The 442580-nt window shown below is 68.9% G+C and carries 439 protein-coding genes, 6 tRNA genes, 1 pseudogene and 1 riboswitch; of the genes and pseudogenes, 145 read left to right on the top strand and 301 right to left on the bottom strand.

Translation table 11 applies throughout. From position 1 onward, the window contains the following. Positions 1-176 precede the first annotated feature (176 nt). Together GGR88_RS02215 and GGR88_RS02210 are read left to right on the top strand one after the other, a co-directional pair. Positions 177-2204 carry a 3-hydroxyacyl-CoA dehydrogenase NAD-binding domain-containing protein gene (locus GGR88_RS02215; protein WP_167952548.1) on the top strand — a complete coding sequence of 676 codons (2028 nt, stop codon included), beginning with the start codon at positions 177-179 and terminating at the stop codon, positions 2202-2204. Between the two features lie 59 nt (positions 2205-2263). Further along, positions 2264-2506 (top strand): hypothetical protein, encoded by a 243-nt coding sequence (locus tag GGR88_RS02210; protein ID WP_167952546.1) that lies wholly within the window; start codon positions 2264-2266, stop codon positions 2504-2506. 13 nt (positions 2507-2519) lie between these two features. On the opposite strand, the gene GGR88_RS02205 is transcribed toward GGR88_RS02210, so the two are convergent. From GGR88_RS02205 to typA, 4 genes are all read right to left on the bottom strand, one after another. Then, positions 2520-3311 (bottom strand): S1 family peptidase, encoded by a 792-nt coding sequence (locus tag GGR88_RS02205; protein ID WP_167952544.1) that lies wholly within the window; start codon positions 3309-3311, stop codon positions 2520-2522. Between the two features lie 10 nt (positions 3312-3321). Then, the gene (locus GGR88_RS02200; protein ID WP_209023177.1) at positions 3322-3750 is read right to left on the bottom strand and encodes a DUF350 domain-containing protein; all 429 of its coding nucleotides are present in this window, start codon (positions 3748-3750) and stop codon (positions 3322-3324) included. Between the two features lie 101 nt (positions 3751-3851). Then, the gene (locus GGR88_RS02195; RefSeq protein ID WP_167952542.1) at positions 3852-4433 is read right to left on the bottom strand and encodes a hypothetical protein; all 582 of its coding nucleotides are present in this window, start codon (positions 4431-4433) and stop codon (positions 3852-3854) included. 11 nt (positions 4434-4444) lie between these two features. Continuing rightward, positions 4445-6262, bottom strand: a complete 1818-nt coding sequence (gene typA / locus GGR88_RS02190) for a translational GTPase TypA (protein WP_167952540.1) — start codon at positions 6260-6262, stop codon at positions 4445-4447. Positions 6263-6387: 125 nt separating this feature from the next. On the opposite strand from typA, the gene GGR88_RS02185 reads away from it, so the two are divergent. From GGR88_RS02185 to GGR88_RS02175, 3 genes are read left to right on the top strand one after another with little or no spacing between them, the layout of a single operon-like run. Then, positions 6388-7386, top strand: a complete 999-nt coding sequence (locus tag GGR88_RS02185; RefSeq protein WP_167952538.1) for a bile acid:sodium symporter — start codon at positions 6388-6390, stop codon at positions 7384-7386. A gap of 58 nt (positions 7387-7444) precedes the next feature. Continuing rightward, positions 7445-8659 (top strand): toxic anion resistance protein, encoded by a 1215-nt coding sequence (locus GGR88_RS02180; protein WP_167952536.1) that lies wholly within the window; start codon positions 7445-7447, stop codon positions 8657-8659. Then, a complete protein-coding gene (locus GGR88_RS02175) occupies positions 8656-9363 on the top strand; it encodes a hypothetical protein (RefSeq protein ID WP_167952534.1) in 708 nt (235 codons plus the stop codon). Before GGR88_RS02180 ends, GGR88_RS02175 begins: the two co-directional genes overlap by 4 nt. Positions 9364-9380: 17 nt before the next feature. On the opposite strand, the gene GGR88_RS02170 is transcribed toward GGR88_RS02175, so the two are convergent. Both GGR88_RS02170 and GGR88_RS02165 read right to left on the bottom strand, forming a co-directional pair. Then, positions 9381-10271, bottom strand: coding sequence for a DUF4394 domain-containing protein (locus GGR88_RS02170; RefSeq protein ID WP_167952532.1), 891 nt, complete (start codon positions 10269-10271; stop codon positions 9381-9383). A gap of 179 nt (positions 10272-10450) precedes the next feature. After that, a tRNA-Gln gene (locus GGR88_RS02165) sits at positions 10451-10524 on the bottom strand. Positions 10525-10697: 173 nt separating this feature from the next. On the opposite strand from GGR88_RS02165, the gene GGR88_RS02160 reads away from it, so the two are divergent. Beyond that, the gene (locus GGR88_RS02160) at positions 10698-11714 is read left to right on the top strand and encodes a Ppx/GppA phosphatase family protein (protein ID WP_245196509.1); all 1017 of its coding nucleotides are present in this window, start codon (positions 10698-10700) and stop codon (positions 11712-11714) included. Next, complete coding sequence (locus tag GGR88_RS02155) at positions 11711-12394, top strand: RlmE family RNA methyltransferase (protein ID WP_167952528.1); 684 nt, start codon at positions 11711-11713, stop codon at positions 12392-12394. The genes GGR88_RS02160 and GGR88_RS02155 overlap by 4 nt, the downstream gene beginning before the upstream one ends. A 41-nt stretch (positions 12395-12435) precedes the next feature. Here GGR88_RS02155 and GGR88_RS02150 read toward each other — a convergent pair whose 3' ends face one another. The 3 genes from GGR88_RS02150 to GGR88_RS02140 are packed head-to-tail and all read right to left on the bottom strand — an operon-like array spanning position 12436 to position 16258. Then, positions 12436-14775, bottom strand: a complete 2340-nt coding sequence (locus tag GGR88_RS02150) for a xanthine dehydrogenase family protein molybdopterin-binding subunit (RefSeq protein ID WP_167952526.1) — start codon at positions 14773-14775, stop codon at positions 12436-12438. Then, a complete protein-coding gene (locus tag GGR88_RS02145; protein ID WP_167952524.1) occupies positions 14772-15755 on the bottom strand; it encodes an FAD binding domain-containing protein in 984 nt (327 codons plus the stop codon). Before GGR88_RS02145 ends, GGR88_RS02150 begins: the two co-directional genes overlap by 4 nt. Next, positions 15752-16258: a 2Fe-2S iron-sulfur cluster-binding protein gene (locus GGR88_RS02140; protein WP_167952522.1), complete on the bottom strand. Its 507-nt coding sequence runs from the start codon at positions 16256-16258 to the stop codon at positions 15752-15754. Before GGR88_RS02140 ends, GGR88_RS02145 begins: the two co-directional genes overlap by 4 nt. 138 nt (positions 16259-16396) lie before the next feature. Here GGR88_RS02140 and GGR88_RS02135 point away from each other — a divergent pair, with 138 nt between their 5' ends. Both GGR88_RS02135 and GGR88_RS02130 read left to right on the top strand, forming a co-directional pair. Further along, positions 16397-17140, top strand: a complete 744-nt coding sequence (locus GGR88_RS02135; RefSeq protein WP_167952520.1) for a hypothetical protein — start codon at positions 16397-16399, stop codon at positions 17138-17140. A 14-nt stretch (positions 17141-17154) separates the two neighbouring features. Continuing rightward, positions 17155-17859: a metallophosphoesterase family protein gene (locus GGR88_RS02130; RefSeq protein ID WP_167952518.1), complete on the top strand. Its 705-nt coding sequence runs from the start codon at positions 17155-17157 to the stop codon at positions 17857-17859. Positions 17860-17940: 81 nt separating this feature from the next. Here GGR88_RS02130 and GGR88_RS02125 read toward each other — a convergent pair whose 3' ends face one another. The 12 genes from GGR88_RS02125 to GGR88_RS02070 form a co-directional block, all read right to left on the bottom strand. Further along, entirely contained in the window at positions 17941-18492 is a 552-nt protein-coding gene (locus tag GGR88_RS02125) for a DUF4142 domain-containing protein (RefSeq protein ID WP_167952516.1), read from the bottom strand. A gap of 139 nt (positions 18493-18631) precedes the next feature. Next, positions 18632-19264, bottom strand: coding sequence for a carbonic anhydrase (locus tag GGR88_RS02120; protein ID WP_167952514.1), 633 nt, complete (start codon positions 19262-19264; stop codon positions 18632-18634). Beyond that, positions 19261-20841: a SulP family inorganic anion transporter gene (locus tag GGR88_RS02115; RefSeq protein WP_167952512.1), complete on the bottom strand. Its 1581-nt coding sequence runs from the start codon at positions 20839-20841 to the stop codon at positions 19261-19263. The genes GGR88_RS02120 and GGR88_RS02115 overlap by 4 nt, the downstream gene beginning before the upstream one ends. Continuing rightward, positions 20838-20984 carry a hypothetical protein gene (locus tag GGR88_RS02110; RefSeq protein WP_167952510.1) on the bottom strand — a complete coding sequence of 49 codons (147 nt, stop codon included), beginning with the start codon at positions 20982-20984 and terminating at the stop codon, positions 20838-20840. The genes GGR88_RS02115 and GGR88_RS02110 overlap by 4 nt, the downstream gene beginning before the upstream one ends. Positions 20985-21126: 142 nt before the next feature. Next, complete coding sequence (locus GGR88_RS02105) at positions 21127-22449, bottom strand: ATP-binding protein (RefSeq protein WP_342449698.1); 1323 nt, start codon at positions 22447-22449, stop codon at positions 21127-21129. Next, the gene (locus GGR88_RS02100) at positions 22446-23144 is read right to left on the bottom strand and encodes a response regulator (RefSeq protein WP_167952508.1); all 699 of its coding nucleotides are present in this window, start codon (positions 23142-23144) and stop codon (positions 22446-22448) included. Before GGR88_RS02100 ends, GGR88_RS02105 begins: the two co-directional genes overlap by 4 nt. Positions 23145-23193: 49 nt before the next feature. Continuing rightward, on the bottom strand, positions 23194-24600 hold the full coding sequence (locus tag GGR88_RS02095; RefSeq protein WP_167952506.1) for a glycoside hydrolase family 30 protein: 1407 nt from the start codon (positions 24598-24600) through the stop codon (positions 23194-23196). After that, the gene (locus GGR88_RS02090) at positions 24597-26906 is read right to left on the bottom strand and encodes a beta-glucosidase family protein (RefSeq protein ID WP_167954296.1); all 2310 of its coding nucleotides are present in this window, start codon (positions 26904-26906) and stop codon (positions 24597-24599) included. The genes GGR88_RS02095 and GGR88_RS02090 overlap by 4 nt, the downstream gene beginning before the upstream one ends. Positions 26907-27002: 96 nt before the next feature. Beyond that, positions 27003-28133 (bottom strand): LacI family DNA-binding transcriptional regulator, encoded by a 1131-nt coding sequence (locus GGR88_RS02085; RefSeq protein ID WP_209023176.1) that lies wholly within the window; start codon positions 28131-28133, stop codon positions 27003-27005. Between the two features lie 11 nt (positions 28134-28144). Next, positions 28145-28816, bottom strand: a complete 672-nt coding sequence (locus GGR88_RS02080) for a DUF6445 family protein (RefSeq protein WP_167952504.1) — start codon at positions 28814-28816, stop codon at positions 28145-28147. Beyond that, positions 28813-30312, bottom strand: coding sequence for a tryptophan halogenase family protein (locus GGR88_RS02075; RefSeq protein WP_167952502.1), 1500 nt, complete (start codon positions 30310-30312; stop codon positions 28813-28815). The genes GGR88_RS02080 and GGR88_RS02075 overlap by 4 nt, the downstream gene beginning before the upstream one ends. A gap of 65 nt (positions 30313-30377) precedes the next feature. Then, positions 30378-33329, bottom strand: coding sequence for a TonB-dependent receptor (locus GGR88_RS02070; protein WP_167952500.1), 2952 nt, complete (start codon positions 33327-33329; stop codon positions 30378-30380). Here GGR88_RS02070 and GGR88_RS02065 point away from each other — a divergent pair. Next, entirely contained in the window at positions 33328-33495 is a 168-nt protein-coding gene (locus GGR88_RS02065) for a hypothetical protein (protein ID WP_167952498.1), read from the top strand. The two genes, GGR88_RS02070 and GGR88_RS02065, sit on opposite strands and share 2 nt — an antisense overlap. An 82-nt stretch (positions 33496-33577) precedes the next feature. Here the strand turns inward: GGR88_RS02065 and GGR88_RS02060 are convergent, their stop codons facing one another. The 14 genes and pseudogenes from GGR88_RS02060 to GGR88_RS02000 all read right to left on the bottom strand — a co-directional run bounded on the left by GGR88_RS02060 (position 33578) and on the right by GGR88_RS02000 (position 50037). Next, positions 33578-35620, bottom strand: coding sequence for a M13 family metallopeptidase (locus GGR88_RS02060; protein ID WP_245196415.1), 2043 nt, complete (start codon positions 35618-35620; stop codon positions 33578-33580). A gap of 136 nt (positions 35621-35756) precedes the next feature. Next, on the bottom strand, positions 35757-37805 hold the full coding sequence (locus GGR88_RS02055) for an AsmA family protein (RefSeq protein ID WP_167954294.1): 2049 nt from the start codon (positions 37803-37805) through the stop codon (positions 35757-35759). 92 nt (positions 37806-37897) lie between these two features. Beyond that, a complete protein-coding gene (locus GGR88_RS02050) occupies positions 37898-40582 on the bottom strand; it encodes a PAS domain-containing protein (protein ID WP_245196414.1) in 2685 nt (894 codons plus the stop codon). Then, a pseudogene (locus GGR88_RS15695) lies at positions 40583-40774 on the bottom strand (PAS domain-containing protein); the annotation flags it as partial. A gap of 162 nt (positions 40775-40936) precedes the next feature. Then, positions 40937-41719 (bottom strand): SDR family NAD(P)-dependent oxidoreductase, encoded by a 783-nt coding sequence (locus GGR88_RS02045; RefSeq protein ID WP_167952492.1) that lies wholly within the window; start codon positions 41717-41719, stop codon positions 40937-40939. Positions 41720-41732: 13 nt separating this feature from the next. Beyond that, complete coding sequence (locus GGR88_RS02040) at positions 41733-42917, bottom strand: zinc-dependent alcohol dehydrogenase (RefSeq protein WP_167952490.1); 1185 nt, start codon at positions 42915-42917, stop codon at positions 41733-41735. Continuing rightward, entirely contained in the window at positions 42917-43507 is a 591-nt protein-coding gene (locus GGR88_RS02035) for an SRPBCC family protein (RefSeq protein WP_167952488.1), read from the bottom strand. Before GGR88_RS02035 ends, GGR88_RS02040 begins: the two co-directional genes overlap by 1 nt. 77 nt (positions 43508-43584) lie before the next feature. Next, on the bottom strand, positions 43585-43992 hold the full coding sequence (locus GGR88_RS02030; protein WP_167952486.1) for a COG3650 family protein: 408 nt from the start codon (positions 43990-43992) through the stop codon (positions 43585-43587). Then, complete coding sequence (locus GGR88_RS15155; RefSeq protein WP_167952484.1) at positions 43992-45320, bottom strand: transporter; 1329 nt, start codon at positions 45318-45320, stop codon at positions 43992-43994. Before GGR88_RS15155 ends, GGR88_RS02030 begins: the two co-directional genes overlap by 1 nt. Further along, positions 45320-46075 carry a hypothetical protein gene (locus GGR88_RS02020; protein WP_167952482.1) on the bottom strand — a complete coding sequence of 252 codons (756 nt, stop codon included), beginning with the start codon at positions 46073-46075 and terminating at the stop codon, positions 45320-45322. The genes GGR88_RS15155 and GGR88_RS02020 overlap by 1 nt, the downstream gene beginning before the upstream one ends. A gap of 2 nt (positions 46076-46077) precedes the next feature. After that, positions 46078-46752, bottom strand: a complete 675-nt coding sequence (locus tag GGR88_RS02015; protein WP_167952480.1) for a C39 family peptidase — start codon at positions 46750-46752, stop codon at positions 46078-46080. Positions 46753-46778: 26 nt separating this feature from the next. Beyond that, positions 46779-47111 carry a hypothetical protein gene (locus tag GGR88_RS02010; protein WP_167952478.1) on the bottom strand — a complete coding sequence of 111 codons (333 nt, stop codon included), beginning with the start codon at positions 47109-47111 and terminating at the stop codon, positions 46779-46781. Positions 47112-47193: 82 nt separating this feature from the next. Continuing rightward, positions 47194-48783 (bottom strand): beta strand repeat-containing protein, encoded by a 1590-nt coding sequence (locus GGR88_RS02005; protein WP_167952476.1) that lies wholly within the window; start codon positions 48781-48783, stop codon positions 47194-47196. Between the two features lie 222 nt (positions 48784-49005). Then, positions 49006-50037 (bottom strand): helix-turn-helix transcriptional regulator, encoded by a 1032-nt coding sequence (locus GGR88_RS02000; RefSeq protein ID WP_167952474.1) that lies wholly within the window; start codon positions 50035-50037, stop codon positions 49006-49008. Between the two features lie 212 nt (positions 50038-50249). Between GGR88_RS02000 and GGR88_RS01995 the strand changes: the two genes are divergently transcribed. From GGR88_RS01995 to GGR88_RS01975, 5 genes are all read left to right on the top strand, one after another. Beyond that, positions 50250-51302 carry a glucokinase gene (locus tag GGR88_RS01995; RefSeq protein ID WP_342449697.1) on the top strand — a complete coding sequence of 351 codons (1053 nt, stop codon included), beginning with the start codon at positions 50250-50252 and terminating at the stop codon, positions 51300-51302. Positions 51303-51414: 112 nt separating this feature from the next. Next, the gene (locus GGR88_RS01990; protein WP_167952472.1) at positions 51415-52863 is read left to right on the top strand and encodes a cytochrome ubiquinol oxidase subunit I; all 1449 of its coding nucleotides are present in this window, start codon (positions 51415-51417) and stop codon (positions 52861-52863) included. Beyond that, positions 52854-53849, top strand: a complete 996-nt coding sequence (gene cydB, locus GGR88_RS01985) for a cytochrome d ubiquinol oxidase subunit II (RefSeq protein ID WP_167952470.1) — start codon at positions 52854-52856, stop codon at positions 53847-53849. The genes GGR88_RS01990 and cydB overlap by 10 nt, the downstream gene beginning before the upstream one ends. Then, on the top strand, positions 53849-53971 hold the full coding sequence (locus GGR88_RS01980; protein WP_209023174.1) for a DUF2474 domain-containing protein: 123 nt from the start codon (positions 53849-53851) through the stop codon (positions 53969-53971). Before cydB ends, GGR88_RS01980 begins: the two co-directional genes overlap by 1 nt. After that, on the top strand, positions 53959-54429 hold the full coding sequence (locus GGR88_RS01975) for a GNAT family N-acetyltransferase (RefSeq protein ID WP_342449696.1): 471 nt from the start codon (positions 53959-53961) through the stop codon (positions 54427-54429). Before GGR88_RS01980 ends, GGR88_RS01975 begins: the two co-directional genes overlap by 13 nt. A gap of 10 nt (positions 54430-54439) precedes the next feature. Here the strand turns inward: GGR88_RS01975 and bioB are convergent, their stop codons facing one another. The 4 genes from bioB to GGR88_RS01955 all read right to left on the bottom strand — a co-directional run bounded on the left by bioB (position 54440) and on the right by GGR88_RS01955 (position 57539). Further along, complete coding sequence (bioB, locus tag GGR88_RS01970; RefSeq protein WP_167952468.1) at positions 54440-55438, bottom strand: biotin synthase BioB; 999 nt, start codon at positions 55436-55438, stop codon at positions 54440-54442. Positions 55439-55502: 64 nt separating this feature from the next. After that, positions 55503-55868, bottom strand: a complete 366-nt coding sequence (locus GGR88_RS01965; RefSeq protein WP_167952466.1) for a hypothetical protein — start codon at positions 55866-55868, stop codon at positions 55503-55505. A gap of 31 nt (positions 55869-55899) precedes the next feature. Continuing rightward, a complete protein-coding gene (locus tag GGR88_RS01960) occupies positions 55900-56682 on the bottom strand; it encodes an enoyl-CoA hydratase-related protein (RefSeq protein ID WP_167952464.1) in 783 nt (260 codons plus the stop codon). 32 nt (positions 56683-56714) lie between these two features. Continuing rightward, positions 56715-57539 carry a hypothetical protein gene (locus GGR88_RS01955; RefSeq protein WP_167951672.1) on the bottom strand — a complete coding sequence of 275 codons (825 nt, stop codon included), beginning with the start codon at positions 57537-57539 and terminating at the stop codon, positions 56715-56717. A 208-nt stretch (positions 57540-57747) separates the two neighbouring features. Between GGR88_RS01955 and acs the strand changes: the two genes are divergently transcribed. Next, positions 57748-59703: an acetate--CoA ligase gene (gene acs, locus GGR88_RS01950; protein ID WP_209023173.1), complete on the top strand. Its 1956-nt coding sequence runs from the start codon at positions 57748-57750 to the stop codon at positions 59701-59703. Between the two features lie 53 nt (positions 59704-59756). On the opposite strand, the gene GGR88_RS01945 is transcribed toward acs, so the two are convergent. Together GGR88_RS01945 and GGR88_RS01940 are read right to left on the bottom strand one after the other, a co-directional pair. Next, positions 59757-61115: an aromatic ring-hydroxylating oxygenase subunit alpha gene (locus GGR88_RS01945; protein ID WP_167952462.1), complete on the bottom strand. Its 1359-nt coding sequence runs from the start codon at positions 61113-61115 to the stop codon at positions 59757-59759. Further along, positions 61112-62470 (bottom strand): aromatic ring-hydroxylating oxygenase subunit alpha, encoded by a 1359-nt coding sequence (locus tag GGR88_RS01940; RefSeq protein WP_167952459.1) that lies wholly within the window; start codon positions 62468-62470, stop codon positions 61112-61114. Before GGR88_RS01940 ends, GGR88_RS01945 begins: the two co-directional genes overlap by 4 nt. A gap of 127 nt (positions 62471-62597) precedes the next feature. On the opposite strand from GGR88_RS01940, the gene GGR88_RS01935 reads away from it, so the two are divergent. Next, positions 62598-63131 carry a VOC family protein gene (locus GGR88_RS01935; protein ID WP_167952457.1) on the top strand — a complete coding sequence of 178 codons (534 nt, stop codon included), beginning with the start codon at positions 62598-62600 and terminating at the stop codon, positions 63129-63131. A gap of 15 nt (positions 63132-63146) precedes the next feature. On the opposite strand, the gene GGR88_RS01930 is transcribed toward GGR88_RS01935, so the two are convergent. Further along, positions 63147-65264: a PQQ-dependent dehydrogenase, methanol/ethanol family gene (locus tag GGR88_RS01930; protein ID WP_342449695.1), complete on the bottom strand. Its 2118-nt coding sequence runs from the start codon at positions 65262-65264 to the stop codon at positions 63147-63149. A gap of 37 nt (positions 65265-65301) precedes the next feature. After that, positions 65302-67857, bottom strand: a complete 2556-nt coding sequence (locus tag GGR88_RS01925) for a TonB-dependent receptor (RefSeq protein WP_342449694.1) — start codon at positions 67855-67857, stop codon at positions 65302-65304. Between the two features lie 231 nt (positions 67858-68088). Between GGR88_RS01925 and GGR88_RS01920 the strand changes: the two genes are divergently transcribed. Then, a complete protein-coding gene (locus tag GGR88_RS01920) occupies positions 68089-68385 on the top strand; it encodes a putative quinol monooxygenase (RefSeq protein ID WP_167952453.1) in 297 nt (98 codons plus the stop codon). Beyond that, the gene (locus tag GGR88_RS01915; protein WP_167952451.1) at positions 68382-68678 is read left to right on the top strand and encodes a putative quinol monooxygenase; all 297 of its coding nucleotides are present in this window, start codon (positions 68382-68384) and stop codon (positions 68676-68678) included. The genes GGR88_RS01920 and GGR88_RS01915 overlap by 4 nt, the downstream gene beginning before the upstream one ends. A gap of 42 nt (positions 68679-68720) precedes the next feature. Here GGR88_RS01915 and GGR88_RS01910 read toward each other — a convergent pair whose 3' ends face one another. Beyond that, positions 68721-70355, bottom strand: a complete 1635-nt coding sequence (locus GGR88_RS01910) for an AMP-binding protein (protein ID WP_167952449.1) — start codon at positions 70353-70355, stop codon at positions 68721-68723. A gap of 152 nt (positions 70356-70507) precedes the next feature. Next, positions 70508-70825: a Rieske (2Fe-2S) protein gene (locus GGR88_RS01905; RefSeq protein WP_167952446.1), complete on the bottom strand. Its 318-nt coding sequence runs from the start codon at positions 70823-70825 to the stop codon at positions 70508-70510. Positions 70826-70896: 71 nt separating this feature from the next. Here GGR88_RS01905 and GGR88_RS01900 point away from each other — a divergent pair, with 71 nt between their 5' ends. Beyond that, a complete protein-coding gene (locus GGR88_RS01900; protein ID WP_167954288.1) occupies positions 70897-71655 on the top strand; it encodes an SDR family oxidoreductase in 759 nt (252 codons plus the stop codon). 44 nt (positions 71656-71699) lie between these two features. Here the strand turns inward: GGR88_RS01900 and GGR88_RS01895 are convergent, their stop codons facing one another. From GGR88_RS01895 to GGR88_RS01870, 6 genes are read right to left on the bottom strand one after another with little or no spacing between them, the layout of a single operon-like run. Continuing rightward, entirely contained in the window at positions 71700-73130 is a 1431-nt protein-coding gene (locus tag GGR88_RS01895) for a 2-oxo acid dehydrogenase subunit E2 (protein WP_167952436.1), read from the bottom strand. A 13-nt stretch (positions 73131-73143) separates the two neighbouring features. Continuing rightward, a complete protein-coding gene (locus GGR88_RS01890; protein WP_167952434.1) occupies positions 73144-74154 on the bottom strand; it encodes a transketolase C-terminal domain-containing protein in 1011 nt (336 codons plus the stop codon). A gap of 3 nt (positions 74155-74157) precedes the next feature. Beyond that, complete coding sequence (locus GGR88_RS01885) at positions 74158-75129, bottom strand: thiamine pyrophosphate-dependent dehydrogenase E1 component subunit alpha (RefSeq protein WP_167952431.1); 972 nt, start codon at positions 75127-75129, stop codon at positions 74158-74160. A gap of 44 nt (positions 75130-75173) precedes the next feature. Then, positions 75174-76502, bottom strand: coding sequence for an aromatic ring-hydroxylating oxygenase subunit alpha (locus GGR88_RS01880; RefSeq protein WP_167952429.1), 1329 nt, complete (start codon positions 76500-76502; stop codon positions 75174-75176). 32 nt (positions 76503-76534) lie between these two features. Beyond that, a complete protein-coding gene (locus GGR88_RS01875; RefSeq protein ID WP_167952427.1) occupies positions 76535-77296 on the bottom strand; it encodes an SDR family oxidoreductase in 762 nt (253 codons plus the stop codon). Positions 77297-77310: 14 nt separating this feature from the next. Then, on the bottom strand, positions 77311-78063 hold the full coding sequence (locus tag GGR88_RS01870; protein WP_167952425.1) for an SDR family NAD(P)-dependent oxidoreductase: 753 nt from the start codon (positions 78061-78063) through the stop codon (positions 77311-77313). A gap of 158 nt (positions 78064-78221) precedes the next feature. Here GGR88_RS01870 and GGR88_RS01865 point away from each other — a divergent pair, with 158 nt between their 5' ends. After that, complete coding sequence (locus GGR88_RS01865; protein ID WP_167952423.1) at positions 78222-78890, top strand: TetR/AcrR family transcriptional regulator; 669 nt, start codon at positions 78222-78224, stop codon at positions 78888-78890. Here the strand turns inward: GGR88_RS01865 and GGR88_RS01860 are convergent. Further along, the gene (locus tag GGR88_RS01860) at positions 78872-79609 is read right to left on the bottom strand and encodes a ThuA domain-containing protein (protein WP_167954287.1); all 738 of its coding nucleotides are present in this window, start codon (positions 79607-79609) and stop codon (positions 78872-78874) included. The genes GGR88_RS01865 and GGR88_RS01860 overlap by 19 nt on opposite strands. Positions 79610-79680: 71 nt before the next feature. On the opposite strand from GGR88_RS01860, the gene GGR88_RS01855 reads away from it, so the two are divergent. From GGR88_RS01855 to GGR88_RS01845, 3 genes are read left to right on the top strand one after another with little or no spacing between them, the layout of a single operon-like run. After that, positions 79681-80889, top strand: coding sequence for a CaiB/BaiF CoA transferase family protein (locus GGR88_RS01855; protein WP_167952419.1), 1209 nt, complete (start codon positions 79681-79683; stop codon positions 80887-80889). After that, positions 80886-81245 carry a Zn-ribbon domain-containing OB-fold protein gene (locus tag GGR88_RS01850; protein WP_167952417.1) on the top strand — a complete coding sequence of 120 codons (360 nt, stop codon included), beginning with the start codon at positions 80886-80888 and terminating at the stop codon, positions 81243-81245. Before GGR88_RS01855 ends, GGR88_RS01850 begins: the two co-directional genes overlap by 4 nt. Further along, on the top strand, positions 81242-82393 hold the full coding sequence (locus GGR88_RS01845; RefSeq protein ID WP_167952415.1) for an acetyl-CoA acetyltransferase: 1152 nt from the start codon (positions 81242-81244) through the stop codon (positions 82391-82393). The genes GGR88_RS01850 and GGR88_RS01845 overlap by 4 nt, the downstream gene beginning before the upstream one ends. A 15-nt stretch (positions 82394-82408) precedes the next feature. Here GGR88_RS01845 and GGR88_RS01840 read toward each other — a convergent pair whose 3' ends face one another. From GGR88_RS01840 to GGR88_RS01825, 4 genes are all read right to left on the bottom strand, one after another. Further along, positions 82409-82594, bottom strand: a complete 186-nt coding sequence (locus GGR88_RS01840; RefSeq protein WP_167952413.1) for a hypothetical protein — start codon at positions 82592-82594, stop codon at positions 82409-82411. 128 nt (positions 82595-82722) lie between these two features. Then, positions 82723-84222 carry a class I adenylate-forming enzyme family protein gene (locus GGR88_RS01835; protein ID WP_167952411.1) on the bottom strand — a complete coding sequence of 500 codons (1500 nt, stop codon included), beginning with the start codon at positions 84220-84222 and terminating at the stop codon, positions 82723-82725. Further along, positions 84219-84596 carry a hypothetical protein gene (locus GGR88_RS01830; protein WP_167952409.1) on the bottom strand — a complete coding sequence of 126 codons (378 nt, stop codon included), beginning with the start codon at positions 84594-84596 and terminating at the stop codon, positions 84219-84221. The genes GGR88_RS01835 and GGR88_RS01830 overlap by 4 nt, the downstream gene beginning before the upstream one ends. Next, entirely contained in the window at positions 84593-85057 is a 465-nt protein-coding gene (locus tag GGR88_RS01825) for a hypothetical protein (protein WP_167952407.1), read from the bottom strand. Before GGR88_RS01825 ends, GGR88_RS01830 begins: the two co-directional genes overlap by 4 nt. A gap of 100 nt (positions 85058-85157) precedes the next feature. Between GGR88_RS01825 and GGR88_RS01820 the strand changes: the two genes are divergently transcribed. After that, complete coding sequence (locus GGR88_RS01820) at positions 85158-85853, top strand: TetR/AcrR family transcriptional regulator (RefSeq protein ID WP_167952405.1); 696 nt, start codon at positions 85158-85160, stop codon at positions 85851-85853. 7 nt (positions 85854-85860) lie between these two features. On the opposite strand, the gene GGR88_RS01815 is transcribed toward GGR88_RS01820, so the two are convergent. From GGR88_RS01815 to GGR88_RS01775, 9 genes are all read right to left on the bottom strand, one after another. Next, entirely contained in the window at positions 85861-86643 is a 783-nt protein-coding gene (locus GGR88_RS01815) for an enoyl-CoA hydratase/isomerase family protein (protein ID WP_342449693.1), read from the bottom strand. Continuing rightward, positions 86636-87181 (bottom strand): nuclear transport factor 2 family protein, encoded by a 546-nt coding sequence (locus GGR88_RS01810; RefSeq protein ID WP_245196413.1) that lies wholly within the window; start codon positions 87179-87181, stop codon positions 86636-86638. The genes GGR88_RS01815 and GGR88_RS01810 overlap by 8 nt, the downstream gene beginning before the upstream one ends. A 55-nt stretch (positions 87182-87236) precedes the next feature. Next, a complete protein-coding gene (locus tag GGR88_RS01805; protein WP_167952400.1) occupies positions 87237-88574 on the bottom strand; it encodes an MFS transporter in 1338 nt (445 codons plus the stop codon). Next, on the bottom strand, positions 88571-89371 hold the full coding sequence (locus GGR88_RS01800) for an SDR family NAD(P)-dependent oxidoreductase (RefSeq protein ID WP_167952398.1): 801 nt from the start codon (positions 89369-89371) through the stop codon (positions 88571-88573). Before GGR88_RS01800 ends, GGR88_RS01805 begins: the two co-directional genes overlap by 4 nt. Beyond that, on the bottom strand, positions 89368-90777 hold the full coding sequence (locus tag GGR88_RS01795) for an FAD-dependent oxidoreductase (RefSeq protein ID WP_167952396.1): 1410 nt from the start codon (positions 90775-90777) through the stop codon (positions 89368-89370). Before GGR88_RS01795 ends, GGR88_RS01800 begins: the two co-directional genes overlap by 4 nt. A gap of 7 nt (positions 90778-90784) precedes the next feature. Further along, positions 90785-93271 carry a TonB-dependent receptor gene (locus GGR88_RS01790; protein ID WP_167952393.1) on the bottom strand — a complete coding sequence of 829 codons (2487 nt, stop codon included), beginning with the start codon at positions 93269-93271 and terminating at the stop codon, positions 90785-90787. Between the two features lie 211 nt (positions 93272-93482). Beyond that, on the bottom strand, positions 93483-94373 hold the full coding sequence (locus GGR88_RS01785; protein WP_167952391.1) for an SDR family oxidoreductase: 891 nt from the start codon (positions 94371-94373) through the stop codon (positions 93483-93485). Between the two features lie 15 nt (positions 94374-94388). Beyond that, a complete protein-coding gene (locus GGR88_RS01780) occupies positions 94389-95366 on the bottom strand; it encodes an acyl-CoA dehydrogenase family protein (protein WP_167952389.1) in 978 nt (325 codons plus the stop codon). Then, the gene (locus GGR88_RS01775) at positions 95363-96511 is read right to left on the bottom strand and encodes an acyl-CoA dehydrogenase family protein (RefSeq protein WP_167952387.1); all 1149 of its coding nucleotides are present in this window, start codon (positions 96509-96511) and stop codon (positions 95363-95365) included. The genes GGR88_RS01780 and GGR88_RS01775 overlap by 4 nt, the downstream gene beginning before the upstream one ends. Before the next feature lie 176 nt (positions 96512-96687). On the opposite strand from GGR88_RS01775, the gene GGR88_RS01770 reads away from it, so the two are divergent. After that, positions 96688-97155 carry a MaoC family dehydratase gene (locus GGR88_RS01770; RefSeq protein ID WP_167952385.1) on the top strand — a complete coding sequence of 156 codons (468 nt, stop codon included), beginning with the start codon at positions 96688-96690 and terminating at the stop codon, positions 97153-97155. A 12-nt stretch (positions 97156-97167) separates the two neighbouring features. Further along, the gene (gene bktB, locus GGR88_RS01765; RefSeq protein WP_167952382.1) at positions 97168-98358 is read left to right on the top strand and encodes a beta-ketothiolase BktB; all 1191 of its coding nucleotides are present in this window, start codon (positions 97168-97170) and stop codon (positions 98356-98358) included. Between the two features lie 41 nt (positions 98359-98399). On the opposite strand, the gene GGR88_RS15150 is transcribed toward bktB, so the two are convergent. The 5 genes from GGR88_RS15150 to GGR88_RS01750 all read right to left on the bottom strand — a co-directional run bounded on the left by GGR88_RS15150 (position 98400) and on the right by GGR88_RS01750 (position 102350). Then, positions 98400-99041 (bottom strand): SLC13 family permease, encoded by a 642-nt coding sequence (locus tag GGR88_RS15150; RefSeq protein ID WP_342449692.1) that lies wholly within the window; start codon positions 99039-99041, stop codon positions 98400-98402. A gap of 29 nt (positions 99042-99070) precedes the next feature. Then, positions 99071-99463 carry a TrkA C-terminal domain-containing protein gene (locus GGR88_RS15145; RefSeq protein ID WP_245196503.1) on the bottom strand — a complete coding sequence of 131 codons (393 nt, stop codon included), beginning with the start codon at positions 99461-99463 and terminating at the stop codon, positions 99071-99073. Continuing rightward, positions 99369-100229 carry an SLC13 family permease gene (locus GGR88_RS15140; RefSeq protein WP_245196412.1) on the bottom strand — a complete coding sequence of 287 codons (861 nt, stop codon included), beginning with the start codon at positions 100227-100229 and terminating at the stop codon, positions 99369-99371. Before GGR88_RS15140 ends, GGR88_RS15145 begins: the two co-directional genes overlap by 95 nt. Positions 100230-100374: 145 nt before the next feature. Next, positions 100375-100812 (bottom strand): hypothetical protein, encoded by a 438-nt coding sequence (locus GGR88_RS01755; RefSeq protein WP_167952380.1) that lies wholly within the window; start codon positions 100810-100812, stop codon positions 100375-100377. Positions 100813-100817: 5 nt separating this feature from the next. Continuing rightward, on the bottom strand, positions 100818-102350 hold the full coding sequence (locus tag GGR88_RS01750; RefSeq protein ID WP_167952378.1) for a CoA-acylating methylmalonate-semialdehyde dehydrogenase: 1533 nt from the start codon (positions 102348-102350) through the stop codon (positions 100818-100820). Between the two features lie 106 nt (positions 102351-102456). Here GGR88_RS01750 and GGR88_RS01745 point away from each other — a divergent pair, with 106 nt between their 5' ends. Further along, entirely contained in the window at positions 102457-103383 is a 927-nt protein-coding gene (locus GGR88_RS01745) for a DMT family transporter (protein ID WP_167952376.1), read from the top strand. Positions 103384-103422: 39 nt separating this feature from the next. On the opposite strand, the gene GGR88_RS01740 is transcribed toward GGR88_RS01745, so the two are convergent. The 6 genes from GGR88_RS01740 to GGR88_RS01715 all read right to left on the bottom strand — a co-directional run bounded on the left by GGR88_RS01740 (position 103423) and on the right by GGR88_RS01715 (position 110108). After that, the gene (locus GGR88_RS01740) at positions 103423-104430 is read right to left on the bottom strand and encodes an SDR family oxidoreductase (RefSeq protein ID WP_167952374.1); all 1008 of its coding nucleotides are present in this window, start codon (positions 104428-104430) and stop codon (positions 103423-103425) included. Positions 104431-104587: 157 nt separating this feature from the next. After that, positions 104588-106204 (bottom strand): aminomethyl-transferring glycine dehydrogenase subunit GcvPB, encoded by a 1617-nt coding sequence (gene gcvPB, locus GGR88_RS01735; protein WP_167952371.1) that lies wholly within the window; start codon positions 106202-106204, stop codon positions 104588-104590. Beyond that, positions 106201-107559, bottom strand: coding sequence for an aminomethyl-transferring glycine dehydrogenase subunit GcvPA (gene gcvPA / locus GGR88_RS01730; protein ID WP_167952369.1), 1359 nt, complete (start codon positions 107557-107559; stop codon positions 106201-106203). Before gcvPA ends, gcvPB begins: the two co-directional genes overlap by 4 nt. Positions 107560-107591: 32 nt before the next feature. After that, positions 107592-107963 carry a glycine cleavage system protein GcvH gene (gene gcvH, locus GGR88_RS01725; protein ID WP_167952367.1) on the bottom strand — a complete coding sequence of 124 codons (372 nt, stop codon included), beginning with the start codon at positions 107961-107963 and terminating at the stop codon, positions 107592-107594. Beyond that, positions 107960-109099, bottom strand: coding sequence for a glycine cleavage system aminomethyltransferase GcvT (gene gcvT / locus GGR88_RS01720; protein WP_167954285.1), 1140 nt, complete (start codon positions 109097-109099; stop codon positions 107960-107962). Before gcvT ends, gcvH begins: the two co-directional genes overlap by 4 nt. 199 nt (positions 109100-109298) lie before the next feature. After that, positions 109299-109395: riboswitch (glycine riboswitch) on the bottom strand. A gap of 71 nt (positions 109396-109466) precedes the next feature. Then, the gene (locus tag GGR88_RS01715) at positions 109467-110108 is read right to left on the bottom strand and encodes a hypothetical protein (protein WP_167952365.1); all 642 of its coding nucleotides are present in this window, start codon (positions 110106-110108) and stop codon (positions 109467-109469) included. Between the two features lie 99 nt (positions 110109-110207). Here GGR88_RS01715 and ispH point away from each other — a divergent pair, with 99 nt between their 5' ends. From ispH to rnhA, 3 genes are read left to right on the top strand one after another with little or no spacing between them, the layout of a single operon-like run. After that, positions 110208-111167, top strand: a complete 960-nt coding sequence (gene ispH, locus GGR88_RS01710; protein WP_167952363.1) for a 4-hydroxy-3-methylbut-2-enyl diphosphate reductase — start codon at positions 110208-110210, stop codon at positions 111165-111167. 1 nt (position 111168) lies between these two features. Beyond that, positions 111169-112119, top strand: a complete 951-nt coding sequence (thrB, locus tag GGR88_RS01705; RefSeq protein WP_167952361.1) for a homoserine kinase — start codon at positions 111169-111171, stop codon at positions 112117-112119. A 5-nt stretch (positions 112120-112124) separates the two neighbouring features. Next, positions 112125-112568: a ribonuclease HI gene (gene rnhA, locus GGR88_RS01700; protein WP_209023260.1), complete on the top strand. Its 444-nt coding sequence runs from the start codon at positions 112125-112127 to the stop codon at positions 112566-112568. A gap of 247 nt (positions 112569-112815) precedes the next feature. Here rnhA and GGR88_RS01695 read toward each other — a convergent pair whose 3' ends face one another. After that, positions 112816-114033, bottom strand: coding sequence for an alpha/beta fold hydrolase (locus tag GGR88_RS01695; RefSeq protein WP_209023172.1), 1218 nt, complete (start codon positions 114031-114033; stop codon positions 112816-112818). A gap of 65 nt (positions 114034-114098) precedes the next feature. Next, on the bottom strand, positions 114099-114644 hold the full coding sequence (locus GGR88_RS01690) for a TetR/AcrR family transcriptional regulator (protein ID WP_245196411.1): 546 nt from the start codon (positions 114642-114644) through the stop codon (positions 114099-114101). A gap of 163 nt (positions 114645-114807) precedes the next feature. Between GGR88_RS01690 and GGR88_RS01685 the strand changes: the two genes are divergently transcribed. Next, a complete protein-coding gene (locus GGR88_RS01685) occupies positions 114808-115884 on the top strand; it encodes an aldo/keto reductase (RefSeq protein ID WP_167952355.1) in 1077 nt (358 codons plus the stop codon). Between the two features lie 238 nt (positions 115885-116122). On the opposite strand, the gene GGR88_RS15570 is transcribed toward GGR88_RS01685, so the two are convergent. Both GGR88_RS15570 and GGR88_RS01675 read right to left on the bottom strand, forming a co-directional pair. Continuing rightward, complete coding sequence (locus GGR88_RS15570) at positions 116123-116752, bottom strand: glutathione S-transferase N-terminal domain-containing protein (RefSeq protein ID WP_167952353.1); 630 nt, start codon at positions 116750-116752, stop codon at positions 116123-116125. Then, positions 116749-117849: an NAD(P)/FAD-dependent oxidoreductase gene (locus tag GGR88_RS01675; protein WP_167952351.1), complete on the bottom strand. Its 1101-nt coding sequence runs from the start codon at positions 117847-117849 to the stop codon at positions 116749-116751. Before GGR88_RS01675 ends, GGR88_RS15570 begins: the two co-directional genes overlap by 4 nt. Before the next feature lie 51 nt (positions 117850-117900). Here GGR88_RS01675 and GGR88_RS01670 point away from each other — a divergent pair, with 51 nt between their 5' ends. The 8 genes from GGR88_RS01670 to GGR88_RS01635 all read left to right on the top strand — a co-directional run bounded on the left by GGR88_RS01670 (position 117901) and on the right by GGR88_RS01635 (position 125491). Next, positions 117901-118377, top strand: coding sequence for an A24 family peptidase (locus GGR88_RS01670; RefSeq protein ID WP_167952349.1), 477 nt, complete (start codon positions 117901-117903; stop codon positions 118375-118377). A 45-nt stretch (positions 118378-118422) separates the two neighbouring features. After that, on the top strand, positions 118423-119439 hold the full coding sequence (cpaB, locus tag GGR88_RS01665) for a Flp pilus assembly protein CpaB (protein ID WP_167952347.1): 1017 nt from the start codon (positions 118423-118425) through the stop codon (positions 119437-119439). A gap of 1 nt (position 119440) precedes the next feature. Then, complete coding sequence (locus tag GGR88_RS01660) at positions 119441-120940, top strand: type II and III secretion system protein family protein (RefSeq protein WP_209023171.1); 1500 nt, start codon at positions 119441-119443, stop codon at positions 120938-120940. 13 nt (positions 120941-120953) lie between these two features. Continuing rightward, entirely contained in the window at positions 120954-121598 is a 645-nt protein-coding gene (locus GGR88_RS01655) for a CpaD family pilus assembly protein (RefSeq protein ID WP_167952343.1), read from the top strand. 1 nt (position 121599) lies between these two features. Further along, entirely contained in the window at positions 121600-122883 is a 1284-nt protein-coding gene (locus GGR88_RS01650; protein ID WP_167952341.1) for a pilus assembly protein CpaE, read from the top strand. A gap of 49 nt (positions 122884-122932) precedes the next feature. After that, positions 122933-123883: a type II secretion system F family protein gene (locus GGR88_RS01645; RefSeq protein WP_167954283.1), complete on the top strand. Its 951-nt coding sequence runs from the start codon at positions 122933-122935 to the stop codon at positions 123881-123883. Positions 123884-123910: 27 nt separating this feature from the next. Further along, positions 123911-124897, top strand: coding sequence for a type II secretion system F family protein (locus GGR88_RS01640; protein ID WP_167952339.1), 987 nt, complete (start codon positions 123911-123913; stop codon positions 124895-124897). Positions 124898-124960: 63 nt separating this feature from the next. After that, on the top strand, positions 124961-125491 hold the full coding sequence (locus GGR88_RS01635; RefSeq protein WP_167952337.1) for a hypothetical protein: 531 nt from the start codon (positions 124961-124963) through the stop codon (positions 125489-125491). A 91-nt stretch (positions 125492-125582) separates the two neighbouring features. Here the strand turns inward: GGR88_RS01635 and ppdK are convergent, their stop codons facing one another. The 3 genes from ppdK to GGR88_RS01620 all read right to left on the bottom strand — a co-directional run bounded on the left by ppdK (position 125583) and on the right by GGR88_RS01620 (position 131376). After that, on the bottom strand, positions 125583-128267 hold the full coding sequence (gene ppdK / locus GGR88_RS01630; RefSeq protein ID WP_167952335.1) for a pyruvate, phosphate dikinase: 2685 nt from the start codon (positions 128265-128267) through the stop codon (positions 125583-125585). 65 nt (positions 128268-128332) lie between these two features. Beyond that, entirely contained in the window at positions 128333-130540 is a 2208-nt protein-coding gene (gene glyS, locus GGR88_RS01625) for a glycine--tRNA ligase subunit beta (protein WP_167952333.1), read from the bottom strand. After that, positions 130537-131376, bottom strand: a complete 840-nt coding sequence (locus GGR88_RS01620) for a glycine--tRNA ligase subunit alpha (RefSeq protein ID WP_167954282.1) — start codon at positions 131374-131376, stop codon at positions 130537-130539. The genes glyS and GGR88_RS01620 overlap by 4 nt, the downstream gene beginning before the upstream one ends. Before the next feature lie 207 nt (positions 131377-131583). Here GGR88_RS01620 and GGR88_RS01615 point away from each other — a divergent pair, with 207 nt between their 5' ends. The 9 genes from GGR88_RS01615 (at position 131584) to GGR88_RS01570 (ending at position 138866) form a co-directional block, all read left to right on the top strand. Continuing rightward, complete coding sequence (locus GGR88_RS01615) at positions 131584-132450, top strand: TraB/GumN family protein (protein ID WP_167952331.1); 867 nt, start codon at positions 131584-131586, stop codon at positions 132448-132450. A gap of 44 nt (positions 132451-132494) precedes the next feature. Next, on the top strand, positions 132495-133382 hold the full coding sequence (locus GGR88_RS01610; protein ID WP_167952329.1) for a TraB/GumN family protein: 888 nt from the start codon (positions 132495-132497) through the stop codon (positions 133380-133382). A gap of 112 nt (positions 133383-133494) precedes the next feature. Next, on the top strand, positions 133495-133851 hold the full coding sequence (locus tag GGR88_RS01605; protein WP_167952326.1) for a response regulator: 357 nt from the start codon (positions 133495-133497) through the stop codon (positions 133849-133851). A 66-nt stretch (positions 133852-133917) separates the two neighbouring features. After that, entirely contained in the window at positions 133918-135408 is a 1491-nt protein-coding gene (locus GGR88_RS15020) for a PAS domain-containing protein (RefSeq protein ID WP_209023170.1), read from the top strand. A gap of 14 nt (positions 135409-135422) precedes the next feature. Further along, positions 135423-135812 (top strand): response regulator, encoded by a 390-nt coding sequence (locus GGR88_RS01590; RefSeq protein WP_167952324.1) that lies wholly within the window; start codon positions 135423-135425, stop codon positions 135810-135812. Between the two features lie 137 nt (positions 135813-135949). Continuing rightward, a complete protein-coding gene (locus GGR88_RS01585; RefSeq protein ID WP_167952322.1) occupies positions 135950-136600 on the top strand; it encodes a 50S ribosomal protein L25/general stress protein Ctc in 651 nt (216 codons plus the stop codon). Between the two features lie 119 nt (positions 136601-136719). Beyond that, the gene (pth, locus tag GGR88_RS01580; protein WP_167952320.1) at positions 136720-137289 is read left to right on the top strand and encodes an aminoacyl-tRNA hydrolase; all 570 of its coding nucleotides are present in this window, start codon (positions 136720-136722) and stop codon (positions 137287-137289) included. A gap of 63 nt (positions 137290-137352) precedes the next feature. Further along, positions 137353-138231, top strand: a complete 879-nt coding sequence (locus GGR88_RS01575) for a dienelactone hydrolase family protein (RefSeq protein WP_167952318.1) — start codon at positions 137353-137355, stop codon at positions 138229-138231. Between the two features lie 11 nt (positions 138232-138242). Beyond that, positions 138243-138866 (top strand): glutathione S-transferase family protein, encoded by a 624-nt coding sequence (locus GGR88_RS01570; RefSeq protein WP_167952316.1) that lies wholly within the window; start codon positions 138243-138245, stop codon positions 138864-138866. Between the two features lie 73 nt (positions 138867-138939). Here GGR88_RS01570 and GGR88_RS01565 read toward each other — a convergent pair whose 3' ends face one another. Continuing rightward, the gene (locus GGR88_RS01565; protein ID WP_167952314.1) at positions 138940-139668 is read right to left on the bottom strand and encodes a Bax inhibitor-1/YccA family protein; all 729 of its coding nucleotides are present in this window, start codon (positions 139666-139668) and stop codon (positions 138940-138942) included. Positions 139669-139780: 112 nt separating this feature from the next. On the opposite strand from GGR88_RS01565, the gene thpR reads away from it, so the two are divergent. After that, positions 139781-140323: an RNA 2',3'-cyclic phosphodiesterase gene (gene thpR / locus GGR88_RS01560; protein WP_167952312.1), complete on the top strand. Its 543-nt coding sequence runs from the start codon at positions 139781-139783 to the stop codon at positions 140321-140323. A gap of 18 nt (positions 140324-140341) precedes the next feature. Here thpR and GGR88_RS01555 read toward each other — a convergent pair whose 3' ends face one another. The 24 genes from GGR88_RS01555 to GGR88_RS01440 all read right to left on the bottom strand — a co-directional run bounded on the left by GGR88_RS01555 (position 140342) and on the right by GGR88_RS01440 (position 160612). Further along, positions 140342-140950 carry a superoxide dismutase family protein gene (locus tag GGR88_RS01555; protein WP_245196409.1) on the bottom strand — a complete coding sequence of 203 codons (609 nt, stop codon included), beginning with the start codon at positions 140948-140950 and terminating at the stop codon, positions 140342-140344. A 77-nt stretch (positions 140951-141027) separates the two neighbouring features. After that, on the bottom strand, positions 141028-142347 hold the full coding sequence (locus tag GGR88_RS01550) for a UDP-glucose dehydrogenase family protein (protein ID WP_167952310.1): 1320 nt from the start codon (positions 142345-142347) through the stop codon (positions 141028-141030). A gap of 323 nt (positions 142348-142670) precedes the next feature. Next, a complete protein-coding gene (locus GGR88_RS01545; RefSeq protein WP_209023169.1) occupies positions 142671-143780 on the bottom strand; it encodes an OmpA family protein in 1110 nt (369 codons plus the stop codon). 138 nt (positions 143781-143918) lie between these two features. After that, entirely contained in the window at positions 143919-144362 is a 444-nt protein-coding gene (locus GGR88_RS01540; protein ID WP_167952305.1) for a DUF2793 domain-containing protein, read from the bottom strand. Further along, complete coding sequence (locus GGR88_RS01535; RefSeq protein ID WP_167952303.1) at positions 144359-146521, bottom strand: phage tail protein; 2163 nt, start codon at positions 146519-146521, stop codon at positions 144359-144361. The genes GGR88_RS01540 and GGR88_RS01535 overlap by 4 nt, the downstream gene beginning before the upstream one ends. Next, complete coding sequence (locus GGR88_RS01530) at positions 146521-146904, bottom strand: C40 family peptidase (RefSeq protein ID WP_209023168.1); 384 nt, start codon at positions 146902-146904, stop codon at positions 146521-146523. Before GGR88_RS01530 ends, GGR88_RS01535 begins: the two co-directional genes overlap by 1 nt. Further along, positions 146901-147713, bottom strand: a complete 813-nt coding sequence (locus GGR88_RS01525; RefSeq protein ID WP_167952301.1) for a DUF2163 domain-containing protein — start codon at positions 147711-147713, stop codon at positions 146901-146903. The genes GGR88_RS01530 and GGR88_RS01525 overlap by 4 nt, the downstream gene beginning before the upstream one ends. After that, positions 147710-150013, bottom strand: coding sequence for a DUF2460 domain-containing protein (locus GGR88_RS01520; protein WP_342449691.1), 2304 nt, complete (start codon positions 150011-150013; stop codon positions 147710-147712). Before GGR88_RS01520 ends, GGR88_RS01525 begins: the two co-directional genes overlap by 4 nt. 3 nt (positions 150014-150016) lie before the next feature. Further along, complete coding sequence (locus GGR88_RS01515) at positions 150017-150592, bottom strand: tail tape measure protein (protein ID WP_167952299.1); 576 nt, start codon at positions 150590-150592, stop codon at positions 150017-150019. Next, the gene (locus tag GGR88_RS01510) at positions 150585-150767 is read right to left on the bottom strand and encodes a phage tail assembly chaperone (RefSeq protein WP_167952297.1); all 183 of its coding nucleotides are present in this window, start codon (positions 150765-150767) and stop codon (positions 150585-150587) included. Before GGR88_RS01510 ends, GGR88_RS01515 begins: the two co-directional genes overlap by 8 nt. After that, entirely contained in the window at positions 150764-151060 is a 297-nt protein-coding gene (locus GGR88_RS01505; RefSeq protein ID WP_167952295.1) for a GTA-gp10 family protein, read from the bottom strand. Before GGR88_RS01505 ends, GGR88_RS01510 begins: the two co-directional genes overlap by 4 nt. Beyond that, entirely contained in the window at positions 151057-151464 is a 408-nt protein-coding gene (locus GGR88_RS01500; protein WP_167952293.1) for a phage tail tube protein, read from the bottom strand. The genes GGR88_RS01505 and GGR88_RS01500 overlap by 4 nt, the downstream gene beginning before the upstream one ends. Positions 151465-151481: 17 nt before the next feature. Next, positions 151482-151868, bottom strand: coding sequence for a DUF3168 domain-containing protein (locus GGR88_RS01495; RefSeq protein WP_245196408.1), 387 nt, complete (start codon positions 151866-151868; stop codon positions 151482-151484). Continuing rightward, positions 151865-152059, bottom strand: coding sequence for a hypothetical protein (locus tag GGR88_RS01490; RefSeq protein WP_167952291.1), 195 nt, complete (start codon positions 152057-152059; stop codon positions 151865-151867). The genes GGR88_RS01495 and GGR88_RS01490 overlap by 4 nt, the downstream gene beginning before the upstream one ends. After that, positions 152056-152379 carry a head-tail adaptor protein gene (locus tag GGR88_RS01485; protein ID WP_167952289.1) on the bottom strand — a complete coding sequence of 108 codons (324 nt, stop codon included), beginning with the start codon at positions 152377-152379 and terminating at the stop codon, positions 152056-152058. Before GGR88_RS01485 ends, GGR88_RS01490 begins: the two co-directional genes overlap by 4 nt. After that, on the bottom strand, positions 152376-152900 hold the full coding sequence (locus tag GGR88_RS01480; RefSeq protein ID WP_245196407.1) for a head-tail connector protein: 525 nt from the start codon (positions 152898-152900) through the stop codon (positions 152376-152378). The genes GGR88_RS01485 and GGR88_RS01480 overlap by 4 nt, the downstream gene beginning before the upstream one ends. Positions 152901-152965: 65 nt before the next feature. Then, positions 152966-155086 carry a hypothetical protein gene (locus GGR88_RS01475; protein WP_167951670.1) on the bottom strand — a complete coding sequence of 707 codons (2121 nt, stop codon included), beginning with the start codon at positions 155084-155086 and terminating at the stop codon, positions 152966-152968. Then, positions 155086-155349 carry a spike base protein, RCAP_Rcc01079 family gene (locus tag GGR88_RS01470; RefSeq protein WP_167952287.1) on the bottom strand — a complete coding sequence of 88 codons (264 nt, stop codon included), beginning with the start codon at positions 155347-155349 and terminating at the stop codon, positions 155086-155088. The genes GGR88_RS01475 and GGR88_RS01470 overlap by 1 nt, the downstream gene beginning before the upstream one ends. 81 nt (positions 155350-155430) lie before the next feature. Next, positions 155431-156816, bottom strand: a complete 1386-nt coding sequence (locus GGR88_RS01465) for a phage major capsid protein (RefSeq protein ID WP_167952285.1) — start codon at positions 156814-156816, stop codon at positions 155431-155433. Continuing rightward, positions 156813-157112 carry a DUF6127 family protein gene (locus GGR88_RS01460; RefSeq protein WP_167952280.1) on the bottom strand — a complete coding sequence of 100 codons (300 nt, stop codon included), beginning with the start codon at positions 157110-157112 and terminating at the stop codon, positions 156813-156815. The genes GGR88_RS01465 and GGR88_RS01460 overlap by 4 nt, the downstream gene beginning before the upstream one ends. A gap of 42 nt (positions 157113-157154) precedes the next feature. After that, positions 157155-158234, bottom strand: a complete 1080-nt coding sequence (locus tag GGR88_RS01455; protein WP_167952278.1) for a phage portal protein — start codon at positions 158232-158234, stop codon at positions 157155-157157. 47 nt (positions 158235-158281) lie between these two features. Further along, positions 158282-158671 (bottom strand): DUF1622 domain-containing protein, encoded by a 390-nt coding sequence (locus tag GGR88_RS01450; RefSeq protein WP_167952275.1) that lies wholly within the window; start codon positions 158669-158671, stop codon positions 158282-158284. A gap of 43 nt (positions 158672-158714) precedes the next feature. Continuing rightward, positions 158715-159992: a DNA-packaging protein gene (locus GGR88_RS01445; protein WP_167954276.1), complete on the bottom strand. Its 1278-nt coding sequence runs from the start codon at positions 159990-159992 to the stop codon at positions 158715-158717. 41 nt (positions 159993-160033) lie between these two features. After that, a complete protein-coding gene (locus tag GGR88_RS01440) occupies positions 160034-160612 on the bottom strand; it encodes a hypothetical protein (protein ID WP_167952273.1) in 579 nt (192 codons plus the stop codon). A gap of 211 nt (positions 160613-160823) precedes the next feature. Here GGR88_RS01440 and mntR point away from each other — a divergent pair, with 211 nt between their 5' ends. The 6 genes from mntR to GGR88_RS01410 all read left to right on the top strand — a co-directional run bounded on the left by mntR (position 160824) and on the right by GGR88_RS01410 (position 168531). Continuing rightward, a complete protein-coding gene (gene mntR / locus GGR88_RS01435; protein ID WP_167952271.1) occupies positions 160824-161243 on the top strand; it encodes a manganese-binding transcriptional regulator MntR in 420 nt (139 codons plus the stop codon). A gap of 77 nt (positions 161244-161320) precedes the next feature. Then, complete coding sequence (locus GGR88_RS01430) at positions 161321-163102, top strand: DUF4231 domain-containing protein (protein ID WP_167952269.1); 1782 nt, start codon at positions 161321-161323, stop codon at positions 163100-163102. A gap of 79 nt (positions 163103-163181) precedes the next feature. Beyond that, the gene (locus tag GGR88_RS01425; protein WP_167952268.1) at positions 163182-164012 is read left to right on the top strand and encodes an aldo/keto reductase; all 831 of its coding nucleotides are present in this window, start codon (positions 163182-163184) and stop codon (positions 164010-164012) included. Positions 164013-164167: 155 nt separating this feature from the next. Then, positions 164168-166525: a glycoside hydrolase family 95 protein gene (locus tag GGR88_RS01420; protein WP_342449689.1), complete on the top strand. Its 2358-nt coding sequence runs from the start codon at positions 164168-164170 to the stop codon at positions 166523-166525. A 92-nt stretch (positions 166526-166617) separates the two neighbouring features. After that, positions 166618-167208: an NAD(P)H-dependent oxidoreductase gene (locus GGR88_RS01415; protein WP_167952264.1), complete on the top strand. Its 591-nt coding sequence runs from the start codon at positions 166618-166620 to the stop codon at positions 167206-167208. A gap of 120 nt (positions 167209-167328) precedes the next feature. Beyond that, positions 167329-168531, top strand: coding sequence for an FAD-dependent oxidoreductase (locus tag GGR88_RS01410; RefSeq protein WP_167952262.1), 1203 nt, complete (start codon positions 167329-167331; stop codon positions 168529-168531). Positions 168532-168633: 102 nt separating this feature from the next. Here GGR88_RS01410 and GGR88_RS01405 read toward each other — a convergent pair whose 3' ends face one another. Continuing rightward, positions 168634-169359: an SDR family oxidoreductase gene (locus GGR88_RS01405; RefSeq protein ID WP_167952260.1), complete on the bottom strand. Its 726-nt coding sequence runs from the start codon at positions 169357-169359 to the stop codon at positions 168634-168636. A 150-nt stretch (positions 169360-169509) separates the two neighbouring features. On the opposite strand from GGR88_RS01405, the gene GGR88_RS01400 reads away from it, so the two are divergent. Continuing rightward, positions 169510-170406, top strand: a complete 897-nt coding sequence (locus GGR88_RS01400) for an AraC family transcriptional regulator (RefSeq protein ID WP_167952258.1) — start codon at positions 169510-169512, stop codon at positions 170404-170406. A gap of 60 nt (positions 170407-170466) precedes the next feature. Here GGR88_RS01400 and GGR88_RS01395 read toward each other — a convergent pair. Together GGR88_RS01395 and GGR88_RS01390 are read right to left on the bottom strand one after the other, a co-directional pair. After that, positions 170467-170541 (bottom strand) — tRNA-Gln (locus tag GGR88_RS01395). Between the two features lie 42 nt (positions 170542-170583). Further along, a complete protein-coding gene (locus GGR88_RS01390) occupies positions 170584-171699 on the bottom strand; it encodes a branched-chain amino acid aminotransferase (RefSeq protein WP_342449688.1) in 1116 nt (371 codons plus the stop codon). 53 nt (positions 171700-171752) lie between these two features. Here GGR88_RS01390 and GGR88_RS01385 point away from each other — a divergent pair, with 53 nt between their 5' ends. Continuing rightward, on the top strand, positions 171753-172235 hold the full coding sequence (locus tag GGR88_RS01385; protein WP_167952256.1) for a MarR family winged helix-turn-helix transcriptional regulator: 483 nt from the start codon (positions 171753-171755) through the stop codon (positions 172233-172235). 6 nt (positions 172236-172241) lie between these two features. Here the strand turns inward: GGR88_RS01385 and GGR88_RS01380 are convergent, their stop codons facing one another. Next, a complete protein-coding gene (locus GGR88_RS01380; protein ID WP_167952254.1) occupies positions 172242-173051 on the bottom strand; it encodes a pyrroline-5-carboxylate reductase family protein in 810 nt (269 codons plus the stop codon). Positions 173052-173153: 102 nt separating this feature from the next. Here GGR88_RS01380 and GGR88_RS01375 point away from each other — a divergent pair, with 102 nt between their 5' ends. Then, positions 173154-174404, top strand: a complete 1251-nt coding sequence (locus tag GGR88_RS01375; RefSeq protein ID WP_167952252.1) for a GGDEF domain-containing protein — start codon at positions 173154-173156, stop codon at positions 174402-174404. A gap of 18 nt (positions 174405-174422) precedes the next feature. On the opposite strand, the gene GGR88_RS01370 is transcribed toward GGR88_RS01375, so the two are convergent. The 4 genes from GGR88_RS01370 to GGR88_RS01355 form a co-directional block, all read right to left on the bottom strand. Then, positions 174423-174932: a type III secretion system chaperone family protein gene (locus GGR88_RS01370; RefSeq protein ID WP_167952250.1), complete on the bottom strand. Its 510-nt coding sequence runs from the start codon at positions 174930-174932 to the stop codon at positions 174423-174425. Positions 174933-175025: 93 nt separating this feature from the next. Beyond that, complete coding sequence (locus GGR88_RS01365; protein ID WP_167952248.1) at positions 175026-175346, bottom strand: accessory factor UbiK family protein; 321 nt, start codon at positions 175344-175346, stop codon at positions 175026-175028. Between the two features lie 25 nt (positions 175347-175371). Further along, complete coding sequence (locus tag GGR88_RS01360; RefSeq protein ID WP_167952246.1) at positions 175372-175926, bottom strand: TspO/MBR family protein; 555 nt, start codon at positions 175924-175926, stop codon at positions 175372-175374. 157 nt (positions 175927-176083) lie between these two features. Next, positions 176084-176821, bottom strand: a complete 738-nt coding sequence (locus GGR88_RS01355; RefSeq protein ID WP_167952244.1) for a TlyA family RNA methyltransferase — start codon at positions 176819-176821, stop codon at positions 176084-176086. A gap of 144 nt (positions 176822-176965) precedes the next feature. On the opposite strand from GGR88_RS01355, the gene GGR88_RS01350 reads away from it, so the two are divergent. The 5 genes from GGR88_RS01350 to GGR88_RS01330 all read left to right on the top strand — a co-directional run bounded on the left by GGR88_RS01350 (position 176966) and on the right by GGR88_RS01330 (position 183861). Continuing rightward, positions 176966-178924 (top strand): DUF4394 domain-containing protein, encoded by a 1959-nt coding sequence (locus GGR88_RS01350; protein WP_167952242.1) that lies wholly within the window; start codon positions 176966-176968, stop codon positions 178922-178924. A 91-nt stretch (positions 178925-179015) separates the two neighbouring features. Beyond that, positions 179016-179957, top strand: a complete 942-nt coding sequence (locus GGR88_RS01345; protein WP_167954274.1) for a bifunctional riboflavin kinase/FAD synthetase — start codon at positions 179016-179018, stop codon at positions 179955-179957. Positions 179958-179970: 13 nt separating this feature from the next. Then, the gene (locus GGR88_RS01340; RefSeq protein ID WP_167952240.1) at positions 179971-182955 is read left to right on the top strand and encodes an isoleucine--tRNA ligase; all 2985 of its coding nucleotides are present in this window, start codon (positions 179971-179973) and stop codon (positions 182953-182955) included. Then, the gene (gene lspA, locus GGR88_RS01335) at positions 182952-183461 is read left to right on the top strand and encodes a signal peptidase II (protein ID WP_342449687.1); all 510 of its coding nucleotides are present in this window, start codon (positions 182952-182954) and stop codon (positions 183459-183461) included. The genes GGR88_RS01340 and lspA overlap by 4 nt, the downstream gene beginning before the upstream one ends. Then, on the top strand, positions 183454-183861 hold the full coding sequence (locus tag GGR88_RS01330) for a DUF3035 domain-containing protein (protein ID WP_167952235.1): 408 nt from the start codon (positions 183454-183456) through the stop codon (positions 183859-183861). The genes lspA and GGR88_RS01330 overlap by 8 nt, the downstream gene beginning before the upstream one ends. A gap of 37 nt (positions 183862-183898) precedes the next feature. On the opposite strand, the gene GGR88_RS01325 is transcribed toward GGR88_RS01330, so the two are convergent. The 4 genes from GGR88_RS01325 to GGR88_RS01310 all read right to left on the bottom strand — a co-directional run bounded on the left by GGR88_RS01325 (position 183899) and on the right by GGR88_RS01310 (position 188467). Beyond that, positions 183899-184723, bottom strand: a complete 825-nt coding sequence (locus GGR88_RS01325; protein ID WP_167952233.1) for a TorF family putative porin — start codon at positions 184721-184723, stop codon at positions 183899-183901. 133 nt (positions 184724-184856) lie between these two features. Further along, the gene (gene metC / locus GGR88_RS01320; protein WP_167952231.1) at positions 184857-186056 is read right to left on the bottom strand and encodes a cystathionine beta-lyase; all 1200 of its coding nucleotides are present in this window, start codon (positions 186054-186056) and stop codon (positions 184857-184859) included. Beyond that, positions 186056-186886, bottom strand: coding sequence for a sulfurtransferase (locus GGR88_RS01315; RefSeq protein WP_342449686.1), 831 nt, complete (start codon positions 186884-186886; stop codon positions 186056-186058). The genes metC and GGR88_RS01315 overlap by 1 nt, the downstream gene beginning before the upstream one ends. Before the next feature lie 39 nt (positions 186887-186925). Beyond that, positions 186926-188467, bottom strand: a complete 1542-nt coding sequence (locus GGR88_RS01310; RefSeq protein WP_342449685.1) for a cryptochrome/photolyase family protein — start codon at positions 188465-188467, stop codon at positions 186926-186928. Between the two features lie 102 nt (positions 188468-188569). Between GGR88_RS01310 and GGR88_RS01305 the strand changes: the two genes are divergently transcribed. Further along, positions 188570-188959, top strand: coding sequence for an MAPEG family protein (locus GGR88_RS01305; protein ID WP_167952229.1), 390 nt, complete (start codon positions 188570-188572; stop codon positions 188957-188959). Between the two features lie 7 nt (positions 188960-188966). On the opposite strand, the gene GGR88_RS01300 is transcribed toward GGR88_RS01305, so the two are convergent. After that, on the bottom strand, positions 188967-189530 hold the full coding sequence (locus GGR88_RS01300; protein WP_167952227.1) for a hypothetical protein: 564 nt from the start codon (positions 189528-189530) through the stop codon (positions 188967-188969). 77 nt (positions 189531-189607) lie between these two features. On the opposite strand from GGR88_RS01300, the gene queF reads away from it, so the two are divergent. The 3 genes from queF to GGR88_RS01285 all read left to right on the top strand — a co-directional run bounded on the left by queF (position 189608) and on the right by GGR88_RS01285 (position 190933). Continuing rightward, positions 189608-190054: a preQ(1) synthase gene (queF, locus tag GGR88_RS01295; RefSeq protein WP_167952225.1), complete on the top strand. Its 447-nt coding sequence runs from the start codon at positions 189608-189610 to the stop codon at positions 190052-190054. Positions 190055-190106: 52 nt separating this feature from the next. Continuing rightward, a complete protein-coding gene (locus tag GGR88_RS01290) occupies positions 190107-190508 on the top strand; it encodes an acyl-CoA thioesterase (protein WP_167952223.1) in 402 nt (133 codons plus the stop codon). Positions 190509-190579: 71 nt separating this feature from the next. Continuing rightward, on the top strand, positions 190580-190933 hold the full coding sequence (locus tag GGR88_RS01285) for a hypothetical protein (RefSeq protein ID WP_167952221.1): 354 nt from the start codon (positions 190580-190582) through the stop codon (positions 190931-190933). Here the strand turns inward: GGR88_RS01285 and GGR88_RS01280 are convergent. From GGR88_RS01280 to hflK, 4 genes are all read right to left on the bottom strand, one after another. Beyond that, positions 190930-192414: a helicase HerA-like domain-containing protein gene (locus GGR88_RS01280; protein ID WP_167952219.1), complete on the bottom strand. Its 1485-nt coding sequence runs from the start codon at positions 192412-192414 to the stop codon at positions 190930-190932. The two genes, GGR88_RS01285 and GGR88_RS01280, sit on opposite strands and share 4 nt — an antisense overlap. A 146-nt stretch (positions 192415-192560) precedes the next feature. Next, complete coding sequence (locus GGR88_RS01275; RefSeq protein WP_167952217.1) at positions 192561-194072, bottom strand: Do family serine endopeptidase; 1512 nt, start codon at positions 194070-194072, stop codon at positions 192561-192563. Between the two features lie 203 nt (positions 194073-194275). Then, positions 194276-195136, bottom strand: coding sequence for a protease modulator HflC (hflC, locus tag GGR88_RS01270; protein ID WP_167952215.1), 861 nt, complete (start codon positions 195134-195136; stop codon positions 194276-194278). Further along, positions 195133-196278 (bottom strand): protease modulator HflK, encoded by a 1146-nt coding sequence (hflK, locus tag GGR88_RS01265; protein ID WP_167952213.1) that lies wholly within the window; start codon positions 196276-196278, stop codon positions 195133-195135. Before hflK ends, hflC begins: the two co-directional genes overlap by 4 nt. A 59-nt stretch (positions 196279-196337) precedes the next feature. Between hflK and GGR88_RS01260 the strand changes: the two genes are divergently transcribed. Both GGR88_RS01260 and GGR88_RS01255 read left to right on the top strand, forming a co-directional pair. Further along, positions 196338-197330, top strand: coding sequence for an Mrp/NBP35 family ATP-binding protein (locus GGR88_RS01260; RefSeq protein ID WP_245196406.1), 993 nt, complete (start codon positions 196338-196340; stop codon positions 197328-197330). Positions 197331-197357: 27 nt separating this feature from the next. Continuing rightward, positions 197358-197792, top strand: a complete 435-nt coding sequence (locus GGR88_RS01255; RefSeq protein WP_167952211.1) for a CoA-binding protein — start codon at positions 197358-197360, stop codon at positions 197790-197792. Between the two features lie 21 nt (positions 197793-197813). On the opposite strand, the gene GGR88_RS01250 is transcribed toward GGR88_RS01255, so the two are convergent. The 4 genes from GGR88_RS01250 to GGR88_RS01235 all read right to left on the bottom strand — a co-directional run bounded on the left by GGR88_RS01250 (position 197814) and on the right by GGR88_RS01235 (position 202136). After that, a complete protein-coding gene (locus GGR88_RS01250) occupies positions 197814-198599 on the bottom strand; it encodes an inositol monophosphatase family protein (RefSeq protein ID WP_167952208.1) in 786 nt (261 codons plus the stop codon). After that, the gene (locus tag GGR88_RS01245; RefSeq protein WP_167952206.1) at positions 198592-199938 is read right to left on the bottom strand and encodes a TldD/PmbA family protein; all 1347 of its coding nucleotides are present in this window, start codon (positions 199936-199938) and stop codon (positions 198592-198594) included. Before GGR88_RS01245 ends, GGR88_RS01250 begins: the two co-directional genes overlap by 8 nt. 52 nt (positions 199939-199990) lie before the next feature. After that, positions 199991-200905, bottom strand: a complete 915-nt coding sequence (gene ubiA / locus GGR88_RS01240; protein WP_167952204.1) for a 4-hydroxybenzoate octaprenyltransferase — start codon at positions 200903-200905, stop codon at positions 199991-199993. A 61-nt stretch (positions 200906-200966) separates the two neighbouring features. Continuing rightward, positions 200967-202136, bottom strand: coding sequence for an alpha/beta fold hydrolase (locus GGR88_RS01235; protein WP_245196405.1), 1170 nt, complete (start codon positions 202134-202136; stop codon positions 200967-200969). Positions 202137-202282: 146 nt separating this feature from the next. On the opposite strand from GGR88_RS01235, the gene GGR88_RS01230 reads away from it, so the two are divergent. Further along, on the top strand, positions 202283-203032 hold the full coding sequence (locus GGR88_RS01230; protein ID WP_167952202.1) for a 16S rRNA (uracil(1498)-N(3))-methyltransferase: 750 nt from the start codon (positions 202283-202285) through the stop codon (positions 203030-203032). A 44-nt stretch (positions 203033-203076) separates the two neighbouring features. Then, positions 203077-204450, top strand: a complete 1374-nt coding sequence (locus GGR88_RS01225; protein WP_167952200.1) for a glutamate--cysteine ligase — start codon at positions 203077-203079, stop codon at positions 204448-204450. Here the strand turns inward: GGR88_RS01225 and GGR88_RS01220 are convergent. The 3 genes from GGR88_RS01220 to GGR88_RS01210 form a co-directional block, all read right to left on the bottom strand. Continuing rightward, on the bottom strand, positions 204447-205796 hold the full coding sequence (locus GGR88_RS01220) for a sensor histidine kinase (protein WP_245196404.1): 1350 nt from the start codon (positions 205794-205796) through the stop codon (positions 204447-204449). The genes GGR88_RS01225 and GGR88_RS01220 overlap by 4 nt on opposite strands. 56 nt (positions 205797-205852) lie before the next feature. After that, a complete protein-coding gene (locus GGR88_RS01215; RefSeq protein ID WP_167952196.1) occupies positions 205853-206572 on the bottom strand; it encodes a response regulator in 720 nt (239 codons plus the stop codon). A gap of 384 nt (positions 206573-206956) precedes the next feature. Further along, positions 206957-207030 (bottom strand) — tRNA-Gly (locus GGR88_RS01210). Positions 207031-207129: 99 nt separating this feature from the next. Between GGR88_RS01210 and GGR88_RS01205 the strand changes: the two genes are divergently transcribed. Together GGR88_RS01205 and ilvD are read left to right on the top strand one after the other, a co-directional pair. Next, entirely contained in the window at positions 207130-207420 is a 291-nt protein-coding gene (locus GGR88_RS01205; protein ID WP_167952194.1) for a hypothetical protein, read from the top strand. 128 nt (positions 207421-207548) lie between these two features. After that, a complete protein-coding gene (ilvD, locus tag GGR88_RS01200; protein WP_167952192.1) occupies positions 207549-209402 on the top strand; it encodes a dihydroxy-acid dehydratase in 1854 nt (617 codons plus the stop codon). Positions 209403-209418: 16 nt separating this feature from the next. Here ilvD and GGR88_RS01195 read toward each other — a convergent pair whose 3' ends face one another. Continuing rightward, on the bottom strand, positions 209419-210129 hold the full coding sequence (locus tag GGR88_RS01195; protein WP_167952190.1) for a response regulator transcription factor: 711 nt from the start codon (positions 210127-210129) through the stop codon (positions 209419-209421). Positions 210130-210610: 481 nt separating this feature from the next. On the opposite strand from GGR88_RS01195, the gene GGR88_RS01190 reads away from it, so the two are divergent. Beyond that, a complete protein-coding gene (locus tag GGR88_RS01190; protein ID WP_167952188.1) occupies positions 210611-211366 on the top strand; it encodes a LuxR C-terminal-related transcriptional regulator in 756 nt (251 codons plus the stop codon). A 9-nt stretch (positions 211367-211375) separates the two neighbouring features. Here GGR88_RS01190 and GGR88_RS01185 read toward each other — a convergent pair whose 3' ends face one another. The 8 genes from GGR88_RS01185 to GGR88_RS01150 all read right to left on the bottom strand — a co-directional run bounded on the left by GGR88_RS01185 (position 211376) and on the right by GGR88_RS01150 (position 223059). Beyond that, positions 211376-212689 carry a TolC family outer membrane protein gene (locus GGR88_RS01185; protein ID WP_167952186.1) on the bottom strand — a complete coding sequence of 438 codons (1314 nt, stop codon included), beginning with the start codon at positions 212687-212689 and terminating at the stop codon, positions 211376-211378. 34 nt (positions 212690-212723) lie between these two features. Beyond that, positions 212724-213848 carry a helix-turn-helix transcriptional regulator gene (locus GGR88_RS01180; RefSeq protein WP_167952182.1) on the bottom strand — a complete coding sequence of 375 codons (1125 nt, stop codon included), beginning with the start codon at positions 213846-213848 and terminating at the stop codon, positions 212724-212726. Then, positions 213845-215182: an HlyD family type I secretion periplasmic adaptor subunit gene (locus GGR88_RS01175; protein WP_167952180.1), complete on the bottom strand. Its 1338-nt coding sequence runs from the start codon at positions 215180-215182 to the stop codon at positions 213845-213847. Before GGR88_RS01175 ends, GGR88_RS01180 begins: the two co-directional genes overlap by 4 nt. Continuing rightward, a complete protein-coding gene (locus tag GGR88_RS01170; protein ID WP_167952178.1) occupies positions 215179-216927 on the bottom strand; it encodes a type I secretion system permease/ATPase in 1749 nt (582 codons plus the stop codon). The genes GGR88_RS01175 and GGR88_RS01170 overlap by 4 nt, the downstream gene beginning before the upstream one ends. A gap of 129 nt (positions 216928-217056) precedes the next feature. Then, a complete protein-coding gene (locus GGR88_RS01165; protein ID WP_167952176.1) occupies positions 217057-218049 on the bottom strand; it encodes a M23 family metallopeptidase in 993 nt (330 codons plus the stop codon). Next, a complete protein-coding gene (locus GGR88_RS15135) occupies positions 218027-219358 on the bottom strand; it encodes a calcium-binding protein (RefSeq protein WP_342449684.1) in 1332 nt (443 codons plus the stop codon). The genes GGR88_RS01165 and GGR88_RS15135 overlap by 23 nt, the downstream gene beginning before the upstream one ends. A 1146-nt stretch (positions 219359-220504) precedes the next feature. Continuing rightward, complete coding sequence (locus GGR88_RS01155; protein ID WP_167952172.1) at positions 220505-222631, bottom strand: calcium-binding protein; 2127 nt, start codon at positions 222629-222631, stop codon at positions 220505-220507. A gap of 351 nt (positions 222632-222982) precedes the next feature. Then, positions 222983-223059: transfer RNA gene (locus GGR88_RS01150), tRNA-Arg, on the bottom strand. Between the two features lie 83 nt (positions 223060-223142). Between GGR88_RS01150 and GGR88_RS01145 the strand changes: the two genes are divergently transcribed. After that, on the top strand, positions 223143-223640 hold the full coding sequence (locus tag GGR88_RS01145; RefSeq protein ID WP_167952170.1) for a hypothetical protein: 498 nt from the start codon (positions 223143-223145) through the stop codon (positions 223638-223640). Position 223641: 1 nt separating this feature from the next. Here GGR88_RS01145 and GGR88_RS01140 read toward each other — a convergent pair whose 3' ends face one another. Together GGR88_RS01140 and hemB are read right to left on the bottom strand one after the other, a co-directional pair. Next, positions 223642-225924: a fused MFS/spermidine synthase gene (locus tag GGR88_RS01140; protein ID WP_167952168.1), complete on the bottom strand. Its 2283-nt coding sequence runs from the start codon at positions 225922-225924 to the stop codon at positions 223642-223644. Next, complete coding sequence (gene hemB, locus GGR88_RS01135) at positions 225924-226922, bottom strand: porphobilinogen synthase (RefSeq protein WP_167952166.1); 999 nt, start codon at positions 226920-226922, stop codon at positions 225924-225926. The genes GGR88_RS01140 and hemB overlap by 1 nt, the downstream gene beginning before the upstream one ends. Positions 226923-227004: 82 nt before the next feature. Here hemB and GGR88_RS01130 point away from each other — a divergent pair, with 82 nt between their 5' ends. Beyond that, positions 227005-227898: a YegS/Rv2252/BmrU family lipid kinase gene (locus tag GGR88_RS01130; protein WP_167952164.1), complete on the top strand. Its 894-nt coding sequence runs from the start codon at positions 227005-227007 to the stop codon at positions 227896-227898. 140 nt (positions 227899-228038) lie between these two features. On the opposite strand, the gene GGR88_RS01125 is transcribed toward GGR88_RS01130, so the two are convergent. From GGR88_RS01125 to GGR88_RS01110, 4 genes are read right to left on the bottom strand one after another with little or no spacing between them, the layout of a single operon-like run. Then, a complete protein-coding gene (locus GGR88_RS01125; protein ID WP_167952152.1) occupies positions 228039-230765 on the bottom strand; it encodes a valine--tRNA ligase in 2727 nt (908 codons plus the stop codon). Between the two features lie 45 nt (positions 230766-230810). Further along, entirely contained in the window at positions 230811-231422 is a 612-nt protein-coding gene (locus GGR88_RS01120) for a DUF2497 domain-containing protein (RefSeq protein WP_209023167.1), read from the bottom strand. 8 nt (positions 231423-231430) lie between these two features. Further along, the gene (locus tag GGR88_RS01115) at positions 231431-232885 is read right to left on the bottom strand and encodes a TolC family outer membrane protein (RefSeq protein ID WP_167952141.1); all 1455 of its coding nucleotides are present in this window, start codon (positions 232883-232885) and stop codon (positions 231431-231433) included. Beyond that, entirely contained in the window at positions 232885-233538 is a 654-nt protein-coding gene (locus GGR88_RS01110) for a protein-L-isoaspartate O-methyltransferase family protein (protein ID WP_342449683.1), read from the bottom strand. Before GGR88_RS01110 ends, GGR88_RS01115 begins: the two co-directional genes overlap by 1 nt. Positions 233539-233775: 237 nt before the next feature. On the opposite strand from GGR88_RS01110, the gene GGR88_RS01105 reads away from it, so the two are divergent. Then, positions 233776-233849, top strand: a tRNA-Cys gene (locus GGR88_RS01105). Between the two features lie 38 nt (positions 233850-233887). Here GGR88_RS01105 and GGR88_RS01100 read toward each other — a convergent pair. Together GGR88_RS01100 and GGR88_RS01095 are read right to left on the bottom strand one after the other, a co-directional pair. Further along, entirely contained in the window at positions 233888-234253 is a 366-nt protein-coding gene (locus tag GGR88_RS01100; protein ID WP_167952139.1) for a response regulator, read from the bottom strand. Continuing rightward, entirely contained in the window at positions 234250-234477 is a 228-nt protein-coding gene (locus tag GGR88_RS01095) for a DUF6894 family protein (RefSeq protein ID WP_167952137.1), read from the bottom strand. The genes GGR88_RS01100 and GGR88_RS01095 overlap by 4 nt, the downstream gene beginning before the upstream one ends. A gap of 125 nt (positions 234478-234602) precedes the next feature. On the opposite strand from GGR88_RS01095, the gene GGR88_RS01090 reads away from it, so the two are divergent. From GGR88_RS01090 to GGR88_RS01055, 8 genes are all read left to right on the top strand, one after another. Then, positions 234603-236111: a cysteine--tRNA ligase gene (locus tag GGR88_RS01090; protein ID WP_167952135.1), complete on the top strand. Its 1509-nt coding sequence runs from the start codon at positions 234603-234605 to the stop codon at positions 236109-236111. Between the two features lie 65 nt (positions 236112-236176). Further along, the gene (locus GGR88_RS01085) at positions 236177-236623 is read left to right on the top strand and encodes a TM2 domain-containing protein (protein ID WP_167952133.1); all 447 of its coding nucleotides are present in this window, start codon (positions 236177-236179) and stop codon (positions 236621-236623) included. A 71-nt stretch (positions 236624-236694) separates the two neighbouring features. After that, a complete protein-coding gene (locus GGR88_RS01080; RefSeq protein WP_167952131.1) occupies positions 236695-238098 on the top strand; it encodes a class II 3-deoxy-7-phosphoheptulonate synthase in 1404 nt (467 codons plus the stop codon). A gap of 53 nt (positions 238099-238151) precedes the next feature. Next, a complete protein-coding gene (locus GGR88_RS01075; RefSeq protein WP_167954267.1) occupies positions 238152-238892 on the top strand; it encodes an SDR family oxidoreductase in 741 nt (246 codons plus the stop codon). 80 nt (positions 238893-238972) lie between these two features. Then, a complete protein-coding gene (locus tag GGR88_RS01070) occupies positions 238973-239167 on the top strand; it encodes a hypothetical protein (RefSeq protein ID WP_167952129.1) in 195 nt (64 codons plus the stop codon). Between the two features lie 114 nt (positions 239168-239281). Further along, positions 239282-239956 carry a hypothetical protein gene (locus GGR88_RS01065; protein ID WP_167952127.1) on the top strand — a complete coding sequence of 225 codons (675 nt, stop codon included), beginning with the start codon at positions 239282-239284 and terminating at the stop codon, positions 239954-239956. 53 nt (positions 239957-240009) lie between these two features. Further along, a complete protein-coding gene (locus tag GGR88_RS01060) occupies positions 240010-240558 on the top strand; it encodes a hypothetical protein (protein WP_167952125.1) in 549 nt (182 codons plus the stop codon). A 182-nt stretch (positions 240559-240740) separates the two neighbouring features. After that, the gene (locus tag GGR88_RS01055) at positions 240741-241142 is read left to right on the top strand and encodes a DUF1801 domain-containing protein (RefSeq protein ID WP_167952123.1); all 402 of its coding nucleotides are present in this window, start codon (positions 240741-240743) and stop codon (positions 241140-241142) included. A gap of 587 nt (positions 241143-241729) precedes the next feature. Here GGR88_RS01055 and GGR88_RS01050 read toward each other — a convergent pair. The 3 genes from GGR88_RS01050 to GGR88_RS01040 all read right to left on the bottom strand — a co-directional run bounded on the left by GGR88_RS01050 (position 241730) and on the right by GGR88_RS01040 (position 245482). Next, positions 241730-243415, bottom strand: coding sequence for a DEAD/DEAH box helicase (locus GGR88_RS01050; RefSeq protein ID WP_167954266.1), 1686 nt, complete (start codon positions 243413-243415; stop codon positions 241730-241732). Between the two features lie 48 nt (positions 243416-243463). Next, complete coding sequence (locus GGR88_RS01045) at positions 243464-244645, bottom strand: BaiN/RdsA family NAD(P)/FAD-dependent oxidoreductase (protein WP_167952121.1); 1182 nt, start codon at positions 244643-244645, stop codon at positions 243464-243466. Positions 244646-244726: 81 nt separating this feature from the next. Beyond that, positions 244727-245482: a 3'-5' exonuclease gene (locus tag GGR88_RS01040; protein WP_167952119.1), complete on the bottom strand. Its 756-nt coding sequence runs from the start codon at positions 245480-245482 to the stop codon at positions 244727-244729. Between the two features lie 123 nt (positions 245483-245605). On the opposite strand from GGR88_RS01040, the gene GGR88_RS01035 reads away from it, so the two are divergent. The 4 genes from GGR88_RS01035 to GGR88_RS01020 all read left to right on the top strand — a co-directional run bounded on the left by GGR88_RS01035 (position 245606) and on the right by GGR88_RS01020 (position 253742). Next, positions 245606-246355: an ImuA family protein gene (locus GGR88_RS01035; RefSeq protein WP_342449682.1), complete on the top strand. Its 750-nt coding sequence runs from the start codon at positions 245606-245608 to the stop codon at positions 246353-246355. Beyond that, positions 246270-248834, top strand: a complete 2565-nt coding sequence (locus GGR88_RS01030) for a DNA polymerase Y family protein (RefSeq protein WP_245196403.1) — start codon at positions 246270-246272, stop codon at positions 248832-248834. Before GGR88_RS01035 ends, GGR88_RS01030 begins: the two co-directional genes overlap by 86 nt. A gap of 5 nt (positions 248835-248839) precedes the next feature. After that, complete coding sequence (locus GGR88_RS01025) at positions 248840-252184, top strand: error-prone DNA polymerase (RefSeq protein WP_167952117.1); 3345 nt, start codon at positions 248840-248842, stop codon at positions 252182-252184. A 94-nt stretch (positions 252185-252278) separates the two neighbouring features. Continuing rightward, on the top strand, positions 252279-253742 hold the full coding sequence (locus GGR88_RS01020) for an ABC transporter substrate-binding protein (protein WP_167952115.1): 1464 nt from the start codon (positions 252279-252281) through the stop codon (positions 253740-253742). Here the strand turns inward: GGR88_RS01020 and GGR88_RS01015 are convergent, their stop codons facing one another. Beyond that, complete coding sequence (locus GGR88_RS01015; RefSeq protein WP_167952113.1) at positions 253743-254480, bottom strand: metallophosphoesterase family protein; 738 nt, start codon at positions 254478-254480, stop codon at positions 253743-253745. An 89-nt stretch (positions 254481-254569) separates the two neighbouring features. Between GGR88_RS01015 and GGR88_RS01010 the strand changes: the two genes are divergently transcribed. Continuing rightward, positions 254570-255565, top strand: coding sequence for an NADPH:quinone oxidoreductase family protein (locus GGR88_RS01010; RefSeq protein ID WP_209023166.1), 996 nt, complete (start codon positions 254570-254572; stop codon positions 255563-255565). Between the two features lie 15 nt (positions 255566-255580). Here the strand turns inward: GGR88_RS01010 and GGR88_RS01005 are convergent, their stop codons facing one another. From GGR88_RS01005 to GGR88_RS00995, 3 genes are all read right to left on the bottom strand, one after another. After that, complete coding sequence (locus tag GGR88_RS01005; RefSeq protein ID WP_167952111.1) at positions 255581-256264, bottom strand: energy transducer TonB; 684 nt, start codon at positions 256262-256264, stop codon at positions 255581-255583. A gap of 173 nt (positions 256265-256437) precedes the next feature. Next, on the bottom strand, positions 256438-257784 hold the full coding sequence (locus tag GGR88_RS01000) for an alkaline phosphatase PhoX (protein WP_245196402.1): 1347 nt from the start codon (positions 257782-257784) through the stop codon (positions 256438-256440). A gap of 194 nt (positions 257785-257978) precedes the next feature. Then, the gene (locus GGR88_RS00995; protein WP_209023165.1) at positions 257979-258392 is read right to left on the bottom strand and encodes a hypothetical protein; all 414 of its coding nucleotides are present in this window, start codon (positions 258390-258392) and stop codon (positions 257979-257981) included. Between the two features lie 184 nt (positions 258393-258576). Here GGR88_RS00995 and GGR88_RS00990 point away from each other — a divergent pair, with 184 nt between their 5' ends. After that, positions 258577-259734: a helix-turn-helix transcriptional regulator gene (locus tag GGR88_RS00990; RefSeq protein WP_167952109.1), complete on the top strand. Its 1158-nt coding sequence runs from the start codon at positions 258577-258579 to the stop codon at positions 259732-259734. Here the strand turns inward: GGR88_RS00990 and GGR88_RS00985 are convergent. Together GGR88_RS00985 and GGR88_RS00980 are read right to left on the bottom strand one after the other, a co-directional pair. After that, positions 259677-260297 (bottom strand): YbhB/YbcL family Raf kinase inhibitor-like protein, encoded by a 621-nt coding sequence (locus tag GGR88_RS00985; protein WP_167952107.1) that lies wholly within the window; start codon positions 260295-260297, stop codon positions 259677-259679. The two genes, GGR88_RS00990 and GGR88_RS00985, sit on opposite strands and share 58 nt — an antisense overlap. 52 nt (positions 260298-260349) lie before the next feature. After that, positions 260350-261708 carry a M24 family metallopeptidase gene (locus GGR88_RS00980; protein WP_167952105.1) on the bottom strand — a complete coding sequence of 453 codons (1359 nt, stop codon included), beginning with the start codon at positions 261706-261708 and terminating at the stop codon, positions 260350-260352. Positions 261709-261781: 73 nt separating this feature from the next. Here GGR88_RS00980 and GGR88_RS00975 point away from each other — a divergent pair, with 73 nt between their 5' ends. After that, positions 261782-264016 (top strand): penicillin acylase family protein, encoded by a 2235-nt coding sequence (locus GGR88_RS00975; protein WP_209023164.1) that lies wholly within the window; start codon positions 261782-261784, stop codon positions 264014-264016. Positions 264017-264052: 36 nt separating this feature from the next. Here the strand turns inward: GGR88_RS00975 and GGR88_RS00970 are convergent, their stop codons facing one another. After that, positions 264053-264829 carry a FadR/GntR family transcriptional regulator gene (locus tag GGR88_RS00970; protein ID WP_167952103.1) on the bottom strand — a complete coding sequence of 259 codons (777 nt, stop codon included), beginning with the start codon at positions 264827-264829 and terminating at the stop codon, positions 264053-264055. A 46-nt stretch (positions 264830-264875) separates the two neighbouring features. After that, positions 264876-265733, bottom strand: coding sequence for an SMP-30/gluconolactonase/LRE family protein (locus tag GGR88_RS00965; protein WP_167952101.1), 858 nt, complete (start codon positions 265731-265733; stop codon positions 264876-264878). A 57-nt stretch (positions 265734-265790) separates the two neighbouring features. On the opposite strand from GGR88_RS00965, the gene GGR88_RS00960 reads away from it, so the two are divergent. The 5 genes from GGR88_RS00960 to GGR88_RS00940 are packed head-to-tail and all read left to right on the top strand — an operon-like array spanning position 265791 to position 271188. Continuing rightward, complete coding sequence (locus tag GGR88_RS00960) at positions 265791-266828, top strand: type 1 periplasmic-binding domain-containing protein (protein WP_245196401.1); 1038 nt, start codon at positions 265791-265793, stop codon at positions 266826-266828. Next, positions 266828-268345, top strand: a complete 1518-nt coding sequence (gene araG, locus GGR88_RS00955) for an L-arabinose ABC transporter ATP-binding protein AraG (RefSeq protein WP_167952099.1) — start codon at positions 266828-266830, stop codon at positions 268343-268345. The genes GGR88_RS00960 and araG overlap by 1 nt, the downstream gene beginning before the upstream one ends. Further along, a complete protein-coding gene (araH, locus tag GGR88_RS00950; RefSeq protein WP_167952097.1) occupies positions 268342-269343 on the top strand; it encodes an L-arabinose ABC transporter permease AraH in 1002 nt (333 codons plus the stop codon). The genes araG and araH overlap by 4 nt, the downstream gene beginning before the upstream one ends. Then, positions 269336-270481 carry a galactonate dehydratase gene (gene dgoD / locus GGR88_RS00945; RefSeq protein WP_167952095.1) on the top strand — a complete coding sequence of 382 codons (1146 nt, stop codon included), beginning with the start codon at positions 269336-269338 and terminating at the stop codon, positions 270479-270481. The genes araH and dgoD overlap by 8 nt, the downstream gene beginning before the upstream one ends. Next, positions 270475-271188, top strand: coding sequence for an SDR family NAD(P)-dependent oxidoreductase (locus GGR88_RS00940; RefSeq protein ID WP_167952093.1), 714 nt, complete (start codon positions 270475-270477; stop codon positions 271186-271188). Before dgoD ends, GGR88_RS00940 begins: the two co-directional genes overlap by 7 nt. Positions 271189-271197: 9 nt before the next feature. Here GGR88_RS00940 and GGR88_RS00935 read toward each other — a convergent pair whose 3' ends face one another. Then, the gene (locus tag GGR88_RS00935; RefSeq protein ID WP_167952090.1) at positions 271198-272217 is read right to left on the bottom strand and encodes an aldose epimerase family protein; all 1020 of its coding nucleotides are present in this window, start codon (positions 272215-272217) and stop codon (positions 271198-271200) included. A gap of 67 nt (positions 272218-272284) precedes the next feature. Beyond that, complete coding sequence (locus GGR88_RS00930) at positions 272285-275098, bottom strand: TonB-dependent receptor (protein ID WP_245196400.1); 2814 nt, start codon at positions 275096-275098, stop codon at positions 272285-272287. Positions 275099-275273: 175 nt separating this feature from the next. Between GGR88_RS00930 and GGR88_RS00925 the strand changes: the two genes are divergently transcribed. The 3 genes from GGR88_RS00925 to GGR88_RS00915 are packed head-to-tail and all read left to right on the top strand — an operon-like array spanning position 275274 to position 279002. After that, on the top strand, positions 275274-277490 hold the full coding sequence (locus GGR88_RS00925) for an alpha-galactosidase (RefSeq protein WP_245196399.1): 2217 nt from the start codon (positions 275274-275276) through the stop codon (positions 277488-277490). Continuing rightward, positions 277450-278379: a 2-dehydro-3-deoxygalactonokinase gene (locus GGR88_RS00920; protein WP_342449761.1), complete on the top strand. Its 930-nt coding sequence runs from the start codon at positions 277450-277452 to the stop codon at positions 278377-278379. Before GGR88_RS00925 ends, GGR88_RS00920 begins: the two co-directional genes overlap by 41 nt. Next, positions 278376-279002, top strand: coding sequence for a 2-dehydro-3-deoxy-6-phosphogalactonate aldolase (locus GGR88_RS00915; RefSeq protein ID WP_167952088.1), 627 nt, complete (start codon positions 278376-278378; stop codon positions 279000-279002). The genes GGR88_RS00920 and GGR88_RS00915 overlap by 4 nt, the downstream gene beginning before the upstream one ends. Positions 279003-279009: 7 nt before the next feature. Here GGR88_RS00915 and GGR88_RS00910 read toward each other — a convergent pair whose 3' ends face one another. Beyond that, complete coding sequence (locus tag GGR88_RS00910; protein WP_167952086.1) at positions 279010-280071, bottom strand: AI-2E family transporter; 1062 nt, start codon at positions 280069-280071, stop codon at positions 279010-279012. Between the two features lie 176 nt (positions 280072-280247). Here GGR88_RS00910 and GGR88_RS00905 point away from each other — a divergent pair. The 3 genes from GGR88_RS00905 to GGR88_RS00895 all read left to right on the top strand — a co-directional run bounded on the left by GGR88_RS00905 (position 280248) and on the right by GGR88_RS00895 (position 280938). After that, positions 280248-280321 (top strand) — tRNA-Gly (locus GGR88_RS00905). Between the two features lie 62 nt (positions 280322-280383). Continuing rightward, positions 280384-280650, top strand: a complete 267-nt coding sequence (locus tag GGR88_RS00900) for a hypothetical protein (protein ID WP_167952084.1) — start codon at positions 280384-280386, stop codon at positions 280648-280650. A 3-nt stretch (positions 280651-280653) separates the two neighbouring features. Continuing rightward, the gene (locus GGR88_RS00895) at positions 280654-280938 is read left to right on the top strand and encodes a hypothetical protein (RefSeq protein ID WP_167952082.1); all 285 of its coding nucleotides are present in this window, start codon (positions 280654-280656) and stop codon (positions 280936-280938) included. Positions 280939-281016: 78 nt separating this feature from the next. Here the strand turns inward: GGR88_RS00895 and GGR88_RS00890 are convergent, their stop codons facing one another. Both GGR88_RS00890 and GGR88_RS00885 read right to left on the bottom strand, forming a co-directional pair. Beyond that, positions 281017-282306 (bottom strand): sigma-54-dependent transcriptional regulator, encoded by a 1290-nt coding sequence (locus GGR88_RS00890; protein ID WP_167952080.1) that lies wholly within the window; start codon positions 282304-282306, stop codon positions 281017-281019. Continuing rightward, positions 282303-283997, bottom strand: coding sequence for an ATP-binding protein (locus tag GGR88_RS00885; protein WP_167952078.1), 1695 nt, complete (start codon positions 283995-283997; stop codon positions 282303-282305). The genes GGR88_RS00890 and GGR88_RS00885 overlap by 4 nt, the downstream gene beginning before the upstream one ends. Before the next feature lie 242 nt (positions 283998-284239). Between GGR88_RS00885 and GGR88_RS00880 the strand changes: the two genes are divergently transcribed. From GGR88_RS00880 to GGR88_RS00845, 8 genes are all read left to right on the top strand, one after another. Beyond that, positions 284240-285583, top strand: coding sequence for a dicarboxylate/amino acid:cation symporter (locus GGR88_RS00880; protein WP_167952076.1), 1344 nt, complete (start codon positions 284240-284242; stop codon positions 285581-285583). 63 nt (positions 285584-285646) lie between these two features. Next, complete coding sequence (locus tag GGR88_RS00875) at positions 285647-287173, top strand: alginate export family protein (RefSeq protein ID WP_167952074.1); 1527 nt, start codon at positions 285647-285649, stop codon at positions 287171-287173. Between the two features lie 13 nt (positions 287174-287186). Next, positions 287187-288800 (top strand): NAD-dependent malic enzyme, encoded by a 1614-nt coding sequence (locus tag GGR88_RS00870; protein ID WP_245196398.1) that lies wholly within the window; start codon positions 287187-287189, stop codon positions 288798-288800. 115 nt (positions 288801-288915) lie between these two features. Further along, on the top strand, positions 288916-289197 hold the full coding sequence (locus GGR88_RS00865; RefSeq protein WP_167954255.1) for a DUF427 domain-containing protein: 282 nt from the start codon (positions 288916-288918) through the stop codon (positions 289195-289197). An 87-nt stretch (positions 289198-289284) separates the two neighbouring features. Next, the gene (locus tag GGR88_RS00860) at positions 289285-289746 is read left to right on the top strand and encodes a MarR family winged helix-turn-helix transcriptional regulator (protein ID WP_167952070.1); all 462 of its coding nucleotides are present in this window, start codon (positions 289285-289287) and stop codon (positions 289744-289746) included. Beyond that, complete coding sequence (locus tag GGR88_RS00855) at positions 289737-291128, top strand: efflux transporter outer membrane subunit (protein WP_167952068.1); 1392 nt, start codon at positions 289737-289739, stop codon at positions 291126-291128. Before GGR88_RS00860 ends, GGR88_RS00855 begins: the two co-directional genes overlap by 10 nt. After that, on the top strand, positions 291125-292285 hold the full coding sequence (locus GGR88_RS00850; protein ID WP_167952066.1) for an HlyD/EmrA/EmrK family protein: 1161 nt from the start codon (positions 291125-291127) through the stop codon (positions 292283-292285). The genes GGR88_RS00855 and GGR88_RS00850 overlap by 4 nt, the downstream gene beginning before the upstream one ends. Further along, entirely contained in the window at positions 292285-293832 is a 1548-nt protein-coding gene (locus GGR88_RS00845) for a DHA2 family efflux MFS transporter permease subunit (protein WP_167952064.1), read from the top strand. The genes GGR88_RS00850 and GGR88_RS00845 overlap by 1 nt, the downstream gene beginning before the upstream one ends. A gap of 3 nt (positions 293833-293835) precedes the next feature. On the opposite strand, the gene GGR88_RS00840 is transcribed toward GGR88_RS00845, so the two are convergent. The 7 genes from GGR88_RS00840 to GGR88_RS00810 all read right to left on the bottom strand — a co-directional run bounded on the left by GGR88_RS00840 (position 293836) and on the right by GGR88_RS00810 (position 300927). Beyond that, positions 293836-294630 (bottom strand): metal ABC transporter permease, encoded by a 795-nt coding sequence (locus GGR88_RS00840; protein WP_280742089.1) that lies wholly within the window; start codon positions 294628-294630, stop codon positions 293836-293838. A 32-nt stretch (positions 294631-294662) separates the two neighbouring features. Continuing rightward, positions 294663-295529, bottom strand: coding sequence for a metal ABC transporter permease (locus GGR88_RS00835; protein WP_342449681.1), 867 nt, complete (start codon positions 295527-295529; stop codon positions 294663-294665). Next, positions 295526-296377, bottom strand: coding sequence for a manganese/iron ABC transporter ATP-binding protein (locus GGR88_RS00830; protein ID WP_342449680.1), 852 nt, complete (start codon positions 296375-296377; stop codon positions 295526-295528). Before GGR88_RS00830 ends, GGR88_RS00835 begins: the two co-directional genes overlap by 4 nt. Continuing rightward, positions 296374-297327, bottom strand: a complete 954-nt coding sequence (locus GGR88_RS00825; RefSeq protein ID WP_167952060.1) for a metal ABC transporter substrate-binding protein — start codon at positions 297325-297327, stop codon at positions 296374-296376. The genes GGR88_RS00830 and GGR88_RS00825 overlap by 4 nt, the downstream gene beginning before the upstream one ends. 123 nt (positions 297328-297450) lie before the next feature. After that, positions 297451-298203 (bottom strand): TorF family putative porin, encoded by a 753-nt coding sequence (locus tag GGR88_RS00820; RefSeq protein ID WP_167952058.1) that lies wholly within the window; start codon positions 298201-298203, stop codon positions 297451-297453. Beyond that, on the bottom strand, positions 298200-300095 hold the full coding sequence (locus GGR88_RS00815; RefSeq protein ID WP_167952056.1) for a methyl-accepting chemotaxis protein: 1896 nt from the start codon (positions 300093-300095) through the stop codon (positions 298200-298202). The genes GGR88_RS00820 and GGR88_RS00815 overlap by 4 nt, the downstream gene beginning before the upstream one ends. Before the next feature lie 73 nt (positions 300096-300168). Beyond that, a complete protein-coding gene (locus GGR88_RS00810; protein WP_167952054.1) occupies positions 300169-300927 on the bottom strand; it encodes a competence/damage-inducible protein A in 759 nt (252 codons plus the stop codon). Between the two features lie 84 nt (positions 300928-301011). Here GGR88_RS00810 and map point away from each other — a divergent pair, with 84 nt between their 5' ends. The 3 genes from map (at position 301012) to glnA (ending at position 303835) form a co-directional block, all read left to right on the top strand. Beyond that, complete coding sequence (gene map, locus GGR88_RS00805) at positions 301012-301845, top strand: type I methionyl aminopeptidase (RefSeq protein WP_209023244.1); 834 nt, start codon at positions 301012-301014, stop codon at positions 301843-301845. A 144-nt stretch (positions 301846-301989) separates the two neighbouring features. Beyond that, positions 301990-302328, top strand: coding sequence for a P-II family nitrogen regulator (locus GGR88_RS00800; RefSeq protein WP_167952052.1), 339 nt, complete (start codon positions 301990-301992; stop codon positions 302326-302328). A gap of 94 nt (positions 302329-302422) precedes the next feature. Next, positions 302423-303835 (top strand): type I glutamate--ammonia ligase, encoded by a 1413-nt coding sequence (gene glnA, locus GGR88_RS00795; RefSeq protein ID WP_167952050.1) that lies wholly within the window; start codon positions 302423-302425, stop codon positions 303833-303835. A 156-nt stretch (positions 303836-303991) separates the two neighbouring features. On the opposite strand, the gene rpoZ is transcribed toward glnA, so the two are convergent. Continuing rightward, the gene (gene rpoZ / locus GGR88_RS00790) at positions 303992-304333 is read right to left on the bottom strand and encodes a DNA-directed RNA polymerase subunit omega (protein ID WP_167952048.1); all 342 of its coding nucleotides are present in this window, start codon (positions 304331-304333) and stop codon (positions 303992-303994) included. A 116-nt stretch (positions 304334-304449) separates the two neighbouring features. Between rpoZ and GGR88_RS00785 the strand changes: the two genes are divergently transcribed. Then, positions 304450-305625 (top strand): phospholipase D-like domain-containing protein, encoded by a 1176-nt coding sequence (locus GGR88_RS00785; protein WP_167952046.1) that lies wholly within the window; start codon positions 304450-304452, stop codon positions 305623-305625. A gap of 12 nt (positions 305626-305637) precedes the next feature. On the opposite strand, the gene GGR88_RS00780 is transcribed toward GGR88_RS00785, so the two are convergent. The 4 genes from GGR88_RS00780 to glnE all read right to left on the bottom strand — a co-directional run bounded on the left by GGR88_RS00780 (position 305638) and on the right by glnE (position 310713). Further along, on the bottom strand, positions 305638-306774 hold the full coding sequence (locus GGR88_RS00780; protein WP_167952044.1) for a M23 family metallopeptidase: 1137 nt from the start codon (positions 306772-306774) through the stop codon (positions 305638-305640). Between the two features lie 104 nt (positions 306775-306878). After that, positions 306879-307682, bottom strand: a complete 804-nt coding sequence (locus tag GGR88_RS00775) for a ferritin-like domain-containing protein (RefSeq protein WP_167952042.1) — start codon at positions 307680-307682, stop codon at positions 306879-306881. After that, the gene (locus GGR88_RS00770) at positions 307679-308146 is read right to left on the bottom strand and encodes a peroxiredoxin (RefSeq protein ID WP_167952040.1); all 468 of its coding nucleotides are present in this window, start codon (positions 308144-308146) and stop codon (positions 307679-307681) included. Before GGR88_RS00770 ends, GGR88_RS00775 begins: the two co-directional genes overlap by 4 nt. Continuing rightward, a complete protein-coding gene (gene glnE / locus GGR88_RS00765) occupies positions 308143-310713 on the bottom strand; it encodes a bifunctional [glutamate--ammonia ligase]-adenylyl-L-tyrosine phosphorylase/[glutamate--ammonia-ligase] adenylyltransferase (RefSeq protein WP_245196494.1) in 2571 nt (856 codons plus the stop codon). The genes GGR88_RS00770 and glnE overlap by 4 nt, the downstream gene beginning before the upstream one ends. A gap of 146 nt (positions 310714-310859) precedes the next feature. Between glnE and GGR88_RS00760 the strand changes: the two genes are divergently transcribed. Next, the gene (locus tag GGR88_RS00760; RefSeq protein ID WP_167952036.1) at positions 310860-311027 is read left to right on the top strand and encodes a hypothetical protein; all 168 of its coding nucleotides are present in this window, start codon (positions 310860-310862) and stop codon (positions 311025-311027) included. 25 nt (positions 311028-311052) lie between these two features. Here the strand turns inward: GGR88_RS00760 and GGR88_RS00755 are convergent, their stop codons facing one another. The 3 genes from GGR88_RS00755 to GGR88_RS00745 all read right to left on the bottom strand — a co-directional run bounded on the left by GGR88_RS00755 (position 311053) and on the right by GGR88_RS00745 (position 312782). Next, the gene (locus tag GGR88_RS00755) at positions 311053-311700 is read right to left on the bottom strand and encodes a sigma-70 family RNA polymerase sigma factor (RefSeq protein ID WP_167952034.1); all 648 of its coding nucleotides are present in this window, start codon (positions 311698-311700) and stop codon (positions 311053-311055) included. Positions 311701-311781: 81 nt separating this feature from the next. Continuing rightward, positions 311782-311931, bottom strand: a complete 150-nt coding sequence (locus GGR88_RS00750) for a hypothetical protein (RefSeq protein ID WP_167952032.1) — start codon at positions 311929-311931, stop codon at positions 311782-311784. Between the two features lie 53 nt (positions 311932-311984). Then, positions 311985-312782: a response regulator gene (locus GGR88_RS00745; RefSeq protein WP_167952030.1), complete on the bottom strand. Its 798-nt coding sequence runs from the start codon at positions 312780-312782 to the stop codon at positions 311985-311987. A gap of 251 nt (positions 312783-313033) precedes the next feature. Here GGR88_RS00745 and GGR88_RS00740 point away from each other — a divergent pair, with 251 nt between their 5' ends. From GGR88_RS00740 to GGR88_RS00730, 3 genes are all read left to right on the top strand, one after another. After that, positions 313034-313174: a NepR family anti-sigma factor gene (locus GGR88_RS00740; protein WP_167952028.1), complete on the top strand. Its 141-nt coding sequence runs from the start codon at positions 313034-313036 to the stop codon at positions 313172-313174. Positions 313175-313235: 61 nt separating this feature from the next. Next, positions 313236-314783 (top strand): histidine kinase dimerization/phosphoacceptor domain -containing protein, encoded by a 1548-nt coding sequence (locus GGR88_RS15565; RefSeq protein ID WP_167952026.1) that lies wholly within the window; start codon positions 313236-313238, stop codon positions 314781-314783. Positions 314784-315030: 247 nt separating this feature from the next. After that, positions 315031-315159 carry an entericidin EcnA/B family protein gene (locus GGR88_RS00730; RefSeq protein ID WP_167952024.1) on the top strand — a complete coding sequence of 43 codons (129 nt, stop codon included), beginning with the start codon at positions 315031-315033 and terminating at the stop codon, positions 315157-315159. Positions 315160-315203: 44 nt separating this feature from the next. On the opposite strand, the gene tatC is transcribed toward GGR88_RS00730, so the two are convergent. The 10 genes from tatC to GGR88_RS00680 form a co-directional block, all read right to left on the bottom strand. Beyond that, the gene (tatC, locus tag GGR88_RS00725; protein ID WP_167952022.1) at positions 315204-315971 is read right to left on the bottom strand and encodes a twin-arginine translocase subunit TatC; all 768 of its coding nucleotides are present in this window, start codon (positions 315969-315971) and stop codon (positions 315204-315206) included. Next, entirely contained in the window at positions 315968-316384 is a 417-nt protein-coding gene (gene tatB / locus GGR88_RS00720; protein ID WP_167952020.1) for a Sec-independent protein translocase protein TatB, read from the bottom strand. The genes tatC and tatB overlap by 4 nt, the downstream gene beginning before the upstream one ends. A 39-nt stretch (positions 316385-316423) precedes the next feature. Continuing rightward, entirely contained in the window at positions 316424-316675 is a 252-nt protein-coding gene (locus tag GGR88_RS00715) for a twin-arginine translocase TatA/TatE family subunit (protein WP_167952018.1), read from the bottom strand. A gap of 26 nt (positions 316676-316701) precedes the next feature. After that, on the bottom strand, positions 316702-317271 hold the full coding sequence (gene scpB / locus GGR88_RS00710) for an SMC-Scp complex subunit ScpB (protein ID WP_167952015.1): 570 nt from the start codon (positions 317269-317271) through the stop codon (positions 316702-316704). Then, positions 317268-318002 (bottom strand): segregation and condensation protein A, encoded by a 735-nt coding sequence (locus tag GGR88_RS00705; RefSeq protein ID WP_167952013.1) that lies wholly within the window; start codon positions 318000-318002, stop codon positions 317268-317270. The genes scpB and GGR88_RS00705 overlap by 4 nt, the downstream gene beginning before the upstream one ends. Next, complete coding sequence (gene nagZ, locus GGR88_RS00700) at positions 318002-319006, bottom strand: beta-N-acetylhexosaminidase (protein ID WP_167952011.1); 1005 nt, start codon at positions 319004-319006, stop codon at positions 318002-318004. Before nagZ ends, GGR88_RS00705 begins: the two co-directional genes overlap by 1 nt. Further along, on the bottom strand, positions 319003-319752 hold the full coding sequence (locus GGR88_RS00695; RefSeq protein WP_167952009.1) for an SPOR domain-containing protein: 750 nt from the start codon (positions 319750-319752) through the stop codon (positions 319003-319005). The genes nagZ and GGR88_RS00695 overlap by 4 nt, the downstream gene beginning before the upstream one ends. Then, a complete protein-coding gene (gene argS, locus GGR88_RS00690; protein ID WP_167952007.1) occupies positions 319752-321476 on the bottom strand; it encodes an arginine--tRNA ligase in 1725 nt (574 codons plus the stop codon). The genes GGR88_RS00695 and argS overlap by 1 nt, the downstream gene beginning before the upstream one ends. A 16-nt stretch (positions 321477-321492) precedes the next feature. Then, positions 321493-321762, bottom strand: a complete 270-nt coding sequence (locus GGR88_RS00685) for a hypothetical protein (protein WP_167952005.1) — start codon at positions 321760-321762, stop codon at positions 321493-321495. 76 nt (positions 321763-321838) lie between these two features. After that, positions 321839-322405: a hypothetical protein gene (locus GGR88_RS00680; RefSeq protein ID WP_209023161.1), complete on the bottom strand. Its 567-nt coding sequence runs from the start codon at positions 322403-322405 to the stop codon at positions 321839-321841. 87 nt (positions 322406-322492) lie between these two features. Between GGR88_RS00680 and GGR88_RS00675 the strand changes: the two genes are divergently transcribed. The 3 genes from GGR88_RS00675 to GGR88_RS00665 are packed head-to-tail and all read left to right on the top strand — an operon-like array spanning position 322493 to position 326037. Further along, complete coding sequence (locus GGR88_RS00675; RefSeq protein ID WP_167952003.1) at positions 322493-323572, top strand: winged helix-turn-helix domain-containing protein; 1080 nt, start codon at positions 322493-322495, stop codon at positions 323570-323572. A gap of 39 nt (positions 323573-323611) precedes the next feature. Beyond that, positions 323612-325438, top strand: coding sequence for a cation:proton antiporter domain-containing protein (locus GGR88_RS00670; RefSeq protein ID WP_167952001.1), 1827 nt, complete (start codon positions 323612-323614; stop codon positions 325436-325438). Beyond that, a complete protein-coding gene (locus GGR88_RS00665; RefSeq protein WP_167951999.1) occupies positions 325438-326037 on the top strand; it encodes an OmpA family protein in 600 nt (199 codons plus the stop codon). Before GGR88_RS00670 ends, GGR88_RS00665 begins: the two co-directional genes overlap by 1 nt. 1 nt (position 326038) lies before the next feature. Here GGR88_RS00665 and GGR88_RS00660 read toward each other — a convergent pair whose 3' ends face one another. The 22 genes from GGR88_RS00660 to GGR88_RS00555 form a co-directional block, all read right to left on the bottom strand. Beyond that, complete coding sequence (locus tag GGR88_RS00660) at positions 326039-327205, bottom strand: deoxyguanosinetriphosphate triphosphohydrolase (protein ID WP_167951997.1); 1167 nt, start codon at positions 327203-327205, stop codon at positions 326039-326041. Further along, positions 327202-328419 carry a tetratricopeptide repeat protein gene (locus GGR88_RS00655; protein WP_167951995.1) on the bottom strand — a complete coding sequence of 406 codons (1218 nt, stop codon included), beginning with the start codon at positions 328417-328419 and terminating at the stop codon, positions 327202-327204. Before GGR88_RS00655 ends, GGR88_RS00660 begins: the two co-directional genes overlap by 4 nt. 234 nt (positions 328420-328653) lie before the next feature. Then, a complete protein-coding gene (gene ftsZ / locus GGR88_RS00650; protein ID WP_167951993.1) occupies positions 328654-330120 on the bottom strand; it encodes a cell division protein FtsZ in 1467 nt (488 codons plus the stop codon). Positions 330121-330231: 111 nt separating this feature from the next. Continuing rightward, complete coding sequence (gene ftsA, locus GGR88_RS00645) at positions 330232-331515, bottom strand: cell division protein FtsA (protein WP_167951991.1); 1284 nt, start codon at positions 331513-331515, stop codon at positions 330232-330234. Positions 331516-331546: 31 nt separating this feature from the next. Further along, the gene (locus GGR88_RS00640; protein WP_167951989.1) at positions 331547-332485 is read right to left on the bottom strand and encodes a cell division protein FtsQ/DivIB; all 939 of its coding nucleotides are present in this window, start codon (positions 332483-332485) and stop codon (positions 331547-331549) included. Beyond that, complete coding sequence (locus tag GGR88_RS00635; protein WP_209023160.1) at positions 332482-333441, bottom strand: D-alanine--D-alanine ligase; 960 nt, start codon at positions 333439-333441, stop codon at positions 332482-332484. Before GGR88_RS00635 ends, GGR88_RS00640 begins: the two co-directional genes overlap by 4 nt. Then, positions 333438-334319 carry a UDP-N-acetylmuramate dehydrogenase gene (gene murB / locus GGR88_RS00630; protein WP_167954249.1) on the bottom strand — a complete coding sequence of 294 codons (882 nt, stop codon included), beginning with the start codon at positions 334317-334319 and terminating at the stop codon, positions 333438-333440. Before murB ends, GGR88_RS00635 begins: the two co-directional genes overlap by 4 nt. Positions 334320-334345: 26 nt before the next feature. Further along, on the bottom strand, positions 334346-334543 hold the full coding sequence (locus GGR88_RS00625; RefSeq protein WP_167951987.1) for a hypothetical protein: 198 nt from the start codon (positions 334541-334543) through the stop codon (positions 334346-334348). Continuing rightward, positions 334540-335958 (bottom strand): UDP-N-acetylmuramate--L-alanine ligase, encoded by a 1419-nt coding sequence (gene murC, locus GGR88_RS00620; protein ID WP_167951985.1) that lies wholly within the window; start codon positions 335956-335958, stop codon positions 334540-334542. The genes GGR88_RS00625 and murC overlap by 4 nt, the downstream gene beginning before the upstream one ends. Continuing rightward, entirely contained in the window at positions 335955-337040 is a 1086-nt protein-coding gene (gene murG / locus GGR88_RS00615; protein WP_280742078.1) for an undecaprenyldiphospho-muramoylpentapeptide beta-N-acetylglucosaminyltransferase, read from the bottom strand. Before murG ends, murC begins: the two co-directional genes overlap by 4 nt. Continuing rightward, the gene (locus GGR88_RS00610) at positions 337037-338233 is read right to left on the bottom strand and encodes an FtsW/RodA/SpoVE family cell cycle protein (RefSeq protein ID WP_167951983.1); all 1197 of its coding nucleotides are present in this window, start codon (positions 338231-338233) and stop codon (positions 337037-337039) included. Before GGR88_RS00610 ends, murG begins: the two co-directional genes overlap by 4 nt. Continuing rightward, positions 338230-339528, bottom strand: coding sequence for a UDP-N-acetylmuramoyl-L-alanine--D-glutamate ligase (gene murD / locus GGR88_RS00605; protein ID WP_167951981.1), 1299 nt, complete (start codon positions 339526-339528; stop codon positions 338230-338232). The genes GGR88_RS00610 and murD overlap by 4 nt, the downstream gene beginning before the upstream one ends. Further along, positions 339525-340595 carry a phospho-N-acetylmuramoyl-pentapeptide-transferase gene (gene mraY / locus GGR88_RS00600; RefSeq protein ID WP_167951979.1) on the bottom strand — a complete coding sequence of 357 codons (1071 nt, stop codon included), beginning with the start codon at positions 340593-340595 and terminating at the stop codon, positions 339525-339527. Before mraY ends, murD begins: the two co-directional genes overlap by 4 nt. A gap of 6 nt (positions 340596-340601) precedes the next feature. Then, positions 340602-341981 (bottom strand): UDP-N-acetylmuramoyl-tripeptide--D-alanyl-D-alanine ligase, encoded by a 1380-nt coding sequence (locus GGR88_RS00595; protein WP_167951977.1) that lies wholly within the window; start codon positions 341979-341981, stop codon positions 340602-340604. Continuing rightward, positions 341978-343405 carry a UDP-N-acetylmuramoyl-L-alanyl-D-glutamate--2,6-diaminopimelate ligase gene (locus GGR88_RS00590; protein WP_167951975.1) on the bottom strand — a complete coding sequence of 476 codons (1428 nt, stop codon included), beginning with the start codon at positions 343403-343405 and terminating at the stop codon, positions 341978-341980. The genes GGR88_RS00595 and GGR88_RS00590 overlap by 4 nt, the downstream gene beginning before the upstream one ends. After that, positions 343405-345108, bottom strand: coding sequence for a peptidoglycan D,D-transpeptidase FtsI family protein (locus GGR88_RS00585; protein ID WP_342449679.1), 1704 nt, complete (start codon positions 345106-345108; stop codon positions 343405-343407). Before GGR88_RS00585 ends, GGR88_RS00590 begins: the two co-directional genes overlap by 1 nt. After that, on the bottom strand, positions 345105-345656 hold the full coding sequence (locus GGR88_RS00580; protein ID WP_167951973.1) for a hypothetical protein: 552 nt from the start codon (positions 345654-345656) through the stop codon (positions 345105-345107). The genes GGR88_RS00585 and GGR88_RS00580 overlap by 4 nt, the downstream gene beginning before the upstream one ends. Further along, positions 345653-346600: a 16S rRNA (cytosine(1402)-N(4))-methyltransferase RsmH gene (gene rsmH, locus GGR88_RS00575; RefSeq protein ID WP_167951971.1), complete on the bottom strand. Its 948-nt coding sequence runs from the start codon at positions 346598-346600 to the stop codon at positions 345653-345655. The genes GGR88_RS00580 and rsmH overlap by 4 nt, the downstream gene beginning before the upstream one ends. Continuing rightward, positions 346597-347079 carry a division/cell wall cluster transcriptional repressor MraZ gene (locus tag GGR88_RS00570; RefSeq protein ID WP_167951969.1) on the bottom strand — a complete coding sequence of 161 codons (483 nt, stop codon included), beginning with the start codon at positions 347077-347079 and terminating at the stop codon, positions 346597-346599. Before GGR88_RS00570 ends, rsmH begins: the two co-directional genes overlap by 4 nt. A gap of 208 nt (positions 347080-347287) precedes the next feature. Continuing rightward, a complete protein-coding gene (locus GGR88_RS00565; RefSeq protein ID WP_167951967.1) occupies positions 347288-348013 on the bottom strand; it encodes a Gldg family protein in 726 nt (241 codons plus the stop codon). A gap of 8 nt (positions 348014-348021) precedes the next feature. Next, the gene (locus GGR88_RS00560; protein WP_209023158.1) at positions 348022-348318 is read right to left on the bottom strand and encodes a hypothetical protein; all 297 of its coding nucleotides are present in this window, start codon (positions 348316-348318) and stop codon (positions 348022-348024) included. A gap of 39 nt (positions 348319-348357) precedes the next feature. Next, positions 348358-349359, bottom strand: a complete 1002-nt coding sequence (locus tag GGR88_RS00555) for a cysteine synthase A (RefSeq protein ID WP_167951965.1) — start codon at positions 349357-349359, stop codon at positions 348358-348360. 159 nt (positions 349360-349518) lie between these two features. Between GGR88_RS00555 and GGR88_RS00550 the strand changes: the two genes are divergently transcribed. The 7 genes from GGR88_RS00550 to bfr all read left to right on the top strand — a co-directional run bounded on the left by GGR88_RS00550 (position 349519) and on the right by bfr (position 355541). Next, positions 349519-349902 carry a hypothetical protein gene (locus GGR88_RS00550; RefSeq protein ID WP_167951963.1) on the top strand — a complete coding sequence of 128 codons (384 nt, stop codon included), beginning with the start codon at positions 349519-349521 and terminating at the stop codon, positions 349900-349902. Between the two features lie 83 nt (positions 349903-349985). Next, on the top strand, positions 349986-352208 hold the full coding sequence (gene purL, locus GGR88_RS00545) for a phosphoribosylformylglycinamidine synthase subunit PurL (RefSeq protein ID WP_167951961.1): 2223 nt from the start codon (positions 349986-349988) through the stop codon (positions 352206-352208). Further along, on the top strand, positions 352205-353023 hold the full coding sequence (locus GGR88_RS00540) for a methyltransferase domain-containing protein (protein WP_167951959.1): 819 nt from the start codon (positions 352205-352207) through the stop codon (positions 353021-353023). The genes purL and GGR88_RS00540 overlap by 4 nt, the downstream gene beginning before the upstream one ends. A gap of 15 nt (positions 353024-353038) precedes the next feature. Then, positions 353039-353488, top strand: a complete 450-nt coding sequence (locus GGR88_RS00535; RefSeq protein WP_167951957.1) for a hypothetical protein — start codon at positions 353039-353041, stop codon at positions 353486-353488. Then, a complete protein-coding gene (locus GGR88_RS15560) occupies positions 353485-354711 on the top strand; it encodes a DUF418 domain-containing protein (protein ID WP_167951955.1) in 1227 nt (408 codons plus the stop codon). The genes GGR88_RS00535 and GGR88_RS15560 overlap by 4 nt, the downstream gene beginning before the upstream one ends. 54 nt (positions 354712-354765) lie before the next feature. Then, positions 354766-354936 (top strand): (2Fe-2S)-binding protein, encoded by a 171-nt coding sequence (locus tag GGR88_RS00525; protein WP_167951953.1) that lies wholly within the window; start codon positions 354766-354768, stop codon positions 354934-354936. 107 nt (positions 354937-355043) lie between these two features. After that, positions 355044-355541 (top strand): bacterioferritin, encoded by a 498-nt coding sequence (gene bfr / locus GGR88_RS00520; RefSeq protein ID WP_167951951.1) that lies wholly within the window; start codon positions 355044-355046, stop codon positions 355539-355541. 48 nt (positions 355542-355589) lie between these two features. Here the strand turns inward: bfr and GGR88_RS00515 are convergent, their stop codons facing one another. From GGR88_RS00515 to GGR88_RS00450, 15 genes are all read right to left on the bottom strand, one after another. Further along, the gene (locus GGR88_RS00515) at positions 355590-355982 is read right to left on the bottom strand and encodes an Hpt domain-containing protein (protein ID WP_209023240.1); all 393 of its coding nucleotides are present in this window, start codon (positions 355980-355982) and stop codon (positions 355590-355592) included. Positions 355983-356089: 107 nt separating this feature from the next. After that, the gene (locus tag GGR88_RS00510) at positions 356090-356302 is read right to left on the bottom strand and encodes a sulfurtransferase TusA family protein (RefSeq protein ID WP_167951938.1); all 213 of its coding nucleotides are present in this window, start codon (positions 356300-356302) and stop codon (positions 356090-356092) included. Then, positions 356299-357642 (bottom strand): ribosome biogenesis GTPase Der, encoded by a 1344-nt coding sequence (gene der / locus GGR88_RS00505; protein ID WP_425338457.1) that lies wholly within the window; start codon positions 357640-357642, stop codon positions 356299-356301. The genes GGR88_RS00510 and der overlap by 4 nt, the downstream gene beginning before the upstream one ends. Further along, positions 357642-358985: an outer membrane protein assembly factor BamB family protein gene (locus GGR88_RS00500; protein ID WP_167951936.1), complete on the bottom strand. Its 1344-nt coding sequence runs from the start codon at positions 358983-358985 to the stop codon at positions 357642-357644. The genes der and GGR88_RS00500 overlap by 1 nt, the downstream gene beginning before the upstream one ends. Next, positions 358982-359710, bottom strand: a complete 729-nt coding sequence (locus GGR88_RS00495; RefSeq protein ID WP_167951934.1) for a tetratricopeptide repeat protein — start codon at positions 359708-359710, stop codon at positions 358982-358984. Before GGR88_RS00495 ends, GGR88_RS00500 begins: the two co-directional genes overlap by 4 nt. An 80-nt stretch (positions 359711-359790) precedes the next feature. Further along, entirely contained in the window at positions 359791-360651 is an 861-nt protein-coding gene (gene panB / locus GGR88_RS00490; protein ID WP_167951932.1) for a 3-methyl-2-oxobutanoate hydroxymethyltransferase, read from the bottom strand. A 55-nt stretch (positions 360652-360706) separates the two neighbouring features. Beyond that, on the bottom strand, positions 360707-361096 hold the full coding sequence (locus GGR88_RS00485) for a DCC1-like thiol-disulfide oxidoreductase family protein (protein WP_167951930.1): 390 nt from the start codon (positions 361094-361096) through the stop codon (positions 360707-360709). Then, positions 361093-362721 (bottom strand): hypothetical protein, encoded by a 1629-nt coding sequence (locus GGR88_RS00480; RefSeq protein ID WP_167951928.1) that lies wholly within the window; start codon positions 362719-362721, stop codon positions 361093-361095. The genes GGR88_RS00485 and GGR88_RS00480 overlap by 4 nt, the downstream gene beginning before the upstream one ends. Continuing rightward, positions 362718-362843 (bottom strand): hypothetical protein, encoded by a 126-nt coding sequence (locus GGR88_RS15455; protein ID WP_280742072.1) that lies wholly within the window; start codon positions 362841-362843, stop codon positions 362718-362720. The genes GGR88_RS00480 and GGR88_RS15455 overlap by 4 nt, the downstream gene beginning before the upstream one ends. Continuing rightward, positions 362843-364012, bottom strand: coding sequence for a glycosyltransferase (locus tag GGR88_RS00475; RefSeq protein ID WP_167951926.1), 1170 nt, complete (start codon positions 364010-364012; stop codon positions 362843-362845). The genes GGR88_RS15455 and GGR88_RS00475 overlap by 1 nt, the downstream gene beginning before the upstream one ends. A gap of 10 nt (positions 364013-364022) precedes the next feature. Further along, positions 364023-364547, bottom strand: a complete 525-nt coding sequence (locus GGR88_RS00470; protein WP_167951924.1) for a DUF2141 domain-containing protein — start codon at positions 364545-364547, stop codon at positions 364023-364025. Then, the gene (locus GGR88_RS00465) at positions 364547-365467 is read right to left on the bottom strand and encodes a hypothetical protein (protein ID WP_167951922.1); all 921 of its coding nucleotides are present in this window, start codon (positions 365465-365467) and stop codon (positions 364547-364549) included. The genes GGR88_RS00470 and GGR88_RS00465 overlap by 1 nt, the downstream gene beginning before the upstream one ends. Beyond that, entirely contained in the window at positions 365464-366255 is a 792-nt protein-coding gene (locus GGR88_RS00460) for a glycosyltransferase family 2 protein (RefSeq protein WP_167951920.1), read from the bottom strand. The genes GGR88_RS00465 and GGR88_RS00460 overlap by 4 nt, the downstream gene beginning before the upstream one ends. A gap of 91 nt (positions 366256-366346) precedes the next feature. Next, positions 366347-366700: an arsenate reductase gene (locus GGR88_RS00455; RefSeq protein ID WP_167951918.1), complete on the bottom strand. Its 354-nt coding sequence runs from the start codon at positions 366698-366700 to the stop codon at positions 366347-366349. Continuing rightward, complete coding sequence (locus tag GGR88_RS00450) at positions 366697-367107, bottom strand: EVE domain-containing protein (RefSeq protein ID WP_167951916.1); 411 nt, start codon at positions 367105-367107, stop codon at positions 366697-366699. Before GGR88_RS00450 ends, GGR88_RS00455 begins: the two co-directional genes overlap by 4 nt. A 484-nt stretch (positions 367108-367591) precedes the next feature. Between GGR88_RS00450 and GGR88_RS00445 the strand changes: the two genes are divergently transcribed. Beyond that, on the top strand, positions 367592-367891 hold the full coding sequence (locus GGR88_RS00445) for a helix-turn-helix transcriptional regulator (RefSeq protein WP_167951907.1): 300 nt from the start codon (positions 367592-367594) through the stop codon (positions 367889-367891). Positions 367892-368044: 153 nt separating this feature from the next. Here GGR88_RS00445 and GGR88_RS00440 read toward each other — a convergent pair whose 3' ends face one another. The 9 genes from GGR88_RS00440 to GGR88_RS00400 all read right to left on the bottom strand — a co-directional run bounded on the left by GGR88_RS00440 (position 368045) and on the right by GGR88_RS00400 (position 375156). After that, positions 368045-368446: a DUF305 domain-containing protein gene (locus GGR88_RS00440; RefSeq protein WP_209023157.1), complete on the bottom strand. Its 402-nt coding sequence runs from the start codon at positions 368444-368446 to the stop codon at positions 368045-368047. A 72-nt stretch (positions 368447-368518) separates the two neighbouring features. Next, positions 368519-369433 (bottom strand): copper homeostasis membrane protein CopD, encoded by a 915-nt coding sequence (gene copD / locus GGR88_RS00435; protein ID WP_167951905.1) that lies wholly within the window; start codon positions 369431-369433, stop codon positions 368519-368521. Next, positions 369430-369792 carry a copper resistance CopC family protein gene (locus GGR88_RS00430; protein WP_167951903.1) on the bottom strand — a complete coding sequence of 121 codons (363 nt, stop codon included), beginning with the start codon at positions 369790-369792 and terminating at the stop codon, positions 369430-369432. The genes copD and GGR88_RS00430 overlap by 4 nt, the downstream gene beginning before the upstream one ends. Positions 369793-369810: 18 nt before the next feature. Next, positions 369811-370311 (bottom strand): YybH family protein, encoded by a 501-nt coding sequence (locus tag GGR88_RS00425; protein WP_167951901.1) that lies wholly within the window; start codon positions 370309-370311, stop codon positions 369811-369813. Between the two features lie 10 nt (positions 370312-370321). Continuing rightward, a complete protein-coding gene (locus GGR88_RS15120; protein ID WP_245196397.1) occupies positions 370322-371089 on the bottom strand; it encodes a copper resistance protein B in 768 nt (255 codons plus the stop codon). Between the two features lie 545 nt (positions 371090-371634). Beyond that, on the bottom strand, positions 371635-373527 hold the full coding sequence (locus GGR88_RS00415) for a copper resistance system multicopper oxidase (RefSeq protein ID WP_167951897.1): 1893 nt from the start codon (positions 373525-373527) through the stop codon (positions 371635-371637). Positions 373528-373605: 78 nt separating this feature from the next. Next, a complete protein-coding gene (locus GGR88_RS00410) occupies positions 373606-373938 on the bottom strand; it encodes a hypothetical protein (protein WP_167951895.1) in 333 nt (110 codons plus the stop codon). A gap of 49 nt (positions 373939-373987) precedes the next feature. Further along, entirely contained in the window at positions 373988-374341 is a 354-nt protein-coding gene (locus tag GGR88_RS00405; RefSeq protein ID WP_167951893.1) for a hypothetical protein, read from the bottom strand. A 47-nt stretch (positions 374342-374388) separates the two neighbouring features. Then, positions 374389-375156: a glutaredoxin family protein gene (locus GGR88_RS00400; protein ID WP_280742263.1), complete on the bottom strand. Its 768-nt coding sequence runs from the start codon at positions 375154-375156 to the stop codon at positions 374389-374391. Between the two features lie 71 nt (positions 375157-375227). Between GGR88_RS00400 and GGR88_RS00395 the strand changes: the two genes are divergently transcribed. Both GGR88_RS00395 and GGR88_RS00390 read left to right on the top strand, forming a co-directional pair. Then, positions 375228-375659 carry a MerR family transcriptional regulator gene (locus GGR88_RS00395; RefSeq protein WP_167951889.1) on the top strand — a complete coding sequence of 144 codons (432 nt, stop codon included), beginning with the start codon at positions 375228-375230 and terminating at the stop codon, positions 375657-375659. A gap of 48 nt (positions 375660-375707) precedes the next feature. Beyond that, the gene (locus GGR88_RS00390) at positions 375708-376328 is read left to right on the top strand and encodes a DUF305 domain-containing protein (protein WP_425338456.1); all 621 of its coding nucleotides are present in this window, start codon (positions 375708-375710) and stop codon (positions 376326-376328) included. An 87-nt stretch (positions 376329-376415) separates the two neighbouring features. On the opposite strand, the gene GGR88_RS00385 is transcribed toward GGR88_RS00390, so the two are convergent. From GGR88_RS00385 to GGR88_RS00360, 6 genes are all read right to left on the bottom strand, one after another. Next, the gene (locus tag GGR88_RS00385) at positions 376416-377054 is read right to left on the bottom strand and encodes a cation efflux transmembrane domain-containing protein (RefSeq protein WP_167951887.1); all 639 of its coding nucleotides are present in this window, start codon (positions 377052-377054) and stop codon (positions 376416-376418) included. After that, on the bottom strand, positions 377051-380260 hold the full coding sequence (locus GGR88_RS00380) for an efflux RND transporter permease subunit (protein ID WP_167951885.1): 3210 nt from the start codon (positions 380258-380260) through the stop codon (positions 377051-377053). Before GGR88_RS00380 ends, GGR88_RS00385 begins: the two co-directional genes overlap by 4 nt. 3 nt (positions 380261-380263) lie before the next feature. After that, positions 380264-381376 (bottom strand): efflux RND transporter periplasmic adaptor subunit, encoded by a 1113-nt coding sequence (locus GGR88_RS00375; protein WP_342449678.1) that lies wholly within the window; start codon positions 381374-381376, stop codon positions 380264-380266. Between the two features lie 47 nt (positions 381377-381423). Continuing rightward, positions 381424-382599 carry a TolC family protein gene (locus tag GGR88_RS00370; RefSeq protein ID WP_342449677.1) on the bottom strand — a complete coding sequence of 392 codons (1176 nt, stop codon included), beginning with the start codon at positions 382597-382599 and terminating at the stop codon, positions 381424-381426. A gap of 113 nt (positions 382600-382712) precedes the next feature. Next, entirely contained in the window at positions 382713-383015 is a 303-nt protein-coding gene (locus GGR88_RS00365) for a hypothetical protein (RefSeq protein WP_167951881.1), read from the bottom strand. A 53-nt stretch (positions 383016-383068) separates the two neighbouring features. After that, positions 383069-383722, bottom strand: a complete 654-nt coding sequence (locus GGR88_RS00360; RefSeq protein WP_167954242.1) for a cation efflux transmembrane domain-containing protein — start codon at positions 383720-383722, stop codon at positions 383069-383071. Between the two features lie 69 nt (positions 383723-383791). On the opposite strand from GGR88_RS00360, the gene GGR88_RS00355 reads away from it, so the two are divergent. Then, positions 383792-384199 carry a MerR family transcriptional regulator gene (locus GGR88_RS00355; RefSeq protein ID WP_167951879.1) on the top strand — a complete coding sequence of 136 codons (408 nt, stop codon included), beginning with the start codon at positions 383792-383794 and terminating at the stop codon, positions 384197-384199. A 214-nt stretch (positions 384200-384413) separates the two neighbouring features. On the opposite strand, the gene guaA is transcribed toward GGR88_RS00355, so the two are convergent. The 41 genes from guaA to GGR88_RS00150 all read right to left on the bottom strand — a co-directional run bounded on the left by guaA (position 384414) and on the right by GGR88_RS00150 (position 415151). Next, positions 384414-385973, bottom strand: coding sequence for a glutamine-hydrolyzing GMP synthase (gene guaA, locus GGR88_RS00350; protein WP_167951877.1), 1560 nt, complete (start codon positions 385971-385973; stop codon positions 384414-384416). 46 nt (positions 385974-386019) lie between these two features. Further along, a complete protein-coding gene (locus GGR88_RS00345; protein WP_167951873.1) occupies positions 386020-386574 on the bottom strand; it encodes a hypothetical protein in 555 nt (184 codons plus the stop codon). 100 nt (positions 386575-386674) lie between these two features. Beyond that, positions 386675-388867 carry a prolyl oligopeptidase family serine peptidase gene (locus GGR88_RS00340; protein WP_167951871.1) on the bottom strand — a complete coding sequence of 731 codons (2193 nt, stop codon included), beginning with the start codon at positions 388865-388867 and terminating at the stop codon, positions 386675-386677. Between the two features lie 92 nt (positions 388868-388959). Further along, positions 388960-389415: a hypothetical protein gene (locus tag GGR88_RS00335; protein WP_167951869.1), complete on the bottom strand. Its 456-nt coding sequence runs from the start codon at positions 389413-389415 to the stop codon at positions 388960-388962. Between the two features lie 132 nt (positions 389416-389547). After that, complete coding sequence (gene rplQ, locus GGR88_RS00330) at positions 389548-389973, bottom strand: 50S ribosomal protein L17 (protein ID WP_167951867.1); 426 nt, start codon at positions 389971-389973, stop codon at positions 389548-389550. Positions 389974-390183: 210 nt separating this feature from the next. Beyond that, positions 390184-391254 (bottom strand): DNA-directed RNA polymerase subunit alpha, encoded by a 1071-nt coding sequence (locus GGR88_RS00325; protein WP_167951865.1) that lies wholly within the window; start codon positions 391252-391254, stop codon positions 390184-390186. Positions 391255-391351: 97 nt separating this feature from the next. After that, complete coding sequence (gene rpsK, locus GGR88_RS00320; protein WP_167951863.1) at positions 391352-391741, bottom strand: 30S ribosomal protein S11; 390 nt, start codon at positions 391739-391741, stop codon at positions 391352-391354. A 120-nt stretch (positions 391742-391861) separates the two neighbouring features. Beyond that, on the bottom strand, positions 391862-392230 hold the full coding sequence (gene rpsM / locus GGR88_RS00315; protein ID WP_167954241.1) for a 30S ribosomal protein S13: 369 nt from the start codon (positions 392228-392230) through the stop codon (positions 391862-391864). Between the two features lie 189 nt (positions 392231-392419). Beyond that, positions 392420-393076: an adenylate kinase gene (locus tag GGR88_RS00310; protein ID WP_167951853.1), complete on the bottom strand. Its 657-nt coding sequence runs from the start codon at positions 393074-393076 to the stop codon at positions 392420-392422. A gap of 22 nt (positions 393077-393098) precedes the next feature. Continuing rightward, on the bottom strand, positions 393099-394466 hold the full coding sequence (gene secY, locus GGR88_RS00305; protein WP_167951851.1) for a preprotein translocase subunit SecY: 1368 nt from the start codon (positions 394464-394466) through the stop codon (positions 393099-393101). 113 nt (positions 394467-394579) lie between these two features. Next, positions 394580-395110: a 50S ribosomal protein L15 gene (gene rplO / locus GGR88_RS00300; RefSeq protein ID WP_167951849.1), complete on the bottom strand. Its 531-nt coding sequence runs from the start codon at positions 395108-395110 to the stop codon at positions 394580-394582. Between the two features lie 97 nt (positions 395111-395207). Then, positions 395208-395387 carry a 50S ribosomal protein L30 gene (gene rpmD / locus GGR88_RS00295; protein ID WP_167951847.1) on the bottom strand — a complete coding sequence of 60 codons (180 nt, stop codon included), beginning with the start codon at positions 395385-395387 and terminating at the stop codon, positions 395208-395210. Positions 395388-395392: 5 nt separating this feature from the next. Further along, entirely contained in the window at positions 395393-396145 is a 753-nt protein-coding gene (gene rpsE, locus GGR88_RS00290; RefSeq protein ID WP_167951845.1) for a 30S ribosomal protein S5, read from the bottom strand. A 2-nt stretch (positions 396146-396147) separates the two neighbouring features. Further along, a complete protein-coding gene (rplR, locus tag GGR88_RS00285; RefSeq protein ID WP_167951843.1) occupies positions 396148-396504 on the bottom strand; it encodes a 50S ribosomal protein L18 in 357 nt (118 codons plus the stop codon). Next, complete coding sequence (rplF, locus tag GGR88_RS00280) at positions 396504-397037, bottom strand: 50S ribosomal protein L6 (protein WP_167951841.1); 534 nt, start codon at positions 397035-397037, stop codon at positions 396504-396506. The genes rplR and rplF overlap by 1 nt, the downstream gene beginning before the upstream one ends. Next, positions 397037-397432: a 30S ribosomal protein S8 gene (gene rpsH, locus GGR88_RS00275; protein ID WP_167951839.1), complete on the bottom strand. Its 396-nt coding sequence runs from the start codon at positions 397430-397432 to the stop codon at positions 397037-397039. The genes rplF and rpsH overlap by 1 nt, the downstream gene beginning before the upstream one ends. A 10-nt stretch (positions 397433-397442) precedes the next feature. After that, a complete protein-coding gene (rpsN, locus tag GGR88_RS00270; protein ID WP_167951837.1) occupies positions 397443-397748 on the bottom strand; it encodes a 30S ribosomal protein S14 in 306 nt (101 codons plus the stop codon). A gap of 36 nt (positions 397749-397784) precedes the next feature. Continuing rightward, a complete protein-coding gene (gene rplE, locus GGR88_RS00265) occupies positions 397785-398369 on the bottom strand; it encodes a 50S ribosomal protein L5 (protein WP_167951828.1) in 585 nt (194 codons plus the stop codon). Beyond that, a complete protein-coding gene (gene rplX, locus GGR88_RS00260) occupies positions 398362-398670 on the bottom strand; it encodes a 50S ribosomal protein L24 (RefSeq protein ID WP_425338475.1) in 309 nt (102 codons plus the stop codon). The genes rplE and rplX overlap by 8 nt, the downstream gene beginning before the upstream one ends. Before the next feature lie 17 nt (positions 398671-398687). Beyond that, a complete protein-coding gene (rplN, locus tag GGR88_RS00255) occupies positions 398688-399056 on the bottom strand; it encodes a 50S ribosomal protein L14 (protein ID WP_167951824.1) in 369 nt (122 codons plus the stop codon). 68 nt (positions 399057-399124) lie between these two features. After that, positions 399125-399400: a 30S ribosomal protein S17 gene (gene rpsQ / locus GGR88_RS00250; protein ID WP_167951822.1), complete on the bottom strand. Its 276-nt coding sequence runs from the start codon at positions 399398-399400 to the stop codon at positions 399125-399127. 12 nt (positions 399401-399412) lie between these two features. Next, positions 399413-399616 (bottom strand): 50S ribosomal protein L29, encoded by a 204-nt coding sequence (gene rpmC / locus GGR88_RS00245; RefSeq protein WP_167951820.1) that lies wholly within the window; start codon positions 399614-399616, stop codon positions 399413-399415. Beyond that, the gene (rplP, locus tag GGR88_RS00240) at positions 399616-400050 is read right to left on the bottom strand and encodes a 50S ribosomal protein L16 (RefSeq protein WP_167951818.1); all 435 of its coding nucleotides are present in this window, start codon (positions 400048-400050) and stop codon (positions 399616-399618) included. The genes rpmC and rplP overlap by 1 nt, the downstream gene beginning before the upstream one ends. A 16-nt stretch (positions 400051-400066) precedes the next feature. Continuing rightward, a complete protein-coding gene (rpsC, locus tag GGR88_RS00235; protein WP_167951816.1) occupies positions 400067-400780 on the bottom strand; it encodes a 30S ribosomal protein S3 in 714 nt (237 codons plus the stop codon). Then, on the bottom strand, positions 400780-401157 hold the full coding sequence (gene rplV, locus GGR88_RS00230) for a 50S ribosomal protein L22 (RefSeq protein WP_167951814.1): 378 nt from the start codon (positions 401155-401157) through the stop codon (positions 400780-400782). The genes rpsC and rplV overlap by 1 nt, the downstream gene beginning before the upstream one ends. Then, positions 401157-401432 carry a 30S ribosomal protein S19 gene (gene rpsS, locus GGR88_RS00225; protein ID WP_167951805.1) on the bottom strand — a complete coding sequence of 92 codons (276 nt, stop codon included), beginning with the start codon at positions 401430-401432 and terminating at the stop codon, positions 401157-401159. The genes rplV and rpsS overlap by 1 nt, the downstream gene beginning before the upstream one ends. Further along, the gene (rplB, locus tag GGR88_RS00220; RefSeq protein ID WP_167951803.1) at positions 401432-402280 is read right to left on the bottom strand and encodes a 50S ribosomal protein L2; all 849 of its coding nucleotides are present in this window, start codon (positions 402278-402280) and stop codon (positions 401432-401434) included. The genes rpsS and rplB overlap by 1 nt, the downstream gene beginning before the upstream one ends. 4 nt (positions 402281-402284) lie before the next feature. Then, the gene (locus tag GGR88_RS00215) at positions 402285-402602 is read right to left on the bottom strand and encodes a 50S ribosomal protein L23 (protein ID WP_167951801.1); all 318 of its coding nucleotides are present in this window, start codon (positions 402600-402602) and stop codon (positions 402285-402287) included. Continuing rightward, complete coding sequence (gene rplD, locus GGR88_RS00210) at positions 402595-403221, bottom strand: 50S ribosomal protein L4 (RefSeq protein ID WP_167951799.1); 627 nt, start codon at positions 403219-403221, stop codon at positions 402595-402597. The genes GGR88_RS00215 and rplD overlap by 8 nt, the downstream gene beginning before the upstream one ends. A gap of 5 nt (positions 403222-403226) precedes the next feature. Then, entirely contained in the window at positions 403227-404114 is an 888-nt protein-coding gene (gene rplC / locus GGR88_RS00205; RefSeq protein WP_167951797.1) for a 50S ribosomal protein L3, read from the bottom strand. A gap of 250 nt (positions 404115-404364) precedes the next feature. Then, positions 404365-404676, bottom strand: coding sequence for a 30S ribosomal protein S10 (gene rpsJ, locus GGR88_RS00200; RefSeq protein ID WP_167951787.1), 312 nt, complete (start codon positions 404674-404676; stop codon positions 404365-404367). A 107-nt stretch (positions 404677-404783) separates the two neighbouring features. Beyond that, positions 404784-405977 carry an elongation factor Tu gene (gene tuf, locus GGR88_RS00195; protein WP_167951785.1) on the bottom strand — a complete coding sequence of 398 codons (1194 nt, stop codon included), beginning with the start codon at positions 405975-405977 and terminating at the stop codon, positions 404784-404786. Between the two features lie 71 nt (positions 405978-406048). Then, complete coding sequence (gene fusA, locus GGR88_RS00190) at positions 406049-408121, bottom strand: elongation factor G (protein ID WP_167951779.1); 2073 nt, start codon at positions 408119-408121, stop codon at positions 406049-406051. Between the two features lie 184 nt (positions 408122-408305). Next, positions 408306-408776 (bottom strand): 30S ribosomal protein S7, encoded by a 471-nt coding sequence (gene rpsG, locus GGR88_RS00185; protein ID WP_167951777.1) that lies wholly within the window; start codon positions 408774-408776, stop codon positions 408306-408308. Positions 408777-408824: 48 nt separating this feature from the next. Then, positions 408825-409196, bottom strand: a complete 372-nt coding sequence (rpsL, locus tag GGR88_RS00180) for a 30S ribosomal protein S12 (protein WP_167951767.1) — start codon at positions 409194-409196, stop codon at positions 408825-408827. Between the two features lie 349 nt (positions 409197-409545). Continuing rightward, on the bottom strand, positions 409546-409815 hold the full coding sequence (locus GGR88_RS00175) for a hypothetical protein (protein WP_167951765.1): 270 nt from the start codon (positions 409813-409815) through the stop codon (positions 409546-409548). 60 nt (positions 409816-409875) lie between these two features. Further along, on the bottom strand, positions 409876-411159 hold the full coding sequence (locus GGR88_RS00170) for a dicarboxylate/amino acid:cation symporter (RefSeq protein WP_425338455.1): 1284 nt from the start codon (positions 411157-411159) through the stop codon (positions 409876-409878). A gap of 118 nt (positions 411160-411277) precedes the next feature. Then, positions 411278-411625, bottom strand: coding sequence for a DUF3140 domain-containing protein (locus GGR88_RS00165; protein WP_167951761.1), 348 nt, complete (start codon positions 411623-411625; stop codon positions 411278-411280). Between the two features lie 37 nt (positions 411626-411662). Then, the gene (locus GGR88_RS00160; RefSeq protein WP_167951759.1) at positions 411663-412265 is read right to left on the bottom strand and encodes a phosphatase PAP2 family protein; all 603 of its coding nucleotides are present in this window, start codon (positions 412263-412265) and stop codon (positions 411663-411665) included. After that, positions 412265-413677 (bottom strand): dihydrolipoyl dehydrogenase, encoded by a 1413-nt coding sequence (gene lpdA, locus GGR88_RS00155; protein ID WP_167951756.1) that lies wholly within the window; start codon positions 413675-413677, stop codon positions 412265-412267. Before lpdA ends, GGR88_RS00160 begins: the two co-directional genes overlap by 1 nt. A 70-nt stretch (positions 413678-413747) precedes the next feature. Further along, complete coding sequence (locus tag GGR88_RS00150; RefSeq protein ID WP_167951754.1) at positions 413748-415151, bottom strand: pyruvate dehydrogenase complex dihydrolipoamide acetyltransferase; 1404 nt, start codon at positions 415149-415151, stop codon at positions 413748-413750. Positions 415152-415349: 198 nt separating this feature from the next. Here GGR88_RS00150 and GGR88_RS00145 point away from each other — a divergent pair, with 198 nt between their 5' ends. After that, positions 415350-415805 carry a universal stress protein gene (locus GGR88_RS00145; protein WP_167951752.1) on the top strand — a complete coding sequence of 152 codons (456 nt, stop codon included), beginning with the start codon at positions 415350-415352 and terminating at the stop codon, positions 415803-415805. 8 nt (positions 415806-415813) lie between these two features. Here GGR88_RS00145 and GGR88_RS00140 read toward each other — a convergent pair whose 3' ends face one another. The 6 genes from GGR88_RS00140 to GGR88_RS00115 form a co-directional block, all read right to left on the bottom strand. After that, positions 415814-416299 (bottom strand): GAF domain-containing protein, encoded by a 486-nt coding sequence (locus GGR88_RS00140; RefSeq protein ID WP_167951749.1) that lies wholly within the window; start codon positions 416297-416299, stop codon positions 415814-415816. Between the two features lie 273 nt (positions 416300-416572). After that, positions 416573-417463: an alpha/beta fold hydrolase gene (locus GGR88_RS00135; RefSeq protein WP_167951747.1), complete on the bottom strand. Its 891-nt coding sequence runs from the start codon at positions 417461-417463 to the stop codon at positions 416573-416575. A 125-nt stretch (positions 417464-417588) separates the two neighbouring features. Then, the gene (arfB, locus tag GGR88_RS00130; RefSeq protein WP_167951745.1) at positions 417589-418002 is read right to left on the bottom strand and encodes an alternative ribosome rescue aminoacyl-tRNA hydrolase ArfB; all 414 of its coding nucleotides are present in this window, start codon (positions 418000-418002) and stop codon (positions 417589-417591) included. Next, positions 417989-418657, bottom strand: a complete 669-nt coding sequence (locus GGR88_RS00125) for an RluA family pseudouridine synthase (protein WP_167951743.1) — start codon at positions 418655-418657, stop codon at positions 417989-417991. Before GGR88_RS00125 ends, arfB begins: the two co-directional genes overlap by 14 nt. A 114-nt stretch (positions 418658-418771) precedes the next feature. After that, the gene (gene wrbA, locus GGR88_RS00120) at positions 418772-419374 is read right to left on the bottom strand and encodes an NAD(P)H:quinone oxidoreductase (protein ID WP_167951740.1); all 603 of its coding nucleotides are present in this window, start codon (positions 419372-419374) and stop codon (positions 418772-418774) included. Between the two features lie 19 nt (positions 419375-419393). Next, positions 419394-420104: a pirin family protein gene (locus tag GGR88_RS00115; RefSeq protein WP_167951738.1), complete on the bottom strand. Its 711-nt coding sequence runs from the start codon at positions 420102-420104 to the stop codon at positions 419394-419396. A gap of 94 nt (positions 420105-420198) precedes the next feature. Between GGR88_RS00115 and GGR88_RS00110 the strand changes: the two genes are divergently transcribed. Together GGR88_RS00110 and ctrA are read left to right on the top strand one after the other, a co-directional pair. Beyond that, the gene (locus tag GGR88_RS00110; protein ID WP_245196395.1) at positions 420199-421095 is read left to right on the top strand and encodes a LysR family transcriptional regulator; all 897 of its coding nucleotides are present in this window, start codon (positions 420199-420201) and stop codon (positions 421093-421095) included. 129 nt (positions 421096-421224) lie between these two features. Beyond that, positions 421225-421926, top strand: a complete 702-nt coding sequence (ctrA, locus tag GGR88_RS00105; protein WP_167951734.1) for a response regulator transcription factor CtrA — start codon at positions 421225-421227, stop codon at positions 421924-421926. Positions 421927-422102: 176 nt separating this feature from the next. Here the strand turns inward: ctrA and GGR88_RS00100 are convergent, their stop codons facing one another. Together GGR88_RS00100 and GGR88_RS00095 are read right to left on the bottom strand one after the other, a co-directional pair. After that, positions 422103-422843 (bottom strand): arginyltransferase, encoded by a 741-nt coding sequence (locus tag GGR88_RS00100; protein WP_167951732.1) that lies wholly within the window; start codon positions 422841-422843, stop codon positions 422103-422105. Between the two features lie 81 nt (positions 422844-422924). Next, complete coding sequence (locus GGR88_RS00095) at positions 422925-424172, bottom strand: threonine ammonia-lyase (protein WP_167951730.1); 1248 nt, start codon at positions 424170-424172, stop codon at positions 422925-422927. A 54-nt stretch (positions 424173-424226) separates the two neighbouring features. Here GGR88_RS00095 and GGR88_RS00090 point away from each other — a divergent pair, with 54 nt between their 5' ends. Genes GGR88_RS00090 through GGR88_RS00080 form a run of 3 tightly spaced genes read left to right on the top strand, consistent with a single transcriptional unit; the run spans position 424227 to position 427280 of the window. Further along, a complete protein-coding gene (locus tag GGR88_RS00090; protein WP_167951728.1) occupies positions 424227-425879 on the top strand; it encodes an amidohydrolase in 1653 nt (550 codons plus the stop codon). After that, positions 425843-426700: a copper resistance protein NlpE N-terminal domain-containing protein gene (locus GGR88_RS00085; RefSeq protein ID WP_167951726.1), complete on the top strand. Its 858-nt coding sequence runs from the start codon at positions 425843-425845 to the stop codon at positions 426698-426700. The genes GGR88_RS00090 and GGR88_RS00085 overlap by 37 nt, the downstream gene beginning before the upstream one ends. Before the next feature lie 49 nt (positions 426701-426749). Continuing rightward, complete coding sequence (locus tag GGR88_RS00080) at positions 426750-427280, top strand: hypothetical protein (protein ID WP_167951724.1); 531 nt, start codon at positions 426750-426752, stop codon at positions 427278-427280. 8 nt (positions 427281-427288) lie between these two features. Here the strand turns inward: GGR88_RS00080 and GGR88_RS00075 are convergent, their stop codons facing one another. The 4 genes from GGR88_RS00075 to GGR88_RS00060 all read right to left on the bottom strand — a co-directional run bounded on the left by GGR88_RS00075 (position 427289) and on the right by GGR88_RS00060 (position 431955). Beyond that, complete coding sequence (locus GGR88_RS00075; protein ID WP_167951722.1) at positions 427289-427912, bottom strand: redoxin domain-containing protein; 624 nt, start codon at positions 427910-427912, stop codon at positions 427289-427291. Positions 427913-427928: 16 nt separating this feature from the next. After that, positions 427929-429989 carry a protein-disulfide reductase DsbD family protein gene (locus GGR88_RS00070; protein ID WP_167951720.1) on the bottom strand — a complete coding sequence of 687 codons (2061 nt, stop codon included), beginning with the start codon at positions 429987-429989 and terminating at the stop codon, positions 427929-427931. A gap of 86 nt (positions 429990-430075) precedes the next feature. Beyond that, on the bottom strand, positions 430076-431017 hold the full coding sequence (gene metF, locus GGR88_RS00065; RefSeq protein WP_167951718.1) for a methylenetetrahydrofolate reductase: 942 nt from the start codon (positions 431015-431017) through the stop codon (positions 430076-430078). Continuing rightward, a complete protein-coding gene (locus tag GGR88_RS00060) occupies positions 431014-431955 on the bottom strand; it encodes a metalloregulator ArsR/SmtB family transcription factor (RefSeq protein WP_167951709.1) in 942 nt (313 codons plus the stop codon). The genes metF and GGR88_RS00060 overlap by 4 nt, the downstream gene beginning before the upstream one ends. A 130-nt stretch (positions 431956-432085) precedes the next feature. On the opposite strand from GGR88_RS00060, the gene GGR88_RS00055 reads away from it, so the two are divergent. After that, positions 432086-432397, top strand: a complete 312-nt coding sequence (locus GGR88_RS00055; RefSeq protein WP_167951701.1) for a hypothetical protein — start codon at positions 432086-432088, stop codon at positions 432395-432397. A gap of 145 nt (positions 432398-432542) precedes the next feature. Here the strand turns inward: GGR88_RS00055 and groL are convergent, their stop codons facing one another. Beyond that, entirely contained in the window at positions 432543-434186 is a 1644-nt protein-coding gene (groL, locus tag GGR88_RS00050; RefSeq protein ID WP_167951699.1) for a chaperonin GroEL, read from the bottom strand. 55 nt (positions 434187-434241) lie between these two features. Further along, positions 434242-434529, bottom strand: coding sequence for a co-chaperone GroES (gene groES, locus GGR88_RS00045; RefSeq protein ID WP_167951697.1), 288 nt, complete (start codon positions 434527-434529; stop codon positions 434242-434244). A 211-nt stretch (positions 434530-434740) separates the two neighbouring features. Between groES and sppA the strand changes: the two genes are divergently transcribed. Next, the gene (gene sppA / locus GGR88_RS00040; protein WP_167951695.1) at positions 434741-436618 is read left to right on the top strand and encodes a signal peptide peptidase SppA; all 1878 of its coding nucleotides are present in this window, start codon (positions 434741-434743) and stop codon (positions 436616-436618) included. A 9-nt stretch (positions 436619-436627) separates the two neighbouring features. Here the strand turns inward: sppA and GGR88_RS00035 are convergent, their stop codons facing one another. The 4 genes from GGR88_RS00035 to GGR88_RS00020 form a co-directional block, all read right to left on the bottom strand. After that, positions 436628-437215 carry a trimeric intracellular cation channel family protein gene (locus GGR88_RS00035; protein ID WP_167951693.1) on the bottom strand — a complete coding sequence of 196 codons (588 nt, stop codon included), beginning with the start codon at positions 437213-437215 and terminating at the stop codon, positions 436628-436630. 83 nt (positions 437216-437298) lie between these two features. Continuing rightward, a complete protein-coding gene (locus GGR88_RS00030) occupies positions 437299-437778 on the bottom strand; it encodes a MarR family winged helix-turn-helix transcriptional regulator (RefSeq protein ID WP_167951691.1) in 480 nt (159 codons plus the stop codon). Next, positions 437778-438668 (bottom strand): ROK family protein, encoded by an 891-nt coding sequence (locus GGR88_RS00025; RefSeq protein ID WP_167951689.1) that lies wholly within the window; start codon positions 438666-438668, stop codon positions 437778-437780. Before GGR88_RS00025 ends, GGR88_RS00030 begins: the two co-directional genes overlap by 1 nt. 62 nt (positions 438669-438730) lie before the next feature. Further along, positions 438731-439003, bottom strand: coding sequence for a hypothetical protein (locus tag GGR88_RS00020; RefSeq protein ID WP_167951687.1), 273 nt, complete (start codon positions 439001-439003; stop codon positions 438731-438733). 185 nt (positions 439004-439188) lie between these two features. On the opposite strand from GGR88_RS00020, the gene GGR88_RS00015 reads away from it, so the two are divergent. The 3 genes from GGR88_RS00015 (at position 439189) to GGR88_RS00005 (ending at position 442173) form a co-directional block, all read left to right on the top strand. Further along, complete coding sequence (locus tag GGR88_RS00015) at positions 439189-439731, top strand: glycoside hydrolase family 108 protein (RefSeq protein ID WP_167951685.1); 543 nt, start codon at positions 439189-439191, stop codon at positions 439729-439731. Between the two features lie 12 nt (positions 439732-439743). Continuing rightward, the gene (locus tag GGR88_RS00010) at positions 439744-440157 is read left to right on the top strand and encodes a holin family protein (RefSeq protein WP_167951682.1); all 414 of its coding nucleotides are present in this window, start codon (positions 439744-439746) and stop codon (positions 440155-440157) included. Positions 440158-440688: 531 nt separating this feature from the next. After that, positions 440689-442173, top strand: coding sequence for a hypothetical protein (locus GGR88_RS00005; RefSeq protein ID WP_167951680.1), 1485 nt, complete (start codon positions 440689-440691; stop codon positions 442171-442173). The last annotated feature ends 407 nt before the right edge of the window (positions 442174-442580 follow it).

Raw genomic sequence — 442580 nt, 5'->3', positions numbered from 1 at the left:
GGAGATGCTTAGTTGAGGCAGGGCACCCGACCGAAATTAAGCTTTCGAAATCGGCCGGTCGGCAGTGCCGTAACGTCAAGGCCCAGGGCGTCTGCCGCACTGACGCCGGGGGGCTGGAAATGCGTCCGCGTCGCTGACAAGACAGCGACAAACCAAGCTGATCGAGGAGCGATGTCATGGCAGCTGTCACAACGGAAAAGCATGGATCTGTGCTGGTCGCGACGGCGAACAACCCGCCGGTCAACGCGCTGTCGGCCGACGTTCGCGTCGGGCTGGACGCGGCCATCAAGGAAGCCGCGGCCGACCCGGAGGTCACCGCCGTCGTGATCGCGTGCGCGGGTCGAACCTTCTTTGCGGGTGCGGACATCACCGAGTTCGGAAAGCCGCCGGTCGAGCCGTGGCTGCCGGAGCTGGTCGACCGCATCGAGCGATCGGAAAAGCCCGTGGTCGCGGCGATCCACGGCACCGCGCTTGGCGGCGGCCTGGAGGTCGCGCTTGGCTGCCATTACCGCATCGCCGTTCCGTCGGCGAAGCTCGGCACCCCCGAGGTGAAGCTCGGGCTCCTGCCCGGCGCCGGCGGCACCCAGCGCCTGCCGCGCCTGGCCAATGTCGAGCTTGCGCTGAAGCTTGTGACGTCGGGCAATCCGATCGGTGCCAAGGAAGGCCAGGCCGCCGGCCTGATCGACCGCCTTGCGAGCGAGGACGGCCTGCTCGACGAGGCGATCGCCTTTGCGCGCGAGGTCGCCGACAGCCGCCCGCTGCCGCGCGCCAGGGACAAGACCGCGTCGGCCGAGCCCGGCCAGTTCGATGCCTTCCGCCAGGCCAACGCGCGCGCCTTCCGCAACCAGCACGCGCCGGAGAACAACATCAAGGCCGTGGAAGCGGCCGTTTCGCTGCCGTTCGACGAAGGCATGGCCAAGGAACGCGAGCTGTTCATGCAGCTGATGTTCGGGACGCAGTCCGCCGCGCTGCGCCACATCTTCTTTGCCGAGCGCAAGGCCGCCAAGATCGACGGCATCGATGATGACATCACGCTGCGCCCGATCAACCGGGTGGGCATCATCGGCGCGGGCACGATGGGTGGCGGCATCGCGATGAACTTCCTGACCGCCGGCATCCCCGTCACGATCGTGGAGATGCAGGCCGAGGCGCTGGAGCGCGGCACCGGCACGATCCGGAAGAATTACGAGGCCACGGCCGCCAAGGGTCGCATGAGTGCCGAGCAGGTCGCAGGCGCGATGGGTGCGTTGTCGCCCACCCTGGACTTCGACAAGCTGGCCGAGTGCGACCTGATCATCGAGGCCGTGTACGAAAGCATGGAGGTGAAGAAGGAGGTCTTCACACGCCTCGACAAGATCGCGAAGCCGGGCGCGATCCTGGCATCGAACACCAGCTACCTCGACATCAACGAGATCGCGGCGGTGACCAGCCGGCCGCAGGACGTGCTCGGCATGCACTTCTTCTCGCCGGCCAACGTCATGAAGCTGCTGGAGATCGTGCGCGGCGACAAGACCGCCGACGACGTGCTGGCAACGGCGATGGCGCTGGCCAAGACGATCAAGAAGGTGGCCGTGGTGGCAGGTGTGGCATACGGCTTCATCGGCAACCGCATGCTGATGCCGCGCCAGGTCGAAGCGATGAAGCTTCTGATGGAAGGCGCCACGCCCGAACAGGTCGACCGGGTGCATACCGAGTTCGGCATGCCCATGGGGCCGTTCCAGATGTCCGATCTGGCCGGCGTCGACATCGGCTGGCACCGCGACCCCGCCCGCATCGAGAATGTGCGCGACGCACTCTGCTCGGCAGGCCGGTGGGGTCAGAAGACCGGCAAGGGCTTCTACGATTATGACGAGAAGCGCCGTCCGACGGCGTCGGCGGAGGTGCAGAGCATCATCGACGAGTTCTCCGCACGGTCCGGGTCGGTGAAGCGCGAGGTGACGGACGAGGAGATCCTGGAACGCACCGTCTACCCGATGATAAACGAGGGGGCGCTGATCCTGGCCGAAGGCAAGGCGCAGCGCGCGTCCGACATCGATGTGGTCTGGATCTACGGCTATGGCTTCCCGCCGTACAAGGGCGGCCCGATGTTCTGGGCCGATCAGGAGGGTCTGGGGAAGATCGCCGCCGGCCTTGAGAAGCACGGCTTCGAGGTCGCGCCGCTGCTGCGCGAGAAGGCGGACGCCAACGGGCGCTTCAACAAGTAGTCGGGGCTCATGGGATCACTCGGGCGGCGCCATCGTTCCGTCGCCCGAGGAGAGCTGACATGGACATCTCAAAGGGCGACGTTGTTGAGCGACTGGCACGGGTGCTGACCGCCCAGCGGCTCAGCATCAACGGCGAGGGCGACCTCGCTTCGGCCGGCGATCAGGTCGACGCGCAGTGGCCGGAGCACCGTGCCGATGCGATCGCCATCCTGAAGGCGCTGCGGGAGCCCGACCGGGCGATGGCGGCGGCGGGCGACCCGGCGGTCTGGTCCCGCATGATCGCAGCCGCGCTGGCGGAGTGACGGTTCCGCCGCGTCAGTTGACGTCGCAGATCGCCACGCGGATCGCGCCTGCCGCCACCAGCTGCTGAAAGCGGGTCACGGCCGCCGCCTCGCTGTCGATAGGGGCGGAATAGCCGCCCGCCGACATGCCCGCCAGCGCGGTCAACGCTTCCGGACGGGTGGTGAGAACGCGGCCACGCCGTTCGCTGCCTGCCGAATTGACGCCCACGACCTGCCCATCGAGGTCGAGCGTAGGGCCGCCGCTGATGCCCGACAACGGCAGGTCGAATTCGGGGATGCGTTCCACCTCCGCCCAAGCCAGCGTCGGTTCGCCACGATCCCCGCGGCGGACGGTCGCCTGCCCAATCAGTTCGCTCAGCACGACGGCGGGTTGCCCCTGCGGAAAGCCCATATGGACGCCCGGCTCGCCCGGCTGCGGTTCACGGCCGGAGATGGCCATCGTCACGTCGTTGTTGATGCCGCCCACGATGAGTGCGGCGTCGCTCGACCGGCTTTCCACCACACGGTCCACGGCGATCGCGCGGCGACCGGCGTCGATGATGCCGATGCGATCGCAATATTGCGTGACATGCTGCGCCGTCAGCCAGCGGGCATCGCCGGGAACAGCGAACACCGTTCCCTGACTGTCGCGTCCGGGCTCCATGTCCCCGACCACATATTCGTCGCGCGCGCCCCAGGCCGGGCGCCGCGGCGACGATCCGCCCTCGGCATAGCCACGCTCAAGCGCTGGCTGCCGCCCCCCGCCGCCGAACAGCGCGGCGAGGATGGCGAAGAGGATGAAGGGAAGAAGCGAACAGCCGCGCATGGACGGGCGATCAGCCCGCGACCGCCGCGGCGACCAGCAGCGCGACCGCGACCTTCAGCGCCGCCAGCAGCAGCGCCGCCGGCATTTCGTCCCGTTCGATGCGGCGCGGCAGGTCCTTCAGGACCAGGTCGGCAAGCTTGAACAGCAGCACCTGGATGGCGAGGATCACCACGCCCCAGATCACCACGTCCCAGCCGTTGATCGAGGCCGACAGGCTGGCGGCCATCGGAATGGCGAGCCCCAGCGCTGCCCCGCCAAGCGAGACGGCGGCGGACCGGTTGCCGTCGCGAATCAGGCGAAGTTCGTTGTGCGGCGTCAGCGCCATGTAGATCAGCAGCGCGGCGAACAGGATCAGGAGCGACAGGCCCAGGTGCAGAAGCAGGACCGGGAGGCCCGCCAGCAGGCTCTGCACCACCGGCTCCATTCCATCCGCACCCATTGTTGATCCCTTCGACCCAAATTGACGCCCGCCTTAGCGGATCGGCGGTGAGGTAACAGCGGCAGGAGGTCGATCGTTCCGCCTGCGTCTTGACCATCGTCCTACACTGCGGGTTCGGCGCCGGGCAGCACGCGGCGGTGAACGATGCGTCGTTCCGTCAGCGCCGTCACCATGACGATCAGGAGCCCGGCCAGTTCCGGCGCGGTGTAGAGCGAAAAGCCCAGCACCTGCGTGCGGAGCACGGCATCGACCCCGTGGAGCGAGGTGGCCCTGATCAGCAGGAAGGCGACGAGCATGGCCGTTGTCACGGCCGCGATCGCGACCGGCCGACCGGCACGCCCCACCGCCGCGCGGATGGCGTGGAGCGCCACGCCGCCCACCAGCGCGGTCGCCACGATGAAACTGGCCTGCAGCGGCCGGCGATCGGCATACCAGCCGCCGGTCTGCGACGCCGCGCGCAGGGCATCGACCGTGCCGGAAAGCAGGCCGTAGCGACGATCGATCGCCCCGAGCACCAGCACCGCCGTGATCGCCAGCCAAACGGGCCGCGCTTCACCGCGGCGCTTGCGCGCCGGAATGCGGCCGGTGGCATCGAGGACCCGCGACCCGGCGGAGAGCGTCGTCGCCGCCGCCGCCAGGTAGAGCACCACCACCGCCCAGGCGAACGGCCCCACGGCCGTCACGCCGATGGACCTCAGGCCGCCTTGGCGCGGCTCTGACGCTTGCGCTCGTGCGGATCCAGGAAGCGCTTGCGCAGCCGGATCGACTTGGGCGTGACTTCGACGAGCTCGTCATCGTCGATATAGGCGATCGCCTGTTCCAGCGTCAGCTTGCGCGGCGGGGTCAGCCGGATGGCGTCGTCCTTGCCGCCGCTGGCGCGGAAGTTGGTCAGCTGCTTGGACTTCATCGGATTGACCTCGAGGTCATCCGGCTTGGCGTTCTCGCCGATGATGATGCCTTCGTAGAGCGGGTCGCCCGGCGCCACCATCAGGATGCCGCGCTCCTCCAGGGCGTTCAGCGCGTAGGCGTTCGCCTCGCCCGACCCGTTGGAGATCAGCACGCCGTTGCGCCGCCCTTCGATGTTGCCCTTGTGCGGGCCGTACTTTTCGAAAAGCCGGTTCATGATCCCGGTGCCGCGCGTGTCGGACAGGAATTCGCCATGATAGCCGATCAGGCCGCGCGACGGGGCGGAGAAGGTGATGCGCGTCTTGCCGCCGCCCGACGGACGCATGTCGGTCAGCTCGGCCTTGCGGATGTTCATCTTCTCGACGACGGTTCCGGAGAACTCCTCGTCCACGTCGATGACCACCGTCTCGTACGGCTCCTCGCGGCCGTTTGGGCCGTCCTGGAACAGCACGCGCGGACGGCTGATGCCGAGCTCGAACCCTTCGCGACGCATGGTCTCGATCAGCACGCCCAGCTGAAGCTCGCCGCGGCCGGCGACCTCGAAGCTGTCCTTGTCGGCCGCTTCGGTGACCTTGATGGCGACGTTGGATTCGGCTTCGCGGAGCAGGCGGTCGCGGATCATGCGGCTGGTCACCTTGGTGCCCTCGCGGCCCGCCATCGGGCTGTCGTTGACGGCAAAGCGCATCGACAAGGTGGGCGGATCGATCGGCTGCGCGTGCAGCGGCTCGGTGACTTCCGGATCGGCGATGGTGTTGGCGACGGTCGCCGTGGTCAGGCCGGCGATCGAGATGATGTCGCCCGCCTGCGCCTCGTCGACCGGCACGCGCTCCAGCCCGCGGAAGGCCAGGATCTTCGACGCACGACCCGTTTCCACGACGTTGCCGTCGGGATCGAGCGCGTGGATCGGCATGTTGGTCTTGACCGTGCCGCTCTGCACCAGGCCGGTCAGGATGCGGCCGAGGAAGTTGTCGCGATCGAGCAGGGTGACGAGGAACTTGAACGGGCCGTCGGTGTCGGCCTTGGGCGCGGGCACATGCTCCACGATCTTCTCGAACATGGGGCGCAGCGTCCCCTCCCGCGCTTCCGGATCGGTGCCGGCATAGCCGTTGCGACCGGACGCGTAGAGCACGGGGAAATCGAGCTGCTCGTCCGTCGCCTCCAGCGACACGAACAGGTCGAACACCTCGTCCAGAACCTCCTGAACGCGCGCGTCCTGGCGATCGATCTTGTTGACGACCACGATCGGGCGCAGGCCCAGCGCCAGCGCCTTGCCGGTGACGAACTTGGTCTGCGGCATCGCGCCTTCGGACGAGTCGACCAGCAGGATCACGCCGTCGACCATCGACAGGATGCGCTCCACCTCGCCGCCGAAATCGGCGTGGCCGGGCGTGTCGACGATGTTGATGCGGGTGCCTTCCCATTCCACGCTGGTGCACTTGGCCAGAATGGTGATGCCGCGCTCCTTCTCCAGATCGTTGGAGTCCATCGCGCGCTCCTCCACCCGCTGATTCTCGCGGAAGGTGCCCGACTGGCGGAAGAGCTGGTCGACGAGGGTCGTCTTGCCGTGGTCGACGTGCGCGATGATGGCCACGTTGCGCAGCTGCATGAGTGTTCCTGATCTGAAAGGATGTTGCGGCGCGCCATAGCCGAGCAGGCGCGTTTGGGGAAGCCCGCGTCGGCATGAGGCTTTCGGCTGGCCCGAACCCCCGCGGACTGCCAAAGCGCGGGGGAATGTCACGCCTCCGCCGCCTGCTGCCCGATGCCTTCATCCTGATGCTGCTGGCGACGGTGGTGGTGGCGAGCGTGGTGCCGGTCGGCCCCGAGACGCTGGAGCGCGTCGGGATCGTGTCCACGGCAGCGATCATGCTGTTGTTCTTCGTGCATGGATTGAGGATCCGGCCGGCGGCGGTGCTCGCAGGGGTGCGCCACTGGCGGCTGCAGGGCGGCATCATGGCCTTTGGCTACATCCTGCTTCCGCTTGTCGGCGTCGGGATCGCGGCGGCAACGGCGCCGCTGCTGGGCGGCGGGGTGGCGGCGGGGTTCATCTTCCTCGCCGTGCTGCCCACCACCGTGCAATCGTCGATCGCCTACAGCTCGCTGGCAGGCGGCAACGTGGCCGCGGCCGTTGTCGCATCGGCGCTGTCCAACATCGCAGGCGTGCTGCTGGCGCCGCTCCTGTTCGCGTTGCTGGCGCATGCGGGGGGCGCCGGGTTCAACGCCGACGGCATCGCGCGCATCGCCGCCATCCTGCTGCTGCCGTTCATGGCAGGCCAGGTGTCGCAGCGCTGGCTGGGAGCCTTTGCGGAGCGGCACCGCGCCATCCTTGGCCGGCTCGACCGGCTCACCATCCTGCTGGCGGTCTTTACCGCCTTTGCCGAGGCGGTCGCCGACGGGCTGTGGTCGCGGGTGGATGGCGAGACGCTGGCGATCATCGCCGCGGTGACGGCCGGCGTGCTCGCCCTCGCCTTTGCGGGCGCCTGGTGGCTGGGGGCGATCCTGCGGCTGGAGCGGCCCGACCGGGCGACGCTGCTGTTCGCCGGCGCGCACAAAAGCCTGGCGACGGGGGCGCCGATGGCGCGCATCCTGTTTCCGGGCGGCGATGCGGGGGCCATCCTCCTCCCCCTCCTGCTGTATCACCAGCTGCAGCTGATGCTGTCGGCGGTGATCGCCGCGCGGCTGGCAAGAGGTCCGTCGACGGACACGCCTTCCCCATCGGCGAAACGCGCTTGAATGGCGGCCGGCAGGGTCTAGTTTCTGCTGACGACCGCGGGGAAGGACGAACGACAAGATGGCGACCACCGAAACCAAGCTTGCCGAGCCCGATCTGGTGCTGACCGCGCCCGATCCCGTGCCGGCCGTCGCGCCCGAAAAGGCGTCCGGGCTGGTTCCGCTGAAGCCGGAGGAGCGCACGGAGCTCGACAAGAAGGTCGATGCCTTTGTCGAGGATCTGGCGGCGCAGGACGTGAATTCGCCCGAGTTCGGCCGCCGCGTCGACAGCATCACGGCCTTGGGCCAGAAGGAGATCCGTGCGGCGGCGGGCGAGAGCAACCGCTTCCTCGATCGGCCGGTCCGCGCGATGGATCAGGAATCGGGCGTCGGCACCGACTTGGCCGAGCTTCGCCGCACCATCGAGGACCTGGATCCGGGCAAGCGCGGCAACCTGCTGGCGCCCAAGAAGCTGTTCGGGATCATCCCCTTCGGCTCGAAGATCCGTGATTATTTCGACGGCTACAAATCGGCGCAGAGCCACATCGCCACGATCCTGGCCCGCCTGCAGGGCGGCAAGGACGAGCTGTTGATGGACAATGCCGCGATTGGGACGGAGCGGCAGAAGCTGTGGGCGGCGATGGGCCGGCTGGAGCAGATGATCCACATGTCCAAGGCGCTCGACCAGAAGCTCGAGGACCGGGCGCACGAGCTGGACGCCACCGACCCGGCGAAGGCCAAGGCGATCCGCGAGACCGCGCTGTTCTACGTGCGGCAGCGCACGCAGGACCTGCTGACGCAGATGGCGGTGACGGTGCAGGGCTACCTGGCGCTCGACCTCGTCAAGAAGAACAATGTCGAGCTGATCAAGGGCGTCGACCGGGCATCGACCACCACCGTGTCCGCGCTGCGCACGGCCGTGACGGTGGCGCAGGCGCTGACCAACCAGAAGCTGGTGCTGGAGCAGATCACCGCGCTCAACACCACCACCGCCAACATCATCGATTCCACCGGCAAGATGCTGAAGGACCAGACCGCCCGCATCCACGAGCAGGCCGCGTCGGCGACCATCCCGCTGGAGACGCTCTCCCGCGCGTTCCAGAACATCTACGACACGATGGATTCGATCGACGCGTTCAAGCTGAAGGCGCTCGACAGCATGAAGACCACCGTCAACACGCTGTCGAACGAGGTCGAGAAATCGCGCGGCTACATCGCCCGGGCGGAAGGCGCCGAGGGCGGGGCGATCGGCAGCCGGAGCGAGCCGTCGCTGCTGGAGGCGCTGCCCACGCGATGATCGACAGCCAGCAATTGATGATCAAGGCGGAGGAGCTGCTCCACCGCATGTCGCCCGAGGGGCGCGAACGCGCGCGACGCGCGCGCGAACGCAAGGCCGCGCGCGCCAAGCGGCTGTTTAAGCGCATGTTCTGGGGCGCGCTAACGGTGGTCGCGGCGACCATGTTGTGGGCCGGGATCGTCGGGCCGATCGGCATGGGCGGCGTCCTGCTGGCGGCGATCGCGCTGGTGCTGGTGTTCGCCGGGGTGCTGATCTTCTCCAGCGAGGCGCCGGTTGCGCCCGAGCAGCTGCGCGACGTGGACCTGACCCGCCTGCCGCAGCAGACCGAGCGCTGGCTGGAAGGGCAGCGGCCCGCCCTGCCCGCCCCGGCGCAGCGGCTGACCGACCAGATCGGCGTCCGGCTGGAAGCGCTGATGCCGCAGCTGCAGGGCCTGGACCCGCAGGAACCGGCCGCGCAGGAGGTCCGCCGCCTTGTCGCAGACGAGCTGCCCGAACTGGTTCGCGGCTATCAGCGCGTTCCGCAATCGCTGCGGCGGCAGACATCGGGCGGGACGAGCCCTGACCGGCAGCTGGTGGATGGATTGACCCTGGTCGACGAGGAGCTGAAGCGGATGTGCGAGCAGCTGGCGTCGGGCGACCTCGACAAGCTGGCGACGCAGGGCCGTTACCTGCAGCTCAAGTACAAGGGCGATCCGCTCGGCTGACGGCGGACCCGGCGGGGTCAGGCGTGGAGGCGCCGCGGTGAGCGGCGGCGGATGGCGAAGCCGACCAGCGCGAAGCCGCCGATCATCATCGCCCAGCCCGCAGGCTCGGGCACGGCGGCGCCGCCGCCCGGGGCTGCCGTCAGGCCGGTCAGCCTGAGTTCCAGCGCGCCCTTGTCCACCGTGAGGCCGGTTGCGAGGTCGAGCTGGTAGAGCCGGTCGGCGACCCGCCCGTCGTTGAAGAAGGCGTCGCCGTTTGCCGCGATGTCGAAGCTGGCATTGGCGTTGATCTGCCGGTCAAGCGCGGCGACCGCGGTCAGCGTGCCGCCATCAAGGATCGACAGCAGCCCGACATTGCCGGGGCCGTTGCGGTCAAGCACGTAGAGATCGCCGTTCCAGGCCGCCGCCACGACATTGGGGTTGGCGGCCCCGGCACCGGGCGCATAGCCGATCGGCTGGCCGGCGGAAGCGAGCCCGGTGAGCGGGTCGACCGTGAAGACGCGGTCATCGATGGTGACGAGGCGGAACAGGTTGGCGGCGGCGTCATAATCGAGGCCGGCATTCTCCGTGCCGATGTTGAGGCCCAGGTTGACGCCGACGCGGCGCGCGACGCCGTCATAGCCGATGGTGTAAAGCGCGTAATCGCCGCCGCCGATCGATCCGAGCGCGTAGAGCGTGTTGTTGGAGCTGTTGAGGTCGAGCGCGAACAGGTCGACGCTGCGGTCGACGTCGCCGGTGATGGCGATGTTGGAGGTGAAGCTGCCCGCCGTTTCGCTGTTGAAGGAAACGAGGTTGCGGCCGGACTGCGCGCTGGTGAGGCCGTAGAGCGTGGCCGCGGCATGGGCGGCGCCCGTTGACGCGACGGCGGCGGCGGCAATGGCTGCCGCCCGGATGAAACGCTTGCCCGGCATGACCCTGTTCTCCCTGGCCGTCCGGTGTTCAGCGGCCACGTTAACCATTTAGGCCATTGATTTTCCTCGCGCTCCCCCGAGGCGGGACAATCACCGACCCCCTTTTGAGGGGAGCGGCACGGGGTCAGACGCGCGCAGGCGACACCCCTGTCGGCGCAAGCGACCAGCGATGTGGAGAGTGGATGCCCCGCGAGGATTCGAACCTCGATAGACGGAATCAGAATCCGTAGTCTTACCATTAGACGACGGGGCAACGAAGGCGCGCGAATAGGCGGGGAGGCCCGCCCTTGTCAACGCATGAGCGTTCGCTTGCCGGGTCGCGGGCGGCTCGCTAGGCTCCCCCCCAAGTTCGTCGTCCGGCCAGGTGCCGGCCCGGCGTGAAGGAAGGAAGTGGCTGCCGGCATGGTTCAAACCGCCCCGGCGCCGATGTCGCCCGCACCAAGACGGGCGGCGACGCGCCAGACGATCGATCCCCGGTCGCGTCGCACCTATGCGGCGCTGGACCTGGGCACCAACAATTGCCGCCTGCTGATCGCCCGCCCCGCCGGCGAGGGTTTCGTCATCGTGGATGCCTTTTCCCGGATCGTCCGGCTGGGCGAGGGCCTGGCGGCCAGCGGGCGCATCAGCGACGCGGCCGTCGACCGGGCGATCTCCGCGCTTGGCGTCTGCGCGGAAAAGCTGCGCCGCCGCCATGTCCATGTCGCCCGGTCGGTCGCGACCGAGGCCTGCCGCCGCGCGAGCAACGGCGGCGAGTTCATCGAGCGCGTCCGCCGGGAGACCGGCATCATGCTGGACGTCATCTCCGCCGAGGAGGAAGCGAGGCTCGCCGTGCTCGGCTGCCATGTGCTGCTGGAACCGGGGACCGGGCCGGCCGTGATCTTCGACATCGGCGGCGGATCAACGGAGGTCGTGCTGGTCGATACCGCGGGGCCGCATCCGCGGACCATTGACTGGTTTTCGGCACCATGGGGCGTCGTGTCGCTGACGGAGGTGGAGGAAGTCGCAGGCACCGACGAGGCGGCGCGGCTGGCCGCCTATGCGCGGATGCGGGCGCGGGTGACGGCGGCGTTCGCGCCGTTCGCCGCCCGGCTGGCGGACAGCGGCAAGCTGCCGACGCGGCTGCTCGGCACCAGCGGCACCGTGACGACGCTGGCGAGCGTCCACCTGAACCTGCCGAGCTACGACCGGCGCGCGGTCGACGGGCTGATCGTGCCCGCCACGGCGATGCGCGACATCAGCGCGCGGCTGGCGGCGCAGTCGATCCCCGAGCGCGCCGCGATCCCCTGCATCGGGCAGGAGCGCGCCGACCTGGTGGTGGCGGGCTGCGCGATCCTGGAGTGCATCATGGATATCGTTCCCGCCCCGCGGCTGGGGGTCGCCGACCGGGGCATCCGCGAGGGCATCCTGCGCACGCTGATGGCACATGGGGAGCCGGGCGCATGAGCCGCTTCGGATCGGGCGGCAAGCAGCGGGTCAAGACGGCGCGCAACCGCACTGCCGCGTCCACCCGCTGGCTGGAGCGCCAGCTGAACGACCCCTATGTCCAGCGCGCGAAGGCGGAAGGGTATCGCAGCCGGGCGGCGTACAAGCTGATCGAGCTTGATGAGCGGTTCGGCCTGCTGCGCGGCGTCGGCCGCGTCGTCGACCTGGGCGTGACGCCGGGCGGCTGGGCGCAGGTGGTGCGCCGCCGCCGCCCGCAGGCCACGGTGGTCGGCATCGACCTGTTGGAGACCGACCCGATCGAGGGCGTGACGCTGTTCCAGATGGACTTCCTGGCGGACGAGGCGCCGGCCCTGCTGACGGAAGCATTGGGCGGCCCCGCCGACCTGGTCCTGTCCGACATGGCCGCGAACACGGTGGGCCACCAGCAGACCGACCATCTGCGGACGATGGCGCTGGTGGAGGCGGCCGCCGATTTCGCGGTGCGCACGCTCAGGCCCGGCGGAAGCTTTGTGGCAAAGGTGCTGGCGGGCGGTGCCGACAGCGAGATCGTCGGCTTCCTGAAGCGGCACTTCGAGGTGGTGAAGCATGCCAAGCCGCCCGCGAGCCGCAAGGGATCGTCCGAATGGTATGTCATCGCCGAGCGGCTGAAGGCCACCGTCACCGCCGACGCGCCGGCCTGAGCGCGGCGGCCTGATGGCCGGCGGGGCGCCGGGCAGCCCCGCTACAGCAGCTTGTCGAGCGTGATCGGCAGGTCGCGGACGCGTTTTCCGGTGGCATTGAACACCGCGTTGGCGACCGCCGCGCCGACCCCGGTGATGCCGATCTCCCCCACCCCGCGCGCGCCCATCGGCGCGTGCGGATCGGGAATGTCGGTCCACATCACCTCGATATCCGGCACGTCCATGTGCACGGGCACATGATATTCGGCGAGGCTGGGGTTCATGATCCGGCCGCTGCGCTCGTCGAACTGCGTTTCCTCCATCAGCGCAAGGCCCAGCCCCATGACGATGCCGCCGCGGAATTGGCTGGCCGCCGTCTTTGGGTTGAGGATCCGGCCGCAGTCGAATGAACCCAGGAAGCGGCTGACCCGCACCTCCCCGGTGACGGCGTTCACCCGCACCTCGCAAAACATGGCGCCGTGCGAGTGCATGGACCAGTGCAGCATTTCGAGCGGCGGCGGCGGGCTGGCCTCCGCAACGACGGTGTCGCGGCGCGCGCGCGACAGGATGGAGGCATAGCTTTCGAAGCGGTCCGGATCGTCGAGCTTGGCAAGGCCGCCGTCACGCCCGCCGACATCCTCCACCTTCAAGCCGGCCAAGGGCGAGTCGTTGCCGGCCAGCTTCAGCAGTTCCTTCACCAGCACCCGCTGTGCAGCGATCACAGAGGCGCCGATCGCCGCCGTCTGCTGCGACCCGCCCGCGAGCACGACGCCCGGCAGGCTGCTGTCGCCGTAGCGGAAGGTCACCTGATCCATCGCCAGGCCCAGCCGGTCGGCCGCGACCTGCGTCTGCGCGGTGGACGTGCCCATGCCCATTTCGTGCGCGGCGATGTCGATGGTCGCCGCGCCGTCCTTCGACAGGGTGATGCGCGCCGCGCCGCCCGGCATCCGGTAATAGGGATAGGTCGCGGTCGCGACGCCGGTGCCGATCAGCCATTCGCCATCCTTCCGGCTGCCGGGGGCGCCGCGCGACGACCAGCCGAACCGCTCCGCGCCGGAGCGATAGGCCTCCTCCACATGGCGGGCCGAGAAGGGCGCGCCGGTCGACGGGTCTTTGTCGGGCTCGTTCCGCAGCCGGAGCTCGATCGGATCGATCCCCATCGCCACCGCAAGCTCGTCGATCGCGCTTTCGAGCGCGAAGGTGCCGACCGCCTCGCCGGGCGCGCGCATGAAGGTGTTGGCGATCATGTCGACATAGGCGACCTCGACATCCAACTTCATGGTCCTGGAGGCGTAGCCGCTGCGCGCCGGCAGGATGAAGGGCTCCGGCATCATGTTGTGCCGGGTCATCGCGATCGTGCCGGAGTGGATCAGCGACTGGAACCGCCCATCGGCATCCGCGCCGATCGCGACCCGCTGTTCGGTGACGGTGCGCCCGCCGACCATGCGGTGCACGCCTTCGCGCGAGAGCATGATGCGCACCGGCCGGCCGGCCAGCTTGGACGCCGCCGCGGCCAGCACCTGATGCTGCCACAAGGTCTTGCTGCCAAAGCCGCCGCCCACGAAGGGCGAGGTGACGTGGACCTGATCCTCGTCGATGCCGAACACCTGCGCCAGCGACCAGGCGGTGTGCGCGACGGCCTGCGACGCGTCGTGCACGCGGAGCCGATCGCCCTGCCACATCACGGTGGCGGCGTGCAGCTCGATCGGATTGTGGTTGTGGCGCGGCGTCCGGTAGACGGCATCGACCTTGTGGGCGGCCTCGGCGAGCGCCGCATCCGCATCGCCGTTCCGGCTCTGCAGCGGCTGGTTCATGAACAGGCCGGGGACGGTGCCGTTGTCCTTGGCGGCGGCAAAGGACGTGACCGCCTCCTCCGCCTGATAGGTCACGCGGATCAGCGACGTGGCATGATCGGCCTGTTCCTGCGTGTCCGCCAGCACCAGCGCGACCGGTTGCCCGTTCCAGTGAATGCGGTCGTCCTGCATGATCGGCAGGTCGTCGCCGCCCGCCGCCTTCGCGCCGGTCAGGAACAGGGGCATCGTCGCCATGCGCGGCGCGTTCCTGTGCGTCATGACGAGCGAGACGCCGGGCGCAAGCAGGGCATCTGACACGTCCATGGATGCGATCCGCCCCTTCGGGATCGTCGAGAAGAGGAGCGCGGCATAGGCCATCCCCTCGAGCGGGATCTCCGCCGCGAAGGGCGCGGCGCCGGACACCTTGAGCGGCCCGTCGATGCGCGACACCGGCTGCCCGACATGGCCATGCTTGTGGAAGATCAGCGGATCGGGCCGGCCGCCGGGCATCCAGCTGTCGGGGGCAAGCTGGATCGCCTTGGTCATCGCCGCCTGGGTCGCGGCCTGCATCGCCTGCTTTGCGGTGCGCGCATGGTCCCGGATGCTCATGCCCGTTCCTCCACCAGATCATCAAGGACGGCGGTGATGGCGCGGGCCGCCAGTTCCACCTTGAAGCCGTTGCCCGACAGCGGCGCGGCCGCCGCCAGTTCCGCCTCTGCCGCGTGGCGGAAGCTGTCGCTTCGGGCCGGCTGGCCGATCAGCGCGGCCTCCGCCGCATGGGCCCGCCACGGCTTGTGCGCGACGCCGCCCAGCGCGATGCGGACATCGCGCACGGTGCCGCCGTCCACCTCGATCGCCGCAGCGACGGAGACGAGCGCGAAGGCGTAGCTCGCCCGGTCGCGCACCTTGCGATAGGTGGAGCGCGCGGCGAGCGGCTGTGCCGCGATCTCCACCGCGGTGATCAGTTCGCCGGGGCGCAGCACCGTTTCAACATCGGGGCTGTCGCCGGGCAGCAGGTGGAAATCGCCGAACGGGACCGTCCGGCCCCCGTCAGGCCCGTCCAGGTGAACGGTGACGTCGAGCGCGGCCAGCGCCACGCACATGTCCGACGGGTGGGTGGCGACGCAGGCGGGCGACGCGCCCAGGATGGCATGGATGCGGTTGAAGCCGCCGACGGCATCGCAGCCGGCGCCGGGCGCGCGCTTGTTGCAGCGCGCCGCATCATCGTAGAAATAGGCGCAGCGCGTGCGTTGCAGCAGGTTGCCGCCGACCGTCGCCATGTTGCGGATCTGCCCGCTCGCGCCCGCCAGGATCGCGCGGGACAGCAGCGGGAAGCGGGACCGGACAGCGGGGTGTTCGGCAAGCGCGGTGTTGCGGACGCCCGCGCCGACCATCAGCCCGCCGTTATCGGTGTCCTCGATCGCCGTCGACAGGCCGGTGACGTCGACCAGATGGGCCGGCGCCTCGATCGTCTCGCGCATCAGATCGACGAGGTTGGTGCCGCCGCCAAGATATTTGCTTTGCGGGCGGGCGGCGACCGCGATCGCCTCCGCCACGCTGCCGGCGCGCTGATAGGCGAAGGGGATCATCGGACGTCCTCCGCAAAGGTTTCGGTGATGGCGGCGACGATGCCGTTGTAGGCGCCGCAGCGGCACAGGTTGCCGCTCATCCGCTCACGTACCTCCTCGCCCGACAGCGGCACCGGGTCGCCGTCCAGATCCGCCGTGACGAAGCTGGGGAGGCCGCGTCGCGCCTCCGCGGCCATGCCGATCGCCGAGCAGATCTGCCCCGGCGTGCAATAGCCGCACTGAAAGCCGTCATGGTCGATGAAGGCCTGCTGCAGCCGGTGGAGCGATCCGTCCTCCGCCAGCCCTTCCACCGTGGTGACGGAGCGGCCCTCATATTGAACCGCGAGGCCGAGGCAGGAAAGGATCCGCTCCCCATCGACAAGCACGGTGCAGGCGCCGCACGCGCCCTGGTTGCAGCCCTTCTTGGTGCCGGGAAGGTCGAGCCGTTCGCGCAGCAGATCAAGGAGCGAAACGCGCGGGTCGACATCCACGCTGACCGGTTTGCCGTTGATCACGAGATCCATTGGCCGCCCCCTGTGCCAGATTGCTCCACCATAACTCCCGAGGCGCCGTTTCGGTGCCGATCCGGCAGGCCCGATGCATCCCGCGGAGACAGTCTGCGTTCACCTGCCGACGCGTAGCGGCAGGGAAGGAGGTTTTGCATGACGGATCGTGACGGGCGGATGGATGCCGTGCGCGGCGACATGGACGCGCTGCTGGGCCGGTCGGCGCTGTGCCGCGCCCCGTTGCCGGGCGAGGACCTTCCCGACCCGCGCCCTGCCGCACCCGCCGCGGCGCGTGGCGGACGGGGGCGCGGCGTCGGGTTGGGCGTGCTGCTGCTGCTGGGTGTCGGCACCGGCATCGCGATGGGCGGATGGCCCGCGCAGCCGGTGGTCGCCGACGGCGTGCGCCAGTCGGTCGGCGGAAAGGCGCCGGCGCCCTCCCGCGCCCCGACCGTCGCCGCCGCGCAGCCGGTGGAGGTGCCGACGCTCGACCTGGCCGCGATCGAGGCCGCGCGCGCGCCCGACCCGGAGGTCGCCGATCCGGTGGAGCAGCAGGTGGCGGTGAGAGCGGAACCGGTCGCGCCGGCGCCCGCGCGCACCCGCGCCGCGCCGCGCCGGGAGGTGGCCGCGCGCCGCGACGATTGCGGACGCTATGAGGGGGCGGACGCCGCGGCCTGCCTGTACGACCGGCTGCTGGACGCGGACGGCCGGCTCGCCGCCGCCTATGAGCGGGCGGTGGATGCGGGCGTGCCGGTCGCCGATCTGCGCATGCTGCGCCGCGAATGGTCGCGCGCGCGCCGTTATGCCGAGGATGATCCGATCGGCGTGGCGGAGGCGTTCGACGCGATCGCCGCCGACCTGCGCGCCGCGTCGCGCGCCTATTCCCGCCGCGCGGTGCTGTGAGCGGCGCCAGCGGGATGGCAGGGCAGCTGATCTACGCAGTCGGCGACGTTCACGGCCGATACGACCTGCTGCGCCGGCTGCTGGCGGCGATCGCGGAGGATGCGGGCGCGCACGCCGGGCGCCCGACGCTGATCCTGCTGGGCGATTATGTGGATCGCGGTCCGGCGAGCGCGGAGGTGCTGACCGCGCTTTGCTGGCTGCGGCGGGAGAGCGGGGCGCGGTTGCACCTGCTGAAAGGGAACCACGAAGCGCTGATGCTGGATGCGCTGAACGATCCAGCGACGATGCCGCGGTGGCTGGCGGTCGGCGGCGATGCGACCCTGAAGGCGTACGGGATCGATGCGGACGACGGCGAGCCCGAGGCGCTGCGCGACCGATTGCTGGACGCGATGCCGGCATCGCACCTCCGCCTGCTGCAGTCGCTGGAGCTTTCGGTGGAGATCGGCGACTATTTCTTCGTGCACGCCGGCATCCGGCCGGGAACGCCGATCGCGCGGCAGAAGGCCGAAGACCTCATCTGGATCCGCGATCCATTCCTTACGGGGTCGGGCGCGCTGGAGAAGCGGATCGTCCATGGCCATAGCTGGACGTCGGACAAGCCGCACATCGATGAGCGCCGCATCGGCGTGGACACGGGTGCGTGGAAGACGGGCGTGCTGACCGCCGTCCGGTTGCACGAACGCAGCGAACGGATCCTGACGGCGCGCCAGGAACCCTGAAGGCGAGCAGCACCGGTCCCGCGCCAGCAGGCAGGCACCGCCGCCGGCAGCCTGACGCGGCTGCCGGCGAGAGGCGTGGGATCAGCGCTGGCGCGAGAGCGTGCGGACCTCGTCCAGATGCTGCTGCACGATCGGACGCGCGCCGGCGGCAGCGCGGCGCAATGCCGGCTGATCGCCGCGATCGGCGTAGGTGCTGTGGAGCGCCAGCGCCTGTTCGTGCGCGCGGACCTGCTGTGTCAGGTAGGTGCGGTCGAAGCCCGCGCCGCTGAGGCGACGAAGTGCCGCCACATTGGCGCGCTGTTCCGGGTTGAGCACGGGCGGCCGCGGGGTGAGGCCGGCTTCGCGCGCGGCCGCCGTCACCTGCTCCGTCGTCTGGCGGTGATGGGTGATCATCATCTGCGCGTAGCGACGCACGTCCTCATTGCGCGACTTTTCGAGCGCGAGCTGGGAGGACTGGATCTCGTACAGGTCGCTCGCGCCCGCCATCGGCACGAAGGCCGCCGCCGTGGTCGGGGTCTGGGGCGACGGGGCAGCGCGTGCGGTAGCCGGCGCGGCCGCCTGCACCGATGCGCTGGCAGGCAGGGTGGTCGCGAGCATCGTCAGCGCGGCGCCGGCAAGGATCATCGCCTTCATCGTCCATACTCCGTCAAGGTGAGGACGAAGAGCGCGCTATCCCCGGCCGGGTTCCGGCCGGATCGGGCAGAACTGATGCAGATCAGGCACTTGGCGCCGGAAACCCTTGCGGCAGGCAAGGATCCCCGGCGCCGCCATGTCAGGCGGGCACCGCCTCCGCCGACAGGACTGTGGGCTCAGGCGCGCCGCTGATCTCCGCCAGCGGATTGAGGGTGCCGTCGCGAAGATCGTAGATCCAGCCATGCAGCGTCAGCGGCTGGCCACGGCGGAAGGCGGCCTGCACGGCGGCCGTGCGGGACAGACGCTCCAGCTGCTCGCGCACGTTGAGCTCCACCAGCCGGTCGAGCCGCTCCGCATCGGGCAGCGAGCGGAGCTCATCGGCGTGGCGATCCGCCAGGTCGCCGACACAGCGGACCCAGTGACCGAGCGCGCCTTCCGCATCCTGCTTCAGCCCATGTTCGACACCGCCGCAGCCAAGATGGCCGCACAGGATGATGTGACGCACCTTTGTCTTTTCGAGCGCGACCTGCAGCACCGCCATCAGGTTCTCGTCCTCTTCATAGACGAGGTTCGCGACGTTGCGGTGGATCGACATCACGCCGGGAGGCGAGTTGGTGATCTGGTCGGGCGCGACCCGGCTGTCGGAACAGCCGATCCAGAGGAAGTTGGGCTTCTGCTCGGCCGCCTGCCGTTCGAAGAAGTCGGGCCGTTCGTCCTTCAGTTGAGCGGCCCAGGCGCGATTGGCCAGGAGCAGGAGTGTTTCGTCGTTCATGCGTGCACCAGTTCCCGCCTGTCGGCGTTGATGAGCGGAGCCGAACGCTCCGCAATGTCGCCGCGCACCATCACCCGGATGTTCCGGAAGGACGCGCCGCGAACGAAGGCATTGATGATGTCGATGTTGTCGAGGTCGACATAGGAGGTGGCCGACAGGTCGATCAGCACCGATGCGCCATCCTCGACACGGCCCAGTTCCCGCTGCAGCTCGTACTTGTGAATGAAGTAGAGGTTGCGGCGGGCGCGGATCATGTAGTTGCCCTTGCCGTCCTCCACCGTGACCACCGCCGAGCGGAAGTTGCGGGCGACCACGAACACGAAGCCGACGGCCAGGCCGATCACGATGCCGATCAGGAGATCGGTGAACATGATCGCGGTGATCGTGACCACGAAGGGCACGAACTGCGTCATTCCCTGCTTCCAGCGCTTCGTGAACAAGGACGGCTTGGTCAGCTTGTAGCCCGTCGCGATCAGCACCGCAGCCAGCGCGGCGAGCGGAATGAGGTTGAGGACGAACGGGATGAGGAGGACGCTGAGCAACAGCCAGCTGCCGTGAAGGATGGTCGACAGCTTGCTGCTGGCGCCGGAATCGACGTTGGCGGACGAGCGCACGATCACGGAGGTGACCGGCAGGCCGCCGATCATGCCCGAGACGAGGTTGCCGCCGCCCTGGGCGAACAGTTCCCGGTTCTTGTCCGTAGTGCGGCGTTGCGGATCGAGTTCGTCCACCGCCTTTACCGACAGGAGCGATTCAAGGCTGGCGACGATTGCCAGCGTCAGCGCCGTCGACCAGACCGCCATGTTGCCGACCTGACCGAAGTCGGGAAGCGTGAAGAGGCCGACGAAGCCGCTGATCCCGTCGGCGATCGGCACCTGCACCAGGTGGCTGGGCTGAAGGTAAAGGCCGGGCGCCGCGACCGCGAACAGCGCGTTCAACGCGATGGCACCGACCACGACGACCAGCGGTCCGGGCAGCAGCTTCAAGGGGCCGTCCTTCGGGCGCGCCGCATCCCACCAGAACAGAAAGGCGATCGACAGGCCGGAGATGATGACGGCGCCGGGCGTCAGATAGTTGGTGACGCTGTACCAGAGCGACGACAGCGTGTTCTGGCCATCGGGCTGCATGAAGGCGAAATCGCCCTCCGGATCGCCGTCATAGCCGACCGCGTGGGGGATCTGCTTCAGGATCAAGATGAGGCCGATGGCGGCGAGCATGCCGGTGATCACCGAGCTCGGCACGAATTCGGCCAGCACGCCGGACTTCGAAAAGGAAAACAGGATCTGGATGACGCCGGCAATGACGACGGCGAGAAGGAAGGCTTCGTAGCTCGGCAGGCGCTCGATCGCCGCGAAGACGATCACGGTGAGACCGGCCGCCGGGCCGCTGACCGACAGCGGCGACGACGACAGCGTGCCGACAACGATGCCGCCGACGATGCCGGCGATCAGACCGCTGAACAGCGGCGCGCCGGAGGCGAGGGCGACGCCGAGACACAGCGGCAGCGCGACCAGCGCCACCACGATGGATGACGGCAGGTCCTGCTTCCAGCCTGCCAGGCTCAGTCCCTTGATCATTCAATTCCTTTCAAACCGGATCCCGGCAGCATGGTCGCGACGATCATCGGCGCCGCGGCAAGGGCGGCCCGCGGCATCCCCGTCGGCATCGTCACCCGGTTCGGCCGTTCCAGCGGAGCGGTGGGAATGGCGAGGCCGGTCACGAAAGCCTTGTGCTCGAGGGGCAGGCGCCGCCGGATGGAGCCCTGTCGCTCCAGCCAGGTGAAGCCATCCCACGTCGGGGATGTGCCCTTCCTATCGAACGCTGTCTTTCCGGGCTCCGCTCGGACTGTAACGAATCGTTGCTCAGGCCGCCGGCAGGACGATGGTGGCGCGCAGCCCGCCTTCGGCCCGGTTGGCGAGCGTGAACTGTCCGCCGTCGTCGGAGACGGCCTTCACCACGATCGACAGGCCAAGGCCGAACCCGGCAGTGTCCCGCTGCCGCGCCCGATCGAGCCGCACGAACGGCTCCAGCACGGCCGCGAGCGACTCCTCCGGGATGCCGGGCCCTTCGTCGTCGATCTCGATCCGCGTCTCGCCGTCGGCATGGCGGAGGCGAAGCGTGACGGAGCCGCCATAATGGGTCGCGTTTTCGACCAGGTTGACGATCGCGCGGCGGAAGCTCGAGGGCCGCAGCATGCGCTCGACATGGGGCGGCCCCTGGTAGACGGCCGGAAAGCCATGGTCGCTCGCATCGTCGATGACGCTGGCGCAGAGCACCGCCACGTCGATCAGCCGGGGTGTCTCCGGATCACCCTCCCCGCCCAAATAGGCGAGCAGGGAGGTGACCATGGCCTCCATGCCGGCAAGATCGGCCTCCACCTCGCTCCGCAAGCCGTCGTCGCCGATGGCGTCGGCACGCAGCCGCAGCCGCGCCATGGGCGTGCGGAGATCGTGGCTGACGGCGGCGAGCGCGACCATGCGCTCGTCGATCAGCCGGCCGATCCGCGCCTGCATGGCGTTGAAGGCGGAGATGAGCCGGCGGACGTCGCCGGTGCCGGCTTCCTCGACATGCGGCAGGCTCTTGTCGAGCGACGGGCCGAAGCGTTCAACGGCGCGGGTGAGCGCGCGGACCGGCTGCAGCGTCTGCCGGATCAGGATGCCGCCCAGGACCATCAGGACCAGGGCGGGGAGCAGCGTCGCCAGCACCCGCTCATAGGCGAAGCCGACGCGGCGCACCGGATCGAGCGTGCGGAAATAAAGCCAGCTGCTGTCCTCCAGCCGCAGCGCGCCGGCGATCACGGAGGCGCCGCCGGGCGACAGCAGCGCGACACGAAGGCCGGTGCGGTCGAGGCTGGGTTCCCAGGCGAGGATCTGCGCGCGCATCCGGTCGGGCTCGGCCCCCGTCGCGGGGATGGTGGGCGCGGCGTCGCTCCAGCGGACGAGATAGCGGTCGGTGGTCAGTTCGCGCGACATCGCCTGGCGCTCGGCGGGGCTCGCCTCCGTCACGATGCGGCGGGAGATGACGAGATGTTCGGCCAGGCGCCGCGCCTCGTCGTCGCGGACGGAGAATTCGGTCGCGCGTTCGTAGAGATAGGTGCTGACGCCGAATTCGACGACCAGGGTGACGAGCAGGATGGCGACCAGCCGGCCGATCAGGCCGAAGCGTTGCAGGCCCGACCCGATCACTCGCGCGTCACGGGCACGTTCAGGATGTAGCCGACGCCGCGCACGGTGACGATCGGCGCGGGCTTGTCCACGGTGGAGAGCTTGCGCCGAAGCCGGCTGATGAGGACGTCGACGCTGCGGTCGGACGCATCGCCGGGACGGCTGCGCGCAAGCTCGATCAGGCGTTCGCGCGCGATGACGCGCTGCGCATGGTCGAGGAGGACCACCAGAAGATCGAACTCGGCGCCCGTCAGCTCGACCACGGCGCCGGTGGGCGAGCGCAGTTCCCGCCGGGGAACGTCGGCCACCCAGTCCTCGAACCGGTAGACCTTGAGGCTCGGCTCGCTGGCGATCGCGCCTGCCTCGAACCGGCGGCGGACGGCGCGGATGCGCGCCAGCAGCTCGCGCGTGCCGAACGGCTTGGGGAGATAATCGTCGGCGCCGAGCTCCAGCCCGATGACGCGGTCCACCTCGCTGCCCTTGGCGCTAATGAAGATGATCGGGACGGCGGAGGTCTGGCGGATGCGCCGGCACAGGTCGATACCGCTCGTCCCCGGCAGCATGATGTCGAGCAGCACAAGCTCCGCCGTGCCGTCGGCAAGCGCCTCCCACATCTCGGGCGCGCCCGCGCAGGGGCGCACCTCGTAGCCGTTTTCCCGAAGTGCGCGGGAGGTCAGCGTGCGCAGCGCGGGATCGTCTTCCACCAGCACGATCATTTGCCGGGACTATGACCGGCCTTGCGCGGGTGCAAGGCCGGTCGTGCGGTCACCAGGCGAAGGTGGCGGCCGATCCGGGTGCGAGCGTGAAGCCGAAGCTGCGTCCGGGCGCCTCGATGCGGAGCGGTCGCGGCTCCTCCGCACCGTTGAAGGCGAGAAGGACGAGCGACCCGTTGTCGGCATTGCGGAACGCCACGGTCTTCACCCCTGCCTCCCCGCTGGTCGAGCCGATGCGGTGGGCGCCGGGCCGGACGAAACGGCTGAGGTGGCCGAGCGCGTAATAGTCCACCTCCCGCTCCACAGCGCCGGTCGCGGGATCGATGCGGACCACGCCGCGGCAGGTGCGGCAGCCGCCAAGCTGCGGGCCGTTGCGCGGATCAAGCGCGAGGTTCCACAGGAGAACGCCCTTCGCCCAGCCGCGCGTGGTGTCGATCATCAGGCCGACCGCATCCGAGAGCCCGGTGGCCCAGCCCGGCCGCCATTCCCCGCCCGAACATTCGGTGAAGAAGGTCTCGCGGTCCGGAAAGGCCTCGTGCACGGGGGTCTGGGCCGACACGTTGCCGGCGTAGCAATGCCATGCCGTGCCGGCGACGTAGCGGGTCGCCGCCGGATCGCGCAGCACGGTCAGCGGCTGTTCCGGCTGATCCCAGTTATGGTCCCAGTCGAGGATGCGGGTGGCGAGACCTTCGCGCTCCAGGAGCGGACCGAGGTGCTGGCCGACGAAGCGGGCGCGGTCGACGGCCGGCCACTTCATGCCCGGATAGTCGGTTGGGGAGAAATCGGGCTCGTTCTGGATCGTAAGGTAGCGGATCGCGACCCCTTCCGCCCGATAGGCCTGGAGGTAGCGGGCGAAGTAGCGCGCATAGACGTCGTAGGCGTCCGGGCGAAGCGTTCCGCCGATCATCGAGTCGCTGGTCTTCATCCAGCCGGGCGGGCTCCAGGGGCTCGCCATGACGACAAGGTCGGGGTTCACCGCCAGGGCGGACTTCAGGACGGGCAGGACGTCCGCGCGATTGGGATTGATCGAGAAGCGGCGAAGATCGGAATCCCGCTCCCCTGCCGGCATGTCGTCGAAGCTGTAGTGGGTCGGCGAGAAGTCGGATGCGCCGATCGTCAGCCGGGTAAAATCGAGGCCGAGGCCGCCCTCCCCGCGCCCGAACAGTTCGCGAATGAGCGCGTCGCGGCGGTCCTGCGGGAGCGCGTCGATCAGGATCGCGGAGGCATCGGTGATCGAGGCGCCGAAGCCGACCATCGTCTGATGGCGGGTGTCAGGATCAACGGTGATGCGCAGCGCCGTCGTTTCGGGGGTCGCCGCAACGGGCTGGGGCGACAGCCGCTGGGCGCCGTCGGCGCTGGTGACGACGGCCGTCACCGGCTGGGCGGCGGACCGGAGGGCGGGCGTGGCGCAGCCGGCAAGCGACAGGGCCGCCAAGGCAGCGGCAATCGTGCGGATCATGGCCGCAGACGCCGGTCGGCGAGCCGCGCGGTGGCGGTGAGGCCGGCCGCGAGATCCGCCTGGGCCGCGCTTTCCGCCACGATCACCGGATAGTCGCCGGCGGCGATGTGCCAGCCGGGCTGCGCGGGGTCGTAGTCGGCAAGGATGCGCGGGTCGATGGTGACCGATACCTGCCGGCTTTCGCCCGGCGCGAGCTCGACGCGCTGGAAGCCGACGAGGCGGAGCGACGGTCCGTCGCGGCGACCGGCGCGGGCATAGACCTGCGGCACGTCTGCACCGGCAACGCGGCCGGTGTTGGTGACGGTGAAGGTGACGGCCAGGTTGTCGCCCGGAACGATCCGAAGGTCGCTGTAGGAAAAGCGCGTGTAGGAGAGGCCGTGGCCAAAGGCGAACAGCGGGGAAAGGCCCTGCTTGTCGAACCATCGGTACCCGACATCGGCGCCTTCGGTGTAGGTGACGGAGAAGTCGCGCACCCCGCCGCTCTGCCCGTAATTGGCGGTGTCGCCCGCCGACCGGCGCGCTTCGGCGGCGCGCAGCTCGTCAAGGCCGGGAACATCGGGGCGCGGCGTCTGCGACGCGTCCTTCAGGAAGGTCATCGGCATGTGGCCGGACGGATTGACGTCGCCGAACAGGATGCGGGCGATCGCCTCCCCGCCGCGCTGCCCGGGATACCAGGCCTGGAGCACGGCCGGCACGCGGTCGATCCACGGCATCAGCACGGGGCCGCCGGATTCCATGACCACCACCGTGCGGCGGTTGGCGGCGGCAACCGCATCGATCAGCGCGTCCTGATTGTCGGGGAGTGCGAGCGAATAGATGTCCTGCGCTTCGCTGCGCCACTGCGTCGCGAACAAGACGGCGAGATCGGCGTCGCGCGCCGCGGCGGCGGCGGCGGCGGGATCGCTGCCGTCGACATAGCTGACGTCCGCATCGGGCAGGAGCGCGCGGATCGCGTTCAGCGGCGAGGAGGCATGCCAGGTGACGCGCGCGAAGGACGCGGCCGCGCCCTCTGTCAGCGGGATTTCGACAGGCGCGCCGCCGACCGAGCGGACCTGCGACGAGCCGCCGCCCGACAGCACGCCGACATCCGCGCGCCCGCCGATCAGCACCACCTTGCGCGCGGTCTTGGCGAAGGGGAGCACGCCGCCGTCATTCTTCAGGAGAACGATGCCGGCCTCCGCCACGCGCTGCGCGACCTCCGCATTGGCGGCATAGTCGATCGGCTGCGCGGATGCGGGCGTGGGGCGATCCATCAGCCCCGAGGAGATGACGCCGAACAGGATGCGGCGCACCATGTCGTGCAGACGCGCCTCGGGAACGGTGCCGGCCTCCACCGCCTCCTCCAGCGGATCGCCGAAGAACATCGCGGTGTCGAGCTCTCGCCCCGACTGCTGGTCGAGACCGGCGTTGGCGGCCTTCACGGTCGAATGAACGCCGCCCCAGTCCGACATCACCCAGCCGCGGTAACCCCAGTCGCTCTTGAGGACGCGGTTCAGGAGAAAGTCGTTCTCGCAGCTCCAGTCGCCGTTCACCTTGTTGTAGGCGCACATGACGGAGCCGGGCTGGCCGCGCTCGATCGCGATCTGGAAGGCGAGCAAGTCGCTTTCGCGAAGCGCCGCCTCGCCGATGCGGGCGTCGACGATCGCTCGGCCGGTCTCCTGCGAGTTCAGCGCCATGTGCTTCACCGTCGACACAATGCCGTTCGATTGCACGCCGCGGATCGATTCCCCGCCGAGGATGCCGGAGACCAGCGGATCCTCCCCCAGATATTCGAAGGTCCGGCCGCCCCAGGGATCGCGGGTGAGGTTGATGCCGCCCGCCAGGAGAACGTTGAAGGTCTTGGCGCGCGCTTCCGACCCGATCATCGCGCCGCCCTGATAGGCGAGTTCCGGGCTGAAGCTGGCGGCGAGCGCGAGGCTGGACGGGAGCGCGGTGGCGACGTCTCCGCGGCGCTGTTCGACCTGGTTGGCGACGCCCAGGCTGGCGTCGCTTTCCCGCAGCGTCGGCACGTTGAGGCGGGGCGTGCCGGGGACATAGCCGGCGGACGGGATCATGTCGGCCGGCTTGTCCGCCGACATGGGCGGGAAATAGCCGAAGACGTAGCGCAGCTTTTCCTCGCGCGTCATGCGCCCGGCGATCTCGTCGGCGCGGGCCCAGGCCTCGTCGGAGGAGACGGCAGTGATCGACGGGGACGCGGGTGCAAGCTCCGGCGCCTGCGCCTGTGCGAGCGACCCGACACCGACCAAGGCGAGCAGCGAGGTGGCGGCAAGCAGCGGCCGGGAGTTGAAGCGCCCATGCGCGCCCATGGCCGCGGCGATCCGGCGCGCGGCCGTACCCAATCGATTCACGCTTGCTCTCCCCTTGCTACCCGTCGGGCTCGCTTCGCCCGTTCGGCGGGAAGCCTAGCGCCCGGTGGCGGCGATTGGAAGCGCTTCCAGTTCAGGCCTGCCGGTGGACCTGCGCGAGACCACCGTGTGGGCGATATATTCGTGCACCGGCGATTGCGCCTCGCCCGGGGTCTTCAGCGCCTCCGCCAGCATCTCCACGGCGCGAAAGCTCATCTCGCGGATCGGCTGATGGACGGTGGTGAGCGGCGGCCAGACGATCGCGGACACCGGCGTGTCGTCGAAGCCGACGATCGACAAGGCGCCCGGCACGTCGATGCCGAGCTGATGCGCGGCGAAGAGCGCGCCGGCCGCGGTGTCGTCATTGGCGCACACGACCGCGGTGGGCCGCGCCGCCGCGGACAGCAACGTCGGCAGCAGGTCCTTGCCCGACATGAAGGTGAAGTTGCCGCGCGCATCGGCGACGTCGGCGGGATCCAGCCGCGCCTCCGCCAGCGCGCGCATCACGCCATCGAAGCGGCTTTCGGCGGAGCGGTGCCCTTCGCGCCCGCGAATGAAGCCGAAGCGGCGGTGCCCGAGCGCGAGCAGATGGGCGGCGAGATCATAGCCGGCGCGTTCGTCGTCCATGCCGACGCCGGGCACGCGCGCGCCCGTGGCGTCGCCGGGCGAGACGCAGGCCACCGCGCATCCGCGCGCGACCAGCGCGTCGATCAAGCGCGTGTCGTCGGCAAAGGGCGGGGTGAGCACGACGCCGTCGCAGCGCCGCTCCTCCACCAGCGCCACCACCTCCTCCACCCCGCGCGGATCGTCCTGGACCGCGGCATGGGTGATGAGGTGGAGGCCAAGCTGCGTGCAGGCCCGGAGCGCCCCCACCTCCAACGCGGACTGGTAATAGCTGTTGGGTTCCAGATCGAGTTCAGCCGCGCAGATCAGCGCAACCGTGCGGCTGTTGCCGCCGGCGAGGAAGCGCGCCTGGATGTTGACCTGATAGCCGAGCGCGTCGACAGCCTCCTGCACGCGGGCGCGGAGCTTCGCGCTGACGTTGGGGCCGTTGTTGAGCACGCGGGAGACGGTGGTGCGACCGACACCCGAGCGCGCGGCGACATCATCGATCGTGGGCTTGCGGGAAATGGCGCGCTCCGGTGGTGGTTGCCCGGCAGGTGTGGCGCGGCGCGTGCCGGGTGGCAAGGGCTCCCCCGTCAGGCCGCGTCGAGGAAGCTGGCGATCGTCAGCCGGCCGGTCGCGGGATCGGCCGACACCGCGCCGTCCGGCACCCGGGCGCAGTGAAGCAGGCTGCCGCGATAGATCGCCGCGCGGTTGAAGGCTGGATCAACCGCGCCGATCCGTTCGAACACGGGCGTGTCGCCGTCGATATAGGCGGCGGCCGGTTCGCCGTGGCGGGCGAAATCATCCTTGAGCGCGGCCAGGAAGCGCGGCCGGCGGGCAGCGTCGATCACCTCGAACCCGGTTGCGCGGTGGCGAAAGAAGCCGGTGCCGCCAAGCGGGGCGCGCGACAGATAGTGGACGATGGCGATGGCGCCGGGATCAACCGCATCGACATGGGGGATGCGTTGTGCGAGCGACAGCGACGCGGGCGGCGTGGTGACCAGGGAGAACAGCGCGCGGCGCACCGTCAGCCGATCGCGAAAGCCAAAGCCATCGCGCAGCACGGCCGCCAGCACGGCGCCCACCGAGGGCAGATAGCCGGCCGGCGCAGGCACCCTGGGCCCGGGGTAGAATTCGCCCAGCGGCGCGAACTCGCTTTGCTGTGCGGCGGCGACGAGGGCGTCCGGATCGGGCGCGAAATCGTCGACGATCACGACGGGCTCCCGCTCCGCCCCGACATGCTGCAGGCGGATGCGCGGCGTCATGCCGGGGCGGCGCAGGTCTTTGCGACGTAATCGGCATGGGTGGGCATCAGCGCCACGCACTTGTCGATCACACCACGGATGTTTTCCAGATAGGCGGCGACATCGGCGGGCGAGCGCACGTCCACCAGCGGATCGTGCGCGCGCGGCAGGATGCCCTGCCCGATCAGCACCTGGATCCAGCTTTCCTCCGCGAACAGCTCCTCATCCTCCCGGAAGATGCGGCCATTGGCGGCGAACAGCGCGATCTTGCGCGCGAGCGTGTCGGGCACGTCCATGTCGCGGACATGGCGCCAGAAGGCGGTGTCGTCCCGCTCCGTCGCCTTGTAGTGGAGGATCACGAAGTCGCGGATGCGTTCATATTCGAACTGCGTCTGGCGGTTATATTCGTCGATGTTGGCGGGATCGAAGCCGGCGTCGGGCAGCAGCCGGACCAGCCGGATGACCGCCGACTGGATGAGGTGGAGGCCGGTGGATTCGAGCGGCTCGATGAAGCCTGCCGCCAATCCGACGGCCACGACGTTGCGGTTCCAGGCGAGCTTTCGCCGCCCGGTTGTGAAGCGCAGGCGGCGCGGGGCAACCAGCGGATCGCCGTCGAGATTGACGAGCAGAATGCGTTCGGCCGTGTCGTCGTCCATGTGGCGGCTGGAATAGACATGGCCGTTGCCGGTGCGGTGCTGCAGCGGGATGCGCCACTGCCAGCCGGCCGGGCGCGCGGTGGCGCGCGTGTAGGGCGGAAAGTCCGTCCGCGGCGACACCACGGCGACCGCCCGGTCGCAGGGCAGCCAGTGCGACCAGTCCTCGTAGCCGGTCGACAGCGCGCCTTCGATGAGGAGGCCGCGGAAGCCCGAGCAGTCGACGAACAGGTCGGCCTCGATCACCTCGCCATCGTCCATGGCGACCGCGCGGACGAAGCCCGTGGTGCCGTCCTGCTGCACGGAGGCGACGCGCCCTTCCCGCCGGCGGACGCCGCGCGCCTCCGCATAGTCGCGCAGGAAACGGGCGTAGAGGCCGGCGTCGATGTGGAAGGCATGGGCGATCTGCCCCATCGGCGAGGCCGGCATGTCGGTGCGCGCGCGCATGAACTTGTGCGCGGGCGGCGCCGCGGTGTTGATCGAATAGGCGTCGAGCGGGACGGTGCTGCCGGCCGCGCGCTGCTTCAGCCAGAACTGGTGGAGGCGGAGCCATTCCAGGTTCTTGCCGATGACGCCGAAGCCATGGACGTAGCGGCTGCCGGGGCGCAGCCAGTCGACGAATTCGATGCCGAGCTTGAAGCTGCCCTGCGTGCGGCGGAGGAACTCGTTCTCATCGAGGCCGAGCAGGTCGTTGTAGGTCTTGATCGCGGGGATCGTCGCCTCGCCGACGCCGATCGTGCCGATCTCCTCCGATTCGATCAGGCGGATGTCGTAAAGACCCTTGAACAGCCGGGCGAGGAGCGCGGCCGTCATCCATCCGGCCGATCCGCCGCCGACGATCAGGATGCGCCGAAGCTGCTGCATGGGGTCTGTCTAGCGCGATGGCCGGGCGGGCGCACGCCCAGGGGAAGGGAGTGCGCCCGGCGCCGTCAGAAGCGGTAGTTGAAGCCCAGGAGGAACTGCCGGCCGTAACGCTCATAGGTTTCGATAAGCGAACCGCCATCCTCCGTCCGCGTGCCGCCGCCGTCGAGGCCGAGACGGGTGCGATAGGGCGCGTCGGTGAGGTTGTTGACCTGGAGGAGCACGCCCAGCCCTTCGAGCGTGCCCGACTGGATGGTGTAGCCGATCTGCGCATCGACCTGACGGTCGGGCAGGATCTCCGTGAAGCCGCGCGTCGCGAACAGCTGCACCACCTCTCCCTTGAAGCCGGAGCGGTAACGCTGGCTGATGCGGGCCTGGAAGCCGTCACGCTCGAAATAGCCGGTGATGTTGTAGACCGTGCCGGACAGGCCGGGGATGCGGACCTCCTGCGTCTGGTCTGCGGACGGGTTGAGGTCCGATCCGGTCAGCGACAGGCTGCCCAGCACGCCGAGGCCGTCGAGCGCCGAGGTGATGGTGCCGAAGTTCAGGGCGCCGGAAAATTCCAGGCCACGCACCCAGCCGCCGTCGCCGTTCGCCGGAAGCGTGATCTGGCCGATCGGCGAGATGATCACGCCCGCCGGGATCGACGATGCGGTCACCGGCAGCGGGATGCCCGAGAAATCGAACGTGCCGGTCTGCTGGTAGATGTAGGTGTCCAGCCATTTGTAGAAGCCGGCGATCGAGACATAGGTCGTCTGGTCGATATACCATTCATAGGCGGCATCGACCGCCTTGGCGCGCCACGGCTTCAGGTTCGGGTTGCCGCCGCTGGCCGACCAGGGATTGACGACCGTGCCGGGCGCGCAGGTTTGGCCGGAGCAGACCAGCGAGTTGAAGCCGGGCGAGACGTTGGCGCGCATCTCGTCCATGCGCGGGCGGGCCATGGTCTTGGACGCGGAAAAGCGCAGCCGGTGTCCGCCGCCCAGATCGTAGATGAGGTTGAGGCTGGGCAGGATGTCGACATAGTCGTCGCCGTCGACGATGCGCTGCGGCACGATCGGCTGGCCGGGGGTCAGGCCGTTGATGACCACGCCTTCCGACCGCTGCGACTGCACCACCGCCTGCACGCCGACATTGCCGCGCAGGTTGCCCCAGTCGATGCTGGCCTTGCCGAAGAAGGTGACGACGTCTTCCTCGATGTCCCAGTTCTTGTCGTAGAAGTTGGCGTCGAGGATCGGCGTGATGTCGTAATAGGTGTCGAGCGCGTCGAGCGGATCGAACGAGAAGACCGGGCCGAAGCCGACGAAATCGAGATCGGTCGCGTCGACCTGGAAGCGCGGATCCACCGCGACCTGCTGACGCCCGTTCTTCAGGAACAGGTCGAAGTCGTTGACGCGCTTGCTCTTCGTGCGGTGCGTGTAGTTGACGCCCACGTCCACGCCGCTGAGGAAGCCGTCCATCTCGTGATTGACGCGCAGGTCGAGCGCGTAGACCTCCTCCTCCACGTCGGGGAAGCGGATCGCGCCGTCATGGCCCCAGCCGCCCCACGGCGCGCGGTCGCCCAGCGTGATCTGCGAGCCGTCGGCATAGTCGAGCCCGGGCGCGTAGGTGGGGAAGCCCTCGTCCGGTGCGTCGAAGCCGATATTGTCGAACACGCGGCCGACATCCGGCGTGGCGGGCGTGACGCCGCCGACCGCACCCGGCACCGCGCGACCGGCATAGGTTTCCAGGATCGTCTCGCGCCGCTTGTTGCGGGAGAAGGACAGGTCGGCCACGAAGTTGGTGCGATCGTCCATCACGAATTCGTTGTTGAGGCCGATCGACACCAGCTCGTCCTTGCGCTGGTTGTGGTCGTTGCGAAGGATCGGCACGACGCGGTTGGCGACGCCGGTGGCGGCGACCGGCGTTCCGCCGCGCTCCTCCACCGTCACGCCGGTGAAGGTCAGCTGGTCGGCGAAAGGGTTGGAGAACCACTGCGCACCGCGCGTAACCTCATCCTGGCTGAACTTGGAATAATAGCCGTCCAGGGTGATGTGGACGAAGTCGCTCGGCTGCCATTCGAGGATGCCGATGAAGGCGTCGCGCGTGTTGAAGCGCGAGGTGGCGAACGCCTCCTGACCGTTCAGGAACAGCGCACTGTCGGCGCTGTCGGGCTGCACGACGTTGCGGTCGTTGATGCCGTCGCCGTTCGTGTCCTGGTCGCCGAACGCTTCATAGCCATAGCCCTTGAAGCGCCGAGCCGACGACGGCGAGTCGATGCGGGCATAGCCGAGCGCGATGCCCAGCGTGCCGTCCGCGAACTGATCGATATAGCTGGCCGAGATGCGCGAGCCCCATTTGCGCACGTCGTCGTTGAGCTGGCGGCCCTCCGTCATCTCGCCGCGGATGTTGACGGCAAATGCCTGCTGACCGAATTCCAGCGGACGCACGGTGCGGAGGTCGGCCGTGCCCGACAGGCCCATGCCGGCGATCTGCGCGTCCGGCGTCTTGTAGACCACGACGCTGGACAGCAGCTCGGCCGGATACTGGTCGAACTCGACAGCGCGGTTGTCGCCGGAGCTCGCCTGCTGGCGGCCGTTCAAGAGCGTGGTGGTGAAATCGGGCGCGAGGCCGCGAATGGAGATCACCTGCGCGCGGCCGTTGACGCGCTGGGCGGCCAAGCCCGGAAGGCGCGCGATCGATTCCGCGATCGACACGTCGGGAAGCTTGCCGATGTCCTCGGCCGAGATCGCCTCCACGATGGAGGTTTCGTTGCGCTTGATGTCGATGGCGTCGCCGATGCCGCGGCGGATGCCGGTGACGACGATCTCCTCGCCGCCCTCGTCCACCGCTTCGGTCTGCTGCGGGGGCGTCGCCTGCTGGTCGGCGGCCTGCTCCTCGGCACCGGGCGCCGGGGCGGCGGCCTCCTGCGCGAAGACCGGGGTGGCGATGCCGAGCGTCAGGCCCAGCGCCGAGGCGGCCAGTGCCGAGCGATAAAGCGTGCCCCGCGCGGTGCGACGGTCGCGAAACTGCGTGATCATGTTCCTCACCCCCCAGAAATCATGCCGGATCATGTCCGGCACGTCGTTGGCGCACGCCGAAACGGCGTTGGAAGCGCTTCCAGTTTTCAAGCGCAGCGCGCCCGACATTGCAAGCGCAGAAAAGACGGGGCGTGCGATCGTGGGGCAGGTTGTTGCTGAATTGTAACAGCGGCGGCGATCGGCAGACAAGAAAGGGGCGCCGGCATCACCTGCCGGCGCCCCCGATCAAACCGCGATTCCGACCGTGCTTACCAGACGCGCACGCGCTGCTGCGGCGTCAGGTAGTGGCGGGTGCCGGGCTGGACGTTAAACGCCTCGTACCAGGCATCCAGGTTGCGCACGACATAGGGCCGGAAGTTGCCGGGCGTATGCGGGTCGGTCGCCAGCTGCTGCTGCAGCGCCGAGTCGCGCGCCTTGGAACGCCAGACCTGCCCGAAGCCCAGGAAGAAGCGCTGATCGCCGGTGTAGCCATCGATCACCGGCGCGCGGCCACCGTCCAGCGACAGACGGTAGGCATCATAGGCGACGGTGAGGCCGGCGAGATCGGCGATGTTCTCGCCAAGCGTCAGCTCTCCGTTCACATGCTGGCCGGGCAGCGGCTCATAGGCGCCGTACTGCTGCACGACCTGATCGGTGTACTGCTTGAAGCGGGCGACGTCCTGCGGCGTCCACCATTCGTTGAGGCGGCCGGTCGCGTCATATTTGCGGCCCTGATCATCGAAATGGTGGCTGATCTCGTGCCCGATGACGGCGCCGATCGCACCATAGTTGACGGCCGGATCGGCATTGGGATCGAAGAAGGGCGGCTGCAGGATCGCGGCCGGGAACACGATCTCGTTCCAGGTCGGGTTGGCGTAGGCGTTCACCGTCTGCGGCGTCATGCGCCATTCGCTGCGGTCGACGGGACGGCCGAGACGGGCGACGTCATAGTCATAGTCGAAGCGGATGAAGGACTGGAGGTTGCCGAAGGCGTCGCCCCGGTCGATCTGCAGGCCCGAATAATCGCGCCACTTGTCCGGATAGCCGATCTTCGGCGTGAAGCTGCCGAGCTTCTGCACCGCGATCGCCTTTGTCTCCGGCGCCATCCAGGCGAGGTTCTGGAGGCGCAGGTTCATCGCGGCGAGCACGTTGCGGACGAGCTCGTCCATCTTGGCCTTGGCCTCCGGCGGGAAGTAGCGCGCCACATAGGCCTCGCCGACCGCCTCGCCCATGCCGGCGTTGGTGAAGTCCACCGCGCGCTTCCAGCGATCCTTCAGCTGGGGCGTGTCGGTGAGCGCACGGGTGAACGCGAAATCCTCGTTCACGAAGGCCTGCGGCAGCACGGACGCGCGCGAGCGGATGGTGTGGAAGGCAAGATAGGCCTGCCAGGTGTCGATCGGCACCGTGCCGACCAGGCGCGAGATGCCCTCGATCGCGCTCGGCTGGCTGACGATCACGCGGTCCTGACCGTTCAGGCGCGCGGCGGTGAGCAGCCGGTTCCAGTCGACGCCGGAGAAGCGGGCCGGCAGTTCGGCCTCGGCGACCGGGTTGTAGCGACGCTCCGCCTGGCGGCTTTCGACGCGCGTCCAGTGTACGCGGGCGATGTCGGTTTCCAGCGCCATGATGGCGCGGGCCTTGGCCGCGCCGTCCGGGATGCCGGCAAGCGTCAGCATGCGCTCGACATGGCCGAGGTAGGCCGTGCGGGCCGCGGCATAGCGGGCGTTGTCGGTGTTGAGGTAGTAATCGCGGTCGGGAAGGCCGAGCCCGCCCTGCGACATGCCGACGACATAAGCGTCCGGGTTCTTGGCATCGATCGACACGCCGACGCGCACCGGCACGTTGATGCGGTCGCGGTTGGCGTTGCCGATGGCGGTGGCGAGATCGGCGCGGGTGCGGATCGCGGCGATCGCCTGCAGCGCGGGCTGCAGCGGGGCGGCGCCGCGCGCCTCGATCGCGGCTTCGTCCATGAAGGACGCATAAAGGTCACCGGCCTTGCGGAGCGAGGGCGATGCGGTGCCGTCAACCGTCTGCAGCATGTCGCGCGTCCGCTGATCCGACAGGTCGCGCAGCACGTCGAACCCGCCCCAGCGCGCACGATCCGCCGGGATCTCGGTGCGGGCATCCCAGCCGCCGTTCACGAAGGCGTTGAAGTCGTTGCCGGGCAGCACCGTGGTGTCCATGCCGGCCGTGTCGACGCCGAAGCTGCCGAGCTGCGGGCGGGCATCGGTGCGCGCGGACGCCGTTTCGGTGCCGGCGCCGGCTGCGCAGGCGCCGAGCGACACGAGCGCGGTGGACAAGGCAAGGGCAGCCAACAACGGGGATCGGATCATAATAGAACCTCGAGACGGGAAGTTTCGGCGTCAGGACAAGAGCATGACGCCGGTGGACGGCAACTATCTAACTATCGCCGTCCGGCCGGTCGAGGAAAAAGCGGCCATCATGGAGCCGTCAGAAGATGCCCAGGAACTTGCGGCGGGGGCGTTCTTCCGCCTTCGGCGCCTCCCGCCCGACATCGTCGCGGCGGTCACCTTCCGTCGTGCGCTGGCGCGATGCGGGCGCGCCGGACAGCACCGGGCCGCACGCCGCCGCCTTGGCATCGCCCGGATCGATAAAGGCGAGCAGCGCCGCCGGCGGTGCGGCGAGCGCGCCCAGCCCAAGACCGGCGCCGACGCGCCCCAGCAGCTCCCCGCTGATGGGATCGATGCGCGGGCTGGCGAAGCGGCCGGCAAGCGCCACGGGTGACTGGCCGGAGAACAGGCTGAACCGCTTCGAATCCGCCTCGAAGCCCAGGTCGATCACCTCCGTCGCGAAGGAGAAGCCGCCGCGGCCGGTGATGACGTTCTTGCGCGTGTCGATCAGGATCGGATCGGCGGTGGCGACACCGCGGCGCACGCTGAAGGCGATGAGCCCGCAGTTGATGTTGACCGGCTCCTCCAGCTTTCGTTCGAACATCTTCTGCACGAAGGTGCCGATGTCGAGTTCCGACAGCTCCACGTTGCGGGTCCAGAAGGTGCCGGCGGGCATCACAAAGGCGATCCGGCCGCTGGACGACGCCAGGCTGTCGTGCACGGTGTCGCCGGTGCCCGTCAGCTGGATGCGCCCGCGGATCACGCCGGACGTCCCCGCCTCCGCCACGCCGAAGCCGGCGAGCAGCCGCCCCATCGGCGTCGGCGCGAGGCGGATGTCGTAGCGTGTGACGGCGGGCCGCTGGCGCGCGTCGATGACGATGTCGGACGACACATCGCCGCGTGCCATCGAGAAGCTGAGCGGCGACAGGCTGAGCCGCCGGTCGTCGAGATCGAGCGTGAGATCGATGTCGGAGACGGGGACGTTGCGCGACCGCACGACGCCGACCCGCCAGCGCAGGTCCGCATCGAAGTTGCTGAGCGCGTCGACCCGCAGCCGCGCATCGGGAAGGATGCGCCGGGTGCCGCCGACGACGGTGACGGCGCCCTCGCTGCCGCGGGCGGCGACCGCATCGGGATCATAGCCGATGAAGGCGGCGACATCGGCAATGTCGAGGCGGCGGGTGCGCAGGTCCGCGCTCATGTGGAGCCGCGGCTCGACATTGCGGGCGGTGAAGCTGCCGGACAGGTCGCTGTCGCCGAAGCGGCCGACGACGCGGGTGAAGGCGTAAGCCGGGCCGTCCTTCACCATCGTGCCCTGAAGCCGGTACGCGCGGCTGTGCGGCACGGCCACGCCAATGATGCCCAGCAGCTCCGCAATGTCGCGCCCGCGCGCGCGCACCGCCAGCGGTACCCCCTCGATGTCGGCGAGGCCCGGCAGGTCGCCGGCGACGGTGATGCGGTTCTTGGCGGCGCGCACCAGCATCTGCAGGCGGTTGCGCCCGCGCCCGACCGTCTCGTTGGGCGACAGGAGCGCGCCGACGAGCGTGAAGGGCGTGTCGCGCACCTGCCCGCGCCCGGTGAAGCGAACGGCATCGCCGATCCGCGCATCCGCCGAGGTGATGGCGCGAAAGTCGAGATCGGCGAGCAGCCGCATCTGCGGGTCGCGGTAGCGCAGCTGCGTGTTGCGCAGCGTCGCCCGGTCGATGATCGGCAGCTGGAGCGGCTCGCCGCCCTTGTCCTCGCCGAAGGTCCAGCTGTTGCGGCGGTGCGCGGCATCCCATTCCAAGTCGATGGCGGCATCGCTGAGATCAAACGACCTGAGCCGGGTGCGCCCGAACACCAGCGACCAAGGCGCGGCCCGCGCCTCGATCCGGGCGGCGCGGAACAGGTCCGGGCGGGTGGTGAAGTCGGGGTTGGAGATGCGCATCGCCTCCGCCACGAACTTCACGCTGATCGGCGCGAAATAAAGCTGGAAGTCACCGCCGACCGAGACCTGCCGGTCGAGACTGGAGGAGACGATCCGCTCGAACGGCTGGCGCAGGAAGCGGCCCTTGGTGATGAACAGGATCGCCCAGACGGCGAACAGGATGGCGAGGACCCACAGCAGGATGCGGACGACAATCGCGCGGCGCCGCCGGGTCCGCGGCATTGTTTCTGCGACCTGCTCCTCACCCGTCACGCAACGCCCTCTCACCGTTTCCACGGTGGAACGATCAAAAGCGCAATCCGGATGCGCGGCGGTCAGCGGTTGGCGATCAGGTCCTTGATGCGGGCGGCGAGCGCATCCATCGCGAAGGGCTTGGTCATGACGTGCATGCCGGCCGCGAGATGGCCGTTCCCGACCACCGCGTTTTCGGCATAGCCGGTGATGAACAGGATCTGGAGGTCCGGACGGCTGATGCGTGCCTGGTCCGCCATCTGCCGGCCGTTCATGCCGCCCGGCAGGCCGACATCGGTGACGAGCAGGTCGATCCGCAAATCGGACTGCAGGATCGCGAGGCCGGAGGCGCCATCGGCCGCCTCGACCGCCTGATAGCCGAGCTCCTCCAGCGTTTCGGCGACGAGCATTCGGACCGTGGGCTCATCGTCGACGACCAGCACGGTTTCTCCCGCGCCGCGCGGCAGGTCGACCTCGCCGATGCCGTGGGACTGTTCCTCCGCTTGGCCGAAATGACGCGGCAGGTAGAGGGTGACGGTGGTGCCCTGCCCCACCTCGGAGTAGATACGCGTCTGCCCGCCCGACTGCCGCGTGAAGCCGTAGATCATGGACAGGCCGAGCCCCGTGCCCGCGCCGATCGGCTTGGTGGTGAAGAAGGGGTCGAACGCCTTTCCGATCACCTCCGGCGACATGCCGGTTCCGGTGTCCGTCACGCTGATGGCGACGAACTGGCCGGGCTCCAGCCCCCGCTCCCGCGCGATCGGCCCGTCGAGCCAGCGGTTGGCGGTCTCGATGGTCAATCGGCCGCCGTTCGGCATGGCATCGCGCGCGTTGATGCACAGGTTGAGGATCGCGTTTTCGAGCTGGTTGCCGTCAACCAGCGTGGTCCACAGCCCGGCCGCGGCAACCGACTCCACCTCGATCTCAGGGCCGACGGTGCGGGCGATCAGCTCGTCGAGGCCGGCGATCAGGCGGTTGATCTCCGTGGGCTTCGGATCGAGGGTCTGGCGACGCGAGAAGGCGAGCAGCCGGTGGGTGAGCGCCGCCGCCCGGCGAGCCGCGCCCTGCGCCGCCACCGAATAGCGCTCCACATCGGCGATGCGCCCCTGCTGGATCCGCATCGCCATCATTTCGAGGCTGCCGGTGATGCCGGTGAGCAGGTTGTTGAAGTCGTGCGCGATGCCGCCGGTCAGCTGGCCCACCGCTTCCATCTTCTGGCTTTGCCTGAGCGCCGCCTCCGCCTCCATCAGCTCGCGGGTGCGCGCCTGGACCTGCTCCTCCAGCGTTTCGTTGAGGCGGCGGAGCGCGTCGGCCTGACGAAGCTGGTCGTCGATGTCGGTGCTGGTGCCGACCCAGCGCAGGATCGCGCCGCCCTTGTCGCGGACCGGCTCCGCCCGGACCAGGAACCAGCGATAGCTGCCGTCCGCGCCGCGCATGCGGAACTGCACCTCGTAGGTGCGGCCGCTCTCCAGCGACCGGTGCCAGGCGGCAAGCGCCGCCTCCCGATCCTCGTCATGAACGATGGCCGCCCAGCCGTCGTCGGGCACGACGCCGATATGTTCGCGGCCGAGATAGGCGAAGACCTGGTCGTTGAACCAGTAGAGCCGGCCATCGACGTCGGCAGCCCAGATCTGGTTGGGCACGACCTGCGCGAAGGCGCGGAACTGTTCCTCGCTCTCCCGCCGCGCCCGCTCCGCGCGCGACCGCTCAGTCGCCGCGCGGACCCGGCCGGCGATGTTGCGCATCAGCGACAGATCATCGTCGTGCCATTGCCGGACCGTGGCGTTGTTGACGAAGAACAAAGCGACGAAATTGCCATGTTCGACCAGCGGCATGTTGATAAAGGCGCGAGCGGTGATCTGTTCGAGCATGTGCGCGGTGTCGCGGGTGCGATCGTCCTCCCGCGCATCGGCGATGGCCACCGTTTCGCCGCGCTTCAGCTGGTCGATGTAGCTGCCATAGTCGCGAAAGCTGAGTTCGCCCGCGATGCTCTGCACGCCCGGCGCGTTCCAGTCGCGATCGATGCGGATCGTCTCGCGTTCCTTGTCGATGATGCCGTAGCCCGCCCGGCTGACGCCGAGCGCGCGGGCGGCAGCCTCAGCGCCGGCGAAGGCAATCTCCGCAGGATCCTCGAGATCGCGGAACCGGCGTTCCACCTCGAGCATCGCCGCCTGCCGCGCCTCCGACACCCGTCGCTCTGTGATGTCGAAGCTGACGCCGCCGAAGCGCGTCGGTCTGCCTTCGGCATCATGCCGACATTGTCCCTGTGCCGCCGCCCAGCGGATCGACCCATCGGGCTGCAGAAGCCGGTATTCGGCCGAGAACGGCGCGCCCGAGCGCACCGCTTCAGCCACGGCCCGTTCCGCCTCTGCCCGATCGGCGGGATGCATGCCGGAGAAGAAATTAGCGATGGCTGTGCCCTGACTGGCCGCAACCGGATCGACGCCGTACAGCTTCGCAAAGCGCGCGTCCGCGTAGACGAGGTCATTCTGCACGTCCCAGTCCCACGTGCCGATCCCTCGGCCGGCTGACAAAGCCTGCTGAAGACGTTCCTGGCTGTCGCGAAGCGCGCGCTGGCCCTTTTCCTGGTCGGTGACGTCTGTGAAGATGATGGCGACGTGGTGATCAGCGGGATCGTCGACGCGCATCGCGTAAACGTCGAACCAGCGGCCAAGCTGCTGCGCATCGCTGCGTACACGCTGCGGTTCGCCAGTCAGAGCCACCGCGCCATAGGTGTCGAGCCAGAAACGCTCAAGACCCGGCACCATCTCAGACACTGAACGCCCAACCGGGTCCTGAAGCCCGGACAGCCGCTCAAAGGCATCATTTACTTCAAGAAATCTGTAATCGATCGCACGTGGTCCGTCGAAAATCATCTCGATCATACAGAAGCCGAACTCAGCCCCGCGCAACAACGTGCGATATCGATCAACAGCTTCGATTAAATGTCTGTGCGGCATTTGCGTCCGTGCTTACGAGGTCGGCATTCGCTTGGGGTCATCCCAGTAGCATGTTACTCGGCAACGGGGCGATGTTTCCGCACAGCCGCGGGTAATTCACCGCTTCATGAGGGAGCGAGGGCGTGTCCGGAACGTCCGGACGCGCCCTCGCCGCGCTTCGGGTTAGTCGTTGGCGGAACCCGGCTCCGCCATGCCGCGGTGCTGCTCTGCCAGGACGCTGTTGGGCGTGACGTTGGCGAGGGTCGACTGCACCTTGTTCTTCCAGCCGGACACGATGCTCGCCTTGCCGGCGAACAGCGCGTCGTAGCCGTCCTTGGCGACGTCCGCCGGGTCGCTCTTCTTCGGATCGGTGCCGACATCGGTGTCCATCATGTCGCCACGCTCAAAGAAGTCGGTCTCGACCGGGCCCGGCATCAGGTTGGTGAGCGTGACGCCGTCGGCATCCTTGATCTCGTTCTGGATGGCGGCGACGAAGCTGTCCACGAACGCCTTGGTGCCGTTGTAGACGGCCTGGAAGCTGCCGGGGATGTAGCCGGCGATCGACCCGGTCACGAGCACCTTGCCATCGTTGCGGCGAACCATGTCGCCCAGCACCTTCTGCAGCAGATAGACGGTGCCGGTGATGTTGGTGTTCACCACATGCTGCCAGTCGGCCGGATCCTGATCGAGGAAAGCACGGCCAAGGCCGTGGCCGGCATTGGCGAACAGGACATCGACCTTGCGCCCGCCGACGGCGGACAGGAGCTGGTCAACACCGTCCGTCGTGGACAGGTCGACCTCCAGCGTCTCGATGCCGGGCTGCCCGGCGAGAACGGCTCCTTCATCGGTGAAGGGCACGTCAGCGGCGACCAGCAGGTCGTAGCCGTCCGCCTGGGCGAGCTTCGCCAGTTCCAGTCCGATGCCGCGCGACGCGCCGGTGACGATCGCGAACTTGTCATTTGCCATGTCGGTGTCTCCTTCAGGCTTCGACCATGCCGGGCTTCAGCACGATCTTGGTGGCCTCGTTCTGTTGGTCGTGGAACATCTTGTAGCCGTCAGCCGCCCTCTCGAGCGGCATGCGGTGGCTGATCAGGAAGGTCGTATCGATCTTCTTTTCGGCGATCGCGTTGAGCAGGCCGGGCAGGTAGCGCTGCACATGGGTCTGGCCGGTCTTGAGCGTCAGGCCCTTTTCCATGAACGCGCCGAGCGGAAACTTGTCCACGAAGCCGCCATAGACCGCGGGCATCGACACGCGCCCGCCCTTGCGGCAGGCGAGGATCGCCTGGCGAATGGCATGGATGCGATCGGTGCCGAGGAAGGTCGACACCTTGATCTGATCAATGATGTTGTCGCCAAACAGGCCATGCGCCTCCAGCCCGACGCAATCGATGCAGGCATCGGGGCCGATGCCGCCGGTCATCGCCATCAACGCTTCGTAGGTCTTCGATTCCTCGAAGTTGATCGTCTCGGCGCCGAACTTTTTCGCGAGCTCCAGCCGGTGCGGGAAATGATCGATGGCGATCACGCGCTCCGCACCCATCAGGAACGCGGATTGCACCGCAAACAGCCCGACCGGGCCGCAGCCCCACACGGCCACCGTGTCGCCGGGTTCGATGTCCGCGTTCTCCGCGCCCATCCAGCCGGTCGGCAGGATGTCGGACAGGAACAGCACCTCATCATCGTCGAGGCCGTCGGGGATGACGATCGGCCCGACGTCGGAGAAGGGCACGCGCACATATTCGGCCTGGCCACCGGCATAGCCGCCGGTCATGTGGCTGTAGCCGAACAGGCCTGCGAACGGCTGACCGTAGAGCTCCTGTGCGATGTCCATGTTGTCGGCGGGGTTGGAATTGTCGCAGGCGGAGAACTGCTGCTTGCCGCAGTGGAAGCACTGGCCGCAGGCGATGGTGAAGGGCACCACCACGCGCTGCCCCTTCTGCAGGGTCGACTTCGGGCCCGTTTCCACGACCTCCCCCATGAATTCATGACCGAGGATGTCGCCCGCCTTCATGGTGGGGATGTAGCCGTCGTAGAGGTGGAGGTCCGACCCGCAGATCGCGGTCGACGTGATCTTGATGATCGCGTCGCGCGGGTTGACGATCTCGGGATCGGGGACGGTGTCCACGCGGACGTCGTGCTTGCCGTGCCAGGTGAGTGCACGCATCAGCCTTGCTCCTTCTCGCGCGCCTGCGCGGGGTTCATCGCGTTGGTGGCGATCTCGCCGGTTTCCATCAGCTGCTTGAAACGGCGCAGGTCGCGGCGCGCCTGGATGGCGGGTTCGCGCTGGAAGATCTTGGCGACCAGCTTGCCGACAACGCCGGCGGGCGGATCGTAGAGGATGGTGGCGCTGACCACCGTGCCGCGGCCGCCGCTCGCGTCGCGGAACTCGACCCGGCCGCTGTTGGGCACGTCCGCGCCGGCCTCCGAGGTCCACGCGATCAGCTCGCCGTCGCGGTCCTCCGTCACGCGCGCGTCCCACTCGACGGTGGCGCCGGCGGGCGCCTTCACCACCCAGTGCGACAGCTGCCGGTCCTTGACCTCGATCCGCTCCACATTGTCCATGAAGGCGGGAAGGTTCGAGAAGTCGCGGAAATAGCTGTAGAGTTCCTGACGCGGCTTGTTGATGGTCACCGTCTGGACGGTGGCGCTGTCGCCCGCCTGCTCGGGAAGTCCCGCGCCGACCTTGTCGGCGGCATCGCTCTTTGCGGTGCCGGCGGGTGCGTCATCGCTGCGCACCCCATCTGTGTCGTTCATGCTGACCTCCTTGGCTCGAAGGCAGATCGAACGGGGGATCGGGCTGTTCCGGTCGTTACGCGGGTAATTGATCGAGGTTATAGTCGCGCCGGCGTCAGTCGGCGGCGCGCGGCCGCGGATCGGGACAGGCGACGCGCGCAGCCGCGGTGGTCACGCCCCGCGATGCTGAGCGTGGCGGACAACGGAAACACCGCGCCGGACATATCGTCGGTGCAGGCCTGCGGACGGACGAGCAGCCGGACCGTGCCGGCGCCGTCCGCGGCGTCGATCAGGACGCCGCCGCCTTCCGCCGCGCGGCGGCTGATGCGGAGCGTGCGAGGCGACATGTCCACCCCGGTCAGGCTGGCGCGGTCGCCCGTTACCTCCATGCTGTAGAAGGGCTCGTTGGTGCCGGCGACGAGATCAGCGGTCGCAAGGCCGCCGGACGTCGTGGCGCAGCCACCCGCCGCGGCGACGATGGCGAGAACAGCGAGGCGGCGCCGCATCAACCGCCCGTCAGCAGCACCACCGGGATGCGGAGCACGGTGCGCAGGTCGGTGGCATCGTCGGTGGCGCCCAGTTCGACCGACCAGTTGAGGCTCGCCCGGTCCGACGCGCGGTAGGTGACGCCGAACAGCAGCCGGCCGACCTGCAGGTCGCGCGAGGTGGCACGGGTGCGGCCCATGTCGGGCGCATTTCCCGGATCGAGCAGCCGCGTCCAGGTTTCCGACCCGAACGCCCAGGTGTGCGCGTAGCCGAGGTTGAGCGTCGTGCGCTGGTTGAACGCGATGCCGATCCCGGCGCTGGCGGAAATCGCGTCGCCGGGATTGACCCGTTCGATGACCAGGTCGCCGATCGTCGTGTTGACGTCCTTGGCGAGGTTGAAGGTGTAGCCGAGCGTGCCGAACAGCACGACCGGGTCGCTCGGCAGGATCGCGGTGAGGCTTGGCGACAGGCCGTAGAAGCCGGCGCCGGTCGCCGCCTCCAGCTGCCGGCCGAGGCTGTCGCGCGGCACCTCGAACGGGTCGGTGCCGGTCGGGAACACGGCCTGCATGTTGGCGATCAGGAAGGGCCAGCCGCCGCGCGCGCTGCGCAACTGGTACCGGCCGCTGAGCTCCAGGTCGCCGATGCCGTTGCCGTTGGTGGTGTCGGGCGCGTCGTTGGGCGTGGGCGTGGTGCCGGAAATGGGCGCGAGCACGGAGGTGTCGCTGCGGTAGATATAGGGCACGCGCGCGCCGACCTCGAACCGGTCGGTGATGCCGTAGCGGAGCGTGGCGTTGGCCGTCAGCACGTCCTGCCGGCTTTCGTTGATGTCGAAGACGCCGACGAGCACCGACTCGATCAGCTCGATCCCGCGGAAGACCGCGCGGTTGCGGTCGGCGCGCGCATATTCAAAGCCGATCTCGCCGGTCAGCGCGCCGCGCCGGGTGACGACGCTGCCCTGGTCGCCGAGCACGGCAACCTCGGGCGCGCGGTCGTAATCCTCGGGCGCGGCGCCGACCGTCTCGATGGGGGCGGACTGGATGCTGGCGGGATCGCCGCCGGCGGTGGAGGCGCTGCCCTGCGCGGCGGCGACCGCGGGCGCGGCGGCCGGGTTCGCCGCCGTGGCCGCCGTTGCGGCGCCCGCGCCCGCGCCGCCGGCACCGGTCAGCCGGGCTTCCAGCGCGCGCAGCCGCTCCTCCTGCCGCCGCAGCGCTTCCCGCTGCGCCGCGATCTCGGCACGGGCGGCGTTGAGTTCGGCGCGCAGCGGGTCGGCGGCGGGCGCCGCCGTCTGGGCCAGGGCGGGCGCGGCGAGCATGGTCGCAGCCGCGGTTCCCAGAAGAAGGCAGCGCATCAGCGGATCATCCCGCGCACGGCATCGGTCGCCAGCCCGTCGATCCGCATGGCGGCCGACCCGAGATTGAAGGGCGTGGTTCCGGTCAGGTCCAGGGAGATCGTGGTCACGGTGTCGATGGTCCTGTCGTTGCCGCTGTTGGCGATGATCGTGCCGAAGCCCTGCCCGAACACATGGCCGACGTCGATCTCCATGCCGTCGAGCCGCGCCTGGATCTGCCCGCCGGCATCCACCAGCCGCACGGTGCCGCCGTTGGTATCGACGCTGCCGCCCGGCGCGATGTCGATGGGCGCAAGGCCATCCGGCGCCGCCGCGGCGGGGCTGGCACCGCTGCTGACGCTTACCGCCGGGCGCGTGGTGCCGCTGGGCACGAACACCACGCCCGACGAGCGGTCGAAGCTGACGGCGAGGCCGCCGGCGGACGCGCCGTTCGCCTCCACCGGTTGCGTGCGCACCGTCTGCCCCGGTGCCGGCGCGAACAGCGCCAGCTTCGGCGCGCCGTCGTCGATGCGATACACGCTTCGCAGCAGCAGCAGCCCGTCGACGCTGGTTTCCGACTGCACCGCCAGCGACACGTCGATCCCGCTGGGCAGGCGAAAGCCGCCGCGCATGGTGGCCAGCGCCTCGTCCGGCACCTTCTCCCCACGAAACGGGCGCGCGGTGACGACGATGTCCGTGCCCGGCTCCGCCGTCTCTGCGGCGACAGGGGTGGCCGGCGCGGCGACGGCCAGGCCGATCAGCGCGAAGATCATCATGGTCAGAAATCCCTGTAGAATGGGGCGGTGATCGACAGCGCCTGCAGACTGAGCGGATCATGGAAATCGGTGCCGACCGGCGCCCGCGCGACGGTTGCCCACTGCGTGCCGCGGTTGAAAGCCGCGCGCCCCTGATCCTGCCGATCGTTGATGACGAAATAGATGCCGTTCCACGCCGCCTGGAAGCGATCGCGCGGATAGACCTGCATGCCCGTGGACGGATCACCGACGAGCACGTCGGTGGGCGTAACGCCCTTCACCACCACGAAATGCTTGTAGTTGCGGATGCTGATCAGCGCGATGCCGGGGACACCCGCCTGCGCCACCTGATCCAGCGTGACCTGATAGCCGTCGGCCGCGAGCCGCCGCCCGGCAAGATAGCGCTTCATGTCGAGCAGCGAGAAGCCGACGCGGCGGATCTGCGCCTGATCGCCGTCCCGCCACATGCCGAGGAAGGTCTGCCGTTCGTCGATCCGGTCGGCATAATGGTGACGCAGCAGCGTCGCCAGCGCGGCGGACCCGCAGCTGAAATCGAAGCGCTGTCGCACCACCCCGTCGAACCGCCGGTCCTCCACACTGCGCAGGGCCAGGCCATAATCGCCCGTCGGCCCCGCAGTCGTCAGGAACCGCGCGCCTTCGGGCGAGATGCTGGCCGCGCAGCCCCCCACCGCCAACATCGCGGCTGCGCCTGCCAACCGCCCGATCACGGAGCGGGCGTGATCGCGATGTTGACGTTCATCGCGGCATTGATGGCGACGTTGTTGCCCGAGTTGACGCTCAGGATCGACAGCCCGGACAGGTTCTGGAACGCGTTGTCCGCGATGCCGATGGTCCCCGTCGTGCTGTTGTCGCCGACACTGTTGTTGGACACGTTGTTGGTGTTGTTGGCGACGGACAGCTGGTTCGTGTCCTCTCGCCCGGCAACCGCGCCCAGCGTTGCTTCATCCACCGTCGCCGCTGCCCCGAACACCTGCGCGGCGGCAGGAGAGGCAAGCAACATCAGCGGCACGGCGGCCAGTGGCAGGATCCCCTTCATGACTTGTCCTTCCACATTTCATTCCGGAAGCCGGAAAGGGCGGGCCGGCTGATGCCGACCCGCCCCCAACCCGATTGTTCGATCAGAGACCGACGTCACCCGCCGAGACGGCGACGCTGACGTTGGCGTTCTGAGCGGCACCCGCGCCCGAGTTGACGTTCAGCGCCTGCATGCCGGCGAAGTTCTGGAACGAGCTGCCGTCGATGGAGACACCGGCGTTGACCGTCGAGCCTTCGGCGGCCGAGAAGCCCGCCGGGGCGCCCGTCACCGAGTTGGACAGCGAGGCCGACGCGACGATCGCGCTGTCGCCGAACACGCCCGCCGTGCCGCCATTGGCCGTCACGTCGTTGGTGTTGCCCGTGTCGGAGACGCTGATGTCGCCGATCGTGGTGTCGGTGGAGCTGTCCGAGCTGTCCGAGTTGTCGGAATTGTCCGAATTGTCGTTGTAGCTGCCCGAGATCGAGTTGTCCGAGTTGTCGGAGTTATCCGAGTTGTCGTCGTTCGAGTCGGTCGTCGAGTAGTCGTTGCCCTGGTTCGAATTGTCCGAGGCATCGGTGGTGTTGCCGACATTGTCGAGCGAGTTGTCGGAATTATCCGAGTTGTCGTCGTTCGAGTCGGTGGTCGAGTAGTCGTTGCCCTGGTTCGAATTGTCCGAGGCATCGGTGGTGTTGCCGACATTGTCCAGCGAGTTGTCGGAGCTGTCCATGTCGTTGTCTTGGTTGTAGCTGCTGTCGTTCTGGTTCGCGCTGTCGGCCACGCTCACGTCGCCAACCGTGGTCGAGTTGTCGCTGTTGTCGTTGCCCTGGTTGGTGTTGTCCGACGCATCGGTGGTGTTGCCGACGTTGTCGAGCGAGTTGTCCGAGCTGTCGTTGCCCTGGTTCGAGCTGTCGGACGCGTCCGTCGTGTTGCCGACGTTGTCGAGCGAGTTGTCAGAATTGTCCGAATTGTCGTTGTAGCTGCCGTTGACCGAGCTGTCGTTGCCGCTGTCGGTCGTCGATGCATCGGTGTTTACCGAGTTATCGGAGCTGTCCGAGTTGTCGTCGTTGGAGTCGACCGACGAATAGTCGTTACCGACATTGTCGAGCGAGTTGTCGGAATTGTCCGAATTGTCGTCGTTCGAGTCGGTCGTCGAATAGTCGTTGCCCTGGTTGGTGGCATCGACCGAGTTGTCGTCGTTCGAATCCGTGGTCGAATAATCGTTGCCCTGGTTCGAATTGTCCGACGCGTCCGTGGTGTTGCCGACATTGTCGAGCGAGTTGTCGTCGTTCGAGTCTGTCGTGGAGTAATCGTTGCCCTGGTTGGTGGCGTCGACCGAGTTGTCGTCGTTCGAATCGGTCGTCGAGTAGTCGTTGCCCTGGTTGGTGGCATCGACCGAGTTGTCGTCGTTCGAGTCGGTTGCCGAGTAGTCGTTGCCGACGTTGTCGAGCGAGTTGTCGGAATTGTCCGAATTGTCGTCGTTCGAATCGGTCGCCGAATAGTCGTTGCCGACATTGTCGGTGGTCGAGCTGTCCGAGTTGTCGTTGAAGCTGTCGTTGTTGGTGGAGGCGTCGCCGTTGGCGGCGGTCTGGCCGGCGCCGGCGGTCGTGCCTTCCGGCGTCGTCTGCGCGGCGATCGGCGCGGCGAACAGCATGGCGGCGGCGAGGCCGGTCGTCGTGAGCAAGGTCTTCTTCATGGCTTCCTGCTTTCCTGACAAGATCGTGGTTCGAGCATCTTGCCATTCGGGGCGAGACGAGCAGCCGCGACCCCGGATGGTTCGTGCCGACGGGGGCCGGCACAGTCAGGATAATGAAGCGAGCGCGGCGCCACGTTCAGCCCCGGATCGCTGAACTCTGCACCCGCCGTTAGGTTAACGCTTCCCCCTCAATTTGGGGGAAAAAAAGGTTCCAGGCGGCGATCAAATAATGTCGAAATCGGCCTTCGGCGCCGCGCGGCTGATGCTGGTCAACATCACGCGGATGAGCTCGCCCTGGCGGCGGGTGCCCGTCTTGATGAACACCTGCTTCAGATAGCTGCGGGCCGTCTGCTCCTTGATGTGGAGCGCCTCGGCCGCTTCGGTGAGCGTCGCACCGCTGGCCAGCGTGGAGGCGAGCCGCGTTTCCACCGGCGACAGGCGGTAGAAGCGGCAGGCCGCGTGCATCAGCGGCATCAAATCCTGTTCGGGATCGCAGATGTAGAGGATCGCCGCCACGTCGCGTGCGCCGGCGGATGCGACCTTGGGCGCCAGCACCGACAGGATCAACGGGCGCTTGCCGATGCCGCGCTTCAGCGAGATGATCGGGGCCCGGGACGTGCGGTCGGCTTCCGCCGTGATGACATGGTCGATCGCGATCTGCAGCTTCACCGCATCCGACAGGTCGGTCGCGCCGATCGACTGGCGGCGCCGGCGGATGCCGTTGGACGAATCGAGAAGCGCGGTCGCCACGTCGTTGGCGAACAGGATGTCCGCTTCCCGATCGAGCAGGATCACGCCCATGTCGGAATGGTTGAGCGCCGACGCGTAGCCGGCCAGCCGACGCTCTGACGCGCGGTCACGCCCCCAGAGGCGGGCAAAGCCGGCGAACAGCGGCTGAAAGCGCTGCTCGGCCTCCGCCACCACCCGGGTGCTGCCCGACCGCGCGCGGCGGAACATTGCACCCAGCAGAAGGTAGGTCGCCCCGTCGCGCGAGACAGGAAAGCGGCGAAGGATCCAGTGCGGCCCGCCATCCTGCGATGCCAGCGCCGCCAGATCATCGTCGCTGGTCGGCATCTCGGGCGCGGCGGGGCCGGCGCAGTCGCCGCCGAGGCCAAGCACGCTCAACGTCCCATCGTCGCCGCCAGAGGTGCGGAGCATGAGAGCGGTCCCATCCGCGCCCACGGCTTGGCCGAACTGCTCCGTCAGGAGCGTCAGCGTTGCAACGCTGTCGTCCTCCTCGAGGCCGTGCGCCACGTTGATCGAGCCTGATCGGGCACCCGCGGGGCGGGGCACAAGAGAATGAACGGTCGCCACGGAAGATCCCCTCTCCGGACCTGCACCCTTGCCCGAGCGCTTATCACGTTTACACGTCCCACCTAATAACGCTCGTTAACCGATTTGGGCTGAAAAAGTAAGATTTATCCGGACAGCCCTTCGCGTGCCGTTACGGAAGGCGAGAAGTCAGCGTGGAGAACAAGGACGTGACAGGAATGGAGGCGGCCGCGGCCAAGGTGGGAAGCGATGCGCCGGGCGGCGCGGTGGAGATCGTCGCGGTGGACGTCGGCGGCACCAACGCCCGCTTCGCCCGCGCCTGGCTCCGCCCGGGCCGCGCGCCCGAGCTCGGCACCGTCCGACGCTACAAGGCGGAGCGACACGACAGCCTGGAGGCGGCCTGGAACCACTTCCGCGCGGACGATGGTGCCGCGCTGCCGCCGTTCGCCTCCGTCGCGGTCGCCGCACCGATCGGCGAGCCGGTGGTGCGCTTCACCAACAGCCCGTGGACGTTCCGGCCGGACACGCTGGCCGAGCGACTGGGCCTGCGCACCATGCATCTGTCGAACGACTTCGGCGCGATGGCGCATGCGGTCGCCACGCTGGACGAAGGGCAACTGGCGCCGATCTGCGGCCCCGACGGCGCCATCCCGGACGAGGGCGTGACCACCGTGATCGGCGTGGGCACCGGCCTGGGCGTCGCCATCCTGCTGAAGCGCGATGGGCACACGCACGTCATAGAGACCGAAGGCGGCCATATCGATTTCGCCGCGCTCGACCCGTTCGAGGCGCGGATGTCGGACGCGATGCGCAAGCAGTATCTGCGCGTGTCGGCGGAGCGCGTGGTCGCCGGGCCAGGGCTCGCCGCGATCCGCACCGCCATCGCCGCCACCGAGGGCGCTGCGATCGCCCAGCTGGACGACGCGACGCTGTGGGAGCGCGCGATCGACGGAAGCGACCCGTTTGCGGCGCGCGCGCTGGAGCGGTTCGCGATGAGCTATGGCTCGGTCGCGGGCGATCTGGCGCTGGCGCACGGGTCGAACAGCGTGGTGCTGGTGGGTGGCCTGTCCAACCGGATCATCGACCGGCTGCGCTCCACCGATTTTGTCGCGCGCTTCACCGCGAAGGGACGCTGGCAGCCGCGCATGTCGGCGATCCGGGTGCGGCTGGCGACGGTCGACGAGCTGGGCCTGGTCGGTGCGGCAGCGGGGTTCGCCGCCCACCATCCGGAGCTGCTCGCCGGCTGACGGGCGGCCGCAGCAGGCAGTTTCGAAACCTGCAACCGGCGCGAAAAACTTTGCAAGGAACAGGCGGGCGGCGGCGCTGGAAAGGCGCGGTCGCGGCTCCTATCTGGCGGGCATGCCCGACGGTGACCTTGCCCTGTTGCTCGCGCGGATCCAGTTCGCCTTCACCGTCAGTTTCCACTTCATCTTTCCTGCCTTTTCCATCGGCCTCGCCAGCTACCTGGCGGTTTTGGAAGGGTTGTGGCTGAAGACCGGCAAGTCGCTCTACATCGACCTCTACCGCTACTGGCTGAAGATCTTCGCCGTGGCGTTCGCGATGGGCGTCGTGTCCGGCATCGTCATGTCGTACCAGTTCGGCACCAACTGGTCGGTGTTCTCGGACAAGGCGGGCCCGGTGATCGGCCCGCTGATGGCCTATGAGGTGCTGACCGCCTTCTTCCTGGAGGCGGGCTTCCTGGGCGTGATGCTGTTCGGGATGAAGAAGGTGGGGCCGCGGCTTCACTTCGCGGCGACCTGCATGGTGGCGATCGGCACCTTCATCTCGGCCTTCTGGATCCTGTCGGTGAACAGCTGGATGCACACGCCGACCGGCTTTGCCACCAACGCAGAGGGGCAGCTGGTGCCGGCTGGAAGCTGGCTGAACATCATCTTCAACCCCAGCTTCCCCTATCGCCTGGTCCACACCGTGATCGCGGCCTACCTGACCACCGCGCTGGTGGTCGGCGCGGTCGGCGCGTGGCACCTGCTGAAGGACCGCGCGGACCCGCACGCCCGCAAGATGTTCTCCATGGCGATGTGGATGGCCGCGCTGGTGACGCCCATTCAGATCTACGCCGGGGACGAGCACGGCCTGAACACGCTGGAGCACCAGCCCGCCAAGGTGATGGCGATGGAAGGCCATTATGACAGCCATCCCAGCGGCGCACCGCTGATCCTGTTCGGCATCCCGAACCCGGAGGAGAAGCGGATCGACTATGCGATCGAGGTCCCCAAGCTGTCCTCGCTCATCCTGAAGCACGACCTGGACGCGCCGCTTGCCGGGCTGGACACCATTCCCGACAACCGCGAGCCGCCGGTGTCGGTCGTGTTCTGGTCGTTCCGGGTCATGGTGGGCTTGGGCTTCCTGATGCTGGCGCTGGGGCTGTTCAGCCTGTTCGCGCGCTTTCGCGGGCGGCTGTACGACTGGCCGCTGCTGCATCGCTTCGCCCTGGTGATGGGCCCGACGGGCTTTATCGCGGTGATCGCCGGGTGGATCACGACGGAGGTCGGCCGGCAGCCCTTTACCGTCTACAACGTGCTGATGACCCGCGACAGCGTGGCCCCACTGGACGCGCCGGCGGTGGCATCGTCGCTGACGGCCTTCGTGATCGTCTATTTCACCGTGTTCGGCTTTGGCACCTGGTACCTCCTGAAGCTGATGGCCAAGGGCGCGGAGCCCGGCGAGCCGGAGCCCGCCAACGCGCCGATCCGCACGGCCGGGCACACCGGCATCGCCGCGGTCGGCGGAAGCGGCAGGTCCGACCAGCGGCCCGACCGGACGGAGGGGGCGCACGGATGGACCTGACGGTCGCCTGGGCCGGGATCATCGCCTTTGCCGTCGCCTTCTACGTCGTGGCGGACGGGTTCGACCTGGGCATCGGCATCCTGTTTCCGGGCTTTCGCGTCGGGAGCGAGCGCGACGCGGCCATGAACGCGATCGCGCCGGTGTGGGACGGCAACGAAACCTGGCTGGTGCTGGGCGGCGGGGGATTGTTCGCCGCCTTCCCGCTTGCCTACGCGATCGTGCTGCCGGCCGTGTATGCGCCGCTGATCGCCATGCTGCTCGGCCTCGTCTTTCGCGGCGTCGCGTTCGAGTTCCGCTGGCGCGATCCGAAGCACAGGCGGGCCTGGGACCTGGGCTTCTGCCTCGGATCCTTCCTTGCGGCCTTTGCGCAAGGCGTGGTGCTGGGTGCGCTTCTCCAGGGCATCTCGATCGAGGGGCGCGCCTATGCCGGCGGGTGGTGGGAGTGGCTCAGCCCCTTTTCCATCCTGACCGGCGTCAGTGTCGTCCTCGCCTACGCGCTGCTGGGCGCCGGATGGCTGATCGCCAAGACCGAAGGCCGCACGCGCGACGATGCGCGCCGGCTGGGGAGCATCGTGCTCCCCCTGACGCTGGTGGCGATCGGGCTGGTCAGCCTGTCCACCCCCTTCCTGGAAGGGCAATATTACCAGCGCTGGTTCGTCTGGCCGGGCCTGGCCGTGACGCTGCCGATGCCGATCCTGGTGGCGGCCGTCGCCTGGTTCGGCTGGCGGAGCCTGCGGCGCGACAACGACGCGCACCCGTTCCTGTGGACGCTGGCGCTCTATGCGCTCTGCTTCGTGGGCCTCGGCATCTCGATCTGGCCCGACGTGATTCCGGGACGGCTGTCGATCTGGGACGCGGCCGCGCCTGAATCCTCCCAGCTGTTCATGCTGGCGGGGACGGCGGTGCTGGTGCCGATCATTCTGGCCTATACCGCGTGGTCCTACTGGGTGTTCCGTGGCAAGGTGGCGGAAGAAGGCTATCACTGATGACGGGTGAGCAGCCTCTGCAGCCCTTGTGGAAGCGGCTCGGCTGGATGGCCGCGATCTGGGCGATGAGCGTCGCCGTGCTGGGCGTGGTCGCCTGGTTCATCCGGCTGTGGATCGCCTGACGATCCGCATCCGCGAGGACGATCTCGGCAGTGCCGCCGCGCGCGACCTGCTGCGCCTGCACCTGGCCGGGATGCATGCGGATTCTCCGCCGGGACAGGTCTTCGCGCTCGACCTGTCGGGGCTGCGCGCGCCGGGCGTGACGCTGTGGAGCGCATGGATCGGAGACGCCGTGGCAGGGATCGGCGCGCTGCGGCGGATGGGCGACCGCGCGGGCGAGATCAAGTCGATGCGGACCCATCCCGACCATCTGCGCCGGGGCGTGGCCGCCGCGCTGCTGCGCCACATGATCGGCGTGGCCGAACAGGAGGGCCTCAGCAGGCTGAGCCTGGAGACGGGAAGCGGCCCGGCCTTCGACCCCGCGCTGGCGCTCTACCGCGCGCACGGCTTTCGCGATGGCGAGGCGTTCGGCGAGTATCGGCAGAGCGGCTTCAACCGCTTCCTCCACCGCCCGCTCTGATCCTTGCGCGCTATTCCGCCGGTTCGCAGACCCGGGCCGCGAGCATGGGCACGATGCCGAGGCGGGCGAGCATGGCCGCATCCTTGTCGTCGCCGGCATTGGCCGCGGTCAGCAGCTTGTCGCCCGTGAAGATCGAGTTGGCGCCGGCAAGGAAGCAGAGCGCCTGGCAGGCCTCCCCCATGCTCTCGCGCCCGGCGGACAGCCGCACCATGCTGTTCGGCATGGTGATGCGCGCCACAGCGACCGTGCGGACGAATTCGATATCGTCGATCTTGGCCATGGGCGTGTCGGCCAGCATGTCGCCCAGGACCGTGCCCTTGACCGGCACCAGCGCGTTCACCGGCACGCTTTCTGGATGCTGCTCCATCGTCGCCAGCGCGTGCACGAAGCCGACACGGTCCTCCCGGCTTTCCCCCATGCCGACGATGCCGCCGCAGCAGACGTTGATGCCGGCCGCGCGGACCGTTTCCAGCGTCTGCAGGCGATCGGCGAAGCTGCGGGTGGTGATCACCGCGTCGTAGCGTTCGGGCGCGGTGTCGATGTTGTGGTTGTAGTAATCGAGCCCGGCATCGGCCAGGCGCCGCGCCTGGTGCGGCTCCAGCATGCCGAGCGTCATGCAGGTTTCCAGCCCCATCGCCTTCACGCCCGCCACCATCGCTGCGACCTTGTCCATGTCGCGATCCTTCGGGTTGCGCCAGGCGGCACCCATGCAGAAGCGGGTGGAGCCGTGATCCTTGGCCTGGGCGGCGGCCTGCAGCACCGCCTGCACGTCCATCAGGCGGGTGGCCTTCACGCCGCTGTCGGCATGGACCGATTGCGAGCAATAGCCGCAATCCTCCGGGCAGCCGCCGGTCTTGATCGACAGCAGCGTGGAAAGCTGCACCTCGCCCGCGACATGGTGGGCGCGGTGCACCTCCGCCGCGCGGAACACGAGTTCGGTGAACGGCAGGTCGAACAGCGCGGCGATCTCGGCGCGGGTCCAGTCGGTGCGAACAGTGGCTTCGGTCATGGATCGTCCATGCCAAGGCACCCCCGCCCGGTCCAGCCCGCCGGCGGCGGGCGGGCGCGCCGCGCTACCCCTTCAGCAGCGCGGAAAGGAAGTTGAAGGTGAAGCCGCCCAGGCCACCGAACAGCGAAAAGCCGATCACCAGCTGCGCCATGCGGATGCGCCGGATCATGAGCGCGCGCGGCTCCGGCTTGATCTCCAGCGTGGCGAGCATCCCGGTCATGAGGATGCTGGTGATGCCGGCAATGGCGATGAAGCTGAGGATGATGACGAGCTGGGCGGGCGGAAAGCGCATGCCGCTGCCGTCGGCAAAGGCGAACACGCCGCCCAAGGACAGGAGGGAGATGCCGGCCGTGTGCTTGAAGCTGTCATAGGACCTGGGAAAGGCAAGGCCATCGGTGCTGCCGTCGTCGGCGTCGTCGGCGTCGATCATGCGTCTGCCCTCCCCCTGTCCGTTCCCGCCGTTATCCGTGCTGCCCCCCGAACGCCGGAGGCCGCTTCTGCAGGAAGGCGGTCACGCCTTCCATGAAGTCGGCCGAGCGGCCGGCCTCGCCCTGATGCTGCGCTTCCATCGCCAGCACGGCATCGAGGTCGAGGTTGAGCGCGGCATTCATCTGCCGCCGGATCAGGCGCACCGCCGGCGAGGGCCCGCGCGCCAGCCGGGCCGCGAGCGCCTGCGCCGTCGGCAGGCAATCGGCATCGTCCACCACGCGGGTGACCAGGCCCATCTCGGCCGCTGCCTCGGCAGACACGCGGTCGCCCAGCAGCGCCAGCTCCAGCGCCTTGGCCCGCCCCACCGCCTTTGCGACCAGCCAGGAGGAGCCGGCGTCCGGCACCAGGCCGATCCCGACAAAGGCGAGCAGCAGATAGGACGAGCGCGCCGCGATGCTGATGTCGCCGAGAAGCGCGATGCCGAGCCCCGCCCCGACCGCGGGGCCGTTGATGGCGGTGACCACGGGCACCGGCAGGTCGAAGATCAGCCGGGTGAAGGGATTATAGTAGCGCTCCAGCGTGTCGCCGACCTTGGACGGATCGGCGGCAGCGGTGAGGTCAGCGCCGGCGCAGAAGGCGCCGCCGGCTCCGGTCAGCACCACCGCACCCGCGCCGCCCGCCACCGCCTGTTCGATGGCGGCCGTGGCATCGTCGAACAGCTGCGGGGAGAGCGCGTTCATCCGGTCGGGGCGGTTGAGGGTGACGGTGGCCACCCGGTCGTCCGTCATCGCAAGCGTCACGGTGTCGTAGGTCATCCGGCTTTCCTCCCCCACTCGAAGCTGGCCCGTCATGCGCCGCCGCAATCCATGGCGGACGGGCTGCCGTCGCGCACGAAGCGGGCGCCGCGGCGCAGATAGCGCTCCGTCGTGCCCGCCGCCTTCACCGCAAAGCCGTCGGCGCCCACATCCACGATCTCTCCGGCGAGGTCGCGCGCGGGCTCGCCCGCCATCGTGCGGCCGCTGTCCGGATCGACGGCGCCCGCATTCGAGTAGCTGGTCGGCACCGGATCGGACTGGACGGGGCCGGCCGGGGTCAGCGCCGTGAGCGTCGTCACGCCGCAGGTGTAACCCTGGTTGCTGAACCCGGTCGTGGCGACCACCACCGGCACCGGCGCCATGTCGGTGCGGACCGACCATGACGTGGGCGGCTGACCAAAGCCGTTGCCGCCGATGGTGTCGAGCCACTTGCCGCGAACAACGAAGCCGCCGCCGCGCGGCTGCAGATAGGTGACCGCCACCGCGCCGGCGCAGGCATGGCAATCATCGGCGTTGGTGCCGGGGCTGAGCAGCACGGCCATGTCGCCCGTCCAGACGAGCTCACCGGGCGCGAAGCGGAGTTCCCCGCCCTTCTCTCCCGGTACGGCGGCGACACCGTCGGTCCCGAACGCCGCGCGGTGCGCCATCGCGACAAGGGCGGGCGCCGGCATGGCGCGGAGCGCCTGCGCGGGCGTGACCAGATCGGCGGGCGGTGCCGGCATGGCGGTGGTGGCGGCCTGACGCGCGCTGCGCAGATAATTGGCCGCGATGCCGGCGGCCACCAGCAGCAGCAGCACAACGAGGCCGATCCTGATGCGGCGGCGCCGCCGGCGCATGATGTCGGGTGGCGGCGTCACGGGCGGCCCGCGCCGGGATGGCACCCGCCCGATGCCGCGCGATTGCGGCCTTCCTGTTCAACAGCGTTCGTCGCCATCGCGATCGTCCCCGTCCCTCTCTCCCGCCCGTTCTTTGCGGTTCGAACCGGAACGCGCAAGCCTCCCTCCCCTTGCCCGGCATCGCCCCGTCCCGCACAAGCAAGGTCGCCATCGCCAAGGAGACGCAGATTTGAGCGATCAAGCCCGCTACCCCGCCCCCGCCGAATGGACCAAGCGCACCCGGCTGGACGCTGCCGCCGCAGACGCCCTGCGCGGCCGGGCGCTGGCCGATCCGGGAAGCTTCTGGCTGGAGCAGGCGCGGCGGCTCGACTGGATCAAGCGGCCCGAGATCGCCGGCGACTGGTCCTTCAATGCCGACGACTTCCACATCAGCTGGTTCCGCGACGGGCGGCTGAACCTGACGCTCAACTGCATCGACCGGCACCTTTCCACCCGCGGCGACCAGACCGCGATCCTGTGGGAGCCGGACGACCCCGCCGCCGCCCCCCGCGCGATCAGCTATCGCGAGCTGCACCGGGAGGTCTGCCGCTTCGCCAACGTGCTGAAGGGCGCCGGCGTCGGCAAGGGCGACCGCGTGACGCTCTACCTGCCGATGGTGCCGGAAGCGGCGTTCGCGATGCTGGCGTGCGCCAGGATCGGCGCGATCCATTCGGTGGTGTTCGCCGGCTTCTCGCCGGATGCGCTTGCCGGGCGGATCGAGGATTGCGGATCAACCGTCCTCGTCACCGCCGACGAAGGCCGGCGCGGCGGCAAGACCATCCCGCTGAAGGCGAGCGCCGACGAGGCGGCGGCAAGGGCCCCCAGCCTGAAGGCGATGATCGTGGTGCGGGTGACGGGCGCGGAGACCGCGATGACGGACGGCCGCGACCGCTGGTACCACGAAGCCGCCGCCGACGTCCCCGCCGACTGCCCGGCGGTACCGATGGAGGCGGAGGACCCGCTGTTCATCCTCTACACCTCCGGATCGACGGGCAAGCCGAAGGGCGTGATGCACACGACCGGCGGATATCTGCTGTGGGCAAGCTACACCCATGCGCTGTGCTTCGATCCCAAGCCGGGGGAGATCTGGTGGTGCGCCGCCGATGTCGGTTGGGTCACCGGGCACAGCTATGTCGTCTACGGGCCGCTCGCCAACGGCGCGACCACGCTGATGTTCGAAGGGGTGCCGAACTGGCCCGACGCGTCACGGCTGTGGCAGGTCGTCGACCGCCACAAGGTGACGACGCTCTATACCGCGCCGACCGCGCTTCGCGCGCTGATGAGGGAGGGCGACGCGCCGGTGAAGGCGACGAGCCGCGCGTCGCTGAAACTGCTCGGCACGGTTGGCGAGCCGATCAACCCGGCCGCGTGGCGGTGGTACCACCATGTCGTCGGCGAGGGGCGCTGCCCGGTGATCGACACCTGGTGGCAGACGGAGACGGGCGGCGCGATGATCGCGCCCCTGCCCGGCGCGACCGACCTGAAGCCGGGATCCGCCACCCTGCCGCTGCCGGGCGTCGACCCGCAGCTGGTGGACGCCGACGGCACGCTGCTGTCCGGGCCGGCCGAAGGCAATCTGGTGATCACCCGGTCCTGGCCCGGCCAGATGCGCGGCGTGTGGGGCGATCCGGAACGCTTCTTCCAGACCTATTTCACGACCTTTCCCGGCAGGTACACGACCGGCGACGGCGCGCGCCGCGACGCGGACGGATACTGGTGGATCACCGGCCGGGTGGATGACGTGATCAACGTGTCCGGCCACCGCATGGGCACGGCAGAGGTGGAATCCGCGCTGGTCGGCCACGAGGCGGTGAGCGAGGCGGCGGTGGTCGGCATGCCGCACGACGTGAAGGGCCAGGGGATCTACGCCTATGTGACGCTGGCGTCCGGGCATGATGGCGACGAGGCGCTGCGTCAGGAGCTGAGCCAGTGGGTGCGGCGCGAGATCGGCCCGATCGCGACGCCCGACGCCATCCAGTTCGCGCCCGGGCTGCCGAAGACGCGCAGCGGCAAGATCATGCGGCGCATCCTCCGCAAGATCGCGGAAGGCGAGACGTCGGCGCAGGCGCTGGGCGATACGTCGACGCTGGCGGAGCCGGCGGTCGTGGACGACCTGGTGGCGAACCGGGTGGAACAGCCAGGGTGATCTGAGCGCGCCGGGCGGGGGCATGCGGTCCCACCCGGCGCGTCATCGGGGTGTCAGCCTGCGGATGGGGGGGCCAGCCACCGGTCGAGCGTGACGTGGAAGTGCCGGAGCCGCGCTTCCTGCTCCCCCCAGAGCGGGCCGCGGAAGCCGCGCGACCGCGCCCCCGCCTGCACGATCGGCAGCAGGTCGGAATCCTGGTCGAGCACCTCGCCCATCCCCGGCGGCACGCCGAGCCCGGTGTGGACCACGTCCGGCCGTGTCTCTCCGGTGACGTCGATGTCCTCCGACAGGCCCATCCAGGCGGGCACGTTGTACCCGTCGACGTCCACATGCTTGTAGAGGATCGTGGTTTCGTAGGTGAACTGGCCCGGATCGTCGGCGTGCGGCTTGAACCGGTGCATGAACACCGCTTCCGGATGACAGCCGATCTGCGCGTTCGGGAAGATGCCGAAGATGGTGCTGTCGGTCAGCTGCGCATCGCTGAAGCGCTGATAGTCGAGGCCGAGGCGCGCAGCGCGATCCCGCTTCGCCGCGGCGATGGCGGCCCGGCTGTGCGTCGCGTCGCCCTCGAACGCATCGGGGTCCAGGCCCGCATCCTTCATCAGCATGGCGATGCCGGGGTTGATCCCCTCCTGATCGGCGAAGTGCGAGTTGGGCTGCGCGAAGGGCACGAACTGCCGGCTCATGCCGTTGGGATAAAGGTCGATGTGGGTGCGGTCGTCGATGATGCCCATCGTCTGCGGATGGATCGCGTGCAGGTGATAGCTTTCGTAGAAGGCGTCGATGCCGCCCTTCCAGTTCGCCGCCCAGTCCGACCGGCGATGCTGGATCACGTGCATGTCGTCGATGCGGTAGGTTTCGAGCATCGGCAGGATCGCGCCGAGATGCTCGGCAAGCGGGCCGACGTCCGGGTTCATCGAGATGAAGACGAGGCCCGCCGCCTCCTCGACCCGGACGGAGCTGAGATCGGTGCCGTGGCACAGCACCTCCGGACGGAAGGTCTCCGGATCGGTGACCTGGATGTTGTGTCCTTCGAGGTCGAACTCCCAGCTGTGGAAGGGACAGGTGAAGCTGTTCTGCGAGCCGAGGTCGTCCGTCACCAGCCGGCTGCCGCGGTGCGGGCAGACATTGTAGTGCGCGGCGAGCCCGCCGTTCGCCAGCCGCACGATGATGAAGCTTTCGACGCCGATGTCGAACTTCATCCAGTCGCCTTCGTCGCGCACGTCGCTGGACGGGCCGGCGAGCAGCCAGGTCTTCGCAAACACCTGCTCCCATTCGGCGGCGGCGACGGCGGGATCGGTGTAGCGCGACGGATCGGGGCGATGCGACCCGTTGTCGATCCGGGGCGCCGCCGTGTCGAATGCGTGCGAAGACCCGGCATGAACCTTCCAGCTGCGCGCATCATAGTTCATCGCGCGTCTCCGGCGGCCATGCGGCGGTCGAGCTCGGTATGAAAATGGCGGAGGCGCGCTTCCTGCTCGCTCCACAAGGGGCCCTTGAACCCGCGCGACTTGGCACCCGCCTGCACGATCGGCAGCAGCTCCGAATCCTGGTCGAGCACCTCGCCCAGGCAGGGCGGCTCGCCCAGCCGGGTGTGGACGACGTCCGGGCGCGTCTCGCCGGACAGGTCGACATCCTCGCCCAGGCCCATCCAGGCGGGTGCGCAGTAACCGGGCGCGTCGACATGGCGGTACATGATGCAGGTGTCGTAGGTGAACTGGTCGGGATCGCTCGGGTGCGGCAGGAAGCGGTGCAGGAACACCGCCTCCGGATGGCACCCGATCTGCACGTTCGGGAACAGGCTGTAGACGACCGAGTCGCTCAGCTGTGATTCGCTGAACCGCTCATAACCGAGGCCGAGCGCGTCGGATCGTTCGCGCTTGGCATTCTGGATCGCCCGGCGCGTCTCCGCCGCGGTGCCGGAGAAGCCGGCGGGATCGATGCCGGCGTCCTGCAGAAGCATGGCGATGCCGGGATTGACGCTTTCCTGATCGCCGAAGCGCGGGCTGGGCTGCGCGAAGGGCACGAACTGCCGGCTGAGGCCGCCGGGCCACAGGTCGATCTGCGTGCGATCATCCATCAGGCACTGCGTCTGCGGATGCACGGCGTGGAGATGGTAGATCTCGGCAAAGGCATCCACCCCGCCCTTCCAGTTCGCGCCCCAGTCCGACCGGCGGTGCTGGATCACGTACATGCTGTCGATCTGGTAGGCCTCCAGCTGCGGCAGCACGGGCGCCAGCCAGTCGGCGAGCGGCCCGATATCGGGATCCATCGAGATGAAGACGAGCCCGGCCGCCACCTCGCAGCGGACGGAGGTGAGGTCGTGGTCGTGGCACAGCACCTCCGGCCGGAAGGTTTCCGGATCCGTCACCTCCACATTGTGGCCGTCGAGATCGAACTTCCAGCTGTGGAAGGGGCAGGTGAACTGGCCGATGCTGCCCAGATCGTCACGCACCAGCTGGCTGCCGCGATGCGGGCAGACATTGTAGTGCGCCTTGATCGTGCCGTCGTCGGTGTGGACGACGATGAAGCTTTCGGGGCCGATGTCGAACTTGGCGAAGTCGCCGGGCTCGCGAACGTCCGACAGCGGGCAGGCGAGCAGCCAGCTCTTGGCGAACACCTGCTCCCACTCCCGCCTGGCGAACGCCCGATCATGATAGCGGTCCGGCGATGGCCGCGCGGTGCCGTTGTCGATCTCGGGCGCATGATCGTTGAATGCATGCTGCTGCCCGGTGTGGATCTTCCACAGGTTGGTGAGCAGGTTCATCGGCCTCTCCTCAGGCGCTGGCGTCCGCGTTTTCCGTCGGATCGACAGCAAGTTAAAAACATGCATGATTGTTTGGCAAGAAGATTCAGGATGCTGATCCGGCAGCCTGCAAAAGAATGGATCAAAGATGAGCAAGCTGTGGGGAGACGTGTTCCAGCTGGCCTTCGTGGTCGATGATCTGGAGGCGCAGCTGGCGCACTGGACCGGCACAATGGGGGTCGGCCCCTTCTACCGCTTCGGCCTGCCGCTGGCGCTCGAGTGGCTGGAGATGAAGGGGGAGCGCGTCGATCCGGCCGCCGACATCTTCGGCGGGGTGGCGGTCGCCTACAGCGGCGACATGATGATCGAGCTGATCCAGCCGGGCACGGCGCCGTCCATCTACCGCGACTTCCTGGATGCGGGGCGCAGCGGCCTTCATCATCTCGGCAGCTTCACCGACGACCTGGACCGGACGCTGGCGGCGGCGCAGGCGCGCGGCATCGGCGTGGCGATGGCAGGGCAGCTGCCGCTGTCGCGCTTCGCCTATTTCGACACGGACGCGCACGGCCAGGGCACGATGATGGAGGTCATCGAGCCGCAACAGTCGATGATCGACCTGTTCGACCGCATCCGCCTGGCGGCGCGGGACTGGGACGGCAGCGATCCCGTGCGCGAGATGTAGCGGGGCCCCCTTTCCTCAGCGAGCGGCTTGGCGCGCACCGGAGGTCCGCAGCGCCGCCGCGCGTTCCCGCAGGTAAGCGCGCACGCTTTCAAGCTGTTCGCGGTTGTGATCCTCGAACTGCGGCATCCCCGCCGACACCAGCGCGCCGTCGTGCACGATCGACCAGAAGGCATCCGGATCGGCGACCGCCGCGGAGGTGCGCAGATCGGGCGCGGTGCCGCCGGCAATGGCCGCGCCGCCGTGGCAGACCGCGCAGCGCCCGTTGAAGATCGCCTCCCCCGCGCGCGCCATCCGCTCATTCGGCGTGTAGCCGGGATCGGCGAACGCGGCCGCGCGGTACGGCGTCTTCGGCGGCAGCGTGGCGCGACCGCCGATCGCGAAGGTGAGCACGCGCCGTGCCTGCGTGCGATAGTCGATGCCGAACTTCTCCAGCATCGGCCCGAACAGCCCGCCGCTTGTCCCCATGCCGGCGATCACCGTCACATACTGGCGGCCGTTCACCATGTAGCTGATCGGCGGCGCGACGATGGCGGCGCGCGCATCGAACTCCCACAGCGACCGGCCGGTGGTCGCGTCATAGGCGTTGAAGGTGGAGTCGGGATGCCCCTGGAACACCAGCCCGCCACCGGTCGCCATCACGCCGCCGTTGAAGTGCCCCGCCATCGGGATGCGCCAGCGCTGTTCCTGCCGGATCGGATCCCAGGCGACGAGATAGCCCTGCGTGTCGTCGCCGGGACCGGGCTCGACCCGGTATCCGACGCCGCTGGTCAGCCCCATGTTGCCCGACCAGCTGAAATTCTCCCGCGTCATGCCGGTGGCATCGAACGTCACCTGGAGGTCGATGGCGGGAATGTAGACGAGGCCAGACTGCGGCGAGAAGGCCATCGGCGGCCAGCTGTGCGCGCCGACCGGCGTCGGGCGGAAGGTCGTCGGCCGTTCGGTGTAGCGGACGCCCGGTTCCTCGACGGGGCGGCCGGTCTCCCGGTCGATCCGCTTCGCCCAGGTCGTCTCCACGAACGGCTCGGCGGAGATCAGGCGCCCGTTGGTGCGGTCGATGACGTAGAAGAACCCGTTCTTCGGCGCGGTCATCACCACCTTGCGCCGCTGCCCGTCGATGGTGAGATCGGCCAGCTCCATGTCCATCGCGGCGTTGAAGTCCCAGGTCTCGCCGGGGTTGATCTGGTAATGCCAGCGATATGCGCCCGTCTTCGCGTCCAGCGCGACGATCGAGCACAGGAACAGGTTGTCGCCCTTGCCTTCGCTGCGGATCTGGTGGTTCCACGGCGCGCCGTTGCCGGTGCCGAGCAGGATCAGGTCCTGTTCGGCGTCATAGGTGATGGCGTTCCACACGGTGCCGCCGCCGCCGTTGGTCCACCAGTCGCCCGACCAGGTCTTTGCGGCCATTTCCATCGCCGGGCTTTCGAAGCCCTCCGCCGGGTTGCCGGGCACGGTGTGGAAGCGCCACAGCTGCCGGCCGCTTTCCGCATCATAGGCGGTGACATAGCCGCGGATCGGCGCGGCATCCGCGCCGCCATGGCCGATGATGACCTTGCCGTCGAACACGCGCGGAGGCCCGGAGATGAAGCGCTGCTCGTCGCGTCCGAAGGTCTGCGCGGACCAGACCTGTCGTCCGGTCCGCGCGTCCACCGCGATCAGCCGGCCGTCCTGCGTGCCGGTGTAGAGCTTGCCATTCCAATAGGCGATGCCGCGGCTGCCCCAGCCCTGGCGCAGCTTGTGGCCGGACGCCTCGGGCGCCTTGGGATCGAAGGTCCACAGCAGTCGCCCGGTGGCGGCGTCCACCGCGCGGATGACGCTGTAGCCGGCCGCGAAATAGATGACGCCGCCGACCGCGATCGGGCCGGTCGCGGGATTGCCGGCCGGCAGGTCCAGCGACCAGACGAGGCCGAGTTCCCCGACATTTCCCGCGTTGATCTGGTCGAGCGGGCTGAAATGCTGCTCGCCATAGGTGCGGCCGAACCCCGGCCAGTCACGCCCGTCGCTGCCGTCCGTCAGCTGCGCGCGCCAGCCTTGCGGCCCGAGGTCGGCGACCGCCGCCGTCGTCTCGGCGGGCTGCGAACGGTTGCAGCCGCCGAGGAGAAGCAGCGCGGCCAGACCGATCAGTTTCGATTGCACGGGCATCTCCCCTGATCCTGTCCGGCCGCCTTTTCGGTCACTGCCTGCCGAAGCGCACGCCGGCTTCGACGCCGAAGTAGCGCGGCGCACCGAAGTTGGAGTTCAGCCACAGTCCCGCGACGTTCTGCGACGCGACGCGGTAGCGCTCGTCCGTCAGGTTCCGGCCGACCAGGCGCACGAAGTAGTTGTCGTCCGTTTCGGCAAGCGTGATGGACGCATTCACAAGCGTGCGTGCATCCAGGAAGGTGTTGCCGAGCGGATCGTCGATCGCCTGCGTGGACAGGTTGCGGCTGGTGTAGGCGACTGATCCGTTGAAGGTGATCTTGTAGTCGTCGGCGATCGCCGTGCTGTAGGTGCCATCGACCGTCCACTGCCATTCGGGCGCGCGATCCAGCGGCGCGGTGGCGAGATCGTACCCGGCATTGGGCGCGTCATATTCGTTGTACGCCGCGTCCTGATAACCGAGCACGCCGCGCAGCACCAAGCCGTCGAACGGCGTCGCCGTCGCTTCCGCCTCGATGCCCTTCACGTCGGCACTGGCGGCGTTGACGAACAAGGTCACCTGGTTCGGCTGGCCGTTGACGATGATCGGCACGTTCAGCTGCTTCTGCAGATCGGTGTAGCGGACGTAGAAGCCGGTGAGATTGAAGCGCAGCCGGTTGTCGAGGAACTCGCTCTTCACGCCGACCTCGAAGCTGTCGGCGAGTTCCGGCTGGGTCGCCTGCGCGGCCTGGCGGAATGCATCGAGATCCGTGCCGAAGGCCGCGAAGCCGCCGATCTGGTCGTTGAAGGCGCCGCCCTTGAAGCCGTGCGAGTAGGTTCCGTAGAAGAACAGCTCGGGCGTCGCTTCCCAGCTGAGGCTGGCGCGGTAGGTGGGCTCGCGCGCCTGCGCATCCACCCGCACAACGCCGGCCGGGAAGTTGAACACGCTGGCGTCGAGCGGCTCGTTGATGCTGATGGTGGGGTCAAACCCGCCGTTCAACTGCGGGATGAAGACCTGCTGGCGGCCATACCAGGTCTTGTCTTCCCAGGTGTAGCGCCCGCCCGCGGTAAAGGAGAGCGTCGGCGTCAGTTCCACAGTACCCTCGGCGAACACGGCTTTCGACGTGCCGCGCTGCGCGCTGCACAGCAGATAGGGCGTGTCGTTCCAGTTGCCGAAGGGCAGCGGTCCGCTGGTAAGATCAAGGAATCCCAGGATCTGCGCGACGCAGAAGTCGATCCGTTCGCGCTGATAGAAGCCGCCGACCACGAAGTTGAAGGGGCCGTCCAGGTCGCTGGCGAAGCGCAGTTCCTGCTGCCAGGTCTTGCGATCGTCGTCGCGCGATGCGTCGAAGATCGACAGGGGCTGGCCATCGGCGGCGAACGGCGCCGCACCCGGATAGGTGTTCGGCAGGCGGGACCGCTGGAACCGGTAGCCGGACACGGACGACAGCGTGCCGATGTCGAAGTTGAAATTGATGTTGGCGTAGAAGCCGTCGACGTCGATCCGCTGCCCGCGGTTCATGCGGATCAGCGCGTCCGCCCGGTCGGTGACGGCGGCATTGTCCAGCGGGTCGGAGCTGTTCGGGTTCGGCCGGATCACGCCGAGCAGATCGGTCAGGAACACGCCGTCGCCGGTGTAGCGATCGTTTTCGTTGACCGACGGCAGCACGTCCGACTGATCACGGATCCACTCATACTGGAACAGCGCATCGATCCAGTCGGCCGGCTCGACCAGCAGCTTGGCACGCGCCTGCCAGACGTCGAGCCCGCCCAGCCGCCGGCCGTCGAGGCAGCCGGACGCGCCGTTGAACTTGTTGGGCACAAAGCCGGTCACCGGGCCGTAGCAGGCGCCGTTTCGGTAGAAGCCGTCGCTGCTTTCGTAGCCGCCGACCAGGCGGAACGCGACGGCGTCGCCGATGATCGGTACGTTGGTCGCGAACTGGATCTGGCGCGTGCCGAAATCGCCCACTTCGCCGCGGAACTCCACCGACAGTTCGTCGAGGATCGGGCGCTTGGTGCGCACAGTGACAACGCCGCCCGTCGTGTTCTTCCCGAACAGCGTGCCCTGCGGGCCGCGCAGCACCTCCACCTGATCGACGTCGAAGGTGTCGAGCAGCTGCGTCTGCACGCTGGGCACGACGAAGTCGTCGACGAGGACGGCAACCGGCGGCTCGAAATAGACGATGATGTTGGTCTGGCCCACGCCGCGCATCGCAAAGGATGCGGCGTTGAAGTTGGTGATCGTGCCGGCGGAGAAGTTCGGCACGAACGCCGCCAGATCGCCGATGTCGCGCGGGCTGACCTGCTGGATGAAATCGGCGCTGACCGCCGACACCGCGATCGGCGTGGTCTGCAGGTCGGAGTCGCGCCGCGTCGCCGTGATGACGATGTCCTCCAGCCCGCCCACCGGGCTGGTCGCCTCCGGATCGCCGCTTTGCGGAGTCTGCCCCGTGCCCGCGGGTGCGGTTTCGGTGCCGAGCGGGGGCTGCGCCGGTACGGCGTCTGCGGCCGGCGTGCCACCGACCTGCGCGAGCGCCGCGGGTGATGCAACCACCCCGCTCGCCATCAAGAGCGCAAGCGCGGTTCCAGCCTTCAAGCGGTCGATAGGCACAGGCCCCTCCTCCTCAACGGCCATCCTAATCAGATGGTCCTTATTTAATGAGGCTACCATATTCCCGCTGCTTTTCAATCAGGCATGATTGTCTTTTTACAAGCAGTTTTGCTGCGGTGCAGCAGCTGTACTTGGCCGAGGAAGAAAGTGCTTGAGGAGACAGCAGCAATCGTCGTCTAAGACAGACAAGGGCGTCTTGAGGATGGACGCTCATTAAGAGGAGTGGTGCCGATGGCCTTCAGCTTTCTCTCGCGGTTCCGGATCAAGCCGGATCGCACGGACGACTTCATCGCGCTGGCGCGGCAGATGGAAGGGCTGGTCGACCGCGAACCCGGCACGGTCGGCTACCGCTTCTTCCGGCTGGAAGAGCCCGGCATGTTCGCGGTGTACGAATCCTTCGTGGACGAAGATGCCGACCGGCAGCACATGAACTACGACCACAACAAGCCGCTGATCGCCCAGATGATGGAGTGCATGGACGGCCATTATCAGCGCGAAATGCTCTACGACCTGGAGGACGCGCGATGAGCGGGAAGAGCTTCATTGCAGAGTTGCGCTGCAAGCCGGAGTCGCGGCAGCGCCTCATCGACCTGCAGGTCGAGCTGAAGGCGCTGGTGGTCGAGCAGGAGCCGGACGCGCTCGTCTACGAGCTGTTGCAGTCGGACGACGATCCCGACCTGTTCATGGTGGTGGCGACCTTCACGGACGATGCCGCCTTCGACGCGCACATGTCGATCGACTTCCACGACCGGCTGGTGCCGCCGATCCTGGAATGCCTGGCCGAGGACATGAAGCTGAGCTTCTTCCGCTCGCTTCCCTGACTAGTGGGCAGGCGGGCGGCCTGAGCGTCGCCCGCCCCCCGATCAGTCGGCCAGCCCCAGCTCGGCGATCAGCTCGGTGCGCAGCCGGAACTTCTGGATCTTGGATGTCGACATCGGCCAGCTCTTCACGATGCGCACATGGCGTGGGATCTTGAAGCTGGCGAGCTTGCCCTTGCAGTGCGCGATCAGCTCGTCCTCCGTCGCGCCGGCATGGTCGACCAGCTCTACGAACGCCGCCGGCACTTCGGAATAGCGCGGGTCCGGCAGCGCCACGACCTGCGCCAGTTTCACCGCCGGATGCGACTGCAGCATGGCCTCGATCTCGGCCGCGCCGACATTCTCGCCGCCGACCTTCAGCATGTCCTTCGTGCGGCCATGGAACATGACGTTGCCGTCGGCATCGATCGATCCAATGTCGCCGGTGTAGAACCAGCCGTCGCGGATCGACTCCGCGGTCTTTTCCGGTGCGCGGTAATAACCCTGCAGCATGTGCGGCCCGCGCAGCGCGATCTCGCCGCGTTCGCCCGCTCCGCAATCGGCGCCCGTTTCCGGATCGACGATGCGGATCTCCCAATCGTCCAGCGGAACGCCGCAGCGGCCGGTCCTGACCTCGTAGCTGTCGGACAGGCGGCTGGTGGACACCGTGCCGGCTGCTTCCGTCAGACCGTAGGTGCCGACCTGGATCGTGTGCGGCATCGCGGCGCCGACCGCTTCCTTGATCCACGCCGGCTGCACCGCGAAGTTGGAATTCATGACGCGCAGCGCCGACAGGTCGGTGGTCGCAAAGCTGGGATGGGTGATCAGGTCCTGCATGATCGTGACGAAGCTGGGATAGGCGACGCTCGCCCGTTCCCGCCCCAGCATCTTGAGCGCGACGCCCGGATCGAAATGCGGGATCGTCATGTAGGCGCCGCCCAGATCCAGCACCATCGTCATCGGCAGGATGCCTGCGATGTGGAAGATGGGGAGCGGCGACCAGACGCGATCGTCGATCCCACATTCGTACCGCTTGCCGAGGTTGCGGCTGTTGCCGATCTGCCCCCGGTGGCTGATCATCGCGCCCTTGGGATCGGCGGTGGTGCCGGAGGTGTAGAGGATCATCGCGGTGCTTTCCGGATCCACCGCATCGATCCGCGCGTCGACCTCAGCGTCCGTCACCGCATCCCCGGACGCGAGCCCCTGATCCACCGGCAGCATGTAGGGCGCGCAGCCGGTGTCGAGACAGATTACGCTGCGCAGCATCGGCGCCTCGTCGATCGCGAGGCGGCGATTGTCGGTCGCGTTCGGCAGCGAGGGCAGCGCGGACACCAGCCGCTTACCGAAATCGAGATTGTCGGTGACCTGTCCGGTGGTGACGAGCACGACCAGTTCGGCGTTCTTGACCAAGTAGCTCAGCTCATGCGCCTGGTACCGCGCGTTGACGGGCACCGCGACGCCGCCGGCCATGGCGATGCCGTAGAACGCCTGGATAAACTCAAGCGAGGTCGGCAGCAGGATGCCGACATTCTGCCCCGGCTCCACACCCAGCGCGATGAACAGCTTTGCCCAGCGGCGCGCCGACCGGTTCAGCTCCTGGTAGGTGAGGCGGCGGTCGGGGAAGATCAGCGCGTCCCGGTCGGGCCAGCGTTCCGCACCCGATCGGATCATCTCACCCATGGTGAAAACTGGCTGGTCCACGTCGCTTCCTCTCCTGATCGGGCGGCGACGCTGCTCCATGGAGTCTTGTCGCGGTGGCCGCTTGCGCTTCGTCCTATGCGAGCCTAGTTCAAGTCAACAAACAATCATTCTTGTTTTTTTCTGTTTCGGGAAAGGTGGCTCCGATCGGCTCGTCACGACCCGTCAGGCAGGTCGACCATGATGGTGCCGCCGTCCACCTGAGCGGGGTAGACGGGGATCGGCTTCTTGGTCAGCGTGCCGCTGGGTTCGCCCGTGCGCATGTCGAACCGCACGCCGTGCAGCGGGCAGAAGAGATGGACGCCCTTCATCTTGCCGCCTTCGAGATGCGCCAGCGCATGGCTGCACATATTCTCCACCGCGAACACGCCCGATTTGGTGCGGCACACCAGCACCGATCGGCCGCCAACGTCGAAGGCGCGGTTGGTGCCTTCCGGCAGATCGTCGATCGCGACAACAGGGTGGCTTGTCATTCAGGGCTCCATGACAGTCGGGCCGCCGGCTGGCCGCGACATTTTAACAACAACAATGAAGGAGAGAGATGATGGGACGGGTGAACGGAAAGGTGGCGCTGGTGACCGGCGGCGGATCGGGCCTGGGGGCCGCCGATTGCGAGGCGCTGGCGGCGGAAGGCGCGACGGTGGTGGTAACCGACGTGCGGCAGGAAACCGCGCGGGCGACCGCCGACCGGATCGGCGAGGGCGCCGTCGCGCTGGCGCTCGACGTGGCGTCCGAAGACGACTGGCAGCGGGTGATGGGTGAGATCGAACAGCGCTTCGGCCGGCTCGACATCCTGGTCAACAATGCCGGCGTCGTGCTGAACGCCGATGTCGAGGGCACCACGCTGGAGCAGTATCGCTGGGTCAACAGCGTGATGAGCGACGGCGTGTTCCTGGGCTGCAAGCACGCGATCCCGCTGATGAACCGCAACGACGGCGGGTCGATCATCAACATGTCGTCGACCGGCGCGCTGCTCGGCTACCCGATCTTCTTCGCCTATTCCGCCGCCAAGGGCGCGGTGCGCGCGATGACCAAGTCGGTCGCGGTGATGTGCCAGGAAAAGGGCTACAAGATCCGCTGCAACTCCGTGCACCCGGGCGCGATCGAGACGCCGATGGTGCAGGCGGCGGAGGGGCGCGTCGGCCAGGTGAAGGACATTCCCGACGGCGTGCTGCCGCCCGGCACGCCCGGCCACCCGCGCGACGTCGCCGCGATGATCGTCTTCCTGGCCTCCGATGAATCGCGCTTCGTCAACGGGGCCGAGCTGGTGGTCGACAACGGCGTCACCATCCGCCCCTTCTGACCGGCGGCGATCGCCACCTCCGCGGGCATCCGCCGCAGCTGCGCTCACAGCAGTTCGGGATGCTCGAGGAGGTTGGCGAGCGCGGCCATGAAGCGGCCGCCGTCCGCGCCGTCGATCGCGCGGTGATCGCATGACAGGCTGAGGTGCAGCACCGGCACGATGCGGATCGCGCCGTCGTCGTCGATCGGCTCGGGCCGCGCGGTGCCGACGGCCAGGATCGCGCCCTGCGGCGGATTGATGATCGCGTCGAACTGCTCCACGCCGAAGCCGCCGAGATTGGAGAGCGAGAAGCTGCCGCCGGTGAACTCCTCCGCCTTCAACTGGCCTGCGCGCGCGCGCTGCGCCAGTGCGGCCATGACGACGGAGATGTCGGCAACGCTGCGCCCTTCGGCCCCGGTCACGATCGGGGTGACCAGCCCCTTCTCGGTCGCCACCGCCACCGCGATGTCGGCGCGGCCGAAGCGGTGGATCTCGTGCCCGTGCACCTGCACGTTCACCGCCGGCACCTCCATCAGCGCAAGGCCGCAGGCCTTTACCAGATAATCGTTCACGCTCGGCCGCTTGCCCTGCGCCGCCGATCGCAGCGCGAGCAGCCGGTCGGCACGCACCCGCCGCCGCACGTAGAAGTGCGGGATGATCTGCTTCGCTTCCGTCAGCCGCCGCGCGATGGTGCGCCGCATGGACGACATCGGCAGCACGTCGACGTCACCTGACGCGACCGGCGCCGGCACCGGCGCCGCGCTCGGCGCTGGCGCCGGTGACGCAGAGGGCACCGGCGTGCGCGCGTCCACCGCCGCCAGCACGTCGGCCTTGCGGATGCGGCCCTTGGGGCCCGTCCCGCTGAGGCCGTCGAGCGCGACGTCGTGCAGCACGGACAGCCGCCGCGCCATCGGCGACGCATAAGGGCCGTCGCTCGGGCTGCTCGGGAAGCTGCCCACCAGCTTTGGCGCCGTGTCCGGCCGTGCGGCCTGGTCGACATCCTGTGCCGTGATCCGGCCGCCGCGGCCGCTGCCGTGGATGGCGGAGACATCGACGCCCGCTGCCTGCGCCTGCGCGCGCGCGGCCGGGCTGATCGCAACACCGTCGGGGATCGGCGGCGCGGCGGGCACAGGTGGCGGCGGCGGCGTGGGGGCCGGTGCGGGCGCGGGCGTGGCATCGTCGCCGGTGAAGCTCGTGTCCGCCTGCACGAAGCCGGCGATCAGCGCGTCGATCTCCGCCTGGCTTGCCTCGCCGCCGTCCGACAGCACCGCCAGCAGCGCGCCGACCTGCACGGTGTCGCCCGGCTTGGCAATCAGCTTCACGAAGCGGCCGTCCGCCTCCGCCTCGACCTCGTTGGTGATCTTGTCCGTCTCGATCAGCGTCAGCACGGTGCCCTTGGTGAAGGGCGCGTTCTCCGCCACCATCCATTCGGCAACGGTGCCCTCGCTCATCTCGATGCCCCATTTGGGCATGGTGAAGGGCTTCAGCTTGGCCATCGTCCCCTCCCCCCTATCGGTATGCCAGCGCCTGGCGGACCGCGTTCTCGATCTTGCCCGGCGACGGCACCCAGGCCCGCTCCAGCTCGCGCGCGAAGGGGATCGGCGCGTGCGGCCCCGTCACCATCTGCGGCGGCGCCTTCAGGCTGGAAAAGGCCTTGGCCGCCACGATGGAGGCGATGTCGGACGCGAGCGAGCAGCGCGGCGGGCTTTCATCCACCACCACCAGCCGGCCGGTCTGTTCGACGGAATCGAGGATCGCTTCCTCGTCGAGCGGGCTGGTGGTGCGCAGGTCGATGAGGTCGACGCCGATGCCGTCGGCGTTCAGCTTGTCGCATGCCTTTTCGGAGAAGCTCACCATTCGGCCACAGGTGACGATCGTCACGTCGCCGCCCTCCCGCACCATGCGCGCCTCGCCGAAGCGCTGGCGGTGGTCGCCGTCGGGCACCTCGCCCTTCACGCCGTAAAGCGCCTTGTGTTCGAAGAACATGACCGGGTCGTCGCCGCGCAGCGCCTCGGTCAGCAGGCCCTTCGCATCGGCCGGCGTCGTCGGCAGCACGGTCTTCAGCCCCGGCATCGCCGTCATCATCGCATAGACTGACTGGCTGTGCTGCGCGGCCGCGTTCATGCCCGCGCCGTAGATCAGGCGGACAACGGCCGGGCACCTGGTCTTGCCGCCGAACATGTAGCGGAACTTGCCCATCTGGTTCCACAGCTGGTCCAGGCTGACGCCCACGAAGTCCGCGAACATCAGCTCGGCCACGGGTCGTTTGCCGGCGAGCGCCGCGCCCGCCGCCGCACCCACGATCGCGCTTTCGCTGATCGGCGTGTCGATGACGCGGTCCGGCCCGAACTTGGCGAACAGGCCGGGCGTGGTGCCCCAGATGCCGCCGATCGCCTCCTGCCCGCCCGCGGTGCCGGCGCCGCCGACCACGTCCTCACCCAGCACGATGATGCTTTCGTCTCGCTCCATCTCGGCGGCGAGCGTGCGCGTGATCGCCTCGCGGATGTTCATCACCGCCACGGATCAATACTCCACATAGACGTCTTCGGCGACATGCGCCGGATCGGGCGGCGGGGCGGCGCGCGCTTCGCTGGTCGCCTCGTCGATCAGCTGCGACACCTCCGCATCCACGCGGTCGAGCTCGGCCAGGTCGAGCAGGCCGCCTTCGCCCACCCGTGCGCGAAAGTTCTTGAGGCAATCCCGCTCCGCCCACAGCCGGTCGAGTTCGCCCGGCCCGCGATACCGCTGCGGATCGCCCTCGAAATGGCCGTAGAAACGCTCGGTATCGAGCTCGATCGCGGCGGGACCGCCGCCACCGCGGACATGGTCCAGCAGCTCGCGCATGGTGGAATAGGTGTCGAAATAATCGCAGCCGTTGGCGCGCCACGCCTTCATGCCGAACGCCTCCGCGCGGCTGGCGATGTCGCGGTTGGTGCCGACCGCATAGTCGACGCCGGTATGTTCGGAATAATGGTTGTTCTCAAACACGAAGATCGCCGGCACCTTCAGCACCACCGCCATGTTCATCGCCTCGAACGTGGTGCCCTGGTTGCACGCGCCGTCGCCCGAAAAGGCGATCGCGACCTTGCCCTTCCTGTCGAGCTTGGCGGAGAGCGCCGCGCCCACCGCCTGCGGGGCGCCCGCACCGACGATGCCGTTGGCGCCCAGCATCCCCTTTGACAGGTCCGCGATGTGCATGGACCCGCCGCGGCCCTTGCAGAGGCCGTCGCGCCGTCCGTAGATCTCCTTCATCATGCCCTTCACGTCGCAGCCCTTGGCGATGCAGTGGCCGTGTCCACGGTGCGTGGAGACGATGTAGTCGTCGTCGTCCAGATGATCGCACACGCCGACTGCCGCCGCTTCCTGCCCGCAATACAGGTGCGTGAAGCCGGCGATCTCGCCCGACTTGATCTCGTCGTGCAGCCGCATCTCGAACTGCCGGATCGTCGCCATGCGGCGATAGGCGCCGATCAGCTCGTCCCTGCTCATCTGCATCACTCTTCCCCTCCGCCGCGCGGCGTTGCCCCGCGCGTGCCCAATCAGATGTCGTTGGCGGCCTTGCCGTCCGGATAGACGTAATCGTCGATGACTTTATGGAAATGGCGGATGCGCAGCTCCTGGTCGCCCACCCACAGGCCCTTGAAGCCGGCCGACTGCATCCCCTTCTGCACGGTGGGCAGGTTGAACGCGTCCTGGTCCAGCACCTGGCCGATCGTGCGGTCGCCATGCTTGAACCGCTTGTGCTTCGGCCGCTCCGGCCATTCCTCGCCCTCGGGCACCAGCTCGATCATCCAGATGTCGTAGAACATCTTGTTCGGGTCGGTCGGGTGCGGGCGCTGCCGGAACATCATCACGTCGTCGGCGTGGACGTTCATCGAGACGTTCGGGAAGATCGAGTAGTGATAGTCGTCGGTCAGCTGATCGTCGTTCAGTTCCGAATAGTCCTTGCCTTGTTCGGCACCATGCGCGCGCTTGAACAGCTGCACGTCGCGGCGGATGTCGCTGACGCGGCCTTCATATTCCGCCGGGTCCATGCCCGCCTTGACCATGATCTCGTAGATCGCCGGCGGGATCGCGGACGGCAGCGCGACGCGGCCCGACACGGTCGCGAACGGCACGAGATAGCGGCTGTGCCGCTCGTACACGTCGATCTGCGCGTTTGTGTCGTCCAGATACCATTGCAGCTGCGGGTGGATGCCCTGCACATGGTAGACCTCGGAGAAGGCGTCGACGCTCGCCTTCCAGTTGCAGTCCCATTCCACCGTGATGTCGCGCACCCAGGCCATGCGCTCCAAGTGATAGGGATCGAGATGCTTCGGCATCGGATCCAGGAAGCGCTCCAGCGGCTCCACGTCCGGATTGAGCGAGAACCACACGAAGCTGCCCCATTCCGCGCACGGCAGCGACGGGATCTTCGCGCCCGGCGGGCAGCCCTGCGGAAAGGTGTCGAGATCGGGGATGCGCTGGATCTCGCCGTCCAGGCCATAGGTCCAGTGATGGTACATGCAGCGGAAATTCTCGGCATTGCCGAGGCCTTCGGGACGCAGCTTGTTCCCGCGGTGCAGGCAGACATTGTAGAAGGCGCGCACCGACATGTCGTGCTGCCGCACGATCAGCACGCTCTCCTTGCCGATCTCCGTGCAGATATAGTCGCCGGGTTCCTTGATGTCGTCGGATCGCCCGCCGAGCAGCCAGACCTTGGTCCAGATTCGCTCCCATTCCAGCTTGGCGAAGGCTTCGCTGGTGTAGCGGTCGGCGGGGATCAGATCATAGCCGAGATCCGGGTCCTCCTCCTTCCAGGTGGGAGTCCCGTTCGGCCAGTCCTGCGGATTGACCCGGATGATGTCGACCTTGCGCTTGACGTCCATGCGACTGCCCTTCGATCGGCTTTCGTCGTTCTTCAGAAATGGGTGCGGTTGGTGAAGCCGCCATCGACCACCAGGTGCGACCCGTTGACCCAGGAGGCCGCCGGGCTGGCCAGGAACACGATGGCGCGCGCGATCTCCTCCGGCGTGCCGAGCCGGCCGGTCGGCTGCTGGCGCAGCTGCGCGTTGTAGAACTTCTCCATCGTGCCCTTGATCATGTCCCAGTTGCCGCCCTCGAACTCGACGGGGCCCGGCGACACCACGTTGACCCGGACGCCGTTCTTGCCGTGGAACAGCGCAAGCTGCTTGCCCCAGGTGACGAGCGGCGCCTTCATCGCGTTATAGGCCTGCGGGCCGCCCATCGCCTCCACGACGGAGGTGGTGGCGATCAGCACGATCGATCCGCCGCCCTTCTCCTCCATGGTCGGGATCACCGCCTCCACCGCCCGGACCGGACCCATCACGTCCACCTCGAACGCGTTGTACCAGTATTTCTCGCTGCCCATGCCGCCGCCCGACGAGGTCAGCGGGATCAGGATGTCGACGCCGCCCAGCGCCTCGATCGCCCAGGCCAGCCATTCCTTGTACTCGTCGGCCTTCTTCACGTTGACGGCCTTGCCGACCACGTTGGTGCCGTAGCGCTTCAGGTCGGCGACCGCGTCCTTCACGCTGTCCTCGCCGCGCGCACAGATCGCCAGGTCGCAGCCTTCGCGCGCCAGCGTCTCGGCCACCGCCATGCCGATGCCGCGCGCCGCGCCGACGATGATCGCCTTCTTGCCGGAAAGTCCAAGGTCCACGTGCTAAACTCCTCTCAAGCCCTGATCTCGTCGGCGCGCGGCAGCCGGCACAGCTGCGCCCCGCCGCTGACATGGATGATCTCGCCGGTGGCGAAGCAATCCTCCGCCGCCAGCCATTCAACCGCGCTCGCCACCTGATCCGGCGTCACCAGCGCGCCCAGCGCGCTTTCACGCCGGTACATCGTGTCGAACCGCTCGTTCGACAGGAAGCTTTCCGTCATCGGCGTGCGCGAAAAGCCCGGCGCCACCGCGTTCACGCGGATGCCGAGCGGACCGAATTCCAGGGCCGCGACCCGGACCAGATGGTCGAGCCCGGCCTTGGCCGATGCGTAGGCGGCGAGGCCCGGGCCCGCCAGCCGGGCCGTCACCGACGAAAACAGCACGATCGCGCCGCCGCCCGCCGTCGTCATGGACGCACCGACATGCTTCAACAGCAGCAGGTTGGCGGTGACGTGCATGCCCCACTGCGCCTCGATCTGCTCGCGGCGGATCTTCAGGATCGACTGGCCGAGCGTGGTGCCGGCGGCGTTCACCGCGACGCGGATCGGCCCGGCTTCGGCGACCAGCGCCTCGATCGAGCCTTCGTCCTCCAGATCGCAGAACAGGGCACGCCCGCCGATCTCGTCGGCCAGCCGCTCCAGCGGGTCCATCCGGCGGCCGGCGACGATCACGGCATCGCCGGCCGCCGCCAGCCGCCGGGCCGTCGCCTCACCCAGTCCGCCGGCGCTGGACGCCCCGATCACCAGCGATGTTCGCCTGCCTGCCATCGCCCGATCTTGGACCAGCTGCCTGAAGCGGGCAAGGCGAAAACAAGCATGCATGTTTTTTTCAGGTGGCGGCGCTTTGGTCGGGCGGTTGGCCGCGGCAGCCTTGACTTCGCTTTCGAAAAACAATCATGACTGCTTGGACGAAAGGTGCGGCAGGCATGGCTTTGGCGACAACTCGATCCTCAACGCCGCGCGCCGTGCGCGACCCGGCCGACGGCAGCCCGACGCACCAGTCGCTGAAGAGCGCGCAGACCCGCGCCCGGCTGATCGACGCCGCCATCCGGTGCATCGTCCGCTTCGGCTATGCCAACACCACCACGCCGCGCGTGGCGAGCGAGGCCGGGCTGTCCCGCGGCGCCATGCTCCACCATTTCGAAAACGGGCAGGCGCTGATCAAGGCGGCGATCGTGGAGCTGCACGAAAAGCGGCTGCGCGCCTTTCGCCGCGCGGCGGATGTCGGCGACCATGATGTCGGCACGCTGGTGCACACATATTGGCGGCAGTTGCAAAAGCCGGGTTTCATCGCCTTTCACGAGCTTGCGCTTGCCGCGCGCACCCATCCGGAGCTCGGCCGTATCCTCCAGCCGCTGCAAGCCGAATTCAGCGCGCGCTTCAACGAGCAGGCCTATGCCCTCTTCCCCGAATGGCAGGGCCAGCGCGACCAGTTCGACCTTGCCATGACGCTGTCGCAGACGATGCTGGAAGGTCTTGCGGTCGGCCTGCTGACGGGATCGGTCAAGGAAGCGACGGTGGAGCCGATGCTGGCGCTGCTGGAACAGCAGATCCGCGCCCTGAACCCCGCGCTCGCTCAACAGGCCTCGGCATGAGGGCGGCCCCAGGCGATGCCGCGGCGAAGAAGTTCGTAGAACACGGGATAGTTCCAGCCGCAGCGCTGCGGATGCGGCCAGAAGCCGGCGAGCGGCATCAGGTCATAATGGCCCCGGCAGTGGCCGAGCGTCAGGTACAGCACGGCCCCGGCGCCGACCGCGCGCTCGTAGAGCACCGGCACCTCCGCCTCGTCCCAGCTGCGATCCTCGAACTCCGGGCAGTCGCCGGTGAACTGGGTGTGCAGCAGCACGTCGATCTCGCCCGTGCGCCGGGTCAGGTAGAGCTCGTCCTCGATCCGGAAGTCGCGCAGGCCCCGGGTCATCGGGTGGTCGCCCTTGGTGACGAACACCTTGAACGGGCCGATCGGCGGGTGCGCGGCAAAGCGCGTGCCGAGCATGGCCGTGACCGCGGGCGCAGCATTGGGTGTGCGCACGGTGCCGTCGGGCAGCGGCTCCAGAACGGAATTGGTGCCGTGAAGCGCGAACCAGCGGCCGCCCCGCGCCAGGAACGCCGCGAGCGCGTCGGCCTCCGCCGGCCGCGGCATCAGGTCGCAGGTGTAGGTGATCAGCAGGTCGGCCGCCGCAAGCGCGTCCAGATCGGCATAGTCGCTCGACACGCTGGTCCGGATGTCCGCCTGCTCGGCGAGCAGCTTCAAGAGCTCCAGCCGCGCAAAATCGATGTCATGGAACTTGCCGGCCGCCACCAGATGAACACGCATCACCATGCCTCGCCTCCCGCTACGCACGCGAGGCTATCCGCTGTCGCCCTCGCCGCAAGGGGGGTTTCGCGTTGAGCGGGCGGGGCCAGGGGCCGCTCGCCGGCGTTCGCGTGCTAGACTTGACCAGCGTGTTGATGGGGCCGTACGCGACGCAGATCTTCGCCGATCTGGGCGCCGACGTGATCAAGGTGGAAAGCCCGGACGGGGACACCACCCGCTACCTGCCGCCTGGCCCCGATCCGACGCGCGGCGGCATGTTCCTGAACGTCAATCGCGGCAAGCGCTCCATCGTGCTCGATCTGAAGCAGCCGGCCGCGCGCGACGCGCTGCTGAAGCTTGCCGAAAACGCCGACGTGTTCGTGCATTCGATGCGCGCGCAGGCGATCGGCCGGCTCGGGCTCGACTATGACGCGCTGAAGGCGGCGAACCCGAAGATCATCTACGCCAACCTCTACGGCTTCGCGCGGTCGGGCCCATACCGCGACTATCCCGCCTATGACGACATCGTGCAGGCCGCGTCGGGCCTGGTCGACCTCCAGGCGCGGCTGTCGGGCGGGGTGCCGAGCTACCTCGGCACCGTCGTGGCGGACAAGGTCGCCGGGCTCACCGGCGCTTATGCCATCATCGCCGCATTGTTCGCGCGGGAACGCACCGGCATCGGCCAGGAGGTCGAGGTGCCGATGTTCGAGACGCTCGTGTCGTTCACGATGGTGGAGCATCTGTGCGGATCGCTGTTCGATCCGCCGCAGGGCCCGCCCGAATATCCCCGCGTCACCTCCGCCGCGCGTCGCCCGTACAAGACGAAGGACGGCTATGTCGGCGTGATGATCTACAACGACAAGCATTGGCGCGGCTTCTTCGCGGCGCTGGGCGATCCCGACTGGTCGAAGGACCCGATGTTCGCGACCATGCGGACGCGCACGGAGAATATCGGCGCGGTGCTCGCCCGCCTCGCGCTCGTGATGGAGGAGCGCACGACGGAGGAGTGGATGGCGCTGTTCCGTGAGGCGCACATTCCGGCCATGGCGATCAACAGCACCGAAGATCTGCTGCACGATCCGCACCTGGTTGAAACCGGCTTCTGGCAGACCCGCGGCACCGACGCAGGCACGCTGCGCTTTCCCGGCATCCCGACCGGCTTTTCCGAAACGCCCGGCGCGATCGGCGAGGCGGGGCCGCGGCTGGGCCAGCACAGCCGCGCCCTGCTCGCCGAGGCGGGCCTGCGTGAGGACGAGATCGCCGCCCTGATCGACAGCGGCGCCGCGCGCGAGCCGGCATGACCGCGCCCGAGGCCGTCTGGCGCGAGGCACTTGGTGACGGTCGCCTGATGCTCCAGCGATCCCGCGCGTCCGGCGACCGCTTCTTTCCGCCGCGGCTGGCAGAGCCCGCCACCGGCGACGAGGATTGGGAGTGGGTCGATGCGATCGGCCTCGGCACCGTCTATGCGGTCACCGTCATTCACCCGAAGCCGCCCGAGCCGGCCTACAACGTCGTCCTCGTCGACCTGGACGAAGGACCGCGGCTGATGAGCAGGGTGGAGGGCATCGACCCTGCCGCCATCCGCATCGGCGACCGGGTCCGCGCGCGGATCGACGGGTCGGGCGCCGACGCGCTGCTGCTGTTCGAGCCGGCATGACCGCCCGTTTCCCGCGCGGCGCGACGTCGATCGCAGGCCTCGCCACCTTCGGCGTCGGCGAGGCGACGGGGCTCTCGGCGCTCGACATCGCCGGTGGGGCGGCGCTGGCCGCGGTTCGCGACGCCGGCATGGCGCTGCGAGACGTCGATGCGCTGTTCTGCTGCCTGCCGGACGACATGCTGGGCGGCCTGGCGCTGGCCGAATATCTCGGGCTGCAGCCGCGCTTCACCGACAGCAACCGCACCGGCGGCTCCGCCTTCATGAGCCACATGGCGACCGCCGCGGCGATGCTGACCTGCGGCATGATCGACGTCGCGCTGATCGCCTATGGCTCCAACCAGCGCACGGGCGGCGGCAAGCTGTCGACGCCGGCGAAGAGCAACCGGTGGGACGCACCCTATCGCCCGCTGTTTCCGCTGTCCTCCTACGCGCTCGCCGCCGCGCGCCACATGCACGAGTTCGGCACCACGCGGGAGCAGCTGGCGGCGGTCGCGGTTGCCGCGCGCGGCTGGGCGAACGGCAATCCCGAGGCCTTTGCGAAGGGCCCGCTGTCGATCGAGGATTGCCTGTCGTCGCGGATGATCTCCACGCCGATCACGGTGCGCGACTGCTGCCTTGTCACCGATGGCGGCGCGGCGATCGTGGTGACGCGGACCGACCGCGCGAAGGATGGGCCGAAGCCCCCAGTCCCCGTGCTGGCGTCCGCCGCCGCGACCTGGTGGCACTCCGTCGCGCAAACGACCGACCTCACCACGACCGCCGCGGCGGAAAGCGGCCCGCGCGCATATGAAATGGCAGGTGTGCGGCCGTCGAACGTGGGATGCGTGCAGCTCTACGACGCATTCACGATCAACACGGTCCTGTTCCTGGAAGACCTGGACTTCTGCGCCAAGGGAGACGGCGGCCCCTTTGTGGAGAGCGGGGCGATCGGTCCGGGCGGCACCCTGCCCGTCAACACCAATGGCGGCGGCCTGTCCTGCTGCCATCCCGGCATGTACGGGCTGTTCGCGATCGTGGAGGCCGCACGACAGCTTCGCGGCGAGGCGGCGAACCAGATCCCGGATATCCATGTCGCACTGGCGCATGGCAACGGTGGGACCCTGTCGAGCCAGGCGACCGTGATCCTCGGAACCGCGGACACGCTCTAACGGAACTTGTGCTCGCTAAAGGAGGATCCGGGGCTTCAGGCTCGCTTCCTGCCGCAGCGCTTCCTCGTACAGGCGGGCATAGCGTTTCGCCATGTCGGTATGGATCGCAGCGATTTCGGGCGCCGACGACCGCTCCGCCATGCGCTTCTCGTGCTGCTCGCGGCGGCGGTAATAGATGTGGCTGTTCAGTTGATCCATCATGACAAGACCTCTGAATTCGTCACCACCAAATGTATCGCGCTCGCTCCCATGCTCCTCAACATGGATCAGATCGCCTTCAACTCTTTCCATAACTTAGGCGAATCATCGCAGCGGCATTGTCACGCAGATCAGGCCGTCCTTGCGACCACCAGAGACTCCACTGCTTCACGCATGATCTTGCCGCTGACGTTGCGCGGCAGGTCGTCGTTCTCCACGAAGAGGACGATGCGCGGTCGCTTGTAGCCGGCGAGGCTGGCGCGGCACAGCCGCTCGACCTCCGCCTCGTCCAGGCTAGGGTCGCGGCGCGCGATCACGGCGGCGACCACTTCGCCCCAGCGCGGATCGGCGGCGCGAACCGCCACCGCATCGATCACCCGCGCGTCGTCCAGAAGCACGCGCTCGATCTCGGCCGGGTAGATGTTCTCGCCGCCCGACTTGATCAGGTACTTGCTGCGGCCGACGAAATGGTAGCCGTCCGGGCCCCGACGGAAGAGATCGCCCATCCGGTACCATCCGCCTTCGGCAAAGCTTGCCGCGGTCGCCTCCGGTGCGTTCCAATAGCCGCTGAACAGCGTCGGCCCGCGCGTCCAGGCCTCGCCGACCTCGCCATCGGGAACGTCGCGTCCGTCCGGGCCCACCAGGCGCAGCTCGGCCAGCGGGCTCAGCTGTTTGGGCAAGGCCGCGGGGGCCATGCCAACGGGAACGCGCCCGGCCGAAAGCGGGCCCATGCCCGTTTCCGTCGCGCCGAAGCTGTCGAGATAGGGCGTGTCCGTGGCGCGCGTGATCGCCGCCAGCTCCTGCCCCGGCACCAGGTCCGCCATGCAGCCGACCGCGCGCAGGCGCCGGGGGCGGATGCCGCGCGCCCGCAGCCGCTCCACCACGGGCGCGATCGTCGCCGGCACCAGCATCAGCCATCCGATCGGGTGCGCCGCGACGATGTCGCAGATCGCGTCCGCATCGAAGCCGTCGACGACGAAGCCATGCCCGCCCGACATCAGCACCGCCAGCAGATGCTCGGTCCCGCCCATGTGGAACATCGGCGCCCAGCTGATGTAGCCATCATCGGCGGTGATGCCGATGTCGAGCCGCGTCGCGCACATCCGCGCGACCTCCGCACGGTGGCTGATCGCGGCGGCCTTGGGGAGCCCGGTGGTGCCGCTGGTGTAGATGATCAGGAGCGGATCTTCCGGCTCCGCTGCCGCGGGGCTGTCACCATCGGCACCCATCGCGTCGATCGGCAGCACCTCCCCCGCCCAGCACCCCTCCGCCAGCGCGCGATACCGATCGGACGCGATCATCAGCGCTGGATCGACCAGCGCGATGCAGTGGCGCAGCTCGGGCGGCGACAGGCGCCAGTTCTGGCAGGCAACGATTGCCCCCAGCCGCGCGGCGGCAAGCTGCACCAGCGTGTAGGACACGCGGTTCTCCGACAGGACGGCGACGCGGTCGCCGCGCCGGATGCCGCGCCGGGCGAGGTCGGCCGCGACCGCGTCCACCCGCGCGATCAGCGCGCGATAGGTCAGGGTCATGCCCTCGCCGGTCAGCGCGGGCCGGTCCGGTCCGCTTTCGGCGCGCGCGCGCACCATGGCGTAGACGGTCGTGCCGGTGGCGGCACCGGCCGCGATCATGGCGCCGGGCGCCGAAGCTCGATCACGGCGGTGACAACCGGCTCCCCGTCGCGCGGGCGGTGGAGCGAGGCGGTCACCCGGTCGGGCGCGGCCAGCTCCCCCACCGCGACGGCGCGGTCGCCCTCCAGCAGATTGGCCAGGAAGCTCGCCTCCACCCGGGCGATCTCCGCATCGGGATCGTCGATCATCACCATGTTGAGGAGATAGGCGAGGTTGGCGGGCCCGGGATTTACCCGATACGGGCCGAAGCCCAGCCGCTCCGCCGCCGCGCGGTCGAGATGGATGGGATTGTCGTCGCGGAGCGCCTGGCACCAGTCCGCCATCTCCGGCCCCGGGACGCTGTCGACGGCGAAGGGCGGCAGCAGGCGCATCATGCCGCCTCCGGCCGCGGCATGATCCAGGACAGCGTCACGTCCGCAAAGCGCCGGCCGTCCGATTCCACGTGCAGGCGGATGTCGACATGATCCGCCTGGCCAAAGCGGCGGCTGGGCTTGCGCGTGATCGCCGACACCTCTCCGCCGACCACATAGTCGCGGTCCACCTCCATCGGCGGCCCGTGGTCGATGCTGGTGCGGGCCAGCACCGGGCCGTCGTCGATCGACGATCCGCACATCCGGCACAGCTCGGCCACGGGGACGCCCATCCCGCCGAGCGCGGCGAGGAAGGCGAAGATCGGATGGGCGCGCCTGTCGCCGGATACGCGTGCCGGCGCCCGGGCCGCGGCCCGGATGCCGTCGTCGAGCGCGCGGTCCAGCCGGTAGCGACCAACGGGGATCGTGATCGGGGTTGCGGCTGGGCCCTGAGGCCACGATGATGCGCCATCGACCGGTACCATCGCGACCCTCCTCTTCTTGCATCCCGACCACCAGCTATATAAGTCGGGCTCAACAAGCGGTCAAACAGCGTCGGCCGGCAGGGAGAGGATGCACGAGCGGATGGGTGATGCGCAGATCGGCGGGGTGGCATGGCGGCGACGCAAGGAAGCCCGCGCGCCAGAGATCATGGAGGCCGCACGGCGCCTGATCGAGGAACATGGCGCAGCCGCGACCTCCATGGCCCGCATCGCCCAGGCCGCCGGGGTTTCGGAAGCCACCGTCTACAAATATTTCGAAAGCAAGCAGGATCTGGTCAACCAGGTGCTGCACGAATGGGCGACGCCGTTCATCGACCGGCTGCGGAGCGAGCTGGAGCATGTCACGGGGCTTCAGCCGCGGCTGACGCTGATCGCCATCCGCTTCCTCCGCTCGCTGGGCGAGACGCCGAAGCTCCACCGCGTGTTCTTTCAGGAACTGCGCTGGACCAATTACCGTGGAACGCCCCTCCACAAGGCGAACCAGAGCTTTGCCGGCACGGTCATCACCGTGGTCGAGGACGCCATCCGCAGCGGCGAGGTGCGCGCCGACGTGGACCCGGTGATGGTGCGCGACATGCTGTTCGGCGGGCTGGAACATATCGGCATGCGGACCAGCTTCGTCGGCCGCGACATCGACTATGAAAGCACGGCCGCGCGCTATGTCGCGACCGTGCTGAACGGCATCGTCACGCGATCGGGCGGCACATCGATGCCGGACGAGCTGACCCGCCTGTCGGCCTTGATCGACCGGCTGGAGGGCGCGACCGGGCCGCGGTGAGGCCGGCTCAGCCCGCAGAATCGTTGAAGCGTGCGCCGCGTCCTTCGGCAAAGGCGGCGATCCCCTCGCGGCCGGCAGCGGATGCCAGGGTCTCCTCGCCATAGGCCCGGCCGAAGCGGAGCGCCTGGTCGATCGGCATGTCGGCCGCGCTGTCGAACAGCATCTTCGCACGGCGCACGGCCACGGCGTCGAAGCTCAGGATCTGTTCCGCCACCTCGCGGGCGCGCGGCATCAGCCGGTCTGCGGGCACGACTTCGCTGACGAGGCCGAGCGACAGCATGCGCGCGGCATCCACCGTTTCCCCGGTCAGGATCATCCACAGGCCCGTCGCGCGCGGCACGGCATGGGCGAGCCGCTGGATGCCGCCGGCGAAGGCGAACAGGCCGCGCTTCACCTCGCTCAATCCGAAGCGGGCATGATCGGCGGCAATCACGATGTCGGCGGCCAGGAGCATCTCCATGCCGCCGGCCACCGCGGTTCCGTTGATGGCCAGGATCAGCGGCTTGGTCCGTCGCCGTTCCGTCAACCCCGCGAAGCCGCGGCCCGGGATCAGGCCGTGGCCGGCGCCGATGGCGGCCGCTTCCTTCATGTCCATGCCCGAGCAGAAGGCGCGGTCGCCCTCCCCCGTCAGCAGGATCGCGCCGATGCCGGCGTCGCGCTCGGCCTCCTCCACGGCCTCGTCGATGGCGGCGGAGGTCGCGGCGTCGAGCGCGTTGGCGCGCGCCGGGCGGGCGATGGTGAGGATGAGGAGCCGGCCCTGCCGCTCGATCCTCAGCCCGGGCTCAGCCACTCGCCGCGGCCTGCGCGGCCCAGCCCGGCAGCCCTTCGGGGAAGTCGGCCGGCCGCGGGTCGCCATAGGCGAGGTTGCGGTCGCGCTTCCCCAGGATGCCGGCATATTCCGACAAGGGCACATAATAGAGGAAGCTGATCTCACGCGCGGCGAACAGCCAGCGGTCGGCGACCCGGCGGTAGCGATCCTTGTAGCGGATCGAGCAGACCATCATCTGGTCGCGCCGCCACAGTTCGGCATGGCCGGACACGCGGCCCGTCGCCTCGTCGCCATCGCCGATGTCGAGCACGACGTCGTGCATGAAGTGCGCGCCCGCGCCGAGCACGGTGAAGCGTCCGGCATATTGCGCCATAATCGCATCGATCCCGGTCGCGTTCATCACCCCGTCGGCGGACGTCACCGTCGCATCGTCGGTGAACAAGGCGGCGATGCCGTCATGATCGCGGTCGTCGATGGTGAAGCAATAGCGCGCGATCAGCTGACGGATCTGCGACTCCGCCTCCAGCCGGCGGATGCGTCGTTCCAGATCGTCCATCATCACTCTCCTTGGTCCCGTCGCGGCGCGGCAAGTCTGATCCGCCGCGCATCGTCTATCAAGCCGCGTCTCCGGCGATGATGCGCCGATAAGGGGCAAGCGCGCGCGCCACCACGATCGCCGTCAACATCGCCGATCCGGCGCACACGATCGCCAGCGATTCCCCCACCCGCGCCTCATCGGCGAAGACATAGTCGGTGAGAAGCGCGACCAGCGTCGGCGCCAGCAGCATGCCGGCGACCGTTGCCACGAAGACGTAGATGGCCGACGTCATGCCCCGCATCCGGTTCGGCGTGGCAAGCTGCAACGCGGAGGCGGCGACGGACGCGGGCGCGGAATAGCAGACGCCGGCGATCCCGGCGCAGAGCATTGCGACCTCGAAGCTTGTCGACATCCACATGCCAGCGCACGCGGCGACCAGCACGAGCGAGGTGATCACCGGCAGCCGCAGATAGGCGTCGGCATATCCGCGCGCCTGCAGCATCCGGGCGAGCCACGGGCCGGACAGCACGCCGATGGTGCCCGATAGCAGCGTGACCGCCCCGTACTGCACGCCCACCTCCGTGATGGTCATGTCGAAGCGGCGCATGGCGAATGCCGGAAACCAGGCGGGAAAGGCGTAGAGCGGGATGAAATTGCAGGCCATGCCCAGGTAGAAGAAGCCGTAGAAGCCACGCCGCCGGCGCATGGTGGCGACCACCTCGGCGATCGGCATGGCGCCGGCGGAGGCCGCGGCCGGATCCTCGCGCCGCGCCGGCTCCTGGACCGCCAGCAGGACCAGCGCGCAGACGAAGCCGGGTGCCGCGACCAGCAGGAACGTGACCTGCCACGGCGCAAGGCCGGCGAGGAGCGGCCAGCCCTCGTACCCGCTCCCGGCAACCCACTGGATCGTGAGGCCGCCGAAGAGAAGCGCCAGACCGCCACCCAGATAGGGCGCCATCAGGAAGATCGAAAAGGCGGTCGGCAGTTGCCGTGCGTCGAACATGTCGCTCAGCATCGACCACACGGCAGGCGTCATCCCGGCCTCCGCACCGCCGACGCCGCTGCGCGCGAAGAACAGGCTCCAGAAGCCACGCGCAAAGCCGCACAGCGCGGTGAAGCCGCTCCAGACGACCAGCGCACCCAGCAGGATGTTCCTGCGCGGCGCCGTGTCGCACCACCGGCCGAACAGCGGGCTGAACAGGATATAGGCGACGGAAAAGGCGGGTCCGATCAGCAGGCTGATCTGCGTGTCGGACAGGCCGAAGTCGGCCTTGATCGGCTGCACCAGCAGGTTGAGGATCTGCCGGTCGATGAAGCCGACGGTGTAGATCACCGTCAGGATGACCAGCACCGCCCAGGGATTGCGGATGCCGCGCCGCGCCGGGCGCTCAGGTGCGATCGCGTCCATCCTCATCCCGCCGTCTCCGCGCCGATGTAGCTCGCCGAGCGGTCGTGATAGCCGGGTGGCGTCATCGCGTTGCTCAGGCCGGCATCCACCACCAGCACCTGCCCCGTGATGGAGCGGCCATCGTCGCTCGCCAGATAGGCGAAGGCGGCGGCGATCTCGTCGGCCTCCACGCTGCGGCCGAGCGGATTGCGCGCGGCGCCCGCCTCGCGCACGGCATCGGCACCGCCGTAGACCTGCGCGGTCAGGAAGGTCGGCACGGTTCCCGGCGCAACGGCATTCACCCGCACGCCGTGGGGCGCCATTTCGGCCGCGACGGACCGGGTCAGCCCGACGACGCCGTGCTTGGCCGCGGTGTAGGCATGGGGGCCGAGCGGCGCGACCCCGGCGACGCTGGTGGTCGACAGGATGACGCCCGATCGCTGCGCCCGCATCACGCGCGCGGCATGCTTGGTGCCGAAGAACACGCTGTCGAGCAGCACGGCGCAGGTCTTGCGCCACCCGTCCTCCGACAGCTCCGTGATGCTGCCGACCGCGCCCGCCAGCCCGGCGTTGCTGATCATCACGTCCAGGCGGCCGTGTCGCGCAACCGCTTCGTCCACCAGCGCGGCCACATCCGCCTCGCGGGTGACGTCGGCGTGGCGGAAATGCGCGCCGATCTCCGCCGCGATCCGCTCGCCCGCGGCATCGTTGATGTCGGACAGGATCACGATCGCACCTTCTTTGGCAAAGCGGCGCGCGGTGGCCTCGCCAAGGCCGCTCGCGCCGCCGGTCACGATCGTCACCTTGCCACTCAACCGCGTCATGCCTGTCTCCTTGCCGTCGCGGCATTGTGCCCGGCGATGCGGCCGAACACGACCGCGTTGGCGATCGATGCGCCGCCGGACGCGTAGCATTCGCCGAACATGCCACCGGTCGTCTCGCCTGCCGCGAACAGCCCGGGGATCCGCCGGCCCGCCTCGTCCAGCGCGCGCGCGTCGGGATCGATGGCGATGCCGCAGCCGGTCCAGCAGATGATCGCGGCGCGGATGCGCGCGGCATAGAATGGCGGCGTGCGGACCGGCCGCAGCAGCGCGGGCGGCTTGAAGAAGTCGGCATCGGCGCCGCCCGCCGCGGCCTCAGTCATCCGATCGGCTTCCGCGATCAGCGCGGCGGCAGGCACGCCGATCTTCCCGGCGAGCTCGGCAAGGCTGCCTGCCTGCTGAAGCGTGCCGGCGTCCACCGCATCCAGCAGGCGGTCGGCCGTCCAGGAGGGTGCCGGCCGATGGTCAGCGAGCCGAGAGGATCGACGTGCATCCTCGTCGAACACGGCAAAGGCGCTGGCGCCCGGTTGCTCTTTCAGGATCGCGCTCAGCACCGAATATTCCAGCGCCTCGTTGACGAAGCGGCGGCCGTCCGCGCCGACCAGCATCAGCCAGCCGGGCAGGTAGCTTTCCAGATCCCGGCCGAAGCCCGGGGTGAGCAGCAGCAGCCCGCGGTTGCGTCCATCGATGCCTGCACCAACTGCCACGGCCGCGTCGATGCCGTCGCCCCGGCAATGGTCCGACCCGATGTACCAGTGAGCGTCGCCGTGGCGCGCGGCATCTGGGTAGAAATGTTGCAGCTTGTCGGGGGACGCGCCGAAGCCGCCGCTCGCCACGACGACGCCGTCGGCGCGGACATCGGTGCCGCCGGCGCGGATGCCGCGCACGGAGCCGTCCTCCACCAGCAATCGCTCCATGCGGGTGTCGACGGCGATGTCGACGCTGCGCCCCTGGAGCGAGGCTTCGAGCACGGACGCGATCTCGGCCCCGCCGCCCTCGGCACGGTGGCCGCGCGGCATCGGATCGGCACCCGCCGCATAGAGGCCTTGGGCCGGGAAGCGCACGCCGATGTCGCGCAGCCATTCGAATGCAGGTGTCGCACCCCGACAGATGCGAGCGGCAAGCGCCGGGCGAAGCTTCCACTGGTTGAGCGTCAGCCAATAGCGCAGCATGTCTTCGGCACCGGGATCGTCGATGTCGCGTTCGCGCTGAACGGAGGTGCCGGCGGCATAGAAGACGCCGCCCGACAGCGCGGTCGATCCGCCGGTGCGCGGCGCCGCCTCCACCACAAGCACGCGCGCGCCGGCATCGGACGCGGTTGCGGCCGCGCTCAACCCCGCGGCGCCCGACCCCACCACCACGACGTCATAGTCGGTGGGCGGATCGGAACGGCGCGCGGGATCGCTCACGACCGGATCAGTACCGCATGGTCAGTTGCAGCTGCACCGTGCGCGGCACGTTGGCAAAGCCGCGCTGGTCGGACGGGCGCGCATTGTTGGTGCCGGTCCCAAAGCCGGTCGACGACCCGTCGAGCGCGCCCGTGATCCAGAACTCGTTGGTCAGGTTCTTCCCGATCAGCGCCACCTGCCAGCGATCGTCGTCCGACCGCACCCGGAGCGACGCGTCGAGCGCCCAATAGTCGGGCTGGCGCGTCACCGGATTGCCGAAGGGCGAGCCGAGATAGTCGCTGCTGTAACGGGTATCGACGGACGCCGCGCCGACCAGCCCGGCTGCGACCGGCCGTTCATAGGCGACACCGAACGCGCCGGTCCATTCCGGCGCGACGGAGGTCGGCACGCCGCTCAGGTCCTGACCCAGCCCGCCGAACGCCGTGGTGTTGCAGCCCGCCGCGATGCTCTGCCCCGTGTAGCAGGGCGCGATGAAGTCCTTGTAGCGCGCGCGGTTGTAGTTGATCGATCCACGCATCGTCAGCCCGTCGATCGAGCGCGGCGCGAACTCGCCCTGCACCTCGATGCCCTTGGTGCGCGCGGAGCCCGCATTGGTGGTGATGAACGCGAACGTCTGCCCGTTGAAGAAGTCGATCTGCAGGTCTTCGTAGAGGAAGGTGTATGCGGTCACGTCGAAGCGCAGCTGGTTGTCGAGCACCGTTGCCTTGAAGCCGGCCTCAAACCCGCTGGCGCTTTCCGGCCCGAACGACAGATCCTGCGGGCGGCTCGTCACCAGATAGGCCGACGCGTTCGAGAAGCCTCCCGATTTGTAGGCGGTCCGGTAGGCGCCGTAGATCGTCAGATCCTCGGTCGGCTTCCACGTCACCGTCGCTTCGGGCGACCAGTCGGTAAAGGTCTGGTCCGCGATCACCGGCTGGCCGACGCGGTAGTTGGCCAACAGCGCCGTGTCGTGCACGAAGAAGCTGTCCTTGGTCTCGTGCGTGTAGCGCACGCCGCCGGTCAGCTCGATCTGCTCGATCGGCGTGACCGTCAGCTGCGCATAGGGTGACACCGTCCGCCCGTCGGTCGCGCTGACCTTTCCGAACGAGACATAGCGGTCGATCGGCGCCTTGCGCGTGTCCTCCAGATTTCCGGCAAACACATTCTGGTCGACCGACCGGCGCGTGTCCTGGAAGAGCAGGCCGACGAGGCCGTTGATCGGCCCGTCGAGATCGGTCACCGCGCGCCCTTCGAACGACACCGCCCGGAAGCGGCTGTCGTCGGTCACCCAGATCTGGTTGACCGCCTGCTGATAGTCGCTGTCGGCAAGGAAGTAGGTCTTCGACCGCTGATAGTTGCCGATCGCGGTGAAGTTGATCCAGTCGGCGTCGTAGTTGAGCGTGAGCGTCGCCCCGATCGAGCGATACTCACCCCGCAGCCGGCCATCACGCGCGATCGGGAAGGATGCGGCGATGTCGGCGGGCATGGCGCTGTGATAGGTGAACCAGTCGCGGCGGCAGCGCACGGTGGGCTGCAACTGGCTCGATCCGCCCGGGCAGCTGAAGAGGATGTTGTTCCAGGCCGGATTGTTCGTGGTCTGGATGGTGCCGCCCATCTTCAGGACCGCATTGAAGCGGTCGGTCGGCTCCCATTCCACCGTGACGCGGCCCACCAGCTCGCGCTCCTGCGGGCTGTTGCGCGGACCGGGCGGCGCGACGTGCGGTGTGAGCACGCCGTTCGCCAGGTTGCGGGTGTTGAAGGTCTGCGGCCCAGAGAGGCCGTCCGTATAGCCTTCCAGCATCTCCGACAGCCTGAGCGCGACGCGAGCGCGGAGCGTATCGGTGATCGGGCCGGAGACGATCTGTTCGCCGTAGATCTGCTGCGCGTTGAACTCGTACCCGACGCGAGTGATGTTCTCGAACTCATTGGTCGGGCTCGCGGTCGAGATCGAGATCACGCCTGCCGTCGCGTTCTTTCCGAAGAAGAGCGCCTGCGGCCCTTTCAGAAGCTCGAAGCGGTCGAGGTCGAAAAAGCCTTCGGAGATGACGCGGCCGTTGCCGTAGTAAACGCCGTCGACGATCACCGCGACGGACTGCTCGATGCCGATCGACGACGAGTTGGAGCCGATGCCGCGGAGCGTCAGCTGCGCGCCGGACCCGACTGCGGACCGACCGACCTGGAATTGCGGCGTCAGCGCGGCGACCTTCTCGATCGAGCTGAGGTCGTAGGCTGCGATCTGTTCGCCGCTCAACGCGGTGATCGCGACCGGGATGTCCTGCGCGCTTTCGTTGCGGCGGCGGGCCGTGACCACGATGTCGTCGAGGCCCCCGGCCCCGTCCTGCTCCACCCCGGTGTCGGGAAGCGTGGGCGCCGGGATGGGACCGGGCGTGGCGGGTCCGGTCTGATCGGCGGGCGGCGGCGCCGCCACCTGGGCATGCGCCACAGACGCGAGCGCGACGGTTGATGCTGTGGCGAGCACGAGCCCGCGCGCGGTGTCCCCGAAGAGCCTTTTCATACCACCTCCATTGGCTGCTCATTCGGCAGCCTTTCCGAGCGCCGCAGCGCGCCTCAGAAATGGAGGATACCTCATCTAGTGCTTTCGCACTACCCTTGTTGAGGAGGGTTCATAAAATAAAGCAGGCGGCAAGCTGCTGGGGTACGGGTTCTAGAGACAGCAGACCCGAGCCAGGCGCTTCCAAGAAAGCCTCACCCTTGTTGAGCTTGGCTTAGATGATCCACTGCTGCCGCGCAGCCCAGCGTTCGATCGGCTCGGGCGGGGCTGGCAGCAGCGTCAATATGGGCGTCATGTCGACGGTGAACGGCTGCTCTGCGCCATGATTGTACCAGTGATAGATCCGCTCCAGCGCGTCGATCAGCGTCGGCGTCGGCAGCGACTCCGCCCCGAAGCGCGCGGCCATGCGCGTGGCGAACGTGGCGACGGGCAATGTCTCGAACCGCAGGGAACGCCCGACGACCGGCGACAGGCGACGCGCCAGTTCGGGGCCGCAGATCGCGTCGGGGCCGCCCACGTTGAATGCTTGTCCTGCAAGCGCGGGACGATCCATCGCCGCGATCATCAGATCGGCCGTGCTTTCCTGGCTGATCCAGCTCACCGGCAGCGTCTCGTCATGCGGATAGCGGATGACACCTTCGTCGCGGATGCCGGCGACAACCCACGGGAAGCGCAGATTGCCTGCATAGATCACCGGCTGGATCGACACGGTGGGAACGCCGCTGTCGAACAGGTTCTGGCGGATCCGGAACCGCGCGTCCTGCGCGGCGAAGCCGAGCGGCGCATCGCCCAGATACATGCTCGTGTTGAACAGGATCATGCCGGTGCCCTCCGCCCGGGCGGCCTCGGCGACGGCGTTCGCGGCCGCCTCCACCATGCCGGCATCGTTGAAGGAGGTGGACGGCAGCGTCAGGAACACCCGGTCCGATCCGGCGACCGCGCGCCGGATGCTGTCGTGATCGCGGTAGTCGGCCTGCACCGCGTCGACGTCGGGCAGCCGGGAGGGATCGCGGACGGCGGCCACCGGCCGGTGCCCGGACGCCACCAGGCGGTCGATCTGAGCGCATCCCTGGTCGCCGGTGGCGCCGAAAACGGTGACGCGCATGGCCGATCCTCCCCGTCAGCGGCCGGCGAGTGCCGTTCTGACATGATCGAGCGTCAGCGGCTCCGGCGCCGACAGGCGGGCGCGGCCGATCCGCTCCGCCCAGTAAGTCTCGCTTCCTGCGGCCATGCGCGCGTCGATCAACCGTCGCGAGTGCAGCTGCAGGTCATATTCCTCGCTGATCCCGATCGCGCCGGTCACCGCATGGGCGATGGCAAGACCGCGCCGTGCGGCCGCATCCGTGCGCAGCTTGGCAACGCCGGCGCGACCGGCATCGATCCTGTCGCCCGCAAAGGCGATCCTGGCGGCCATTGTCGCGGCCGCGCTCTCCTCCGCCAGCACGGCGATCTGCTGCTGGATCGCCTGAAAGCTGCCGAGCGGCTTTCCGAACTGGCTGCGCTCACCGGCATAGCCGACGACCATCGCCAGCACGGCGGCCAGCGATCCTGCAGTCTCCGCCGCACGCAGCGCTGCTGCCGTGGCCAGAAGGTCGGCGGTGCCCGAAAACGTGCGGTGACCGCCGCTGTCCAAGTGGATGCGCGCGGCGGTGCCGACGCTCTCCTCGGCGGCAGCCGCAACCAGCGCAAAGCTGTCACCCTCGTCCACCAGCGCCAGTCGTGCATAGCGGGCGAGCGGCAACGGCAGCGTCGTGCCCTGCGTGATCGCGGCGGCCGGAACGATCACGATCGGCACTTCGTCGACAGTTGTACCGCCCGGCGCGACCAGCGCACGGGCGGCGATCGTGTCGGCGAGCGGAAGCGGGACGAGGTGCTTTCCAAACAGCATCGCCAGCTCGCCGAGGTCAGACAGCGTCAGCCCGACGCCGCCCGCCTCCTCCGGCACGAGCGCGTGCAAGACACCCAGCGCGACAAGCTCATCCCACAAGGCGTCCGGCGCGTCGCCGGCATTCCAGCGGCGGACCTGATCAGGCGTGCAGGCGTCCGCCAGCATCCGGTCCAGCGTCTCGATGATCATGGCGCCGACGTCGCTGGTCATTTCAGCCCGATCCCCTTGGCGATGATCCCGCGCAGGATCTCACGCGTGCCGCCGCGAAGCGAGAAGCTCGGCGACATCTGCGTGACGTAGCGGAGCGCCTGCCAGTAATCCTCGTCGCGCCGCTCCGGCGGGAGGGCGTCGCCGAGTTCGATCAGCAGCTGCGGCACCGTCTGTTCGAAGCCGGTGCCCAGATCCTTGATCAGCGATGCCTCGACAACGAGGCTCTGCCCGGCTTCCAGCAGACCGGTGACGGAGATCGACATGGCGCGAAGGACGGCAAGCTCGGCCACCAGCCGGCCCAGCGCCTGGATCGCGGCGCTGCCGAGCTCCACGCCGCGCAGGCGCTCCACCCACGCGTCGAGCAGCACCAGGCTCGAGTAGATGCGTTCGGGCCCGCTGCGTTCCAACGCAAGCTCTGCCGTCACCTGGCGCCACCCGTCACCTTCGGCGCCGACCAGCGCATCGGCGGGAAGGCGGACATCCTCGAAATGAACTTCGCAGAAATGTTCGTCGCCGGCGATGTCGGCGATCGGCCGAACCGAAACGCCCGGAGAGGACAGGTCGATGATCAGCTGCGACAGGCCCCGGTGGCGGTCGTCGACGCTGCCAGACGTGCGCACCAGCGCGATCATGTAATGTGCATGCTGGGCGTTGGTGGTCCACAGCTTGGCACCGTTCAGGATCCACCCACCGTCCGCCTGCGGCTCCGCGCGCGTGCGCACCGATGCCAGATCGCTGCCCGATCCAGGCTCGCTCATGCCGATGCAGAAGAAGCGTTCTCCGCGGCAGATGGCGGGAATATGCGCCTGGCGCTGATCCTCCGTCCCGAACTTCAGGAGGAGCGGCGCGCTCTGTCGGTCCGCGATCCAGTGCGCCGCGACCGGCGCGCCCGCGGACAGCAGCTCCTCCACCACCACGAAGCGGGCGAAGGCACCCATCCCCTGCCCGCCATAGGCCGGCGGTAACGTCAGCCCGATCAGCCCGGCCTTGCCGAGCGCCCTGCTGAAGTCCGCATCGAACCCCTGCCAGCTGCGCGCCCGCGATGCGAGCGACCGGCCGGCGACCGCATCTGCAATCAGCGCGCGGACCTTCGGGCGGATCGCCTCGGCCTCGGCAGGAATGTCCGTCAACGGCAGGTCGGTCACATCATCTCTCCGCCAGCAAGGCTATGCCATTCATCCATCCCGTTCCAATATCAATTATCCTGACCTTGATAGCCTGATGGTTTCACGCTCTGACACGTCTGGGGTATCAACCATGGTCGAGACGATACTGGCGCGCGCCTTCACGGCGGGTCCATAAAGGCGGCGAGGAGAGACAGATGACCGACCTTCCGCGCATCGCCCAGGGCCGCTATTTCGACGAGCTCACGGCGGGCGACCGGTTCCGCACGCATCGCCGGACGATCACGGAGGCCGACCTGGTGGCCTTCATCAACGCCGCGGGCATGCTGGAGCAGATCTTCATCGACGCCGAACATGGCGGCGCGATGGGAGGACGACCGGTCCCCGCGGCGCTGACCTACTGCTTCATCGAAGGATTGCAGATGCAAAGCTTCGTGCAGGGCACGGGGCTCGCCCTCCTGGAGGTCAGCACCAAGGTGAAAGCGCCGGTGCGGGTGGGCGACACGATCTGGGCGATCATCGCCGTCTCCGCGGTGCGTGCGACGTCAAAGGGCAATCGCGGCATCGTCTCGTTCGACGTCGACGTGCTCAACCAGGACGAGACCGTCGTCATGACCTACACCGTGACGCGCATGATGGCGGGCAACCCCGCCCGCACCGCCTGAAGGAGGATATTCATGGAACCGATCGCAATCCTGTCGGGCGTGCGCACCGCCATCGGCACCTTCGGCGGCAGCCTGAAGGACACGCCGCCGAGCGACCTTGGCGCCAAGGTGATCGCGGAGGCCGTGCGCCGGGCCGGCCTGGCACCGGAGGATATCGAGCATGTGGTGATGGGCCAGGTGATCCAGACCGAACCCAAGGACGCCTATCTGGCGCGGGTTGCGGCGCTGAAGGCAGGTGTCCCCGTCACATCGCCTGCGCTGACGCTCAATCGTCTGTGCGGGTCGGGCGTCCAGTCGATCGTTTCCGCCGCGCAGATGATCGCGCTCGGCGAGGTCAACGTCGCGGCGGCAGGCGGTGCGGAGGTGATGAGCCGGTCGCCGCACTATGTCGCGGCCGCGCGCTTCGGACAGAAGATGGGCGACGTCCGCATGGTCGACGCGATGATCGAGGTGCTGAGCGACCCGCTCGACGGGTACCACATGGGCATTACCGCCGAGAACGTCGCGCGTGATCACGGCATCACGCGCGAGGCGCAGGACCGCGCGGCTGCCGAAAGCCATGCGCGCGCGCACCGCGCCCAGCAGGACGGCCGCTTCGCCGACCAGATCCTGGGCATCGAGGTGAAGGCGAAAGGCGGCACGCGCGTGTTCGACCATGACGAGCATGTGAAGGGCGAGACGACGGTGGAGACGCTGGCGGGATTGCGGGCCGCGTTCCAGAAGGACGGCACCGTCACCGCCGGCAACGCATCGGGCATCAACGACGGTGCCGCCGCCGTGATCCTGTCATCGCTGGCAGAGGCGGAGCGCCGCGCGATCACGCCGATCGCCCGCATCCTCGGCTGGGGCCATACCGGCGTCGAACCGAGCCACATGGGCCTGGGACCGATCAAGGCCGTGCCGAAGGCGCTGGAGCGCGCCGGCCTCTCGCTCGATCAGATCGACGTCATCGAATCGAACGAGGCCTTCGCCGCACAGGCCTGTGCGGTTTCGAACGCGCTGGGCTTCGACCCCGATAAGGTCAATCCGAACGGATCGGGTATCTCGCTCGGCCATCCGGTGGGCGCCACCGGCACCATCCTTGTGGTGAAGGCGATCGCGGAGCTGGAGCGCACCGGCAGTCGCTATGCGCTGGTCACGATGTGCATCGGCGGCGGCCAGGGCATCGCCATGGTGCTGGAACGCGAGGGCGCCGGCAACTGACCGTGCCGCAGCGCGTCCGTGCGCCGGTTCAGAGCGCCGGTTCAGAACAAGACGCTGATTGCGAGGCAGGCCGTGATCCCGGCGACGATGTTCATCGGCAAGCCGATCTTCACGAAGTCGGTGAAGCGATAATTGGCAGCGCCGTAGACCAGCGTGTTCGTCTGGTAACCGATCGGCGTGGCGAAGCTTGCGCTGGCGCCGAACATCACTGCCACGATCAGCGCGCGCGGATCCATCGCGGTCACCGCGCCCAGTTCGATGACGATGGGCGTCATAATCACCGCGACGGCATTGTTGGTGATGGTTTCGGTCAGGATGCTCGTGACCCCATAGACGGCAACCAGCAGCAGCAGGGGCGACGCTGCGGAAAGCAGTGGCGACAGCATACCGACGATCAGCTCTACGGTGCCCGCGTTCTGTAGTCCGGTGCCGAACGCGAGCATGCCGAAGATCAGGACCAGCGTGTTGCCGTCGATCGCGCTCCATGCCTCTTCCGGTTCGATGCAACGGCTGAGCAGCACCACAGCGACGCCGGTCAACGCCAGCGCCTCGATGGGCAGCCCGAACAGCGCCGCGAGCAGCACGACCCCTGCCAGCGTCGCGACGGCAATGGGCGCACGCCGACGCTTGAAGCTGCGCGCGGGCGCCTCCGCGACCTGGGCAAGGCCGGTGTTCGCCTGCAATGCCTCCGCACCGTCGGCACCCGCCGCGATCAGCAGGCGATCGCCCGCGCGAAGGCGGGCGCTGGCAAGGTCCGGACCCGCAGATGTCGCGGCCGCGACAGGCCCAGCACCCTCGCCTTTAGCCGCGACAGCATGGGAATGTCGGCAAGCCTGCGACCGATCGCCGGATGAGACGGCGAGATCAGCGCCTCGATCAACTGGACGTCTGCAGGCTGACGAGGCGAGACCAGCGAGATTCCGGTGCCAAGTCCCTTCAGGCCCACGCCGAAATCATCCGCTTCGGCAAGGGACGCAAGCTCGGCGGGACTGGCGGCGATGATCAGCTGATCATCCTCCGCGAGCACATGGCGATCGATGTCCGCGCGCACGGTGTTCCGCCCCCGCCGAACCGCCAGCACGTCGACGCCCGGCCGCCGCCACAGCCCGGTATCCGCCAGACGGCGGCCGATGAGGGCGCTGCCGGCGCGGACAAGCAGATGCGACAGGTAGCTCTCGCTCTCCGCACGTCCCCCTCAAGTCCGCCTCCGCCCGATCGGGCAGCAGGAACGGTCCGGTGAGGGCAAGGAAGGCGGCGCCCACTGCCGCCGTCGCCAGGCCGACCAGGCTGATCTCGAAGATGCCGAACGGCGCCTGCCCCTGCTCCTGCGCCACGCCGTCCACCAGCAGGTTGGTAGAGGTCCCGATCAGCGTCAGCGTGCCGCCGAGGATGGACACATAGGACAAGGGGATCAGCAGCCGGGTCGCTGTGATGCCGAGCACCCTGGCGAGCCGCTTCACGATCGGGATCAGGACGATGATGACGGGCGTGTTGTTCATCACCGCCGATGCGCCGACGGTGCCGAGGCCGATTTCCGCCAGAGCCCGAACCGGGCCCTGCCTGGCGCGACCGATCACCCAGCCGGATACCGCCTCCAGCACACCTGTCCGCAACAGTGCGCCCGACAGCACGAACATGGCCGCGATGGTGATCGGCGCCGGGTTGCCGAAGACCTGAAGCAGCGCACCCGGCGCGATGAAGCCGAGCAGCATCATGGCGATGCCGCCGGTGACCGCCACCACGACGGGGGGCAATCGCTCGAGCGCGAAGGCGGCGAACAGCGCGAGGAGAAGGATCAGGCCGATCCAGTCACCATGCTCCGCCATCAAGGTGGCGAGCGCGGGCGGGAGGGAGGCGTGAAACGGCTGCATCGATGCTAGGGTCCTGCAGCGCACCCGACGCTGGCGCAAGACGGGAGGATGCTGGATCAGCGCTCCTACCCCGGCCGGATGGTCGCCGCGACTTTTCCCGAACGCCCGACGTGCGCCGCCTCAGCCGGCCACTGACGCCAGATGGTCAGCGGCTGTGCGCACAGGCCTCGTCACGCGCAGCCGCCAGCAGGACGCGGCCGACAAGTGCATCCTCCTCGACCTGTGTTGATGCCACCATCACCGTAGGCTCGCCCAGCCAATAGATCCGGCCGGGGCGATCACCGCCGGGAAAGACGCGGCGCATGATCGTACGTCCGGCACGCCCATCCGACAGGACGATCGGGCGCGCCTGCTCGGCGGGCGGCACATCCACCCGCACGAACAGCTGGCGGCCGCCCGCGATCAGGATCCACCAGTCGTCGCCATGCCGCTCCGCCTTCTCGCCGGCTTCCACACGCAAGGCATAGCGTGGCGTGCAGATGACCTCAGGGCCGCTGCGCACCTCGATCGGTGGCGCGGGCGGCGGGATCGCGGCGGCGCTGCCGCCCCATGCCAGCAAGAGCAAAGTCGCGAAGCGCCGCACCGTCCTCACCCCATCGTGGGAATGACGAAGGCGTCGTTAATGCGGCTCGGCCCGCCATCCTCGCTGCCGGTCGGCAGCACGGATCCATCCGGCCACCGCTGTGTGACGGTCTTGGTCTTGGTCCAGAAGCGGACGCCCTCCATGCCGTGCTGGTTGATGTCGCCGAACGCGGACCGCTTCCACCCGCCGAAGCTGTGATAGGCGACCGGCACCGGGATCGGCACGTTGATGCCGACCATCCCGACATTGACTCGCGCGGCGAACTCACGCGCGGCATGGCCGTTGCGCGTGAAGATCCCGACGCCGTTGCCATATTGGTGCTCGCTCGGCAGCCGCACGGCCGTTTCGAAATCGGGAGCGCGGACGATCTGCAGCACGGGGCCGAAGATCTCTTCCTTGTACGCCGACATGTCGGTGGTCACCCGGTCGAACAGCGTCGGGCCGACAAAGAAGCCGTTCTCATGCCCTTGAAGCGTAAAGCCGCGACCGTCGACCACCAGCTCGGCGCCTTCGTCGACGCCGGTCTGGATCCAGTCCTCGACCCGCTTCTTGTGCTGCGCGGTGACGACGGGGCCGTAATGCGCCTCGTCGTCGGTCGACACGCCGACGCGCAGGGCTTCGATCGCGGGAAGCAGCGCCTCACGCAACGCGTCGGCGGTCCTGTCGCCGACCGGGACGACGACGGGCAGCGCCATGCAGCGCTCTCCGGCCGAACCGAAGGCGGCGCCGGTCAGATCCTTGACGACCTGGTCCATGTCGGCGTCCGGCATGACGATGCCGTGGTTCTTCGCCCCGCCCATCGCCTGGACGCGCTTTCCAGCCTCGACACCGCGGCGATAGACATAATGCGCGATGTCCGACGATCCGACGAAGCTGACGGCGGAGATCGCCGGATGATCGAGGATCGCGTCCACCATCTCCTTGTCGCCGTGGACGACCTGCAGGATGCCCTCGGGCAGCCCCGCTTCCAGGAACAGCTCGGCCAGCCGCACCGGCACCGACGGGTCGCGCTCCGACGGCTTCATGATGAAGGCGTTGCCGGTGGCGATCGCCACCCCCGACATCCACAACGGGATCATGGCCGGAAAGTTGAAGGGCGTGATGCCCGCGCCGATGCCGAGCGGCACCCGCATCGAATAGACGTCGATGCCCGGCCCCGCGCCGTGCGTGTATTCGCCCTTGGTGACGTGCGGGATGCCGCAACAGAACTCGATCACCTCCAACCCGCGCTGGATGTCGCCCTTGGCGTCGGCGACCACCTTGCCATGTTCGGACGACAGCAACCGGGCGAGCGCATCCATGTTCTGCTCGACCAGTTCCTTGAAGCGGAACATGACGCGGGCGCGCCGCTGCGGATTGGTCGCTGCCCAGCCAGGCTGCGCGGCCTGCGCCGCCGCCACCGCGCGGTCCAGCAATGCGCGATCGCCCAGCGGCACGCGCGCCTGCACCTGGCCGCTGTTCGGGTCGAACACGTCGCCGTGCCGGGCCGCGCCGCCACCACCGGAGCCACCGACGATCAGATGATCGATGTCACGCATGCTGCTTAACTCCTCGCCTATTTGGGACGTCCATGACGCGCCAAACGAGCGGGGGCAAGCGCGCCGTCGCTGGACTGCACAGGCCGGAGGGGCAAAGGAGGACGCCATGCCCGCCCCCGTTCAGATCGCCGCCCGGCCGGACCGCCGTCTTGCCGGTATTGCCGTCCGGCTGCTGTCGGCCATCTGCCTGTCGGCCATGTTCGCGCTCGGGAAACTGGCGGCAGACAGGGGCGTGAGCGTTGTCGAGATCCTGTTCTACCGGCAGGCCTTCGCCATCCCGATGGTGGGCGCGTGGATCGCGCTCAGCGGCGGCGGGATGGCCGCGCTCCGCACCCATCGGCCGGGCGCCCATGTCTGGCGCACGGCCATCGGGCTTTCAGGCATGGCGCTTAATTTCACGACCTTCCTGCTGCTGCCGCTCGCGGAAGCCACCGTGATCGGCTTCAGCGTGCCGATCTTCGCAACCATCCTGTCGACGCTGCTGCTGGCGGAACCGACCGGCCGTCATCGCTGGTCGGCAGTGCTGGTCGGCTTTGCCGGCGTGGTGCTCGCGATCAGGCCGGGATCGGGGGCGCTGCCCGCAGCTGGCATCGCCGTGGGCGTGGCGGGCGCCATCGTCACGGCGGGCGTCAGCATCACCCTTCGCCAGATCGGCCGTACCGAGGGCGCGCCCACCACCGTCGCCTGGTTCACCGGGCTGTCGATGATCCCGCTCGGGCTGCTGATGCTTCGGTTCGGTCAGATGCATGACGCCCGGACATGGGCGGTGCTTGCCGCCCTTGGCGCCACCGGCGGCATCGCGCAGCTTGCTCTGACGGCGTCGCTTCGGATGGCGCCCGTTTCGGTGGTGCTGCCGATGGATTACTCCAGCCTCATCTGGGCAGTGCTGATCGGCTGGCTGGTCTTCGGCACCTTGCCGGCCGGGACGACCTGGCTCGGCGCGCCGCTGGTGATCCTGTCGGGGCTCTACATCATCTACCGCGAGCATCGGCTGCTGCGCGAACGCTCATCCCTCGCCGGGCCGGCAGATTAGGATCCCTCCCGCTCCGCCGGTGCCCGGCTCAGCGCCGACTCAGGGCTGTCCGTCGCCGCCATGGGCGCCGATCACGCTGCCGGTTGTGAAGCTCGACTCGCCCGACGCCATCGTGACGAACAGCGCGGCGAGCTCGGCGGGCTGGCCTGCCCGGCCGAGCGGCGTGTCCTGGCCGAACTGCCCCATCTGCCCCGGCAGCTGGCCGCCGGCGACCTGCAGCGGAGTCCAGACCGGTCCCGGTGCCACGGCGTTCACGCGGATGCCCCGCTTGGCGAGCTGCTTGGCAAGGCCACGTGTGAAGATCAGCAGCGCACCCTTTGTGGATGCGTAGTCGAGCAGTTCCTCGCCCGGGGTCCAGCTGTTCACCGAAATGGTGTTGATGATCGCCGATCCCGGCTGCATCGCGGGAATGGCGGCCTTGCTGATCCAGAAGGTCGCATAGACGTTGGTCTTGAAGGTCCGGTCGAACTGTTCGGCGCTGATCTCCATGATCGACGCTTTGCTCTGCTGGTAGGCGGCGTTGTTGACCAGGATGTCGAGCCCGCCGAGCTGCTCGATTGCGCGTTCCACCATGGCATTGCACGCACGCTCTGTGCGGATGTCGGCGGGCACCGCCACAGCGCGCCGGCCGGCCTGGCGGATCAGCGCCACCACCTCGTCGGCGTCCGGCTGCTCGTCCGGATGATAGTTGATGGCAACGTCGGCGCCTTCGCGCGCATAGGCGATCGCCGCCGCACGACCGATCCCGCTGTCTCCGCCGGTGATCAGCGCGCCCCGACCGGCCAGGCGGCCGGACCCGCGATAGCTTGTCTCGCCATGGTCGGGACGGGGGTTCATGTCGCGCGCCAGGCCCGGCCAGTCCTGCCGCTGCTCCGGAAAGGGCTGGCGCGTATATTTCGTCTGCGGGTCGACCGGCCGCGACGCCGGCGTTGGCGCCGCGGCTGCACCGCCGCTGCTGCGGTTCTGGCCCATGGCCGGGGTGGCCGCTGCGGCGAGACCGATGGCGGCACCGCCGATCAGGGTACGGCGGGTGGGGTCGTCGATCATGGGAGGCTCTCCGGCAGCGTCGGTCCATCCCCCAACGCCCGCACTCGCCCGCAGGTCCACCGCCGATCAGCAGAAAACCGCAGCACCGCCAATCGCTTGGACGACAGGTGCCACCCCCCGCCGGCGTGCTTCCGCGCCGGCGGGGGACGTGCCTGCCCTACTCGGCGGCTTCGGCGACCGGCGCCGGATCCTTCCACGCCAGGATCGGCTTTCGCGCCGCCAGCGTCTCATCGAGCCGGCGGCGGGGAGCGTGGACCGGCGCTGCCTTCAGGGCCGCATCGCCGGCGCGTGCCCGCTCCGCCACGGCGCGAAGCGAGCCGATAAAGGCATCCAGCGCCGCCTTGGACTCGGTCTCCGTCGGCTCCACCAGCATCGCGCCGTGCACCACCAGCGGGAAGTACATGGTCATCGGGTGATAGCCCTCGTCGATCAGGCCCTTGGCCACGTCGAGCGTGGAGAAGCCGTCGGCGAAGCCCTCGTCCGAGAACAGCGCCTCGTGCATGCACGGCCCCGAATGCGCGAAGGGGGCCTCGAGCACGCCTTCCAGCTGACGCAGGACGTAGTTGGCGTTCAGCACCGCGTCTTCCGCCACCTGCCGCAGCCCGTCGGCACCGTGGCTGAGGATGTAGGTCAAGGCGCGCGTGAACATGCCCATCTGGCCATGGAATGCGGTCATGCGGCCGAAGCTGTCGAGCTTTCCACCGAAATGCTCGTTCGAGAACTCCTCGGCGCGCTCCTCCTCGATCAGGTGGATGTGCCCGTCTGCGGTACGCGCGGTGTAGGGCAGCGGGCCAAACGGCGACAGCGCCTCCGACAGCACCACCGGGCCCGATCCGGGACCGCCACCGCCGTGTGGGGTGGAGAAGGTCTTGTGGAGGTTGATGTGCATGGCATCGATGCCGAGATCGCCCGGCCGCACCCGACCGACGATCGCGTTGAAGTTCGCGCCGTCGCAATAGACGTAACCGCCGGCGGCATGCACCGCGTCCGAGATCGCCTTCATGTCCGGCTCGAACAGGCCGCAGGTGTTGGGGTTGGTGATCATCACCGCCGCCACGTCCGGTCCCAGCCGCGCCTTCAGCGCTTCAAGGTCGACACGGCCGTTGGCGTTGGCGGGAATGCCCTCCACCTTGAACCCGGCGAACGCCGCCGTCGCCGGGTTGGTGCCGTGCGCGCTTTCGGGCACCAGCACGACCTTGCGATCACCTTCGCCCCGCTTCTCCAGCGCCGCCTTGATGCACAGGATGCCGCACAGCTCGCCATGCGCGCCGGCCTTGGGGCTCATCGCCACGCCGTGCATGCCGGTCAGGTCGATCAGCCAGAAGGCGAGCTCGTTGATGACGGCAAGCGCGCCCTGCACGGTGTCGACCGGCTGCAGCGGGTGGATGTCGGCAAAGCCGGGCAGCCGCGCCATGCGCTCGTTCAAGCGCGGATTGTGCTTCATCGTGCACGATCCGAGCGGAAACAGACCCAGGTCGATGGCGTAGTTCTGGCGGCTGAGCCGCGTGTAGTGCCGAACCGTCTCCGGTTCGCTGAGGCCCGGCAGGCCGATCGGCGCCGTGCGGGCAAGCCCGCCCAGCCGATTGCCGCGCCCGTCGTCCAGCATCGATGCATCGAGGTCGACGCCCGTCGTCTCCGCCGTGCCGATCTCAAAGATCAGCGCCTCGTCCAGCATCAGCGCGCGGTTGCCGCTGAAGGTGGCGGTCGCATCGCCTGCACCGGACCCGCCGTTCGCCGGACGCTCAGGACGCCATCCGCTTGCGTTCACGCTCATGCCAGCACCTCCTCAAGCGCTTCTGCAAGCGCATCGATGTCGTCCGCGGTGGTCGTCTCCGTCACCGCCACCAGCAGCCCGTTCGCCAGGCTCTCCTCACCGGGATAGAGCCGGCCCAGCGAGACGCCCGCCAGGATCCCCCGGTCGGCCAGCGTCCGCACCACCGGCCGCGCCTCCACGGGCAGCTCCACCACGAATTCGTTGAAGAAGCTGTCGTTCACCACACGCACGCCTGGAACCTTGCCCAGCCGCTCGGCCGCGCGCACCGCGCCGTCATGGTTGATGGACGCCAGCGTCCGCAGCCCCGCCTCGCCGAGCAGCGTGACGTGGATGCTGAACGCAAGCGCGCAGAGCCCGGAATTGGTGCAGATGTTGGACGTCGCCTTTTCACGCCGGATATGCTGCTCACGCGTGGACAGGGTCAGCACGAACCCGCGCTTTCCTTCGGCGTCGACGGTTTCGCCGCACAGCCGGCCCGGCATCTGCCGGACATATTTGTCCTTGCACGCGAACAGCCCGACATAGGGCCCGCCGAACTGCAGGCCGACGCCCAGCGACTGGCCTTCACCCACCACGATGTCCGCACCCATTTCGCCGGGGGACTTGATCGCGCCCAGCGCCACCGGCTCCGTCACCACCGCGATCAGAAGCGCGCCATGCTCGTGCGCGCGCGCCGCCACAGCGGACAGGTCAGCGATGCGGCCGAGGATGTCCGGATACTGCACCACCACGCACGACGTCTCGCCGTTGATCGCCGCCAGCAGCCGCTCGCCGTCGGTCATTGCATTCAGTTCGGGCGCTGCGGTGTCGAGCGTGTCGCCGGTGAACTTCGCCATCGTCCTGGCGACCGATACATAATGCGGATGCAGCCCGGACGAGAGCACCGCGCGCTTCCGCCGGGTGACACGGCCGGCCATGCTGATCGCTTCCCAGCAGGCGGTTGAGCCGTCGTACATGGACGCATTCGCGACGTCGCAGCCGAACAGGCGTGCGACCTGCGTCTGGAACTCGAACAGCATCTGCAGCGTGCCCTGCGCGATCTCCGGCTGATAGGGCGTGTAGGCCGTCAGATACTCGCCGCGCTGGATCAGGTGATCGACGCTCGCGGGGACGTGGTGGCGATAGGCGCCCGCGCCGAGGAAGAAGGGCACTTCCCCCGCCACCAGGTTGCGCCGGGCGAGCGCGGACATGTGCCGCTCCACCGCCATCTCGCTGGCGTGCATCGGCAGACCCTCGATGGGTCCGGAAAGCCTGGCCGCTTCCGGCACGTCGACGAACAGATCGTCGATGCTCTCGGCACCGACGGCGTGGAGCATCTGTCGGCGATCGTCGGTGGTCAGGGGAAGGTAACGCATGTCCTGGGCTCTCCGCGGGATCAGGCGCCGGCTTACAGCGCGGCGACGAAACTCTTGTAGGCGTCCTCGTCCATCAGCCCGTCGAGCTCAGACGGGTTGGTGAGGTCGATGCGGAAGAACCAGCCGTCGCCCTCGGCCGCCGAGTTGACCAGCGACGGATCGTCGGACAGCGCCTCGTTGCCCTCCGTGACGGTGCCGGACACCGGTGAATAGACGTCGGACGCCGCCTTCACCGACTCCACCACGGCCGCCTCGTCGCCCTTGGCGAGCGTGCGTCCGACAGCCGGCACCTCCGCGAAGACAATGTCGCCAAGCTGGTGCTGCGCATAGTCGGTGATGCCGACCGTGGCGCCGTTGCCGGTCACTTCGATCCATTCATGCTCGCGGGTGAAATAGCGGCTCATTTTTGGTCTCCCTTGCGGTGGTAGCGGTGGGGAACGAACGGAAGCGCCACAACGGCTGCCTCGTGGATCTTGCCACGCTGCGACAGCCTGACGGTGGAACCCGGCACGGCCTGCGACAGCGGCACATAGGCCATCGCGATGGCACGGCCGAGCGAGGGCGAGTGGCCGCCCGACGTGACGTGTCCGGTGGCGGCACCGGATTCATCGATCACCGTTGCGCCCTCCCGCACGGGCTGACGCCCCTCCACGGCGAGGCCCACACGCTTCAGCGCCGGACCGGCCTCGCGTTCCGCCAGGATGCGATCCGCACCCGGAAAGCCGCGCTCCTCCCGGCGCCGCTTCGACAGCGCGAAGCCGAGATCGGCGGCGATCGGAGTGGTCTCTGGATCGAGGTCGTGGCCGTAGAGCGGCAGACCGGCTTCGAGGCGAAGCGAGTCGCGCGCCCCGAGGCCGATCGGGCGCACTTCGGGGTCGGCGCTCAGCGCGTCCACGAAGGCCGCTGCTGCGTCTGCGGGCAGCGAGATCTCGACGCCGTCTTCGCCGGTGTAGCCCGACCGGCTGATCCAGAGCGGCGTCCCCGCCCAGTCGAACGCGCCTGCGTCCATGAAGGTCAGACCGTCGACGCCCGGCACCAGCCGCGCCACGGCCGCCACCGCGGTCGGGCCCTGCACAGCGACCAGCGCCTGATCCTCCAGATGGTTGATCGTGATGTCGTCCGGCAGATGCTCACGCAGATGGGCGATGTCGTCCCACTTGGTGGCGCCGTTGACCACCATGTAGATCGATCCGTCCGGCGCCCGGGTGAGCATCAGATCGTCGAGGATGCCGCCATCCTCCGACAAAAGCAGCGAGTAGCGCGCCTTTCCGATCGGATGCCCGGTAATGTCGGCGGGCAGCAGCGATTCCAGCGCGGTCTCCACGCCCTCTCCCGTCAGCCGCAGCTGCCCCATGTGGCTGACATCGAACAGTCCGGCATGCTCCCGCGTCCAGAGATGCTCCGGCAGGATGCCGTCATACTGGATGGGCATATGGTAGCCGGCGAACTCGACCATCCGGGCGCCGCGTCCGCGGTGCCAGGCGTCGAGCGGAAGCGAGCGGATCGAGGGACCGTCCTCGTCCTCGTCAGCCTGGGGCATGATCTGGTCGGCTCCGGCGTGGGTGCCGTCAACAATCTCGCTCATCCGTCACCTCATCGAGAACGACGTCGCCCGCGCCTGCCGCGGGTGATCCGTCGCCCCCTCTGTCACGGAACCTGAGAGCTTTCACGACGGGCGGACCGCCGCTTACCCCTTCGGTGGGACGCGCGAGGACGCGCGGCCTCTTTCCAGAGCGTCTTGAGCCCGCGCGGTCCTTGGGCCTGAGAGATTCCGGGGCGGTTGCTCCTTCGGCGGCACGGCACCTTTCGGGCCGGACGCTCTCCCGCGCGTACCCCCGCCGTTTCCGGCGGTGACGGTTGGAGCCTTGGTCGGCGGTCGCGCCGCTGTCAACGACCTTTGGCGCGCATCAGCGCGTGACGTTGTAGCGCAGCTGTTCCGGGGTCAGGGCGAAGCCCACCAGCAGTTCGAAACTGGCCCTGGCGACCGCCTGCCGCACCGTCGGATCCGCCAGCGGATCAACCGCGGCATCGGCGTCTCCGGGGCGGCGGCGTCGGGTGATCTGCGCTTCGATCTCGGCCGGGATCGTCGCGGCCGCGCGCGACACCACGCCGCTCGCCTCACCCTGCGCCGTCGCGCGGTACTGCCCGTCGGCAAAGCTCAGGGTGACGCGCGAGACGCGCTTGGCAACGACGCTGGTGCCGCCCTGCACCACCGATGCGTAATAGGGCAGGACCACCTGCCGCGCGCCGCGGTTGTCGCGGCGCTGCGCCTGGACGTCGAAGGTCGTGCGCGACACGATCTGGTCGCCCTGATCGCCGCACTGCGTGCGCAGGTTGGTGATGGACGCGGTGACGTCGATAGCGTCGGCCGTGCGGCTGTTTTCCGGGTTGAACAGCGTGATGTCGCCGGTGCCCGCCGGGATCCCAACCGCCGGGCAGGCGGAGCGCACGGTGGACACGCCGCCGCTCGAATCGATCTCCAGGTTGCGCTGGCATCCGCCAACAAGGACGAGCGCGAGAGCGGCGAGCGACGTGGTGGCGTGACGCATGAACTTCCCTAAGCACGAGCCGGACGCGCAGGCCCGCAAGACGAGGCGGACCATAGGAAGCTGCTTTTGCAACCGCAAGCAATGGCGTAGGGCAGCGGCATGGACATGCTCACCCGTCGCCGTCCCTTGCTCCAGCTGCTGATCGCCGCGCCGCGCGGCTTCTGCGCCGGTGTCGACCGCGCCATCCGCATCGTCGAACTCGCGATCGAGAAGCACGGTGCCCCCGTCTATGTGCGGCACGAGATCGTCCACAACCGCTATGTGGTGGACAATCTGCGCGCGCAGGGCGCGGTGTTCGTGGAGGAGCTGGACGAGGTGCCCGACGGCGCGCCCGTCGTCTTTTCCGCGCACGGCGTGCCGAAGGCGGTGCCGGCGGCGGCGGAAGCGCGCGGGCTCGACTATCTCGACGCCACCTGCCCGCTCGTGTCCAAGGTCCACCGGCAGGCCGAGCGGCTGGTTCAGGACGGGCGGCACATCCTGTTCATCGGGCACCGCGGTCACCCGGAGGTGATCGGGACGCTGGGCCAGGTGCCCATCGGCCGCATGACGCTGGTGGAGACGCTGGACGATGTCGCGGCGCTCCAGGTCGACGATCCCGCCAACCTTGCCTTCCTGACTCAGACCACCCTGTCGGTCGACGACACGGCGGAGATGGTCCGGGCGCTGCAGGAGCGGTTCCCGCTGATCCAGGCGCCGCGCGGGGAGGACATCTGCTACGCCACCTCCAACCGGCAGGCGGCGGTGAAGGCGATCGCATCGGCCTGCGACGCAATGCTGGTGATCGGCGCGCCGAACAGCTCGAACTCGGTCCGGCTGGTCGAGGTCGCCGAGCGGGAGGGCACATCGGCCCGGCTGATCCAGCGCGCGGCGGAGATCGACTTCGACTGGCTGGAGGGTGTCGGCACCTTGGGCATCACCGCCGGCGCGTCGGCGCCCGAGACGCTGGTGCGAGAGGTCGTCGCGAAGCTCGCCGAGCGTTTCGACATCGAGGAGCGCGAGGTCGAACAAACGGTGGAGCGGATGGCGTTCAAGCTGCCGCGCGCGCTCCAGCCCAGCTGACGTGGCGGTCTATACCGCGGTTCCGGCCGAAGCGCTGGGCGCTTTCCTGAAGCGCTACGACCAGGGCGAGCTGGTGTCGGCGAAGGGGATCGCCGAGGGTGTCGAGAATTCGAACTACCTGGTCGAGACGACGCGGGGGCGGTTCATCCTCACCCTGTATGAGAAGCGGGTGTCGGCGGCGGACCTGCCGTTCTTCCTTGCGCTTGTGGACCAAGTTGACGCCGCGGGCGTGCCGGCGCCGCGCGCGCTGTTGGATAGTGCAGGAAACGCAATCGGCACGCTGGAGGGCCGGCCCGCCTGCCTGATCCAGTTCCTGCCGGGCGTGTCGCCATCGCGCCCGACCGCGGCGCAGGCGGCGGCGGCGGGCGAGGCGCTCGGCCGGCTGCACGCGGCGGTGGCCGATTTCACGCCAACCCGGCCGAACGACCTGGGGATCGCCGGATGGCGCCCGCTGCTGGAGCGGTGCGGGCGGGGCATCGACACGATCGCGCCCGGGCTGTTCGACCGGATCGACGCGGCCCTTGCCCGGGTGGAGCGCGCCTGGCCGCACGCGCTGCCGGTCGCGACCATTCATGCCGACCTGTTCCCGGACAATGTGCTGATGCTGGGCGACGCGGTGACCGGGCTGATCGACTTCTATTTCGCCTGCACCGACATCCGCGCCTATGACGTGGCGGTGATGCATTCGGCCTGGGCGTTCGACACGGAAGGTCACCCGATCGACGGGGTCGGCCCGGCGCTGGTGTCGGGATATGCGGCCCGGTTCGGCCTGCTGGCGGAGGAGCGCGCGGCGCTGCCCGTGCTGGCGGAGGGCGCCTGCATCCGGTTTATGCTGACGCGCGCCTGGGATTGGCTGAACACGCCCGCCGACGCGCTGGTGACACGCAAGGACCCGCTCGCCTATCTGCGCCGGCTGGAATGGTATCAGGCGAACGGGGACGCTTTCCGGTGAACGAAATGTCGAGCGTGGAGATCGCGACGGACGGCGCGTGCAAGGGCAATCCGGGGCCGGGCGGCTGGGGCGCGCTGCTGCGGTTCGGCACCGTCGAGAAGGAGCTGTCGGGCGGCGAGCCGGAGACCACCAACAACCGCATGGAGCTGACCGCCGCGATCGAGGGGCTCAGGGCGCTGAGCCGCCCGTGCGCGGTCACCCTGTCCACCGACAGCCGTTATGTGATGGACGGCCTCACCAAGTGGGTGAAGGGCTGGCAGAAGAACGGCTGGAAGACCGCCGACCGCAAGCCGGTGAAGAATGCCGAGCTGTGGCAGGCGCTGATCGAGGCGGCCAAGCCTCACCGCATCCAGTGGACCTGGGTGAAGGGCCATGCCGGCCACCCCGACAACGAGCGCGCCGACCGGCTTGCGTCCGCCGCCGCGGAAGCCGCGCGGCTGAAGCGGTAAGGCGCCTGTCGGCAAGGGGCGAACGGAGAAAGGCGCGGTCAGGCCGTCTTTTCGAGTGCGCTATCAGCGGACTGGTGTGGCGCTGAGGCCAGCCAGGTCGTGGCCCTGTAGCTCACCGCCTCCGGTTCAAACGATCACGTCCGCTTCTGTTTGGGAAACGGGGTGAGCTCTTAACAAGGCGGGTCGCAACAGCGGACCTTTTCGGATCGCGGCCTCGCCAAAAAGGATGGAGAAACGAGAAAGCGCCTCATGCTGGCGACTTGGGTGCGAAATCCAGCAGCAGCCTGCCGAGCTGCGCCGGCTTCTCCTGCTGGATCCAGTGGCCCGCCCCGTCGATAATCTCGATGCCCTGTAACTGCGTGGTCGCGCCTGACCGCATCAGGTCGAGCGCGCCCGGCGCGACATAGGTCGCCCAGTCCTTCGTCCCGCCGACGAACAGGGAAGGCACGTCGATCGTCCGGCCGGAGAACAGCCGCAGTTCCCTGTTGAGTAATGGATCGGCGAGCACGCGATACATCATCAGCGCGCCCTGAAAGCCGGTGCGCGCATATTCGCTCACATAGACAGCAAGTTCGGGTTCGGTAAGCCAGCGACACGTTGCGACGTGCGCCGCATTGGGTTCGAACGGAGCGACGTTCTGTGCCATCGTCGTGCCGCGTTCCATGACATAGTAGGTCGGCAGCGCCGCAAACGCCCCGGCAGACGGATCCGTGAGCGGATGCGGCATGTTTCCGGGCCAGTCGCCGCTCTTCACGTGAAAGAAGGTGCGCAGGAACCGATGCAGCCCCTGCGCTGGATGGGAGAGGTCCTCGTTCGCCTCGCGCGTCGCGAGATACTGCTGGTAGAGTACCCGTGGCGGGTCGAGCGCGGCCAGCGCTTTTGTCAGCTTGTGCGGGTCCGCGACGGGGGTCGCAATGGCGCTTCCATTCGCTGTGTCAAAAGGCAGCGTCGGGACGCCGGGGAACGGCGCACTCATCAGGACAACGGACCGGAACACATCAGGGCGAGCAATGGCGCAGTAAGCCGCCACCGGCGACCCGAAGTCATGGCCGACGAGCAGCGCCGTCTGCCGGTGACCGAGCGCCGAGACCAGCGCGAGCGCATCGCGAACCAGGTTCAGCAGCCCGAACGGCGCCAGCGGCGCGTCATAGTCGTTCACCCAACCAGTCGTGCGGCCAAACCCTCGCTGGTCGGGCGCGACGACGTGATAGCCGGCCTCTGCCAGCAGCGGCATCAGGTGCCGCCAGCCATAGGCGAGGTCGGGAAAGCCGTGCAGCAACAATGCGAGCGGCCGGACCGGATCACCAAACCCCGCCTCGAGCAGATGCACGTCGAGGCCGTTGATCCCCGTCACCACCCGTGACCGGATGCCGGGTGCCAGCGGCGCGTCGCCATAAGGCGATCCAGACATGGCATGTCCTTCCCCGTTCGTTGCAAGAGCACGGCCGAAGCTGAATGCGAGCAACCCGCCTGCTCCGGCTGCCAGAAAGCCGCGACGCGACGACCACTCGATCGACGGGTGCGGCGAACTCAAGCAGTCACATCCTCAGGCCAGGCTCGGAGCGCAGCGTCTGCGACGCCCGCCAGAGCCGTTCTTGGCGCGCCATCGCGTGCCAACACGGACAAGCCCTGGATGACCGCAACAACCAGCCCAGCGAGCGCCCCAGCGTCCGCACCGCGTGGGAGCACACCGGCCGCCACGTCCCGTTCGATACGCGCGGTGAGGGCATCGGTGATGCGGCGACGATAGGCAGCGACCACCGCTTGGACGTCCTGCGATGCCGCCGACCCGCTCGCGGTCGCACTGGCGAGCAGGCATCCGGGCGGCGTGTCCGCCCCCGTGAACATCTCGACGGCGCCGGTCAGCAAAGTTTGGGCGGCATCATGCGCACTCGGCGCATCGGCGATGGCCGCCTCGGCCGCCTCCGGCTCGCCCGCATAGCGCCGCACGGCCTCCAGAAACAGGCGGCGCTTATCGCCGAATGCCGTGTAAAGGCTTGGAGGCGTGATCCCCATCGCGGCAGTCAGGTCGCTGATCGACGTCGTTTCGTACCCGTGCCGCCAGAACAGGTGCATGGCTCGATCGAGCGCCGCATCGCGGTTGAACGACAGCGGACGTCCGCCCTTGCGCCTGGCGCTACCCTCCGCGCCAGGATTCGTAGCGATCGCTGTGGAATCGATTGACCTCATCGGCCTGCTCTAGCATAGGTTTCATATCGAACGCTACGAAAGTCTGGTTATGTCGCTTTTTAATTACCGCACCCTTGGCCGCTCGGGCCTCGTTGTCAGCCCGCTTGCGCTTGGCACCATGACTTTCGGCCTCGGTGAGTGGGGGGCCGACCAGGCGACCTCGCGGGCAATCTTCGATGCCTATCGCGAGGCTGGTGGCAACTTCGTCGATACCGCGGACATCTATGCCGGTGGCGAAAGCGAGCGGCTGCTCGGCAGTTTCATCGCGGATGCGGGTGTCCGGGACGAGATCGTGCTGGCGACCAAGTTCGGCTTCAACGCCTCCGCCAACCCGCTGGCGGCGGGGCAGGCCGGTCGCGGCAATCCCCATGCCGGGGGCGCCGGCGCGAAGAACATCCACCGGGCGCTGGACGCGTCGCTGCGACGACTCGGCACCGATTATGTCGACCTGTACTGGATGCATATCTGGGACGGCGTGACGCCGGTCGGAGAGATTGTTCAGACGCTGGGCGACCTCGTGCGCGCCGGAAAGATCCGCTACTATGGCTTCTCTGACATGCCGGCATGGCTGGCCTGCAAGGCCGCGACGATCGCGAGCGAACGCGGCGTGCCCGGGCCGATCGCGATACAGGTCGAATATTCGCTCGTTGCACGCGATGTGGAGGCCGAGCATGTCCCGGTCGCACGCGAGGGTGGCATGGGCGTCATTCCCTGGAGCCCGCTGGCGGGCGGCTTTCTGTCGGGCAAGTACCGGCGGGAGGACACATCCGGCACCGGCCGCCTGAGCGGCGCCAACCCGTTCGGCGACAGCAAGTTCTCAAACCGCAACTGGGATATCCTCGACACGCTGACGACCGTCGCGGACGAGTTGAGACGGTCACCGGCCGAAGTCGCGCTAGCCTGGACGCTGCACCGGCCCGGTGTCGCCTCGACGTTGATCGGCGCGCGGGAGGCGTCACAACTGGAAGGCAATATCGCCGCCGCCAGTCTGCGCCTCGATCCCGAACATCTGACCCGGCTGACCGCCGCCAGTGCGCCGGTGCCCGGCTTTACCGCGTCGCTGACCGCCGCACCCATCCGCCGGATGGTGTTTGGCGGGCATGACGTCACCGGCTGGGAGGAATGAACGACACGCTTCCTGTAAACGAAACCGTAGGGAGGGTGGCCCTGCTGATCGCGCCGGGAGGTGTCCGGAGCATCGGCTTTCCGTAAACCTGTTCCCGATAGCTTTTTCCCAAGATCTTCCCTGAAGGTGGGACAAGGGAAGATCGGGCTGAACAATCGACCGGGTCCGCGAAGACCGGTTGCTCGCCTCATCATCCAGGATTGGGCGCAAGCGGACAGTCCGCTCATGCACCTCCGGCCTAGTTCGGGATCTTCATGCCCTTCTGCACGGCCGGGCGGGCGCCGACGGCATCCAGCCAGCGGTTGAGGTTGGGGCGGTCGGGCATGTCGGCCAGCGCATCGCGCAAGCCTTCCCGGCTGACGAGCGCCCAGTGGTAGCAGGCGATGTCGGCGACCGAATAGTCGTCGCCCGCCAGGAAGGCGGCCTCGCCCAGCCGCTTGTCCATGACGCCGAGCAGGCGGATCGATTCGTCGGTGAAGCGGCTGATCGCCGGCGGGAGCTTGTCCGGCGCGCGATTGGCGAAAAAGGCCAGCTGCCCGAGCATGGGGCCGAGGCCGCCGACCTGCCAGAACAGCCATTCCAGCGCCTTGTAGCGTCCCGGGCCGGACGCCGGCAGCAGCTGCCCGAACTTGTCCGCCAGATAGACGAGGATCGCGCCGCTTTCGAAAACGGAGAGCGGGCCGCCGTCGGCATCATGGTCGACGATCGCCGGAATCTTGTTGTTGGGAGAGATGCGCAGGAAATCGGGCGCGAACTGCTCGTCCTTCGAGATGTCGACGGGCTTCACCCGATAATCGGCGCCGACCTCCTCCAGCATGATCGCGGCCTTGTGGCCGTTGGGCGTGCCCCAGGTGTAGAGATCGATCACGGCTGTCCTCCGTCCGAGAAGCGTTCGGGGCTGTAACGCGCCGGATCGATCCCGGCTGCGGCGCCCGCCGGGGCGGTGCCGGTCAGAAGCGCGGCGGCGAGCGCGGCGGCGGCGGGTGCGGTCTGGATGCCGAAGCCGCCCTGCCCCGCGCACCAGAAGAAGCCGGGATGGTCGGTGGCAAAACCATAGACCGGCAGCCGGTCGGGCGCGAAGCTGCGCAGGCCCGCCCAGCGATGTTCGACCTGCGCGACTCGCCAGTCCACGACCGATTGCAGGCGGTCGATGGCGAGCGCCACGTCGATCTCCTCCGGCGCCGCATCCCCGGCATCCGCCGGGCTCTCGTCGTGCGGCGACAGCCACAGCCGCCCGCCGGTGTCGGGCTTGAAGTAGAAGCTGCCGCCGGCGTCGATCACCAGCGGGAGGTCGGCAGGCGCGGGCGGATCGACGCGCAGTTGCACGATCGTGCGCCGAAAGGGTCGGATGCCGATCGGGCGGACACCGGCCAGCGATGCGATGTTATCGGCCCAGGCGCCCGCGGCGTCGACCAAGAGGCCGGCCCCGAACGATCCGCCATCGGCGGTGTCGACCCGCCAGCCGCCGCCGTCCCACCGGGCGGAGAGCAGCCGCGCATCGCAGGCGAGGTCGGCGCTCCCCCGCCGCGCCGCCGCCAATGCATCCTGGTGGAGCCGCGCGACGTCGATGTCGGAGCAGCTTGGCTCCACGATGGCGCGGTCCCAGCCGGCCTTCAGCCCCGGCACGAGCGCTGCCGGATCGACGCGGTGGAAGGCGAGGCTGCCGGCGAAATCCTGCTCAAATTGCGCAAGAGCCGACTCGTCGGCCGGCCGGCCGATGTGGAGCGCCCTGCGCGGCGCGAGATAGCCGCCGTCACGAAGCGCGGGGCCCGATGCGGAGGTCAGCGGGCGCACGCCCGGGCCGCCATAGCTTTCCGTCCAGAACGCCGCCGATCGGCCGGTCGCGTGCACGCCGGGGCGGGCCTCCGCCTCCAGCAGCAGCACGTCGGCCCCGCCCGCGATCTCGGCCGCGAGGCCGGCGCCCGCCATGCCCGCGCCGACGATGACGACGTCGTAACTCTTCATGAACGCGGCGGTTACGGTTTCTCAAGGGCCTGCGTCTAGGCCGATCACACGATGACCGGCGCACCCACCCCGACTCTGATCCTCCTCGGCCTGCTGGCGGCCGCCCTGCTGACGGCAGCGGCGACCGACCTGCGCGAGCGGATCATCTGGGACCGGCTGAACCTGGCGATCGCCCTTTGCGCGCCCGCCTTCTGGTGGGCGACGGGCCTGTCGCCCTGGCCCGGCATGGCGCTGCAGCTGGGCCTGGGCGTCGCGGTGTTCGCGATGTTTGCCGGGCTGTTCGCGGTCGGCATGATGGGCGGCGGCGACGTGAAGCTGCTGGGTGCGCTGGCGCTGTGGCTGCCGCTCGGCCCGCTTGTCGAAATGCTGTTCTGGATGGCGGTGGGTGGCGGCGCGCTGACGGTCGTGATGATCGTCTGGCACCGCATCCGCCCGGCCGAAGGCGCGATCGAGGTGCCCTATGGCGTCGCCATCGCGGGCGCCGGGCTGTGGGTGCTCGGCACACGCTATCTTAACCAATTTGTTTGATTGATCTCGGGTCTGAAGGGCCTGTTTGGGGAGGCGAGTTTCGTCATGGACGTCAAGAAGATCGCACTGCTCGTCGGAGCGCTGATGATCGCCGCGGTGACAGCCGTCATGGCGCGCAGCCTCTTTGCCGGCAGCGCGACCCCGACGGCGCAGGCCGCTGCGGTGCCGGACAACGCCGGGCCGGAAATCCTGGTCGCGACCAAGCCGTTGCCGGTCGGCACCATCCTGGAGCCGGACAGCTTCCGCTATCAGCCCTGGCCGAAGGATCTGGTCCAGCAGGCCTATTTCGTGAAGGGCGAGAGCGATCCCGCCCAGCTTGCGGGGACGGTGGTGCGCTTTGCCATCACCGCCGGGCAGCCGGTGACGCAGGGCGCGCTGGTGCGGCCGGGCGACCGCGGCTTCCTGGCCGCCGCGCTGGCCCCGGGCATGCGGGCGATCACCGTGTCGGTGTCGACGCAGACGGGTGTCGCAGGCTTCGTGTTCCCGGGCGATCGCATCGACCTGATGCTGACGCAGACCATCGCCGGTGGCGGTGACGGTCCGCCCCTGCAGGTAACCGAGACCTTCCTGCGCAACCTGCGCGTGCTGGCGACCGACCAGCGCACCAGCGGCGACAATGCCGAGGGCCGCGCGGAGGTGAAGACCTTCTCCAACGTCACGCTGGAGGTCACGCCGCGCATCGCCGAGAAGATCACGGTGGCGCAGAACGCAGGCTCGCTCACGCTGTCGCTGCGCTCCATCGCCGACAATGCGTCCGAGCTGGAAGCGGCGATCGCATCGGGTGCGGTCAACGTGCCGGACGGCAGCGATCCCGCCGCCGAGCGCCGCATGATGGCGAGCCTGGCCAACGCGCCGCAAGAGGGCGGTTCCTCCTTTACCACGGGCGGCGATGTGTCGCGCTTCCAGCGCAGCACGGTGCCGGCCCGCACGGCGGATGCGCCGGCGCCCGCTCCGGCGGCCGCGCCTGGCGGTGGTGCCCCGGCGGCACCGCGCGCCGCAGGGCCCGTGATCCGCGTCGCACGCGGCAATGATGTCACCGAAGTTCCGGTCGGGGGTAGATAAGATGCTGAAGTTGAACAGCCTGGGCTCGGCAGCGCTCCTCGCGCTGGCCACGGCCACGGCCACCATGACGCCGGGCGACGCCTTCGCCCAGCAGCGGATGCAGGCGCCGGAGACGGTGCTCAGCCTGTCCAAGGGCGGCAGCCGCCTGATGACGCTGGATGCGCCGATCACCGATGTCTTCGTCGCCAATCCGGCGGTGGCGGACGTCCAGGTGCGCTCGCCCACCCAGATCTACGTGTTCGGCAAGGATGCGGGCGAGACGACGGTTTCCGCCACCAGCCGCAACGGCACGGTTGTCTATTCGTCCACTGTCCGCGTCGGCCAGAATGTCGAGACGATCGACCAGATGCTGTCGCTGGCGATGCCGGAGGCCGAGCTGCGCGCGACGCCGATGAACGGCCTCGTGCTCCTGACCGGCACCGTCGCCAACCCGGAGGATGCCGCCGAGGCCGAGCGCCTGGTGACCGCCTTTGTCGGCGCGAACACCCAGGTGATCAGCCGGCTGCGCACGGCAACGCCGCAGCAGGTGAACCTGCAGGTGCGCATCGCCGAGGTGAGCCGCGACATCTCGCGCCAGATCGGCGTGAACCTGCTGAGCCGGGACTCGACGGGCGGTTTCCTGTTCGGGATCGCGCAGGGTAATGCTGGCACGATCACGGGGCAGCCGGGCGGGGGCGTGAGCTATGAATTCCCGCAGAGCTCAGCCGTTGGCACGACGCTGGCTGGCGCGGGCAACCTGTTCGGGCTCAACGTGCTAGCGACGCTGGACCTTGCCGAGAACAACGGCAGCGTCACCACGCTCGCCAACCCGAACCTGACCGCGCTGTCGGGCGAGACCGCAAGCTTCCTGGCCGGCGGCGAGATCCCCATCCCGCTGTCGTCGGGGCTCGGCAACGTGTCGGTCGAATACAAGCAATATGGCGTCAGCCTGTCCTTCACGCCGATTGTGATGAGCGACGGGCGCATCTCGATCCGCGTGCGGCCCGAAGTGTCGGAGCTGACATCGGTCGGGTCGGTGACGCTGAACGATTTCGAGATCCCGGGCATCACCACCCGCCGTGCGGAGACCACGGTGGAGCTGGGATCGGGGCAAAGCTTCGTGATCGGCGGGCTCCTGTCCAACCGGCACAACAATACGTTCAACAAGGCGCCGGGGCTCGGCGACATCCCCATCATCGGTGCGCTGTTCCGATCCAACCGCTTCCAGCGCGCGGAAACCGAGTTGATGATCGTGGTCACGCCCTATCTGGTGCGGCCGGTGTCGGCCAACCAGATCGCGCTGCCGACCGACGGCTATCGCGGGCCGACCGATGCGCAGCGCTTGATCCTCGGGTCCGAGCGTGACGGCCGGACGGAGGGTCGACCGGTGCCGCAGACCGGCGCGCCCGTGCAGGTGGCGCCGGACGGAGCCTCCATGCCTGCGATCGGCGCGGCGTCCAGCCCGGCGATCGCCACCCAGGCCTCGGCCGCCGCGGCGCCCGCGCCCGGCTTCTCCTTCTGACAGGGCCCGAACGATGACAAAGCATCTGAGAGCATCCACCGCGCTGCTGCTGGCACTGGGCACCATGCCGCTGGCGGGGTGCATCACCAGCAACCCGGGCATCGAGTCGATCAAGCAGCCGATCGTGTCGCGCACCGATCACGTGTTCGACGCGGCGACGGGCGGCGGCGCGACGCTGGCGCCGGGCGAGGCGCAGCGGCTGTCCGGCTGGTTTGAGACGATCGGTCTTCGCTACGGCGACCGCGTCGGCATCGACGACAGGAGCGGCCTGAACAACGAGGTGACGCGCCAGGAAGTGGCGGCCGTGGCGTCGCGCTGGGGCATCGACGTCGCGCCGACCGCGGGGCCGACCGCGGGCGAGGTGACGCCGGGCGCGGTGCGCGTGGTCGTGAGCCGCACGGCCGCGATCGTGCCGAACTGCCCCGACTGGACGGGCGCGCCCTACCCCGACTTCACGGCGTCGACGACGTCCAACTATGGCTGCGCCACCAACCGCAACCTGGCGGCGATGGTCGCCGATCCGCAGGACCTGGTGCGCGGGCGTGAGCCCGGCCGAAGCGTGGACGCGAACCCGTCCAAGGCGCTGAAACTGTACCGCGACCGCACGCCGACCGGGTTCGAAGACGGTCTGCGCCGCGAAAGCACGGGAGGAAACTAAGATGAACGCACCCTGGAGTCCGGGCCGCTCCGGCGCCCTGCGGGAACCCTTCTCTGCATTCGTGTGCGACGAGGCGACGGCCGAGGTGATGCGCCCGGTCGTGGCCGAGCTCGGCTGGGCACCGGAGGGCGTCAACAAGGGCGGCCTGCGCAATGCCGTGCAGTCGCTGTCCGTGTCGGCCAGCCCGAACATCCTGTTCGTGGACATGACCGAGTCGAACGACCCGCTGAACGACATCAACGCTCTGGCCGAGGTCTGCGAGCCCGGCACGGTGGTGATCGCCGCCGGCCAGGTGAACGACGTGCGCCTGTACCGCGACCTGGTGGCCAGCGGCATCCAGGATTACCTGCTGAAGCCGTTCAGCCCCGACCAGCTGCGCGAATCGCTGGCGACCGCGCAGGCGGTGCTGAGCACGCCCAAGCATGTCGAGCAGGGCATCGACCGTCCGCACCTGATGACGGCGGTGATCGGCACCCGCGGCGGCGCCGGCGCATCCACCGTGGCGAGCTCGCTCGCCTGGCTGCTGGGCGAGAAGAACGGGCGCTCCACCGCGCTCCTCGACCTGGACGTGCACTTCGGCACGGGCGCGCTCGCGCTCGACCTGGAGCCGGGCCGCGGCCTGACCGATGCGATCGAGAACCCCAGCCGCATCGACGGGCTGTTCATCGAACGCGCGATGGTGCGCGCCAACGAGCGGTTGGCCGTGCTGTCGGCCGAGGCGCCGATCAGCCAGCCGCTGATGTCGGAAGGCACCGCGTTCTTCCAGCTGCAGGAAGAGATGAAGTCTGCGTTCGAATGCACGGTGGTGGACCTGCCGCGCGCGATGCTGGTGCAGCACCCGCACCTGGTCGGCGACGTCAACGCAACCGTGCTGGTGACCGAACTGACGCTGGCGGCGGCTCGCGACACGATCCGCATCCTGGGCTGGCTGAAGGCCAACGCGCCGCAATCGCGCGTCATCCTGGTCGGCAACAAGGTGCCGTCGACGGGTGCGACCGAGGTGAGCCGCAAGGATTTCGAGACAACGGTGGAGCGCAAGATCGACGTGATCCTGCCGCTCGACCCCAAGCTCGCCGCGCAGGCCGCCAAGCTCGGCAAGCCGCTGGCGGAAGCGGGCAAAGGCGCCAAGACCAGCCAGGCGCTGCTGCAGCTCGCCGAACGGCTGGTGGAGGACAGCGGCGGCGAGGTGGCGGCCGCCGGTGGCGGCAAGGGCAAGTCCGGTGGCTCGCTGATGGGCAAGATCGGCGGCTTCAAGGCGATGCTGCCCGCCAAGGGCAAGAAGTAAGGCGTTTCAAGCGAAGGGCGGCACCGACGTGTTCGATTATCTGATCCCGATGCTGGGTGCGGCGGTGGCCGCCACGCTGATCGTCTTCGCGCTGTCGGGGCCGTCCGGCGACAAGGCGGCCAAGCGCCGCATCGGCGCCTTGAAGGAACGTTATGCCGGTGCCGCCTCCGTCACGACGATGGAGGCGCAGATGCGCCGCATCACCGCCAACCGCGACACCCGCGTCGACAGCCTGGCCGCGTCCATCCTGCCCCGCCCCGCGCTTTTGAAAAAGCGCATCGCCATGACCGGCAAGAACTGGTCGGTGGGCAATTACGGCATCGCATCGGCCGCGATCGTGGTGGTGACGGCGCTGTTGCTGCTGACCCGCGGCATGCCCGTGCTCCTGGCGCTGATGGTCGGGCTGCTTGCCGGGCTGGGTCTGCCGCACATGGTGATCGGCTTCCTCATCAAGAAGCGCACGGGCGCCTTCACCGCCAAGTTCCCGGACGCCATCGAGCTGCTGGTGCGCGGTCTGCGCGCCGGCCTTCCAATCTCCGAAACGCTGAACGTGGTCGCCAACGAGATTCCGGGGCCGGTGGGCGAGGAGTTCCGCCAGGTGTCCGACAAGATCAAGATCGGCCGCACCATGGACCTGGCGCTGCAGGACACCGCCGACCGGCTGGGCACGCCCGAGTTCCAGTTCTTCGTGATCGCGCTCGCCATCCAGCGCGAGACCGGCGGCAACCTGGCCGAGACGCTCGCCAACCTGGCGGAAGTGTTGCGCAAGCGCGGCCAGATGAAGCTGAAGATCAAGGCGATGTCGTCCGAATCCAAGGCGTCGGCCTACATCATCGGGTCGCTGCCCTTCATCGTGTTCGTGCTGATCTACTTCGTGAACGCCAGCTACATGGGCGGCTTCTTCGTCGACCAGCGGCTGATGATCGCAGGTGGCGGCGGGCTCGTGTGGATGTCGATCGGCGCCTTCATCATGTCGCGCATGATCGCTTTCGAAATCTAAGCAGGCACGGACGGATCGGAACAGGACATGGGCGAGACCCCCGGACCCACCATCTTCGGCATCGACGTGATCTGGGTCGCGACGCTGCTGAGCGCGGTTGCCTGCATGATGGTGCTGGTCGCCTTGTATGCCGCGACCACCGCGCGCAATCCGATGGGCCGCCGCGTCAAGGCGCTGGCCGACCGGCGCGAGCAGCTGAAGGCCGGCATCACGGCGTCGACGTCCAAGCGGCGTGCCAAGCTGGTCGCCAAGAACGAGACCACCGACCGCATGCGCGCCATGCTGTCCGGCCTGCGCGTGCTGCAGGACGAGCAGCTGAAGGCCGCGCAGAAGAAGCTGATGCAGGCCGGCATCCGGTCGAAGGATGCCGCCGTGGCGGTCATCTTCGGCCGGCTGGTGCTGCCGATCGTGTTCGGCATCTCCATCCTCGTCCTGGTCTACGGCATCGACTATTTCCCGGACTGGACGCCGTTCAAGAAGTTCGGCCTGGTCGCCGCCGTGCTGATCGGCAGCTACAAGGCACCCGACCTGTGGCTGCAGAACAAGGTGACCAAGCGGTCGGACGCGATCCGCAAGGGCCTGCCCGATGCGCTGGACCTGCTGGTGATCTGCGCGGAAGCCGGCCTGACGGTGGATGCGGCCTTTGCCCGCGTCGCCCGCGAGCTTGGCCGCGCCTATCCGGAGCTGGGCGACGAGTTCGCGCTGACCTCCATCGAGCTCGGCTTCCTCACCGACCGGCGCCAGGCGTTCGAGAACCTGTCGAACCGCATCGACCTGGACGCGGTGCGCGGCGTGGTCACCACCATGATCCAGACGGAGAAGTACGGCACCCCCCTCGCCTCCGCGCTACGCGTGCTGTCGGCCGAGTTCCGAAACGAGCGCATGATGCGCGCGGAGGAAAAGGCGGCCCGGTTGCCCGCGATCATGACCGTGCCGCTCATCCTGTTCATCCTGCCCGTGCTGTTCATCGTGATCCTGGGCCCGGCGGCCTGCTCCATCTCCGACGCCTTCTGACCGGGGGCGCCGGAACGGCGAACGAGGCGCTTCGTTACCGCTCCGACACGAAGGAGAGGTGGGATGGCGTTCTCGTTCACGCTGACCGAATGGGTGATCGTCGGTCTGGTGCTGGTGTTCGGCTGGGTGCTGGGATTGCTGTCCAGCTCGGGCGGCAAGAAGTGGCGCGCGCGCTATGACGAGGAACATGCCGCCCGCGCCGCAGACCGCACCGCGCATGCCGAAGCGCTGAAGGCGGAGCAGACCCGCTACGAAGCGCTTGAAAAGAACCACCGTGAGCTGGAGCGGAACCACCGCGAGCTCGAGCGGTCGCGCGCGGCGGCACCGGTGGCGGCGGCAACCACGGCGGCAGCAGCAGCCTCCGCCGGCACGGCGTCGACGACGCGTTCAGGCGACGATCTGGGCCGGATCCGCGGCATCGGCCCGGATGGCCGGGCGCGCCTGGCCGAGGAAGGGCTCCACAGCTACCATGATGTCGAAACGCTGGACGACTCGCGCGCCGAGGAGATCGAGCGTCGCCATGGCCTGGCGCCCGGCACCATCCGGAACGAGGACTGGCGCGGCCAGGCCCGCGCGCTGCGCGAAGGCCGCTGACCCGGGGGCGCCGGCGGATCTCTCCGCCGGCCACCGGGCACGCCCGCCCCGCGATCGTTCGATCGGGGGGTGAGGGCGTGCCGCGGCGCGCTTAGCCCCGCGCCTTCAACGCCGCCTGCGCGGCGGCGAGCCGGGCGATCGGCACCCGATAGGGCGATGCGCTGACATAATCGAGGCCGACCTGCTCGCAAAAGGCGATGGACGTCGGATCGCCGCCATGTTCGCCGCAGATGCCGAGCTTCAGCCCCGGCTTGGTGCCGCGACCCCGCTCCGCCGCGATCTCGATGAGCTGGCCGACGCCCTCCACATCCAGGCTGACGAACGGATCGCGGGCGAAGATGCCCTGTTCCACATAGGTCTGGAGGAAGCGCGCGGCATCGTCGCGGCTGATGCCGATCGCGGTCTGGGTGAGATCGTTGGTGCCGAACGAGAAGAAGTCGGCCGCGCCGGCGATGTCGCCGGCCATCAGCGCTGCGCGCGGCAGCTCGATCATGGTGCCGACAAGATAGTCGAGCGTCCGGCCGGTTTCCGCGAACACGGCGGCGGCGGCCTTGTCGACCTGCGCGCGCATCAGCTCCAGCTCCCGCCGGGTCGCGACCAGCGGGATCATCACCTCCGGGATCGGCGCCTCGCCCGTGCGCTGGGCCACGTCGACGGCGGCCTCGAAGATGGCGCGCGCCTGCATGGCGTAGATTTCGGGATAGGTGATGCCGAGACGGACGCCGCGATGCCCCAGCATCGGGTTGAACTCGTGCAGTTCGCCCGCGCGCTGCTTCAGCTTGTCGACCGACACGTCCATGGCGGCCGCGACCTCGGCGAAGTCGCTGTCCTTGGTCGGCAGGAATTCGTGCAGCGGCGGATCGAGCAGGCGGATGGTGACCGGCAGGCCCGCCATCACCTCGAAGATCTCGGCGAAGTCGCGGCGCTGTTCCGGCAACAGGCGCGCCAGCGCGGCCTTGCGGCCCTGCGGCGTGTCGGCGAGGATCATGGAGCGGACGGCGGTGATCCGCTCGGCTTCGAAGAACATGTGCTCGGTGCGGCACAGCCCGATGCCCTCCGCACCGAAGCGGCGGGCGGTGCGGCAGTCGGCGGGGGTTTCGGCGTTGGTGCGGACCTTCAGGCGCCGGACCTCGTCCGCCCAGCCCATCAGCGTGCCGAAATCGCCGGCCAGTTCCGGCTGCACGGTGGCAACCGCGCCCGCCATCACCTCGCCGGACGCGCCGTCGATGGTGATGATGTCGCCTTCGCGCAGCGTACGATCACGCACGCGCAGGATCTTCGACTTGGCATCGATGGCGAGCGCGCCGGCACCCGACACGCACGGGCGGCCCATGCCGCGCGCCACCACGGCGGCGTGGCTGGTCATTCCGCCACGCGCGGTCAGGATGCCCTTGGCCGCGTGCATGCCGTGGATGTCCTCCGGCGACGTCTCGATGCGCACCAGGATCACGGCCTCGTCGCGCTCGGCCCGCTTCTCCGCCTCGTCAGCGGTGAAGACGACGGCGCCGGAGGCGGCGCCCGGCGAGGCGGGAAGCCCCTTGGTCAGCACGTCGCGCGGCGCGTCGGGGTCGAGCGTGGGGTGGAGCAGCTGATCGAGCGCGGCGGCGTCGACGCGGGCAACGGCTTCCTCGCGGCTGATCAGCCCTTCTTCGGCCATGTCCACCGCGATCTTGAGCGCGGCGGAGGCGGTGCGCTTGCCCGACCGGGTCTGCAGCATCCACAGGTGCCCGCGCTCCACCGTGAATTCGATGTCCTGCATGTCGCGATAATGCTGTTCGAGCAGGTCGAAAACGCGGGCGAGCTCGCCATAGGTCTCCGGCATCGCCTCTTCCATCGACAGCGGCTTCGCCGCCGCCTTCTCGCGCGCGGCGCGGGTTAGATATTGCGGCGTGCGGATGCCGGCGACGACGTCCTCGCCCTGCGCGTTCACCAGCCATTCGCCGTAATAGGCATGCTCGCCCGTGGACGGATCGCGCGTGAAGGCAACGCCGGTGGCGGACGTGTCGCCCATGTTGCCGAACACCATCGCCTGCACGTTGACGGCGGTGCCCCAGCTGCCGGGGATGTCGTTCAGCCGGCGGTAGACCTTGGCCCGCTCCGACTGCCAGGAGCCGAACACGGCGCCGACCGCGCCCCACAGCTGGTCGTGGACGTCCTGCGGGAACGGCTTGCCCCAGTCGGCCTCGACGATCTCCTTGTAGGCAGCAACGACCTGGCGCCAGTCGTCGGCGCCCATGTCGGTGTCGAGGAAATAGCCGCGATCCTCCTTGGCTTCCTCCAGCGCCTCCTCGAACCGGTCATGGTCGAGGCCGAGCACGACATCGGCGTACATCTGGACGAAGCGGCGGTAGCTGTCCCAGGCGAAGCGCTCATCGCCGGAGGTGGCGGCGAGCCCCTCCACCGTCTGGTCGTTGAGGCCGAGGTTCAGCACCGTGTCCATCATGCCCGGCATCGACACGCGCGCGCCCGAGCGGACGGAGACGAGGAGCGGGTCGGCCGGGTCGCCGAAGCGCTTGCCCGTCACCGCCTCGATATGGGCAAGGCCGTCGCGCACCTCGTCCCGCAGGCTGTCGGGGAACCGCTCGCCTTCCTCATAGTAGCGCGCGCACATCTCGGTGGAGATGGTGAAGCCCGGCGGCACCGGCAGGCCGATGGACGCCATTTCGGCCAGGTTCGCGCCCTTGCCGCCCAGGAGGTTGCGGTCGCCGCGGCCGCCATCCGAAACGCCGCCGCCGAAGCGGAACACGTAGCGGGTGTCGATGGTGGTGTCGGTCATGCTCGTCCCTTGGATTGGCGCCCGTCAGGCGGAGAAAGGTGGAATAGCGGTAGCGGGAGCGTTGATCACCCCTCGATCCGGGAGAAGTCGGCAACGCCGTGGACGGCGGCCCGGATGCGGGCAAGCAGCGCCAGCCGTGCCGCGCGCTTGGCCGGATCGGCGTCGTTCACCGTGACCTCGTCGAAGAAGCTGTCGATCGGCCGGCGGAGCGAGGCCAGCGCCGCCATCGCGTCGCCGAACCGCTCTTCCTCCACAGCCGCGCGGGCGCGCGGCTCGGCCGCGTCGAGCGCGGCGACGAGCGCGGCCTCGGCCGGATCGGGAGCGTAGGACGGGGCCGGCTGCTCCGCCGCGACGGCGTCCACGCCTTCCTTCTTCAGGATGTTGGCCGCGCGCTTGTAGCCGGCAAGGAGGTTGAGGCCGTCCTCCGTCGCGACAAACGCCTGGAGCGCATGGACGCGGGCAAGCAGGCGGACCAGATCGTCCTCTCCACCCAGCGCGAACACGGCATCGATCAGGTCGTGCCGGACACCCGCCTCGCGCTGCTGCACCTTCAGCCGGTCGGCGAAGAAGGCCGCGAGCGGGCCCGGGTGGAGCCCGGTGGCGGCAAGACCCGGGTAGCGCGCTGCGTCCGCCGCCACCGGAAAGCGGAGAAGATCGCGGTCGCCCGCCTTCAGCCGGCGATCGTCGCCGTGCACCTCAAGGTAGAGCGGTGCCTGCGGCACCTCCGTTCCCTGCGACAGGAGGAGGTCGTGCAGGTGAAGGTCGGTCGCGCGGGTCGACCAGCGCCCCAGACTGCCGCGCAGGCCGTTGTCGAGGATCAGGCGAATGACGCCCAGCGCGGCGCGGCGGAGCGCGAACGGGTCGCGCGATCCGGTCGGCGTATCCTCGATCAGGAAGAAGGCGGCGAGCGTGTCCAGCTTGTCGGCGAGGCTGACCGCCAGCGTCACGGGCGCGGCGGGGACCGCATCGCCCTGCCCGACCGGCTTGTAATGGTCGCGCACCGCGTCGGCGACGGCATCGGGCTCACCCTGCGCGCGGGCATAATGGCCACCCATGATGCCCTGAAGCTCGGGAAACTCGCCGACCATCTGGGTCACGAGATCGGCCTTGGCGAGGCGCGCGGCGCGCTCTGCCTGATCGGGATCGCCGCCGGGTACGATGCCTTCTTCCACCAGCCAGCGGGCGAGCTTTGCCACCCGCTCGACCTTGTCGGCGACGGTGCCGAGCTTTTCGTGGAAGACGATCTGGCCGAGCTTTGCCGCCTGCTCGTCGAGCGGAACCTTCAGGTCCTGCTCCCAGAAGAAGCGCGCGTCGGACAGGCGTGCTGCCAGCACCCGGCGGTTGCCGTCGACGATCCGCGCGCCGCCGTCGGTCGCATCGATGTTGGCGACGCAGATAAAGGCGGGCGCCAGGTCGCCGGCGCTGTCGGCGCAGACGAAATATTTCTGGTTGGTGCGCAGCGTGAGCTGGATCACCTCGCGCGGGACCTGGAGGAAATCGGGATCGAACCGACCGAGCAGCGGCACGGGCCATTCGGTCAGGCCGGCATTCTCCGCGACCAGCCCGTCGTCGGGAATGACGCTCAGCCCTTCGGCCGCCGCAAGGTCGGCGGCGCGCGACCGGATGACCTGCTGGCGCGCGTCGGCGGACGCGATGACATGGGCGGCGCGCAGCGTCTCGACATAGGCGTCGGGGCTCGGGATCGTGACCGGCGCAGGGTGGTGGAAGCGGTGCCCGGCGGTTATGCGCCCGCTCGTCACGCCCGCGACCTGGACCGGCACGACCGCGTCGTCCAGCAGCGCGACGATGCCCTGCAGCGGGCGGACCCAGCGCAGGCTTTCGGTCGACAGCGACGCTGCGCCCCAGCGCATCGACTTGGGCCAGGGAAAGGCGCGGACGATGGCCGGGATCGCGTCGGCAAGCACGTCCGCCGTGGCACGGCCGGGCCGCTCGACCACGGCATAGAGCACGCCGTCACGCTCCTGGAGCTGCTCACGCGTGAGGCCGGTCTTGCGCAGGAAGCCTTCCAGCGCCTGCGGCGGCGCGGACGCACGCGGGCCCTTCGTCTCCTCGCTGACAGCGGCCGTCTCGGCGGGAAGGCCGCGCGCGATCAGCGCGAGGCGGCGGGGCGTGGCGAAGGTTTCGACCGAGCCTGCGTCGATGCCCGCCTTCGCCAGCTCGGCCGTGAACAGGCGGGCGAGGTCGGCCTCGGCCTTGGCCTGCATGCGGGCGGGGATTTCCTCCGACAGCAGTTCGAGCAGGATATCGCTCACGCGCTCCACCCGTTCTTGTCCATCCAGGCCGCACAGCTGCCCTTCGCCAGATCGCGCACCCGGCCGATATAGGCCTGCCGCTCCGCCACGGAGATGACGCCGCGCGCGTTCAGGAGGTTGAAGATGTGGGAGGCCTTGATCGCCTGCTCATAGGCCGGGATCGGGAGCTTCCGATCCAGCGCCAGCTCGCACTCCGCCGCAGCCTTCCTGAAGCCGTCGAACAGCCGGTCGGTATCGGCGACCTCAAAGTTCCAGGCGCTCATCTGGCGCTCGTTTTCCAGGAACACGTCGCCATAGGTGACGCCCTGACCGTTGAAGTCGAGGTCGTAGACGCTTTCCTTGCCCTGCACATACATGGCGAGGCGTTCGAGCCCATAGGTGAGCTCGCCGGCGACGGGCTTGCAGTCAAAGCCGCCCATCTGCTGGAAATAGGTGAACTGCGTCACCTCCATTCCGTCGCACCAGACCTCCCAGCCCAGGCCCCAGGCGCCGAGCGTGGGGCTTTCCCAGTCGTCCTCGACGAAGCGGATGTCGTGCGCCAGCGGATCGATGCCGATGGCGCGGAGCGACCCCAGGTAGAGCGCCTGAAGATCGGGCGGGCTCGGCTTCAGGATCACCTGATACTGGTAATAATGCTGCAGCCGGTTCGGGTTCTCGCCATAGCGGCCGTCGGTCGGGCGGCGGCAGGGCTGCACGAACGCGGCGTTCCACGGATCGGGGCCAAGCGCGCGCAGCGTGGTCGCGGTGTGGAAGGTGCCCGCCCCCATTTCCATGTCATAGGGCTGGAGGATGAGGCAGCCATGCTCCGCCCAGTAGCGGTGGAGCGTCAGGATCATGTCCTGAAAGCTTGGCGGTCGCAGATCGGTCACGTGCCCGGCCTTGGCGCAAAGCCGGCGGGCGGGTCAATGGCAGCGACTATGATGAACAAGCGTCCCGCGGCGGGATGCGCTGGCCGCTTGCGTGCGGCCGGGTGCTCGGGGATTGTGAGGAAGGGCGTCCGGGAGCGTGCGATGCGGCGAGTTGTGCTTTGGCTTGCGGGAACGATGCTGGCGATCGCGCCGGCCCAGGCGGAGCCGGCCGCGACCGCACCGGGGGCCGGGCCGGCGCTGTGGCGCGTCGCGGATGCGGATACGACAATCTACCTGTTCGGGACGGTGCACGCGCTGCCGCCCGGCGTCGACTGGTATCGCGGACCGGTGGTGGCGGCGTTCGACGCGGCCGACGAAGTGATCTTCGAGACGGTGGAGCCGGAAGGCGCCGGCGCCACCGAAACGGCGCAGAACTTCGTTGCCGGGCTGATGCTGCCGGAAGGCAAGTCGCTGCGCGACCGCGTGCCGCAGGCATACCGCCAGCGCTACGACCTGGCGCTTGCCCGCAGCGGCGGCCCGGGCGCGATGATCGACCGGTTCAAGCCCTGGTTCGCGGCCTTCCTGCTCGGCGGGCTGGAACCGCGCGGGCGCGGGCGGCTGACAACGGATGCGCTGGGTGTCGAGACGGTGCTGAGCGGAAAGGCGCGCGAGGCCGGCAAGACGGTTGGCGAGATCGAGGGCATGGAGGCGCAGCTGTCGCTGCTGAACGCGGTGCCCAGCCCCCTTCAGATCCGGTTCCTGCAGGAAGCGCTCGACGGCATCGACCAGAACGAGCTGGTGGGCGAGGAACTGCTGCGCACCTGGAGCAACGGCGACGTGCCCGGCCTCGACGCCGTGACGCGGGACTGGCCGCGCGATCCGGAAATGCGGCGCGTGCTGCTCGACCGGCGCAACGCCAACTGGGCGGCATGGATCGCCGACCGGCTGGAAAAGCCCGGCACCGTGCTGCTGGCCGTGGGCGCGGCGCACCTGGTGGGGCCGGACAGCGTGCAGCACCACCTGGCCCAGGCCGCGGTCACTGCGGAGCGTGTCGCGCCGTGAACGATGTTGCCGGCCGTTCAGCCGCCGGCCGCTAGGCGCGCAGCATGACCCTGCTTGCCCGGCTGCTTGCCCCCTTCGCCCCCCTGATCGCGCTGTTCGGCAGCGGCTGTGCGGCCGCACCCGCGGCGACGGAGGCGCGCCCGGCGCTGTGGCAGGTCGCCGATGCGGACACGCGCATCTACCTGTTCGGCACCGTTCACCTGCTGCCGGAAGACGTCACCTGGCGGACGCCCGCGTTCGACCGCGCCTTTGCCGAGGCGGACACGCTGGTGCTGGAGGTGGACATGCCCACCGACCCGCAGGCGCAGGCGTCCCGCTATGCCGCGCTCGCGACCTCGCCCGGGCTGCCGCCGCTGATCGAGCGGGTGCCGCCGGCCGACCGGCCCGCGTTGGCGCGCATGATCGCGGAGTCGCGCATCCCGGAGGCATCGCTGAACGCGCTGGAAACCTGGGCCGCCGCCCTGGCCTTGGGCACGACGCTCTACCGGGAGAGCGGCCTCACCCCGGCGGCGGGCGTGGAGCAGGTGCTGAAGGGCGCGGCCGGGGGCAAGCGCATCGTCGGGCTGGAGACGCTGGAACAGCAGCTCGGCTTCTTCGATACCCTGCCGGAGTCGGCGCAGCGTGACCTGTTGCGCGGCCTCCTCCAGGAAGCGGAAGGGGCCGATGGCGCGTTCGACGCGATGATCGCGGCGTGGACGGCGGGCGACCTGCGTCGCCTGGCCGAGACCTACCAGGATGCCGAAGGACTATCGCCCGAGGTTGCCGACGCGCTGCTGGCGCGCCGCAACGCCGCCTGGACCGAATGGGTCAAGCAGCGGCTCGACACGCCGGGCACGGTGATGGTGGCCGTGGGAGCCGGGCACCTGGCGGGCGACGGATCGGTGATCCAGCGGCTGGAACAACAGGGCCTGCGCGTCCGCCGGGTGCAGTGATCGGGCAACACGCCCCGGCAGTTCGTCGTGAGGGCCGAAGTTTTTGCACGATCGGACGAACCCAATCGCGCCCGAAGACGGTTGATAGAGATCAACTGTTGAAAGAACCGCGATGTGCCATGTGCTGGTGATCGAAGATGACTGGCTGGTAGGCGAGATGATCGCCGACGTTGCGCGCGACGGTGGGGCGACGTCGATCGAGCGTGCCGACACGGAGGCGCAGGCGGTGGCCTGTGCGCTGGCGCGGCCGCCGTCGGTGATCATGTCGGACGTCCGGCTCGCGGAAGGAACCGGCCCGGCCGCGGTCTGGCAGATCCGACAGCTCTTGGGGCCGCGCCCGGTGATCTTCATCACCGGCACGCCGGAGGAGTGCGAGCCCTGCGATTACGCAGCGGCCATCCTGTCAAAGCCGGTGGCGCCGGCGGACATCACCCGCGCCTTCAAGGCCGTCGTTCCCGCACAGGCATGATCGCCCGACCGGCGCCTGCGCGGCGCAGAGTGGCCGAATCTTTTAACCTTTGTTATGCTTGAGGCGATGAGCGAAGCATCCGGCCAGATCGACGGGGGCGCGACAGCCGACTTCGGCGGCACCTATTGGTGGCATGGCGAGCGCATCAACGACGCTGGCGTCATCCTGGCGGCGAGTCAGATCGATTCCGCCGATTACCGCGCCATCGTCGACAACCTGCCGACGCTCTGCTGGATCGCGAACGCGGACGGCTACATCACCTGGTACAATCGGCGCTGGCACGAATATTGTGGCACCACCCCGGCCCAAATGGAGGGTTGGGGCTGGCAGTCGGTGCATGACCCGGCCGTGCTGCCGCAGGTGATGGAAAGCTGGACGGCATCGATCGCCAGCGGCGAACCGTTCGAGATGGTGTTTCCGCTGCGCGGCGCGGACGGCGTGTTCCGGCCGTTCCTGACCCGCATCATCCCCGTGCGCGACACGGCCGGAACGGTGTGCCGCTGGGTCGGCAACAACATCGACATCACCCGCCAGATCCTGGCGCAGAACGACCTTCGGCAGGCGCAGCAGGACCTGCAAGCCGCCAATGCCAGCCTTGCCGAGCGCCAGGGCTTCCTCAGCAGCGTGCTGTCCGCATCCACAGATTGCATCAAGGTGCTGGAGCTGGACGGCACCCTGTCCTTCATGAGCGAGGGCGGGATGGAGGTGATGGAGATCGGCGACTTCAACGCCGTCCGCGGCTGCCCCTGGCCGGACCTGATGAAGGATGGCGGCGTCGGCCTTGCCAAGGATGCCATCGATGCGGCGCGCGAGGGACGGTCGACCGTCTTCGAGGCGGCGGCCGACACCTATGCCGGCCGGCCCAAATGGTGGTCGATCTCCGTGTCGCCGATCCGCGGCCATGACGGACGGGTGGAGCGCATCCTGTCGGTATCCCGCGACATCACCGCGCTGCACGAGGCGCGCGAGCGCCAGGACCTCCTGAACGGAGAGCTGGCGCACCGGCTGAAGAACACGCTGAGCGTCATCCAAGCGATCGCCAACCAGACGCTGGGATCGGCGGTCAACCGCGACGCACTGGCCTCGTTCGGGTCGCGGCTGGTGGCGCTAAGCGGCGCTCATGACGTGCTGACCAAGCAGAGCTGGGCGGCCGCCTCGATCGCCGACGTGGCGGGCGGCGTGCTCGGCAGCTTCGACGACGGCGCGCGCATCCTGCTGTCCGGACCGGACGTGGCGATCGGCGCGCGCGCGACGCTCTCCTTGTCGCTGCTGCTGCACGAGCTTGCCACCAACGCGGTGAAGTACGGCGCGCTGAGCGTGACCGATGGATCGGTCGAGCTGCTCTGGACGATCGAGCACGAGGGCGGCGAGAAGATCCTGAGCCTCAGCTGGTGCGAGCGGGGCGGGCCGCCCGCCAAGGCGCCCAGCCGCCGCGGGTTCGGATCGCGCATCATCCGCATGGGGCTGACCGGCGCCGGCGGCACCGACATTAAATATGAGGACAAAGGATTGTCTTTTCACGCCGTTGCGCCGCTCGATCAACTTCAGCAGTCCTGAAGCGTTAACGACGGATGGGACAATCAACGCCGCTGCGACGTCACCCCGTGCTCGTCATCGAGGATGAGCCGGTGCTGCGTCTCGACGCGATCGACATGGTCGAGAAAGCGGGCTTCGAGGCCGTGGAGGCGCTGGACGTCGCCGACGCGATCCGGATCCTGGAAACGCGCACGGACATCCGCATCGTCTACATGGACCTGGACATGCCGCGCGGCGTGCGCGGCATCGAGATCGCTGCGACCATCCGCAATCGCTGGCCGCCGATCGAGATCATCCTGACGGCCGCAAGCTTCGCCAAGGCCGACCTGGACCTGCCGGTGCGCAGCGAATTCTACCCAAAGCCCGTGCAGCATGCCGACGTGATCGCGGCGATGCGGCGCATGGCGGGGCATGTGGACGGCTGATCGCCGCCGATCCCCGGGCCGACGCTCGCCGCCCCGCCCGCCTTGCCTTTCGACCGCCGTGCCGCTAAGCGCGCGCGTCCGGCCATGGTCATCCCTGGAGGCGTGGTCGGCACCTAATCCAGAAACGGAGCAACACCATGAGCGATCAGCTGACCCTGTCGGCCGAAGCGCGCGAGCGGGCTGGCAAGGGAGCCTCCCGTGCACTGCGCAACGAAGGCCGCGTGCCCGCCGTGATCTACGGCAGCAACGAGGCACCCGCCTCGATTCACGTCGAGGAGAAGGCGCTGATGAAGCTCCTTCACACCGGCCATTTCATGAATTCCGTCGTCATGGTCGACGTCGGCGGCACGTCCGTCCGCACGCTGCCGAAGGACGTCGCCTTCCACCCGGTCACCGACCGTCCGCTGCACGTCGACTTCCTGCGCATCACGCGTGATGCCAAGGTGACGGTCGGCGTTCCCGTCCGCTTCGAGAACGAGGAGGCCTCGCCGGGCCTGAAGCGCGGCGGCGTGCTGAACGTCGTCCGGCACGAGCTGGAGCTGACGTCGGACGCGGCCCACATCCCGGACGAGATCGTGATCGACCTGACCGGCCTCGAGGTCGGCGATTCGATCCACATCTCGGCCGTGACGCTGCCGGAGGGCGCGGAGTCGGCGATCACCGACCGCGACTTCACCATCGCCACGATCGTCGCGCCGTCCGCGCTGAAGTCGAGCGAGGGTGAAGAGGACGAGGGCGCGCCCGAGTCCGCCGAGGTGCCCGCCACCCGCCAGTCCAGCGACGACTGACGACAAGGACCGGCCGGCGCCCGACGGTGCCGGCCGGTCGATGCCGTGGGAGAGGGTCAACGATGGTCATCTCCCCACCCACCCCCGCTGCCCGTCGCCAGGTCGACTGAGCGCCGGCGATGCAGATCTGGGTCGGCCTCGGCAATCCGGGTGGAAGCTATGCGCTCCACCGCCACAATGTCGGCTTCATGGCGGTCGATACCATCGCCGACATGCACGGCTTCTCGCCCTGGAAGGCGCGGTTCCAGGGGCTGGCGGCGGAAGGCCGCATCGGCGCGCACAAGCTGCTGCTGCTGAAGCCTGCGACCTTCATGAACGAGAGCGGCCGTGCCGTCGGCGAGGCGATGCGCTTCTTCAAGCTCGCGCCCGGCGACGTTACCCTGTTCCATGACGAGCTCGACCTCGCCCCCATGAAGGTGAAGGTGAAGATGGGCGGCGGCACGGCGGGCCATAACGGTCTTCGCTCCACCGACGCGCATATCGGCGCCGACTTCCGCCGGGTGCGGATCGGCATCGGCCACCCCGGCCACAAGGACCGTGTCACCGGCCATGTGCTCGGCAACTACGCGAAGGCGGAGATGGACCCGCTCGCCGAGATGCTGGGCGCGATCGCGGCAGAGGCGCCACGGCTCGCCGATGGCGATGACGCCCGCTTCATGAACGAAGTGGCGCTCCGCCTGCGCGACTGACCGGGCGGCTTGCACGCCCCTTCCCGGCTGCTAGCTTCCCGCCCGACCAACGGGAGAGCGAGCATGGACGACCGGGATCTTCGGCAGCGCGCAATCGAACTTTACGATCGCTTCACGCATGAAGGGGCTGACCGGCGCGCCTTCATGGCGGACCTGACCCGGCTGGCCGGAAGCGCGGCGGCGGCACAGGCGCTGGTCCTGTCGATCGCGCCATCGGCGGCGGCGGCCGAGGTGGTGGCGGCGGACGACGGTCGCGTCCGGGCGGAGGACGTGCGCTGGACCAGCGTCGGCAACCGCCCGATGGCCGGCTATCTCGCCACGCCCCGCACCGGCGGCGAGGCGGCGCCAAAGCTGCTCGTGATCCACGAGAACCGCGGGCTGACGCCGCACATCCGCGACGTCGCGCGACGGATGGCAGTGGCCGGCTTCCAGGCGCTCGCCCCCGACCTGCTGACGCCCGCCGGCGGCACCCCGGCCGACGAGGACCGGGCGCGCGAGATGATCGGCGCGCTCGACCTGGCGGCAACCGTCCGGGACGCGCAGTCTGGCCTCGAGTGGATGCGGCGCCGCGCCGGTGGCGCCAAGGTCGGCGCGGTCGGCTTCTGCTGGGGCGGGGCCATGATCTACCGCCTGGCGGTCGCCGACGGACCGATGCTTGACGCGGGGGTGAGCTATTACGGCCCGGCGCCGGCGGTCGCGGAGGTGGCGCGGCTTCGCACCCCGCTGCTCGTCCACCTCGCCGGCCTCGACACCCGGGTGAACGGCACGGCCGAGCCGTTCGCGGCCGCCGCGCGGGACGCGGGCAAGCCGCTCACCCTCCACGTCTATCCCGGGGTCAACCACGCCTTCAACAACGATACGTCCGCCGAGCGCTATGACGCGGCGGCCGCGCGAACGGCATGGGACCGGACCACGACCTTTCTTCGCCAGCAACTCGCCTGAGGAGGACGATCATGTCGTTGATGCTCTACAGCAACCCGATGTCCCGGGGCCGCATCGCCCGCTGGATGCTGGAGGAGGTCGGCCAGCCCTATGACGTGACCTATCTGGATTACGGCACGGGCATGAAGGCGGCCGATTTCCTTGGGGTCAACCCGATGGGGAAGGTGCCGACGCTCGTCCACGACGGCGTCGTCGTGACGGAAGCGGCCGCGATCTGCGCCTATCTGGCGGATGCCTTTCCGGACGCCGGGCTGGCGCCCCCGCACGGCGATCCTGCACGGGCGCCCTATTATCGCTGGATGTTCTTTGCGGCCGGTCCGGTCGAGGCGGCAGTGACGGCCAAGTCGCTCAACCTGCTGCCACCCGCCGACAAGGGCGCGATGGTCGGTTACGGCAGCTTCGACGGGACGATCGCGGCGCTGGAAAAGGCGGTCGGCGCGGCCGATCCGTGGCTGTGCGGGTCGCAGTTCACGGCCGCGGACGTCTATGTCGGGTCGCAGGTCAATTGGGGCCTGATGTTCAAGTCGATGCCCGCCTCCCCCGTCCTGCAGGCCTACAGCGAACGGCTGATCGCCCGGCCCGCCTATCAGCGCGCCAGCGCGCTTGATGACGAGGCCATGCAGGCAAAGGGCTGACCGGCGGACACAAGAAAAAGGGGCCCGGCATCGCTGCCGGGCCCCGTCTTTCCGTTCGGATCAGGCCGTCCGACTATTCGCGGCTGCCCATGAAGTTCAGCAGGAACGTGAACATGTTGATGAAGTCGAGGTAGAGCGACAGGGCGCCCATGATCACCGTCTTGCCCATCATGTCCGTGCCCTGGACATAGGCGTACATGCTCTTGATCCGCTGCGTGTCATACGCCGTCAGGCCGGCGAACAGCAGCACGCCGATCGCCGAGATGGCGAAGGCAAGCGCCGTCGACTGCAGGAAGATGTTGATGATCATCGCGACCAGCAGGCCGACGACACCCATCACCAGGAAGGTGCCGAGACCCGACAGGTCACGCTTCGTGGTGTAGCCCCACAGGCTGAGACCCGCGAAAGCCGCCGCCGTCGCGAAGAAGGTCTGCGCGATCGACGTGCCCGTGAACACCAGGAAGATCGACGACATCGACAGACCCATGACGACCGCAAAGGCCCAGAACAGGATCTGCAGCGTGGACGTCTGCATGCGGTTGACGCCAAAGCTCATCGCCATGACGAAGCCGAGCGGCGCAAGCATGATGACCCAGGCCAGCGGCGTCGACAGCACCTGTGCCGCCAGGCCGGACTGAGCGAACAGCAAAGCGACGATGCCCGTCAGCAGCACGCCCGACGCCATGTAGTTGTACACGGACAGCATGTAGCGACGCAGGCCGGCATCATAGGACGCCGTCGCGGTTCCGGCCGACGTCGGGCGCGCTGCCGTCGCCGTCCGGGGGTCAGACCAATTTGCCATTTGAAGGTTGCTCCTTTGCCCGGCGCACATGCCGGATGTGATGAATATCGGTGGATCGTCGTGCCAATTCAAGCGAAAGCGGGCGCGCGGCCTCGAACCCGACGGAGGATCAATGCACCGCCTGTTCGTCGCTCTCCGCCCGCCGCGCCCTGCCCGCCTGCTGCTCCAGTCGATGATGCACGGGCTGCTCGGCGCACGCTGGCAGTCCGACGACCAGCTTCACCTCACGCTCCGCTTCATCGGAGAGGTCGACCGCCACCAGGCAGACGATATCGCCGCGGCGCTCGCCTCCGTCCGCAACGATCCGGTCGAGGCTCGCTTCGGCCGGTTGGGGACCTTTGATCGACGCGGGCGGATCGACACGCTGTGGGTCGGCGTGGAACCGCGCGAACCATTGGCGTCGCTTCACCAGAAGGTCGACCAGGCGCTGCGGCGCGCGGGGGTGGAGGCGGATCGGCGTGCCTTCGTGCCGCACGTGACCATCGCGCGGTTCGGGCGCGGCGGGCCCGACGGTGGGACGATCGCGGCCTATGCCGCCGCCGCGGCCGTTCCGCCCGCCGCCTCCTTCACCATGGATTATCTGATCCTGTTCGAAAGCCGCTTGGGCGGCGAAGGGGCAAGCTATGATCCGGTCGAACGGTGGCGGCTGGGCTGACTGCCGCCACCGGGGCGATCAGCCGGCCTCCACGACGCCGCAGGCGATGCGGCTGCCGCTGTCGCCGGACGGATCGGTGCGATAATCGTCCGGCCCGGCATGGATCATGACGGCGGCGCCATCGTCGTCCAGCACCGGGTTGGTGCCCCCGGTCAGCGTCGCGTTCTGGATCGTCGCCTCGATCGTGCCGCGGCCATCCGCGCCGATCGTCAGGTTCGGCAGGTCACCCAGATGCTGCCCCTGCGGGTTGTCGCGGCCATGCTGCCGGTCGGTCGGGTTCCAGTGTCCGCCCGCGCTCTCGAAGGCCGGTCCCTCGCACCGGCCGGTGGTATGGATGTGGTAGCCCCGCTCCCCCGCCTCGAGCCCGGTGGCGGAGATGTTGATGCGCACGGCGTCACCGACCTGCGTTAACGTCGCCTCGCCACGGTCGGCGCCGCTTGCATCCTTCAGCATGGCGCGCGCGGTTGTCGTCGCGCTGCTTTGGTTGCCGTCGGCCATCTCCATAGTCGCCGCGTCGTTTGCGGTGCCCAGCTCAGTCCCGTTCTCGGCGGCTGTGCTGTTCGTCTCGGTCGTGCCGCAGGCGGCGATCAGCATGATCGGCGCAAGGGTAAGAAGGTGGGCGCGCATGTTGGTTCCTCCAAAGCTCCGCCTACCAACCGCGCGCGGCGCAATATGTTGCACGCCCGCGGAGTTGGCGTCGCTCCTCAGGCCTTCGACAGGTCGCCGCGCCCCACGCCGTGATATGTCATGCCGGCGCGCGCGACGATCGACGGATCGTAGACGTTGCGCAGGTCGACGAGGATCGGGCGCGCCATCGTCCGCGCGAGCGCATGAAGGTCGAGCGCCCGGAACAGATCCCATTCGGTCAGCAATACCAGCACGTCCGCATCCCGGGCCGCGTCCGCCGCGGTGTCGCACATGCTGATCCCCGGCAGCATGGCGCGCGCCTGCTCCATGCCCTCGGGGTCAAAGGCCTGGACGCTCGCCCCGCGCTCCAGCAGCGCCGGAACGATGGCCAGCGACGGGGCGTCGCGCATGTCGTCGGTGCCCGGCTTGAAGGTCAGGCCCAGCAGGCCGACGCGCTTGCCGGCAAGGTCACCGCCCAGCGCGTCCGCGATCTTGTCGGCCATTGCGCGCTTGCGCAGGTCGTTGGCCTCCACCGTCGCCGCCACGATCCGCAGCGACACGTCTGACTCCTCCGCCGTCTGGAGCAGCGCCAGCGTATCCTTCGGGAAGCACGATCCGCCGTAGCCCGGCCCGGCGTTCAGGAAGCGCGGGCCGATGCGATCGTCCAGCCCGATGCCGCGCGCCACCTGCGTCACGTCCGCGCCGACGCTCTCGGCCAGATCCGCCAGTTCGTTGATGAAGGTGATCTTGGTCGCCAGGAACGCATTGGCGCCATATTTGATCAGCTCGGCCGTCCGCCGCCCGGTGAACAGGATCGGCGACTGGTTGACGAACAAGGGCCGGTAGACCTCGGTCATCACCGCCTGCGCACGCGGATCGTCCGTGCCCACGACGATGCGATCGGGCTGCTTGAAGTCCTCGATCGCCGCGCCCTCGCGCAGAAACTCCGGATTTGAAACCACCGCGATCTCATGGTCGGGGCAGGCCTCGCGCAGGATTGTCTCGACCCGGTCACCCGTGCCCACCGGAACGGTCGACTTCGTCACGACAACCACGGGCTTGGTGACCGCTTGGCCGATCTCCTCGGCCGCCGCGAAGACATAGCTAAGGTCGGCATGGCCGCCGCCGCGCCGGGACGGGGTGCCGACGGCGATGAACACGGCATCGGCGCCGGCCACCGCATCGTTGATGTCGGTGGTGAACGACAGCCGCCCGGCCGCCACGTTGGTGGCAACCAGCGTGTCCAGACCCGGCTCGTAGATCGGCATGCGGCCGGCGCGCAGCGCCTCGATCTTGGAGGCATCCTTGTCGACGCACACGACCCGGTGGCCGAAGTCGGCCAGGCACACGCCCGACACCAACCCGACATAGCCCGACCCGATCATCGCGATCTTCATTGCAATCCGCCCGCTTCTGGAACCTGTTGGTTCCTGAACGGGATGACGGCGCGGGCGTCAAGCGCCGCCGGGCTCCGGGAACCGCCGGGCCGTGCATCGATGCGGGCGCAAAGGTCGCGACGGCGCGCTGACGCCAACCTGCATCAATCATCACCTGACCGACCGGCGAAAGACGGCGACCCCGTCCCCACGCGCTCAGTAGCCCGCACCGCAATTCGGCCCGAGCCGCCGACAGCGCCGGAGCGACGCCGATCGGGAACTAGCGCGCACAAAGAAAAGGGGCCGGCCCGAAGGCCGACCCCCAATTCTTCGATACGCTGGTCTTAGTAGCCGGCGCCCGGACCGTAGGTGATTTCCACCCGGCGGTTCTGGAGCTCACGGACACCGTCGGCGGTCTCGACGCGCGGCTGGCTCTCACCAAAGGCCTCGGTCGTGATGTTGCCGGTCGAGACACCGCGGTTGCCGAGGTAGGCGCGAACCGCCTCGTTGCGACGCTCGGACAGGCCGACGTTGTACTGGGCCGAACCCGACCGGTCAGCGTGACCGGCGAGCATGACGCGCGCGTTGCCGCAATCCTGGTACGCCGTGTAGGCGTTGTCGAGGATCGAAGCCGCTTCCGGCGTGATCTCGGAGCTATCCCACTCGAAGAACACGATATACGGTCCCGGCGTGCACACCTGAGCCGGCGGCGGAGGCGGCGGCGGGGGCGGGGGCGGGGGCGGCGGGGGAGGCGGCGGCGGCGGCGGCGGCGGCGGCGGCGGGGCTGCCTGGCCGAAGTTGAACACCAGACCACCCATCAGGCTGTGCGTGCGCAGCCGCGTCTCGATCGGCGTGCCGACGGTCGAAACCGTGCGGACATCGTCGACGTTGAAGAAGCGGTACTTCAGGCTGACGTCGATGTTCTCGGTCAGCGGCGCACGGATGCCGGCGATCGCCTGCCACGCGAAGCGCGTGTCGCTGTCGTCGACGATCGGGCTGCCGCTCGTGATCTCGTACTCGTCGTGCTTGACGCGGGCCACACCCGCACCGCCGCCGACGAAGCCGTTCAGCGTGTCGTCTTCACCGAAGTCGAGCATGCCGTTGACCATGAAGCTCAGCGCCGACGTTGCACCGCGGGCGTCGAACGAACCACCACCGGCCGGACCGCCGGGAAGCAGGACCGACGAACGCAGGCTGTCGAGACGGGCGCGCTTGTAGCCGACCTCGGCCTCGGCGCGGAACGCACCGAAGTCGTAACCGACGATCGCATCCGCGTCGTAGCCATAGTCGTGATCGACCGAGGCAGCATCGGACGTGGCGCCGATGTCGAGATCCAGGTCTTCAACGATCATCGGACCGCCTTCGACGCCGATATACCAGGCACCGTCTCGCGCCAACGCGGGCGAGGCGATCGCCGTCGTGGCCAAAGCCATCGCAACGGCAAACTTCCGCATAGGATTCCCCTTTCACTAAGTGTCACCAGGACAGCGCTAACTCCCTAGGCCTGACATAGTTTCCCCGCAAGCGTCGTTCTCCTGAAACTGTGGCAATCATGCCGCAGTGAGAGAGGTCGGCGTCGTGAATACTTCGGCCTACGGTGCGACAACACCCCGATCGCGAAACAGTTCAATGAGTTGCAAGATCGCCGCACGTGCTTCTGCGTCGACGATCGCGCCGCCCTCGGGCGGCACGACCTGCCCCGGCCCCGCCCATCCCTCTGTCTTCCGGATGAAATTCAGGCCGCCCACGGTCATTTCGAACCCGACAGGAACCTCGGCGAACCGCCAGCCGCCGTCCGTCCAGCCCGCGATCGCGCCGTCCCGGCCGCTCCATGCCCCCGTGGCGCCGGGCGCCACGATCCAGCTTTCGCCGCCTCGGGGGTTGGGCGGGGGCGCGCCGCGCACCGCCAGCGCCTGCGGCTGCAGCAGCATGTCGATCAGCGCGACCGCCTCGTTGTGCGTCTGTTCCTTGCCCGCCTGCGCAACCACCAGGAACGGCAGCGCGAACCGGCTGCTTGCTTCCGCCACGTCGCTCATCCGTGCATCCCTCCCAAGTTGCCAACCTGCAAAACCGTTCTCCCCGACAGGCCCCAGTCGCCGACCTGCTGAACGGCGAAGCTCGCGCCCATCGATAGGGTCTGCGTGTGGACGTGCAGCCGCGGCTCCCCCGTTTCCACGATCCGCGTCTCGCCAGCCGCCTCGATGGTGATCCGGTACCGCTCGATCGCCTCGCCCAGGCTGGCGTCCACGCCGTCGCGCCAGTCCCAGTCGGCGCGGCTGCGCCGTGTCCAGCCGAGCCATGCGCCCGCCTCGTCGGGGCGAAGCACCAGATGGCACGGCGCAGGCGGTCGCAGGGCGCTGCCGACATCGCTGCGCGCCGCGCGCACGCCGTCGGGCGGGTCACCCGGTCCGCTCGCGATCACGATCGCGCTGCCTCCGGCCGCTGCCGGGGGAAGGAGGACGGTGGCTGTCGCGCCCGGTTCCAGCAGGACGAACGCCTCGCCCGCCCCGTGGCGCTTCACCGCATCCTCCGTGCCGCGGCGGCCGCGCAGCAGGCGCGACAGCCGCCACCGGCCCTGTCCCAGCGGCTCGGCGCGGCCGAACTGGATGATCTCCTCGCCGACCGCGGCAAGGTTGCGCCCCGCCGAAAGTCCCGCATCATCCATGTCGTGAAGCACCATGCCGGCATGCGGCAGCACCACCTCGATGGCCGTGCGATCGTCGCGGATCGCGGTCGCGGCGGGGGGCAGCGGATCGCCCACCGTGCCGATCACCGCCGGTGCCGCCGTCGATCCGGCCGGATCGAAACTCTGCCCGCCGTCCACGCTCAGCAACAGCCCGGCCGACCGCCAGCCCGCCGCGCCGGCCGCGGCGATGCTCAGCTGCGGCGCGCCATCGGCGCGCGCGATCCCCGTTCGCGGCTCCAGCACCACCAGCCGCGTCTCGCCATGCGGCAGGTCGACGGCTGAGACGCTGCGGCCGGGCGACGCGGCAAGGCTGGTCGGCTGGGCGGTCCCCCGCGTTCGCACCAGCTCCAGCTCGACCCGCATTTCTTCCAGCGTCCAGCCGACGATCCGCCAGCGCCCGGGCACGTCGGCCAGGGTCACGCAATCACCCGGCGTCAGGTCGATCCGCCGCCACGGCAGCGACAGGCGAAGGCGCCCGCGCTCCATCCACAACCGCTCCAGCCTGTCGTGGGCGATCGCCTTGGCGCTTCCCGCCGCGATCACCGCGGCCAGGTCGATGCGCTCTGCGCGGCGCCCGCCCTCCAGCCAGCGCGCCCGCTGCAATCCCGCCTGATAATCGCGCTCCGGATCATGATAGCCGACGGTCAGCTCACCCGGCACATCCGCATCGATGCCGTCGCTCCGGCCGATCCGCCCGTCGATGCGCTCGTCGGCGTCGATCACGGCGACCGGCTCGCTGGCAGGGCGCAGCACGATCGTGCCGCTCTCGTCGCGCGGCGACAGCGGCACCGCCGCCATGATCGTTTCGATCAGCCCGCGCACGCTGTCGCCGCCCGTCGCGAAGCCGACGAACCGGCGATCGGTCGCGGCCGTGGCGTCGCCGGCGCTCGCTTCCGCCACGATCGTGCTGACGGCCGCCCCCTCCTCGTCCGCCACGATCTCGAAGGTCAGGGAAGGAATACGGTTGCCATAGGGACCGAGGTCGAGGTTCTCGAACACGGCATAGGCCGATCCGCGATGCGCAGGCGTCCGCCCCGCACCCTCGGCCGCGGCGATCAGCGGGTCGACCTCCTGATCCTCGTCGCCGTGATGCAGGCGAAAGCCCGTTGCCACCTTCCAGTCGCCACCCGCGCCGCGCATCAGGTTGCCGTCCGCCCAGACCCGCCGCACCGCCCGCACCCGCCGCGCGGACAAGAGCACGGCGAACGACGCCGAATAGCTGTAGTTGGTCACGCTCGGCCGTCCCTTGCCCCCACCGGTGCGCGTCCGCTCCTCGCGCAGGTCGGTGGACCAGATCACGGTGCCTGCCGCCCTGATCGTCCCGAAAAGCGCGGGAATGGCTGTGCCATAGCTCGATGTCTGAACGGTCAGGTCGGTCAGCCGCGGCCCCTGCCGCCCCTTCGGCTGCAGGATCGCGGCGTCGACCGACTGGCCCAGCACGGCGCCGATCGCCCCACCCAGCGGCCCGCCGATCAGCGTACCGACGCTTGTCAGGACCAGCGTCGCCATCAGCTCACCTCCTTTCGCCACATCCCCGCCACTGGCCACGGAACGGCGCCCGGCACCTCCACCACCCGCCGCAGCCCGGCATCCGCGTGGATGAAGCCGCCCTCCGTCAGCACCACCAGGTGGAGCTGTGCGGGCCCGGGTCGCGCTGCCACGATGTCGCCGGCGCGCGCCTCCGCCACCGCCTTTGCGCCGATCGTTGACAGGCTGGCCGACACCGCGGCAAGCGTGCCGCCACGCAGCGGATATCCTGTCGGCACCCGCTCGACCGCCCAGGCGACCGCGACCAGCCCGACGCAATCGATGCCCTCGCGCCCACGCCCATGCAGGCGGAACGGCGTCCCGACGACCCCACGGGCGCGCGCCACCGCCGTCTCTCCGGTCATGATCCGGGATACCGGGTCAGCAGGTCGTTGCCGGGCAGGTGGGGCTCGCCCCGGAAGTTCGCGGCATTGCCGAACCGGGTGATGCAGCTGTCGATCTGCCGGTCGCACCCTTCGATCAGCTCGACTAGCGCACCCGCCGCCGGAACCCGCGCCGGCGGAATCGCCAGGGTGATTGTCGCGCCCGCCGACCTGCGGATCGCGCCCGACCGGCCGGCACTGTCGCCGTCCAGCCATCGCAGCCGCCCCCAGCCATAGGCATCGTCCCGCGGTTCCGTGCGGTCCACCGTCAGCATGCCGTCTCCATCCATATCGATCACGCGGGCCAGCCGCCGTCGCGCCGCCATGTCGACCCGGCACCGCCGGTCGCCCAGCGTCGCGCGACATTCGGGGGAGGTCTGCTCGACGACCGCACGATCCAGGATCGCAGCCGGGCCCCGCAGCTCCGCGGTGAAGCCGCCACCTTCGCGCGCCACGCTCCCGATCTCGCCGCGGCACAGGCGGACGGCGTCGGCCGGGTTGGTCCAGTCGCAGGCGCTGACCGTCACCGCGGCGCCGTCGAAGCGACCCGCTGCCAGATCCTCCTCGCTAATCGCCGCTGCATTGAGGGCGCCGCTCACCTCCATGCCGCCGGGCTCCAGGCTGTCGCTGCGGGTGATCGCGGACGGCACCATCCCGGGCGATGCCCGATACAGCAATCCGTCCGCCACGATGTCCCGGTCATGGCTGGTGAAGCCGATGGTCACCCCGTCGCGCCGCTCGATCCGCCACAGGAAGGCCAGCGCGGTCAGCCGCTCCGCCAGCCAGCTCATGCCTCCTTTACCTCGATCAGCGGCACCGACACCGCCTCGCCGGCGCCGAATGTCGTGCGCTGGACCTCCAGCCTGTCCTCGGCAAAGCGCACGGGCACGTCGAACAGGAAGCCGGCGCGCACCGCCGCACCGTTCGCCGGTGGCTGGTCGAACGCGACCCATCCGCCCGGCTCCACCCGCCATCCGCTCGCCGCTTGCCCGCCCACGCTCACCCGCACGCTGGCGACCTCGGGCCGGCTGATGATCCGCGCGGGCACGTCGGGCCCGCCGCCATAATGCTTCACCAGCCGGAACCGGGTCGCGATCCCGTCGCCCGTGCCCAGCAGCTGGTCGGCGGCACCCGGCACCCCCGTCATCCCGGCCGAACTGTGGTCGAACGGATCGCGCAGCCGAAAGCCGCGGGCGGCGCCCATCCGCGCGCGGAAGAAGCGCAGCAACAGCTCCATGTCGGCCTGGCTGCGCACGCCCGGACCCACGTCGTAATCGGTGCGTGCATCCGCCCAGTCGGCGTTGCGCTGCTCATGCCCGCCCGCCACCGTGACCACCGCCGTTGAAAAGCCCGGCCGGACCACCGCCTCGCGCCCGATCTCGATCGGAAACGCCACATCGTCGAACGCCTGCACGTCCGCTTCCCCTTCCCCGAAGTGAACAAATCCGTCGCGGATCACCTGCGGCAGCGCCCAGATGAAAACCGGGCCGGTCCCCCGCCGCTTCGCCGCGACCGCCGCCGCATCGATCAGCGCCCACTGCGCGCGCTCCTCCGGCCGCAGCACGAAGCCCGCCAGATAGTGCTGCGTCTCGACCGGATAGCCCAGCCGCGCGGTCGCCGCCGCCACCCCGCGCGCGGTCGCGCCCGTGTCGCCGGCCGTCACCCAGTCATAATCCTCCAGCTGCAGCACGTCGAAGGCGGGCCATGCCCAGCCGACGGGCACGTTGGCGCGCCGCACCTCGGGCGCGCGCTCGTCCAGGATGCTCGGCAGATAGGCCAACAGCAGCGCCTCCGCGCCCGGTGCCTCCGCCCGCACGGCCGCCACCAGCGCCGCCGTCGCGCCCGCCAGCACGGCACCCGCCCGGTCCAGCAGCGCCTTCTCCTGTGGCCCCGTCACTGCCGCCACGTCCGCGATCACCGGCATGTCCGGGCCCAGCGCCGCCCGCGCGGCGTCGTCGTAAAGGCAGATCCGCCGGTCGCGGGTCACCCACCACCACGGCTCCCCCACCTGGAACCTGACCGGCATCCCGGCCTCGCGCGCGATGGCGGCAAATGCCCGCCCCACCGCCTGAAGATAGGCCTTTGCCTCCCCGTTCGCGGGCGACAGCAGCGTTGACGGCGGCTCCCACCCGGTCAGCGCCGGCGCGCCGTCCGCCGCGCGCTGCTTCCACCCCTCGGGGCAGTGGCTGTCGAGCAGCTCGAACGACAGGGACAGGATCAGCTCCAGCCCGGCCTCGATCGCCGCGGCCGCAAGCGCCTGGTGCCAGCGCCGGCACGGTTCGTTCAGCGCGCCGTCCGCCGCGCCCGCCTTTCCCGCCCCGTCGAGCCGGAAATAATGGCTCATCCCGACATAATGGTTGATCGCGCCGCGATAGCCGAGGCCGACGATGTTGCGCACCAGCCGGGCGGGCGTCACATGGTACAGGTCGTCATAACCGGTCGCCATCGACAGGCCGTGCGGCGGCACCAGCACGTCGCCCAGCGCGATCACCGATCCCGCCCCGTCGCAGCGGATGCCGCTCAGCTCCGCCCAGCCCGCGACCGGCGCCGGCAGCGCGCCCGTGCCGCCATAACCGGGCGGTGCCAGCGACACGAACATCCGGTCGACGTCGCCCGCCCACACCGGGTCCGCTTCGCCCGGCAGCAGGAAGCCCCCGTCGACGGCGGCGAAGTCGATCTCCACCTCCGCGTCCTCCGGCGTGCCGCGGGCATAGTTCCACAGCCGCACATACCAGGCCCGCGCCTGCCCCGCCGCGTCGCGCCCCTCGATCGTCAGCGTCGGGCCGTTCACCGCGTCCAGCGGCAGGATGCCGCCCGACCGCCACCGGAACTGGAGCCGGCACGCCCGGAAATCGCGCGCGGTCTCGTACGCCAGGAGGACATGGTCGTGCCGGTCCTCCGCGTCCCAGATCAGCCCGGCCAGCGTGTCGCGACCGTAGAACACGGCATCCACCCGGATCGCATCGGGCGCGGTCGTCACCACCGACGCCATCATCGGGCGCGGAAAGTTGACGGTCCAGAAGCGCGCATCGAACCGCTTCACCCAGGATGTTTCCTGCACCGTGCGGCGCTCGGCCAGCCACCATCCCACGGCTCAGTCTCCCATCACGGCATGGCGCACCGCCCGTGCCACCTGCCGGCTCGACCGCTGCAGCATGCGCGGCGCATCGCCCGGCCCCGCCCCGCCGTTCACGTTGATGGTGACGCGGATCTCGCGCCCGTCCGCGCCTCCGGAACCGCCGCCCATCGCGACCCGTCCCGCCGTTGTCGGCACAAACAGCTCGGGCCCGCGCTCCCCCACCAGATAGGGGCGGCCCGGCGCCACCGGGCCACCCGTCGCGCGGCCGGGAAAGCCGCTCAACAGCGGCGCGATCCCGCTCAACAGGCCACCCAGCACGCCACCGACGCCGGTCAGTGAGGACAGCCCGGCCCGCACCGCGGACGCCGCGATGTCGGCCATCGCGCCCAGCGCCACGCTTTTCAGCTCCTCAAAGCCCAGCTTGCCCGTGCGCACCGCGCGCAGCAGCCCGGCCTCCACCATCCGCCCGGCCCGCTCGGCACCCGCACCCAGCGGCCCGTCCAGGGTGCGGCGCATCTCGTCGACATCGCGGGCAAAGCCGCGCGTGTCGGCGCGCACCGACACGATCAGCCGTTCGATTTCCTCATCCATCGGGAAACATCTCCATCAGCGCAGGCAGGTCGACCGGCGCGTCGGCCGGGGGGCGCAGCATGTCGCGGATCGCCGCCAGCTCGGCGGGGGTCGCGCGCCAGAACTCGTCCGGCCGCCAGCCGAGCGCGACCGCCGCCTCGCCGGCCAGCCGCCGGGCCCACTCGGCAAAGCTCACTGTCCGTCGAGGATCTGGCGCAGCAACAGCTTCAGCGCCGGCGTCGCCCGCGCCAGCCCGCCCGCCGCCACCGCCTCCGAAAAGGCGGCCCGGTCGACCGCCGCCGGGTCGCGCAGGCAATGCCAGAACAGCGCCACCATCTCGGACAGCGCCAGCCGCCCGTCCGCCGCCCGGTCCACCAGCTCGAACAGCGAGCCGATCTCGCCTTCCGCCGCCACCAGGGCGGCAAAGCTCGGCCGCAGCACCTGCCCGGCCACCTCCGCCTCGCCGCGCACGGCGTTTGCGCCGCTCACAGCGACACCACCGCGCCGGAGCTTTCCAGGCTCACCGCATAATTGCGCTCGCCGTTGAACTCGCCCGAATAATCCAACCGCGTGACCAGGAAGCGTCCTCGCATCCGCTCCCCGCTTTCGAAGCTCAGTTCATAGTCGTCCAGCAGGCCGGCCAGCGCATTGGCCTTGATCCGCGTCTCGGCCGCCGATCCCGTGAACACGCCCGATCCCGTGACCGAGACGGATCGCACGCCCGCGCCCGACAGCAGCTCGCGCCATCCGCCCGACCCCTTATGGGTCACCACCACCGCCTCGCCGTTCACCTGCAGCTGCGTGGTGCGCATCCCCGCCACCGTCGCAAAGGCCGGCACCGCCGCGCCGTCGCCGATCTTCAGCAGGAACGCACTTCCCTTCTCCATCGCCATGCCCGTCGCCTCCATCGTCAATCCAGCCGCGCCACCCGGAACCGCACGTCCACCATTCCTGCCCAGGGCCGCGCCGGGTCGCGCACCATGCGCGTGCGGATCAGGGCGACGCTCGCCACCTGCCAGCCGCCATCGATGCTGCCCGCGATCCCGGTGACCGCAGCCTCCGCCGCGGCCATCGCGCCGTGCAGCCGCGCGGCCGCCCCCGCCTCGTCCCACGCCGTCAGCGCGATCCGCACCTCGCGCCCGTCCGCGCCCTGGTGGCTCCAATCCGTGCTGCCCACCTCCCCGACCGTCAGGTAGGGAAAGGGTGCCCGCCCCGGCGCCCCGTCGAACACGGCGCCGCCGCCGTCGGTCAGCGCGGCAACCACCGCGCGCTGCACCGCCTCGCCCGCCCCCATCATCGGCGTCCCTCCCACCATCCGATCGCGCGCAGCCGCACGTCCGACAGCATCCGCTGCCTGAGCCCGACGCCCCGCAGCACGACGCCGTCGGGCGTCTCCTCCAGGGAGATGCCGGGCGGCATCGCCGCGTCCATCATCCGGGCGATGCGGCGGCGGCGTGCGCGCGCGGCGATCCGGTCCACCGCCGTCATCCGCGCCGCTCCGCCGCGATCACGACCATCCGGTCGCCCGCCGCCGGATCCTCCTCGACCGCCACCAGCTCCAGCGTGCGGCCGCGCCAGTGCAGCCGGTCGCCCGGCGACAGCGGGCGTGGTCGCATGGTCACGCGCCACACCGGCAGCGCTTCGGCCGCGTCGGCCGCGTTCGCCGCCCCCCTGCCGGCCGGTGTCACCGCCGCCCAGCTCTCGCCTGTCGCGGTCCACCCCGCCACCGCGCCCAGCGGGTCGCGCGCCTGGTTTGCCCGCAACAGGGTCACGCGCTGCGTCAGCGCGCCTGCCAGCTCGCCCGTCATCGCAGCCGCAACCGCTTGAACGGCCGCCACAGCGCGGCGACCGCGGCGGGCAGCGCATCGTCCGTCCGGTCGCGGTGGGTGAACAGGTGCGCGGCCAGCCGCACGATGCCGTGGCGGGCCGCATCCGGCAGGTCCGCCCAGCCGTCCGCCAGCCCGGCGGTGTACCGCACGTATAAGCGGTCGCCCGTGCCCCGCCGGACCCACCCGACGCCGTCCGGATCGATGTCGGTCGGCAGGTCGTCTGCGGGGAATGCGGCTCCCTCGGCCGCCTCCACCGCCTCGACCGATCGGACCGGCACCTGCGACAGGCGGGTCCAGCCGCGCGCGGACGCCTGCACGGTCTCCGCCACCGGCCGCGCGATCGCCAGCAATCCGCACACCGCCTCGAACGCACCGATCGCCGCGCCCACCTGCGCGTCGATCAGGGCATCCTCCAAGTCGCTCTCCAGCCGCAGCAAGGCCTTGGTGGCCGTGCGGCCATCGGCCAGCACGGTGGCCGGCATCCCGTCGACTCGCGTCATCGCGCGGCCGGCGCGTGGCCGCGCCGCCTCCGTCCTTCATCCATGTGGGTCCTCCCGCCTGGCGTTCAGTTGCTGGTCTGGATCGCCGTCAGCACCGGCATCATCGGAATGGCGCTCCCGTCCGCGTAGCGGCCGGTCGCCCAGCCGCCGGTGTCGGGCGCATAGCCCTGGTGGTTCCTGACGCCGACCGGCCCGCCGGGGTCGCTCGCCAGCCGCACCACCACCCCGCCGTCGGCGACGTCCACACCCGCGATCGGCAGCAGCGTCGCAAAACCGTCCGCTGATGCCTGCCAGCTGGTGAGCGCACCTCCGCTCAGCGACGTTGCTCCGTTCAGGTCGATCGCGACCGTCACGACGGCACCGGATCGCACTGCGCCCGTCGCGACCGGGCCCAGCCCGTCATGCGGCGACAGGCCCCACCCTTTCAGCACCGACAGCGCGGCCCGCCGTCCCATCTCCGGATAGCCGCTCGGTCCGGGCGAATAATGATACGCATCGATCATCTCGATCCCGACATGGTGGTGCGACAGCCGGCCGATCTCGGCCATCAGCTCGGCCTGGATCCGCCGCACCGCGCTCGCATTGGCATCGGCCGCCGCGTTGCTCGGCGCGCCATAGACGCCGGTCACCGCCATCAGCACCGGCACCTCCGTTCCCGCCGGCTGGCCGGATCGCGCCCGCAGCGCGGCGATCGTCTCGCGCCACGCGTCCTTGTAACCGGCGGCCGCACCGGTGCCCGGCGCAAAGGCCTCGTCCTCGCCCTGGTTGATCAGCAACAGCTCGAACGCGCCGCCGGCAAGGCCGATATGCGCCTCCGTCCAGGCGAACTCCGGCCGCCCCGGCTTCAGCGCCGCCACCGATCGGGCGGGGATGCCGCAGTTGACGATCCCCACCGGCAGCCCCGCGCCCTCGCTCAGCATCCGGCTCAGGATCGCATCGTTCACCGTGGCGCCGTCCAGATAGGGCGTCGCGTTGCCCCATGCCCTGCGCGCCGCCGGCTGGTCGTCCCACAGCGCGGTGTAATGCCAGCTTCCGGCAAAGGGCGGCTGATCAACCGTGGCCGGGCCGCTCATTCCCGCGGTGTTGGACTGGCCGTACATCAGCACGCCGATGCCCACGGCGAACAGGTCGTTCGCCTGCACCGCGCTCTGTGTGTCGTTGGCCGCCGCCACCTCCAGCCGGTACGCGCCCGTGCCATTGAGGCCGGCCGGCACCTCGATCGTCGCCGACCACCGTTCGTCCGCGATCACCGCGTCGGGCACGGCTGCCCAGCCGTTCAGCGGCGCGCCCGTCTCGGGCTCGCGCAGGCGCCAGATCAGCCCGTTCACCTGCCCAATGAACCCGCCCGCGATCGCCACCGGCGCCGATCCGTCCGGGTGCGGGCCGCCCTTCCGGCGCGGCACAAAGGCCTGCTCCGGCGGGTCGATCCACAGGTCGCACGCCAGCGGCCCCACCTCCACGTCGTCCCATCCGGCAAAGCCGTCGGCGAATGTGGTGAAGCCGGCGTGGCGCCCGGGCGGCAATGCCGGCACCGGGGTCCGGCCGACGCCGCGCATCCGCATGCCTTCGCGCAGCACGCTGATCTCGCCCGCCACGATCCGCCCTTCGATGACGTCGCCCGCGCGCACCAGGCGCCGGTCCGCGAAGCGCGAACTGGTGCCAAGCCCGCTCGACCCCGGCAGCCCCGTTTCCGCTCCGCCGACCAGCACGAACGGGCTCATCACGCCGCTCAGCCGCACGCCCGCGAAGTCGCGGGTCCCGCTCGCGCCGAACACCAGCATCGTCTGCCCGTTCGTGGCGCCCACCCGCGCCCGAAAATAATGGCTGGCGCTCCCCGCATCGCGCGCGATCAGCGCGTGCGGCGGAAAGGCATATTCGCCCCACCCGTTGACGTTCGCCAGCCGTCCCCCGCTCACCCCCACGCTGTTGAGCGCGCCGGCCACCGGCGGCTCGCCGCCCACCGTCACCCAGCCCGGCTGCAACCGCAGCACGGTGCCGTCGGGCAGGTCGAACCCGGTGGAAAAGCCGACGGGCGTCAGCACGACGGGTGCCGGGGCAGGGGTCGGCGTCGGCGTCGGCGTCGGTGTCGGTGTCGGCACGGGCGTCGGCGTCGGCACCGGCGTCGACACGGCCATCCCGCCCGCCCGCCGCAGCGTCAGCGACAGCCCCAGCCCGATCGTCGCCATCAGAACAGCGCCACCAGGTCGGTCGCGCTGGTGCCCGTCGCCCGGACGAAGCGCGCCCGCACCGGCAGGATCGTGCCCGTCGGCACCTGGCGCAGCCGCACGTCCGCGCCCCCGCCCATGCCCTGCAGCACGATGTCGCCGCCCTGCCCGACATAGATCGCCTTGGGCGCATCCCCGATCGGCGCGGCATCGCTCGGCACGATCGCCGCCACCCGCGTGGCGGGCGCGCTCACCCCGTCGGCATGAAGAAATGGATCCGCCATCTCAGGCTCCTTTGCTGCTGTTTTCCGGTGAAAGGTTCGGCGCCGCCCCGGCCCCCTCGGGGCGGCGCCCCGCCTGCGGCGTCAGGCCGCGGCGAACTTCATCAGCTTGATGGCTTCGCTGTTCACCACCGCGCCGCCCACCCGGCGGGTGGCGTAGAAGTGCACAAACGGCTTGTGGCTGTACGGATCGCGCAGGATCTGCGTCTCCGCCCGGTCGGCGATCAGATAGCCCGCCTTGAAGTTGCCGAACGCAATCGACAGGCTGTTCGCCGCGATGTCGGGCATCGCGTCGGCCTCCACCACCGGATAGCCGAGCAGCGTGTCCGGCTGCCCGGTGAGAAGGCCCGGCTGCCACAGGAACGCGCCGTCCGCGGTCTTGAACTTGCGGATCACCGCCAGCGTGGCCGCGTTCATGACAAAGCTCGCGCCCTGCCGGTACGGGCCCTTCAGGGCATGCACCAGGTCGATCAGCCGGTCGGGCGCCGCCGTTCCGCCGAACCCGCCCGCCGCGCCCGACGCCACATGCTGCAGCGTGCCGAACGCGCGGGTCCCGTCGCCGTCCGAACTGGTCGGATAGGTTACGAAACCCTTGGGCCGGTTGACGCCCGATCCGGCCACGAACGCCGCACCCTCCGCCCGGGCGAACTCGGCCGCGATCTCGTCGGCCAGCCAGCCTTCCAGGTCGAACGCGGCATCGTCCAGCATCGCCTGGCTGGCCGCCGGGTTGGCGTAGAGCTCGCCCGACGGCGGCACGATCTCGTGGAAATCGGGCGTGTCCGTTTCCGGCCGGTCGGCCGTTTCCGACACCCAGCCGGACGGCGTGCCGCCCGCGCTCACCAGCTTGCGGTACCCGGCCGATCCCACCTGCACCACATTGGCGATCGTGCGGATCGGCGACGCCGCCTTCAGCAGCCGTTCGATGATCCCGTCGATCTCGCGCGGCACGGCATAGCCGCCGTCGATCCCGCTCGCCCCGCTTGCGCTCTTCACCTCATGCGTGCGCCCCGCGCGCAGATAGTTGTCGACAAAGGCACCGGCCGCGCCCCTGCCCGCCACCGCGCCCGACAGTACCGGCCGCGCATCCGACTTCACGTCCACCATCTCGTTCTCCTCGCTCCAGATCCGGTCCACCCGCGCCAGCGGCTGCATCGGCCGCGCCACCAGGCTCAGCTCGATCAGCCCGACATGAGTAAGTTCCCTGTTTGTTCCCCAGCGCTCCGCGCGGAAGCCGAACGACAGACCGCCGATCCGCCGCGCCGCGCGCACGCCCGCCGGCCACAGCTCGGCCTCCATGCGGAGCCCGCGCGCATCCTCGGCGATCGTCGTGACCGTCCCGATGCGCCGCGCCGGGTCATGCTCCAGCAGCAGCGGCAGCGGCGCCCGCGCGTCGGCAAAGGCGCCGCGCCGCACGATGTCGCCCTGTCCGTCCGCCACGTCGAAGATCGCGGCATGGCCGGCGATCCTCATGCCCGCACCCCCAGCTTCACGGCCAGGCCCAGCAGCAGCGCCGCCAGCAACAGGCGCACCATCCACTCCACCGCCGCGCGCCGGGCCGATCGCTTCACGTCGCGCCAGGCGGCAAGCAGCTCGCGCAGCTCCCCCATGTCGCCGCCGGCGGCCGCGTCCTGCAGGCCGATGGAGGCCAGCGCCCGCGCCGCCCCCCGCTCGCTTGCTTCCTCCACGATCGCGCGCAGCGTGCCGCGGCCCGCGCCGTCGCCTTCCGCCTGCCGCACCAGCTCGGCCAGCACCGCTCCGTCGTCCATGATCGCCTCCACCACCCTGATCTGCCCGTCCGCCGGCGGATCCTACCGGAACCCCAGCATCGCCCGCTTCTCGTCGCGGTCCAGGAAGTCCGCGCCCGCCACCTGCCGCCACAGCCGCTCGCGATCCTCAGCCAGCGCGGGCACCAGGTCGGGGTCCACCTCGATCGTCAGCGCCGGCCACCACGGCGCCAGCCCGCCGGCGATCGCCTCCAGCAGCTGCGCTGCCAGCGGCAGCACGGTGGCCCGCCACAGCGCGCGGTTGGCCTCGCGGTAATTGGCGTAGGTCGCGTCGCCGGGCAGCCCGAGGAGCATCGGCGGCACGCCGAACGCCAACGCGATATCGCGCGCCGCCGCCGCCTTGGTGCCGACGAAGTCCATGTCGGCCGGGGTCAGGCTCATCGCCTGCCACTTCAGCCCCCCGTCCAGCAGCATCGGCCGCCCGGCGTTCGCCGCCCCGGCAAAGCTCTGCTCCATCTCGGCGCGCAGCCGGTCGAACTGCTCGGCCGACAGCGACGCGCCCGCCTCGCCGGGGTCATAGACCAGCGCGCCCGACGGCCGCGCCGCATTGTCCAGCAGCGCCTTGTGCCACCGGGTCGCGGCGTTGTGGATCGCCACCGCGCCCGCCACCGCGCCCAGGCAGCCGAGGCCAAGATGATCGTCCAGCGGATGAAAGCCGCGCACATGCACGATGCGGTCGGGCGGGATGCGCACGCTCTCGCCGTCAACGCGGTAAAGATAGCCGTCCGGCCACCCCCGCCCGTCCACCGCCACCGTGATCCGCTCGGGCCGGAGCGCGAACAATCCGTCCGGGGCCCGCCCGTCCTCGCCCAGCAGCTGCACGAATGCATTGCCGTGCAGCAGCAGCTGCGCCGCCGCCGGCGCCAGCATGCCCGATCGCCGCACAAGCGCGGTCGCGGCATCGTCGCTGGCGAAGATCGGCGCCGCCCCCACGCTTTCGCTCACCAGTCGCACCGCGCGCTGCGCCACCGGGTTGCTCAGGAACGCGTCGCGCACCTGCGCTTCATATCCGCTCGGCCACCCGCCCAGCGCCGCGCCGCCGAACCCGCGCGCCAGCACCGGCCGCGCGCCATCGCGCCCGGCCCGCTTCCCGAACCATCCCATGCCTGCCTCCGACAATCAGATCCCGTTGTTCCGCCCGGCGCGGGGCGTCAGCGCACGTCCCCCGCGCGACCCGGCCGGTCGCCTTGCTCCGCCCGTCCCTGCCACGGCCAGCGCCCGTCGATCTCCAGCTCCAGGGTGAAGCTCAGGAAGGTGCGGATCGCCACAATCACCGCCAGCACGCCGACGGACGACAGCGTCGGCTCGACCGCCACCGTGTTGATGATGTCCGCCGCCACCAGCATCTCCAGCCCCAGGAGGATCGACCGGCCCATGTCGGACCGCAGCGCGCGGTACGCCCCGTCACGGCCCGCCTCTCCCAGGATCGCGCGACCGAAGCGGATCAGCGCGTACAGGATGCCGACGACGATCACGCAGACGCCCCCCGCCTCGATGGCGCGGGTCACCGCGTGCGCCGCCGCCACGAACCGCTCGTCCATGCTCCATCTCCCGTCCTGTCCCCGACCCAACGCCGCGCGGCCGTCAAACGACCCGCACCCGTGGCCGGCTCGCCGACCCCAGCATCAGTTCCGTCATCGCCCAGACGAGCGCATCCGCCCGGTCGGGGGACCGCCCCGGCCCGTCATAGCCGCCACCCACGATCATCCCGCACAGCTGGTCCTCCAGCGCCGGGAAGCGGCCGACATGCCGCACTCGCTCCCGTTCGTAGAGCGCGGCGACCGGCTCGGCCCGCGCGCTCTTGCCGCGCGTCGCATGGACCATGCGCACCGGCAGCGCGGCGTCCGCCGCCTGCAGCACGCTCCGCACCATCTCGCCCCCGTTGTTGGCTTCCGCGATCACCCGGTCGGCGCCGTGGCGCGCGGCCGCGTCCGCCACGGCGCGGGCCCATCCTTCTGGCGTCCGGCCGCTCACCGTCGCATCCTCCAGCAGATATCCCGTCCCGTCCTGGCCGCGCGCCGCCGCCACGATCCCGCACGCGTCCCCGTCCGCGCTGGCCGGCGGGTCCACCGCCACCACCACGCGCGCGGCCAGGCCCGGCATCTCCGCCACGCGGCATCGCTCCAGCAACGCCCTGTTCCACAGCGCTCCCGCCGCATCCTCGATCAGCTCGCCGTCCAGCTCCTGCCGTCCCAGCGGCGTCCCGCCATGCTCGGCGATCAGCGCATCCAGGAAACCGCCGGGCAGGTGCGCGCGGTTGGCACCGCTCCCGCCCCGCGTGACCGCCACGTCCGATGCCGTCGCCAGTCGCCGGACCAGCGGCACCGGCCGCGGTGTCGTTGTTGCCACCACGCGCGGCCAGCGGCCCAGCCGCAATCCCATCATCAGGTTGTCCCAGGCTGCCGGGCCCTGCACCCATTTGCCGATCTCGTCCGCCCAGGCGATGTGATGCTGCGGCCCGCGCAGCGTCTCCGGTTCCGCGGCCGAATAGATGAAGGCCTGCGCGCCGCCCGGCCAGGTCAGCCGGCGCAGGCTCGGCTCCCAGTCCGGGCGCCGGTCGGCAGGGGCGATCGCCAGCAGCCCGCTTTCCCCCTCCACCATCACCTGTCGCGCATCGCCGATGGTCGCCCCCACCAGCGCGACCCGCAGCCGCGGGTCGGCCTCCGCCCGCGCCCGCACCCACTCGGCCCCCATGCGCGTCTTTCCGAACCCGCGGCCGGCCATCACCAGCCACACCCGCCACGGGCCGACCGGCGGCCGCTGCGACGGGCGCGCCCAGAACGGCCAGTTGCCGGCCAGGTTCGCGACATGCTCGGGCGCCAGCGTCCTCAGCGCCTCCGCCCGCGCCTCGCCGTCCAGCATCGCCAGCCGCTCGGCATCGGACAGGTCGTCCGTTCGCCCGCTCACGCGGCATCGGGCGGCACGCTGCCGCCGTCTGCCACTTCCCCCGGCCGGCTGTCGCGCCCGCTCAGCCGCAATCCCATCAGCTCCAGCTTCGCGATCAGGTCGGCCCGCACCTGCTCGGCATCCACCGTCAGCACCGCCGACAGGTTGGCCTTCGCGATCACGGTCCGGCCCTCCTCCTGCCGGGCGCGCTGCACGGCGGCCCGATGCTGCGCCAGCAGGTTCAGGGCCAGCCGCTCCGAAAATTCGGTGGTCACGGCCACCCCGCCGCTCGCCGTCAGATGCTCCTTGGGCGTGCCCGTCATCGCCCGTTCCAGCAGCATCATTTCCAGCTTGTCGAACCCTTCGGACAGCGCCTCCAGCCAGGCCTGGCGGAAGCCTGCATCGCGGCGGCGCAGCGCGTAGGCGCTCTGGTCGCTCATCCCCACCGACCGCGCCGACCGGCTGACGTTGGCGGTGTCCGCCAGCATCGCCAGAAACTCGCGCTGCTTGGCCGCCGTCCAGCGGATCGGCGACACCCGCTCCACCCGCGCACGGCCGTCCGTGCCGCGCCGCACTCTCTCGACCCGCTTTGCCATCCCGCCCCCAGGCACCGGCGGGCCGGCCTTCCGTGGGGAAGCCGACCCGCCTGACATGATTTCCGATGTTCCTGATATGTACCGAAACAGCGTGACGATGTCAAGCACAATTATCCCATTTGGTTCGTTACGCCGGCCGGCTTGAGCGTCGCGGCGATTTGGGTCAGGACCGTGCCATGGGCGACCGGTCGGGATCGAAGCGTTGAGCGGGATGACCGCCAGGCGGGCGGCCGCCTTTCGCAAGACGCGCGAAGCGCACGTCACCGAGGTTGCCGAGGACTATGTCGAACTCATCGCGGACCTCGCGGCCGAATTCGGCGAAGCGCGGCTGACCGACATCGCCGTCAACATGGCCGTCACCCAGGCCACCGCCTCCAAGATCGTGGCCCGCCTGAAACGCGAAGGTCTCGTCGACAATCGCCCCTACCGTTCGATCTTCCTGACCGACGCCGGCCGCGCCATGGCCGACGAAGCCCGCCGCCGCCATCAGATCGTGTTTGAGTTCCTCCGCGCGCTCGGCATCGACGAGGCCACGGCGGAGGCCGACTCCGAAGGCATGGAGCACCATGTCAGCGACCAGACGCTGGATGCCCTCGTGGCGCTTACCGGACGGCTCGCCGGACAGGGCTGACGCCCCCTCGCGGCGCTGGATCGACGGCCGGCTGCGGTGCTAAAGGCGAGCGCCGGGGATTGGGGGAGCTGAAGCGCATGAGGGACCATGGCAGCGCCGCGCCGCCCCGCCCGCAGATCGGCCTCGTCATCGGCGTCGCTGGCCACCGCGCGATCGATCCCGCCCTCGTCCGCCCGCTCGCCGACCGCTGCGCCGATCTGCTCGGCCAAGCCGCCGCCGCCGCCCGCCGCGTCGGCGGACCCGATGCCCCGGTCACGCTTCTCTCCCAGCTCGCCGAGGGCGCCGATCAGCTCGCCGCCGACGCCGCCCGCCCCCACGGCATCCGGGTCGCGGCCGTGCTCCCCTTCGACCGCGCGATCTTCGCCGACGATTTCGACGGGGACGCCCGCCTCCGCTTCGACACCCATGCCGACGCTGTGGAACGGCTCTGGAGCCTCCCCTGCACCCGCGACGACGGCGACAGTGCCTATGCGCTTGCCGGCTCCGCGATGCTCGGCCAGGCGGACATGCTGCTCGCGCTCTGGGATGGCGGCTCGTCCCGCGGACCGGGCGGCACCGCCGATGTGGTGGAGGAAGCGATCCGCCGCGGCATTCCCGTCATCCACCTGCCCGTCGACGATGCGCCGCCGCGGCTGCTCTGGGCGGGTATCGATGGGGTGTCCGCCCGCATGCTCAACCATGCCAGCGTCCCTTCAAGCCCGATCGATGCGGATGCGGTCGACCGGCTCGTGGTGCGCCTGCTCTCGCCGCCCTCGGCACCGGCCGAACAGGACGCCCTGACCCATTATCTGGCGGAGCGCGAACGGCGGATCCGCTGGCGGATCGAATATCCCGCCATGCTGGCGCTCGCCCGCATCCGGTCGATCACGCGCGCGCATGTCCGGCCGGCACCTTTCGCGCAGGCGACACGCGATGAGTGGGCGAGCTTTCGTGCCGGGGCTGAAGGGCTGCCATCCTCCGAAGGCGCGCTCGACGTGCTGGAACGTGCCTTCAGCTGGGCGGACCGGCTGGCCGATCATTACGCCCAGACCTATCGCAGCGGCGTGATCTTCAACTATCTGGCCGCAGCACTCGCGGTCCTGGTGGCGCTGGCCGGCGTGGTCGCGCCCGCCGCGAAGCCGCTGCTCCTTACGCTGGAGCTTCTGCTGATCGGCTCGCTCATCCTCAACACAGCGGTCGGCAATCGTCGGCAGTGGCACCGCCGCTGGCTCGACTACCGCCTCCTCGCCGAACAGCTGCGACCGATGCGCAGCCTGAAACTGCTCGGCGCCGGCACCGCCGTTGAAGGCTGGAGCGCCGGGCAGAACGGACCCGCGCGCTGGACGGACTGGTACGCGGCGTCGATCTGGCGAGAGATGGGCCTGCCGCCGACGCTTGGGTCGGCGGAGACGGCTCGCGCCCTCACGCGCCATGTGTTGGCTGAGGAGATCCGTCCCCAGCTCGACTACAACCGCACCAACGCGCATCGCATGCACCGGCTCGATCATCGCCTCCACCGCGCGGGCACGGTGCTGTTCTGGTCCACCGTGCTGCTGTCGGTGGTCGGGCTGACCGGCTATGCGCTGCAGCTGGAAATCATCGGCTCCGCCTCCAAGTGGCTGACGGTGCTCGGCGCCGCCCTCCCGACGCTGGGCGCCGCGCTGTTCGGCATCCGTGGCCAGTCGGATTTCGCCGGCGCGTCGCGTCGGTCCACCGGTACGGCGGATCGCCTCGCCCGCGCGGCGCAGCGGCTTGAAACCGATCCGATCACGCTGCCCGTGATCACCCGCGCGGTGGAGGATGCCGCCGCCACGATGGCGGCCGATGTCGGCGAATGGCGCACCAGCTACCTCGACAGGAAGCTCGCCATCCCGGCTTGATCAATCAGCCCGCCGGCCGGGAGCACAAAAGGCTTTCATCCGCTTGGTCCGAAGCTTTGCGTCGGACGTTCACTCCGTCATGAAAACCGCAACTTTCCCGGACGGCACCATTGTTCCTACGCTTGGCCAGGGCACCTGGATGATGGCCGAGGATCACAGCCGCCGTTTGCAGGAGATCGCTGCGCTAAGGGAGGGCATCTCCCTTGGCCTGACGCTGATCGACACCGCCGAGATGTATGCCGACGGCGAGTCCGAACGGCTGGTGGGCGAGGCAATCGCGGGCACGCGTGACGCCGTGTTTCTCGTCAGCAAGGCCTATCCGCAAAATGCGTCCCGCGATCGCCTCGCGCGCGCATGCGAGGCAAGCCTCGACCGGCTCGGCACCGACCGCCTCGACCTCTATCTGCTGCACTGGCGCGGCGCCGTGCCGCTGGCGGAAACCGTCGACGCGATGGAGCGCCTCGTCGCTGCGGGCAAGATCCTGCGCTGGGGCGTGAGCAATCTGGATGCCGACGACATGGAAGAGCTCCTCGCCTCGGGAGGGAAGAGGTGCCAGACCGACCAGATCCTCTACAATCTCACGCGCCGCGGCCCCGAATATGATCTGATCCCATGGCTCGCCGACCGGAACATGCCTGTTATGGCTTACAGCCCGGTCGAGCAGGGGCGCCTCGTCTCCCATCCCGGCCTCGTCGCGATGGCGCGCTCGAAAGGTCATACCCCGGCGCAGCTCGCCCTGGCGTGGCTGCTCACCCGTCCGGGCGTGATCCCCATCCCCAAGGCAGGATCGGTCGACCATGTTCGAGAGAACCATGCCGCGCTGGAGATCGAGCTGACGGAGGACGATCTGCAGCGGCTCGACGCCCTCTTCCCGCCGCCGACCCGACCGGAGCCGCTCGCGATGCTGTGACATCGCGGCGGCGGGACCGGCCATCGACGCGGCGCTTGCTCTTCACTGCTTGAAGCCTTGCGACCAGCCTCCGTCCGCCTACGATCACTCCGCAACCACCACAAAGGGGTCGCGCCGGACGAAGTCAGGCTGGCGTGGGGAGAGGAGTCAGCATCGTGGATCGCCGCCAACTGTTAGCGCTCACGGCCGCTGCCACGATCGATGTCGCCGTGCCCGCGATCGCGGGGCAGGCCCCAGGGACGGATCGCACCCAGCCGCAGCCTAACCGCTTATGGTATCGTCAGCCCGCACGCATGTGGCTGGAAGCCCTTCCCGTGGGCAACGGCCGGTTGGGGGCAATGGTGTCGGGCGGCGTTCGCGACGATGTGCTGCAACTGAACGAGGCCACCTGGTGGGCAGGGCAGCCCTACGACCCCGTCAACCCGGCTGCGCGCGCCGCGCTCCCACGAGTGCGCGAGCTGATCTTCGAAGGCCGCATCCGAGAAGCTCATGCGCTTGCGGATGAAGCACTGATCGGCCGTCCCTCCACCCAGATGCCCTATCAGTCGGCGGGCTCGCTGCTGGTCCGCCTGCTGGGCGTCAACGACAACGACGCCGAGAACTACGAGCGTGAGCTCGATCTGGATGCCGCCGTTGCGACCGCACGGTTCGACGCCGGGGGCCGGCGCTACCGGCGCGAGGTGTTCGCGTCCGCGGTTGATCAGGTTCTGGTTGTGCGGCTCTCCTGCGATCAACCCGGCGCCATCGATGCAGAGGTTCAATGGCGATCGTCGGCCGACCCACGGGTCGGTGCCGATGCGCAGGACAGCGTGCTGACCCTTCAGCGCAATGGCGGCAGTGCCGGCGTGCCCGGCGGGCTGTCCCTCGCCAGCCGCGCAAAGCTCCTGCCCCGCGGCGGCCGGATGGAGCGCGTCGGAGCGTCGCTCGTGGTTCGCGGCGCGGACGAACTGATCGTCCTTGTTGCGCTTGCCACCGATCATCGCCGCTTCGACCTTGTCGGCGGCGACCCGGCAGCCATCACCCGCGATCGCTTGGACAGTGCCAGTCGCAAATCCTTTGCCTCGCTGCTGGCGGAACATCAGGCGGACCACCGTCGGCTCTTCCGCGCCGCATCGCTCGACCTCGGGCGCTCGCCCGCCGCCGATCTGTCGACCGATGCACGGGTCGCGATCAGTCGTCCGGCGGATGATCCGGCGCTTGCAGCGCTCTACTTCGCCTTTGCGCGCTACCTGATGATTGCCTGCTCTCGCGCGGGTGGGCAGCCTGCCAACCTGCAGGGCATGTGGAACGACAGCAACGCGCCCGCCTGGGGCTCCAAATACACGATCAACATCAATACCGAGATGAACTACTGGTTGGCGGAGCCCGCAAATCTTGCCGACTGCGTCGCGCCGCTGGTCTCGATGATCGAGGAACTGGCAGCATCGGGCGCCCGCACCGCGCGCGACATGTACGGCGCCCGGGGCTGGGTGGCGCACCACAACACCGACCTCTGGCGTGCGACCGCACCGATCGACGGCGCCTTCTGGGGCCTCTGGCCGATGGGCGGCGCCTGGCTGTGCCTGCATCTTTGGGATCATTATGATTATGGCCGCGACCGCCGGTTCCTTGATCGCGTTTGGCCGACGATGCGCGATGCAGCGCTCTTCTTCCTCGATACGCTCCTGCCGGTTCCCGGAACGGACCTCCTCGTCACCAACCCCTCGCTTTCGCCCGAAAACGATCACGGTCATGGCGGCAGCCTGTCGGCAGGTCCGGCGATGGACATGCAGATCCTGCGCGACCTGTTCGACCGGTGCGAACGCGCTGGCGCGATCCTCAACCGCGATGCGGCTCTTTGCCGGCAATTTGCCGCTGCACGCGCGCGGCTGGTGCCCAACCAGATCGGCCGGGATGGACAGCTGATGGAGTGGCGGGACGACTGGGACGCCGATGCGCCCGACCCGCACCACCGCCACGTCTCCCACCTGTTCGCGCTTCATCCCAGCGACCAGATCAACCGCGACGACACGCCGGCCCTCGCGGCGGCGGCGCGCCGCTCGCTGGAAACCCGCGGCGATGCCTCGACGGGCTGGGGGCTGGCGTGGCGTGCCAACCTCTGGGCGCGGCTGGGGGCCGGAGACCGCGCGCACCGGGTGCTTGCAAGCCTGCTGTCGTCGCCCCGCACCTATCCCAACCTGTTCGATGCGCATCCGCCGTTCCAGATCGACGGCAACTTCGGCGGCGCCACCGCCATGATCGAGATGCTGGTGCAGAGCCGCGGCGACCTGATCGACCTGCTGCCCGCCCTGCCCGCCGCCTGGCCGTCCGGTTCCCTCCGCGGCATCCGCGTTCGCGGCGCAGCGGAGCTTGATCTCGACTGGAATGAGCGGGGGCTCCGACACTGCACCATCCGTCCGCGCATCGCTGGCACACGCAAGGTGCGGTGCGGTGCGCGGAGCGAGACCGTGATGCTGCGACCCGGCAGAACGATCGAACTGTTGGGTCCTGGCCTTGACGTGCGCCCGGCATAATCGTCGCAAGCGGGCAAGCGGCCGACGACGTGACGGATGGTGACGCCCCGGGCTATACGGCGCCACCTGGAACAGCTTGCCGGAGACGACCCGTGGCCCACCGCATCCTCGTGCTCTACGGCTCGTACCGGTCGGATCGGCAAGGCATCCGACTGGCCGATTTTCTCGTCCGCTCGTTCGGCGCGCGGGGCGCCGATGCCGAACTGATCGATGCGAAGGCGATCGGCCTGCCGATGCTCGACCGCATGTACAAGGAATATCCCGCAGGCGAGGCTTCGGAGGCGCTGGAACAGCTCGCGGGCAAGATCCGGGCGGCTGACGCGTTCGTGTTTGTCGCAGGCGAATATAATTGGGGACAGCAACCCGGCCTGAAGAACCTGACCGACCATTTTCTGGAGGAATGGTTCTGGCGGCCGGCCGCCATCGCCAGCTACTCGGCAGGGCGTCTTGCCGGCGCCCATGCCACCATCGCATGGCACGGCACCCTGTCGGAAATGGGCATGGTGGTTGTCTCGAGCACGCTGGCGGTCGGAAACATCGGCGGCGCGCTTGACGAATCTGGTCAGCCGATCGGGGACGGCGGCGCGGCACTCTCCCGCAGCTTTCCTCGGTTCGCCGATGATCTCGCGTGGTGGACCGATGCTGCGCGAGAGCAGCGAGCGCGCGTCGCACCGCCCTACTGAGCACCGGCGACTGGCGCAGGCGCTCGCGTCGGTCGGCATCCGGTTGAGGCGGCACCATGGCGGGTTCGGGCGACGACATTTGGCTGGCACCGGGCGCACCACTGCGGCAAGTCCCGTGACATGGGCCCGGTCGACATCGCGGTGGCCGGGTGCGGCCCGGGCGGGCTCGCCGCAGCCCTGCTGCTCCACCGTGACGGGCACCGCGTCACCCTCTTCGAACGGTTTGACAGTCCCCGGCCGCTCGGCTCCGGGTTGATGATCCAGCCGACGGGTTTGGCGGTGCTTGATCGCCTCGGTCTCGCCGATCGACTGCTTGATCACGGCGCACGCATCGAGCGTCTGTTCGGCCAGGCGGACGGCCGCACAGTTCTGGACGTCCACTACGCCGCGCTTGGGCACGCAGATGCCTTCGGCATCGGAACGCACCGGGCGTCTTTGTTCGCGGTTCTGCACGACGCCTGCCGCGCCGAAGGCATCCCGATCAGGACAGGCCGGACAGTCAGGGGATCGGAGTTGGCGAGCGGCGGGAAGCGTCGCCTCCTGTTCGAGGACGAGGCGAGGAGCGAGCCGTTCGATCTCGTCGTCGACATGCTCGGCTGCCGTTCGCGGCTTGCGCCGCCCTGCGTCCGCGAACTCGCTTACGGAGCCTTGTGGGCGAGCCTGGACTGGCCGCCCGGGCTGTTCGACGGCGCCGCCCTCGAGCAGCGTTACCGCCGCGCATCGGTCATGGCTGGCGTGCTGCCGATCGGCACGCCGCCCCATGGCCCTGCACCGCAGGCAGCCTTCTTCTGGTCGCTTCGCGCGGACCGGCTACCCGCCTGGCGGGATCGCGGTCTGAATGTCTGGAAGGCCGAGGTCGCGGCACTCTGGCCGGCAACGCAGGCCTTGCTCGACCAGATCGTCGATCCGCAACAATTGACCTTCGCGCGCTACGCTCATCGGACCCTGCCGAACCCGGGCGGCGACGCGTTGATCCACCTCGGCGACGCCTGGCACTCCGCCAGTCCACAGCTCGGTCAGGGTGCGAACATGGCGCTGCTCGATGCCTGGGCCTTGGCCAGCGCGCTTCGCGGTGCCGCTGGCGTCGCCGACGCAATCGCTCGCACGGTCCGCAGCCGCCGGCGCCATGTCCGCCTCTACCAATGGCTCACCGCGCTTTTCACGCCCGTCTACCAGTCCGACAGCCGGCTGCTGCCGTTCGCGCGCGACCGCATTGTCGGACCCGCCTCTCGCCTCTGGCCGGCGACATGGATCCAGGCGGCCATGGTCAGCGGCCTGATCGGCGATCCACTTGCGCCCCTCGGCCTGAGGGCACGCGCCTGACGCGATCGCCCGCCAGGCGCACGCCGGTCGCGCGTACGGCTGTTCACAAGATCGGCAATCTCCGGACAGTCCGGGGCGCGTGCGCCCGCGCCCCGGCTTGCCTCACATGTCGGCGGCGACCGGCCGGACGATCACCTCGTTGATGTCGACGCCATCGGGCTGCTCGACCGCGAAGCGGATCGCGCGTGCGATCGCATCGGGCGTCAGCGACTTCTTGCGCCAGCCCTGCAGGGCCGCGGCCAGCTCCGGATCGGTGATGTCGTGGCCGAGTTCGGTCGCGACAACGCCCGGCGAGATCAAGGTCGAGCGGATCTCGTCATGCTCCTGCCGCAACCCCTCGGTGATGGCCCGCACCGCATGCTTCGTCGCGCAATAAACCGCCGCCGTCGGCATCACCATGTGCGCCGCGACCGAAGCCACGTTGACGACATGGCCCGATCCCCGGCCGACAAAGCGCGGCAGGACGGCAGCGATGCCGTTCAGCACGCCGTGGACGTTCACGTCGATCATCTTCTTCCACTCGTCGCGCTTCAGCGCTTTCAAGGGCGAGAGCGGCATGACGCCGGCATTGTTGACCAGCACGTCGACCCGGCCGAACCGCGCCTCTGCGGCCTCTACGAAGGCGTCGAAATCCGCCCCGTCGGTCACGTCCAGTTCGCGCCAGCCGACATTTCCGCCCAGCTCCTCCGCCAGCGCCTTCAGCCGCTCGCCGCGGCGTGCGCCGATGAACAGCTTGGCTCCGGCCGACGCGAGTTCACGTGCGGTGGCCTCGCCGATGCCGCTCGATGCGCCGGTGATCAGCACGACCTTGTCGATGGTCCCCGTCATGATGCTTCCTTTCCTGCTGGAATGACGGGGCATCAGATGCGCCGCCCGGCGGCGCCGGCGGTAGAGCGATCGTCCAGACGCATTGCACGATCCTCCAAATCAGCCGCCGCCCGCTTGCTTGATCCGCCCGGCTGGAGGATCAGCATGCGCATGGATCGCATCGCCCAACTCGCCGAGGTCATTGACCGTCATGTCGGCGGCACGGGCATCTGCACGACGGCGATGCCCCATGTCTCCCTGATCCGTGCGGATCAGCCCAGCGTGCCCACCCCCGCGGTCTACGAGGCGTCGCTTTGCCTGATCGCCCAAGGCTCGAAGCGCGTGTCGATCGGCGAACAGAGCGTCGTCTACGACGCGGCGCATTATCTGCTCGTGTCGGTCGACCTCCCGCTCGTCGGCCATGTCATCGAGGCGAGTCCGGAGCGGCCTTATCTTTGCTGCAAGATCGATCTCGACCCGGCGATGCTCGCCGACCTCATGGTGGCGGAGGGCGGGCCGATCGCGCGCACCGACCTGCCCGTGCTCGGCGTCTATCCCAGCGACCCGGACCTGATCGATGCCGCCTGCCGTCTGGTTCGTCTGCTTGATCGACCGGAGACGATCGGTGCGCTGGCGCCCCTGATCGAGCGCGAAATCCTTTACCGCCTCATGATCGGACCGCATGGCCCCATGCTGCGCCACGTCGCGACGGCCGGCAGCCACCTCAATCAGGTGAGCCGCGCAATCGCAGCCATCCGGCGTCGCTTCGACGCCCCGATCCGCATCGATGAAATCGCCGCGGATGCGGGCATGAGCCCGTCTTCGCTCCATGCGCACTTCAAGGCGATCACGCGAATGACGCCATTGGAATACCAGAAACAGCTGCGCCTGCAGGAAGCGCGAAGGCTTATGCTCGTCTCCGGCGCCACGGCGGGCACCGCGGGCTTTGCGGTCGGCTACGACAGCCCGTCGCAGTTCAGTCGGGAATACCGGCGCCTGTTCGGCGCGCCGCCGCGACAGGACATCGAGCGGCTGCACGGCGCCCCGGCGGCGGCAATGGCACTCTGACGGCGGATGGTCTCAGCGTTGACCGACGTTAAGGCAGTACGGCCCGTGACTGTCTGTGGCTGGCTGGGGCGGCAGGATTCGAACCTGCGAATGCCGGTACCAAAAACCGGTGCCTTACCGCTTGGCGACGCCCCAACGTGCCGGCGCTTATAGCCGGGTCGATCGTGGTTGGAAGGGTCAGTCGACCCGTTGCAGCCAACCATGCGGGTCGGGCGCGCGGCCGCGCTGCAGATCGCTCAGCCGCTCCAGGATGCGCGCTGTGCGCGGACCCGTCCCACCGTCGCCGATCGTAAAGCCGTAATCCGGACCCGCGACCCGCCCGATCGGCGTGACCACCGCCGCCGTGCCGCACGCAAACGCCTCCACCAGGCGTCCGCTCGCCGCATCCTCCTGCCACTGATCGATCGAATACTGCTCCTCGCGCGCGTCCACGCCTTCGTCCCGCGCCATGCGCAGGATGCTGTCGCGCGTGATGCCGGGCAGGATCGTGCCGGTCAGCGGCGGCGTCACCATCGACCCGTCGGCGAAGAGGAAGAAGATGTTCATCCCGCCGAGTTCCTCGATCCAGCGACGCTCGGCCGCGTCGAGGAACACCACCTGGTCGCAGCCGCGCCGGATGGCTTCCGCCTGCGCGACCAGGCTGGAGGCATAGTTGCCCCCGCACTTGGCCGCACCCGTTCCGCCCGCCGCCGCCCGGCTATGCTCGTGCGATACCCACAGCGAGATCGCGCGCGCCCCACCCTTCCAATAGGCGCCGGTTGCCGAGGCGAGCACCATGTAGAGATATTCACCCGCCGGCTTCACGCCCAGGAACACCTCGCTGGCGATCATGAAGGGTCGCAGGTAGAGCGCCCCGCCCTCGATCTCCGGGATCCACTCGCGCTCCTGCGCCACCAGGGCGCGCACAGACTCGACGAAATACTCCTCCGGCAACGGCGGCATCGCCAACCGCCGGGCAGACTCCTGGAACCGGCGCGCGTTCGCCTCGGGCCGGAACAGCGCCACCCCGCCATCGTCGGTGCGATACGCCTTCAGCCCTTCGAAGATCTCCTGCGCGTAATGAAGCACGGCCGCCGCCGGATCCATCGTCAGCGGCTGGCGGGCGTGCAGCCGCCCTTCATGCCAGCCGGCATCCTCGCTCCACCGCATCGTGACCATGTGGTCGGTGAACACGCGGCCGAACCCAGGGTCGGCGATGCGGGCGCTCCGTTCGCTTGCGGCGATCGGCGACGGGTGCGGTTCAAAGGCGAAAATCGGACGTCCTCCGCTGGTGCGACGCGGCTTCGAAGGCACCGCCTTAGCGCGACGTCTTGCGATCGGCAAAGTCACGCGGCACACTTGCACTCATGGTTGCGTCCGTCGCCTCCCCTCTCTTCCTCCGCGAAGCAGAGCTTCGACGGGGGATTGAGCTGCTGCACTTCGCCAACGCCTCCATCGGCGGCGGCGTCGATGCGGCGTTGGCCGGCACCGGTCTCGGACGCGCGCATGCCCGCGCGCTCTACTTCACCGCGCGCCTGCCCGACCTGCCGGTATCGGAGCTTTTGACGCTGCTCGGCATCACCAAACAGTCGCTCGGCCGCGTGCTGGGGGAGCTTGTCGGGCGCAATCTGGTGGAACAGCGGGTGGGACGGTCCGACCGGCGACAGCGCCTGCTGCGGCTGACCGCGGCGGGCGCAAAGCTGGAGCAGCAGCTGTTCGAGGCGAGCCGGACCCGGCTCGCCGCGGCCTATGGCGAGGCCGGACCTGACGCGGTCGGCGGCTTCTGGCGGGTGCTGGAGGGGCTGGCCGGTCCGGCCGCGATCGCGCGGATGGGCCGCTTTCGCGGCTGACGTCGATCAGCCGTTCTCTCGCCCCATGTCGCGGTTCCGGGCGGTCGCTGCCGCCAGCGTTTCAGCAACCAGCCGGTCGAGCGCACCGTCCGCATCCAGCCGGTCGAGCCCCGCGCGCGTCGATCCGCCCTTGGAGGCGACGCGATCGGCCAGCGCCGCCGGCGACGCATCGGCCATCGTCGCCAGCCGCGCGCTTCCCTCCACCGTCACCAGCGCAAGCCGCGCGGCCTGCGCCGGATCGAGCCCGGTCGCCGCTCCGCCTTTCGCCAGCGCATCGATGAAGCGGTAGAGAAAGGCCGGGCCGCTGCCGGCCAGCGCGGTCACCGCATCATAATCGGCTTCGTCTTCGATCCATTCGACCAAGCCCAGCGGCTTGTGGAGCGCCGTCAGGCTCGCGCACTCATCCGGACCGGCATCGGGCGCATGCAGCGCGACGACGCCCGCGCCGAGCGCGACCGGAAGGTTCGGCATCGCCCGCACGATCGACCGCACCGCCGGGAAGCGTTCGCGAAGGCTGGCATGCGTCACCCCGGCCAGGATCGACAAGAGCTGGCCGCCCGGCGCCATGGTGGCGCTGATATCGTCCGCGACGGTGCCGAGCATGGCAGGCTTCACGCCCACCAGCACGAGGTCCGCGGTCAGCCCGCTGGGAAGCTGGCGCTCGACCCGCACGCCCGGCGCAACCGCGGCGCCGCTCGGCCGCACCACGGTCACCCGGTCTGGCGACAATCCGCTTTCGAGCCAGCGGGACAGCATGGCGCCTGCCATCGCCCCGCAGCCGAACAGCAGCATCGTTTCGGGATAATCGCTAAACATCCCGCGGCTTTAGCCGTGTCAGTCGCGGGGCTGAAGCGGCCGATCTCGAAAAAATCCAATGCCGCCACTCAAGAACGCGGCGTCGCGGCCGTTTAAGCTGCCATGCGTGAACTGAAGCAGGGCGGTGCCGACCGCGTGGCCACTCATCCCGATGCGATCGCGCAGCTTGGCGAACGCCAAGTCGTGGTGGACGGTGGGCGGCACGATCGGCGCGCCGGCAGCGACGACGCGCGCCGGCGGACCGGGCGCCTCGCCAACGCGATGCGCAATCTTCTCGGCATGGACGATGACGAGGATGACGTGCCCCAGGTGTCGCCTCAGTCGGAACCGGCGCCGGCTCCTGCCGCCTCCGCCGGATCGGCGCGACAGCTTCACGAGCGCATTGGCGCCTTTCTGTTCGGGAACGGCCTCGATCCCACGCCGGACCATTACGACCTTGCCTACCAATATGTGCTCGGCGCCAACCGCCGCCTCGTCGCCGCGGTTGATCGCGCGATCGAGCGGGAGGGGCTGCTGTCCGACGACACGGCCGAACTGATCCTGGAGGAATGCCGCACCGACATGTCGGCCGACGCGCTCGCGCGCCTGGTGGACGAGGCGCAGGCCGGCCTGACCAACATCGCCGGCTTGGTCCGGCAGTCCGGCGCCGATGCGGAAGCCTATGGCCAGGCGCTCGAATCCGGCGCCACCGCCTTTGCCGGCGACCGGCCCGACCAGACGATCGAGCAGCTGTTGAGCCTCACGCGGTCGATGATCGACAAGACCCGCGATGCCCAGCAGCAGCTGCGCACCACGGGCAAGCGCATGGGATCGCTCCGCGCGAACCTGGCGGAGGCGCGCCGCATCGCGACCAGCGATGTGCTGACCGGCCTTCCCAATCGCCGCGCGTTCGAGAACAAGCTGAAGCAGGCGATCGCCGATGCCCGCGCTGGCGGCCGCCCGCTGTCGCTCGCCTTCTGCGACATCGATCACTTCAAGAAGATCAACGACACGCACGGCCACGACGTGGGCGACCGCATCCTGAAATTCGTGGCGAAGCTCCTGTCGGCGGCGTCGGGCAACACCTGCCATGTGGCGCGCCACGGCGGCGAGGAGTTCGTGATGCTGTTCGAAGGGCGCACCGCGTCCGAGGCGTGGGACGCTGTGGAGGCATGCCGCGCCGATCTCGCATCGCGCCGGCTGGTGGCGAAGCAGTCGGGCGATCCGATCGGCCAAGTCAGCTTCTCGGCCGGTGTCGCCGCGCTCAGCCCCGATGTCGCCGGACGCGATCTGCTGCGCATGGCAGATCGGGCGCTCTATCGCGCCAAGAACGCCGGGCGGAACCAGGTGCTGCTCGCCGACCACACCGATTGATCGGCCGGCGCGGGGCGGTCAGGCTTCCCCCGCCGTATCGATCATCGCCGCGGCGATCGCGTCCTTGGGACTCTTCCCGCCCCACAGCACGAACTGGAACACGGGATAGAACCGGTCGAGCTCGTCGAGCGCCGCTTCTACCAGCAGCTCGGCCCGGTCGACCGTCAGCACGCCGGCCTCGTCGCCTTCGACGATCGCGGCATGGCGGAACGTCACGATCCCGCTTGCGGCCCACAGCTCGAAATGGCCGAGCCACAGGCCTTCGTTGATCAGCCCGACCGTTTCGTAGATCGCTTGGCGCTTGTCCTCGGCCACCCGGATGTCCGGAAACGCCAGGAACTGGAGCACGCGGTCGTCGTCGCGCCACACGCCGCGCAGTTCATAGCTGCCCCAGCTGCCGGGCGCGGTGCCGACGATCTCGTCGTCGCCCAGCCGCTCGTGCGTCCAGCCGCGCGCCGCGAAATAGCTTTCCAGCGTGTCGATCGGCGCCTCGTCGACGTCGCTGCCGTCGTCCTCGTCGGGGGTCATGCCGTCCTCGTCGCACCCGTCATGGCGCCATCCGTGCCGCCGGCAACGGACGCGGGCAAGACCTCCGGGCGCGGAAAGCTGGGGATAACCGGGTCAGATCGCCGCGCCGGGAATGCCAAGGTCGCCGTCCGGCGTCTGATCCCCCGCCGGGGCGTGCGGCGCAGACGTCGTACCATCCTTGCCCTCCAGCTTGTCGAGCCGGGCCCGCAGCGCGTCCGCCTCATCCCGCGCCGCGGCGGCCATGGCCTTCACCGCCTCGAACTCGTCGCGGGAGACGAAGTCTATCCCGCCCATCCATTCGCGGTTCTTTTCGCGAAACGCGTTCTGCGCCTCGCGGCTCATGCCGGCGACAGTCCCGGCCACGCCGTTCATCAGCTTGGCGAGATCGTCGAACAGGCGATTTTCGGACTGCATGATCGGGCTCCGGCAACAGGAAGGACTAGAGCCTGATCTGGGCTCCGCCCCGGCGCGGCGCAAGGTCGGCGGCGTCGGGATTCAGCCGGGCGATGTCCCAGTTCAGCCCCGCTGCGAAGCCGAGCCAGGCCAGATAGGGCAGCATCAGCAGCGCCGCCCCCCGCCGAATCCGGCCGAACAGCACGGTGGTGATCGTCGCCAGAACGAAGATCGCCAGGATCAGGAACAGCGCCGGCCACACCTGGTGCGCGGCAAAGAAGGTCGGCGACCAAGCATAGTTCAGCAGCAGCTGCACGATGAACAGCGTGATCGCCGTGCCGCGTCCCCGCGCGCTGCGCGCATTCAGGATCAGCGCCAGCGCCAGGCCCAGCAGGATGTAGAGCGTCGTCCATGCCGCACCGAAGGCCCAGCCGGGCGGCATCGCGGCCGGCTTCTCCAGCGCGTCGAACCAGGCGTTGCCGTACCCCGATCCCGACAGGCGCCCCGATGCCAGACCCAGCAGCAGCACTGCCGGCACTGTCACCAGCGCCCAGCGCAGATAGGACATCCGCAACTGACCAGTCAAAGCGATCTCCCCCAAGACGCGACCTCCCGTTCGGCACGGCTCCCGCCGGCGCAATGTTGTCACCCGGTTGATTCGGGCTAACTCGGGAGGCGCTATAGCCGCCCCGGCTGCAAAGTTCATGGGAAAGCGGGCAGCGGCGATGGTTCGTTGCAGCCCGGGCGCCACCCGCGCATCAATCCGTCCGGCGGGCCGCGATCAGGAACTCGACATTGCCTTCGGGACCGGTGATCGGGCTCGGCTCTACGCCCAGCACATCCCACCCCTCGCCCGCAATCCACGCGGAAACTTCCGCGCACACGCGCGCATGCACGGCCGGATCGCGGACGACTCCGCCCTTCCCGACCTCGGCCCGCCCGGCCTCGAACTGCGGCTTGATCAGCGCCACCAGCATCGCCCCCGGCCGCGTGAACGTCAGCGGCGTCGCCAGCACCTTGGCCAGCCCGATGAAGCTCGCATCGCACACCACGATGTCGATCGGGCGGTCGATCTCCGTCGCGGTCAGCGCCCGCGCGTTGGTCTTCTCCAGCACGGTGACGCGCGGGTCCTGGCGCAGCGACCAGGCCAGCTGGTTGGTGCCGCTGTCCACGGCGAAGACATGGGCCGCGCCGCGTGACAGCAGCACGTCCGTGAAGCCGCCGGTTGACGATCCGACGTCGATCGCCACCAGGCCCGTCACGTCGATGCCGAAATGGTCGATCGCATGGTTCAGCTTGATGCCACCGCGCGATACCCAGGGGTGGTCGCGCCCTTTCAGGACAAGCGGCGCATCCTCGTCGATCGGCTGACCCGGCTTTTCGATCCGCCTGGTGTCGGACGTGACCAGGCCGGCGATGATCACCGCTTGAGCTCTCGCCCGGCTTTCAACCAGCCCACGGTCCACCAGCAGCTGATCTGCGCGACGCTTTGGCATGCTTCTACCCGGATCATCCATTTGATGGAGGTTAGTGTTGCCCGGCAGCAACAGGTGATGCTTGTTGCGGGAAAACCCGGAACTTGGGCCGTCCCAACTCGTTTTGTGGGCTCTCGTTTAAACAGACATCGGGACAAAACCCACATGCGCAAGATTCTCGCGGGCCTGCTGATGGCAGGCACGGCGACTGTCGCTCAGGCTCAGTCGTTCAACACCGTCGGCTCGGGCAACACGCTTGTCACGTCCACGGTCGCCGCGCCGGGCACCAGCACGTCGTCGCGCGCCGTCACCGGCCTCGCCGCTGGCGACAATTTGGTCGGCATCGACTATCGCCCTGCCCAGTCCCGCGTCCTGTACGGCACGTCGCAGACCGGCCGCCTTTATGCCATCAACCCCAACACCGGCGTCGCGACGCAGGTTGGCACGCCGGGCTTCCTGCCCGCGGGCAATGTCGGCTTCGACTTCAACCCGCAGGTTGACCGCATCCGCGTGGTGACCTCGACGGGTCAGGACGTGCGCCTGAACCAGACGGTGACCGGCAGCACGTCGACGCTCGCCGCGACGGACGGCACGCTGCGCTACGCCGACGGCACCACCGCGATCCCGTCGGTTGCCGGTGCGGCCTACACCAACAACGTCGCGGGCACTGCGTCCACGACGCTGTATGTCATCGACACCCGCGGCGGCACCGGCAACGCCGTGCTCGCAACGCAGGGCAGCGTCGGTTCCGCGCCGGTTTCGCCCAACTCGGGCCAGCTCTATGCGGTCGGCTCGCTGGGCGTTACCACCACGGGCGCTGTCGGCTTTGACATCCTGACGGTGAACAACACCACCAACACGGCCTACGCGACGCTCACCAGCGCGACCGGGGTGACGTCGCTCTACACGATCAACCTCACGACCGGTGCGGCGACGCTGGTCGGCGCCCTTGCCGGCAACACGACCTATAACGGTCTTGCGCTCTCGCTGGCGCCGTTCGCCAGCTTCGGCACCACGCCGAACCAGGCTGCCGTCGGCGGCGCGCTGGACGCCTTCACCGGCGTGCCGAGCGCCAACGTCAACGGCCTGTTCAACGCCATCGACGGCCTCTCGGCCGCCGGTCAGGCCGATGCGCTGCAGCAGCTGTCCCCGGCGTCGCTGACGCTCCTGCCGGACATCTCGCTGAACATCGTGGAGGCTCAGGAAACCAACATCCTGCGCTATCTGCGCGATCTGCGCGGCAACGCGGTTGATCCCGACGGCAACCGCGTGTCGGTCGACGAGGCTGGCCGCGTCGGGGCCTTCTTCCTCGGCGGCGCACGCTTCGGCAGCTACGATGCCGACATCGATCGCCCGCAGGTCGACAATGACAGCTACCACTTCATGGGCGGTCTCGACTTCCGCTTCAACGAGCGGATCACCCTGGGTGCGTTCGGTGGCTGGGGCCAGACCGATGCCCGCCTGAGCCGCCTGTCGGATCAGTCGCGCCTGCGCAACTGGTTCGCCGGTGCGTTCACCACCGTCGGCGTCGGACCGTTCTACATCGACGCGTTCGGCAGCTACACCGATCTCGACTGGGACATCACCCGTGCGATCAACATCGGTGCGCTCTCCAGCGACACGATTGCGTCCACCGACGGCCGCATCTGGTCGGCCGGCGGCGCCACGGGACTCAGCTTCTCGCTGGGGAACTTCGAGGTCGAGCCCTATGCCGGCATCCGCTATGCCGACGTGAAGATCGACGGCTTCACCGAGACGGGCTCGATCGGTTCGCTGGTCGTCCCCGACATCGAGGACGAATCGCTCCGCCTCAACCTCGGCGGCCGGATCGGCACGAAGTTCGACGTCATGGGCGCCAATGCCCGCATCCAGTTCCGTGGTGCGTGGCTGCGTGAGTTCCTGATGAACGACAGCCGCACGATGACCGTAAACTTCACGGAGCCGGGCATCGGCAGCGCGTTCACCTTCACGACCAACCCGCTGTCCGCCGAATATTACAACGTCGGCGCGGCCCTCAACATCGCCGGCAGCGGCCCGCTGTCGATGGTGGCGGACTATGACGTGCAGTTCGATGACGAGCGTCAGTTCCACGCGCTGACGGTCGGCGCTCGCCTGGCCTTCTAAGCCCGGCATCCTGACCCAAGAAACGGGGGCGGTCGGCTGCGTGCCGGCCGCCCCTTTCTTCTGTGCGCCGGCCTTTCTATGTGCGCGGGTGATGGAGCGGCTCGACGGCAGCTCGCCGGTTCCGCCCCCTTTCCGCGGCGGGATCGTCGCGCTCGGCAATTTTGACGGGTTTCACCGCGGCCACCAGGCGGTGGTCGGGCACGCCGTCGATCGTGCGCGGCGTGAAGGCCGCCCGGCGATCGTCGCCACCTTCGACCCACACCCCGTCCGCTTCTTCCGCCCGGATGCGCCGCCGTTCCGCCTCACCACGCTTGATCAGCGCCAGCGCTTGTTCGCCGCGGCGGGGGCCGACGCCATGCTGGTGCTCGGCTTCGACGCCGCGCTCGCCGCCACGCCCGCCGACGTCTTCGTCACCGATCTTCTCGGCCACCACATCGGAGCAGCCGGCGTGGTCACCGGCACCGACTTCACCTTCGGCAAGGGCAAGGGCGGCAACATCACGCTGATGCAGGGCTGGGCGGCCGCCGCGGGCATGTCGGTCGATGCGGTGCCCCCCGTTTGCGACGATCTCGGCCCCGTTTCCTCCACCCGCATCCGCCAGGCGCTGGTCGACGGGCGCCCGGACGAGGCCGCGCGCCTCCTCACCCGCCCGTTCGCGATCGAGGGCGTCGTTGAACATGGCGACAAGGTCGGCCGCACCATCGGCTATCCCACCGCCAACCTGCAGGTCGGCCGCTATCTCCGCCCCCGTTACGGCATCTACGCCGTGCGCGGCCGCCTTCCCGATGGCCGGGTTCTGGACGGCGCCGCCAACCTCGGCATCCGCCCCAGCTTCGATCCGCCCAAGGAACTGCTCGAACCGCACTTCTTCGATTTCGCCGGCGACCTCTACGGCCAGCGGATCGAGGTGGAGCTTCACCACTTCATCCGGCCGGAGGCGAAGTTCGACGACATGGACGCGCTGATCGCACAGATGGATGCCGATTGCGCGGAGGCACGCGCCCGGCTGGCAGGCGCGCCCGACCTGCGCTAAGCGCCCGGTCCACATGGCCGACGACACCAACAGCACCGCGCGCGACTGGCGCGACACCGTCTTCCTGCCGAAGACCGACTTTCCGATGAAGGCCGGCCTCGCCGCCAAGGAACCGCAGATCCTGGAGCGCTGGCAGCGGCTGGGCCTCTACCAGCGCCTGCGCGAACAGCGCGCGGGGGAGCGCCGCTTCATCCTCCACGATGGCCCGCCCTACGCCAATGGCGACATCCACATGGGCCATGCGCTCAACAAGGTCCTGAAGGACCTCGTCGTCCGCACCCGCAGCCTCATGGGCTACGACGCGCCCTATGTGCCCGGCTGGGACTGCCACGGCCTTCCGATCGAGTGGAAGATCGAGGAACAGTACCGCAAGAAGAAGCAGTCAAAGGACGAGGTCCCTCCGGCCGAGTTCCGCGCCGAATGCCGTGCGTACGCCGCCGAATGGGTCGGCATCCAGCGCGCACAGTTCGAGCGGCTGGGCATCATGGGCGACTGGGACGACCCCTATCTCACCATGAAGTACGAGGCCGAAGCGACCATCGCCGGCGAGCTCCTGAAGTTTGCCGAGAGCGGCCAGCTCTACCGCGGCGCCAAGCCCGTCATGTGGAGCCCGGTGGAGAAGACTGCGCTCGCCGAGGCCGAGGTGGAATATGAGGATATCACGTCGACGCAGATCGACGTGGCGTTCGAGATCATCGACGCGCCCAACGCACCCGAACTCGTCGGCGCACATGCGGTGATCTGGACGACGACGCCGTGGACAATCCCGGTGAACCAGGCGCTCGCCTACGGGCCCGACGTCGAATATGTTCTGATCGAGACGCTTGGATACAAGCAACCGGGCCAGAGCGAAGTCATGTCCGGCTTCAGGCTCCTGGTGGCTCGCGAGCTGGTCGAGGCTTTCCAATCGCGCGCGAAGCAGGTCATCCCGACCATCGGCCCGGTCGACATCGTTTCGGTAATCAAAGGCTCCGCCCTCGCCGGCGCCACAGCGCGCCACCCGATGCACCATCTCGGCGGCTTTTTCGCAAAGCCCCGCCCCTTCCTGCCCGGCGACTTCGTCACCACCGATCAGGGCACCGGCCTCGTCCACATGGCCCCGGACCATGGCGAGGACGATTTCGACCTGTGCAAGGCGAACGGCCTCGATCCCGTCTTCGCCGTGGAAGGCGACGGCCGCTACCGCGCCGACTGGGGCTGGCTGGGCGGCGAAGGCAGCGTCATCAATCCGAAGTTCAACGCCCCCGACGGCCCGATCTGCGAAGGCCTGCGCAACGCCGGCGCCCTCCTCGCGGCCTCCGCGGACTACCGCCACAGCTATCCGCACAGCTGGCGCTCCAAGGCCAAGCTGATCTTCCGCGCCACGCCGCAATGGTTCATCCCGATGGACCGATCGGCAGACAGCGAACGTCCGGGGGACGTTCGCAGCCGATCGGTCGGCGAGCAAGGCGAGCCGTCAAGCCATCAGCCACGTTTCTCGACTTCGCTCCAAACGAACGGAGATGACGGGGCAACCACCCAAACCTCGATCGCATCGAGCGACGTCGAAGAGCGCAGCACCGATGCCCGCGACAATGGCGCCACGCTCCGTCAGGTCGCACTCGACGCCATCGCCGCCACCCGCTGGATTCCCGCGCGTGCGGAAAACCGCATCACAGCGATGGTCGCCGGCCGCCCCGACTGGGTGATCAGCCGCCAGCGCGCCTGGGGCGTGCCGATCGCGCTCTATGTTCACCGGCAGACCGGCGACTATCTGCGCGACGCGCACGTCAACGCCCGCATCCTCGCTGCCTTTCGAGCGGGCGGTGCCGACGCCTGGTACGCCGCCGACCATCAGGCGCTGCTTGGCGAAAGCTACGACCTCGCCGATTATCAGCCCGTCCAGGACATCCTCGACGTCTGGTTCGACAGCGGCTCCACCCACGCCTTCGTGGTCGAGGCGCGCTATGGCGAGGGGACCCGCGCCGACCTCTATCTGGAGGGGTCGGACCAGCATCGCGGCTGGTTCCAGTCGTCGCTGCTGGAAAGCTGCGGCACCCGCGGTCGCGCGCCCTATGCCGCCGTCCTCACCCATGGCTTCGCGCTCGACGGCACCGGCCGCAAGATGTCGAAAAGCCAAGGCAACGTCGTCGATCCGTTGAAGGTGATGGCCGACAGCGGCGCCGACATCCTCCGCCTCTGGGCCGCGGCGACCGACTATTTCGACGATGTGAAGATCGGCAAGGATGCGCTGTCGGGCGCGTCCGACGCCTATCGCAAGCTCAGGAACACCTTCCGCTATCTTCTTGGCGCACTCGACGGCTTCACCGCTGCCGAGCGGCTGCCGCACGCCGACATGCCGGAGCTGGAGCGCTACATCCTCCACCGCCTCCACATCCTGGATGGGGAGCTGAGATCGGCCACCGACGGCTTTGAATTCAACCGCTACGTCCGCGCCCTGTCCGATTTCGCGAACGAGGAGCTGTCCGCCTTCTTCTTCGATATCCGGAAGGACAGCCTCTACTGCGACGCCGCCGACAGTCCGAAGCGCCGCGCCTACCGCACCGTGCTCGACATCCTGTTCGAGGCATTGGTCCGCTACGCCGCGCCGCTCATCCCCTTCACGGCGGAGGAGGTGTGGCTCACCCGCTATCCCAGCGACGACGGCTCCGTGCACTTCCAGACCTGGCCGACCATCGAGGATGCTTGGCTGGACGGGGCGCTCGGCGCGCGCTGGCACGAGGTGCGCGCGCTGCGGGAGCAGGTGACGGAGGCGATCGAGCCGATGCGCCGCGAGAAGATCGTCCGCTCCAGCCTCGAGGCGGCCGTCACCGTGCCGGCAGCCCCGCTTCCGGCCGACCAGCTTGCCGAGCTGTTCATCAGCGCCGCGGTGTCGGAAGGCGGCGAGATCGCGGTTCGCCGCACGGATGATCAGAAATGCGGCCGCTGCTGGCGCCACCTGCCGGAGGTTCCGGAGGACGGCGCGCTGTGCGCCCGCTGCGCGGAGGTGGTCGCGTGATCCGGCGCAATCGCACGCTCGGCTACGGCATCGCCGCCGCTGTCTTCATCCTCGACCAGCTCATCAAGTGGCTCGTCACCGGCCCGCTCGGTGTCAGCGCCCCCGGCGACGTGCGGGAGGTGCTGCCCTTCTTCAACCTCAGCTTCGTTGCGAACAACGGCATCTCGCTCGGCCTCTTTCCCGCCGGCAGTGACGGGATGCGCTGGCTGCTGGTCGGCGTCACCCTGTTGATCAGCATCGGCGTCGCCGTCTGGCTGTGGCGGGAACGGTCGCGCGGCGATGCCGTCGCGCTCGGCATCGTGCTGGGCGGTGCCATCGGCAACATCGTCGATCGCACGCGCGTCGGCTATGTCATCGACTATGCCGACCTGCACTTCGGCAGCTGGCAGCCCTTTTTGGTCTTCAATCTGGCCGACGCGGCGATTACGGTCGGCGCCGTCATCCTCGTGCTGCGCGCCTTTTTCGTGAAGCGCCCCGACGATCAACCGGAGAGTCACCATGCGTAAGGCCCCTCTCGTCGCCCTTTCGGCCACAGCGCTCGCGCTTGCCGGCTGTGCCAGCGGCAGCGGCCGGGTCGGCCCGGACGAGTTCGCGACCGCGCGTGCGGCCCCGCTGGTCGTTCCGCCCGATTTCGCGCTGCGTCCGCCCGCCCCGGGTGAGCCCCGCCCGCAGGAGGTTTCCGCCAGCACGCAGGCGCTTCAGGCGCTGTTCGGCGGGCCGGCGCAGCGCAGCGCGGCAGAGAGCGCGGCGCTGACGGAGGCCGGCCGCGCGACCGCCGCCCCCGGCATCCGCTCCTCCGTCGCCGATCCCGCGACCACGGTCGTGGACAAGGGCACCACCACGCAGGAAATCCTCGCCGCGCCGGAAGGCGACGGCCAGGAAGCTCGCGCCGCGGTTCCGCAATAAACGTCTGCCGGGGCGGCGCGTCGCCGCCCCGCATCGCTCAGAAGGCGGCGGTCAGCGACGCCACGATCGTGCCGTCGGCGATGCTGCCGGTGCCGTCGTTCCCCTTAGAAAAGTTCGGCTGCAGATAGGCCGACTCGCCCCGTCCGATGTCGGTGTCGATGTACGACACGTTCAGCGTCAGCCCGCTGAACACCAGGTCCGCGCCCAGCGCCCAGTCCCAATATTCGCCGGTCGGCGCCAGGCTGGTGCCGTTGGGACCAAGGCCGGGATTGCCGTCCGAATAGCCGATGTGCGCCTTCAGCGTCAGGGGCGTGCCGGGCAGACCGACCGCACCGTCGCCGGACAGATAGAGATTGTCCTCGCGGTCGCCGTCACCTTCGATGAAGGGCGTGGCCGACGCCGTGAAATAGCCGAGCGAGGTCTGCGCTGGCGCATAGGCGACCGCCGCCGTCAGCGACGCCGGGCCGATCGTCCCGCCCAGCCGGCCGTAGAACTCGACCACGTCAGATTCGTCCACGCCGCCCGGATAGGTGTACCAGGTGACACCGACGTCCACCGATGCGTCACCCACCGTGGTCTTGTACCCGGCGATTAGGTCCAGCTCCAGGTTCGCACCGCCGAACGTGCCCCATCCCGCCAGGTTGGATCCCCAGGTGCCGATGTAGAGGCCGCTGTCGTGGGCGATGGTCAGGCCGCCCTGCACGGCCACTTCCTTGTCCGTCTGCGACACGCCCCGGAAGCGATAGTCGGACGCCACGGTCACCGATCCGCTGACGGTGATCGGCTCCGGCGGTGCCGTTTCCTGCGCCATCGCGGGCGTGGCGACGACCAGACACGGCAAGAGCAAGCGGAAGTTGAGCATCGACGAACCCCCTGTTCAATGGTGGGCCCCTCCTCACGCACGTGTTCGTTCGACACGTTGACAGAAACGTGCCGAACAATGGTGCAACGCACAACGATTATTTTGCAACTGCGCACATGGGCGCAACAATGCGTCAACTTGGCTGGCAAGCCGCTGTGAAACGCTCCAGTCCCGCCGCCAGGTCGGCAATCAGGTCGTCCGGATCCTCAAGCCCGATGTGCAGCCGCACCAGCGGCCCCTCGGCCGCCCATGGCACTGCGCTGCGCATCCGCTCAGGGTCGGCCGGAATGGCAAGGCTCTCATACCCACCCCAGCTGTAGCCCAGCCCGAACAGCCTCAACCCGTCGAGCATCGCCGTCCGCGCCGCATCGTCGCCGCCCCGCAGCACGAAGGAGAACAGGCCGCTCGCCCCGCGGAAGTCGCGCGCCCAGACATCATGTCCGGGACAGCTTGGCAGTGCCGGGTGCAGCACGCGCGCGACCTCCGGCCGCTCCGCCAGCCACCGCGCCACCGTCAGCGCGGACGCTTCATGCTGCTTCAGCCGGACCCCCATCGTGCGCAGCCCGCGCGCGCCCAGAAAGGCATCGTCCGGCGACGCGCACTGACCCCAGGCGTGCGTTGTCTGGCGGAGGCGTTGCCACAGCCCGGGCGCCGCCGTGACCGATCCCAGCATGGCGTCCGAATGGCCGACCACATATTTGGTCAGCGCCATCACCGACAGGTCGACGCCCTGCTCGATCACCGGCAACAGCAGCGGCGTCGCCCAAGTGTTGTCGATCAGCGTGACAACGCCCGCCGCCTTCGCCGCCGCGACGATCGCCGGCACGTCCTGCACCTCGAACGTGATGCTGCCGGGGCTTTCCATGAAGATCGCCGCCGTGCGCTCTCCGATCAATTCGGCGATCCCGGCGCCGATGCACGGATCATAGAAACGGGTCCCGACGCCCATCCGCTTCAGCGGCCCGTCACAAAAGGCACGCGTCGGCTCATAGGCGCTGTCGACCATCAACAGCTCGTCGCCGGGCGCCAGGACCGTGGTCAGCGCCGTCGCCACCGCCGCCACGCCGGACGGGTACAGCAGCGTTCCGGCCGCACCCGGTTCCAGCGCCGTCAGCGCGTCGGCCAGCGACCACTGCGTCGCCATTCCGCGCCTGCCGTAATAGGGCTTGTGGTGCGTGTCGTGGGGCCGCGCGCGCATCTCGGCCACGCTGTCGTACAGCACGGTCGATGCGCGCCACACGGGCACGTTCACCGCGGCTCCCGTCCACTCCGGCCGCCTGCCGCCTGTCACGATCCGCGTGAACGGCCGGTCGTCGTCGCGCTCCTCCGCCATCAGGCGCCCGTCGCCTTGGGTGTCGACGGGTCTGCCCCCCACTCCGACCAGCTGCCGTTGTACAGGCCCGCGTCCGGCCGGCCCAGCAGGTGAAGGCCGAATGCGATCACCGCCGCCGTCACGCCGCTGCCGCAGGTGGCGATCACCGGTCGCTCCACCTCCACGCCCGCATCCTCGAACGCGGCGCGCAGCGTTCCCTCCCGCTTCCAGGTTCCGTCGGGGTGGAAGAGCGTACCCTGCGGTACGTTCAGCGCACCCGGCACATGGCCGGGTTGCACGCCCGGATGCGGCTCCGGCTCCATGCCCGCGAACCGCCCTGCGGATCGCGCGTCCACCAGCTGGGCGGCGGCGCTGTCCAGGTTGGCGCGCACGTCCGCCATGGTGCGCAGGCTCCCACCCGGCGCCCCGGCCGAAAAGCTCTCCGCCCGGCTCCCTCCGTCGCCCGTTTCCAGCGGCAGCGCTCGCGCCCGCCACGCCGCAAGCCCGCCGTCAAGGATGGCCACGTCGCGCAACCCATATTCGCGCAGCAGCCACCATCCCCGCGCGGCACTGTGCAGCGGCGAATCGTCGTAGATCACGATGCGCGTGCCCACGCCGATCCCCAGCGCACCGATCAGCCGCCCGGCCTCGTCGGACGTCGGGATCGGCTTGGTCCCGCCGCCAAAGGCATCCAGGTCCATGAAGCGCGCACCCGGAATATGGCCGGCGGCATGCTCGGCCCGCGGGTCGCGCCGTTCGTCGGGCAGATGCTTGGACGCGTTCACCACCCGCAGGTCCGGCGCGCCCAGCGCGGCCTGCAGCCAGTCTGCGCTTACCAGTGCGTCCATCATCGCCTCCCCACGCCGGCGCCCGTTCGGCCGGCCCGAACGCTAATAGGGCGCTCCGCTCGCGTCGAGCGTGTCGAGGAAGTCGGCGGCCTGCCGCCGCAACCCATCCACCGTCTCGGGTGCCATCCGATCAAGCGTCCGGTACGGCCCCGCCAATCGCCGGTTGCGGCCGATCCGATCGCGGTTCCGCGCCAGGAAGTCCCAATAAAGCGCATTGAACGGGCAGGCGTCGGGCCCGGTCCGCTCGGTCACCTTGTACCGGCACCCGCCACAATAATCGGACATGCGGTTGATGTAAGCGCCCGACGATATGTACGGCTTGGATCCGATCAGCCCGCCGTCCGCGAACTGGCTCATGCCGATCACATTGGGCGCCTCCACCCATTCATAGGCGTCGGCGTAGACCTCCAGATACCAAGTGTGGACCGCGTGCGGATCGGCGCCGATCAACAGCGCGAAGTTGCCCGTCACCATCAACCGCTGGATGTGGTGGGCATAGGCGAGGTCCAGAGTCTGCCCGATCACCTCAGACAGGCAGTGCATGTCGGTGTCGCCCGTCCAGTAGAAGCGCGGCAGCGGGCGGTGGACGTCCAGATGGTTGCGCCGGGTGAAGTCCGGCCCCTCCCGCCAATAGATGCCGCGCATATACTCGCGCCATCCGATGATCTGCCGGATGAACCCCTCGGCCGAATTCAGCGGCACCCGCCCCGCCCGGTACTCCGCATCCACCCGCCGGCAGAGCGCGAGGGGGTCGAGCAGCCCTGCATTGATGTAGGGCGACAAATGCGCGTGCCAGAGCAGCGGCTCGCCGGTCACCATTGCATCCTGATTGTCGCCGAACGCGGGGAGCGCGTCTGTCACGAAGCGGTCTTCCGCTGCCTTCGCCTGCTCCGCCGTCACCGCGAAATCGAAGCTCTCCAGCGATCCGGGATGATCCGGAAAGCGCGCCGCCACCAGGGCCAGCACGTCGGCCGTCACGTCGTCCGGCGGGCATGGCTTGCGGCGCGGCAGGAACAGGTCGCCGTCGGCCGGCTTCCGGTTTTGCCGGTCCAGGTTCCACTGGCCGCCGGCGGGCTTGCCGCCGTCCATCAGCAACCCGGTCTTGCGCCGCATGTCGCGGTAGAACCATTCCATCGTCAGCTCGGATCGTCCGTCCGCCCAGGCGTCGAAGGCGGCATGGCTGCACAGGAAGCGCTCGTCGGCGCGAATCTCCACCGGGATGCCGAACAGCGTCTCCCAGCTTTCCAGCATCGCCGCCACGCGCCATTCCCCGGCCTCCGTCACCACGATGCGCGTCGCGCCATGCGCCGACACCGCGCGCGCCACGGCGGCCGTGAAGCTGTCGGCGGCGTCCGGATCGTCCAGCTTCTGGTACACGACGTTCCATCCCGCCGCCCGCAGCGCGCCGGCATGGTGCCGCATGGCCGAAAACAGAAAGGCAATCTTGCGCTTGTGGTGCCGCACATAGGTCGCCTCCTCGGCGACCTCCATCATCACGATGACGCTGGTGGCCGGATCGGCATCCTTCAGGGACGAGATGGTCGGGCTCAACTGGTCGCCCAGGATCGGTATGATCGTTGTCACGTCCGCTTGAGCGCGCCTGTGCGGCCCGGGTTCCGCGGACCCTCTTGCCCCATGGCGCCCACCCGCCGATGGTGCACCGCTGCAAAGGGGGCCCGGGTGGACATGACGACCGAAATCTTGGTGCTCGGCTGGTCGGTCGTGCTCCTCCTCCTCCACATCGCCGTGCAGGGCGCGCTCACCGCACGGGCGCGCGGCGCCCGCTACAATGCCGGACCGCGCGACGAAGGACAGCCGCCGCCGGGCCGCTATGCCGGGCGTGCCCAGCGCGCTCTGGCCAACTTCACGGAAACCTACCCGGCCTTCGTCGCCCTCGCCCTCGCGCTTGCCGTGACGGGGCGCACGGGCGGCGACGGGGCGCTCGGCGCACTGCTGTGGATCGGCGGACGCACGCTGTTCCTGCCGCTCTACCTGGCGGGTATTCCGTGGCTGCGCTCGGCCGCGTGGGGGGTGGCGGTCGCGGGCCTCCTGCTGATGCTCCTTCGCCTGCTCTGACGCGCGCTCACCACAGGCTCAGCAGCAGATAGCGCACGATCAGCGCCGCCATGGTCGCGCCCGCAAGCCTGCGCCCACGCACCGCGATCGCCGCCAGCATCAGCACCAGCAGCACCGCTGTCATCCCCCAGGCGACGGGGTTCCGCAGCAGCGGCGCCAGCGTCGGCTCCGACAGGTACCACCCCAGCTGGCACAGCAGCAGCGCCAGCATGACGCCCAGGACGATCCGGCGCACGCGAAAGAAATGCACGTCCAGGTCCGCATGCTCGGCCGGGTCGCGGGGAAAAACCAGATGCGCAGCCAGATAATAGGCGCCGGCAAAGGCGGTCACCCCCACCATCGATGCAATCGACAGGCGCACCACGTCCCGCACGGCCCACGCCGCCGCCCAGAACGACAGCAGGTCGAGCAGCACGAACAGGCCGAGCGCGGGTGTCAGCCAGCCGATCCTGACGGCGGATCCGGGCCGCACGCGCGCCTCGATCGTGCGGGCCAGCCCACCCAGCACCTCGACGATCGACAGCCCCAGCACCAGGCCGAACAATGCAAACAGGAACTCGAACTCGCTCATGTCGCCTGATCCCCCCGGACGCGAACGCGTCTGCGAAGACCTTGCACGATGGCGACGCATCGACAATCTGCGCCTCCATGAGCATCACCCATCTCGGCCAGGCGTCGCCGCTTCCGCAAAGCCCGGAGCAGGCCGTCCTCGATTATGTGCCCAATCCGCGCACCGGCCGCCCCTACCTCGTCCGCTTCACGGCGCCCGAATTCACCTCGCTCTGCCCCGTCACGGCGCAGCCGGATTTCGCGCACCTCGTCATCGATTATGCTCCGGCCGCGACCATCGTCGAATCGAAGTCGCTGAAGCTGTTCCTGGGCAGCTTCCGCAACCACCAGGCCTTCCACGAGGATTGCACGGTCGGCATCGGGGAGCGCCTGGTGGCCGAAATGCAGCCGCTGTGGCTGCGCATCGGCGGCTACTGGTATCCGCGTGGCGGCATCCCCATCGACGTGTTCTGGCAATCGGGTGAGCCGCCCGCAGGCCTCTGGCTGCCGCCGCAGGACGTGCCCGGATATCGCGGACGCGGCTGACCCCCCCCAAACTGGTCATTGATCCTTAGTGACACGGGTGTAAGCTACACCCATGCCCGCCGCTGCCCATCTTCACCCGATCGCGATCGAGCCCGGCGACATCGACTTCATGGGCCACGTCAACAATGCCAGCTATCTGCGCTGGGTGCAGGAAGCGGTGATCGCCCATTGGCGCTCGATCGCACCGCCCACCGCGATCGCGGAGCATCTCTGGATCGCGCTTCGGCACGAGATCGATTATCGCAAGCCTGCCTTCCTTGATGATCAGGTGATCGCCACCGTCGTCCTTGAACGGGTGCAGGGCGCCCGCGCCTTCTACGAGACGGTCATCCGCCGGGGGGAGGAGGTCATCGCCGAGGTCCGCTCCAGCTGGTGCTGTCTCGATGCGGCGACCCTGCGCCCGGCCCGCATCGCCCGCGACATCGTGGAACGTTTCCTGCCGCGCGCCGGCTGAACGGTCGACGTTCACCCCGCGTTCAATCCCGCGATCGTCAGATGGTTCGGACCGGAACCGGGAGCTGACCGATGCGGACACTCATCCCCCTCCTCCTGACGGCGCTTGCCACGCCGGCCGCGGCGCAGACCGGCATCGCCGGACCTCCATCCGCCGACGTCGGCCCTTTCAAGACCAGCGTCGGGCGTGAGCTCGACTCGATCCGCCGCTCGGTGGATCGTGGCCGCCGCGACGGTCAGCTCAGCCGGCGTGATGCCCGCGCCGCCCGTCGTGAGGGCGGGCAGATCGGAACGCTGGCCAATCGCTATGCCGCTGACGGCTATCTGTCGGACAGCGAACGCGCTGAACTCTCCGCGCGTGCGGAGCTGCTGCGCGCGGAGGTCAACCGCGAACGCCTGCTCCGCCCCGCGTCGCGTCCAGACTAGCGTCCGCGCATCAACCCGCCGAGCAGGCCGCGCAGCAGCCGGCTTCCGAACGACCCCGCCACCTGCCGCCCGATCGATGAAGCCGCGGACCGTGCGGCCGATTGGATCATCTTGTCGGCCAGGCTCGGCTGCGCGCGCGCCGCCCGCCGTGGCGCCTCGTCTGGAGGCGGGGCGGCCGCTGCCTTCGCCGCCCGCTCGGCCAGCATCTCCTCTGCGGACTGACGGTCGACCGCAGTCGTATATTTCCCGGCGATCGCGTCGGTTGCGATCAGCGTCGCCCGCTCCCCCGTCGTCACCGGGCCCAGCCGCGATCCCGGCGCCCGGATCAGCGTCCGGCTGACCGGCATCGGCGCCCCGTCCTCCCCCAGCAGCGACACCAGCGCCTCGCCGGTCTTCAGCTCGGTGATGGCGGTCGCGACATCCAGCCCCGGGGCCGCGCGGAAAGTCTCGGCCGCCGCCCGCACCGCCTTCTGGTCGCGCGGCGTATAGGCGCGCAGCGCATGCTGGATGCGGTTGCCCAGCTGCCCCGCGATCCGGTCCGGCACGTCGATCGGGTTCTGCGTGACGAAATAGACGCCGACGCCCTTCGACCGGATCAGCCGCACCACCTGCTCCACCTTGTCGACCAGCGCGTCCGGCGCATCCTCGAACAACAGGTGCGCTTCGTCGAAGAAGAAGACGAGCTTCGGCTTGTCGGCGTCGCCCACCTCGGGCAGCGTCTCGAACAGCTCGGACAGCAGCCACAGCAGGAAGGTGGCGTAGAGCTTTGGGCTCGCCATCAGCCTGTCGGCGGCAAGCACAGACACGATGCCGCGCCCGTCATCCGCCAGCCCCATCAGGTCGCGCACGTCCAGTGCGGGCTCGCCGAAGAAATGCTCTCCGCCCTGGCTCCTCAGCTGCAGCAGGGCACGCTGGATCGCCCCGACGCTGGGCTTGGTGACGTTGCCATATCTGGTCGACAGCTCCTTGGCGCGCTCCGCCACATGGGCGAGCATCGCTCCCAGGTCGTCCAGGTCCAGCAGCAGCAATCCCTCGTCGTCCGCCAGCTCGAACGCTACCGTCAGCACGCCCGCCTGCGTCTCGTTCAGGTCCAGCAGGCGCGCCAGCAGCACCGGCCCCATCTCGCTCACCGTCGTGCGGATCGGATGCCCGGCCGCGCCGAACAGGTCCCAGAACCGGACCGGCGTCTCACGATATCGCCAGTCGCCGTCCGCGATCTCGGCGCTCCGCTTCGTCAGCGCCTCGTGCGGCTTCGCGGTCGGGCTGCCCGCCATGGCGAGGCCGGACAGATCGCCTTTCACGTCCGCCACGAACACCGGCACGCCTGCCGCCGAGAAGTTCTCGGCCAGGCCTTGCAGCGTCACCGTCTTGCCGGTGCCCGTCGCACCCGCGATCAACCCGTGACGGTTGGCCAGACGCAACAAGAGCTCGCGCCGTTCGGTGCCGCCTGCCCCCGCACCCACGAAGATCGTCCCGCTCACGCCCGTTCCCCCTCGCTGCCCGGCGGAACGCTAGATCATCGTTCCGCCAGGCGGAAGCGCGCTTGGCGCCGGCGCACCGGCACTCTGGGCATGAAAAAGGGGCCGGCGCCACCGCGCCCGCCCCTTCTTCCAACCGGTTGCGCGGCTTAGTTCCGGCGCAACCGCAATCCGATGTACAGCGGCGGGTTGTTGCCCTGCTGCACCAGCATCAGGACGCTGCCCTGCTGGCTTGCCTGCACCGCGGCGTTGAACTCCTCCGGCGTCGCCACCGGCCGGCGATTGACCGACAGGATCACGAAACCGCGACGCAAACCCTTCGCCGCCGCGTCGGACGACGGATCCACGGCCGCCACGACCACGCCGCGCGTTTCCGGCGGCACGCCCACGGCGCGCGCGATCTGCGGGGTCAGCGCCTGCACCGCGACGCCGGCCGACTGCCGCGCCGCGGCCGACGTGTCGCCGTCGCCCTCCTCGGAGAAGCCCTCGTCGACACCCTGGTTCTGCGCCAGCTGCTCCTCCGGCGGACGCTCGGCGATCTGCACCTGCACCGTCTGGCGACGACCGTCGCGGATCAGCTCGACCGGGATGCGCTGGCCGATCTGCAGGCGCGACACGATGTAGGACAGCGTCTGGTCCGGCGTGACCTCCTGGCCGGCGACCGACACCACCACGTCGCCCTGCTGGATGCCGCCGCGGGCCGCCGGCTGACCCGGCTCGACGGATCGGATCACCTCGCCGCGATTGCGCGGCAGGCCCAACGCCTCGGCGATCTCCGGGGTCACCGGCTGGATGCCGACACCCAGGTAACCGCGGCGCACCCGCTCGCCCCGGCGCAGCGTCTCAACGATCGGCGCGGCCTGGTCTGCCGGGATGGCAAAGCCGATGCCGACATTGCCGCCCGACGGCGAGATGATCGCGGAATTGATGCCGACGACGTTGCCGTTCAGGTCGAACATCGGGCCGCCGCTGTTGCCCTGGTTGATGGACGCATCCGTCTGGATGTACCGGTCATAGGCACCGCCCTGCCCGGTCACGCGCGCGATGGCGGACACGATGCCCGCGGTCACGGTGCCGCCCAGCGAGAACGGGTTGCCGATCGCCAGCACCCAGTCGCCAACGCGCAGATTGTCGGTCTGCCCGAACCGCACAAAGGGCAGCGCCTCGCCCGCATCGATCTTCAGGACGGCGATGTCGGAATTGGTGTCGTTCCCGACCACGCGCGCTTCGAACTCGCGGCGGTCGGACAGCGTGACCGTAACGGATTCAACCGTCGCGGTCCGCGCACCCGGCGAGATCACATGGCTGTTGGTGACAATATAGCCATCAGCCGAGATCAGGAAGCCGGAGCCGAGCGAGGTCGCCTCCCGCGTCACCGTCCCGCCCTGACCACCGCGGCCGCCGAACAGATTGCCGAACGGCGTTCCGGCGAACGGATTGTTGGGCACCTCCACCTGCTGCCGCGTGGAGATGTTGACCACGGCGGGCTGCAGCCGCGCCACCAGCTCGGCAAAGCTCTGCGGGGCGCCGCGCGGCGCGGCGGCGGGCATCGATGCGGGATCGTTCTGGGCCACCTGCGCGCCAACCGGCTGCTGCAGGGTCATCGTGGCCGCGGCGCCGCCCACCAGCAGGGCGGCGGTGATTCCATAGGCGTATCGCACCAGGGTCTTTTCCTCTTCTCAAGCGAGCGAACGGCATGGCCGCGCCCGCGCGATGATCGATGCTGTTTGCGGGCTGAACGGCGATTGAATGATTACAATCGTCGTCCGTTCCGCATCCTTGTTGCGCCGGCCGCCTTCCCCCTGCTGGCGGGCCCGGCAATCACCCCTCTGCTCGATGATCCGCGATCGCTCCCGCGCCGTCCTTAGGGACGGCCGCGGAACTGCCGGAAATACTCGCTGTCGGGCGACAGCACGGCGGTTGCGCTGCCCTGCGGGGTCGATCCGTCGGTGCCGAACGTGTGGCGATAGGACTGCATGGCGCGGTAAAAGTCGTAGAACTCCGGATCCTTGCCAAAGCTTGCGGCATAGGTGCGCGATGCTTCCGCGTCTGCGTCCGCCCGGATGATCTGTGCCTCGCGGCGACCCTGCGCGTCGATGGTCAGCGCTTCCTGCTCGCGCGCGCTCCGCATGCGGTTGAACGCGCTCTGCAGCGGCGATCCGCTCGGCAGGTCGGCCCGCTTGATCCGCACGTCGACAATCTCGGCGCCATATTGGCGGGCCACCTGGTTCAGCCCGCGCTGAATGTTGTCCATCACCTGCCCGCGCTCCGGGCTCAGCAGCGCGGCGAAGCGCACCCGGCCCAGTTCGTTCCTGAGCGCGGATCCGAGGATCGGACGCAAGGCGTCGCGCACGCCTTCTTCGGACCTGGCGGAGGTGTACATGCGCAACGGATCGATGATGCGGTAGCGGGCGTAGGCGTCGATGTTCAGCCGCAGCTGATCGGTCGACAGCACCTGCTGCTGCTCCATGTCGACGCTCATGATGCGCTTGTCGACCCACACGATGCGGTCGATGAAGGGCAGCTTGGCGATCAGCCCGGCCTTGGTGCCGCCGAAATCGGCGCCAGGCTTGTACGGGTTGATGATGCCCGGCTGCGGCTCGCCGAAGCGCACGATCACGCCCTGCCGGGTCTCCGGCACCGCCACGAACGTGCTGCCGAGCACGATCAGCAGCACCAGCGCGGCAAAGCCCACCAGCAGCGGGTTGCGCAGAACCATGTTCATCGCGCCGCCTCCGTCGCCGGGGCCGCTGCCTGACCGTCCGCGGCCGGTGCCGCCCGTCGGCGCACCTCTGGCAGCGGCAGGTACGGGGTCACGCCATTGCCGCCTTCCACGATCGTCTTGTCGACCTTGGCCAGCACTTCCTCCATTGTCTCGTAATACATGCGCCGGCGCGTCACGTCGGGCGCGAGGCGATACTCCTCGTACACCCGGTCGAACGCCGCGGCCTCGCCCTGCGCCTTGGCGATCAGCTGCTGCGAGTAGGCGCGCGCGCCGTTGAGGTAGCTCACCGCCTGCTGCTGCGCGGCCGACACGTTGCGGAAGCTCTCCACCACCTCCGCCGGCGGATCCGCCTGCTTGATCGCCACGCCCTGGATGCGGATGCCGGCGCGGTAATCGTTCAGGATCTGCTGCAGCCGCAACGCCACCTGGGCCTCGATCCCGGCACGCCCGGCGCCGATCGCGTCATCCAGCGTGACGTTGGCCAGCACGGCGCGCATCGACGTCTCAGCCGCCTCGCGGACTGCCTCCTCCGGATTGGCGAGCTGAAAAAGGTAGAGCGCGGGATCGTTGATGTTCCAGCGCACCGAATAGGCCAGGTCGATGATGTTCTGGTCGCCGGTCAGCACCAGGTTGCTGTCCGGGCCCGTCGATCCGATGTCGATGGTCCGGATCTCGTCGATGTTGACCCGCTGCACGCTGTCGATCGGGGCCGGCAGCGTCAGGCTCATGCCGGGCGCAAGCGTACCCGAATATTTCCCGAACCGCGTCACCACCGCGCGCTCCTGCGGGCCGACCCGGTGCACGCTGGTGAACACCAGCCACAGGAGCAGGAACAGCCCCAGGCCGATCAGCCACAGCGGCCGCCCGCCACCTGCTCCCGGAAAGCGGCCCTTGCCCAGCTGGTCGCGTCCGCGCTTCAGCAGCTCGTCCAGCGCTGAGGCACCTGTCGGCGTCGGCCGGCGCGGGCGTCCGCCCTCGGGCGGCTGGCTCCATGGGTTTCGCGGGCCGGACCCGCCTCCGCCAGATCCGTTGCCGCCGGAGCCGCCACCGTCGCCGCTCCCGCCGCGGCCGCCCCAGGGCCCCCCGCTGCTTTCGTTCAACAGGCTGCCGGCCGGGCTGTCGCGCCCCGTGATGCTTGTCATGGCTCTGTTATAGGGAGCCGGCCTTCGAAAAAAAGTATAAAGGCCGTGCGCCAGCGCCTATGCGCGTGACCATGCCCGACACCGATCCCCTGTTCGCCGCCGCGCAAAGCGCCGCCGGCGACCGTGTCCAGTCGGTCCGGGTGGACAATGCTGGCCGGGCCAACATCGTCCTGGACGTCACCGATCTGGATCCGATCGCCCGCGACGATGCGGAGCGGCGCCTGCGCGAGGCTGTTGGCGGCCACCCCGGAGTGGCAGAGGTCCGCATCCTGGCGACCGCCGAACGACGCGATCGTCGCATCCTCGCCGTGGCGTCCGGCAAGGGCGGGGTCGGCAAATCGACGCTGTCGGCCAACCTGGCGGTGGCGCTCGCCCGCGCTGGCACCCGCGTGGGGGTCGTCGATGCCGACATCTATGGCCCGTCGCAGCCGCGACTGATGCAGGCCGAAGGCGTCCGGCCGCATGCCCACGACAAGCGCCTCGTGCCGATCCCGACGCCGCACGGTGTTCCGCTGCTGTCCATGGGCCAGCTGGTGGAGCCCGACCGTGCGATCGCCTGGCGCGGGCCGATGGCGGCGGGCGCGCTGGGCCAGCTCGTGGATGCCGCCTGGGGGCCGATCGACACCCTTGTCGTGGACATGCCGCCTGGCACCGGCGACGTGCAGCTCACCATGGTGCAGAAGCACCGCCCGGCAGGTGCGCTGATCGTGTCGACGCCGCAGGATCTGGCGTTGATCGATGCGCGCCGCGCGATGGATCTATTCGAAAAGGCTGGCGTCCCCATCATCGGCCTTGTCGAGAACATGGCGGGCTATCTTTGCCCGCACTGCGGGCGTGAGAGCGATCCGTTCGGCCATGGCGGCGTGGAGGCAGCGGCGGCGGCCGCCGGCCTGCCCTTCCTCGGCCGGCTGCCGCTCGACCGGCGCGTGCTCGACGCAGCAGAGGCCGGGCGCCCGGTCGCCGCCGGCGACGGACCGGAAGCCGCACCCTACCACCGCCTTGCCGCCGCCGTGTCGCAGTGGCTGAACCGGGGGCCGGCCTCGCGGGTTTGATCCCTGCACAGGACAAGGAGAGCGCCCATGCCGATCACCAGCGATGCCGATCTGAAGCAGCTGCTGGAAAGCACCCGCACCATCGCGCTCGTCGGCATCTCGGACAAGCCGCACCGCCCCTCAAACGGCGTCATGCGCACGCTGCAGGCGCACGGCTACCGCGTGATCCCGGTCAATCCGCAGATCACCGGCGAGCATGTGCACGGCGAATATGTGTGGCGCGAGCTGTCGCAGATCGGCGAGCCGATCGACATGGTGGACATTTTCCGCAACAGCGCGGCCGCCGGCGAGGCGGTCGATCAGGCGATCGCTGCGGGCGCCAAGTCGGTCTGGATGCAGCTGGGCGTCGTGAACGAGGAGGCGGCCGCGCGCGCGGAGGCCGCCGGCCTGACCGTCGTCATGGACCGCTGCCCGGCCATCGACATTCCCCGCCTTGGCGTTGAGAAGATCAAGCAGGACTGACGGGCGGCGCCGTCCGTCCGGCTACCCGCGCGCCATCGCGTCGCGCGCGCGCGGGCCCAGCCGCTCGACCGCCGCTTCATGGATGCCCGCTGCCGCCGCCATCACGCCAAACGCGCCACCGCGTGCCGAATTGAACCGCAGCGGCTGTCCCAGCGCATCGGTCACGACGCCGCCCGCTTCCGTGACGATCAGCGCGGCCGCCGCGATGTCCCATTCATGCCCCCACCGCAGCGTCGCCAGCAGGTCGGCCTCGTCGGCCGCCACCATCGCCATCCTCAGCGCGATCGAGTTCGGACGCGGCACTGCCACCAGGTCGCGGTCCGCCTTTGGCAGTGCGTCCGTCGCCACCCGCGCACCCGGCAGGCTGGTGCGCCCGCTCGCCACCACGCGCTCCCCGTTGCGGGTCGCACCGCCGCCCTTCGTCGCGCGCCACTGCTCGGTCCGGGCGGGCGCGTCCAGCACGCCCAGCACCACCTCTCCGTCCGCCACCAGCGCGATCGACACCGCCCATCCGGGCCGCCCGCGCAGATAGTCGCGGGTTCCGTCGATCGGATCGACGATCCACAGCCGACGGCGGTCCAGCCGGATCGCGTCGTCCACCGTCTCCTCCGACAGCCAGCCGGCGTCCGGATCGATCGCCGTCAGCCGGGCGCGGATCAGCCGGTCGGCATCGATGTCGGCATCGCACACCGGCTGGCCGGGCGACTTCTCCCAGCTTCGAACCTGCCCGACCCGGCCCAACGCCATCGCGGCCGCCTCTGCCGCAACGGCGGCAACCTTATCGATCAGGGCTGAGGGATCAGCCACCCGCCACCGTCATGCCGTCGATCAGCACACTCGGCGCCTCGATGCCACGCTGCCAGATCAGGTCCGTCGCCGGTTCCAAGGCCATCAGCATGTCCTTGACGTTGCCGGCGATGGTGAAGCCGGCGGCTGCCCCCACGATCTCGCCGCGCTCGACCAGATAGCCCGCGCCCGCGCGGCTGTAATCGCCCGTTACCGGGTTCACGCCCTGCCCCATCAGCTCCGTCACGATCACGCCGCGGTCCATGTCGGCGATCATGGCGTCGACCGACCGCGTGCCCGCCGTCATGTGGACGTTGCTGGCCGATGTCCCAGGCGCCCCCGCGCCGCCGCGGGCGGCATGTCCGGTCGGCTCCAGCCCCAGCTGCCGGGCGGACGCACTGTCCAGCAGCCACCCGGTCAGGATGCCCGCGTCCACGATCGCCGATGCGTGGGTCGGCAACCCCTCGCCGTCGAACGGGCGGCTGCGCAGCCCGCGCGGCCGGTGCGGGTCGTCCAGGATCGACACGCCCGGCGCCATCACCGGCTGGCCAAGCTTGTCGAGCAGCAGGCTGGTGCCGCGCGCGATCGCGGAACCGGCGATCGCGCCAAGCAGGTGGCCGATCAGGCTGGTGCTGACGCGCCGATCCAGGATCACCGGCATCCGCCCTGCCGGCGGCAACCGCGGGTCGAGCCGCGCCACTGCCCGCTCGCCCGCCCGCCGGCCGATCGCGTCCGCCGCCTCCAGGTCGCTCCGGTGTCGTGCGCTGTGGCTGGCATAATCGCGCTGCATCCGCGCGCCTTCGCCGGCCAGCACGCTTGCCGACCGTCCGTGACCCGTCATGCGATACGCGCCGGCAAAGCCCGTGCTGGTCGCATGCGCGACGATCACCCGGCTGACGCTGGCCGACGCGCCCTCGCTGTTCGTGACGCCCGCCACGCCGCGCGCCGCATCTTCGGCCGCCAGCGCCTCGGCCCTCAGCGTCTCCGGATCGGCCGCTCCACCGTCATCCAGATCCAGGTCGGCGACCGGCCCCTGCATCAGCCGGTCGGCAGGCGCCAGCCCCGCAAAGGCGTCCTCCGTCGCGACCCGCGCCATCGCCACCGCGCGCTCGACCAGCGCGGCCATCCCCGCCGCCGATGGATCGCCTGTCGATACGCTTGCCGATCGCCGCCCGATGAACAGCCGCAGGCCCAGCTCCTCGCCCTCGGCCCGTTCCACATCCTCCAGGGCGCCCAGCCGGACGTTCACCGCCAGCGCCGCGTCGCCGTGATAGATCGCCTCGGCCGCATCGGCGCCCGCCCGGCGCGCGGCCTCCACTAGGGCAAGCGTACGGTCGGTGGCGGCAGCGGGATCGAGCATGGTTCCCGGCCCTAAAGGCTGACGGTCGCCCCTTCAATCATCGTGCTGCGCGTCAGGCGACGCTCGACCCCACGACCAGGAAGGCGAGAAAGGCCAGCAGTCCGGCAAAGCGGTTGGACCGGAACCGGGCAAGCGCATCGGCACCGTCGGCGGGCTTCAATCCCGCAACCTGCGCTGCAAGATGGACGGCCATCGGCAGCAGCGCCAGCAGGGCGATGCCGCTCGGCCGCACCTGCCACACCGCCGCGCCCCACAGGATCAGGGCGGCGGCATAGAACAGCGCGACCCCGCCGCGCACATGGCGGCCCATCCGCCGCGCGGTCGACCGAACGCCCACCAGGGCATCATCCTCCACGTCCTGCAGCGCATAGATGGTGTCATACCCCACCACCCAGGCGATCGAGCCGGCATAGAGCAGCAGGATGGAAGGGGTCAGCGCCCCCTCCACCACCGCCCCGCCGACCAGCGCGCCCCATGAAAACACGAGGCCCAGCCACAGCTGCGGCCACCAGGTGATGCGCTTCATGAACGGATAGGCCGCAACCGGCGCCACGCTCGCCACCGCCACCAGCGCCGCAAACGGCGTGAGCATCAGCAGCACGCCCAGTCCCACCAGGCACAGCAGCCCCAGCCAGATCCACGCCGCCTTCAGGCTCACGGCGCCGCTCGCCAGCGGCCGGGCCCGGGTGCGCGCCACCTGCCGGTCCAGGTCGCGATCGACGATGTCGTTGTAGACGCATCCCGCGCCCCGCATGGCGATCGCGCCAATCAGCATCGCCAGGATGACGCGCCAGTGGCTGACCGCGCCGCCTGCCAGCGCCACGCCCCACGCGCACGGCCAGAACAGCAGCCACCACCCGATCGGCCGATCGAACCGCGCCAGCAGCGCAAACGGCACCGCCCATGTCGGCAACCACCGGACCATGCCTCGATGCTCGCTGTCGGGCGTCAGCGCGGGATCACTCATCCGCAGCCGCATAGGACGCAAGATGCCCGATTGCCATGGATTGCGGGGGCGCGAGGCGCCCTCACCTTAGCTGCTCGCAATAGGCCGGCACCGCTGCGGCCTCTTCCGGGCGGGCGATCCGTCGGATCGCCAGCAATGCAAGCAGCGTCTTTCCCGGCTCCTCGATCATTGGCAGGTGCCCGCTGTTCGCGAAGCGGCACGCCGTGCGACCGGGCGCCGAGAGCCGCACGAGCCAGCGCTCTGCGATTTCCGACGGGGTCGTGCTGTCCCGTGCGCCCATCAGCAGCATGACCGGAATCTCCACCCGGTGAAGCGAGGCAAAGGACAGATCCGCGATCCGCGGCCACAGCGTCGCGACGGTGAAGGCGCTTCCCCGGCTCCAGGCGCTCCGGTCCGCGGGCGTGTAGAGCGGCGACAGCTTCGTTGCATTGAAGTAGAAGTCGGCATCCGGTCGGAACGCGGCGAGCGACCCATACCTGTTCGCATGGGTCCGCCAGGCATCGGCCTGCTCGATGGTGAACGGCCCGCTGTCCGGATAAGGGCGCAGGGCTTCGATCGCGTGAATGGCCGCGACATCCCCGCGCTCGCGCGCAATCGTCAGCGTGCGTGCCATGCCGACACGCTCGTTCTCTCGCACGTCGATCATCTGACCCATGCCGATGTAGGCATGGAGCAGGTCGGGGCGGGCGGCGGCGACCGCCAACCCCACTGTCGATCCGAAGCTATGGCCCAGCACGAACATCTTCGGCTGCCCCAGCCGGGCGCGCAGTTGCTCGATCAACTCGATCGCATCGTCGCGGTAGCGCTCGACCGACAACGTCGGCGCGATCGCCGCAGGATCGTTCAGGGGAAAGGACCGCCCTGCACCCCGCTGGTCCCACTGCACGACCGTGAAGAAGTCCTCCCATGGATGCTGGAACGTCCAGGCCATCGGCATCTCCACCGATCCCGGACCACCATGAATGTAGATCAGGATCGGGTTGCCACGGTCGGCCCCTCGAATGTTCACCACCTGCCGAGTCCCGCCGAGCGTCAGGGTGAGCGTCTCGTCGATCCCCTCCGGCGCCACGATCCGCTGCACATCGGCGACGATGGCGCGCGCCGGCGCAAAGGGATCCGCCGTGTCGCTGACGTCCGCCGGCGGTGTCCGGGCGGCCGGCTCCGCTGCAGCCGCTCCACCGGCCACCGCTGCCGCGAGCCACAAAGCCACCAGCCACATCATCATCTTCATGGCGCAGGTCTCCGATGGATGTCGGCCATTGCGCCCGAACCCGCCCGTGACCGCAAGCCCCTGTCCGTTACCGTGTTGCACCACCTCCAGCTCCGGCTCGACACGCGACTTGTTTGAGGTGCGTGCCTCTCCCTAGAAGCAACCACATGCCCGCAACCCCTGCCTGGCCGCCGCGTTCGACGCCGCGTCTGTTTGTGGACTCCGTCCTTGCGCCCGGCCCGCTCCCGCTGACCGGCACCGCCGCCCATTATCTCCTGTCCGTGATGCGGCTCGCGGTCGGCGATCCCGTGCGCCTCTTCGACGACCGCACGGGCGAATGGCTCGCCACCGTCGGCGCCGTCCGGAAGCGCGACCTGATCCTCGACATTGGCGATCACCTCGCCGAGCGGGAAGCGGTGCCGGACCTCTGGCTCTGTGCCGCCCCGCTGAAGAAGGGCCGCATCGACTGGCTGGTCGAGAAGGCCTGCGAGCTTGGTGTCGACCGCGTCGTGCCCACGCTCACCCGCCGCGCCGTCGTCGATGCGCCAAAGCTCGATCGGCTGCGCGCGCACATGGTCGAGGCCGCCGAACAGTGCGGCCGCACCGCGCTCCCGACGCTCGCCGATCCGGTCAAGCTGCCCGCCCTGCTGCGCGAGTGGCCGGCCGGACGCCGGCTGTTCTTCGCCGATGAGACCGGCGGCGGCGATCCGCTCGCCACCATGCGCGCCCATGCCGGCCCGGCCGCCATCCTGATCGGCCCCGAAGGCGGCTTCGACGATGCCGAGCGCGAGCTCGTCCGCGCCCATGCCGCTGCGGTGCCGATCTCGCTCGGCCCCCGCATCCTGCGCGCGGACACCGCCGCCGCCGCCGCCGTCAGCCTGTGGATGGCGGCCGCCGGCGACTGGCACCAATCATGAGGAAAGCAGTTCCGTCCCGCGCGCCTTGCGACTAGAGGCCGCGCATGACGACCCGGACCGACAGCGCCGCCGATGAGCCGCTTATCGAATCGCGCGCGCAGCTGATCGAGCTGTTCTCCGGTGGGGAAAAGCCGCGCGACCGCTGGCGCATCGGCACCGAGCACGAGAAATTCGTCTACCGCACCGACGATCATCGCGCGCCGAGCTATCAGGAGCCCGGCGGGATCCGCGATCTCCTGCTCGCGCTCACCGACTATGGCTGGCGTCCGGTCGAGGAGAATGGCGTTGTCATCGCGCTGGCCGGCGCGGACGGCACCGTCAGCCTCGAACCCGCGGGCCAGCTGGAGCTCTCCGGCGCCCCGCTCGAAACCTTGCACCAGACCTGTGCGGAAACCGGCCGTCATCTGGAACAGGTGAAGGCCGTAGGGGACCGGCTGGGCCTCGGCTTTCTCGGTCTCGGCATGTGGCCGGACAAGGCGCGCGCCGATCTGCCGATCATGCCCAAGGGCCGTTACGACATTATGCGCCGCCACATGCCGCGCGTCGGCTCGCTCGGCCTCGACATGATGCTGCGGACCTGCACCATCCAGGTCAATCTGGACTACGCGACCGAAGCGGACATGGCGCTGAAGTTCCGCGTCGGCCTCGCGCTGCAACCGCTTGCCACCGCACTGTTCGCCAATTCGCCCTTTACCGAGGGCAAGCCGAACGGCTTCCTGTCCTTCCGCAGCCACATCTGGTCGGACACGGACCCGCACCGCACCGGTATGCTGCCGTTCGTGTTCGAGGACGGCTTCGGCTATGAACGCTACGCCGACTACGCACTCGATGTGCCGATGTACTTCGTCTACCGCGACGGCCGCTACATTGATGCCGCCGGCCTCTCCTTTCGCGACTTCCTTGATGGCCGCCTGTCCGTGCTGCCCGGTGAAAAGCCGCGCCTGTCCGACTGGGCCGACCACCTCTCCACCGCTTTCCCCGAGGTGCGGCTGAAGAGCTTTCTTGAGATGCGCGGCGCGGACGGCGGCCCTTGGAACAAGATCTGCGCGCTGCCGGCGCTTTGGGTCGGCCTTCTCTACGACGATGCGGCGCTCAACGCCGCCTGGGATCTCGTGAAGCATTGGTCGATGGAGGAGCGGGAGGCGCTGCGGTCCGCCGTTCCGCGTCTGGGCTTGGCCGCGCCGCTGCCGGGCGGCGGGACGCTCGCCGACCTTGCGCCGCGCGTCCTCGATGTCGCTGCCGCGGGGCTCCGGGCAAGGGCACGGCCGAACGGCGCCGGCGACGACGAACGCGGCTTCCTCGATCCGCTGCGTGAAACCGCCGCGCGGCGGCAGACACCCGCTGAACGCCTGCTGGAGCGGTATCACGGGGCGTGGAACGGCGACGTGACCCGCGTCTATGCGGAGCGAAGTTTCTAGGTCAGGACCCGCTCGGGGCCGGTCGGCACCGGCTCGGCCTCGCGCGGCAGCCGCATGCTCGCACGCAACCCGCCGCCTTCGCGGTTGCGCAGCGTCATCTCGCCGTCGTGCAGCCGCGCGATGGCATTCGCCAGCGCCAGGCCTAGGCCGACGCCGCCCTTTTCTCGGTTGCGGGACGAATCAAGGCGGGTGAACGGCTCGAACATGTGCGCGATCTGGTGGTTCGGAATGCCGGGCCCGTCATCGTCGACCTCCACGACCAGCTGATCGAGGTCGGTGCGCACCCGCACCCGCGCGCTGCCGCCATATTTCACGGCATTCTCCACCATGTTGCGCACCGCCCGCGCTACCAGGTTGGCCCGCACGGACGCCACGATGCGCGGACCCGGCTCGAACGCCACGTCCGCGCCCAGATCGATGAAGTCGGCCAGCACCGTCTCGATCAGTGCCGGCAGGTCGACCCGCGACGGCGCCTCGCTCGGCCGGCCCAGCCGCGCCAGCGACAGGATGTCGTCCAGCGTGCGGTTCATGTCGTCGATCGTCCGCGCCATGCGGTCGCGCTCGGTTTCGTCGTCGACGAACTCGGCGCGCACGCGCAGCGACGCCAGCGGCGTGCGCAGGTCATGCCCGATCGCCCCAAGCATCCGGTCCTTCTCGTCCAGCATGCCGGCGATGCGGGTCCGCATGGCGTTGAACGCGCCGATCAGGCCGCGGATATCCTCCGGCCCTCGCTCGGCCACAGGTACCGCCGGCGCAGTGGAGCGAAAGCTGTTCGCGGCCGCGCGCAGCTCGCCCAGCGGCCGACCCATGCGCCCACCGATCCACAACACGGGCACCAGAACGACGCCGTACAGAACCAGCGTCTGGAACAGCAGCCAGGCGACCACGCCATAGTCGGGCGACGGGATGACCGCGATCGCGCTCAGCCAGCGCCCCGGCTGCAGCTCAACGGAGATCAGCAGCACCTCGCGCGCCAGGATGTCGGTCCGGCGCCGCGAACTCAGCGGGTCCAGCTGCACGCGCATCTCCTGCGCCGGCACCTCCGCTGCGATCAGGCGCGGCACCGTCAAGCCCGCTTCGGACAGCAGCGCGCGCGCTCGCGACTCGACGTCGCGACGGCGTGACATGCCGGACGTCACCGGGCTCTGCGTGGTCTCGAAGGTCCGGCCGAGCATCGGGCGGCGCTGGTCGCCCGCCATCAGGCCCAGCGCGTCCATGCGCATCGCCTCGATCAGCTGTGCGATGGGCGGTCCCGTCGTTTGATAGAACCGCTGCTGCTCGCTGGCCCGGAGCAGCAGCACGAAGTTGATGGCCTGCGCCGCCAGCAGCGCGACCGCGACCAGCATGGCAAGCTGCGCCCCAAGGCTGCGCGGCTTTCCAAACGAGAGCCGCCACGGCAGCCTCATAGGCGGGTCACGTCGCTCGCCAGCACATATCCGCCACCCCACACCGTCTTGATCAGCGTGGGGTTCTTCGCGTCCGGCTCGATCTTGCGACGCAGCCGGCTGATCGAGTTGTCGATTGCGCGATCGAACGCGTTGGCCTCGCGCCCTTGCGTCAGGTCGAGCAGCTGGTCACGACTCAAAACCTGGCGGGGATGGGTGACAAAGGCGGTCATCAGGTTGAACTCGCCCGTCGACAGCGGCACCGCGACATTGTCTCCGTCGATCAGCACGCGCTCGTCGGTCTTCAGCACCCAGCCCGAGAAGGCATAGGCTTCGCTGGCGGCCCCGCGCTGCCGCGTGCCGCCGCCGCGGGCGCGCCGCAGGATCACCTTGATGCGCGCGATCAGCTCGCGCGGCGAAAATGGCTTCACGACATAATCGTCGGCGCCCATCTCCAGCCCGACGATCCGGTCCGTTTCCTCGGCCATCGCGGTCAGCAGGACGACCGGCACGTCGCTCGTCTCGCGAATGTGGCGGCACAGGCTCAGCCCGTCCTCGCCAGGCATCATGATGTCCAGAATGACCAGGTCGATCGCCAAGCCCTGCAGGCGCGCACGGCCCTGCTCGGCATCCGCCGCCTGGCTGACACGAAATCCGTTGCGGGAGAGATAGGCGGCCAGCGGCTCGCGGATCGATTTCTCATCGTCGATCAGCAGGAGATGCGGCTTGTCGTCCATCCACCCCTCCTACTCGACACGGGGACAGTTTCCAGCAGGCTGAACGCGATTGCGGGCCCCGCTCCCAGGGGAAAGGAGGGGACCCGCACGCTGAGCCGTGAAGGCTCGTGGGCGGACGGGAAGGGGACCCGCCCGCCCTGAGTCAGGAGACTGCGCCACAGGGGGGAAAGGCGCAGCTCCGTGGTCGATCCAGACGTTGTCAGGGGGGAAACCGCCTGGATCTGCCCCGCCCGAGCCATGCTCGATCCCGGTCGGGGAAACTTCTTGTCTTGCTCGTCTCGTTCTCGTCAGGCGAACCGCCATTCGCCATGACCACCTTATGGCGGTGCCATGTCGCCCAACTGTGTCGGGCGATCGGGAAAACTGTCGCAAAATGTCGCAGGATGGAGCGGGTAGCGGGGATCGAACCCGCATCACAAGCTTGGAAGGCTAGTGCTCTACCATTGAGCTATACCCGCATGATCGGACCGGCGTCGATCACAGGCGACGGCGCCTCATGGACGCCCGTCGCCGGATCCGCGGTCTAGCTTGCGTCGCACGATCGTCAAGACCTCAGGATGCGGCGTCCCAGACAGGACGTCGAGGTGCGACGCGGCTCCGAACTCGACGGCATCTCCATCGACCCGAACGGCTCGGTTCGGCAGCACGTCCCGGTCACCTTTCCCAACTATGCGCGCCCGGTCTGGGAAAATTCGGTCAGCCGCATCTACCTCGGCGTGCATTGGCGGTTCGACGGCATCCCGCGGGTCGCAAGCGAGAATGTGGGCGGCGTGCCGCTCGGCCTCGCGATCGGTGAGGAAGCGCATGCCTTTTTCAACGCCGCGCCCTCCCTCGGCGGCTCTGTGTAGCCGCTGACCGCGCGAAGGCCGCCTGTCCGACGACCCGGCAGGCGGCCTTTGTTCGCGATTGGCGATCCGTGTCTCTCACGTCGCCGATCTTCTGCTAAGGGTGACCCCGTCCACGCTGGAGATCGCCCGTGCCCCCTTATCGTTCGCGCACCACCACCCATGGCCGCAACATGGCCGGCGCGCGCGGGCTCTGGCGGGCGACGGGGATGAAGGACGAGGATTTCGGAAAGCCGATCATCGCCGTCGCCAACAGCTTCACACAGTTCGTTCCCGGCCACGTCCACCTGAAGGACCTCGGCCAGCTCGTCGCGCGTGAGATCGAGGCGGCCGGCGGCGTCGCGAAGGAATTCAACACCATCGCGGTCGATGATGGCATCGCGATGGGGCACGGCGGCATGCTCTACTCGCTCCCCAGCCGGGAACTGATCGCCGACAGCGTCGAATATATGGTGAACGCGCACTGCGCCGATGCGCTGGTGTGCATCTCCAACTGCGACAAGATCACGCCGGGCATGCTGATGGCCGCCATGCGGCTCAACATTCCCGCCGTGTTCGTCTCGGGCGGTCCGATGGAAGCCGGCAAGGTCGTGGTGAAGGGAAAGACGCGCGCGCTCGATCTTGTCGACGCAATGGTGGTTGCTGCCGACGACAGCTACACGGACGAGGAGGTCGCGGTGGTTGAGCGCTCCGCCTGCCCGACCTGCGGCTCCTGCTCCGGCATGTTCACCGCCAACTCGATGAACTGCCTGACCGAGGCGCTGGGCTTGTCGCTCCCCGGCAACGGCTCCACGCTCGCCACCCATGCCGATCGCCGCGGCCTGTTCCTGGAGGCCGGGCGCCTGATCGTCGATCTCGCCAAGCGCTGGTACGAACAGGAGGACGCGACCGCCCTTCCCCGCACCATCGCCAGCTTCGCCGCGTTCGAGAACGCGATGAGCCTCGACATCGCGATGGGCGGCTCCACCAACACCGTTCTCCACCTGCTCGCCGCCGCTCACGAAGGCGGCGTCGACTTCACCGTTGCCGACATCGACCGGCTCAGCCGGCGCGTGCCCTGCCTGTGCAAGGTCGCGCCCGCCAAGTCCGACGTCCACATGGAGGACGTCCACCGCGCCGGCGGCATCATGGCCATCCTTGGCGAGCTGGAACGCGCCGGCCTGGTCGATGCCAGCCTGCCGACGGTGCACGCGCCCACGCTCGGCCATGCGCTTGATCAATGGGACATCGGCCGAACCGATGCTCAGGCCGCCCACCGGCTCTACAGCGCGGCACCCGGCGGCGTGCCGACGCAGACCGCCTTCAGCCAGGCCGCGCGCTGGGACGACCTCGATCTTGATCGCACCACCGGCGTGATCCGCTCGGCCGAGCACGCCTTCTCGGCCGACGGCGGACTCGCCGTGCTGTTCGGCAACCTCGCCCCCGAAGGCTGCATCGTGAAGACCGCGGGTGTCGACGACTCGATCCTGATCTTCCACGGCACCGCGCGCGTCTACGAAAGCCAGGATGCGGCGGTCGCCGGCATCCTCGGGAACGAGGTGCAGTCAGGCGACGTGGTCGTGATCCGCTACGAAGGGCCGAAGGGCGGGCCTGGGATGCAGGAAATGCTCTACCCGACCAGCTACCTGAAATCGAAGGGGTTGGGCAAAGCCTGCGCACTCATTACCGACGGGCGCTTTTCGGGCGGCACGTCGGGCCTGTCGATCGGCCATGTCTCGCCCGAAGCCGCCGAGGGCGGCCTGATCGCGCTCGTCGAACATGGCGACCCGATCGAGATCGACATTCCCGCCCGCTCGATCCGGCTGGCGGTGGACGATGCGGTGCTCGCCGCCCGGCGCACCGCGCAGGAGGCGCGAGGCGCCGATGCCTGGCATCCGCACGGCCGCGTGCGCCACGTCTCGCCCGCGCTTCGCGCCTATGCCGCGCTCACCACGAACGCCGCGCGCGGGGCGGTGCGCGACGTCGATCAGCTCAACCGGAACTGACGCCCCCGCCCGCGGGTCACTCATCCTCTCCCCTGCGCGCCAGAAGGCCGACCGCGATCTGCGTGCGGTTCGCGACGCCCAGCCGCGTCAGCAACGCGCGGACATAGGCCTTCACCGTGCTTTCGCTGATGCCGAGCGCGGCGGCGATGGCACGATTGCTCCGCCCCTGCGCCACCAGTGCATGCACCTGCCGTTGCCGCGGGGTCAGGTGGAGGCTCGGATCGGAAGACGGCGGCGTTTCGGCAAGGTACGGCTCCATCTCCGGCATCAGATCGAGCGAATAGGTCAGGAAGCCCAGCCGGCTGAGCAGGATCACCCGGCGCAACGTGTCCGGATCGATGTCGACCGGCAGGCAGGCACTTGCCCTGGCCAGGAAGCACTGCGCCACCAGGTCGGCGTCGTTTGCATCGCTGATCACCAGCCGGCCGGCGCCCGGCCAGCGCTCGCGCAGTTCGCCGAGCACCAGGCGCAGCTTCTGCGCGCCACCCGATCCGTGCCACCGCAGCAGAACGACATCCGGCTGATCCGCCGACAGCTCGTCCAGTGATCCGATCGCGGTAAGCGCAAGCTGCGCGCTGTCACACAGCGCCGCCGACAGGCAGGCGCGCGAAAAGGGCTTGGGATCCATCAGCAGCACGCTGATCCGGCCAACGGCTGGAGCCGGCCCGCTTGCCTGATCAACGGACGGAACGGCCGTGTCAGACCGGTGGCTTCCCGCCTCCTCCATGTGCCCCATCAGCGCCGCCCCCTTTCCCGCGGGAAAGCTTAGCCGCCTTGTTGATGGCGGCGGGCCTGCGCATCCGTCGAACGACATGGCGCGGCGGAGGTAGGTTCCTCCCCAATGGGGGACATCCCGCGGTCGACAAGGCGACGCTCCCGGCCGGTCGCCCTGCCAGGCCCCCGACCATCTGCGCTTCCGGCGACTCGCCACGGCATCCGAACACCCCGGCTTTGCCGGTGCGCCACCTCCAAATGGGCTACGTCGATCGGCGATGCTGTCTCTCGCCGGGGCAGTGGCGCGAGAGCGCTACCGCGAAACTTAGCACTCTCAATCGGTTGCAGCTCAGTCGAATTGGGCAGCCTGCCTGCTCGCTCCAGACTCAACTTCATCACTGATTTGGGTTATACCAAAGGGCACGGGTTCCGTCTTTTTAGAGTGCAAGAGCGGTCGGACGAATCGCTTCCGCTCTGCCGTGAGGGGGAAAGCCATGCCGGGCACTACGAAGTTCGTGTTGGTCGGTCGCGTGGCCATGGTCCGGGAAGGGCTGCGGCGCATCCTGACCGAAGAAGGTCTGCTGGTCGAAGGGTCCGTCGATCATCCGTCGCAGGTTCAACTGCAACCGGACGATCGCGCGCAGATCATCCTGATCGACGCCGAGGAGTTCCTGAACAGCGTCGACATCGTTCGCGACCTCCACGAGCGTTTTCCCGCCGCGCGACTGGTCGCTCTCTGCGACGGCCTCGATCTTCCTCTTCTGGTGAAGTGGTTCCGGTGCGGATTGTCGGGCTACATCGTCAAGGAAATCTCCTGCGAACCGCTGCTGGCGTCGCTTCGTCTTGTGGCGATGGGCGAAAAGGTCTTGCCGTCGCGCCTGGCCGATGAACTGGATCAGCTCACCTCCCGCGCTGACGCCGATGGTGACGACGCACAGGACTCGCACTTGTCGGATCGCGAAGCCGAAATCCTGAAGGAACTGGTGCTCGGCCGCCCCAACAAGATCATCTCGAGGAACCTGTCGATCAGTGAGGCGACCGTGAAGGTCCACGTGAAGGCGGTGTTGCGCAAACTCCAGGTCCGCAACCGCACGCAGGCCGCGATCTGGGCGGTCAACCACGGCTTCACCATCCCGGAATCCGAGCCGGCACCACAGCCGTCGGACGTGCAGCAACCGCTGTTCACGACCGCCGCCGGCATCCGCCCGGCCCCGCCGGAACGGGTCGGCCCGCCCATCCTCACGCTTTGACGCCGCCCGTCAGGGCCGCGTGCCGATCCACCGGTCGGCGACCTGCTCGAAATGCGCCTCGGGCGCGTAACGGTTGATCGTCGCGCCGAAGCTTTCGGGCGACAGGGCTCCCGTCGCGGCCAGCAGGCTCGCGCCCGCCACATAGGTCTCGTGCCGGCTGTTCGACAGCGCGATCTGCGCGTTGCGCAGCTCCGCCTCCGCGTTCAGCAGGTCCAGCACCGTTCGTGATCCCAGCTCCGTTTCGCGCCGGGTGCCGCGAAGGGCCGTTTCGTTCTCGGTGACGACCTGCTCCAGCTGCACGGTCGCGGCACGGGCGGCGCGCAGCGCGTTCCACGCCACTGCGACCTGGTAGCCGACGGTGCGCTCGGCCTCGACGATCTCCAGCTCGCGCACGTTGGTGACGTGCCGCGCCCGCCGGATCGCCGCATATTCGCCGCCACCCTGGTAGATCGGGATGGTCACGGTGATCGTGCCGGTGCCCAGCGACTGGCGGACGTCTCGGTTCAGGATCTGCACGATCTCGTCGCGGCGTTGCACGCTGGCGGACGCGTCGATCGTCGGCAGCAGGTTGCCCACCGCCGCGCGGGTCTGGAAGCGCGCCACCTGCGCCGCCAGCCTGGCGCGCTCGACCGCCGGGTTCGCGTCCAGCGCCTGCGCCAGCGCGTCCGGTTCGGTCGGCGGCAGCGCCGGCAGCGGCGGCAGCGGCGCGAGCGTGCCCGGCTGGCTGCCGACCAGCTGGACGAAGCTCTGCTGGGATTGCGCCAACCGCTGGCTCGCCGCCTCGCGCAGCGCCAGTTCACCGGCCAGTCGTGCGCGCGTCTGCGCGACATCGGTCACCGTGCGCTCGCCCAGGCTCAGCCGCGTTTCCTCTCCGCCGACGAGCCCGCGCAGCGCGGCAACCGTCTGGTCGTAGAGCATCAGGTTCTCGCGGTCGCGCAGCACCGCGGAATAGGCGCGGATCATGTCCAGCATCAGGTCGATCTCGGATTCGCGCAGCGACTGCCGGCCGGCCAGCACATTGGTTTCCGCGGCGCGGACGTTGGCCGTTACCCGGCCGCCGCGATAGACCGGCTGCGCCAGGCGGATGCCCACGATCCCACCCGTGCCCACCACGTCCAGCTCGCTGCGCGCCAGCGATCCTTCCACCAGCAACGATGGGCGACCTGCCGCGCGCGCAGTGGCAACATCCTCGTCCAGCACCTTCAGCCCCTCGCGGTCGGCGGCGATACCGGGGTTGTCGCGGTAAACGGCGGCAAGTGCGCTTGGCAGGTCGGTGGTGGCCACCGGTTCGCCCGCTGCCTGCATCAGCAGCAGGATGCTCAACGAAATCCCCATCGCCCCCCCCCCTCTGGTGTCGTCAGCCCGCCATCAGCGGCAACCCGGCGGCATTGCGCCGGAACGGCGGCGTCAGCGATGCAACAAGGCGCGCAAGCTCGAACTGGCTGTGGATGCCCAGCTTTGCGTAGATCCGCTTCAGGTAGGTCCGCGCCGTCTGCTCGGAGAGGCCGAGCTGGTCGCCCGCGACCTGCACCGATCCGTGCCGCAGGATCGCGCCGATGAAGCGTGCTTCGGACCGCAGGATGCCGAACGCCTGATGAAGGCCGTCGGCAAAGCCCAGCATGTCGTGGCGCGGCAGCGTCAGCAGCAGCAGCGGATCCTGGTTCGCGGCCGGGGCAATCGCACGCAGCACTGCCAGCCTGCTGCCGTCCCCCTGCGGCAGCGTGATCAGCCGGTCCGCGCACCCGCCGCGGTGGAAGGCCGCGGCCGCCTGGCTGATCGCGAGCCTGATCTCGGCGGTGCGGCCTCCGCTCGCCGCGGCCAGTCGCCCGTCGCACCCACGCATCAACAGCGTGCGTTCGGCGATGATCTGCTCGGCCGCCTCGTTGGTCCACAGGATGCGGGCGTCGGCATCCAGCATGATGAAGGCCGATGCGAGCTCGTCGAGCAGCGTCTGCAGCCGCACCGTCTGGCGCGATCGCTGACGGTCGGCCACAAAGGCACCGGCACAGATCGCCAGGATGCGCGCGCTGGCGTCGGCGCGGCTCTGGTCCACCATGTCGATCGCGTGGCCGAAGCCGAACAGGATCCAGAAGGCCGCATCCGCCCCCAGGGGCACCAGCGTGGCGAGCGCACCCGCCGCATCGGGTATCGCGGGCTTCACCAGCGCATCGAATCCCGCCCCGTCGATCACGATCCAGCGGCCCGGCCCACCCGTCCCCTGCAGCGCCTGGTCCTCCAGCCAGCTGCGCAGCTCGGGCGCGCGGATCTCGCCCGGCTTCGACCCGTCACGCAGAGAGGTGAAGATCGCGCCGGTCGCTTCCTCCTTGCCGCGCGCGAGCAGGCCGATCGCGGCCACCGCGCCGACATGCTGCACCGCCCAGCGCCAGCTTTCGTCCAGGAAGGGCGCTTCGGCAGGGCGGGCCGGCAGGCTTGCCGCCTCGCCTCCCGACATGCTGACCGACAGGCTCGATGCCACGTTCATTCCCGCAGCGCCCGGCGGAAGCTGTCGGTCAGCGGCGCGAACAGCGCCTGCAGCAACGATCGCTTCTTCAGGAGCACGAAGACCTCGGCCGGCATGCCCGACACCACCTGCCCCTGCACGGTGGCCAGGTCGGCATCCGCGATCCGCACCCGCGCCAGGTAATAGGTTTCGCTGCCGTCGCGGGTGGTGATCGAATCGGCCGACACATTCTCGACGACGCCGTTCAGCAACGGCGCGTCGCGACCGGTGAACGGCACCAGCCTGATCTCGGCCGCCAGCCCGGCATGCACGTTCTCGATGTCAATCGGGCGCACCCGCGCCGCCACGATCATCTCCTGCCGGTCCGGAACGATGTCCAGGATCGGGTCGCCCGGCCGCACGACGCCGCCGATCGTGGAGAAGCGCAGCTCCACCACCCGCCCGTCCGACGGCGCCGCGATCGTCCGGCGCTGCTGGATGTCGTCGGCCGCCCGCCCCTGTTCGCGCAGCTCGTTCAGCCGGATGTCGATCTCGCGCATGCGCGCTTCGTTCTGGTCGCGCCGATCCGCCGACAGCGTGGCGCTCTGCGCGCCCGCCTGCGCGATCTGGCGCCGCGCCGTCCCGATCCGACCCTGGATCTGGCCGACCTGCCCTTCCGCCGCCAGCAGCTGCCGGCGCAGGTCATCCAGCCGCGATCGCCGCTCCAGCTGCTCGGCGACCAGCGTCTCGGCGGTGCGGATCTCGGCGCGCAGCGAGCTTGCCTGCGCCTGCGCGGCGGCAAGCTGCGCGGTCAGGCCGCTGATCTCGTACCGCGCCTGCGCCGCCGTTTCGTTCAGCACGGCGCGCTGTGCGTTCAGGGACTCGCGCCGGCTGCGCAGCAGGTCGGCCTGGCCCCGAAGCATCTCCAGCGTGCGGGGGTCGCCACGCGCGGCCTCCAGCTCGAACGGCAGGTTGGTGAGCGCGCCGCCATCCCGCTCGTCGATCAGGCGCTGCCGCTCGGCCAGCAGCGCCAGCAGCTCGTCACGCACGGTCTGTGCGGCCGCGCCGGACTGCACGCTGTCCAGCCGGATCAGCGGCTGGCCACGCTCCACCCGTTGCCCGTCGCGCACCAGGATCTCGGCGATAATCCCGCCTTCCAGGTTCTGGACCACGCGCCTGCGACCTTCGACCTCGACGATGCCGGGCGCGATCGCCGCCTTGGTCAGCGGCGCGAACAGCCCCCACAGCAGGAACAGTCCGGCGCACAGGCCAATGACGAGCGCGGCGCGCCGCCACAGGCGATTGAGCCTGTCAAGGTTCTGCTCGTGGAAGTCGGCCTGCTCGTCGACGCGCAGTGCAAAGCCCAGGTCGTTCATTGCACCGTCTCCGTCGATCCGGCCGCAGGCGCTTCGGCGGAACCGCCTTCCGGCAGCGTGGGCTTGGTCGCGGGCGCCTTTCGCAGGATGTCCTTGGTCGGGCCGAACGTGCGCACGGCGCCCTGGTCCAGCACCAGCATCATGTCGACGTTGGACAGGATGGACGGACGATGGGTGATGATCACCACCGTCACCTTGTTGACGGCCAGCTGCCGCAGCGCGTGCGAAAGCGCCTCGTCACCCCTCAGGTCCAGGTTCGAGTTCGGCTCGTCGAGCACGATGAAGCGCGGCGATCCGTAAACGGCGCGGGCCAGCCCGATCTGCTGGCGCTGCCCGCCGGACAGCATCACGCCGCCCTCGCCGATCTCGGTTTCGTACCCGTTCGGCAGTGAAAGGATCAGCTTGTGGCACCCGGCGAAACGGGCGGCGTTGATCACGCTTTGGTCGGACCCGCCGCTGAAGCGCCGGATGTTGTCCGCCACCGTGCCGGAAAACAGCTCCACGTCCTGCGGCAGATAGCCGATGTGCCGGCCGAACGCCTCGCGCGACCAGCTGGACACGTCGGCCCCGTCCAGGCGCACCGATCCCATGTCGGGCCGCGCGATGCCGATCAGCATGCGCGCCAGCGTCGTCTTGCCCGATCCTGCCGGCCCCACGATGGCAAGCTGCTGGCCTGCGCCGATCTCGAAGCTGACGTTGCGCAGGATCGGCACGGCATGGCCGGGCAGCCTCAGCGTCAACCGGTCGACGCTCAGCTGCCCCTTGGGACGCGGCAGGTCGACATGCGTCTGCGGACGCCGCGGCAGGGTGAACAGCCGGTCGAGCCGGGCAAGGCTTTCCCGCGCGGTCTTCAGCGCCCTGAACTGCCCCAGCACCGCTTCGACCGGCGCCAGCAGCCGGCTGACGATGATCGATGCGGCGATGATCGCGCCGCCGGTCATTTCCTGCTGGATGACGAGCAGCGCGGCAAAGGCGTAAAGCGCCACCTGGATCATCGCGCGCGTGCCGCGGGTGATGCTCAGCATGGTGGCGGTGGATGCCTGGATGCGTTCGGACGCGGACAGTTCCTCGTACATCCTGCCCGACCACCGCTTGATGATGGTGTCGGTCATGCCCAGGCTGTCGACGATCTCGGCATTGCGCAGAATGCAGTCGCCTTCCTGCATCGCCTGCGCGCCGGCGGTCGCCGATGTTTTGATGTCCGCCTGCAGCAGCCGGTCGGACAGGAACGCGATGCTGAACAGCACCAGCGACCCGGCAAGCGCGATGTAGCCGAACAGCGGATGGATCAGGAAGGCGATCGCCAGGTACAGCGGCAGCCACGGCAGGTCGAACAGCGCAGTCGACACCGGCGACGCCAGGAAGTTGCGGATGTTGCCGACCTCGCGCAGCAGCTCGGTGCGCAGCGTGTTGTCGATCAGGCGCCGTTCGATCGATCGCTCCAGCACCTGGGGCGATAGCGAATAGGTGATCCAGTTGGCCACGCGCCCGAACGCGATCGTGCGGTACCCGTCCAGCAGCGCGGATGTCAGGATCGCCACCGCCGCCGCCAGGGACAGGAACAACAGCGTGTCCTCGCTGCGGCTGGTCAGCACGCGGTCGAACACCGACAGCGTATAGAGCGGCAGCGCGAGCGCGAGGACGTTGATCACGCCCGACACGCCGAACATGGGGAGGAGCACGCGCCGGGTCGCGCGTTTCAGGATCGCGCGCGGGGTGGTTTCCACCTCGGTGATCGCCGGCATCCGTGCCTCCCGCCCCCCTGCCCGGCAGCGTGCCGGACGGATGAACCGTCATAAGCCCGGCGGTCGAGTCGCCCGTCCGACCAAGAGGTATATCACCCGGCCGGGGCGGGCCGCCGGGTGAATGCTCCCTTAGGGAGTAGTCGGGCCGCCGATCCTGACGGCCGCCTCAGCCGTTCGGGTATCGCCGTTCAGGTTCAGCAGGTACCGCAGCCGGTACTCTCCCGCCGGCCACCCGCCTGCCGGGCGCGGCCGCCCGGCAAAGCTGAACCAGCTGAGCGATCCGCGCTCCAGCCGCCGTTCGCGCGTCACCACCGGCCGCCCCTCGGGCCCGATCAGCTCCAGCCGCTCGACCGTCCCGTCGATCAGCCCCGCGACATCCGCCCACCCGACCAGGGCGGCCGGATCGGGCGCCAGCGGCAGCGGTAGGGTCGCACGGCGCGCCGCCTCCACGGCGTCCGCGCGATCGGCAAAGCCCACCGCGACGATCTCGTTCGGCCGCACCCATTGGCGGCTGCCGGCAGCGTCTCGCCACAACGGCCGGCCAGGCGCCCCGCACGCGACGCGCTCATCCGCCGCCGTTCCCGTGAACGGGTCGATCGCCTGCCCGCCCGCGCGGCGAAGCTCGAAATGCAGGTGGGGGAACTCCGCCAGCCCCGACATGCCGACCGCGCCGACCGGCGCCCCCGCCTCCACCACCTGCCCGGGCCGCACCAAGACGCTTCCCTGCCGCAGATGGCTGTACTGCGTTTCCCAGCCGCCCGGATGTTCGATCACGACGGCGTTGCCGGCCTGCCTCTCGCCGACCGCCTCCGGCCCCGTTTGGCGGACGTCGGCATCCGCCACGCCGTCCCGCACCCGCGCCACCCGTCCGGCGGCCGCCGCCAGCACCGGCACGGGCGGGCCGGCCATGTCGGAATAGCGCCTCAGGCGGATGTCCGTGCCCTTGTGCCCGTCGGTGGTCAGCATGCCGCACCGCGCGTCCTGCCGCTCCGGCCCGGGCGCATGATCCACCAGCTTCTGGATGACGCATCGCTCCGGCAGCCGGCAGGCGACGGGCAGGTCTAGCGTGGGCGGCGGCGCGGCGGCCTGCAGCGTCAGGCTAGCGAAGAACGACCATGTCATAGCCGGCGATCTCCTGGCTGAGCGCGTTCAGGGCCTCGACGGTCAGGCTGCCTCCAAGCGGCAGGCCCGCCGCCCAGTCGGGCAGGCTGATCGTCGTGCCGCCGAACTGCAGGTGGAGCCCGCCTGCATCATACAGGATCAGGATGTCGTCCGGCGAGAGGTCGCCCTCCAGCAGCAGCTCGATCCTGTCGCCCTCGGCCAGGTCGAAGTCGGCAAGGATGTCGTCGCCGTCCTCCGCGCCGAACAGGAACAGGTCCGCCCCCGTCCCGCCGCGCAGCAGGTCGGAGCCCGCTCCCCCGTCCAGCCGATCGTCGCCCGCACCGCCGAACAGCCGGTCGTGGCCGGCATTTCCCGTCAGCCGGTCGTCGCCCGCGTCTCCCCACAACCGATCGTCGCCATCGTCGCCGGTCAGCCAGTCGTTGCCGTCGCCGCCCTCGATCAGGTCGTCGTCGGCCTGGCCGTGCAGCATGTCGTTGCCGTCACCGCCGAAGATCTGGTCGTCGCCCGTGTCGCCCCATACCAGATCGTCTCCCGCATTGCCCTCGATCCAGTCATCGTCCCGGCCGCCGTCGATCCGGTCGTCGCCATCCCCGCCGAACAGCCGGTCGCGGCCATCGTCGCCGTAGAGGAAGTCGTGCCCGGCGCCGCCGTCCACCCGGTCGTCGCCGATCCCGCCCCACACCCGGTCCACGCCGTCGCCGCCGGTCAGCTCGTCGTCCCCGCTTTCGCCAAGAAGCCGATCGTCGCCCGCCTCGCCCTCCATCCGGTCGGCGCCGCCGCCCCCGATCAGCCAGTCGTCGCCCAGCCCGCCCAGCATGGTGTCGTCATCGTCGCCGCCCCACAGCCGGTCGTCGCCATCCTCGCCGTGCATCTCGTCCCGCCCGGCGCCGCCGGCCAGCAGATCGGCGCCCGATCCGCCGCGAAGCCGATCGTCTCCTGCGCCGCCCACCAGTGCGTCGTCCCCGCCCCCGCCGAACAGGAGGTCGTCGCCCGCGCCCCCGTCGAGATAATCGCCGCCGTCGCCATCCGCCGCGATCGGCCGGATCTCTCCCCCGTCCGGCGCGACCCCGTCGCCGATCAGCAGGTCCGCGCCTGCGCCCCCCAGCAGCAGGTCGCCGCCGCCGGCGCCGATCAGCCGGTCCTCCCCCTCTCCCCCGGCCAGCAGGTTCGCGATGGCGCTTCCGATCAGCAGGTCGTCGCCGTCGTTGCCGAACGCGGATCCCGGCATCCCCGGCGCGGCCAGCAGGATCCAGTCGTCGAGCTCGGCGCCCAGCACGGCCGCCGTGTTGATGACCGGAAGCTGGAACACCGGATCCTCGGCGTCGGGTTGAGGCCCCGGCGGCCGCGGCCGGGTGATCGGCTCGGGCGGCGGCGGCGGCGGCGGTGGAGGCGTTGGAGGCGGTGGAGGCGGCGGTGGTGGCGCCGGCGGCGGAACCGGATCCGGGCCGCTCCCGGCTCCGCCCGATCCGCCACCGCTGTCCACAGGTCCGGAGCCGCCGGGCGCTGCACCCCCACCGCTCCCGCCGGCCGGCGGTTCGCCGCCCGGCGCCGGCGAGGGACCGGGATCGGTGCCCGGGGCGGTCGGCGCCGGACTGGGATCCCACCCTGTCTGCGGCGGCGTGCTGCCCGAAGGTGGCGTTGCACCCGGCTGCCCGCCGTCAGTCGGCGAGGGCGAGGGCGACGCTCCCGTGTCCCCCTGACCCGATCCGCTGCCAGGCGTCGAACCCGCCGACGGCGGCGGCGAGGGCATACCCCCCGAAGCTTGCTGACCCGACCCGCTGCCAGGCGTCGAACCCGCCGATGGCGGCGGCGAGGGCATACCGGCCGTATCCTGCTGGCCCGGCACGCTGCCGGGCGTCGAGCCCGACGATGGCGGCGGCAGCTCACCGGCGGGCGTGCCCGATTCCGTCGGCGGCTGCTCCGGCTCTGAGCCCCCGGCCACCGGCGGCGGCGGCTGGTTCGGTGCCGGCACGCCCGGCTGGGGCGGGGCCGTGCCGCCAGGGCTCCCCCCGGTTCCGCCCGGAAGGCCCGGCGGGTCGCTCATTCCCGGCAGCCCGGCGTCGCCTCCGTCATCGGGCGTGGGGACGACGGGCGGCAGCACCGGGTCGATCGGCCCGTCCCCCTCCCGCCGTCCCCCGCCCACGCCCGTGCCGAGCGGAAACAGCGGTTGGTGCGGCGCATCCGCGCGCCCGACGAGCAGGTTGCCCCTCAACGTGCCGACAGGCGCCGGCCTCAACGCGTCCATGCCTGTTTCCCCTCACCGGCCTATGAACCTGCGGGTGAGGATTGCAGACGAACGGGTGGCCTCGTGTCCCCGCCGGGGGACATTCCCCCGATGCCAACGGCCTATCCGACGGGAGGGTGACCCGCCCGGATGCCAAAGGGATTAGCGCCGGAATAAAGTGGGGGAGCGGCCTTTCGACCGCTCCCCCCGTCTGATCCAAGAGGGGTTGGATCAGACGAACTGGATCAGGTCGTAGCCCCCCTGGCCCTGGCTGAACGCGTTGATGTCCGCCACGCTGTCGAAGCGGAGGAACGCCAGCGACGGGCTGCCGGTCAGGCCCTGGATGGTGACCGAATGGCCGCCCCAGCTGATCACGGTGTCCGTGCCGTTGTCCGTCACCGTGATGCCGGAGAAGGACGACGGATCGTCGACGTCGATGACGATCGTGTCCTTGTTGGCCACCGACAGGTCGGTGATCACGTCGTTGCCGCGGTCGTCGCCGTCGCCGCCATTCTGGTCGAACCAGAAGGTGTCGCGGCCCTGGCCGCCGGTCAGGGTGTCGGAACCCATGCCGCCGACGATCCAGTCGTTGCCGTTGCCGCCCAGGATGGTGTCGGCACCGTCGTCTCCGTAGAGCTCGTCGTCACCCGCACCGCCGGAAAGCAGGTCGGCGCCGCCACCGCCGGTGACATAGTCGTTGCCGCCTTCGCCGTAGAGACGGTCGGCATCGCCTTCGCCGTAGATGTCGTCGTTGCCGGCACCGCCATAGACGAGATCCTGGCCTTGACCGCCGAACAGGAAGTCATCGCCGGCCCGGCCATAGATGTCGTCGGCACCTTCGCCACCGGAGGCAAGGTCGCTGCCGTTGCCGCCGTCGAGATAGTCGTCGCCGTCCTCGCCATAGAGGTCGTCGTCGCCATCCTCGCCGAAGATGTCGTCGTCGCCGTCGCCGCCGTAAAGGCCGCCAACCACGCCACCTTCGTTGCCGGGATCGAAGTCGTTGCCGGCACCGCCGTAGATCACGTCGTCGCCCTCGTCGCCGAAGACGAGGTCGACGCCGTCGTCACCATAAAGGGTGTCGTTCTCGGTGCCGCCGCTCATCTCGTCGTTGCCGTCGCCGCCGCTGACATCGTCCTCACCGGCGTCGCCGCTGAGCAGGTCGTCACCGGTCCCGCCCTCGATCAGGTCGTTCCCCGTGCCGCCCGACACCTCGTCGCTGCCGGCATCGCCGTACAGCTCGTCGTTGCCGGCGTTGCCCGACAGGTCGTCGGCGCCATCGCCACCATTGACGATGTCGTCGCCGTCATCGCCGGTCACCGTGTCGTTGTCGGCCCCGGCCTGCACGAAGTCGTTGCCGGTCCCGCCCGAGATCACGTCGTCGCCCTGATCGCCGATCAGGTGGTCGTTGTCGGCACCGCCGTTGATGACGTCGTTGCCCAGCTGGCCGTCGATGCGGTCCTGGCCCGCGCCGCCGTTCAGCGTGTCGTTGCCGCCGTTGATGAAGTCGTTGCCGTCATCCCCGGGGATCGCACCGGTGTCGCCACCCGGCGAATCGTTGCCGTCATCGCCGTAGATGAAGTCGTCGCCGTCATCGCCGTTGACGAGGTCGTCGCCCTGGCCGCCACGGATGGTGTCGTTGCCGGTGCCGCCGTTCGCAACGTCGTTCCCGGTGCCACCAGCGATGCGGTCGTTGCCCGCTCCGCCGTTCAGCAGGTCGTCATTGGCGCCGCCGGCAAGGCTGTCGTTGCCGTCTTCACCGTTCAGCGTGTCGTTGCCGGCATCGCCCTGCATGGTGTCGTCACCGGACCCACCCCACAGGAAGTCGGCGCCATCGCCGCCCAGCAGGTTGTCGTTGCCGGCCTGGCCGTACAGCGTGTCGTTGCCGGTGCCGCCCGACGCGGTGTCGTTGCCGCCGCCGGCCCACACGGTATCATTGCCGGCACCCGCCACGATCTGGTCGGCGCCGTCGATGAAGCCGTCGTCGCTCAGGTTGGTGTCGACCAGCCCGACGGTACCGTCCGTCTCGTCGCCGAAGATCAGGTCGTCGCCGTCACCGCCGTCCAGGAAGTCGTTTCCGGTGGTGCCGCCGGTTCCCTTCCCGCCGATGATGAAGTCGTTGCCGGTGCCGCCCTCCAGGATATTGGTGTTGAAGGTGCCGACCAGCGTGTCGTTGCCGCCATTGCCGCGCGCGTTCACCGTCAGGTGCGCGCCGGACGACGGCTCACGCAGGTTGATGAAGTTGTTGAGGTCGTCGCCGAGAACCCAGGGCGCCGTGGGCGTGGGCGCTGGCGTCGGAGTGGGCGTCGGAACGGGCGTTGTGGGATTGTTCGTCCCCGGCCGCGGAGTACGGGTTGCCATCTGATCCTCCTGTGTCGCGTTTCCGTCTTCCCCCCTGGGAAGCACGCACACCGACGACTCTCGTCAGCGTGGGCGACATGGTGCGGATCGGGCGTCCGGCGCCCGATCCCCGGATGAGGACGACGCCGCCGGCAAGGAAGGGTTAGCGGCGCGCTAACCACTCCGAACGGCTTGCACCCGCCCGGATGGAGAGTGGGGATGGAGGGACACTGAATGCGGTGGTCGCGAATGCGCAGGCGCGATGCCGCGGCGGCGCCAACGACAGGGGCCGCAGCGACAGGCGCCGCAGCGACGGGCCGATCGACCCGAGCCGAAGGCTCAGGCGCGGCAATCGCTATCGATGGTGGAAAATGGCGCACCCGGAGCGATTCGAACGCCCGACCCTCAGATTCGTAGTCTGATGCTCTATCCAGCTGAGCTACGGGTGCGTGGAAGCGGTCGCATAAAGGCAGGTTGCGGGCGGCGCAAGGCCGTTGTGACGTTGCCGCGCCACGGCTAGACGCTTGCGGCCATGCTGCGCCCGCTTCTCCCCGCCCTTCTTCTCCTGTCCGGATGCGCCGCGCGGGACGATGGTGCCTTTCCGTCGCTCGGCATCCGTGCCGTGGAAAGCCGCAGCGACGCCATCACCACGCCTCCGGCGACGCCGCCGGCCCCGGCCGATGCCGCGCTTCGCACCCGGATCGATTCCATCCGCGCCGATGTCGACGCGGGCCGGCGCGACTTCGATCAGGCGTTTCCCGGTGCGTCGCGCACCATTCGCGCCGGTCATGGCACCGCGAGCGGCAGTGAGCGCTGGGTCGCGGCGCAGGCCGCCCTGTCCGCGCTGGAGGCCAGCCGCGCCGCCGCATCCGCCGCACTCGCCGCCACCGACTCGCTGCTTGCCGATCGCATCGCCGCCGGCGAGACCGCCGGAACGGACGAGCTGCTGGCGCTCCGCGGTGACGCCCAGCGCGTCGTCGACGATCAGGCCGCGCGCATCGCGCCCCTGCGCGCCGGCCTCTCGGCCTAGCTCAACGCTCCTCCCGCTCGCTCCGTCCGGAGATCAGGAGCGGCAGCACGCTTGAGAAATCGTCGGTCCATGCCCGGAATCCGGGCCGCTCCTCCAGCGGCCGCCACGGCGCGGTGAGCGCCGCCGGCGTTGAGATGAAGCGCCGGATCGTGTCGACGTCGCGGCTCATCGCGACCCATACCGAACTCGATCGGAACACGGCGTCCGGCGCATCCGGCGGGATTGCGTCGACCAGCACGGCGGCGACCCAGCCGCCCTGAGTCGCCGCCGCCGACAGCACCGGCTCCAGGTCCAGGAAGCGGTTGGAGATGTGCACCAGCAGCATGCCGTCGGGTGCCAGCACGCGGCCGTAGGCGGCGAACGCCTCCAGCGTCAGCAGGTGCGCCGGGACCACGTCGGACGAAAAGGCATCCAGGGCCAGAAGGTCCAGCGTGCCCGGGCGCTGCGCCGCCAGGCTCAGCCGCGCGTCGCCCAGCACGATGTGCACCCCCGGCGCGCAGCGCGACAGGAAGCTGAACTGTCCGCTGTCGCGCGCGATGCGCACGACCTGCTCGTCGATCTCGTAGAAGGTCCACTGCTGCCCCGGCCGGCGGTAGCAGGCGAGCGTCCCCGTCCCCAGCCCGACGATCCCGACCCGCGCCGCCGGCCCCGCAAGCTCGGGCAGCGCCAGCAGCGCCTGTCCCACGCCCGACGTCGGCGAATAATAGCTGGTCGGCTCACGCTCGCGCCCCGGCGTCTGCCGCTGGATGCCGTGAAAGGTGGTGCCGTGCGCCAGCGTCCGCGCCTCGTCCAGCCGGAAGTCGCGCACCGTGTAGACACCGAAATAGCTCCGCGTCCGCGCCTGCGACGTCGCGCTCATCTCCAGCGCCTGCCAGCCGCCGAACACCAGGATGATCGCACCCAGCGTCACCATGTAGACGGGCCGGATGCCGATGGCGAAGATCGCGAGCAGGCCGATGCCGATCGCGCCGAAGGCCTCGCCGTTGCGGATCAGCCAGACCGTCGGCGCGCGGATCGCGAACACCGCGATGATGATCGTCACCGCGGTGATCCCGGCCGCCAGATACTTCGCCTTGGCGTCGTCCGACCACCAACGCTCGATCGCGGGGAACAGGAAATATTGCGGCACCAGCAGCCCCGCCGCCAGGATCAGGATCGGGTGCTCATAGGTCCAGTCGAACAGCACGGGCGCGATCAGCCCGGCGAACACGCCGCCCAGCGCCCCGCCGATCGACATGGCGAGGTAGAAACCCGTCAGCCGCTCGGGCGCCGGTCGCGTCCGGTACATCTCCGCATGCAGCGCCACCGACACCACGAATAGCAGGGTGAGCGCCAGGACGGCGCCGAACACCGGCTGCTGCGGGCTCTGCCGCATCGCCAGTCCGCCCATCACGATGATGGTGAGCGGCGCCATCCGCGTTATCAGCTCCGCCACCGCCTGCCGCCGGGCGAACGCGACGGTGAAGCTCAGCAGATAGATGCCAAGCGGCATCGCCCACAGGAGCGGCATCGCCACGATGTCGGTGGTCAGATAGGTGCTGGTCGACAGCATCAGCCCCGACGGCACCAGCGCCAGCGCGACCCAGGTCAGCTTCCGCCGCATCGTCGGCGGCGGCGTGGTCGCCGGCAGGTCGGACACCTGCGGCGCGTCGCGCGTCGGCAGTTGCGCCGCGCAGGCCAGCACCAGCGCCACCAGCACCACATAGCCGCCGGTCCACAGCAGGCTCTGCCCCGCCAGCGGCAGTTCCGGCTCCACCAGCAGCGGATAGGCGATCAGCCCGGCAAAGCTGCCCAGGTTCGACGCGGCATAAAGCGCATAGGGGTCGCGCCCCCCGCTTGCCGCCGAATACCAGCGCTGCATCAGCGGCGCCTGCGCCGACACCGCGAAGAACAGCGGCCCGATCGACAGCACCAGCAGCCACGGCACCCACAGCACGGGTGAGAAGTCCGGCTCCGGCATCGCCGCGATCAGCCCGATCGGCAGCCACAATGCCGCGACGGCAAGCAGCGCGACGTGTACCGCCGCCTGCCGGCGCGGCCGAAGCTTCCCGATCCAGTGCGCATAGGCATATCCGCCGAGCAGCAGCGCCTGGTAGACCAGCATGGCGCTGTTCCACACCGCCGGCGCCCCGCCCAGCCGCGGCAGCGCCATGCGCGCCACCATCGGCTGCACCAGGAACAGCAGAAACGAGCCCAGAAGGATGGTGAGCACGAACAGCGGCCCACGAAACCGGCTGAGGTCGCGTTCGCGGGGCGCGGTCCACGCGCCCGCCTGCGTTGCCATCAGCGCGCCTCCGCCAGCAGCCGGGCCGCCAGCGGCGCGTGATAGGTCAGCACCCCCGTCGCGCCGGCCCGGCGAAAGGCGATGAGCGTTTCCATCACCATCGCGTCCCGGTCGCCGGCACCGGCCGCGGCCGCCGCCTCGATCATCGCATATTCGCCCGACACGGCGTAGGCGAAGACCGGCACCTCGAACCGCTCGCGCACCCGCCGCACGATATCCAGGTACGGCAATCCCGGCTTCACGATCACGCTGTCGGCGCCCTCCGCCAGATCCATCGCCACCTCGCGCAGCGCCTCGTCGCCGTTCGCCGGGTCCATCTGGTAGGTCGACTTGGATCCCTTCAGCCGGCTTCCAGACCCCACTGCGTCCCGGAACGGCCCATAGAAGGCCGACGCATATTTGGCCGCATAGGCCATGATCTGCACGTCGCCGTGCCCGTCGCGTTCCAGCATCCCGCGGATCGCCGCCACGCGCCCGTCCATCATGTCGGACGGCGCCACGATGTCGGCGCCCGCCCGCGCCAGCACCAGCGCCTGCAGCGCCAGCACCTCCACCGTGCGGTCGTTCAGCACGCGACCGTCATCGTCCACCAGCCCGTCGTGGCCGTGGCTGGTATAGGGGTCCAGCGCCACGTCGGCGAGCACGCCCACCTCCGGCACCGCGTCCTTCAGCGCGGCGATCGCGCGGCAGACCAGGTTGTCCGGCGACAGCGCCTCCGCACCGTCGTCGCTGCGCAGGTCGCGCGGCGTGTCCGGGAACAGGGCGACACAGGGGATGCCCAGGTCGCGGGCCTCGCGCCCGCGCTCGACGATCGCATCGATCGACCAGCGGCTGACGCCCGGCAGGCTTCCCACGGGGCTGCCGGCGCGGTCGCCCTCGGCGACGAACAGCGGCCAGATGAGGTCGGCGGCGCCCAGGCGGGTCTCCGCGAACATGCGGCGGCTCCAGGCGGAAGCGCGGGTACGGCGGAGGCGCGTGGCCGGAAAGGCAGGACTCATGCGTGCCGCCTAAACCGAAAACAGCGACGTCCCAAGCCGCTTCGCTTGCCGAAGCCCGCAAGCCGCCCCATGTCTCTGCGCGATGACCGACACGGACGCGTTGCCGCGCGAGGCGATCCTGGTGGTGAACGCGCAGTCCCGGCGGGGTCGCGCGACATTCAAGGACGCACGGCGGAAGCTGAAGGACGCCGGCATCACCCTGCTGTCGGCCCACGCCGTCCGCAATCCCAAGCATTTCCGCGACGTCATCAAGAAGGCGCTGGAAACCAGCCCGCCGATGGTGATCGTCGGCGGCGGCGACGGCTCCTTGTCGTCCGCCGTTGATGATTTCGTCCGCACCAGAACCGTGTTCGCGCTGCTGCCGCTCGGCACCGCCAACAGCTTCGCGCGCACGCTCGGCATCCCGCTCGACCTCGACGGCGCCATCGGCGTGATCGCCAACGGCGCGCGCCGCCGCATCGATCTCGGCATGATCGACGACGATTATTACGCCAATTGCGCCACGCTCGGTCTCGCGCCGCTGATCGCGGAGACCGTGCCGCACGGGCTGAAGAAGATGCTCGGCCGCACCGGCTATCTCGCCTGGGCGGGCTACCGCCTGTCGCGCTTCAAGCCGTTCAGCCTCACCGTCGACGACGGCACCACCGCCCGCACGCTGGATGCGGTGGAGGTCCGCATCGCCAACGGCCGCTTCCACGGCGGCGCGGAACTGGTCGAGGATGCCCGTGTCGACAGTGGGGAGATCGTCGTCCAGGTCGTCACCGGCAAGGCGCGCCACCGCCTGCTGTGGAGCTGGTCGGCAAGCCTCCTTCGCCTGCGCTCGCGCAAGCAGACCTATGAGGAATTCCACGGCCAGCAGTTCCGCCTCTCCACCGAAAAGCCGATGCCGGTGTCGATCGACGGGGAGGTGCTTGCCCACACCCCCTGCACGGCGCGCATCGCCCGGCAGGTGATCGAGGTCGCCGCGCCGCGCTGATTTGCCGACGCCGCGACGGTTCAACCGCCGCGTTGGCTGGACCTGCCTCGCACCGTCAATTCCGGCAACGCGCGGCCTGAGCCTGTCCAGGCCCTGCCCGGCTCCCCGACCGCGACGGCGGGAGGCAGGACCGGCCGCGCTCAGCCCAGCCGTGCCAGCGCCGCCTCCAGCCGCTCCGCTTCCGCCGCGCGCGCATCATGGTCCGCGCGCGCCTTCTCGACCGCCTCGGGCTTCGCGCGCTCGACAAAGCTCGCATTGCCCAGCCGCCCTGCCAGCGCGTCGCGCTCCTTGGCCGCTGCGGCCAGCGCCTTGGCGAGCCGATCGCGCTCGGCGCCCACGTCGATCACGCCTTCGAGCGGAAGGATGAAGGTCATGTCATCAATGACAATCTGCGGACCCAACGTGCGCTCGCCCTGTCCGTCTCGGCTGACATCAAGATGCTCGCCAGTCTCCAGATCAATCTCAATGCCCATATTGAGGAAGATGGCGCGATCAACCCGCGCCAGTCGTCGAAGCGGCAAACGCAGCCGCTCAATGCGAGCGATCAGGTCTCGTGGGACTGGAGGTGCGCTGCCTGCCGTGTATCCTGCGCGCGCCGTTGCCAGAACCATCAGCTCTGTGCGAGCCGCTGGCGGCACATTTACTTCGGTGCGTGCTGCCCGCACCTCTTCAACCAGCCGGATCAGCCATTTGACATCGGCGCTCGCCGCCGGATCGATCGCCCGCGCGTCCGCCATCGGCCAATCGGCCGTGATCAGCGGCGTCTTCCGCGTGCCGAGCAGCCCCCAGAGTTCTTCCGTCACGAACGGCATGAACGGGTGCAGCATGACCAGGATCTGGTCCAGCACCCAGCCGGCAACGGCCCGGGTCTCCTCGTCGACCGCGCCCTTGATCAGCTCCAGATACCAGTCGCAGAACCGACTCCACGCGAACTGGTAGATCGTGTTGGCCGCCTCGTCGAAACGCAGGTCGGCGATCGCCAGGTCCATGCGGTGGACGGTCGCCTGGGTCTCGGCGACGATCCACTGGTTGACGATCCCGGTCGCGGCCGGGGGCTCGCGCCCGCTCGATCCGCCGATACCGTTCGCCTGCGCGAACCGGCTCGCATTCCACAGCTTGGTGGCGAAGTTGCGATATCCCTCGACCCGCTTTTCATCCAGCTTGATGTCGCGGCCCTGGCTCTCCATCGCCGCCAGCGTGAAGCGCAGCGCATCCGCGCCGTACCGGTCGATCAGACCCAACGGATCAACCGTGTTGCCCTTCGACTTCGACATTTTCGCGCCGGTCGCGTCGCGCACCAGCCCGTGCAGGTAGAGCGTGCGGAACGGCACCTCGCCCGTCATCTGCAGCCCTTGCATGATCATGCGGGCATCCCAGAAGAACAGGATGTCGAAGCCGGAAATGAGCACGTCGTTGGGGTAATGGCGGGGCAGCTTGCCGCCCTCCTCCGGCCACCCCAACGTCCCGAACGGCCACAGCGCGGACGAGAACCAGGTGTCCAGCACGTCCGGATCGCGGGTCAGCGCGACGCCGTCGCCCGCCTGCGCCTGCGCCTGCGCCTCGTCGCGTGCCACGAACACGCGGCCGTCCTCGGCGAACCAGGCCGGGATGCGGTGCCCCCACCACAGCTGGCGCGACACGCACCAGGGCTGGATGTTCTCCATCCAGTTGTAATAGGTCTTGGTCCAGCTCTCCGGCACTACTTTGATGGTGCCGGATCGCACCGCCTCGATCGCCGGCCCTGCCAGCGTCTTGGCATCCACATACCATTGGTCGGTCAGCCACGGCTCGATGACCACGCCGGACCGGTCGCCATAGGGCGTCTGGATCACACGGTCCTCGACCCGCTCCAGCGTGCCTTCGGCCTCCAGCTGCGCGACGACGGCTTTCCGCGCCTCGAACCGGTCGAGCCCGATCAGCGTGTCCGGGACCAGCCCGTCGGCGGTCTGGATGATGCGCGCATCGGCATCCAGCATGTTGAGCATGTCGCGCGCCTCGATGCCGGCGCGGCGCCCGACCTCGAAATCGTTGAAGTCGTGGCCCGGCGTGATCTTCACCGCGCCCGATCCCAGCTCCGGGTCGGCATGCTCGTCTGTGACGATCGGGATCAGCCGGCCGGTGATCGGCAGCCGGATCTGCTTGCCGACGAGGTGCGTGTAGCGATCGTCCGACGGATTCACCGCCACCGCCATGTCGGCCAGCATCGTCTCCGGCCGCGTGGTCGCGACGGAAATATGCCCGCTGCCGTCCGCGAGCGGATAGGCCAGGTGCCAGAACTTGCCCTGCACCTCGCGCGTCTCGACCTCCAGGTCGCTGATCGCGGTGCGGAAATGCGGGTCCCAGTTCACCAGCCGCTTGTCGCGGTACAGCAGCCCCGCCTCGTGCAGCCGCACGAACGCCTCGATCACCGCGCGGCTGAAGCCGTCGTCCATGGTGAAGCGCTCGTTGGCCCAGTCGCACGACGCGCCCAGCCGGCGCAGCTGGCGCGTGATCTGGCCGCCGCTTTCCGCCTTCCACTCCCACACGCGCTGGGTGAACGCCTCGCGCCCCAGGCTCGCGCGGGTGACGTTCTCGCGCGCCAGGTTGCGCTCCACCACCATCTGGGTGGCGATGCCCGCATGGTCGGTGCCGACCACCCACAGCGCGTCCTTGCCCTTCAGCCGCGCATGCCGCGTCAGGATGTCCTGCAGCGTCACGTCCAGCGCATGGCCGATATGGAGCGATCCCGTCACGTTGGGCGGCGGGATCACGATCGTCCACGGGTCGGCGTCGGGACGGTCGGGCCGGAACAGCCCTTCCCCTTCCCAGCGCGCATACCAGCGCGCCTCGATCTCGGCGGGGTCGAAGGTCTTGGGAAGCTCGCTCATCCCACCGGCTCTAGCCAGCGGGCGCGGCCCTCTCAAGCATGCTCGTCAGGGGGCGTCCTGTGCCGCGATCCGCCGGATCTCCGCCTGCACCAGCCGCTCCACCGTCGCCGGCAGGTTCTTGTCCAGCCATTCGGCCAGCATCGGGCGCAGCATGTCGCGCACCAGCGCTTCCAGCGTCACGTCGCCGCCGGCTTCCTTCACCACCAGCCGGCTGAGCGAGGCGAGCGACTGGCGGCTCGCCGCCGCCGCCTGGCTGGACACCAGCTCGGCCTCGCCATCGACGGCCGAAGGCAACGGCGCCGCTGACGGGGCCGGTGCGGCGGATGCCACGGGCGCCGGCGCGGGGACCGGCTCGGGTGCTTCCACCACCGGCTCGTCGGCGATCGCCTGCCAGCGCGCGTCCTCCGGCTCCGGCTCGATCGCCGCGGCGAAGGTCTGGTGGAACCCGCCGTCGCTCGCCTCCGGCATGGGGTCGGGCTCGGTCAGCTCCAGCACGTCGGGGTCGGCGTCCGGCTCGTCCTCGTCCGGCTCGGGCAGGATGTCGGGATTGCCGCGCGTCTCACCGCGCCGCAAGCGAACGTCGCTTCCTTCGGAAATCACGCGTTTGATGGAAGACAGGATCTCTTCCATCGATCGTTCGGAGCCGATGTTCGCCATTCCCAGCCTCACGGTTGCGGCAGCGGCACGGTCTCCGGATTTTGCGCGGGCGTGTCAACGGTGCGGGTGGAGACGGCGGTCGGCGTCTCGTCCTCGTCATAATCCCAGATGCGGTTGCGCACCCGCGCGCGGTTGACGGCCGGGTCGTACAGCGTACCCCCGTCCAGCCCCAGGTCGCGTGCTTCCGCCCGCCCCATCGCCGCCAGCAGCGTGAAGGCCGCGACATAGGCGTTGCGCCGGGCCGACACGAGGTTCACCTGCGCGATCAGCAGTTCCTGCTGCGCGTTCAGGATCTCGATGATCGTGCGGTTGCCGACGCTGTTTTCCGCCCGCACGCCTTCCAGCGACAGGGTGGACGCGTCCACCGCCACCTGGCTGCTCTGGATCGCGCGCAGCGATGCCTGCCAGCTGGCGAAGGCGGCGCGCGTCTGCGCGATCACCGACCGCTCGATCTCGATCCCGCGCTCGATCGTTGCCGATTGCCGCGCCTGCGCCTGCCGCACGCGCGCAGCCGGCAGGCCGCCCTGGAACAGCGGAAGCGTGCCCTGCAGGCCGACACCCGCGGTCAGCTGCCCCTGGTCGATCGGCACGCCGATCGCGTTGGCGCGCAGCGATCCCAGGAAGTTGGTGTAGCCGACGGTGCCCACCGCCGACAGCCGCGGTCCACGCAGCGCGCGTGCGGCGCGCACGTCGAACCCGGTCGCCTCCAGCTCGCGGGCGACCGCCTCCAGGTCCGGATTGTTCTCGATCGCCACGGTCACGGCGGCGTCCGGGTCGGACGGCAGGTTGCCGAGCTGGGGTGGCGGCTCCAGCGCGTCGGGCGTGTCGCCGACCAGCTGGATGTAGCGTTCGCGGCTGGAGATCAGCTGCGCCTCCGCGCTCCGCAGGTCGGCCTCGGCCAGGGCGAGGCGCGACTGGCTCTGCGCGATGTCGGTGCGGGTCAGGTCGCCGACCTCGAAACGGTCGTTGGTCGCCCGCAGGTTGACCTGCAGCACGTTCACATTCTCGCGGTTGAGCGCGACGATCGCCTGGTCGCGGATCACGTCGTTATACGCGGCCACCACCTGGCTGAACACGCTGGCTTCCGTTCCGCGCAGCTGCGCGGCGCCCGCGTCGACCCGACGCTCGGCCGCGCGGATGTTGTTGCGCACCTGCCCGCCCAGATAGAGCGGCACGCTCAGCTGCCCGCCGGCAAAACCGGACCGCAGCGGCGCGTTGAAGTTGGACGACGCCTGGATGACGTTCTCGTCATACTGCCCGGTCGCGCCCAGCGTGGGCAGGCCGGCCGCGCGGCTGATCGGCACGTTCTCGTCCGTCGCGCGCAGCTGGGCACGGGCCCCGGTTAACGTCGGGTTGCGCTCATAGGCCGCGGCCAGCGCCTCGCGCAGCGTGTCGGCACGCGCGGGCGCGACGGCAAGAAGGCTGGCCCCCGCCAGCAGGATGATCCGCCCCCCCAAGCGCATCAGAAGACGAAGCCGCGTTCGCGCTCGAAGCCCGGCAGCACCACCGCCTCGGCATCGGCGAAGCTGGCAAGCGCGAAGCCGCCGCCCGCCCCCTTGCGGCCGATCGCCATCCGCGTCACGCCATTGTCGATCCGTGCGCATGCGATGCGCCCACCGGCGGCAAGCTGCTCCACCAGCGCGTCGGGGACGAACTCCACCGCCCCGTCGATCAGGATCAGGTCATAGGGCGCGCCACCGGCATGGCCGTCCGTCAGCCCGCCCTCCACGATCTCCACCGAGCGCCCGGCGAGCGCCGCGCGGGCCTGCTCCACCAGCGCGGGGTCGCTCTCCACCGCGGTCACGCTTGCCCCGATCTCGGCGAGCAGCGCGGCCGCGTAGCCGGTCGCCGCGCCGATCACGAGCACGCGCTCGCCCGGCCGCACCTGCGCCTCGGTCAGCAGCCGTCCGACGATCAGCGGCGGGTTGAGGAAGCGCGCGCCGCCCAGCGGCACCGGCCGGTCGGTATAGGCAAGCGTCGCCCGCACCGGCGGCACGAACCATTCGCGCGGCGTGGTGGCCATGGCCGCGATCACGCGGGGGTCGTTCACGCCGCTCGTGCGCAGCTGGCTTTCCACCATCGCACGACGCATCGCCTGGAAATCCTGATGGCTCACGCGCCCTTCACCTCGTGTCTTAGCTGCACAATACACGTGCCCTGTTCGACCTCTTACCGGCGGCACGGCGGAGCGCCAAGTGCGGTTCGTCGACCCGACCCGCCGCTTGCAGAAGCGCTGCGGGCGCCCAAAGTGGCGCCGCGCGGGTCCCTCACGGTCGCTTGCCATCCGCGCGGGTCAAAGCGGGGTTGACGCCGCGTTCAATCCCCCGCATCTCCGCGCCCTTCCCGGCGTCGAGGCCCGATGGCGGAGTGGTGACGCAGAGGACTGCAAATCCTTGCACCCGGGTTCGATTCCCGGTCGGGCCTCCAGCGGACAATGCCGCACCCCGCAACCCCTCTCGCGCTGATCAACCCCGCGTCAGCGAGGACACCACGCCCAGAAAGTCCGTCATCGTGACGGTTTTCGACAGATAGGCCTCGGCGCCGGCCGCCAGGCAGTCGGCTTCGTCTTCCGGTGCGTCGCACACGGTCAGCGCCAGGATCGGGATCGCCGCCACCTCCGGCGCGTCCTTGCAGGCCGCGATCAGGTCCAGGCCGCTCAGCGGCGGCAGCCGGATGTCCATGATCACCAGGTCGGGCTTCTCCTCGGCGATCCTGCCCACCGCCTTTCGCCCGTCGGACACCGTGGTCACGCGGTGCCCGCCAAGCTCCAGCCACGCGCAATAGAGTTTCTGGTGCAGGTGGTTGTCCTCGACCAGCATCACCCGCGTCACTGGCGGCGCGCCTTCACGGTCGCCACGATGACATGCAGCAGCGGCACGCGGTTTTCGGTCTCCACGTTCACCCGCCAGTGCCCCTCGCTCGCGAACTGCGGGTTGTCGGCCAGGAACGCGCCCAGTGTGCGGACGGCCTCGTTGCGTGCATCCTCCTCCGTCGCGACGTCGATCTGGCGGAGCCGCTGCTCTCTTCCTTCGAAACTCAGCACATAAGTCGGCACGCTCGTCTCCCCTCTGGATGGGAGACGATGCGTTAACCAACTCGTTCCGTGTTGATCACGAAACAGGACCGGCCGTGCGGACGCGCGTTGACGGGGATGCGCCGCGCACGGCAAGGCCGGCGGCGATGACTGCGCCTCTCCTTCTCTTCAACAGCCTGACGCGCGCGACCGCGCCCTTCCACCCGATCGAGGCCGGCCATGCGCGCGTCTACAGCTGCGGCCCCACCGTCTACAGCCGCGCGCACCTCGGCAACCTGCGCGCCTATGTCTTTACCGATACGCTCCGCCGGACCCTCAACTGGAAGGGTCTGGACGTCACGCATGTCATCAACATCACTGATGTCGGGCACCTGACCTCGGACGCCGATGCCGGCGCGGACAAGATGGAGGCTGCCGCCGCGGCGGAGCAACGCTCGATCTGGGACATCGCGGCCCACTACACCGCGCTGTTCAAGGCGGACCTTGCGCGCCTCAACGTGCGCCCGCCCACGCTCTGGGCGACCGCGACCGACCATATCGGTGAAATGATCGATTTCGGCGCCGCGATCGCCGACCGCCATTGCTATCCGCTGCCGGGCGGCCTTTATTTCGACAGCACCACCGTGCCCGACTATGGCGCGCTCGCCGGCACCCGCCCGGACGAGACCGTCGCCCGCATCGATGCGGTTCAGGGCAAGCGCCACCCGGCCGATTTCGCGATCTGGCGCGCGACCCCGCCGGGCGAAACGCGGCAGATGGAATGGGCGTCCCCATGGGGGCCGGGCGCTCCCGGCTGGCATCTCGAATGCTCGGTGATGGCGCGGAAATATCTGGGGGACCGGTTCGACATCCACACCGGCGGCATCGATCACCGCGAGATCCACCACGTCAATGAAATCGCCCAGAACCAGGCACGCAGCGGCTCGGCCGACACCGGCGCCGCCGTCTGGATGCACAACAACTTCCTGGTCGACCGCGGCGGCAAGATGTCGAAGTCGAAGGGCGGCATCGCCACCCTCGATGCGCTCGCCGACCACGGCGTCCACCCGCTCGCCTACCGCCTGCTGTGCCTTGGCGCGCACTACCGGTCGGAACTCGAATTCTCGGCCGATGCGGTGCTTGCCGCCCTCACCCGGCTGCGCCGCCTGGTGCTGGCGGTGGCCGCGCTGCGAAAGGGCGACGTGCCGGACTGGACGCGCACCGTGCGGGAGGCCGACGCATCCAGGGGCGCCTCGCTCGCCTGGCAGCGCGCGGTGATCGAGGAAGGACTGGGCGCGCCCGCGCGCGCGCTCCTCGATCGGTTCGATGCCGCCGTGTCCGCCGACCTCATGCTGCCGCAGGCGCTTCCGGTGCTTGAGGAAGCGGCGACCGCCAAGGCCATTCCCGCCGATCAGCGGCTTCGCCTCGTCGCCAGCATGGACCTCGTGCTCGGCCTCGGCCTCCTGTCGCTGGAGCGCGCCGATCTGCGGGTCGCTCCCGCAACGGCCGCGATCGACCCGGAGGAGATCGAGCGGATCCTGGCCGATCGCCGCGACGCCCGCGCCGCCCGCGATTTCGCGCGATCGGACGCGCTGCGCGATGATCTGGCGGCGCGCGGGGTTGAGGTGATGGACGGCGATCCGCTCGGCTGGGACTGGCACCCGACGCTCGCCTGATCGGGATTGCGGCGCTGGCCTGCGCTTGGCAATGTCTCTGGCGTTTTCTGGGGGAAGAGGTTCGAATGCGCGGGCAGGTGCTTGGTGTTGATCGACGGTCGGGCGAAGGGCAGATCGCCGGCGACGACGGCCGCCGCTACAGCTTTCGCCCGGCCGACTGGAGCGATCGGGTCGGCCCCGCCGTCGGCGCGCTCGTCGATTTCGAGGCGGAGCAGACCCGTGCGCTGCGCATCTATCATCAGCCCGGGACCGCTGTCGCCGCTCCCGGGCGGGCGGGCGTCGGAGACCGCGACAAGATCATCGCCGCGCTTCTCGCCTTCTTCGCCGGCACGCTCGGCATCCACCGCTTCTACCTGCGCCGGAAGGGATCGGGGATCGCCATGCTGCTGCTCAGCTGCACGGTGGTCGGCCTGGCGGTGACCGTGCCCTGGGCCTTCATCGACATGGTGCGCTACCTTCTCATGTCCGACGCCGAATTCACCCACCGGTACGAGGCGCTGCCGCCGCGCTGATCGAGCGCGCGGCGCTCGGTGATCGAGAGCGCCGTCTTGCCTCTCACGGCGCTCTCCCGCATGACGCCGCGATGGCACAGGGCATCAACGGCGCATCGGGCAGGACGGCAGGCTGGACACCGGACAGCTGGCGCCGCTTCGAGGCGCGCCAGCTTCCCGACTATCCCGATGCCGCCGCCCTCGATGCTGCGCTGGTGGAGCTGTCCAGCTACCCGCCGCTCGTCTTCGCGGGTGAGGCGCGGGCGCTGACCGACGATCTGGCGCAGGTCGCTGCCGGCAAGGGCTTCCTGCTGCAGGGCGGTGATTGCGCCGAAAGCTTCGCCGAATTCCACCCCAACAACATCCGCGACACCTTCCGCCTCATCCTGCAGATGGCGGTGGTCCTCACCTTCGCGTCGAAGCTGCCGGTGGTGAAGCTCGGCCGCATGGCCGGTCAGTTCGCAAAGCCTCGCTCCGCTCCCACGGAGGAGCAGAACGGCGTCAGCCTGCCCGCCTATCGCGGCGACATCGTCAACGACATTGCCTTCGATGCCGACGGTCGCCAGCCCGACCCCCGCCGGCTCATCCGCGGCTATTCGCAGTCCGCGGCCACGCTTAACCTGCTGCGCGCTTTTGCGCAGGGCGGCTATGCCAATCTTCACCAGGTCCACCGCTGGACGCACGACTTCATGGGCCGCAGCCCCTGGGCGCAGAAGTACGCCGACGTCGCCGATCGGATCGGCGAGGCGCTGGACTTCATGGCCGCGTGCGGCATCAACCCGGACACGGTGCCGCAGCTCAAGGCCACCAGCTTCTACACCAGCCACGAAGCGCTGCTGCTCCCCTACGAACAGGCGCTCACCCGGCAGGACAGCCTCACCGGCGACTGGTACGACACCTCCGCCCACTTCCTGTGGATCGGCGATCGCACCCGGTTCGAGGGGTCGGCGCACGTCGATTACCTGCGCGGCATCGGCAATCCCATCGGCATGAAGTGCGGGCCGAGCCTTGAGCCCGACGTGCTCCTGCGCCTGCTGGACACGCTCAACCCCGCGCGCACGCCCGGCCGCATGACGCTCATCACGCGCTACGGCTACGACAAGATCGAAGGCGCGCTCCCCCGCCTCGTCCGCGCGGTGGAGCGCGAGGGGCATCCCGTCGTCTGGTCGTGCGATCCCATGCACGGCAACGTCGTGAAGGCGCCCAATGGCCTCAAGACCCGCCCCTTCGACCGCATCATGGCAGAGGTCCGGGGCTTCTTCGCCGTGCACCGGGCGGAAGGCACCTTCGGCGGCGGCATCCACATCGAGATGACGGGCCAGAACGTCACCGAATGCACCGGCGGCGCGATGGCGATCACCGACGACGTGCTGGCCGACCGCTACCACACCCACTGCGACCCGCGCCTCAATGCCGGCCAGAGCCTGGAACTCGCCTTCACGCTTGCCGAGATGCTCAACCAGGAACTGGCCGAGCGCCGCAAGGTGGCGGCGTAGCGCGGCCACCCGCCGCGCATCGCCCGCTCCGGGAGCAACAGGTGCCTGACGCCATGTTCGACCTGACCGGACGCACCGCCCTCGTCACCGGCGCGACCGCCGGCCTCGGCCTGGAGATCGCCCGCGCCCTGACCCGCGCCGGCGCGCATGTCGCGGTGGGCGGCCGTGATACCGCCCGCATCGCTGCGGCGCGCCGGGCGATCGGCGCCGCCACCTCCGCCTTTGCCGCCGACCTGACCGACGAGGCCGCCACCGTCGCCGCGCTCGACCGCCTCATCGCCGACCGCGGCAGCATCGACACGCTCGTCCTCGCCGCCGGCGCCCGCGACCGCCGCCCGTTCGACAGCATCGAACGCGACGACGTCCGCCGCCTGCTCGACGCCGCATTGATCGCACCCTTCGATCTCGCCCGCCGCGCTGCGCGCCACATGCCCGGCGGCGGCCGCATCATCACCGTCACCTCGATCGCGGGGCCGATCGCACGCGCCGGCGACGCCGCCTACACCGCCGCGAAGGGCGGTCTCGACGCCCTCACCCGCGCGCTCGCGGCCGAACTCGGCCCGCGCGGCATCACCGTCAACGCGCTCGCCCCTGGCTATTTCGCGACCGGATCCAACGCCGACATGGCAGATGATCCGGAGGTCGCCGCCCACCTCGCGCGCCGCACCGCGCTCGGTCGCTGGGGCCGGCCGGAGGAGATCGCCGCCGCCGCCCTCTTCCTCGCCTCACCGGCCGCCAGCTACGTCACCGGCGTCACGCTTCCCGTCGACGGCGGCTACCTGGCGCATTTCTGACCGCGCACGCGGCCCCTGTTCGTCGCGGCCGGTCACTGGCATCTTCGGCCACAGCATCAGCTGAGCTCAGGGGGGTGATCATGCCTGAAGGACCAAGCGCGCGCGTTCCTCGATTCCTCGTTGGAGTCATTCTGGGCGCCGCGGTCGCGCTCATCGGGCTCGCGGTGTGGATGATCGTGAAGAACGAGGGCGCGCCCGTGTTCGTTGCCGTCGCCGGGTCGATGCTCGCCGCCTTCGCCGCCATCCTCTCCTCGCAATCCAAGAAGAAGGTCTGAGGCCGGCAAAGATCATGGCAATGCCCGGAGACGTGGCCGCCGTGATGATGGCCTCACCCGCTCCGTCCTCGTCGCGGATGTTGCCAGCTCCTCGGCTGCGCCTCATGAAGCGACATGGACTTCATGAAATGGCTCAACTCGCTGGACGAGCTGCTCTACGAAGTCATGAGCTGGCTGCTCTTCCTGCCGTTGACGCTCGCCCGCGCCACGTTTCGACCAGCGCACCTGATGGATGAGGTGGAGCGGCAGGCAAGCTTGCCGGATGAGGAGCAATATGGGGACATCCTCAGCCCGCCATTGTTCCTGACCCTCGTTCTCCTTCTCGCGCATGCGGTGTCGACTGCACTCGGACAGACCGACCTCATCATCGAAAACCAGCGCGGGTTGGCATCGCTTGTTGATGACAACGCCACTGCCCTTCTCCTGCGTGTCGTCGTGTTTGCGGGCTTCCCGCTGTTTCTGGCGGCACGGATCGTGCGGCTGAGCGGCAACCGGCTCAACCGGCTCACGCTTCGCCGGCCCTTTTATGAACAATGCTACCCCGCCGGCGTCTTCGCACTTGGGGTGAGTATCGGCACCAGCCTGTTCAACGTCGGCGGCACAATGATGCGGGAGGCTGGAGCAGTGCTGATCGGCACCAGCCTGATCAACTTCGTGGTGGTGGAGACTTTGTGCTTCGCGCGCCTCGCAGATGTGAACCACCTGCGCGGACTGGCAAATGTCATGCTTGGCTTGCTTCAGGGCACTCTGTTTCTCCTGGCTCTCGGCTTTCTATTCGCCCCGCGATAGACCGCCAGAGAAGAGAGGCTTAGGATCAGCAGGACTCGGCCGGGAGTACTGCCATGCGCACGCTGTTCATCAGGTCCTGCTTTGTCCTGCTGTTGACCACGTCAGCGCCAGTCCTTGCTCAAAGAACCGGCCTTGAGGATCTGGTCGGTGCTCGCGCGGGCCAGGCAGAAGGGGAACTTCAACGTCGGGGCTATCGCAACACCGGTGGCGAGCAGGGCGATGATCGCAGCTACACGAAATGGTGGAATGCCGATCGCCGGCAATGCGTGCAGATCGCGACCATGGATGGGCGCTATGCCTCGATCACCGCGACGCCGGCCCCGGACTGCCGCCAGCAGGCAGATCAGCGCTCCCCTCAACGAAGGCCATCTTGGGGGGGCCGGACAAACCCGGCGGGACAGGTCGCCAGCGGCGACCTTCCCGGCATCTGCAAGGGCCAGGCAGCGGTCGCCTTTGATCAGCGTCCGAGCGATGTCACGACAAACCAGCCCATCCGTTCGCGGAACGGCGCGACCGTTTCCGGCTGGTTCGATGCCGGCCGGCGGACGACATTCTTCACCTGCCGCTTCGACGAGGATGACCGCTTCTTGAGCGTGCGTTGACCGGAAGGCACCTGTCGCGCCTCTGGCATCGGTCGCGCCTAGCTGGATTCTCGCGCCCAGGAGCTTGCTGTTCCCAGTGCGACCGGGCCGTATCCCTCGGCCCCGCCAGCCTCAGCTTCTTCAGGACCGGCGCCGCCTGAACAGCCCTCGAACCCTGCCGCTTCGTAGATTATGCTGCAAGAATGGCTGAGAACAAGACCAAGGCGACCGACGCTCCAGTTGGGGCGTTCCTCAACGGGGTCGCGCTTGAAGGGCGGCGCAACGATGCATGGCGCCTGGCCGGGATGATGGCCGAGGAGACCGGCGAGCAGCCGGTCATGTGGGGCAACTCCATCGTCGGCTTCGGCGATCACCACTACCGCTATGCCAGCGGACGCGAGGGCTCCATCTGCCGGGTCGGCTTCAGCCCGCGCAAGTCTGCGACAGTGCTTTATCTGAGCTGCGATCTCGACCAGCTCCAATCGATTCTTGATCGACTTGGCCCGCATGAGCGGGGTGTCGGCTGCCTCTACATAAAGCGGCTCGACGCAATCGACGATGATGTGCTGCGCGAACTTATCAGGGTCGCCTGGGTGCAGCGGTAGCTTCGGGCGGCGAGCACCAGCAATTCGTCGGCGACGCTGCCTGGCAGCATTCTTCTGCGGCCGGCATCGTGGCGCCAGGTCCCCACTCTCCATGGCAGGCTCCACCACCGCCGATGCTGATGATCTTCCTTGCCGGTGTGTCCGCGACGTTGCTTTCGTCAGGGCGTGACCGGCCACCGCCGACCCCTGTTCCTCAGGAAATTGAAGGCACCTGTCGCGCCTCTGGCATCGGCCGCGCCTTTCTCGAGCAGTCTCGGGCCCAGCAGCTTCCTTTTCCCAGTGCGACCGGGCCGTTTCCATCGGTCCCGCCAGCCTCAGCTTCTTCAAAACCGGTGACGCTGATGCGCAGATCATCTTCAGCGGGCGCTCGGGGCATCCGACGGGCTTCGAGGTCGAGCTGACCGTGGTCGGCAACCAGCCCGCGCGCGAGACGATCTCCGGACGCTGCCTGCGTGCCGAGCCACATTTCATCATGTGCCGCGCGATCTTTGAAGAAGACGGCGTGCGAAAGGGCATCGCCCTCAGCTACGGCCTTCCGTCCGTCGGCGTCCGGTAGGAAGGCAACCCTCCCACCGGATCGGCCGCGCCTACCGCCGGCCCCGCGCCGGCCGCATCGGGCGGGCGCCATGCCGGGCGGGCGGCGGGCCGGTGCGGCGGCCGCGCTGCGGACGGGCACCGCCCTCCACCGCCTCGATCGCCAGGCCGTCCTCGCCTTCCTGCCCCGCCGACCGCTGCAGCGACTGGCTGAACCGGCCGGCCGCCGCGCGCGGGATCTCGAACAGCGTCTCGTTGGCCTCGATGCGGATCGCGCCGATCTCCGCGCGCGTCACATGCCCGCGCCGGCAAAGCAGCGGCAGGATCCAGCGTGGATCGGCATTCTGCCGCCGGCCGACGTTCAGCCGGAACCAAACCGTGTCGTCGAACCCCGGGCGATGCCCCTCGTCGCGCGCCGGTGCCGGGCCGCGGTCGACCAGATCCTCCGGCGACGGCAGCGACGCGCGGTGCGCCCGCACCAGCGCGGCGGCGATGTCCTCCGGCGACCGTTCGGCCAGCAGCTTGGCTGCGATCGCGCGGTCCTCCTCGTCCATCTCCGTGGCCGGCGCCAGCAGCGCCGTCAGCAGCCGTTCGCGGTCCTTCTCGCGGATCGCGTCGGCGCCCGGCGCGTCCACCCAGTTGAACGGGATGCGCGCGCCGCGCAGCACGCCTTCGACGCGCTTGCGCCGCGGATAAGGGACGACCAGCACGGCCGTGCCCTTCTTGCCCGCACGCCCCGTCCGGCCGGACCGGTGCTGCAGCGTCTCGGCATCGCGCGGCAGCTCCACATGCACCACCAGGGACAGGGTCGGCAGGTCGATGCCGCGCGCCGCCACGTCGGTCGCCACGCACACCCGCGCGCGCCGGTCCCTCAGCGCCTGCAGCGCATGGTTGCGCTCCGACTGGCTGTGCTCGCCGGACAGCGCCACGGCCGAAAAGCCGCGCTCCACCAGGCTGGCGTGCAGGTGGCGCACATTGTCGCGCGTCGCGCAGAACAGCATGGCCGTCTCCGCCTCGTGAAAGCGCAGCAGGTTCACCACGACATTCTCGATGTCGGACGGGGCCACCGCCACCGCCTGATAATCGATGTCGCCGTGGCCGCGGTCCTCGCCCGCGGTGGCGATCCGCAGCGCGTCCTTCTGGTATCGCTTGGCCAGCGCCACGATCGGGCGCGGCAGCGTGGCGGAAAACAGCAGCGTGCGCCGCGCCTCGGGCGTGGAATCGAGGATCTCCTCCAGATCCTCGCGAAAGCCCATGTCGAGCATCTCGTCGGCTTCGTCGAGCACCGCGACGCGCAGGTTCGACAGCACCAGCGATCCACGCTCCAGATGGTCGCGCAGCCGCCCGGGCGTGCCCACCACGATGTGCGCGCCGCCGGACAGCACGCGCCGCTCGCGGCTGGCGTCCATGCCGCCAACGCAGGTCGCGATGCGCGCACCCGCCGCCTTGTACAGCCAGTCGAGCTCCTTGCTGACCTGCAGCGCCAGCTCGCGCGTCGGCGCGATCGCCAGCAGCAGCGGCGCGCCCGGTGCCGGCATCCGCCCTTCCTCGCCCAGCAGCTGCGGTGCCGCCGCCAGGCCGAACGCCACCGTCTTGCCCGACCCCGTCTGCGCGGACACGATCAGGTCGCGGCCGGCCGCGTCCTCGGCCGTCACGGCGGCCTGGACCGGCGTCAGCGATGGGTAGCCGCGCGCGGCGATCGCCTCGGCGAGAAGCGGGGGGAGATGTTCAAAGGCCATGGTCACCTGAAAAATACAGGGCCGGGACGATTGCGGCAACGGATCGGGTCAGATCGCCTGTCCCGCCGCCCAGCCGCTCGCCCAGGCCCATTGGAAATTATAGCCGCCCAGCCAGCCGGTCACGTCCACCGCCTCGCCGATGATGTGGAGCCCGGGCACGGTCCGCGCTTCCATCGTCTTTTGCGACAATTCGTCGGTCGACACGCCGCCGGCGGTGACCTCGGCCTTCGCATAGCCTTCGGTGCCCGTAGGCGTGAAGCGCCAATCGCGCAATCGCTGCGTCGCTGCACGCAATCGCTTGTCCGGCAGGTTCGCGAGCTCGCCGTCCAGCGCGAGCTGCTCGTCCAGCGCTCCGGCCAGCCGGTCGGGCAGCTTTTGCGCAAGCACGCTCCGGACGGTCGCCCGCGGCCGCGCGGCCTTGGCCTCCAGCAACAGGTCGTCGCCCGGCGCGTCGGGCAGGAAGTCGATGCCGATCTGCTCGCCGTGCCGCCAATAGGATGACGCCTGCAGGATCGCCGGGCCGGACAGGCCGCGATGTGTGAACAGCGCCGCTTCGCGGAACCGCGCGCGTCCCGCCGCCGCCACGATCTCGGCGGCGACACCCGACAGCGACCGGAACAGCGCCTGGTCCTCGCCCAGCGTCATCGGCACCAGTGCCGGCCGCGGCTCCACCAGCTTCAGGCGGAACTGCTTGGCCAGCCGGAACGCCAGATCGGTCGCGCCCATCTTGGGGATGGACGGGCCGCCCGTCGCGATCACCAGCCGCTCGGCCGCGACCCGCTCGGATCCGACCGTCACCTCGAAGCCGCCATCCGTTACGGCTACGTCACGAACTGCCTGTCCCAGCGTCAACTTGACCCACATGTCCGGGCACTCCGCCCACAACATGTCCACGATCTGCTTGGCCGATCCGTCGCAGAACAACTGCCCCAGCGTCTTCTCGTGCCACGCAATCCGGTACCGCTCGACCAGCGCCAGGAAATCGGCCGCCGTGTACCGTCCCAGTGCCGACCGGGCGAAATGCGGGTTGGCCGACAGGTAGCGGTCCGGCGCGGTTCCCAGGTTGGTGAAGTTGCAGCGCCCCCCACCCGAAATCAGAATCTTCTTTCCCGGCCGGTCGGCATGATCGACCAGCAGCACGCGCCGCCCCCGCTGCCCGGCGATGCCGGCGCACATCAGCCCCGCCGCCCCCGCGCCCAGCACGATCGCGTCATACCGCGCCGTCACCATGCGGCACGCCCCTGGTCAGCCCGGACTGTCATGAAGCCGCTCGTGTAGCAGCACCGGCGATCCGCCACCACCGCGGCCGCGTCAGAACAGACGGGCCTGCGGCTCGGGCGCCGCTTGCCGGGGCTGCCCGCTGCGTCTGGCGACCTCTTCCAGGGCTGAATAGCGCACGTCCGTATCCTTGTCCGACACGAAGCGCTGAAGCAGCGCATCGTCCAGCTCGTGCCAGCTCCGGCCACGTTCCGGACCATAGGGGACGCGCGGCAACAACCCCGGCAGGGCGTTCCACCCGACAAGCGTCGACACACTCACTTCGGCAAGCATGTCGCGCAGGTGATGGGCCGTCACATAAGCGTCCGGAAATGCCCTGTGTGCCGGCAGACCGGTCTGATGATCGAGGCCGGTCGGATCACGCCAGTACCGAAGCACCTGGTTCGAAAAGGAGGGGCTGTCGGGCCAGATCCTCAGCGCGCCCTTCCAGGTGCAGATCCAGTCCGCGCCGCCGGTGAGCGCGGGTGTGCAGAAGCGCTGCTCGAAGCTTGCGCGGTGCGCGGCGAAGGCGAGCGGCCTGGGCTCCTCGCGAAGCACCTGGGCAGCCGCCGCCTCCCATGTCGGAGCACCGGCGACATCCTGATCGCGGATATGGTGCACAGCCATCGTCACGGCGGGGATCGGCTTTTGCGGATCGACATAGAGCGCGCCACGCCGGTCCAGCGCCACGTGCCAATCTCCGTCGTCGCCCAAGATCACATCCTGCCAACCGATCTCAACGACACGGTCGCCTGGCGGCCGCGATCCCGTTGTTTCCAGATCGACGACGCGGACAAAGGGCTGTGTCATGCCCCCGATATGGTTGGGCAGTGGCGAAAAGCGAACGGCTTGCGCGCTTTGCACAAGCTTGCAGACACTTGACCGGCGACAAGCAACCAGAACAAAATAAGAACATATCAGAAGCGAGTCGCCGTGTCCGATCCTGTTCAATCGATTGCCGATCTGCGCGAAGCCCTTTGCGCCATCACCGGCAGTGCGCGGACCAGTCCGGTTCTGCCATTCGGCGTGCCTCAGCTCGACAGCCGGCTGGCCGACGGTGGATTAAGGCTCGACGCCTTGCATGAGCTCTCCTCGCTCGGCTCCGGCTGGGGAGACGATGCTGCCGCAGTCCTCTTCGCAGCAGGTATCGCCGCCCGCACGGATGGAGATGTTCTCTGGGTGGTCCGATCGCGCGATCTGTTTGCCCCCGGCCTGTACCAGGCGGGCCTGGCACCCTCCCGGGTCATCTATGCCGAGGCGCGCGACGATGCAGAACTGCTGGCATTGCTGGAGGACGGACTGCGGCATCGGGGGCTAGGAGCCGTCGTCGGGGAAGCCAGGCGCGTGCAGATGGGACAGGCGCGCCGGCTCCAGCTTGCAGCCGAAGGAGGTAACACGGTTACGCTGCTGCTCCGGCGCCCCGGGCGTGACGGAGCCGATCCGCTTGCCATACCTTCGGCTGCAGTGACGCGCTGGCGCATCGCGCACGCGCCTTCGGTTCCGGTGCCATGGAACGGGCTGGGACGGCCGTGCTGGCATGTTGAATGCGTCCGCCAGCGTGGCGGGGAGCGGTTCGAACTCATGGTGGAGGGCTCCGATGAAGCGGGTCGCCTCGCTCTACCTGCCCAGTTGGTCAATCGACCGGCTGCGCAGGATCGAGCGCCGGCGCGCGCCGTCGGCTGAGGCCGATAGCCGCGCCGCCTTTCATGCCATCGGAGCTGATGCGGCGGCCGAACGCGCGCAGCAATGCTCCGTGCCCAAACAGGGTGGCTGGCGGCCAGGCGCGCGATGGGCACGAAATGATCCCGACAGCACCGGCAACGGCCTTGCCGAGACACGCACCCAAGTGGAGCAGGCGATCGAGGCCATGCCGGCTCATCGTCGTCCTCCCCAGCGCGAACTCGGCCGCACCAGCGAGGTGGCCGACAATCCTTTTGGCCGCAAACTGAGCAGACCGCCGGAGGAACGTGTCGCCCCGCCTCTATCCTTGCGCGAGATGGCGCGTCGGACCGAAGCGGCCGAACCGCTGTTTCGTCCGGGAACCCGCGGCTGGATGGGTGAGGATCTGCAGACGGCAGTCAACAGCTTGCCTGCTCATCAGCGCCCCCGCTCCGGCGAGCTGTCGCGAAAAACCGAGGTGCTGGAAAATCCGTTTCGGCTTTCGCCCGACGATGTCGGACCAAATCTGCGGCATGGCCGCCCGGACGTACCACCACTGCGCTTTCCTGGTGAGGATGCGCCGGCCAAGTCGGGTCGCGGAGCCGCCTTGCGCGACGACGGGGCAAAACGGGATCGCCATCGCAACCAGGCGCCATCGATCGCCCGTCTTGCCGATCTGCCCACAATGCGTGGCACGTGCGAAGACGTGACGGTACGCCGCGCAACCACGTCACAGCGCCGCAGCGCCCGCGACGGTCATGGGGGTGAAGCTGGCTATGTCGCACCGCCCAATCTGGGGCAGAGCCTGAAGCAGTTGGCGGCAATGCCTGCCGTTCAATTTCCTGGTGAGGGCCCTCACCCCGACAATCATGGCCGCAGCGCGCCAACAGCCCCGACCTACGGACAGGGACGCTTCTTCCAGACCGGCCGGACGCTCGCGAGTGTGGTGTCTCGCGTCTGCCAAGCGGATGAGCCCGACAGCTTCGAGCGGACCGACCACGAAGAACCGCCGCTTGTGACCACGCGCAAATGCGGGTCGCGGGTGGATGTGGCGGCCGCCAACATGGCTGCGCTGTCACTCGGCATCGGTCCGGGTACAGCCTTGACGATGGCGCGGGCACAACTGCCCGGGCTTGAGGTTCGAGAGGCGGATCCGGAGGGTGACGCCGCTGAACTCGCGGCTCTGGCGGAGCGTCTGGCACGACGCTGGGCACCGATCGTCGCCATCTCCGATGCGGACGGGCTGTTCATCGATCTGACCGGCGTCGGGCATCTCCATGGCGGCGAAGCCGGCTTCTGCCGCAAGGTTCTTCGTCTGCTGAAACGACACGGCATCGCGGCCCGTGTCGCGGTGGCGGACACGGCGGGTGCGGCGTGGGCAATTACCCGCTTTGCACAGGGTTCCGCCCACATTCTGCCACCGGGTACCCAGCAAGATGCTTTGGCGCAGCTGCCTGTTGCTGCGCTTCGCCTTGACCCGGCAACCCTGGAATTGCTTGCCCGGCTGGGCATCGACAGGATCGAGCAGCTGACCGCCCTGCCCCGGGCCCCGTTGGTGCGTCGTTTCGGTCGCCTGGTTGCGGATCGCATCGATCAGGCGCTTGGGCGTTTGCCGGAGCCGCTGGTCCCCGTGGACCTGCCCACGCGCGTGATGGTGGAGCAGCGCTTTGCCGAGCCGATCGCGACAGCAGAGGCGATCGCGCATTGGCTTGGCGTGCTCATGGAGCGCATGGGCGAAGAGTTGGCAAAGACGGGCCAAGGTGCCCGCTTGGTCGAGATGGTGGCTGCGCGCATTGATGGCGTGCCGCAGCGCCTGAGGCTCGGTTTTGCGAGACCTACGCGCGACGTTGCACACATGCTGCGCCTCACGCTGCGACGCATTGAAGAGATTGAACCCGGCTACGGCATCGATGCCATAAGCCTTCTGGTCAGGCGCGCCGATCCGCTTGGCCCGCAAACGCTTTCACCTGAACTCGCGGAACAGGCCCGGCCTGACATCGCGCCATTGATCGATACGCTCGCCAACCGCATCGGCACGGCAAGGCTGTGGCGGGCTGCACCTGTGGAAAGTGAGGTGCCTGAGCGCTCTTGGACCTGCACCGCACCTTTGGGAACGGCTCGCGACAAGTCACACTCTTTGCAGGTCGACGATGTTCGGCGCCTGGATGCAAGCGCGCCCGATCATCCATGGCATCCGCGTTGGCCGCGCCCCGTGTTGCTGCTGCAACGACCCGAGCGCATCGACCATGTGCTTGCCGAGATGCCCGATCAGCCGCCCAGGCGCTTCACTTGGCGTGGCACGACACACCGGGTCATCCGCGCAGAAGGACCTGAACGCGTGGCCGGCGAATGGTGGCGCCGCGCCGCCGAGCGTGAGGCGGTGCGCGATTATTTCCGGGTGGAGGACGATGCGGGACAGCGTTTCTGGCTGTTTCGGCGCGGCGATGGCATGCGTTCGGAAACCGGCGATCTCAGCTGGTTCCTGCACGGGCTTTGCGGCTGAGTGCGATGGCCTATTCCGAACTTCAGGTCTCCAGCCACTTCTGCTTTCTGCGCGGCGTGTCGTCGTGCGAGGAACTGTTCTCGACGGCATCGCTGATGGGCATGCCGGCCATGGCCATCACCGATCGAAACTCGGTGGCCGGCATTATCCGCGCCATGGTCATGGCAGAGCAGGTGTCTCGCCAGCATGCTCCCATTCGGCTTGTTGTCGGATGCCGGCTTGATCTCGTCACCGGCACCTCGCTCCTGGTCTGGCCACAAGATCTGGCGGCGTGGAGCCGGCTCACTCGCCTCCTCACCATCGGCAAGGCGCGTGCCCGATCGCAGCACGGCGAAAAAGGCCGCTGCTTTCTGCACTGGGACGACGTGGCCGGACATGCCGAGGGTCTCGTCGCCGCGCTTGTTCCCGGAGACGACGGTGCGCACGACGGCGACCTCAGGTGGATGGCAGAGTTGTTCGGCGCGGGCTCGGGCGACGAGAGAGGCCATGTCTGCCTGACCCAGCGGCGGCGGCCCGACGATGCGCGTCGCCTGCACGAAGCCGCCACGGATGCACGGCGCTTTGGCCTGAAGCCGATCGCGACCGGCGACGTGCTCTACCACAGCCCCGAACTGAGGCTGTTGCAGGATGTGGTGACGGCCATCCGCGAAAAGACCACCATCGACGACCTGGGGTTGAAGCGCGAACGATCGGTCGATCGCTGCCTGCAGCCGCCCGAGGAGATGGCGCGCCGCTTTGCCCGTTATCCGGACGCGCTGTCGGCCGTCGAGGCGGTGGTGGAGCGCTGCACCTTCACCCCGCGCGACCTGCGCGATCAGTATCTCTACCCCGAAGAAGCGGTGATGGTGGGACAGACGCCGCAGCAGGCGCTGGAGAAGCTTGCCACCCGGGCGCTCAACCAACGCTTCAACGGAGCGCCGCCGGAGGCTTATCGCGACCTGCTGGTCAAGGAGCTCGGCCTGGTCGCCAAGCTGAGCTACGCGGCATACTTCCTGACCGTTCATTCGATCGTCGAGTTCGCGCGCAGCCAGGACATCCTCTGCCAGGGACGCGGGTCGGCTGCCAACTCGGTGATCTGCTTCGTGCTGGGCATCACCTCCATCGATCCGGTCGAGCACAAGCTGCTGTTCGAACGGTTCCTGTCGGAGAACCGGGCGGAGCCGCCCGACATCGACATCGACTTCGAGCATGAGCGCCGCGAGGAGGTGATCCAGTGGATCTACGACACCTACGGCCGTGACCATGCGGCGATGACGGCGGTGGTCAGCCGGTTCCGCGCGCGCGGCGCCGTGCGCGAGGTGGGCAAGGCGCTTGGCCTGTCGGAAGACATGACGGCCGCGCTGGCCGGACAGATCTGGGGGTGGTCGGAAGAAGGCGTGGCTGACCGCCATGTTGACGCTTTGAACCTGGATCGGGGCGATCCGCGCCTGGCCCTGACGCTGGAGCTTGCCCGCAAGCTGATCGGCACGCCGCGCCACCTGTCCCAGCATCCCGGCGGGTTCGTGCTGACGCGCGACCGGCTGGACCAGCTGGTCCCGATCGAGCCCGCATCCATGCCCAACCGCCATGTGATTGAATGGGAAAAGGAGGATGTGGAGGAAGCCGGCATGATGAAGGTCGATATCCTCGGCCTTGGCATGTTGGGCTGCATGCGGCGCGCCTTTGACCTGCTGGCCACGCACAAGGGCATCGCCCTGACCCTTGATCATCCGGACCTGCAGACGGACGATCCGGCAACCTTCCGGATGATCCAGAAGGCGGACACGCTGGGCGTCTTCCAGATCGAGAGCCGGGCGCAGATGGCGATGCTGCCGCGGATGCTGCCCAAGGAATTCTACGACATCGCCATCCAGGTCGCCATCGTGCGCCCCGGCCCCATCCAGGGCGACATGGTGCACCCGTACCTGAAGCGGCGCGAGCAGAAGCGGAAGAACCCGGACATCGAGTTCGACTATCCGAGCCCCGCGCTGAAGGCGGTGCTGGAGAAGACGTTCGGCGTGCCCCTGTTCCAGGAGCAGGCGATGAAGGTCGCGATCGAGGGCGCCGGCTTCACCCCGGCCCGCGCCGACGAGCTGCGCAAGGCCATGGCGACGTTCAAGTACACCCAGGGCGTCGGGCAGTTCAAAACCGAACTGATCGAAGGCATGGCGGAGAGGGGCATCGGCCCCGAGTTCGCCGAGCGGCTGGTGAAGCAGATCGAAGGGTTCGGATCCTACGGCTTTCCGGAAAGCCATGCGGCGTCCTTTGCCAAGATCGCCTACGCATCGAGCTGGATGAAGTGCCATCATCCCGACGTCTTCTGCTGCGCGCTGCTGAACGCGCAGCCGATGGGCTTCTACGCGCCCGCGCAGATCGTCCGCGACGCGCGCGAGCACGGCGTGGTCATCGAACCGGTGTCGGTGCTGCACAGCAGCTGGGACTGCCACCTGGTGCAAGGCGACGCCCCGCCGCCAGCCGCCGCGTCGGCGTCGGCGTCGGCGAACAGCGTCCGCCTGCCGCTGCGGCTTGGCATGCGGATCGTGCACGGGCTGTCGGAACTTGATGCCGCACGCATCATCGCCGCCCGTGGCATGGCGCCGTTCCGGTCGGTCGAGGACCTGTGGCGGCGGTCGGGCGTGCCGCTGGCGACGCTGGAGAAGCTGGCCAAGGCCGATGCGTTCCGCGCGATGGGGCTGGACCGGCGACAGGCGCTGTGGGCGATCCGTGGCTTGGGCGAGAAGCCGCTGCCCCTTCTGGAAGCGGCGGAGCGGCGCGAGGAGCCGGTCAGCCTCGTCCCGCTGACCGCCGGACGCGAGGTGGTGGAGGATTACCGCGCGACGCAGCTGACGCTGCGCAAGCATCCGCTGTTCTTCCTGCGGGACGCGCTTACGCGCCAGCGGGTCGTTCCGTGCGGCGACCTTCGCCACATCAAGGACGGCCGCCGCGTCGAGGTGGCCGGCATCATCCTGGTCCGCCAGAAGCCGGGATCGGCCAAGGGCGTGCTGTTCATCACGGTGGAGGATGAAACCGGGGTGGCCAACATCATCCTGTGGCCCGACCGGTTCGAGGCGCAGCGCACGGTGGTGATGTCTTCGGCGATGATCAGCGTGACCGGGGTGGTGCAGCGCGAGGGCGAGGTCATCCATGTGATCGCCGATCGCATCCACGATCGCACGGCGATGCTGCGCGAGGTGGGGGACATCGACATGCCGCGGCTGACGAGCCCGAGCGACGGCGCGACCCACGCCGGCGCCCCCGACCGCGGCGAGCCCGGATGGAAGCCGCGCGTGCGCAGCGATTACCACCCGCCGTTCCGCAACGGCTGCGATCCCGAAGACGTGATCCCCATCAAGAGCCACGACTTCCACTGAAGCCCGAAGCAATCCGCCACATCGCGCGGGCGCAACGCCATCGCCATGCGCCCTTCTTCTTCCGAACGGGGGGATGAGCCGCTAGGGTCGGGCGATGCCGCGCCTCCTTCTTATGACGCTCGCCGCGCTGGCGGTTGCGGGCTGCGGGCCCCGCAGCGACGATGGCCCGATCAATGTCGCCCTGATCGGCCCGAGCCCGCGCCTGGCCGATCCGAACGACGGAGCGCTGTCGCCGCCGACCCGCGTCCTGTTGTCGGCGGTGTCGCAGGGCCTGGTCGCCTTCGATGCGGCCGGCCAGATCGAGCCGGCGCTGGCCGAGCGCTGGATGGTGACGGACGACGGCCTCAGCTACATCTTCCGCCTGCGCGAGGCCCGCTGGCCGGACGGCGAGCGGGTCACCGCCCGGCAGGTCCAGCGCGGGTTGCGGCGCGCGCTCGCCCGATCAAGCGACAACGTCATGAAGCCCGCACTCGAGGCGATCGAGGATGTCGTGGTCGTCACGCCGCAGGTGATCGAGATCCGGCTGCGGACCGCCCGCCCGCCTTTGCTGGAGCTGCTGGCCCAGCCGGAGCTGTCGCTGCTCGGCGCCAACGGCGGTGCCGGGCCGTTCCGGATCGCGGCACCGACCGGCGACCCGTTGCGGCTGGAGCCGCTGCCCGACCCCACCGCGCCCGACGACAGCGATGCCAGCACCGCGCCCACCCGCGCGCTGCTGCTGTCCGGCGGCCGCGCCGCCATCGCGGTCGCCCGTTTCGTCGCGGGCGAGGCCGACCTGGTGCTTGGCGGCACTGTCGACGACCTGCCTGTCGCGCGGGCGGCGCGGGCGGGAGACAACCTGCTGCGCTTCGATCCCGCGCAGGGCCTGATGGGCCTGCAGCTCGTCACGGCCGACGGCTTCCTGGCGGATCAGGCGAACCGCCAGACGCTGGCGCTCGCGCTCGACCGGGCCCGGCTTGCCGCCGCATTCTCCGTTCCGGGCTGGGGTGCCGTCGAGACGGTGCTGCCGGAATCCTATCGATCGGCCGCGCCGCCAACCATCCCCGCCTGGGCGGCCGTTCCGGCGGCGCAGCGCCGCGCCCTCGCGCGGGAACGGGTGCAGACCTGGACGGCCGCGAACGGCCCCGTCCCGCCGATCCGGATCGCCATGCCGTCCGGACCCGGCGGAACGGTGCTGTGGGGGCTGATCGCCAGCGACCTTCTGGACGTCGGCTTGCAGGCCGAACGCGTCGCGCCGGGCGAAGCAGCGGACCTGCGCTTCGTGGATGCGGTGGCGCCGGCGGGCAGCGCGATCTGGTATCTGTCCGGCCTCGGCTGCGCACCCGACGCCTGGTGCGACCCGCGTGTTGCCGAAGCGCTCGCCAATGCGCGCCGTGCCACCACGCTGGCGCAGCGCGGCATATCGCTGGCGGCCGCGGACCGGGCGCTGGCGGAGACGGCCAGCCTTATCCCGCTTGCCCGCCCGATCCGTTGGTCGCTGGTGTCACCGCGGCTGCGCGCCTTCACCACCAACGCGCAGGCGGTGCACCCGCTCTACCACCTCATCTCGCGGACGCGCTGATCACCCCGCCATCGTGCGGACGGTGACACTGATGCTGCCGTCCGCGCCCACCCGGATGTCGTTGAACGAGGCCGGCGTGTCGCGAGTTCGCCGGCTGAGCGTTCCCGCGCCGATCATGCGGACGCTCCGGCCACCGATGTCGACGGCGATGTCGAAGGGATCATGGACATGGCCCGAAAGCACGGCGTCCGCACCGGCGGCGGCGAGCGCGGCCAATGCGCCCTTCCCACCCCGCGTGTTGGCGCTGGCGCGCGTATCGGCCTCCATCAGCGGGTGGTGGCAGGCGACGATCACCGCGTGGTCGGCTGGTGCAGCCTCCACCAGCGCGAGGGACTCGGCCAGCCGGGGCCGGGTCACATTGCCCTTGGACCAATCGAAGCGAAGCTGCGCGCGCGCCGTGGTCCGCAGCGGCACAACCGTGACGCTTTTCAGGTCGAGCGGCTTTTCCACCATCTGCTCCACCGCGAGATAGCGGCGGTAGGGGCGCAGCAGGCGACGGATGGGATTGTAGTAATAGGGAATGTCGTGGTTGCCGACCTCCACCGACACCGGCACGCCGAGGCCCGACAGGAACGCGCTTGCCGCCTCGAACTCCGATTTCTTGGCGCGCATGGTGAGATCGCCGGTCATTACAACACCGTCGGGCCGCTCGTCCCGGACGACGGTGCCGAACCAGGCGATCGCCTCGACATCCTCGGCGCCGAAGTGAATATCGCTGACGTGGAAAAAACGGGTCATCGGTGGCGAACGTCTCGACAGTTGCGGGGTTGCCTTGTGGCCCCCGGGATGGCTGCCGTCCATGACCGCAACAAGGCGAGGGTGAACCGATGAAGGCATTGCTGTCGATCGAGGCCGGTGGACCGGACATGCTGACGCTGACCGAGATCGACGACCCGGTGCCGGGCGCAGGACAGCTGCTGGTGCGGGTCGAGGCGACTGCGATCAACTATCCCGACGTGCTGATCATCGAGGACAAGTACCAGATGCGGCCGCCGCGCCCGTTCGCGCCGGGTGGCGAGATCGCCGGGGTGGTGGAGGCGGTCGGCGACGGGGTGGACGGCTGGGCGGCCGGCGACCGGCTGTTCGCGGTGATCGGCCATGGCGGGCTGGCTGAAAAGGCGCTGGTGGATGCCCGCGCCGCCCAGCGGTTGCCGGAAGGCCGCGACGCGGGCGAGGCCGCGGCGCTCCTCCTGACCTATGCCACCGCGATCCACGCCCTTGTTGATCGCGGGCGGCTGACGGCGGGGCAGACGCTGCTGGTGCTGGGCGCCGCCGGCGGGGTCGGCATCGCCGCCATCGAGATCGGCAAGGCGCTGGGCGCAACGGTGGTGGCGGCCGTCTCGTCCGACGACAAGGCCGCGGCCGCGCGGGATGCCGGGGCCGACCGGACGCTGGTCTATCCGGCGGGACCGTTCGACACGGCGGGATCAAAGGCGCTGGCCGATGCCTTCAAGCAGGCCGTCGGCGCGGGCGGCGCGGACGTGGTGCTCGACCCGGTCGGCGGCGCCTATGCCGAGCCGGCGCTCCGCGCGATTGCCTGGGAGGGACGCTATCTGGTGGTCGGGTTCCCGGCCGGCATCCCGAAGCTGCCGCTCAACCTGACGCTGTTGAAGAGCTGCGACGTGTGCGGGGTGTTCTGGGGCGCGTTCGCCGCGCGCGATCCGAAGGCGAACGCCGCCCATGTCGAGCAGCTGATGCGCTGGTGGGCCGAGGGGCGCATCCGGCCGCGGGTCGAGCGGCGCTGGCCGCTGGCGGAGGGCGGCGCGGCCATCGCCCACATGGCCGCGCGCAAGGCGGTGGGGAAGCTGGTCGTCACGCCCTGACGACCAGCCCGCCCGTCATTCGGCCGGGATGCGCCAGACCACGCGACGCGATGCGCTGGAGCGGATCGGCGCGCCGGTCGCATCGAGCGCGGGGTCGTAGCGGCCGCGGCGCGTGATCGCCTGGCAGGCGGCGCGGTCGAGGTCCGGCGATCCGCTGGACGCGACCACCGTGCAGTTCTCGACCCGGCCCGCCGTGCTGATCTCCCACCGGATGCTGCTGGTGCCGGAGCGCTCCTCCCTGAGCGCGCGGGCGGGATAGTCGGCATCGGAGATCCAGGCCGCGGGGTTGCCCTTCGCGGCGGCCGACCGGACGATCGTCTGCTCGACCGGTGGCAGCACCTCCGGCGCCGTGCCGGTGCCGTTGCCGGTCACCTCGGGAAGCGGGGTCGGGCGCAGCGGCGGCAGCTCCGTCGTCGTGAGCGTCTGGTTGGGCGACGGCGGCTGGATCCTGGGCAGGGGCACGCTGATCGGTTCGGCGGGACGCGGCGCCTCCTGCTGCCGCTGAACCGGCTCCGGCTGCTGCGGCGGCGGGGGCGGGGCGATCGGGATGTTGGACGTTTGCAGCGTCGGCGGCGCGTCATCGATGATGAAGCTGCCGGCAAGGCCGGTCAGAAGCGCGTAACCGACGCCCACATGCACGATCGCGACAAGCGCGAGGCTGCGGGTCCGGCTGGTGGCATGATGGTCGGCGTAGGGCATCGCAGGACACTCCTCTCCATGCCCCGCATTGACGGGAAAGAGGCGTGTCGCCGGGGCGACCTGCCGCCCGCCTGCCGCCCGCGTCTCCTGCACGGATCAGGGCCGGATGAGGCTATCACAGTCGGCCGGGCCGACAAGGTGCCAATCCGTCCCGGATCGGGAATGCCGTAGCGTCAGTCGGCGATCGGACGATCGTCGAACCGCTGCCAGGGACCGGTGATCGCCAGCGTGTGGCCGGGGCGGTAGATGTTCAGGAACATGACCTGCCCGTCCGGCGAGAAGCACACGCCGGCGGTCTCCGGCTGGTCAGGCAGCGCGACGCGGCCCACCGTGTAGGTCGCGCCGGCCGGCGTGATGCCCTTCAGCCGGTTGTCACGGACGTCCGTATACTGATCCTCGCACACCATCAGGTGATTCCAGGGCGTGATCGTCAGGTTGTCGCCATAGTCGAGCACATCGTGGCTGCCGGATTCCACGAAATTCTGGATCCGGTCCTCGCCCGGCACATAGCGCATGATCTGGCCGAGATTGGCGGCCCCGCCCGAGGTGCAGGTGAAGTAGAGCTCGCCACGGCCGAAGTGGATGCCCTCCCCACGGGCGAAGCGCGCGGCACCGGCGGCGGCACCACGCAGGCGCAGGTCGTCGCCATCGGCATCGGTGCCGTCGAGCTCGATCCAGCGGACCGACCGCCAGCTCCGGGGCGCGAACGGATCGGTGCCGGCGGCGTTGCGGGTGTCGCGCGCACCGTCGACAAACGCCAGCGCCTGTAGCCGGCCGCCGGCCGCCAGCCGGCGCCGATCGTCGGGGAGGAAGCGGTAGAAGAGGCCGTCCTCCTTGTCCTCCGTCAGGTAGACGATGCCGCTGGCAGGATCGATGGCGGCCGCCTCGTGCTTGAAGCGGCCAAGCGCGCGCAGCGGCACGGGCGGCGCCGTACCGCGGCCGGCGGCCGGAACTTCGAACACATAGCCGTGCGGGCGGGCGCCATCGATGACGATCTCCTCGCAGGTCAGCCAGCTTCCCCACGGCGTCTGGCCGCCGGCGCAGTTGACCGCCGTTCCCGCCAGGCTGAGATGCTGGCGCTCCACCCTGCCGCTGCGCGGGTCAAAGAGGACGGTGGTGGTGCCGCCCGGCAGCGGGCGTCCATCGTCCGCGCGATCATAGGCCGCGACACCCGCGGCGTCGGGCGTCTCCGCAAAGGCCCCGAGTGCGGTCTGCGCCGGCTTCAATTCGTGGTTGCGCACGAGCGCCACACGCCCGCCGCCGGCGTCGAAACAGCCCATGCCGTCCATGTTGCCCGGCACGATGAGGCCATCGTCCATGACCTGCCCCGCCGACGACACGATCCGATAGGTGAAGCCCCGGGGAAGGTCGAAGAGGCCGGCGGGATCGGGCACCAGTGGCCCGTAACCGTTGACCTGCGCGGCGACGGTGCCGCCGGCGTCCGCCGGTCGACGCGCGCAGCCTGCAAAGGCGAGCGACGCGCCGCCCGCGAGCATCGCGCGCCTGGAAACCTCGATCATCGTCGCCTCGCCACAGCACCGACGCGCCGATCGCGTCGGCGGTCAGATGGCGGCGGTGGCGACGAGGCGCAAGGTGGCCGGGCACACCGGATCGGCGCAGGGTCGGTGCGCAGATCCGATGGCCCGGCCGGGTTGTGCCGGCCTCCCCAAGCCGGCACCGCGTCGCGCGGCGCTGAGCAGCCGCGGAGGCGACCCTAGCGGCTTTCGAGCTCCGAGATTTCGAGGCGGGCGCGTTCCGTTTCGGACCGGCCGTAGGTGCCCACCCAGATCTCGTAGCGGCCATCCTTGGGATCGTTGAAGCGGACGGACGGGTTCATCCCCTCCCCACTGTCGTCGTCGCAGTACCAGCGGCCGTCGGGCGCGTTCACGACCAGCGTGGTGTCCGCATCCGAATCGACCGAGATGATCAGCGGCAGGCTGCCGGCTTCGAAGCGCAGCCGCACATCGGGCGCATTGGAGATGTAGCCCCGGCAATTCTCATAGCGGTCGCTGGCATCGATGCTGCCGCCTGAGCGCACGGGAATGATGTGCGGGTCAGGCGTGAAGCCGGATTCGAGCCTGATCTCCCCGTAATTGGCCTCGGCGGACGTGTCCTGCGCGAGCGTCATCGCGGGCGCAGCCGCGACACAAAGCATGACCGACAAACGGAGCAGCGTTTTCATTGGTCCCCCTCAACCACGCAACAACCAGGCCGGCGACCCCCGTCGCCGTTCATCCACGTTGTTGAACGCTTCAACGTTAATGAGCTATACCGCAGATGGGATAGGACAGGCGCGTCGAGGGGGGGTCGCCATGTCGTTGGAGCGGTTCAGCCAGACCGTAAGCCTGATCCATGCCGCCGCCGTCGATCCTGCCGCATGGGTCGAAGCCCTTCGTGCCATGGAGGACCTGACCGGCAGTGCCGGGGCGACCCTCAACCTCGTTCCGACCGGGCGCCACCCCGGCATGGTGCTGGCCGGCCGCATCACCGCCGAGCAATGTGCGGAATACGCCCGCGACTACATGGCGATCTGCCCGCGAACGGCCTGGCTGAAGCACAATGCGCCGGTCGACTATCTGGTCGACGCCATGGTGATGACCGAAGCCGAGATGGACCGCGATCCGGTCTATGCATGGCTGGCGCCGCAGGACCTGCGCTACTTCATCGGCAGCATGCTTCCGGCGATCCCCGGCTACAGCCCGAACATCAGCCTGCAGCGAAGCCGGCGGCAGGGGCATGTCCAAGGGGACGAGCTTCGCATGTTCCTTCTGCTGCGCCACCATGTCGGGCAGGCGCTGTCATGCTCCCGCACGATCGGGATGCTGGACGCAGGCGCACGGGCAAGCCGCCACCTGATCGACGGCCTGCGCCAGGCGGTGCTGCTGCTGGATGGGCTGGGACGGCTGCTGTTCGCCAACAGGGCGGCGGAGCGGATGCTGTCGGCCCAGACACCCTTTGTGACGACCGGCGGCGCGCTGCTGCCGACGCGGACCGCCGATCGGCCGCGCTTCGCCCAGCTGCTGAAAGATGCGCTGTCACCTACGGGACATGCGGGCGGATGGATGCGAACGGCGGGCGCGGAGGGCGTGATGGCGCTGTTCGTGGCGCCGCTGCCGGGACGGCATGCCGAGGACCTGCCGGGCGAGACCGCCGCCATGGTGGTGGTCCACGATCCCCGGATGGTAGCATCGCCATCCACGACGATGCTGCGCGAGCTGTTCGGGCTGACGCCGACGGAGGCGCGGCTGGCGGTGCTGCTGACGGTCGGCCACGATATCGCGGGCGCCGCGCTGACCCTGGGCCAGGCGCCCGCGACGGCCCGCATCCACCTGAAATCGGTGTTCCGGAAGCTCGGTGTCTCGCGGCAGGCGGAAATGACGGCGCTGCTGGCGGGCATCGGCGCCGCCCCCACTCACGCCATCGCGGGGGACCCGGCGATGCCGATGTCGGCAGGCTCGCCGCGCGAATAGGTGCCGACCAGCAGGCCTGTCGCCAGGACACGACCGGCAAGCGCCTCCACCACCGCCGAGCGGCCAGGATTGCCGGAGAGCGCCACCGCCTCCGACAGGGCGAACAGCTGAAACACATAATCGTGCGAGCCATGGCCGGTGGGAGGATCGGGCGGCAGCCAGCCTTCCCGGCCATAGCTGTTGCGGCCGACATCCTTGCCGCCGTGCGTGCCCCGCCCATCGGCGGCGATCGCGCCTTCCGCCAGGCCGGCCTCCGCTGCGCCAATCGCCCAGACGACGGCATGGACGAGCGGCTGCGGCGCGGGCGCGTCCGGATCCTCGACGATCAGCGCGAACGCGGCGGTGCCGGCAGGCGCCGCGCCCCAGGTGAGCGGGGGCGACACCCCGTCGCCATCGGCGGTGAAGCGGTCAGGCAACCGCGCGCCATCGGCAAAGGCGGGGCTGGCCAGCGAGATCGTCGGATCCGGCAAGGACAGCGCGGGATCCGCGATCACCAGCCGTGCATGCCCGGCGCGTACCGACTTTAGCAGCCCGCCGAGCCAGGCGGGGACATGTTCCAGCATCTCACTCTCCCTCCCCTGCCCCAACCGTCGAGGCGCGGGCGGGTTGCCCCGGTCAGGCGAGCGCGAAGATGCGGTCGCTCGCCAGCCAGCAGGGCGGCAGGCAGAGCGGGGTCGACGACAAAGGCAGCACCGCGTCGGCGACGGCCACGCCCAGCACGTCGCGCATGAAGCGGCGCCGCGCGTCGATGCGATCGGCGACGGCCGGATGACGGGCGCGGAGATCGGCGCGGAGCGCGTCGTCGGCGAAGACCACGCTGTCTTCGCAGTTGAGCGCCCAGCCGGTCGGCATCGGCACCGGGATGACATCCACCTGCATGTGCATGCCGGAGCGGATGCGATGGCGGGAGCCGGGACGCACCGGGCTGTTCGACCATTCCTCATGGCCCGTCAGGTGGCCGGGATTGAGAAGCGAGCGGAGCCCGGCGTCGGCCAGCGTTTCGGTCACGGCGGCATGAAGGGTGCCGCCCTCCACCGCGAGATCGGCGACCTGGTACCAGCGTGCGAGGCCGCGGAAGTAACCGGCCGCCTGCTCCTCGAAGCGATCGTCCGTGTCGGTGACCAGCCCCGCGCGCGCGGTGAGGCCGCCCCACAAGCCGACGGCCGTCGAGGCGCCGTCGCCTTTCGCGATGCGGCGCGGGCCCGGACTGCACAGCCCGTTGACGCCGGCCCCGGCCGCATCGCCCGTCGTCATCATCGCATGGACGTTGAAGGGTTCACCGCGGTAGCGCATGCGTGCCGCCGCCTCCCATTCGCTGTCGCCCGGGCGGACCTGCGACAGGATGCTCCACACCATTTCCGATCCGCGCGCGGCCGCCGCTTCGAAGATCGCGATCTGATCGGCATCGATCAGCGAGCGCTGGCCATGTTCGGGATGGAGAAGGATGTCGGTGCGGTCCACCACCGCGCCGCCGACCCGGCGCAGCGCCTCCACATAGGCGGCGGGCACGAAGGAGGGTGCATCGTCGCCGTCCCATTCCTCCGGCTCCAGATATTTCCAGCCGACCAGCGCGATGCTGTGACCGCGCGCGATGCCGGCGTCGGCCAGCACCTGCGTCAGCCGGGGCGCCTGCGTGCGGTCCTGCCCCATAAGGCTCATGGTCTGCGACAGGCGCACATCGAGGCCCGGCAAGGGCGAGATCGCGGTGTAGGGCACGCATTCGTTGCCGGTGACGATCACGCGCTCGCCACTGCGGCCGAGCAGCAGCAGCGCCTCCTCAAAGCGGGGTTCGAACCCGGACAGGAACATGACGTTGGCGAAATGTTCGCGATCGGCATAGGCGACCAGCCAGTCAGTGCCGGCGGCATCCAGCGCGGCCCGGCAGCGCGCCTCGTAGGTCGCTGCCGGCAGCGGCGGGGGCGCCGCCACGGCGCCAAAATCCGGCAGGCCGATCGACCTCAGCTCAACCTTCACGCTGGCGTTCCTCCATCCTTTTGCTACGCTGACGAATAAATATGATTTTACGCGGACACAAGGCGGGGATGGCATGAGAAAGCGCGCGGGACGGATGCTGGCGGTGCTGCTGATGGCGGGCGTTGCCGCGCCCGTGGCGGCGCAGGACCATGCGCGCCGCGTGACCATCACGCGCGATCATTTCGGCATCGCGCATATCCGCGGCGACACCGACGCCGATGCGGTGTTCGGCATGATCTACGCGCAGGCGGAGGACGATTTCGCGCGCATCGAGCGCAACTATCTGGTGGCGCTCGGCCGGCTGGCGGAGGCGGAGGGTGCCGGTGCCTTCTGGAGCGACGTGCGGCAGCGCATGTTCATCGACCACGATGCTCTACGCCGGGAGGAAGCGGCCAGTCCCGCCTGGCTCCGCGCGCTGACGGCAGCCTGGGCAGCGGGGCTGAACGCCTATCTTGCCGACCATCCGGAGGTACAGGCAAAAGTCCTGACCCGCTTCGAGCCGTGGATGGCGCTCGCCTTTTCGGAAGGAAGCATCGGTGGTGACATCGAGCGCGGCGTCGACCTGGGCCAGCTGCAGGCCTTCTACGAGGGGCAGAGCCGGCCGGTGTCGACGGCGATGGCCGATGCCGGCCGCCTGATCGAACCCAAGGGATCGAACGGCATCGCCATCGGGCCGCAGCGCAGCGCGAGCGGCAACCCGCTCCTCTGGATCAACCCGCACACCAGCTTCTTCTTCCGGGCCGAGCAGCAGGTGCAGAGCGGCGAGGGGCTGGACGTCTATGGCGCGTCCACCTGGGGGCAATTCTTCGTCTACCAGGGGTTCAACCGGCGCATCGGGTGGATGCACACGTCGAGCGGGGTCGACAACATCGACGAGTTCGCCGTGGAGGTGGCGCGGCGGGACGGACGCATGGCGTACCGCTTCGGCAGCGAATGGCGGGCGGTGGCGGAGCGAACGGTCTCGATCGGCGTGCGGCAGGCGGACGGGCGGGTCGCGCCGCGCATGGTGAGGATCCTGTCGACGCAGCATGGGCCGGTCATCCGGGCAGAGGGCGGGCGGTGGATCAGCGTCGCGATGCTGAACAGCCCGCGCGCGGCGCTGGAGCAGAGCTTCCTGCGCACCAAGGCGGCGGACCTGGCGGGCTATCTCGAAGCATCTGACCGGAAGGCGAATTCGTCCAACAACACGATCTTCGCCGCGGCGGACGGCACGATCGCCTATTTGCATCCGCAGTTCGTGCCCGTGCGCGACGGGCGCTTCGATTACACCCGGCCGGTCGACGGCAGCGACCAGGCGACCGCCTGGCGCGGCCTCCATCCGCTGGACCAGCTGCCGCAGGTGGTGCGGCCGGCCAGCGGATGGGTGATGAACACCAACAACCATCCGTGGAGCGCGGCGGGCGCCGACAGCCCGCGCGCGGCGGATTTCCCACGCTACATGGACCAGTTCGGCGAGAACCCGCGCGGCCGCCACGCGACCCTGCTGCTGGAGGGAGACCGCAAGTTCGACCCCCGCACGCTGACCCAGGCCGCGTTCGACCGGTTCCTGCCTCTTTTCTACGAGCAGATCCCGGGCCTGCGCCGCGGCCACGACGCGCTGCCGGCGAGCGATCCCCGCCGCACGGCGCTGGCCGCGCCGCTGGCAATGCTGAACGGCTGGGACCGGCGTTGGGGCGTGATGTCGGAGCCGACCGCGCTGGCGGTGCACTGGGGCGAGGCGCTGTGGGCGAGCGAGGGGCCAAAGGCGGCGGCGGCCAACATGCCCTTGTTCACCTACATGGCGGAGCGCACGACCGATGCCGACCGGGTCGCGGCGCTGGCCGCGGCGGTCGAGAAGATGGAGGCGGCCTACGGCACCTGGCGGATCGCATGGGGGCGGATCAACCGGTTCCAGCGGCTGAGCCCGGCGATCCGATCGGTGTTCGACGATGCGCGGCCGAGCCTGCCGGTCGGCTTCACGTCGGGCAATTTCGGGTCGCTGGCCGCGTTCGGGGTGGAGCGCCAGCCGGGGCAGCGGTGCTTCTACGGCACCAGCGGCAACAGCTTCGTCGCGGCGGTGGAGTTCGCGCCGGACGGTCCGCGCGCGTGGGCGGTGTCGGCGGGGGGCGAAAGCGGCGACCCCCAATCCATCCACTTCGATGACCAGGCGCAGCGCTACGTCACCGGCAACCTCAGGCGCGTGATCCTGACCGACGCGCAGCTCGCCCCCTTTGCGGCCGGCGCCTATCGCCCGGGTGAGCGGCGGCCGCAGACCGCGCGGCGCGCGTCGGCACCGCCGGTCGGCAGCAGCATGTGCGGAGGACTGTAGTCAGCTCCGCGGTGCGGTGCGGGCGCCCCCGAGCGATCAGGGCCGGGGCGGGTGCGATCCGCGGGCGAGCAGCAGATCGAGCGCGCCCTGGATCAGATCGCGCATCTGCACGGCCGCCCGCTCCGCCTGACCCTCGATGATGGCGTCGGCGACCTTCTTGTGCTCCTTGGCGCTGGCGCGCCGCACGCCTTTATATTCGTTGGTCCGGCGGATGGAGAAGCGCAGCGTAGTCTCGGTGAGCCCGGTGAACTGGCGCATGAAGCGGTTGTTGCTCGCCTCCAGCACCGCGATGTGGAACGCGATGTCGGCCGCCAGCGCATCATCCTCGCCCCGGTCGGCGGCGAACATGCGTTCAATCGCCTCCATGATGGCGCGGCGCTGCGGTCCGCTGGCGCTGTGCGCCGCAAGCGTCGCGGCGCGCGGTTCGATGGACATGCGGATCTCGGTGAAGTCGATCAGAAGATCGATCGAGAAGGTCCGCTGCAGCATCCAGTTGAGCACGTCCGGATCGAGCAGGTTCCAGTTGTCTTCCGGCTGCACCACGGTGCCGGCACGCTTGCGGGCAAGCAGCAGGCCCTTTGCCGTCAGCATCTTCACCGCTTCGCGCAGCACCGGCCTGCTGGCGCCGTAGCGCAGGCAGAGCTCGGCTTCCGTCGGGAAGGGCTGTGCCGGGACATAGGCCTGCGTCACGATGGCCCGGCCGAGATCGTCGACGATGCTGGCGGTGAGATTGCGACCGTCCTCGCCCGCGCGCGCGGCAGCGGCGACCGTGACGTCGCCGTCCGGCACAGCAAGATCGTCAAATCTGTCCATCGCCCGCAAGTGTACCGCAGCCGGCCTGTCGCTGTCATGCATCATGTCAGCCGCCGAATGGCACGGGCGCCATGCCGCGGACGCCGGCATCGACCTCGAACAGCGCGCCGCCATGCGCGGACGCATCGTCGTTGAGCGCGGCGGACGTGACGAACAGCCGGTCCAGCGCGGGCCCGGCAAAGGCACAGCTGGTGATGTTCGCCGCCGGCAAGGCGACCGACGTCATGCGCCGACCCGCGGGATCGAAGCGGCTGATCCGCCCCCCGGCCCAGTGCGCCACCCACAGGCAGCCATCGGCGTCGGTGGTCATGCCGTCGGGGTAGCCCCATTCATCCTCGAAGCGGATGTGATCCTCGCGCGGACCGAGCCGGCCGCCCTCCTCCAAGCGGAAGCGGTAGATCAGCCGTGCGGCGCTGTCGGTATGGTAAAGCCAGTCGCCATCCGCGCTGAACGTGGGGCCGTTGGTCACGCCATAGCCATCGTCGACCCGTTCCGGCACGAGGCGCCCATCCATCCGGTAGAAAGCACCGCTCGCGTCCTCGTCGCGGTCGTCCTTGCTGCCGAACCAAAGGCGGCCGGCGCCATCCACCTTCGCATCGTTGAGGCGGTTTTCGGGTCGATCGGCCTCTGGCGCGACGATGGGATCGATCGAGAGCGGGTCCAGCGTGAGAGCGGCGATGCCGCTCTTGAAGCCGGCGAGCAGGTCGCGACGGCCGGCGCGCGGCACGACCCAGCAAATCTTTTCAGGCATCGGCCACGAGCGGATCTTGTGATCGGCGAGCGTCAGCGACCAGAGCCGCTGCCCGACGATGTCGACCCAGAACAGGCTGTCCTCGTCCGGGATCCACGTGGGCCCCTCCCCCAGCACGTCACGCCCTGACCGTTCGATGATGCGATGGTCCATGTCCCCTCCGTCCTCAAATAAATATGATATAAATTGACGGCTGTCGAATCCTTGCGCATGATGGACATCAAGAGAACAGGCGAGGGGGAAGATTGCGGCATGCGCCTGGCGCGTCGACATGTGCTGACGGGATTGGGGGCGGGCGGCATCGCGATGCTGCCGGCCTGTTCCGCCGCCGATGAGGCCGTGCGCATCGGCTTCGTCGTCAAGATGCCGCAGGAACAATGGTTCCAGGACGAGTGGCGCTTCGCCGGGATCGCGGCCGAGGAGCTGGGCTTCGACCTGTTGAGGATCGGGGCCGAGGACGGCGACCGGGTGCTGTCCGCACTCGGCACGCTCTACGCCCGGCACGCCGGCGGGTTCGTGATCTGCGCGCCCGATCCGCGGCTTGGCCCCGCCATCCGGATCGCAGCCGAACAGAGCGGCATGAAGGCGATGTCGGTGGACGACCGGCTGACCGGACCGACCGGGCAGCCGATCCCCGGCATCCCGCACGTCGGCATCTCGGCGGTGGAGATCGGTCGAATGGCCGGCGAGGCGGCACTGGCCGAAGCCCGTCGCAGGGGCTGGTCGCCGGACACGCTGGGCGTGCTCCGCATCGCCTATGACAGCCTGGAAACCGGGCGCGAACGGACCGGCGGCGCGGTGGCGGCGCTGACCGCCGGGGGCGTGCCGTCCGGCCGCATTTTCGACGCACCCCAGCGGACCACCGACACGGAGGGCGCCTTTACCGCCGCCAGTCCGGTGCTGACGCAGCAGGGTCGCGTCAGGAACTGGATCATCCTGGGGCTGAACGACGAAACCGTGGTCGGCGGCGTGCGCGCGGCCGAAGGCCTTGGGCTTGGACCGAATGAGGTGATCGGCATCGGCATCGGCGGATCGGAGTCCGCGATCGCCGACCTCGCCAAGCCGCGGCCGACCGGCTTCTTCGCGTCGATCCTGCTCAGCCCCCGGCGGCACGGGTTCGACACCAGCGTTACCATGTACCGGTGGATCACCGAGGGCGTGCGGCCGCCGGACGTAACGCTGACGCCCGGCATCCTGATGGACCGCAGCAATTACCGCCGGCTTCTGATCCAGGAGGGGCAGGCCTGATGCCGCTGATCGAATATCGCGGGATCGGCAAGCGCTTCCCCGGCGTGGTGGCGCTGGACGGCGTCAGCTTTGCGGTGGAGCCGGGCGAGGTCCGGGCGCTGATCGGCGAGAACGGCGCCGGCAAATCGACGCTCCTGAAGATCCTGTCGGGCCAGTACCGTCCGGACGACGGCGATCTGTTGGTCGATGGCTTCCCGGAGCGGTTCGCCTCGCCGCGCGACAGCCAGGATGCCGGCATTGCCATCATCCACCAGGAACTGCAGCTGGCGCCCGACCTGTCGGTGGCCGAGAACCTGATGCTGGGCGCGCTGCCGGCACGCGGTGGGCTGGTCGACCGCCGGACGCTCCGCACCCGCGCGGCCGGCGTGCTGGAGCGATTGGGCGAGAGCATCGATCCTGAGACGCGGCTGGGCGACCTGTCCATCGGGCAGCGGCAGATGGTGGAGATCGGCCGCGCGCTGCTGCGCGATGCGCGGATCATCGCCTTTGACGAGCCGACCAGTTCGCTGAGCGCGCGAGAGACGGTGCGCCTCCTCCAGATCATCCGCGACCTGCGGGCGCACGGCCGGGCGATCCTCTACGTGAGCCACCGGATGGAGGAGGTGTTCGCGCTTGCCGACAGCGCCACCGTGCTGCGCGACGGGCGCCATGTGCTGGATGCCGCGCCGGTCGGCCCCGCCGACGAGGCGCGGCTGGTGTCGGCGATGGCGGGGCGGACCGTGTCCGACATCTACGGCTATCGTTCACGGCCGACGGGCGAGGTGCGGATTGCGGTGGAGCAGCTCGCCGGACCGGGCCTGCGCCAACCGGTGTCGCTCACGGTGCGCCGCGGCGAGATCGTGGGCCTGTTCGGCCTCGTCGGTGCCGGCCGATCCGAGCTGTTCCGCCTGATCTACGGCGCCTCGACGCCGACGGCGGGTGCCGTGCGGGTGGATGGCGAGGCCCTTGCGCCGGGCGATCCGCGCGCCGCGATCGCTGCAGGCATCGCGCTGTGCCCCGAAGACCGCAAGGACCACGGCATCCTGCCGCTGGCATCCGTCCGCGAGAACATCGCGCTCGCCTGGCGGAACCTGCGCGCACGGGGTGCCCTGCTGCAGCGGGATGCCGAGGCGTCGGCCGCGCGCGAGCAGATCGACCGCATGCGCGTAAAGACGCCGACGGCGGAGGCCGCCATCTCCACCCTGTCGGGCGGCAACCAGCAAAAGGCGATCATCGCGCGCTGGCTGCTGGCCGGCGCGGACATCCTGCTGCTCGACGAGCCCACCCGCGGCATCGACGTGGGGGCGAGAAGCGAGATCTACGGCCATCTCTACCGCTTTGCGGAGGCGGGCGGCACCGTGCTGTTCGCGTCCAGCGACCTGCCGGAGGTGATGGGCGTCGCCGACCGCATCGTGGTGATGCGCGAAGGCACCATGTCCGGCGTGGTCGACCGGGCAGACGCCACCGCCGACGGCCTGCTCCGGATGGCGCTCTCCGACCAATCCTCCCTCACATCCCGGGACCTCGCGATCGCATGAGCCTCGACCGATTGATGCGGCGCGCCGGCCCGCTCCTCATCCTGATCATCCTGCTGGCGGCCCTGTCGCTGTTCGTGCCCGACTTCCTGGGCAGCCGGAACCTGCGCGGGCTGGCGCTGTCGGTCACGCTGGTCGGCACCATCGCCACCACCATGATGCTGGTCCTGGCGATGCGGGAGGTGGACCTGTCCGTCGGGTCGATCGTCGCCCTGTCGGGTGTGCTGACCGCAGTGGTGATCGCGTCCACCGGCAGCGTTACCCTCGGCATCGTTGCAGGGCTGGTCGGCGGTGCGCTGGTGGGGGCGTTCAACGGCGCGGTGGTGGCCTGGCTGAAGGTCAATTCGCTGATCGTCACCCTCGCCACCATGGAGATCGTGCGCGGCCTGGCCTTCCTGGTGTCGGGCGGGGAGTCCGTGGCGATCCCGGCCGAGGGTTTCTACCGGCTCGGCACCGACAGCTTCCTCGGGCTCAACTATCCGATCTGGGCGATGATCGGCTGCTTCATCGTTTTCGGCTTCGTGCTCAATCGCACCGTGTTCGGCCGCAACGTGCTGGCGATCGGCGGCAATCCGGAGGCCGCGCGGCTTGCCGGCGTGCCGATTACGCGCGTGCGCATCGCCGTGTTCGCATTGCAGGGGCTGGTCGCGGGGCTGGCCGGCATCATCCTGGCCGCGCGTATCACCAGCGGGCAGCCGAACACGTCGATCGGGCTTGAGCTTGCCGTGATCTCCGCCTGCGTGCTGGGCGGCGTGTCGCTGTCGGGCGGGGTCGGCACCATTGGCGGCGTGATCGTCGGCGTTCTCATCATGGGCGCGGCGCAAAATGCGCTCAACCTGCTGAACGTGCCCACCTTCTACCAATATGTCGTGCGTGGCGGGATCCTGCTGGTGGCGGTCGTGCTCGACCGGCTGCGGCAGACCGGATCGCTGCCGCGCCTCCCTTCCTTCCGGGGCGCCGCCCCCCGCAACCCTGACGAGAGCGACGCGCGCCATGCCTAAGCTGGCTTCGATCGAGAGCTTCCTGGTGCCGCCGCGCTGGCTGTTCGTGCGGGTCGAGACTGACGACGGCGCCGTCGGCTGGGGCGAGGCCAGCCTGGAGGGTCATGCCGAGGCCGTGGTCGGCGCGCTGGAGGCGGTACGCGACCGCGTGATCGGCCTGGAGGCGGGGCGGATCGAGGACATCTGGCAGCTGGTCCACCGGCTGGGCTTCTATCGCGGCGGGCCGGTGCTGCTGTCGGCGCTGTCCGGCCTCGACCAGGCGCTGTGGGACCTGAAGGGCAAGGCGCTGGGCGTTCCCGTGTCCGACCTGCTCGGCGGGCGCGTGCGCGACCGGATGCGCGTGTACGCCTGGATCGGCGGCGATCGGCCGGGCGACGTGGCCGAGGCGGCGGCGGCGCGGCTCGACCAGGGGTTCGACGCGGTCAAGATGAACGGCACCGAGGACATGGAGTGGCTCGACAGCCCGGCGGCGATCGACGCGGCGGTTGAGCGGCTCGCGCTGGTACGCGACACCGGCGTGGACGTGGGCATCGACTTCCACGGGCGCGTTCACAAGCCGATGGCCCGCCAGCTCATCAAGGCGATGGAGCCGTTGAACCCCCTGTTCGTCGAGGAAGTGCTGCTGAGCGAACAGCCCGCCGCGATCGCGCAGATCGCGCAGCAGACCAGCCTGCCGCTGGCGCTGGGCGAGCGGCTCTACAGCCGGTGGGATTTCCGGCCGTTCTTCGAAACGGCGTCGATCGACATCGCGCAGCCCGATCTCAGCCATGCCGGCGGCATCTCAGAGGTCCGGCGGATCGCGGCGATGGCCGAAACCTATGACGTGGCGCTGGCGCCGCACTGCCCGCTCGGCCCCCTGGCGCTTGCCGCCTGCTTCCAGGTGGCGGCGGCGACACCCAACTTCGTGATCCAGGAAATGTCGCTCGGCATCCATTACAACCAGGCGGATGCGGACCTGCTCACCTACGTCGCCAACCCGGATGCGCTGGCGGTGAAGGGCGGCATGGTGGACGTGCTCGAGGGCCCGGGGCTGGGCCTGGAGATCGACGAGGCGCGGGTGCGCGATGCCGCGCGGACGCCGCATCGCTGGCGCAATCCGGTATGGCGCGGCCGCGATGGATCGCTGCGCGAATGGTGAGCAGGCTGGACGGAAAGGCCGCGATCGTGACGGGCGCCGCCGGCGGCATCGGCGCGGCCATCGTCGCCCGGCTGGCCGAGGCCGGCGCACGGCTGGCGCTGATCGACAGGACGGCGCCGGCTGCCCCGCCCGCCGGGGCGATGACGCTGCTGGCCGATCTCGGCAAGCCGGAGGCCGTGGACGAGGCTTTTGCGCGGGCGGTGGACGGCCTGGATGCCATCGACATCCTGGTGAATGTCGCCGGCATCATGATCTTCAAGCCGGTCGAGGATCAGACGGCGGAGGACTGGCACCGGCTGCTGGCGGTCAACCTGGTCGCGCCCGCGCTGCTGACCGGCCACGCGCTTCGCCGCATGCCATCCGGCGGCGCGATCGTGAACGTGGCGTCCGTGCATGCACGGCGCACGACCGCGCTCGTGTCCAGCTATGCGGCGTCCAAGGCGGCACTGGTCAGCCTCACCCGTTCCACAGCGATCGAGGGGCGAGCCCGTGGGATCAGGTGCAACGCCGTCCTGCCGGGCGCCATCGACACGCCGTTGCTGCACGAAAGTCCGGCGATCAAATCGGGTGCGGAAGTGCTCGACCCGGCCGATGTCGGCGACACCCGCGACGTGGCCGAGGCGGTGCTGTTCCTGGTGTCCGATGCGGCGCGGTTTGTGACGGGCGAGGATGTGGTGGTCGACAACGGGCGCATGGCGCGGCTGTAGGGCGGTCGATCAGGCGGCGGTGAAGGTCAGCAGGGTCGTCGAGCGGTAGGTCTCTCCCGGATCGAGCCGGGTCGACGGGAAGCCGGGATGGTTCGCGCTGTCCGGCCAGCCCTGTGCTTCCAGGCAGAGTGCCGAGCGCCGGGGGGACAGCGCGTTGCCGGTGTAGAGCTGCAGGCCCGGCTGATCGGTCGCGACATCCAGCGTGCGGCCGCTGCCCGGATGATGCAGCCGCGCCACCGGCCGCATTCCCCCTCCGTCTGGCACGAAGCAGTGGTTGAAGCCGTCGCCCAGCCGAAGCTGATCATCCTGAGTGTCGATGACATTCCCCACGATGCGGCCATTGCGGAAATCGAACGGCGTGCCTGATACATCGACACGTGCCCCGGTCGGCAGCGCGTCCCCGTCGATCGGCAGGTAGCTGTCGGCGAAAATGGTGAGCTCGTGATCCGCGATGCTACGCATGATGTCGCCGGACAGGTTGAAATAACCATGCGACACGATGTTGACGTGGGTCGGCCGATCGGTACGGGCCGAAAAGCCGATCAGCAACCTGCCCTCCGCCGACAGCGAGAAGCGCGCCGCAACCACAAGACGACCGGGATAGCCCTGATCGCCATCCAGGCTGTCCAGCTGCATCGACACGGCGTCATCCTCGACGGACTCGATGTGCCAGAGAGCATGGCTGAAGCCGTGGCGACCGCCATGCAGGTGATGACGGCCCTCATTGGCGTCCAGCCCGTAGCGCATGCCGTCCATGTCGAAGGCGGCGTCGCGGATCCGGTTGGCGACGCGGCCGCAGGTGGCGCCGTAATAATGGTTGGCCCCGGCGCCGCCGCCGGTGGGGTAGTCGGCCGGATCACGGTGGCCCAGCAGCACGGGCGCGATCCGCCCGGTACGATCGGGCGCGTCGATCCCCATCAGCGTCGCGCCAAGGTTGGTCACGGACACGCGGACGCCGCCCGGCGAGCGGAGCTCGACACGGGCGGCGCGGCGGCCGTCGGGCAGGTCGTGGTATGTTATGATCGGCATCGAGCCTCGTCGGCAGGTAAAAAGCCGGCCGCGCCCTTCTCCGACGCGGCCGCCCTCCCCCCTTAGCTCAGAAGCTGCCGCGCAGACCCACGGTGATGCGCCGTCCTTGGGTCGACTCCGTGATCAGCCGCTCCTCGAAGCGGGAATAATCGCGGTAGCGGTTATCGGTCAGGTTCAGCACTTCTGCATAGACCGAGACATTCTCGTTGATCCGGACCGCCGCCGATGCATCAATCTGGTCATAGGCGACGACCTGCGACGGCTGGCTCTGCGCTCCGAACGTTGCCGCCAGGAACGGCGCACGCCAGTTATATGCGCCGCGAATCTGGAATGTTTCGTCTTCGTAGAAGAGCACCAGATTGGCGGTGTCGGAAAGGCCTTCCACGTTGAAGGTCTGATTGCTGAGCGTCGGATCAAAGCGGATCGAGCTTTCAACCAAAGTGTAGTTAGCCGATGCGCCAAACCCGCTGAGGAAGCCGGGCAAGAAATCGAAAGTCGACTGGATCGCGAACTCCGCGCCGTACACTTCGCCTTCCTGCGCATTATAGGGACGATTGGCGATAAAAGTCAGACCGAAATATTCCTCAGGCTGCTGACCTGAAATGATGAAGTTCTGTAGCTTTTTGTAAAAGCCGGCGACGCTCGCATAGCTTGTGCGGCTGAGGTAATAGTCGACGGCCGCATCGGCATTCCAGGAAAGGAACGGCCGAAGAAACGGGTTGCCGCCGCTGACGGTGTTCGAATTCGGCGGACGGAAAACGAAATCCTGTGAAAGGCCGAGGCGACCGAGTGTTGGCCGGGTCAGAGTGCGCGAACCCGCCAGACGGAAGATCAGGTCGTCGGTCACGTTGAGGCGGAAGCTCGCGGTGGGCAGCAGGTAGGTATAGTCGTTCTTGGCATCGACCGGGATGGTCGGGCTGTATACCGGCACCGCCGCCGTCGGGTCGGCCGGATTCTGAATTACGTCGAGGAGCGTCACCGAGTAACCGGTTGCAAATACTTGAGTATTGACCAGGCGCGCACCGGCCTGCGCCGTCCAGCGAGAGTTGCCTAGGTCGCCCTGAAAGGTGGCCTGCACATAGGCTGCGTAGGTGTTTTCGCGAACGGTGCCGGATCCGCGCTCACGATCGATCGGATCCAGGCTGTTGTTGTTGCCAGCGTAGACCGCAAGGAAGCGGTTACGTGCATCGATCGCGGCTTGGCTGGTGCCGCCGACCTGGTTCACAGCCTCGGCCGAGCCGTAATAGCGGACGAGTGCATCGCGGTCATAGGTAAGCCAGGTTAGATCACGGCCGAGCACGTCGGCATTAAAGTCACTGAAAAGCGATCCCGGCGCCACCGCCAGGTAGCCGCAGTAGAAGCATCCAAGCGGCTCCGGCGATTCGCGGACCACCGTCTCCTTCTTGCGGTTGGTGAACAGGATGCCCGCTTGCAGCTTGTCGAGGAAGCCATCCTGCTCCCAGGTCAGGTCGAAGGTTGCCTGATTGATGGTGTCACGGTTTCTACCGCCGCGCTCTGAGCAGCAATGGAGCCGGGGCGCCGAGCGGTCGTTGGTCGGCAGCACGTTGGTCATCGTCGGAAGTCCGTCCGGACCATTCAGGACGAAAGTTGGTGACACGCCGATCTGGCGCGTGCCAACGACATAGAAGAGCTGGTCGGAGTCATTTCGTGTGTTGGAATGCGCACCATCGAACGCCAGCGTCAGGTCTTCCGTCGGAGTCCATTCGAGGTTCGCACCGATCTGGTAGGTCCGTGCATTCTGCGGGTTGGTCGCCAGGATGTTGTCGGATGCCAGGCCGGCGGTGGCCGTTGCCGGCAAAACAGTAAACTGCGTCACCGTGCGATTTTCGTTAACCGTCGCAGTCGTGATGCGGGCTGGATCGGTGTAGTAGCCAAGTTGGTTGGTGACACTGTCAGTCTTCTGCTGAGTATAAAGCGCGTCCAGTTCGAAGCGCAGCGTGTCCGACATGACATAATCGACGGCGAAGGTGCCGCCGATCCGCTCGCGATTATTAAGGGTAGAGGTGAAGTTCAGCGTACGGGGCAGAGCCACCCCCTGCGCGCGCGTGCCATCGGCCTGCACCGGTCGCGTATCCGCGACGCCATCGCCGTTGGTGTCGATGTTCTGGTTGATGATCCAACCGTCTGTCGAAATATTCGACAGCCGCGAGATGCGCTTGTCGTAGACGAAGCTGGCGAGGATGCCGAAGCTGCGATCCTCGTTCGAATTGCTGATCACGCCCGAGATGAACGGCGTGATCTCGTCCGATGTGTTGTCGTGGCGGCCGGCAACATTGCCGGCGAAGTGGAGGCCGGCGCGATCGGTCGGGCGCGCGGTGCGCAGGATCACGGTGGATCCGATGCCGCCTTCCTGCAGCCGCGCTTCCGACGACTTGTAGACCTCCGCGCCCGTGATCAGCTCGGACGACAGGATGTCGAACGAGAAGGAGCGGCCGCCGCCTTCCGTCGACAGCAGTCGGTTGTTGAGGAGCACCGTGTTGAATTCCGGCCCCAGGCCGCGAACGGTGATGCCGCGGCCTTCGCCGTTGCCGCGGCTGATCGCGACGCCGGTGATGCGCTGCAGCGACTCGGCGATGTTGGCATCGGGGAACTCGCCGATGTCCTCGGCCGAGATCGCGTCCACGACGCCGATCGTCTCGCGCTTCAGCTCGAGCGCACTGGCGAGCGAGGCGCGGATGCCGGTGACGATGATCTCCTCGCCACCATCTTCGGTGGCCTGCGGATCAACCTGCGCGCCCGCGGGATCGGTCGGGCTGGCGGGCGACTGCGCCGGCGCGCCCTGCGCATAAGCCGGCGCGGCCAGGGCGATCGTCGCCCCCGCCGTCATCAAGGCCGCCGTGAACCGCGAACGAATGCGCATGATCTTCCCTCCCTTATGGAAACGACACGTTCCTGTCTTATTCAATAAGTATGATATAATTTCCGGGTTGTCGAGCCTTGTTTCACCGGCCATTGTTGCGCGACGCTAGAACGTACCGGTCGGCTGCCAGGCCACCCGCAGTGGCAGCTTTGACCCAATTGTATGATATGAGGGGATGACGATGCGATTGACGCCGCTGGCGGGCCTCCTGGCCGCAACCGCGCTCCTTCCGGCCGCTCCGGCGGTGGCGGAATCGAGCTACACCGCGGACGGTCAGGTGTTCAGGCTGGACGGCGGCGATGTCACCTATGCGTTCCGGGTCAACGAGGCCGGATTGCTCCAGGCGGTGTATTGGGGGTCGCGCCTGGCGGCCGGCGATCCGCTGGTGAAGCCGGAACTGCGCGGGCACAGCGGCTTCGACGTTACCGCCAACGTGGTGCCGCAGGAGTTTGCCGGCTGGGGCGGCGGGCTGTTCCAGGAGCCGGCGCTGAAGGTCGCCTATCCGGACGGCAATCGCGACCTGGTGCTGCGTTATGTCTCCCACCGGCTGACGCGGGACGGCGTCACCGTCAGCCTGCGCGACATCCAGCGCCCGTTGGAAGTGACGCTTACTTACAGCATCGACCGCGCCACGGGGATCGTCGGTCGATCGGCGAGCATCCGCAACGGCGGCGACACCGACGTCCGGATCGACCAGGCGGCGGCGGCGACCTACACGCTGCCCGTCGCATATGACTACAAGCTCCATTACCTGACCGGACGCTGGGCCGCCGAATGGACCCGGCAGGAACGCCCGCTGACGGCAGGCGCGACCGTGATCGAGAGCCGGCGCGGATCGACCGGCAGCCAGAACAATCCCTGGTTCGCCGTGTCGCGCGCGGAGACGACGGAGGATGCCGGCCCCGTCTGGTTCGGTGCGCTGGCGTGGAGCGGATCGTTCCGCATCACCGTGGATCAGGACCTGACCGGGCGCGCGCGCATCGTCGGCGGCTTCAACCCGTTCGACTTCGCCTACCGCCTGCGCCCGGGCGAGCAACTCGACACGCCGACCTTCTATGCGGGTCATGCGGACGACGGCATGGGGGAGGCATCCCGCCTTCTGCACCGTTTCCAGCGCAACAGCGTGCTGCCGCGCGACGACGGCCGGCTGCCGCTGCGCCCGGTGCTCTACAACAGCTGGGAAGCGACCGAGTTCGATGTGGACGAGGCCGGGCAGATCGCGCTGGCCGAGCGCGCGGCGCGGATCGGCGTCGAGCGGTTCGTGATGGACGACGGCTGGTTCGGAGCGCGCAACAATGATCGCGCCGGCCTCGGCGACTGGACCGTCAATCCGACCAAGTTCCCCAACGGCCTCGGCCCGCTGATCCGGCGGGTGAAATCGCTGGGGATGGATTTCGGGCTCTGGGTCGAGCCGGAGATGGTCAACGCCGACAGCGATCTCTACCGCGCGCACCCCGACTGGGTGATCAACTTCGACGGTCGCCCGCGCACGGAAGGGCGCAACCAGATGGTCCTGAACCTGGCGCGCGAGGATGTGCGCGACCACCTGCTGGAGGTGCTCGACCGGCTGCTGCGGGAGAACGACATCGCGTTCCTGAAGTGGGACTATAATCGCAACTGGTCGGAGCCCGGCTGGCCGGCGTCGGAGGTGGCGGATCAACAGGAGATCTACGTCGCCTATGTGCGTAACCTCTACTACATCCTGGACGAGCTGCGCCGCCGCCACCCCGATGTCGAGATCGAGAGCTGCTCTGGCGGCGGTGGCCGCATCGACATGGGCATCATGAGCCGGACCGATCAGATGTGGGCGTCCGACAACACCGATCCCCTCGATCGCCTGCAGATCCAGGACGGCTTCACCCAGGCCTATGCGCCCGCGGTGATGATGGCATGGGTGACCGACAGCCCCAACTGGCTGAACGGCCGCGCCACCCCGCTCGACTTCCGCTTCCTGTCGGCCATGCAGGGCGGGCTCGGCATCGGGACGGACCTGAACCATTGGCAGGAGGCCGACTTCGCCACCGCCAACCGGTACATCGCGGCCTACAAGCGCATCCGCGAGACGGTGCAGCAGGGCGAACTCCACCGGCTCAACCGGTCGAACGAGGCGGATGCGCGCTGGACCAACCTCTACATCGCCGGAGACGGGAGCCAGGCCGCGCTCTTCACGCTCAACCAGGGCACGCACAAGGCCGACCCCCTGCCCGCCATCCGCCTGGCGGGGCTTGATCCGGAGGCGCGGTACCGGGTGGAGCGCATGGACGGCGCGGCGCTTGCCGCCGGTACGCCGGAGGTCGCCAGTGGCGCCTACTGGATGGGACAAGGCATCGACGTCGCCATGCGCGGCGACTATCAGGCGGCGGGGTTCATCTTCACGCGCGAAGGGCGCTGATCCGCTGACCGGCCCTGCCCGCCTGATTGCCGTCGACTGGGGCAGCACGCGCCGCCGCGCCTATGCGCTGGACGCGGCCGGGGTCGTCGTCGACCAGATGGCCGACGATCGCGGTGCCCTGTCGATCGCGCCGGCCGCCTACCCGGACGCGGTGGCCGCGTTGCGGACGCGGCTTGGCCGCCACCCGATCGTCGCGGCCGGGATGGTCGGGTCGGACCGGGGCCTCCAGCAAGTGCCGTACATCTCCGCGCCTGCGGACATCGAGCGGATCGCGGGGGCCGTGCTGCACCTGCCCGAGCATGACATGACCATCGTGCCGGGGGTGTGCGTCGACCTGCCCGATCGGCAGGACGTGATGCGCGGCGAGGAGGTGCAGGTGCTGGGTGCCCTGGCGGCGGGACAGGCGCCGCCGGACGCATTGTTCTGCCAGCCGGGCACGCACAACAAGTGGATCCGGATGGCGGGCGGCAAGATCACCGACGTCGCCACGGCGATGACGGGCGAGTTGTTCGCGCTGCTGCGCGCCGGCAGCGTCCTGTCGGGCATGCTGGACGGACCGGTCGCGGATGGTCCGGCGTTTCGGAGCGGGGTGGAACGCGGCCTTCGTGACCGTGACCTGCTGGGCCAGTTGTTCGGCGTCCGCGCGGCCGTGCTGATCGGCCGGCTGCCGCGCGAGGATGCCGCGGCGCGCGCCAGCGGGCTGCTGATCGGCGCGGACGTCGCCGCGCGCGACGTGGATCGTGGAGGCACCGTGCACTTGATCGCCGACCAGACGCTCGGCGACCTTTATGCCGCCGCCATCGAGATGGCCGGCGGAACCAGCCAGCGGATCGACAGCCAGGCGGCCTTCCTTGCCGGCATCCACCGCCTTTGGGAGTTGTTGCGATGACGGATCCGCAGTCGACACTGGCGGCCGCGATGGCCCGCTGCCCCCTGGTCGCGATTCTGCGCGGCGTCACGCCGGACACGGTCGAGGCGATCGGCGACGCGCTGGTCGAGGCGGGATTCAGCCTGATTGAGGTCCCGCTGAACTCCCCCGATCCGCTCAACAGCATCGGACGGCTGGCGCGTCGGCTGGGCGACCACGCGGTGGTCGGCGCCGGAACCGTGCTGACGGCGGCCGACGTCGCCGCGGTGCGGGACGCGGGCGGGCAGCTGATCGTATCGCCGAACACGGATACGGACGTGATTCGCGCGGCGGTTGCGGCGGACATGGTCTGCCTGCCGGGTTACTTCACGCCGAGCGAGGGCTTCGCCGCCATCGCGGCCGGGGCGCATGGATTGAAGCTGTTCCCGGCGGAAGCGGCGAGCCCCGCCGTGCTGAAGGCGCAGCGTGCGGTGCTGCCGCGATCGGTGCCGATGCTGGTGGTCGGCGGGATCACGCCCGACGGCATGGCACCGTGGCGCGCGGCGGGCGCCGACGGGTTCGGCCTGGGATCGGCGCTCTACCGCCCTGGCGACGATGCGGATGCGGTCGGCGCCGCCGCCCGGCGGTTCGTGGCGGCGCTCTGACCGCCGATCAGCTTTCCCCGGCGATGCGGATGGGCCGGTCCAGGATGGTGCGCACATAGATGCGCTGAACCATGACGAAGATCACGACCGTCAGCGGTGCCGCGAGCAGCACGCCGAGCGCGCCGAACAGCAGGCCCGCCGCCACCACCGCGAACAGCAGAACGGCGGGCGGCACGTCCACCGCCTGCTTCTGGATCATGGGCTGCAGGAAATTGCCCTGGAGCTGCTGGATCACCAGGAACAGCAGAACGGTCCAGAGCGCCGTGGTGGGCGACACGGTGAAGGCCAGGAGCACGGCGGGCACGCCCGCGATGATCGGGCCGACCAGCGGGATCACGTCCAAGAGGCCGGCGATGACGCCCAGCCCCCCGGCGGCCGGAACGCCAAGCAGCTGCAGACCCGCCCAGGTGAACACGCCCACGACCAGCGACGAGACCACCTGCCCGATCATCCATCCGCGCAGGCCGCGCGTCGCGTCGTCCATCGCCCGTTCCGCCGTTTCCTCCGCCCGGTGCGGCATCAGCATGAGCACGCCGCGCCGATAGACATCGGGATCGCTTGCCAGGAAGATGGCGCCCACGAAGACGAGCACGGCATCGGCGATGCCGCTGGTCGCGGCGAGCAGGTAACCGCCGGCACGCGACAGAAGTGTCGACAGGTCGTTGCCGCCCTGAGCGAACAGATTGCGCGCGGCATCCCCCAGGCCGACGCTGTCGAGCACGCCCTCCACGCTTGCGATCGCGCTGGGCAGGCTTTCCATGATCGTGTCGAACTGACCGATGATCTGTGCGCCGAACAAGGTAAACGCCGCACAGATCAGCACCAAGATCGCCGTTACCGCCAGCGCGAGCGCGATGCCGCGCGGCAGCCGGGTCCACCGGCAGATCCGCCGGGTGAGCGCGTCGAAGATCACCGCCAGCACCACCGCGGCGAACACCAGCATGATGAAGCGGGTGAGCGCGACGAACACCCACGCCACCCCGACAAGCGCGATGGCGATGACGATGATCGTCGCCGCGCGGCTGAAGGACGGCCGTTCCCCGTCGGTCGGTGACTGCGAGCTGTCCATTGCGTTCCCCCTGGTTGACGCCTTTTAGCCTCGGACGCCGATCCGCCTAGCCGCCTTGTCGATCGGCGCACGATCGTCGCGCCGGACGAGGCCTCGCCCGGCCCTCTCCTCTTGTGGAGACAACGCCGCGCCGCTATCCAAGCCCCTCTGCGATCGACCCTGTCGAACAGCGGCGCGCGGGTGTAGCTCAATGGTAGAGCAGAAGCTTCCCAAGCTTACGACGAGGGTTCGATTCCCTTCACCCGCTCCAGCCTCTTTGCTCCGCGTCAGAAGGCGTCTTCGCCCCGGCCCAATGATCGGGTAGGAGCGCTGATGGACTTCGATCAGCTGCTTATCCGCTTTTTCGGCACCGAGGATGTCGGTGATCTCCCTTCCGACCGGCTCGCCGCCGGCATCGACCAGTTGCTTGTCGAGATCGGGCTGGAGCAGGACGACGGGCGCCGTTTCGGGCTCTGGTGCCTCGCCTACATGCTGGGGTGTGCGCCCGCGCTGGATGCCGTCTTTGAGGACGAGGCGGACAAGGACGCGGCGCGGGACTTCATGGACAGCGTCGATCGGCAATCCGAGGAGGATGACTGAGCGGTGACGACGGAGAGGGATCACTCTTCGCCGAGCGGCGATTATGACCGTGGCCGGCGTGATGGGCTGCGCCTGGCACTTGCGATCCTGGCGGCCGAGGAAGCGAAATGGGCGGCGCTGCTGGGCGAGAGCGCGTCGGGGCGGACCAACATGGTGCGAGGTGCGCGCCATAAGGCGCTGCAGGTGGCGCAGCGCCGGATCGAGACAATGCTGAACCGCATGACCCCGAAGAAGAGCCGCATGATCGATCCTGAGCTTGCCTCTGCGCTCGAAGAGGCCGGGCTCTAGCGCACGATCCGGACCGGTGACACGCCACGGACTGCTGCTGCGCCTTCATCGAGGGCGCGAACGGCCTGGTTGCCCGGCTCAGCCGCCGGACGAGCGCGTCGTCTCGCGCAAGGCCTTGAGGTCGATGCCAAGCCTCTTGGTCCGATAATAGAAGGTCTTGCGCGGCACGCCGAGCCGGTCGATCGCCGCCGCGATCTCGCCGCCGGACGCCTGCACCGCCTCCACGATCGCCGCGCGTTCGAACTGATCGAGCCGTGCCGGCAGCGGCGCGGCATCGGCCGGCTGCGACCCATCCGGATCAGCGTCGATGCCGAGCACGAGCCGCTCGGCTTGATTGGCGAGTTCGCGGACATTGCCCGGCCAGTCTCGGGCGGCGAGGCGATGCGGCAGGTCGCCGAAGCGCGGCAGCGGCCGCCTGTGGTCCGCCGCGGCCCGCTCCGCATGATGGGCGAAAAGGATCGGGATGTCGCCGCGACGTTCGCGAAGCGGCGGCACCCTCAACGGAACACCCGCCAGCCGGTGATAGAGCGCGTCATTGACGGCATTGCGGCCGCCGTCGGGCATTGTCGCGATGATGCGGATGTCGACGGGATCGGGGTCGCGGAGGTCGAGCGCGACCATGCGGCTCTCGGCAAGCAGCGCCAGGCGGCGCGCAAGCTCCGGCGAGGCAAGATCGATCCGGTCGAGGAACAGCGTGCCACGATCGCCGCGCGCGATCGCACCTCCGCGGGCGAACAGTTCCCGTTCCACGATCTGCGCGGGCACCGTGGCGCAATCGATCGCCGTGAAGCGGTGCCGCGCGCGCTTTCCCGCGCGGTGGATCGTGCGGGCGAGGAGGCGCTTGCCGACCCCGGTTTCGCCCTCCACCACGATGTCGAGCTGCGCGTCGGCAATGACCGGCACCAGTTCGCGCAGCCGTCTGATCGCGGGGGCCTCGCCAAGGATCGCGGCCGCCGGCCCGCTGTCGGCGGCCTCGCGCAGCCGCCGGTTTTCCAACACCAGCGCCCGCGCGGTCGACGCGCGTTCAACGGCAGCGAGGAGCACGTCGGGATTGAACGGCTTTTCGAGGAAGTCCCATGCGCCGCCCTTCAACGCGTCCACCGCCATCGCGACGTCGCCGTGGCCGGTCATGAGGATGACAGGCAGATCGGCGTCGCGGTCGCGCAGCGTGCGGAACAGCTCGATCCCGGACATGCGCGGCATCCGCACGTCGGTGACGACCGGTCCTGCGAACGACCGCCCGATCGCGCCGAGCGCTTCCACCGCGTCGGCGAACGCCGTCACTTCGAAGCCGCCAAGCGTCAGCAGCTGCGCGGTCGCCCGACGCAAATCCTCGTCATCGTCGACCAGGGCGACGGCGCGGGTCATGCGCGCCGCATGGTGATCTCGAACACCGCACCCTCCGCGCTCGGCAGCTGGCGGAGCGTGCCGCCCAAGTCGATCATGATGTCATGGGCGATGACGAGGCCGAGGCCGAGCCCGCTGTCGCGGCTGGTGACGAAGGGCGTGAACAGTCGCTCCGCAATGTGCGCGGGAATGCCCGGGCCGGTGTCGGCAACCGTCAGCCGCACGACGTCCGCCGCCACCACGGTGCTGAGCGTCAGCACCGGGTGCGGCGTCGCCGCCATCGCCTCGATCGCGTTCTGCATCAGGTTGACCAGCACCTGTTCCAACCGCACGCGCCCGCCGGTCACGGCGAGCGCGGGATCGATGGGCGCGACGTCGAGCGTTACCGCGCGCAGCTGCTCCTTCAGGATCAGCATTGCGCCCTCGACCACGTCCGCGAGCGGCACGGCGCGCAGGTCGCCCGCACGGCGGCGGGCGAAGCCGCGCAGCTCGGTCGTGACGGCGCCGACGCGGTCGGTGAGGCGGCCGATCGCGGCCAGGTTCGCGACGACGGCGGCCGTGTCGCCGCGCTCCAGCAACAGGCGGCTTGTTTCCGCGTAGGTGCGGATCGCCGCGACCGGCTGTGCGGTTTCGTGCGCGACACTTGCGGTCACCTGCCCCAGCGTGGCGAGGCGGTTCGCCTGGCGCAGCCCTTCGCGCAGTTCGGCCGCACGCGCCTCCACCGCTGCCCGCTCGTCCATCTCGCGCGCCAGCTCGGCCGTGCGGGCACCCACCGCCTGCTCCAGCTCGGCCGTGCGGCGCCGCCCGAGGCGAGCCCGTTCGCGAACGACCCAGACAAGCGCGAGAAGGCCGAGCACCGACAGCGCCGTCACCAGCGCCGCGACGCGACCGGCGACCAGCGCCGGGCCCACGGGCCGGAAGAGCGTCAGCGTCCAGCCGGGCAGTTGAGCGGGGGCCGAAGCGCCGATCACCCGCACCCCTGCGAGCCGATCGCCATCGAAGGGCAGCGCCGGTAGCGGCCGGTCGCCGAGCAGAGCGGCATCGCGGACGACCGCCATCGCCGTCGGCGAAAGCGGGCGGGTGGTGGCGAAACGCCATGCGGGCGCGCTCGTCACCATCACCACGCCGGCCGCGTCCGTCACGATGCTGGTGCCGCCGGCGCGCGCCCAGGCGCGCTCGATGCCGCCGAACTCGAGCTTGACGACGACGATGCCGCCGTCGCTGTTCCGCCGGGCGAAATAGAGCCCCGGGCGCCGGCTGACGGTGCCGACGGCGAACTCGGTCGCCTCGCCGCGCGCGCGCGCCTCGCGGACATAGCTCCGGAAATCATAGTCGGTTCCGACGAAGCTTTGCGGCGTTCGCCAGTTGCTCGACGCGATGGCCACGCCGTCCCGCCCGATGACGTAGAGGACGGCTGCCCCCGTATCCGTCGCGAGCGTCTCCAGCTTGCGGTTCAATGCCGCACGCGCCGGCCCCTGGCCCGCCAGCGCGCCCAGCACGTCGCGATCCTCGGCAAGCGCGCGGGGCAGGAGACGGAGCCGTGCGACTTCGCTGTCGAGCAGGGCCGTGCGGAGCGCGGCGTCGCTACGCGCCGCTGCCGCGATCGCGCTTACGGCACGCCGCTCGGCAATGTGGGCAGCCGCCACCGCCGCCAGGATCGCCAGGATCAGCGCAGCGGCCAGCCACCGCAGCCAGGAGGGAAGAGACCGCACGCGTGGCAGGCTAACAGCGGTGCCGGCTTGTGCAAGTTTTTGCACTTATGCCCCCTCGAGCTGTGTCGATCCTTGCGCTTTCGATCACCCGGAACGGCGGCAACTTTGACGCAAGCTGTTGATTTGGAAAGAAGATGCGTTTCTTGCATGATGCACGTTCGCGCGCATCATCGGGCCGCGCATGCTCGTGGCTTCCGGACCCTGACATGAGTCGGGCTGGTGCAGGCAGAGGAGCTTGAGAGATGTCGGTGAACGACCTACCCCCCGCGGCGATGGCGCAGGCGGCCACGCCGAAGCCGTGGTACCGGCATCTGTATCTTCAGGTGCTTGTCGCCATCGGGCTGGGCATCACGCTGGGCCATTTCGCGCCGGAAACGGGCGAGGCCATGAAGCCGATCGGCGACGCCTTCATCAAGCTCGTCAAGATGATCATCGCGCCGGTGATCTTCCTGACCATCGTGACCGGCATCGCTGGCATGCGCGACCTGGCCGCGGTGGGCCGCGTCGCGGGCAAGGCCTTCATCTATTTCTTCGCCTTTTCGACCCTGGCGCTGATCGTCGGCATGATCGTCGCCAACGTCGTCCGCCCGGGCGCCGGCCTCAACATCGATCCCGCCACGCTCGATACGACCAAGGTCAGCGAATATGCCGACAAGGCCCACGACACGACGCTGACCGGGTTCCTGATGAACATCATCCCCGACACCTTCGTGTCCGCGCTGACGTCGGGCAGCATCCTCCAGACGCTGTTCGTCGCCATCCTGTTCGGCATCGGGCTGGCGCTGGTCGGCGAGCGCGGCGAGCGCGTCACCTCCGCGCTGGAGGACGTGTCCGTGGCCGTGTTCAAGGTGGTGGCGATCCTGATGAAGGCGGCGCCCATCGGCGCGTTCGGCGCGATGGCCTTCACCATCGGCGCCTACGGCCTTGGCGCGCTCGCCAACCTCGCGGCCCTGGTCGCGACCTTTTACCTCACAAGCTTCCTGTTCGTGTTCATCGTGCTGGGCCTGGTCGCCCGCGCCTGCGGCTTTTCGATCACGAAGCTGATCTCCTACCTGAAGGCGGAGCTGCTGCTGGTGCTCGGCACGTCATCGTCCGAAAGCGCGCTGCCCTCGCTCATCGAGAAGATGGAGCGCGCCGGCTGCCCCAAGTCGATCGTTGGGCTGGTCGTGCCCACCGGCTACAGCTTCAACCTGGACGGGACCAACATCTACATGACGCTGGCGGCGCTGTTCATTGCGCAGGCCTGCAATGTCGAGCTGAGCCTGGGACAGCAGCTGCTGCTGCTGGCCGTCGCCATGCTGTCGTCGAAGGGCGCCGCCGGCGTCACCGGGGCGGGCTTCATCACCCTGGCAGCGACGCTGTCCATCGTGCCGACGGTGCCCGTCGCGGGCATGGCGCTGATCCTCGGCATCGACCGCTTCATGAGCGAATGCCGCAGCCTCACCAACTTCATCGGCAATGCGGTGGCGACCGTGGTGGTGTCGCGGTGGGAAGGCCGGCTGGACCGCAGCCAGTTCGATCTGGCGATGGCCGGCAAGATGCCGAGCGTCGATCAGCTGCCGGCCGACGCCATCCCCGCCGAGTGACCCGCGGCGGCGGAAAGGAGCCCCCCTTCCCAGCCGCCACGCATCCTGCCGAAGGATCATCGCATGACCACCAACATCTGGGCGGCGGCCTCCGTCGCCGGGCTGGCGCTCTCGCCCGTCGCCCTTCCGGCGCAGACCGTGATCGCCGCCGCCGCGCCCGCCACGGCCGCGCCGCAGGAAGGCTTCAAGGAGCGCGTCGACCCGACCGCCGCTGCGCCCGCCGCCGAAAGCTATCCGGCGGAAGCGATCGGCGACGGCGTCACCACCGGCGGCTACAATCAGTCGCGCTGGGTGGAGGACTGGACGCGCTTTCGCGACCCGTCCCGCATCGACGATCCGATCGACCGGCTGAAATATGTGCCGCTCGCCGCCGATGGCGACGTCTACCTGACGCTGTCGGGCGAGTTGCGGCTGCGGTCGAACCACACCACCAACCCCAACCTGCGCGAGGCCCGCGCGCAGCGGCAGGACATCACCCGCATCGTCGCGGGCGCCGATCTCCACCTCGGCCGGCATGTGCGGCTGTTCGGCGAACTGGCGCATGGCGGCCTCGGCGGGGTCGAACTCGGCACGCCTGCCGCGACGCTGCGCAACGACCTGGTGGTGCAGCAGAGCTTTGTCGACGTGACCGGGGAGATTGCCGACGTCGACCTGGGTGTGCGGCACGGCCGCCAGACCTTTGCCGACGGCCCGAACCTGATGGTGGTACCGCGCGACAACAACACCATCTTCTTCGTGTTCAACGGCACCCGCGCCTGGGCGCGGACTTCGCGCGTCCGTATCGACCTGTTCGACTTTCACACCACGCGCCTGGGCACGGAGGGGATCGGCGACGACAAGGTCGATCGCGACCGGCGCTTTTCCGGCGTCTCGACGGGCATCGTCCTGCCGGGCAGCTGGTTCGGCCAATCCAAGCTCTACCTCGATCCGTTCGTCTGGCGCCTCCGGAACGACAATGCGGTCTGGGGCCTCCGCACCGGGCGGGAGGTGCGCGACTTCTATGGCATCCACCTGTGGGGGGATGTCGGGCGAGCGAGCATCGACTGGACGGTCAATCACCAGGGCGGCCACTTCGATGGCCGGCCGATCTCCGCCTGGCAGATCTTCGCGGCCCAGACCTTCCGCCTGGGCGAAGCGCGCACGGCACCGCGCATCGGCGTGCATGTCGATTATGCGACGGGTGGCGGCAGCTTCGACGGGGGCACGCTCGGCACCGCGCTCGCGCCGTTCGGCAACAATGTCTATTACAGCTACCAGCTCTACGCGACGCCCACCAACTTCATCGCCTTTGCCCCCAACATCAGCTTCCAGCCGATGCCCAAGGTGCGCGCGACGCTGGAGGTGCAGCGCAGCTGGCGCCAGGATGTCGATGATGCGGTCTACCGCGCCAACGGCACGGCCTTTGCCGGAACGCAGCTGGGCGATGCACGTCACATCGCCGACACCTATCGCGCGCAGATCGTGTGGACGATCAGTCCGCGCGTGTCGGTGACGGGGCGCTACGAGCATCTTGCCGCGGGTCGCGCGCTGACCGATGCGAATTATCGCAGTTCCGACTTCCTGGCCGCGTGGCTCAGCCTGCGCTTCTGATCCGACGAGGACCATGACCGTTCAAACGCCTCCGCTCCATGCCGCCGCACGCGCGCTCCTCGCCGATCCGCTGACCAACCGGGGGACCGCCTTCACGGAAGCTGAGCGGGACCGGCTGGGCCTGCACGGCCTGCTGCCGCCGCATGTCTCCACGCTCGCCACGCAGATCGACCGGCGCCGCCGCGCGCTGGAGGCGCTGCCGGACGACTTCCACCGCTACGCCTTCCTGCGGGAGCTGCAGGACACCAACGAGGTGCTGTTCCAGGCGCTGGTGCAAAGCGACCTGCCCCGCATGCTGCCGCTCGTCTACACGCCCACTGTCGGGGAGGGTTGCCAGCGGTTCAGCGACATCTGGCGGCGGCCGCGCGGCCTGTTCCTCAGCTGGCCCAACCGCGGCCGGATCGCCGATATCCTGGCCGATCCCGCGCTCGACCGCGTGAAGGTGATCGTGGTGTCGGACGGCGAGCGGATCCTGGGCCTGGGCGACCAGGGCGCGGGCGGCATGGGCATTCCGATCGGCAAGCTCGCGCTCTACACGGCGTGCGCCGGGCTGCACCCGGCGGAGGTGCTGCCGATCCTGCTGGATGTCGGCACGGACAACGCCGCGCTGCGCGACGACCCGCTCTATGTCGGCTGGCGCCATTCGCGGGTGCGCGGGCCGGACTATGACGCCTTTGTCGAAAGCTTCGTTTCCGCGGTGGCCGATCGCTGGCCGCGCATCCTTCTGCAGTGGGAGGATTTCGCGGGCGAGAACGCGCAGGCCCTGCTCGCCCGCTACCGCGACCGGCTGGCGACGTTCAACGACGACATCCAGGGGACGGCCGCGACCGCCACCGGCACGCTCTTGTCGGCGGTCGCGCGCACGGGCGCGGCATTGTCCGACCAGCGGATCCTGCTGTGCGGCGCCGGGGCGGCGGGCACCGGCATTGCCACGCTTCTGGTGCGCGCCATGATGGCGGACGGCCTGCGCCCGGCGGAGGCACGCGCCCGCATCTGGGCCGTCGACCGCGATGGCCTCGTCATGGCCGGGCAGAACGGCCTTTCCCCGGCGCAACGCGACTTCGCGCGGGATCCCGCCGAGATCGCGGCGTGGTCCCTCGCCGCGCCCGGCCGGGCGACATTGCACGAGGTCGCAGCCGCCGTCGCGCCAACCGTTCTGATCGGGACGTCGGGGCGTCCGGGCATGTTCGACCGCCGGCTGGTCGAACTGATCGCGGACGGCTGCGCGCGACCGATCATCTTCCCCCTGTCCAACCCGATCTCGCACTGCGAGGCGCATCCGGCGGACCTGATCGCATGGTCGGGCGGGCGCGCGATCGTCGGCACCGGCAGCCCGTTCGGCGTGCCCGGCGTGGCGCAGGTCAACAACGTCTATATCTTTCCCGGCGTCGGGCTGGGTGCGCTGGTGGCCGGGGCGCCGCGGGTCACCGACGGCATGTTCCTCGCCGCCGCCCGCGCCCTTGGCACCATGTCGAGCGACGACGGGCTGCTGCCCCCGGTGTCGGACCTGCGCCGCGTCGCCGTCGACGTGGCGGTGGCGGTGGCCGCCGCCGCCGCGGCCGAGTTCGCGCTGCCGCCTGTCGACCGGCAGGCGATCCTCCGGTCGATGTGGACGGCCGTCTACTGAGCGGCCGACGGATCGCAGGCGCGGCATCGGCGTTGCCGACCGAGACGGGACTCCGCGACCGCGCCTAATCGCCGATCGTGGGCGGCTCGTTTGTCATAGCATCGGGAGCATCATGATGGTCGAGGCACGGTGGAACGGCGCGGTGATCGCCAGCAGCGACGACACGGTGGTCGTGGAAGGAAACCATTATTTCCCGGCGGAGGCTGTCGATGCCGCCATTCTCCGGCCGAGTGACACGACCAGCGTCTGCCCGTGGAAGGGCACGGCGCATTACCACAGCCTGGCGGTCGGCGGCGCCGAGAACCGGGACGCCGCCTGGTATTATCCCGACCCGAAGCCGGAGGCCGAGAGCATCCGCGGTCGCATCGCGTTCTGGAAAGGCGTGACCGTCGGCTGAGGCGCGGAGGGCGACCGATTTCATCAAACCGGCTTTGCCTGTTGAAAGACTATTGACTGCCTGGGCAACTATTGCCAAGGCAACCACATGCCCTTCTACTCCGAAGCCTGCTTCGATCCCGACAATTCGATCGGCTATCTCGTGCGCCGCACCAACCAGCTTGGCGCCGCGGCGCTCGAGCCGGTGTTTGCCGACCACGGGCTGACCTACACGCAGTGGCAGGCGCTGGTGTCGATCTGGTTCGGCCGGGGGATGACGGCCGCCGATCTCGCCCGTGACCTTGGCCACGACAAGGGCGCGACCACGCGCCTGGTCGACATGCTGTCGGACAAGGGCTGGATCACGCGGGAACCGAGCCCCGACGATCGGCGCCGCATCGCGCTTGCGCTGACCGATGCCGGCGAAGCGGTGACGCTGGCATGCAAGAAGGACGTGGTCGCATGCTGGAACCGGTGGCTTTCCGACTGGCCGCAGGAGGACGCACGGACGCTGATCCTGCTCCTGCAGCGGCTGCGCGCGACCCTGGTCGAGGCCGGCCCATGCGCCTGATCCCGCTCGCGCTGCTCCTCGTCGTCGCCGGCTGTGCCGCGCCCGCGACCCGGCAGGCCGTGGCCCTGATCCCGCCGGCCGACCTCGGCCTCGCCGGTGCGACCCCGGCGATCGCGCCTGACTGGTGGCGCGGCTTCGGCGATCCGCAGCTCGACCGGCTGGTGGACGCCGCCGTCGACGGCAATCCCAGCCTCGATACGGCGTTGGCGCGCGTCCGCCAGGCGGAGGCGCTGCTTGCCACCCGCACTGGCGCCACCGATCCGTCGGTCACGCTCGACGCGCAGGGCCAGGTCGCGCGGCTGTCCGGGCGCTACACCATCCCCCCGCCCTTTGGCGGCACGGTCCGCTTCGTCGGCACGGGCCTCGCCAACCTCAACTGGAACCTGGACCTGTTCGGGCGCCAGCGATCGGCCATCCGGGAAGCGCGCCAGTCGGCCGCGGCGGCAGCGCTGGACGTGGCGGCGGCGCGCCTGTCGCTGTCGGGCGCGGTGGTCGCAACCTATCTGGACCTGGCCCGGGCCGAGGCGCAGGCGCGCATCGCCCAGCGCACGGTCGCCACCCGCGAAGGCAATCTCCGGCTGGTCGGCACTCTCATCAGCAACCGGCTGGCGAGCGAGATCGACCGGGAGGCTGCAACCACGCTGCTGGCGCAGGCGCGGCAGGCGGCCGTGCGGGCGGAGGCTGCCAACGTGCTGGCGCGCAACGCGCTGGCGGCGCTCGCCGGGCGCGGGGCCGATTTCGGGCGCACCCTCGGCCCCACCGCGCTTCGGCTGGATGCCGGGCTGCCGCTGCCGACGACCGTGCCTGCGGACCTGCTGGCCCGTCGCGCGGACATCGCCGCGGCAGAACGGCGCGTCGCCGCCGCTGCCGAAGGACGCGAGGTCGCACGGCGCGCCTTCTACCCCAACGTCAATCTGGCCGCGCTTGCGGGTCTGCAGGCCGTCGGCATCGGCAACCTGTTCGATCTTGATGCGGGCACGGCCGGGGTGGGGCCTGCGCTCAGCCTTCCCCTGTTCGACGGGGGGCGGCGGCGGGCGGACCTGGACGGCGCCGTGGCCGCGCTGGACCTTGCCACCGCCGACTATAACGAGCGCGTGATCGGCGCCGTGCGCGAGGCTGCCGACGGCATCGCACAGGTTGGCGCGATCCAGGCCGACCGCGCGGCGCAGGCGGACGTTCTGCGCGGCTACCGCGAAACCGGCCGCCTCAACGCCGTCCGCGTCTCGTCCGGGCTATCGAGCCGGCTCGACCTGATCGACAATGACATCCGCACGCTCGCCGCCGAGCAGGCGGGCGCCGACCTTGCCGTCGATGCGGCACAGGCGCGCGTCCGGCTGCTGCTCGCGCTCGGCGGCGACTTTTCCCAGGAAAGCACTCGATGACCGACACCGCCGCCCCAGCGCCCGCCGCCCCGGCGGGCAACCCGCGCGCCCGCCGTCGCGGCTTCCTGATCCTCGGGATCATCGTCCTCGTGGCGGCGATCGTCTGGGCCGTGTTCCACTTCCTGCTGTCCGCTCCGGAGGAGGAAACGGACAACGCCTATGTCGCCGGCGACGTGGTGGCGATCACCGCGCGCGATCCGGGCACCGTGCTCGCCATTCATGCCGACAACACGCAGACGGTGCGCGCCGGCCAGCCGCTGATCGAGCTGGATCCCGCAACCGCCGATGTCGCGCTTGCGTCCGCGGAGGCCGATCTTGCCCGCGCCGTCCGCGCCACCCGGTCGAGCTTCTCGGCCGTGGACGAGGCGGGCGCGGCGGTGGTGCAGGCGGAAGCGCAGCTGGCCGAGGCCCGCGGCGACTATCAGCGGCGCCGGGGTGCCGACGCCGCCGGTGCGGTCTCCGGCGAGGAACTGGCCCACGCCGCCGACCAGCTCCGCGTCGCGGCCGCCAACCTGCGGCTGGCGCGCAGCCGTCAGACCCAGTCGCGCACCACCGTGCAGGGCACCACCGTCGAAACCAACCCGCAGGTCATGGCCGCTGTTGCCGCCTATCGCCGTGCCGCCATCACCCGCAGCCACATGCAGGTCGCCGCCCCCGTCGGCGGCGTGGTGGCACAGCGTACGGTGCAGCTTGGCCAGCAGGTCGCCGCGGGAACGCCGTTGATGTCGGTGGTCCCGCTCGACCGGCTGTGGATCGACGCCAATTTCCGCGAAACGCAGCTGCGCGACCTGCGGATCGGGCAACCCGCCACCATCATCGCCGACACCTATGGCGACGACGTGGTCTTCCATGGCCGCGTGGTGGGCGTGGGCGCTGGCAGCGGCAACGCCTTTGCGCTGCTGCCCGCGCAGAACGCCAGCGGCAACTGGATCAAGATCACGCAGCGCCTGCCCGTGCGCATCATGCTCGACCCGCGGGAGCTTCGCGCCAACCCGCTGCGTGTCGGACTGTCGGCGACGGTGACGGTCGACACCGCCGATCGCAGCGGTCCGCGCCTCGGTCAGCCCGGCAGGGCGGCCGCCGCCTCGCTCACCACCGCCGCCGTCGATCCGGCGACCGACGCCCGCATCCGCCAGATCATCGCGGCCAATCGCTGATGGCCGGCACCCCGCAGGCGGAGGGACCGGCGCCGCTCGCGGGGGGTGCGCTGGCGATCACCGCCTTCGCGCTCGCGCTCGGCACCTTCATGCAGGTGCTGGACACCACCATCGCCAACGTGTCGCTGCCGACCATCGCCGGCAACCTGGGCGTGTCCAGCGACAATTCGACCTGGATCGTCACCGCCTTCGCCGTCGCCAACGGCGTGGCGGTGCCGTTGACCGGATGGCTGATGGGCCGCTTCGGCGTCGTCAGGACCTTTGTCGTCTCCGTGCTGCTGTTCACGGCCGCGTCGTTCCTGTGCGGGATCGCCTGGAACCTGTCGTCGCTGATCATCTTCCGCGTGCTGCAGGGCGCGGTGTCCGGGCCGATGATCCCGGGCAGCCAGGCGCTGCTCATCTCCATCTTCCCGCCACAGAAGCGCGCAACCGCGCTCGGCATCTGGTCGATGACCACGCTGGTCGCGCCGATCATGGGGCCGATCCTCGGCGGCTACATCTCCGACAATTATCACTGGAGCTGGATCTTCCTGATCAACGTGCCGTTCGGCTTGTTCTGCGGGCTGATCTGCTGGCGCAACCTGTCCGCACGCGAGACGCCGACGCGCAAGCTGCCGATCGACCGGGTCGGTCTGGTCATGCTGGTGCTGTGGGTGGGTGCGCTTCAGGTGGTGCTCGACCTCGGCAAGAATGACGACTGGTTCGCCTCCGACCGCATCGTCATCGCGGCCATCGTCGCCGGCATCGTGTTCGTCGCCTGGCTGATCTGGGAACTGACGGATGCCAATCCGGCGGTGAACCTGTCGCTGTTCAAGAGCCGAAATTTCGCGATCGGCACGATCGCCTTCTGCCTCGGCTATGCCGTGTTCTTCGCCAACACCCTGCTGCTTCCGCTGTGGCTGCAGACGCAGCTTGGCTACACCGCGACATGGGCGGGGCTGGTGGCGGCGCCGTCGGGGCTGGCGGCCGTCATCCTGACGCCGTTCGTGGCGAGGATGAGCGGCAGGATCGATGCCCGCATCCTGGCAACGGTGGCGTTCGCGTCGTTCGGCGCCTCCTATTACCTGCGGTCGGGCTACACCACGTCGGCGGGCTTCTGGGACCTGACGCTGCCCTTGATGGTGCAGGGCATCGCGATGAGCACCTTCTTCCTTGCCATGCTCACCATCTCGCTTGACCGCATCCCGCCCGAACAGCTGCCATCGGCGACCGGCATCTCCAACTTCGCGCGCATCACTGCCGGCAGCTTCGCCGCGTCGCTGGTGACCGTCGCCTGGGACCGGCGCGAGGCGCTGCACCAGAGCCGCCTGGCCGAGGCGATCGGCCAGGGCAGCCCGCTGCAGCTTGCGCGCGACGCGCTGACCGGGTTGGGGCTGTCGGACACCCAGGCGGCGGCAGCGGTCACGCGGCAGATGGTGGGACAAGCCTATCTGCTGGCATCCACCGACATCTTCTGGATCTCGGCATGGCTGTGCGTCGGCATGACCGTGCTCGTCTGGCTGACGCGGCGCGCGAGCCCGCCGTCCGGGCCGATCGCGGCAGACTGAGGATCAGGCGAAGTCGGCTGCGGGCTGCGCCGGGATCGACCGCCGAACCAGCGCGCCGCCGAACATCGCCGACAGGATCAGGACGATCGTCGGCGCGGGCGCGCTGTCGAGGAAAAAGCTCAGATAGATGCCGGCGCCGCTTGCGATAACGGCGGCGAAGACCGCGATCCCCATCATCCGGCCGAAGCGGTCGGTCAGCAGGAAGGCGATGGCGCCCGGCGCGATCAGCATGGCAACCGTCAGGATGATGCCGGTCGCCTTCAGCGCGCCGACGACGACTAGCGAAAGCACGCAGAGCAGGCCGTAATGAAGCAGGCCCGTCCGCAGCCCCAGCGCCCGCGCCTGCTGCGGGTCGAAGGCGTGGAGCAAGAGGTCGCGCCACTTCAGCAGCAACAGCCCGCCGGTGACCAGTGCGATGCCGCCGGTTTCCGCGATCTCGCCCCAGCTGACCCCCAGCATGTTGCCGAACAGGATGTGGTCGAGGTGCACATCCGTCTCCACCTTGCTGTAGAGGACGAGGCCCAGCCCGAACATTCCGGAGAACACGACGCCCAGCAGCGTGTCTTCCTTCACCCGGCTGTTCTGCCGGAGGTAGCCGGTTGCCAGCGCGCAGCCGAGCCCGGCGACAAAGGCGCCGGCGGCCAGCGGCAGCCCGGCGACATAGGCGAGGACGATGCCCGGCAGCACGGCATGGCTGACCGCGTCGCCCATCAGCGACCAGCCCTTCAGCACCAGGAAGCAGGACAGCAATCCGGCCGGCACCGCCACCAGTAGGCCGATCAGGAAGGCCTGCTGCATGAACGGAAAAGCGAAAGGGGCCAGCAGGTCGATCATGCGCCGGCGGCCGCCCCCGTCTCGGCAGCACGGCGGCGCCGCGATGCGAGCAGGCCGTGCTTCGGCGCGAACAGGAATGCGGCAAGGAAGATCGCGGTCTGCAGCACCACGATCACGCCGCCGGTCGCCCCGTCGAGGAAGTAGCTAAGATAGGCGCCAACGAAGCTGGTGATGCTGCCCACCGCCACGCTGATCGCGATCAGGCGGGGAAAATGATCGGTCAGAAGGTAGGCGGTCGCGCCCGGCGTCACCACCAGCGCGATCACGAGAAACGCGCCCACCGTCTGCAGCGCCGCCACGGTGCAGGCCGCCAGCAGGCTGAAGAACAGCAGCTTCAGCGCGGCCGGGTTGAGGCCGACGGCACGGGCGTGGTTCTCGTCAAAGAAGGTCAGCATCAGGTCCTTCCACTTGGCGAGCAGGATCGCGAGCGAGACGCCGGCGATGATGACCAGCTGCAGCGTGTCCGCCGCCGTGACCGCCAGGATGTTGCCCAGCACGATCGTCTGCACGTCGACCGCGGTCGGCGATACCGACACCATGAAAAGGCCGAGCCCGAAGAAGGTCGTGAAGATGAGGCCGATGATCGCGTCTTCGCGCAGCTTCGTCCGGCGGTTCAGGAACAGCATGGCGCCTGCCGCCAGCCCGCCCGAGAGGAATGCGCCGAACGCGAACGGAAGGCCCAGCATGTAGGCGCCGGCCACGCCCGGCACGATCGAATGGGACAGCGCGTCGCCGATCAGCGACCATCCCTTCAACATCAAATATGCCGACAGAAAGGCGCACACGCCGCCCACCAGCGCGCTGACCCACATGGCATTGGCCATGTAGCCATAGTCGAACGGCGCCAGCATGAGCTCCGTCACGGGTCGCGCCGCCGGGCGGCCGCCTCGTCATAGACGACAAAGGGGCTTTCATCGTCGAACAGCAGCGTTGCCGTGCGCTCGGCGCCATCATCCTGCCCCGGCAGCACGAAACGCCGAAGCCCGCCGCCGAACGCGCGGCGCAGATTGGCTTCCGTGAAGATCTCCGCGGTCGGGCCGCTCGCCAGCACGGTCCGGTCCAGCAGCACCGCGCGGTCGCAGAACTGCGGCACGCTGCCGAGGTTGTGGGTGGACACCAGCATCACCCGGCCCTCGTCGCGCAGGACGCGGAGAAGGTCGATGATCGCTTCCTCCGTTGTCACGTCGACGCCCGTGAAGGGTTCGTCGAGGAGGATCATGCGCCCGTCCTGCGCCAGCGCGCGGGCCAGGAACACGCGCTTCTTCTGCCCGCCCGACATCTCGCCGATCTGCCGCCCGGCAAAGGCGGTCATGCCGACCCGGGCGAGCGCGTCGTCGACGGCCGCGCGGTCGGCCGCGCGCGGTCGCCGCAGCGGCCCCATGCGTCCATAACGACCCATCATCACCACGTCGCGGACCAGGACGGGGAAGGTCCAGTCGACATCCTCGCTTTGCGGGACATAGGCGACCAACCCGTCCTTCAGCGCACGGGCAACCGGACGGCCGAGCACCGACACGCTGCCGCCGCGCACAGGCACGAACCCCATGATTGCCTTGAACAGCGTCGACTTCCCGCTGCCGTTGACCCCGACAAGGGCGGTGATGCTGCCGGTCGGCACCGTGAAGGTTGCGTCCATCAACGCGGTGTGGCCGTTGCGATAGGTCACGGTGGCGTTGCGGACGTCGAGGCCGCTGGCGATCGCCTCCGTCACGACAGGCCTTCGGCGATCCGGTCGGTGGTGGTGCGCAGGAGGTCCAGATAGGTCGGCACCGGCCCGCCTTCCTCGCTCAGGGAGTCGACATACAGCACGCCGCCGTATCGCGCGCCCGTCTCGCGGGCGACCTGCCGCGCGGGATTTGGGGAAATGGTGCTTTCGCTGAACACGGCCGGGATGCGGTGGCGGCGCACCTGATCGATCACGGCCCGGACCTGCTGCGGCGTGCCCTGCTGGTCGGCATTGATCGGCCACAGGAACAGCTCGCGCAGCCCGAAGTCGCGCGCCAAGTAGCTGAACGCCCCCTCACTGGTGACCAGCCAGCGCCGATCGGCCGGGACGGCGGCGAGCCGCTGACGGATCGGCGCGACCACGGCCTCGATGCGGCCCTTGTACGCAGCCGCATTGCGGCGGTAGGTCGCCGCGTTTGCCGCATCCGCCGCCGCCATCGCCGCTGCGATATTGTCGACGTAGGTGAGCGCGGCCTGCGGCGACATCCATGCATGGGGGTTCGGCCGTCCACGATAAGGCCCCGATCCGATGCCGATCGGCGCGACCCCGGTCGAGATCACGGCAGACGGCAGGTTGCCGAGATTGTCGAGGAATTGCGCGAACCAGGTTTCCAGGTTCAAGCCGTTCCACAGGATCAGCCCGGCATCACGCGCCCGCACGAGGTCGCCGGGCGTCGGCTGATAGTTGTGGATCTCGGCGCCGGGCTTGGTGATCGATTCAACGGTGGCGGCATCACCGGCGACGTTGCGCGCCATGTCGGCGATGATCGTGAAGGTGGTGACGACCTTCAGCCGGCCATCGCCAGCGCCCGGCGATCCGCCGCCGCCGCACCCCGCAAGCGCCGACAGGCCGATGATCGCCGCGCCGCCGATCAACTGGCGGCGCGTGCAGATCGCGGGCGCGACAACATCCCTCTCGGTCGGATCGAACGCCATGCGCCACACCTAGTGCGGCGCACCTGCTTTGCAATTGGGTAATATCTTAGCGGTGGCTAAGTTCGGCAAGTGTCACGCGTTGTGCCCCCCTGCCCCCGCACGCGGCCAGCCCTGAAGCGACCCTTAGAAGTCGAGCGAAACCGAGCCGACGATCTTGCCGACATGCTCTCCGTCTGCCGGGTCACCGTAGGTCGCGCCGACCCATGCGATGGAAAGGGTGAGCGGCTCCTGCGCCACATCCGCGGCGATCAGCCAGTCGACCTTGCTGCCCTCACCCACATTGACGCCCCGCTCGCGTCCGACATGGCCGCGCAGCGTCAGCGGCGTGCGCGGCACCGCCATCTCCGTTTCGGCGAACAGGTAAAGGCCGTCACCCGCTCCGAGCGCCACCTGCTCGGGCGCATAGCTGATCCCGGCCCGGATCTCGCCCGTTGCCACGGCGATGCCGCCCGTCGCGTGCAGCTCGATGCTGCTCGATTGACGGGCACCGGGATAAAGATAGGAGATGACCCCGGCGTCCAGGCCGATCCCCGCCAGGTCGAAGCGGTAGCCGCCATACAGGTCGACCTCGACATCGGCCCCGTCATAGGCCGTGCTGTTGGACGCGAACGTCCCGGCATAGAAGCCGCTGGGCGCGGCGACCTCCACGCTCGCCTGGATGGCGGGATCCCCGTCCGACTGGCTGACCCCGCGGAACACATAATCGCTGACCACCGACAGGTTGGCCGACAGGCTGGTCGCCTCCTCCGGCGGCATGCCGGCGGGCACGGCTGCCGGATCGCGGTTCGGACGGGGGCCGGTCGCGCGCTCCGCCAACCCGGCAGCGGGCATCGCCAGGACCATGGGCGGTGCGCCATGATCCTGCAGCGCGATCATGCCGCCTCCAGGTGGCGCACGAACGCGGCGACGCCGCTGTCCAGCGACCGCAGCGTTTCGGAAAGCTGCATCGCCACTTCGTCCATCCGGTCGGCGGCCTCGTGCCCGGCGGCGACCGCGGAATGCGCGTCCGCGATCGCCGCGGCCGTCGCCCGGCCGGTGTCCGCCACCCGGTCGATGCCGCCGCCGATCCGCACCATGCCGTCCACCTGCCGCCGCACCGCATCGCCGATCGCGCCCGACGCCTGCTCCGTGCGCCGCATGGCATCGGTGATCGTTTCCACCAGCGCCACCGTGTCCCCGGCATGGCCGCGCAGTCCGGACAGCTGCTCCGACACCTTCTTGGTCAGGTCGGACGTGCCGTCGGCCAGCAGCTTGATCTCACGCGCGACGACGGCAAATCCCTCGCCTGCCGCACCCGACCGGGCCGCTTCGATCCGCGCGTTGAGCGCCAGCATGTTGGTCTGTTTCGCCAGCGAGTCGATCGCGTCCACCACCGTGTCTACTTCGTCGAGGGAAGCGGAGAGCGCGGCCACGCTGCCGCCGATCCGGCTGGCGTCAGCACCTGCGCGGCGAACCTCGCTAAGCCCGTCGGCGGTGTCGCGGTCGATCTGGTCGCCGGCCTCCGCACAGGCACGCGCATCCGGCACCAGCGTGTCGAGGCAACGCTGCGTCTCCGCGACGGAGGCGGTCGCCGCCGTGACCAGCGCGCCGAGCTGCCCGGCCTGCTCGCGCATCCGTTCCGATGCGACCGCCAGCATCATGCCCTGCTGGCCCAGCGTCGCGAGCACGGGTGCCAGCCCGCGCTCAAGATCGCGCCGCGCCTCGGCCAGGGCTGCCGCGCGCGACGCCGCCACGCGCCCTGATAGGGCGTCGTTCTCCGCGCGAACCTCCATCACCACCGTTTCCAGGCGCCGCTTGGCCTCGGCATCCGCCGCGGCAGCGGCGTCCTGCGCCGTGGTCAGGGCGGAAAGCGCGCGCCGGGCCTCCGCTGCGTCTGCATCCGCTTGTGCGGTGGCCTGGCGTGTCTGCTCGATCGACAGCCGGCAGCGACGCAGGACCCCCGCCGCCACGCCCGCGAGCAGGAGGATCAGCAGCCCGAGGACCGGCAGGGCACGGTTCCGCATCGCGGTCCCGGGCTTTGCCGCCGCCCAGGTCAGATGGCCGGCCTGATCGTCTGCGGTCATCCGCAGGGTGTGCGATCCGTCGGCATCGGCCGGTGCGCCGGGGGCGAAGCGAAGCGCGTCGATCCCGCGTTCGCGGCCAAGCGTAGACAGCTGCTGCGGCGACAGGACGTCCACCATGAGCAGATAGGTCGCAGGGCCTGCCGGCAAGCGGACGCGCCCCGGATGCGGAATGATGGCCGCGATGCTGTAGATTGCCAGTCGCCCGTTCACGAGCACCTGGCCGGTGCGCCGCACATCCCTGCCCGGCGGCGTGCGGCGAAGCGCAGCGAGCTCCTGATCGAGCACGGGGCCAAGCACGCTGCGCGCATCGGCCCGCGTCACCCGATCCCCGTCGCTGGCAAAGACGGTCCGATCACGCGCATCGATGACGAAGCTGTGTTCGTAGCCTTGCGCCTCGAACAGATAGGGTCCGATGTTGTCGGCCGCCCAGTCCATGTCGAGATCCGTGACGAGGTACGTCACCGCATCGTCCCAGGTGGCGTAATCGCTCATGTTGCGCGCCATGAAGTCCATGCGGCTCCAGACGAGCAGCCGCGCCATCTCCGCTTCCTGCCGCGCCTGGCGGATGTCGGTCACGCTGGTCAGCCACAGGAGAAGGCCGATCATGACGGCGCCGGCTGCGACAAGAACCGCCGCGAGCGGATACAGGAAGTGCCGCCGGTAGTCGGCCTGCACGGCGTCTTCGCTGGTCCGGGAAAGTAGCACCCCCTTCCCTTGACCAGGATTAGTTAAAAAAGCCGCCTGCTTGGCGGGCTTCCATATCCGCCACGCTGGCGGATCAGATGGCGTCGGCGGCCACCGTGATGCCCAGCGCCTCAAGCGCGGCCGTCAGGTCCCCGGCGCAGGCATCCAGGCGGTCGGCATCGACCGACCGGATCACGAAGTTTGCGCCCACGCGCCCGTCGCGAAAGAAGGGATAGCTACCGATCTGGCAGCCGGGATGGGCCTTTTCGGTATGCTGCAACAGCTCAGCGACCTCGCTCTCGGCCACCCATGCGCCGACGGTGCGCGACAGCAGCGGCGCGCCACCCTCCAGCGTTCCGCTGAGCGCCTCCAGCATCATCGCCGTGATGTGCGGCACGCCCGCCAGGATGTGGATGCGCCCATGGCGGATGCCCGGCGCCCCCGACATGCGGTTCTCGATCAGCGTCGCCCCTTCCGGAACCCGCGCCATGCGCAGCCGCGCATCGGTCAGGCCGCCGCGCGTCTCGTAATATCGCTCCAGGATCGCGCGCGCGTCCGGATGGACCACCACCGGGACGCCCAGCGCCTCGGCGATCGCATCCACCGTGATGTCATCATGCGTCGGCCCGATGCCGCCGGTGGTGAACAGATAGTCGTTGCGCGCCGACAGCGCCTGCACCGCCTCCACGATCACGGCCGTGACGTCCGGCACCACTCGCACCTCCGCCAGGCGGATGCCCTGCAGGTTCAGCCACAAGCCGATCTGCTGGACGTTCTTGTCGGCGGTGCGACCCGACAGGATCTCGTCGCCGATCACGATCAGGGCGGCCGTCCAGATGCGCGAGCTGTCCATGCCCTTGCCTTGGCGCGGGGCGGCGCGCCGCGTCAATGCCCCCAAATGGTTGGAGCCAGCCGGTCGAGCGGCTATATCGGCACCATGACCCGCTACGTCCAAGCTTCCGACCTCGACCTTCCCGCCCGCGACGGCACCATCAAGCTGCACGGGCCGGAGGCGTTCGCCGGAATGCGCCGCGCCGGGCGTCTGGCCGCAGAGGCGCTGGACGCGGTTGCGGCGCTGGCCGTTCCAGGCGCGACCACGGAGTCGCTCGACACCGTGATCCGTGAAACGATGCTGAAGGGCGGCGGCGTGCCCGCCACGCTCGGCTACCGCGGCTATACGCATTCGAGCTGCATCTCGATCAACCATGTCGTCTGCCACGGCATTCCCTCCGATCGGACGCTGAAGGACGGCGACATTGTCAACATCGACGCGACCGCCATTCTCGATGGCTGGCACGGCGATTCCAGCCGCATGTACTTGGTCGGCGATGTCAGCGTGAAGGCACGGCGGCTGGTCGACACCACCTGGGAAGCGATGATGCTGGGCATCGAGGCGGCAAAGCCCGGCGCGCGAATGGGCGACGTCGCCCACGCGATCCAGAGCCATGCCGAAAGCCGCCGCTACAGCGTCGTGCGGGATTTCTGCGGCCACGGCCTCGGTCGCCTGTTCCACGATGCGCCGGAGGTTGTGCACGCCGGCCGTCCGGGCACGGGTCCGGAACTGCGCCCGGGCATGTTCTTCACGATCGAGCCGATGGTGAACATCGGCAAGCCCGACGTGAAGGTGCTGGACGACGGCTGGACGGCCGTGACCCGCGACCGCCAGCTATCCGCCCAGTTCGAGCATTCGATCGGGATCACGGAAGACGGCTGCGAGATCTTCACGCTCTCGCCGGCCGGCCTCGACCGCCCCTACGCTCCCACAGCCTGACGATCGGGCGCATCATTTTGTCGCAGCCGGCTGCCGCTGCGCAGCTTTGATGCGTATAAATGGCGGGCTCCGGCACCGGCGGGGCTTGTCACCGCTTCGTCATGCTGATTATTTTGCAGTGCACACAAAATGGGGGACTCGGCGGTGAAGAAGGTCGAAGCGATCATCAAGCCCTTCAAGCTCGACGAGGTGAAGGAAGCGCTGCACGAGGTCGGCGTGTCCGGGATCACCGTCACCGAAGCAAAGGGCTTCGGCCGCCAGAAGGGGCACACGGAGCTTTATCGCGGCGCGGAATATGTCGTCGATTTCCTCCCCAAGGTGAAGCTTGAGGTGGTGGTCGACGATGCCGTCGCGCCGCGTGTGGTGGAGGCCATTGCCGCCGCCGCGCAGACCGGCCGCATCGGCGACGGCAAGATCTTCGTCAGCACCATCGAATCCGCGCTCCGCATCCGCACGGGGGAGCGTGACGCGGACGCAATCTGATCCCCGTTCGCCGGCCGCGTGACCTGGCCGGCGATCGGGCGCATGTTACCGCCGGGCGACCGGCACCACCTGGTTCAACAAGGGCATCATCATCATGGCGAATACGGCCTCCGACATTCTGAAGATGATCGAGGAGCACGAGATCGAGTGGGTCGACCTGCGCTTCACCGATCCGCGCGGCAAGTGGCAGCACCTGACGATGGTCGCCAAGGTGATGGGCGAGGACGAACTGACCGACGGCCTGATGTTCGACGGCTCGTCGATCGGCGGCTGGAAGGCCATCAACGAAAGCGACATGATCCTGAAGCCGGATCTGGACGCGGTCTACATCGACCCCTTCTCCGCCACGCCGATGCTGATCCTGGTGTGCGACATCGTCGAGCCCTCGACGGGTGAGCTCTACGCCCGCGATCCCCGTTCCACGGCGAAGCGCGCGGAGGCCTATCTGAAGTCGACCGGGCTCGGCGACACCGTCTATGTCGGGCCCGAGGCCGAGTTCTTCATGTTCGACGACGTGCGGTTCGAGAACAGCTACGCGACCAGCTACTACAAGATCGACGATGTCGAGCTGCCCGGCAATTCGGGTCGCGAGTACGAGACCGGCAACCTTGCCCATCGGCCGCGCGCCAAGGGTGGCTACTTCCCGGTCGCGCCGGTCGACAGCGCCGTCGATATCCGCGGCGAGATGGTCTCGACCATGATCGAGATGGGTCTGCCCTGCGACAAGCATCACCATGAGGTGGCGGCCGCGCAGCACGAGCTTGGCCTGACCTACGGCACGCTGGTCGAAACCGCCGATCGCATGCAGATCTACAAATATGTCGTGCATCAGGTGGCGCATGCCTACGGCAAGACCGCGACCTTCATGCCCAAGCCGATCAAGGACGACAACGGGTCGGGCATGCACACCCATTTCTCGATCTGGGATGGCGGCAAGCCGCTGTTCGCGGGCAACGGCTATGCCGGCCTTAGCGAGATGTGCCTGTTCTTCATCGGCGGCGTCATCAAGCACGCCCGCGCGCTGAATGCCTTCACCAACCCGACCACCAACAGCTACAAGCGGCTGGTGCCGGGCTTCGAGGCGCCCGTGCTGCTCGCTTATTCGAGCCGCAACCGCTCGGCCTCGTGCCGCATCCCCTATGGCTCGGGCGAGAAGTCCAAGCGCGTGGAGTTCCGCTTCCCCGACGCCCTCGCCAATCCGTATCTCTGTTATGCGGCCATCCTGCTGGCCGGCATCGACGGCATCGAGAACCGCATCCATCCCGGCGAGGCGATGGACAAGAACCTCTACGACCTGCCGCCGGCCGAGCTCGCCCATGTGCCGACCGTCTGCGGATCGCTGCGCGAGGCGCTCGAGGCGCTCGAGGCCGATCATGAGTTCCTGCTGCGCGGCGAGGTGTTCACCAAGGACCAGATCGACGCCTATGCCGAGCTGAAGTGGGAAGAGAACAGCCGCTGGGAAACGACGCCGAGCCCGGTGGAGTACGACCTCTATTATTCGGGCTGACCGGACCCGACTGGATGCGAAAAGGGGCGCCGGGCCAGGGTCCGGCGCCCCTTTTCATTTTGGTCACCCTCCCGCGTACCCTCCCCCGGAACAGGGCCACGAAAAAGGGCGAGGGGATCGCTCCCCCCGCCCTCCTGAAGCAGTCGGTGCCTCGACCTACTCGTAGTCGGCACCCAGATTCTGGTTGCGCGGCGGCGCAGCGGCGGTGAGGCGGAGCGCCTCGGCCGAGGCGGCAAGCGAGCCCACCGCGTCGGGCGCTTCCTCGTCGTCCACCTGTACGCGCTGCAGCGAGGCGATCAGCCCCTCGTGCAGATCGTCGACCGCCACCGTCTCCTCCGCGATCTCGCGCAGCGCGACCACCGGGTTCTTGTCGCGATCCCGGTCGAGCGTCAGCTCGGCACCGCTGGAGATCTGGCGCGCACGCTGCGACGCCATCAGCACCAGGTCGAAGCGGTTGGGGATCTTGTCGACGCAATCTTCGACTGTGACGCGGGCCATCGATGCTCCGTGAAGTTCAGATGTTCGGAAAGGACGCGACCTACCAGATACGCGCCTTCCCGTCAAAAGCCGCTTTGCCGCTTGCATCCACAACCGCGACGCGACAGCACTCGGGCATGAGCGATGGGCACCATGATGACCATTCGGGGGGCGCTGTTCGCGTCGCAGGCAACCGGCTCGACCTGTTGGAGACCGGACCGGAGCAGCGCGCCGCGCTCTTGTCGCTGATCGAGGGGGCGCGCCGCACGCTCCGACTTCTCTACTATATCTATGCGGAAGACGAGAGCGGCCGGGCGGTGCGCGACGCGCTGGTCGTGGCGCTGAAGCGGGGCGTCGAGGTCCGGCTGATCGTCGACGGCTTCGGCAGCGACGCGGACGACAGCTTCTTTGCCCCGCTCCGCGAGGCCGGCGGCACCGTCTGCCGGTTCCATCCGACGATCGGACGGCGCTACCTGCTGCGCAACCATCAGAAGCTGGCCTGCGCGGACGAGACAATTGCCCTGGTCGGCGGCTTCAACGTGGAGGACGATTATTTCCGCACGGTCGAGGATGGTGGCTGGCGCGATCTGGGTCTCAGCATCGCCGGCCCGGCGGTGTTGCCGGCGGTGCACTACTTCGACGCGCTGTTCGACTGGACGGCGCAGAAGCGGTCCAAGGGCCGCGACCTCCGACGGCGGTTGCAGAACTGGAACAGCGGCGACGAGACCATCCGGTGGCTCTTGGGCGGCCCGGCGCGGCGGTTGAGCCCGTGGCTGCGGACCATCCGGAACGATCTGCAGGTTGCCCGCCACTTCTGGATGATCGCCGCCTACTTCGCGCCCGGACCCTATATGCTGCGGCGGCTCGAACGGGCGGGCCGGCGCGGCGACGTCCGGGTCATCACGGCGTCGAAGTCGGACAACGGCGCAACCATCGGCGCCGCCCGCTTCCTCTATCGCGGTCTGCTCAAGAAGCAGGTGCGCGTGTTCGAATATCAGCCGACCAAGCTGCACAGCAAATTGTTCGTGATCGACGACCTCGTCTATATCGGGTCGGCGAACTTCGACATCCGCAGCCTGCACCTCAATCTCGAGATCATGGTGCGGATCAGGGATCGGGATTTCGCCGATCGCATGCGGCGCTACTTCGACGAAGAGACGGCGCAATCGCGCGAAATCGCGCTCGACGAGGTCAGTGGCTGGGGAAGCGTCTTTCAGCGCCTCCGCTGGGGCGCTGCCTATTTCCTGGTGGCGATCGTCGACTACAACGTCACCCGCCGCCTCAATTTCGGCCTGGACGGCTCCGAGCTCTAGCCCAGGAGACGATCAGTCGTCGGCGGGTGCGTCGGCCGGGCCGCCCTGTGCCGTCTCGGCGGCGACGCGGTCCTGCACGGCGAGCACGAAGTCCGACGACCGCAGGAACGGCGTGGGATCGACCGGACGGCCGTCGAGCCGCACTTCGTAGTGCAGATGGCTGCCGGTCGAGCGACCCGTCGATCCCATGCGGCCGATCAGGTCGCCGCGGCGCACGCGGCTGTTGGCCTGCACCAGGATCTCGGACAGGTGACCGTAGCGGGTGTCGATCGCGCGGCCGTGGCCGATCTCGATCAGGTTGCCATATCCGCTCGCCCAGCCGGCGCGGCGGACGATGCCGTCGGCAGTGGCATAGATCGGGGTGCCGACGGGACCGGGAATGTCGACGCCGGCGTGCATCGCGCGCCCACCGCGGAAGGGATCGGAACGGACGCCGTAGAGGCTGGTGAAGGTCAGGTTGTCGACGGGCTTCACCGACGGCACCGACATCACACCGCGCTCAAGCTGGTTGAGCCGCGCCCAGGACTGGAACATCGCACGAAACTCGGGGTCGCCCTCATCCGCACTGTCGCCCTCGGGGAGCGGCTCATACGGACCACCCATGGCGGCGACCCGCCGCGGCGAGAGGCCGAGCCCCTGCACGGCCTGCGCGGTTTCGCGGTAACGTGCCTCGGCATAGTCGCGAACCGCATCGGCGAAGGCCAGCTGGCGCCGCTCGGCCGCGACCAGCGGAGCGTTGATCGCCGGGGCCGCATGCGCATGCCCGTCGGCCGGCGGCAGGAAGGCGGCGAGCTCCTCACCGTCACGCTCCCCCGCCAGCATCGCGGCCATGAAGCGCTGGCGCAGTTCGATCCGCTCGGCGCGCAGGTCCGCGTCCGCCTTCAGCCGATCGAGCCGCGCCTGCACCGCCACCATGCTGGCGACGTCGGCGTGACGGCCGGTCTCGGCGTTGCCGATCATCGCCGCCGCCGCGAACAGCGACCAGGCGACCAGAGCCAGCGTCACCGCGGCCATTGCCAGCTGCGCCCCGGCCGACAGCCGGACGCGCTTCAGGACCCGTCCATTGTGGATGAACAGATCCCGCGCGACGAAAAGACGGCGGAACCGATTGCCCGTCGACGCGCTGCTAGGGGGAAGAGCATGACTCATCAGAAGATCGCGACCCGGTGAGCGCCGACCCCGGAGGTCAGCGACTTTATCGATGATTTGCCGCGGAAAAATGCCCCCCGCGGTGCCCGTACAGGCTTGTGAAATCAGTTACGGTTGGCGGCAAGGCAGCTGTAATAGTCCCGCGTCAGACCGGCTGACTCACGCGCCGAGTCGTTGAACGGTGGCTTCAATCCGTCCCTAAAGTGGCGGCGAATAAGGGTTTGCCACTCTGCGACCGGTGCGATTCCGGCCTGGTCGCAGTGCCACAGGAACCACCGCGTGCCCGCGCCGACATGACGGATCTCGTCCGCCGCGATCCGCCGGAGGATGCGCGCGCTGGTCTGGTCGCCCGCGGCCTCGAAGCGCGCCACAGTCTGCGGCGTCACATCGAGGCCGCGCGCTTCCAGCACCATGGGCACTACCGCCAGCCGCGCGCGAGCATCGTCCGCGGTGGCGGCGGCGGCCTCCCAGAGGCCGTCATGCGCAGGAAGCGCGCCGTAGTCGCTGCCGAGGGTGCGCAACCGCCGGTCGAGCAGCGCGAAGTGCATCGCCTCGTCCGCTCCGACCGCGAACCAGTCGTCCACGAAGGCTCGCGGGAACTGGTCGCCGAAGCGGCCGGCGAGATCAAAGGCGAGGTCGATCGCCACGAACTCGATATGCGCCAGCGCATGGAGCAGCGCGAGGCGGCCGGCGGCGGACCCGCCCTTCCCTCGCTTCGGCATCTCGCCCGGCCGACGCAGTTCGGGCCGCTCCGGCCGGGCAGGTCGCGCGGGAAGCGGCGGGCCATCGAAGCGGTGCGCGATGCGGCCCAGCCGCCAGTCGCGGGCGACCCGGCGAGCGGCGCGGACCTTTTCCAGCGGGTCGGCCGTCAGCAGCACCGCGCGCGCGGCTGCCGCCACGCCGGTCATCCCAGCGCCTGCGCCGCCGCCAGCACCGCCTCGGCGTGGCCGGGCACCTTGACCTTGCGCCAGGCCCGCGCGACCCGTCCCTCCGCATCGATCAGGAAGGTCGCCCGCTCGATCCCCATGTAGCGCTTTCCGTACATGTTCTTCTCGACCCAGACGCCGAACGCCTCCGTCACGCTGCCGTCCTCGTCCGTGCCCAGCGGCACCGTCAGGGCATGCTTGTCGATGAACGCCAGATGCGACTTCGGCGGATCGCGCGAGATGCCGAGCAGGGCGACACCGGCATCGCGGAAATCGGCCGCCCGCTCGCTGAACGCTTTCGCCTCGCTGGTGCAGCCACTGGTGTCGTCCTTCGGATAGAACCAGAGCACGAGCGGCCGGCCACGGTGCGCGGCGATCGTCGCCTCGCTTCCATCCGGGCACAGATAGCGCGCATCCGGCGCCATGCTTCCTTCCTCAACGGTCATACCGCCTCCTCGATCGCCTGCCAGACTTCGCTCACCGTCTGCCGCGCGGCCGCGTGCGCCGCAAGCAGCGCAGGCCAGTCGGGCAGCCGACATGCCGCCGCGACCAGCGCCTGGGTCGGCGGGTCGAGCGCCTCGTCGCGTGGCGCCACCAGCCGCAGGGTCACGAGCATCCGGCTGAGCACCGCATGTGCATCGACGAAATCGGGCGGAAGCTGCTCGCCCTCGACCAGCATCGCGATCGCGCGGGCAAGCTCAGGGACCAGCGCGGTTCCTGTCGCAAGCTGCCGGTGGTGAACGCAGAATTCGAGATCGACGAGGCCACCGCGTTCCAGCTTCACGTCCAGCTCGCCTTGCGCGGGCTTGTGGCGCGCCATTTCCGCCCGCATCCCCACAACGTCGGCGCGCAACGTCGCGGCATCGCGCGGGCGCCGCAGCGTCTCCAGGATGATGTCGTTCAGCCGCCCGCGCTGTTCGGCCGTCCCGAACACGACCCGGGCGCGCGTCAGGGCCATATGCTCCCACGTCCACGCCGCGCCGCGCTGATAGTCGGCAAAGCTCTCGACGGAGGCGCACAGCAGCCCGTCCATGCCGGACGGCCGCAATCGCGTATCGACCGGATAGAGCGGTCCGGCCGCCGTCGGCACCGACAGGGCCGCCGTCACTCGCTGCGCCAGCCGGTTAAAATATCGGGTGGTATCCAGCGGCCTGCCGCCGTCCGATTGCTCGCCCGGCACGCCATCGTGCAGGAAGACGAGGTCGAGGTCGGACGCATGCGTCAGCGCCGCCCCGCCCAGCCGCCCGAACGCAAGCACGATCAGGCCCGCGCCCGCGATCCGGCCATGGCTGCGCTGATGATCCGCGATGGTGGCACGGGTGAGCAGCTGGAGCGCCGCTTCCGCCACGCGCGAATAGCCGGCGGCCACGTCGATCGGGTCGGCCGCCGCCGCCACGATCTGGACGCCAAGAGCAAAGCGCCGCTCCGCCACCTCGGCGCGGATCCGGTCGAGCAGCAGCTCATAGGGTTCCTGCCCGTCCCCGCGCGACCAGGCCGCGACCAGCGCGTCGACCGACGGCACCGGCTCCAGCGCGCTGGCGTCGATCAGGCCATCCATCAGCGTCGGTCGCCGCCCGAGCGCATCGGCCAGCGCCGGGGCATGCGCGCAGATCGCGACAAACAGCGTCAGCAGCGCCGGCCGCGCATCCAGCAGGCGAAAGATGTTCACAGCGCTCGGCAGCCGCTCGACCAGGCGGTCGGCCCGCACCAGCGCGCCGTCCGGGTCGGGCGCGTGCGACAGCGCATCGATCAGCGCCGGCAGCGTGCGTTCCAGCGCGCTGGTCGCCGCCTCGCTCTTCAGCGCACGCGGCACGCCCCGCCGCCACCGGTCGATCCGGTCGGCCGCGGCGTCGGGATCGGCAAAGCGCGCAAAGCGCGCGGCAGGGTCGGGTTCCGCACCTTGCTGGGGAGTGGGCACGTCTCCGTCCAGCGCATCATAGGTCCGGCCGACCAGATCGACATGCGGTCGAAGGAGGTCGAGCAGGGCGTCGCCGTCCGGCAGGCCGTGCAGCCGCGCCACATTGTCCAATGCCTCGCCATCGGGCAGCTGGTGGGTCTGGCGATCGTCGACCATCTGCAGGCGATGTTCCACCGTGCGCAGGATCCGGTAGGCGTCGGCAAGGCGGGCGGCCACGTCCGGATCGATCCGACCGGCCCGGCCCAGTGCCGCAAGCGCATCCAGCGTGGCGGGCACGCGCAGCGCGGGATCGCGCCCGCCGTGGATCAGCTGGTGGATCTGCGCGAAGAACTCGATCTCGCGAATGCCGCCGCGCCCCTTCTTCAGGTCATAGCCGGGGCCGAAGGGCACCGCCCCGCCATGCGCGCGGATGCGCCGGGTCAGCGCGCGGATGGCGTCGATCGCCCCGAAATCGAGCGAGCGCCGCCACACGAACGGGCGGATCGTCGCCAGCATCCGCTCGCCCAGCGCCACATCTCCGGCCGCCGCGCGTGCGCGGATGAAGGCGGCCCGCTCCCAATCAAGCGCGCTGGATTCATAGTGCATGATTGCCGCGTCGACCGACAGGGCGATCGGCGTCACCTCCGATGCCGGGCGCAATCGCAGGTCCATGCGGAACACATAGCCGTCGGCATCGCGCGCCTGCATCAGCTCAACCACGCGCCGGGCGATGCGAACCGCCGCCTCGGCCGGATCCTCGCGCGCGCGGCACGGCAGTCGTTCGGGATCGAACAGCAGGATGGGATCGATGTCGGAGGAGAAGTTGAGCTCCCGGCTGCCGCCCTTGCCGAGCGCGATGGCGACGAACCCCGCGCCGCCGCCACGCTCCGCGAGCGCCGCGTCGATCGCGCGATCCAGCGTCAGGTCGGCAAGGTCCGACAGCCCCCGCGTCACCGCCTCCAGCGGCATCCCGCCGAGATCGGATAGCGCCAGCCACAATGACCAGCGCTGTTTCAGCCGCCGAAGCGCCTGACCGATCGGCCGATCGGCCTCGATGCTCCAGGCCGGCTGCACTCCCGCCCGCCATGCGGCGACGACGTCGGAATGGCGCTCCATCAGGCGCCGAAGGTGCGGCGAATGGTCTGCTGCGCGCGCCTCGACATCGGCGAACAGGCGTCGGGGCTCCGTCACCGCACCATCGTTCCGGCAGGCCATCTCAACATCACGGCGCAACTCTCGCCCCGATCGGTCGTTCTCAGGACGTGATTGTCAAGAGCCATCATAACCAGGGACGCATCGCCGTCTTCGACGCGCGCAGCACCGTTGCGCTGTCGGCCGAGGGGATCGGGCGCGCATTGCGCCAGGTCTACCGTGAGGATCGCTCGACCCTGCCCGCCGATCTGAAGCGCAGCCTCGACCGCCTGATGTGATCGGACGTCAGGACTGACCCCGCGCTCAGCCGTCGCTGGGGCGCGTCAGGCTGTCGACCTCGTCCATGATGCTGTCGAGCGGCGTGCGCCCGGCGCGGGTGTCGCCATCGGCGCGGGCCGGCAACGATCCGTCCGTCAGGATCGCCTCCAGGGCGACCCGGCCGCGAGCGACGCGGCTCTTGATCGTGCCCACGGCGACGCCGCAGATCTCGGCCGCTTCCTCATAGGCGAACCCGCCGGCCCCCACCAGGATCAGCGCCTCGCGCTGCGGCTGGGGCAGATGCAGCAACGCGCGCTGCATGTCGCCAAGCTCCACATGCTTGTCCTGCCCCGCCGGCGCCGCCAGCAGCTTTTCGGCCGCAAGGTCGTCCCATTCGCCCTTGAAGCGCGCGCGCCGCATCTGCGACAGGTAGAGGTTGCGCAAGATGATGAAGGTCCACGCACGCATGTTCGTGCCGGCCTGGAAGCGCTTGCGCGCCGCCCATGCCTTCAGCAGCGTTTCCTGAACGAGATCATCCGCGACGTCGCGGTTGCCGGACAGCGACCTGCCGAACGCACGAAGATGCGGAATGACGATCGCGAGTTGTGCCTTGAAATCGTCGTCGGACAGGGACTCATGCGGGACGGGTGCGACCTCGTCGTCGCGCGCGTGCTCCGCTTCGTCATTGATCATGCATACGGCCCAGAAAAGCAGCGTCGGGGAGCAGCGCCTCGATTGATATAGGCAAAGCTCGTCGAAGTTTGAAGTCGACGTTCAGACCGTCAGGCCGCCCGTGAAATAAACAATGGCGAAAAGCACCACGATCAGCGCCAGCGACGCCACAAGCACGATGCCCACTGGCCGGCCGCGCGACGCGCCGCGCGCTTCGGTCGTGGTCACATGCACATCTTCGTCATTCGCCATCGTTACGCTCCCGAGTCTGCTCACCGAACGAAGCCGCGTCGGCCGGGTTCCGCTCAGACGGCGGGAACGGTCGCCTGATCGAAGAACAGCGCCTGGCTGATCGCCGCCTTCACTGTCGACCGCTGGAACGGCTTGGTGATGAGGAAGGTCGGCTCCGGCCGCTCGCCGGTCAGCAGGCGCTCCGGAAACGCCGTGATGAAGATCACGGGCACCGAGAATTCGGCCAGGATGTCCTTCACCGCATCGATGCCGGAGCTGTCGTCGGCCAGCTGGATGTCGGCGAGGACAAGGCCGGGGCGCTGCGCCTTTGCAAGCGACACGGCCTCGTCGCGGGTCACCGCCACGCCCGTGACCTCATGGCCGAGGTCGCGGACGATCGTCTCGATGTCCATGGCGATGATCGGCTCGTCCTCGATGATCAGCACCTCCGCGCGGGTCTGCTCCTCGATGTCGTTCATCGCCTGCTCGACCAGCCGCTCCACTTCATCCACGTCGCTCTCGATCAGGAACGCGGCTTCTTCCGGAGAGAAACCTTCCATCGCCGTCAGCAGCAGCGCCTGCCGGGACAACGGCGTCATGCGCGCCAGCCGCGCCTGCGCGATGGTCGCCGCGTTGCTCTGCCCGGTCGCCTCGATGTCGCCGTCCAGATTCACGGACGTCCAGATCGCCTGGAAGGTGCGGTAAAGGCCCAGCCGTGGCTCGACGTCGGTTGGGAACTGCTCCGGCGCCGCAACGATCGCCTCCAGCGTCGCCTTGACGTAGGAGTCGCCCTGCGCCTGGCCGCCGGTCAGAGCCCGGGCATAACGGCGAAGAAACGGAAGATGCGGGGCAAGCTGCTGGCCGAGCGACATGGGGTGGTGGTCTCCGTGAAACGTCGATGCTTCTGCTCATGACGCCAGCAGATTGGCAACCGGGAACATCTGTCCCGACCCTATCCGAAAAAGCTGGCCTGAGGCCGGGAACCATCGAACCCCGGTTTAGTTTCGGCTGACAGGTTTGCATCTTCGCGTCGGTGCCGTCAGGGGGGCACTGGCGTGGAGTGCGCACAGGTTGAACAATCGCAAGGGCGGGATCGTTGTCATCGTCGGACAAGAGTGGAAAGATGCCGCAGCGACCACGCAAAAAGGCCGAGGACGACGCGCCCGACCAACGGGTGGGACGCGCCCTGCGGGGCGTCTACCAGGAAACGGTGGAAGAAACTGTGCCTGACGAGATGCTCGATCTGCTGAAGAAGCTAGGGTGACCGAAATGCGTGGTCGAACGGCGACATGACGCAGACGCGACCGCGCATCCTCGCGCGGGGCGTGCGTCGGGTTGCGAACCTTTCCACAGGGTTCAAGCTTTTCCTGTTGCTGAGCCTGGCGCTGCTGCCGCCGGCAATGATCGTGTTCTTCGCGGCCGTTCAATCCATCCGCGACAGCCGAAACGATCGCATGGTCGCCGAAAGCCAGGCGCTGGACGAGGCGTCGGCCCGGCTTGCCGCGCGGCTTGCCAGCGACGTCGTTGCGCTCCGGATCGCCGCCAACAGCCGGGCCGCGAGCACCCGGCCGGCGGGCAGCGCCGCGCTTCGCGCCGAATGCGACCGGACCGAGCAGCTGCTTTCCGCCGGCGGACGCATCACCAGCCTGGGGATCGTCACGGCCAACGGATCGGTGGCGTGCGGCACCGTGCCCGTGCAGTTCCGCGGGCCTCTCCCCCCCAACAGCATCCGCCGCACGATCGCGGTGGAAGACGGTGCCCTGATCGTGTCGATCGGGGGTCAGCGCGCGACAACGGTCGTCAGCTATCCGGCCGCAACCCTGGCCAACATCGCGCGCCCGGGATTGTCCAATCTCTCGGACTTCGCGCTGGTGCTGATGGATCGGCAGCGTCGCCTCCCGCTCGTCGACGAAATCCGCGAAGGCGGCGCCGGCCGGCGCAAGTCGCTCGACCACGCCCTCGGTCAGGGCGACCTCCGCCTCCAGCTGCGCAGCGTCGCCCCGGCGCTGACGCCCGACCAGATCCTGCTCATGCTGCTGCCCATCGTGATGTGGCTGGCGGCGGCCGGGCTCGGATGGCTGGCGGTCGATCGGCTGCTGCTGCGTCCGCTGGCGCGCCTGCGCACCGCGGTTGGCGCCTATCGCCCCGGCGAGATCGTCGACTTCAAGCATGACGGATCGGCCGTTGCGCGCGAGATCATCGACCTGGGCGACACGTTCCGCGACATCACCGACACGGTGTCCCGGCACGAAGGGCAGCTGGAAGATGCGCTCGCCAATCAGCGCAAGCTGACGCGTGAGGTGCACCACCGCGTCAAGAACAACCTCCAGGTTGTCGCATCGCTGATCAACATCCATGCTCGCGGCGTTCAGGCCGGCGAGGCGGCCGATGCCTATGCAACGATCCAGCGCCGGGTGGACGCGCTCGCCGTCGTGCACCGCAACCATTATGCGGAAATGGAGGTCAACCTCGGCGTCGCGATCCGCCCGCTGGTCGGCGAGATCAGCAGCAACCTGCGCGCAACCGCACCCCCGGTCGCGTCACGCATGGCGATCCAGGTCGACGTCGCGCCGCTGAACGTCACGCAGGACGTGGCCGTGCCGCTTGCCTTCATGATCACCGAGCTGGTCGAACTCGCCATGGCGAGCGAGGCCGCGCCGCGCATCGCCATCAAGGTCGAGCCGGACGAGCCGGGCCGCGCACGGCTGACAGTGCGTTCCGCCGCGCTTGTGTCCGGCCCTGATCTGGAGGAGCGGGTTGCGGCCCGCTACGGCCGTGTGCTGGAAGGGCTGGCGCGGCAGCTCCGGACCAAGCTGAGGCGCGATCCGGACGGGGGCAGCTTCTCCATCGATTTCGCGCTTCTCCAGAAATAATTTGAAAGATAATTCGGCGGGAACCCGAAGTCTCATCTGTCGTTCTGACTGACGAACGGCGAGCTTTTGCCCCCCCGCTTTCGCTGTTCAGAACATGGGCCCGGACTTGCCATCATCCCCCCCGATGGCAACTCCGGGCCCAACTTATTTGCGCTCCGCTGCCCGGGGTGCGGAGGCGGAACGATCATCAAGGTTGCGCATTGCTCCTTCGGCTCCGGCAGTTCGGATGCTGGTCAGGAGAAAGATCATGGTTCGTAAGATTCTCAGCGCGTCGCTGATCGCTGGCATGCTCGTTGTGTCGGCCTGCAACACCGTGTCCGGCGCGGGTGAGGACCTTCAGTCGGCCAGCGAAGCCGGCAAGGACGTCATCAACTAAGTGCGGCAAGGGCGCCGCACTGGTCGGCGCCCTTCTGCATCCGCTCAGGCCGCCGGCTCGGCGTCCGTATCGACCTTGGAGCGTCGCCGCTCGGTCAGCAGCAGGACCAGCAGGGTCGCTTCGTACAGCAGGATCAGCGGCACCGCGAGGATCACCTGCGATATCACGTCCGGCGGCGTCAGCACGGCCGCGATCACCGTCGCAATCACGATGGCGTAGCGCCGCCCGCTCACCAGCTGCTTGCGCGTCACCACGCCCGCCCGCTCCAGCAGGAGCAAGAGGATCGGCATCAGGAACGCCACGCCGAACCCGAAGATGAACTTGGTGACGAAATCCAGATAGTTGCCGACCCCTGGCAACGCCGTCTGCTCCACCCCCCCGACATTGCCCTGGTAACCCAGCAGGAAATGCAGCGCGACCGGCATCGCGAAGAAGTAGGCGAGCGACGCGCCCATCAGGAACAGCACCGGCGTCATCAGCAGGAACGGCAGGAACGCGCGCTTCTCCTTGGCATAGAGCCCCGGCGCGACGAACCGCCACAGCTGCGTGGCGATGACCGGGAAGGCCAGCATCAGCGCGGCGAAGAAGGCGACCTTCACCTCGGCGAAGAACGCCTCGAAGATGTTGGTGTAGATCAGCCGCCCCTGCCCGGCGGCGAGCAGCGGCTGGACCAGCACGGCAAAGATCGGCCGCGCCTGCCACAGGCATAGGGCAAAGGCCGCGCCAAGCGCCGCCACCGACCACAGCAGCCGGGTCCGCAGCTCGATCAGATGGTCGAGCAGGGGCGCCCGCGACTCGTCGATGTCCTTCATGGCTTGTGCTGCACCTCGGCCGGCGCCTCCGCCCCATCGGCGGCAGGCGCGGAGGGCGGAACACCCCCCGCGACCGGTGCGCCCGCCCCCGGCTGGTCCACCACCGGCCCGTCCGCGACAGGAGTGTCCGCGACCGGATCAGCGGCCTGCGCCGGGATGTCCGGCCCATCCGCCGGTGCCGGATGCTCGCGCATGATGCGCTCGTTTTCCTGGCGCCAGCGCTTTTCCATCTCCTCCAGCTCGGCCTCGCGCACCATCGCATCGAAGCCGGAGCGGAAATGCCGCGCCACGCCGCGCGCCTTGCCGACCCAGCGGCCGACCGTGCGCATCGTCTGCGGCAGCTCCTTGGGCCCGATGACGATCAACGCCACGGCCGCGCACAGCAGCATCTCCGACCACGCGAAGTCGAACATCGGATCAGCCCAGCAGGAACGGCGCGCGAGGCGTCAGGATCAGTGGGGCCGATCCTCGGTCGCGGTCGGCTGCGCGGCGGCGTCCGCACGTGGCGGCACCGGCTGCGCATCGAGCCGCGCGGGCGGCGGGCTTGCCGGGCGCGTGGGCTCGTCGTCCTCGGCCATGCCCTTCTTGAAGCTCTTCAGGCCCTTGGCGACATCGCCCATCATGTCGGAAAAGCGACCCTTTCCGAACAAGAGCAGAATGACGACGCCGACGACCAGCCAGTGCCAGAGGCTGAAGCTACCCATGAGGATTCTCCCGATTGGAGGCCGATCTAGCGGTTCTCGGCGTCGCTTTCCAGTTCTGGTGCGAAAGTCGCTGAAACAGGGTCGAGCAGGCCCGCCGCCTTCAGGTCGTCGATGCCGGGAAGATCGCGGCGCGACGACAGGCCGAAATGGCTGAGGAAGTCAGGCGTGGTCGCATAGAGCAGCGGCCGGCCGGGTCCGTCGCGGCGGCCCGCAGGCCGCACCCAGCCTGCTTCCATCAGCAGGTCCAGCGTTCCCTTGGACAGCTGCACGCCGCGGATCGCCTCGATCTCGGCGCGGCTGACCGGCTCATGGTAGGCGATGATGGCAAGCGTCTCGACGGCGGCGCGCCCCAGCCGCCTCGGCTCGTCCCGCTCCCGACTCAGCAGGTGCGACAGGTCAGGCGCCGTCTGGAAATGCCAGCGGCCGCCGCGCTCCACCAGCTCGATGCCGCGGCCGCGATAATCGTCGGTCAGCCGGGCGAGCGCCTCGCGCAGGTCCGCGCCGGCCGGCAGGTGTCGCGCGATCTCGTCGGGGGTCAGCGGCCGGTCGGCGGCGAACAGCACGGCCTCCACCGCGCGCGCCGTGGCCGTGCTCATGACGCCTTCAGCATCAGGGGCGCGAAGGGCGCGTCCTGGCGGAGCACCGCCTGTCCCTGACGCGCCAGCTCAAGCGCGGCGAGGAAGCTCGACGCGACCGCCGACCGGCGAAGGTCGCCCTGCGCGCCCGGCGGCAGGAAGCTTTCAAGCCGCCGCCATTCCGCCGCGTCGGGCAGCATCGCGCGCAGCCGCGCGAGCGCCTGGTCAAGCGCCATCACCGGCCGGCGCCGCACCTGGTGCTGCACCGGCGCCGTCCGCGCGGCGACCTGCGCATAGGCATCGATCAGATCGAAGATGGCGGTCCGGAACACGGGCCGCCCGATCGTCCGCAATCCTTCCGGCATGCCGCGGGCGAACACGTCGCGGCCGATGCGGTCGCGCGCCATCAGCCGCGCGCCGGCATCGCGCATGGCATCCAGCCGCTGCAGGCGCTGCTGGAGCAGGGCGGCCAGCATGTCCGGGTCCGGGTCCTGATCGGGCGCGCGCGGAAGCAGGAGGAGCGACTTCAGATAGGCCAGCCACGCCGCCATCACGAGGTAGTCGGCGGCAACCTCCAGGTCGATGCGGCCGGCGTCCCCGACGAAGGAGAGATATTGCTCAACCAGCGCAAGGATCGAGATGTCGCGCAGGTCCACCTTCTGCGCCCGCGCAAGTGCCAGCAGCAGGTCGAGCGGACCTTCCCAGCCGTCGAGCGAGATGGTGAGGACCGGGCTTTCGACCGCGTCGGCCATCAGGCGAGCGCGAGCAGCGCGTCCCGCTTGGCCACCAGATCGTCGAGCCGCGCGGCGTCCGGGGCCGATCGCATCGCCATCGCGCGGTCGAGCCGGTCGACCGATGCCGCCGCCATCGTCGGCAGCACCGCTGCGACGGCTTCCATCTCGTCCATCCGCGCCCAGCAATCGAGCACCGCGTCGCACCCGGCCGCGATGGCGGCGACCGCCTTTTCGGCCGGAGTGCCCGACAGCGCCTTCATGTCGATGTCGTCGGTGAACAGAAAACCGTCAAAGCCGATCTGCTTGCGGATCACGCCGTCGATCACCGTCGGCGACAGCGTTGCCGGCCGCTCCGGGTCCCACGCCGTGTAGACGACATGGGCGGTCATCCCCATCGGCGCATCGGCCAGCCGCTGGAACGGCGTGATGTCGCTGGCGAGCGCGGCGGCATCGGCCTCCACCACGGGCAGCGACAGGTGGCTGTCGACCCCGGCCCGCCCGTGGCCCGGCATGTGCTTCATCACGCCAACCACGCCGCCGGCCGCCAGCCCGTCCAGGATCGCACGCCCGATGGAGGCGACCCGCACCGGCTCGGCGCCCAGCGCGCGATCGCCGATCACGTCGCTGGCGCCCGGTTGACGCACGTCGAGAAGCGGCAGGCAGTCGACGCTGATCCCGACCTCGGACAGGGTCAGCGCCAGTGCCTCGGCATGCGCGCGCGCCGCTTCCATGGCGGACATCGGCGCCACCTCCCACAGCCGGTCGAACACCGCGCCGGGCGGAAAGACCGGCCACTCGGGCGGCTTCATCCGCTGCACGCGCCCGCCCTCCTGGTCGATCAGGATCGGCAGGTCGGTGCGTCCATGCAGCGTGCGCAGGTCGTCGGTCAGCGCGCGAAGCTGGGCGCGGTCGACCACGTTGCGGCCGAACAGGATATAGCCTGCCGGGTCCGCTTCCCGGAAGAAGTCCCGCTCGCGCGCGCTCAGGGCAGCGCCGGCAAGGCCGAAGACGACCGGGATCATCCGCCGATCACCAGGCAGGCTTCACCGCCGACGCGCAGCCGCTGGCAAAGCTCCCGTGCCGCCGCCGGCGACCCCGCGTCCAGCCTCAGCCGATACACGTCGCGCCCCGCGACCTCGCCCGTCGCCACCTGCGGCGTGCGGTCGGCCAGAACGGTGAAGCGGCCCGACAAGATCGTCCATGCCTCGCGCGCGCGCCGCTCCGAATTGAACGAGCCGAGCTGCACCAGGCTGCCGCCGGTGCTCGGCTGCGCCACCCGGGCGCTCGTCCCCGGCGCTGCCGCGGTCAGCCGTCCGCCCGATTGCGGGATGGCGGCCGACGCGCTTCGCGATGCCGATGCCGCAGGCGGCGGGGGCGGCGGCGCGGCCTGCGTCACGACCTGCCCTTCGACCGGCGCCTCCGGCTGGGCGGCAAGATCGATCGCCCCGTTGATCGTCTCGCCTTCGGATGCGGCAAAGCTCGCGTCACCGCGCCCTTCCACTTCCATTCCGCCGGGATCGGCCGGGCGCACCTTGTACGGGCCCTGCGGCGCGCGGATCAGCGCGCCTCCGCCGTCCGTCGCATCGCCGCCACGCGTCAGCCACAGACCGCCCGCGATCAGCAGGCCCAAGAGCAGCAGCGCTCCCAGGCCAAGCACCACCCAACGCAGCGCTCCGCGCGGATCGCGCGCACGCTCCGGCGATGCGGGCTCCAGCCAGGGCAGCCGGTCCTCGTCGCTCAGCAGCAGGTCACCCTGGTGGCTGGTCATCAATGCATGTCCTGGCGCGCCGCCACCCCCATGATGCCGAGCCCGTTGCGCACAATTTGCCCGATCTGCTCGCTGAGGAAAAGCCGCGCCGCGCTCAGCTCCGGATCATCCGGCAGGATCACGCGGCGCGACGGATCGTCGTTCCCCACGTTGAACCATGCGTGGAAGTCTGCGGCGAGGTCGCCGAGGTAGAAGGCGATGCGGTGCGGCTCGCGCGCCGCGGCGGCGGCCTCCACCGTGCGGGGGAAGGTCGCGGCCCGCTTCACCAGCGCGCGCTCCACCTCGTCGAGCCGGTGCAGCGCCGCGTCGCTCGCGACGATGCCGGCTTCCGCCCCCTTTCGCTGCAGCGACTTGATGCGCGCATGGGCATATTGGACGTAGAAGACGGGATTGTCCTTGGACGCCTCCACGACCTTCTCGAAATCAAAATCCATCTGCGCGTCCGCCTTGCGCGTCAGCATGGTGAAGCGGACGACGTCCTTGCCGACCTCGTTCACCACGTCCGCCAGCGTGACGAAATTGCCAGCCCGCTTCGACATCTTCACCGGCTCGCCGCCACGCAGCAACCGCACCATCTGCACCAGCTTGACGTCGAAGCGCGTGCGCCCTTCGGTCAGCGCGTTCACGGCCGCCGTGATGCGCTTCACCGTTCCGGCATGGTCCGCGCCCCAGATGTCGATCAGCTGGTCGGCGTCCTGCGCCTTCTGGAAGTGATATGCGAGATCAGCTCCGAAATAGGTCCAGCTGCCGTTCGACTTCTTGATCGGCCGGTCCTGGTCGTCGCCGAACCGGGTCGAGCGGAACAGCGGCAGCTCAACCGGCTCCCAGTCCTCCGGCGTCTCGCCCTTGGGCGCTTCCAGCACGCCGTCATAGACGAGGTCGCGGGCGCGCAGCCACGCCTCGGCCGCCTCCGGCTTGCCCGCCGCCTGCAGCTCCGCTTCCGACGCGAAGCGATCATGGTGGATGCCGAGCAACGCCAGGTCCGCCTTGATCATCGTCATCATCGCGTCAACGGCGCGGCGCCGGAACAGGGGGAGCCACGCCGCCTCGTCCGCGCCGACGAAGCGTTCGCCATATTCGGCCGCCAGCGCCTGTCCGACCGGCACCAGATAATCGCCGGGATACAGGCCTTCCGGGATCGTCACCGTCTCGCCCAGCGCCTCGCGGTACCGCAGGTGGACGGAGCGGGCGAGCACGTCGACCTGGCTGCCGGCATCGTTGATCACATATTCGCGGATGACCGCGTGGCCGATCGTCTCCAGCAGGTTGGCGAGCGCGTCGCCCACCACCGCGCCGCGGCAATGGCCCATGTGCATCGGACCGGTCGGGTTGGCGGAGACATATTCGACGTTCACCGTCACGCCCGCGCCGGCCGTCGAGCGGCCATAGTCGTCCGCCGCCGCCGCGATGTTGCGCAGCTCGCCGATCCAGGTCTCGGGTGTCAGCGTCAGGTTGATGAAGCCGGGCCCGGCGATCGCGGCGCCGGCCACTTCGGGCAGCGCCCCCAGCCGCTCAACCAGCAGCTCGGCCAGCGCGCGCGGCGGCATGCCGGCGGGCTTTGCCAGCACCATCGCGGCATTCACCGCCAGGTCGCCGTGCGCGGCGTCGCGCGGCGGCTCGACCGCGATGCCCGATCGCGGCAGATCGGCCGGCAGGCGGCCATCGGCGGCCAGCCCGTCCAGGGCAGCGTTCACATGCGCGGCGAAACGGGCGTAAAGCGTCACGAAGGCGTCCATCCTGTCAGCGGAAGGCGCCCTCTACCCCACGGCCCTGTTCGACGCAAAGCCGGCCGAGCCCCCTGGCCCGGCCGGCCGATCGCAAGGCGTTACCAGCCGCGATAACCCCAGCGGCGGTCGTGGCGGCTGCGATCGCGGCGCCAGTCGCGGCGCTGCTCGCGCAGCTCGCGGGCATAATCGCGCCGTTCCCGCTGCAACTCGCGCTGCGCACGGCGGATGTCGCGGCGGTCAGGGCGGTGATGCCGATAAGGGCACCGATGATCAGGCTACGCATGTCACTTCTCCTTCCACTGCCGCAATGCATATGGCGGCGAAGCGGAGCCTGCCCTGAACGGCCCGTTGCCTGCCGTTCAGCCAACCGGCCGCCGCGCGCTCCGCGCAAACAGGAAGGCGGAGGCGGCGAGCAGCGCGGCCACCCCGCCGTTCAGCACGGCGAGGCCGATCGCACCCGGCGGCTGGTCGGCGCCCGCCACCACCGCCACGACCCCGACCATCATCTGCACGCCGGCCGCGGCGGCGGCGGCGCGCGCCATCCCGGCCGGCCGCAAGCGCGCGATCGATGCCCCGCCGATGCAGGTGGCGATCACGGCCGCGTAAAGCAGGTTCAAGGGGTTGTCCTCGTCACCGATGATGCCGACCGCGCCGTTGACCCAGATAAGGAAGAAGATGGTGAGCAGCATCAGCGCCGCCCCCGCGCGATATGCGGGGCTGCGATCCAGCCGGACCGCCAGCTCGAACCCGCCGCCGACGAAGCCGATCAGGGCCGCCGCGAACACGAAGTCGCTTGCCGTCCACCGCACCTCCGCCGTGAACTGCATGGCGACGGCGGGCAGCAGCAGCAGCACCCCGCCGATGCTCCACCCGGCCAGTCTCCACATGTAGATCGGTCTTCTGTTCACCTGTTCGTTCAGCGTCATGCCTCATCTCCTTGGCTGGCGGACGCCGCTGCCCTGCCCTATTGACCCGGTGACCGGCATGAGCACGGCATGAGGGTTCGCTGAAAAGTGACGGATTGCCGCTACCGGTTCGACCGCTTCGTCCTTGATCCCGCCGAGCGGCTGCTGCTGGACGACGGCCGTCCGGTGGACCTCAGCCCGCGCTACCTCGACGCGCTGATCCTGATGGTCGGCGAGGCAGGCTCCCTGGTCACCAAGGACCGCTTCCATGACGAGGTCTGGCGCGGCATCCCCGTCACGGACGAGGCGCTGACCCAGTGCATCCGCGCCCTGCGACGCAGCCTGGGGGACGACGCCGCCCGCCCCCGCTTCATCGCCACCGCGCCAAAGCATGGCTACCGCTTCATCGCTCCAGTCGACAGGATCGCGGCTGATGCCCGCGCGCCCACCGTCGCCGCTCCCGACCCGGCGCGGCCCGCATGGCGGACCACGATGCTGCTGTTCGGCGCGGGTGTTCTCGGGGCGGGCGCGGCGGGCATAGTCGGTGGCCTTCTCTACGGCATCGCTGCCGGTGGGCGGGCGGCCGGCACCGGCATCGGCGGCGCCTCCACCATCATCGTCATGCTGTGGCTGACGCTCGCCGTCGCGCTGATGGGCGGCGCCGGGGTCAGCGCCGGCATCGCGGTCGCGATGCGGTGGGTATCCCCCGGCTGGCGGATCCTGGGCGGTGCGCTCGGCGGCCTCCTGGTCGGCGGCCTCGTCAACCTCGTGGGGCTCGATGCCTTCGACCTTCTGCTCGGGCGCTCGCCGGCCGGCATCACCGGTGCGCCGGAAGGGCTGCTGCTCGGCGCGGGCGTGGGCGCCGGCGCCTTTGCCGCGGCGCGCTGGCGCGGCTCGCTCGTCCGGGCGACGGCCCTGGCCGGCCTGATCGGCGCCGCGGCCGCGGTCGCCGTCATCCTCCTGGGCGGCAGGCTGATGGGCGGCAGCCTCGACCTCCTCGCGCGGAGCTTTCCGGATTCGCGGCTCGCCTTTGCCCGGCTGTTCGGTCCGGCCGGCCTGTCCGGCGGCGCCGGATATGTCACCGCCGCGCTTGAAGGCCTGCTGTTCGCCGCCTGCCTCAACGGCGCCATGCAGCTCGCGGAGCGCCGCCTCGCTCCCGCCGCCAGGCAGCAGCCGACCGCATTCTGACTTTGCCAGCGGCGTCCCGAGGCCCTAGGCCGGGGCAACGTGGAGCATTCCGCCCTTCTTTTCGCGCTGATCGGCGCGCTTGGCATCGGCGCGCAGTGGATCGCATGGCGCACCGGCTGGCCCGCCATTGCCCTGATGCTGGTGGCGGGCGTCATCGCCGGCCCCGTCGCGGGCATCCTCCACCCGCACGAGCTATTCGGTGAGCTGCTGGAGCCGATCGTCTCCGTCGCGGTCGCGCTGATCCTGTTCGAAGGCGGCCTCAGCCTCAACTTCCGCGAATTGCGGCGCACCGACGGCGCGGTCACCCGGCTGGTGGTGCTCGGCGTGCCGATCGGCTGGGCGCTGGGCGCGGTCGCCTGCTTCTATGTCGCCGGCCTCGTGTGGCCGGTCGCCATCCTGTTCGCCGGCATCCTGGTGGTGACGGGGCCCACCGTCGTGCTGCCGCTGCTGCGACAAAGCAGCGTCGCTGCCCGCCCGCGCGCGATCCTGAAATGGGAAGCGATCGTCAACGATCCCATCGGCGCGCTGTGCGCCGTTGCCACGTTCGAATATCTGCGCCGCGTCGGCGAAGGCGGCACCATCCTCGCCGTCGCCGGATCGCTGATCGGCGCCAGCCTGGTCGCGGGTCTGGTCGGCTGGGCGGCGGCGCGCGCGATCGGCTGGGCGCTCCCGCGCGGCTATGTGCCCGAATATCTGAAGGCGCCGGTGCTGCTGGTGGCGGTGATCGGCGTCTTTGTCCTGTCGAACATGGTGCAGCAGGAAACCGGGCTGCTCGCCGTCACCGTGATGGGCATCGCGCTTGCCAACATGCGGCTCGACAGCCTGCGCGACATCCATCCCTTCAAGGAGAACATCACGGTTCTGCTCATCTCCGGGTTGTTCGTGATCCTGTCCGCCTCGCTCGACCTGGCCGTGCTCCAGCGGTTTGAATGGCGCTTCCTCGCCTTTCTCCTCGTGCTGCTGTTCCTTGTGCGCCCGCTCACCGTCCTTAGCAGCCTCGCCTTCACGCGCGTGCCGTGGAACGAGCGGCTGCTGATCGCGTGGATCGCGCCGCGCGGCATCGTGCTCGTGGCGATCTCCGGCCTGTTCGCGCTGCGGCTCGACCGGCTCGGCTATGGCGACGGGTCGATCCTGGTGACGCTGTCCTTCGCCGTGGTGGTCGCGACCATCGTCGCGCACGGCTTCTCCATCAAGCCGGTCGCGCGGCTGCTGAAGGTCACGGGCGCGGTCGAACAGGGGCTGCTGATCGTCGGCAGCACGCCGTGGAGTCGCGCGCTTGCCGAACAGCTGCGGCAACTGTCCGTCCCCGTCACGATCTGCGACACCAGCTGGCAGCGGCTGACCCCGGCACGGCAGGCCGGCCTCGCCACCTACCACGGGGAAATCCTGTCGGAGGCGACGGAAGACCGGCTCGACATGTCGGAGTTCCAGGTGCTGGTCGCGACCACCGACAACGAAGCCTACAATGCGCTGGTCTGCAACGAGTTCGCGCCGGAGCTTGGCCGCGACAATGTCTATCAGCTCGGCAGCGGCGCCGAGGACGAGGAGGACGAGCGCGCCATTCCCGCATCGCTCCGTGGGCGCGCGCTGTTTGCCAACGGGCACGGCGTCGAGGAGATCGTGGAGCGGGAGCGGCGCGGCTGGACCTTCAGGAAGACCAAGATCACCGAGCTGTTCGGCTTCGAACAGGCCCGCGCCGAGCTTCCGGAGGGCGGCGACATGCTGCTGCTGCTGAAGGCCGGAGGGGGCCTCCGCTTCTTCTCCCATGCCCGCCGGCCGATCCCGCAACCGGGCGACACCATCCTGTCCTATGTTCCACCCGCCACCGGCCGCGCGCGGCGTGTGAAGGAGGAGGTCGCCTCGTGATGCACCGTCATGCCATCATCCTGCTGGCCGCGACCACGGCAGCCTGCACGCCCCCCGACCAGCCCGGCAACGATGCGCCAGCCGTCCAGCTGCCGGCGGTCGAGGCGCCCACGCTCGCGAACGATGCGGAGGAGGCCAAGTCGATCATGCGCCCCGACGTGACCGTGGCGCCTCCACCCGAAGAAGCCCATGTCGCCGCGCCGCTGTCGGTCGTCATCGACATGCCCGACGGCGTCGCCCTTGATGATGCTGGTCGCGCCGCGCTCGACCGCATCGTCGCGTCCGAGGCGCTGGCGGCGGGGGGCACCGTCACGATCGGCGGACATTCCGACACGCGCGGCGATGACGATGCCAATCTGGATGTCTCGCGCCGGCGCGCGGAGGCAGTCCGCGATGCCCTGGTCGAGCGCGGCGTGGCGGCCGACCGCATCACGATCATCGCCTTTGGAGAAACCCGGCCCCGCGTCCCCAACGCCCGGCCCGACGGCACCGACGATCCGGAGGCGCGCGCGGCCAATCGTCGCGTCGACGTGACGGTGACGCCGGTGCCCGCCGCCCCCGCGCCGCCCGACGACCCGGTCCTCAGCCCGGCAAGCTAGGTCAGAAGCCTTCGGGCAGATCGATCGGCCCGACATGCTCGCGGTAGCGCGCGATCGCGAAGCGGTCGGTCATGCCGGCGATGAAGTCGGCGATGTGGCGGCTGCGGTCCGGCTCCTGCGCCGGCATGCTCTGGCGCCATCCCTCCGGCAGTCGCTCCGGGTCGTCACGGTAGGCGGCGAACAGCCCGGACACGATCGTCGCGGCGGCGGCGCCCGCCTCCTTCTGGCGCGGATGGTGGTAGAGCTCGGCGTACATGAAGCGTTTCAGCGCGCGCTCCTCGGCCTGCATCACGCCGCTGAACCCCACCAGCGCGCGGCCGACCGCGCGCACGTCCGCCACCGTCTCGACGCCTGCCTGCGTGATGCGTCGGCGCGTCTCCCCGATCAGGTCGTTGACCATCAGCCCGATCTGCGATCGGATCAGTTCTGACACCTGCCGCTCTTCCCGGATGCCGGGGAAGCGCTCGGCCGCCGCCTTCCACCCACGCGCGATGATCGGCACCTGCAGGATCTGGGCGCGCGTCAGGAGCCCCGCCCGGATCCCGTCGTCGATGTCGTGATTGTCATAGGCGATGTCGTCGGCGATCGCCGCGACCTGCGCTTCCAGCGACGGCCAGCTGGCAAGGTCCAGCGGGTAATCGGCATCCGCTTCCGCCATCGCCCAGCTCGGCGCGTTCACCGGGCCGTTGTGCTTGGCGAGCCCTTCCAGCGCTTCCCAGCTGAGGTTGAGCCCGTCGAAGCGCGGATAGGGTCGCTCGATCCGCGTCAGGATGCGGATGGTGTGGGCATTGTGGTCGAACCCGCCCACGTCCGCCATCGCTGCCTTCAGCGCCTCTTCGCCGGCATGGCCGAACGGCGGGTGGCCGATGTCGTGGGCCAGCGACAGCGCCTCCGTCAGGTCTTCGTTCAGGCCCAGCGCGCGCGCGATCGTGCGGGCGATCTGCGCCACCTCCAGGCTGTGGGTCAGCCGAACGCGGAAATGATCGCCGTCCGGGGCCAGGAAGACCTGCGTCTTGCCGCGCAGCCGGCGGAACGCGATCGAATGGATCACCCGGTCGCGGTCGCGCTGGAACGCGTCGCGCGGCCCCCGGAGCGCCGCGACATTCTCGTCGTGGCGCCGCCCCCGGCTCGCCGCCGGATCGCACCCGTAGCGCGCCTTCGGCTTCATTGCAGCGGCTCGACCTCGGCATCGGCCGCGCTGGTCCACGCGAAAGACGACACGCCCGCATTGCCGAGCTGCCCGACCAGCACGCGCGCGGCCGCGACCGTGTCGAACGGGCCGACCAGCAGTCGGCCGCTGCCGCCCGTCCCGGCGGCGATATAGGCATCGCGGCTCGCCAGGAACGATCCGGCGCGTGTGCGCAACCGCCGCCATTCGGCCGGCAGCCCGGCCGCGCGGCCGCTGGCGAGCTGGACCCAGGTGCGCCGTCCCGTGACCGTCACGGCCGGCGCACGTTGCGGCGCGCTCGTCGTCGTTGGGACCGATGTCGGGGCCGGTGCCGGTGCCGGTGCCGGTGCCGGCGTCGTTGCGGCCGGCGGCGCGGTGCTTGCCTGCGGCGCGGCAGGCACCGGCTGAGTTCGTGCCGGGCGCTGCTGCTCGGCAGGGCGCTGCCGGTTGCTCCGCCCGGCGGTGAAGCGTCCGAGGTGGACGGCCTGCGCCTTGTCGGCCGCGCGCAGCGACGGCAGCCGGCGCAGATAAGGCTCCAGCGCGGCGGCGCCCTGTGCGGGCATGACCTGCCGCACGATCGCCATCGCACCCGGCAGGTCGCCGGTCATCGCCAGCACGAACGCCCGCGCGCGCCACGCCTCCGCATCGCGCTGGTAGAGCAGCGGCTCCAGCAGCGCGAGCGCCCGGTCCCGCTCCCCTGAGATGCCGAGCGACAGCGCCAGGCGCCGCGTCGTCTCGGCATCGGGCGCCTGCTGCAGGGCGAGCTGATAGTCACGCTGCGCCCGCCGCGGATCGCCGCGCAGGTCAAAGGCGAAGCCCCGCTCCCGCGCGATCGTCGCCGGGGAGAGGCCGAGGTCGGTGGCGTCGTCGAACAGGCGCAGCGCGTCGCGTGGCCGCTCCAGCGCCAGGAAGGCACGGCCCAGCCCCGCTTTGGCACGCGGATCCCGCACCGCGATGCGCTCGGCCCGCGCGAAGAAGCCGGCGGCCGCATTGGGGTCGCCCAGCAGCAGCGCGGCATCGCCGGCGCCCAGCGCGGCTTCCAGGTTCTCCGGGTTCTGCGACAGCGTGCGCAGGTGCCGCGACAGGTCGTCCGCCGCGACCGTGCGCTCGACCGACTGCACGGTTCCGGGCGGCGGCGGCGTCTGTGCGAGGATGGGGGTACCGGCCAACGCCAGCATCAGCACGCCGACCGGCAGGAGGAAACGAGCGACCATTGGCAGCCTCGTTAACCATCCAGCGTCTGTCGGCAACGTGAACAAAGACGGTCCATCGCGGATCCGCCTCACCCCCGGGGCGGATCGCCTCCACGCCGGCCAGGCGAAACCGCCGGAGCGCACCCGTCGCGACGGCTTCCGACGCCGCCGCTTGGCGGGTACCAGTCGGCTCCAGAACAGGAAAGGGCGCGGGACCGGCATGGCCACCCGCGCCCTTCCCCGATGATCGAAGACTTACTGGTTGTTCTGGCGGTTCAGGAAGCGCGGGATCTCATAAGGGTCCCGCTTGCCACCCTGAGCACCGTCGTCGGCATCCGCCTTGCCCGCGCCGCGCGCGATGCTCGACATGCGCTCGAACAGCGTGCCGCCGGTCGCAGGCGCAATGCGCGGCGTCGGCTCGGCCTGCGGCTCGGCCGCACCCAGCCAGCGGCGGCCGGCCGCCAGATCCTCGCTCTCGGGGGCCGGCGCCGGCTCCTCGGGCAGCATGGCATCCTGGCCCAGCAGCAGCTCGTCGTCGTCGTCGGCCGCCGGCGGGTCCAGCGTCATCGCCGGCTCGGGCGCCGCTTCCGCCGCCTCGTCGACGAAGTTCACAGGCTCTGCCGGCTCGGCCGGAACGATGGGCGCAGCCGCCGTCGGGCGCATGCCGAAGCCGGCGATCGGCGCGCGCGGCGCTTCTTCCGTCTTGCGGGCCGCGGGGAAGCTCAGGACGCGGGCCGGCTCCGGCTTCACCTCGGCTTCCGCCTCGATGCCGGTGGCGACAACCGACACCCGGATCTTGCCGTTCAGGTTGTCGTTGAACGCCGATCCCCAGATGATGTTGGCGTCCGGGTCGACCAGTTCCTTGATGTGGTTGGCGGCCTCGTCGACCTCCATCAGGCGCATGTCGTCGCCGCCGGTGATGGAGATGATGACGCCCTTGGCGCCCTTCATCGACACGCCGTCCAGCAGCGGGTTGGCGATCGCCTTCTCCGCCGCCTCGATGGCGCGGTTGTCGCCCTCGGCCTCGCCCGTGCCCATCATGGCCTTGCCCATCTCGCCCATCACCGAGCGGACGTCGGCGAAGTCGAGGTTGATGAGGCCGGGCATCACCATCAAGTCGGTGATGCCGCGCACGCCCTGCTGCAGCACCTCGTCCGCCATCTGGAACGCTTCCTTGAAGGTCGTGTTCGGGTTGGCGATCAGGAACAGGTTTTGGTTCGGAATGACGATCAGCGTGTCGACATGCTTCTGAAGCTCGGCGATGCCGGCTTCGGCCGAACGGCTGCGGCGCGTTCCTTCAAAGTTGAACGGCTTGGTGACCACACCCACGGTCAGGATGCCGCGGTCGCGCGCCGCCTTGGCGATCACCGGCGCTGCGCCCGTGCCGGTGCCGCCGCCCATGCCGGCCGCGATGAAGCACATGTGCGCGCCGTCCAGCGAGCGTTCGACCTGCTCGATCGCTTCTTCCGCCGCCGCCCGGCCGATCTCCGGCCGCGATCCCGCACCCAGCCCTTGCGTGATCTTCAGGCCCAGCTGGATGCGCCGTTCCGCCGGCGAGGCATTGAGCGCCTGCGCATCGGTGTTGGCCACCAGGAAGTCGACGCCCTGCACCTGGCTGGCGATCATGTTGGCGATCGCGTTTCCGCCGGCGCCACCCACGCCGATCACGCTGATCCGGGGGCGGAGTTCGTCCACCTCGGGCGGAATGAATTCGATGCTCATCGACGCTTCAACTCCCCTCGGCCGCGGCACGGCCGCGACAACCTTTAACGATTCTGCACCATGTGATTCCGGGTTTCACGTCAAAAGTGACGCGACCCCGGATTTTTGCGCTCAGAAGCCCTGCCGCACCGCCTGGATGAGGCGGCCGAGCATCGCCGGCCCCGCCGCGCGCACCACCGTCTGCTCCGCCGGCATCAGCTGGCGCAGGTCGACCGGGTCTGACGCGGCGTAATGGATGAGGCCTGCCAGCGCCGCGAACCCCGGGCCGCCATGCGCTTCCGGCATGCCCGACAGGCCGCGCGGGCGCCCGACGCGGACGGCGCGGCCCAGCGCCTGCTGCGCGTAATCGGCGATGCCTTTCAGCTCGGCGCCGCCGCCGGTCAGCACCACCTGCCGCCCGATCGGACCGGTGAAGCCCAGCGCCTTCAGCGCGCCGCCGATCTCACCCATCAGCTGCTCGAGCCGCTGGCGGATCACCGCGATCAGCTGCGCGCGCGTGATCCGGACGCCCTCGGCGCCGTCATCCTCGGCGGAGATCGGCTGCACCTCGATCATGTCGTGGTTGTCGCGCGGCGTGGCGGTCGCGGACCCGAAGAAGCATTTCAGCCGCTCCGCCTGCTGCCGGCGCGTCCCGAATGTGGTGGCGATGTCGTCGGTGATGTCGGCCGCGCCGATCGGCAGCGACGCCAGCCCGACCAGCTGCCCGCCGGCGAACAGCGACACGTTGGTCACCCCCGCGCCCAGCTCCACCAGTGCGACGCCCAGTTCGCGCTCTTCTTCCGACAGGCACGCCATGCCGGTCGCAACCGGGGCCGCGACGATCGACTTCACCTCCAGGTGCGCGGACCGGACGCACAGGTCCAGGTTCCGGACCGGGGAGCCGTCGGCGGCCACCACATGGATGTCGACGGCCAGCCGGTCGGCGTGAAGACCCAGCGGCTTTCGCACCCCGTTCAGCCCGTCCAGCGTGTAGAGCGCCGGCTGCGCGTGCAGCACCATCCGGCCTTCGGGATCGATCGACCCGTTGCCCTTGGCGAGCAGCCGGTCGATGTCCTCCTGCTCGATCCGGTGCCCGCCCAGCTCGACCTCGACCGAGGCGAGCTTGGACACCAGGCCACCGGCCGAAAAGCTGACCCAGACATCCTCGATGTTGATGCCCGCCATCCGCTCGGCGCCTTCCACCGCCTCGCGCACGGCGATCTCTGTCGCGCCCATGTCGGCGATGTAACCGCGCTTCACGCCCCGGCTTTCGCGCTGGCCCGTTCCCAGGACGGCGATCGTGCCGTCGTCACGGCGTTCGGCGATCAGGGCCGACACCTTCCACGATCCGATGTCCAGGGCGGTGATCAGCTGCCCGTCCGACCGCTGCCCCGCGTTCCGCTCACGCCCCTTCATGCCCGCGCTCCCCCAGATGATGCCCCGCCCGTCATGTCGTCGTCCTGGCCGCCAGCCGCGGCGACGCTTCTGCGCCCGCCGCCGCGCCGGCCTCGTCGATGCTTCCGTTGTCGCGGTTCACGCGCACCACCATGCGGGTGGGGTCGCGCATGTCGAACCGTTCGAACCCGCGCCCCAGCAGGCGGTCGCGGGCGTCCATGCTCGCGAACTTCACGAGCGCGGTGGATGCCGCCGATCCGCCCTCGGGCAGCGCCAGGATCTCGCCCGACTGGAACCGGAGGTCCCAGCGCCGCCCACCGATCCACGTCGCGGCTGCCAGCATCGGGCGCATCGCCGGCGTCTTGGCAAGCAGCGTCTCCAGCCCTGCGACCTGGGCATTGGCATCCGCGCCGATCACCAGCGGCAGGTCCGGCATCGCGTCGATGCCGACCGGCTCCAGCACCACCCCGGCCCTGTCGACCAGCACCAGCCGTCCGCGGTGCTGCCAGACCGCCGCCGGTTCGCGCTCCACGATGTCGATGGTGATCGTGTCCGGCAACTGCCGCGACACGCGCGCATCCGCGATCCAACCATAGGTCAGCAGCCGCTGCCGGATCGGCTCGAGCGAGACGAGCGGCATCGGCTTCGCCTGCGCACCGTCCTCCAGCGCCACGGCCAGCACGGTCAGCTCGTCCATGCGCTTCAGGCCCTGGACGTTCACATGCTCCACGCGCAGCCCCGCCCGGCCGGTGGCTTCCGCGGCCGACACCCAGGCGAGACCGAACAATCCGGCCAGGTGCGCCGCCGTGACGGCCGCGGCCCCCGCCAGCACCAGCCCGCTCCACGCCGTCACGCTGCGGATCGTCTCCGGGGCGACCGGCACCGCCGACAGCAGCCGCGCCGCTACTCCCGGCTTCGCCTTGCGGCGCGCCGGCGCCCGGCCGCGCGACCGGGGAGCCTGTTCGCCGCGCCGGATGCGCGCGCCGCTCACCGCGCTGCGCTTCCGGTGGCCGGCCAGTCCTCGGCCAACGCCTCGTCGACGATGCGCTGGACCAGCGACGGGTAATCGAGGCCAACGAAGCGCCCCTGTTCGGGCACCAGGCTCAGCGGAGTCATGCCCGGCTGTGTGTTCACCTCAAGCAGGTAGAGGCCGTCCACCCCCTGCTCGTCGTCCCAACGGAAGTCGGATCGCGATGCGCCTCGGCAGCCGAGCAGCCGGTGCGCCGCCAGCGCCATCCGCTTGGCCTCGTCCGCCACGTCGGCAGGCACGTCGGCCGGGCAGACATGCTCGGTCATCCCGTCGGTATATTTCGCGTCGTAATCGTAGAAGCCGCTCTTCGGCCTGAGCTCGGTCACCGCCAGCGCCTCGCCGCCCAGCACCGCGACCGTCAGCTCGCGGCCGCGGATGAACGGCTCGGCCAGCAGGTGCGGGAACGCGGTCCACGGACCGGCGACGTCCCGACTGATCGGCTGGCCATGGTTGCTGTCGGCGGTGATGATCGCGACCCCGACCGACGATCCCTCGTTGACCGGCTTCAGCACATAAGGCCGCGGCATGGGGTCATGCTCGTGGAGGCTGCGGCTTTCCACCACCACGCCGGCCGGCATGCGGATGCCGTGCGGCACCAGCGCCTGCTTGGTCAGCTGCTTGTCGATGGCGATCACCGACGCGACCATGCCGCTGTGCGTGTAGCGCAGCCCCATCAGGTCGAGCATGCCCTGGACCGACCCGTCCTCTCCCGGCGTGCCGTGAAGCGCGTTGAACACCAGGTCGGGCTTCGCATCGGCCAGCCGGGCGGCGACATCGCGCCCCATGTCGATGCGGGTGACGCGGTGGCCAAGGCTTTCCAGCGCATCGGCGACGCCCGCGCCGGACAGCAGCGACACCTGGCGCTCGGCCGACCATCCGCCCATCAGCACGACGATGTGCAGCGGCGTCGATGTCATGCCTGTACTCCCACCCGCTGGATCTCCCATTCAAGCTCGACGCCGCTGTGGGCCCGCACGCGGTTGCGTACGTCCTCGCCCAGCGCTTCGATCTCGCGAGCCGTGGCCCCTCCGAGATTCAGCATGAAATTGCAATGCTTCTCCGACACTTGGGCATCGCCCAGCCGCAATCCCCGGCAGCCGGCCGCATCGATCAGCGCCCAGGCCTTGTGTCCTTGCGGGTTCTTGAACGTCGACCCGCCGGTCTTGGAACGCAGCGGCTGCGACGCCTCGCGCTCCGCCGCGATCCGGTCCATCTCCGCCTGGATCGCCTGGGGGTCGCCGGGCATGCCCTTGAACGTCGCGCCGATCACCACCGCGCCCTCCGGCAGCGCGCTGTGGCGATAGGTGTAGCCGAGGTCGGCGCGGCTGAGCGTGCGCCGCTCTCCCGTCCTCAGCACCACCTCCGCCTCGACCAGGATGTCGGCGACCTCGCGGCCATAGGCGCCGCCGTTCATCCGGGTGAACCCGCCGACGGTGCCGGGGATCGATCGCAGGAACTCCAGCCCCGCGATCCCCGCGTCCCGCGCCGTCGATGACACCAGGATCCCGCTCGCCCCCGCCCCGCAGCGAAGCGCCTCGTCGCCGGTCCGCTCGACGGTGGCGAACGCCTTGCCCAGGCGTACCACCACGCCCGGCACGCCGCCGTCCCGCACGATCAGGTTCGATCCCAGGCCCAGCGCCATCACCGGCACTGCCGGATCGAGCGCTTGGAGGAAGCCGGTCAGGTCGTCGGCATCCTGCGGCTCGAACAGCCATTCAGCCGCGCCCCCCGCCTTGAACCACACGAGCGGCGCCAGCGGCGCGTCCGCGGTCAGCCGGCCGCGCACCGCCGGCATGGGGGCGGGCGACAGCGCCGCGTCGTTCACCGAATGCCCCACAGCTTGGCCCAGCTTTGCCACGCCGCCATGTTCGCCTCACCCGCAGACAGGGCCGCCTTCTGCATGGCCACGCCGGCCTCGGCGATGCCCAGCGACTTGGTGCCGGCGTCGACCGCCTTGCTCTGCGCGTCGATCGCCTGGCGCGACAGGTTGAGCCAGGCGGCGAACGGATCCTGCATCATGCCCTGGCGCTCCCGATCGCCTGCGCCAGGCCGGCCGCCCAGCGCGTAATGTCGCCGGCGCCCAGGCAAACCACCTGGTCGTCGGCCTGGATCATGGGGGCGAGCGCCGCCGCCAGCGCGGGCGCATCGGCGACCTCCACCACCTCGCGGTGGCCGCGCCGCCTGAGGCCGGCGGCGAGATCGGCCGCCGTCGCGCCCTCGATCGGGCTCTCGCCCGCTGCATAGACGGGCGTCACGAACACGGCATCGGCGTCGTTGAACGCGCCCTGGAACTCGTCCATCAGCCCGGCGAGCCGGGTGTAGCGGTGCGGCTGCACCACCGCGATCACCCGGCCCCGCGCCGCTTCCCGCGCGGCGGCGAGAACGGCGCGGATCTCGACCGGATGGTGCCCGTAATCGTCGATGATCAGCGCCTGACCGCCCGCCACCGGCACCTCGCCGACGCGGGTGAAGCGCCGCTTCACCCCGGCAAAGCGCCCGAAACCGCCGACGATCACCGCATCGTCGATGCCCAGCTCCAGCCCGGCCGCGATCGCGGCAAGCGCGTTCTGCACATTGTGCCGGCCCGGCATGGGGAGCGTCACGCCCTCGATCCGCCGGCTGCCGCCGTCCCGGTCGCGCACGATCACGTCGAAGCGATTGCCGCCGTCCACCCGCTCGACCGCGTCGGCGCGCACGTCCGCCTGCGCGGCAAAGCCGTAGGTGACGATCCTGCGGTCGCGCACGCGCGGCAGGATGGCCTGCACCTCCGGATGGTCGATGCACAGGATCGCCGCGCCGTAGAAGGGGACGTTCTCGACGAACTCGACATAGGCGTCCTTCGCCGCGTCGAACGATCCGTAATGATCCAGGTGCTCCGGATCGATGTTGGTGACGATCGCGATCGTCCCGTCCAGCCGCAGGAAGCTGCCGTCGCTCTCGTCGGCCTCCACCACCATCCAGTCGCTGGCGCCCAGCCGCGCGTTGGAGCCATAGCTGTTGATGATGCCGCCGTTGATCACGGTGGCGTCGACGCCGCCGGCATCCAGCACCGCGGCCACCATCGACGTCGTCGTGGTCTTGCCGTGCGTGCCGGCCACCGCCACCGTCGACTTCAGGCGCATCAGCTCGGCCAGCATCTCGGCCCGGCGCACCACCGGGATGCGCCGCTCCAGCGCACGCTCCACTTCCGGGTTGCCGCGCTTCACCGCGGTGGACGTGACGATCACGGCCACCCCGTCGACATTCTCCGGCCGGTGCCCGATCTCCACCCGGATGCCGCGTCCGCGCAGCGCCTCGACGGTGGTGCCCTCGGCCACGTCGCTGCCCTGCACCTGATAGCCCATGTTGTGCATCACCTCGGCGATGCCGGACATGCCGATGCCGCCGATCCCGACGAAGTGGATGACGCCGATGTCGAGCGCGACGCCCTTCATGCCGCCAACCCCTCGACCAAGTCGGCCAGCCGCTCGGCCGCGTCCGGGCGGCCCGCGTCCCACGCCCGGCGCGCGGCATTGGCCAGCGCGTCGGGTTCCAGGCCCAGCTTCTGCATCTGCTTGGCGAGGTTGACCGGCGTGAAGTCGGTCTGCGGGATCGACCGCGCCCCGCCGGCGGCGACAAGCTCGCGCACGTTCGCGGTCTGGTGGTCGTCCATCGCGCTTGGCAGCGGGACCAGGATCGCGGGCCGCCCCGCGACCGTCAGCTCGGCCAGGGTGGATGCCCCCGCCCGCGCGATCACCAGGTGCGACCATCCCAGCCGCTCCGGCAGATCAGGCAGGTAGGTCGCGACGTCCGCCGGGATCCCGAACTCGGCATAGCGCGCGCGAACCCGCTCCAGGTCCTCCGCGCGCGCCTGCTGCGTCACCTGCAGCCGCCGGCGAAAGGCGGGCGGCAACATCGACAGCCCTTCCGGCACGACATCGGACAGGATGGTGGCGCCCTGGCTTCCGCCCGTCACCAGCACCCGGAACGGGCCATGCTCGTCCAGCGGCGGATACGGCAGGTCGCGCAGCGCCTTCACCTCGGCCCGCACCGGATTGCCGACCAGATGCACCTTTGCGGCCGCGCGCCGGCTGATGCGCGACACCTCCGGATAGGCGGTGGCGATCGCGTCGACCCGCCCGGCGAGCAGGCGATTGACGCGGCCGAGCACGGCGTTCTGCTCGTGCACGATCGCCGGCACGCCGGTCTTCAGCGCCGCGAGCAGCGCCGGCAGCGCCGGATACCCGCCAAAGCCGATCACCGCCGACGGCTCGAACGACTGGTACAGCCGCCGCGCCATCGCGCGCCCGTCACGGATCGATTGCCAGGCCCGCAGCCAGCCGAGCGGCCCGCCGCTCACCCGCCCGGCGGGAAGGATGTGCGTCTGGATGCCCTCGAACAGCGCCGGGATCCGGGCGCCGCGCGCATCCGTCACCAGCGCGACATGGTGTCCGCGTGCGATCAGCACCTCCGCCAGGCCCTGCGCCGGCGTCATATGTCCGCCGGTGCCGCCGGCTGCGAGAACGAACTGGCTCAACGCGTCGCTCCCCGCCCCGCCAGATAGGGGGATCGCTTCAGGAACGGGTTGCGCCGGGTAAAGGCCAGCAAGAGCCCCATGCCGAGGCCCAATGCGATCATCGACGACCCGCCATAGCTGATGAAGGGCAGGGTCATGCCCTTCGCGGGCGCCAGCCCGACATTGACCATCATGTTGATAAAGGCCTGCACGCCGAACTGCGTCGCCAGGCCGGCGGCGGCCAGCATGGTGAAGCTGTCCTCTTCGTCCAGCAGCTTCACCAGCACCCGCGCGACGATCACCAGGTACAGCAGCACGACGATGGCGCAGGCGATCAGGCCGAACTCCTCGCCAATCACCGAGAAGATATAGTCGGTGTGCGCTTCCGGCAGCCGGAACTTGGCGGTGCCGCCGCCGGGGCCGGTGCCGAACAGGCCGCCCGCCGTGATCGTGTCGTGCGCCATGTCCGTCTGATAGGTGTCGCCCGCCTGGAACAGGAAGTCGTTGATGCGCCGCGTCGCCACCGGATAGAACAGGTACGCGCCGATCACGCCCGCCACGCCGGCCAGCGCCAGCCCGCCGATCCACCGCATCGACACGCCCGACAGCAGCAACAACGCGCCCCACATGGCGATGAACACCACCGTCTGGCCGAAATCCGGCTGCGCCATCAGCAACACGGCGATCAACCCGACGATCGCGCCGGACAGGGGCACCACCGGCAGGCTCGCGTCCTGCTGCTTCAGCGACAGCAGCCAGGCCAGCGACACCACGAACACGGGCTTCAGGAACTCGGACGGCTGGAACTGGGCAAAGCCCATGCCCAGCCAGCGGTTGGCCCCGTTCACGTTCACGCCGATCACCGGCACCAGCATCAGGCAGACCATCAGCACGCCCGCCGCCGCCAGGCACAGGCGCCGCGCCATCTGCTTGGGCAGCATCGACACGCCCAGCATCACCGGCAGGCTCAGGATCACCCAGATCAGCTGGCGCCAGAAATAATAAAGCGGCGGAAAGGTCATGGCCGCGCCCGAATAACGGTGGGCCGCGGCCGGCGATCCGGCGGCCACCGCGATCAGCCCGATCGCGATCAGCACGGTGACCAGCATCAGCAGAACGCGGTCGATCTCCCAGAACCAGACCGCCATCGGGCTCTGGTCCGCGCGGCCCAGCCGCGCCATCGGTTTGCGTCCGCCCCGCATCACGTCCGTCATGCCATTGCCCTTACCAGATCGGCAAATGCGCGCCCCCGCGCCTCGAAATCGGTGAATTGGTCGAACGAGGCTGCCGCCGGCGACAGCAGCACCGTGTCCCCCGCCGCCGCATCCGCCGCCGCGCGCGCCACTGCCTTGTCCAGCGTCGCGCACGCGGTCACCGCCATGTGCGGCCGCAGGAGCTCGGCGAAGGTCTCGCCGGCCTCGCCGATCGTGTAGGCATGGCGGACATGCGCGAAGTGGGGCGCGCACGCGTCCAGATCGGCCGCCTTCGCGCGCCCGCCCAGGATCCAGCGGATCGATGGGAAGCTGGCGAGCGCGGGCGCGGCCGCCTCCGCGTTGGTCGCCTTGCTGTCGTTGACGAAGATCACGCCGCCCCGCTCCGCCACCCGCTCCATCCGGTGCGGCAGGCCGGGAAAGCTGCGCAGCCCCGCCTCCACGGCGTCCTCGTCGAGGCCCAGCGCCTCGCACGCCTCGATCGCGGCGGCCGCGTTCTGGCCATTGTGCGGCCCCTGCAACGCGGGCCAGTCCGCCTGGCGGTCCGCGACCGTGGCGTGGTGGAAGGACTCGATCCCGCGCCAGCGCTGATGCTCATGCTCCAACCGGGACAGGATCTCGTCTGCTTCCGTGTCGTCCTCGGCGATCAGGCCGGTACGTCCGTCCGACTGCATCAGGAACAGCCGCGCCTTCGATGCCGAATAGGCCTCGAAGCTTTTATATCGGTCGAGATGATCGGGCGTGACGTTCAAGAGCACCGCCACGTCGCAGTCGAGCGTCCGCGTCAGGTCGATCTGGTAGCTCGACAGCTCCAGCACATAGACGCCGCCTGCCGGCAGCGGCTGCTGCGCCAGGATCGGCAGCCCGATGTTGCCACCCATCAGCGTCGGCACATCCGCCGTCTTCAGGATATGGTGCACCAGCGCCGTGGTGGTCGACTTGCCGTTGGTGCCGGTGATCCCGACCACCTTGTGCGGTGGCAACTCGGCGCGTGCCTCGGCGAACAGCTCGATGTCGCCGATCACCGGCACGCCCGCTGCCGCGGCATGGCCGGCGATCGGATGGCGGTTGAGCGGGATGCCAGGCGACACGACCACAGCTGCGAAGCCGGCCAGGTCGATGGTCGTCGGATCGGCGATCTCGGCGCGCGGATCGACCGTCTGGCGTGCGTCGGCGCTCCCGTCCCATGCCACCACGGCGGCGCCCGCCGCCAGCAACGCGTCAACCGTCGCGCGGCCGGACCGCGCAAGGCCCAGCACGGCGTAACGCTTGCCCGCCCAGGCCCGCGACAGGATCACCGGATCTTCAGCGTCGACAGGCCGGCCAGCGCCAGCGCGAAGGAAATGATCCAGAACCGGATCACCACCGTCGGCTCCGACCATCCCAGCTGCTCGAAATGATGGTGGATCGGCGCCATCCGGAACACGCGCTTGCCCGTGCGCTTGTAGAAGAACACCTGGATGATGACGGACAGCGCCTCGACCACGAACAATCCGCCGATGATCGCCAGCACGATCTCGTGATGCGCCGTCACCGCGATCGCGCCCAATGCCCCGCCCAGCGCCAGCGATCCGGTGTCGCCCATGAAGACGGCGGCCGGCGGCGCGTTGAACCACAGGAAGGCAAGGCCCGCACCGACGATGCCGCCGCAGATGATCGCCAGCTCGCCCGCGCCGGGCACGTGCGGGATGCCCAGATAGTCGGCAAAGCGCGCGTTGCCCGCCAGGTAGACGATCATCATCAACGCGACCGACGCGATGATGACGGGCATCGTCGCCAGCCCGTCGAGCCCGTCGGTCAGGTTCACCGAATTGCCGAACGCCACGATCACGAAGGCGGCGAACACGATGTAGAACGGGCCCAGGTCGATGGCGACGCCGGTGACGAACGGCAGGTAGAGGAGCGTGGACGTCTGGCTGATGATCAGCCAGCTCGCTCCGCCCGCGATCGCGAATTCCAGCAGCAGGCGCATCTTGCCCGACAGGCCCTTGTGGCTCGACTTCTTGACCTTGTCATAGTCGTCCAGGAACCCGATCGTGCCGAAGCCCAGCGTCACGAACAGCACCGCCCACACGAACGGGTTGCCCGGCTCCACCCACAGCACCGCCGAGATGGTGAGCGCGGTCAGGATCATCAGGCCGCCCATCGTCGGCGTGCCGCGCTTGGCCAGGTGGCTCTGGGGACCGTCGGCGCGGATCGGCTGGCCCTTGCCCTGCCGCACGCGCAGCCAGCCGATGAAACGCGGTCCGATGATCAGGCCGATGATGAGCGCGGTGGCAACCGCGCTTCCCGTGCGAAAGCTCTGGTAGCGGATGAGGTTCAGGATGCCCGGGAAGCCCAGCGCCTCCGCGATCAGGTACAACATCCCGCTTCAATCCCCTTTGGACGCAGCCAACGCCTCGACCAGGCGGCTGAGCCCGATCGCGTTTGATCCCTTGACGAGCACGGCGTCGCCGGGGCGCAGGCGCTCCTCCAGGATCGCGCGCGCGGCCGCCGCGTCGGGCACATGCGCGAAATCGGCCTGCCCCTCAAGCCTTTCGGCGAGCGGCGCCATCTCCGCGCCCACCAGGATCGCATAGTCGACGGCGGCCGCCCCGAGCGGCTCGGCCAGCGCGCGGTGGTGCGCGTCCGCCTCTGCGCCAAGCTCGCGCATGCCGCCCAGCACGGCGATCCGGCGCGCCGCGCCCGTTGCGCCCAGCACCGCCAGCGTCGCGCGCATGGACGCCGGATTGGCGTTGTAGCTTTCGTCGATCAGGAGAGCGGTGCCCCCCGCCACCGGCACCTGCAACCGCGCGCCGCGACCCGCCAGCCCCGGCAGCTCGGCCAGCGCGAGCCCGGCCCGCGCCACGTCGCCGCCCGCCGCGTGGACGGCCGCGATCACGGCCAGCGCGTTGCTGACCCAGTGCGCGCCCGGCTGCGCGACGGTGAAGGACAGGGTGCGCCCGCCCGGCAGCGCGGCGGTGACCTGGGTTCCGCGCGCACCCGGCGTCACGTCCACCGCGCGCACATCGGCGCCGCGCCCGCTGCCGAAGCTGAGCACCCGGTCCGCATGCCGTGCGGCCGCGGCGTGCAGCAGGTCGCGGTGCGGGCTGTCTTCCGGCAGGATGGCGGTGCCCCCCGGCTCCAGCCCCTCGAAGATCTCCGCCTTCGCCGCCGCGATCGCGGCTTCCCCGGAAAAGTTGGCGCCATGCGCGGGCGCGATGGCGGTGACGATCGCCACGTGCGGCCGCACCAGCCGGGTCAGCGCCGACAGCTCGCCGGCCGCGCTCATCCCCATCTCGAACACGCCGAACCGCGTGTCTCGCGGCATCCGCGCCAGGCTGAGCGGAACGCCCGTATGGTTGTTGTAGCTCTTGACCGATCGGTGGACGAGGCCCGGCGCGATCCGGTCGAACGCCTGGAACAGCGCTTCCTTGGTGCCGGTCTTGCCGACCGATCCGGTCACGCCGATCACCGTGCCCGCCATGCGCGCCCGCGCCGCGCGCGCCAGATCGTCCAAGGCCGCCATGGTGTCCGGCACGACGACGGCCGGCCCGTCCGCATGCTCCGACACCAGCACCCCGGCCGCGCCCGACGCCAGCGCGCCCGGCACGAAGCGGTGGCCGTCCGTCGCTTCGCCCTTCAAGGCCACGAACAGGTCGCCGGGGCCGACCTCGCGCGAGTCGAACGCGACGCCGTCTGCCGCGAACGCGGTGGTCGCGGTGCCGCCGGTCGCGGCCGCGATCTCGTCTGAGGTCCACAGGGCCGTCATGCCGCGCACTCGCGCGCGACGCTCACATCGTCGAACGGCAGCACCCGCATGTCCTCGCCCGCGCCGACGATCTGCCCCTGCTCGTGCCCCTTGCCCGCGATCAGCACGATGTCACCCGCCTCCGCTTCCCCGATCGCGGCGGCGATGGCATCGCGCCGGCTGCCGATCTCGCGCGCGCCCGGCGCGCCCGCCAGCACCGCCCGGCGGATGGCGGCGGGGTCCTCGCCGCGCGGATTGTCGTCGGTGACGATGACCAGGTCGGCGCTGGCGGCCGCCACCTCGCCCATCTCCGGCCGCTTGCCGGCGTCGCGGTCGCCGCCGGCCCCGAACACCAGGATCAGCCGTCCGTCGGCATGCGGGCGCAGCGCCTCCGCAGCGGCGCTGAGCGCGTCGGGGGTGTGGGCGTAGTCGACATAGACCGGCGCGCCGTTGCGGGCGATCGCCGCGCGCTCCAGCCGTCCGCGCACCGGCTGCAGGCGGGCAAGGTTGCGGATGGTCGCCGCCGGGTCGCCACCGCAGCCAATCACCAGCCCCGCCGCCACCAGCGCGTTTGCCGCCTGATAGGCGCCGATCAGCGGCAGCATCACGTCAAAGGTCGCGCCGTCCCACCCCACCGTCAGCTTCTGCCCCAGCAGCGACGGCGCGCGCGCCATCAGCAGCAGGTCCGCGCCCTGCGTCCCCACCGTGATCAGCCGCAGCCGCCGGGCGCGCGCCAGGTCGATCACGCGCGGCGACGCCTCGTCGTCCGCCCACACCACCGCCGTTCCGCCATCGTCGACAACTTCGGAAAACAGCCGGAGCTTCGCCGTCAGATAGGCCGCCATGTCGCCATGATAGTCGAGATGATCGCGGCTGAGGTTGCTGAACCCCGCCGCGCGGACGGGCAGGCCCTCCGTCCGATACTGCGACAGGCCGTGGCTCGACGCCTCGAAGGCCAGGTGCGTCACGCCCTCGCGCGCCAGGCCGGCGACATTGGCCAGGAACGTCACCACGTCGGGGGTCGTCAGACCGGTCGCCACCCGCTCCTCGCCGGTCGTCACGCCCAGCGTGCCGATGGATGCCGCCGCCTCGCCCGCCATCCGCCACAGCTGGCGGGTCAGTTCCACCGTGGATGTCTTGCCGTTGGTGCCGGTGACCGCCACCACCGTCTCGGGGAACGGGGCGAAGTAGCGCGCGGCGAGCAGGGCGAAGCGCCGGCGCGGGCTGTCGTCGGCGATGTGCACCGCGCCGTCGACACGCACGCCCGGCCGCGCCACCACCGCCACGGCGCCGGCCGCAACCGCCTGGTCGATATAGTCCTCGCCGTTGAAGCGCGCGCCCTTGAACGCGCCGAAGATCGTGCCCGGCGCAACCTTGCGGTGGTCGATGGCGAACCCCGTGACCGCCACGTCGCCGCCGCCGTCATGGAGGGCGCCCAGTTGCATCAGCCGCGCTTCGGCTTCCAGACCAGCGGAATCAAGTGCCCGATGTCGGCTTCGCGGTTCACGTCGGGGAACACGCCCAGCATCGGGCCGATCCGCGGCACCAGCCGGCCGACGATCGGCGCCGCCGTCCAACCCGCCGTGGCATAGCCATAGGTGTCGGCCGTCGGGCGCGGCTCGTCCAAGCTGACGATCACGACGTAACGCGGATCGTCCATCGGAAAGGCGCTGGCAAAGGTCGAAACGCGCGCGTTGATGCCGTACCGCCCGCCCCGGTTCTTGTCGGCGGTGCCGGTCTTCCCGCCGATGCGGTAACCGGCGACGTTGGCGTTCTTGCCCGATCCGTCGATCACCACCATGCGCAGCAACCCGCGCATCGTGCGGCTCGTCTCCTCGGAGAACACCCGCCGTCCTTCGGGCAGGTGCGCCGGATCGCGCTTCAGCAGGGACAGCGGCCGCATCACTCCGCCGTTGACCAGCGCGGCATAGGCGGACGCCAGGTGCAGCGGCGTCACCGCGATGCCGTGGCCGTAACCGGTGGTCAGCAGCGTGGCGCGCCCCCAGTCCTTCGGGAACAGCGGCCAGCCCTTTTCCTTCAGTTCGATCTCCGGCGGGCGATCGAAGCCCAGCCGGCGGAACAGCGCGATCTGTCGCTCCGCGCCGACGGCATCGGCGACCCGCGCCGTCACGATGTTCGATGAATAGACCAGCATCTCGACCGCGGTCAGCGGCCGGTTCTCGCCCTTGAAGTCGGTGATCCGGAACCGCCCGATCGCCAGCGCATGGCTCGCGTCCCACTTCTTGGACAGGTCGGTGACCACCCGGTGCTCGATGGCGTTGGCCAGCGTCAGCGGCTTGAACGTCGATCCCAGCTCGTAGACGCTCTGCGTCATGTTGTTGCGCAGCGTCTCGGGCGCGGTGCGGCCCGGGCGATTGGGATTGTAGACCGGCTGCGACGCCATCGCGACGACCTCGCCGGTGCGCACGTCCACGATCACGCCCGACGCGCCGATCGCGGAATGCTTCACCCGCGCGAAATCCAGTTCGCTCTCCAAGGCCGCCTGCACCCGGCTGTCGATCGACAGCGCAACCGGCGCGCCGCCCGGCCCCGCCTGCAACAGCCGCTCGTCCAGCAGGCGCTCCATGCCCGTCACGCCGCGCCCGTCGAAATCGAGATAGCCGAGCACATGCGCGGCGAGCGTCGCCTGCGGGTAGAGCCGCTCCGGCTCGCGCGCCAGCGCCATGCCCGGCTCGCCCAGCGCGTTCACCGCCGCCACCAGTTCCGGCATCGCGCGCCGGCGCAGATAGGTGAAGGTCCGCCCCGACGACAGGATCGCCCGATATTGCGCAACCGTCTTTTCCGGCATCAGCCGGTTGAGTTCGACCGCCAGCCGGGCCTTGTCGCCGATCACCTTGGCGGGATGGATGCCGACCGACCATGCCTCGATCGTGCGCGCCAGCGGCACGCCGTTGCGGTCGACGATGTCGGCACGGCCGGCGCCCAGCATCGCGCGCTGGGGCGTGTTCGCCTGTGCGCCCGCCGCCGCCAGCCACCCGATCCGCCCGACCACGGCCAGCGTCAGCAGCGCGAACAGCGCCAGCAGCATCGCCAGCCGCACCTGCCCCACCGTGTACGCGAACGGCCCCGGCCGGGTGGCCGGAGCCGCGATGCGGGACCGCGGGATGGGGGCGGTAAGCGTCGTCACCGGTCGCCGGCTTCCGCTTCGGCGCGGCGGGCCAGGTCGTCCAGCGTGCCCGATCCCAGCAGGGTCGGCGTGTAGGCCGCCTTCTGCAGCGTCGGCATCGGCGGCGCCACCGCGACGGCGGCGGTCCGGATCACCGGGGCGGGGGCGCGCGCGGCATCGGGCACGACCGCGAGGATCAGGCGCGGCTCGCTTGGCGCCGGCGCGGTCGCGCTGGCCTGCATCATCTGCGCGCCGCCGGCCGGGGCAGCCGGCACCGCGTCGATGGCGAAGGCGGCAAGCTGGCGCTGGCCCTGGAGATACTGGTCGACCTTGGGGGAGGTCAGCGACAGCACCTGCCGGTTCCAGCGGTCGAGCTGGTGGAGCGATCCGCGCGTGGCGAGCTCGGTCCCCAGCCTGCGGATGTCGCGCTCCGCCGCCGCGATCGCGCGGTTGGTGTCGTCCAGCGCCGCGCGCTCGGTCGCCACCCGCAGCGACACGAGGTAGAACATCAGCGCCGCCACCGCGACCGCCGCCACCCACCCGATCGGCTGCAACCGATGCGCGATCATTTCGCCGTCTCCCCAGAATTACGCATACGTCCCCAGGCCGGCGCGGCGGTTCGCCGTGCCAGCCGCAATGTCGCCGATCGTGCCCGCGGGTTCGCGGCCAGTTCCGCATCGTCCGCCTTCACCGGCTGCGCGACCTGCTCGAAGCTTGGCGCGCGCGTCGTCGCGGGCGCGGGGCGGTGCCGCGACCCTGCCGGCGTCGCGCCAGACCGCTCGCGCAGGAAGCGCTTCACCATGCGGTCCTCCAGGCTGTGGAAGGTCACCACCGCCAGGCGGCCGCCGGGCTTCAGCACGGCCTCTGCCGCCTCCAGCCCGTCTTCCAGCTCGCCGAGCTCGCGGTTGAGGTGGATGCGGATCGCCTGGAACGTGCGGGTGGCAGGATCCTTCTTCTCGCCCGGCCGGTGGCCGACCGCGCGGCGCACGACCTCGGCCAGTTCGCCGGTCCGCGACAGCGGGCGCGCGGCGACGATGGCACGCGCGATCCGCCGCGCCCGCGGCTCCTCGCCCAGGTTGAACAGGACGTCGGCGATCTCGCCCTCGTCCGCCTCGTTGACGAAGTCCGCCGCGCTCTCGCCCGCCTGCTCCATGCGCATGTCGAGCGGCCCGTCGGACTGGAAGGAGAAACCGCGCTCGGCCTGGTCCAGCTGCATGGAGGACACGCCGATGTCGAGCGTCACGCCATCGGCCGCCTCCACGACCGTCGCCAGCTCGGAAAAGCGGCGCTGGACGAGCGTCAGGGCACCATCCGCCTCCGCCACCAGCGCCTGGCCGTCGGCGATCGCGGCCGGGTCGCGGTCGAACGCGATCACCTGCGCGCCGCGCGCCAGGATCGCGCGGGTGTATCCGCCCGCGCCGAAGGTGCCGTCGACATGCAGCTCGCCGGGGGCGGGGGCCAGGCCGTCGATCACCGGCTGCAGCAGCACGGGGACATGGGGGGCGGCGCTCACTTCGCCCTCCGGGTGCTCAGGAGATACTCGGCGGCTTCCTTGACCTCGGGATCGACGCCGTCCGTCGCGATCGCGACCTCCGGGTTCCAGATCTCGAAATAATCGCCCCAGCCGATGAACATCGCGAGGCCGTCGAGCTTTGCGCGCGCCGCGAAGAAGGCGGGCATGACGAACCGGCCGGACTTGTCGAAGGGGACGTCCTCGGTCAGCGCAAAGGCGCGTCGCTTGGCGTTGTAATCGATGTCCTGGCCGGTCGCGACGCGCTGCGCCTCCGCCTGCTCCAGCTTCTCGTGCGCCCGCTTCAGGTAATCGCGGCCGTAGCCGATCAGGCACGGATCCTTGGCGTGCTTGGCGATGACCAGGCGCTCTTCCCCGCTGTTGGTCTCGATCGCCTGTCGCATGGCGGCGGGCATCGCGACACGGCCCTTGCCGTCGATCGCGCTGATCGAAAATCCTTGAAAGAAGTCCCGGTCGGTCAAGCCATGCCCTCGCGAGGGGCAAGGCTCCGCCATTGCCGGAAAGCCGCATTTTCAGCGCCCGGACCGCGTGCCGCCAACGTGCGAGAATCCCCGCCCCTTCACCTCCTCCAATACCTTGGGAGTGAGCGGGAAACAACGGGAATTTACGGGAAAACTGGGGACGGAACCTCCATTCGGCTCATTGGCCAAACGGCATCTTCAGCGAATCTCAGCCGGAATCAGGTGGTTGGGCTGCACGCCCCTCTTCCCGCGCCAAGGACCCCAGCAGCGCAACGATCGCATCGACATTGCCGTCGATCCGACCGTCAACATGGTCCTCATCCAGCATGTCGGCATCCGGCACGATCAGCACCTCGCCCCTCCCAAGCCGGCACCGCGCCAGAAACGGAGCCACGGCACAGCCCCCGCCGATTCGCCGCAGCCGACCCGGCGTCGTCGTGGTGATCGCCCGGCCGCCGACATCGATGACGTTGCCGGCCGCCGCCGCCGGATCGATCGCGATCCCCCAATGCGTCAGCAACCGGTCGAGTCCATGCACCGGCGGCGGCCGCCGGGGATCCCCCAGGCCATAGCGGCTGTCCCATGCCAGCAGCGGATCGGCGAGGATCAGGGCGCGTCCGCCCGCGCGCACCCAGCCGTCCAGCGCGACCAGCTCCTGCGGGCTTGCCACCGGCGGCTGCGCGATCAGGAGGAGGCGGTGCCGCCGCAGCGTCTCGGCGTTGACCGCATCGATCGGCTCCACCGCGAAATGCTCGTCGATCAGCGCCAGCGCCGGCGCGCGTCGCCCGCGCCCTGCCAGCAGCTCGCCGATATCGGCCTCGCCCCACAGCAGCGGAAGTGCAGAGATGAGCCCCAGTGGCGGCCGCTCCCGCACCGGCTCCGCGGGCGCCTCTGCGCAGGACGCCAGCAGGAACGCCGCAATCAGCGCCGCCAAGCGCATCGTCAATTGGCTGTGGCGGGCGGCGGTACCGGGTCGATCGGCTCAGGCGGTGTCTCGGGGACAAGGTCCAGCGCCTGATTGGCGGTTTCGCTCGACGGCACAACGCCGATCTGCGCCAGCGGCTCGTCCGCCGATGACGCATCGTTGCCCATGCCGTTCTCGGCCACCGCCACCGTCGCCGGGTCGTCCGTTGCGCTCTCGAAGATCGCCGCCACTGCTGCCACGATCACCAGCACCGCCGCGAGCCCCGTCAATCCGACGCGGACCCGCTGCCCTCGCTCGCTGTTCCCGCTCGCCATCGTGCAGACGCTACCGCGCGCCGCCCGCTTTGTCGAACATCATGCTGCCGCCGAGTCGGCCGCCGCCACGCGCTCCAGACCCTTCGCCCGTCGCCAGTCTGGATCATAGAGCGTCGACAGGTAGCGGAACCCGCTGTCGCACAGAATCGTCACGATCCGCTTGCCCGGCCCCAGCGTGCGCGCCAGCGCCATCGCGCCCGCCACGTTGATGCCGGACGACAGGCCGAGGCACAGCCCTTCCTCCGCCAGCAGCCGATCGACCATCTCCAGCCCCTCCGGATCGCCGATGCGGAACTGGGTGTCGATCGGCGCCCCTTCCAGGTTGGCGGTGATCCGGCCCTGCCCGATGCCCTCCGCCGCCGACGACCCTTCGCTGCGAAGCTCGCCATGCGCATAATAGTCGTAGAGCGCAGCCCCGTGCGGGTCGGTCAGCGCGATCGCCACGTTGGGATCGTGCGCCTTTAGGCCCAGCCCCACGCCGGCCAGCGTTCCGCCGGTTCCCACCGCGCAGGTGAAGCCGTCGATGCGGCCGTCCATCTGTTGCCAGATCTCCTCGGCCGTGCCGACGACGTGTGCTTTCCTGTTGGCGATGTTGTCGAACTGATTGGCCCACATGGCGTTGTCGGTCTCCTCCGCGATGCGGCGTGACGTATGAACGAAATGGCCGGGGTTGGAGTAGGGCGCAGCCGGCACCAGTACGAGCTCGGCACCCAGCGCGCGCAGCGTGTCCATCTTCTCGCGGCTCTGAGTCTCCGGCATGACGATCACCGTGCGGTAGCCCTTGGCGTTGGCGACCAGCGCGAGCCCGATGCCCGTGTTGCCCGCCGTTCCCTCAACGATGGTCCCGCCAGGCCGCAGCTGTCCGCGTGCCTCGGCATCCTCCACCATGAAGAGGGCGGCACGGTCCTTCACCGACCCACCCGGATTGGTGAACTCGCACTTGGCGAAGACCTCGCACCCGGTCTCCCGGCTCGGGAAATCGAGTCGAACCAGCGGCGTGTTGCCGATCAGCGCGAGCGAATGTGCGGCCGTGATGCTCATCCGCCTGACTTAGCGCGCCGCGCCGCGACGGCAATGGCTCCGGCGCTGCCTTGGTCGCCGCGATGCGGGGTGCATCGCACCATGTGACCTGTGCAATGCAACAAATGAGGGTGCCTTTTGCTTGACGCCCTGCAACACACCGGCAAGAAGGCGCCCGCCATGACCAGCAAGCACCTCATCCTCGCCGCCGCAACCGCGGTTTCCCTCACCCTGTCCGCCTGCGGCGAGTCCGAGCCCGAAGTGGTCGGCGGCACGCCGGATCCGATGGCGCGCGAACTTGCCAACGCCGCGCCGGTCGAGCTTCCGCCCTCGATCACCGCCAGCCGCACCTATCGCTGCCGCGACAACAGCCTGGCCTATGTGGAATTCTTCAACAACAACACGGCTAACTTCCGGCTTGAGCAGGGCGCTGAGCCGACTCGCCTGACGGCGGAAAGCGCGGGCGGCCCCTACACGGCCGACGGCATCACCGTGTCGGGCTCGGGCAGCTCCGTCACCATCGCGCGGCCGGGCGCCGCCAGCCAGAGCTGCAACAGCAACTAACATCTCATTTGGCGCGGGTGTCCTGCCGGGCACCCGCGCTTCCCGGCTGACAGGGACGCATCCGGGCGCTAACGCCCGTCGCCATGACCAGCCCGATCACTCCCCAGGTCGTCGCCGACCACGGCCTCTCCCCCGACGAATATGACCGCGTGCTGCGCGCGCTCGGCCGAGAGCCGAACCTTGTCGAGCTCGGCATCTTCTCGGTGATGTGGTCGGAGCATTGCTCCTACAAATCATCGCGCATCCACCTGAAGACGCTGCCAACCACCGGACCTCAGGTGATCTGCGGACCCGGCGAAAACGCCGGGGTAGTCGACATCGGCGATGGTCAGGCCGCCATCTTCAAGATGGAGAGCCACAACCACCCGAGCTACATCGAACCCTATCAGGGCGCGGCCACCGGTGTCGGCGGCATTCTCCGCGACGTATTCACCATGGGTGCGCGCCCGGTGGCGAACATGAACGCGCTGCGCTTCGGCCGGCCCGAACACCCGAAGATGCGGCACCTCATCTCCGGCGTCGTTCGCGGCATCGGCGGCTACGGCAATTGCGTGGGCGTGCCGACGGTCGGCGGCGAGGTGAACTTCCACCCCGCCTATGACGGCAACATCCTCGTCAACGCGATGACCGTGGGCATCGCCGATACGGACAAGATCTTCTATTCGGCGGCGTCCGGCGTCGGCAACCCGATCGTCTATGTCGGCTCGAAGACGGGACGTGACGGGATCCACGGTGCGACCATGGCATCGGCGGACTTCTCCGACGACACGGAGGAGAAGCGCCCCACCGTGCAGGTCGGCGATCCCTTCACCGAGAAGCTGCTGATCGAGGCGTGCCTCGAATTGATGGCGACCGACGCGATCGTCGCCATTCAAGACATGGGCGCCGCCGGGCTGACGTCCTCCTCGGTCGAAATGGCATCGAAGGGCGGTGTCGGCATCGAACTGATGATGGACGATGTTCCCCAGCGCGAACAGGGAATGACGCCTTACGAGATGATGCTGTCCGAATCGCAGGAACGCATGCTGATGGTGCTGAAGCCCGGCCGCGAGGCGGAGGCCGAGGCAATCTTCCTGAAATGGCAGCTCGATTTCGCCGTCATCGGCCACGTCACCGATACGGGGCGGATGGTGCTGAAGTGGAAGGGCGACGTAGTCTGCGACATCCCGCTCGCACCGCTGGCCGACGAAGCGCCGCTGTACGACCGGCCGTCGACCCCGACACCGCCCGCCCGAGCATTGGTCGACGTACCGGAATGCACAGACGTCGCCGCCGACCTCGTCACGCTGACGGGATCGCCCGATATCGCGTCGCGCCGCTGGATCTGGGAGCAGTATGACCACATGGTCGGCGCCGATACCGTTCAACGGCCGGGCGGCGACGCGGCGGTGGTTCGGGTCCACGGCACTTCCAAGGCGCTCGCCATCACGACAGACTGCACCCCCCGCTACTGCTTTGCCGACCCGGTCGAAGGCGGCAAGCAGGCGGTGGCCGAGGCCTGGCGCAACCTCACCGCCGTTGGCGCAACCCCGCTCGCCATCACCAACTGCCTCAACTTCGCCAACCCGCAGCGGCCGGAGATCATGGGCCAGCTGACCGGCTGCATCGACGGCATGGGCCAGGCCTGCCGCGCGCTCGACTTCCCGGTCGTGTCCGGCAACGTCAGCCTCTACAACGAATCGAAGGCGACCGGCGGCGGCTCCGCCATCCTCCCGACACCGGCGATCGGCGGCCTCGGGCTTTTGGCCGACTGGCAGAAGAGCATCACCATCGACTTCAAGCAGGTCGGCGACATCATCCTGGCGCTGGGCACGCGGCGCGGCGATCTCGGCCAGTCGCTGTGGCTGCGTGAATGTTTCGGCCGGGAAGACGGCCCTCCGCCACGTGTCGACCTCGCCGATGAGCGTCGTACCGGCGATTACCTGCGTGCCGCCAGTGCGGCGGGCCAGGTCACCGCGGCGCACGACGTGGCGGACGGCGGCCTGCTTGTCGCGGTCGCCGAAATGGCGCTCGCCTCCGGCATCGGTGCCATCCTGGACAAGCCGATGCCGTTCGACACCGCAGCCTCCTTGTTCGCCGAGGATCAGGGCGTCTACATCGTCACCGTTCACGACCATGCGCTCGCTGCCTTCCTTCACGGTGCAAAGGCCGCCGGCGTCGACGTCGATCCGATCGGTCGCACCGCGGGCAAGCGCATCATCGTCGAAACGCGCGACAAGGATCATGTCGTCACCCTCGACCAGCTCCGCGAGGCGCACGAAGGCTTCTTCCCGCGGCTGATGGGTCGGGAGTCGGCGCTGGCGTGATGCGGCCCGGCGGCCTCCTGCTGCTGGCGGCGGCCTGCTCCCTGTCCGCCTGTGGCGGCAGCGGCGGTCTCGCTCCGCTTGGGCCGGCGATCGTCTCGCGCGATCCGGAGCCGTCCTACGACGTTCCCTACGTCCCCACCCCCGCCCCCGTGGTGGCGGCGATGCTCGAACTCGCGGCGCTGAAGCCCGGTGAACTGCTGGTCGACCTGGGGTCTGGCGATGGGCGCATCCCGTTGGCGGCGGGGCGGGCAGGCGCACGGGCGCGCGGGGTGGAGATCGATCCCGCCCTTGCTGCGCGGGCGGCCGCTCAGGCCCGTCAGGAGGGGCTCGACGGCTCGGTCCGCTTCGTGCGGGAGGATCTGTTCGGATCGGTCATCCGCGATGCCGATGTTGTTGCACTGTACCTCCTGCCCGCGATCAACAGGCGGCTGGAAGCCAAGCTGCTGACTGAGCTTCGTCCGGGCACGCGCATCGTCAGCCACGCATTTCTGATCGGTGACTGGACGCCCGACGAGCACCGTGTCGTCGATGGTCGCAACATCTATCTGTGGATCGTCCCCGCGATTGCGGGCGGCCGTTGGCAGATCGACCGGGCCGACGGATCTCAGCTTTTCCTGGATCTGGACCAGCGGCGTCAGCAGGTCACGGGCACGCTTGCCGATCAGCCGATCAGCGATGCGTCGCTCGTCGGGCGGCGGCTGCGCTTCTCCACGGCGGCAGGAGAACTGTTCGAGGGGAATGTCGGCGATGCCGATATCGTCGCGGTTCCCGCGACCTCTGCCGCGCCGGCATGGCGGGCCCGCCGCCTTGATTGACGCTCCCGCACGCTGATGCCGGACCTCGCACGCGTCCTTGATGCGGTTGCTCGAGCCTGGGCGGAGCCGTGGGTGCGCCATGCGGCTGCGTGGGGGACGCTGGCGGCGGTGCTGGTCGATGCCGGGTTGGCAACGATGCCCGAACGCTGCGCCACTGTGATGGGCGCGCTCTCGAGGCGCCTGCGGGGCTGGCCGGGTGCGATCCTTGTGGGACTGCTCCATCCACTGATCCTGGGCATGGTCGCGGTGGCCGTTATGCTTGCGGCGGCACGGATCGGCGCCGTGATTGACCGCTGGTATGTCTCCGGCCCGCTTGTCGGCTTGGCGATCGCCTTTGGCCTCTTCATCGTCGGGGATGGCCCGCGCCGTGTCGGGCGTCATCTCCCAGCCGTCTTGGTCGGCGTGGTCCTGCTGCTCGCCGGCCATCTGGTCGCTCCAGCCGGGCCGGTCATCATCGCTCCGTGACACGGGAGGGCGGCGAGCGGCTCGCCACGCTTGATGCGCTTCGTGGCGTGGCGGTCATGGGCATCCTCCTCATGAACATCGTCGGCTTCGCGCTGCCCGACGCCGCCTATCTCAATCCGGATGCGCTTGGGCCCTCTCCCGTGGACCGGATCATCTGGACCGCCCAATTCGTGCTTGTCGACGGCAAGATGCGCGGGCTTTTCGCGCTGCTGTTCGGAATCGGCATTCTGCTCGCCGCCGACGCTGCGGACCGGCGCGGCGCGGACCCCGCGGTGGGTCACCTGCGCCGCATGGCGGCATTGCTGCTGCTCGGCCTCCTCCATTTCTACGGATTTTGGACCGGTGACATCCTGACCGACTACGCTGTCGTAGGGCTGCTGGTCTTTCTGTTGCGGCCGGCACCTCCGCTCATCCTCATGATGGCGGCGATTGCCATGTTCGCCGGCGCGCTGATGACGGAGGCTGCCTTCATCGCCGATCTGGCGCAGATCAGGAACGCCGCCCTGCGTCCGGGCGCCGATGCCGATGCACGCGCGCTCTGGACCCTCTACAACAGCTGGATCGGTTGGCCGACCCCTGCGGACCGTGCCGGTGAGGTCGCCATGCACATGCTCGGCTGGTCTGACGCCTTTGCCGCGCGGATCCGGGATTATGGCGCAAGCGGGCTGTTCGGCGATGCGGGTGCGAAACTGGAAGTCGCCGGCTTCATGCTGATGGGAATGGCCATCCACAAGGCGGGGCTGCTGTCGCATCCGCAAGCCGCTCGTTGGGGAACGATCGCGGCGGCGGTCGGCCTGCCGGCTACCCTCATTCTTGCGTGGATCTGCTGGCATCGTGGCTTCGATCCCGTCGACACGGCCGCGGTTGTGTTCGCCTGGTCGATCGCACCGCGCGTCCTCCTAACGCTTGCCTGGCTCTTCCTGCTGGCCGGCTGGGCGGCACGGGCGTTGGATCCAGTGTCGGCCAGGGTGCGTGCCGCCGGCCGCATGGCACTGTCCAACTATCTCGGCGCCACACTTGTCTTCACCGCTCTCTTCGATGGCTGGGGTCTCGGCCTCTATGGCCTGCTCGGCCGCCCCGTCCTCCTGCTGCTGGTCCTGGTGGCATGGACGGTGATGCTGTGGTGGTCGCCTGCGTGGCTGTCCCGCTTCCGTCTGGGCCCGATAGAGTGGCTCTGGCGGTCGATGGCGGCGATGCAGCTCTTGCCACTCACTCGCAAATAGCTTGCGATCCATTCTCATTAGCGCTACCCCCGTCGCGAGCGGGAGAGTCGATCGATGGTCGTGTGCATCTGCAACGCAATCAAGGAACGCGATGTTCGCGCTGCTGTCCGCGGCGGTTGCACCGATCCGATGAGCGCCTACGCCAGCATGGGCCGTCGTCCGCGCTGCGGGCAGTGCATCCCCTATGCCCGCAACATCATCGCGGATGAGCGCGCAACTGCATAAGCCTCGCAGTAGCGAAGAAATGGCTGTTTTCCGCCATTTTTGCTGATGATTTCGGAGCCGCTCTCAGGTAGGAGCGATCCGACACACAGCAAGTTCGAGGCACTGCGATGAAGGGCGACCCCAAGGTCATCGACTATCTGAACGAGGCGCTCAAGAACGAGCTGACCGCGATCAACCAGTATTTCCTGCACTACCGGATGCTGGAGCATTGGGGCGTCTACAAGCTCGCCAAGCACGAGTATCACGAATCGATCGACGAGATGAAGCACGCCGACAAGCTGGCGGAGCGCATCCTGTTCCTCGACGGCCTGCCCAACTTCCAGCTGCTCGGCCGCCTGAAGATTGGCGAGACCGTGGAGGAGATCATCCGCGCCGATCTGGCGCTGGAGGCGGACGCCATCCCGTTGCTGCGCGAGGGCATCGCGCATGCGGAATCCGTGCGTGATTATGTCAGCCGCGATCTGCTTGCCTGGATTCTGAAGAGCGAGGAGGAGCATGTCGACATGCTCGAAAAGCAGCTCGACATGATCGAGCTGATGGGCATCCACAACTATATCCAGCTGCAGTCCGCCCCCGCGGACGAAACACCGGGCGAGGTCGGCTGACCCACCCGGTCCCAGCGTCGCCCTTGAACCGGGCGACGCCGGGCAGCCTCAGCCCAGCGCCTGACGCTTCCCGAAGCCAGGACGCCGCTGCACCAGCGGATTGGTTTCGCGGTCGAACAGCGCCAAGGTCTGGTCGAACAGCTTCCTGAGCTCGACGACATGGGGAATCAGCTCCTCCGGCGATTCCTGATGCTCGACGCAGCGACGAGCAACCACCTCGATCTCCTCGGCCATGTCGGCCAGCGGCTCCGCGCCGAATTGGCGCGACTCACCCTTCAGCGTATGCGCCGGCCGCACCAGCGCCACCGCGCTGCGCGCCCGCATCGCTTCTTCGATGGCGGCGATCGACTTCACCCCGTCTTCGCGGAAATAGCCGATGATGCGGATGAAATCCGCGCCCAGCTCGGCCCGCGCCTTCGCGAAGTCCGACCAGTTCACCAATGCTGCTGACTGTACTTCGGCCACTTGCGCCCGTCCCTTTGACCGTCACGTCACCTCCGCCGCTGCTAACCGCTCGGCGGTAAAGGAGCCGTTATGATCATGGCCGATCAGGACTGATTGGGATCAATCACGCGAAATCCGTGCCCGATCGGGCTTTCCGCCGGATCACAATTCCACCCCCGCTCGGTGCAGAGCGCGGCGATCTCGCGCGGCGCGGCCGCGTCGTCGGCCACGATGATGACGTTTGCAGTCTCGCGCATTGCCCGCGCCAGCTGGATGGCGGGCCACGGACAGCGCAGCCCGCGGGCGTCGACGATCACGGATCGAACGGGTTCTTCGGCGCCCGCATCACGAAACGCACCGGCACCGTGCCGAAACCAAGTTCCTTGCGGATCCCGTTGACGAGATAGCGGCGATAGCTTTCGGGCAGCTGGTCCACCCGCGTGCCGAACATCACGAAGCTTGGCGGCCGCGTGTTGTTCTGCGTCACATAGCGCGGCTTGATGCGCTTGCCTCCCGGCGCCGGCGGCGGGTTGCGCTCCAAAGCGCCTTCGAACCAGCGGTTGAGCTGCCCGGTCGGCACACGCTTCGACCAGGCGTCGCGCACCTCGAAGCCGACCTTCATCAGCGTGTCGATGCCCTTGCCCGTCGCTGCCGACACGGTCAGCAGCGGCAGCCCGCGCGCCTGTGCCAGTCCTTCGTCCAGCGCTGCACGCACGCCATTGAACAGGGCGGACGCGTTCTCCGCCACGTCCCATTTGTTCAGCGCCACGATGAGCGCGCGGCCCTCCTGAAGAACATGGTCGGCGATCTTCAGGTCCTGCGCCTCCAGGCCGCGCGTGGCGTCCAGCAGCAGCACCACCACCTCGGCGAAATCCACCGCGCGCATCGCGTCCGACACCGACAGCTTTTCCAGCTTGTCGGTGATGTTGGCGCGCTTGCGCATGCCGGCGGTGTCGATCAGGCGGACCGGGCGCCCTTCCCAGGACCACTCGATCGCGATCGAATCGCGCGTGATCCCGGCTTCGGGTCCGGTGATCATCCGGTCCTCGCCGATGATCCGGTTGACCAGCGTCGACTTGCCGGCGTTCGGCCGACCGACAATCGCGATCTTCAGCGGGCCGTCCTCGGCCCGCGTCTCGTCTGCCTCGTCGCCCTCCGGCCGCTCCAGATGCGGGCGGAGCGCCTGGAACAGGTCGGCCACGCCTTCGCCATGCTCCGCCGACAATGCCACCGCATCGCCAAAGCCCAGGGCGAGCGCCTCGAGCAGCCCCTGCTCCCCCGCGCGACCTTCCGCCTTGTTGGCGACCAGCACCACGGGGGTGTCGCCCGCGCGCAGCCAGCGGGAGATTTCCTCGTCCAGCGGAAGGATGCCCGCGCGTGCGTCCACCATGAACAGCGCCACGTCCGCGCCGGCCACGGCCGCTTCCGTCTGCTGGCGCATGCGGCCGGGCAGCGTCTGCGGATCGTCTTCCTCGTACCCGGCCGTGTCGACGACGCGGAAATCGAGGCCCAACAGCGATGCATCCCCCTCGCGCCGGTCGCGGGTCACCCCGGGCCGATCGTCGACCAGCGCCAGGCGCTTGCCCACCAGCCGGTTGAACAGCGTTGACTTGCCGACATTGGGTCGGCCGACAATGGCGACGACGGGCGTTTCCATCAGCGCCAAGCGCTCAGCCGGCCATCGCTGTCGAGCAGGTAGAGCGTGTTGTCCGCCACGACCGGGGACAGCTGGATGGGCACACGGTGCTCCTGCGTGGCCTGAACCGCTCCCGTGACCGGGTCGGCATAGACGATCTGCCCCTCGCTCGACGCCAGGATCAGGCGGCCGCCCGCCAGCACCGGGCCCGTCCAGCTCACGGGCCCGCGAGACTGGCGATCGTCGCGGTACCGCCGCAGCTGCGTCAGCCAGCGGATGCGACCGGTCGAGCGCGCAACGCACAGCAGCTTGCCTTCATCGGTCACGACGAACAGCCACTCGCCCGCGATCCACGGGGTGGAGATGCCGCCGACGTTCAGCTCCCACAGCCGCTGGCCCGTGGTCAGTTCCAGCGCGACCATCCGGCCGCCCGCGCCGATGGCATAGACCCGGCCCTGGTCGATCACCGGATCGGCGTTGATGTCACTCAACGTCGCCACCGCGGTCGAGGAGATGCCCGTGCGCGCCAATTCGTCCTGCCACAGCACGCGACCGTTCTCGTAGCGATAGGCATTGAGGTCGCCCGACGAGAAGCCCGCGACGACCGATCCCTGCGCTGCCGCGGGGGCAGCAACCCCGAACACGCCGGCCACGCCGATCGTGCCGGCTTCGGTCCACACGACGCTGCCGTCCGCCTGCGACAGCGCGAACAACTGGTTGTCCTGCGTGATGACATAGGCATTGCCGTTGGACAGCGTCGGCGCGCCGCGCAGCGGGCCACCCGGTCGCACCTTCCAGATGACGCTGCCGTCCGCGATGTTGAGCGCGGCCGCATCGCCGACACCGTTGGTGGCGTAAAGACGATCGCCCTCCACGCTCACGCCGCCGCCGAACAGCGACCGCGTGTTTCCATCCGCGCCCAGCACGGTGGTCCAGACGGTCGCGCCCGTCGCCGCATCGAAGGCATGGATGCGTGCCTCGCTGTCGATGACGTAGACGCGCCCGTTCGCCACCACCGGCGACGCTGCCAGCCGCGCGCGGTTCGACGTGCCCGCGATGGTCGCCGTCCACACCTGCGTCGGTGTCGCGCCCAGTGCGAGGTGGCCCATCGACTTGGCGGCATTGCCGCCCGATTGGGTCCAGCTGTTGTTCTGGACGGGCGCCGGCACCGACACCGCCACGCTTGCGAGTGTCGGGTCAACCTCCGCGCTGTTGTCGGACGTCAGCACGGGCACGCGTTCGCCCACCACCGGCGTCTTCGGCCCGGAATTGCCGGACCGGAAGATGCCACAGGCGGGCAACGCCACCAGCGCGGCCAGCAACAGGGGCGTCGCGACAAGGCGGTTGATGCGGCCGGGGGTCATCGTGCGGTCTCCTGGGGGGCGGCGGCCGGCGTCGGCGCCGCGGCGGCGGGCGCTTGGCCTCCCGCATCCACTACGGCCGCCATCTGCACGGCGCGTGAACGGATCGACTGCGGCACCGCCGCGTCGTTGGCGATCGCCGTGAACAGCCGCGCTGCGGCTGCGCCATTGCCTTGCGCAAGCTCGGCCATCGCCACCATCTCGCCCGCGCTCCCGAACCAGGGATTGCCAGGCTGCGCCAAGGGCCGCAGGCGCTGGATCACGGTGGCGGGCGGCAGCCGATCGAACTCGGCTGCGGTTGCGCGAACCAGCGCCACGTCGCGAAACGGCTGGCCGATGCCCGCATCGGTGGCGACCGACTGGTAGATTTGCGCGGCGCCTGCGCGATTGCCCGACTGCAGCGCCACATCGGCCTGCGCCAGCTTCGCGACCGCCCGATACCCCGGCGTCTCCGACGTGGCGAGCGCGTCGAGCGACGCGCGGGCGCCTGCCGCGTTGTTCTTGGACAGGCTGTCGATCGCCTGGGCAAGCGCCTCGCCCTCGCGGCCGGCCGCGGCGGCCTGGCGCTGCTGCCAGATCATCCAGCCGGCCAGCGCGGCCAAGCCCAGCACGACGGCTGCCGCCACCAGCAGGCCATAGCGCCGCCAGAAGTTGGTGACGTTGTCGCGCCGAAGCTCCTCGTCGACTTCACGGAGAAAGGCTTCGTTATTCTGCGGCGTCAGGGCCAAATGAGGAACTCCGGTGGGAAAAGCGCGCGGGACCTTAGCGGCCGGCGGCTAACGGTGAAAGGTGGCGGTGGCAGGGCGGATCAATCGCCCGCGGGATAGATTTCGGCCTCGCCCGGAAAGGCCCTGGAGCGAACATCGGCGGCATAGGCGGCGGCAGCCTCGCCGATCTCCTCCGCCATCCGGCCATATCGCCGCACGAAGCGGGGTGTGCGCTCGAACAGACCCAGCATGTCCTCGGCCACCAGCACCTGACCGTCACATGCCGCCGACGCCCCGATGCCGATCGTCGGGCAGGCGACCTCGCCCGTCAGCGTTCGGGCCAGCGGCTCGACCACCCCCTCGATCACGAGAGCAAAGGCGCCTGCCTCAGCGATCGAGCGGGCATCGGCCGTGACGCGGGCGGCGGCGGCATCGCCGCGCCCCTGGACCCGGTGTCCGCCAAGCTGGTTCACCGCCTGCGGCGTCAGCCCGACATGCCCCATCACCGGAATCCCCCGCGCCGACAGGAACGCGACGGTCGGCGCCATCGCGACCCCGCCCTCCAGCTTCACCGCCGCGGCACCCGTCTCCTTCAGCAGACGGGCCGCGCTGTCGAATGCCTGTTCGGGCGATCGTTCATAGCTGCCGAACGGCATGTCGATGACCACCAGGGCATGGTGGCTGCCACGCACCACCGCCGCGCCGTGCGCTGCCATCATCTCCAGGCTGACGGGCAGCGTGGATGGCAGGCCGTAGATCACCTGCCCCAGGCTGTCGCCCACCAGCAGCATGTCGCAGTGCGGGTCGAGCAGCTGGGCCGTCCGAACCGTATAGGCGGTCAGCATCACCAGCGGCTCGCCGCCCTTTCGTGCCCTGACCGCCGGCACCGTCACGCGCTTCATCGGCAGCGGCGTGGGCGTGGCGCGGCTGGTGGCGCTATCGACGGTGAAGGTCGTTGACATGAACGCGGCCTAGCCGAGCGCGCTCGCTGCGGCAAACGGCGGCGCGGATCGGGGCTTAGCGCGGATCCGGAATGGGACGCCGCCCCATCAGCTTCAGCGTGGCGTTCCGCCCTGCGCGCATGATGGGGTAAAGGAGGGCAGAGCGACGGCGCGACCGGAACACCCAGGCCTGTACCCGGTTGAGCGTGCCCGATGGACCGCTCATCAGCGCGAGGCGATGGATCACCGCGTCGCCGTGCAGATACTCGTCACCCATCTTCATCGCCATGCCCTGGTTCAGGTCGAACCCGCGCGCGCGCATCTCACCGACGATGGGATCGTCGCTCGATCTGGCGTCCACCAGCCTGACCTTGCCGACCGCGTCGCGCAGCCTGACAAGCTTCACATAGGCGGAGCAGAACGGACACTCGCCGTCATAGACGATCCAGATGCCGTCGTTGCTCATTGCAGCACCCGGTCGGCCCGCGCGTCATAAAGCGGCAGCACGCTGCGCTTCACCACCTGCCGCTTTAGCCGGCCCTGATCGAGCGAGAGGCAGACGCTGTCCATGACAAACATGTAGGATGCGATCCGCCGCTTATCCAGCGGGTAGAAGCTGTCGGCCACTAACGGGCTTGGCACATGGTGGTGCGGCACGCGGTAATAGTGCCAGATGCCACGGTCGTCGGCGTGGGCCAGCACGCGCTTGTGCTGCGCCTGCATGTAGAGCGCGAGCTGGTGGCGCGGCCCCCACTGCTCCGCCGCCGGTTCGCTTCGCGCGGGCACGGTGCAGGTGCGACCGGCCACTGCATCCTTGTGGCTCAGCACCGATCCCCAGATCGACGGATTGAAGTGGCCGTAGCCTCCCGGATACCAGAGCCGCCCCTGCGACACCTGGTAGGAGGACGAGCCAAAATAGGCGTTCGGCACGCGATGCAGGCTGCCATCGTCCATGCGGGCGACGAAATAGGGCGAGGCAAAGCCCGGCGTCTCGTACCAGGCCAGCGTCGCCACGCGGAACAGCGCAATGCCTGCAATCACGAACAGCACGGCCGTGGTCCTGACCACCCGGTTCCACTCGTCCTCGCGCACGGCGGCAAGCGTTGCGACCACGATCATGTTGAGCGCGATCCACTTCCAGAACAGCAGGCCGAGGGTCGCCCACACGATGACATGGAACACATCAAAGGCGATCGTCGCCAGGATCAGCCAGCGGCGCTTCCAGACCGCCACCACCGCCAGGATCTGCACAGTCCACGACAGGATGTTGATCGGCACCGACAGGAAGACCAGCGCGCCGTGCACCGCCTCCACCGCCCACGGCCATGCGGCAAAGGGCAGTGTTCCTTTTTCAAGCGCCGCGGGGATGCCGTCGGACAGCCTGTTGTCCAGCAGCCAGCTGAAAAAGCCGCCATCGAGCGCCAGCTTGGCAAGACCGGACCAGAAATAGTTCGCCAGATGCGCGCCGATCGCGGCCGCCAGCATCATCATGGTTCCGGTCTGGATCAGCGCGTCGTCGACGGCAAGCGCCCTCCTGACGCCCTCGACCCGCCTTGCCCCCGCGATGAGTGTAAACCCGATACTCAAGAAGGCCACAATCTCCGCCACGTTGCGGATGTCGAGCGTGGAGAAATAGAAGCCGGTCAGTTCGGTCTGCAGCTCCCGCATCATCCACAGGAGCATGGCCGACCCGAACAGCGCGCTCGGCCGCCACCAGCCGATCACCGCCAGCGCGATGCCGATCGGCCGGCCAAGCTGGTGCAGCACCACCGCCGGATGGTCGGGCGGCAACGCGGCATAGGGCACGGCAAACGGCTCAACCGCGAAGTAGAGCGCGAGGAAGATCACCGATCCCCTGAGCGCCCGCAGCGCAAACCGCGGCAGCGGGCGCGGATCGACCCAAAGGAAGGCGGCCGTCAGCGCGCCGACCGCAGCCGCCCAGGCAAAGGCAAGCTGCGGCTCCTGCGTGGCGACCAGGTCCGTGCCCTCCTTCAGGAGGGTGAAGCCGAGCAACGCCGTGATCAGGAACAGCAAGGGTCCGGTCAGCGGCGGCGCCCCTGCCAAGCCCGCTTCCTCCGTGGCGGTCGTCATCGGTCGCGCGGCACGTTTCGCTGTGCCCAGACCAGAAGCATGTACCAGAGGGGCGCGCGCGCCCGCCGCATCGCCAGCCGGCGGCGGAGCTGCTCGATGGGGCGGACCAGCAGCCAGTTCATCAGGCTGCCCGCTTTCGGTCGAGCACACCCTGGTACGTCGCGAACAGATCTACGAAATGGTCGTCCAGCGTTCGCGCACGCGCGGCTGCCGCCCGCGTTGCCGCGCGCAGCTGCAGCTGGTCACGATCAAGCATCCGCTCGATGGCGGCGGCGGCATCGCGCGGATCGCCGGTCCGGTACAGCTCCGCGAACTCGGGCCGGGCGATGTCGGCGACCGCCCCCTGGTCGGGCAGGATCAACGGCAGGCCGGACGCCAGCGCCTCCGACGCGACCAGACCAAAGGTTTCGGCAGCCGACCCGTGGATCAGCGCATCGCCGCTGGCCATCACGGTCGCAAGCCGTGCGCGATCCATGATCGGGGCGAGCGGCTGGACATGCGGGTTGTCCGCAATGTGGGCGAGCACCTTCTTCTGCTTGTGCCCGCTTCCGATCAGCACCAGCCCCACCGGGCGCCGGGCGGCCACCGATGTTACGGCATCGATGACGGTCGGCCAGCGCTTTTCATTTGTGTGCCGCCCGATCCCCAGCAGCAGCGTCGCGTCTGCAGGAAGGCCGCAGCGCGCAAGCAGCTCGGCGCGCAGCGCTTCGTCGCGCAGATCAGGGGAGAAGACGCCCGCATCCACGCCCATCGGCACCGTCACGGTGCCGCCGATCCCGCCGGCGGCCAGCCGGGCGGTCAGGCTCGGCGCGGCACACACCACCGTCGGGATCCGCTCGCCCAGCCAGCGCAGATATCGCCAGAACCAGCCGAACCCGCGGTCGATCTGGTCGCGGTCCGCAATCCCCTCGAACCAGCGGTAAGCCCAGGCGGACAGCGGATCATGGTGCATGAACAGCGCCTTGGCCGCGTTCCCTTGCCAGCGGGCGACGATCTTCGCGCCCATCCACGGCGACGACGCCTCGACGATATCACCCTGCTCCCGGTCGAGCACCGCATGGACGTCGGCCTCGTCCCAAAACATGTTGTAGCGCTTGTCGAACGGCAGGGCGGGTGCCTTGACGAGGACCAGCCGTCCGCCCGGTTGCGGGACGACCTCGTTCCGATCGCTCGGCGCGACGACGACCACCTCGTGCCCCGCGACGGCCGCGGCGGCGAATTTCGCCTTGATGTAGACCTTCACGCCGCTGCCTTGCGGCGAATAGAATTCGCAGACGTCGACGATCTTCATTGCGCGGCTGTCAGCCGATCGGACCGAAGCCGAGGCCCCGGCGATAATTCATGATCACCACGGTTTCAGCGAGGCCGCGGCCGACCGGCAGGGCGACAGCGCGCACGTCCGGCTTCGCGCGGCCGATGCGCGGATTGTTCGGAAATCCGACCCCGTCGCGCAGAAAACCGAACCGCCCGTCCCGGTCGCGGTCGTGGTGGACGGCCAGCGCCCAGGTGCCGGGCCCCGGCGCGCGGATGCACAGCGTCACCGGGCCCGACGTCGGCATGGCCGTGACGACCCGCCGGAACGGCTTGTCGGCGGCTATCAGAACCCGGTCGGGCGCAAGGAAGTCCTCTTGCGATGCGGGATATAGCTCCAGCCGCATCAGTCCCGTGCGGTCCTTCAGCCCGCGCACCGAAATCCGGTAGCCCGGACCCGTCTCGCCGGGACGACAATCGGCATCGGCGCGGCCACGCTCCTCGCGAGGCGGCACGGGCGCAGCGGTCGCAGAGAGTGGAACGGCGACTAGCAGCAGGGGCAGGATCGCGCGCATCACCGTGCCTCGCGCCCCGGCCAAAATGCACCCACGACCAGCGCGGCACCGACGATCAGGTGCATGGCCAGCAGCGATGCCGATGTCAGCGCCACCAATCCCGACGTTTCGGCGTTCCGGCCGAGCATGAACACCGCGATGGAGGCGAACAGAACCTCCTTCTGCGGAATCAGCGGCAGCCGGGTGACCAGCAGCCGCAAAGCCGCCAGCGCCAGCCAAAGGCCGATCGGCGCCGCCGGGGCCAGCAGGTGCCACAGCACCGCGGCAAGCGTCGTCGTGACGGCAAGACGGGCAAGGTGGATGCCGAGGATTTCGACCAACTCGCGCCGGGTCAGGCTGTACACGCGCCGCCGAAACAACAGCACGCCCAGCGTGATCGCCATGATCAACAGCGCGGACCACAGCGATGCGGAAGCATAGCGACCCATGTTGAGCTGAGTCAGGAACGGATAGGCGACCAGCAGCAGCAACATGGTGACCAGGTTCGCTGCCAGCGCCGACTGGATGTTCACATCCTTGATGGCACCGAAGGGCGCGTTGGTGAGGCTCGCACGCTGCCGCGCCCACAGGTAGAAATAGGCCTCGCCCGAATAATCCAGCAGCAGCTCGTTGCTGATGCGCTTGCGCAGCAGCACGGGAAAGCCGGCGACCGGCAGCCGCCAGAGCCGGCGGAAGATGATCCAGTCGGCGATCGGCAGCGCGAAGTAGAGCGCGGCGAGGACGACCAGAAAGGCCGGCTGCGCGGCGACAGCGGCCAGGAAGGTCTCGATGTCCGACCGGCTCACGCTGGTTGCGATCGCCACCACCATCGCCGCCGTGATGACGTGCAGCAGCAGCTTGGGCCAGCGTCGGGACGGCTCTTCCAGCTTCGGCAGGTCCATGGCGATTGCCTGGGGCGGCTTGTCGGCGATGGGGATCACGCCTCGCTGCCTGCCGGCGCCCAGCTCTGCCGGCGAAGGACGGTGTCGCGCTGTCCGCGCGCCGAAAAGCGGCGGGCGAGCAGATCGTGGAAAAGCCGGTCCTTCAGCGCAAAGGGCGTGGCATGGTACAAAATGCGCTCGGCAAGGGTCCAGCGCACGCCCTTGCGGTCGACGCGCCGCTCGGACGACCGGCACCAGAGCGCCCGGGAATGCGCCTGGCGCCCCAGGTGCAGGACGCGCTGCATCAGCTCATGATCCTTCAGCACAAACGGCCAGATCCGCGCATCATAGCCCCCGCTCCGGACAAGGGCGTTTCGTCGGAAGCAATGCGCTGCCCCGCTGACATGGTTCTGGCGTGGCAACAGCGACAACACCGCCCGCTGCTTCCACACGCGCAGCCACGCTTTCAGTCCACGGGCGCGCTCCGGCACCAGATAGGCGCTGGTCGCGACCACCGCATGCCCGCCGCGATCGAACAACCGCTCCGCCTCCGCCAGATAGCCTGGCGGGTAGACCGTATCCGCATCGCAGATCGCCACGAACTCCGTTACCGCCGCATCAATCCCGCGCTTCAGCGCATGGACCTGACCGGCCGTACGCTCCTCCAGGATGTCAGCCGAGATCCCCGCCCCCTCGATCTGCCCCCGTGCCGCGGCGATGCCGTCGTCAGTGGAGGCATTGTCGACCAGGATGAGGTGGAACGGCACGCTCTGCGCTGCCAGCGAAGCGATCGTCGCCGGCAGGAACGCCGCTTCGTTGTAGACGGGTACGACAACCGACCACCGCATTGCTCAGGCATACTCTCTGGCTGAAATGACAGGCGCCGCTATCTGCCAACTATGCCCAATATAAGGCAACCGGGGCATCCCGGTCGACTGGTCAGGCGACGCTGAACAGTGCTTGGTAATGGTCGGCCGAAAAGCCGAGAACGGTTCGGTCGCCGAGGTCCAGCAGGGGCCGCCGGATCGTGGACGGGTGCTCGATCATCAGGCCCGTTGCCCGCTCCCCATCCAGGTCGGCCTTCGCCGCGTCGGGAAGCGCGCGAAAGCTCGTGCCCTTGCGGTTCAGCACCGCATCCCACCCATGCTCCGCCACCGCGCGCATCAGCACCGCCTTGTCGACGCCGTCCCGCCGGTGGTCATGGAAGCTGTGGGCAATGCCGGCGGCGCTCAGCCAGGCCCGCGCTTTGCGCATCGTGTCGCAGTTGGGAATGCCGTGCAGCACGGGCGTCATGCGTCGCCTGCCATCTGGAGGATCAGCGTCCAGTGCTCGTCCTCAATCGGCGTGACCGACAGCCGGAACTGCCGGAACATCGCCATGCCCGAGAGGCGCGGCTCCGCCTTCATGGCCTTCAGCGTCACCGGGTGCCGCAGGGGGCGAACCGGCTTCACGCGCACGGCGGGAAAGCGCCCCTTCTCGTCCGACGGATCGATAAAATGCTCTTCAGACACCGTCGCGATGCCGACTACCGCCAGACCTTCATTGGAATGGTAGAAGAGCAGCCCGTCGCCCTGCCTCATGTCGCGCAGGTAGATCGCAGCCTGGTTGTTCCGCACACCGTCCCAGATCGTCTCGCCGTCGCGGACCAGATCGTCCCAGCTATATTTGTGCGGTTCCGACTTCACGAGCCAATGCGCCATGGCCGCTGCTCACTCCCACTCTATTGTTCGTATCCCGCATAAGCAGCTGTAAGATAATGCTTTCTTCTCGCCGACGCCTGAAAATCCCGCCCTGCGGTCCGTCAGTTTCGTCGGCTGCTGATTAAGTAGCTGTATCGACAGAGAAATCAGCACAAGATTTTATTTTCAGGCCTGACGACGACAATCGAAGAATATCGCGCCTAAAACCGAACTAGGGCTGCGCGACACGGGAAAGCACCCACTCGTTCCATACCGCACGCCTACGACGCTACGGCGCGAAGAGCCACACCGGCAAGCACACGTTGGCAGCCCAGGGCGCGCTGCGCTGGATTACAACGACCATGGGAACGGCCCGTCGTACCGTCCGCCTACTCCTCCGTCCTACGCATACCAACGCCAATGGCCGCCGATTACCGCATCGCCTGCGCTTCCCTGCTGAGGTCGCCAAGCCGGCGTTCTCCCTCGACACTCGAAGGAGGCGATCATGACCAATCCCGTCGACCGACCCACTGCCAACGCGTGCCGTCACTCACTGGATCTGCCACGCACCATCCGGCGGGCTGAACTTAGGGCAATCGTGCCGCTTGCCGACAGCACCATCTATGAGATGGAGCGAAGAGGCGCTTTCCCTCGCCGCTTCGCGCTATCGCCCAGATGCGTGGTTTGGGATCTAGCCGAGGTCAAAGCCTGGCTTACTCAGCGCAGACAAGAGCAGGGCGCATCGCTGGCGACGGTGCAACATCCGGACGTTCACCTCCGTCGCACCCGACCGGTTCGGCGCTAGATCAGTCTAGGCGTCGACAGCACTCGGCGGCTAGACCATGCCGAGGTCTAGCCGTTACTTGTAGAAGCGGAGCTGACCTGTGGCTTCTACGTCGTCTTGAGCTACGCGCACCCCGACGCAATCGACACCCATTGCCGGTTCGAAATTGTGGGATCACCGAGCAGCCGGTCGGCTGCCGTGACGACGAAGCCAATTCTCCAGCTCGGCAATTTCCTTGCGCTGCATGTCGGCCGTCTTCTGCGCCATCCGCTTCGCCTCGGCGTCGTCGCCGTGACGGATTTCGATTTCCGACATCGCGATTCCGCCGCGATGATGCTCAATCATCTTCAAGGCGAAGGCGCGATCGGGGTCGGGATCGTTGGCGGCCATCATGCGCTCGTTCATCTGCTGCATGGCGGCCATGTACTCCTGACGCGCCATATCGCCGTGCCCACCCGCTTGCTGTGCACTACCGTGGTTCATGCCTTGATGGCCCTGCGCCTGAGCCATGGCGGGCGCGGCAAAGAAGAGGGATGCAGCGAGCGCTGCGGTCACCGATCGGCTCTGAAACGACATTCTTGATCTCCTTGTCGATCCGACCAGAACCGGTCGTCTTCACCACGGTTCCGGAACTGCGACCATCGATCTCTACTCTGCGGCAGGGACGATCGTGCCGAGGATGGCGACTGCGAGGAGCACGAGAAGGCCTAGCGCAAGCTCGGCACGGATGTGCAAGCGCAGTCGGCTGCGGACCCTCTCGCTGTCACAGCCACTTGTCAGGCTCGACGCCAGCGCCGGCACGAGGCGCAGCCGGTTAGACGCCGCGAGACCGATCATCGTGGCGAAGACCGCCAGCTTCGCGAGCAGGATTCCGCCGTAGGTTGTGGTGAAAAGCCGATCGAGGCTTTCGACCAGGAACCAGCTGTTCACCGCGCCCGAGACCACCAGCACGGCCACCGCCGCCAGGCCGATGCTGTGGAACGCCACCAATCGGGCCGAAGCCGTCTCGAGGTCCCCGCGAACGCCCGACGCATCTTGGGCAAGCAGGAAAAGCAGCGGCGGCAAAGCCCCCAGCCACACCGCCGCCGCGAGGAGGTGCGCTGCGTCCGCCGTGCGATGAAACAAGCCGGCCACGCCCTCTTGGGCCGTCGCGTGGCCGGTCAGCGCGACGGTGACGACAAGCCCGCCTGCGAGCAAAAGACCTGTTCGTCTCAGAGCTCGTACCGGCCGGCGCCACGTGACGACAGCGACTGCGATCAGCAGCGCGGCCATGACGAGCCGAACGGACCAGACCCTGCCGAAGTCGGTCTCCGTGACGACGGCGGACCAAAGCGTCGCATCGGAGAGCGAGGCGAAGCCGCCGCCCAGCCCGGCGACAGTCGCGATCAACACGGCGGCGGCCGCGAGCAGAAGCATTGCGCTCGACGCCAGACCCAGGCGACCGAGCCGTCGGGTAACACTTGCTGACCCCGCTCCGTAGCTCGCGTAAGCGAACGCGCCGAAGACTAGGACGAGTGCGGCGTAATGCAGGAAGCGGGCTGCGATCGGCCCGGCCTCCGTCACGGCCGCAGCGTGAAGCTGTAGCTGCCCGTCATGCGGTGCATGTCGCTGCCCGCCGCCGACCAGTCGACCTTGTAGGCGCCAGGCCGCTGAAAGCCGCGCACGACCGCGTTGACGCGGCTCCGGTTCTCAGGGTCCACGGCGACGGTGGCGACGTGCAGCTTGGCGCCGTCCGGGCCGGTGACCGCGACCGTCACGAAGCGAGGCAGCACCGCCTCGTTGAAGGTGATCTGCAGCTGGGCTGGCGCGGCGCGGACGGAGGCGTTCGGCGCCGGATTGGCGCTGACCAGCCGGGTGTGCGCGAACGCGGGGCTGGCGACGAGGGCCGCCGCAGCGGCGAGAGGCAGGACGAAACTACGCATCTTGGTCTCCTTCGATGATCAGGCGGCCCGCCGCGCGGCGGCGGACGACCAATGAATGTGAACGATTCGCCAGACCCCGCCCGTGCGGCGAAGCAGCATGGTTTCCGTCGTGACGCGGTCGACGGCCTTGCCGTTGTAAGTTCCGGTCGTGCGCCCCTCGGTCAAAATCCAGGCGGTGTCGCCCGAAAGGTTGCCGGAGCGACGCGTGGTGCGGCTCGGGACCGCTCTGGCGAAGGCGGCATCGGCAGGCGCGTGGTGCGCGGCGTATTCGGCCTTGCCTCGTTCGACCCCGCCGGACTCGAAGATAGTCGCGTCTTCGCTCAGGTGCCCCAAGGCCGCCGGAACGTCTCCTGACGCGAGCGCGGCGTGGAACGCGTTTACGATCGACGCCGCGGCTCGCGCTCCAGGGTTCAAGGCTCCCGCTTGCGCCGTCTTAGACGTTGTCTCGTGAGCCCAGACGGGTTGACTGCCGAGGATCAAGGCTGCGAGCGTGAGCATCAGCGCGTGCTTATGGGTCATCAGCGCCTCCTTAGAACCAGGACCGCAGACCGACCAGGAACGCCCAGCCGCCGACATCCTCGCCCGCGGCCCTCGCGAAGTCCGCCGTATCGCCGAGGCGGCGCTCGTACTGCACGCCAACATAGGGGGCGAACTCGCGCTTGATCTCGTAGCGCAGCCGGAGGCCCGCCTCGACCGTCGACAGACCCGCGCCGACGCCGAGCTCGGGCACGTCCTGCGCCGCCAGATCGAACTCCACGCGCGGCTGCAGGATCAGGCGGTTTGTGATCCGCTGGTCGTACTCGGCCTCGAAACGGGCGGTGAGGTCACCCTTCTCGGACAGGAAGGCCGCGGCGTCGATCTCGAACCAGTACGGGGCCAGTCCCTGCACGCCGAGCACCAGGTGCCCACGATCGGGCTTGGGGCGAAAATCGTAACGGACGCCGGCCTGCAGGTTGAACCAGGGACCGATCGCGCGACTGTACAGCGCTTGCACCTCGGCGGACTCGAGCGCCCCGCCGAACTCACCCTCGCCCTCGGTCTTGATCCAGAGGCGGTCGTAGTCGCCGCCGTACCAGCCCTCGGCGTCCCAGGCGTAACCGTCGCGACCGTCGACCCCGCGGTACTCCAGCCGGTCGAACAGTACCATGTAGCCGGTGTAGCCGCCGTGCTCGTCGATCAACTCCTCCTGCCGCTTCCGAGCCATCAGCTGCGGGTCCCAGACCGTGTCGGCCGCGTTCTCGGGTCCGGAGAAGGCAGCTTGCGGAGGCGGCGCGACGGGCGGAGCGCTGGCCGCCATGCCAATTCTCGCCGTGCAATGGCCCATAGCGGCATGCTCCGGCGGGCAAGACGGATCGGCCGCGCCCGCGGCAGGCGTCGCAGGCGCTGGAGCTGCCGCGCCATGCCCCGCGTGCGGATCGACTCCGGCTTGGGGAGACGCAAGCGTGCAATGTCCCATCGCCGCGTGCTCAGGGGTGCAGCCCGGAGCAGCCGGAGCCGTCTGGAGAGCGGGTGCCGGAGCCGGGTCCGTCGCCACTACCGCACCCGAAGGCGGCGCAGCCTCTGCCGCCGGTTTCGGTGTGCAATGACCCATAGCCGCATGCTCTGGCGGACACGCGGGATCGACCGGTGCGGACGAAGCGGACTGCGCTGCTGGGGTGGCAGACGGCTTGGGCGTGCAATGGCCCATGGCGGCGTGCTCCGCGGGGCAAGTCGGATCGCCGGTCGATGGAGAGGACGCGGGATCTTGCGCCGTCGCGGGCGGTGTGCCGTGGCCGACGTGCTGGGCGAGTGCCGGGGCGGCGAAGCCGATCGTCGCGGCGGCCGCGAGAGGGAGTGCGCGCCTCATGCCGCGCCTCCCGTGCCGCCCGAACGCGCCGATGGCGGCGGCGTGCCGCTCGCGTTCGGGGCGTCGTCCATCGGTCGGACCTTCACGACGTTCATCATGCCGGCGTGCATGTGGTAGAGCAGGTGGCAGTGAAACGCCCAGTCGCCGGGGGCGTCCGCGGTCAGGTCGAAGCTCGCCTTGCCGCCCGGCATCACGTTCACCGTGTGCTTCACCGGATGCCCGTGCGGCATCCCCGTCACGAGCTCGAAGAAGTGCCCGTGGATGTGGATGGGGTGGTTCATCATCGAGTTGTTGATGAGGTTCACCCGCACCCGCTCGTTCCGCTCAAAGCGGATCGGCTCGGCGCCTTCGTTAAGCTTTCTGCCGTCAAAGCTCCACATGAACCGCTCCATGTTGCCGGTCAGGTGAATGTCGACGCTGCGCGTCGGCTGACGCCGGTCGTGGAACGGTTCCAAGGGCGCTAGGTCGTGGTATGTCAGCACGCGATGCGGTTCGTTCTCGAGCCCCAGCGGCCGGTCCCCGGTCCTATCGACGGGGATGGGCGCGATCATGTCGACGCCAACACCGACATCGATGTTCGGCGGTACGAGCGACTCGTCGCGCATGTCGTGGTTCATGCCGCCCGACCCATGGCCCATCGCCGCATGATCGGCCCCGGCGGGAGGGGCTGCCGCGCCGCGACCCATCGCCGAGTCGCCCAACTGGCCGCCCGAGCTGTGACCCATGGAGCCGTGGTTCATGCCGCCATGATCCATCCCGCCCATGCCCATGTCCTTCATGCCGAGCGTCGGCCGCGGGCGGAGCGGCGGCACCGGCGCGACCATGCCCAGGCGCGGCGCAATCGTCGCGCGGCAGAAGCCGGACCGATCGATCGACTCCGCCATGAGCGTGTACGCCCGGTCTTCGGTGGGCGTGACGATCGCGTCGTAAGTTTCGGCGACCGAGATCTGGAACTCGTCGGTCTCGACCGGCCGGACATGCGTGCCGTCGGCCTGAACGATCGACATCGGCAGGCCCGGGATGCGCACGTTGAAGATCGTCATCGCCGAGGCGTTGATGACGCGCAGGCGCACGCGCTCACCGGGGCGGAACAGGCCCGTCCAGTTCTCCTGCGGCCCATGCCCGTTGATGAGGTAGGTGTAGGTCGTGCCCGTCACGTCGGCGATGTCGGTCGGGTCCATGCGCATACGCCCCCACATCCGCCGCTCGGACGCCGACATCCGCTCCTCCGGATCGCTGCCCTGCAGCAGGCCGGCGAGCGTCTGCTTCTGGCGATTGAAGTAGCCGCCCTCGTTCTTCACCTTCGCCATGACCTGATGCGGGTGCATGAACGTCCAGTCGCTGAGCACGACCACGTGCTCGCGGTCGTACGCCGCGGGCTCAGCGCCCGCCGGGTCGATCACCAGCGGCCCGTAGTGCCCGGCCTGCTCCTGCAGGCCGGAATGCGAGTGGTACCAGTAGGTCCCGAACTGCTTGATCGGGAACTCGTAGGTGAAGGTCGTCCTCGGCAGGATGCCCGGGAAGCTGATCCCCGGCACGCCATCCATGTGGAACGGCAGGATGAGGCCGTGCCAGTGGATTGAGGTGTCCTCGTCGAGCGTGTTCTCCACATGGATACGGACGTTTTGACCCTCGCGCAGGCGGATCAGCGGGGCCGGCAGCACGCCGTTCACCGTGATCGCGTGGCCCGTGCGACCGCCGACGGTGAAGGCGCTGTGGCCGACGCGGAGGCGGATGTCCTCACCCGTCAGCGTCGGCCGATCGGTGCGCAGCCCCGGCGAGCCGGTCTGGGCCCAGGCCGGGAAGAGGTTGGTGAGCCCCAGGCCGAGCCCGCCGAGCGCGGCTCCGCGCAGCATGGCCCGCCTGTTGAGGGCGATCGTCTCGTGCATGTCGTGTCCTCTCGACCGCTAAACGGCCGTGTCGGCGCCGGAGCCGACGTATGAACGCGTTCCGGCGCCTTTATGCGCTCAGTTCGACGGCGCGGGGCGATCGGATTGGGCCTGGCCGCTCGCGGCGTGCCCCTCGCAACACGGACGCTGACCGGCCTGAGCCCCTTCGCAGCAATCCATGCGGCCGTTGCCGTCGGCGTCGCCGCAGCAGTTCGCATGCTTGCTGTGGTCGACGCCGGAGCCGCCGTGGCCCTGGTGCTGCGTGTGCTCGGCATGTGCGGCCGGTTGCGTGCCGGGCTGAGCGGCATGGTGCTGAGCATGACCCTGGTGAGCCTGGGCGTCAGGGGCGGTCTGAGCCGCTGCGGGCGCGGCGAATGCGAGCGCCACCGCGCTCATGAGCAAGAACTTCATCTGATCTCTCCTGGAATGACGGTTTGCGCGAGCAGAGCTCGCTCGGGCGTCAGGAGAGTCGCGGAGGGGGTGGTTCAGCTGTTGGATTGCGACCGGGCGTCGGCACGACCGACGTGACGCGCTGTGGGACACTGAGGATGATCTGCGTCTCGGTCACCAATGGCGTCGGAGTGAGCACGCCGGCGCAAGCCATCCGGCAGTCGAAACCCACATCGCCATTCGACTGGTCATCCTGATCGCCGCCGCCCATGTCAGCGCAGTGGCCCGCATCCGCCTTGGGCGCATGATGCTCGGCGGTGGGCGCGCCGATCGGCGCAGCGTTCGCCATGCCGCCCATGCTGCAGATCGGCGCGAAGACGAGCGCGATCAGCAGGACGAACTGCAGGAGGCTGCGAACCGGCATCACGTATCGATGTAGCGACCGGGCCGACATGGAACAACCCATTGCCATCAAGGCAACATCTGGTGCGACGCGGTCGGACCGAGGAGCATCCAGACCGCCATCCCGACCATCATGAGGTTCTCGGTCAAGGACACGAAGCCCAAGGGCACGTTGCTCGACCCGCCGACGCACGCGCACTTGAGCTCGCGTCTGTCCACGTAGACGGCCTTGAACACAGAAACGGCGCCCACCGACCCGATGAACAGCGCGACCGGAGCGGAAAGCCAGGTCAGCACGCCTGCGACCATGAGCACGCCAGCGAGGCCTTCGGCGAACGGATAGACGTAGGAGTACGGAACCCAGCGCTTGGCCAGCAGGTCATAGTTCAGGAACATGCTCGAGAACTTCTCGACGTCCTGCAGCTTCAGGAGCGCGAGCACGCACATGCTGAAGCCGATGAACCATTCGGCCGCGCGAACGGTGAAGGGCGAGCCGAGCACGGCCTGGCTCGCAGCGAGCGCCATGAGCGCCGTCATGGCGAAGAGCGCGATGACCGGCCGATAGCTCGTCGCCCCCGGCTCGGCGACGCGCTTGCCGAAGTAGCGCCGCAGGTCGTCAAAGCCGCCGATCCGCTGGCCGCCGATGAACACCTGCGGCGTCGTCTTCACGTCGTGCTCGGCCTTGAACGCGTCCGTCTCGGCCCGCGTGCGCAGCCAGTGGTCCTCGACCTTGAACCCTTGGCGCTTCAGCAGGTCGAGCGCCTTCAGCCCGTACGGGCAGGTATGGCTCGGCATCACCATTCGATGCAGTTCGGCGGTCTTTACGGGGGCGCTCATAAGCGTGGCCTTCTTGTCGTGCTTCGTACCCCGATGCATATAGGGTCCGTACCATGATACGGAGTCAAGCCATGTCCGTATTGACCATCGCGAAGCTCGCCCAAGCCGGCGGCGTCGGCGTCGAGACCGTGCGCTACTATCAACGCCGCGGGCTGATGAACGAGCCGGACCGCCCGATGGGCGCCGGGCTGGCCGGAGGCGTACGCCGCTACGGCGACGACGACGTCCGTCGCCTTCGCTTCATCAAGACGGCGCAGACCGCCGGGTTCACCCTTGAGGAGATCGGCGACCTGCTCGCCCTCGACGCGACCGACGATCGACCGCGAGCGCACGCGATCGCCCGCGAGCGGATCGTCGCTCTGGATGCAAAGATCGCGGAACTGCAAACCGCCCGCGCCGCCCTCGTCCGGCTCGCAGATCGCTGCGCCTCTTCAGGTTCGGGTCCATGTCCCATACTGACCGCCTTCGAGTCGCCACCGGATGCGGCAAGTCCGGAACGCTGACCTCGTTCGACGCTTATACGCGTAGGCCAACGACAAGGCGTCGTCAGAATGCGGCACGACAGTCACGCGGGAAGCGAAAGCAGCGACAAGAAAGGCGAGATGTCCGGCGGCATGGGCTACGGCCGCTTCGCCGCGATGATCGCGACGTCGACCGTGGTGATGTTCGGCCTCATGTACCTGAACACCTATGCGCTGAGCCACGTCGAATACAGCCAGACCCGCACCTGGATGGCTGTGGTCATGGGAGCGACGATGGCGCTGATCATGATCGGGTTCATGTGGGGCATGTACAAGAACCGACGCGCAAACGTCGGCATCGTCGTCGGCTCGATAGTGGTGTTCGCCGGGGCGCTGTGGCTTGTGCGTTCGCAGGAGACGGTCGCGGACGTCTCGTACATGAAGGCGATGATCCCCCACCACTCGATCGCGATCATGACCAGCGAGCGGGCGCACATTCGCGACCCTGAGGTCCGGCTGCTCGCGGACCGCATCATCGACGCGCAGATCCGCGAGATCGAGGAGATGAAGCGGCACATCGCGCGCCTCGAGGCCGATCCGACACCCGAAGGCGCGCCCGACCTCCCGTCATACCGCGACCGCGGCGTGCCGCCTCCGCCGCCGGAGACGAGCGCAGAAGCAGGGATAAATACACGCGCACCCGTTCGCTGAGCGGCGCCGCGCCGAAAGATTGCCGGGGCTACTGGCTTCGGCGTTGATCTTCTGTCGCAACGCAGCGAAATGCGAATGGACGTGGACCTATCCCCGGCTTGAGCCATCTCCATCCTGTGCGGAGCTTTGCTCTTCCTCGTCGATTTCCCGCCTGACATCGCGGAGAATGCTCACGCCGCCTTTAATGGCGATCGCCGCAACCGCGACACCGACGACCAGATCGGGCCAGGCCTGTCCAAGCCACAGGACGAGCCCGCCGGCAACGACGATCCCACCGTTGGACACGAAGTCATTGAAGCTGAAGGTTTGCGCCGCTCGCATGTTCACGTCGGCTTGCTTGACCCGGTTGAGGAGCCAGACGCAGAGGGCGTTCACGGCCGCGCCGACCAGGGCCATTCCGATCATGGCCGCGCCGAGCGGCTCGCTGCCCAGGAAGTAGCGGCGGCCGGCGTCGAACAGCACGCCCGCGGCGAACAGCAGCAGAAGCACGCCCGAAACCCGCGCCGCGCCGTGCTTCCACGCCTCGCTCCGCGTCAAGGCCAGCAGGCTGATCACGTAGACGAGGCTGTCCGAGGCGTTGTCGAGAGCATTGGCGATGAGCGCGCTCGAGTCCGCGATCGAACCGGTGGCGGCGAAGCCAACCGTCAGGGCGATGTTCAAGCCGAGGACGATCCAGAGCGTGCGCCTTTGCTGCGGCGTATCGGCCGCAGGCTGTTCCTCGCTCATGCGGTGACCTTCCGTGGTTCGGCCGCCGTCGAGTGTTCTTCGCCGACGACGGCATTCCGCCTTGCGAGCAGGAGAGCGGCGAAGGTGGGCAAGACGAACAGGGTCAGCAGCGTCGCCGTGGTCAGCCCGCCGATGACCACGGTCGCGAGCGGCTTCTGCACCTCCGCGCCCGCACCGGTCGCGGCCGCCATCGGCACGAAGCCGAGCACCGCCACCAAAGCGGTCGTCAGCACCGCTCGAAGTCGGCTGACCGCGCCGCCGACCGCGGACTCGACCGGCGCGGCGCCCTCGGCGGCGCGCTGCTTGATGCTCTGCATCAGCACCAAGCCGTTCAAAGTCGCGACGCCCGAAACGGCGATGAAGCCCACCGCCGCCGAGATCGAGAAGGGCGTGCCTCGCAGCAGGAGCGCGAGGGCGCCACCGACCAGAGCGAGCGGAACGCCGGCGAACACCAGCGCGGCCTCCGTCGCCGAGCCGAGGGCCAGGAACAGGAGGATCCCGATCAGCAGGAAGACGAGCGGCACGATCAGCGCGAGCCGGGCGCTGGCGCGCTCCAGGTTCTCGAACTGGCCTCCCCAGTCGAACCAGCCACCGGTCGGCGGCCGCACCTCGCGCTGGACCTCGGCCCGCGCCTCGGCGACGAAGCCGCCCAGATCGCGCCCGCGCACGTTCGCCTGGACCACGATCCGGCGCTTGCCATTCTCGCGACTGATCTGGCTGGGGCCCTCGGCCGTGTCGAAGCGCGCGACGGCCGATAGGGGCACGGTCGGAGCGCCAGGCTCGGCGCCCTCCGGCATGACCGGGAGCTGCGCCATGACCGCCGGATCGTCGCGCAACTCGTCGGCGAGCCGGACCACGACGTCGAACCGGCGGTCGCCTTCGAGCACGTGACCAGCCTCGCGACCGCCGAGCGCGATCGCGAGGGCGTCGGCGGCATCGCTGGCATGGACGCCTTGTGCGGCGGCCGCCGTCCGATCGACACTGGCCGTGATCGTCGGCTGCCCGGAGACCTGCTCGACCCGCACGTCGGCCGCGCCGTCGATCCCCCGGAGCACGTCAGCGACCTGCTCCGCCGTGCGGCTCATGCCGGCGAAGTCGTCACCGTAGACCATCACCGCGACGTCCGACCGGACACCGGCGATGAGCTCGTTGAAGCGCATCTGTATGGGCTGCGTGAACTCGTAGTTGTTGCCGAGGAGGCGGCCGAGATCGCGCTCCATCCGCTCGACCAGCTCCGCCTTTGGCAGGTTGGGGTCGGGCCACTCGCTTCGGGGTTTCAGCATCACGAAGGTATCGGAGATCGACGGCGGCATCGGATCCGAGGCCACCTCCGCGGTCCCCGTGCGCGTGAACACCCGTTCGACCTCGGGTATGGCCATGAGCGTCCGCTCGACACGGAACTGCATGGCCTGGCTCTGCTGGAGGGAAGTCGACGGAACCCGCAACGCCTGGACCAGGACGTCGCCTTCGTCGAGCGTCGGCACGAACTCGCGGCCGAGACTGAGGAACGCGAGGAGGCCGATCGCGAGCGCGCCGCCGGCCCCGATCGCGACCGTCCGTGGCTTCGTGACGGCGCGGCGCAGGAGCGGCTCGTAGCGCCGGGCCGCCGCCGCGGCGAGCTTCGTCTCGCCATGTGCCTTCGGCTCGCGCACGAGCAGCGCGGCCATGGCGGGAACGAAGGTGAAGGACAGGACGAAGGCGCCCGCGAGCGCGAGCATGACGGTCGCCGCCATCGGGCCGAACATCTTGCCCTCGACGCCCTCGAAGGCGAGCAGCGGCGCGTAGACGAGGAGGATGATCGCCTGCCCGAACGCGGCCGGCCGCGCCATCTCCTTGGCGGCGTCCGCGGCGACCCCGAGCCGCTCGGATGGCGCGAGCGCTCGGCCGAGCGCGTCGCGCCTGAGCGCGAGCCGGCGCAGCGTGTTTTCGATCACCACCACCGCGCCGTCGACGATGAGGCCGAAGTCGAGCGCTCCCAGGCTGAGCAGGTTGGCGCTGATCCCGAACCGGTTCATCGCCGAGGCGGCGAACAGGAACGAGAGCGGAATGACCAACGCGGTGATGATCGCCGCGCGCACGTTGCCGAGCGCGAAGAACAACACGGCGATGACCAGCAGGGCGCCGAGCGCCAGATTGTGCTCGACGGTCCGGATCGTCGCCTCGACGAGCTCCGTGCGGTCGAGCGCCGGACGCACCACAACGTTTGGCGGGAGGCTGGGACCGAGCTCGCGCAACCGCTCGCCGACGCGCTGGGCGACCTCCCGGCTGTTCTCGCCCTGCAGCATCAGCGCGGTGCCGACCACCGCCTCGCCCCCGTCCGCGCTCGCCGAGCCGAGGCGCGGGGCGCGGCCCGTCTCCACGGTCGCGACGTCGGAGACCCGCACCACTTGACCGCCCCGCATCACCACGGGCGTCTGCGCCAGCTCGGCCAGGGTGCGGACCCGCGCGTCCGCTCGGACGACGTAGGCCTCGCCCGCGCGGCTGACATAGCCCGCGCCGGCGATGCGATTGGCGTGTTCCAGGGCCTCCACCAGCTGGGTAAGACCGACGCCATAGGCGGCGAGCCGCGCAGGATCGGGGTGGACCGCGTACTCCTTGATGAAACCGCCCTGCACGTCGACGCCGCCAACTCCGGACAAGGTGCGAAGCTGGGGCGCGATGATCCAGTCCTGGACGGTGCGCAGGTAGGTCGCCTTGTCGAGTTCGGTCACCAGCCGCTCGCCTTCGGGCGTGACGTAGGGAACGCCGGGCCGAGCCGCGGCGCCGCTGAACTCGACCGTCCAGATGTAAACTTCTCCGAGACCGGTCACGACCGGGCCCAGGGACGGCGTGAGGCCGTCCGGCAGCTCGTCGCGGGCGGACTGCAGCCGTTCGTTCACGAGGTTGCGCGCGAAGTAGATGTCGGTCGCGTCGGTGAACACGGCCGTAATCTGAGAGAAGCCGTGTCGAGACAGCGAACGGGTCTCGACCAGCCCCGGCAGGCCGGCGAGCGCCGTCTCGAGCGGGAACGTCACTTGGCGCTCGACCTCCTCCGGCCCGAGCGCCGGCGAGAGCGTGGTGACCTGCACCTGACGGTTGGTGATGTCCGGCACGGCGTCGATCGGCAGCTTGGTGAGCTCGCGCAGGCCGAAACCCGCGAGTACCAGCGCAATCAGCACCACGAGCCAGCGGCCCCTGACGGACAAGTCGATGAGACGGTTCAGCATCGGTCAGTGCCCGTGCTCGGCCTCGCCCTTGGCGAGCTCGGCCTTGAGGAGAAACGCACCCTGACCGGCGACCCGTTCGGTCCCGCTCAGGCCTCGGACGATCTCGGTCCGACCCGCGGCGACGAGGCCGGTGACAACGGGTCGCGCCCGAAAGCCGTTCGGCTCGGCGACAAACACGGAAGGCACACCGTCGATGGTCTGCACCGCCTCGCTCGGCACGGTCAGCAAACCTCCGCCGCCTCCCGAAATGCGCGCCGACACGATCGTGCCTGGAGGTGGAACGCGGCCCGTGGGTCGAGCCCGCACCGTGGCGCCGCCGCCAGCGGCCCCCGGCGCGCTGGCCGTAATCACAGCGTTGATGACCTCGCCGTCCGGCTGGCGGGCCTGGACCGGTGCTCCAACGACGATGAGGCCGAGGCTGGCGGGCGGTGCGTCGAAGATCAGCTCGACCCGCGCCGTGTTGGCGATTTCGGCGACATCGCCAGCCTGGGCGACCACCGATCCTGGAGAGACGGCCACGCGCGTCACCACGCCGCCGATCGGGCTACGGATCACGGCGATTCCGTTGGAGCCGGGAGACCCGAGCGCCGCCGTCTGAGCCTGGGCGGCGCGAACGTCCGCCTGAGCCCGGAGCGAGGCCGCTCGCGCCGCCTCCCAATCCTGCCGGGCGACGACCCCGGCATCGAGCAGCCGGCGCTCGCGCGCTTCGACTGTCCGAGCCGCTTCGGCCGATGCGCGGGCGGAGTCGAGCGAGGCCCGCGTGACCGCGCCCTCGGCGCTTCGGACCGTCGCCAGGGCCGCGCCGGGGCCGACCCGCGTGCCGGCGGCGACGTGCACCTGGCTGACCGTGCCGCCAAGCGGCGCACCGACGACGCTCTGAGCGCCCGGCGCGAACGCGACCCGGCCGGGAAGCACGAGTTCCGAACCCCCGCCGCGCTCCAGGGAGGCCAGCTGCACGCCCGCGGCCGCGGCCGCGGTTGGAGTGAGCTGAACGAAACCCGGCGCCGCACTCTCCTCCGCGTGCTCTTCGCCTTCCGCATGTTCCTCCGCTTCCGCGCGGACAGGCGATTGCTCGGTCAGCCGAGCGGCGCTGAAACCGACGCCGAGTGCGGCCACGATCGCTGCACCGGCGAGAAGAGACTTCCTGTTGATGGCCATGATGGTCAGGACCCGAATGGAATGCGGCCCGACAGGCGGGCGGCTTCGGCCTCGGCGCGGACGCGAGCGAGGCGAATGTCGATGGTGGACCCTCGCGCCTCGACAAGGGCGCGGCGGGCGGCGGTGAGTTCGAGCAGCGGCAGGCGTCCGGCCTCGTAGCCGATCCTGGCGAGGCGGTAGGCCTCGGCCGCCGCCTGCTCGCCGGACAAAGTCGCCTGCAAACGCGCATCGGCCGCGTCACGCTCGACCCCGGCGGCCCGGCGTTCCGCTTCCGCGTCGGCTTGGGCGCGCAGCACTCGCGCCTCGGCCGCGCGGAGCTCGGCGCGGGCGGCCTCGGTGGCTCCCCGGTTTCGATCGAACAGCGGAAGGGAGACCGAAACGCCGGCGACCAGTGCGGTCGCATCCCTCTCGCCGAAACGCCGAACGCCCCCAGATAGCGTCACATCCGGGATCGCGCGGCGCGCCTCCGACCGGACACGAGCGTCTGCCGCGGCACGCTCCGCCCGCGCGGTCGACACAGCCGGCGCGTCCGTCGTCGCCGTGACTGCGAGCAACGGACGCGAAAGCAGCGATCCGGCAAGGCTGTCGAACGCTACGGGCGAGCCTGCAGCCGCCGTGAGCCGCGCGAACGCGGCCGCTTCTTCGGCCTGGGCCTGCACGAGTCCTGCACGCGCACGCTCCAGCTCGGCATTCGCCTGAACACGTCTCAACTCCGCCTCTCGGCCGTTCTCGACCAGCAGACGCGCAGTTCGCGCATCGACTTCGGCGAGCTCGACGGCTTCGATCGCGAGCGCTCGTCTCGCCACGGCAGCCTCCGCGGTCGCGTAGGCCTCCGCCAGATCGGCCGCGTATTGGACCAGCACCTGTTCCTGCCGGGCACGCGCGGCGCTGACGTCGGCGCGCGCGGCCGCGACGCGGGCTTCGCGCTTGCCGCCGAGCTCGAGCGTCTGCCCGACAACGAGCGTCGTCTCGTGCGCGTCGAGCCCGGTGTACGGCGAAGTCCCCGCAAAGTTTTCGACCTCCAGAGACAGCGAAGGGTTCGGGCGAACGCCCGCCTGACGCGCTCGTGCCTCGGCCGCGGCCACGGTCGCTTCCTGCTCCGCCGCACGCGGAGAGGACCGCGACTGCTCGAGCAGAGCGAAGAAATCAGGGGCCGGATCAGCCATCGCCGCGGTCGCCACCAGCGACACGGCGGCGACGCCGCTCGAAGTGCGCGCGAAGGCGCGGATGACAGACACGGAGCATCTCCTAGAAACTTACGACGTAGAGAATCCGCGCACGCGCGCGGCGTCGCTCAGCTTCGAGGAGGGCGTTCCGGGCCTGAGGTGGGCAGCCCAAGCGCGGAGTTCACATTCGTCCAGGCGAACGGCAAATCGCGATCGAAGACGACATCCGAGGCGGGGTCTTCGTCCCGCAAACCCGTGTGGGGATGATGACAGTGGCCGTGCAGGCATGCGCCGTGCGGTTCCTGATTGCGCTCGGAAGGCTGCTCGGCAGGCGCAGTCGCCGCATCACAATCTTGGCAGGCCGTTGCCGCGATCGGTTCGGGTCCGCAGGCGAACGCATCGACCGCCGGCGCGGCGACGAGCAGCAGCATCAGCAGCGCAAGAAGCGCTCGCCTGAAGCTGTACCGCCGCGGACCTGAAAACATCAGCGACCGCCTACCACGATGCGAGCATGGTTGTCGCCCGCACCCGTGCGAAGTTCGCTTCGGGCTTGAGAGATGATCTGGAAGCCGCCCCACAGCGACAGCCCCGCCATGACGATCGCCACGCCAAGGTCCGGCCAGGCGGAACCCGTCCCGAAGACGCCCAACGCGGCAGCGACCACGCCGAAGTTGCCGACCGCGTCGTTGCGCGAGCAGATCCAGACGGATCGCATGTTCGCGTCGCCAGTCCGGAAACGATAGAGCATGATCGCGACGCCCACATTGGCGAGCAGAGCGAGAACGCCCACCACGCCCATCGTGTGCGGCTGCGGCGCGCTTCCGTCCAGGGCCGCCCCCACGGCGGAGGCGATGATCCACACGCCGAACAGCGCCAGTGTCGCGCCCTTGAGCAGGGCCGCGCGAGCGCGCCATGCCAAAACGGCGCCGGCGACGACCAGGCTGATCGCATAGTTCGCCGCGTCGCCCAGGAAGTCGAGCGCGTCCGCGCGAAGTGAAAGCGAGTCGGCCATCAGGCCCGCGCCCATCTCGGCCGCGAACATGGCGGCGTTCACGGCAAGCGCGATCCAGAGCGCGCGACGCCAGCGGGGGTCGTCCAAAGCAGTCTTGGATGGGGCGCCACAACAGGCAGCCGACATGACCGTCACCTCGTAGATCTCGACGTGACATCCCATATGCACCCTGTAGCAACTACAGGGTCAAGAGGCATGTCGAAATTGACGATCGGGCGCCTTGCAATGGCGACGGGCACCAAGGTCGAGACGGTCCGCTACTACGAGCGGATCGGCCTGCTCGGAGCGCCCGCACGGTCAGAAGGCAACTACCGGGTCTACAGCGAAACCGAGCTCGGTCGCCTCAGCTTCATTCGTCGCGCCCGCGACCTCGGCTTCACGCTGGAGCAGATTCGCGAACTGCTGGGGATGTCGGATGACCGCTCGCGCTCCTGCGGCGCCGTCGACAATTTGGCTCGCGAGCATCTCGCCGCGGTCGACCGCAAGATCGCCGACCTGCGAGCGCTACGACGGGAGCTCGGCAACCTCGTCGAACAATGCAGCCACGGCACCATTGCCGACTGCCGGATCATCGAAGCGCTGGGTCCGATGACGCGAGACTGACCGCTTCGCAGCTAACGACCCCGCCTATCTGCTCGCTTTCCCGCGCCGACGCACTACCACGTACAGAGATCGGTTGACCAGCGCAGAGGGTTAGCGGAAGTTCTCGTGAACTGAGTGATGAGAAGGAGACAGTCAGCAGGAGCTGCTCGAGAGAAGGCAGATAGTAGAAGGCCCATAGCGCGAAATACTACGCTATTGCCGCCGTTTGTATCCCTTACTCCCACTCGATCGTGCCGGGCGGCTTTGATGTGTAGTCGTAGACCACCCGGTTGACGCCCTGCACTTCGTTCACGATCCGCGTTGCGACTCGGGACAGGAAGCTTGCGTCGAAAGGATAGATGTCAGCGGTCATGCCGTCCGTCGATGTCACGGCCCGCAGCGCCAGCACTGAGTCATAGGTGCGCGCATCTCCCATCACGCCAACGGTGCGGACGGGAAGAAGAACCGCGAAGGCTTGCCAGATCGCGTCATACAGCCCGGCCGAGCGGATCTCGTCCAAATAGATCGCGTCGGCCTTGCGAAGGATGTCGCAGCGTTCCTTCGTCACTTCGCCCGGGATACGGATTGCCAGACCCGGTCCGGGGAACGGATGCCGCCCGACAAAGACGTCCGGCAGACCGAGCTCGCGGCCCAATTCGCGCACCTCGTCCTTGAACAGCTCGCGAAGCGGCTCGACCAGCTTCATGTTCATGCGCTCGGGCAGGCCGCCGACATTGTGGTGGCTCTTGATCGTGACAGACGGCCCGCCGGTAAAGCTCACGCTCTCGATGACATCGGGATAGAGCGTCCCTTGCGCCAGGTGATCGGCGCCGCCGATCTTCTTCGCCTCGGCTTCGAACACGTCGATGAACGTCCTGCCGATGAACTTGCGCTTGGCTTCCGGGTCGGTGACGCCGGCCAACCCGTTCAGGAACAGCGTCTCGGCCCGGACATGGACGAGCGGAATGTTGTAGTGCCCGCGGAACAGGCCGACGACTTGGTCGGCCTCGCCGGCGCGCAACAGTCCGTGATCCACGAACACGCAGGTAAGCTGGTCACCGATCGCCTCGTGCAGCAGCACCGCCGCCACGGCCGAGTCGACGCCGCCGGACAGCCCGCAGATCACGCGCGCGTCGCCAACCTGCTCGCGGATCTCGCGCGTCTTGGCCTCGCGGAACTCCGCCATCGACCAGTCGCCGGCCAGCCCGCAGACATGACGCGCGAAGTTGGCGATCAGCTTGCCGCCGTCGGGGGTATGAACCACCTCCGGGTGGAACTGAACACCGAAGAAGCGCCGCTCGTCGTTCGCGATCGCGGCAAAGGGCGCGCCCGGCGAGGAGGCGACAGGCCGGAATCCGGGCGGCAGCGCCTCAACCTTGTCGCCGTGGCTCATCCATACCTGATGGCGCTCGCCGGCTTCCCACAGGCCGTCGAACAGCGCGCATCTGTCATCGATCTCGATGAAGGCCCGCCCGAACTCGCCATGGTCGCCATTCTCGACACGCCCGCCGAGATGCTTTGCCATCAATTGCTGGCCATAACAGATGCCGAGGATCGGCAGGCCCGCGTCCCAGATTGCGTCCGGCGCGGCCGGCGAGTCGGCCGTGGTCACCGACGCAGGCCCACCGGACAGGATGATGCCTTTGGGCTGCAATCGCTCCAGCGCTTCTGCCGCGCGATTGAAGGGGGCAACTTCTGAATAAACGCCGGCGTCACGAACGCGCCGTGCGATCAGCTGGGTCACCTGACTGCCGAAGTCGACGATCAGGACGGTGTCTGGGTGGGTATCGCTCATGCCCGGCGGCCTTAGCAGATGCTGGCCGCCGGGGAAGACAGGCTCCTCAGCGGCGCGCGAGTCGATCGCCGAAATCCACATCGGCGACGCGGCCGTCCTCGATGCGGCAACGGAACGCCCACTCGGCGGGCCGGCGGTCGCGGAAATCCTCGCGGGCCAGCACCACGCCGGCGACATCATAGCCGCCGTCGAACGCATCGACCCGGTCAACATGGCCGACCGACACGATCCGGGCGCGTTGCGCGGCATCCTCCTGGGCGGAGACCGCACAAAGGTCCACCGCCTCGTCCTCGGTCCAGGCCTCGCTGGTGGCCGACCAAGTCGAGTTCTCGACGCCGCGAACGGCGCGGCCGATCGCGCCGGTCATCCGGTTGATGCCCTGTCCCACAGCGTCGCCGAAACGCGGATCTTCCGGATCGATGCCGCGATCCTGAGCCAATCCCACCGGCGCGGTGATCCCGCGCACGGCATCGACCGCCGCCGTGGTTGCCGCGGCGGCGTCACGCGTCGCTGTGGTGGCGTCGATCACCGTCGGCGCGGTTGCCGCGGCAAGCGCAGCGGTTGCAACAACAACGGAAGACGCAAGGATCGTGTTGAACATGCCATCCATCCTCAAAAAACCCCGATTTCCGAGGCAGATCAGCAGCAGACGTTAAGGATCCGCCGGTGACCCGAGGCTGAACCGACCTGTCAGCCAGCGGTCAGTCTGCCGGCGACGCCGCCGTTGCTGCGCCAGCCACGGGCCGCACGTCCATGCCGGTCCACCGGGCCGCAAAGGCCCAGAGATCGGCGGCTTCCTCGATGATCTTGTCGGTCGGCTTGCCTGCGCCGTGACCGGCCCGCGTCTCGATGCGGATCAGGTGCGGACGATCGCCGATGTCGGCATGCTGCAGCGCCGCCGTGTACTTGAAGCTGTGGCCGGGAACCACGCGGTCGTCGGTGTCGGCGGTGGTGACGAGGATCGCCGGATACTGCACGCCCGACCGGATGTTGTGATAGGGCGAATAGCTCCGCAGGACCCGGAAGTCGGCTTCCCGGTCGGGATAGCCATAATCATCCACCCAATAGCGTCCGGCCGTGAAGCGGTTGAAGCGCAGCATGTCCATCACACCGACGGCGGGCAGCGCGGCCGCGAACAGGTCCGGCCGCTGGTTGACGACCGCGCCCACCAGCAATCCGCCGTTCGATCCGCCCTGGATGGCGAGCTGCTGCGGCGACGTGATGCCTTCCCGCACCAGATACTCGCCCGCCGCGATGAAGTCGTCGAAGACGTTCTGCTTGTTGGCGAGGCGGCCGGCGTCGTGCCACGCCTTGCCATATTCACCACCACCGCGAAGGTTGGCGACGGCCAGGACTCCGCCCTGCTCCAGCCACGCGAGACGCGTTGCCGAGAAGCCGGGAAGCATCGAAATATTGAAGCCGCCATAGCCGTAGAGGAGCGTCGGCGCGCCGCGCGACAGGTCGACCCCGCGGCGATGCACCACGAACATCGGCACCCGGGTGCCGTCCTTCGATTGGTAGAAGCGCTGCGATACCTCATAGTCGTCGGGGTTGAAGGCGACCTGCGGCTGCGCCCAGGGGGTCGCCTGACCGGTCCGGACGTCATAGCGATAGATGGTCGTCGGCGTGGCGAAGCTGGTGAAGGAGAAGAAGGTCTCCGGATCATCATTCTCGCCGCCGAACCCGCCGGCGGAACCGATCCCCGGCAGCTCCACGCGGCCGACCAGCTGACCCTGCGAGGAATAGCGGCGCACCTCGGTCTTGGCGTCCACCAGATAGGTGGTGATGATCTGCCCGCCGACCATCGATGCCCCGTCCAGCACCGCTTCGTCCTGTGCGACGATCTCGACCGGCTGCGGGTTGGCCTCGGCCACGTCGAGCGTGACGATGCGCAGCCGCGGCGCATCCTTGTTGGTCACGAAGGTAAAGCGGCTGCCCTCGTTCCCGACATAGGACCAGTTGTTCTGGAGGCCGGGGATCAGCGTGCGCGGACGCGCGCCGGGCTGCGTGAGGTCGACGAGCGTAATCTCGTACCGGTCATCGGTGCCTTCCGACGAGGTGATGACCAGCCAGCGGCCATCGTCCGACACCTGCCCGCCATGGCCCAGCCGCGGTCGATCGGGCGTCGCGTAGACCTGCACGTCCTGGTCCTGCGTGGTGCCGACCCGGTGGAAGTAGATCGCCTGGTTCTCGTTCAGCGACTGGAACTCCTGTCCGGCCGCCGGCTGCGGAAAACGCGAATAATAAAAGCCGCTGCCATCCTTGGCCCAGCTGAGGCCCGTAAACTTGGCCCACTTGATCTCGTCGGCAAGCGGGCGGGCCGTGGCCACATCCAGGACCTTGATGGTCCGCCAGTCGCTGCCGCCATCCTGGATGGCATAGGCGACATGGGTGCCGTCCTCGCTCGGCTGCGCGTCGGCAAGAGCGGTCGCACCGTCCTGCGACCAGCCGTTCGGATCGATCAGGATCCGGCCCTCACCGTCCAGCGTATCGCGGACGTAGAGCACCGACTGGTTCTGCAAGCCGTCGTTGCGACTGTAGAAATATTTGCCGCCCTTCTTCTCGGGCGTTCCGAACCGCTCATAGTCGTAAAGCTGGGTAATCCGCTGACGGAACAGGTCGCGCCCGGGCAACGTCGCCAGATAGGCGTCGGTAACCTCGTTTTCGGCCGTCACCCACTGACGAACAGCCGGAGCGTTGCGCACATCGTCTTCCAGCCAGCGATAGGGATCGGCGATCCGCTCGCCGAACTGCTCCTCCACGACGTCGCCGCGCGCGGCCTGGGGATAGGTGAGCGGCTGCGCGGCAGGCGCGCTCGCCTGCTGCTGGGCGGTGGCTGCAATCGGCGTCATCGACGTGGCGAACAGGCTGGCGAGGAGAATGGCACGGCGCATCGAGAACTCCGCTGGGAGGGTGATGTGCCGTTGTATCACCTAAGCCGGACTGGGGAAGACCCGCGGCGCACCGAACGCCGACCACATCTTCCTCAGCGGTCTGCCACCTCGCGCGCGGCATAGGCGGTGACTACGGTCTGCAGCACGTGCACCGCCCATCGCTCGGTCGCCTGCTTCGGTCCTGCCTCTACCTCACCCTCGGTGATGCCAAGCAGGGGCGCAATGCCGGCGATGTTCACTGCGTAGAGCCCAGTTCCGAACGCAGCTGCGAGGGCCCAATCAGGGATCTCTTCCGGCACATGCTCGCGAAGTTCAGCATAGGCAGCGCCGAACAGGGCTGACGCGCCGAGATGGTTGGCGAATTCAAGCAGACTGGTTCCGGTCTCGCCGATCACGGCACGCGTTCCGAACTTATCGTCCATCCAGTCTACCGAGTCGCGGTCGAGCGTCTTGTCGAGCACCCCCGTCTTCCGGCCGCCGACCATGACTGCCGTCGTCACAAGCCCGGCGACCACGCCGCCGATCGCACCTGCCAGCCTCTTGTCCATGATCGTCTCCTTTGACGGCCAAGCGAGTGGCGCGCGGACAGGTTCCAGGATGCCGGCTGGGGGCCGCTCAAACGGAAAAGGCCGGCTCCTTCCGGAACCGGCCTTCCCTGATCCTGAGACGATGCTGCGCGCTCAGGCAGCCTGGTCGTAATCGTCCTCGTCCGTCTGCACGGGACCGGAGTCCTGCCCCTTGGCGGACACGTCCCTGTCGACGAACTCGATGATCGCCATCGGGGCCGCGTCCGACTGGCGGATGCCGGCCTTGATGACGCGGGTGTAGCCGCCGTCACGGCCGGAATAGCGCTCGGCCAGGACGTCGAACAGCTTGGTCAGCTGCGCATCGTCGAGCAGGCGGGCATGCGCCAGGCGACGATTGGACAGGCCCCCGCGCTTGGCGAGCGTCACCAGCTTCTCGACGTACGGGCGCAGTTCCTTCGCCTTGGCGACGGTGGTGGTGATCTGCTCATGCTTGATGAGCGCGGCCGACATGTTGCGGAACAGGGCGGCGCGGTGCGACGCGGTGCGCTGAAGCTTACGGCCGCCGACACGATGGCGCATGATGGTCTTCCTTCACGTTCGATCGGGGGCCGGACAAGGTACCCCGGAGCAGGCGGCAGTTCACGGGCGCCGCCGGTTCCCGTTGTTGCCTCCCCTGCGTTGCAGAAGAGGTGAGAAGGTCGGGCGGCAAGCCACCCGCAGGGCGGCCGCCTCGCGGCCGCCGCTGGCTGCGCCAACGACCGGCGGAGCATCGCTCCGCCGGTCCGTGGCTCAGCCCATGATGTCCTGTTCGAGCTTCTTGGCCATTTCCTCGATGTTCTCCGGCGGCCAGCCCGGGATCTCCATGCCCAGCCGCAGGCCCATCGACGAGAGGACCTCCTTGATCTCGTTCAGCGACTTGCGGCCGAAGTTCGGCGTGCGGAGCATCTCCGCCTCCGTCTTCTGCACGAGATCGCCGATGTAGATGATGTTGTCGTTCTTCAGGCAGTTGGCGCTGCGCACCGAAAGCTCGAGCTCGTCGACCTTCTTGAGGAGGTAACGGTTGAGCTGGTTGGCGTCCGTCTGCGTCTCCGGCACGCTCGGCAGCGACACGCCGCCACCGCTCGACGGCTGCTGCGCCGGCATGCCCTCGTCGAAGTGCACGAACAGCTGCAGCTGATCCTGGAGGATGCGCGCCGCATAGGCGACCGCGTCGTCCGGGCTCACCGTGCCGTCGGTCTCGATCGTCAGCGTCAGCTTGTCGTAGTCGAGCTCCTGGCCAACGCGCGTATTCTCGACCTTGTAGGCGACCTGCCGGACCGGCGAATACAGCGCGTCCACCGGGATCAGGCCGATCGGCGCATCGGCCGGGCGGTTCGCGCTGGCGGCGACATAGCCCTTCCCGATGTCGGCGGTCAGCTCCATGTTGAGCGTGGCGCCGTCATCCAGATGGCACAGCACCAGGTCGGGGTTCATCACCTCGATGTCTCCCGACGTGGCGATGTCGCCCGCGGTCACCTCGGCCGGACCGGTCGCCGACAGCTGCAGCCGCTTCGGCCCCTCGCCCTGCATGCGCAGCGCGATCTGCTTCACGTTCAGCACCATGTCGGTCACGTCCTCGCGGACACCCGCCAGCGAGGAGAACTCGTGCAGCACGTTCTCGATCTTGATCGCGGTCACGGCCGCGCCCTGCAGCGACGACAGGAGCACGCGGCGAAGGGCATTGCCCAGCGTCAGGCCGAACCCGCGCTCCAGCGGCTCCGCCACAAAGGTTGCCCGCCGGCGGCCATCGCCACCCGCGGACTTCTTCTCAAGCCCGGTGGGCTTCTTCAGTTCCTGCCAGTTCTTAGCATTGACAGCCACGGTCTTCCCCTAGGCTCAGCGAAGCGGCCCGGTGCCCCTCGCCCTGTCGAAGATGGTGCCGGCCGCCGGATCTACCGGCAGCCGGAACGGCAACGCGTCAGACGCGGCGCCGCTTGGACGGACGGACCCCATTGTGCGGGATCGACGTCACGTCGCGGATGGACGTGATCTGGAAACCAACGGCCTGCAGCGCGCGCAGCGCCGACTCGCGCCCGGAGCCGGGGCCCTTGACCTCGACCTCCAGCGTGCGGACACCGTGGTCGGCCGCCTTCTTGCCGGCGTCCTCGGCTGCAACCTGCGCCGCATAGGGCGTCGACTTGCGGCTGCCCTTGAACCCCATCATGCCGGCCGACGACCAGCTGATCGCGTTGCCCTGGGCATCGGTGATGGTGATGAGCGTGTTGTTGAAGCTGGCGTTCACGTGGGCGACGCCGGCGGTGATGTTCTTGCGCTCGCGCCGACGGAGGCGCTGCGGGGCCTGTGCCATGATGCTTGTCCTGACCTAGATCTTTATGCTGCGGGACCGAGAGGGCGGTACGGGGCTTCCGACCCGCCTCCGGCGAAGTAGGCTCGCGCGAACAATCCCCCGGATCGTTCGCGGCGTGGCTTACTTCTTCTTGCCCGCGATCGGCTTCGCCTTGCCCTTGCGGGTGCGCGCGTTGGTGTGCGTGCGCTGGCCGCGGACCGGAAGGCCCTTGCGGTGGCGCAGGCCGCGGTAGCAGGCGAGGTCCATCAGCCGCTTGATGTTCATCGCGGTTTGACGACGCAGGTCGCCTTCCACCGTATGATCGGCGTCGATGGTCTCGCGGATCTGCAGGACCTCCTGGTCCGACAGATCCTGGACGCGCCGCTCATGCGTGATGTTCAGCTTGTCCGCGATTTCGACCGCCTTGGTGCGACCGATGCCGTGAATGTAGGTCAGCGCGATCACCACGCGCTTGTTGGTGGGGATGTTGACCCCCGCGATACGTGCCATCTGCTCTTTTTCTCCTGCTCCACAGGCCCGCCTGGCGAGCGGCCCCATCTCGACGCGTCTGCCGAACCGCAAACAGCCGGTCGAGCGAAGTGGATTCGCGACCGGTAAGCGAAAGCGTTCGGAAGAGCGCCGCCTTACGGTTGCGACTCGTCGCTGTCAAGCGACGGCCGGCCGCAACCCCTGCAACCCTCAGGCGGGTGGCTGATCCAGGATGTCGGCGACTGCCGCGCTGACGCTGTCCATGTCCGCCATCCCGTCGACGCGCGAGACAATGCCGCGCGCCTCGTAGAGCGGCAGGATCGGCGCCGTCTTGTCGCGGTATTCGGCCATGCGCGTGCGCACGGTTGCCTCGTTGTCATCGGGGCGACGCCGAAAGTCGCTGCTTCCGCACACGTCGCACACGCCCTCGTTCATCGGAAGCTTGTAGCGGTCGTGGTAACCCTCGCCGCACTTGGCGCAGCTGAACCGGCCGGTGATCCGGTCGACCAGCGCATCCTCGTCGACCTCCAGTTCGATCACATGGTCGAGCGTGCGTCCGCGCGCCTTCAGCAGGTCATCCAGCGACAGCGCCTGCGCCTCGGTGCGCGGATAGCCGTCAAAGATCACGCCTACGGCCGGCGCCAGCTCGTCCAGCCTGTCGCCGATCAGCGCCGACACGATCTCATCCGACACCAGCGCGCCGGCATCCATCACGGCCTTGGCGCGGAGCCCGACCGGGGTTCCCGCCTTCACCGCCGCCCGCAGCATGTCCCCCGTCGAGAGCTGCACCATGCCGCGCCCGTCAACCAGGCGCGCCGCCTGCGTGCCCTTGCCCGCTCCGGGCGGTCCCAACAGGATGATGTTCACGTGGCCGAGCCCCTTCCCGTCCTCAGCGAGGACGACCGCCCTTCAACCGGGCCTTCTTGATGAGATCGCCATATTGATGCGCGATCAGGTGGCTCTGGATCTGCGACACCGTGTCCATCGTCACGTTGACGATGATGAGGAGGCTGGTGCCGCCGAACAGCAGCGTCAGTCCGGCCGACGAGAGCAGGAATTCGGGCAGCAGACAGATGATGGCGAGGTAGATGGACCCGATCACCGTGATTCGGGTGAGCACATAGTCCAGATAGTCCATGGTGTTCTTGCCCGGCCGAATACCGGGAATAAAGCCCCCGTTCCGCTTCAGGTTCTCCGCCGTCTCCTCGGGGTTGAACACCACAGCCGTGTAGAAGAAGGAAAAGAAGATGATGCCGGCGGCATAGAGCGTCATGTAAACGGGCGTGCCGTGCGCCAAATACTGGTTGAGGCTGATCACGAAATCGCCCCAGGCGCTCTGTCCCTCCACCGCCTGCCCCGCGAACTGCGTGATGGTCAGCGGCATCAGCAGCAGCGACGACGCGAAGATCGGCGGGATCACGCCGGCGGTGTTGATCTTCAGCGGCAGGTGGCTGCGGTCCGCCTGCATCATGCCGCGCTGCGTCTGGCGCTTCGGATACTGGATCAGCACCCGGCGCTGCGCGCGCTCCATAAAGCAGATGAACAGGATCGTTCCGACGATCGCGGCGATAATGACCAGCAGGAAGCCGATGGAGATACTGCCGGTACGCGTCGAGGAAAACAGGTTGGAGATCGTCGTCGGCAGCTGCGCGACGATGCCGGCCATGATGATGAGCGACACGCCATTGCCCACCCCGCGGCTGGTGATCTGCTCGCCCAGCCACATCAGGAACATGGTCCCGCCGACCAGGCTGATGACGGCAGTCAGACGGAACAGCAGGCCGGGCTCGACCACGGCGGCCACGCCCTGCAACGCACCGAAGCTCTCAAGACCGACGGCGATGAACCAGCCCTGCACCGCCGTCAGCAGCACCGTGCCGTAACGCGTGTACTGGTTCAGCTTCTTGCGGCCGCTCTCGCCTTCCTTCTTCAGCGCGCCCAGGCTCGGCAGCAGCGCTGCGGCCATCTGCACCACGATCGACGCGGTGATGTAGGGCATCACGCCAAGCGCGATCAGCGACATGCGCTCCAGCGCACCGCCGGAGAAGGTGTTGAAGAAATCGACCACGCCGCCGCGCGTCTGGTTCGCCAACAGGCCCAGCGCGGTCGGATCGACGCCGGGCAGCGGCACGAACGACAACAGGCGATAGACGATCAGAACCCCGACGGTGAACCACAGTCGGTTCTTCAGTTCCGTCGCCTGCCCGAACTTGGAGAGGTTGAGGTTTGTCGCCAGCTGGTCGGCTCTCGATGCCATGATCTTGTGCAAGTCCTGGATGTGCCGGTCGGGCCGGCGAACGCAGGAGGCGGCCGCCCCCGCCGCTCATATAGAACGCCCGCGGACTTTGTCTAAGTCCGCGGGCTGAAGGTTCAGGCGCGGGCCGCCTTGGCCGCGTCGCGCTTGCTGTTCTTCTTCGCCGCCGCCTTCTCCGAGGCCGGCACGACGGTCGGGACCTCGATCGATCCACCGGCCTGCTCGACTGCCTCGCGTGCACCCTTGGAAACGCCCGCCACCACGAAGCTCAGCTTCGCCGACAGGCTGCCCTTGCCGAGCAGACGGACACCGTCGGCGCCGCCGCGGGCGAGGCCAGCCGCCTTCAGCGCGGCGTGATCGATGGTCGCGTTGCCATCGAGCGTTCCGGCATCGACAGCCTTCTGGATCGCGCCCAAGTTCACCTCGGCATAGTCCTTGGCGAACGGGTTGTTGAAGCCGCGCTTCGGCAACCGCATGTGGAGCGGCATCTGACCGCCCTCGAAGCCCTTGATGGACACGCCCTCGCGGCTCTTCTGGCCCTTCTGACCGCGACCCGCAGTCTTGCCGAGGCCGGAACCGATGCCGCGGCCCACGCGCACGCGGGACTGACGGCTGCCGGGATTGTCGCGGAGATCGTTCAACTTCATTGTCTGCACTCGCTTTCGCTATGTTCGCGCCTGGAAAATAAGGAAGGGGGCCAACTAGCCCCCTTCCCCCTGTTTGTCACCGGTCGACGAGAGGCGTTCAGCCCTCGATGACCTCAACCATGTGCGGAAGCTTGCGGATCATGCCGCGTACTTCCGGCGTGTCCTCAAGCTCGGACACGCGGTGCATCTTGTTGAGACCAAGGCCGATCAGCGTCGCGCGCTGATCCTTGGTGCGGCGGATCGGGGATCCGATCTGCTTGATCTTAATCGTCGCCATGTCGGTTACTCCACGATCGCCGCGGCGTCGGCCTCGGCGGTCTGCGACCCACCGCGGCCGAGCAGATCGGCGATCTTCTTGCCACGACGCTGCGCGACCGACTTGGGCGAGGTCTGCTCGCCCAGAGCCTCGAAGGTCGCACGGATCATGTTGTACGGGTTCGACGTGCCCACCGATTTGGTCACCACGTCTGCGACGCCCAGCGACTCGAAGATGGCACGCATCGGACCACCGGCGATGATGCCCGTGCCCTGCGGGGCCGAACGCACCGTCACGCGACCGGCACCGAAGTGGCCGTTGCCGTCATGGTGCAGGGTCCGGCCGTCGCGCAGCGGAACGCGGATCATCGCCTTCTTCGCAGCGGCGGTTGCCTTCGAGATCGCCTCGGGAACCTCACGGGCCTTGCCATGGCCGAAGCCCGCACGACCCTTGCCGTCCCCAACCACGACCAGCGCGGCGAAGCCGAAGCGCTTGCCGCCCTTCACCGTCTTCGACACGCGGTTGATGTGGACGAGCTTCTCGATCAGCTCCTCGCCACCGTCATCGGCACCGCCGCGGCGGTCGTCGCGACGACCCCGATTGCCGTCGCGACCGCCACGCCCGCGATTGTCGCCGCCAGGACCACGGCCACGGCCACCACGCGGGCCACGCCCGCCCGGGCCACCGGGACCCCGTCCCTCGAAGCCAGCGGCCTCGGCCGGCTGGCCGCCATCAGCGGGCGCGCCCGGCTGCGACTGGATTTCGTTGGTATCGGCCATGATCAGAACTCCAGACCGCCCTCACGGGCGGCTTCGGCCAGCGCCTTGACGCGGCCATGGAAAAGAAAGCCGCCGCGGTCGAACACCACCTGGGTGACGCCGGCAGCCTTGGCCCGCTCGGCCACGCGCTTGCCGACCTCCGTCGCCGCCTGCGCGGTGGCGCCGGTGGTGTCGCGTGCGTCCTTCTCCAGCGTGGAGGCGGAGGCGACGGTGCGGCCCTGCGCGTCGTCGATCACCTGGGCATAGATGTGACGGCCCGACCGGTGGATCGACAGCCGCGGACGCTGACCGCCCCGCGCACGCAGCGCAGTGCGGACGCGCTGGCGCCGCTTGGCGAAAAGGGAGAGCATCTTGGCCATTACTTCTTCTTCCCTTCCTTGCGGAAGATGAACTCGCCGCGATACTTGATGCCCTTGCCCTTGTAGGGCTCCGGCTTCCTCCAGCGGCGGATCTCCGCGGCCACCTGGCCGACCTTCTGCTTGTCGATGCCGCTGATCTGGACCGTGGTCTGATCGGGCGTCTTGATCTCGATGCCTTCCGGCACCGGGAAATCGACGTCGTGGCTGTAGCCGAGCTGCAGCTTCAGGTTCTTGCCCTGAGCGTTGGCGCGGTAGCCGACTCCAGTGATCTCCAGCGTCTTGGTGAACCCTTCGGTGACACCCGTGACGAGGTTCTGCACCAGCGTGCGCTGCATGCCCCAGAAGGCGCGGGCCTGCTTGCTGTCGTTGGCGGGCTGCACCGAGATGCCGCCATCCTCGACCGCATAGGCGATCTCGTCGCGCATCGCGAGCGTCAGCGTGCCCTTCGGGCCCTTCACTGCCAGCTCGCGGCCGTTAATGTTGGCCGACACGCCGCCGGGCAGCGGAACCGGCTTCTTACCGATGCGGCTCATCAGAAGACCTCCGCGAGAACCTCGCCGCCCACGTTCTGCTCGCGCGCTTCCGCGTCGGACAGAACGCCACGGGGCGTCGAGACGATGGTGATGCCCAGGCCGTTGCGCACGCGCGGCAACTCCTTGGACCCGGAATAAACGCGGCGGCCGGGCTTGGACACTCGGGCCACGTGGCGGATTGCCGGCTGGCCCTCGAAATACTTCAGCTCGATGCGCAGGCCGGGGTGGCCGGACACGGCCTCCTCCGAATAACCGCGGATGTAGCCCTCGCGCTGCAGAACGTCGAGGACGCGGGCGCGCAGCTTGGACGCGGGCGACAGGACACTGTCCTTCTTCGCCTGCTGGCCGTTGCGGATGCGCGTGAGCATGTCGCTCAGGGGATCGGTCACTGCCATCTGTCAGTCCTTACCAGCTCGACTTCGTCACACCCGGGATCAGGCCCTTGTTGGCCAGATCGCGCAGCTGGACGCGGCAGAGACGGAACTTGCGGTAATAGGCACGCGGGCGGCCCGTCAGCTCGCAGCGGTTGCGGATGCGCGTCGGATTGCCGTTGCGCGGCAGCTCCGCCATCTTCAGCCGCGCGATCAGCCGTTCGGTCTCGTCGAGCGAGGTGTCGCCCGCGATCGCCTTCAGCTTGGCGTACTTCGGCGCCGTGCGCTTCACCAGCGCCTTGCGACGCTCGTTCTTGTTGATGGAACTCAGTTTCGCCATGGACTTAAGCTCTCTTCTTTCGTCTTGCCGTTGCCGTCACGCCGCCTGCTTCTGCTGGTCGGCTTCGGGCTGCGGGAACGGGAAGCCGAACAAACGGAGGAGCTCGCGCGCCTCGTCGTCGGTCTTCGCCGAAGTGGTCACGATCACGTCCATGCCCCGCACCTTGTCGATGCGGTCATAGTTGATCTCGGGGAACACCAGCTGCTCCTTCAGGCCCATGGCATAATTGCCACGGCCGTCGAAGCTCTTGGGGTTGAGCCCGCGGAAGTCGCGGACGCGCGGAAGGGCGATGGTGATGAGGCGATCCAGGAACTCGTACATGCGCTCGCGACGCAGCGTCACCTTGACGCCGATCGGCATGCCCTCGCGCAGCTTGAACTGCGCGATCGACTTCTTGGCCTTGGTGATGACGGGCTTCTGACCCGCGATCAGCTCCATCTCGCCGGCGGCCTGCTCGACCTTCTTCTTGTCCTGCGTGGCCTCGCCAACGCCCATGTTCAGCACGATCTTCTCGATGCGCGGAACTTCCATGGCGTTCTTGTAGCCGAACTTCTCGGTCATCGCCTTGACGATGCGCTCGTCATACTGGCCCTTCAGGCGGGGCGTATAGCCGTCAGCCATTGATCGTCTCCCCGGTCTTCACGGCCACGCGGACCTTCTTGCCGTCCTTGGTCTCATAGCGGACGCGCGTCGGCTTCCCGTCGGCGGTCACGTGCGCGACCTTCGAGACGTGCAGCGGCGCTTCCGAACGCTTCAGGCCACCCTGCGGATCGGCCTGGGTCGGCTTGGCGTGACGGACGGCGACGTTGACGCCCCCGACGATGACCTTGCCGTCCTTCGGCATGGCCTGCGTCACGGTGCCGGTCTTGCCCTTGTCCTTGCCGGACAGGACGATGACCTGGTCGCCCTTCTTGATCTTCATCTTGACGGGAGCAGCCATCACAGCACCTCCGGCGCGAGCGAGATGATCTTCATGTGCTTGCGCGCGCGCAGCTCGCGAACCACCGGGCCGAAGATACGGGTGCCGATCGGCTCCTCGTTCTTGTTCACCAGCACCGCGGCATTGCCGTCGAAACGGATGGTGGAACCGTCCGCACGGTGGATGTCCTTGGCGGTACGCACGATCACCGCACGGTGAACGTCGCCCTTCTTCACGCGGCCACGCGGCGCCGCTTCCTTGACCGAGACGACGATGATGTCGCCAACGGTCGCGGTGCGCCGCTTGGAGCCACCCAGCACCTTGATGCACTGGACGCGCTTGGCGCCGCTGTTGTCGGCGACCTCAAGGTTGGACTGCATCTGGATCATCGATCCGCTTCCTTCTCATCTGGCACCGGATACCGACCCGATGCCGCCTTTATCGAGTGGCGAGGCGTTCAGGCCTCGACCGCGGCGGCCGTCCCCGGCGCCTTGTGGGTGTCGACCCGGTCGACAACGCGCCACGTCTTCAGCTTGGAGATCGGCGCGGTCTCTTCGATCCGGACCGTCTCGCCCTCGCGGAAGTCGTTCGCCTCGTCATGGGCATGATACTTCTTCGAACGGCGGATGATCTTGCCGTAGAGCGGGTGCTTCACCTTGCGCTCCACGCGGACCACCACCGTCTTGTCGGCCTTGTCGGACACCACGAGTCCGGTCAGCACGCGCTTCGGCATGTCGTCGTTTCCTTACTTGGCCGCCGAGCGCGAACGCTCGGCCTGCAGCGTCTTGATGCGCGCGACCTGGCGGCGCACCTCACGAACGCGGGCGGGCTTCTCCAGCTGGTTGGTCGCAGCCTGGAAGCGCAGGTTGAACGCCTCGCGCTTCAGGTTGCCCAGCTCCGTCGACAGCTCGTCGTCGCTCTTGACCTTCAGATCGTCGATCTTGGCCATTACTCGGCTCCCAGATGGCTGAAGTCGCCGAGACGGGCGACAACCTTGGTCTTGATCGGCAGCTTCATCGCCGCACGCTCGAACGCCTCGGCGGCCAGCTTGCCGTCGACGCCATCGAGCTCGAACAGGATCCGGCCCGGCTTCACGCGGGCGACCCAGAACTCCGGCGATCCCTTGCCGGAGCCCATTCGGACTTCGGCAGGCTTGGACGACACCGGCACGTCCGGGAAGATACGGATCCAGAGACGGCCCTGGCGCTTCATGTGGCGCGTGATCGCGCGGCGAGCCGCCTCGATCTGGCGGGCGGTGATCCGCTCCGGCTCCATCGCCTTCAGGCCATAGGCGCCGAAGTTGAGGTCGGTGCCACCCTTGGCATCGCCGTGGATGCGGCCCTTGTGGGCCTTGCGGAACTTGGTGCGCTTCGGTTGCAGCATTGTTCTGTCCTAACCCTTAGCGCCGACGATCGTCGTCGCGCGCCGGACGCACGCCGGAGGTCTGGGCCTCCAGCATCAGCCGGTCCTGCGCCGTCGGATCGTGACCCAGGATCTCACCCTTGAAGATCCAGACCTTGATGCCGCACACGCCATAGGCGGTGTGCGCCTCGGCCTCGCCATAGTCGACATGGGCGCGCAGCGTGTGGAGCGGCACGCGACCTTCGCGGTACCACTCGGTACGCGCGATCTCGGCGCCACCAAGGCGGCCGGCCGACGTGATCCGGATGCCTTCGGCACCCAGACGCAGCGCGGACTGCACCGCGCGCTTCATGGCGCGACGGAACGCGATGCGGCGCTCCAGCTGGTCGGCAACACCCTGCGCGACGAGCTTGGCGTCGATCTCGGGCTTCCTGATCTCGACGATGTTCAGCGACACGTCCGACGAGGTCATCGCCGAGAGCGTCTTGCGAAGCTTCTCGATGTCCGCGCCCTTCTTGCCGATGATCACGCCCGGGCGTGCGGCATAGACGGAGATGCGGCACAGCTTGGCCGGACGCTCGATCACCACCTTGGAGATCGCAGCCTGGGGCAGCGACTTCATGATGAACTTGCGGATCTTCAGATCCTCGAGCAGCAGGCGACCATAGTCATGGCCTTCCGCGAACCAGCGGCTGTCCCACGTGCGGTTGATCTGCAGGCGCAGACCGATCGGGTTGGATTTCTGACCCATTAGGCGTCTTCCTGCTCGGTCACGACGATGCGGACCCGGCTGAACGGCTTCACGATGCGCGTCGACTTGCCGCGGCCGCGCGTGGCGAACCGCTTCATCGAGATCGACTTGCCCACGCTCGCCTCGGTGACGACGAGCGCGTCGACGTCGAGATTGTGGTTGTTCTCCGCGTTGGCGATCGCCGAAGCGAGCACCTTGCGAACGTCAACCGCCATGCCCTTCGGCGAGAAGGCGAGGATGTTGAGCGCGTCGCCGGCCTTCTTGTTGCGGATCAGCGCCGCCACAAGGTTCAGCTTCTGCGCGGAGCCGCGGATGGTGTTGCCCACCGCCAGCGCCTGGTTGTCGCCCACGCGGCGCGGGGCTGCCTGCTTCGACATCAGCGCTTGCCCTTCTTGTCGGCGGCGTGGCCGGGAAAGAAGCGGGTGGGCGCGAACTCGCCCAGCTTCATGCCGACCATTTCCTCATTGACGGACACCGGCACGAACTTGCGACCATTGTAAACGTTGAACGTCAGGCCGACGAAGTCGGGCAGGATGGTGGAACGGCGCGACCAGGTCTTGATCGGAGCGCGCGCGTTGGTCTCGTTCGCGGTCTGCGCCTTGCGAAGAAGGCTCAGGTCGACGAACGGACCCTTCCAGACGGAGCGGGCCATTACTTCTTCCTCGCGTGGCGGCTGCGGATGATCATCTTGTCCGTCGCCTTGTTGTGGCGGGTGCGCGCACCCTTGGTCGGCTTGCCCCACGGGGTGACCGGGTGACGGCCGCCCGAGGTCCGGCCCTCACCACCGCCGTGCGGGTGGTCGACCGGGTTCTTGGCGACGCCGCGGGTCAGCGGGCGCTTGCCCATCCAGCGCGACCGGCCCGCCTTGGCGAGGTTCTGGTTCGCATTGTCGGGGTTCGACACCGCGCCCACCGTCGCCATGCAGTTGCCGTGGATATAGCGCTGCTCGCCCGAGTTCAGGCGAACGATCACCATGCCGCGGTCACGACCGACGACCTGCACATAGGTGCCGGCCGAACGGGCGATCTGACCGCCCTTGCCCGGCTTCATCTCCACGTTGTGGACGATGGTGCCGACCGGCATCTGGCCCAGCTCCATGGCGTTGCCCGGCTTCACGTCGGTGCGCTTGCCCGCGACGACCTTGTCGCCGACGGCCAGACGCTGCGGCGCGATGATGTAGACCAGGCGATCCTTGCCGTCCTCGCCCGCGCCGTAGTTCACGAGCGCGATGAAGGCGGTGCGGTTGGGGTCATATTCCAGCCGCTCGACGGTGCCCTCGACGTCCCACAGCCGACGCTTGAAATCGACGATGCGATAGCGCTGCTTGTGGCCGCCGGCGATGCCGCGCGACGTGACATGGCCCTTGTTGTTGCGACCGCCCGTCTTGCGCTTACCTTCGGTCAGCGCCTTGACCGGCTTGCCCTTCCACAGGGACGACTTGTCGACCAGGATCAGCCCGCGACGGGCCGGCGAGGTCGGGTTGTAGTGCTTGAGCGCCATCGCCTCAGATCCCCGTCGTCACGTCGATCTGCTGACCTTCGGCCAGCGTCACGATCGCCTTCTTCACGTCCGTGCGGGTGTAGGGACGACCCTTCCACCGCTTGGACTTGCCCTTCTGGACGAGCGTGTTGACGCCCGTCACCTGGACATCGAACAATGCCTCGACCGCCGCCTTGATCTGCGGCTTGGTGCTGTCGGCGCTGACCCGGAACACAACCGCATTGTGCTCGGACAGAAGCGTCGACTTCTCCGTTATGTGCGGACCGACGATCACGTCATAGTGACGCGTGTCGATCGCACCCTTTGCGTCGCGCTTAGCCATTGAACCGCGCCTCCAGCGTCTCGATCGCGGCGCGCGTCAGCACCAGCGTGTCGTGCCTCAGAATGTCATAGACGTTTGCGCCCATGGTCGGCAGCACGTTGACGCGAGCCAGGTTGCCCGCCGCGAAGGCGAAGCTCTGCTCAACGGTCGCGCCGTCGATCACCAGGGCCGAATTGCCGAAGGCCAGCGTCTTCAGCTGCTCGGCCAGCGCCTTGGTCTTGCCGCCGTCCACCGTTAGTGAGTCGAGCACGATCAGCTGACCGTCCTTCGCCTTCGACGACAGCGCCATCTTCAGGCCCAGCGCGCGAACCTTCTTGTTCAGCGACGGGTTGAAGTCGCGCAGGCGCGCACCGTGGGCCTTGCCACCGCCGATGAAGACGGGGGCGCGGCGATCGCCGTGACGGGCGGTGCCGCCGCCCTTCTGGCGACCGAACTTCTTGCCGGAGCGGGCGACATCGGCACGCTCACGGGTGGGACGCGCGGTGCCGCGGCGCTTTTCGAGCTGCCACGTCACGACCCGGTGCAGGATGTCCGCGCGCGGCTCCAGCCCGAAGATCGCATCGTTGAGCTCGATCTCGCCCGTCTCGGCTGCGCCGAGGCTCTGTACCTTGAGCTTCATGGGGCTCAGCCTTCCTTGCTCTCGTCGGTCGCCGTGTCGGGCGCCGCGCCATTGCTCTCGGCATTCTGCGGATCGTTGACGCCGGGCTCGTTCGCCTGCGCATCCGCCGCCTGCACGCCCGCCTCGACCTCGTCGGCACCGGGCAGCGGCGCGATCTCGTGGACCGCCGCGGCCTCGACCATGCCGGCAGGGGCTTCCTCGTGGACGATCTCGGCAATGCGCTCCTTGATGCCCGCCGGGTACGGCGCGTCGGCATGGCGCGCGACCTTCACCGCGTCCTTGACGATCAGCCAGGTGCCCTTGTGACCCGGAACGGAGCCCTTCACGAACAGCAGGCCGCGATCGATGTCGGTGCGCACGATCTCCAGGTTCTGCTGGGTGCGCTGACGATCACCCATGTGGCCGGCCATCTTCTTGTTCTTGAAGACGCGGCCCGGATCCTGGCGATTGCCGGTCGAACCATGCGAGCGGTGCGACACGGACACGCCGTGGGTCGCACGAAGACCACCGAAGCCCCAGCGCTTCATGGCGCCGGCAAAGCCCTTGCCCTGCGTGTGGCCCTGCACGTCGACCAGCTGGCCCGCCACGAAGTGAGCGGCGGACAACTCCGCGCCCACGTCGATCAGCGCATCGTCGGCAACGCGGAACTCGGCCAGCTGCGCCTTGGGCTCGACCTCGGCCTTGCCGAAGTGGCCGCGCTGCGGCTTCGTCAGATTCTTCGCCTTGGCGGTGCCGGCGCCGAGCTGAACGGCGACATAGCCGTCACGGTCCGCCTCGCGGCGCGCCACCACCTGGACATTGTCGAGCAGGAGGACGGTCACCGGAACGTGCCGGCCGTCTTCCTGAAACAGGCGGGTCATCCCCACCTTCTTCGCGATCACGCCTGTGCGCATGACCAAACTCCCTCACAGAGGCACGGGCGGTGGATCCGCCAGTGCGTGTCAGCCCGGAAATGTGAAGCGAGCCCCCGTCCCGGGCTGGTTGCCCCGAAAGGCAAGACGGGAGACGCTGTCCCGCCCGGCGGAACCGGACGGCGGTATCTCTGCTGTGTCATGTGCCCCCGCGAGCGGGGGCCCAATCCGCGCGTCGCCGAAGCGTTGCGCCTGCAGCGGGACCCGAAGGTCGACCGCGAAGGCCGGCTCCTTAAGCCAGCTTGATCTCGACGTCAACGCCCGCTGCGAGATCCAGCTTCATGAGCGCATCCACGGTCTGCGGCGTCGGCTGAACGATGTCCAGCATGCGCTTGTAGGTGCGCACCTCGAACTGCTCGCGCGACTTCTTGTCGATGTGCGGTCCACGGTTCACCGTGAACTTCTCGATGCGAGTCGGGAGCGGGATCGGTCCGCGGATCATGGCGCCGGTGCGGCGCGCGGTGTCGGCGATGTCGCCGGTGGCCTGGTCGAGCACGCGGTGATCGAATGCCTTCAGGCGAATACGGATATTCTGCGTTTCCATGTCCACTACCGATGCGAAAGAGCCGTGGGGCGATCAAACGCCCCTTCCATAAAAAGGGCGGGCCGACTCTCCCCTGAAGGAGAGCCGGCCCGCCGCTGGTCGCTATATTACTTGGTGATCTCGGCCACAACCCCCGCGCCGACGGTACGACCGCCCTCACGGATGGCGAAGCGGAGGCCCGGATCCATCGCGATCGGCGCGATGAGCTTGACCTTCAGCTGCACGTTGTCGCCCGGCATCACCATCTCGGTGCCCTCGGGAAGGATGACCTCGCCGGTGACGTCCGTGGTGCGGAAGTAGAACTGCGGGCGATAGTTGGCGAAGAACGGCGTGTGACGGCCACCCTCGTCCTTCGACAGCACGTAGACCTCCGAGGAGAACTCGGTGTGCGGCTTGATCGAGCCCGGCTTGCAGAGCACCTGGCCACGCTCGACCTCTTCACGGCCGACGCCGCGGATCAGCGCACCGATGTTGTCGCCGGCCTGGCCCTGGTCGAGCAGCTTGCGGAACATCTCGACGCCCGTGACGGTGGTCTTGCGGGTGTCCTTGATGCCGACGATCTCGACTTCCTCGCCGACCTTGACGATGCCGGTCTCGACACGGCCCGTCACCACGGTGCCGCGGCCCGAGATCGAGAACACGTCCTCGATCGGCATCAGGAAGGTCTTGTCGAGCGGACGCTCCGGCTGCGGAATCCAGTCATCAACCGCCTGCATCAGCTTCAGGATCGCCTGCTTGCCGATCTCGTCGTTCGAGTCCTCGAGCGCGGCCAGCGCCGAGCCGGCGATGATCGGAATGTTGTCGCCGTCGAAATCGCGCTTGGAGAGCTCCTCGCGGATCTCGAGCTCGACGAGCTCGAGCAGCTCGGGATCGTCGACCTGGTCGACCTTGTTCAGGAACACGACCATCGTCGGCACGCCGACCTGCTTGGCGAGCAGGATGTGCTCCTTGGTCTGCGGCATCGGGCCGTCAGCGGCCGACACCACCAGGATCGCGCCGTCCATCTGGGCGGCACCGGTGATCATGTTCTTCACATAGTCGGCGTGACCCGGGCAATCGACGTGCGCGTAGTGGCGGCCGTTCGTCTCGTACTCGACGTGCGCGGTCGAGATGGTGATGCCGCGCTCGCGCTCTTCCGGCGCCTTGTCGATGTTGGAGAAATCCACCGCGGCGTTGCCCGCGACTGCCTCGGCCAGCACCTTGGTGATCGCCGCGGTCAGCGACGTCTTGCCATGGTCGACGTGACCGATCGTGCCGATGTTGCAGTGCGGCTTGGTCCGCTCGAACTTCGCTTTCGCCATTGTCCTACCTTCTTCCGTCTGAATCAGGGCGCACCGCCCATCGGGGCGCGCTCATAGTTTGAAAAATCGGGTTACGCCAGCTTCGCCTTGACTTCGTCCGCCACGTTCTGCGGCACTTCTTCATAGTGCGAGAACTGCATGGTGTACTGCGCACGGCCCTGCGTGAAGGACCGCAGCTGGTTCACATAGCCGAACATGTTGGCCAGCGGTACCTGCGCCTCGACGACGGTGGCGTTGCCACGCGCGTCGGTGCCCTGGATCTGCCCGCGCCGCGAGTTGAGGTCGCCGATCACGTCGCCGAGATAATCCTCCGGCGTCACGACCTCGACCTTCATGATCGGCTCCAGCAGCTTGATGCCGGCCTTCTGGGCCGCCTCGCGCATGCCGCCGCGCCCGGTGATCTCGAACGCCAGCGCCGAAGAGTCGACGTCGTGGTAGGCGCCGTCGGTCAGCGTCGCCGTGAAGTCGATGATCGGGAAGCCGATCAGCGATCCGGTTGCCGCAACCTCGCGGATGCCCTTCTCCACGCTCGGGATGTACTCGCGCGGAATGTTGCCGCCCTTGACCTCGTCGACGAAGACGACGCCCTGGCCACGCTCGCCCGGCTCCACCGTGAACTTGATGCGACCGAACTGGCCGGAGCCGCCCGACTGCTTCTTGTGGGTGTAGTCGACGTCCACCTTCTTCGCGAGCGACTCGCGATAGGCGACCTGCGGCGCACCGACGTTCGCCTCGACCTTGAACTCGCGCTTCATGCGATCGACCAGGATCTCGAGGTGGAGCTCGCCCATCCCCTTGATGATGGTCTGGCCCGATTCGTGATCGGTCGACACGCGGAAGGACGGATCCTCGGCGGCCAGGCGCGACAGGGCGAGGCCCATCTTCTCCTGGTCGGCCTTGGTCTTCGGCTCCACCGACAGCTCGATCACCGGCTCCGGGAACTCCATGCGCTCCAGGATGATCGGCTTGGACGCGTCGCACAGCGTGTCGCCGGTCGTGGTCTCCTTAAGACCCGCGATGGCGACGATGTCGCCCGCGAACGCCTCGTCGATGTCCTCACGGCTGTTGGCATGCATCAGCAGCATGCGGCCGATCTTTTCCTTCTTGTCCTTCACGCTGTTCAGGTAGCTGCCCTTTTCGAGCTTGCCCGAATAGATGCGCGCGAAGGTCAGCGTGCCGACGAACGGGTCGTTCATGATCTTGAACGCCAGCGCGGACAGCGGGGCGTCGTCGGCCGGCGGTCGCGTGTCCTCGGTCTCGCCGTCCAGCTTCACGCCCTGCACGTCGGGGATGTCGAGCGGCGACGGCAGATAGTCGACCACCGCGTCCAGCAGCGGCTGCACGCCCTTGTTCTTGAAGGCAGAGCCGCACAGCACCGGCACGAACGAGAAGTTCAGCGTGCCCTTGCGGATCAGCTTCTTCAGGGTGGCCGTGTCGGGCTCGTTGCCCTCCAGATAAGCCTCCATGACATCGTCGTCCTGCTCGACCGCCATCTCGATCAGCTCGGCACGAGCGGTCGCGGCAGCATCCGCCAGGTCGTCGGGGATGTCGCGATATTCAAACTTCGCGCCCAGCGATTCCTCGAGCCATATGATGGCGCGGTTCTCGACCAGGTCCACCAGGCCCTTGAAGCCGCCCTCGATGCCGATCGGCAGGTACAGAACCGCCGGACGCGCGCCGAGGCGATCCTTGATCATGTCCACGCAGCGCTCGAACGAGGCACCGGTGCGGTCCAGCTTGTTGACGAAGCACATGCGCGGAACGCGGTACTTCTCGGCCTGGCGCCACACGGTCTCGGATTGCGGCTCCACGCCGGCCACGCCGTCGAAGCAGGCGACGGCGCCGTCAAGCACGCGCAGCGAACGCTCGACCTCGATGGTGAAGTCGACGTGCCCCGGGGTGTCGATGATGTTGATGCGGTGGTCGTTCCAGAAGCACGTGGTCGCAGCCGACGTGATCGTGATGCCGCGCTCCTGCTCCTGCTCCATCCAGTCCATGGTGGCGGTGCCCTCGTGGACCTCGCCGATCTTGTAAGACTTGCCGGTGTAATAGAGGATGCGCTCGGTCGTCGTCGTCTTGCCGGCGTCGATGTGCGCCATGATGCCGATGTTGCGATACTTCTCGAGCGGATGGCTGCGGGCCATGATGCGTCACTCCTGTGCCGGCATGTCCGGCGTGCTGAACTGGGTCGGGGCGGGTGCCCCATAACCGTTCGGGCTGAGCTTGTCGAAGCCCAGCCCTGCCTTCGGCCAAGAAGATCAGCCCGTCGACAAGCTCAGGGCGAACGGTGAATGGAGAAGCGCCGAAGCGCCTCTCCCGATATAGGAACTACCAGCGATAATGCGAGAAGGCGCGGTTGGCTTCCGCCATCCGGTGCGTGTCCTCACGCTTCTTCACCGCGTTGCCGCGATTGTTGGACGCGTCCAACAGCTCGCCCGACAGCCGCGCCGACATCGTGTTCTCGCCGCGCGAGCGCGCCGCGGAGATCAGCCAGCGGATCGCCAGCGCCTGCGCACGCTCGGGACGGACCTCGACCGGGACCTGGTAGGTCGCACCGCCGACGCGGCGGCTGCGGACCTCGATACCCGGCTTGATGTTGTTCAGCGCGTCGTGGAACACGCCGATCGGGTCCTTCTTGGCACGCTGCTCGACCGTTTCGAGCGCCGTGTAGACGATGCCCTCTGCGACGGCCTTCTTACCGTCGAGCATGATGTTGTTCATGAACTTGGACAGAACCTCATCCCCGAACCGGGGATCAGGCAGGATTTCCCGCTTTTCGGGACGACGACGACGAGCCATCTGATCTTCCTTCTAAACTTCAGCCTTTGTGACCGACAGGCGGCCGGCTTACTTCGGACGCTTTGCGCCGTACTTGGAACGGGACTGCTTGCGGTCCTTGACACCCTGCGTGTCGAGCACGCCGCGAAGCACGTGGTAGCGCACACCGGGCAAGTCGCGCACGCGGCCGCCACGGATGAGGACGGAGCTGTGCTCCTGCAGGTTGTGCCCCTCGCCCGGAATGTAGCTGATGACCTCGCGGCTGTTCACCAGGCGGACCTTGGCCACCTTGCGCAGCGCCGAGTTCGGCTTCTTCGGGGTCGTGGTGTACACGCGGGTGCAGACACCGCGCTTCTGCGGGTTCGCTTCCATGGCCGGAACCTTGGAGCGTTCCTTCTGCGGCGTGCGGCCCTTGCGGACCAGCTGGTTGATCGTCGGCATGAAGCCCTTCACCTTGTGACTAGACGGTTACTTTGCTGGAGCCCGAGTAATTCAACGCAAAAGAGCCCGGCGGCCTTCCGGCCCACCCTGGCCCTTGATCGCATCCAGCAATGCTCAAGCTGTCCGGACCCGTTGGGGTCATGGACGCAGCGGCCTATAACCGCACCTGCCCAGTGGGTCAACGCCGGCCCTGATGCGACGCCGAGGGGGCGGGCAGGATCGTGAGAAGCGGCTTGGCGGGCGTTGCGCAGCAGAGCCGATGCTCTATGCCCGGTCGGAACGCGACCGGCGATCGCGGTCGCGACGGAGGTGTCGGGCACCGCGTGAGACGCGGTGCCCGCAACAGTTCTTAGAGGGCGTTGGTCGTGGCGTTGGTCGCCGAATCGATGCCGTTCGCCGTGCTGTTGAGCGCGCCGTCGAGCACCGGCTCGTTGGCGTTCTCGAGGGCGTCGGCCTGGTTCTCGATCGCCTCGGCCTGAACCTCGTTCGAGGTGTTGTCGGCCAGATCCTCAAGGTTGTCGGTGTAGTTGTCCGACGCCGCTTCCTGCGGGCTGCTGTTGCAGGCCGAAAGCGACAGAGCGGACACGGCCACCAGGCTCGCCATCACAAAGGTCTTCATCAGTACGTCTCCCTGCTTCGAGGCCACATCGGCCCCCTTCTTTCGAAGTTCTCGGCCGCGTCAGCGTGCGACGGCGGCCACCTCATGCCTTGCATAAGCGCTTTCGTCGAGAATGCCCTCTCGTTTCGCGACCACCGTCGGCACAAGCGCCTGGCCAGCGACGTTCACCGCCGTTCGGCCCATGTCGATGATCGGATCGATCGCCAACAACAAACCCGCGCCTTCCAGGGGCAAACCGAGCGTTGTGAGTGTCAACGTGAGCATCACCACCGCGCCCGTCAGGCCGGCGGTCGCCGCCGACCCGATCACCGACACGAACAGGATCAGCGCGTAATCCGCCGCATGCAGCGGAACCGCATAGAACTGCGCCACGAACAGGGCGGCGATCGCCGGGTAGATCGCGGCGCACCCGTCCATCTTGGTCGTCGCGGCAAGCGGCACGGCAAAGGCTGCGTAAGGCCGCGGCACACCCAGCGCCTGCTCCACCACCTGCTCCGTCACAGGCAGCGTGCCGATCGACGAGCGCGAGACGAAACCGAGCTGGATCGCCGGCCACGCTCCTCTGAAGAAGCGGATCGGATCGAGCCCGTTGATCAGCAGCACCGCTGGGTAGACCACGAACAGCACGATGGCCAAACCGAGGTACACGGCCGCAGCGAACCAGCCGAGCGACGCCAGCGAGTCCCAGCCGTAAGCCGCGACCGCCGTGCCGAACAGGCCGGCGCTGCCGATCGGCGTCAGCCGGATCACCCACCACAGCACCTTGCGCGTGATCGCAAGCGCGGATCGGACGAACTGAAGAAATGGAGCGGCCGCCTCGCCGACCCGCAAAGCCGCCACGCCGATAACGATCGACAGAATGACGATCTGAAGCACGTTGAACGACAGGCTGGTTGTCGCTGCGCCCCCGTCGAAAAGCCGGGTCCCCGCCTCCAATCCCAGATAGTTGACGGGAAGCAGCCCTTTCAGGAAATCGAGCCACGACCCCACGGAACGCGGCGCCTCGGCCGCGCTCGCGTCGACGCCGGCACGCAGACCGGGCTCCAGCGCCAAACCGAGGATGATCCCGATGGTCACGGCGATCGCGGCAGTGAGCGCAAACCAGACCAGCGTCTGCACAACCAGCCGCCGGGCATTGCCCAACTCGGCGAGGTTCGCGATCGACGCGACGATCGCCGTAAACACCAGCGGCGGCACCAGCACGCGCAGCAGCTGGACAAAGCTCGAACCAACAAGAGCCAGCAAATCCGCCAGGGCATTGGGCGACCCGTCGAGATCGGGCCCGAGCGAGCGCGCTACGAGCCCAAGAGCAAGCCCTGCCGCCATGCCGGCCAGCACCTGCATGCCGAACCCGCTAAAAAAGGATCTGGTGCGCGCTGCCATCAGGCGCTCAAGTGGAGGCATGCGAGCGGCACGCCAACAAAGACTGAGTTTGCAGGGCTAAAGTCTGGCTGTTGCGCCGTCATTTGAGGGGATCGTGCCCCCAATTCATTAGCGAGTAGCGCCAGGCGCTGTGGTCCTTGTCATCCTTCGGGCCACCTTGCGCTTTGTGACGGGCCACATAGGCGCCGACCTTCTTCATATGAGCGTAATCAGCATCTGTGAGATCCGCCTTCTTCTTGCGCTTGATCTCCACGATGCGGGCGCCTGCCTTGTGTCCGACGCTCTCACCCGAGCCGTGACCATCATCGCCTTTCCAACCGACGGCCTTGCTGTCGTCGCTGTCGAGCCACTTCTCCAGCTCTGCGGGAGCCATGTTGACCGCCTGATCGAAGTTCTTGGCAATCTCGGCCTTTTCGTCGTCGTTCATCGTGTCGCACCTCCGCCACCTTAAAACGATCATCTCCTCAGCGAGTGCCACGAGCCATCGGCACACAACGCGATGCGATGATGATCCAGATCACGGCGCTTGAGAAACCGGCCATCACATCGCTCGGCCAGTGAACACCGAGGGCTATCCTGCTGGCTCCCACGAGAACGGCAGCAAACACCGCGACGATCAGCGCGGTGACCCGGAAGCGGAAGGGAGCGAGAAGCGCTAGGCTGCCGAAAAGCACGGCCGCGCCTGCGGCATGCCCGCTTGGAAAGCTCGTGCCGTGGATCTGTTCGACGCTTGGGAGAAGGTCGGGCCGGGCACGTCCGACGAGCAGCTTCAGGCCCTCGTTGAACACCGCCCCGCCTGCCACTGCAAGGATCAGGAAAAGCGACTTTCGCCAATGTCCTGCGACCAGCAGAGCCGCCGCGACGACGGCCGCGACCGCGAGCCGCACGATCGTGTCTCCCACCCGCGTGATCGTCGAGGCGATCGCAGGCGGGATCAGGGCGGCTGCTTCAAGCAGGACCTCTGTGTCGAGACGGATCAGCCAACCGGCTTTGATCGCGACCCAGAGGCCTGCGATGATCGATGCGGAGACGCCCGCCGCGACGAGGTCGCCGGGCGGGCGGCGCATCAGAAGTGGAGCGCTCGACCGTAAGCGGACAGGACGCTCTCGTGCATCATCTCGCTCAGCGTTGGGTGCGCGAAGACCGTCTCCATCAGTTCGGCCTCCGTCGTCTCCATCGTCCGCGCGACGACGTAACCCTGGATGAGCTCGGTCACCTCGGCCCCGACCATGTGAGCGCCGAGCAGTTCGCCTGTTTTCGCGTCGAAGACGGTCTTGATGAAGCCCTCCGCCTCGCCGAGGGCGATCGCCTTGCCGTTGCCGATGAAGGGGAACTTGCCGACCTTCAGCGCGTAACCGGCCTCCTTCGCCTTTGCCTCGGTCAGGCCGACCGACGCGACCTGGGGGCGGGAGTAGGTGCAGCCCGGGATGTTGGCCTTGTTCATCGGATGCGGGTGGACATCCTTGTTTCCGCGCGCCTGGGCGATCGCCTCGGCGGCGATCACGCCTTCGTGGCTTGCCTTGTGGGCGAGCCATGGAGCGCCGGTGACGTCGCCGATTGCCCAGACGCCCTCAACCCCGGTGCGGCCAAAGCCGTCCGTTTTGATGTGGCCCTTCTCGGTCTGGACGCCGAGCTCCTCCAGCCCGATGTTTTCCGTGTTGGGCACGATGCCGATGGCGACGATGACATGGCTGTACTCGGCCGTCTCGGTCTTTCCGTCGGCGGTCTTTAGGGCCGCGTTGACACCTCCGGCGGTGGTTTCGAGCTTCTCGATGCTCGCCTTGGTGAGGAGCTTGATCCCCTGCTTTGTCAAAGCCTTGGCCATGAAGTCGCTGACCTCCGCATCCTCGACGGGGAGGATGCGGTCGAGCATCTCGACGATGGTGACGTCTGCCCCCATGTCGTTGTAAAAGCTTGCGAATTCCACGCCGATCGCGCCGGAGCCGATGACCAGGAGCTTGGACGGCATCTCCTTTGGCACCATCGCGTCGCGGTAGGTCCAGATGCGCTGCCCGTCCGCCTTGGCGAAGGGAAGGTCGCGGGCGCGCGCGCCGGTCGCGATGATGATGTCGCGCGCCTGCAGTTCCACCGTCTGGTCGCCCTGCTTGACCGACAGCTTGCCCTTGCCGGCGAGCGTGCCGACGCCCTCCACCACCGTGATCTTGTTCTTCTTCATCAGGCCCTTCACGCCTGCGTTCAGCTGGCCGGCGACCTTGCGGCTGCGGTCCACGACCTTGGCGAGATCGAAGGAGGGTTTCTCCACGCTGAGGCCATAGGCGTCGGCATGGGTGATATAGTGGTAGATCTCCGACGTGCGGAGCAGCGCCTTGGTCGGAATGCAGCCCCAGTTGAGACAGATGCCGCCCAATCGCTCGCGCTCCACGATCGCGGTCTTGAGGCCGAGCTGCGCGGCGCGGATGGCCGCGACATAGCCGCCGGGGCCGGAGCCGAGGACGACGAGATCGTAGGTGTCAGGCATTTGCAGCAGGCTCCAGTCGCGCGGTGCGGCCGGGGCACCGTGCGGCGCCCCGACGGTCACAATCGAAAATTCAGGCCACCATCCCCAGCGGGCTTTCGACCAGTTCCTTGAACAGCTTCATCAGCTCCGCCCCGTCGGCGCCGTCGATCGCGCGGTGGTCGAAGCTGCCGGTGGCGGACATCACCGTTGCGACGCCAAGCGCGCCGTCGATCACCGCCGGGCGCTGCTCTCCCGCGCCGACCGCCAGGATCATGCCCTGCGGCGGGTTGATGACGGCGTCGAACTGCGTGATGCCGAACATGCCCATGTTGGACAGGCTGGCGGTGCCGCCCTGGTATTCCTCCGGCTTCAGCTTGCCGTCCTTGGCGCGGCCGGCGAGCTCCTTCATCTGCGTCGAGATCTTCGACACGGAGATGTTGGCGGCGTCGCGGATGATCGGCGTGATGAGGCCGGTCGGCGTCGACACGGCCACGGAGATATCGGCCCGGCCGTACTTGATGAGCTTGTCGCCCGTGAAGGTGACGTTGCACTTGGGCGTGGCCTCCAGCGCGACGGCCAGCGCCTTGATGAGAAGGTCGTTCACCGACAGCTTCACGCCGCGGCTCGTCAACCCCTTGTTGAGGTCGCCGCGCAGCTTCAGCAGCGCGTCCAGGCGGACGTCCACCGTCAGGTAGATGTGCGGCACCGTCTGCTTCGATTCGGTCAGGCGACGCGCGATCGTCTTCCGGATGTTGGAGAGCTTCTCCTCCTCGTGCGGGATGCTGTCGTCGTACCAGACCGCCTTGGTCTCGGTGGTCGGCGCGACGCCGCCGGCCGGAGTCGCCGGCGTCGGGGCAGCCTGGCCAGCCGCGGCGCCGGCCTTTTCGGCCGGAGCGGACGCGGGGGCGGGCGCAGCGTCCGCTTTCGCATTCTCGATGTCCGCCTTGACGATGCGGCCGCCGGGGCCTGAGCCCTGGACGCCACCAAGCTCGATCCCCTTGTCGGCGGCGATGCGGCGCGCCAGCGGGCTGGCCTTCACGCGGTCGCCCGCGGTGCCCGACGACGCGGTGGGCGCCGAGGCCGGCCGGGCCGTGTTCGATCCAGTGGCGCTGTCGAGATCGGTCGAGCCGGGCTTGGGATCATCCTTCGGGCTGGCCCCGTAACCCTTCTCCTCGACCGCCGGTGCGGTGGAGCCGGTCGGGGCGGGAGTGGCCGTCGGCGCGGGAGCGGAGGCGGCGGCCGAAGCATCCTCGCCCTCGCCCGCGATCAGCGCGATCACCGCGCCGACCTTCACGCCGTCCGTTCCCTCCGGCACCATGATCTTCGCCACCGTGCCCTCGTCGACGGCCTCGAACTCCATGGTGGCCTTGTCGGTCTCGATCTCGGCCAGGAGGTCGCCCGACTTCACGCTGTCACCTTCCTTGACCAGCCACTTGGCAAGCGTGCCCTCCTCCATGGTCGGAGACAGCGCCGGCATCTTGAGCTCGATCGGCATCGGGGAAACGTCCTCTTGCAAGTCTGGGCGGGCCACCGTGGCGACCCCGGTCGTGGCCTTCGTCTTGTCCAAGCCTGCCGCAGGGTCAAGGCCAAGCCTGACGCCGGACGGGAGAGACAGGGCGCATGGCCGGTGCTTGCGTCGAACGCGGCTGACCGCCACTTGTCTCCCCGGGGGCAACGGAGAAGGGCAGGCGACATGCGCACCTATCTGGTGGTGATCGACGACAGCCCGGAAGGCGACGTGGCGCTGCGCTTTGCCGCGCGGCGGGCGGCGCGCACGGGCGGCGGCATCCAGATCCTGGCGGTCGTCGAGCGCACCGAGTTCGTCGGCCTGGCCGACGTGCAGCAGGTGATGGAGGCCGAGGCCCGCGAACGCGCCGAAGCCAAGGTCGCGATGGCCGCGGGATCGCTGTTCGAGGAAGCCGGCATTCGCCCATCGATCAGCGTGCGATCGGGCGAGGCGACCGCGCTGGTGCGCGAGATGCTGGCGGAAACGGGCGATGTCGCGGCATTGGTGCTGGGCGCATCGGCCACCGGCGCGCCCGGGCCGCTGGTGGCGACCTTCACCGGCGTGGAGGCGGGCAAGCTGCCCTGCCCCGTCATGATCGTGCCGGGCGGATTGAGCGACGAGGCGATCGACCGGCTGAGCTGAGCGCCGCCCTAGCCGGCGACACGCGGGGCGAGCAGCGCCATCAGCGCAACGCAGCCGGCCTCGTCATCGGCATCGAAGCGATCGAGCGTCGGGCTGTCGAGATCAAGAACGCCGAGCAGCCGCCCGCCATGTTCCAGCGGCACCACCAGTTCCGACGCGGAGGCGGCGTCGCAGGCGATGTGCCCCGGAAACGCATGCACATCGGCGATGCGCTGCACCGTTCGGGTGGCGGCGGCGGTGCCGCAGACGCCCTTGCCGAGCGCGATGCGGATGCAGGCGGCCTTGCCCTGGAAGGGGCCGAGCACGAGGTCGCCGTCCACCATCCGGTAGAAGCCGGCCCAGTTGAGGTCGGGAAGCCACTCCATCAGCAGCGCGGAGGCATTGGCCATGTTGGCGACAGCGTCCGGCTCGTCGGCGGTGAGTGCGTCGAGGGCGGACAGCAGATCGCGGTAGAGCGCGGGCTTGTCGGCGGCGGTGATGTCGAACTGGTACATGGGCGGGAGATGGGGGGAGTGTCGGCGGGCGTCCAGTGGGGGTTCAGGCCGGCCCGGAAATGGGTGTGAGATGTTCACCCCCGCACAGGTGCGGACGTCGATATGCGCCGAGGAGCGGACATTCTGCTTCAGCCCAGGGAGCGGGCATCCGCTTACGCCTCGGCGCGGTTCAAAGCTGCAAGGCGCAGCCCGCTCGCAACCGGGACGCAAGACCAAGGTAAGATAAAAAGCCGGTCAGGCCGTGCATATGACCAGCGCCGTTCGTCGGGGGCATCAGGAACGTGGACGCTCTCGAACAGCAGCAACGCCCTGGAGGATGCCTTCGACCACAAAAGCAGGAGCTTCATGCGGCAGGCCGTGGCCTGCCCGATCCGCGACATTCTGGCGCGCGTTGGTCGAGAGCGAGAGGAACTGGCGCTGCATCCGCTGCGTGGCATCTTCCAGCCTGACGGCGATCGGTTCCGACAGCCCGGGCACCATGCGGAAGCGCGGACTATGCGTCAGCACGATCACCGGCTTGTTGCCCAGCGAGGTCAGCTGGCGGGCCTGCACCGCGCTTGCATGCATATCGAGCCGCTCCTCGTTCTTGCCGGGGTCCGTCTGCATCGCGACCAGGAACGATCGTGCTTCGGTGATCGCCGGTTCTTCGCCCGGCGCGGATGGGGGCAGAAGCGCAAGCCAGGTCGAAAACTGATCGGGATGCGTGGTGGACACCAGCACCAACCCGGCCGTGTCAGCCGGATATCGCGCCGCGAACACCTGGGCATGCAGTCCGCCCACCGAATGGCCGACAAGAAGGTAAGGGCCCGTCACCCCTGCCGTTCCCAACGCGGCATGCAGGTCGCGGGCGGCATCAAGACTCGAGCGCGGACCAGGCGCCGCCGGATCGCTCCGCCCCAGGCCTGCCCGATCATACAGGCAGACGCGGGTTACCGGCTCGACCTGCGCCGCGATTGCCCGCCATCCCGCGTCTTCGACCGGGGCTGTTCCCATTCCGGCATCGATCACCACCGCCGGCCCGCCTGCACCCCCGCACGACAGCCGGATGGAGCGCCCACCGACATCGAAGCGCCCATCGATGGGCCACTCCGTGGACGCAGCCATCGAGCCGGATGCGCCGATGGCGATGCAAGACAACAGCGTTGCAATGGAGAGGGCACGCATCGGACGCTCCTGTCTGTGACTGACGGTATAGGCTGGCTCGCGGACGGATCACAGCGTCTGCAGCAAGGCTGGAACCCATCGCAGGCTTCCGGTCCGCTTCCCACCAGGAGCGGACATCTACGGCGCTATTCGTCGCGGATACGCCCACGGCCCTTCTTCACGGCCGAGCGGATCGCCTTGCCGGCGAGGCGTTCCTGCTTGCCGACCCGGTTGAGGCGGGACTTGGCTCGGGGGGCAGGCGCGTCGTGGGCCTGGGCGAGCAGCTCGGCAAGCCGGGTGCGGGCGTCCTGGCGGTTGGCTTCGCGCGTGCGGTGGGTGCGGGCGGTGAGCACGATCTCGCCCTCCCCGGTCCAGCGGCTGCCGGCGAGCGTCTTTAGCCGGGCGTAGACGGCGGGCGGCAGGCGGAGCGCGAAGACGTCCAGGCGGATCTGGACAGCGGTCGCGACCTTGTTGACGTTCTGTCCGCCGGGGCCGGATGCAGCGAGGAAACGTTCCTCCAGCGCCGCCTCCGGGATCGACGGCGGATCAGCCGGCGGCATCGGACCCGCTACCCGTGAACCCGGCGGCGGCGAAAGCCGGCGGCAGCGGCGCCTCCGCCGTGATCGCGGGCTTGTTCTCGCGCGGCAGGGTGAGGCCGGCGGCGTGGAGGAGCATGGCAGGGCCCTTGCGCCCATAGACCGGGTCACCGACGATGGGCATGCCGATGCCGGTGGCGGCATGGACGCGGAGCTGGTGGGTGCGGCCGGTTTCCGGGCGGAACTCGACCAGCGCGCGTTGACCGGCGGTGGCGATCACCGACCAGCGGGTGCGGGCGGGCTTGCCCTTTGGGTCCGGCACCATCCGCCAGCCGGCTTCGCGCGTGCTGGTCTTGCCCAGCGGCATGTCGATCAGCCCGGATGCGTCGGCGGGGATCCCCTCGAGCACGGCGAGGTAGCGCTTTTCCGCCAGACCGGCCTCCCAACTCTGCTGGAATCGCTTGTGCGCCTTGGGCGTGCGGGCGAGCAGCAGGCAGCCGGACGTGTCGCGATCGAGGCGGTGAACGGGCTGCGGCCAGCGGCGGAAGCCGAAGGCGAGGCTTTCGAGGTGGTTCTCCACCGACAGCGATCCGTCGCGTGGGCGGTCCACTGGGAGCCCGGCGGGCTTGTCGACCACCAGGGCCTCGGCATCGATGAAGAGGACGCGGTCGGAGAGCATCCCGGGGCTGTGGCACCGATGACGGGTGGTGCCAAGCGCGGGCCGGCGATCGAGAGCTGGAGGGGTGCCCGCCCGGATCAGGAGGGGGATCAATCCGGGCGGGCGGTGTCGGCCTCAGCCGAACAGCTTGGCGGCGACCTGCGCGATCTTGCCGCCCTGATAGCGGGCGCCGGCGAGTTCCTTCTCGCTCGGCTGGCGGCTGCCGTCGCCATCGGCGATGGTGGAGGCGCCATAGGGCGTGTTGCCGGCGACCTCGGTGACGCCCTGATGCCCTTCAAAGCCATAGTCGAGCCCGACGATGATCAGGCCGTGGTGAAGAAGGTTGGTGATGGTCGAGAACAGCGTGGTCTCCTGCCCGCCATGCTGGGTGGCGGTGGAGGTGAAGGCGCCGCCAACCTTGCCGACCAGACCGCCCTTGGCCCAGACGCCGCCGGTGGTGTCCCAGAAGGCTGCCATCTGGCTGGGCATGCGGCCATAGCGGGTGGGCGCGCCGACGATGATCGCGTCATAGGCGGTGAGCGCGTCGGGGCTTTCGATTTCAGGATGCGCGGTGTCGGTCTTGAAGTGGGCGGCCTTCACCACCTCGGCCGGGGCCGTCTCCGCGACGCGGCGGATGTCCACCTCGGCGCCGGCGGCGCGTGCACCCTCCGCGACGGCATCGGCCATCTGTTCGATGTGACCGTAGGACGAGTAATAAAGGACGAGGATCTTGGCCATGTCGCGGGGCTCCTGTTCGTTACTGTGAGTCGACAAGGACGATCTCGGCGTCCTCGGTGGCGGTGATGCGAACGTCCCGGCCACCGGAAAGGGCCACGCCGTCGCGGGTGGCGACGGACGCGCCGTCGATGTCGAGCGCGCCGGTGGCCGGCACCAGATAGGCGTGGCGGCCGGCGGCGACGGCATAGTCGAGGCTTTCGCCCGCCTTCAGCGTCGCGCCCATCACGCGGGCATCGGCGCGGATCGGGAGGGCGGCTCCGTCGCCCGCCAGATCCTCCTCAAAGCCGCTGGCGAGGGTGACGAGACGGCCGGAGCGGTCGCCCTTCGGAAACGGGCGCGCGCCCCAATTGGGCTGGCCGCCGGCGGTGCGCGGCAGGATCCAGATCTGGAAGATCGAGGTCTCTTCGTCCTCCAGATTATATTCGGCGTGGGTGACGCCGGATCCCGCGCTCATCACCTGCACGTCGCCGGCACCGGTGCGTCCGCTGTTGCCCATCGAGTCCTTGTGGCTGATCGCGCCCGAGCGGACATAGGTGATGATCTCCATGTCGCGGTGCGGGTGCGGCGGAAAGCCGGAGCGCGGCGCGATGCGGTCGTCGTTCCACACCCGAATCGCGCCCCAGCCCATGCGGGCGGGATCATGATAGTTCGCGAAAGAGAAATGATGCCGGGCGTCGAGCCAGCCGTGATCGGCGTGGCCGAGCGTGTCGAAGCGTCTGATGTCCACCATGTGCCCAACCTCCCGCGGTGCTGCTTGCACCGCCTTGGCCACGGAGATAGGCCCAGGCGATCACGCGTTAAATGGAAACGACGGAAACGCATCGTTGCCGAACCTGCCCGACCTGGAAGCCTGGGCGATCTTCGCCCGCGTGGTGGAGCACCGTTCCTTCACGGCCGCGGCGGCGGCCATGGGGATGTCCAAGGGCACCGTGTCGAAGGCGATCACGCGGCTGGAGGCGCGGCTGTCGGCAGGGCTGTTCCACCGCACGTCGCGCACGCTGACGCTGACGGAAGCCGGGCAGCGCCTGGTGCCGCATGCCGCCCGGATGTTGGCGGAGGCGAGCGCGGCCGAGGAAGCGGCCTGCGAGGAGCAGGACCAGATCGGCGGGCCGATCCGGCTGGCCGCGCCGATGACGTTCGGCATCCAGCATGTCGCGCCGGCCGTGGCCGATTTCATGGCGCTGCATCCGGCCGTGACCGTGAGGCTGGACCTGAGCGATGCGCGCGTCGACCTGATCGCGGAGGGGCATGACGCGGCGCTGCGGATCGGCAACCTGCCCGACAGCAGCCTGATCGCCCGCCGGCTGAAGGGCGTGGCGGTGAAGATCGTCGCGAGCCCCGCCTATCTTGCGGCGGCGGGCACGCCCACCCACCCGACCGACCTGCAGGACCATGACGGGCTCTGCTACGCCAACGCAGAGCGACCGGGCGAATGGCGGCTGCGGAGCCGCGCGGGGGTGGAGGCGATCGGCCGCCCCCGGACGCGCATGACGACCGGCAGCGGCGAAGCGATGCTGCCGGCGCTGCGGGCGGGACTGGGCATCGCCGTCCTGCCCGATTTCATCGTCGATTCGGACCTGACTGCCGGGCGATTGATTGAAGTTATGCCAGACTGGGTTCCGCCTGCGGTATCACTGCACCTGGTGACGCCGCCCGGCCGGCTGCGGCCGGCCAGGATCGGCGCTCTCCTCACCTTTCTCACGCAACGTTTCGGCGGCTAACAGTTCCGAAACGCGGGATTTACGCGTCGTTAACCTTTTACGTTCAGAGACGGCGTGGTTAATGCCTGACATCAGTCAAGGCCGCCTAACTTCCGAGCGGCCAGCGACGTGAACGGGGGTCGAGAATCAATGCGCGTTTTGCTGATCGAGGACGAGCCGACGACCGCCAAGGCGATCGAGCTGATGCTGTCGGGTGAAGGCTTCAACGTCTACACAACCGACCTTGGCGAGGAGGGTTTGGACCTCGGCAAGCTTTATGACTACGACATCATCTGCCTGGACCTGAACCTGCCGGACATGACCGGGTACGACGTGCTGAAGAAGCTTCGCACGTCCAAGGTGCAGACGCCGGTGCTGGTGCTGTCCGGCGAAGGCGCCATGGAATCGAAGATCCGGTCGTTCGGCTTCGGCGCCGACGATTATGTCACAAAGCCCTTCCATCGCGACGAACTGGTGGCGCGCATCCATGCCGTCGTCCGCCGGTCCAAGGGCCACAGCCAGTCGGTGATCCGCACGGGCAAGCTGGCGGTGAACCTGGACGCCAAGACGGTCGAGGTCGAGGGCGCCCGCGTCCACCTGACCGGCAAGGAATATGCGATGCTCGAGCTCCTGTCGCTCCGCAAGGGGACGACGCTGACCAAGGAGATGTTCCTGAACCATCTCTATGGCGGGATGGACGAGCCCGAGCTGAAGATCATCGACGTGTTCATCTGCAAGCTGAGGAAGAAGCTGTCGTCTGCCTGCGGTGGCGACAACTACATCGAGACGGTCTGGGGCCGCGGCTATGTGCTGCGCGATCCCGAGGATGTGAGCGCGCGCGAAGTCGCCTGACCGGCGGCCCGCTTCCCCCCCCCCATAAGCTCCCCTGGACGGGGCCGGAGTGTTCCCCTTGCTCCGGCCCCATTTTCTTGCGCGCCGTTAGACGCTGAGCAAACGCAGCGTTGATGAAAGGCGCCGCGCCGCGACCGGGTCACGACGTTCCTCTGCTCGGACTTTCGCGGGTGGGATCAGGCGTCCGGGTCGAACCGGCGCCATCCGCCGGGAAGCAGCCGCTCGATCGGCTGGAAGCGCGTCTTGTACTGCATGGAGCGCGAGCCAGCGACCCAGTAGCCGAGATAGACATAGGGCAGCCCGGCCTGCAGCGCGCGGGTGATGTGATCGAGGATGATGAGGTTGCCCATGCCGGGGCGCACGGCAACGTCGGGCTCATAGAAGCTGTAGATCATCGACAGGCCGTCGACCTGCCGATCGGTCAGGCAGGCACCAACGAGCCGGCCGGGCCGATCGCCCTCGCCGGGCTCCCGATATTCGATGACATGGGTGTCGACGGGGGTCTGTTCGACCATGTCGGCATAATCCATCGCATCCATATCGGCCATGCCGCCACCGGGATGGCGGGCAGCGAGATAGCGACGCAGCAGCGTGAACTGTTCCGCGGTCGACCAGGGCCGACACACCGAGACATCGAGATCAGCGTGGCGCTTCAGGAGCTTGCGCTGAGTGGCGTTGGGGCGGAAATCCTCCACCACGATGCGGACCGAAACACAGGCCTGACAGTCGGTGCAGCTGGGTCGGTAGGCCACGCTTTGCGAGCGGCGGAAGCCGATGCGGCCGAGCGCGTCGTTCAGCTCCGCCGCATGCGGGCCGGACAGTTCGGTAAAGACCTTCCGTTCCGTCCGCCCGGGCAGATAGGGACAGGGCGCCGGACTGGTGACGAAGAAGCGCGGGAAGCGGAATGGCGCGCTCACCTGACGATCGTTCCTTCCTCACCGCGCTATCGAATCTGACGGCACGCAGAATGCGTAAAACCAATAAGCTTGAACAGCCGCTTAATCCGCGGCCAGAGCCTCCACCGTGTCGACATTGTAGCCGGCATGACGGAGCGCGGCGATCAGCCGGTCGAGATGGTCGCGGTTGCGGGTCTCCACCTCGATTTCGGCAAAAAGACCCTTCGCCGGCAGGCTGGTGAAGACGCGCTGGTGATAGATCTCGACGATGTTGACTTGCAGTGCGTCAAGAATGCCGAGCGCCTTGTAGAGTGCCCCCGGACGGTCGGCGAGCGCGATCTGCAGTCGCGCGAGGCGGCCGGACCGGGCGAGATCGCGCAGCAGGACGTTGGCGAGCAGGCGCGTGTCGATATTGCCGCCGCACAGCACGAGCCCGACCTTCGCACCGGCGAAGCGATCCCTGTGCGCGAGCAGCGCGGCGAGCCCGGCCGCGCCCGCACCCTCCACCACGGTTTTTTCGATCTGGAGCAGCAGGCTGACCGCCTGTTCCAGCTGCCCTTCCCCGACGAGCAGGATCTCATCAACCAGATCGGCGACGAGGCGACGGGTGAGATGCCCGGGCTCCTTCACCGCGATGCCCTCTGCCAGCGAATCGCCTCCGCACGGCAGGTCGACGCCCTTCAACTGCGCGTACATGGACGGGAACAGGGCGGCCTGAACGCCGACCAGCCGGATGTCCGGCCGGATCGCGCGTGCAGCGGTGCCCATGCCCGACAGAAGACCGCCGCCGCCGATCGGCACCACCAGGGTGTCGAGGTCGGGCGCCTCCGCCAGCATCTCCAGTGCGACCGTGCCCTGCCCCGCGATGATCGACGGCTGGTCGAAGGGATGCACGAAGGTGAGCCCGCGCTCCGCCTCCAGCAGGCGGGCATGCGCATAGGCCTGGTCGAAGGTCTCGCCCTCAAGTACCACCGTCGCCTGGTGGCTTTCGGTCTGCATCACCTTCACGATCGGGGTGGAGGTGGGCATGACGATGGTGACCGGAATGCCGAGGCGGTGGCCGTGATAGGCAAGCCCCTGCGCATGGTTGCCGGCGGACGCGGCGATGACGCCCTTTGCCCGCGCGGCCGGATCCATCGTCAGCAGCGTGTTGAGCGCGCCGCGCTCCTTGTAGGCGGCGGTGAACTGGTGGTTCTCGAACTTCAGCCACACCTCCGCGCCGGTCAGCGCCGACAGTGTCTGGCTGCGCAGCGTGGGCGTGCGCACGATCTGCCCGTGGAGGCGCGCGGCGGCGGCGCGGATGTCGTCGATGGTGACGATGTCGTCGGCGGGCTGAAGCTGGGTGGCCATCCCCACCCGCTACCCCATCTGGCGTGGGATCGGAACTGCCGCTAATCCCGGGCCATGCGTTCCGCCCTTCTGTGCGCCGCCATCGCCCTGGCAGCGATCGCCTCCCCCGCCGCTGCCGAGCAGCTGATCGACAATGTAAACGGCATCACGCTCGACGCGCGCGGCCGCGTGGTGCGATTCACCGGCCTGGTGATCGACGACGAGGGCAAGGTCGAACGCCTGCTGGAGCGCGGGGATCGGCGGCCGGAGCGCCCGGACACCCGCCTGGACGCGCGCGGCCGCACGCTGATGCCGGGCTTCATCGATGCGCACGGGCATGTGATGGGTCTGGGCTTTTCCGCGCTCACGCTGGACCTGACGCCGGCGCGAACGCTGGCGGAGGCGCAGCGGCTGATCGCGGACTATGCCGCGGCGAACCCGCAGCGGCCGTGGATCATCGGGCGCGGCTGGAACCAGGAGAGCTGGGGCCTGGGACGCTTCCCGACGGCCGCCGACCTCGACCAGGTCGTGGCGGACCGGCCGGTCTGGCTGGAGCGGGTGGACGGCCATGCGGGCTGGGCGAACAGCGCGGCGATGCGCGCGGCCGGCATCACCGAGCAGACGGAGGCGCCGGCGGGCGGCCGCATCGAGAAGACAGGACGTGCGCCAAACGGCATCTTCGTGGATGCGGCGGCCGAGCTGGTGCAGCGGGTGGTGCCCGTCCCCTCCCCCAAGGACCGCGACGCAGCGCTGGCGCGGGCGCAGGACATCCTGCTTCGGCTGGGCATCACCACGATCGCCGACATGGGAACCAGCCTTGATGACTGGATGACCTTCCGGCGCGCGGGCGACGAGGACCGGCTGGGCGTGCGGATCCTGTCCTACGCCAGCTCCGTGCCCGAGATGCTGACCATCGCCGGGCCGCGGCCGACGCCGTGGCTGTATGGCGACCGGCTGCGGATGCTGGGCGTCAAGATCTATGCCGACGGTGCGCTGGGATCGCGCGGGGCATGGCTGATCGCACCCTATCATGACGCGCCGAACACGTCGGGTCTGTCGCTGATCGAGGACACGCGCCTCAGGAACCTGATGAGCCGGGCGACCATGGACGGGTTCCAGGTCGCCATCCACGCGATCGGCGATCGGGCCAATCGGCAGGTGCTGGATGCCATCGCCGAGCTTGCCGAGAGCTATCCGGGCGGAGACCGCCGCTGGCGGGTGGAGCATGCGCAGGTGCTGAGCCCGGCCGACCTGCCGCGGCTGGCGCAGCACGGCACCATCGCATCGATGCAGCCGATCCACCAGGTGAGCGACCGCCAGATGGCGGAGGCGCGGCTGGGGCCGGAGCGGCTGAGCGGCGCCTATGCCTGGGCCACGGTGCTGCGCGACGGCGGGCGGCTCGCCTTCGGGTCCGACGTGCCGGTGGAGAGCGCGGATCCGCTTGCCGGGTTCGCCGCCGCGATCAGCCGCGAAGGATCGGACGGCCAGCCGGCCGGCGGGTGGCAGCCGCAGGAAAAGGTCACGCGCGAGCAGGCGCTGGCGGGCTTCACCACCGGCGGGGCCTTTGCCGGCTTTGCCGAGGACCGGCTCGGCCGCTTGGCGCCGGGCATGCAGGCCGACTTCGTGCTGATCGACGGCGATCCGCTGGAGGCCTCGCCGGCCGAGATCAGGGCGATGAGAGTGGCCGAAACATGGGTCGGCGGCCGCCGGCGGTTCGTGCGGCGGTGATGCGGCTGGCGATCCTGGCGGCGGCGCTGGCGGTGGGCGGCTGCGGGCTCGTGACCGTCAGCGAGCCGGAGAACGGATCGGACGCAACCCCGGTGGCGGAGCGCCCGGAGGTGGTGTCCGACCGGCCGATGGCGTGGAGCTATGGCGGGACGAGCGCGGCGCCCACCGCGCTCTACGGCGCGAGCGCAGGGCAGCCGACGCTGGCGCTGACCTGCGACCGGGAGGGACAGCTGATGCGGCTGCGCTATGCCACGGCCTCGGCCGCGCCCGACACGCGGCTGGTGGTCGCCGTCGGCGGCGAGGAGCGGTTGATCGAGGCGACGCCGGTGCCGGGCGGGCTGGAGGGCGAACTGCTGCTGGCCGATCCGCTGTTCGACGGGTTGGGGCAGGCGGCGTCACGCTTCCTGATCGCGGCCGGATCGGAGCCGGCGCTGTCGGTGCCGGGCGGCCCGGCGATCCGGCGCACGGTGACCGCCTGCCGCCGTCCGGCCGAGGTGCGCCTGTCGGGGGCCGTTTTCGCCGGGCTGCTGCCCTGTGCCGACTGCCCGGGTGTGGAGACGGTGCTGACCTTCGAGGGGCCCGAACCCGGCATGGGGCGGTACCGCCTCAGCCGCGACTATCGCGACGGACGACCGGCGGTGGTGGAGACCGGCACGGCGAGCATCGATGATCGCTTTGGCCCCGGCGTGATCCGGCTCGATCCGGAAGGCGGTGGCCACCCCACCCTGCTCGATCAGGGCAATGCGGGGCTGTTGCTGCGCGACTCCGGCGGCAATCCGGATCCGGTGCTCGACCGTTTCCCGCTGACGCGGCGACGCTGAGGAACCGGAGCCTTCCCGGAGCGCTCCATCTGCCAGCAGGGAGAGCATCATGAGGATCTGGATCGGGACGGCATTGTCGGCGCTGGCACTGACCGCCTGCGGCGGGGCCGCCGACGACGCGGCAACCGGCAACGCCGCCGACGCGCCGGCGGGCGCTCAGGCCACCGGAACCGCGGCGGAGCCGCTGGTCGGCCTGTGGACCGGAGATGCTCCCGTCGATTTCTCGGGTGAAGGGCTGCGCACGCGAACGAGCGACGAGCGCATCCGCTTCAACGGGGATGGCAGCTTCCGCTATCTTGCCCGGCTGATCATCTACGGCCCTGAACTGCCGTCCGAGGGGATGGGCTTCGCCATCGACGGAAACGGCCGCTGGCAGCGCCAGGGCGACCAGCTGACGCGCGACTACAGCGCCGTCAGCGTGACGCCCGAGCATGAGGACGGCGAGCTGCGCCGCCTGTCGATCCAGCTCGGCGAGGAGATGGCGGCGGAGCCGGCCATAATCAGCCGGATCGATCAGGTCGACGGCGGCCGGCTGACGCTGACCACCGACGGGAAGGCGCAGAGCCTCACCCGCCGGTAGCCGCTCGATCAGCTGTCCGCGTACTTGACCGTGCAGCCGTAGGGACGCGCCTCCGGCACCGAAACCGGGCGCCCGGCGCGAACCTCCTCCAGCGCGGCGAGCACATGATTGCGCGCGCCCTGAATGTCGGCCTGGTTCGCCGTGGGTCGATCGTCGATGCCCCCCTGGTAGACGAGGCGCCCTGTGCCATCGATCACGTAAAGGTGCGGAGTGGTCCGCGCATCATAGCCACGACCGACAATGCCGCGCGGATCGAGGAGATAGGCGGTCGGCGCGCTGTTCCACCGCGTCATCACCGCGCGGGCGCCTGCGCCATCGACATGGCCCTGCTTGCCGGGGGCGCCCGAGTTGATGGTGAGCCACACCGCCCCGCCGCGGATCGCCTCCGCCTGGGTGCGCTGCATGTTGCCGCTCTCATAGTGCTTGCGGACGAACGGGCAGTCCGCGTTTGTCCATTCAAGCACGACCGGGCGTCCGCGATACTGGGACAAGGTCACGACCTGCCCCTGTGCATCGTTCAAGCGGAAGTCGCGGGCAAAGGCGCCCGTCCGCTGCTGCGCGGCGACGGGAACCGCCACCGCCGCGATCGCCACGGCCGCGATGCCGGCACCGATCCAGGACGAAGATGTCATCAGCGTCTCCTTTCGATCATCCATTCACCAACCCGGCGACTCGGGTCGGGGTAAGCACCTGCGGGAGGACCTCGGGCGCCTCGCTGCCCACAGGGTACCACAGGTAGAGCGGAACACCCGATCGTCCATGCGCGCTCAGGAAGCGCCCAAGCGCAGGATCGCCGTCCGTCCAGTCGCCAACCAGCACCGCGACATTGCCCTGCCGGAACGCCTGCGCGACCTCCGCCCGGTCGATGGCCGTGCGCTCGTTCACCTTGCAGGTGATGCACCAATCCGCCGTGAAATAGGCGAATACGGGCCGGCCTTCCGCCCGCAACGCCGCCAGCCGGGCTTCGGAAAAGGGCTCCGCGCCGGCAATACCGGTCGCGGCGCTCGCCGCATCGCGCGGTGCCGGCTGCACCAGCAAAGCGAGCACGAGGGCGGCCAAGGCTGCAGGCATCGCCACAGGCCAGATGCCGCGGCCCGCGACCTGGCGCCGCCCGCTCCACCACAGCCCCAGCGCCAGCAGCAGCGCGGCCCCAAGCCCGATTGTCATGCCGTCGGCACCGGCCTGCCGACCGAGGATCCACGCGATCGCCAGCGCAGTCAGGAACATGGGAACGGAAAGGATGCGGCGAAGCCGGCCCATCCACGGGCCGGGCCGCGGAAGCCGGTGGCGGAGCGCCGGGACAAAGCCGATGAGCAGGAAGGGCAAGGCCAGGCCAAGGCCCAGGCCAGCAAACACCGCCATCGCCGCAGGCAGCGGCAGCAGCACGGCCGTGCCGAGCGCGACGCCCATGAACGGCCCCGTGCAGGGGGTTGCGACGAACGCCGCAAGCACGCCCGTCCAGAAGGCTCCCCCGGCCCCGCCCTGCCCCGCCAGCCGGCCGCCCGACGCGAGGGCCGGCAGTTCGAACAAGCCAGCGAGGTTGAGGGCGACAGCCAGCACCACGAGCAGAAGCACTGCCATGACGCGCGGATCCTGGAGCTGGAACGCCCATCCGGCGGCGGCGCCGCCGGCCCGCAAGGCCATGAGAACGCCGCCCAGCAGCAGGCAGACACCCACCACACCAGCCGTGTAGGCAAGCGCATCGCGCCGGGCCGCGGCCGCACTCTCCCCCGACCGCGCGAGGCTCAACGCCTTGAGGCTGAGGATCGGGAAGACGCAGGGCATGATGTTCAGGAGAAGGCCGCCGAGCAGCGCCCCGCCAAACGCGGTCAGGAACAGTCCGGCCGACATGGCGCCTGCTGCATCGACCTGCGAGAGGGGCTCTCCTCCCGACGGGACGGCGCCGGGGCGTGCCGAGAGCGAGAAGCCGCGCCCACCATCAAGCGCGAGGACGCCGTCGAGCGTCTGGACCCCTGCTGCGCCCGCGCGAGACGCGGTTTCGACCACCAGTCGATCGCCATCGCGCGTGACCTGCTGTGCCGCGGCATAATCGATCACGCCGTCCGTCAGCGGATAGAAATAGGCGTCTGATACCGACAGCGATGCCGGCAACGGCACCGCGATCCTGAACCGATCACCGGCAGCCGCAAAGCGGGCCTCTGCCCCGAGCGGGCGCGGCAGGCGCGCGCGAATGGCATCGAACCGTGCGCGGTCGGACGCATCGACCTGACCGTCGCCGACGGTCAGGTCGATGGAGAGGCTCGCCTTTGCCGGCACGCATACCTCCCGCGTGCATTCCAGCCAGTCGAGATCGGCGCGGATCGGCAGGCGCGTTCCCGGGGCGAGGCCGGCAGGCACCTGCAGGTCGAGCGGGTGCGCATAGGCGCCTTCGTAGACATATTGCATCAGCCCGGCGAGCAGGAGCCGCTCAGGCACCTGATAGCCGAGCGGGCCGGCGGTGACCCCCGGCGGCAGGGTCCACCGCACGCTGGTCTCGATGCCGGCGTCGCCCGGGTTCTTCCAGTAGCCGTGCCAGCCCGAAGCCGGCGTCATCACGAAGGCGAGCGAAACGGGCGCGCCAGCGCGCGGGCTCATGCTCTCCGCGACAAGCTCGGCGCGGATGTTGGGCGTGTTCTGGGCCGCCAGCGGCATGGCCGGCACCAGAGCCATGACGCCGAGCAAACGGAGGATCCAGGCAAGCAGATGCATCAGCCGATCATAGCCGAGCGGACCCGGCCCTGCCCAGCCCGAGCAGATTGCGGTGAGTGCGGCGTGCCCGTTCGCCGCGGTGCCGATCAGGCCGCGGCGGCCTTGGCAACCGGACGCGCGCGCAGGCCGAGCAGGTGACAGATGGCAAAGCTCAGTTCCGCACGATTAAGCGTGTAGAAGTGGAAGTGGCGGACACCGCCCGCATAAAGCCGGCGGCACATCTCCGCCGCGATCGTGGCCGCCACAAGCTGACGGGCGGCGGGCTGATCGTCGAGCCCTTCGAACAGGCGGTCCATCCAGCTGGGGATCTCGGCCCCGCACATGCCGGCGAACTTGCGCGTCTGGGCGACGTTGGACACGGGCAGGATGCCGGGCACGATCTCCTGATCGATGCCGGCCGCCGCCGCGGCATCGCGAAACCGGAAGAATGTCTCCGGCGCGAAGAAGAACTGCGTAATCGCGCGGCTGGCACCGGCGTCGAGCTTACGCTTCAGATTATCGATGTCGTGGGCAAGACTGGCGGCCTCCGGATGCGCTTCCGGATAGGCCGCAACCGAGATGTCGAACGGATGGCGCGCGCGCAGCCCGGCAACGAGGTCCGCCGCGCTCGCATAGCCGTCCGGGTGAGGGCGAAAGGCTTCGCCGGCAACCGGCGGATCGCCGCGCAGGGCAACGATGTGGCGGACGCCTGCAGCCCAATATTCGTCCGCGATCTCGTCGATCTCACCACGGCTGGCTTCGACGCAGGTGAGATGGGCGGCGGCCGACAGCGGTGTCTCGCGCTGGATGCGCGTCACGGTGGCGTGGGTCCGCTCCCGCGTGGAGCCGCCCGCGCCATAGGTGACCGAGACGAAGCGGGGGGCCAGGGGCGCGAGCGTCTGCACCGCGTCCCACAGAACCTCTTCCATCTTCGCCGTCTTGGGCGGGAAGAACTCGAACGACACCTCCGCATCGCCTGCGAGATCGGCATAGAGCGGCGCGTCCGTTGCGGTGCGCGCTTCGTTCAGCTGGTCGAGGGACAGGATCATGCCGCCTTCTCCTTGATGCCGCCGGGGCGGGATGCGCTCCACAGCTTCACTGTCAGTTCGCCGCCTTCGAGCCGCTCGACACGATCGAGCGTCAGGCCGGCCGCCTGCATCCAGACCGCGATCTGATCGTCCGAAAAGCCAAGGCGGACATGCTGATCGCGGTCGCGAAGATCCTCGCGATCGTGGCTGTCGAAATCGACGATCAGCATGCGCCCACCGGTTGCGAGGAGGCGCGCAGCCTCGGACACCGCGGCGCCCGGCTGCTGCATGAAATGGAGGACCTGGTGCAGGATCACCGTGTCCGCGCTTCCGCCGGTCAAGGGCAGCGCCTGGAGATCACCCTGCCTGAGTTCCGTTGGCGGCAGATCGGCGGCGGCCAGCTTCGCCCGCGCCAGCCGCAGCATCTCCGGGCTGCGATCGATGCCGATCGCGTGCACGGCGCGACCGCCGAACAGCTCAAGCATGCGGCCGGTCCCCGTGCCGAGATCAACCAGCCGGCCAAGCCCATCCTCGCCCAACGCGCCGGCGATGGCGGCTTCGACCTCGGAATCCGCGACATGAAGCGACCGGATGGCGTCCCACTCCTCGGCATGCGCCTCGAAGTAGCGATCGGCGGCGGCCGCGCGTTCGCTGACGACGGCGTCGAGCCGCTCCCTGTCAAGGACGAGCACGTCGGCATCGGCAGAGCCGACCGCCATGATCAAGGGGGCGCTCGTCTCGTCGCCGGCAAGCTTCAGGAACACCCAGCTGCCTTCCTTGCGCCGCTCGGCAAGGCCGGCGTCGCACAGGATGCGGACATGGCGGGAGACGCGCGGCTGGCTTTGACCCAGGATCTGCGCCAGTTCGCCAACCGACAGCTCCATGCGCCGCAGGAGCGCCACGAGCCGGATCCGCGTGGGATCGGCGAGCGCGCGGAACATGTCGAGCAACTGGGTCACCGAAGCGGATATAAAGATATCTTTATATGTGGTCAAGGAACCTAGGTCAGGATCGCCCGTTTCGATGCGTCGGCGAAATGGTGTAGACATTCGCCGCCGCCGAACCTCGGCCGTTCAAGGAGGGATTACCATGATCAAGTTCGCTGCTGCTCCGATCCTCGCCATCGCCGCGCTCGGCCTGGGCGCCTGCTCCGAGCGCACGCAGGATGCCGCCGAAGCGACCGCCGACAGCGCAGCCAACGACACCGCCGCAGCAACGGACGAGGCCGCAGCCGACGTCGACGCCGCAACCGACGACATCCAGGCCGCGACCGACAACGCGCTGGACGATGCCGAGCGCTCGCTGGACAATGCCGGTGCCGCGATCGGCAACGCTGCCGATGATGCCGCCGACGCGACCGGCAACGCGCTGATCGACGCGGGCCAGAGCGTTCGCGACTGAAGCACAAGCTGATCCGGCCCACGTGCCGGATCGGTCATTGCCGAGAATCAAAAAGGGCCGGGGATCGCTCCCCGGCCCTTTTCTGTTCGTCCCCGTTGACCGGGACGGTGGGTCGTCGGCGCGGCGAGGCCGCGCCGAGGCCGGATCAGAAATCCATGCCGCCCATGCCGCCCATGCCGCCGCCCGGCATCGCCGGTGCCGCCTTGTCTTCCGGCAGCTCCGCCACGGTTGCTTCGGTGGTGATGAGCAGGCCGGCGACCGACGCCGCGTTCTGCAGCGCGGTGCGAACCACCTTGGTCGGATCGATCACGCCGGCGGACACCAGGTTCTCGTAGGTGTCGGTGGCTGCGTTGAAGCCGAACGAGGTGTCCGTCTGATCAAGCAGCTTGCCCGAGACCACCGCACCGTCGTGGCCGGCGTTGGTGGCGATCTGGCGGACCAGCGCGGTCAGCGCGCGGCGAACGATGTCGATCCCGCGGGTCTGGTCGTCGTTGGCACCGGTCAGGCCGTCAAGCGCCTTGGTGGCATAGAGCAGCGCCGTGCCGCCGCCGGGGACAATGCCCTCTTCGACAGCCGCGCGGGTCGCGTGCAGCGCGTCGTCGACGCGGTCCTTGCGCTCCTTGACCTCAACCTCGGTCGCACCGCCGACCTTGATGACGGCGACGCCGCCGGCCAGCTTGGCCAGCCGCTCCTGCAGCTTCTCACGATCATAGTCCGACGTGGTCTGCTCGATCTGCTGACGGATCGCATCGACCCGGCCCTTGATCGCGCCCTCGTCACCCGCACCGTCGACGATGGTGGTGTTGTCCTTGTCGATCGACACGCGCTTGGCGGTGCCGAGCATGCCAAGCGTCACGGACTCGAGCTTGATGCCGAGATCTTCGGACACGACCTCACCCTTGGTGAGGATTGCGATGTCCTCAAGCATCGCCTTGCGACGATCGCCGAAGCCCGGGGCCTTGACCGCCGCGACCTTCAGGCCGCCGCGCAGCTTGTTGACGACAAGCGTGGCCAGAGCCTCACCCTCGATGTCCTCGGCGATGATCAGGAGCGGACGGCCCGACTGCACAACCGCCTCCAGGATCGGAAGCATCGACTGCAGGTTCGACAGCTTCTTCTCGTGGATCAGGATATACGGGTCAGCGAGCTCGACCTGCATCTTCTCCGGGTTGGTGATGAAGTAGGGCGACAGATAGCCGCGGTCGAACTGCATGCCCTCGACGACATCGAGCTCGAACTCGAGGCCCTTGGCCTCCTCGACGGTGATGACCCCTTCCTTGCCGACCTTGTCCATGGCCTCGGCGATCTTCTCGCCGACTTCACGGTCGCCGTTGGCGGAGATGATGCCGACCTGTGCCACCTCGTTGGAGCCGCTGACCGGCTTCGAACGCGCCTGGACGTCAGCCACGACCTTCTCGACCGCCTGGTCGATGCCGCGCTTCAGATCCATCGGGTTCATGCCGGCAGCCACCGACTTCATGCCCTCGCGCACGATCGCCTGGGCGAGCACGGTGGCCGTGGTGGTGCCGTCGCCGGCGTTGTCGTTGGTCTTCGAGGCCACCTCGCGCAGCATCTGCGCGCCCATGTTCTCGAACTTGTCCTTGAGCTCGATCTCCTTGGCGACGGTAACGCCGTCCTTGGTGATGCGCGGTGCGCCGAAGCTCTTGTCGATCACGACGTTGCGACCCTTCGGCCCCAGCGTCACCTTCACCGCGTCGGCGAGGATGTCGACGCCGCGCAGAATGCGCTCACGAGCGTCGCGCGAGAATTTCACGTCCTTGGCTGCCATGTGGCTACCCTTTCAGAGATTGTGATTGGAGAAGAATGGCGATGGTCGCGGATCGTCAGCCGACGATGCCGAGAATGTCGCTTTCCTTCATGATGAGCAGGTCTTCGCCGTTGAGCTTCACCTCGGTGCCCGACCACTTGCCGAACAGGATGCGGTCGCCGGCCTTCACCTCCAGCGGGTGAACATTGCCGGAGTCGTCGCGGGCGCCGGTGCCGGCTGCGACGATCTCGCCCTCTTGCGGCTTTTCCTTGGCGCTGTCGGGAATGATGATCCCGCCGGAGGTCTTCTCTTCGGCCTCGACACGGCGGACGAGCACGCGGTCGTGCAGCGGACGAAAGTTCATTCGGTCCATCCTCTTCGATGAAAGCAGCAAAATCGTTGTTGGCACTCACGTTCGGCGAGTGCCAGCGCCAGCCATATGCGAACCGCCTCCTGAAGCGTCAAGCAGCGCCAGGGAACCTTTTTGCAGCTAGGGTTCAGGAAGGCGGCGTGACGGGCGATTTACAGGGCGAGGAGCACACAGTAGCCCTTGGGCAAGCTGGAAGGATGATCGAATGTCATTTGTGCGGGGCGCGTGGCGACTTCTGGTCGGGATCAAGGATGCGCTTGTTCTCCTCTTCCTGCTGCTGTTCTTCGCGCTGGTCTGGGCTGCGCTGCAGGCCACGCCGAACCGCGCGATCGTGCCCGGAGCGCTGTTGCTGGATTTCAACGGCGGCATCGTCGAGCAACCGGCGCCCAGCGACCCGGTTGCGATCCTCTCCGGCGGAGCACCGACCCGCGAATACCGGCTGAGCGAGGTCGTTCGTTCCATCGACAGCGCGATCCCCGATGCGCGCGTGAAGGCGATCGTCCTCGACCTAGACCGGTTCACGGGCGGGGGCCAGGTGGCACTGCAGACCGTGGGCGACGCGCTTGACCGCGCGCGTCGCGCAGGCAAGCCGGTGCTCGCCTACGCCACCGGCTACACCGATGACAGCTACCAGCTCGCGGCGCACGCGAGCGAGGTCTGGATGGATCCCATGGGTCTGGCGGCGATCGCCGGACCCGGCGGTTCGCAGCTATACTTCAAGGGGCTGATCGACCGGCTGGGGATCACCGCCCACATCTATCGCGTGGGGACGTTCAAGTCGGCGGTTGAGCCGTTTCTGAGGGCCGATCAGTCGCCGGAGGCGCGACGGGCGAACGAAGCGCTCGCAGGCGCGCTGTGGCAAGCCTGGCTCGCCGACGTGAGCGCCGCGCGTCCGAAGGCGCAGATCGCGGCTGTCGCGGCGAACCCGACGGCCGCGCTGGCCGGCCCCGGCACGCTCGCAGAGGCAGCCGTCGCGCGCGGTCTGGTCGACAGGCTTGGCGATCGCGTGCAGTTCGGCGCCCGCGTGGCCGAGCTGGCCGGAACGGGTCGGACGCGGGGCATCGATCGGTTTGCGGCCATCCCGTACCGTGACTGGGTTGCAGCCCACCCCCTTCCGACCGCGGGCGCGCCGATCGGGATCGCGACGGTCGCGGGCACAATCATCGATGGTCAGGCGGATCCGGGCACGGCGGGAGGCGACTCGGTCGCGCGTTACATCCTGGAGGCGGTTCGCGCGAAGAGCGTTCGGGCAATCGTGCTTCGCATCGATTCGCCCGGTGGTTCCGCGCTTGCATCCGAGCGCATCCGGCAGGCGTTGCTGGAGGCGCGCCGGCAGAACATCCCGGTGGTCGCCTCCATGGGTTCGGTGGCGGCGTCCGGCGGATACTGGGTGTCGACGGCAGCCCAGCGCGTCTTTGCCGAGCCCGCGACGATCACCGGATCGATCGGCGTCTTCGGGGTCATTCCCACGATCGAAGGCGCACTGTCGAAGATCGGTGTGACGAGCGATGGCATCGCGACGACGCCGCTGTCCGGGCAGCCAGACATCTTCGGCGGCACCAATCCCGCCTTCGACCAGCTGATGCAGTCGGGGGTCGAGGACATCTACGGCCGGTTCATCGGGATCGTGGCGCAGGCGCGCCGGCTCCCGCCCGCGCGCGTTGCAGAGATCGCGGAAGGCCGCGTCTGGGACGGTGGCAGCGCGCGCCAGCTGGGTCTGGTCGACGCGTTCGGCGGGATCGATCAGGCAATGGCCGAGGCCGCGCGCCTTGCGAAGGTCGATCCTCAGGCAATCCATGCTGTCTATCTCGAGCGACAGCCGACCGCATGGGAGCAGGCGCTCGCCGGCTTCGAGCGGCGCAACGAGGATGAGACCGACGCGACCGACGCACTGACCCGCCTCGTCGCGCGGCAGCAGAGACTGGCACTGGCCAGCGTGGCGGAAGCGCGGCTGCTGGTGTCGGGCAGCGCCATCCAGGCACGGTGCATCGAGTGCGCGGCGATGGCTGGCAGCGTTCCGAAACTCTCCACCCGGGAGACAGCGTCGCTCGGCGAGGTCATGCTCCGGTGGCTGGCGCGGTGACGTGCGCGATCAATCCCGGTCGGGCGGGTAGCCGGGCAGCGCCAGCCCACGGCTGACCGCCACCGCGCGCAGGGCGAAGCCTGCGCCGGCGGCGGGAAGTGCCGCGGCCGCGCCGGAGAGGCCGACCACGTCGAGCAGGACGAACAGCCCGGAGGCGAGCGCCGCCGCCGTAACGTAGAGCTGCGGCCGCATGAGGATGGATGGTTCCCCCGCCAGCACGTCGCGGATGATGCCGCCCACGCATGCCGTGACCACGCCCATCAGCGCCGAGGTAAAGGGTGGCACGCCAAGGCTGAGCGACTTGGCGGCCCCGAACACGGCATAGGCCGCGAGCCCGACCGCATCGAACCAGTCGAGCGCCCGTTCGCGGCGCCACCAGCGTGCCGGCGTTACCCAGATCAGCAGCGCGGTGCCGATGCACACGAGCGGGTAGCGCGGGTTCCCGATCCAGAAGACCGGCGCGCCGATCAGCAGGTCGCGCACCGTGCCGCCGCCGACACCCGTGATCAGTGCAAAGAAGGTGAAGGTGACGATCGTCTGACCCGCGCGCGCGGCCGCCAGCGCTCCCGACGCGGCGAACACCGCCATCCCGACCATGTCGAGCGCGCTGAGCGTGGGAGCGATCAGTTCGGGAAGGCGCGGATCGATGGCGACACCTCGACGTGGTGGAACGGTCGCGCCTAGTCCGCAGCGGCGGGCTTGGGCAACTCATCACCGACGGGCAGGTCGAGCACGGCGGCATCGATGCGGCGGAGCATCGCTTGGAAATGCGCGAGGTCGTCAGCCGAAAAGCTGCCGAAGATCTCAGCCTCCAGCGCCAGCGCCTTGGGCGCAACAGCATCATAAAGGGCCCGCCCGGCTGCGGTGAGGTGGAGGAGGCGTGCGCGACCGTCGTCGCTGTGCCGGCTCTTGGCGACAAGCCCGCGCGCGGTCAGGGAGAGGGCGGCGCGGCTGACCGTCACCTTGTCCATCCGGGTCCGCATGCCGACGGCGGCCTGGGTGATGCCGTCGGCCTCCGCCAAGACCGCCACGAGGCGCCATTCAGGGATGGAGAGGCCGAACAGCGATTCGTAAATCGCCGCGATCCGCGCGCTCACGAGGTTGGACGTGAAGGACAGCCGATAGGGCAGGAACGTGTCGAGCGTGAGCGGTTGGGGCATCAGCGGGCCGCCATGGCCAGGGCGAGTGCGCCGAGCAGGCCGGCCTCTCCGCCCAGTGCGGACGGCACGATGAGGGCATCATAGCCCAGCCGGTCGACACCGAAGTAGCCGGCGGCCGCGCGGTCGGCCGCAGCGCGGATGCGCGCCACCAGGCCTGGCGTGGCAAGCACGCCGCCGCCGAAGACGACGCGGGAGGGGGAGAGGATCGCCTGCTGCCACAGCACGAGCTGCGCGAGGTAGAAGGCGATGATTTCGTGCGCCTCATGACCATCGGGCAAGTCGGACAGGGGCGATCCCCAGCGCGCCTGGATGGCGGGTCCGCTCGCCAGCCCTTCCAGACAGGCACCGTGGAAGGGGCAGACACCGGCAAACTCCGGATCGCGCGGGTGGCGGACAGGGCTGCCGTGGCCCATCTCCGGATGGCGCAGGCCGTGGATCACCATGCCGCCGACGATCACGCCACCGCCGATCCCGGTTCCGACCGTCACATAGGTGGCGACATCGGCTCCTGCCGCGGCGCCCCAGCGATGTTCGGCGAGGATGGCGGCGTTGACGTCCGTGTCGAAGCCGACCGGGCAGCGGAAGCGGGCGGCGAAGGGTGCCGCGAGATCGGTCCCGCTCCAGCCCGGCTTCGGGGTGTCGACGATGCGGCCCCAGCCGGGTGAGGTCGGATCGACGTCAGCGGGGCCGAAGGTGCCGATGCCGACGGCAGCGAAGCGGCCCAGCTCCGCCTCGGCGGTGGCGAAGAAGGCAATGGCGGTGGCGATCGTCTCCTCAGGAGCCGTTGTCGGCAGACGATGCTGGCGCAGCATGCGGCGGTCGCCGCGTGCCACGCCGAGCATGAATTTGGTGCCACCCGCCTCGATGCAGGCGAACAGGTCTGACGTCACGCCGGTGCCCCCCTTCTCCCGCTCACCGTGTCGCACGGCGAGCGGGCCGGGGCCAGCCGCGCTCAGTCCTCGACGCGGACGGTGCCGCGACGGCCGCGGCGTTCGCGGACCTCCTGATTATAGTCGCGCCGAGCGTCGGCGAGTTCGCGGCGGTACTCGGCATAGGCCTCGTTGCGGTCCTGGCGGGTGTCGGCGCGGCGGAGGTCGCTGGCGAGTTCGCGCCGCGCTTCCGCGATGTCCGTCCGGTAGTCGAGCCAGTGGGTGTCGCGGCGGTCGCTGGCGAGCGCGGGGCTGGCGACGGTGGCGGTGGCGGCGAGGATGAGGAACAGACGCATCGGGTATCTCCGATCAGATAGTCCAGGGGCAAGGAAACGTCCGACCCGTGCCGTCGGCTCCGCGGGGTGCGGCGGAGCGAGTGGGGGTGAGCGCCAAGTTGACGCTGCGACCGGCCGCCCCGCCAGAAAGCGCTTTCCTACAGCGAACCTTTTTGGTTAGTAGGCAGCCGTGGCGGGAGGCAGGCATGGCGGACGTGGCGGAGTTGATCGAGGCACTGATCGAGCGGGAGGGCGGGTTCGTCGATCACCCGGCGGATCGCGGCGGGGCGACGATGTGGGGCATCACCGAGCGGGTGGCGCGCGCGCATGGCTGGCAGGGCGCAATGGCGCGGATGCCGCAGGCGCGGGCGGCCGCGATCTACCGCCGGATCTATTGGGAGCGGCCGCGCCTGGACGCTGTCGCCACCCGCGCGCCGGCAATCGCGTCGGAGATGTTCGGCACCGGCGTCAACATGGGCACGGGCATCGCCGTCCGCTTCCTGCAGCGGGCGCTGAACGCGCTGAACCGGCAGCAGCGGGACTTCGCCGACATCGCGGTGGACGGCGCGATCGGACCGGCGACGCTGGGCGCGCTCGACGGCTTCCTGCGGGTCCGGGGACGCGCGGGGGAAGCGGTGCTGCTGAAGGCGATCGATGCGCTGCAGGGGGCCCGCTACGTCCGCCTGGCGGAGCAGCGACCGGCCAACGAAGCCTTCCTCTATGGCTGGCTTGCGAACCGGATCGGTTAAGGGAGAGCGCGCATGAGCATCATCGACGGCATCATCGGCCCACTGGCGCGCATCATCGACAAGGTGGTGCCCGATCCGGCGGCACGCGACGCGGCGAAGCTGGAGCTGATCCGCATGGAGGGCGGGCAGGAGCTGGAGGCGATCCGCGTGCAGATGTCCGCAATCCTGGCCGAAGCGGCGTCGGCCGACCCGTGGACGAGCCGCGCGCGGCCGAGCTTCCTCTATGTCATGTATGCGCTGCTGCTGTGGGCGATCCCGATGGGCCTGATCGCAGCGGTGCGACCGCAGGCGGCAGACGCGATCGCGCGCGGGATGAGCGCGTATCTGAACGGACTGCCCGAGCCGCTCTACGCGCTCTTTGCGACCGGCTACCTCGGCTACACGGCGGCGCGGGCGTGGGGCAAGGCCAAGGGCGTTGAGCGGTAGCAGCGTGGAGCGGGCGGTGGCGCAGGAGCGGAGGCTCCGCCGAAAGGATCACCTGCCCGCCTGCCTCAGCCGATGAAGCAGGTGGAATGGTGTTGAGCGGCTGTATTGCGGGCGTTGCGGCGCGGGCTGCATGTCCGCTTAGGCTCAGGAGCGGACATTCGCAGCTGACCAGCTTCGACGTCAGCTACCAGCCAACCACGGACATGCCGCATGTATTGCGTCCTCTACAAAGAGGGCGCAGCTTAGCAAGGTCGTTGGATCGCGCTCGGCAGCCGACCACCACAATCGTCCGATCGGTTCTTTGGAGCATTTTAGTACCAGGCTGCAGCTTGGCGGGCTTTGAAAAGCGAATGCTGACCAGAAATTTAGCCGCTGGACGCAAATGGCTCGAACTGCAAGGTTTAGCTAAAGTGGCCGTCACACGCGGAAAATGCAAAGCATCAGGGGAGACTTATGAGAATCGCGTTTGCTTTATTTGCGCTCATATCAGTTAATCCACCGGCCCAAGCGCAAGTGGCGAGCCCCCTTGCCATGACGACCGATCCTGATGATCTCAAGGTTCTTGAAGAAGCCAGCGCCGCGGTATCATCTCGAAGCCCGGATCTTGCTCGCTTGGATGCTGTCCTGATCAAGCTTCCAAGACCAACGCCGCTCCGGGGAATGATTCAATCGGTGCGTGCAGGCGCCTTGCACGCTCAGAACAGGTCGGCCCAGGCAGTAGCCGCTATTAACGAGGGGCTTCGGTTATTGCCAAATCACCCCGTTCCTCAGCTCATTGCAAGTGGCATCTTCACCTTCACGGGCGCTCCTCAGAGAGGTGCCGACCTCTGGATGCAGGCAAGTGTGACCTCGCCAGAGTTAGCACGCGGCACCGATCCTTACATGCTCGACGCCCTTATAGGGCGGCTCTACGAAAACGGCGATCGAACGCGCGGGGATCGACTCAGCGCGCGCATGGCAGAGATCGGGTTCAGCACCGCATTGGCTTCTGCCCGCTCGCATGCTGCGCTTGCCCGAACACGAGAAGCTGTTCAAAATCAACAACTCGAGGAAGCCCTGCGAGGAATTGCGCTGATTAGCAATCCTGCTGATCTAGAAGTTCTTTTCGTCGATCGGCGCTATGAAGATCTTTGGCCTAGGATCGCTGAGTGGGGTGGAACGGACTTCGATCCGGTGTCTAGGCGTTACTTAGAAGAGCTGCGGGGCGACTGGGTTGCAGCAGGAGACCTAAACACAGCCACCGAGTATGCACGCCGTTTGTCACTTCTCAGAGCCGATGCTGCCGTTGTTGAGCTGTTTCTGCCGCTCTTCGACGAAGTACGAGTCGGTGCACCGCAGGATGGTATGGAATTCCTCGCGCCGGTGGTTGCTCGCTCAATGATAGTGGTGGGCAGACATGAGGACGCTTATCGATTGTTGGAGAAAGTTGCAGCGGCTTACCCGGAGGATGCCGGTGGTAATTCGCTGAACATTGATGCGGCTTTCGTATCTTTGGCCATGGAGCAGGCAAACTGGCCTGAAGTGATCTCATCTGCAGACCGCTTCCTGCGTGCAGCAGAGGCGCTTGGACCGTCAATCAACCGCTCTCCGCTTATAGCTGTGCGGTCAGCGCTGGCTTGTGCATACTCGCGAACAGCTCAGATGGAGGACGCTCGGCTACCTGCCGCCGAAGTTCTGCTGGCGGCGAACGTGATGCCTGGCTCTGCGCTGAACCTCCATCTCTGCAGAGGTGATACCGCGGCCGCACAAGCGCTCATCGTCGCACGTCTTGAGGATGTGGTCACGCGGGATTGGGCTTTGCGCTTTGTTCAAGCTCCGGGCCCGCGACGCGGAACTCCGCTAGAACTGCTTACGGGTCCGACCGCGGATCAAGTCCGTGCCGCCCCGGAAGTTATAGCAGCTGCCAACAAACACGGCAGGATCCTGCCAGCCGCTCTCGCAAGAAGTTTACCTGATGGGTTTGATCCTCTTGAAATTCGGCCCGCTCCCCAACCGTTAGATCCTAATGCAATCTAATGAGCTTGAGGAGGCGGCTCCAGACTTAGTTAGCCGCCTTTATCAGACTCGCGACAACTTGGATGATAGGCGGCTCGTAGAGCGGTACATCTTATTTCGCTCAACTATGAACAACACACTTATGCTTTAAAGTGGTCAGCATAGCTGAGTGCGGATCCTGCTCATCTCAACGCGATCAACATCGCGAGCTTCCGGCAGCAAGAAGAAGCGGTAATCTTTAACCTCCTCGACCGGGGTATACAAAGTCCTGCGCCCATCAAGGCCCGGACATAACTGATCCAGCTGAGTGACGCACGTTCTAGAGCCGACCATTGTCAATCGGCGTCCAAAAAGGACCCCCTATCGGCGTGCAAAAGGGACCCCTTTGTCGAGCAGCGTGACGGGTATGACGGGCGCGCCGTTCGCGC

Source organism: Sphingomonas jejuensis (assembly GCF_011927695.1).
GTDB lineage: Bacteria > Pseudomonadota > Alphaproteobacteria > Sphingomonadales > Sphingomonadaceae > Sphingomonas_K > Sphingomonas_K jejuensis.
Note: the sequence above shows the minus strand (reverse complement) of the source record. Positions and strands in the feature narration are given on the sequence as shown.

What these genes read in the sequence shown, in the direction of transcription:
- GGR88_RS02215 (WP_167952548.1), top strand. Translation starts at nt 177, where the DNA reads ATGGCAGCTGTCACAACGGAAAAGCATGGATCTGTGCTGGTCGCGACG.
- GGR88_RS02210 (WP_167952546.1), top strand. Translation starts at nt 2,264, where the DNA reads ATGGACATCTCAAAGGGCGACGTTGTTGAGCGACTGGCACGGGTGCTG.
- GGR88_RS02205 (WP_167952544.1), bottom strand. Translation starts at nt 3,311, where the DNA reads ATGCGCGGCTGTTCGCTTCTTCCCTTCATCCTCTTCGCCATCCTCGCC.
- GGR88_RS02200 (WP_209023177.1), bottom strand. Translation starts at nt 3,750, where the DNA reads ATGGGTGCGGATGGAATGGAGCCGGTGGTGCAGAGCCTGCTGGCGGGC.
- typA (WP_167952540.1), bottom strand. Translation starts at nt 6,262, where the DNA reads ATGCAGCTGCGCAACGTGGCCATCATCGCGCACGTCGACCACGGCAAG.
- GGR88_RS02185 (WP_167952538.1), top strand. Translation starts at nt 6,388, where the DNA reads ATGTCACGCCTCCGCCGCCTGCTGCCCGATGCCTTCATCCTGATGCTG.
- GGR88_RS02180 (WP_167952536.1), top strand. Translation starts at nt 7,445, where the DNA reads ATGGCGACCACCGAAACCAAGCTTGCCGAGCCCGATCTGGTGCTGACC.
- GGR88_RS02175 (WP_167952534.1), top strand. Translation starts at nt 8,656, where the DNA reads ATGATCGACAGCCAGCAATTGATGATCAAGGCGGAGGAGCTGCTCCAC.
- GGR88_RS02170 (WP_167952532.1), bottom strand. Translation starts at nt 10,271, where the DNA reads ATGCCGGGCAAGCGTTTCATCCGGGCGGCAGCCATTGCCGCCGCCGCC.
- GGR88_RS02160 (WP_245196509.1), top strand. Translation starts at nt 10,698, where the DNA reads ATGTCGCCCGCACCAAGACGGGCGGCGACGCGCCAGACGATCGATCCC.
- GGR88_RS02155 (WP_167952528.1), top strand. Translation starts at nt 11,711, where the DNA reads ATGAGCCGCTTCGGATCGGGCGGCAAGCAGCGGGTCAAGACGGCGCGC.
- GGR88_RS02150 (WP_167952526.1), bottom strand. Translation starts at nt 14,775, where the DNA reads ATGAGCATCCGGGACCATGCGCGCACCGCAAAGCAGGCGATGCAGGCC.
- GGR88_RS02145 (WP_167952524.1), bottom strand. Translation starts at nt 15,755, where the DNA reads ATGATCCCCTTCGCCTATCAGCGCGCCGGCAGCGTGGCGGAGGCGATC.
- GGR88_RS02140 (WP_167952522.1), bottom strand. Translation starts at nt 16,258, where the DNA reads ATGGATCTCGTGATCAACGGCAAACCGGTCAGCGTGGATGTCGACCCG.
- GGR88_RS02135 (WP_167952520.1), top strand. Translation starts at nt 16,397, where the DNA reads ATGACGGATCGTGACGGGCGGATGGATGCCGTGCGCGGCGACATGGAC.
- GGR88_RS02130 (WP_167952518.1), top strand. Translation starts at nt 17,155, where the DNA reads ATGGCAGGGCAGCTGATCTACGCAGTCGGCGACGTTCACGGCCGATAC.
- GGR88_RS02125 (WP_167952516.1), bottom strand. Translation starts at nt 18,492, where the DNA reads ATGAAGGCGATGATCCTTGCCGGCGCCGCGCTGACGATGCTCGCGACC.
- GGR88_RS02120 (WP_167952514.1), bottom strand. Translation starts at nt 19,264, where the DNA reads ATGAACGACGAAACACTCCTGCTCCTGGCCAATCGCGCCTGGGCCGCT.
- GGR88_RS02115 (WP_167952512.1), bottom strand. Translation starts at nt 20,841, where the DNA reads ATGATCAAGGGACTGAGCCTGGCAGGCTGGAAGCAGGACCTGCCGTCA.
- GGR88_RS02100 (WP_167952508.1), bottom strand. Translation starts at nt 23,144, where the DNA reads ATGATCGTGCTGGTGGAAGACGATCCCGCGCTGCGCACGCTGACCTCC.
- GGR88_RS02095 (WP_167952506.1), bottom strand. Translation starts at nt 24,600, where the DNA reads ATGATCCGCACGATTGCCGCTGCCTTGGCGGCCCTGTCGCTTGCCGGC.
- GGR88_RS02090 (WP_167954296.1), bottom strand. Translation starts at nt 26,906, where the DNA reads ATGGGCGCGCATGGGCGCTTCAACTCCCGGCCGCTGCTTGCCGCCACC.
- GGR88_RS02080 (WP_167952504.1), bottom strand. Translation starts at nt 28,816, where the DNA reads ATGACGCCGCGCATCCGCCTGCAGCATGTCGGGGCGGAGCGGGAGCCC.
- GGR88_RS02075 (WP_167952502.1), bottom strand. Translation starts at nt 30,312, where the DNA reads ATGCAGCAGCTTCGGCGCATCCTGATCGTCGGCGGCGGATCGGCCGGA.
- GGR88_RS02065 (WP_167952498.1), top strand. Translation starts at nt 33,328, where the DNA reads ATGTTCCTCACCCCCCAGAAATCATGCCGGATCATGTCCGGCACGTCG.
- GGR88_RS02070 (WP_167952500.1), bottom strand. Translation starts at nt 33,329, where the DNA reads ATGATCACGCAGTTTCGCGACCGTCGCACCGCGCGGGGCACGCTTTAT.
- GGR88_RS02055 (WP_167954294.1), bottom strand. Translation starts at nt 37,805, where the DNA reads ATGCCGCGGACCCGGCGGCGCCGCGCGATTGTCGTCCGCATCCTGCTG.
- GGR88_RS02050 (WP_245196414.1), bottom strand. Translation starts at nt 40,582, where the DNA reads ATGGTGCCGGGTCTTGAGCGTTTCTGGCTCGACACCTATGGCGCGGTG.
- GGR88_RS02045 (WP_167952492.1), bottom strand. Translation starts at nt 41,719, where the DNA reads ATGGCAAATGACAAGTTCGCGATCGTCACCGGCGCGTCGCGCGGCATC.
- GGR88_RS02040 (WP_167952490.1), bottom strand. Translation starts at nt 42,917, where the DNA reads ATGCGTGCACTCACCTGGCACGGCAAGCACGACGTCCGCGTGGACACC.
- GGR88_RS02035 (WP_167952488.1), bottom strand. Translation starts at nt 43,507, where the DNA reads ATGAACGACACAGATGGGGTGCGCAGCGATGACGCACCCGCCGGCACC.
- GGR88_RS02030 (WP_167952486.1), bottom strand. Translation starts at nt 43,992, where the DNA reads ATGCGGCGCCGCCTCGCTGTTCTCGCCATCGTCGCCGCGGCGGGTGGC.
- GGR88_RS15155 (WP_167952484.1), bottom strand. Translation starts at nt 45,320, where the DNA reads ATGCGCTGCCTTCTTCTGGGAACCGCGGCTGCGACCATGCTCGCCGCG.
- GGR88_RS02020 (WP_167952482.1), bottom strand. Translation starts at nt 46,075, where the DNA reads ATGATGATCTTCGCGCTGATCGGCCTGGCCGTCGCCGCGCCGGCCACC.
- GGR88_RS02015 (WP_167952480.1), bottom strand. Translation starts at nt 46,752, where the DNA reads ATGTTGGCGGTGGGGGGCTGCGCGGCCAGCATCTCGCCCGAAGGCGCG.
- GGR88_RS02010 (WP_167952478.1), bottom strand. Translation starts at nt 47,111, where the DNA reads ATGAAGGGGATCCTGCCACTGGCCGCCGTGCCGCTGATGTTGCTTGCC.
- GGR88_RS02005 (WP_167952476.1), bottom strand. Translation starts at nt 48,783, where the DNA reads ATGAAGAAGACCTTGCTCACGACGACCGGCCTCGCCGCCGCCATGCTG.
- GGR88_RS01990 (WP_167952472.1), top strand. Translation starts at nt 51,415, where the DNA reads ATGCCCGACGGTGACCTTGCCCTGTTGCTCGCGCGGATCCAGTTCGCC.
- cydB (WP_167952470.1), top strand. Translation starts at nt 52,854, where the DNA reads ATGGACCTGACGGTCGCCTGGGCCGGGATCATCGCCTTTGCCGTCGCC.
- GGR88_RS01980 (WP_209023174.1), top strand. Translation starts at nt 53,849, where the DNA reads ATGACGGGTGAGCAGCCTCTGCAGCCCTTGTGGAAGCGGCTCGGCTGG.
- bioB (WP_167952468.1), bottom strand. Translation starts at nt 55,438, where the DNA reads ATGACCGAAGCCACTGTTCGCACCGACTGGACCCGCGCCGAGATCGCC.
- GGR88_RS01965 (WP_167952466.1), bottom strand. Translation starts at nt 55,868, where the DNA reads ATGATCGACGCCGACGACGCCGACGACGGCAGCACCGATGGCCTTGCC.
- GGR88_RS01960 (WP_167952464.1), bottom strand. Translation starts at nt 56,682, where the DNA reads ATGACCTACGACACCGTGACGCTTGCGATGACGGACGACCGGGTGGCC.
- GGR88_RS01945 (WP_167952462.1), bottom strand. Translation starts at nt 61,115, where the DNA reads ATGAACTATGATGCGCGCAGCTGGAAGGTTCATGCCGGGTCTTCGCAC.
- GGR88_RS01940 (WP_167952459.1), bottom strand. Translation starts at nt 62,470, where the DNA reads ATGAACCTGCTCACCAACCTGTGGAAGATCCACACCGGGCAGCAGCAT.
- GGR88_RS01935 (WP_167952457.1), top strand. Translation starts at nt 62,598, where the DNA reads ATGAGCAAGCTGTGGGGAGACGTGTTCCAGCTGGCCTTCGTGGTCGAT.
- GGR88_RS01920 (WP_167952453.1), top strand. Translation starts at nt 68,089, where the DNA reads ATGGCCTTCAGCTTTCTCTCGCGGTTCCGGATCAAGCCGGATCGCACG.
- GGR88_RS01915 (WP_167952451.1), top strand. Translation starts at nt 68,382, where the DNA reads ATGAGCGGGAAGAGCTTCATTGCAGAGTTGCGCTGCAAGCCGGAGTCG.
- GGR88_RS01905 (WP_167952446.1), bottom strand. Translation starts at nt 70,825, where the DNA reads ATGACAAGCCACCCTGTTGTCGCGATCGACGATCTGCCGGAAGGCACC.
- GGR88_RS01900 (WP_167954288.1), top strand. Translation starts at nt 70,897, where the DNA reads ATGGGACGGGTGAACGGAAAGGTGGCGCTGGTGACCGGCGGCGGATCG.
- GGR88_RS01895 (WP_167952436.1), bottom strand. Translation starts at nt 73,130, where the DNA reads ATGGCCAAGCTGAAGCCCTTCACCATGCCCAAATGGGGCATCGAGATG.
- GGR88_RS01885 (WP_167952431.1), bottom strand. Translation starts at nt 75,129, where the DNA reads ATGCAGATGAGCAGGGACGAGCTGATCGGCGCCTATCGCCGCATGGCG.
- GGR88_RS01880 (WP_167952429.1), bottom strand. Translation starts at nt 76,502, where the DNA reads ATGGACGTCAAGCGCAAGGTCGACATCATCCGGGTCAATCCGCAGGAC.
- GGR88_RS01870 (WP_167952425.1), bottom strand. Translation starts at nt 78,063, where the DNA reads ATGGCAGGCAGGCGAACATCGCTGGTGATCGGGGCGTCCAGCGCCGGC.
- GGR88_RS01865 (WP_167952423.1), top strand. Translation starts at nt 78,222, where the DNA reads ATGGCTTTGGCGACAACTCGATCCTCAACGCCGCGCGCCGTGCGCGAC.
- GGR88_RS01860 (WP_167954287.1), bottom strand. Translation starts at nt 79,609, where the DNA reads ATGCGTGTTCATCTGGTGGCGGCCGGCAAGTTCCATGACATCGATTTT.
- GGR88_RS01850 (WP_167952417.1), top strand. Translation starts at nt 80,886, where the DNA reads ATGACCGCGCCCGAGGCCGTCTGGCGCGAGGCACTTGGTGACGGTCGC.
- GGR88_RS01845 (WP_167952415.1), top strand. Translation starts at nt 81,242, where the DNA reads ATGACCGCCCGTTTCCCGCGCGGCGCGACGTCGATCGCAGGCCTCGCC.
- GGR88_RS01840 (WP_167952413.1), bottom strand. Translation starts at nt 82,594, where the DNA reads ATGATGGATCAACTGAACAGCCACATCTATTACCGCCGCCGCGAGCAG.
- GGR88_RS01835 (WP_167952411.1), bottom strand. Translation starts at nt 84,222, where the DNA reads ATGATCGCGGCCGGTGCCGCCACCGGCACGACCGTCTACGCCATGGTG.
- GGR88_RS01830 (WP_167952409.1), bottom strand. Translation starts at nt 84,596, where the DNA reads ATGATGCGCCTGCTGCCGCCCTTCGCCGTCGACAGCGTCCCGGGGCCG.
- GGR88_RS01825 (WP_167952407.1), bottom strand. Translation starts at nt 85,057, where the DNA reads ATGGTACCGGTCGATGGCGCATCATCGTGGCCTCAGGGCCCAGCCGCA.
- GGR88_RS01820 (WP_167952405.1), top strand. Translation starts at nt 85,158, where the DNA reads ATGGGTGATGCGCAGATCGGCGGGGTGGCATGGCGGCGACGCAAGGAA.
- GGR88_RS01810 (WP_245196413.1), bottom strand. Translation starts at nt 87,181, where the DNA reads ATGATGGACGATCTGGAACGACGCATCCGCCGGCTGGAGGCGGAGTCG.
- GGR88_RS01805 (WP_167952400.1), bottom strand. Translation starts at nt 88,574, where the DNA reads ATGAGGATGGACGCGATCGCACCTGAGCGCCCGGCGCGGCGCGGCATC.
- GGR88_RS01800 (WP_167952398.1), bottom strand. Translation starts at nt 89,371, where the DNA reads ATGACGCGGTTGAGTGGCAAGGTGACGATCGTGACCGGCGGCGCGAGC.
- GGR88_RS01790 (WP_167952393.1), bottom strand. Translation starts at nt 93,271, where the DNA reads ATGAAAAGGCTCTTCGGGGACACCGCGCGCGGGCTCGTGCTCGCCACA.
- GGR88_RS01785 (WP_167952391.1), bottom strand. Translation starts at nt 94,373, where the DNA reads ATGCGCGTCACCGTTTTCGGCGCCACCGGCGACCAGGGATGCGCTCAG.
- GGR88_RS01780 (WP_167952389.1), bottom strand. Translation starts at nt 95,366, where the DNA reads ATGACCAGCGACGTCGGCGCCATGATCATCGAGACGCTGGACCGGATG.
- GGR88_RS01770 (WP_167952385.1), top strand. Translation starts at nt 96,688, where the DNA reads ATGACCGACCTTCCGCGCATCGCCCAGGGCCGCTATTTCGACGAGCTC.
- bktB (WP_167952382.1), top strand. Translation starts at nt 97,168, where the DNA reads ATGGAACCGATCGCAATCCTGTCGGGCGTGCGCACCGCCATCGGCACC.
- GGR88_RS15140 (WP_245196412.1), bottom strand. Translation starts at nt 100,229, where the DNA reads ATGCAGCCGTTTCACGCCTCCCTCCCGCCCGCGCTCGCCACCTTGATG.
- GGR88_RS01750 (WP_167952378.1), bottom strand. Translation starts at nt 102,350, where the DNA reads ATGCGTGACATCGATCATCTGATCGTCGGTGGCTCCGGTGGTGGCGGC.
- GGR88_RS01745 (WP_167952376.1), top strand. Translation starts at nt 102,457, where the DNA reads ATGCCCGCCCCCGTTCAGATCGCCGCCCGGCCGGACCGCCGTCTTGCC.
- GGR88_RS01740 (WP_167952374.1), bottom strand. Translation starts at nt 104,430, where the DNA reads ATGATCGACGACCCCACCCGCCGTACCCTGATCGGCGGTGCCGCCATC.
- gcvPB (WP_167952371.1), bottom strand. Translation starts at nt 106,204, where the DNA reads ATGAGCGTGAACGCAAGCGGATGGCGTCCTGAGCGTCCGGCGAACGGC.
- gcvPA (WP_167952369.1), bottom strand. Translation starts at nt 107,559, where the DNA reads ATGCGTTACCTTCCCCTGACCACCGACGATCGCCGACAGATGCTCCAC.
- gcvH (WP_167952367.1), bottom strand. Translation starts at nt 107,963, where the DNA reads ATGAGCCGCTATTTCACCCGCGAGCATGAATGGATCGAAGTGACCGGC.
- gcvT (WP_167954285.1), bottom strand. Translation starts at nt 109,099, where the DNA reads ATGCCCCAGGCTGACGAGGACGAGGACGGTCCCTCGATCCGCTCGCTT.
- GGR88_RS01715 (WP_167952365.1), bottom strand. Translation starts at nt 110,108, where the DNA reads ATGCGTCACGCCACCACGTCGCTCGCCGCTCTCGCGCTCGTCCTTGTT.
- ispH (WP_167952363.1), top strand. Translation starts at nt 110,208, where the DNA reads ATGGACATGCTCACCCGTCGCCGTCCCTTGCTCCAGCTGCTGATCGCC.
- rnhA (WP_209023260.1), top strand. Translation starts at nt 112,125, where the DNA reads ATGTCGAGCGTGGAGATCGCGACGGACGGCGCGTGCAAGGGCAATCCG.
- GGR88_RS01690 (WP_245196411.1), bottom strand. Translation starts at nt 114,644, where the DNA reads ATGCACCTGTTCTGGCGGCACGGGTACGAAACGACGTCGATCAGCGAC.
- GGR88_RS01685 (WP_167952355.1), top strand. Translation starts at nt 114,808, where the DNA reads ATGTCGCTTTTTAATTACCGCACCCTTGGCCGCTCGGGCCTCGTTGTC.
- GGR88_RS01675 (WP_167952351.1), bottom strand. Translation starts at nt 117,849, where the DNA reads ATGAAGAGTTACGACGTCGTCATCGTCGGCGCGGGCATGGCGGGCGCC.
- GGR88_RS01670 (WP_167952349.1), top strand. Translation starts at nt 117,901, where the DNA reads ATGACCGGCGCACCCACCCCGACTCTGATCCTCCTCGGCCTGCTGGCG.
- cpaB (WP_167952347.1), top strand. Translation starts at nt 118,423, where the DNA reads ATGGACGTCAAGAAGATCGCACTGCTCGTCGGAGCGCTGATGATCGCC.
- GGR88_RS01660 (WP_209023171.1), top strand. Translation starts at nt 119,441, where the DNA reads ATGCTGAAGTTGAACAGCCTGGGCTCGGCAGCGCTCCTCGCGCTGGCC.
- GGR88_RS01655 (WP_167952343.1), top strand. Translation starts at nt 120,954, where the DNA reads ATGACAAAGCATCTGAGAGCATCCACCGCGCTGCTGCTGGCACTGGGC.
- GGR88_RS01650 (WP_167952341.1), top strand. Translation starts at nt 121,600, where the DNA reads ATGAACGCACCCTGGAGTCCGGGCCGCTCCGGCGCCCTGCGGGAACCC.
- GGR88_RS01645 (WP_167954283.1), top strand. Translation starts at nt 122,933, where the DNA reads ATGCTGGGTGCGGCGGTGGCCGCCACGCTGATCGTCTTCGCGCTGTCG.
- GGR88_RS01640 (WP_167952339.1), top strand. Translation starts at nt 123,911, where the DNA reads ATGGGCGAGACCCCCGGACCCACCATCTTCGGCATCGACGTGATCTGG.
- GGR88_RS01635 (WP_167952337.1), top strand. Translation starts at nt 124,961, where the DNA reads ATGGCGTTCTCGTTCACGCTGACCGAATGGGTGATCGTCGGTCTGGTG.
- ppdK (WP_167952335.1), bottom strand. Translation starts at nt 128,267, where the DNA reads ATGACCGACACCACCATCGACACCCGCTACGTGTTCCGCTTCGGCGGC.
- GGR88_RS01620 (WP_167954282.1), bottom strand. Translation starts at nt 131,376, where the DNA reads ATGATCCTGACGCTCCACCGCTACTGGGCGGAGCATGGCTGCCTCATC.
- GGR88_RS01615 (WP_167952331.1), top strand. Translation starts at nt 131,584, where the DNA reads ATGCTGGCGATCGCGCCGGCCCAGGCGGAGCCGGCCGCGACCGCACCG.
- GGR88_RS01610 (WP_167952329.1), top strand. Translation starts at nt 132,495, where the DNA reads ATGACCCTGCTTGCCCGGCTGCTTGCCCCCTTCGCCCCCCTGATCGCG.
- GGR88_RS01605 (WP_167952326.1), top strand. Translation starts at nt 133,495, where the DNA reads ATGTGCCATGTGCTGGTGATCGAAGATGACTGGCTGGTAGGCGAGATG.
- GGR88_RS15020 (WP_209023170.1), top strand. Translation starts at nt 133,918, where the DNA reads ATGAGCGAAGCATCCGGCCAGATCGACGGGGGCGCGACAGCCGACTTC.
- GGR88_RS01590 (WP_167952324.1), top strand. Translation starts at nt 135,423, where the DNA reads ATGGGACAATCAACGCCGCTGCGACGTCACCCCGTGCTCGTCATCGAG.
- GGR88_RS01585 (WP_167952322.1), top strand. Translation starts at nt 135,950, where the DNA reads ATGAGCGATCAGCTGACCCTGTCGGCCGAAGCGCGCGAGCGGGCTGGC.
- pth (WP_167952320.1), top strand. Translation starts at nt 136,720, where the DNA reads ATGCAGATCTGGGTCGGCCTCGGCAATCCGGGTGGAAGCTATGCGCTC.
- GGR88_RS01575 (WP_167952318.1), top strand. Translation starts at nt 137,353, where the DNA reads ATGGACGACCGGGATCTTCGGCAGCGCGCAATCGAACTTTACGATCGC.
- GGR88_RS01570 (WP_167952316.1), top strand. Translation starts at nt 138,243, where the DNA reads ATGTCGTTGATGCTCTACAGCAACCCGATGTCCCGGGGCCGCATCGCC.
- GGR88_RS01565 (WP_167952314.1), bottom strand. Translation starts at nt 139,668, where the DNA reads ATGGCAAATTGGTCTGACCCCCGGACGGCGACGGCAGCGCGCCCGACG.
- thpR (WP_167952312.1), top strand. Translation starts at nt 139,781, where the DNA reads ATGCACCGCCTGTTCGTCGCTCTCCGCCCGCCGCGCCCTGCCCGCCTG.
- GGR88_RS01555 (WP_245196409.1), bottom strand. Translation starts at nt 140,950, where the DNA reads ATGCGCGCCCACCTTCTTACCCTTGCGCCGATCATGCTGATCGCCGCC.
- GGR88_RS01550 (WP_167952310.1), bottom strand. Translation starts at nt 142,347, where the DNA reads ATGAAGATCGCGATGATCGGGTCGGGCTATGTCGGGTTGGTGTCGGGC.
- GGR88_RS01545 (WP_209023169.1), bottom strand. Translation starts at nt 143,780, where the DNA reads ATGCGGAAGTTTGCCGTTGCGATGGCTTTGGCCACGACGGCGATCGCC.
- GGR88_RS01540 (WP_167952305.1), bottom strand. Translation starts at nt 144,362, where the DNA reads ATGAGCGACGTGGCGGAAGCAAGCAGCCGGTTCGCGCTGCCGTTCCTG.
- GGR88_RS01535 (WP_167952303.1), bottom strand. Translation starts at nt 146,521, where the DNA reads ATGGCGACGCTGGTCCTGACAAGCGTCGGTACGCTGATCGGCGGGCCG.
- GGR88_RS01530 (WP_209023168.1), bottom strand. Translation starts at nt 146,904, where the DNA reads ATGACCGGAGAGACGGCGGTGGCGCGCGCCCGTGGGGTCGTCGGGACG.
- GGR88_RS01525 (WP_167952301.1), bottom strand. Translation starts at nt 147,713, where the DNA reads ATGAGCTGGCTGGCGGAGCGGCTGACCGCGCTGGCCTTCCTGTGGCGG.
- GGR88_RS01515 (WP_167952299.1), bottom strand. Translation starts at nt 150,592, where the DNA reads ATGGATGAGGAAATCGAACGGCTGATCGTGTCGGTGCGCGCCGACACG.
- GGR88_RS01500 (WP_167952293.1), bottom strand. Translation starts at nt 151,464, where the DNA reads ATGGCGATGGAGAAGGGAAGTGCGTTCCTGCTGAAGATCGGCGACGGC.
- GGR88_RS01495 (WP_245196408.1), bottom strand. Translation starts at nt 151,868, where the DNA reads ATGATGGGGGCGGGCGAGGCGGTGCAGCGCGCGGTGGTTGCCGCGCTG.
- GGR88_RS01490 (WP_167952291.1), bottom strand. Translation starts at nt 152,059, where the DNA reads ATGACGGCGGTGGACCGGATCGCCGCGCGCGCACGCCGCCGCCGCATC.
- GGR88_RS01485 (WP_167952289.1), bottom strand. Translation starts at nt 152,379, where the DNA reads ATGACGGGCGAGCTGGCAGGCGCGCTGACGCAGCGCGTGACCCTGTTG.
- GGR88_RS01480 (WP_245196407.1), bottom strand. Translation starts at nt 152,900, where the DNA reads ATGACGCGAGTCGACGGGATGCCGGCCACCGTGCTGGCCGATGGCCGC.
- GGR88_RS01475 (WP_167951670.1), bottom strand. Translation starts at nt 155,086, where the DNA reads ATGGCGACGATCGGGCTGGGGCTGTCGCTGACGCTGCGGCGGGCGGGC.
- GGR88_RS01470 (WP_167952287.1), bottom strand. Translation starts at nt 155,349, where the DNA reads ATGGCGGATCCATTTCTTCATGCCGACGGGGTGAGCGCGCCCGCCACG.
- GGR88_RS01465 (WP_167952285.1), bottom strand. Translation starts at nt 156,816, where the DNA reads ATGAGGATCGCCGGCCATGCCGCGATCTTCGACGTGGCGGACGGACAG.
- GGR88_RS01460 (WP_167952280.1), bottom strand. Translation starts at nt 157,112, where the DNA reads ATGGACGACGGAGCGGTGCTGGCCGAGCTGGTGCGGCAGGCGGAAGGC.
- GGR88_RS01455 (WP_167952278.1), bottom strand. Translation starts at nt 158,234, where the DNA reads ATGGGATGGTTCGGGAAGCGGGCCGGGCGCGATGGCGCGCGGCCGGTG.
- GGR88_RS01450 (WP_167952275.1), bottom strand. Translation starts at nt 158,671, where the DNA reads ATGGACGAGCGGTTCGTGGCGGCGGCGCACGCGGTGACCCGCGCCATC.
- GGR88_RS01445 (WP_167954276.1), bottom strand. Translation starts at nt 159,992, where the DNA reads ATGCTGGACGGCGAGGCGCGGGCGGAGGCGCTGAGGACGCTGGCGCCC.
- GGR88_RS01440 (WP_167952273.1), bottom strand. Translation starts at nt 160,612, where the DNA reads ATGGCAAAGCGGGTCGAGAGAGTGCGGCGCGGCACGGACGGCCGTGCG.
- mntR (WP_167952271.1), top strand. Translation starts at nt 160,824, where the DNA reads ATGACCGCCAGGCGGGCGGCCGCCTTTCGCAAGACGCGCGAAGCGCAC.
- GGR88_RS01430 (WP_167952269.1), top strand. Translation starts at nt 161,321, where the DNA reads ATGAGGGACCATGGCAGCGCCGCGCCGCCCCGCCCGCAGATCGGCCTC.
- GGR88_RS01425 (WP_167952268.1), top strand. Translation starts at nt 163,182, where the DNA reads ATGAAAACCGCAACTTTCCCGGACGGCACCATTGTTCCTACGCTTGGC.
- GGR88_RS01410 (WP_167952262.1), top strand. Translation starts at nt 167,329, where the DNA reads ATGGGCCCGGTCGACATCGCGGTGGCCGGGTGCGGCCCGGGCGGGCTC.
- GGR88_RS01405 (WP_167952260.1), bottom strand. Translation starts at nt 169,359, where the DNA reads ATGACGGGGACCATCGACAAGGTCGTGCTGATCACCGGCGCATCGAGC.
- GGR88_RS01400 (WP_167952258.1), top strand. Translation starts at nt 169,510, where the DNA reads ATGGATCGCATCGCCCAACTCGCCGAGGTCATTGACCGTCATGTCGGC.
- GGR88_RS01385 (WP_167952256.1), top strand. Translation starts at nt 171,753, where the DNA reads ATGGTTGCGTCCGTCGCCTCCCCTCTCTTCCTCCGCGAAGCAGAGCTT.
- GGR88_RS01380 (WP_167952254.1), bottom strand. Translation starts at nt 173,051, where the DNA reads ATGTTTAGCGATTATCCCGAAACGATGCTGCTGTTCGGCTGCGGGGCG.
- GGR88_RS01375 (WP_167952252.1), top strand. Translation starts at nt 173,154, where the DNA reads ATGCGTGAACTGAAGCAGGGCGGTGCCGACCGCGTGGCCACTCATCCC.
- GGR88_RS01370 (WP_167952250.1), bottom strand. Translation starts at nt 174,932, where the DNA reads ATGACCCCCGACGAGGACGACGGCAGCGACGTCGACGAGGCGCCGATC.
- GGR88_RS01365 (WP_167952248.1), bottom strand. Translation starts at nt 175,346, where the DNA reads ATGCAGTCCGAAAATCGCCTGTTCGACGATCTCGCCAAGCTGATGAAC.
- GGR88_RS01355 (WP_167952244.1), bottom strand. Translation starts at nt 176,821, where the DNA reads ATGCCAAAGCGTCGCGCAGATCAGCTGCTGGTGGACCGTGGGCTGGTT.
- GGR88_RS01350 (WP_167952242.1), top strand. Translation starts at nt 176,966, where the DNA reads ATGCGCAAGATTCTCGCGGGCCTGCTGATGGCAGGCACGGCGACTGTC.
- GGR88_RS01345 (WP_167954274.1), top strand. Translation starts at nt 179,016, where the DNA reads ATGGAGCGGCTCGACGGCAGCTCGCCGGTTCCGCCCCCTTTCCGCGGC.
- GGR88_RS01340 (WP_167952240.1), top strand. Translation starts at nt 179,971, where the DNA reads ATGGCCGACGACACCAACAGCACCGCGCGCGACTGGCGCGACACCGTC.
- GGR88_RS01330 (WP_167952235.1), top strand. Translation starts at nt 183,454, where the DNA reads ATGCGTAAGGCCCCTCTCGTCGCCCTTTCGGCCACAGCGCTCGCGCTT.
- GGR88_RS01325 (WP_167952233.1), bottom strand. Translation starts at nt 184,723, where the DNA reads ATGCTCAACTTCCGCTTGCTCTTGCCGTGTCTGGTCGTCGCCACGCCC.
- metC (WP_167952231.1), bottom strand. Translation starts at nt 186,056, where the DNA reads ATGGCGGAGGAGCGCGACGACGACCGGCCGTTCACGCGGATCGTGACA.
- GGR88_RS01315 (WP_342449686.1), bottom strand. Translation starts at nt 186,886, where the DNA reads ATGATGGACGCACTGGTAAGCGCAGACTGGCTGCAGGCCGCGCTGGGC.
- GGR88_RS01305 (WP_167952229.1), top strand. Translation starts at nt 188,570, where the DNA reads ATGACGACCGAAATCTTGGTGCTCGGCTGGTCGGTCGTGCTCCTCCTC.
- GGR88_RS01300 (WP_167952227.1), bottom strand. Translation starts at nt 189,530, where the DNA reads ATGAGCGAGTTCGAGTTCCTGTTTGCATTGTTCGGCCTGGTGCTGGGG.
- queF (WP_167952225.1), top strand. Translation starts at nt 189,608, where the DNA reads ATGAGCATCACCCATCTCGGCCAGGCGTCGCCGCTTCCGCAAAGCCCG.
- GGR88_RS01290 (WP_167952223.1), top strand. Translation starts at nt 190,107, where the DNA reads ATGCCCGCCGCTGCCCATCTTCACCCGATCGCGATCGAGCCCGGCGAC.
- GGR88_RS01285 (WP_167952221.1), top strand. Translation starts at nt 190,580, where the DNA reads ATGCGGACACTCATCCCCCTCCTCCTGACGGCGCTTGCCACGCCGGCC.
- hflC (WP_167952215.1), bottom strand. Translation starts at nt 195,136, where the DNA reads ATGAACATGGTTCTGCGCAACCCGCTGCTGGTGGGCTTTGCCGCGCTG.
- hflK (WP_167952213.1), bottom strand. Translation starts at nt 196,278, where the DNA reads ATGACAAGCATCACGGGGCGCGACAGCCCGGCCGGCAGCCTGTTGAAC.
- GGR88_RS01260 (WP_245196406.1), top strand. Translation starts at nt 196,338, where the DNA reads ATGCGCGTGACCATGCCCGACACCGATCCCCTGTTCGCCGCCGCGCAA.
- GGR88_RS01255 (WP_167952211.1), top strand. Translation starts at nt 197,358, where the DNA reads ATGCCGATCACCAGCGATGCCGATCTGAAGCAGCTGCTGGAAAGCACC.
- GGR88_RS01245 (WP_167952206.1), bottom strand. Translation starts at nt 199,938, where the DNA reads ATGCTCGATCCCGCTGCCGCCACCGACCGTACGCTTGCCCTAGTGGAG.
- ubiA (WP_167952204.1), bottom strand. Translation starts at nt 200,905, where the DNA reads ATGAGTGATCCCGCGCTGACGCCCGACAGCGAGCATCGAGGCATGGTC.
- GGR88_RS01235 (WP_245196405.1), bottom strand. Translation starts at nt 202,136, where the DNA reads ATGAAGATGATGATGTGGCTGGTGGCTTTGTGGCTCGCGGCAGCGGTG.
- GGR88_RS01230 (WP_167952202.1), top strand. Translation starts at nt 202,283, where the DNA reads ATGCCCGCAACCCCTGCCTGGCCGCCGCGTTCGACGCCGCGTCTGTTT.
- GGR88_RS01225 (WP_167952200.1), top strand. Translation starts at nt 203,077, where the DNA reads ATGACGACCCGGACCGACAGCGCCGCCGATGAGCCGCTTATCGAATCG.
- GGR88_RS01220 (WP_245196404.1), bottom strand. Translation starts at nt 205,796, where the DNA reads ATGCTGGTCGCGGTCGCGCTGCTGGCGGCGCAGGCCATCAACTTCGTG.
- GGR88_RS01215 (WP_167952196.1), bottom strand. Translation starts at nt 206,572, where the DNA reads ATGGACGACAAGCCGCATCTCCTGCTGATCGACGATGAGAAATCGATC.
- GGR88_RS01205 (WP_167952194.1), top strand. Translation starts at nt 207,130, where the DNA reads ATGCGGCGTCCCAGACAGGACGTCGAGGTGCGACGCGGCTCCGAACTC.
- GGR88_RS01195 (WP_167952190.1), bottom strand. Translation starts at nt 210,129, where the DNA reads ATGGAGGAGGCGGGAAGCCACCGGTCTGACACGGCCGTTCCGTCCGTT.
- GGR88_RS01190 (WP_167952188.1), top strand. Translation starts at nt 210,611, where the DNA reads ATGCCGGGCACTACGAAGTTCGTGTTGGTCGGTCGCGTGGCCATGGTC.
- GGR88_RS01180 (WP_167952182.1), bottom strand. Translation starts at nt 213,848, where the DNA reads ATGAACGTGGCATCGAGCCTGTCGGTCAGCATGTCGGGAGGCGAGGCG.
- GGR88_RS01175 (WP_167952180.1), bottom strand. Translation starts at nt 215,182, where the DNA reads ATGAACGACCTGGGCTTTGCACTGCGCGTCGACGAGCAGGCCGACTTC.
- GGR88_RS01170 (WP_167952178.1), bottom strand. Translation starts at nt 216,927, where the DNA reads ATGCCGGCGATCACCGAGGTGGAAACCACCCCGCGCGCGATCCTGAAA.
- GGR88_RS01165 (WP_167952176.1), bottom strand. Translation starts at nt 218,049, where the DNA reads ATGACATGGTCGTTCTTCGCTAGCCTGACGCTGCAGGCCGCCGCGCCG.
- GGR88_RS01155 (WP_167952172.1), bottom strand. Translation starts at nt 222,631, where the DNA reads ATGGCAACCCGTACTCCGCGGCCGGGGACGAACAATCCCACAACGCCC.
- GGR88_RS01145 (WP_167952170.1), top strand. Translation starts at nt 223,143, where the DNA reads ATGCTGCGCCCGCTTCTCCCCGCCCTTCTTCTCCTGTCCGGATGCGCC.
- GGR88_RS01140 (WP_167952168.1), bottom strand. Translation starts at nt 225,924, where the DNA reads ATGGCAACGCAGGCGGGCGCGTGGACCGCGCCCCGCGAACGCGACCTC.
- hemB (WP_167952166.1), bottom strand. Translation starts at nt 226,922, where the DNA reads ATGAGTCCTGCCTTTCCGGCCACGCGCCTCCGCCGTACCCGCGCTTCC.
- GGR88_RS01130 (WP_167952164.1), top strand. Translation starts at nt 227,005, where the DNA reads ATGACCGACACGGACGCGTTGCCGCGCGAGGCGATCCTGGTGGTGAAC.
- GGR88_RS01125 (WP_167952152.1), bottom strand. Translation starts at nt 230,765, where the DNA reads ATGAGCGAGCTTCCCAAGACCTTCGACCCCGCCGAGATCGAGGCGCGC.
- GGR88_RS01120 (WP_209023167.1), bottom strand. Translation starts at nt 231,422, where the DNA reads ATGGCGAACATCGGCTCCGAACGATCGATGGAAGAGATCCTGTCTTCC.
- GGR88_RS01115 (WP_167952141.1), bottom strand. Translation starts at nt 232,885, where the DNA reads ATGCGCTTGGGGGGGCGGATCATCCTGCTGGCGGGGGCCAGCCTTCTT.
- GGR88_RS01090 (WP_167952135.1), top strand. Translation starts at nt 234,603, where the DNA reads ATGACTGCGCCTCTCCTTCTCTTCAACAGCCTGACGCGCGCGACCGCG.
- GGR88_RS01085 (WP_167952133.1), top strand. Translation starts at nt 236,177, where the DNA reads ATGCGCGGGCAGGTGCTTGGTGTTGATCGACGGTCGGGCGAAGGGCAG.
- GGR88_RS01080 (WP_167952131.1), top strand. Translation starts at nt 236,695, where the DNA reads ATGGCACAGGGCATCAACGGCGCATCGGGCAGGACGGCAGGCTGGACA.
- GGR88_RS01075 (WP_167954267.1), top strand. Translation starts at nt 238,152, where the DNA reads ATGTTCGACCTGACCGGACGCACCGCCCTCGTCACCGGCGCGACCGCC.
- GGR88_RS01070 (WP_167952129.1), top strand. Translation starts at nt 238,973, where the DNA reads ATGCCTGAAGGACCAAGCGCGCGCGTTCCTCGATTCCTCGTTGGAGTC.
- GGR88_RS01065 (WP_167952127.1), top strand. Translation starts at nt 239,282, where the DNA reads ATGGACTTCATGAAATGGCTCAACTCGCTGGACGAGCTGCTCTACGAA.
- GGR88_RS01060 (WP_167952125.1), top strand. Translation starts at nt 240,010, where the DNA reads ATGCGCACGCTGTTCATCAGGTCCTGCTTTGTCCTGCTGTTGACCACG.
- GGR88_RS01055 (WP_167952123.1), top strand. Translation starts at nt 240,741, where the DNA reads ATGGCTGAGAACAAGACCAAGGCGACCGACGCTCCAGTTGGGGCGTTC.
- GGR88_RS01050 (WP_167954266.1), bottom strand. Translation starts at nt 243,415, where the DNA reads ATGGCCTTTGAACATCTCCCCCCGCTTCTCGCCGAGGCGATCGCCGCG.
- GGR88_RS01045 (WP_167952121.1), bottom strand. Translation starts at nt 244,645, where the DNA reads ATGGTGACGGCGCGGTATGACGCGATCGTGCTGGGCGCGGGGGCGGCG.
- GGR88_RS01040 (WP_167952119.1), bottom strand. Translation starts at nt 245,482, where the DNA reads ATGACACAGCCCTTTGTCCGCGTCGTCGATCTGGAAACAACGGGATCG.
- GGR88_RS01030 (WP_245196403.1), top strand. Translation starts at nt 246,270, where the DNA reads ATGAAGCGGGTCGCCTCGCTCTACCTGCCCAGTTGGTCAATCGACCGG.
- GGR88_RS01025 (WP_167952117.1), top strand. Translation starts at nt 248,840, where the DNA reads ATGGCCTATTCCGAACTTCAGGTCTCCAGCCACTTCTGCTTTCTGCGC.
- GGR88_RS01020 (WP_167952115.1), top strand. Translation starts at nt 252,279, where the DNA reads ATGCCGCGCCTCCTTCTTATGACGCTCGCCGCGCTGGCGGTTGCGGGC.
- GGR88_RS01015 (WP_167952113.1), bottom strand. Translation starts at nt 254,480, where the DNA reads ATGACCCGTTTTTTCCACGTCAGCGATATTCACTTCGGCGCCGAGGAT.
- GGR88_RS01010 (WP_209023166.1), top strand. Translation starts at nt 254,570, where the DNA reads ATGAAGGCATTGCTGTCGATCGAGGCCGGTGGACCGGACATGCTGACG.
- GGR88_RS01005 (WP_167952111.1), bottom strand. Translation starts at nt 256,264, where the DNA reads ATGCCCTACGCCGACCATCATGCCACCAGCCGGACCCGCAGCCTCGCG.
- GGR88_RS01000 (WP_245196402.1), bottom strand. Translation starts at nt 257,784, where the DNA reads ATGATCGAGGTTTCCAGGCGCGCGATGCTCGCGGGCGGCGCGTCGCTC.
- GGR88_RS00995 (WP_209023165.1), bottom strand. Translation starts at nt 258,392, where the DNA reads ATGACGCTCGCGCAGGACACGTCCGCCGAGGCCAATTACGGGGAGATC.
- GGR88_RS00990 (WP_167952109.1), top strand. Translation starts at nt 258,577, where the DNA reads ATGTCGTTGGAGCGGTTCAGCCAGACCGTAAGCCTGATCCATGCCGCC.
- GGR88_RS00985 (WP_167952107.1), bottom strand. Translation starts at nt 260,297, where the DNA reads ATGCTGGAACATGTCCCCGCCTGGCTCGGCGGGCTGCTAAAGTCGGTA.
- GGR88_RS00975 (WP_209023164.1), top strand. Translation starts at nt 261,782, where the DNA reads ATGAGAAAGCGCGCGGGACGGATGCTGGCGGTGCTGCTGATGGCGGGC.
- GGR88_RS00970 (WP_167952103.1), bottom strand. Translation starts at nt 264,829, where the DNA reads ATGGACAGATTTGACGATCTTGCTGTGCCGGACGGCGACGTCACGGTC.
- GGR88_RS00965 (WP_167952101.1), bottom strand. Translation starts at nt 265,733, where the DNA reads ATGGACCATCGCATCATCGAACGGTCAGGGCGTGACGTGCTGGGGGAG.
- GGR88_RS00960 (WP_245196401.1), top strand. Translation starts at nt 265,791, where the DNA reads ATGATGGACATCAAGAGAACAGGCGAGGGGGAAGATTGCGGCATGCGC.
- araG (WP_167952099.1), top strand. Translation starts at nt 266,828, where the DNA reads ATGCCGCTGATCGAATATCGCGGGATCGGCAAGCGCTTCCCCGGCGTG.
- araH (WP_167952097.1), top strand. Translation starts at nt 268,342, where the DNA reads ATGAGCCTCGACCGATTGATGCGGCGCGCCGGCCCGCTCCTCATCCTG.
- dgoD (WP_167952095.1), top strand. Translation starts at nt 269,336, where the DNA reads ATGCCTAAGCTGGCTTCGATCGAGAGCTTCCTGGTGCCGCCGCGCTGG.
- GGR88_RS00940 (WP_167952093.1), top strand. Translation starts at nt 270,475, where the DNA reads ATGGTGAGCAGGCTGGACGGAAAGGCCGCGATCGTGACGGGCGCCGCC.
- GGR88_RS00935 (WP_167952090.1), bottom strand. Translation starts at nt 272,217, where the DNA reads ATGCCGATCATAACATACCACGACCTGCCCGACGGCCGCCGCGCCGCC.
- GGR88_RS00930 (WP_245196400.1), bottom strand. Translation starts at nt 275,098, where the DNA reads ATGCGCATTCGTTCGCGGTTCACGGCGGCCTTGATGACGGCGGGGGCG.
- GGR88_RS00925 (WP_245196399.1), top strand. Translation starts at nt 275,274, where the DNA reads ATGACGATGCGATTGACGCCGCTGGCGGGCCTCCTGGCCGCAACCGCG.
- GGR88_RS00915 (WP_167952088.1), top strand. Translation starts at nt 278,376, where the DNA reads ATGACGGATCCGCAGTCGACACTGGCGGCCGCGATGGCCCGCTGCCCC.
- GGR88_RS00910 (WP_167952086.1), bottom strand. Translation starts at nt 280,071, where the DNA reads ATGGACAGCTCGCAGTCACCGACCGACGGGGAACGGCCGTCCTTCAGC.
- GGR88_RS00900 (WP_167952084.1), top strand. Translation starts at nt 280,384, where the DNA reads ATGGACTTCGATCAGCTGCTTATCCGCTTTTTCGGCACCGAGGATGTC.
- GGR88_RS00890 (WP_167952080.1), bottom strand. Translation starts at nt 282,306, where the DNA reads ATGACCCGCGCCGTCGCCCTGGTCGACGATGACGAGGATTTGCGTCGG.
- GGR88_RS00880 (WP_167952076.1), top strand. Translation starts at nt 284,240, where the DNA reads ATGTCGGTGAACGACCTACCCCCCGCGGCGATGGCGCAGGCGGCCACG.
- GGR88_RS00875 (WP_167952074.1), top strand. Translation starts at nt 285,647, where the DNA reads ATGACCACCAACATCTGGGCGGCGGCCTCCGTCGCCGGGCTGGCGCTC.
- GGR88_RS00870 (WP_245196398.1), top strand. Translation starts at nt 287,187, where the DNA reads ATGACCGTTCAAACGCCTCCGCTCCATGCCGCCGCACGCGCGCTCCTC.
- GGR88_RS00865 (WP_167954255.1), top strand. Translation starts at nt 288,916, where the DNA reads ATGGTCGAGGCACGGTGGAACGGCGCGGTGATCGCCAGCAGCGACGAC.
- GGR88_RS00860 (WP_167952070.1), top strand. Translation starts at nt 289,285, where the DNA reads ATGCCCTTCTACTCCGAAGCCTGCTTCGATCCCGACAATTCGATCGGC.
- GGR88_RS00855 (WP_167952068.1), top strand. Translation starts at nt 289,737, where the DNA reads ATGCGCCTGATCCCGCTCGCGCTGCTCCTCGTCGTCGCCGGCTGTGCC.
- GGR88_RS00850 (WP_167952066.1), top strand. Translation starts at nt 291,125, where the DNA reads ATGACCGACACCGCCGCCCCAGCGCCCGCCGCCCCGGCGGGCAACCCG.
- GGR88_RS00845 (WP_167952064.1), top strand. Translation starts at nt 292,285, where the DNA reads ATGGCCGGCACCCCGCAGGCGGAGGGACCGGCGCCGCTCGCGGGGGGT.
- GGR88_RS00840 (WP_280742089.1), bottom strand. Translation starts at nt 294,630, where the DNA reads ATGCAGCAGGCCTTCCTGATCGGCCTACTGGTGGCGGTGCCGGCCGGA.
- GGR88_RS00825 (WP_167952060.1), bottom strand. Translation starts at nt 297,327, where the DNA reads ATGGCGTTCGATCCGACCGAGAGGGATGTTGTCGCGCCCGCGATCTGC.
- GGR88_RS00820 (WP_167952058.1), bottom strand. Translation starts at nt 298,203, where the DNA reads ATGATCGCGCTGCAGGATCATGGCGCACCGCCCATGGTCCTGGCGATG.
- GGR88_RS00810 (WP_167952054.1), bottom strand. Translation starts at nt 300,927, where the DNA reads ATGGACAGCTCGCGCATCTGGACGGCCGCCCTGATCGTGATCGGCGAC.
- map (WP_209023244.1), top strand. Translation starts at nt 301,012, where the DNA reads ATGACCCGCTACGTCCAAGCTTCCGACCTCGACCTTCCCGCCCGCGAC.
- glnA (WP_167952050.1), top strand. Translation starts at nt 302,423, where the DNA reads ATGGCGAATACGGCCTCCGACATTCTGAAGATGATCGAGGAGCACGAG.
- rpoZ (WP_167952048.1), bottom strand. Translation starts at nt 304,333, where the DNA reads ATGGCCCGCGTCACAGTCGAAGATTGCGTCGACAAGATCCCCAACCGC.
- GGR88_RS00785 (WP_167952046.1), top strand. Translation starts at nt 304,450, where the DNA reads ATGAGCGATGGGCACCATGATGACCATTCGGGGGGCGCTGTTCGCGTC.
- GGR88_RS00780 (WP_167952044.1), bottom strand. Translation starts at nt 306,774, where the DNA reads ATGAGTCATGCTCTTCCCCCTAGCAGCGCGTCGACGGGCAATCGGTTC.
- GGR88_RS00775 (WP_167952042.1), bottom strand. Translation starts at nt 307,682, where the DNA reads ATGACCGGCGTGGCGGCAGCCGCGCGCGCGGTGCTGCTGACGGCCGAC.
- GGR88_RS00770 (WP_167952040.1), bottom strand. Translation starts at nt 308,146, where the DNA reads ATGACCGTTGAGGAAGGAAGCATGGCGCCGGATGCGCGCTATCTGTGC.
- glnE (WP_245196494.1), bottom strand. Translation starts at nt 310,713, where the DNA reads ATGGAGCGCCATTCCGACGTCGTCGCCGCATGGCGGGCGGGAGTGCAG.
- GGR88_RS00755 (WP_167952034.1), bottom strand. Translation starts at nt 311,700, where the DNA reads ATGATCAATGACGAAGCGGAGCACGCGCGCGACGACGAGGTCGCACCC.
- GGR88_RS00750 (WP_167952032.1), bottom strand. Translation starts at nt 311,931, where the DNA reads ATGGCGAATGACGAAGATGTGCATGTGACCACGACCGAAGCGCGCGGC.
- GGR88_RS00745 (WP_167952030.1), bottom strand. Translation starts at nt 312,782, where the DNA reads ATGTCGCTCGGCCAGCAGCTTGCCCCGCATCTTCCGTTTCTTCGCCGT.
- GGR88_RS00740 (WP_167952028.1), top strand. Translation starts at nt 313,034, where the DNA reads ATGCCGCAGCGACCACGCAAAAAGGCCGAGGACGACGCGCCCGACCAA.
- GGR88_RS00730 (WP_167952024.1), top strand. Translation starts at nt 315,031, where the DNA reads ATGGTTCGTAAGATTCTCAGCGCGTCGCTGATCGCTGGCATGCTCGTT.
- tatC (WP_167952022.1), bottom strand. Translation starts at nt 315,971, where the DNA reads ATGAAGGACATCGACGAGTCGCGGGCGCCCCTGCTCGACCATCTGATC.
- tatB (WP_167952020.1), bottom strand. Translation starts at nt 316,384, where the DNA reads ATGTTCGACTTCGCGTGGTCGGAGATGCTGCTGTGCGCGGCCGTGGCG.
- GGR88_RS00715 (WP_167952018.1), bottom strand. Translation starts at nt 316,675, where the DNA reads ATGGGTAGCTTCAGCCTCTGGCACTGGCTGGTCGTCGGCGTCGTCATT.
- scpB (WP_167952015.1), bottom strand. Translation starts at nt 317,271, where the DNA reads ATGAGCACGGCCACGGCGCGCGCGGTGGAGGCCGTGCTGTTCGCCGCC.
- GGR88_RS00705 (WP_167952013.1), bottom strand. Translation starts at nt 318,002, where the DNA reads ATGGCCGACGCGGTCGAAAGCCCGGTCCTCACCATCTCGCTCGACGGC.
- nagZ (WP_167952011.1), bottom strand. Translation starts at nt 319,006, where the DNA reads ATGATCCCGGTCGTCTTCGGCCTTGCCGGCGCTGCCCTGAGCGCGCGC.
- GGR88_RS00695 (WP_167952009.1), bottom strand. Translation starts at nt 319,752, where the DNA reads ATGACCAGCCACCAGGGTGACCTGCTGCTGAGCGACGAGGACCGGCTG.
- GGR88_RS00685 (WP_167952005.1), bottom strand. Translation starts at nt 321,762, where the DNA reads ATGCGTAGCCTGATCATCGGTGCCCTTATCGGCATCACCGCCCTGACC.
- GGR88_RS00680 (WP_209023161.1), bottom strand. Translation starts at nt 322,405, where the DNA reads ATGACGCTGAACGAACAGGTGAACAGAAGACCGATCTACATGTGGAGA.
- GGR88_RS00665 (WP_167951999.1), top strand. Translation starts at nt 325,438, where the DNA reads ATGCACCGTCATGCCATCATCCTGCTGGCCGCGACCACGGCAGCCTGC.
- GGR88_RS00660 (WP_167951997.1), bottom strand. Translation starts at nt 327,205, where the DNA reads ATGAAGCCGAAGGCGCGCTACGGGTGCGATCCGGCGGCGAGCCGGGGG.
- GGR88_RS00655 (WP_167951995.1), bottom strand. Translation starts at nt 328,419, where the DNA reads ATGGTCGCTCGTTTCCTCCTGCCGGTCGGCGTGCTGATGCTGGCGTTG.
- ftsZ (WP_167951993.1), bottom strand. Translation starts at nt 330,120, where the DNA reads ATGAGCATCGAATTCATTCCGCCCGAGGTGGACGAACTCCGCCCCCGG.
- ftsA (WP_167951991.1), bottom strand. Translation starts at nt 331,515, where the DNA reads ATGAAGGGGCGTGAGCGGAACGCGGGGCAGCGGTCGGACGGGCAGCTG.
- GGR88_RS00635 (WP_209023160.1), bottom strand. Translation starts at nt 333,441, where the DNA reads ATGACATCGACGCCGCTGCACATCGTCGTGCTGATGGGCGGATGGTCG.
- murB (WP_167954249.1), bottom strand. Translation starts at nt 334,319, where the DNA reads ATGCCGGCGGTGCGCGGCCGGCTGACCGCGGACGCGCCGCTGGCGCCG.
- GGR88_RS00625 (WP_167951987.1), bottom strand. Translation starts at nt 334,543, where the DNA reads ATGATGCAGGATCCGTTCGCCGCCTGGCTCAACCTGTCGCGCCAGGCG.
- murC (WP_167951985.1), bottom strand. Translation starts at nt 335,958, where the DNA reads ATGAAGGGCGTCGCGCTCGACATCGGCGTCATCCACTTCGTCGGGATC.
- GGR88_RS00610 (WP_167951983.1), bottom strand. Translation starts at nt 338,233, where the DNA reads ATGACGGACGTGATGCGGGGCGGACGCAAACCGATGGCGCGGCTGGGC.
- mraY (WP_167951979.1), bottom strand. Translation starts at nt 340,595, where the DNA reads ATGTTGTACCTGATCGCGGAGGCGCTGGGCTTCCCGGGCATCCTGAAC.
- GGR88_RS00595 (WP_167951977.1), bottom strand. Translation starts at nt 341,981, where the DNA reads ATGACGGCCCTGTGGACCTCAGACGAGATCGCGGCCGCGACCGGCGGC.
- GGR88_RS00590 (WP_167951975.1), bottom strand. Translation starts at nt 343,405, where the DNA reads ATGCAACTGGGCGCCCTCCATGACGGCGGCGGCGACGTGGCGGTCACG.
- GGR88_RS00580 (WP_167951973.1), bottom strand. Translation starts at nt 345,656, where the DNA reads ATGATCGCGCATCGGTTGCAGCCGATCGGGTGGGTGGCGGCGGTCGCG.
- GGR88_RS00560 (WP_209023158.1), bottom strand. Translation starts at nt 348,318, where the DNA reads ATGGCGAGCGGGAACAGCGAGCGAGGGCAGCGGGTCCGCGTCGGATTG.
- GGR88_RS00555 (WP_167951965.1), bottom strand. Translation starts at nt 349,359, where the DNA reads ATGAGCATCACGGCCGCACATTCGCTCGCGCTGATCGGCAACACGCCG.
- GGR88_RS00550 (WP_167951963.1), top strand. Translation starts at nt 349,519, where the DNA reads ATGACCAGCAAGCACCTCATCCTCGCCGCCGCAACCGCGGTTTCCCTC.
- purL (WP_167951961.1), top strand. Translation starts at nt 349,986, where the DNA reads ATGACCAGCCCGATCACTCCCCAGGTCGTCGCCGACCACGGCCTCTCC.
- GGR88_RS00535 (WP_167951957.1), top strand. Translation starts at nt 353,039, where the DNA reads ATGCCGGACCTCGCACGCGTCCTTGATGCGGTTGCTCGAGCCTGGGCG.
- GGR88_RS00525 (WP_167951953.1), top strand. Translation starts at nt 354,766, where the DNA reads ATGGTCGTGTGCATCTGCAACGCAATCAAGGAACGCGATGTTCGCGCT.
- bfr (WP_167951951.1), top strand. Translation starts at nt 355,044, where the DNA reads ATGAAGGGCGACCCCAAGGTCATCGACTATCTGAACGAGGCGCTCAAG.
- der (WP_425338457.1), bottom strand. Translation starts at nt 357,642, where the DNA reads ATGGAAACGCCCGTCGTCGCCATTGTCGGCCGACCCAATGTCGGCAAG.
- GGR88_RS00500 (WP_167951936.1), bottom strand. Translation starts at nt 358,985, where the DNA reads ATGACCCCCGGCCGCATCAACCGCCTTGTCGCGACGCCCCTGTTGCTG.
- panB (WP_167951932.1), bottom strand. Translation starts at nt 360,651, where the DNA reads ATGTCAACGACCTTCACCGTCGATAGCGCCACCAGCCGCGCCACGCCC.
- GGR88_RS00485 (WP_167951930.1), bottom strand. Translation starts at nt 361,096, where the DNA reads ATGAGCAACGACGGCATCTGGATCGTCTATGACGGCGAGTGTCCGTTC.
- GGR88_RS00480 (WP_167951928.1), bottom strand. Translation starts at nt 362,721, where the DNA reads ATGACGACCGCCACGGAGGAAGCGGGCTTGGCAGGGGCGCCGCCGCTG.
- GGR88_RS15455 (WP_280742072.1), bottom strand. Translation starts at nt 362,843, where the DNA reads ATGAACTGGCTGCTGGTCCGCCCCATCGAGCAGCTCCGCCGCCGGCTG.
- GGR88_RS00475 (WP_167951926.1), bottom strand. Translation starts at nt 364,012, where the DNA reads ATGAAGATCGTCGACGTCTGCGAATTCTATTCGCCGCAAGGCAGCGGC.
- GGR88_RS00470 (WP_167951924.1), bottom strand. Translation starts at nt 364,547, where the DNA reads ATGCGCGCGATCCTGCCCCTGCTGCTAGTCGCCGTTCCACTCTCTGCG.
- GGR88_RS00460 (WP_167951920.1), bottom strand. Translation starts at nt 366,255, where the DNA reads ATGCGGTGGTCGGTTGTCGTACCCGTCTACAACGAAGCGGCGTTCCTG.
- GGR88_RS00455 (WP_167951918.1), bottom strand. Translation starts at nt 366,700, where the DNA reads ATGACGCCCGTGCTGCACGGCATTCCCAACTGCGACACGATGCGCAAA.
- GGR88_RS00450 (WP_167951916.1), bottom strand. Translation starts at nt 367,107, where the DNA reads ATGGCGCATTGGCTCGTGAAGTCGGAACCGCACAAATATAGCTGGGAC.
- GGR88_RS00445 (WP_167951907.1), top strand. Translation starts at nt 367,592, where the DNA reads ATGACCAATCCCGTCGACCGACCCACTGCCAACGCGTGCCGTCACTCA.
- GGR88_RS00440 (WP_209023157.1), bottom strand. Translation starts at nt 368,446, where the DNA reads ATGTCGTTTCAGAGCCGATCGGTGACCGCAGCGCTCGCTGCATCCCTC.
- GGR88_RS00430 (WP_167951903.1), bottom strand. Translation starts at nt 369,792, where the DNA reads ATGCGTAGTTTCGTCCTGCCTCTCGCCGCTGCGGCGGCCCTCGTCGCC.
- GGR88_RS00425 (WP_167951901.1), bottom strand. Translation starts at nt 370,311, where the DNA reads ATGACCCATAAGCACGCGCTGATGCTCACGCTCGCAGCCTTGATCCTC.
- GGR88_RS15120 (WP_245196397.1), bottom strand. Translation starts at nt 371,089, where the DNA reads ATGGCGGCCAGCGCTCCGCCCGTCGCGCCGCCTCCGCAAGCTGCCTTC.
- GGR88_RS00415 (WP_167951897.1), bottom strand. Translation starts at nt 373,527, where the DNA reads ATGCACGAGACGATCGCCCTCAACAGGCGGGCCATGCTGCGCGGAGCC.
- GGR88_RS00410 (WP_167951895.1), bottom strand. Translation starts at nt 373,938, where the DNA reads ATGAAGTTCTTGCTCATGAGCGCGGTGGCGCTCGCATTCGCCGCGCCC.
- GGR88_RS00405 (WP_167951893.1), bottom strand. Translation starts at nt 374,341, where the DNA reads ATGCCGGTTCGCAGCCTCCTGCAGTTCGTCCTGCTGATCGCGCTCGTC.
- GGR88_RS00400 (WP_280742263.1), bottom strand. Translation starts at nt 375,156, where the DNA reads ATGAGCGCCCCCGTAAAGACCGCCGAACTGCATCGAATGGTGATGCCG.
- GGR88_RS00395 (WP_167951889.1), top strand. Translation starts at nt 375,228, where the DNA reads ATGTCCGTATTGACCATCGCGAAGCTCGCCCAAGCCGGCGGCGTCGGC.
- GGR88_RS00390 (WP_425338456.1), top strand. Translation starts at nt 375,708, where the DNA reads ATGCGGCACGACAGTCACGCGGGAAGCGAAAGCAGCGACAAGAAAGGC.
- GGR88_RS00385 (WP_167951887.1), bottom strand. Translation starts at nt 377,054, where the DNA reads ATGAGCGAGGAACAGCCTGCGGCCGATACGCCGCAGCAAAGGCGCACG.
- GGR88_RS00380 (WP_167951885.1), bottom strand. Translation starts at nt 380,260, where the DNA reads ATGCTGAACCGTCTCATCGACTTGTCCGTCAGGGGCCGCTGGCTCGTG.
- GGR88_RS00365 (WP_167951881.1), bottom strand. Translation starts at nt 383,015, where the DNA reads ATGCTGCTGCTCGTCGCCGCGCCGGCGGTCGATGCGTTCGCCTGCGGA.
- GGR88_RS00360 (WP_167954242.1), bottom strand. Translation starts at nt 383,722, where the DNA reads ATGTCGGCTGCCTGTTGTGGCGCCCCATCCAAGACTGCTTTGGACGAC.
- GGR88_RS00355 (WP_167951879.1), top strand. Translation starts at nt 383,792, where the DNA reads ATGTCGAAATTGACGATCGGGCGCCTTGCAATGGCGACGGGCACCAAG.
- guaA (WP_167951877.1), bottom strand. Translation starts at nt 385,973, where the DNA reads ATGAGCGATACCCACCCAGACACCGTCCTGATCGTCGACTTCGGCAGT.
- GGR88_RS00345 (WP_167951873.1), bottom strand. Translation starts at nt 386,574, where the DNA reads ATGTTCAACACGATCCTTGCGTCTTCCGTTGTTGTTGCAACCGCTGCG.
- GGR88_RS00340 (WP_167951871.1), bottom strand. Translation starts at nt 388,867, where the DNA reads ATGCGCCGTGCCATTCTCCTCGCCAGCCTGTTCGCCACGTCGATGACG.
- GGR88_RS00335 (WP_167951869.1), bottom strand. Translation starts at nt 389,415, where the DNA reads ATGGACAAGAGGCTGGCAGGTGCGATCGGCGGCGTGGTCGCCGGGCTT.
- rplQ (WP_167951867.1), bottom strand. Translation starts at nt 389,973, where the DNA reads ATGCGCCATCGTGTCGGCGGCCGTAAGCTTCAGCGCACCGCGTCGCAC.
- rpsK (WP_167951863.1), bottom strand. Translation starts at nt 391,741, where the DNA reads ATGGCACAGGCCCCGCAGCGCCTCCGTCGGCGCGAGCGCAAGAACATC.
- rpsM (WP_167954241.1), bottom strand. Translation starts at nt 392,230, where the DNA reads ATGGCACGTATCGCGGGGGTCAACATCCCCACCAACAAGCGCGTGGTG.
- secY (WP_167951851.1), bottom strand. Translation starts at nt 394,466, where the DNA reads ATGGCATCGAGAGCCGACCAGCTGGCGACAAACCTCAACCTCTCCAAG.
- rplO (WP_167951849.1), bottom strand. Translation starts at nt 395,110, where the DNA reads ATGAAGTTGAACGATCTCCGCGACAATCCCGGCAGCCGTCAGTCCCGC.
- rpmD (WP_167951847.1), bottom strand. Translation starts at nt 395,387, where the DNA reads ATGGCGACGATTAAGATCAAGCAGATCGGATCCCCGATCCGCCGCACC.
- rpsE (WP_167951845.1), bottom strand. Translation starts at nt 396,145, where the DNA reads ATGGCCGATACCAACGAAATCCAGTCGCAGCCGGGCGCGCCCGCTGAT.
- rplR (WP_167951843.1), bottom strand. Translation starts at nt 396,504, where the DNA reads ATGGCCAAGATGCTCTCCCTTTTCGCCAAGCGGCGCCAGCGCGTCCGC.
- rplF (WP_167951841.1), bottom strand. Translation starts at nt 397,037, where the DNA reads ATGAGCCGCATCGGTAAGAAGCCGGTTCCGCTGCCCGGCGGCGTGTCG.
- rpsH (WP_167951839.1), bottom strand. Translation starts at nt 397,432, where the DNA reads ATGGCAGTGACCGATCCCCTGAGCGACATGCTCACGCGCATCCGCAAC.
- rpsN (WP_167951837.1), bottom strand. Translation starts at nt 397,748, where the DNA reads ATGGCGAAACTGAGTTCCATCAACAAGAACGAGCGTCGCAAGGCGCTG.
- rplE (WP_167951828.1), bottom strand. Translation starts at nt 398,369, where the DNA reads ATGGCTGACGGCTATACGCCCCGCCTGAAGGGCCAGTATGACGAGCGC.
- rplX (WP_425338475.1), bottom strand. Translation starts at nt 398,670, where the DNA reads ATGAAGATCAAGAAGGGCGACCAGGTCATCGTCCTGTCCGGCAAGGAC.
- rplN (WP_167951824.1), bottom strand. Translation starts at nt 399,056, where the DNA reads ATGATCCAGATGCAGTCCAACCTTGAGGTCGCCGACAACAGCGGCGCC.
- rpsQ (WP_167951822.1), bottom strand. Translation starts at nt 399,400, where the DNA reads ATGCCGAAGCGCGTGCTGACCGGACTCGTGGTGTCCGACAAGGCCGAC.
- rpmC (WP_167951820.1), bottom strand. Translation starts at nt 399,616, where the DNA reads ATGGCCAAGATCGACGATCTGAAGGTCAAGAGCGACGACGAGCTGTCG.
- rplP (WP_167951818.1), bottom strand. Translation starts at nt 400,050, where the DNA reads ATGCTGCAACCGAAGCGCACCAAGTTCCGCAAGGCCCACAAGGGCCGC.
- rpsC (WP_167951816.1), bottom strand. Translation starts at nt 400,780, where the DNA reads ATGGGTCAGAAATCCAACCCGATCGGTCTGCGCCTGCAGATCAACCGC.
- rplV (WP_167951814.1), bottom strand. Translation starts at nt 401,157, where the DNA reads ATGTCGAAGCAGGCAGCCCCGCGCCGCGTGGGCGACAACCAGGCGCTG.
- rpsS (WP_167951805.1), bottom strand. Translation starts at nt 401,432, where the DNA reads ATGGCCCGCTCCGTCTGGAAGGGTCCGTTCGTCGACCTGAGCCTTCTT.
- rplB (WP_167951803.1), bottom strand. Translation starts at nt 402,280, where the DNA reads ATGGCGCTCAAGCACTACAACCCGACCTCGCCGGCCCGTCGCGGGCTG.
- GGR88_RS00215 (WP_167951801.1), bottom strand. Translation starts at nt 402,602, where the DNA reads ATGGCTAAGCGCGACGCAAAGGGTGCGATCGACACGCGTCACTATGAC.
- rplD (WP_167951799.1), bottom strand. Translation starts at nt 403,221, where the DNA reads ATGAAGCTCAAGGTACAGAGCCTCGGCGCAGCCGAGACGGGCGAGATC.
- rplC (WP_167951797.1), bottom strand. Translation starts at nt 404,114, where the DNA reads ATGCGCACAGGCGTGATCGCGAAGAAGGTGGGGATGACCCGCCTGTTT.
- rpsJ (WP_167951787.1), bottom strand. Translation starts at nt 404,676, where the DNA reads ATGGAAACGCAGAATATCCGTATTCGCCTGAAGGCATTCGATCACCGC.
- tuf (WP_167951785.1), bottom strand. Translation starts at nt 405,977, where the DNA reads ATGGCGAAAGCGAAGTTCGAGCGGACCAAGCCGCACTGCAACATCGGC.
- fusA (WP_167951779.1), bottom strand. Translation starts at nt 408,121, where the DNA reads ATGGCCCGCAGCCATCCGCTCGAGAAGTATCGCAACATCGGCATCATG.
- rpsG (WP_167951777.1), bottom strand. Translation starts at nt 408,776, where the DNA reads ATGGCTCGTCGTCGTCGTCCCGAAAAGCGGGAAATCCTGCCTGATCCC.
- rpsL (WP_167951767.1), bottom strand. Translation starts at nt 409,196, where the DNA reads ATGCCGACGATCAACCAGCTGGTCCGCAAGGGCCGCACGCCGCAGAAG.
- GGR88_RS00175 (WP_167951765.1), bottom strand. Translation starts at nt 409,815, where the DNA reads ATGAAGACCTTTGTGATGGCGAGCCTGGTGGCCGTGTCCGCTCTGTCG.
- GGR88_RS00170 (WP_425338455.1), bottom strand. Translation starts at nt 411,159, where the DNA reads ATGCAGGTGCTGGCCGGCATGGCGGCAGGGCTTGCTCTTGGGCTCGTA.
- GGR88_RS00165 (WP_167951761.1), bottom strand. Translation starts at nt 411,625, where the DNA reads ATGAACGACGACGAAAAGGCCGAGATTGCCAAGAACTTCGATCAGGCG.
- GGR88_RS00160 (WP_167951759.1), bottom strand. Translation starts at nt 412,265, where the DNA reads ATGCGCCGCCCGCCCGGCGACCTCGTCGCGGCGGGCGTCTCCGCATCG.
- lpdA (WP_167951756.1), bottom strand. Translation starts at nt 413,677, where the DNA reads ATGCCTGACACCTACGATCTCGTCGTCCTCGGCTCCGGCCCCGGCGGC.
- GGR88_RS00150 (WP_167951754.1), bottom strand. Translation starts at nt 415,151, where the DNA reads ATGCCGATCGAGCTCAAGATGCCGGCGCTGTCTCCGACCATGGAGGAG.
- GGR88_RS00145 (WP_167951752.1), top strand. Translation starts at nt 415,350, where the DNA reads ATGCGCACCTATCTGGTGGTGATCGACGACAGCCCGGAAGGCGACGTG.
- GGR88_RS00140 (WP_167951749.1), bottom strand. Translation starts at nt 416,299, where the DNA reads ATGTACCAGTTCGACATCACCGCCGCCGACAAGCCCGCGCTCTACCGC.
- GGR88_RS00135 (WP_167951747.1), bottom strand. Translation starts at nt 417,463, where the DNA reads ATGCGTGCCCTCTCCATTGCAACGCTGTTGTCTTGCATCGCCATCGGC.
- arfB (WP_167951745.1), bottom strand. Translation starts at nt 418,002, where the DNA reads ATGCCGCCGGCTGATCCGCCGTCGATCCCGGAGGCGGCGCTGGAGGAA.
- GGR88_RS00125 (WP_167951743.1), bottom strand. Translation starts at nt 418,657, where the DNA reads ATGCTCTCCGACCGCGTCCTCTTCATCGATGCCGAGGCCCTGGTGGTC.
- wrbA (WP_167951740.1), bottom strand. Translation starts at nt 419,374, where the DNA reads ATGGCCAAGATCCTCGTCCTTTATTACTCGTCCTACGGTCACATCGAA.
- GGR88_RS00115 (WP_167951738.1), bottom strand. Translation starts at nt 420,104, where the DNA reads ATGGTGGACATCAGACGCTTCGACACGCTCGGCCACGCCGATCACGGC.
- ctrA (WP_167951734.1), top strand. Translation starts at nt 421,225, where the DNA reads ATGCGCGTTTTGCTGATCGAGGACGAGCCGACGACCGCCAAGGCGATC.
- GGR88_RS00095 (WP_167951730.1), bottom strand. Translation starts at nt 424,172, where the DNA reads ATGGCCACCCAGCTTCAGCCCGCCGACGACATCGTCACCATCGACGAC.
- GGR88_RS00090 (WP_167951728.1), top strand. Translation starts at nt 424,227, where the DNA reads ATGCGTTCCGCCCTTCTGTGCGCCGCCATCGCCCTGGCAGCGATCGCC.
- GGR88_RS00085 (WP_167951726.1), top strand. Translation starts at nt 425,843, where the DNA reads ATGGGTCGGCGGCCGCCGGCGGTTCGTGCGGCGGTGATGCGGCTGGCG.
- GGR88_RS00080 (WP_167951724.1), top strand. Translation starts at nt 426,750, where the DNA reads ATGAGGATCTGGATCGGGACGGCATTGTCGGCGCTGGCACTGACCGCC.
- GGR88_RS00075 (WP_167951722.1), bottom strand. Translation starts at nt 427,912, where the DNA reads ATGACATCTTCGTCCTGGATCGGTGCCGGCATCGCGGCCGTGGCGATC.
- GGR88_RS00070 (WP_167951720.1), bottom strand. Translation starts at nt 429,989, where the DNA reads ATGCATCTGCTTGCCTGGATCCTCCGTTTGCTCGGCGTCATGGCTCTG.
- metF (WP_167951718.1), bottom strand. Translation starts at nt 431,017, where the DNA reads ATGATCCTGTCCCTCGACCAGCTGAACGAAGCGCGCACCGCAACGGAC.
- GGR88_RS00055 (WP_167951701.1), top strand. Translation starts at nt 432,086, where the DNA reads ATGATCAAGTTCGCTGCTGCTCCGATCCTCGCCATCGCCGCGCTCGGC.
- groL (WP_167951699.1), bottom strand. Translation starts at nt 434,186, where the DNA reads ATGGCAGCCAAGGACGTGAAATTCTCGCGCGACGCTCGTGAGCGCATT.
- groES (WP_167951697.1), bottom strand. Translation starts at nt 434,529, where the DNA reads ATGAACTTTCGTCCGCTGCACGACCGCGTGCTCGTCCGCCGTGTCGAG.
- sppA (WP_167951695.1), top strand. Translation starts at nt 434,741, where the DNA reads ATGTCATTTGTGCGGGGCGCGTGGCGACTTCTGGTCGGGATCAAGGAT.
- GGR88_RS00035 (WP_167951693.1), bottom strand. Translation starts at nt 437,215, where the DNA reads ATGGTCGGGATGGCGGTGTTCGCCGCGTCGGGAGCGCTGGCGGCCGCG.
- GGR88_RS00030 (WP_167951691.1), bottom strand. Translation starts at nt 437,778, where the DNA reads ATGCCCCAACCGCTCACGCTCGACACGTTCCTGCCCTATCGGCTGTCC.
- GGR88_RS00020 (WP_167951687.1), bottom strand. Translation starts at nt 439,003, where the DNA reads ATGCGTCTGTTCCTCATCCTCGCCGCCACCGCCACCGTCGCCAGCCCC.
- GGR88_RS00015 (WP_167951685.1), top strand. Translation starts at nt 439,189, where the DNA reads ATGGCGGACGTGGCGGAGTTGATCGAGGCACTGATCGAGCGGGAGGGC.
- GGR88_RS00010 (WP_167951682.1), top strand. Translation starts at nt 439,744, where the DNA reads ATGAGCATCATCGACGGCATCATCGGCCCACTGGCGCGCATCATCGAC.
- GGR88_RS00005 (WP_167951680.1), top strand. Translation starts at nt 440,689, where the DNA reads ATGACGACCGATCCTGATGATCTCAAGGTTCTTGAAGAAGCCAGCGCC.